Annotated in this window: 381 protein-coding genes, 4 tRNA genes, 1 other RNA gene, 68 pseudogenes and 1 other annotated feature (2 of these 455 running past the window's edge); of the genes and pseudogenes, 201 read left to right on the top strand and 253 right to left on the bottom strand. The window is 56.7% G+C overall.

Annotation, left to right across the window (positions count from 1 at the left end; translation table 11 throughout):
- The 5 genes and pseudogenes from dmsD to osmV form a co-directional block, all read left to right on the top strand.
- On the top strand, window positions 1-366 hold the 3' portion of the coding sequence (dmsD, locus tag WLO32_RS09515) for a Tat proofreading chaperone DmsD (protein WP_435948083.1). The gene continues 264 nt to the left of window position 1, outside the view; only the last 366 of its 630 coding nucleotides appear in the window; the start codon falls outside the window, past its left edge; it ends in the stop codon at window positions 364-366.
- Between the two features lie 317 nt (window positions 367-683).
- Entirely contained in the window at window positions 684-1,400 is a 717-nt protein-coding gene (gene osmY, locus WLO32_RS09510) for an osmoprotectant ABC transporter permease OsmY (RefSeq protein WP_435948082.1), read from the top strand.
- A 19-nt stretch (window positions 1,401-1,419) separates the two neighbouring features.
- Window positions 1,420-2,325 carry an osmoprotectant ABC transporter substrate-binding protein OsmX gene (gene osmX / locus WLO32_RS09505; protein ID WP_435948081.1) on the top strand — a complete coding sequence of 302 codons (906 nt, stop codon included), beginning with the start codon at window positions 1,420-1,422 and terminating at the stop codon, window positions 2,323-2,325.
- A gap of 9 nt (window positions 2,326-2,334) precedes the next feature.
- Window positions 2,335-2,983 (top strand): annotated as a pseudogene (gene osmW, locus WLO32_RS09500) (osmoprotectant ABC transporter permease OsmW).
- On the top strand, window positions 2,983-4,128 hold the full coding sequence (gene osmV, locus WLO32_RS09495) for an osmoprotectant ABC transporter ATP-binding protein OsmV (RefSeq protein ID WP_435948080.1): 1,146 nt from the start codon (window positions 2,983-2,985) through the stop codon (window positions 4,126-4,128). Before osmW ends, osmV begins: the two are co-directional and overlap by 1 nt.
- Before the next feature lie 40 nt (window positions 4,129-4,168).
- Here the strand turns inward: osmV and hisD are convergent, their stop codons facing one another.
- The 5 genes from hisD to WLO32_RS09470 all read right to left on the bottom strand — a co-directional run bounded on the left by hisD (window position 4,169) and on the right by WLO32_RS09470 (window position 8,843).
- The gene (gene hisD / locus WLO32_RS09490) at window positions 4,169-5,476 is read right to left on the bottom strand and encodes a histidinol dehydrogenase (RefSeq protein WP_435948079.1); all 1,308 of its coding nucleotides are present in this window, start codon (window positions 5,474-5,476) and stop codon (window positions 4,169-4,171) included.
- A 3-nt stretch (window positions 5,477-5,479) separates the two neighbouring features.
- Window positions 5,480-6,619: an ester cyclase gene (locus tag WLO32_RS09485; protein WP_435948078.1), complete on the bottom strand. Its 1,140-nt coding sequence runs from the start codon at window positions 6,617-6,619 to the stop codon at window positions 5,480-5,482.
- A gap of 184 nt (window positions 6,620-6,803) precedes the next feature.
- Window positions 6,804-7,775 carry a nuclear transport factor 2 family protein gene (locus WLO32_RS09480; protein WP_435948077.1) on the bottom strand — a complete coding sequence of 324 codons (972 nt, stop codon included), beginning with the start codon at window positions 7,773-7,775 and terminating at the stop codon, window positions 6,804-6,806.
- The gene (locus tag WLO32_RS09475; RefSeq protein ID WP_435948076.1) at window positions 7,772-8,284 is read right to left on the bottom strand and encodes a substrate-binding domain-containing protein; all 513 of its coding nucleotides are present in this window, start codon (window positions 8,282-8,284) and stop codon (window positions 7,772-7,774) included. The genes WLO32_RS09480 and WLO32_RS09475 overlap by 4 nt, the downstream gene beginning before the upstream one ends.
- Window positions 8,253-8,843, bottom strand: coding sequence for a LacI family DNA-binding transcriptional regulator (locus tag WLO32_RS09470; RefSeq protein WP_435948075.1), 591 nt, complete (start codon window positions 8,841-8,843; stop codon window positions 8,253-8,255). The genes WLO32_RS09475 and WLO32_RS09470 overlap by 32 nt, the downstream gene beginning before the upstream one ends.
- Window positions 8,844-9,213: 370 nt before the next feature.
- Here WLO32_RS09470 and WLO32_RS09465 point away from each other — a divergent pair, with 370 nt between their 5' ends.
- The 6 genes from WLO32_RS09465 to WLO32_RS09440 all read left to right on the top strand — a co-directional run bounded on the left by WLO32_RS09465 (window position 9,214) and on the right by WLO32_RS09440 (window position 14,159).
- On the top strand, window positions 9,214-10,464 hold the full coding sequence (locus tag WLO32_RS09465; protein WP_435948074.1) for an MFS transporter: 1,251 nt from the start codon (window positions 9,214-9,216) through the stop codon (window positions 10,462-10,464).
- 86 nt (window positions 10,465-10,550) lie between these two features.
- Window positions 10,551-10,685 (top strand): hypothetical protein, encoded by a 135-nt coding sequence (locus tag WLO32_RS09460; protein WP_435948073.1) that lies wholly within the window; start codon window positions 10,551-10,553, stop codon window positions 10,683-10,685.
- Complete coding sequence (locus tag WLO32_RS09455) at window positions 10,685-11,452, top strand: SDR family NAD(P)-dependent oxidoreductase (RefSeq protein WP_435948072.1); 768 nt, start codon at window positions 10,685-10,687, stop codon at window positions 11,450-11,452. The genes WLO32_RS09460 and WLO32_RS09455 overlap by 1 nt, the downstream gene beginning before the upstream one ends.
- Window positions 11,449-12,192 carry an alpha/beta fold hydrolase gene (locus WLO32_RS09450; RefSeq protein ID WP_435948071.1) on the top strand — a complete coding sequence of 248 codons (744 nt, stop codon included), beginning with the start codon at window positions 11,449-11,451 and terminating at the stop codon, window positions 12,190-12,192. The genes WLO32_RS09455 and WLO32_RS09450 overlap by 4 nt, the downstream gene beginning before the upstream one ends.
- Entirely contained in the window at window positions 12,189-12,980 is a 792-nt protein-coding gene (locus WLO32_RS09445; protein WP_435948070.1) for an HpcH/HpaI aldolase family protein, read from the top strand. The genes WLO32_RS09450 and WLO32_RS09445 overlap by 4 nt, the downstream gene beginning before the upstream one ends.
- Window positions 12,981-12,992: 12 nt before the next feature.
- A complete protein-coding gene (locus WLO32_RS09440) occupies window positions 12,993-14,159 on the top strand; it encodes a cupin (protein WP_435948069.1) in 1,167 nt (388 codons plus the stop codon).
- Window positions 14,160-14,246: 87 nt separating this feature from the next.
- Here the strand turns inward: WLO32_RS09440 and bioD are convergent, their stop codons facing one another.
- The 3 genes from bioD to WLO32_RS09425 form a co-directional block, all read right to left on the bottom strand.
- Window positions 14,247-14,927, bottom strand: a complete 681-nt coding sequence (gene bioD / locus WLO32_RS09435) for a dethiobiotin synthase (protein ID WP_435948068.1) — start codon at window positions 14,925-14,927, stop codon at window positions 14,247-14,249.
- Between the two features lie 125 nt (window positions 14,928-15,052).
- On the bottom strand, window positions 15,053-16,270 hold the full coding sequence (gene mlc, locus WLO32_RS09430; protein ID WP_435948067.1) for a sugar metabolism global transcriptional regulator Mlc: 1,218 nt from the start codon (window positions 16,268-16,270) through the stop codon (window positions 15,053-15,055).
- A 124-nt stretch (window positions 16,271-16,394) separates the two neighbouring features.
- Window positions 16,395-17,297, bottom strand: coding sequence for a LysR family transcriptional regulator (locus WLO32_RS09425; protein WP_435948066.1), 903 nt, complete (start codon window positions 17,295-17,297; stop codon window positions 16,395-16,397).
- 104 nt (window positions 17,298-17,401) lie between these two features.
- On the opposite strand from WLO32_RS09425, the gene WLO32_RS09420 reads away from it, so the two are divergent.
- From WLO32_RS09420 to WLO32_RS09405, 4 genes are all read left to right on the top strand, one after another.
- The gene (locus WLO32_RS09420) at window positions 17,402-18,658 is read left to right on the top strand and encodes an MFS transporter (RefSeq protein ID WP_435948065.1); all 1,257 of its coding nucleotides are present in this window, start codon (window positions 17,402-17,404) and stop codon (window positions 18,656-18,658) included.
- A gap of 71 nt (window positions 18,659-18,729) precedes the next feature.
- A complete protein-coding gene (locus WLO32_RS09415) occupies window positions 18,730-20,214 on the top strand; it encodes a carboxypeptidase M32 (protein ID WP_435948064.1) in 1,485 nt (494 codons plus the stop codon).
- A gap of 173 nt (window positions 20,215-20,387) precedes the next feature.
- Window positions 20,388-20,786, top strand: coding sequence for an acid resistance repetitive basic protein Asr (gene asr, locus WLO32_RS09410; RefSeq protein ID WP_435948063.1), 399 nt, complete (start codon window positions 20,388-20,390; stop codon window positions 20,784-20,786).
- A gap of 417 nt (window positions 20,787-21,203) precedes the next feature.
- Window positions 21,204-22,010: a trypsin-like serine peptidase gene (locus WLO32_RS09405; RefSeq protein WP_435948062.1), complete on the top strand. Its 807-nt coding sequence runs from the start codon at window positions 21,204-21,206 to the stop codon at window positions 22,008-22,010.
- 28 nt (window positions 22,011-22,038) lie between these two features.
- Here the strand turns inward: WLO32_RS09405 and mdtI are convergent, their stop codons facing one another.
- From mdtI to WLO32_RS09380, 5 genes are all read right to left on the bottom strand, one after another.
- The gene (gene mdtI / locus WLO32_RS09400; RefSeq protein WP_435948060.1) at window positions 22,039-22,368 is read right to left on the bottom strand and encodes a multidrug/spermidine efflux SMR transporter subunit MdtI; all 330 of its coding nucleotides are present in this window, start codon (window positions 22,366-22,368) and stop codon (window positions 22,039-22,041) included.
- Window positions 22,355-22,729, bottom strand: coding sequence for a multidrug/spermidine efflux SMR transporter subunit MdtJ (mdtJ, locus tag WLO32_RS09395; RefSeq protein WP_435948059.1), 375 nt, complete (start codon window positions 22,727-22,729; stop codon window positions 22,355-22,357). The genes mdtI and mdtJ overlap by 14 nt, the downstream gene beginning before the upstream one ends.
- 629 nt (window positions 22,730-23,358) lie before the next feature.
- A complete protein-coding gene (gene pptA, locus WLO32_RS09390; RefSeq protein ID WP_435948058.1) occupies window positions 23,359-23,589 on the bottom strand; it encodes a tautomerase PptA in 231 nt (76 codons plus the stop codon).
- A 32-nt stretch (window positions 23,590-23,621) separates the two neighbouring features.
- Complete coding sequence (locus tag WLO32_RS09385; RefSeq protein WP_435948057.1) at window positions 23,622-24,449, bottom strand: arylamine N-acetyltransferase family protein; 828 nt, start codon at window positions 24,447-24,449, stop codon at window positions 23,622-23,624.
- A 74-nt stretch (window positions 24,450-24,523) separates the two neighbouring features.
- Entirely contained in the window at window positions 24,524-25,141 is a 618-nt protein-coding gene (locus tag WLO32_RS09380; protein ID WP_435948056.1) for a glutathione S-transferase family protein, read from the bottom strand.
- A 70-nt stretch (window positions 25,142-25,211) separates the two neighbouring features.
- On the opposite strand from WLO32_RS09380, the gene WLO32_RS09375 reads away from it, so the two are divergent.
- Both WLO32_RS09375 and WLO32_RS09370 read left to right on the top strand, forming a co-directional pair.
- Entirely contained in the window at window positions 25,212-26,300 is a 1,089-nt protein-coding gene (locus tag WLO32_RS09375) for a LacI family DNA-binding transcriptional regulator (RefSeq protein ID WP_435948055.1), read from the top strand.
- Window positions 26,301-26,406: 106 nt separating this feature from the next.
- Window positions 26,407-29,496, top strand: a complete 3,090-nt coding sequence (locus WLO32_RS09370; RefSeq protein WP_435948054.1) for a beta-galactosidase — start codon at window positions 26,407-26,409, stop codon at window positions 29,494-29,496.
- Window positions 29,497-29,542: 46 nt separating this feature from the next.
- Here the strand turns inward: WLO32_RS09370 and WLO32_RS09365 are convergent, their stop codons facing one another.
- On the bottom strand, window positions 29,543-29,893 hold the full coding sequence (locus WLO32_RS09365; protein ID WP_435948053.1) for an MmcQ/YjbR family DNA-binding protein: 351 nt from the start codon (window positions 29,891-29,893) through the stop codon (window positions 29,543-29,545).
- Between the two features lie 239 nt (window positions 29,894-30,132).
- Between WLO32_RS09365 and ansP the strand changes: the two genes are divergently transcribed.
- The 3 genes from ansP to pqqU all read left to right on the top strand — a co-directional run bounded on the left by ansP (window position 30,133) and on the right by pqqU (window position 34,612).
- Window positions 30,133-31,623 carry an L-asparagine permease gene (gene ansP, locus WLO32_RS09360; protein WP_435948052.1) on the top strand — a complete coding sequence of 497 codons (1,491 nt, stop codon included), beginning with the start codon at window positions 30,133-30,135 and terminating at the stop codon, window positions 31,621-31,623.
- Between the two features lie 61 nt (window positions 31,624-31,684).
- A complete protein-coding gene (gene idi, locus WLO32_RS09355; protein ID WP_435948051.1) occupies window positions 31,685-32,236 on the top strand; it encodes an isopentenyl-diphosphate Delta-isomerase in 552 nt (183 codons plus the stop codon).
- A 237-nt stretch (window positions 32,237-32,473) separates the two neighbouring features.
- The gene (pqqU, locus tag WLO32_RS09350) at window positions 32,474-34,612 is read left to right on the top strand and encodes a TonB-dependent receptor PqqU (RefSeq protein ID WP_435948273.1); all 2,139 of its coding nucleotides are present in this window, start codon (window positions 32,474-32,476) and stop codon (window positions 34,610-34,612) included.
- Between the two features lie 70 nt (window positions 34,613-34,682).
- Here pqqU and WLO32_RS09345 read toward each other — a convergent pair whose 3' ends face one another.
- Window positions 34,683-35,048: a DUF4186 domain-containing protein gene (locus WLO32_RS09345; protein WP_435948050.1), complete on the bottom strand. Its 366-nt coding sequence runs from the start codon at window positions 35,046-35,048 to the stop codon at window positions 34,683-34,685.
- A 337-nt stretch (window positions 35,049-35,385) separates the two neighbouring features.
- Between WLO32_RS09345 and umuD the strand changes: the two genes are divergently transcribed.
- The 8 genes and pseudogenes from umuD (at window position 35,386) to yciZ (ending at window position 42,939) form a co-directional block, all read left to right on the top strand.
- Window positions 35,386-35,751 carry a translesion error-prone DNA polymerase V autoproteolytic subunit gene (gene umuD, locus WLO32_RS09340; protein ID WP_435948049.1) on the top strand — a complete coding sequence of 122 codons (366 nt, stop codon included), beginning with the start codon at window positions 35,386-35,388 and terminating at the stop codon, window positions 35,749-35,751.
- Window positions 35,751-37,019 (top strand): translesion error-prone DNA polymerase V subunit UmuC, encoded by a 1,269-nt coding sequence (gene umuC, locus WLO32_RS09335; RefSeq protein WP_435948047.1) that lies wholly within the window; start codon window positions 35,751-35,753, stop codon window positions 37,017-37,019. Before umuD ends, umuC begins: the two co-directional genes overlap by 1 nt.
- Window positions 37,020-37,256: 237 nt before the next feature.
- A complete protein-coding gene (gene paoA, locus WLO32_RS09330) occupies window positions 37,257-37,943 on the top strand; it encodes an aldehyde dehydrogenase iron-sulfur subunit PaoA (protein WP_435948272.1) in 687 nt (228 codons plus the stop codon).
- Window positions 37,940-38,890 carry an FAD binding domain-containing protein gene (locus WLO32_RS09325; RefSeq protein ID WP_435948046.1) on the top strand — a complete coding sequence of 317 codons (951 nt, stop codon included), beginning with the start codon at window positions 37,940-37,942 and terminating at the stop codon, window positions 38,888-38,890. Before paoA ends, WLO32_RS09325 begins: the two co-directional genes overlap by 4 nt.
- A 4-nt stretch (window positions 38,891-38,894) precedes the next feature.
- A pseudogene (gene paoC, locus WLO32_RS09320) lies at window positions 38,895-41,095 on the top strand (aldehyde oxidoreductase molybdenum-binding subunit PaoC).
- A gap of 37 nt (window positions 41,096-41,132) precedes the next feature.
- Entirely contained in the window at window positions 41,133-42,095 is a 963-nt protein-coding gene (locus WLO32_RS09315; protein ID WP_435948045.1) for an XdhC family protein, read from the top strand.
- On the top strand, window positions 42,095-42,661 hold the full coding sequence (locus WLO32_RS09310) for a nucleotidyltransferase family protein (protein ID WP_435948044.1): 567 nt from the start codon (window positions 42,095-42,097) through the stop codon (window positions 42,659-42,661). Before WLO32_RS09315 ends, WLO32_RS09310 begins: the two co-directional genes overlap by 1 nt.
- Before the next feature lie 95 nt (window positions 42,662-42,756).
- Window positions 42,757-42,939, top strand: a complete 183-nt coding sequence (gene yciZ / locus WLO32_RS09305; RefSeq protein WP_435948043.1) for a protein YciZ/DeoL — start codon at window positions 42,757-42,759, stop codon at window positions 42,937-42,939.
- Between the two features lie 52 nt (window positions 42,940-42,991).
- Here the strand turns inward: yciZ and fsa are convergent, their stop codons facing one another.
- Window positions 42,992-43,654 (bottom strand): fructose-6-phosphate aldolase, encoded by a 663-nt coding sequence (gene fsa / locus WLO32_RS09300; RefSeq protein WP_435948042.1) that lies wholly within the window; start codon window positions 43,652-43,654, stop codon window positions 42,992-42,994.
- A gap of 132 nt (window positions 43,655-43,786) precedes the next feature.
- Between fsa and WLO32_RS09295 the strand changes: the two genes are divergently transcribed.
- From WLO32_RS09295 to osmB, 4 genes and pseudogenes are all read left to right on the top strand, one after another.
- The gene (locus WLO32_RS09295) at window positions 43,787-44,686 is read left to right on the top strand and encodes a glycyl-radical enzyme activating protein (protein WP_435948041.1); all 900 of its coding nucleotides are present in this window, start codon (window positions 43,787-43,789) and stop codon (window positions 44,684-44,686) included.
- Window positions 44,687-44,691: 5 nt separating this feature from the next.
- A pseudogene (locus tag WLO32_RS09290) lies at window positions 44,692-47,125 on the top strand (formate C-acetyltransferase/glycerol dehydratase family glycyl radical enzyme).
- A 43-nt stretch (window positions 47,126-47,168) separates the two neighbouring features.
- The gene (gene yciT / locus WLO32_RS09285) at window positions 47,169-47,927 is read left to right on the top strand and encodes a DNA-binding transcriptional regulator YciT (protein WP_435948040.1); all 759 of its coding nucleotides are present in this window, start codon (window positions 47,169-47,171) and stop codon (window positions 47,925-47,927) included.
- Between the two features lie 260 nt (window positions 47,928-48,187).
- The gene (gene osmB, locus WLO32_RS09280; RefSeq protein WP_121268160.1) at window positions 48,188-48,406 is read left to right on the top strand and encodes an osmotically-inducible lipoprotein OsmB; all 219 of its coding nucleotides are present in this window, start codon (window positions 48,188-48,190) and stop codon (window positions 48,404-48,406) included.
- Window positions 48,407-48,534: 128 nt separating this feature from the next.
- On the opposite strand, the gene yciH is transcribed toward osmB, so the two are convergent.
- The 5 genes and pseudogenes from yciH to pgpB all read right to left on the bottom strand — a co-directional run bounded on the left by yciH (window position 48,535) and on the right by pgpB (window position 52,192).
- The gene (gene yciH, locus WLO32_RS09275; RefSeq protein WP_435948039.1) at window positions 48,535-48,861 is read right to left on the bottom strand and encodes a stress response translation initiation inhibitor YciH; all 327 of its coding nucleotides are present in this window, start codon (window positions 48,859-48,861) and stop codon (window positions 48,535-48,537) included.
- Window positions 48,862-48,864: 3 nt separating this feature from the next.
- Window positions 48,865-49,603: pseudogene (gene pyrF / locus WLO32_RS09270) on the bottom strand (orotidine-5'-phosphate decarboxylase).
- Between the two features lie 202 nt (window positions 49,604-49,805).
- Window positions 49,806-50,975, bottom strand: coding sequence for a lipopolysaccharide assembly protein LapB (gene lapB / locus WLO32_RS09265; RefSeq protein WP_435948038.1), 1,170 nt, complete (start codon window positions 50,973-50,975; stop codon window positions 49,806-49,808).
- Window positions 50,976-50,981: 6 nt separating this feature from the next.
- Window positions 50,982-51,290 (bottom strand): LapA family protein, encoded by a 309-nt coding sequence (locus WLO32_RS09260; protein WP_121268156.1) that lies wholly within the window; start codon window positions 51,288-51,290, stop codon window positions 50,982-50,984.
- A gap of 137 nt (window positions 51,291-51,427) precedes the next feature.
- Window positions 51,428-52,192 carry a phosphatidylglycerophosphatase B gene (gene pgpB / locus WLO32_RS09255; protein WP_435948037.1) on the bottom strand — a complete coding sequence of 255 codons (765 nt, stop codon included), beginning with the start codon at window positions 52,190-52,192 and terminating at the stop codon, window positions 51,428-51,430.
- Between the two features lie 212 nt (window positions 52,193-52,404).
- Between pgpB and ribA the strand changes: the two genes are divergently transcribed.
- The 5 genes and pseudogenes from ribA to WLO32_RS09230 all read left to right on the top strand — a co-directional run bounded on the left by ribA (window position 52,405) and on the right by WLO32_RS09230 (window position 57,612).
- Entirely contained in the window at window positions 52,405-52,995 is a 591-nt protein-coding gene (ribA, locus tag WLO32_RS09250; RefSeq protein WP_121268154.1) for a GTP cyclohydrolase II, read from the top strand.
- A 154-nt stretch (window positions 52,996-53,149) separates the two neighbouring features.
- Window positions 53,150-54,146 (top strand): annotated as a pseudogene (locus tag WLO32_RS09245) (alpha/beta fold hydrolase).
- 79 nt (window positions 54,147-54,225) lie between these two features.
- Window positions 54,226-54,965: pseudogene (locus tag WLO32_RS09240) on the top strand (response regulator).
- On the top strand, window positions 54,962-56,266 hold the full coding sequence (locus tag WLO32_RS09235; protein ID WP_435948036.1) for an ATP-binding protein: 1,305 nt from the start codon (window positions 54,962-54,964) through the stop codon (window positions 56,264-56,266). Before WLO32_RS09240 ends, WLO32_RS09235 begins: the two are co-directional and overlap by 4 nt.
- A gap of 155 nt (window positions 56,267-56,421) precedes the next feature.
- Window positions 56,422-57,612, top strand: coding sequence for a cytochrome c biogenesis protein/redoxin (locus tag WLO32_RS09230; protein ID WP_435948035.1), 1,191 nt, complete (start codon window positions 56,422-56,424; stop codon window positions 57,610-57,612).
- A gap of 117 nt (window positions 57,613-57,729) precedes the next feature.
- On the opposite strand, the pseudogene acnA reads toward WLO32_RS09230, so the two are convergent.
- From acnA to topA, 5 genes and pseudogenes are all read right to left on the bottom strand, one after another.
- Window positions 57,730-60,406: pseudogene (gene acnA / locus WLO32_RS09225) on the bottom strand (aconitate hydratase AcnA).
- Window positions 60,407-60,585: 179 nt separating this feature from the next.
- The gene (gene ymiC, locus WLO32_RS09220; protein WP_259461945.1) at window positions 60,586-60,684 is read right to left on the bottom strand and encodes a small membrane protein YmiC; all 99 of its coding nucleotides are present in this window, start codon (window positions 60,682-60,684) and stop codon (window positions 60,586-60,588) included.
- A gap of 332 nt (window positions 60,685-61,016) precedes the next feature.
- Window positions 61,017-61,157: a YmiA family putative membrane protein gene (locus WLO32_RS09215; RefSeq protein WP_435948034.1), complete on the bottom strand. Its 141-nt coding sequence runs from the start codon at window positions 61,155-61,157 to the stop codon at window positions 61,017-61,019.
- Between the two features lie 337 nt (window positions 61,158-61,494).
- Window positions 61,495-62,469: an HTH-type transcriptional regulator CysB gene (gene cysB, locus WLO32_RS09210; protein WP_167606265.1), complete on the bottom strand. Its 975-nt coding sequence runs from the start codon at window positions 62,467-62,469 to the stop codon at window positions 61,495-61,497.
- A gap of 200 nt (window positions 62,470-62,669) precedes the next feature.
- Window positions 62,670-65,268, bottom strand: a pseudogene (gene topA / locus WLO32_RS09205) (type I DNA topoisomerase).
- Between the two features lie 405 nt (window positions 65,269-65,673).
- Here topA and WLO32_RS09200 point away from each other — a divergent pair.
- Entirely contained in the window at window positions 65,674-65,925 is a 252-nt protein-coding gene (locus tag WLO32_RS09200) for a YciN family protein (RefSeq protein ID WP_435948033.1), read from the top strand.
- A 42-nt stretch (window positions 65,926-65,967) separates the two neighbouring features.
- Here the strand turns inward: WLO32_RS09200 and sohB are convergent, their stop codons facing one another.
- Window positions 65,968-67,017, bottom strand: a complete 1,050-nt coding sequence (gene sohB, locus WLO32_RS09195) for a protease SohB (protein WP_435948032.1) — start codon at window positions 67,015-67,017, stop codon at window positions 65,968-65,970.
- A gap of 264 nt (window positions 67,018-67,281) precedes the next feature.
- Here sohB and WLO32_RS09190 point away from each other — a divergent pair, with 264 nt between their 5' ends.
- Window positions 67,282-68,043, top strand: coding sequence for a YciK family oxidoreductase (locus WLO32_RS09190; protein WP_435948031.1), 762 nt, complete (start codon window positions 67,282-67,284; stop codon window positions 68,041-68,043).
- Window positions 68,040-68,630, top strand: a complete 591-nt coding sequence (gene cobO, locus WLO32_RS09185) for a cob(I)yrinic acid a,c-diamide adenosyltransferase (RefSeq protein WP_435948030.1) — start codon at window positions 68,040-68,042, stop codon at window positions 68,628-68,630. The genes WLO32_RS09190 and cobO overlap by 4 nt, the downstream gene beginning before the upstream one ends.
- Window positions 68,631-68,721: 91 nt before the next feature.
- On the opposite strand, the pseudogene WLO32_RS09180 reads toward cobO, so the two are convergent.
- The 3 genes and pseudogenes from WLO32_RS09180 to WLO32_RS09170 all read right to left on the bottom strand — a co-directional run bounded on the left by WLO32_RS09180 (window position 68,722) and on the right by WLO32_RS09170 (window position 74,886).
- Window positions 68,722-71,098, bottom strand: a pseudogene (locus WLO32_RS09180) (glycoside hydrolase family 3 N-terminal domain-containing protein).
- 3 nt (window positions 71,099-71,101) lie between these two features.
- Complete coding sequence (locus WLO32_RS09175; protein WP_435948029.1) at window positions 71,102-72,490, bottom strand: MFS transporter; 1,389 nt, start codon at window positions 72,488-72,490, stop codon at window positions 71,102-71,104.
- A gap of 233 nt (window positions 72,491-72,723) precedes the next feature.
- Window positions 72,724-74,886 carry a TonB-dependent siderophore receptor gene (locus tag WLO32_RS09170; protein WP_435948028.1) on the bottom strand — a complete coding sequence of 721 codons (2,163 nt, stop codon included), beginning with the start codon at window positions 74,884-74,886 and terminating at the stop codon, window positions 72,724-72,726.
- 160 nt (window positions 74,887-75,046) lie between these two features.
- Between WLO32_RS09170 and WLO32_RS09165 the strand changes: the two genes are divergently transcribed.
- Window positions 75,047-76,609 (top strand): alpha/beta hydrolase-fold protein, encoded by a 1,563-nt coding sequence (locus WLO32_RS09165; RefSeq protein ID WP_435948027.1) that lies wholly within the window; start codon window positions 75,047-75,049, stop codon window positions 76,607-76,609.
- A 36-nt stretch (window positions 76,610-76,645) separates the two neighbouring features.
- Here the strand turns inward: WLO32_RS09165 and ppsA are convergent.
- Window positions 76,646-79,025 (bottom strand): annotated as a pseudogene (gene ppsA, locus WLO32_RS09160) (phosphoenolpyruvate synthase).
- 333 nt (window positions 79,026-79,358) lie between these two features.
- On the opposite strand from ppsA, the pseudogene ppsR reads away from it, so the two are divergent.
- The 8 genes and pseudogenes from ppsR (at window position 79,359) to WLO32_RS09120 (ending at window position 87,413) form a co-directional block, all read left to right on the top strand.
- Window positions 79,359-80,193 (top strand): annotated as a pseudogene (gene ppsR, locus WLO32_RS09155) (posphoenolpyruvate synthetase regulatory kinase/phosphorylase PpsR).
- Between the two features lie 160 nt (window positions 80,194-80,353).
- Window positions 80,354-81,406: a 3-deoxy-7-phosphoheptulonate synthase gene (locus WLO32_RS09150; RefSeq protein WP_435948026.1), complete on the top strand. Its 1,053-nt coding sequence runs from the start codon at window positions 80,354-80,356 to the stop codon at window positions 81,404-81,406.
- A 161-nt stretch (window positions 81,407-81,567) separates the two neighbouring features.
- Window positions 81,568-81,732, top strand: a complete 165-nt coding sequence (gene hemP, locus WLO32_RS09145; RefSeq protein WP_435948025.1) for a hemin uptake protein HemP — start codon at window positions 81,568-81,570, stop codon at window positions 81,730-81,732.
- Window positions 81,733-81,812: 80 nt separating this feature from the next.
- Window positions 81,813-83,789, top strand: a complete 1,977-nt coding sequence (locus tag WLO32_RS09140) for a TonB-dependent hemoglobin/transferrin/lactoferrin family receptor (protein WP_435948024.1) — start codon at window positions 81,813-81,815, stop codon at window positions 83,787-83,789.
- Window positions 83,790-83,799: 10 nt separating this feature from the next.
- The gene (locus WLO32_RS09135; RefSeq protein ID WP_435948023.1) at window positions 83,800-84,831 is read left to right on the top strand and encodes a hemin-degrading factor; all 1,032 of its coding nucleotides are present in this window, start codon (window positions 83,800-83,802) and stop codon (window positions 84,829-84,831) included.
- On the top strand, window positions 84,828-85,643 hold the full coding sequence (locus WLO32_RS09130; protein ID WP_435948022.1) for a heme/hemin ABC transporter substrate-binding protein: 816 nt from the start codon (window positions 84,828-84,830) through the stop codon (window positions 85,641-85,643). The genes WLO32_RS09135 and WLO32_RS09130 overlap by 4 nt, the downstream gene beginning before the upstream one ends.
- The gene (locus WLO32_RS09125) at window positions 85,643-86,641 is read left to right on the top strand and encodes a FecCD family ABC transporter permease (protein ID WP_435948021.1); all 999 of its coding nucleotides are present in this window, start codon (window positions 85,643-85,645) and stop codon (window positions 86,639-86,641) included. Before WLO32_RS09130 ends, WLO32_RS09125 begins: the two co-directional genes overlap by 1 nt.
- Window positions 86,634-87,413 (top strand): heme ABC transporter ATP-binding protein, encoded by a 780-nt coding sequence (locus WLO32_RS09120; RefSeq protein WP_435948020.1) that lies wholly within the window; start codon window positions 86,634-86,636, stop codon window positions 87,411-87,413. The genes WLO32_RS09125 and WLO32_RS09120 overlap by 8 nt, the downstream gene beginning before the upstream one ends.
- On the opposite strand, the pseudogene selO reads toward WLO32_RS09120, so the two are convergent.
- From selO to WLO32_RS09090, 6 genes and pseudogenes are all read right to left on the bottom strand, one after another.
- A pseudogene (selO, locus tag WLO32_RS09115) lies at window positions 87,414-88,875 on the bottom strand (protein adenylyltransferase SelO). It lies immediately after the preceding gene.
- A 65-nt stretch (window positions 88,876-88,940) separates the two neighbouring features.
- On the bottom strand, window positions 88,941-89,447 hold the full coding sequence (locus WLO32_RS09110) for a hypothetical protein (protein ID WP_435948019.1): 507 nt from the start codon (window positions 89,445-89,447) through the stop codon (window positions 88,941-88,943).
- 394 nt (window positions 89,448-89,841) lie between these two features.
- Window positions 89,842-90,816, bottom strand: coding sequence for a LacI family DNA-binding transcriptional regulator (locus WLO32_RS09105; RefSeq protein WP_435948018.1), 975 nt, complete (start codon window positions 90,814-90,816; stop codon window positions 89,842-89,844).
- Between the two features lie 145 nt (window positions 90,817-90,961).
- The gene (locus WLO32_RS09100) at window positions 90,962-91,423 is read right to left on the bottom strand and encodes an NlpC/P60 family protein (RefSeq protein ID WP_435948017.1); all 462 of its coding nucleotides are present in this window, start codon (window positions 91,421-91,423) and stop codon (window positions 90,962-90,964) included.
- Window positions 91,424-91,493: 70 nt separating this feature from the next.
- The gene (btuD, locus tag WLO32_RS09095; RefSeq protein WP_435948016.1) at window positions 91,494-92,249 is read right to left on the bottom strand and encodes a vitamin B12 ABC transporter ATP-binding protein BtuD; all 756 of its coding nucleotides are present in this window, start codon (window positions 92,247-92,249) and stop codon (window positions 91,494-91,496) included.
- A gap of 3 nt (window positions 92,250-92,252) precedes the next feature.
- Window positions 92,253-92,801, bottom strand: a complete 549-nt coding sequence (locus tag WLO32_RS09090; RefSeq protein WP_435948015.1) for a glutathione peroxidase — start codon at window positions 92,799-92,801, stop codon at window positions 92,253-92,255.
- Between the two features lie 216 nt (window positions 92,802-93,017).
- Between WLO32_RS09090 and WLO32_RS09085 the strand changes: the two genes are divergently transcribed.
- From WLO32_RS09085 to WLO32_RS09070, 4 genes are all read left to right on the top strand, one after another.
- Window positions 93,018-93,440 carry a MarR family winged helix-turn-helix transcriptional regulator gene (locus tag WLO32_RS09085; protein ID WP_435948014.1) on the top strand — a complete coding sequence of 141 codons (423 nt, stop codon included), beginning with the start codon at window positions 93,018-93,020 and terminating at the stop codon, window positions 93,438-93,440.
- 65 nt (window positions 93,441-93,505) lie between these two features.
- Complete coding sequence (locus WLO32_RS09080) at window positions 93,506-93,952, top strand: DUF2798 domain-containing protein (protein WP_435948013.1); 447 nt, start codon at window positions 93,506-93,508, stop codon at window positions 93,950-93,952.
- Window positions 93,953-94,026: 74 nt separating this feature from the next.
- Window positions 94,027-94,569 (top strand): TetR/AcrR family transcriptional regulator, encoded by a 543-nt coding sequence (locus WLO32_RS09075; protein ID WP_435948012.1) that lies wholly within the window; start codon window positions 94,027-94,029, stop codon window positions 94,567-94,569.
- A 9-nt stretch (window positions 94,570-94,578) separates the two neighbouring features.
- Window positions 94,579-95,694: an MFS transporter gene (locus WLO32_RS09070; RefSeq protein ID WP_435948011.1), complete on the top strand. Its 1,116-nt coding sequence runs from the start codon at window positions 94,579-94,581 to the stop codon at window positions 95,692-95,694.
- A gap of 21 nt (window positions 95,695-95,715) precedes the next feature.
- On the opposite strand, the gene btuC is transcribed toward WLO32_RS09070, so the two are convergent.
- From btuC to thrS, 9 genes and pseudogenes are all read right to left on the bottom strand, one after another.
- A complete protein-coding gene (btuC, locus tag WLO32_RS09065) occupies window positions 95,716-96,696 on the bottom strand; it encodes a vitamin B12 ABC transporter permease BtuC (protein WP_435948010.1) in 981 nt (326 codons plus the stop codon).
- Between the two features lie 112 nt (window positions 96,697-96,808).
- Complete coding sequence (gene ihfA, locus WLO32_RS09060; protein WP_001229265.1) at window positions 96,809-97,108, bottom strand: integration host factor subunit alpha; 300 nt, start codon at window positions 97,106-97,108, stop codon at window positions 96,809-96,811.
- Window positions 97,109-97,112: 4 nt separating this feature from the next.
- A complete protein-coding gene (gene pheT, locus WLO32_RS09055; protein ID WP_435948009.1) occupies window positions 97,113-99,500 on the bottom strand; it encodes a phenylalanine--tRNA ligase subunit beta in 2,388 nt (795 codons plus the stop codon).
- A gap of 14 nt (window positions 99,501-99,514) precedes the next feature.
- Window positions 99,515-100,498 carry a phenylalanine--tRNA ligase subunit alpha gene (pheS, locus tag WLO32_RS09050; RefSeq protein ID WP_435948008.1) on the bottom strand — a complete coding sequence of 328 codons (984 nt, stop codon included), beginning with the start codon at window positions 100,496-100,498 and terminating at the stop codon, window positions 99,515-99,517.
- Between the two features lie 63 nt (window positions 100,499-100,561).
- Window positions 100,562-100,685: a sequence feature (Phe leader region), on the bottom strand.
- Window positions 100,636-100,680, bottom strand: a complete 45-nt coding sequence (gene pheM, locus WLO32_RS09045; RefSeq protein WP_106120997.1) for a pheST operon leader peptide PheM — start codon at window positions 100,678-100,680, stop codon at window positions 100,636-100,638. Its footprint overlaps the feature before it by 45 nt.
- A 118-nt stretch (window positions 100,686-100,803) precedes the next feature.
- Window positions 100,804-101,161 (bottom strand): annotated as a pseudogene (rplT, locus tag WLO32_RS09040) (50S ribosomal protein L20).
- Window positions 101,162-101,206: 45 nt separating this feature from the next.
- Window positions 101,207-101,404 carry a 50S ribosomal protein L35 gene (gene rpmI / locus WLO32_RS09035; RefSeq protein WP_004263702.1) on the bottom strand — a complete coding sequence of 66 codons (198 nt, stop codon included), beginning with the start codon at window positions 101,402-101,404 and terminating at the stop codon, window positions 101,207-101,209.
- A 96-nt stretch (window positions 101,405-101,500) separates the two neighbouring features.
- Window positions 101,501-102,043 (bottom strand): translation initiation factor IF-3, encoded by a 543-nt coding sequence (infC, locus tag WLO32_RS09030; protein WP_121268117.1) that lies wholly within the window; start codon window positions 102,041-102,043, stop codon window positions 101,501-101,503.
- 3 nt (window positions 102,044-102,046) lie between these two features.
- A pseudogene (gene thrS / locus WLO32_RS09025) lies at window positions 102,047-103,976 on the bottom strand (threonine--tRNA ligase).
- Window positions 103,977-104,286: 310 nt separating this feature from the next.
- Here thrS and WLO32_RS09020 point away from each other — a divergent pair.
- A complete protein-coding gene (locus WLO32_RS09020; protein WP_435948007.1) occupies window positions 104,287-104,442 on the top strand; it encodes a hypothetical protein in 156 nt (51 codons plus the stop codon).
- A gap of 134 nt (window positions 104,443-104,576) precedes the next feature.
- Here the strand turns inward: WLO32_RS09020 and WLO32_RS09015 are convergent, their stop codons facing one another.
- Complete coding sequence (locus WLO32_RS09015) at window positions 104,577-105,335, bottom strand: DUF481 domain-containing protein (RefSeq protein ID WP_435948006.1); 759 nt, start codon at window positions 105,333-105,335, stop codon at window positions 104,577-104,579.
- Window positions 105,336-105,622: 287 nt separating this feature from the next.
- Between WLO32_RS09015 and pfkB the strand changes: the two genes are divergently transcribed.
- From pfkB to WLO32_RS09000, 3 genes are all read left to right on the top strand, one after another.
- The gene (gene pfkB / locus WLO32_RS09010; RefSeq protein WP_435948005.1) at window positions 105,623-106,552 is read left to right on the top strand and encodes a 6-phosphofructokinase II; all 930 of its coding nucleotides are present in this window, start codon (window positions 105,623-105,625) and stop codon (window positions 106,550-106,552) included.
- A gap of 112 nt (window positions 106,553-106,664) precedes the next feature.
- Complete coding sequence (gene ghoS, locus WLO32_RS09005; protein ID WP_435948004.1) at window positions 106,665-106,955, top strand: type V toxin-antitoxin system endoribonuclease antitoxin GhoS; 291 nt, start codon at window positions 106,665-106,667, stop codon at window positions 106,953-106,955.
- A gap of 102 nt (window positions 106,956-107,057) precedes the next feature.
- Window positions 107,058-107,918, top strand: a complete 861-nt coding sequence (locus tag WLO32_RS09000) for a fructosamine kinase family protein (protein WP_435948003.1) — start codon at window positions 107,058-107,060, stop codon at window positions 107,916-107,918.
- Window positions 107,919-107,964: 46 nt separating this feature from the next.
- On the opposite strand, the gene WLO32_RS08995 is transcribed toward WLO32_RS09000, so the two are convergent.
- Window positions 107,965-108,501 (bottom strand): YniB family protein, encoded by a 537-nt coding sequence (locus tag WLO32_RS08995; RefSeq protein WP_121268111.1) that lies wholly within the window; start codon window positions 108,499-108,501, stop codon window positions 107,965-107,967.
- 166 nt (window positions 108,502-108,667) lie between these two features.
- Between WLO32_RS08995 and hxpB the strand changes: the two genes are divergently transcribed.
- The 4 genes from hxpB (at window position 108,668) to WLO32_RS08975 (ending at window position 112,475) form a co-directional block, all read left to right on the top strand.
- Window positions 108,668-109,336: a hexitol phosphatase HxpB gene (gene hxpB, locus WLO32_RS08990; RefSeq protein WP_435948002.1), complete on the top strand. Its 669-nt coding sequence runs from the start codon at window positions 108,668-108,670 to the stop codon at window positions 109,334-109,336.
- 147 nt (window positions 109,337-109,483) lie between these two features.
- Complete coding sequence (gene kduD, locus WLO32_RS08985; protein WP_435948001.1) at window positions 109,484-110,245, top strand: 2-dehydro-3-deoxy-D-gluconate 5-dehydrogenase KduD; 762 nt, start codon at window positions 109,484-109,486, stop codon at window positions 110,243-110,245.
- A 115-nt stretch (window positions 110,246-110,360) separates the two neighbouring features.
- Window positions 110,361-110,951 carry a metal-dependent hydrolase gene (locus WLO32_RS08980; protein ID WP_435948000.1) on the top strand — a complete coding sequence of 197 codons (591 nt, stop codon included), beginning with the start codon at window positions 110,361-110,363 and terminating at the stop codon, window positions 110,949-110,951.
- A gap of 132 nt (window positions 110,952-111,083) precedes the next feature.
- The gene (locus tag WLO32_RS08975) at window positions 111,084-112,475 is read left to right on the top strand and encodes an L-cystine transporter (protein ID WP_435947999.1); all 1,392 of its coding nucleotides are present in this window, start codon (window positions 111,084-111,086) and stop codon (window positions 112,473-112,475) included.
- Between the two features lie 43 nt (window positions 112,476-112,518).
- On the opposite strand, the gene cedA is transcribed toward WLO32_RS08975, so the two are convergent.
- Complete coding sequence (gene cedA, locus WLO32_RS08970; RefSeq protein ID WP_121268107.1) at window positions 112,519-112,755, bottom strand: cell division activator CedA; 237 nt, start codon at window positions 112,753-112,755, stop codon at window positions 112,519-112,521.
- Window positions 112,756-112,918: 163 nt separating this feature from the next.
- Here cedA and katE point away from each other — a divergent pair, with 163 nt between their 5' ends.
- A complete protein-coding gene (gene katE / locus WLO32_RS08965) occupies window positions 112,919-115,177 on the top strand; it encodes a catalase HPII (RefSeq protein WP_435947998.1) in 2,259 nt (752 codons plus the stop codon).
- A gap of 195 nt (window positions 115,178-115,372) precedes the next feature.
- Here the strand turns inward: katE and cspE are convergent.
- Window positions 115,373-115,586 (bottom strand): annotated as a pseudogene (gene cspE, locus WLO32_RS08960) (transcription antiterminator/RNA stability regulator CspE).
- Between the two features lie 323 nt (window positions 115,587-115,909).
- On the bottom strand, window positions 115,910-116,251 hold the full coding sequence (gene osmE, locus WLO32_RS08955) for an osmotically-inducible lipoprotein OsmE (protein ID WP_435947997.1): 342 nt from the start codon (window positions 116,249-116,251) through the stop codon (window positions 115,910-115,912).
- A gap of 270 nt (window positions 116,252-116,521) precedes the next feature.
- Between osmE and nadE the strand changes: the two are divergent.
- From nadE to cho, 3 genes and pseudogenes are all read left to right on the top strand, one after another.
- A pseudogene (gene nadE / locus WLO32_RS08950) lies at window positions 116,522-117,350 on the top strand (ammonia-dependent NAD(+) synthetase).
- A 54-nt stretch (window positions 117,351-117,404) separates the two neighbouring features.
- Window positions 117,405-118,296 (top strand): annotated as a pseudogene (gene yddG, locus WLO32_RS08945) (aromatic amino acid DMT transporter YddG).
- Between the two features lie 68 nt (window positions 118,297-118,364).
- Window positions 118,365-119,243: an excinuclease Cho gene (gene cho / locus WLO32_RS08940; RefSeq protein ID WP_435947996.1), complete on the top strand. Its 879-nt coding sequence runs from the start codon at window positions 118,365-118,367 to the stop codon at window positions 119,241-119,243.
- Between the two features lie 4 nt (window positions 119,244-119,247).
- Here the strand turns inward: cho and hutU are convergent, their stop codons facing one another.
- The gene (hutU, locus tag WLO32_RS08935) at window positions 119,248-120,933 is read right to left on the bottom strand and encodes a urocanate hydratase (RefSeq protein WP_435947995.1); all 1,686 of its coding nucleotides are present in this window, start codon (window positions 120,931-120,933) and stop codon (window positions 119,248-119,250) included.
- A 14-nt stretch (window positions 120,934-120,947) separates the two neighbouring features.
- Window positions 120,948-122,493: pseudogene (hutH, locus tag WLO32_RS08930) on the bottom strand (histidine ammonia-lyase).
- Window positions 122,494-122,646: 153 nt separating this feature from the next.
- On the opposite strand from hutH, the gene hutC reads away from it, so the two are divergent.
- Complete coding sequence (gene hutC / locus WLO32_RS08925; protein ID WP_121268098.1) at window positions 122,647-123,399, top strand: histidine utilization repressor; 753 nt, start codon at window positions 122,647-122,649, stop codon at window positions 123,397-123,399.
- On the opposite strand, the gene ves is transcribed toward hutC, so the two are convergent.
- Both ves and WLO32_RS08915 read right to left on the bottom strand, forming a co-directional pair.
- On the bottom strand, window positions 123,400-123,945 hold the full coding sequence (ves, locus tag WLO32_RS08920) for an environmental stress-induced protein Ves (RefSeq protein ID WP_121268097.1): 546 nt from the start codon (window positions 123,943-123,945) through the stop codon (window positions 123,400-123,402).
- Between the two features lie 2 nt (window positions 123,946-123,947).
- A complete protein-coding gene (locus tag WLO32_RS08915; RefSeq protein WP_435947994.1) occupies window positions 123,948-125,309 on the bottom strand; it encodes a formimidoylglutamate deiminase in 1,362 nt (453 codons plus the stop codon).
- A 219-nt stretch (window positions 125,310-125,528) separates the two neighbouring features.
- Here WLO32_RS08915 and hutI point away from each other — a divergent pair, with 219 nt between their 5' ends.
- Window positions 125,529-126,758, top strand: coding sequence for an imidazolonepropionase (gene hutI, locus WLO32_RS08910; protein ID WP_435947993.1), 1,230 nt, complete (start codon window positions 125,529-125,531; stop codon window positions 126,756-126,758).
- Window positions 126,742-127,539: an N-formylglutamate deformylase gene (hutG, locus tag WLO32_RS08905; RefSeq protein WP_435947992.1), complete on the top strand. Its 798-nt coding sequence runs from the start codon at window positions 126,742-126,744 to the stop codon at window positions 127,537-127,539. The genes hutI and hutG overlap by 17 nt, the downstream gene beginning before the upstream one ends.
- A gap of 75 nt (window positions 127,540-127,614) precedes the next feature.
- On the opposite strand, the gene spy is transcribed toward hutG, so the two are convergent.
- The 6 genes from spy to WLO32_RS08875 all read right to left on the bottom strand — a co-directional run bounded on the left by spy (window position 127,615) and on the right by WLO32_RS08875 (window position 134,450).
- Window positions 127,615-128,100 carry an ATP-independent periplasmic protein-refolding chaperone Spy gene (gene spy, locus WLO32_RS08900; protein WP_435947991.1) on the bottom strand — a complete coding sequence of 162 codons (486 nt, stop codon included), beginning with the start codon at window positions 128,098-128,100 and terminating at the stop codon, window positions 127,615-127,617.
- A 320-nt stretch (window positions 128,101-128,420) separates the two neighbouring features.
- The gene (astE, locus tag WLO32_RS08895) at window positions 128,421-129,386 is read right to left on the bottom strand and encodes a succinylglutamate desuccinylase (RefSeq protein ID WP_435947990.1); all 966 of its coding nucleotides are present in this window, start codon (window positions 129,384-129,386) and stop codon (window positions 128,421-128,423) included.
- A 12-nt stretch (window positions 129,387-129,398) separates the two neighbouring features.
- Window positions 129,399-130,727 carry an N-succinylarginine dihydrolase gene (gene astB, locus WLO32_RS08890; protein ID WP_435947989.1) on the bottom strand — a complete coding sequence of 443 codons (1,329 nt, stop codon included), beginning with the start codon at window positions 130,725-130,727 and terminating at the stop codon, window positions 129,399-129,401.
- Window positions 130,724-132,202 (bottom strand): succinylglutamate-semialdehyde dehydrogenase, encoded by a 1,479-nt coding sequence (gene astD, locus WLO32_RS08885; RefSeq protein WP_435947988.1) that lies wholly within the window; start codon window positions 132,200-132,202, stop codon window positions 130,724-130,726. Before astD ends, astB begins: the two co-directional genes overlap by 4 nt.
- Window positions 132,199-133,233 (bottom strand): arginine N-succinyltransferase, encoded by a 1,035-nt coding sequence (gene astA / locus WLO32_RS08880; protein ID WP_435947987.1) that lies wholly within the window; start codon window positions 133,231-133,233, stop codon window positions 132,199-132,201. The genes astD and astA overlap by 4 nt, the downstream gene beginning before the upstream one ends.
- Window positions 133,230-134,450: an aspartate aminotransferase family protein gene (locus WLO32_RS08875; protein ID WP_435947986.1), complete on the bottom strand. Its 1,221-nt coding sequence runs from the start codon at window positions 134,448-134,450 to the stop codon at window positions 133,230-133,232. Before WLO32_RS08875 ends, astA begins: the two co-directional genes overlap by 4 nt.
- Window positions 134,451-134,906: 456 nt before the next feature.
- On the opposite strand from WLO32_RS08875, the pseudogene xthA reads away from it, so the two are divergent.
- Both xthA and WLO32_RS08865 read left to right on the top strand, forming a co-directional pair.
- Window positions 134,907-135,714, top strand: a pseudogene (xthA, locus tag WLO32_RS08870) (exodeoxyribonuclease III).
- Between the two features lie 23 nt (window positions 135,715-135,737).
- Complete coding sequence (locus WLO32_RS08865) at window positions 135,738-136,148, top strand: pyrimidine (deoxy)nucleoside triphosphate diphosphatase (protein WP_435948271.1); 411 nt, start codon at window positions 135,738-135,740, stop codon at window positions 136,146-136,148.
- Here WLO32_RS08865 and WLO32_RS08860 read toward each other — a convergent pair.
- The 4 genes and pseudogenes from WLO32_RS08860 to WLO32_RS08845 form a co-directional block, all read right to left on the bottom strand.
- A complete protein-coding gene (locus WLO32_RS08860) occupies window positions 136,114-136,362 on the bottom strand; it encodes a DUF1496 domain-containing protein (protein WP_435948270.1) in 249 nt (82 codons plus the stop codon). The two genes, WLO32_RS08865 and WLO32_RS08860, sit on opposite strands and share 35 nt — an antisense overlap.
- Window positions 136,316-138,311, bottom strand: a pseudogene (locus WLO32_RS08855) (DNA topoisomerase III). Before WLO32_RS08855 ends, WLO32_RS08860 begins: the two are co-directional and overlap by 47 nt.
- Window positions 138,312-138,315: 4 nt before the next feature.
- Window positions 138,316-139,360, bottom strand: a pseudogene (selD, locus tag WLO32_RS08850) (selenide, water dikinase SelD).
- Between the two features lie 122 nt (window positions 139,361-139,482).
- Window positions 139,483-140,034: an NAD(P)H nitroreductase gene (locus tag WLO32_RS08845; RefSeq protein WP_435947985.1), complete on the bottom strand. Its 552-nt coding sequence runs from the start codon at window positions 140,032-140,034 to the stop codon at window positions 139,483-139,485.
- A gap of 171 nt (window positions 140,035-140,205) precedes the next feature.
- On the opposite strand from WLO32_RS08845, the gene sppA reads away from it, so the two are divergent.
- The 3 genes from sppA to pncA all read left to right on the top strand — a co-directional run bounded on the left by sppA (window position 140,206) and on the right by pncA (window position 143,809).
- Window positions 140,206-142,056: a signal peptide peptidase SppA gene (sppA, locus tag WLO32_RS08840; protein ID WP_435947984.1), complete on the top strand. Its 1,851-nt coding sequence runs from the start codon at window positions 140,206-140,208 to the stop codon at window positions 142,054-142,056.
- A gap of 91 nt (window positions 142,057-142,147) precedes the next feature.
- Window positions 142,148-143,164, top strand: a complete 1,017-nt coding sequence (gene ansA, locus WLO32_RS08835; RefSeq protein WP_435947983.1) for an asparaginase — start codon at window positions 142,148-142,150, stop codon at window positions 143,162-143,164.
- A 9-nt stretch (window positions 143,165-143,173) separates the two neighbouring features.
- Window positions 143,174-143,809 (top strand): bifunctional nicotinamidase/pyrazinamidase, encoded by a 636-nt coding sequence (gene pncA, locus WLO32_RS08830; RefSeq protein WP_435947982.1) that lies wholly within the window; start codon window positions 143,174-143,176, stop codon window positions 143,807-143,809.
- A 114-nt stretch (window positions 143,810-143,923) separates the two neighbouring features.
- Here the strand turns inward: pncA and WLO32_RS08825 are convergent, their stop codons facing one another.
- Both WLO32_RS08825 and msrB read right to left on the bottom strand, forming a co-directional pair.
- Window positions 143,924-144,202, bottom strand: coding sequence for a YeaC family protein (locus tag WLO32_RS08825; protein WP_435947981.1), 279 nt, complete (start codon window positions 144,200-144,202; stop codon window positions 143,924-143,926).
- 40 nt (window positions 144,203-144,242) lie between these two features.
- Window positions 144,243-144,657: pseudogene (gene msrB, locus WLO32_RS08820) on the bottom strand (peptide-methionine (R)-S-oxide reductase MsrB).
- Between the two features lie 345 nt (window positions 144,658-145,002).
- Between msrB and gapA the strand changes: the two are divergent.
- The gene (gene gapA, locus WLO32_RS08815) at window positions 145,003-145,998 is read left to right on the top strand and encodes a glyceraldehyde-3-phosphate dehydrogenase (protein WP_435947980.1); all 996 of its coding nucleotides are present in this window, start codon (window positions 145,003-145,005) and stop codon (window positions 145,996-145,998) included.
- A gap of 78 nt (window positions 145,999-146,076) precedes the next feature.
- Window positions 146,077-146,964 carry a D-hexose-6-phosphate mutarotase gene (locus WLO32_RS08810; protein ID WP_435947978.1) on the top strand — a complete coding sequence of 296 codons (888 nt, stop codon included), beginning with the start codon at window positions 146,077-146,079 and terminating at the stop codon, window positions 146,962-146,964.
- On the opposite strand, the pseudogene WLO32_RS08805 reads toward WLO32_RS08810, so the two are convergent.
- Together WLO32_RS08805 and WLO32_RS08800 are read right to left on the bottom strand one after the other, a co-directional pair.
- Window positions 146,961-147,813: pseudogene (locus tag WLO32_RS08805) on the bottom strand (aldo/keto reductase). The gene WLO32_RS08810 and the pseudogene WLO32_RS08805 overlap by 4 nt on opposite strands.
- A gap of 84 nt (window positions 147,814-147,897) precedes the next feature.
- A complete protein-coding gene (locus WLO32_RS08800; protein WP_435947977.1) occupies window positions 147,898-148,644 on the bottom strand; it encodes a MipA/OmpV family protein in 747 nt (248 codons plus the stop codon).
- Between the two features lie 427 nt (window positions 148,645-149,071).
- Here WLO32_RS08800 and yeaG point away from each other — a divergent pair, with 427 nt between their 5' ends.
- A complete protein-coding gene (gene yeaG / locus WLO32_RS08795) occupies window positions 149,072-151,006 on the top strand; it encodes a protein kinase YeaG (RefSeq protein WP_121267897.1) in 1,935 nt (644 codons plus the stop codon).
- A 70-nt stretch (window positions 151,007-151,076) separates the two neighbouring features.
- Window positions 151,077-152,357: a YeaH/YhbH family protein gene (locus WLO32_RS08790; protein WP_435947976.1), complete on the top strand. Its 1,281-nt coding sequence runs from the start codon at window positions 151,077-151,079 to the stop codon at window positions 152,355-152,357.
- Between the two features lie 91 nt (window positions 152,358-152,448).
- Here WLO32_RS08790 and WLO32_RS08785 read toward each other — a convergent pair whose 3' ends face one another.
- The 6 genes from WLO32_RS08785 to WLO32_RS08760 all read right to left on the bottom strand — a co-directional run bounded on the left by WLO32_RS08785 (window position 152,449) and on the right by WLO32_RS08760 (window position 156,589).
- On the bottom strand, window positions 152,449-152,634 hold the full coding sequence (locus WLO32_RS08785; protein WP_435947975.1) for a hypothetical protein: 186 nt from the start codon (window positions 152,632-152,634) through the stop codon (window positions 152,449-152,451).
- A gap of 310 nt (window positions 152,635-152,944) precedes the next feature.
- Entirely contained in the window at window positions 152,945-153,391 is a 447-nt protein-coding gene (gene lysM, locus WLO32_RS08780) for a peptidoglycan-binding protein LysM (RefSeq protein WP_435947974.1), read from the bottom strand.
- A 95-nt stretch (window positions 153,392-153,486) separates the two neighbouring features.
- A complete protein-coding gene (locus WLO32_RS08775; protein ID WP_435947973.1) occupies window positions 153,487-154,167 on the bottom strand; it encodes an amino acid ABC transporter permease in 681 nt (226 codons plus the stop codon).
- The gene (locus WLO32_RS08770; RefSeq protein WP_435947972.1) at window positions 154,157-154,936 is read right to left on the bottom strand and encodes an amino acid ABC transporter permease; all 780 of its coding nucleotides are present in this window, start codon (window positions 154,934-154,936) and stop codon (window positions 154,157-154,159) included. Before WLO32_RS08770 ends, WLO32_RS08775 begins: the two co-directional genes overlap by 11 nt.
- Entirely contained in the window at window positions 154,933-155,754 is an 822-nt protein-coding gene (locus WLO32_RS08765; protein ID WP_435947971.1) for an amino acid ABC transporter ATP-binding protein, read from the bottom strand. The genes WLO32_RS08770 and WLO32_RS08765 overlap by 4 nt, the downstream gene beginning before the upstream one ends.
- Window positions 155,755-155,758: 4 nt before the next feature.
- Window positions 155,759-156,589, bottom strand: coding sequence for an ABC transporter substrate-binding protein (locus tag WLO32_RS08760; RefSeq protein ID WP_435947970.1), 831 nt, complete (start codon window positions 156,587-156,589; stop codon window positions 155,759-155,761).
- Between the two features lie 294 nt (window positions 156,590-156,883).
- On the opposite strand from WLO32_RS08760, the gene WLO32_RS08755 reads away from it, so the two are divergent.
- Window positions 156,884-158,422, top strand: a complete 1,539-nt coding sequence (locus WLO32_RS08755) for a methyl-accepting chemotaxis protein (protein WP_435947969.1) — start codon at window positions 156,884-156,886, stop codon at window positions 158,420-158,422.
- Here the strand turns inward: WLO32_RS08755 and WLO32_RS08750 are convergent.
- Window positions 158,419-159,204 carry a helix-turn-helix domain-containing protein gene (locus WLO32_RS08750; protein ID WP_435947968.1) on the bottom strand — a complete coding sequence of 262 codons (786 nt, stop codon included), beginning with the start codon at window positions 159,202-159,204 and terminating at the stop codon, window positions 158,419-158,421. The two genes, WLO32_RS08755 and WLO32_RS08750, sit on opposite strands and share 4 nt — an antisense overlap.
- Window positions 159,205-159,302: 98 nt before the next feature.
- Here WLO32_RS08750 and WLO32_RS08745 point away from each other — a divergent pair, with 98 nt between their 5' ends.
- Together WLO32_RS08745 and WLO32_RS08740 are read left to right on the top strand one after the other, a co-directional pair.
- Window positions 159,303-160,505 (top strand): CynX/NimT family MFS transporter, encoded by a 1,203-nt coding sequence (locus WLO32_RS08745; RefSeq protein ID WP_435947967.1) that lies wholly within the window; start codon window positions 159,303-159,305, stop codon window positions 160,503-160,505.
- A 35-nt stretch (window positions 160,506-160,540) separates the two neighbouring features.
- Entirely contained in the window at window positions 160,541-161,290 is a 750-nt protein-coding gene (locus WLO32_RS08740) for a class I SAM-dependent methyltransferase (protein WP_435947966.1), read from the top strand.
- 37 nt (window positions 161,291-161,327) lie between these two features.
- Here the strand turns inward: WLO32_RS08740 and WLO32_RS08735 are convergent, their stop codons facing one another.
- Window positions 161,328-162,035, bottom strand: coding sequence for a CTP synthase C-terminal region-related (seleno)protein (locus WLO32_RS08735; RefSeq protein ID WP_435947965.1), 708 nt, complete (start codon window positions 162,033-162,035; stop codon window positions 161,328-161,330).
- A gap of 156 nt (window positions 162,036-162,191) precedes the next feature.
- Between WLO32_RS08735 and WLO32_RS08730 the strand changes: the two genes are divergently transcribed.
- Window positions 162,192-162,695 (top strand): DUF523 domain-containing protein, encoded by a 504-nt coding sequence (locus tag WLO32_RS08730; protein ID WP_435947964.1) that lies wholly within the window; start codon window positions 162,192-162,194, stop codon window positions 162,693-162,695.
- Window positions 162,692-163,043, top strand: a pseudogene (locus WLO32_RS08725) (DUF488 domain-containing protein). The gene WLO32_RS08730 and the pseudogene WLO32_RS08725 overlap by 4 nt, the downstream one beginning before the upstream one ends.
- Here WLO32_RS08725 and WLO32_RS08720 read toward each other — a convergent pair.
- Window positions 163,040-163,345: a hypothetical protein gene (locus WLO32_RS08720; protein WP_435947963.1), complete on the bottom strand. Its 306-nt coding sequence runs from the start codon at window positions 163,343-163,345 to the stop codon at window positions 163,040-163,042. The pseudogene WLO32_RS08725 and the gene WLO32_RS08720 overlap by 4 nt on opposite strands.
- 419 nt (window positions 163,346-163,764) lie before the next feature.
- On the opposite strand from WLO32_RS08720, the pseudogene WLO32_RS08715 reads away from it, so the two are divergent.
- Window positions 163,765-164,056: pseudogene (locus WLO32_RS08715) on the top strand (Bor family protein).
- Window positions 164,057-164,126: 70 nt separating this feature from the next.
- On the opposite strand, the gene WLO32_RS08710 reads toward WLO32_RS08715, so the two are convergent.
- The 3 genes from WLO32_RS08710 to WLO32_RS08700 form a co-directional block, all read right to left on the bottom strand.
- Window positions 164,127-164,285 (bottom strand): YqaE/Pmp3 family membrane protein, encoded by a 159-nt coding sequence (locus WLO32_RS08710; protein ID WP_435947962.1) that lies wholly within the window; start codon window positions 164,283-164,285, stop codon window positions 164,127-164,129.
- Window positions 164,286-164,463: 178 nt separating this feature from the next.
- On the bottom strand, window positions 164,464-164,676 hold the full coding sequence (gene cspG, locus WLO32_RS08705; protein ID WP_121267867.1) for a cold shock protein CspG: 213 nt from the start codon (window positions 164,674-164,676) through the stop codon (window positions 164,464-164,466).
- 218 nt (window positions 164,677-164,894) lie between these two features.
- On the bottom strand, window positions 164,895-165,857 hold the full coding sequence (locus tag WLO32_RS08700; RefSeq protein ID WP_435947961.1) for a LysR family transcriptional regulator: 963 nt from the start codon (window positions 165,855-165,857) through the stop codon (window positions 164,895-164,897).
- A 95-nt stretch (window positions 165,858-165,952) separates the two neighbouring features.
- Between WLO32_RS08700 and WLO32_RS08695 the strand changes: the two genes are divergently transcribed.
- Both WLO32_RS08695 and WLO32_RS08690 read left to right on the top strand, forming a co-directional pair.
- The gene (locus WLO32_RS08695; RefSeq protein ID WP_435947960.1) at window positions 165,953-167,164 is read left to right on the top strand and encodes an MFS transporter; all 1,212 of its coding nucleotides are present in this window, start codon (window positions 165,953-165,955) and stop codon (window positions 167,162-167,164) included.
- A 107-nt stretch (window positions 167,165-167,271) separates the two neighbouring features.
- Window positions 167,272-167,515, top strand: a pseudogene (locus tag WLO32_RS08690) (DinI family protein).
- Between the two features lie 95 nt (window positions 167,516-167,610).
- On the opposite strand, the gene WLO32_RS08685 reads toward WLO32_RS08690, so the two are convergent.
- The 4 genes from WLO32_RS08685 to icd all read right to left on the bottom strand — a co-directional run bounded on the left by WLO32_RS08685 (window position 167,611) and on the right by icd (window position 170,837).
- A tRNA-Thr gene (locus WLO32_RS08685) sits at window positions 167,611-167,686 on the bottom strand.
- A gap of 180 nt (window positions 167,687-167,866) precedes the next feature.
- Window positions 167,867-168,253 (bottom strand): DUF1090 domain-containing protein, encoded by a 387-nt coding sequence (locus WLO32_RS08680; RefSeq protein WP_435947959.1) that lies wholly within the window; start codon window positions 168,251-168,253, stop codon window positions 167,867-167,869.
- Between the two features lie 596 nt (window positions 168,254-168,849).
- The gene (locus WLO32_RS08675) at window positions 168,850-169,278 is read right to left on the bottom strand and encodes a hypothetical protein (protein WP_435947958.1); all 429 of its coding nucleotides are present in this window, start codon (window positions 169,276-169,278) and stop codon (window positions 168,850-168,852) included.
- 308 nt (window positions 169,279-169,586) lie between these two features.
- The gene (gene icd / locus WLO32_RS08670; protein ID WP_121267863.1) at window positions 169,587-170,837 is read right to left on the bottom strand and encodes an NADP-dependent isocitrate dehydrogenase; all 1,251 of its coding nucleotides are present in this window, start codon (window positions 170,835-170,837) and stop codon (window positions 169,587-169,589) included.
- A 103-nt stretch (window positions 170,838-170,940) separates the two neighbouring features.
- Here icd and rluE point away from each other — a divergent pair, with 103 nt between their 5' ends.
- The 11 genes and pseudogenes from rluE to WLO32_RS08615 all read left to right on the top strand — a co-directional run bounded on the left by rluE (window position 170,941) and on the right by WLO32_RS08615 (window position 181,501).
- Entirely contained in the window at window positions 170,941-171,606 is a 666-nt protein-coding gene (gene rluE, locus WLO32_RS08665) for a 23S rRNA pseudouridine(2457) synthase RluE (protein ID WP_435947957.1), read from the top strand.
- Entirely contained in the window at window positions 171,603-171,932 is a 330-nt protein-coding gene (locus WLO32_RS08660) for a lysozyme inhibitor LprI family protein (protein ID WP_435947956.1), read from the top strand. The genes rluE and WLO32_RS08660 overlap by 4 nt, the downstream gene beginning before the upstream one ends.
- Window positions 171,933-171,941: 9 nt before the next feature.
- On the top strand, window positions 171,942-172,391 hold the full coding sequence (locus tag WLO32_RS08655) for an NUDIX hydrolase (RefSeq protein ID WP_435947955.1): 450 nt from the start codon (window positions 171,942-171,944) through the stop codon (window positions 172,389-172,391).
- A 65-nt stretch (window positions 172,392-172,456) separates the two neighbouring features.
- Entirely contained in the window at window positions 172,457-173,566 is a 1,110-nt protein-coding gene (gene mnmA / locus WLO32_RS08650) for a tRNA 2-thiouridine(34) synthase MnmA (protein WP_435947954.1), read from the top strand.
- A 23-nt stretch (window positions 173,567-173,589) separates the two neighbouring features.
- Entirely contained in the window at window positions 173,590-174,219 is a 630-nt protein-coding gene (hflD, locus tag WLO32_RS08645; RefSeq protein WP_435947953.1) for a high frequency lysogenization protein HflD, read from the top strand.
- 21 nt (window positions 174,220-174,240) lie between these two features.
- Window positions 174,241-175,612, top strand: a pseudogene (gene purB, locus WLO32_RS08640) (adenylosuccinate lyase).
- Between the two features lie 117 nt (window positions 175,613-175,729).
- A complete protein-coding gene (locus WLO32_RS08635) occupies window positions 175,730-176,653 on the top strand; it encodes a DUF7916 family protein (RefSeq protein ID WP_435947952.1) in 924 nt (307 codons plus the stop codon).
- Between the two features lie 92 nt (window positions 176,654-176,745).
- Window positions 176,746-177,417, top strand: a complete 672-nt coding sequence (gene phoP / locus WLO32_RS08630; RefSeq protein WP_121267855.1) for a two-component system response regulator PhoP — start codon at window positions 176,746-176,748, stop codon at window positions 177,415-177,417.
- Window positions 177,417-178,881, top strand: a pseudogene (gene phoQ / locus WLO32_RS08625) (two-component system sensor histidine kinase PhoQ). The gene phoP and the pseudogene phoQ overlap by 1 nt, the downstream one beginning before the upstream one ends.
- A gap of 71 nt (window positions 178,882-178,952) precedes the next feature.
- Window positions 178,953-180,074 carry a JmjC domain-containing protein gene (locus tag WLO32_RS08620; RefSeq protein WP_435947951.1) on the top strand — a complete coding sequence of 374 codons (1,122 nt, stop codon included), beginning with the start codon at window positions 178,953-178,955 and terminating at the stop codon, window positions 180,072-180,074.
- Between the two features lie 563 nt (window positions 180,075-180,637).
- Window positions 180,638-181,501 (top strand): alpha/beta hydrolase, encoded by an 864-nt coding sequence (locus WLO32_RS08615; RefSeq protein ID WP_435947950.1) that lies wholly within the window; start codon window positions 180,638-180,640, stop codon window positions 181,499-181,501.
- 69 nt (window positions 181,502-181,570) lie between these two features.
- Here the strand turns inward: WLO32_RS08615 and fos are convergent, their stop codons facing one another.
- A complete protein-coding gene (fos, locus tag WLO32_RS08610; protein WP_435947949.1) occupies window positions 181,571-181,969 on the bottom strand; it encodes a fosfomycin resistance glutathione transferase in 399 nt (132 codons plus the stop codon).
- Between the two features lie 54 nt (window positions 181,970-182,023).
- The gene (locus WLO32_RS08605; protein WP_435947948.1) at window positions 182,024-182,986 is read right to left on the bottom strand and encodes an NAD-dependent epimerase/dehydratase family protein; all 963 of its coding nucleotides are present in this window, start codon (window positions 182,984-182,986) and stop codon (window positions 182,024-182,026) included.
- Between the two features lie 122 nt (window positions 182,987-183,108).
- Here WLO32_RS08605 and WLO32_RS08600 point away from each other — a divergent pair, with 122 nt between their 5' ends.
- A complete protein-coding gene (locus tag WLO32_RS08600; RefSeq protein ID WP_435947947.1) occupies window positions 183,109-183,528 on the top strand; it encodes a MerR family transcriptional regulator in 420 nt (139 codons plus the stop codon).
- Window positions 183,529-183,550: 22 nt separating this feature from the next.
- On the opposite strand, the gene gstA is transcribed toward WLO32_RS08600, so the two are convergent.
- The gene (gstA, locus tag WLO32_RS08595) at window positions 183,551-184,156 is read right to left on the bottom strand and encodes a glutathione transferase GstA (RefSeq protein WP_435947946.1); all 606 of its coding nucleotides are present in this window, start codon (window positions 184,154-184,156) and stop codon (window positions 183,551-183,553) included.
- 130 nt (window positions 184,157-184,286) lie between these two features.
- Between gstA and WLO32_RS08590 the strand changes: the two genes are divergently transcribed.
- Window positions 184,287-185,177: a LysR family transcriptional regulator gene (locus WLO32_RS08590; RefSeq protein ID WP_435947945.1), complete on the top strand. Its 891-nt coding sequence runs from the start codon at window positions 184,287-184,289 to the stop codon at window positions 185,175-185,177.
- Window positions 185,178-185,291: 114 nt separating this feature from the next.
- Here the strand turns inward: WLO32_RS08590 and WLO32_RS08585 are convergent, their stop codons facing one another.
- The gene (locus WLO32_RS08585) at window positions 185,292-186,239 is read right to left on the bottom strand and encodes an alpha/beta fold hydrolase (protein WP_435947944.1); all 948 of its coding nucleotides are present in this window, start codon (window positions 186,237-186,239) and stop codon (window positions 185,292-185,294) included.
- Window positions 186,240-186,331: 92 nt separating this feature from the next.
- Between WLO32_RS08585 and WLO32_RS08580 the strand changes: the two are divergent.
- From WLO32_RS08580 to WLO32_RS08570, 3 genes and pseudogenes are all read left to right on the top strand, one after another.
- Window positions 186,332-186,917 (top strand): annotated as a pseudogene (locus WLO32_RS08580) (CGNR zinc finger domain-containing protein).
- Between the two features lie 503 nt (window positions 186,918-187,420).
- Complete coding sequence (locus tag WLO32_RS08575) at window positions 187,421-187,894, top strand: hypothetical protein (RefSeq protein WP_435947943.1); 474 nt, start codon at window positions 187,421-187,423, stop codon at window positions 187,892-187,894.
- Window positions 187,895-188,205: 311 nt separating this feature from the next.
- The gene (locus tag WLO32_RS08570) at window positions 188,206-188,787 is read left to right on the top strand and encodes a dihydrofolate reductase family protein (RefSeq protein WP_435947942.1); all 582 of its coding nucleotides are present in this window, start codon (window positions 188,206-188,208) and stop codon (window positions 188,785-188,787) included.
- Between the two features lie 245 nt (window positions 188,788-189,032).
- Here the strand turns inward: WLO32_RS08570 and WLO32_RS08565 are convergent.
- A pseudogene (locus WLO32_RS08565) lies at window positions 189,033-189,418 on the bottom strand (VOC family protein).
- Window positions 189,419-189,488: 70 nt separating this feature from the next.
- Between WLO32_RS08565 and WLO32_RS08560 the strand changes: the two are divergent.
- Window positions 189,489-189,833, top strand: coding sequence for a cupin domain-containing protein (locus tag WLO32_RS08560; protein WP_435947941.1), 345 nt, complete (start codon window positions 189,489-189,491; stop codon window positions 189,831-189,833).
- Between the two features lie 309 nt (window positions 189,834-190,142).
- Here the strand turns inward: WLO32_RS08560 and WLO32_RS08555 are convergent, their stop codons facing one another.
- The 5 genes from WLO32_RS08555 to WLO32_RS08535 form a co-directional block, all read right to left on the bottom strand.
- On the bottom strand, window positions 190,143-190,853 hold the full coding sequence (locus WLO32_RS08555; RefSeq protein WP_435947940.1) for an ArsR/SmtB family transcription factor: 711 nt from the start codon (window positions 190,851-190,853) through the stop codon (window positions 190,143-190,145).
- Window positions 190,850-191,242, bottom strand: coding sequence for an amino acid-binding protein (locus WLO32_RS08550; RefSeq protein ID WP_435947939.1), 393 nt, complete (start codon window positions 191,240-191,242; stop codon window positions 190,850-190,852). Before WLO32_RS08550 ends, WLO32_RS08555 begins: the two co-directional genes overlap by 4 nt.
- Window positions 191,235-191,558: an antibiotic biosynthesis monooxygenase family protein gene (locus tag WLO32_RS08545; RefSeq protein ID WP_435947938.1), complete on the bottom strand. Its 324-nt coding sequence runs from the start codon at window positions 191,556-191,558 to the stop codon at window positions 191,235-191,237. Before WLO32_RS08545 ends, WLO32_RS08550 begins: the two co-directional genes overlap by 8 nt.
- Window positions 191,559-191,759: 201 nt before the next feature.
- Complete coding sequence (locus WLO32_RS08540; RefSeq protein ID WP_435947937.1) at window positions 191,760-192,074, bottom strand: putative quinol monooxygenase; 315 nt, start codon at window positions 192,072-192,074, stop codon at window positions 191,760-191,762.
- Between the two features lie 95 nt (window positions 192,075-192,169).
- Window positions 192,170-193,069: a LysR substrate-binding domain-containing protein gene (locus tag WLO32_RS08535; RefSeq protein ID WP_435947936.1), complete on the bottom strand. Its 900-nt coding sequence runs from the start codon at window positions 193,067-193,069 to the stop codon at window positions 192,170-192,172.
- 98 nt (window positions 193,070-193,167) lie between these two features.
- Between WLO32_RS08535 and WLO32_RS08530 the strand changes: the two genes are divergently transcribed.
- The gene (locus tag WLO32_RS08530) at window positions 193,168-193,899 is read left to right on the top strand and encodes a sulfite exporter TauE/SafE family protein (RefSeq protein ID WP_435947935.1); all 732 of its coding nucleotides are present in this window, start codon (window positions 193,168-193,170) and stop codon (window positions 193,897-193,899) included.
- Window positions 193,900-194,014: 115 nt separating this feature from the next.
- On the opposite strand, the gene yiaK is transcribed toward WLO32_RS08530, so the two are convergent.
- Entirely contained in the window at window positions 194,015-195,031 is a 1,017-nt protein-coding gene (gene yiaK, locus WLO32_RS08525; RefSeq protein WP_435947934.1) for a 3-dehydro-L-gulonate 2-dehydrogenase, read from the bottom strand.
- Between the two features lie 419 nt (window positions 195,032-195,450).
- Here yiaK and WLO32_RS08520 point away from each other — a divergent pair, with 419 nt between their 5' ends.
- Window positions 195,451-196,215, top strand: coding sequence for a class I SAM-dependent methyltransferase (locus WLO32_RS08520; RefSeq protein ID WP_435947933.1), 765 nt, complete (start codon window positions 195,451-195,453; stop codon window positions 196,213-196,215).
- Between the two features lie 163 nt (window positions 196,216-196,378).
- Here WLO32_RS08520 and pepT read toward each other — a convergent pair whose 3' ends face one another.
- Window positions 196,379-197,605 (bottom strand): peptidase T, encoded by a 1,227-nt coding sequence (gene pepT, locus WLO32_RS08515; protein ID WP_435947932.1) that lies wholly within the window; start codon window positions 197,603-197,605, stop codon window positions 196,379-196,381.
- Between the two features lie 265 nt (window positions 197,606-197,870).
- Here pepT and potA point away from each other — a divergent pair, with 265 nt between their 5' ends.
- From potA to potD, 4 genes and pseudogenes are all read left to right on the top strand, one after another.
- The gene (potA, locus tag WLO32_RS08510; protein ID WP_435947931.1) at window positions 197,871-199,007 is read left to right on the top strand and encodes a spermidine/putrescine ABC transporter ATP-binding protein PotA; all 1,137 of its coding nucleotides are present in this window, start codon (window positions 197,871-197,873) and stop codon (window positions 199,005-199,007) included.
- A complete protein-coding gene (gene potB / locus WLO32_RS08505) occupies window positions 198,991-199,848 on the top strand; it encodes a spermidine/putrescine ABC transporter permease PotB (RefSeq protein WP_435947930.1) in 858 nt (285 codons plus the stop codon). Before potA ends, potB begins: the two co-directional genes overlap by 17 nt.
- A pseudogene (gene potC, locus WLO32_RS08500) lies at window positions 199,845-200,637 on the top strand (spermidine/putrescine ABC transporter permease PotC). Before potB ends, potC begins: the two are co-directional and overlap by 4 nt.
- Window positions 200,634-201,680, top strand: coding sequence for a spermidine/putrescine ABC transporter substrate-binding protein PotD (gene potD / locus WLO32_RS08495; RefSeq protein ID WP_435947929.1), 1,047 nt, complete (start codon window positions 200,634-200,636; stop codon window positions 201,678-201,680). The pseudogene potC and the gene potD overlap by 4 nt, the downstream one beginning before the upstream one ends.
- 101 nt (window positions 201,681-201,781) lie before the next feature.
- Here the strand turns inward: potD and cobB are convergent.
- From cobB to lolC, 5 genes and pseudogenes are all read right to left on the bottom strand, one after another.
- A pseudogene (gene cobB, locus WLO32_RS08490) lies at window positions 201,782-202,610 on the bottom strand (Sir2 family NAD+-dependent deacetylase).
- 3 nt (window positions 202,611-202,613) lie between these two features.
- Entirely contained in the window at window positions 202,614-203,525 is a 912-nt protein-coding gene (gene nagK / locus WLO32_RS08485) for an N-acetylglucosamine kinase (protein WP_435947928.1), read from the bottom strand.
- A gap of 29 nt (window positions 203,526-203,554) precedes the next feature.
- Window positions 203,555-204,800, bottom strand: a pseudogene (gene lolE, locus WLO32_RS08480) (lipoprotein-releasing ABC transporter permease subunit LolE).
- Entirely contained in the window at window positions 204,800-205,504 is a 705-nt protein-coding gene (lolD, locus tag WLO32_RS08475; protein ID WP_435947927.1) for a lipoprotein-releasing ABC transporter ATP-binding protein LolD, read from the bottom strand. Before lolD ends, lolE begins: the two are co-directional and overlap by 1 nt.
- A complete protein-coding gene (gene lolC / locus WLO32_RS08470; RefSeq protein ID WP_435947926.1) occupies window positions 205,497-206,696 on the bottom strand; it encodes a lipoprotein-releasing ABC transporter permease subunit LolC in 1,200 nt (399 codons plus the stop codon). The genes lolD and lolC overlap by 8 nt, the downstream gene beginning before the upstream one ends.
- 207 nt (window positions 206,697-206,903) lie before the next feature.
- Here lolC and WLO32_RS08465 point away from each other — a divergent pair, with 207 nt between their 5' ends.
- From WLO32_RS08465 to ldtC, 3 genes and pseudogenes are all read left to right on the top strand, one after another.
- Complete coding sequence (locus WLO32_RS08465) at window positions 206,904-207,977, top strand: acyltransferase family protein (RefSeq protein ID WP_435947925.1); 1,074 nt, start codon at window positions 206,904-206,906, stop codon at window positions 207,975-207,977.
- Window positions 207,978-208,144: 167 nt separating this feature from the next.
- Window positions 208,145-211,592 (top strand): annotated as a pseudogene (gene mfd, locus WLO32_RS08460) (transcription-repair coupling factor).
- Window positions 211,593-211,753: 161 nt separating this feature from the next.
- Window positions 211,754-212,725 (top strand): L,D-transpeptidase LdtC, encoded by a 972-nt coding sequence (gene ldtC, locus WLO32_RS08455; protein ID WP_435947924.1) that lies wholly within the window; start codon window positions 211,754-211,756, stop codon window positions 212,723-212,725.
- A gap of 50 nt (window positions 212,726-212,775) precedes the next feature.
- On the opposite strand, the gene WLO32_RS08450 is transcribed toward ldtC, so the two are convergent.
- Window positions 212,776-213,726 (bottom strand): LysR family transcriptional regulator, encoded by a 951-nt coding sequence (locus WLO32_RS08450; protein ID WP_435947923.1) that lies wholly within the window; start codon window positions 213,724-213,726, stop codon window positions 212,776-212,778.
- Window positions 213,727-213,884: 158 nt separating this feature from the next.
- On the opposite strand from WLO32_RS08450, the pseudogene WLO32_RS08445 reads away from it, so the two are divergent.
- Window positions 213,885-215,328 (top strand): annotated as a pseudogene (locus WLO32_RS08445) (MFS transporter).
- A 137-nt stretch (window positions 215,329-215,465) separates the two neighbouring features.
- Here the strand turns inward: WLO32_RS08445 and bhsA are convergent.
- On the bottom strand, window positions 215,466-215,723 hold the full coding sequence (gene bhsA / locus WLO32_RS08440; RefSeq protein WP_121267826.1) for a multiple stress resistance protein BhsA: 258 nt from the start codon (window positions 215,721-215,723) through the stop codon (window positions 215,466-215,468).
- Window positions 215,724-215,968: 245 nt separating this feature from the next.
- Here bhsA and WLO32_RS08435 point away from each other — a divergent pair, with 245 nt between their 5' ends.
- Entirely contained in the window at window positions 215,969-216,601 is a 633-nt protein-coding gene (locus WLO32_RS08435; protein ID WP_435947922.1) for a TetR/AcrR family transcriptional regulator, read from the top strand.
- Between the two features lie 50 nt (window positions 216,602-216,651).
- Here the strand turns inward: WLO32_RS08435 and WLO32_RS08430 are convergent, their stop codons facing one another.
- Entirely contained in the window at window positions 216,652-217,545 is an 894-nt protein-coding gene (locus WLO32_RS08430) for a siderophore-interacting protein (protein ID WP_435947921.1), read from the bottom strand.
- A 9-nt stretch (window positions 217,546-217,554) separates the two neighbouring features.
- Window positions 217,555-218,724, bottom strand: coding sequence for an MFS transporter (locus tag WLO32_RS08425; RefSeq protein WP_435948269.1), 1,170 nt, complete (start codon window positions 218,722-218,724; stop codon window positions 217,555-217,557).
- 168 nt (window positions 218,725-218,892) lie between these two features.
- On the opposite strand from WLO32_RS08425, the gene iucA reads away from it, so the two are divergent.
- The 6 genes from iucA to WLO32_RS08395 all read left to right on the top strand — a co-directional run bounded on the left by iucA (window position 218,893) and on the right by WLO32_RS08395 (window position 228,016).
- Entirely contained in the window at window positions 218,893-220,617 is a 1,725-nt protein-coding gene (iucA, locus tag WLO32_RS08420) for an aerobactin synthase IucA (protein WP_435948268.1), read from the top strand.
- Window positions 220,618-221,565 carry a GNAT family N-acetyltransferase gene (locus tag WLO32_RS08415; protein WP_435947920.1) on the top strand — a complete coding sequence of 316 codons (948 nt, stop codon included), beginning with the start codon at window positions 220,618-220,620 and terminating at the stop codon, window positions 221,563-221,565.
- On the top strand, window positions 221,565-223,304 hold the full coding sequence (iucC, locus tag WLO32_RS08410; protein ID WP_435947919.1) for an aerobactin synthase IucC: 1,740 nt from the start codon (window positions 221,565-221,567) through the stop codon (window positions 223,302-223,304). The genes WLO32_RS08415 and iucC overlap by 1 nt, the downstream gene beginning before the upstream one ends.
- On the top strand, window positions 223,301-224,611 hold the full coding sequence (iucD, locus tag WLO32_RS08405; protein WP_435947918.1) for an NADPH-dependent L-lysine N(6)-monooxygenase: 1,311 nt from the start codon (window positions 223,301-223,303) through the stop codon (window positions 224,609-224,611). The genes iucC and iucD overlap by 4 nt, the downstream gene beginning before the upstream one ends.
- 49 nt (window positions 224,612-224,660) lie before the next feature.
- Complete coding sequence (gene iutA / locus WLO32_RS08400) at window positions 224,661-226,856, top strand: ferric aerobactin receptor IutA (RefSeq protein ID WP_435947917.1); 2,196 nt, start codon at window positions 224,661-224,663, stop codon at window positions 226,854-226,856.
- Between the two features lie 131 nt (window positions 226,857-226,987).
- Entirely contained in the window at window positions 226,988-228,016 is a 1,029-nt protein-coding gene (locus tag WLO32_RS08395; RefSeq protein WP_435947916.1) for a Gfo/Idh/MocA family protein, read from the top strand.
- Between the two features lie 39 nt (window positions 228,017-228,055).
- On the opposite strand, the pseudogene WLO32_RS08390 reads toward WLO32_RS08395, so the two are convergent.
- A pseudogene (locus WLO32_RS08390) lies at window positions 228,056-228,593 on the bottom strand (glycine zipper 2TM domain-containing protein).
- Window positions 228,594-229,418: 825 nt separating this feature from the next.
- Between WLO32_RS08390 and WLO32_RS08385 the strand changes: the two are divergent.
- A pseudogene (locus WLO32_RS08385) lies at window positions 229,419-231,204 on the top strand (methyl-accepting chemotaxis protein).
- A 54-nt stretch (window positions 231,205-231,258) separates the two neighbouring features.
- On the opposite strand, the gene WLO32_RS08380 reads toward WLO32_RS08385, so the two are convergent.
- The 7 genes and pseudogenes from WLO32_RS08380 to hinT all read right to left on the bottom strand — a co-directional run bounded on the left by WLO32_RS08380 (window position 231,259) and on the right by hinT (window position 236,607).
- Complete coding sequence (locus tag WLO32_RS08380; RefSeq protein ID WP_435947915.1) at window positions 231,259-232,563, bottom strand: NAD(P)/FAD-dependent oxidoreductase; 1,305 nt, start codon at window positions 232,561-232,563, stop codon at window positions 231,259-231,261.
- Between the two features lie 224 nt (window positions 232,564-232,787).
- Window positions 232,788-233,330, bottom strand: coding sequence for an alpha/beta hydrolase YcfP (gene ycfP / locus WLO32_RS08375; RefSeq protein WP_435947914.1), 543 nt, complete (start codon window positions 233,328-233,330; stop codon window positions 232,788-232,790).
- A 39-nt stretch (window positions 233,331-233,369) separates the two neighbouring features.
- Window positions 233,370-234,395: a beta-N-acetylhexosaminidase gene (gene nagZ / locus WLO32_RS08370; RefSeq protein ID WP_435947913.1), complete on the bottom strand. Its 1,026-nt coding sequence runs from the start codon at window positions 234,393-234,395 to the stop codon at window positions 233,370-233,372.
- Between the two features lie 12 nt (window positions 234,396-234,407).
- Window positions 234,408-235,241 carry a thiamine kinase gene (thiK, locus tag WLO32_RS08365; protein ID WP_435947912.1) on the bottom strand — a complete coding sequence of 278 codons (834 nt, stop codon included), beginning with the start codon at window positions 235,239-235,241 and terminating at the stop codon, window positions 234,408-234,410.
- Window positions 235,219-235,818, bottom strand: coding sequence for a penicillin-binding protein activator LpoB (lpoB, locus tag WLO32_RS08360; protein ID WP_409049271.1), 600 nt, complete (start codon window positions 235,816-235,818; stop codon window positions 235,219-235,221). Before lpoB ends, thiK begins: the two co-directional genes overlap by 23 nt.
- Window positions 235,819-235,873: 55 nt before the next feature.
- Window positions 235,874-236,246: pseudogene (locus tag WLO32_RS08355) on the bottom strand (YcfL family protein).
- Window positions 236,247-236,250: 4 nt separating this feature from the next.
- Window positions 236,251-236,607 carry a purine nucleoside phosphoramidase gene (gene hinT, locus WLO32_RS08350; RefSeq protein ID WP_435947911.1) on the bottom strand — a complete coding sequence of 119 codons (357 nt, stop codon included), beginning with the start codon at window positions 236,605-236,607 and terminating at the stop codon, window positions 236,251-236,253.
- Between the two features lie 378 nt (window positions 236,608-236,985).
- Between hinT and fhuE the strand changes: the two genes are divergently transcribed.
- A complete protein-coding gene (gene fhuE / locus WLO32_RS08345; protein ID WP_435947910.1) occupies window positions 236,986-239,184 on the top strand; it encodes a ferric-rhodotorulic acid/ferric-coprogen receptor FhuE in 2,199 nt (732 codons plus the stop codon).
- Between the two features lie 115 nt (window positions 239,185-239,299).
- Here fhuE and ptsG read toward each other — a convergent pair.
- From ptsG to yceD, 14 genes and pseudogenes are all read right to left on the bottom strand, one after another.
- Window positions 239,300-240,734: pseudogene (gene ptsG / locus WLO32_RS08340) on the bottom strand (PTS glucose transporter subunit IIBC).
- Window positions 240,735-241,034: 300 nt separating this feature from the next.
- Window positions 241,035-241,830, bottom strand: a pseudogene (locus WLO32_RS08335) (metal-dependent hydrolase).
- A gap of 10 nt (window positions 241,831-241,840) precedes the next feature.
- Window positions 241,841-242,848, bottom strand: a complete 1,008-nt coding sequence (gene holB, locus WLO32_RS08330) for a DNA polymerase III subunit delta' (protein WP_435947909.1) — start codon at window positions 242,846-242,848, stop codon at window positions 241,841-241,843.
- A complete protein-coding gene (tmk, locus tag WLO32_RS08325) occupies window positions 242,848-243,486 on the bottom strand; it encodes a dTMP kinase (protein ID WP_435947908.1) in 639 nt (212 codons plus the stop codon). Before tmk ends, holB begins: the two co-directional genes overlap by 1 nt.
- Window positions 243,476-244,498 carry a cell division protein YceG gene (yceG, locus tag WLO32_RS08320; RefSeq protein WP_435947907.1) on the bottom strand — a complete coding sequence of 341 codons (1,023 nt, stop codon included), beginning with the start codon at window positions 244,496-244,498 and terminating at the stop codon, window positions 243,476-243,478. Before yceG ends, tmk begins: the two co-directional genes overlap by 11 nt.
- 10 nt (window positions 244,499-244,508) lie before the next feature.
- Window positions 244,509-245,310, bottom strand: a pseudogene (pabC, locus tag WLO32_RS08315) (aminodeoxychorismate lyase).
- 125 nt (window positions 245,311-245,435) lie between these two features.
- On the bottom strand, window positions 245,436-246,677 hold the full coding sequence (gene fabF / locus WLO32_RS08310) for a beta-ketoacyl-ACP synthase II (RefSeq protein WP_435947906.1): 1,242 nt from the start codon (window positions 246,675-246,677) through the stop codon (window positions 245,436-245,438).
- Between the two features lie 87 nt (window positions 246,678-246,764).
- A complete protein-coding gene (gene acpP, locus WLO32_RS08305; RefSeq protein WP_121267807.1) occupies window positions 246,765-247,001 on the bottom strand; it encodes an acyl carrier protein in 237 nt (78 codons plus the stop codon).
- 154 nt (window positions 247,002-247,155) lie between these two features.
- Window positions 247,156-247,891 (bottom strand): annotated as a pseudogene (gene fabG / locus WLO32_RS08300) (3-oxoacyl-ACP reductase FabG).
- Between the two features lie 13 nt (window positions 247,892-247,904).
- Window positions 247,905-248,834, bottom strand: a complete 930-nt coding sequence (gene fabD / locus WLO32_RS08295; RefSeq protein WP_435947905.1) for an ACP S-malonyltransferase — start codon at window positions 248,832-248,834, stop codon at window positions 247,905-247,907.
- A gap of 16 nt (window positions 248,835-248,850) precedes the next feature.
- Window positions 248,851-249,804: a beta-ketoacyl-ACP synthase III gene (locus WLO32_RS08290; protein WP_435947904.1), complete on the bottom strand. Its 954-nt coding sequence runs from the start codon at window positions 249,802-249,804 to the stop codon at window positions 248,851-248,853.
- A 6-nt stretch (window positions 249,805-249,810) separates the two neighbouring features.
- Complete coding sequence (gene plsX, locus WLO32_RS08285) at window positions 249,811-250,845, bottom strand: phosphate acyltransferase PlsX (RefSeq protein WP_435947903.1); 1,035 nt, start codon at window positions 250,843-250,845, stop codon at window positions 249,811-249,813.
- Window positions 250,846-250,857: 12 nt separating this feature from the next.
- Window positions 250,858-251,029 (bottom strand): annotated as a pseudogene (gene rpmF / locus WLO32_RS08280) (50S ribosomal protein L32).
- A gap of 16 nt (window positions 251,030-251,045) precedes the next feature.
- Complete coding sequence (gene yceD, locus WLO32_RS08275; protein WP_121267802.1) at window positions 251,046-251,567, bottom strand: 23S rRNA accumulation protein YceD; 522 nt, start codon at window positions 251,565-251,567, stop codon at window positions 251,046-251,048.
- 142 nt (window positions 251,568-251,709) lie between these two features.
- Here yceD and WLO32_RS08270 point away from each other — a divergent pair, with 142 nt between their 5' ends.
- On the top strand, window positions 251,710-252,294 hold the full coding sequence (locus tag WLO32_RS08270; protein ID WP_435947902.1) for a Maf family protein: 585 nt from the start codon (window positions 251,710-251,712) through the stop codon (window positions 252,292-252,294).
- A 30-nt stretch (window positions 252,295-252,324) separates the two neighbouring features.
- On the opposite strand, the gene rluC is transcribed toward WLO32_RS08270, so the two are convergent.
- Window positions 252,325-253,278 carry a 23S rRNA pseudouridine(955/2504/2580) synthase RluC gene (gene rluC / locus WLO32_RS08265; protein WP_435948267.1) on the bottom strand — a complete coding sequence of 318 codons (954 nt, stop codon included), beginning with the start codon at window positions 253,276-253,278 and terminating at the stop codon, window positions 252,325-252,327.
- Between the two features lie 572 nt (window positions 253,279-253,850).
- On the opposite strand from rluC, the pseudogene rne reads away from it, so the two are divergent.
- Window positions 253,851-257,121: pseudogene (gene rne, locus WLO32_RS08260) on the top strand (ribonuclease E).
- 155 nt (window positions 257,122-257,276) lie between these two features.
- On the opposite strand, the gene flgL reads toward rne, so the two are convergent.
- The 11 genes and pseudogenes from flgL to flgB all read right to left on the bottom strand — a co-directional run bounded on the left by flgL (window position 257,277) and on the right by flgB (window position 267,147).
- Window positions 257,277-258,239 (bottom strand): flagellar hook-associated protein FlgL, encoded by a 963-nt coding sequence (gene flgL / locus WLO32_RS08255; RefSeq protein ID WP_435947901.1) that lies wholly within the window; start codon window positions 258,237-258,239, stop codon window positions 257,277-257,279.
- A 17-nt stretch (window positions 258,240-258,256) separates the two neighbouring features.
- Window positions 258,257-259,918: a flagellar hook-associated protein FlgK gene (gene flgK / locus WLO32_RS08250; RefSeq protein ID WP_435947900.1), complete on the bottom strand. Its 1,662-nt coding sequence runs from the start codon at window positions 259,916-259,918 to the stop codon at window positions 258,257-258,259.
- An 85-nt stretch (window positions 259,919-260,003) separates the two neighbouring features.
- Window positions 260,004-260,946: pseudogene (gene flgJ, locus WLO32_RS08245) on the bottom strand (flagellar assembly peptidoglycan hydrolase FlgJ).
- Complete coding sequence (locus WLO32_RS08240; RefSeq protein WP_435947899.1) at window positions 260,946-262,040, bottom strand: flagellar basal body P-ring protein FlgI; 1,095 nt, start codon at window positions 262,038-262,040, stop codon at window positions 260,946-260,948. The pseudogene flgJ and the gene WLO32_RS08240 overlap by 1 nt, the downstream one beginning before the upstream one ends.
- Before the next feature lie 12 nt (window positions 262,041-262,052).
- Complete coding sequence (locus tag WLO32_RS08235; protein ID WP_435947898.1) at window positions 262,053-262,757, bottom strand: flagellar basal body L-ring protein FlgH; 705 nt, start codon at window positions 262,755-262,757, stop codon at window positions 262,053-262,055.
- Window positions 262,758-262,803: 46 nt separating this feature from the next.
- Entirely contained in the window at window positions 262,804-263,586 is a 783-nt protein-coding gene (gene flgG, locus WLO32_RS08230; RefSeq protein ID WP_435947897.1) for a flagellar basal-body rod protein FlgG, read from the bottom strand.
- Window positions 263,587-263,617: 31 nt separating this feature from the next.
- Window positions 263,618-264,373 (bottom strand): flagellar basal body rod protein FlgF, encoded by a 756-nt coding sequence (locus WLO32_RS08225; protein ID WP_435947896.1) that lies wholly within the window; start codon window positions 264,371-264,373, stop codon window positions 263,618-263,620.
- Window positions 264,374-264,393: 20 nt separating this feature from the next.
- Window positions 264,394-265,605, bottom strand: a complete 1,212-nt coding sequence (gene flgE / locus WLO32_RS08220; protein ID WP_435947895.1) for a flagellar hook protein FlgE — start codon at window positions 265,603-265,605, stop codon at window positions 264,394-264,396.
- A 26-nt stretch (window positions 265,606-265,631) separates the two neighbouring features.
- Window positions 265,632-266,312: a flagellar hook assembly protein FlgD gene (gene flgD / locus WLO32_RS08215; protein ID WP_435947894.1), complete on the bottom strand. Its 681-nt coding sequence runs from the start codon at window positions 266,310-266,312 to the stop codon at window positions 265,632-265,634.
- An 11-nt stretch (window positions 266,313-266,323) separates the two neighbouring features.
- A complete protein-coding gene (gene flgC / locus WLO32_RS08210) occupies window positions 266,324-266,728 on the bottom strand; it encodes a flagellar basal body rod protein FlgC (protein ID WP_435947893.1) in 405 nt (134 codons plus the stop codon).
- 2 nt (window positions 266,729-266,730) lie between these two features.
- The gene (flgB, locus tag WLO32_RS08205) at window positions 266,731-267,147 is read right to left on the bottom strand and encodes a flagellar basal body rod protein FlgB (protein WP_121267791.1); all 417 of its coding nucleotides are present in this window, start codon (window positions 267,145-267,147) and stop codon (window positions 266,731-266,733) included.
- Window positions 267,148-267,299: 152 nt separating this feature from the next.
- On the opposite strand from flgB, the gene flgA reads away from it, so the two are divergent.
- From flgA to flgN, 3 genes are all read left to right on the top strand, one after another.
- A complete protein-coding gene (flgA, locus tag WLO32_RS08200) occupies window positions 267,300-267,959 on the top strand; it encodes a flagellar basal body P-ring formation chaperone FlgA (protein WP_435947892.1) in 660 nt (219 codons plus the stop codon).
- 93 nt (window positions 267,960-268,052) lie between these two features.
- Window positions 268,053-268,346 carry a flagellar biosynthesis anti-sigma factor FlgM gene (flgM, locus tag WLO32_RS08195; RefSeq protein ID WP_435947891.1) on the top strand — a complete coding sequence of 98 codons (294 nt, stop codon included), beginning with the start codon at window positions 268,053-268,055 and terminating at the stop codon, window positions 268,344-268,346.
- A 4-nt stretch (window positions 268,347-268,350) separates the two neighbouring features.
- Window positions 268,351-268,776, top strand: coding sequence for a flagella biosynthesis chaperone FlgN (gene flgN, locus WLO32_RS08190; RefSeq protein WP_121267788.1), 426 nt, complete (start codon window positions 268,351-268,353; stop codon window positions 268,774-268,776).
- A gap of 59 nt (window positions 268,777-268,835) precedes the next feature.
- Here flgN and WLO32_RS08185 read toward each other — a convergent pair whose 3' ends face one another.
- The 5 genes and pseudogenes from WLO32_RS08185 to rimJ form a co-directional block, all read right to left on the bottom strand.
- Window positions 268,836-269,321: a cold-shock protein gene (locus WLO32_RS08185; protein WP_435947890.1), complete on the bottom strand. Its 486-nt coding sequence runs from the start codon at window positions 269,319-269,321 to the stop codon at window positions 268,836-268,838.
- 128 nt (window positions 269,322-269,449) lie between these two features.
- Window positions 269,450-270,985, bottom strand: a complete 1,536-nt coding sequence (gene murJ, locus WLO32_RS08180; protein WP_435947889.1) for a murein biosynthesis integral membrane protein MurJ — start codon at window positions 270,983-270,985, stop codon at window positions 269,450-269,452.
- A 118-nt stretch (window positions 270,986-271,103) separates the two neighbouring features.
- Window positions 271,104-272,028, bottom strand: a pseudogene (locus WLO32_RS08175) (Gfo/Idh/MocA family protein).
- Between the two features lie 3 nt (window positions 272,029-272,031).
- Window positions 272,032-272,679 (bottom strand): YceH family protein, encoded by a 648-nt coding sequence (locus tag WLO32_RS08170; RefSeq protein ID WP_435947888.1) that lies wholly within the window; start codon window positions 272,677-272,679, stop codon window positions 272,032-272,034.
- 9 nt (window positions 272,680-272,688) lie between these two features.
- Window positions 272,689-273,273 carry a ribosomal protein S5-alanine N-acetyltransferase gene (gene rimJ, locus WLO32_RS08165; protein ID WP_121267784.1) on the bottom strand — a complete coding sequence of 195 codons (585 nt, stop codon included), beginning with the start codon at window positions 273,271-273,273 and terminating at the stop codon, window positions 272,689-272,691.
- Window positions 273,274-273,514: 241 nt separating this feature from the next.
- On the opposite strand from rimJ, the gene mdtH reads away from it, so the two are divergent.
- Complete coding sequence (mdtH, locus tag WLO32_RS08160) at window positions 273,515-274,723, top strand: multidrug efflux MFS transporter MdtH (RefSeq protein ID WP_435947887.1); 1,209 nt, start codon at window positions 273,515-273,517, stop codon at window positions 274,721-274,723.
- 75 nt (window positions 274,724-274,798) lie between these two features.
- Complete coding sequence (gene grxB / locus WLO32_RS08155) at window positions 274,799-275,446, top strand: glutaredoxin 2 (protein ID WP_435947886.1); 648 nt, start codon at window positions 274,799-274,801, stop codon at window positions 275,444-275,446.
- Between the two features lie 68 nt (window positions 275,447-275,514).
- Here grxB and gap read toward each other — a convergent pair whose 3' ends face one another.
- Both gap and WLO32_RS08145 read right to left on the bottom strand, forming a co-directional pair.
- Window positions 275,515-276,525 (bottom strand): type I glyceraldehyde-3-phosphate dehydrogenase, encoded by a 1,011-nt coding sequence (gap, locus tag WLO32_RS08150; protein ID WP_435947885.1) that lies wholly within the window; start codon window positions 276,523-276,525, stop codon window positions 275,515-275,517.
- 77 nt (window positions 276,526-276,602) lie between these two features.
- Window positions 276,603-277,583: a GlxA family transcriptional regulator gene (locus WLO32_RS08145; protein WP_435947884.1), complete on the bottom strand. Its 981-nt coding sequence runs from the start codon at window positions 277,581-277,583 to the stop codon at window positions 276,603-276,605.
- A 151-nt stretch (window positions 277,584-277,734) separates the two neighbouring features.
- Here WLO32_RS08145 and WLO32_RS08140 point away from each other — a divergent pair, with 151 nt between their 5' ends.
- The 8 genes and pseudogenes from WLO32_RS08140 to WLO32_RS08105 all read left to right on the top strand — a co-directional run bounded on the left by WLO32_RS08140 (window position 277,735) and on the right by WLO32_RS08105 (window position 283,238).
- A complete protein-coding gene (locus WLO32_RS08140; protein ID WP_435947883.1) occupies window positions 277,735-278,295 on the top strand; it encodes a lipoprotein in 561 nt (186 codons plus the stop codon).
- Between the two features lie 159 nt (window positions 278,296-278,454).
- Window positions 278,455-279,501, top strand: coding sequence for a dihydroorotase (pyrC, locus tag WLO32_RS08135; protein ID WP_435947882.1), 1,047 nt, complete (start codon window positions 278,455-278,457; stop codon window positions 279,499-279,501).
- 74 nt (window positions 279,502-279,575) lie between these two features.
- Window positions 279,576-279,822 (top strand): annotated as a pseudogene (gene dinI / locus WLO32_RS08130) (DNA damage-inducible protein I).
- Between the two features lie 303 nt (window positions 279,823-280,125).
- Complete coding sequence (bssS, locus tag WLO32_RS08125; RefSeq protein WP_121267777.1) at window positions 280,126-280,380, top strand: biofilm formation regulator BssS; 255 nt, start codon at window positions 280,126-280,128, stop codon at window positions 280,378-280,380.
- Between the two features lie 132 nt (window positions 280,381-280,512).
- On the top strand, window positions 280,513-281,628 hold the full coding sequence (solA, locus tag WLO32_RS08120) for an N-methyl-L-tryptophan oxidase (protein WP_435947881.1): 1,116 nt from the start codon (window positions 280,513-280,515) through the stop codon (window positions 281,626-281,628).
- A 54-nt stretch (window positions 281,629-281,682) separates the two neighbouring features.
- Entirely contained in the window at window positions 281,683-281,796 is a 114-nt protein-coding gene (locus WLO32_RS08115) for a DUF2770 family protein (RefSeq protein ID WP_435947880.1), read from the top strand.
- Window positions 281,797-282,093: 297 nt separating this feature from the next.
- Window positions 282,094-282,648, top strand: a complete 555-nt coding sequence (locus WLO32_RS08110; protein WP_435947879.1) for a cytochrome b — start codon at window positions 282,094-282,096, stop codon at window positions 282,646-282,648.
- A gap of 17 nt (window positions 282,649-282,665) precedes the next feature.
- Window positions 282,666-283,238 carry a YceI family protein gene (locus WLO32_RS08105; RefSeq protein ID WP_435948266.1) on the top strand — a complete coding sequence of 191 codons (573 nt, stop codon included), beginning with the start codon at window positions 282,666-282,668 and terminating at the stop codon, window positions 283,236-283,238.
- Between the two features lie 38 nt (window positions 283,239-283,276).
- Here the strand turns inward: WLO32_RS08105 and trhO are convergent, their stop codons facing one another.
- Complete coding sequence (gene trhO / locus WLO32_RS08100; RefSeq protein WP_435947878.1) at window positions 283,277-284,326, bottom strand: oxygen-dependent tRNA uridine(34) hydroxylase TrhO; 1,050 nt, start codon at window positions 284,324-284,326, stop codon at window positions 283,277-283,279.
- Between the two features lie 227 nt (window positions 284,327-284,553).
- On the opposite strand from trhO, the gene WLO32_RS08095 reads away from it, so the two are divergent.
- The 3 genes and pseudogenes from WLO32_RS08095 (at window position 284,554) to WLO32_RS08085 (ending at window position 287,360) form a co-directional block, all read left to right on the top strand.
- Window positions 284,554-285,477, top strand: a complete 924-nt coding sequence (locus WLO32_RS08095) for a Kdo(2)-lipid IV(A) acyltransferase (RefSeq protein WP_435947877.1) — start codon at window positions 284,554-284,556, stop codon at window positions 285,475-285,477.
- 162 nt (window positions 285,478-285,639) lie between these two features.
- The gene (mdtG, locus tag WLO32_RS08090) at window positions 285,640-286,869 is read left to right on the top strand and encodes a multidrug efflux MFS transporter MdtG (RefSeq protein ID WP_435947876.1); all 1,230 of its coding nucleotides are present in this window, start codon (window positions 285,640-285,642) and stop codon (window positions 286,867-286,869) included.
- Between the two features lie 115 nt (window positions 286,870-286,984).
- Window positions 286,985-287,360, top strand: a pseudogene (locus tag WLO32_RS08085) (MysB family protein).
- A gap of 3 nt (window positions 287,361-287,363) precedes the next feature.
- Here WLO32_RS08085 and WLO32_RS08080 read toward each other — a convergent pair.
- From WLO32_RS08080 to mdoG, 3 genes are all read right to left on the bottom strand, one after another.
- Entirely contained in the window at window positions 287,364-287,570 is a 207-nt protein-coding gene (locus WLO32_RS08080) for a YceK/YidQ family lipoprotein (protein ID WP_435948265.1), read from the bottom strand.
- A 153-nt stretch (window positions 287,571-287,723) separates the two neighbouring features.
- Complete coding sequence (gene mdoH, locus WLO32_RS08075; RefSeq protein WP_435947875.1) at window positions 287,724-290,264, bottom strand: glucans biosynthesis glucosyltransferase MdoH; 2,541 nt, start codon at window positions 290,262-290,264, stop codon at window positions 287,724-287,726.
- A complete protein-coding gene (gene mdoG, locus WLO32_RS08070; RefSeq protein ID WP_435948264.1) occupies window positions 290,257-291,792 on the bottom strand; it encodes a glucans biosynthesis protein MdoG in 1,536 nt (511 codons plus the stop codon). The genes mdoH and mdoG overlap by 8 nt, the downstream gene beginning before the upstream one ends.
- 294 nt (window positions 291,793-292,086) lie before the next feature.
- Here mdoG and mdoC point away from each other — a divergent pair, with 294 nt between their 5' ends.
- Entirely contained in the window at window positions 292,087-293,244 is a 1,158-nt protein-coding gene (gene mdoC / locus WLO32_RS08065) for a glucans biosynthesis protein MdoC (RefSeq protein WP_435947874.1), read from the top strand.
- 53 nt (window positions 293,245-293,297) lie between these two features.
- Here mdoC and WLO32_RS08060 read toward each other — a convergent pair whose 3' ends face one another.
- Both WLO32_RS08060 and ymdB read right to left on the bottom strand, forming a co-directional pair.
- Window positions 293,298-294,785 carry a phospholipase D family protein gene (locus WLO32_RS08060; RefSeq protein WP_435947873.1) on the bottom strand — a complete coding sequence of 496 codons (1,488 nt, stop codon included), beginning with the start codon at window positions 294,783-294,785 and terminating at the stop codon, window positions 293,298-293,300.
- Window positions 294,736-295,260: an O-acetyl-ADP-ribose deacetylase gene (ymdB, locus tag WLO32_RS08055; protein WP_435947872.1), complete on the bottom strand. Its 525-nt coding sequence runs from the start codon at window positions 295,258-295,260 to the stop codon at window positions 294,736-294,738. Before ymdB ends, WLO32_RS08060 begins: the two co-directional genes overlap by 50 nt.
- A 251-nt stretch (window positions 295,261-295,511) precedes the next feature.
- Here ymdB and adiC point away from each other — a divergent pair, with 251 nt between their 5' ends.
- Complete coding sequence (gene adiC / locus WLO32_RS08050; protein ID WP_435947870.1) at window positions 295,512-296,843, top strand: arginine/agmatine antiporter; 1,332 nt, start codon at window positions 295,512-295,514, stop codon at window positions 296,841-296,843.
- Between the two features lie 12 nt (window positions 296,844-296,855).
- On the top strand, window positions 296,856-299,159 hold the full coding sequence (locus WLO32_RS08045) for an Orn/Lys/Arg decarboxylase N-terminal domain-containing protein (RefSeq protein ID WP_435947869.1): 2,304 nt from the start codon (window positions 296,856-296,858) through the stop codon (window positions 299,157-299,159).
- A 75-nt stretch (window positions 299,160-299,234) separates the two neighbouring features.
- Here WLO32_RS08045 and WLO32_RS08040 read toward each other — a convergent pair whose 3' ends face one another.
- The 22 genes and pseudogenes from WLO32_RS08040 to csgB form a co-directional block, all read right to left on the bottom strand.
- Entirely contained in the window at window positions 299,235-301,430 is a 2,196-nt protein-coding gene (locus tag WLO32_RS08040) for a TonB-dependent receptor (RefSeq protein ID WP_435947868.1), read from the bottom strand.
- Window positions 301,431-301,532: 102 nt separating this feature from the next.
- Window positions 301,533-302,138, bottom strand: a complete 606-nt coding sequence (locus tag WLO32_RS08035; protein ID WP_435947867.1) for a 4'-phosphopantetheinyl transferase superfamily protein — start codon at window positions 302,136-302,138, stop codon at window positions 301,533-301,535.
- Window positions 302,138-303,367, bottom strand: a complete 1,230-nt coding sequence (locus WLO32_RS08030; protein WP_435947866.1) for a beta-ketoacyl-ACP synthase — start codon at window positions 303,365-303,367, stop codon at window positions 302,138-302,140. The genes WLO32_RS08035 and WLO32_RS08030 overlap by 1 nt, the downstream gene beginning before the upstream one ends.
- Window positions 303,364-304,096, bottom strand: a pseudogene (locus tag WLO32_RS08025) (3-ketoacyl-ACP reductase FabG2). Before WLO32_RS08025 ends, WLO32_RS08030 begins: the two are co-directional and overlap by 4 nt.
- Before the next feature lie 13 nt (window positions 304,097-304,109).
- Window positions 304,110-304,568: an ApeP family dehydratase gene (locus tag WLO32_RS08020; RefSeq protein ID WP_435947865.1), complete on the bottom strand. Its 459-nt coding sequence runs from the start codon at window positions 304,566-304,568 to the stop codon at window positions 304,110-304,112.
- Window positions 304,561-305,718, bottom strand: coding sequence for a beta-ketoacyl-[acyl-carrier-protein] synthase family protein (locus tag WLO32_RS08015; protein WP_435947864.1), 1,158 nt, complete (start codon window positions 305,716-305,718; stop codon window positions 304,561-304,563). The genes WLO32_RS08020 and WLO32_RS08015 overlap by 8 nt, the downstream gene beginning before the upstream one ends.
- The gene (locus WLO32_RS08010; RefSeq protein WP_435947863.1) at window positions 305,715-306,296 is read right to left on the bottom strand and encodes a DUF3261 domain-containing protein; all 582 of its coding nucleotides are present in this window, start codon (window positions 306,294-306,296) and stop codon (window positions 305,715-305,717) included. Before WLO32_RS08010 ends, WLO32_RS08015 begins: the two co-directional genes overlap by 4 nt.
- On the bottom strand, window positions 306,293-308,614 hold the full coding sequence (locus WLO32_RS08005) for an MMPL family transporter (protein WP_435947862.1): 2,322 nt from the start codon (window positions 308,612-308,614) through the stop codon (window positions 306,293-306,295). The genes WLO32_RS08010 and WLO32_RS08005 overlap by 4 nt, the downstream gene beginning before the upstream one ends.
- Window positions 308,586-309,191 carry an outer membrane lipoprotein carrier protein LolA gene (locus WLO32_RS08000; RefSeq protein ID WP_435947861.1) on the bottom strand — a complete coding sequence of 202 codons (606 nt, stop codon included), beginning with the start codon at window positions 309,189-309,191 and terminating at the stop codon, window positions 308,586-308,588. The genes WLO32_RS08005 and WLO32_RS08000 overlap by 29 nt, the downstream gene beginning before the upstream one ends.
- Window positions 309,188-309,610 (bottom strand): acyl-CoA thioesterase, encoded by a 423-nt coding sequence (locus WLO32_RS07995; RefSeq protein ID WP_435947860.1) that lies wholly within the window; start codon window positions 309,608-309,610, stop codon window positions 309,188-309,190. The genes WLO32_RS08000 and WLO32_RS07995 overlap by 4 nt, the downstream gene beginning before the upstream one ends.
- Window positions 309,604-311,328: a glycosyltransferase family 2 protein gene (locus WLO32_RS07990; RefSeq protein WP_435947859.1), complete on the bottom strand. Its 1,725-nt coding sequence runs from the start codon at window positions 311,326-311,328 to the stop codon at window positions 309,604-309,606. Before WLO32_RS07990 ends, WLO32_RS07995 begins: the two co-directional genes overlap by 7 nt.
- Entirely contained in the window at window positions 311,319-311,669 is a 351-nt protein-coding gene (locus WLO32_RS07985; RefSeq protein ID WP_435947858.1) for an ApeI family dehydratase, read from the bottom strand. The genes WLO32_RS07990 and WLO32_RS07985 overlap by 10 nt, the downstream gene beginning before the upstream one ends.
- Window positions 311,656-312,984, bottom strand: coding sequence for an AMP-binding protein (locus WLO32_RS07980; protein ID WP_435947857.1), 1,329 nt, complete (start codon window positions 312,982-312,984; stop codon window positions 311,656-311,658). Before WLO32_RS07980 ends, WLO32_RS07985 begins: the two co-directional genes overlap by 14 nt.
- Window positions 312,977-313,555, bottom strand: coding sequence for a hypothetical protein (locus WLO32_RS07975; RefSeq protein WP_435948263.1), 579 nt, complete (start codon window positions 313,553-313,555; stop codon window positions 312,977-312,979). Before WLO32_RS07975 ends, WLO32_RS07980 begins: the two co-directional genes overlap by 8 nt.
- Window positions 313,552-313,800: an acyl carrier protein gene (locus WLO32_RS07970; RefSeq protein ID WP_435947856.1), complete on the bottom strand. Its 249-nt coding sequence runs from the start codon at window positions 313,798-313,800 to the stop codon at window positions 313,552-313,554. The genes WLO32_RS07975 and WLO32_RS07970 overlap by 4 nt, the downstream gene beginning before the upstream one ends.
- Before the next feature lie 22 nt (window positions 313,801-313,822).
- Window positions 313,823-314,095 carry a phosphopantetheine-binding protein gene (locus WLO32_RS07965; RefSeq protein WP_435947855.1) on the bottom strand — a complete coding sequence of 91 codons (273 nt, stop codon included), beginning with the start codon at window positions 314,093-314,095 and terminating at the stop codon, window positions 313,823-313,825.
- The gene (locus WLO32_RS07960; protein WP_435947854.1) at window positions 314,040-314,894 is read right to left on the bottom strand and encodes a lysophospholipid acyltransferase family protein; all 855 of its coding nucleotides are present in this window, start codon (window positions 314,892-314,894) and stop codon (window positions 314,040-314,042) included. The genes WLO32_RS07965 and WLO32_RS07960 overlap by 56 nt, the downstream gene beginning before the upstream one ends.
- Window positions 314,894-315,616, bottom strand: a complete 723-nt coding sequence (locus WLO32_RS07955) for a beta-ketoacyl synthase chain length factor (protein ID WP_435947853.1) — start codon at window positions 315,614-315,616, stop codon at window positions 314,894-314,896. The genes WLO32_RS07960 and WLO32_RS07955 overlap by 1 nt, the downstream gene beginning before the upstream one ends.
- A gap of 216 nt (window positions 315,617-315,832) precedes the next feature.
- The gene (locus tag WLO32_RS07950) at window positions 315,833-316,144 is read right to left on the bottom strand and encodes a hypothetical protein (RefSeq protein ID WP_435947852.1); all 312 of its coding nucleotides are present in this window, start codon (window positions 316,142-316,144) and stop codon (window positions 315,833-315,835) included.
- A 132-nt stretch (window positions 316,145-316,276) separates the two neighbouring features.
- Complete coding sequence (gene csgC, locus WLO32_RS07945; protein ID WP_435947851.1) at window positions 316,277-316,606, bottom strand: curli assembly chaperone CsgC; 330 nt, start codon at window positions 316,604-316,606, stop codon at window positions 316,277-316,279.
- Between the two features lie 59 nt (window positions 316,607-316,665).
- Window positions 316,666-317,022: a curli major subunit CsgA gene (locus WLO32_RS07940; RefSeq protein ID WP_435947850.1), complete on the bottom strand. Its 357-nt coding sequence runs from the start codon at window positions 317,020-317,022 to the stop codon at window positions 316,666-316,668.
- A gap of 48 nt (window positions 317,023-317,070) precedes the next feature.
- Window positions 317,071-317,526 carry a curli minor subunit CsgB gene (gene csgB, locus WLO32_RS07935; protein ID WP_435947849.1) on the bottom strand — a complete coding sequence of 152 codons (456 nt, stop codon included), beginning with the start codon at window positions 317,524-317,526 and terminating at the stop codon, window positions 317,071-317,073.
- 774 nt (window positions 317,527-318,300) lie between these two features.
- On the opposite strand from csgB, the pseudogene csgD reads away from it, so the two are divergent.
- The 4 genes and pseudogenes from csgD to csgG all read left to right on the top strand — a co-directional run bounded on the left by csgD (window position 318,301) and on the right by csgG (window position 320,644).
- Window positions 318,301-318,952: pseudogene (gene csgD, locus WLO32_RS07930) on the top strand (biofilm master transcriptional regulator CsgD).
- Window positions 318,953-318,955: 3 nt separating this feature from the next.
- Entirely contained in the window at window positions 318,956-319,345 is a 390-nt protein-coding gene (csgE, locus tag WLO32_RS07925; protein ID WP_435947848.1) for a curli production assembly/transport protein CsgE, read from the top strand.
- A gap of 9 nt (window positions 319,346-319,354) precedes the next feature.
- Window positions 319,355-319,771 carry a curli production assembly/transport protein CsgF gene (gene csgF / locus WLO32_RS07920; RefSeq protein WP_121267997.1) on the top strand — a complete coding sequence of 139 codons (417 nt, stop codon included), beginning with the start codon at window positions 319,355-319,357 and terminating at the stop codon, window positions 319,769-319,771.
- Between the two features lie 39 nt (window positions 319,772-319,810).
- Entirely contained in the window at window positions 319,811-320,644 is an 834-nt protein-coding gene (gene csgG, locus WLO32_RS07915; RefSeq protein WP_435947847.1) for a curli production assembly/transport protein CsgG, read from the top strand.
- Window positions 320,645-320,686: 42 nt separating this feature from the next.
- Here csgG and WLO32_RS07910 read toward each other — a convergent pair whose 3' ends face one another.
- The 4 genes and pseudogenes from WLO32_RS07910 to ghrA form a co-directional block, all read right to left on the bottom strand.
- Complete coding sequence (locus tag WLO32_RS07910; RefSeq protein ID WP_435947846.1) at window positions 320,687-321,163, bottom strand: DUF1097 domain-containing protein; 477 nt, start codon at window positions 321,161-321,163, stop codon at window positions 320,687-320,689.
- A gap of 104 nt (window positions 321,164-321,267) precedes the next feature.
- Complete coding sequence (locus WLO32_RS07905; RefSeq protein ID WP_435947845.1) at window positions 321,268-321,822, bottom strand: TorD/DmsD family molecular chaperone; 555 nt, start codon at window positions 321,820-321,822, stop codon at window positions 321,268-321,270.
- A 26-nt stretch (window positions 321,823-321,848) separates the two neighbouring features.
- Window positions 321,849-322,587 (bottom strand): annotated as a pseudogene (locus tag WLO32_RS07900) (phosphatase).
- A gap of 81 nt (window positions 322,588-322,668) precedes the next feature.
- On the bottom strand, window positions 322,669-323,610 hold the full coding sequence (gene ghrA, locus WLO32_RS07895; RefSeq protein WP_435947844.1) for a glyoxylate/hydroxypyruvate reductase GhrA: 942 nt from the start codon (window positions 323,608-323,610) through the stop codon (window positions 322,669-322,671).
- 205 nt (window positions 323,611-323,815) lie between these two features.
- Between ghrA and WLO32_RS07890 the strand changes: the two genes are divergently transcribed.
- The 3 genes from WLO32_RS07890 to WLO32_RS07880 all read left to right on the top strand — a co-directional run bounded on the left by WLO32_RS07890 (window position 323,816) and on the right by WLO32_RS07880 (window position 324,705).
- Window positions 323,816-323,903, top strand: a tRNA-Ser gene (locus WLO32_RS07890).
- Between the two features lie 533 nt (window positions 323,904-324,436).
- A tRNA-Ser gene (locus WLO32_RS07885) sits at window positions 324,437-324,524 on the top strand.
- 44 nt (window positions 324,525-324,568) lie between these two features.
- Window positions 324,569-324,705: non-coding RNA, RtT sRNA (locus WLO32_RS07880), on the top strand.
- Window positions 324,706-325,070: 365 nt separating this feature from the next.
- On the opposite strand, the gene WLO32_RS07875 is transcribed toward WLO32_RS07880, so the two are convergent.
- The 12 genes and pseudogenes from WLO32_RS07875 to putP all read right to left on the bottom strand — a co-directional run bounded on the left by WLO32_RS07875 (window position 325,071) and on the right by putP (window position 337,532).
- Window positions 325,071-325,415: a nitrous oxide-stimulated promoter family protein gene (locus tag WLO32_RS07875; RefSeq protein WP_435947843.1), complete on the bottom strand. Its 345-nt coding sequence runs from the start codon at window positions 325,413-325,415 to the stop codon at window positions 325,071-325,073.
- Window positions 325,416-325,581: 166 nt separating this feature from the next.
- Entirely contained in the window at window positions 325,582-326,343 is a 762-nt protein-coding gene (chbG, locus tag WLO32_RS07870) for a chitin disaccharide deacetylase (protein WP_435947842.1), read from the bottom strand.
- Window positions 326,344-326,394: 51 nt separating this feature from the next.
- Window positions 326,395-327,738, bottom strand: coding sequence for a 6-phospho-beta-glucosidase (locus WLO32_RS07865; RefSeq protein ID WP_435947841.1), 1,344 nt, complete (start codon window positions 327,736-327,738; stop codon window positions 326,395-326,397).
- Between the two features lie 101 nt (window positions 327,739-327,839).
- Window positions 327,840-328,676 (bottom strand): transcriptional regulator ChbR, encoded by an 837-nt coding sequence (chbR, locus tag WLO32_RS07860; RefSeq protein ID WP_435947840.1) that lies wholly within the window; start codon window positions 328,674-328,676, stop codon window positions 327,840-327,842.
- A 14-nt stretch (window positions 328,677-328,690) separates the two neighbouring features.
- Window positions 328,691-329,036, bottom strand: a pseudogene (gene chbA, locus WLO32_RS07855) (PTS N,N'-diacetylchitobiose transporter subunit IIA).
- 63 nt (window positions 329,037-329,099) lie between these two features.
- Window positions 329,100-330,458, bottom strand: coding sequence for a PTS N,N'-diacetylchitobiose transporter subunit IIC (chbC, locus tag WLO32_RS07850; protein ID WP_435947839.1), 1,359 nt, complete (start codon window positions 330,456-330,458; stop codon window positions 329,100-329,102).
- Window positions 330,459-330,540: 82 nt separating this feature from the next.
- Entirely contained in the window at window positions 330,541-330,861 is a 321-nt protein-coding gene (locus WLO32_RS07845) for a PTS sugar transporter subunit IIB (protein ID WP_435947838.1), read from the bottom strand.
- A 276-nt stretch (window positions 330,862-331,137) separates the two neighbouring features.
- Window positions 331,138-331,926 (bottom strand): phosphate starvation-inducible protein PhoH, encoded by a 789-nt coding sequence (phoH, locus tag WLO32_RS07840; RefSeq protein ID WP_435947837.1) that lies wholly within the window; start codon window positions 331,924-331,926, stop codon window positions 331,138-331,140.
- Window positions 331,927-332,555: 629 nt separating this feature from the next.
- Complete coding sequence (efeB, locus tag WLO32_RS07835) at window positions 332,556-333,839, bottom strand: iron uptake transporter deferrochelatase/peroxidase subunit (protein WP_435947836.1); 1,284 nt, start codon at window positions 333,837-333,839, stop codon at window positions 332,556-332,558.
- Between the two features lie 4 nt (window positions 333,840-333,843).
- Window positions 333,844-334,968 (bottom strand): iron uptake system protein EfeO, encoded by a 1,125-nt coding sequence (gene efeO, locus WLO32_RS07830; protein WP_435947835.1) that lies wholly within the window; start codon window positions 334,966-334,968, stop codon window positions 333,844-333,846.
- A gap of 62 nt (window positions 334,969-335,030) precedes the next feature.
- Window positions 335,031-335,864 (bottom strand): iron uptake transporter permease EfeU, encoded by an 834-nt coding sequence (gene efeU / locus WLO32_RS07825; protein WP_435947834.1) that lies wholly within the window; start codon window positions 335,862-335,864, stop codon window positions 335,031-335,033.
- A gap of 159 nt (window positions 335,865-336,023) precedes the next feature.
- Window positions 336,024-337,532: a sodium/proline symporter PutP gene (gene putP / locus WLO32_RS07820; RefSeq protein WP_435947833.1), complete on the bottom strand. Its 1,509-nt coding sequence runs from the start codon at window positions 337,530-337,532 to the stop codon at window positions 336,024-336,026.
- A 436-nt stretch (window positions 337,533-337,968) separates the two neighbouring features.
- Here putP and putA point away from each other — a divergent pair.
- Both putA and WLO32_RS07810 read left to right on the top strand, forming a co-directional pair.
- Window positions 337,969-341,932: pseudogene (gene putA / locus WLO32_RS07815) on the top strand (trifunctional transcriptional regulator/proline dehydrogenase/L-glutamate gamma-semialdehyde dehydrogenase).
- Between the two features lie 56 nt (window positions 341,933-341,988).
- Window positions 341,989-342,387, top strand: a complete 399-nt coding sequence (locus tag WLO32_RS07810) for a lysozyme inhibitor LprI family protein (protein ID WP_435947832.1) — start codon at window positions 341,989-341,991, stop codon at window positions 342,385-342,387.
- Here the strand turns inward: WLO32_RS07810 and rutR are convergent.
- Window positions 342,384-343,028, bottom strand: coding sequence for an HTH-type transcriptional regulator RutR (gene rutR, locus WLO32_RS07805; RefSeq protein WP_435947831.1), 645 nt, complete (start codon window positions 343,026-343,028; stop codon window positions 342,384-342,386). The genes WLO32_RS07810 and rutR overlap by 4 nt on opposite strands.
- 245 nt (window positions 343,029-343,273) lie before the next feature.
- Here rutR and rutA point away from each other — a divergent pair, with 245 nt between their 5' ends.
- The 7 genes from rutA to rutG are packed head-to-tail and all read left to right on the top strand — an operon-like array spanning window position 343,274 to window position 348,717.
- The gene (gene rutA / locus WLO32_RS07800) at window positions 343,274-344,365 is read left to right on the top strand and encodes a pyrimidine utilization protein A (protein ID WP_435947830.1); all 1,092 of its coding nucleotides are present in this window, start codon (window positions 343,274-343,276) and stop codon (window positions 344,363-344,365) included.
- Window positions 344,365-345,063, top strand: coding sequence for a pyrimidine utilization protein B (rutB, locus tag WLO32_RS07795; RefSeq protein WP_435947829.1), 699 nt, complete (start codon window positions 344,365-344,367; stop codon window positions 345,061-345,063). Before rutA ends, rutB begins: the two co-directional genes overlap by 1 nt.
- A 14-nt stretch (window positions 345,064-345,077) precedes the next feature.
- Window positions 345,078-345,464, top strand: a complete 387-nt coding sequence (gene rutC / locus WLO32_RS07790; RefSeq protein ID WP_435947828.1) for a pyrimidine utilization protein C — start codon at window positions 345,078-345,080, stop codon at window positions 345,462-345,464.
- Between the two features lie 4 nt (window positions 345,465-345,468).
- Window positions 345,469-346,278, top strand: a complete 810-nt coding sequence (rutD, locus tag WLO32_RS07785; protein ID WP_435947827.1) for a pyrimidine utilization protein D — start codon at window positions 345,469-345,471, stop codon at window positions 346,276-346,278.
- Window positions 346,275-346,865 carry a malonic semialdehyde reductase gene (locus WLO32_RS07780; protein ID WP_435947826.1) on the top strand — a complete coding sequence of 197 codons (591 nt, stop codon included), beginning with the start codon at window positions 346,275-346,277 and terminating at the stop codon, window positions 346,863-346,865. The genes rutD and WLO32_RS07780 overlap by 4 nt, the downstream gene beginning before the upstream one ends.
- Window positions 346,866-346,874: 9 nt before the next feature.
- Window positions 346,875-347,363: an NADH-dependent FMN reductase RutF gene (gene rutF, locus WLO32_RS07775; protein WP_435947825.1), complete on the top strand. Its 489-nt coding sequence runs from the start codon at window positions 346,875-346,877 to the stop codon at window positions 347,361-347,363.
- 25 nt (window positions 347,364-347,388) lie between these two features.
- Window positions 347,389-348,717, top strand: a complete 1,329-nt coding sequence (rutG, locus tag WLO32_RS07770) for a pyrimidine utilization transport protein G (RefSeq protein ID WP_435947824.1) — start codon at window positions 347,389-347,391, stop codon at window positions 348,715-348,717.
- On the opposite strand, the gene WLO32_RS07765 is transcribed toward rutG, so the two are convergent.
- Window positions 348,705-349,637, bottom strand: coding sequence for a DMT family transporter (locus WLO32_RS07765; protein WP_435947823.1), 933 nt, complete (start codon window positions 349,635-349,637; stop codon window positions 348,705-348,707). The two genes, rutG and WLO32_RS07765, sit on opposite strands and share 13 nt — an antisense overlap.
- Before the next feature lie 174 nt (window positions 349,638-349,811).
- A complete protein-coding gene (locus tag WLO32_RS07760; RefSeq protein WP_121267345.1) occupies window positions 349,812-349,994 on the bottom strand; it encodes a general stress protein in 183 nt (60 codons plus the stop codon).
- Window positions 349,995-350,387: 393 nt separating this feature from the next.
- On the opposite strand from WLO32_RS07760, the gene wrbA reads away from it, so the two are divergent.
- Together wrbA and WLO32_RS07750 are read left to right on the top strand one after the other, a co-directional pair.
- Complete coding sequence (wrbA, locus tag WLO32_RS07755) at window positions 350,388-350,984, top strand: NAD(P)H:quinone oxidoreductase (protein ID WP_435947822.1); 597 nt, start codon at window positions 350,388-350,390, stop codon at window positions 350,982-350,984.
- Between the two features lie 17 nt (window positions 350,985-351,001).
- A complete protein-coding gene (locus WLO32_RS07750) occupies window positions 351,002-351,229 on the top strand; it encodes a YccJ family protein (protein WP_121267343.1) in 228 nt (75 codons plus the stop codon).
- Between the two features lie 41 nt (window positions 351,230-351,270).
- Here the strand turns inward: WLO32_RS07750 and agp are convergent.
- A pseudogene (agp, locus tag WLO32_RS07745) lies at window positions 351,271-352,519 on the bottom strand (bifunctional glucose-1-phosphatase/inositol phosphatase).
- Between the two features lie 430 nt (window positions 352,520-352,949).
- On the opposite strand from agp, the gene WLO32_RS07740 reads away from it, so the two are divergent.
- From WLO32_RS07740 to WLO32_RS07705, 8 genes are all read left to right on the top strand, one after another.
- Window positions 352,950-353,732 carry an SDR family oxidoreductase gene (locus WLO32_RS07740; protein ID WP_435947821.1) on the top strand — a complete coding sequence of 261 codons (783 nt, stop codon included), beginning with the start codon at window positions 352,950-352,952 and terminating at the stop codon, window positions 353,730-353,732.
- A gap of 66 nt (window positions 353,733-353,798) precedes the next feature.
- Window positions 353,799-354,149: a nuclear transport factor 2 family protein gene (locus WLO32_RS07735; protein ID WP_435947820.1), complete on the top strand. Its 351-nt coding sequence runs from the start codon at window positions 353,799-353,801 to the stop codon at window positions 354,147-354,149.
- A gap of 29 nt (window positions 354,150-354,178) precedes the next feature.
- Window positions 354,179-355,060, top strand: coding sequence for a fumarylacetoacetate hydrolase family protein (locus tag WLO32_RS07730; RefSeq protein WP_435947819.1), 882 nt, complete (start codon window positions 354,179-354,181; stop codon window positions 355,058-355,060).
- A 9-nt stretch (window positions 355,061-355,069) separates the two neighbouring features.
- Window positions 355,070-356,296 carry a DUF3500 domain-containing protein gene (locus WLO32_RS07725; protein WP_435947818.1) on the top strand — a complete coding sequence of 409 codons (1,227 nt, stop codon included), beginning with the start codon at window positions 355,070-355,072 and terminating at the stop codon, window positions 356,294-356,296.
- A gap of 357 nt (window positions 356,297-356,653) precedes the next feature.
- On the top strand, window positions 356,654-357,004 hold the full coding sequence (locus tag WLO32_RS07720; RefSeq protein ID WP_435947817.1) for a hypothetical protein: 351 nt from the start codon (window positions 356,654-356,656) through the stop codon (window positions 357,002-357,004).
- Window positions 356,970-357,833, top strand: coding sequence for a hypothetical protein (locus WLO32_RS07715; RefSeq protein ID WP_435947816.1), 864 nt, complete (start codon window positions 356,970-356,972; stop codon window positions 357,831-357,833). The genes WLO32_RS07720 and WLO32_RS07715 overlap by 35 nt, the downstream gene beginning before the upstream one ends.
- A gap of 59 nt (window positions 357,834-357,892) precedes the next feature.
- Entirely contained in the window at window positions 357,893-358,279 is a 387-nt protein-coding gene (locus WLO32_RS07710; protein ID WP_435947815.1) for a RidA family protein, read from the top strand.
- A 159-nt stretch (window positions 358,280-358,438) separates the two neighbouring features.
- Window positions 358,439-359,290 (top strand): DUF2218 domain-containing protein, encoded by an 852-nt coding sequence (locus WLO32_RS07705; protein WP_435947814.1) that lies wholly within the window; start codon window positions 358,439-358,441, stop codon window positions 359,288-359,290.
- 57 nt (window positions 359,291-359,347) lie between these two features.
- On the opposite strand, the gene hpaI is transcribed toward WLO32_RS07705, so the two are convergent.
- The 7 genes from hpaI to hpaD form a co-directional block, all read right to left on the bottom strand.
- Entirely contained in the window at window positions 359,348-360,127 is a 780-nt protein-coding gene (gene hpaI / locus WLO32_RS07700; protein ID WP_435947813.1) for a 4-hydroxy-2-oxoheptanedioate aldolase, read from the bottom strand.
- Between the two features lie 9 nt (window positions 360,128-360,136).
- Window positions 360,137-360,940 (bottom strand): 2-oxo-hept-4-ene-1,7-dioate hydratase, encoded by an 804-nt coding sequence (gene hpaH / locus WLO32_RS07695; protein ID WP_435947812.1) that lies wholly within the window; start codon window positions 360,938-360,940, stop codon window positions 360,137-360,139.
- Window positions 360,934-361,818, bottom strand: a complete 885-nt coding sequence (locus WLO32_RS07690; RefSeq protein ID WP_435947811.1) for a fumarylacetoacetate hydrolase family protein — start codon at window positions 361,816-361,818, stop codon at window positions 360,934-360,936. Before WLO32_RS07690 ends, hpaH begins: the two co-directional genes overlap by 7 nt.
- A gap of 129 nt (window positions 361,819-361,947) precedes the next feature.
- On the bottom strand, window positions 361,948-362,994 hold the full coding sequence (locus WLO32_RS07685) for an amidohydrolase family protein (RefSeq protein WP_435947810.1): 1,047 nt from the start codon (window positions 362,992-362,994) through the stop codon (window positions 361,948-361,950).
- A 48-nt stretch (window positions 362,995-363,042) separates the two neighbouring features.
- Window positions 363,043-364,332 (bottom strand): FAD-dependent monooxygenase, encoded by a 1,290-nt coding sequence (locus tag WLO32_RS07680; RefSeq protein ID WP_435947809.1) that lies wholly within the window; start codon window positions 364,330-364,332, stop codon window positions 363,043-363,045.
- 86 nt (window positions 364,333-364,418) lie between these two features.
- The gene (locus WLO32_RS07675; RefSeq protein ID WP_435947808.1) at window positions 364,419-365,672 is read right to left on the bottom strand and encodes an MFS transporter; all 1,254 of its coding nucleotides are present in this window, start codon (window positions 365,670-365,672) and stop codon (window positions 364,419-364,421) included.
- Window positions 365,673-365,830: 158 nt separating this feature from the next.
- On the bottom strand, window positions 365,831-366,784 hold the full coding sequence (hpaD, locus tag WLO32_RS07670) for a 3,4-dihydroxyphenylacetate 2,3-dioxygenase (protein ID WP_435947807.1): 954 nt from the start codon (window positions 366,782-366,784) through the stop codon (window positions 365,831-365,833).
- Between the two features lie 527 nt (window positions 366,785-367,311).
- On the opposite strand from hpaD, the pseudogene WLO32_RS07665 reads away from it, so the two are divergent.
- From WLO32_RS07665 to WLO32_RS07645, 5 genes and pseudogenes are all read left to right on the top strand, one after another.
- Window positions 367,312-368,962, top strand: a pseudogene (locus tag WLO32_RS07665) (ATP-binding protein).
- Window positions 368,955-369,653: a response regulator gene (locus WLO32_RS07660; RefSeq protein WP_435947806.1), complete on the top strand. Its 699-nt coding sequence runs from the start codon at window positions 368,955-368,957 to the stop codon at window positions 369,651-369,653. Before WLO32_RS07665 ends, WLO32_RS07660 begins: the two are co-directional and overlap by 8 nt.
- A 195-nt stretch (window positions 369,654-369,848) precedes the next feature.
- A pseudogene (locus WLO32_RS07655) lies at window positions 369,849-370,938 on the top strand (ABC transporter substrate-binding protein).
- Between the two features lie 78 nt (window positions 370,939-371,016).
- Window positions 371,017-372,787: pseudogene (locus tag WLO32_RS07650) on the top strand (ABC transporter permease).
- Window positions 372,780-373,856: an ABC transporter ATP-binding protein gene (locus WLO32_RS07645; RefSeq protein ID WP_435947805.1), complete on the top strand. Its 1,077-nt coding sequence runs from the start codon at window positions 372,780-372,782 to the stop codon at window positions 373,854-373,856. Before WLO32_RS07650 ends, WLO32_RS07645 begins: the two are co-directional and overlap by 8 nt.
- A gap of 53 nt (window positions 373,857-373,909) precedes the next feature.
- On the opposite strand, the gene WLO32_RS07640 is transcribed toward WLO32_RS07645, so the two are convergent.
- The gene (locus tag WLO32_RS07640) at window positions 373,910-374,533 is read right to left on the bottom strand and encodes a LysE family translocator (RefSeq protein ID WP_435948262.1); all 624 of its coding nucleotides are present in this window, start codon (window positions 374,531-374,533) and stop codon (window positions 373,910-373,912) included.
- A 166-nt stretch (window positions 374,534-374,699) separates the two neighbouring features.
- On the opposite strand from WLO32_RS07640, the gene WLO32_RS07635 reads away from it, so the two are divergent.
- On the top strand, window positions 374,700-375,605 hold the full coding sequence (locus WLO32_RS07635) for a LysR substrate-binding domain-containing protein (RefSeq protein ID WP_435947804.1): 906 nt from the start codon (window positions 374,700-374,702) through the stop codon (window positions 375,603-375,605).
- Window positions 375,606-375,969: 364 nt separating this feature from the next.
- Here the strand turns inward: WLO32_RS07635 and WLO32_RS07630 are convergent, their stop codons facing one another.
- The 15 genes and pseudogenes from WLO32_RS07630 to WLO32_RS07560 form a co-directional block, all read right to left on the bottom strand.
- The gene (locus WLO32_RS07630) at window positions 375,970-376,356 is read right to left on the bottom strand and encodes a zinc-binding dehydrogenase (RefSeq protein ID WP_435947803.1); all 387 of its coding nucleotides are present in this window, start codon (window positions 376,354-376,356) and stop codon (window positions 375,970-375,972) included.
- 40 nt (window positions 376,357-376,396) lie between these two features.
- Window positions 376,397-377,020, bottom strand: a complete 624-nt coding sequence (locus WLO32_RS07625) for an alcohol dehydrogenase catalytic domain-containing protein (RefSeq protein ID WP_435947802.1) — start codon at window positions 377,018-377,020, stop codon at window positions 376,397-376,399.
- Between the two features lie 98 nt (window positions 377,021-377,118).
- Window positions 377,119-377,337, bottom strand: coding sequence for a hypothetical protein (locus WLO32_RS07620; RefSeq protein WP_435948359.1), 219 nt, complete (start codon window positions 377,335-377,337; stop codon window positions 377,119-377,121).
- A gap of 42 nt (window positions 377,338-377,379) precedes the next feature.
- Window positions 377,380-377,475, bottom strand: a pseudogene (locus WLO32_RS07615) (hypothetical protein); the annotation flags it as partial.
- The gene (surE, locus tag WLO32_RS07610) at window positions 377,441-377,902 is read right to left on the bottom strand and encodes a 5'/3'-nucleotidase SurE (protein WP_435947801.1); all 462 of its coding nucleotides are present in this window, start codon (window positions 377,900-377,902) and stop codon (window positions 377,441-377,443) included. The pseudogene WLO32_RS07615 and the gene surE, both read right to left, overlap by 35 nt.
- A gap of 70 nt (window positions 377,903-377,972) precedes the next feature.
- Window positions 377,973-378,245: an HPr family phosphocarrier protein gene (locus WLO32_RS07605; protein ID WP_435947800.1), complete on the bottom strand. Its 273-nt coding sequence runs from the start codon at window positions 378,243-378,245 to the stop codon at window positions 377,973-377,975.
- Window positions 378,246-378,289: 44 nt separating this feature from the next.
- Window positions 378,290-379,129 carry a class II aldolase gene (locus tag WLO32_RS07600; RefSeq protein ID WP_435947799.1) on the bottom strand — a complete coding sequence of 280 codons (840 nt, stop codon included), beginning with the start codon at window positions 379,127-379,129 and terminating at the stop codon, window positions 378,290-378,292.
- A 5-nt stretch (window positions 379,130-379,134) separates the two neighbouring features.
- A complete protein-coding gene (locus tag WLO32_RS07595) occupies window positions 379,135-379,878 on the bottom strand; it encodes a GntR family transcriptional regulator (protein ID WP_435947798.1) in 744 nt (247 codons plus the stop codon).
- A 183-nt stretch (window positions 379,879-380,061) separates the two neighbouring features.
- Complete coding sequence (locus WLO32_RS07590; protein ID WP_435947797.1) at window positions 380,062-381,096, bottom strand: zinc-dependent dehydrogenase; 1,035 nt, start codon at window positions 381,094-381,096, stop codon at window positions 380,062-380,064.
- Window positions 381,093-382,607: an FGGY-family carbohydrate kinase gene (locus WLO32_RS07585; protein ID WP_435947796.1), complete on the bottom strand. Its 1,515-nt coding sequence runs from the start codon at window positions 382,605-382,607 to the stop codon at window positions 381,093-381,095. The genes WLO32_RS07590 and WLO32_RS07585 overlap by 4 nt, the downstream gene beginning before the upstream one ends.
- Window positions 382,608-382,688: 81 nt before the next feature.
- Entirely contained in the window at window positions 382,689-384,086 is a 1,398-nt protein-coding gene (locus tag WLO32_RS07580; protein ID WP_435947795.1) for a PTS galactitol transporter subunit IIC, read from the bottom strand.
- Window positions 384,087-384,094: 8 nt separating this feature from the next.
- On the bottom strand, window positions 384,095-384,376 hold the full coding sequence (locus WLO32_RS07575) for a PTS sugar transporter subunit IIB (RefSeq protein ID WP_104466585.1): 282 nt from the start codon (window positions 384,374-384,376) through the stop codon (window positions 384,095-384,097).
- Window positions 384,377-384,436: 60 nt separating this feature from the next.
- Window positions 384,437-384,979, bottom strand: coding sequence for a PTS sugar transporter subunit IIA (locus tag WLO32_RS07570; protein ID WP_435947794.1), 543 nt, complete (start codon window positions 384,977-384,979; stop codon window positions 384,437-384,439).
- Between the two features lie 410 nt (window positions 384,980-385,389).
- A tRNA-Ser gene (locus WLO32_RS07565) sits at window positions 385,390-385,477 on the bottom strand.
- 149 nt (window positions 385,478-385,626) lie between these two features.
- Window positions 385,627-387,255 (bottom strand): ABC transporter substrate-binding protein, encoded by a 1,629-nt coding sequence (locus WLO32_RS07560; protein WP_435947793.1) that lies wholly within the window; start codon window positions 387,253-387,255, stop codon window positions 385,627-385,629.
- 226 nt (window positions 387,256-387,481) lie between these two features.
- Here WLO32_RS07560 and yccA point away from each other — a divergent pair, with 226 nt between their 5' ends.
- The gene (yccA, locus tag WLO32_RS07555; protein ID WP_121267333.1) at window positions 387,482-388,141 is read left to right on the top strand and encodes an FtsH protease modulator YccA; all 660 of its coding nucleotides are present in this window, start codon (window positions 387,482-387,484) and stop codon (window positions 388,139-388,141) included.
- Between the two features lie 109 nt (window positions 388,142-388,250).
- Entirely contained in the window at window positions 388,251-388,580 is a 330-nt protein-coding gene (gene tusE, locus WLO32_RS07550; protein WP_435947792.1) for a sulfurtransferase TusE, read from the top strand.
- Here tusE and yccX read toward each other — a convergent pair.
- Window positions 388,577-388,858, bottom strand: coding sequence for an acylphosphatase (gene yccX / locus WLO32_RS07545; protein ID WP_435947791.1), 282 nt, complete (start codon window positions 388,856-388,858; stop codon window positions 388,577-388,579). The two genes, tusE and yccX, sit on opposite strands and share 4 nt — an antisense overlap.
- Before the next feature lie 90 nt (window positions 388,859-388,948).
- Here yccX and rlmI point away from each other — a divergent pair, with 90 nt between their 5' ends.
- Window positions 388,949-390,139 carry a 23S rRNA (cytosine(1962)-C(5))-methyltransferase RlmI gene (gene rlmI, locus WLO32_RS07540; RefSeq protein ID WP_435947790.1) on the top strand — a complete coding sequence of 397 codons (1,191 nt, stop codon included), beginning with the start codon at window positions 388,949-388,951 and terminating at the stop codon, window positions 390,137-390,139.
- A gap of 62 nt (window positions 390,140-390,201) precedes the next feature.
- Window positions 390,202-390,519, top strand: a complete 318-nt coding sequence (gene hspQ / locus WLO32_RS07535; protein WP_121267329.1) for a heat shock protein HspQ — start codon at window positions 390,202-390,204, stop codon at window positions 390,517-390,519.
- A gap of 26 nt (window positions 390,520-390,545) precedes the next feature.
- Here hspQ and WLO32_RS07530 read toward each other — a convergent pair whose 3' ends face one another.
- Complete coding sequence (locus tag WLO32_RS07530; RefSeq protein ID WP_435947789.1) at window positions 390,546-390,959, bottom strand: CoA-binding protein; 414 nt, start codon at window positions 390,957-390,959, stop codon at window positions 390,546-390,548.
- Between the two features lie 187 nt (window positions 390,960-391,146).
- On the opposite strand from WLO32_RS07530, the gene csgI reads away from it, so the two are divergent.
- Window positions 391,147-391,812 (top strand): curli synthesis inhibitor, encoded by a 666-nt coding sequence (csgI, locus tag WLO32_RS07525; RefSeq protein ID WP_435947788.1) that lies wholly within the window; start codon window positions 391,147-391,149, stop codon window positions 391,810-391,812.
- A gap of 96 nt (window positions 391,813-391,908) precedes the next feature.
- Complete coding sequence (mgsA, locus tag WLO32_RS07520) at window positions 391,909-392,367, top strand: methylglyoxal synthase (RefSeq protein WP_435947787.1); 459 nt, start codon at window positions 391,909-391,911, stop codon at window positions 392,365-392,367.
- Here mgsA and helD read toward each other — a convergent pair whose 3' ends face one another.
- The gene (helD, locus tag WLO32_RS07515; RefSeq protein ID WP_435947786.1) at window positions 392,368-394,422 is read right to left on the bottom strand and encodes a DNA helicase IV; all 2,055 of its coding nucleotides are present in this window, start codon (window positions 394,420-394,422) and stop codon (window positions 392,368-392,370) included.
- A gap of 130 nt (window positions 394,423-394,552) precedes the next feature.
- On the opposite strand from helD, the gene WLO32_RS07510 reads away from it, so the two are divergent.
- Together WLO32_RS07510 and yccS are read left to right on the top strand one after the other, a co-directional pair.
- Window positions 394,553-394,999 (top strand): YccF domain-containing protein, encoded by a 447-nt coding sequence (locus WLO32_RS07510; RefSeq protein ID WP_435947785.1) that lies wholly within the window; start codon window positions 394,553-394,555, stop codon window positions 394,997-394,999.
- A 21-nt stretch (window positions 395,000-395,020) separates the two neighbouring features.
- The gene (gene yccS, locus WLO32_RS07505) at window positions 395,021-397,156 is read left to right on the top strand and encodes a YccS family putative transporter (RefSeq protein ID WP_435947784.1); all 2,136 of its coding nucleotides are present in this window, start codon (window positions 395,021-395,023) and stop codon (window positions 397,154-397,156) included.
- Here the strand turns inward: yccS and WLO32_RS07500 are convergent.
- On the bottom strand, window positions 397,153-397,767 hold the full coding sequence (locus WLO32_RS07500; protein ID WP_435947783.1) for a TfoX/Sxy family DNA transformation protein: 615 nt from the start codon (window positions 397,765-397,767) through the stop codon (window positions 397,153-397,155). The genes yccS and WLO32_RS07500 overlap by 4 nt on opposite strands.
- Window positions 397,768-397,986: 219 nt before the next feature.
- Between WLO32_RS07500 and sulA the strand changes: the two genes are divergently transcribed.
- Both sulA and ompA read left to right on the top strand, forming a co-directional pair.
- On the top strand, window positions 397,987-398,496 hold the full coding sequence (gene sulA / locus WLO32_RS07495) for an SOS-induced cell division inhibitor SulA (RefSeq protein ID WP_435947782.1): 510 nt from the start codon (window positions 397,987-397,989) through the stop codon (window positions 398,494-398,496).
- Between the two features lie 358 nt (window positions 398,497-398,854).
- Entirely contained in the window at window positions 398,855-399,937 is a 1,083-nt protein-coding gene (ompA, locus tag WLO32_RS07490; protein ID WP_435947781.1) for a porin OmpA, read from the top strand.
- An 84-nt stretch (window positions 399,938-400,021) separates the two neighbouring features.
- Here ompA and matP read toward each other — a convergent pair whose 3' ends face one another.
- The gene (gene matP / locus WLO32_RS07485) at window positions 400,022-400,474 is read right to left on the bottom strand and encodes a macrodomain Ter protein MatP (RefSeq protein ID WP_435947780.1); all 453 of its coding nucleotides are present in this window, start codon (window positions 400,472-400,474) and stop codon (window positions 400,022-400,024) included.
- A 175-nt stretch (window positions 400,475-400,649) separates the two neighbouring features.
- Between matP and WLO32_RS07480 the strand changes: the two genes are divergently transcribed.
- Together WLO32_RS07480 and fabA are read left to right on the top strand one after the other, a co-directional pair.
- The gene (locus WLO32_RS07480) at window positions 400,650-402,404 is read left to right on the top strand and encodes an AAA family ATPase (RefSeq protein WP_435947779.1); all 1,755 of its coding nucleotides are present in this window, start codon (window positions 400,650-400,652) and stop codon (window positions 402,402-402,404) included.
- Window positions 402,405-402,472: 68 nt separating this feature from the next.
- On the top strand, window positions 402,473-402,991 hold the full coding sequence (gene fabA / locus WLO32_RS07475; RefSeq protein ID WP_435947778.1) for a bifunctional 3-hydroxydecanoyl-ACP dehydratase/trans-2-decenoyl-ACP isomerase: 519 nt from the start codon (window positions 402,473-402,475) through the stop codon (window positions 402,989-402,991).
- A 60-nt stretch (window positions 402,992-403,051) separates the two neighbouring features.
- Here the strand turns inward: fabA and rmf are convergent, their stop codons facing one another.
- The 6 genes and pseudogenes from rmf to rlmKL form a co-directional block, all read right to left on the bottom strand.
- Window positions 403,052-403,219, bottom strand: a complete 168-nt coding sequence (gene rmf, locus WLO32_RS07470; protein WP_121267317.1) for a ribosome modulation factor — start codon at window positions 403,217-403,219, stop codon at window positions 403,052-403,054.
- 269 nt (window positions 403,220-403,488) lie between these two features.
- A complete protein-coding gene (pqiC, locus tag WLO32_RS07465) occupies window positions 403,489-404,055 on the bottom strand; it encodes a membrane integrity-associated transporter subunit PqiC (RefSeq protein WP_435947777.1) in 567 nt (188 codons plus the stop codon).
- Window positions 404,052-405,692, bottom strand: a complete 1,641-nt coding sequence (gene pqiB, locus WLO32_RS07460; protein ID WP_435947776.1) for an intermembrane transport protein PqiB — start codon at window positions 405,690-405,692, stop codon at window positions 404,052-404,054. The genes pqiC and pqiB overlap by 4 nt, the downstream gene beginning before the upstream one ends.
- Complete coding sequence (pqiA, locus tag WLO32_RS07455) at window positions 405,682-406,950, bottom strand: membrane integrity-associated transporter subunit PqiA (protein ID WP_435947775.1); 1,269 nt, start codon at window positions 406,948-406,950, stop codon at window positions 405,682-405,684. Before pqiA ends, pqiB begins: the two co-directional genes overlap by 11 nt.
- 16 nt (window positions 406,951-406,966) lie before the next feature.
- Window positions 406,967-408,876 (bottom strand): annotated as a pseudogene (locus WLO32_RS07450) (ABC transporter ATP-binding protein).
- A gap of 5 nt (window positions 408,877-408,881) precedes the next feature.
- Window positions 408,882-410,999 (bottom strand): bifunctional 23S rRNA (guanine(2069)-N(7))-methyltransferase RlmK/23S rRNA (guanine(2445)-N(2))-methyltransferase RlmL, encoded by a 2,118-nt coding sequence (gene rlmKL / locus WLO32_RS07445; RefSeq protein ID WP_435947774.1) that lies wholly within the window; start codon window positions 410,997-410,999, stop codon window positions 408,882-408,884.
- A 107-nt stretch (window positions 411,000-411,106) separates the two neighbouring features.
- Between rlmKL and WLO32_RS07440 the strand changes: the two are divergent.
- Window positions 411,107-412,221 (top strand): annotated as a pseudogene (locus WLO32_RS07440) (YcbX family protein).
- Here the strand turns inward: WLO32_RS07440 and WLO32_RS07435 are convergent.
- Window positions 412,218-412,755 (bottom strand): annotated as a pseudogene (locus WLO32_RS07435) (cell division protein ZapC). The pseudogenes WLO32_RS07440 and WLO32_RS07435 overlap by 4 nt on opposite strands.
- Before the next feature lie 162 nt (window positions 412,756-412,917).
- Entirely contained in the window at window positions 412,918-413,928 is a 1,011-nt protein-coding gene (pyrD, locus tag WLO32_RS07430) for a quinone-dependent dihydroorotate dehydrogenase (RefSeq protein WP_435947773.1), read from the bottom strand.
- 248 nt (window positions 413,929-414,176) lie between these two features.
- Here pyrD and ssuE point away from each other — a divergent pair, with 248 nt between their 5' ends.
- From ssuE to ssuB, 5 genes are read left to right on the top strand one after another with little or no spacing between them, the layout of a single operon-like run.
- A complete protein-coding gene (gene ssuE, locus WLO32_RS07425; protein WP_435947772.1) occupies window positions 414,177-414,752 on the top strand; it encodes an NADPH-dependent FMN reductase in 576 nt (191 codons plus the stop codon).
- Window positions 414,745-415,722, top strand: a complete 978-nt coding sequence (locus WLO32_RS07420) for a sulfonate ABC transporter substrate-binding protein (RefSeq protein ID WP_435947771.1) — start codon at window positions 414,745-414,747, stop codon at window positions 415,720-415,722. Before ssuE ends, WLO32_RS07420 begins: the two co-directional genes overlap by 8 nt.
- A complete protein-coding gene (gene ssuD, locus WLO32_RS07415) occupies window positions 415,719-416,864 on the top strand; it encodes an FMNH2-dependent alkanesulfonate monooxygenase (protein WP_435947770.1) in 1,146 nt (381 codons plus the stop codon). The genes WLO32_RS07420 and ssuD overlap by 4 nt, the downstream gene beginning before the upstream one ends.
- Before the next feature lie 10 nt (window positions 416,865-416,874).
- Window positions 416,875-417,666 carry an aliphatic sulfonate ABC transporter permease SsuC gene (gene ssuC / locus WLO32_RS07410; protein WP_435947769.1) on the top strand — a complete coding sequence of 264 codons (792 nt, stop codon included), beginning with the start codon at window positions 416,875-416,877 and terminating at the stop codon, window positions 417,664-417,666.
- Complete coding sequence (gene ssuB / locus WLO32_RS07405) at window positions 417,663-418,433, top strand: aliphatic sulfonates ABC transporter ATP-binding protein (protein WP_435947768.1); 771 nt, start codon at window positions 417,663-417,665, stop codon at window positions 418,431-418,433. Before ssuC ends, ssuB begins: the two co-directional genes overlap by 4 nt.
- A gap of 90 nt (window positions 418,434-418,523) precedes the next feature.
- On the opposite strand, the pseudogene pepN reads toward ssuB, so the two are convergent.
- Window positions 418,524-421,137, bottom strand: a pseudogene (pepN, locus tag WLO32_RS07400) (aminopeptidase N).
- Window positions 421,138-421,406: 269 nt separating this feature from the next.
- Here pepN and pncB point away from each other — a divergent pair.
- From pncB to WLO32_RS07380, 4 genes are all read left to right on the top strand, one after another.
- The gene (gene pncB, locus WLO32_RS07395) at window positions 421,407-422,609 is read left to right on the top strand and encodes a nicotinate phosphoribosyltransferase (protein ID WP_435947767.1); all 1,203 of its coding nucleotides are present in this window, start codon (window positions 421,407-421,409) and stop codon (window positions 422,607-422,609) included.
- 171 nt (window positions 422,610-422,780) lie between these two features.
- Window positions 422,781-424,181: an asparagine--tRNA ligase gene (gene asnS / locus WLO32_RS07390; protein ID WP_435947766.1), complete on the top strand. Its 1,401-nt coding sequence runs from the start codon at window positions 422,781-422,783 to the stop codon at window positions 424,179-424,181.
- A gap of 595 nt (window positions 424,182-424,776) precedes the next feature.
- Window positions 424,777-425,841: a porin OmpF gene (gene ompF / locus WLO32_RS07385; RefSeq protein WP_435947765.1), complete on the top strand. Its 1,065-nt coding sequence runs from the start codon at window positions 424,777-424,779 to the stop codon at window positions 425,839-425,841.
- Between the two features lie 188 nt (window positions 425,842-426,029).
- Window positions 426,030-427,220 (top strand): amino acid aminotransferase, encoded by a 1,191-nt coding sequence (locus WLO32_RS07380; RefSeq protein WP_435947764.1) that lies wholly within the window; start codon window positions 426,030-426,032, stop codon window positions 427,218-427,220.
- Window positions 427,221-427,260: 40 nt separating this feature from the next.
- Here WLO32_RS07380 and WLO32_RS07375 read toward each other — a convergent pair whose 3' ends face one another.
- From WLO32_RS07375 to cmoM, 7 genes and pseudogenes are all read right to left on the bottom strand, one after another.
- A complete protein-coding gene (locus WLO32_RS07375) occupies window positions 427,261-427,908 on the bottom strand; it encodes an MBL fold metallo-hydrolase (protein WP_435947763.1) in 648 nt (215 codons plus the stop codon).
- Between the two features lie 40 nt (window positions 427,909-427,948).
- Complete coding sequence (locus WLO32_RS07370; protein WP_435947762.1) at window positions 427,949-428,497, bottom strand: DUF882 domain-containing protein; 549 nt, start codon at window positions 428,495-428,497, stop codon at window positions 427,949-427,951.
- A gap of 182 nt (window positions 428,498-428,679) precedes the next feature.
- On the bottom strand, window positions 428,680-430,569 hold the full coding sequence (ldtD, locus tag WLO32_RS07365; RefSeq protein ID WP_435947761.1) for a L,D-transpeptidase: 1,890 nt from the start codon (window positions 430,567-430,569) through the stop codon (window positions 428,680-428,682).
- 177 nt (window positions 430,570-430,746) lie between these two features.
- A pseudogene (gene mukB / locus WLO32_RS07360) lies at window positions 430,747-435,197 on the bottom strand (chromosome partition protein MukB).
- The gene (gene mukE, locus WLO32_RS07355) at window positions 435,194-435,910 is read right to left on the bottom strand and encodes a chromosome partition protein MukE (RefSeq protein ID WP_435947760.1); all 717 of its coding nucleotides are present in this window, start codon (window positions 435,908-435,910) and stop codon (window positions 435,194-435,196) included. The pseudogene mukB and the gene mukE overlap by 4 nt, the downstream one beginning before the upstream one ends.
- A pseudogene (gene mukF, locus WLO32_RS07350) lies at window positions 435,891-437,214 on the bottom strand (chromosome partition protein MukF). The gene mukE and the pseudogene mukF overlap by 20 nt, the downstream one beginning before the upstream one ends.
- On the bottom strand, window positions 437,207-437,995 hold the full coding sequence (gene cmoM, locus WLO32_RS07345; RefSeq protein WP_435947759.1) for a tRNA uridine 5-oxyacetic acid(34) methyltransferase CmoM: 789 nt from the start codon (window positions 437,993-437,995) through the stop codon (window positions 437,207-437,209). The pseudogene mukF and the gene cmoM overlap by 8 nt, the downstream one beginning before the upstream one ends.
- 135 nt (window positions 437,996-438,130) lie before the next feature.
- Here cmoM and elyC point away from each other — a divergent pair, with 135 nt between their 5' ends.
- Window positions 438,131-438,907 carry an envelope biogenesis factor ElyC gene (gene elyC, locus WLO32_RS07340; protein WP_435947758.1) on the top strand — a complete coding sequence of 259 codons (777 nt, stop codon included), beginning with the start codon at window positions 438,131-438,133 and terminating at the stop codon, window positions 438,905-438,907.
- Here the strand turns inward: elyC and WLO32_RS07335 are convergent.
- From WLO32_RS07335 to WLO32_RS07275, 13 genes and pseudogenes are all read right to left on the bottom strand, one after another.
- Window positions 438,887-439,780: a YcbJ family phosphotransferase gene (locus WLO32_RS07335; RefSeq protein ID WP_435947757.1), complete on the bottom strand. Its 894-nt coding sequence runs from the start codon at window positions 439,778-439,780 to the stop codon at window positions 438,887-438,889. The two genes, elyC and WLO32_RS07335, sit on opposite strands and share 21 nt — an antisense overlap.
- A gap of 132 nt (window positions 439,781-439,912) precedes the next feature.
- On the bottom strand, window positions 439,913-440,659 hold the full coding sequence (kdsB, locus tag WLO32_RS07330; RefSeq protein WP_435947756.1) for a 3-deoxy-manno-octulosonate cytidylyltransferase: 747 nt from the start codon (window positions 440,657-440,659) through the stop codon (window positions 439,913-439,915).
- Window positions 440,656-440,838, bottom strand: coding sequence for a Trm112 family protein (locus WLO32_RS07325; protein WP_435947755.1), 183 nt, complete (start codon window positions 440,836-440,838; stop codon window positions 440,656-440,658). Before WLO32_RS07325 ends, kdsB begins: the two co-directional genes overlap by 4 nt.
- Window positions 440,839-440,887: 49 nt before the next feature.
- Window positions 440,888-442,121: pseudogene (locus tag WLO32_RS07320) on the bottom strand (winged helix-turn-helix domain-containing protein).
- 47 nt (window positions 442,122-442,168) lie between these two features.
- Window positions 442,169-443,152 (bottom strand): tetraacyldisaccharide 4'-kinase, encoded by a 984-nt coding sequence (lpxK, locus tag WLO32_RS07315; RefSeq protein ID WP_435947754.1) that lies wholly within the window; start codon window positions 443,150-443,152, stop codon window positions 442,169-442,171.
- A pseudogene (gene msbA, locus WLO32_RS07310) lies at window positions 443,149-444,898 on the bottom strand (lipid A ABC transporter ATP-binding protein/permease MsbA). Before msbA ends, lpxK begins: the two are co-directional and overlap by 4 nt.
- A 36-nt stretch (window positions 444,899-444,934) precedes the next feature.
- The gene (locus WLO32_RS07305) at window positions 444,935-447,211 is read right to left on the bottom strand and encodes a ComEC family protein (RefSeq protein ID WP_435947753.1); all 2,277 of its coding nucleotides are present in this window, start codon (window positions 447,209-447,211) and stop codon (window positions 444,935-444,937) included.
- Between the two features lie 205 nt (window positions 447,212-447,416).
- Window positions 447,417-447,704 (bottom strand): integration host factor subunit beta, encoded by a 288-nt coding sequence (gene ihfB, locus WLO32_RS07300; RefSeq protein WP_121267284.1) that lies wholly within the window; start codon window positions 447,702-447,704, stop codon window positions 447,417-447,419.
- Between the two features lie 90 nt (window positions 447,705-447,794).
- A pseudogene (gene rpsA / locus WLO32_RS07295) lies at window positions 447,795-449,469 on the bottom strand (30S ribosomal protein S1).
- 191 nt (window positions 449,470-449,660) lie between these two features.
- Complete coding sequence (gene cmk / locus WLO32_RS07290; RefSeq protein ID WP_435947752.1) at window positions 449,661-450,341, bottom strand: (d)CMP kinase; 681 nt, start codon at window positions 450,339-450,341, stop codon at window positions 449,661-449,663.
- A 192-nt stretch (window positions 450,342-450,533) separates the two neighbouring features.
- The gene (aroA, locus tag WLO32_RS07285) at window positions 450,534-451,817 is read right to left on the bottom strand and encodes a 3-phosphoshikimate 1-carboxyvinyltransferase (RefSeq protein ID WP_435948261.1); all 1,284 of its coding nucleotides are present in this window, start codon (window positions 451,815-451,817) and stop codon (window positions 450,534-450,536) included.
- Window positions 451,818-451,896: 79 nt separating this feature from the next.
- A complete protein-coding gene (gene serC / locus WLO32_RS07280) occupies window positions 451,897-452,982 on the bottom strand; it encodes a 3-phosphoserine/phosphohydroxythreonine transaminase (RefSeq protein ID WP_435947751.1) in 1,086 nt (361 codons plus the stop codon).
- A gap of 160 nt (window positions 452,983-453,142) precedes the next feature.
- Window positions 453,143-453,835 (bottom strand): DUF421 domain-containing protein, encoded by a 693-nt coding sequence (locus WLO32_RS07275; protein ID WP_435947750.1) that lies wholly within the window; start codon window positions 453,833-453,835, stop codon window positions 453,143-453,145.
- Between the two features lie 137 nt (window positions 453,836-453,972).
- Here WLO32_RS07275 and ycaO point away from each other — a divergent pair, with 137 nt between their 5' ends.
- The 4 genes and pseudogenes from ycaO to pflA all read left to right on the top strand — a co-directional run bounded on the left by ycaO (window position 453,973) and on the right by pflA (window position 460,285).
- A complete protein-coding gene (ycaO, locus tag WLO32_RS07270; RefSeq protein WP_435947749.1) occupies window positions 453,973-455,736 on the top strand; it encodes a 30S ribosomal protein S12 methylthiotransferase accessory factor YcaO in 1,764 nt (587 codons plus the stop codon).
- A 399-nt stretch (window positions 455,737-456,135) separates the two neighbouring features.
- Window positions 456,136-456,994 (top strand): annotated as a pseudogene (focA, locus tag WLO32_RS07265) (formate transporter FocA).
- Between the two features lie 53 nt (window positions 456,995-457,047).
- A complete protein-coding gene (pflB, locus tag WLO32_RS07260) occupies window positions 457,048-459,330 on the top strand; it encodes a formate C-acetyltransferase (protein ID WP_435947748.1) in 2,283 nt (760 codons plus the stop codon).
- 214 nt (window positions 459,331-459,544) lie between these two features.
- A complete protein-coding gene (gene pflA / locus WLO32_RS07255; RefSeq protein WP_121267277.1) occupies window positions 459,545-460,285 on the top strand; it encodes a pyruvate formate lyase 1-activating protein in 741 nt (246 codons plus the stop codon).
- Window positions 460,286-460,320: 35 nt separating this feature from the next.
- On the opposite strand, the gene WLO32_RS07250 is transcribed toward pflA, so the two are convergent.
- A protein-coding gene (locus tag WLO32_RS07250; protein WP_435947747.1) for an MFS transporter crosses the window boundary here: on the bottom strand, window positions 460,321-461,373 show its 3' portion. The gene runs 96 nt beyond the window's last position; the window shows 1,053 of its 1,149 coding nt (coding positions 97-1,149); the start codon falls outside the window, past its right edge; the stop codon is at window positions 460,321-460,323.

Here is a 461,373-nt window from a genome sequence, read left to right as displayed (position 1 = left end):
GCTGCGCCCTGGGGCTCGGTCTATCTTGATAAAGAAAACGTGCTGTTTGGCGACTCCATGCTTGAGCTGCGCCGGTGGATGCGCGAGAACGGCATAGCCCACCAGCCGGAGCAAAACGAGCCGGACGATCATATAGGCATATTATTGATGCTGGCGGCATGGCTTGCGGAACAAGGGCAGCGGCAGCGCCTCGACGAACTGCTCGCCTGGCATCTTTTGCCGTGGGCCGGCCGCTTTCTTGAGCTGTTTACGCAAAACGCCGGCCACCCTTTCTACCAGGGCCTGGGCGAGCTGACTCGCCTGACGCTTGCCGACTGGCGCGAAGGCATGCTGATACCGGTTGCCGGGAAAGAAATTTATTACTGAAAACGGGTGGATAACGCTTTCGCTTATCCACCGGCCTGCTTGCCGTGCGCTTTTCTCCGCTCATATTTCCTGACGATAAGTTACACCGTCACCTGAGAAAAATATTTTTAAGACAATTCTTTACGATACGCGGTCAGCCGAGACGGCATAAGGGCCGTCAATAATTCATTCCATGAATCATTAGGCAATGAATGATTGCCCCGACTGGCATCCTCCCCGGCGCGTTGCTATAGCTTTCAACACCCTGCCGACACAAGGCATAACAACAGAGCGACCCTTTGGTGGCTATAACACGTGCAACAGGGAGACACACCGCAATGCAAAACGCACCCTTCATAAAACGTACCCTTTTGGGTGCTCTGGCGCTGATACTGGCGCTCGGGCTGCTGGTCTGGGGTATTGGACCGGAAACCATCCGGGCGCGTCAGGTCGATTTGGTTTATCTCGGGCAACAGCATCTGATTCTGGTATTCAGCTCGATGGCGCTGGCGCTGCTGGTCGGCATTCCGAGCGGCATTCTGCTAAGCCGCCCCGCGGCGCGCCGCTGGGCTGAATACGTGATGCAGATCTTTAACGTCGGCAATACGCTGCCGCCGCTGGCGGTACTGGCGCTGGCGATGGTGATTATCGGCATCGGCGACAAGCCGGCGATCGTCGCCCTCTTCCTCGCCTCCTTACTGCCGATTGTGCGTAACACCTACGCCGGGCTGTGCGGCGTTCCCGCCTCGTTGATTGAAGCGGCGAACGGCATCGGCATGACCAAATGGCAGCGTCTGCGCCAGGTGGAATTCCCGAACGCCTGGCCGGTTATCCTGTCCGGGATCCGCATCGCTACGGCTATCAACGTCGGCACCGCGCCGCTTGCCTTCCTGATTGGGGCGAGCAGCTACGGCGAGCTTATTTTCCCGGGCATCTATTTGAATGACTTCCCGACGCTGATTCTCGGCGCGGCGGCGACCGCCATATTTGCTCTGATTCTCGATATCGCGTTAGCCGGGCTGGGCCGGTTTTTAAGCCCGCACACCGCGAAATAACAATAATAAGGAGCGTTGAATGAAACCATTTATACGTCTGCTGACCGCCCTCGCGGCCGCCACGACGCTGCTGGCAGGCGCCGCCCGGGCGGAACCTATCGTGCTGGCCACCAAAGGCTTTACCGAGCAGCATATTCTCTCGGCCATGACCACGCAGTACCTGCGTAAAAAAGGCTTTCAGGTCACGCCTAAGACCAATATCGCCGCGGTGATTTCCCGCAATGCGATGGTCAATAAACAGATCGATATGTCCTGGGAATACACCGGCACCTCGCTGATTATTTTTAACCATATCAACAAGCGCATGACGCCTCAGGAGTCCTACGAAACGGTTAAGAAGCTGGATGCGAAACTGGGTCTGGTCTGGCTTAACCCTGCGGATATGAACAACACCTACGCCTTCGCCATGCAGCGTAAGCGCGCCGAAGAGGAAAACATCAACACCATGTCGGACCTGGTAGCGAAAATCGAGCATATCCGGCAGACCGAGCCGAAAAAGAACTGGATGCTGGGCCTGGACCTGGAATTTTCCGGGCGCAGCGACGGCATGAAGCCCCTGCAGGAGGCCTACAATATGCCGCTGGATCGGCCGCAGATTCGCCAGATGGACCCCGGCCTTGTGTATAACGCGGTGCGCGACGGCTTTGTCGATGCGGGCTTGGTTTATACCACCGACGGGCGGGTTAAGGGCTTTGATTTGAAAGTTCTTGAAGACGACAAGGGCTTCTTCCCAAGCTATGCGGTAACCCCCGTAGTGCGCAAAGAAACCCTCGCCGCCAACCCGGGCCTTGCAGAGGCCATGAACACCCTCTCCGGCCTGCTGAACAACGACGTGATATCCACCCTGAACGCCAGGGTCGATATCGACCATGAATCCCCGCAGCAGGTAGCCCGCGAATTCCTGCAGCAAAAAGGCTTGCTCTAAGGAGGCATCATGGACACGTTGCACTACATGATTGATAACGCTGGTTATCTCGGCAGCCTGACGCTTCAGCACCTGTGGCTGGTGCTGCTGGCGGTAGGCCTGGCGATTGTTATCGGCGTCCCGCTTGGGATTTTAATCGTCCGCCATAAATGGCTGGCAACGCCGGTGCTGGGCATCGCCACCGTTGTGCTGACCATTCCGTCCATCGCGCTGTTCGGGCTGATGATTCCCCTCTTCTCGCTGATTGGGCAGGGAATCGGCGTGCTGCCGGCTATCACCGCCGTCTTTCTTTATTCGCTGCTGCCGATCGTGCGCAACACGCACACCGCGCTGGACAGCATTCCGCCGGGCCTGCGTGAAGCGGGACGCGGCATCGGCATGACTTTCTGGCAGCGTCTGCGCTGGGTTGAAATTCCGATGGCCCTGCCGGTGATTTTCGGCGGCATCCGCACGGCGGTGGTGATGAATATCGGCGTTATGGCTATCGCCGCCGTTATCGGCGCGGGCGGCCTGGGGCCTGCTGTTACTTAACGGCATCGGCGGCAGCGATATTCGCATGCTGATTGCCGGCGCCGTCATGATTTGTGTTTTAGCGATCGTACTGGACTGGCTGCTTCATCGCCTGCAGCTGGTACTGACACCGAAGGGGATTCGATAATGATAAAACTGGAAAACCTCACCAAACAGTTCGTTCAGAAGAACGGGCAGACTTTTAACGCGGTTGATAACGTGAGCCTCAACGTGCCCGAAGGCGAAATGTGCGTGCTGCTCGGCCCTTCCGGCTGCGGTAAAACCACCACGCTTAAAATGATCAACCGCCTGATAGCGCCAAGCGGCGGCAATATTCTGATTAACGGCAAGAACACCAGCGAGCTTGATACCGTCACGCTGCGCCGCAACATCGGCTACGTTATCCAGCAAATCGGCCTGTTCCCGAACATGACCATTGAAGAGAATATTACGGTCGTGCCGCGCATGCTGGGTTGGGAAAAGGCCCGCTGTAAGGAGCGCGCCGCCGAGCTGATGAGCATGGTCGCGCTGGATCCGACTAAGTATATGAATCGCTACCCGCGCGAGCTGTCCGGCGGGCAGCAGCAGCGTATCGGCGTGATTCGCGCGCTGGCCGCGGATCCTCCGGTTCTGCTGATGGATGAGCCTTTTGGCGCCGTCGACCCGATCAACCGCGAGGTTATCCAGAACGAGTTTCTGGAAATGCAGCGCCAGCTGAAGAAAACCGTGATGCTGGTCAGCCACGATATCGACGAGGCGCTGAAGCTGGGCGACCGTATCGCCGTTTTCCGCCAGGGTAAAATCATCCAGTGCGCAAGCCCGGACGAGCTGCTGGCGAAACCGGCCAATGAATTTGTCGGCTCTTTTGTCGGCCAGGACCGCACGCTCAAGCGCCTGCTGCTGGTGCAGGCCGGCGACGTGACGGATCAGCAGCCGACCATTACGGCGCGAGAGTCCACCCCGCTGCCGGAGGCTTTCGCCACCATGGACGACAACGACATGCGCTCGATTACGGTCGTAGACGGCGCGGGCAAGCCGCTGGGCTTTGTGAAACGCCGGGAGGCGCGCGGCGCGACGGGAGTTTGTGCCGACATGCTGCATCCGTTCCGCGTAACCGGGCGCGCGGAGGAAAACCTGCGCATCGTGCTGTCAAAACTCTACGAGCACAACATGGTGTGGATGCCGATTACCGACGAGGAAGGACGCTACAGCGGGGAGATTTCGCAGGACTATATCGCCGACTACCTCAGCTCGGGCAAAACGCGCCGCGTGCTGAATATTCATCAGCCGTAAAAAAACAACCCATACTCGCCGCGAGTATGGGTTTTCTTTGTTAATCCCTCGCACCGCTCGTAATCGCCGCTATATCCTGCGGACGTAAACGGATTTCCGCCGCGCGACGATGCGCCTGCATCCCTTCCGTACGGCTCTGGCGAACGGCAGGCTCGGCAACGGCCGCGATGCCGCGATCGTCAATCCACTGATGGGTGCAAATCTTCACGTAGGCGCCGACCCACAGGCCCCCGGTGTAACGCGCTGCGGCCATGGTCGGCAGCGTATGGTTGGTGCCGCAGCATTTATCGGAGAACACCACGCTTGCGTTCTGGCCGATAAACAACGAGCCGTAGTTGCGAATCCTGCCGGCGGTGGCGTGCGGATCCCGGGTATGCACCTGCAAATGCTCCGTCGCCATATGATCGGCCCAGGCGACGAGCTGCGCCTCATCGCGGCATACCACGATTTCCCCCTGCCGGCGCCAGGCCTCCCCGGCCGTTGCCGCCGTAGGAAGATTTTCCAGCTGCCGTTCAATTTCGGCCAGCGTTTCCTGCGCGATGCGCGGGCTGGTGGTCGCCATGCCGACGCGGGTGTGTATGTCATGCTCCGCCTGCGCCAGCAGGTCGGCGGCCAGAATTTGCGGATTCGCGCTGTCGTCGGCAACCACGTAGATCTCGCTTGGCCCGGCGAGAGCGTCAATGCCGACCTTGCCAAACACCTGCCGCTTGGCTTCGTTAACAAAGGCGTTCCCCGGCCCGACAATTTTATCCACCGCCGGCACCGTTTCCGTTCCCCAGGCCATGGCGGCGATAGCCTGCGCGCCGCCGACTTTGAAGATGCGATGGGCGCCGGCGAGATGGCAGATAGCGATCATCGCCGGGTGCGCGCCCGGCGGCAGGCAGGCGATGATTTCATCGCATCCCGCCACCACCGCCGGCACGATGGACATCACCGGCGCGGACAAAATGGGATAACGCCCGCCCGGCACATAGCAGCCAACCTTTTGGATCGGAATAATACGGTGCCCCAGATGCACTCCGGGCAGGGTCTCCACTTCCAGCGGCTTCATGGTCGCCAGCTGCGCCTCGGCAAATCGCTTCACCTGGGCGATGGCAAATTCGCTGTCCTTACGCGTTTGCGGATCAAGGTCCGCCAGCGCGCCGTCGATTTCGCTTTGGGAAACCTCAAAGTTCTCCGGCACCGTGTTGTCGAACCTTGCGCAGAAGTCGCGCAGCGCGGCGTCGCCCTGCGCCTTCACCTGGTCAATAATAGCGCTGACCTTGTCCGTCAGCGCCAGGTCCGCCTGCGTATCCTGCCCCTGCGGGCGTTTGATAAACTGCACGTCGCCTTCGTTAATCGCGGCCATTCTTTACTCCTCCATTTGACCCAGTTTAATTTGCGCCAGCAGCGCCAGATGATCGTAAACCACCCATTCGTCGACGATTTTGCCGTTCACGATGTGGTAGTGAGACATGCCCATCACGAACAGACGCTCGCCGGTCGGTTTGCCCAGCTCGCCGTAGCCCAGATGATGGCCTTCCATAATCCAGCGCACCGCAACCTTGGTTCCGCCTTCCTCGCAGGGGTTAGAGCAGATATGCTGCGGCATCCACGCCCCGTCCGGGATCATGCCGATCAGCGCCAGCGTCTGGTGAATCACCGCCGCCTGGCCGTACAGCTCTTTCATTAACGGGCCGTGCCACTGCACGTTCGTGGCGTACACGTCTTTAATTTTGCCCAGCATGCGGCGGTTGTAGATTTCGTGCAGCCAGCGCAAACACTGCTCTTCGATATCGGTGTGGGCGATGGAGACGTCGCACGCCATTTCCGGCGGATACTGCCCCACCATGCGGCGGTTTTCCCCGATATCCGTCACGCGGAAGCCCTTATCGAACTGCTCCTTCGCCATGCCCCAGGCCACCGCGTCGGTATCAAGGCCGAGCTGGCGCATCATGGACATATTGTCGCTGACCACCCACTCGCGGTAGATCTTGTTTTCGTGGATCATGCAGTCCGCCACGGTACGGGTAACGAAGGTGCGGTTGGTGGGTTTGCCGAGGTGGCTGTACTGCGTATGGCGGCCGCTGCCCGTCACCAGGTGCGAGGTATAAAAGCCATCCACGTCATTGCCGTTCCAGATAACCTGGGTCGCCATGCCGCGGCGTTCAGGAAAAGCGATCAGGCGCTGCAAAGTATCCTGCACCACCTGCTCGCGGTTATACATGGTGCCCAGCGCGTTATATAAAACGCAGTTATGCGTGTAGTGGGTATAAATTAACCCTACGTCGCGTTCATCCCATATTTTATGCGTACAGCGCACGATATAATCGACAATATCGGTATAGCAATCATCAAACCCGCGTAATGACTGCACGCGCGGCCGTTTTTCAGGCACAAGGTCGATAAAATCGCGGCGCTCCACCTGTAATACAGGATCGTCACGGGTGGATTTGGCATTGGTTTTTTCAGAAACTACCGGCGTTTTATTTGTCGTTTCAGTTGAAGACATATAACCTCCTGCGTTCTATGGATGCGCTGAGAATTACCCGGCACACGCTATTTAGGATGTAATTACCCCTCGCCCGGAACGGGCGATAATGCTTTTCTTTTATGCGGACAGCACGATCCCCTGATAAATTAATTACCCTTATCAGATGATTTATTTTTCAGAGGGGAAGATCTCCCCCCTGATATTAATTAAAAATCTGTGACCAGATGGCTAATTCGTCAATGCCGAGATATTCGCGAATAATTAAGCCGTCGCGTAATTCAAGCTGGCTGATGCCGGTAATGGAAATGGGGCGGCGTGTCGGCGCGCCGAATTTGCCGTAGCCGTCATGCCAGGTTAACAGCGACCAGCGTAACGAAAGCCGGACGGGCTCGTTGGCGTCACGACGGACAATCAGGTGGTGCAGCTGGGTTTCGCAGTCGGCGAACGAGGCCCGGTAGCCTGACAAAAACGCCCCGATATCCTGCTCGCCGGTACGCAGCACGTGCGCCGGCCCGTGCAGGGTCGCCGCGGGATGATAAAGCCCGGGCACCACGCCGCTGTTACCGCCCGCCCACATGGAGAGGTAGCGCTCCACCAGTCCCGCCAGCGGCCCGTCGACGTCGTCGCCTTCCGGCCCTCCCGCCCAGCGCGCGTCAAGCTCTTCCGCGGGCGTATTTTGCAGGCCGATCTCCCGGCGGGCGTTCGCCAGCTGCTGCGCAAAATTACGCACGTCGAGCCCGATTTGCGTCGCTATTGCGGCGCGATCCTGTAAAAGCCACTCCTGGCGCACCGCGCCGTCGGCGCAGATCCGATCCGCCCAGGTGCGAACCCACACTGATTTACCGCTCGGCTTGCCGAAAAAACCTTCCCCCTGGTGCTGAATACAGGCCAGCGTGCGCTGCGCGGCGTAGTACTCAAACCCCGGCGTATGGCTGCACAAAATATCTTCGGTCAGCACGGTGCGCTGGGGGAAGCTGTGCATGGCCTCAAGCGTAAGCCGCATAAACTGAGAAAGGTCGTTAAGCTGCTTTTCAGGGGTGTGGAAAACCACCGGCGTGGCGTAAAAGTCCGCCAGCTGGCCTATGTCTTTTTGCTCCCACACCACGTGGGTCAGGGTCAGAATAAACTGCTGTATTGAATCAAACTGGGGGCTAAAGCCCGGCAACCTGGTCATTCAACCTCCTGCGGCTGGAACACGGACAGTCCGTCTTTTTCGACCACGCCAAAATGCGGACGCCGGGCCGAATGGCGTACTACCAGAGCGCCGGGCACTACAACCTGCTCCGGCTTAATGCTTTCGCTTTCAATCTGTTTCATCAGCAGCGCGATAGTCGCGCTCACCATCTCATCCACCGGCTGCGAAGCGGAGGTCAGAGCGTAAGAGGGCCAGCCGGACGGGCCGGTGTCGTCATAGCCGATGACCGATACGTCTTGCGGAATGCGCAGGCCAAACTCGTAGCGGGCAACGTCCATCACGGTAAGCGCCATATGGTCATTGGCGGCAAAAATAGCGTCCGGCGGCTGCGGCGCGGAAAAGAGCTGGCGGGCCGCGCGCGCGGTTTTTTGCGCATCGTAATCTCCCTGCACCACCCGTATATCCTCAATGCCTTTTCCCCGCAGAAGGTTCACAAAGCCGTTCTGCCGCGCCAGGTTAACCGACGAGTCCGCGAGGGCCGGCGACATAGGCAAAGCGCTTATGCTCGCCGGCGAGTAAAAATTCGGCTATCTGGCGGGCGGCGGCTTCGTTATCGGTATTCACGCTTGAGGCCACGCCGTTTTCTTCGCTGCGGTTAAACAGCACCACCGGAATGCCCGCGGCCAGACACTCCTCGGAAAGCTCAATGGACAGCGACACCGAGGCCAGCACGATGCCGTCGACCCTGTACTGCATGATCTGGTCAAAAATCCTGTCCACGTTGCCGTCGCGATCGCCGACGAACAGCAGCAGGTGATAGTTAAGCTCGTCCAGCTTCTGCGCCAGCGCTTCCAATACCTGCGGATAAAACTGGTTGTCGAAATAGGACATCACCACGCCGACGATGCGCGAACGTGCGGTGTTCAGCGAGCGGGCGATAGCGTTGGGCCGATAGCCAAGCTCGCGAGCGGCCTTCAGTACTTTTTCACGCGTGGCGGGCGAAATGCTCGCCCCCGGCGTGAAGGTGCGCGATACCGCAGATTGTGACACCCCGGCGATTTGCGCCACCTGCTGTGAGGTCACGGGCCCAAAAGTCTTACGTTTCATTGTCGCTGTTCCTTATCAACATTCCCGTCATGACACATCTGAAATAAAAACAGGGGCTTGCATCAGTGTAACGGACCGCGGGGGGAATACCAGTGCGGCCATTTTCACCCCCCGCCGGAATGTCTGTTTTTTATACTTACACCATCTTTGCATGCGTATGCAACAGCCAAAATTATTTTTTTCACATTTACAAACTCTACCTTTACAAAACTGAAACCTTTTCGTAACTTCAACGATTGAATACGTATGCATAGAAAACAAAATACACCGTCAGTTTTACCGGCGACAGCGGGTTCAGACCTAAAAACACAGCCGGTTAATGCCGTACTTGATTGGTAATAACCCATTAATATTTAAGAGGTTCACCACCATGTTTCGTGCCCTTTTTCGTCGATCCGAAGTCAGACTCTTTTTTACCATCAGCGTGCTGTTTTACATCTGTATCCACAGCATTGACGCCTTCCTCGCCCCGATGCTGATTAGCGAAGGGATGCAGCCGGAGGTGGTGGGAATGATCATGGGCGCCAGCGGGCTTGCCACCCTGTTCGTGCGCTTTCCGATTGGCATTCTTTCGGATGTGGTAAAGAGCCGGAAGATATTTATCCAGTTCAGCCTGCTGCTGCCGCTGGTCACCTGGCCCATCGCCTATCTGCACCCGAACGCCACCACGCTCTACCTCGCCAAAGCCGCGGATGGCTTCACCGCCGCCACTTGGGTGCTGTACAACATCCTGTTTATTCGCTATTTCGACAGGAAAGACGCGCCCGCCGCCGTCGCCCTGCTCGCGCTGGCCGGGCCGCTGGGCGTCTTCCTCGGCAACTGTATTGGCGGCGCGCTGATCCACTTTTTCGACAAAAACATTGGCTACTTCGTCTCCAGCGTTTCCGCGCTGCTGGCCCTGATTCTCACCACCCGCATTAAAGAAATTCACGATGCCGCCCGCGCGCCCACCCTTAAAGCCTGTATTGCCGGCGCAAAGCGCCAGCTGGGCGACGGCTCCGTCTGGCTTATTGGCCTGCTGGCCACGGTGGTTATTCTGGTGCCTTTCGCCACTCGCGACACCTTAACGCCAATCTATGCGCAGCAGCTCGGCGCCAAAGCGGGCATTCTTACCCTGCTCAGCAACCTGCATCTGATCTTCTACGCGCTGGCTATCGCCCTGTGCAGCTCGGTGTTCTATAAGCGGCTGGGGCTGGTGAATACGGCAGTGCTCGGCATTTTCCTACAGCTGGTATCCACCGTCGGCGTACCCTTTACCAGCAATATGTACCTTATTTATCTGCTGCAATCCGTCGGCGGTTTTTCGTTCGGCATGGCCTTCGCGGTATTTATGTCGCTAAGCGTGGTGAATACCGTCGAAGACGAGCAGTCCACGCGCATGGGGCTGTTTCAGACAATTTATTCCTGCGGCATGTTTGTCGGGCCGGTATTAATGGGCCTGATGCTCCAGCATATTAATTTATCCTCGGGCTATTTATTAATTGGCGTGCTGACATTTATTGCGATGCTGTTAACTCCGCTGGCGGCTCGCAGCGTAAACCAACGGCAAAATAAAATGGCCGCCTGCCCCACGGCGACGGGGAAAATAGCCGCGGCGCAGAATTACGGCAATAAAGCCTAAGCAATCCGACCTTATTTAATTTAACAGCGTCGCCTCCCGTTTATTCGGGCGGGCAAGGCGCGCGTATACCAGTAACGGAGAACATCATGGCGCAGTATTTAAAAAGTCATAAATATTTATCTGCACGTCAGCGGGGCGATATTTTCGCGCGCCGCTGCGAAAAACGCAAAATGCCCCGCGAATTCTCGATCTTCGCCATCGACGTAAAAGAGGCCGGCTGATGCTTACCCTTCCCTCTTCGCCTGATTTCCGTCTGGATGACCAGCGGGCGCTGGTGACCGGCGGTTCCAGAGGCATAGGTTTTGCCGCAGCTGTGGCCCTTGCGCGCGCCGGAGCGCAGGTATGGATAGCCGCCAGGAACGCCGGGCAGCTTAGCGAAGCCGCCGGGCTTGCAGCACGGGACGGCCTGCGGCTCCAAACCCTGGAGCTGGATATTACCGACACCGCGCAGGTCAGGCAGAAGCTGGGCACGCTGCCGGATTTCAACATTCTGGTAAACAGCGCCGGGCTGGCGCGCCATCAGCCTTTTTTGGACGTCAGCGAGGAAAATTACGACGCGGTGATGGCGCTCAACCTGCGGGCGACCTTCTTTCTGAGCCAGCAGGTTGCCCGCCGGATGAAGGCAGGCGGTATCGCGGGCTCCATCATTCATATCTCTTCGCAGATGGGGCACGTCGGCGGCCCCGAGCGCAGCGTTTACTGCGCGTCGAAATTTGCCCTCGAAGGGCTGACCAAAACCATGGCGCTGGAGCTGGGAGAGGCGGGCATCCGGGTCAATACCCTGTGTCCGACTTTTATCGCCACCGAGCTTTCGCGCGCCAGCCTGTCCGACCCGGCGTTCAGCCGCTACGTGCTGGACAATATCAAGCTCAGGCGCCTTGGAACGCTCGAGGACGTGATGGGACCCGTCGTGTTTCTCGCCTCCCCGGCGGCGGCGTTAATCACCGGCGCCGCGCTGCTGGTTGACGGCGGATGGACGGCAACATGAGCGAATCCACCTGTGCTTTTCCGCTACTGGATAACCAACGCGCTCCGCTGATTTTACTGGGCGGCACCCTGTGTAACCACCGCCTTTGGCAGCCGGTTATTAACGCGCTGAACGTCAGCAGCGTCAGCAGCCTGACCCTCAGCGGCGCCGCTTCCGCCCCCGCGCAGGCCCGGCAGCTGCTCAGCGCCCTGCCGCCGCGTTTTTGCCTGGCGGGCTTTTCCCTCGGCGCCATCGTCGCATTGCAGATGCTGGCGGACGCGCCCCAGCGTCTTGCCGGGCTGGCGCTGATTTCGGTTAACCCCTTTAGCGATGCGCCTGATAACGCCGCCGGCCGCCGGGCCGCGGTGCAGGATGCCGCCCGTCAGGGAACGGGCAACTGGCTGAGCGCGACGATGTGGCCGCGCTATGTCGCCCCGGCGCGTCTTGATGACCGGGCGTTGCATGCCACCCTTACCCGGATGGCCGACGAGTGCGGGAGCGAAACTTTTGCCCGGCAAACGGAAATCGCCATCACCCGCGCCGATAACCGCGCCGCGCTGGCGCAATACGGCGCGCCGACGCTAATCCTCAACGGCGGCTGCGACGGTATCTGCACCCCGCAACATCATCTTGCCGCGGCGGAAGCTGCGCCGCACGCACGCTGGATAACCTTGCCGGACAGCGGCCATTTTCTGCCCCTGGAAGCGCCGCTTACGGTGGCCGATGCCCTGCGTAACTGGATAAAGGAGACACTCTTGTGAGAAGCAACACCTTAAAAGCGGCCTTTCGCCGCCGGCAGCCGATTATTAACGGCTGGCTCGCCATCCCTTCCGGCTATAGCGCCGAGATTGCCGGGCACCAGGGCTATGATTCGGTCACCGTCGATATGCAGCACGGCATGATTGACTTCGCCAGCGCGCTGGCGATGCTGCAGGCCCTCTCCGCTACGCCGGCCCTGCCGCTTGCGCGGGTTAACAGCAACGATCCCGCGCAGATTATGCGCCTGCTGGATGCCGGCGCTTGGGGGATCATCTGCCCGATGGTTTCCACCGCGGAACAGGCGCGGCAATTCGTCGCCGCCTGCCGCTATCCGCCGCTGGGCAACCGCTCCTTTGGCCCGGCGAGGGCGCTGCTCTACGGCGGCAAAGATTATCCTCAACACGCCAACGACGAGATCCTGACGCTGGCGATGATTGAAACCCGCGAAGGGCTGGAAAACCTGGACGCGATTCTGGCAACCGACGGGCTGGACGGCGTGTTTATTGGCCCAAACGATCTCTCGCTAACCCTGACGGGCAGCGCCAGCGCCGAGTCCCAGCATCCGGAGATGCTTGCCGCCGTGGAGCTCGTGCTGGCCCGCAGCCGGGAGCATAACAAGCTCGCCGGGATCTTCTGCACCTCCGGCCAGGCCGCGGCGGACCGCCTGGCGCAGGGCTTCAGTTTTGTCACCCCCGCCAATGACGTTATGCAGCTTGGCCGCGCCGCCCGCGAAGCTATCGCGCTGGCGCGCGGTGAAACACCGTCCGCCAGCGGCACATCTGGCTATTAAAGGAGGATCAATATGCAATACGTAACCCTGACCCAGGAAGAAGCGCGCCGCCGTCTGGTGCTGCCGGAAGACCGGGTTTCCTGCAGCGTGGCTTTTATTGACTGTAAGCTGCCGGGCTCGCACCTCAAGCAGAACTACTCTTTTATCGGCCCCGGCGTCACCCAGTCCGCGTCGCAGGTGGTGAATATTCCCGAGGCGCACGGCTTTAATATTGGCGCCGCCGCCATGCCTAAGGGCGTGACGAATAACCTGCATCTGCACTTTACCGCCGAGGTGTTCCTGATTCATGAGGGAAGCTGGCGCTTTCGCTGGGGGGCCAACGGCGAGCATGAAGCAGAGCTCAGCGCCCCGGCCATTTTGTCGATTCCAACGTGGATTTTCCGCGGCTTTACCAACGTCAGCCCGCAGGAAACCAACGGCATGGTGTTCACCGTGCTGGGCGGAGACAACACCGGCGGCATTATCTGGCACCCGTCAATTCTTGACGCCGCCCGCGAATACGGCCTGTACCTGAGCCGTGACAATATGCTTATCGACGTGGAGGCCGGCGATGCCCGGCCCGCCGAAAGCGAGCTGCTGCAGCCGCTGGCTGCTGAACAGATCGCCGCTTTGCGCGATTACTCCGTTGACGAAATGAAGCGGCGAGCGGTGAGCGGCGAGCAGCGGCAGTGGTCAAGCCAGGCGCTGCTGGACGCTATCCTGCCCGGCCACGGCGCGGAGCTGGCGCCGGTTATCGGCTTTGGCATTTCGCAGGATCGCAACAGCGCGCCGCCAATTGTTAACCCCCACGGGTTTTCCGTAGAGTGGCTGCGTATTCAGGATGATCATCGCGTCGGCCTGCACTGCTGTGCGGATGTTCAGGTGCTGATGTTGTTTAAAGGCACGCTGGAGGTGACCTATAACCGGCAGGAAGAGGAAGTGACGATTATCGCCGTGGAAGGCTCCGTTGTATCGGTGCCGGGCGGCTGCTGGCGGCGCTACCGGGCCGTTGATGGTGAGATGGAGGCTACCCTGACCACCCGCGGCGACAGGCGTAAACCGCTTTACTGGGATCGCGACATTATCGAGCAGGCGCAGGCGCATGACCGCTGTATCGATCCGGATGGCTACGTGGCGATCGCCAGTATTTTACCTGCCACGGCGCGGCGGGCCGGCGAAAAAATCGCCCGGCCAGATTAAAGGCGTCTGATTAGCGGTGAGGATCCTGCCATACGCAGGATCCTCCTTTCGCTTTGCGGCCGTTCGCTTCCCGCCGCTCACGAAATCCTAAGCCGTGACGCCTATCTGGAGCCGGGATAAATCGATGTACTGCGCAAGCTCGCGCTGTTCGGCGCGCGGCAGGTACGGCAGTTCGCCCACCAGCGGGCCAGGCAGTTTTTTGCGCAGCACGTCGATAATTTCGGCGTAGTGGGCAAGGCCCGGATTGATGCGGTTCGCCACCCAGCCCACCAGCGGCAGGCCGTCGTTGGCAATGGCCTGCGCGGTCAGCAGCGCATGGTTGATACAGCCTTCCTGAATGCCCACCACCATCAGCACGGGCAGCTGTTCCTGCACCACCCATTCCGACAGCGGCCGCAGGTCGTTCATCAGGCTGCGCCAGCCGCCGGTGCCTTCGACCACGACGTGATCGGCCTGGCCCGACAGGCGCGACAGGCCGTCGGACAGCAGCGTGTAGTTGATGGGGCAGCTGTGGTTTACGCTGCTTTCCTCTTCGCTCAGGGCGATGGGGTTAATGGCGGCGTAAGGCAGGGCCAGCGACGAAACGCTTTGCAGAACCAGCGCGTCTTTATTACGCAATCCTTCTGGCGTTTCTTTGCTTCCTTTGGCTACCGGCTTATAGCCGACAACGCATTTGCCGCTGGCGGCCAGCGCCTGCAGCAGGGCGCGAGACACCACCGTCTTGCCGACCGCGGTATCGGTGCCTGTAATAAAGAAACGCTTAAGCATGGTAACTCCCGGGGTAGTACACAAAAACTAGTTAGAAATTTGAATAATTCAGTTCCGGAAGTCTAAAAGAAGAGTGGATTGACCAGATTGAGATAGCGCAATTTTTAGTGGATCAATGAAAATGATTATCCTTGCAGCAGGCGAATCAGTAACGAACCGTTATACATTGCGTCTTTTACCAGCGCCGCGCCCGCCATTGTGCCGCGGTGGTTGTACTGGGTGCTTTCGACAATCATATGCTGGGCGTAGGCCGGTAAAGCCTGCTGGCGAATGCAGCTTGCAATGGCCGGATGGAGAATATCCGCCGCGCGGTTAAGGGGCGAACCTATCAGAATCTTTTGAGGGTTAAACAGGTTCACCATAATGGCGAGAATACGCCCTACGTTTACGCCGACGCCCAGAATAATATCTTTGGCAAGAAGATCGCCCTGCAGGGCCGCATCGCAAAGGGACTCCACCGTCAGGGGCTGCTCGTGCAGCATTGAGCCCATCGACTGGTTCATGCGCAGCTGGGCCAGCTCCAGCACGCTTTCGACGCTGGCGATGGTTTCCAGACAGCCGTGGTTGCCGCAGTAGCAGCGCTTGCCGTAGGGATCGACCTGCGTATGGCCAATCTCTACCAGGCTGCTGCTGCCAGCGTGCAGCAGGCGGCCATCGGTGATCACTCCTGCGCCCACGTTATGATCGATAACCACCTGAATAACGTCGCGCGCGCCGCGGGATGCGCCAAACAGCCCTTCGGCCATCGTCCAGGCGCTGATGTCGTGTTGAATAAAGACCGGCACGCCGGTATGGTTTTCCAGCACTTCCCCCAGCGGCATATCGCAGACGTCATAAAACGGCATCCGGTGCACGATACCGCGCACCGTATCGATAATACCCGGCAGGGTAATAGCGATGGCGGTCAGGCGTTCGAGCTTGTCCTGATGGCGGATAAAAAAATGGTCCACCTGGCTGATAACACGCTCCAGCAGCGGGCTCGGGTCTTCGGTCGGCAGGGATAGGGTGTCTTCGACGATCAGCTGGCTGCTGAGATCGTGCAGGCCAAGCGAAATTTCGCCGCGGTTAATGCGTACCGAAAGATAATGCCAGGCCTCCGTTTCCAGCATCAACCCCACCGCCGGACGGCCGCGGCTGCCGGGATCCTGGATTTCCGTCTCCTGCACCAAATGCGCTTCGAGCATTTCGCGCACGATTTTAGTAATGCTGGCCGGAGCAAGCTGCGCCAGACGAGAAAGATCGATACGCGATACCGGGCCATGGCTGTCAATGAGGCGGTAAACCACGCCCGCATTCGTTTGTTTAATCTGATCGATATGGCCCGGTTGGCTGTCAGCAACCACGTGGTACTCCCTTTATTTTCGCGCTTCGAAATAAACTTTCGGCTATGGTGAAACACTTCAAGCGGGGTAGTCAAATATTTACGTAGGGTTGTGATTTACCGCACATAATAGACTGGTTTTACGCTTATTTTAGCCCACAAGTCGCCTCGGTTAACAGCTCGCTGATACGAAGCGCGGCGTTTGAGAGCTCACGATGTTTAGGCCACACCAGCCACATCTCCGAGCGCGCCTCCTGCTCCTGCAAAGGCAGCCACACGACGTCGCTGACCCGCACGCGCTTAAAGGAGGCGGGCAAAATCGAGACCCCAAGCCCTGCGGATACCAGGCCGATAATCGTCATCGCCTCCCCCACTTCCTGGGTGATATAGGGTGAAATACCGCAGCGGTGCAGCAGGCCGAGAATATCGTCATACAGGCCGGTGCCGACGTGGGGATCAAAGAACACGAAAGGCTCGGGCGCCAGATCCTGAAGGGAGATAGCTTTACGCCCGGCCAGCGGGTGATCGCGGTGCACCATCGCCAGCAGCGGCTCGCGCAGCACCAGCTTCCACGCCAGCGTATCCGGCAGGCGCGTATTGCGCATTAGCCCCAGATCCAGCTCGCCGTCGTTGAGCGGTGCGATTTGCTGGCGGGTATTGATTTCACGCATCTGAATATGCACGTCCGGATAGCGTTTTCTGAACGTTGACAGGCTGTCCGAAACGCCTTTCATAAAGGGCGCGGAAGAGGTAAACCCGATGCGTAGCTCCCCCGTTTCCCCCTGATGCAACCGCCCGGCTCGCGCCGCCGCCGCTTCAACCTGCCCGAGAATCTGGCGCGCATCGGTCAAAAACTGCTGCCCCGCCGCCGTAAGGTTCACGCTGCGGTTGGTGCGCGCCAGCAGCCGGGCGCCGATTTGCTGCTCGAGGATCTGAATTTGCTGGCTTAACGGAGGCTGAGAGATACGCAAACGCGCGGCGGCGCGCCCGAAATGCAGCTCTTCCGCCACCGCGACGAAATAGCGCAGATGCCGTAGTTCGATATTCATATTTTAAACATATCAATTGAGATTATTAATATATTAGACAGAACATTCGCCGTTTTCTACTCTGGGGGAACGCAGGCAACAACACATCGTTTTAAGGATTGATTTTGAGCCGTACATCCTCCGTCAGCTCCGCTCCGGCACCGGACGTTGACGACAGTATTTCCGTCAGGCCGGCAGCGGCCGCCTATATTAAACGCGGTTCGCCCCAGTTTATGCGCGTCACCCTGGCGCTTTTCTCCGCCGGACTTGCCACCTTCGCTCTGCTTTACTGCGTGCAGCCCATTTTGCCGGTGCTCTCCCATGAATTCGGCGTCTCGCCCGCCAGCAGCAGTATTTCCCTGTCGATATCCACCGCCATGCTCGCCACGGGGTTACTGTTCACCGGGCCGCTTTCCGACGCCGTCGGCCGCAAGCCGGTCATGGTGACGGCCTTGCTGCTCGCCTCCTGCTGCACGCTGCTTTCCACGATGATGACCAGCTGGCACGGCATCCTGCTGATGCGCGCGCTGATCGGCCTTTCCCTGAGCGGCGTGGCCGCCGTGGGCATGACCTACCTTAGCGAAGAGATCCACCCGAGCGTCGTGGCCTTCTCTATGGGGCTGTACATCAGCGGGAATTCGATTGGCGGCATGAGCGGGCGCCTGTTAAGCGGCGTACTCACGGACTTCTTTAGCTGGCGCGTTGCGGTGGCGGCGATTGGCTGTTTTGCCCTCGCCTCCGCCCTGATGTTCTGGAAAATTCTGCCGGAGTCGCGCCACTTCCGCCCTTCTTCGCTGCGCCCTAAGACGCTGTTTATTAATTTCCGGCTGCACTGGCGCGACGAGGGGTTGCCGCTGCTGTTTGCCGAAGGTTTTTTACTGATGGGGGCGTTCGTCACGCTGTTTAACTACATCGGCTATCGCCTGATGGAAGCGCCGTGGTTCTTAAGCCAGGCGGTGGTGGGCCTGCTTTCCGTCGCCTACCTGACCGGCACCTGGAGTTCGCCAAAAGCCGGGGCGATGACGGCGAAATTTGGCCGCGGCCCGGTGATGATCTTCTCAACCGGCGTGATGCTGCTGGGCCTGGTGCTCACCGTATTCTCGCCGCTGGCGGTGATTTTCGCCGGCATGCTGCTGTTTTCCGCCGGCTTCTTTGCGGCGCACTCCGTCGCCAGCAGCTGGATCGGGCCGCGCGCGAAACGCGCCAGAGGCCAGGCCTCTTCGCTTTATCTGTTCAGCTATTACCTCGGCTCAAGCCTTGCGGGCACGCTGGGAGGCCTGTTCTGGCACCGGTTCGCCTGGTACGGCGTCGCCGGCTTTATCGGCTCGCTGCTGGTCGTTGCTTTACTGGTCGGAAGCCGCCTGCACCATCGCGTACGTTAACCGCCGTCGGGCCTCGTTTTTATTAACGCTTTTTGCTATTTTCGCTGCGTTAACGACACTCACGAGGCCCTATGGAAAAGCAAAACTATAACCATCTCACCCGCACCTTCCAGCGCCTGTCCCGCTTCGGACACCTCTCGGCGATCGCCGGATGGGACATGTTTACCTGCATGCCGCCGAACGGCAGCGCAGCACGCGGTGAAGCGCTCGCCGAGCTGAGCGTGCTGCAGCATCAAATTCTGACCGATAAAAAAATCGCTACGCTGCTGCAGGCCGCCGCGCAGGAAGAGCTCAACGACGTCGAGCGCGCCAACCTTCGTGAAATGACCCGCCAGTATCAGGAGGCCGTGCTGCTGCCCGAATCGCTGGTCGAAGAAAAGTCGCTGGTGGGCACCCGCTGCGAACACGGCTGGCGCACGCAGCGTCCGGCCAACGACTGGCAGGGCTTCGCGGCCAACCTGAAAGAGGTCGTGCGCGTTAGCCGCGAAGAAGCCAGGCTGCGCGCTGAAGCGAAAGGCATTTCACGCTACGACGCGCTGCTCGATCTTTACGAGCCCGGCATGACGAGCGCCAAACTCGACGTGCTGTTCGGCGACCTGCGCGGCTGGCTGCCGGACCTGCTGCAAAAGGTCGTGGAAAAACAGGCTAAGCAGCCGGCCATCGTGCCGACCGGCCCCTTTGCTACCGCCACTCAGCGCGAGCTCGGCCTGGAGGTGATGCAGCTTCTCGGGTTCGATTTTAACGGCGGTCGTCTGGACGTGAGCGCGCATCCCTTCTGCGGCGGCGTGCCCGAGGACGTTCGCATCACCACGCGCTACGATGAAAACGATCTGATCTCCTCGCTGTTCGGCGTGATTCATGAAACCGGGCACGCCCGCTACGAACAGAATCTTCCGCGCGAATGGCTGGGCCAGCCGGTTTCCCACGCCCGCTCCACGGCGATTCATGAATCGCAAAGCCTGTTCTTTGAGATGCAGCTTGGCCGCAGTAAAGAGTTCCTCAGCCTGCTGCTGCCAAAAATCATTGCCCGCTTCGGCGCGCAGCCCGCTTTCGAAATGCAGAACTTCGTCGCCGTGAATCAGCGCGTTGAACGCGGTTATATCCGCGTGGATGCCGATGAGGTGAGCTACCCGGCGCACGTGGTGCTGCGCTATGAGATCGAACGGGCGCTTATTGAAGGAGAGATTGAGGTGGAAGACATTCCCGCGCTGTGGGATGAGAAAATGCAGCGCTGGCTGGGGCTGTCCACCAAAGATAACTACCGTAACGGCTGCATGCAGGATATCCACTGGACGGACGGCGCGTTCGGCTACTTCCCGTCGTACACGCTGGGCGCGATGTACGCAGCGCAGCTGTTCAACGCCGCGAAACTTGCGCTACCGCAGCTTGAAAGCGACATCGCCGCAGGAAACTTCGCCGCCCTGTTCGACTGGCTAAGCCAGAATATCTGGCAGCACGGCAGCCGCTTTAGCACCTCGCAGCTGATCGTCAATGCCACGGGCGAAGACCTTAACCCGCTGTATTTCCGCAAACATTTAGAAGCACGTTATCTGTAATGCATGGCGCCGGGGATAGCGATTCCCGGCGCTTTCATGCTTCCCGCGCCCTTTGTACATTCCGTTACACGCCGATACCAATCACTCACTGAAGGCGGCGAGCGACAAGCCTATAGTTCATCTCAACGGCCCCGCAGTGGGGTTCACACACAAACAAATTCGAGGATGTCGAGATGAATAAAGTATTAGCTCTGGTTGTTGCAGCGCTCGTGGGTCTGTCTTCCGCTGCTTTCGCCGCTGACACTACCGCGACGCCAGCGCCTGCTGCTACCGCTGCCGCTCCGGCTAAAGCGCCAGCTAAAACCACCCATCACAAAAAACACAAAAAAGCCGCTACCGAGCAGAAAGCTCAGGCTGCTAAAAAGCACCATAAAAAAGCGGTAAAAGCTGAAGCGGCAAAACCTGCTCAGACCGAGCAGAAAGCCCAGGCGGCTAAAAAGCACCACAAGAAAGCGGTAAAAGCTGAAGCGGCAAAACCTGCTCAGACCGAACAGAAAGCGCAGGCTGCTAAAAAGCACCACAAAAAAGCGACCCACGCTGCGACCAAACCAGCTGCACAGCCGGCAGCATAAGGCGACCGGGGGCCGCCCCGGCATTAAAGTCTTAATAAAAACACCCGGTTCGCCGGGTGTTTAGTTTGATGACAGTCGCCCAAAAGCGTGTTTTTTTGGCGTCTGGGGCAGACCAGAAGACGGCATCCATTGTTGATACAGGTTGCTATTTCGCAACCCGGGGTGCAACGATCATTGTCAGTCATCCCGCGCCCGACTCGCCGGGCGTTTACTTCTGGAGTCCGGGTGATGTTGCGACGCTACGGTTTTGAAATCATCCTTTCGCTGCTGATTATTTGCGGCATTATTACCTTCAGCTTCTGGATTTAAAGGCGTAGTACGCTGTTTTTACTCCCACTTTCGGCGCGACCCGTCTATAGTTACCCCATTCATCGGGTTTATACAAAAATCATAATTAATCGCCCCACAGAGAGTGATATGCGCAAAAAAGTTGTATTGCTGTTAGGAGCTTTGTGTCTGTTACCGGCACTGACCCACGCGGATGACGACAGCGCCGCGGAAGTGAAAACGTTGTTTTTTGGCAACGACGACCGCACCCACGTAAAGGATCCCGCTCATTCTCCCTGGGACGCCATCGGCCAGCTGGAAACCGCCAGCGGCAATTTATGCACAGCCACCTTAATTTCACCTCATCTGGCCCTAACCGCCGGACATTGTCTGCTGCAGCCTCCACGGGGCAAACCCGACAAAGCCGTCGCGCTACGCTTTATCTCCTCGAAGGGAAAATGGCGTTACGAAATTCATGATATCGAAGGCCGGGTGGAAAGCACCCTTGGACGACGTTTAAAAGCCGACGGGGATGGCTGGATTGTGCCGCCCGGCGCGGCGCCGCACGATTTCGGCCTGGTGATTTTGCATAACCCGCCTTCGGGCATTACGCCGCTTCCCTTATTTGAAGGCGATCGCGAGGCGCTGACCGATGCGCTAAAAGCGCAAAACCGCAAGGTGACGCAGTCCGGCTATCCTGAGGATCATCTGGACGATCTCTATACGCATACCGACTGCGTGATAACCGGCTGGGCGCAAAAAACCGTTTTGTCGCACCAGTGCGACACGCTGCCGGGCGACAGCGGTTCGCCGTTGATGCTAAAAACCGCAGACGGCTGGCAGCTGATTGCCGTACAAAGCTCGGCGCCGGCGGCGAAAGACCGCTACCGCGCCGATAACCGCGCCATTGCAGTAACCGGTTTTCGCGATCGCTTAGAAGCGCTGGCTAGCCAGTAGCCCGGCGCAGGCCGGGCTATCCTGAGCCTCAGGCAATTTTAATGATAATCATGCCCGCCAGCAGAAAGACCAGCCCCAGCCAGCCTTTGCGATTGAGGCGCTGGCCAAACAGTACCCAGCCCGCGGCGACCGTCGCGGCAATCCCAAACCCGCCCCAGAGCGCATAAGCCAACGAAAGCTCGATGCCTTTAACCGCCTGCGCCAGCGCGCTGAAGGCCGCAAGCACCGCCAGCAGAGAAAGCGCGCCGTACAGCGGACGGCGGAAACCGTCGGAATGCTTAAGTAAAATGTTCGCCGTAATTTCCAGCACGATGGCGGCCAGTAGCCAGGCGGCGTGGATCCATTCAAACGACGGCATGATCACCTCCCCGGCCCGGCTGCGCCCTACGCGTTTTCTTTGCGCCGGTGCCTGATTTAATCAGCGCAATGCCGATCACCAGCGTGGTTAAGCCGATAATTTTCAGCGTTGAGATCGGCTCGTCAAACAGCAGAACGCTAAACAGCGTAATAAATAAAATACCTATGCCTTCCCACATGGCATAGGCCACGCCAAGGGCAATGCGTTTAATGGAGAACGAAAGTAAAATATAGGACAGGGAAATCATCGCCAGCATGAAAATATAACCCAGGTTATTATCACTCATGCTTGACCATTTCATCGACAAGGTGCCGATAATTTCTGCGGCAATAGCCAGAGCTAATAAAATCCAGTAAATCATGGTTTCTCTCCTGACAGAGAAAATAACGGTACGGCGGCTTGTCTTATGCGTTAAAGAATAAGAAAACCGAAAAAAAAGCCGGATAGCCTTGCAGCGCAAGGGATGCGCGCGACGGCGAGATCAGGAGAGCGGAACTATAGCGCGTTGCGCCAGTGTTGTTCACCGGACAGGGAGAAAGCGGAAGGAAAAATAACCGGATGGTTTGTTAATAACGTTTTGAACAGCTTGTTCGCAAACATAATGTCCATAATATTCACAACGTATCCGCGGTATTGCTTCTCATCGGTTGCGGATAGTAAATTGTCCTCAGTAGTCAAACACGGCAAATTTGTACCATATTTTACCTGCCTTCCGCCGGCCCTTTTCATTTCTTTACGTTGCCGTTTAAAAAGCCATTCCTCTATTTCCCAGAGGATAAAAATTAATTAACCGATTAATTGCAGACAGAGAACTGGCGATAAAAACGTCACGCCCTGCCGGGGGCATAAGGAAAGCATAAAAGGTGTGAGCACGGTCAAAGATTCGGCTTCTCACAGGGATCTACATAGAATCCCACAGAGTTATCCACCGATTTTGTGGATAACTTTCGCCACGCCCATGCGCGGCTGACGCATGGGCGAAGGCCAGTGCTACATGCTGTAGCCCGGCTTTTTGGCCAGCGAATCAAAGGCGGGTTTAATCTCTTTGTCGTAGACGTCCTCTTTCCAGCGATCCTGTTCAACCGGCACTAACGCCACCGAAAGCGAAGCGTCCTTCGAGCCGAAATGCTTTTTAACAACGTCGCTCAGCTCTTCCGCCAGAGCCTGTTTTTGCTCGTCCGTCAGCTCGCGCGGGAAATGTTTAACGGTGATATGCGGCACGGTGTTCTCCTTGGTAAGAATAAAAATCGTCATTAACGGGGAAGGTACTGCTCGGGCAATAAGTTAAAGGCAGCCGCAAAGGTTTCAAAGTCGATACCGTGCTTCGCCGAGTCCAGGCGCAAACCGAAACGGGAGCGCAACGCCTGATAAACCGCGGCCGCGTCGGCAAGCTCCTGCTTTTCGCCGCCGGCCGTCAGACGGCGGTTATTCAGCGTGACAGATCTTCCGTCGCTCACGTGCAGGCAGAGCATCAGATGATGGCGGAAATGCGATGCCGGCCAGGTGGCAACGTAATGGTTCGCGACTTCGTAATCCGCGAAATACTGCGGCTGCAGATCGAACCGGTAAAGCGGCAACCACTCGCCGTCTTCGCGCAGGCTAAGCAGATAATCGTCCTCAACGCGCGTCAGGCGATAGACGCCGTGTGGGGTCGTTTGTTCGCCGTCAGCTTCAAAAAGCAGCGGGGCGGTTAGCGTCTTGCCGCCGAACCCCACGTCCGCCAGCCAGCGCTGCTGCCCGAGCGTGACCAGCAGCAGGCGATGCGTGCGGGCAGGCATCTGTTGCGGGCGCATCATCACTACCCGCGCCGCTAAATCTTCCACCTGAAAGCCGATCTCCAGCAGCGCCCGGCGCAGCAGCGCGTTTTGCTCGTAGCAATAGCCGCCCCGCCCCGCGGTCACCAGCTTGCCGAACACGCTGTCATCGTCGAGCAGGATTTTGCGCTCTAACAGCACATCCAGGTTTTCGAAAGGAATGGCGCAGGTATGCAGCAAATGCAGCTGCCGCAGCGTATGCAGGTCCGGCGCGTAGCCGCCCGTAAAACGAATGCGCGCGAAGTAGGCGTTCAGGTCAAAGGCCACAGGATGAAGTCCGTTGCGATGAAAGTCATATCACTATAATGGATTGCCCCAGCGCCATATGATCGATGGTGCGATCACAGCATTTCATTGCGGCGCAGCACTTCCTGTAGATCTTCACGCCGGCGCACCCTCTGCGCGACGGCAAACAGCTTCGGCGTGTGCTTTTCAAACCACGCCTGCCGCGGCCGCCAGCTAATCATCGCCGCGGGATAGGCATCCAGCAGGGTGATCTTTTCTCCGAATATGTAAGGGCCACTTCCGACCTGGTTTTCCATCCATACATAGAGCTGTTCGCGGTAATGATTCGTGCTGGCGAGAAGCTCATCGGCGCCGTTTTGCGTCCAGCGCGCCGGATTATCGCCGTAGGTAAAAGTGGGATAGACGTTGGCGACAAACCAGACCAGCAGCCGGTAAAAACGCTGGCGTTCCGGCGTGTCCGCGGGAGGCGCCAGCTCGGGATGCCTGTCCAGCAGCATCAGGGCGATAGCCGCGCTTTCGGTCATCACCGAGCCGTCTTCAAGCCTGAGCGTCGGCACCTGGCCGAGGGGATTGAGCGTTAACAGCGCATCGCGTTGCGGGCCCGGATCTTCGAATCCCTCGACGTTTTTCCACTGATACGCTTCACCTGTCAAAACAAACATGATTTCAACAATCGCCGAGCCGCAGCCCGGCGCACCGTAGAGTTTGTACATGATGTTCTCCGGTCTAAAGTGATTAAGTGTAGAATACTCCCGGACTTTAAGAGCGATAAGGAAACCCGGCATGAAACCCAAATCAGTGACGCTTTACGATGTGGCGGAGTATGCCGACGTTTCCTATCAGACGGTGTCCCGGGTGATTAACCAGGCAAACCACGTTGCCGAAAAAACTCGGCTGAAGGTCGAGGCGGCGATGGCCGCGCTCAACTACGTTCCCAACCGCGTGGCGCAGCAGCTGGCCGGCAAACCCAGCCAGACCATCGGCCTTGCCACCACCAACCTGTCGCTGCACGCCCCTTCGCAAATTGCCGCCGCCATCAAAACCCAGGCCGGGGGCATGAATTTCAACGTGATGATCTCCATGGTTGAGCAGCCGGGGCTTGCGGCCTGTAAAGCGGCGGTGAACAGCCTGCTGTCACAGCGCGTGGACGGGCTGATTATCAATATTCCTCTCGAAAACGAAGAAGCGCAGGCGGTACAAAACGCCTGCGGCAGCGTGCCGACGCTGTTTCTGGACGTCTGCGCGGAGCTGGAGGCCAATAGCATTATTTTCGACCCCGGCGCAGGAGCGCGCCTGGGCGTGGAACACCTGATCAACCTTGGCCATCGCAGCATCGCCCTGCTCTGCGGGCCGCGGTCCTCCATTTCGGCGCGCCTGCGTTTTGAAGGCTGGCAGCAAACGCTGGCCGCAAACGGACTGACGGCGGCGGCGGTAATGGAAGGCGACTGGAGTTCGCTTTCAGGCTATGAGCAGCTTTCCCGGCTGCTGCGCGAGGGGAAAACGCCCGGCGCGATCGTCGTCGCCAACGATCAGATGGCGCTTGGCGCGCTGCGCGCCCTTGCGGAAGAAGGTTTAGCGGTGCCGGCGGACGTCTCCGTTGTGGGCTATGACGATACCGAAGACAGCGCCTGTTTTATCCCGCCGCTTACCACCATCAAGCAGGATTTCCGCACGCTCGGCAAAGCGAGCGTCAATCGCCTGGTGGAGATGATTCATCACCCCGACGGCCAGCCGCAGCCGCAGGTGCTGCCCGTCGCCCTGGTTGAACGTAAAACCACGGCGGCCCCCGGCGGGAGTTCCCCTTCTGCTAAGGCGCTTGGCGATGCGCTGGCCGTGCTCGCGCGCCAGGTAGCAAGACTGCGCCAGGTTTGAGAGCCGCGTCACCTAATCCCGTCCTGCTGCTTTACAGCCCGTGCTGAAAAAATCATATTACCCTCATATTGTGAGCGCATCGCAAAACAAGCAAGGAATCTGAGATATGATCAAAGCAGGCACCCAGGCTTCCACTCTTGCCTCCGTACTGGCCCGGCGCGACTGGGAAAACCCCGCCGTAACCCAGCTGAACCAGCTCGCCGCCCATCCGCCTTTTGCCAGCTGGCGCTCCCCCGAACGGGCGCGTGAAGACGAGCAGTCGCCGAGCGTGCGCAGCCTGAACGGCGTCTGGAAATTCAGCTACTTTAACCGCCCGGAAGCCGTTCCTGAAAGCTGGGTTGCGCAGGATCTCAACGGCGCGGACGACGTGCCGGTTCCCTCTAACTGGCAGATGCTGGGTTACGATGCGCCGATTTATACCAACGTCACCTACCCGATTCCGGTGAATCCCCCTTTTGTGCCTGCAGATAACCCCACAGGATGTTATTCGCTCACATTCAAAGTTGACGCGCAGTGGCTCGCTGCCGGGCAAAGCCGCATTATCTTCGACGGCGTCAATTCCGCCTTTCACCTGTGGTGCAACGGCAGCTGGATCGGCTACGCGCAGGACAGCCGCCTGCCGTCGGAATTTGACCTCAGCCAGGCGCTGCGCCCCGGTGAAAACCGCCTGGCGGTGATGGTGCTGCGCTGGAGCGACGGTTCCTACCTGGAAGACCAGGACATGTGGCGCATGAGCGGCATTTTCCGCGACGTTACGCTGCTGCATAAGCCGCAAACCCACCTCAGCGATATGCGCGTGGTCACCCGTCTCAATGAGGATTTTACCCACGCCTGGCTGGAAACGCTGGCGGTGGTTCAGGGCGATGAGCAGGACGTGCAGATAGGCGTCCAGCTCTGGCAGGGCGATCGGTTAAAAGGTGAAAAACAGCAGCCCATCGGCGGCGATATCATCGACGAACGCGGCGCCTACAACGATCGCACGACGGTCCGCATTGCCATAGAACGCCCGCTGTTATGGAGCGCCGAAACGCCGAACCTGTATCGCGTGGTGGTGGTGTTAAAAGACAAGCATGGCGCGGTGATTGAAGCCGAGGCCTGCGATCTGGGTTTCCGTAAGGTAGAGATTTCGCACGGCCTGCTGCAGCTTAACGGCAAGCCGCTGCTGATTCGCGGCGTCAACCGCCACGAGCATCATCCCGAACATGGCCAGGTGATGGACATCGACACCATGCGCCGGGACATTATGCTGATGAAGCAGCATAACTTTAACGCCGTGCGCTGCTCCCACTACCCTAACCACCCGCTGTGGTATCGCCTGTGCGACCGCTACGGCCTGTACGTGGTTGACGAAGCGAATATAGAAACCCACGGCATGGTGCCGATGAACCGTCTGAGCGACGATCCCGTCTGGCTGCCGGCAATGACCGAGCGCGTCACGCGGATGGTGCAGCGCGACCGCAACCACCCGTCGATAATCATCTGGTCCCTCGGCAATGAATCCGGCCACGGCAGCAACCACGATGCGCTGTACCGCTGGATAAAAGCCAACGATCCCACGCGTCCGGTGCAGTATGAAGGCGGCGGCGCCAACAGCGCGGCGACGGATATTATTTGCCCGATGTATGCCCGCGTCGACCAGGATCAGCCTTTCCCACAGGTGCCGAAGTGGTCAATCAAAAAATGGATCGGCATGCCGGATGAAAGCCGTCCGTTAATTCTGTGCGAGTACGCGCACGCCATGGGCAACAGCTTTGGCGGCTTTCATAAATACTGGGCGGCCTTCCGCCAGCATCCAAAGCTGCAGGGCGGTTTTGTCTGGGACTGGGTGGATCAGTCGCTTATCAAACGCGACGGCAACGGCCAGCCGTTCAGCGCCTACGGCGGCGATTTTGGCGATAAGCCTAACGATCGCCAGTTCTGCATGAACGGCCTGGTGTCTGCCGACCGCACGCCGCACCCGGCGCTGTATGAGGCGCAGCAGGCGCAGCAGTTCTTCCGGTTCTCTTTGCTGCGCGAATCGCCGCTGAAAGTCGAGGTCACCAGCGAATACCTGTTCCGCGCAAGCGATAACGAGCGCCTGATCTGGACGCTGAAACAGGAAGGCAACCGGCTGGCGCGCGGCGAAGCGCTGCTGGATATCTCCCCGCAGGGCAAACAGCTCATCATCCTTGATGAGCTGCCGGAAATCACGCGCGGCGGCGACGTATGGCTGACGGTGCAGGTGCAGCAAATCGAAGCGACCGCCTGGTCCGAGGCAGGCCACATCTGCGCATGGGAGCAGTGGCAGCTGCCGGGCGTGCTGGCCGTGGCGGAGCAAAACGCCGACGGCGAAGCGCCGCGGCTGGAGGCCGCCGCCGACAGCTTCACGATCCGCCAGCGAAATCACCGCTGGGTTTTCAGCCGTGAAACGGGCCTGCTGACGCAGTGGTGGAAAGACGATCGCGCCGCCCTGCTTTCGCCCCTGCAGGACCAGTTCACGCGCGCGCCGCTGGATAACGATATCGGCGTCAGCGAGGCCACGCGTATCGACCCGAACGCCTGGGTTGAGCGCTGGAAAGCGGCCGGCATGTATGAGCTGGAAGCGGAGCTGCACGGCTGCGAGGCGCAGGCGCTGGCGAATGAGGTGCTGCTGCGCACGGTTCACCGCTGGACGCATCAGCGCAAAACGCTGTTCGTCAGCCGCAAAACGTACCACATCGATGACCAGGGAGAGCTGCATATCGACGTTGACGTGGAGATTGCATACGGCACGCCGCCTCCCGGGCGCATCGGGCTGACCTGCCAGCTGGCAGAGATTCACCCGACCGTGGGCTGGCTTGGCGCCGGACCGCACGAAAACTATCCGGACCGCAAACAATCCGCGCTGTTCGATAAGTGGGAGCGGCCGCTTGAGGAGATGTACACGCCCTATGTTTTCCCGACGGAAAACGGGCTGCGCTGCGACACGCAAAGGCTGGAGTATGGCGAAAACCTGTGGCGCGGAAGATTCCACTTCAACCTCAGCCGCTACGGCCAGCGGCAGCTGCGTGAAACCTCGCACCGTCATCTGCTGTGCGCCGAGCCGGGCAGCTGGCTGAATATCGACGGCTTCCATATGGGGGTAGGCGGAGACGACTCCTGGAGCCCCAGCGTTTCGCCGGAATACCTGCTTGCAGGACAACATTATCACTATGCGGTGAGCTGGACGCGTCGTTAAGTCCTGCCGGGCAGGCCTGGCCTGGCCTGCCCGCTTTCCGCTGCCGCTAGCGGGTAAGCCGGAAGCTTTCGTCAATCAAATCGAGCGCGTCGCCCTCCGGCACCTTATCCAGCAGCACCGTCACCCAGTGCTCTTTATTCATATGGTAGGCGGGCAGAATACCCGGCTGCATTCTTAGCGAGCCCAGCAGTTCCGGCTGAACTTTGACGTTCATTACCTCAAGCAGCGCGTCGCCTTCAAGCCCCAGCTTTTGCGCGCTGATACGATAAACGAGCGCAAACCATTTCTTTTTGAATTTATGCCTTAACACCGCGTAGTCGCTGTTTTTCCGCCACGGGTAGTCAGGCTCGACCTGATATTTTTCAAGCACGGCCGTAAAAAGCGCTTCGCGTTTCATCGGTCATTTCTCCTCCTCGCTCTTTTCCAAAGGGCAAAGTTAGCACAACCCCTGCGGCGATTTCGCTTAACGGATGATTTCAGCGCCGTCACGGAACGCACGGCAGGCTTTGCGTTGATCTTCATTTCCTGCCAGGATTCATCGCCGAAATTTGCCATGTCCGCGATTTAACAAACTACAGGACAGGCGATTTCAGCGAGCAAACATTTAAGGCAAGCAGAAACAACACGGGAATATCAATGAAAACAACGCACAAAACCGAGGCTGAGCGCCGCGCCGCCAAAAGGCGCTGGCTCAACTCTCATGATTCCGGCTACCACAAGGCGATGGGCAATCGTCAGGTACAGATGATCGCCATCGGCGGCGCTATCGGCACGGGGCTGTTCCTCGGCGCGGGCGCCCGCCTGCAGATGGCCGGCCCGGCGCTGGCGCTGGTCTACCTGGTCTGCGGCATCTTCTCTTTCTTTATCCTGCGCGCGCTGGGTGAGCTGGTTTTACATCGCCCTTCAAGCGGCAGCTTTGTCTCCTACGCCAGGGAGTTTCTTGGCGAAAAAGCCTCCTACGTCGCAGGCTGGATGTACTTCGTTAACTGGGCGATGACCGGCATCGTTGATATCACGGCCGTCGCGCTTTATATGCACTACTGGGGCGCGTTCGGCGATGTGCCGCAGTGGGTGTTCGCCCTCGGCGCGCTGGCGATTGTCGGCACCATGAACATGATTGGCGTGAAGTGGTTTGCCGAAATGGAGTTCTGGTTTGCGCTGATTAAGGTGCTGGCCATCGTGGCCTTCCTGGTGGTGGGGACGGTGTTTCTCGGCAGCGGCAAAATGCTCGACGGAAATACCACCGGCTTCCACCTGATAACCGATAACGGCGGCTTCTTCCCGCACGGCCTGCTGCCCGCGCTGGTGCTGGTGCAGGGCGTGGTGTTCGCCTTCGCCTCCATTGAGCTGGTGGGCACGGCGGCGGGCGAATGCAAAGATCCGCAAAACATGGTGCCGAAGGCCATTAACAGCGTTATCTGGCGTATCGGCCTGTTCTACGTCGGCTCCGTGGTGCTGCTGGTGCTGCTGCTGCCGTGGAACGCTTACCAGCCCGGGCAAAGCCCGTTCGTCACCTTCTTCTCAAAGCTGGGCGTGCCTTATATCGGCGATATTATGAATATGGTGGTGCTGAGCGCCGCGCTTTCAAGCCTGAACTCCGGCCTCTATTCCACCGGGCGGATCCTGCGCTCCATGTCGATGGGCGGTTCCGCGCCGAAGTTTATGTCGAAAATGAGCAGGCAGCAGGTGCCCTACGCCGGGATCCTGGTCACCCTGGGTATTTACGTTATCGGCGTGGTGCTGAACTACTATGTGCCTTCGCAGGTGTTCGAGATCGTGTTGAACGTCGCGTCGCTGGGGATTATCGCTTCCTGGGCCTTTATCGTGGTCTGCCAGATGAAGCTGCGCCAGGCCATCAGGCAGGGCAAAGCGGACGACGTCAGCTTTAAGCTGCCGGGCGCCCCCTTTACCTCATGGCTCACGCTGCTGTTCCTGTTAAGCGTGCTGGTGCTGATGGCCTTCGACTACCCGAACGGCACCTGGACCATCGCCTCGATTCCTTTCATCGCCTTGCTGCTGGTGCTGGGATGGTTCGGGGCGCGTAAACGCGTGCATGAAATCGCCGGCGAGGTGCACGAACACCACGAAGAGGCACATCCTGCCAACGTGGAGATTCGTAATAGTTAATATGCTACAGGGCGGTTAATCTCAGGGTTATCCGCCCCTTTTTCTTTACCGGACAATTGTTATGACGGCTGTACAAGAATACGTCCTGCTGCTGGATGAGCACCTGAACATTTCAGGCACCATGGAAAAGTCGCTTGTTCACACCAAAGCAACCCCTCTCCATCTGGCCTTCTCCTGCTACATTTTTAATGCCCGCAATGAGCTGCTGCTGACGCGCCGCGCCATTGGCAAAGTCGCCTGGCCGGGCGTCTGGACCAACTCGGCCTGCGGCCACCCGCTGCCGGACGAAGCCCTGCCCGACGCCGTAATACGCCGTTGCTATTACGAGCTGGGAATGAACATCGAAACGCCGACGCTGGTTGACGAGTCGTTTCGTTACTGCGCTACGGACGCCAGCGGCATTGTGGAAAATGAATACTGTCCGGTCTTTTTCGCCCGCGCCGCCTCCGGGCCGCTGCCGAATAAAACCGAGGTCATGGACTTCAGCTGGCTGCCCGTTGAGCAGGTGTTAGCCGGCGTTAACGCAATTCCCGCGGCCTATAGCCCGTGGATGGTCGCCCAGCTGCAACGGCCGCTGATTAAAGCGGCGCTGATAAAGCAAACGGCCCCGTAAAATTTCTCCGCTGCGAAACGGCCTGAATCTCCAGCCAATTCCTCCGGCGGCAGGTCGCAGCAAGCTAACTCCCGCTCCCGCTTCCTTGCGCTTAGTTGTTCTTTCACCAACACTTATCATTAACGTAAAGTGCCTTTACGGTTTTCAAACTTTACACATAAGTATTAACATATAGCGCAAATGTTCCAGATGGTTCGTCTGGACGCTCGCCCTTCTCACCTGATGAAAATTGCCCTGATGAAAATGACGCAACACGGAAAGTCCACGCTCCCCCTTTTACTGATCCCTGCCCTGACGCCATGGGCCGCGCCCGTTTTCGCCGCGGACACGCCAAAATCTGATGAACAGACGATGGTGGTCACGGCCACGCCCGGCGGCCTATCAGAGCTGGATACCCCGGCCGCCGTCAGCACGATCGACGGTGAGGATATGCGCCAGGCCGCGCCGCGCGTGAACCTTTCCGAGAGTCTCAACAGCGTGCCGGGGCTGCAGGTGCAAAACCGCCAGAACTATGCGCAGGATTTACAGCTGTCGGTGCGTGGGTTCGGCTCGCGCTCCACCTACGGCGTGCGCGGCGTGCGGATGTACGTGGACGGCATTCCCGCCACCATGCCGGACGGACAGGGGCAAACGTCCAATATTGATATCAACAGCGTCGAAAGCATCGAAGTGCTGCGCGGTCCGTTTTCGGCCTTATACGGCAACTCCTCCGGCGGCGTGGTAAACGTCAACACCACGACCGGCACTCAGCCGCCGACCCTTGAGGCAAGCACCTGGTACGGCAGCTTCGGCAGCTGGCGCAACAGCGTCAAAGCCACGGGCGCTACGGGCGACGGCACGCATGCCGGGGACGTGGATTATGCCGTTTCCGCCTCGCGCTTTACCACGCACGGCTATCGCGACCACAGCAGCGCCCAGAAAAACCTCGGCAACGCCAAACTCGGCGTGCGCCTCGACGACGCCAGCAAGCTGACCTTCCTGTTTAACAGCGTGGATATCGATGCCAACGATCCCGGCGGATTAACCGCAGATGAATGGCGCGACAACCCCACCCAGTCGCCGCGGGCGAACCAGTACGACACGCGTAAAACCACGAAGCAAACCCAGGCGGGCCTGCATTATGAACGCCAGCTTACGGCCAGCGACGACCTGAGCCTGATGGTTTACGCCGGCGAGCGCGAAACCACGCAGTACCAGTCGATCCCCGTCGGGCCACAGCTTAGCCCGACCCATCCGGGCGGCGTGATCCAGCTTTCACGCCACTACCAGGGCATCGACTCCCGCTGGACGCACCGCGGCAATCTGCTCTCCGTGCCGGTCAGCTTCACGACGGGTCTTGACTACGAAACCATGTCCGAAAAACGCAAAGGCTATGAGAACTTTGTGGTGGAAAACGGCGCCACCGTGCTGGGCGAAAAAGGCGACATTCGCCGCAACGAACGCAACCTAATGTGGAACGTCGATCCCTATCTGCAAACCGCGTGGCAGTTTACCGACAAACTTAGCCTGGACGCGGGCGTGCGCTTTAGCTCGGTTTACTTCGACTCCAACGACTACTACATTGCCGGCACGAACGGCGATGACAGCGGCGAAGCAAGCTATCACAAGTGGCTGCCGGCCGCCTCGCTGAAGTATGCGGTAACCGACGCGTGGAACCTTTACGCCTCGGCGGGACGCGGCTTTGAAACGCCGACCATCAACGAGCTTTCCTATCGCGACAACGGCCAGTCCGGGCTGAACTTCGGCCTGAAGCCTTCCACCAGCGACACGGTGGAAGTGGGCAGTAAAACCCGCATCGGCAACGGCCTGTTCACCGCCGCGGTATTCCAGACCGATACCGACGACGAGATCGTCACCGACCAGAGCAGCGGCGGACGCACGACCTATAAAAACGCCGGCGAAACCCGTCGTCGCGGCGTTGAGCTTTCCCTCGACCAGCAGTTCGCCTGGGACTGGCGCGTGAAAATGGCGTGGACCTATCTGGATGCGACCTACCGCACCAACGCCTGCGGCGAAGAGAGCTGCAAAGGCAACCGCATGCCGGGCATCGCCCGCAATATGGGCTACGCCGCGCTGGAATACGCGCCGGAGGAAGGTTTCTATGCCGGAGCCGACGTGCGCTACATGAGCGATATTCAGGCCGATGACGCGAACGACGCAACCGCGCCGACCTATACCGTCGCCTCGCTGAACAGCGGCTATAAATTGCGCATTCAGCAAAGCTGGCTGCTGGACGTCTGGGGACGCGTGGATAACCTGTTCGACCGCAGCTATGTCGGTTCGGTCATCGTCAACGAAGGCAACGGCCGCTTCTTCGAGCCGGCTCCGGGCCGCAATTACGGCGTGGGCGTGAATTTGAGCTATACGTTCCAGTAGTCGTAGCCGTTGTGGCGGTGGATAAGCGCGCATACGCTTATCCACCCTGCAGCGCCTGGATGCGATAAGCCTATCCCGCAGCGCCCGTCATCTGCACGCTTAGCCACCGATAAATCACCGCCACCACATAGTGCTGCTGTTCGGCGCCAAGAGCCGTTCCCGCCGGGATATTGTGCCACTTAGCAAGGCAGCCGCGACAGCAGGTGGCGGTGGCGTGCTGGGCGATAAACACCGGATGGCCGCGCATCGGCGTTTGTTTCCCGTCGTTTTTGGGCTCGGCGGGGGCAAGCCTTTTTGCGATAAAATCTTCCGCATGGCGGGTAATAATTTCCGGGCCTTTATCGATGCAATACTGCCGCTCCTTCGGGCCAAGGCGGAAACGCATACGAAACGAGGAGCGCGCCAGGCGCTGGAAAACAGGATCAAGATTGGTCACAGGACACTTCTGGCTGGTTTTAGACGAAAACATATTCTCCCCCCTTTTGCGCACATAGCAAGCAGAGCGCCTAAAAGTGACATTGTCACCAATATGCGATTTGCCCTTTTCTTCCCGTATCCGCAGACCCCTGATAAAACGTTACTGCTGCACTGCAGATATATTTTCATTCTTTTCAACTAATTGTAAGAATTTTCCCGCAAGCGGCTTGATCGCCTCCTGGGTTCAACGATACTGTATATAAACACAGTAAATTGTGAGAATCCATGCTTAACCCAACTCTCGCGCAGAAGTTGAAAGCCCTGCGATTCTCCCGCGGTTCAGTGAAGGATGACAAATGGCCAGCATGGGTTCATATGGTAATACCGCGCAGGATTACATTGAGAAAGGCATCGATCTCAACGAGCTTTGCATCGCTCATCCTGCCGCAACCTATTTTGTCATGGCGACGGGCATGTCCATGGTTGACGCCGGTATTTACGAAGGCTCGCTGCTGGTGGTGGACCGAAGCCTGCAAGCGCAACACGGCGATATCGTCATCGTGTCCCTTGCCGGCGAGTACAAGGTGAAACGGCTGTGCACCCGCCCCTTCGTTCAGCTGCTTGCGCTTAATCCGGCGTTTCCCGCCGTCGTGCTGCGCGAAGGCGGCGACGAGCTGGAGATTTTTGGCGTGGTGACCTTCAGCATTAATGGCCTGCGGTAATGTTTGCCCTGGTCGATGTGAACTCGTTCTACGCAAGCGTCGAGACGGTATTCCGTCCTGATTTAAAAGGACGCCCAATTGTCGTGCTGAGCAACAACGACGGCTGCGTGATCGCCAGAAACAGCGAGGCAAAAGCGCTCAACATCCCCATGGGCGTTCCGTATTTCAAAATGCGCGCCCTGTTTGAACAAAATAACGTGGTTATCTTCAGCAGCAATTACGCCCTGTATGCGGATATGTCCCAGCGGGTGATGACGATTCTGGAAGCCATGGCGCCGTCCGTTGAGGTCTATTCCATCGACGAAGCCTTCATTAACCTTCAGGGTCTTAACCGCGGCCGGGATCTGGAAGCCTTCGGGCGCGAGGTAAGAGCAAGGGTTCTTCAGTGGACGGGCCTCACGGTCGGCGTCGGTATCGGGCCGACAAAAACCCTGGCCAAGCTTGCAAATTATGCGGCAAAAAAATGGACGCAAACCGGCGGCGTGGTCGATCTGTCGCTCGTCGCACGGCAACGCAGGCTGATGAACCTGGTAGACGTCGGTAACGTATGGGGAATCGGGCGGAAGCTTTCGCAAAGGCTAAAAGGGATGGGCATTGAGACGGCCCTGCAGCTTGCCGATGCCCCGACCGCGTTAATCAGAAAGCACTTCAGCGTGGTGCTGGAACGCACCGTGCGGGAGCTGCGCGGGGAATCCTGCTTCGGGTCAGACGAGCCCGCGTCTGCGAAACAGCAGATCGTCTGTTCGCGCTCCTTTGCCGACAAAGTGAGCGAATACGATCCGATACGGGAAGCCATTTGCAACCATGCCGCACGCGCCGCAGAGAAACTGCGCGGGGAGAATCAGTACTGCCGCCACGTTTGCGCATTCGTTAAAACCAGCCCCTATAGCCACGGCGCAAGCTACTACGGCCAAACGGCGGGCATTCATATCCCCATTCCAACCCAGGACAGTCGCGATATTGTAGCCGCCGCAACCCGCTGTCTGGATGTGATATGGAAAGAGGGCTACAGGTTTCAAAAATGCGGCGTGATGCTCGGCGATTTTTACAGCGAGGGGATCGCGCAGCCTGACTTCTTTGACGACTACCAGCCGCGCGCCAACAGCAGCCAGCTGATGGCGGTGATGGATTACATCAACCAGAGCGGAAAAGGCCGGATCTGGCTTGGCGGCCAGGTCGTGCAAAAAAGCTGGCAAATGAAACGCCAGATGCTTTCTCCCGCCTACACCACCCGCTTTAGCGATCTGTTACGCGTTAAGATTCAATAACTAACAGCCGGTTAGCGGTTCAGAACGGATCCCGCGACCTCCCGTAAGTGAACGCCTTTCATCTCAGGATTCGGACGACAGGAATAACCCCAGCGCCAGCGCCGTCTATTATTAAATGTTCGTTATAAAAATTTGCGCGGTGCGCAGCGGAAAGCGTCCGCATTTTGACTGGTTTAACTTTCAGAATACTGGAGGCCTGGTATGAGCAACCTGGGCAACAAAGCGAATAAAAGCCGCCTGCAAGAGACGGGCGGCAGCACGAACGGTAATAACAACGCGCAGGATGCTGAACAGCATCCCCTTAGCCTGACGAGGCGGGAGCTGGTGAAAGCCGGTGCGGCAACGGCGGCCGTGGCGGCTATGCCTCACGCCCCCGCTTTCGCCGGCGAGACGCCCGTTACGCCGCCTGAAATGGTCCGCCTGACGCTGAAAGTAAACGGCGAGGAGAGGCAGCTGGAAGTCGATACGCGCACCACGCTGCTGGATGCGCTACGCGAGAATCTGCATCTTACCGGGACCAAAAAAGGGTGCGACCACGGCCAGTGCGGCGCCTGTACCGTTATCCTGGACGGCCGCCGCATCAACTCATGCCTGACGCTTGCGGTAATGCATCAGGATGCCGACATCACCACTATCGAAGGCCTTGGTACGCCGGACAGGCTGCACCCCATGCAGGCCGCGTTTGTAAAACATGACGGCTACCAGTGCGGCTACTGCACGCCGGGGCAAATCTGCTCCTCCGTAGCCGTGCTTGAAGAAATTGAAGCGGGCATTCCAAGCTATGTCACCCTCGATCTGGTGTCGCCCCCGCAGGCCACGGCGGATGAAATACGTGAGCGCATGAGCGGCAATATCTGCCGCTGCGGAGCCTACTCCAACATTCTTGCCGCCATTGAAGACGCAGCCGGGGAGCAGAAATCATGAAAGCCTTTACCTACGAACGCGTGAAAAAGCCTGCCGAGGCGGCGGCAAGCGCCCGACGTACACCCGGCGCGAAATTTATCGCGGGCGGCACCAATCTTCTCGATCTGATGAAGCTTGAGATAGAAGCCCCCGCCCATCTGATCGACGTTAACGGCCTGGCGCTGGATAAAATTGAGCCGGCCGACGACGGAGGGCTGCGGATCGGCGCGCTGGTGCGTAACACCGATCTGGCCGCCGACCCGCGGATACGCCGCGACTACGCCGTGCTTTCGCGGGCGCTGCTTGCCGGCGCTTCGGGCCAGCTGCGTAATAAGGCGACCACCGCCGGCAACCTGCTCCAGCGCACGCGCTGTCCCTACTTTTACGATACTAATCAGCCCTGCAACAAGCGTCTTCCCGGCAGCGGCTGCGCGGCGCTGGAGGGGTTCAGCCGGCAGCATGCGGTGGTAGGCGCAAGCAAAGCCTGTATCGCCACCCATCCCAGCGATATGGCTGTCGCCATGCGCCTGCTCGACGCCGTTGTGGAGACGGTTAATCCGGACGGGAAAGCGCGCGCAATTCCTGTCGCCGATTTCTACCTCGCGCCGGGCAACACGCCCCATCTCGAAACCGCTCTGTCGCCGGGCGAACTGATTACCGCCGTCACCCTGCCTCCTCCTTCAGGCGGCACGCATATTTATCGCAAAGTACGCGATCGCGCCTCTTACGCCTTCGCCCTGGTTTCCGTCGCCGCCATCGTGCAGCCAGACGGGAGCGGCCGCGTGGCGCTGGGCGGCGTGGCGCACAAGCCGTGGCGGCTTAACGAGGCCGATGCGCAACTGACCCAAGGCGCCCAGGCGGTTTATGAGCGGCTGTTCGCAGATGCTCATCCAACCCGGGAAAACGAATACAAGCTGCTGCTGGCGAAGCGTACGCTCGCCTCTGTGCTGACCGAAGCGAGGGCCTAAGGCGATGAAATTTGATAATCCCGCAAAAGACAATCCAATCGACAGGCTCAGGGTCGTCGGCCATCCTCACGATCGTATTGACGGGCCGCTAAAGACCACGGGAACCGCCCACTATGCCTATGAATGGCATGACGAGGCGCCCGACGCGGCCTATGGCTACATACTCGGTTCGGCCATCGCTAAGGGCCGCATCAGCTCCATTGACCTGCAGGCCGCCCGCAAGGCGCCCGGCGTGCTTGCCATCGTCACCGCCGATAACGCCGGTCCGCTCGGCAAAGGGGAAAAGAACACCGCGATCCTTTTGGGCGGCCCGGAAATTGAACACTACCATCAGGCTATCGCCGTGGTCGTCGCGGAAACTTTCGAACAGGGCCCTGCGCGGCGGCGGCGCTGATTCAGGTCGATTATCACCGTGAACACGGCTCATACGATCTTGCCCGGGAAAAACCCAGCGTCACCACGCCGCCTGAAAGCACCCCGGACAAATCGACGGGCGATTTCGCCAGCGCCTTCCGGGCGTCTGCGGTGCGGCTTGATGCCGTCTACACCACGCCCGACCAGAGCCACATGGCCATGGAGCCCCATGCCTCAATGGCCGTCTGGGAAGGAGATAAGCTGACCGTCTGGACCTCGAATCAGATGATTGACTGGTGCCGCAAAGATCTGGCGGCAACGCTGAAGCTGCCCGTGGAGAAGGTGCGCGTGATTTCGCCTTATATCGGCGGCGGCTTCGGCGGCAAGCTGTTCCTGCGCAGCGACGCTCTTCTGGCGGCGCTGGGCGCCCGCGCGGTGAAAAGGCCGGTGAAAGTTGCCCTGCAAAGGCCGTTTATTCCGAACAATACCACGCACCGCCCGGCGACCATCCAGCACATCCGCATAGGGACGGACGAATCCGGGCGGATCACCGCCATCTCCCATGAAAGCTGGTCGGGCAACCTTGCCGGCGGCGAGCCGGAAACCGCGGTTCAGCAGTCCGAGCTTCTTTACGCCGGCGCTAACCGCCATACCGGGCTGCGGCTGGCGCAGCTCGACCTGCCGGAAGGCAACGCCATGCGCGCCCCCGGAGAAACGCCGGGCCTGATGGCGCTGGAAATCGCCATCGACGAGATGGCCGAGAAGGCCAGAATCGACCCAGTCGAGTTCCGAATTCTTAACGATACCCAGGTCGATCCCGCCCATCCGGAGCGCTTTTTTTCACGGCGCCAGCTGATCCAATGCCTGCGCACGGGAGCGGAGCGATTTGGCTGGAGCAGCCGCAGCGCCAGGCCTGCGCAGGTGCGGGACGGCCGCTGGCTGATCGGCACAGGCGTTGCCGCCGGCTTTCGCAACAACCTGGTGATGAAATCCGGCGCGCGCGTTCATCTTGACGCCCGGGGCACGGTGACGGTTGAAACCGACATGACGGATATCGGCACGGGCAGCTACACCATCATTGCCCAGACCGCGGCCGAAATGATGGGCGTGCCGCTGGAAAAAGTGGTGGTGCGCCTGGGAGATTCCGACTTCCCGGTTTCTGCCGGTTCGGGCGGGCAATGGGGAGCCAACACCTCAACGGCGGGGGTGTATGCGGCCTGCGTCGGGCTGCGCGAAGCGGCGGCGAAAAAGCTCGGCTTCGACCCGAACGAGGCGGTTTTCGCCGATGAGCAGATTCGCTCCGGGGAGCGCAGCGCTCCGCTGATGCAGGCTGCCGCCGACGGCACGCTTACCGTTGAGGACAGCATCGAATTCGGCGGACTCGATAAGGAGTACCAGCAGTCCACCTTCGCCGCGCATTTCATTGAGGTCGGGGTGGACGTGGCGACCGGTGAAATCCGCGTTCGCCGCATGCTGGCCGTGTGCGCCGCGGGCCGCATCCTTAATCCTAAAACGGCGCGCAGCCAGGTTATCGGCGCCATGACCATGGGCGTAGGCGCGGCGCTGATGGAGGAGCTGTCTGTCGATACGCGGCTGGGGTATTTCGTCAACCACGATCTGGCCGGCTACGAGGTACCGGTTCATGCCGATATCCCAGACCAGGAGGTCATTTTCCTTGACGATACCGATCCCGTTTCGTCGCCGATGAAGGCCAAAGGCGTGGGCGAGCTGGGCTTGTGCGGGGTAAGCGCGGCTATCGCCAATGCCGTTTATAACGCCACCGGCGTGCGGGTCCGGGACTATCCCATCACGCTCGATAAGCTGCTGAAGGGTTTGCCGACCGAAATTTGACGGAGCAAACCAAAGTTCACCGGAGGACAGATAAGCTATGGCGCAACAATCTTCCCTGATCAAACAGGCAGATGACGATTTGCTCACGCCCAGGCAGGCGTTTTTAACCGACAACAGCGTTGAGGTGCTGCGCTTCGCGGCCAAAGCCGCCGCCGCAGGCGTCGCCGTCGCCCTGGTGACGCTGGTTGATATCCGCGGCGGCGGCGCGCGCGCGCTGGGGGCGCAGATGGCCGTAAGAGAAGACGGCTTATACTGCGGCTTTGTCTCCGGCGGCTGCGTCGAGGCCGCCGTCGCCTACGAGGCGATGGCGGTTATCAGCACCGGAAAAGACCGCATGGTGGTTTACGGCAAGGGATCGCCCTGGTTTGACATCGTCCTGCCCTGCGGAGGCAGCATTACCCTGAGCATTCACAAACTACGCAGCCCCCGGCCGCTGCTGGCCGTACTGGATGCTCTGGAAAGGCGCAGCTCAGCGGGCCTGCGCTATCACCGCAGTTTACAAACCCTGCAGTGCGTTACGCCCGCTGCGCAAACGGGCTGGAACGACGCGTTTTTTGAAATCGGCTATCAGCCCTGCGCCCGCGTCATCGTTTATGGCCGTTCTATCGAAGCAGAGGTCACCGCCGGGCTGGCGAGGGCCGCGGGCTATGAGGTGTACGCCAGCGACGGCACCATGCTGCAAGCCTCGTCCCCGGATATCGATTCAGATACGGCGGTCATCCTGCTCTATCACGATCTTAACCGGGAGCTGCCTGTCCTGCAGGCCGCGCTGGCCGCAAGGCCGTTTTACATCGGCGCGCTGGGCAGCAGACGAACCCACCGCGATCGCGTGCAGAAGCTATCTGCGCTTGGCTGGTCTGAACAGGACATCGACCGAATCAGGGCGCCGATAGGGATTTTCCCCAAAGCGCGCGATGCGCACTCGCTGGCCCTTTCTGTTCTGGCCGAGGTGGCAGCGACGCGCCTCGGCGGTACGAGCGACAAAGAGAAAACGAGCTGATGGATTCCCCGGCGGTCATTATCCTCGCGGCGGGGAAAGGAGAAAGGTTTCTCGCCTCCGGGGCGACGACGCACAAGCTGGACGCGCTTCTCAGCGGCCAGCCCGTGCTGTGGCACGTGCTGCAGGCGGTAAAATCATCCGGCCTGGCATGGCATCTTGTGAAGCCCGAGGGCGGCACCCGCGGCATGGGAGACTCTATCGCGATGGGCGTTCAGGCGACCGCAAACGCATCGGGCTGGCTTATTCTGCCCGCCGATCTGCCGCTAATCCGCCCTGCTTCACTGCGGCGCGTCGCCGAGGCGCTGAGTAAAAAACCCGTCGTTGTGCCGCATTACCGCCAGCGCCAGGGCCACCCGGTTGGGTTCCGGCGTGAATATATTGCTTCGCTTACCGCCCTGCGCGGCGACGCGGGCGCCCGCGAAATCGTGCGGGATTCACGGCTGCGCGGGAAGGTGCTGGATCTTTCGCTCTCCGATGCCGGCGTGGTGCGCGATATCGACGCGCTGACTGATTTACGCCTCGCCCAAAGGCTGCTTAACGCGCGGGCAAGGCGCAGGTCCGGTTGATGAATATTTATAAGTTGTTCGATAATCTACTGAGGAAATGCGTAAAATTTGCATTATTCTTTCGTCGTTCGTTTTTGACTCTAACAGGATGCATTATGGCTACAGTGGACCCCCGGCAGCTCGCTAAGCGTATTGATACGGTACTGGATATTCTGGTCGGCGGCGATCAGGCCTCGGCGATGAATAACCTGGAAATTTTGAAAGCGGAGTTATTGAGCATCGCCAATGGCGAAGAGACGGCCGACGGCGAGTTGAAAAAATCGCCGTGGGAAATTTAAGCGCTTCGTTGAAACAAGGGTGGATGGCGCCTATCCACCCTGCGAAAGCGGGCTACAGCGTCAGGGAGCCAAACGCGCCCTGCCAGTCTTTTTCAAAGGTGGCGATGGCCGCGTTAACGGCGGGCGTGGTTAACATCTGATCGGCCACGTCTACCGGCAGCGTCACGGCCTCGCAGCCGGCCAGCAGGCACGACATCGCCTGGTGCGGCGTGCGGAAGCTTGCGGCCAGCACTTTCGCATGCGGCGCGTGCAGCGTCAGCAGCTGCTGTAAATCCTGCACCATCTGGATGCCGTCGCCGCCCTGGGCGTCCAGGCGGTTTACATACGGCGCGACATATTCCGCGCCGGCCAGCGCGGCCAGCAGCCCCTGGGCCGCGCCGTACACCGCCGTGCCCAGCGTAGGGATCCCCTGCGCTTTTAACTGTTTCATCGCCGCCAGGCCTTCCACCGTGGTTGGCACTTTCACCACCAGGCCCGGCACGCGGCTGGTCAGCAGCTGCGCTTCGCGCACCATTTCGTCGGCGCCTGCGGCAATAACCTGCGCAAATAACCTGCCCTCACCGCCCAGCGCATCCCGCAGCGCCGGCAGCACTTCCCAAAGAGATTTTCCCTCTTTAGCGATGATCGAAGGATTGGTCGTCACTCCCTGCAGCGGCAGTACCCGGGCTAAGCGCTTAACGGCAGCTACGTCGGCCGTGTCTAAATACAGTTCCATAAACTCTCCAGATTCGTGTCAGATCTCATTGTCGCCATCATAGCTTCGCCTTCCGATCTTTAGCTGATCGATATCAATAAAACTTTCATTCGAAAGTAATTTAATTTACGAAAGAAAGATGAGGGCGTGACTATGCTTTTTAACATCCAGCGTTACTCCACGCATGACGGTCCGGGCATCCGTACCGTGGTGTTCCTTAAAGGCTGCTCGCTCGGCTGCCGCTGGTGTCAGAATCCGGAGAGCCGCTCGCGCACGCAGGATATTTTATTCGACGAACGGCTTTGCCTCACGGGCTGCGATCTGTGCCAGCAAGCGGCCCCACAGATGATTTCTCGTCTCGATGAAAAGCTGATTATCGCCCGCGAAAAGCTTACCCCGGCCCACGCGGGTGCCCTCGTCGACTGCTGCCCCACCCAGGCGCTGGCCGTTTGTGGCGAAACGCAAAGCGCCGACGCCATCATGGAAAAGGTGCTGCGGGATAAACCTTTTTACGATCGCAGCGGCGGCGGCATTACGCTTTCCGGCGGCGAACCTTTTATGCAGCCCGACATGGCGCGGACTTTACTGCAGCGCAGCAAGGAGGCCGGAATTCATACCGCCGTCGAATCCTGCCTGCACGTGCCCTGGAAGTATATCGAACCTTCTTTGCCCTATCTGGATCTGCTGCTTGCGGACTTAAAGCATGTGGATAAGCAGCGCTTTCAGCAATGGACCGACGGCCACGCGGAACGGGTGCTGGATAACTTCCGCAAGCTGGCCGCACGCGGCGTGGAAATGACCGTTCGCGTCCCGCTGATCCCCGATTTTAATGCGGATGAACAGTCTATTCGCGCCATCAGCGATTTTGCCGCCGACGAAATCGGCGCTAAAGCGATCCATTTTTTGCCCTATCACACCTTAGGTATCAACAAATACAAACTCCTGAACGTTCCCTATCTGGCGGCGCATCAGCCTCTTGACGCGCCCGGGCTGCTGCAATTTGCCGGGCAATACGCCAGCCAGAAAGGAATGACCGCCTGGATTCGAGGATAACCATCATGACCGAACTGAACCTGAATTTTCTCAGCCCGCGCATTCAAGCCCATAAGGAAGCGCTGATCCACATCGTTAAGCCGCCGGTTTGCACCGAACGCGCGCAGCACTACACCGCCGTTTATCAGCAGCATCAGGATAAGCCGCTGCCGGTTCGTCGCGCGCTGGCGCTGGCCCATCACCTGGCCGAGCGCACTATCTGGATCAAACACGACGAGCTGATTATCGGCAACCAGGCAAGCCACGTGCGCGGCGCGCCCTTCTTCCCGGAATATACCGTGGGATGGATTGAAACCGAGATCGACGAGCTTGGCGATCGTCCGGGCGCGGGCTTTACCATTACCGCTGAAGATAAAGCCGTGATGCATGAGATCTGCCCGTGGTGGCGCGGCCAGACGGTGCAGGATCGCTGCTACGGCATGTTTACCGACGAGCAAAAAGCGCTGCTGGCAACCGGCATCATTAAAGCCGAAGGCAATATGACGTCGGGCGACGCGCATCTCGCGGTGAACTTCCCGCAGCTGCTGGAGCTGGGGCTTGACGGCCTGCGCGAAAAAGTGGCCGATCGCCGCGAGCGTCTGCACCTCACCGACTGGGACGATCTGCACAAAGAGCAGTTCCTGAAAGCCATCGCTATCACTTTCGCAGCGTTAAGCGACCATATCCTGCGTTACGCGGCGCTGGCGAAAGAAATGGCGGGCAAAGAGACAAGAGCGGCTCGTCGCGATGAGCTGCTGGCGATGGCGGAAAACTGCGAGCACATTGCGCATCAGCCACCAAAATCTTTCTGGCAGGCCCTGCAGCTGAGTTACTTCGTGCAGCTGGTGCTGCAGATTGAATCCAACGGCCACTCCGTTTCGTTCGGCCGCCTGGATCAGTATCTCTATCCGTGGTATCGCCGCGACGTTGAGCTTGAGCAGACGCTTGGCCGCGACCAGGCGATTGAACTGCTGCAAAGCTGCTGGTTGAAGCTGCTGGAGGTGAACAAGATCCGCTCTGGTTCGCACTCCAGGGCGTCCGCCGGCAGCCCGCTTTACCAGAACGTGACCATCGGCGGCCAAAGGCTGCTTAACGGCGAGGCGACTGACGCGGTGAACCCGCTTTCTTATGCGGTGCTGGAATCCTGCGGCCAGCTGCGATCCACCCAGCCCAACCTCAGCGTGCGTTACCACGCCGGGATGAGCAATGACTTCCTCGACGCCTGCGTACAGGTGATTCGCTGCGGTTTTGGCATGCCGGCCTTCAATAACGATGAGATTGTTATCGACGAATTCATCCGCCTGGGCGTAAGCCGCGAGGATGCCTATGACTATGCGGCGATTGGCTGCATCGAAACCGCCGTCGGCGGCAAATGGGGCTATCGCTGTACCGGTATGAGCTTTATCAACTTTGCCCGCGTGATGCTGGCAACCCTTGAGCACGGCCGCGACGCCACCAGCGGCAAGGTTTTCCTGCCGCAGGAAAAGGCGCTTTCACAAGGTAATTTCAACGGCTTCGATGAAGTGATGGCCGCGTGGGATGAGCAAATCCGTTACTACACGCAAAAATCCATCGAAATCGAGTGCGTGGTGGATACGGTTCTGGAAGAGAACGCCCACGATATCCTCTGCTCCGCTCTGGTGGACGACTGCATTGAACGCGGTAAAAGCATTAAGCAAGGCGGCGCGAAATATGACTGGGTTTCCGGCCTGCAGGTGGGCATCGCTAACCTCGGCAACGGCCTTGCTGCGGTGCGTAAACTGGTCTTCGAGCAAGGCGCTATTGGTCAACAGCAGCTGGCTGAGGCGCTGGCGAATGATTTTGCAGGCCTTAGCGGCGAGCAGTTACGCCAGCGTCTGATTAACGGCGCGCCTAAGTACGGCAACGACGAAGATGAGGTGGATCTGCTGCTGGCCCCGCGCCTACCAGACCTATATCGACGAGCTTAAGCAGTATCACAATACCCGCTTTGGCCGCGGGCCGATTGGCGGCACCTATTACGCGGGCACGTCATCAATTTCCGCTAACGTTCCCTTCGGCGCGGCGACCATGGCGACGCCTGACGGACGCAAAGCAACGACCCCGCTGGCGGAAGGCGCGAGCCCGGCCTCCGGCACCGACAGGCTGGGACCGACGGCGGTAATCAGCTCCGTTAGCAAGCTGCCAACCAGCAAGATTCTGGGCGGCGTGCTGCTCAACCAGAAGCTGAATCCTTCCACGCTTGATAACCCGCGCGACAGGGAAAAACTGATGTTTATGCTGCGCACCTTCTTCGAGGCGCACAAAGGCTGGCATGTGCAATACAACATAGTCTCAAGGGAAACGCTGTTAGATGCGAAACAACATCCTGATAAGTATCGCGATTTAGTGGTACGCGTAGCAGGTTACTCGGCATTCTTTACGGCCTTATCTCCGGACGCGCAGGATGATATTATAGCCCGAACAGAACACACACTTTGACGACTCTGGCGGTGGCTAAGGCCGCCGCCGATAATTGGCTGACATGAATTCCAGACAACAAATCATATTACAGATGGTGATCGATCAGGGGCGCATAAGCGTGACCGATCTCGCCAAAACCACCGGCGTTTCCGAAGTGACTATTCGTCAGGATCTCAACCTGCTGGAAAAGCGTAACTATTTGCGCCGCGCCCACGGCTACGCCGTTGTGCTGGAAAGCGACGACGTCGAAACCCGCATGATGAATAACTACACCCTGAAACGTACGCTCGCGGAGTTTGCGGCAACGCTTGTCAACGACGGTGAAACGGTATTTATCGAAAACGGCAGCAGCAACGCCCTCCTCGCCCGCACGCTGGCGGAAAATAAGCGCATTACGCTGATTACCGTAAGCAGCTACATCGCCCATCTGCTAAAGGACACGGACTGCGAGGTGATTTTACTGGGCGGCATCTACCAGAAAAAAAGCGAAAGCATGGTCGGCCCGCTAACCCGACAATTTATTCAGCAGGTGCATTTCAATAAGGCCTTTATCGGCATCGATGGTTTTCTGCCGGAAACGGGTTTTACCGGTCGCGATATGATGCGCGCGGACGTGGTGAATGCGGTGCTGGAAAAAGGCAGCGAAGCTATCATCCTGACCGACAGCAGCAAATTCGGCGCCACCCATCCCTATACGCTTGGGCCCATCGCGCGCTTTAGCCGGATAATAACCGATGACGGACTAAGCGAAACCGCGCACCAGCAGCTGCGCGACAGCGGCCTGCTGGTCGATATCGTCGAGCAGTTCCCTTTGAGCTAACCTCTTTATTTTCAGGGCCGTCTGCCAACGACGCAGACGGTTCTGCTATCAGATTTATCCTGCGCGGTAATTAAGACTTTTTACCTGTCTTAATCGCCGACAAAAATTAGAATATTTATTAGCGATATAACAGGAAGTGATAATCACCCGCGTTATCTTTTAGGTCTGTATCGCCACTAAGTTTCACGGCAACTCCGCTTAAGCCACTATACTTACAGGGAGACTTGTATCCGTGAATCAATTATTCAGGAGAAAGTAATATGACCTTAAATAACAAAAAAATTGCCGCTGTTATGCTGGCGCTTACCGTTGCTATGTCCCTGAGCGCATGCTCTAACTGGTCCAAACGCGATCGTAACACCGCGATTGGCGCCGGGGCCGGCGCCGTAGGTGGTGCAGTATTGTCTGATGGTAGCGCGCTGGGTACGCTGGGCGGCGCCGCTGTCGGGGGTATTATCGGGCACCAGGTCAGCAAATAAGGCAGGACGCCTGCAAAAGCTTTCTGCGACCTGATAAATTAAAAACGTTTCGACTTTTAGTTCTGGCAGCAGCTATAAAAAAGGCCACGGTGAATACCGTGGCCTGATTATTTGCGCCGCCGGCAGATTTAGCCGCCCGCCAGTTTTACCTTCATGCCTTTGGCTTCCAGCAGCGATTTAATCAAATCGCGCTTGTCGCCCTGAATTTCTATCACGCCATCCTTCAGCGCCCCGCCGCAGCCGCATTTCTTTTTCAGCTCGGCCGCTATGGCGGCAAGCCCGGCGTCATCGGCGTCAATGCCGCTGATCAGGCAAACGCCCTTGCCTTTGCGTCCGCTGGTTTGCCGCTGGATGCGCACGATGCCGTCGCCCTTAGGGCGTGCGGCCGCGGTTTTCGGTTCGTCGATACGCCCCGTTTCCGTGGAGTAAACCAGGCGGCTGTTATCATCTTTCATTATTTATGCATCCTGTTTTAGCGAGGCGCGAATATCGCGCAGCGTTTGCGCCGGATCCGCCGATTGGGTGATCGGACGCCCGATAACCATGTAGTCAACGCCCGCCGCCTGCGCCTGCTCCGGCGTCATAATGCGGCGCTGATCGCCCGCATCGCTGCCCGCCGGACGAATGCCCGGCGTGACGAGTTTAAACGCCTGGCCCAGCTCATTTTTGAAACGTACGGCCTCATGGGCCCGAGCAGACGACGCCGTCCAGACCGCAATTCTGCGTCAGACGCGCCAGGCGTTCTGCGTAATCCGCAGGACTTAAGTCGATGCCAAGATCGGCTAAATCGCCGGCTTCCATGCTGGTAAGCACGGTAACGGCAATCAGCAAAGGCGCATCCTTCCCAAACGGGCTTAAAGCCTCGCGGGCGGCGGTCATCATGCGCGCTCCGCCGCTGGCATGAACGTTGACCATCCATACGCCCAGCTCGGCCGCTGCGGCTATCGCGCGGGCGGTAGTATTTGGAATGTCATGGAATTTCAGGTCGAGAAAAACATCGAAACCACGCTGCTGGAGGTCGTTAACAAACCCCGGGCCAAACAGCGTGAACATCTCTTTTCCCACCTTCAGGCGGCAGTCCTGCGGATCAATACGGTCGACAAACGCCAGCGCGCTGTCGCGCTTGTCGTAATCAAGGGCGACGACGATGGGTGAATCGGTGGCAACACGGGAGGAGGAAGATGCGCTTGAATTCATGACTAAACCTTCTGACTGTTGGGCACCAGCGCGGCGCGAAGATAAACGGCAGCATTCTACCCGCCGGCCCGATAAATTTACAGTTGCTATTGCGCCCTGCCAGGCGATTAGCGCTCGATGCCTGACCGGAGGAAGAAATAAAAGCTATAAGTATGTTGTAACTAAAGTGCGGGCTTTTTAAAAAGCAGCGCCGGCGCGCTGCTTACTGACCGTCCAGGCCGCGAATGGGTTTAACCGTCGACCACGCCCGGCAGGACGGGCAGTGCCAGTACATGGTAAAAGCGGTAAAGCCGCACTTCTGGCAGCGATAGCGCGGCTTGGTGCGCACCTGCTCGCCGACCATGTCGCGCAGCACAATCAGGCTCTCTTTCGCACGCCCTTCTTCCGCTTCCTGCAGATGATAATCAATCAGGCGATGGAACACGCGCATCGTCGGATGGCGCTGCAGCTGGCGGTTGATATAAACCTGCGCAATGTCCGCGCCTTCTTTTTGCTCGAGAATGCCGGCCAGCATCAGCTCCGCCACGGCGCCGGTGTTCTCTTCCACGCAGCGCTTAAGGAAGGCTTCCCACTCTTCGGGCTTATTGAGCTGCTGGAAGCAAACCTGCAGCATCTCCAGCGTTTCGCTGACCAGCTCGCTGTCCTGGTCAATAACGCGCTGCAGGGTTTCCACGGCTTTGGCGTATTCGCCTTTCGCCATGAAGATGCGCCCCATCATGATGGAGACGCGCGCGCAGTTTTTATCCGCCGCCGCCCCTTTCTTCAACAGCGACATCGCGCGGTCGAGATCGTCACTGCTCATCAGCTGCAGGGCGAGCTCGCAGTAAAAATGGGCGATTTCGGTGCGCTGTTTGTCTTTGCCAAGCTTGACCAGGCGTTCGGCGACGTCGATGGCTTTCTGCCAGTCGCTGGTCGCCTGATGAATTAACAGCAGCTGCTGCAAGGCGCCAATGCGGAAATCTGTTTCGTCCACCAGCTGGGCGAACATATCTTCCGCCCTGTCGTACAGCCCGGCGGCCATATAGTCGCGGCCCAGCTGCTGTACGGCCAGCAGGCGCTGATCGTAGGTCAGCGAGGCGCTTTCCATTAAGGACTGGTGGATGCGAATGGCGCGGTCGACCTCCCCACGCGAGCGGAAAAGATTGCCCAGGGTGAGGTGCGCCTCAACGGTGCTGGTATCTTCTTTGAGCATATCAAGGAAGAGATCCACCGCTTTATCCTGCTGGTTAGACAGCAGGAAGTTTACCCCGGCGACATAGTCCCGCGACAGGCGATTCGCTTCCTGCTGTTTATTTTGATACGCACTTCTGCGGCCCATGTACCAGCCGTAAGCGGCGGCCACGGGCAACAACAGAAACAGCAGTTCCAGCATATCCGGTTATTCCTTCACGGCCGGAACGGTGGTGGTAGCCGGCACGACGGGATCCGTTGCAATCTGTTGCTCAAGGCGCTTAATTTTACGCTCCGCGCGCGCAAGGGAGAGACGCACGCGCAGCCAGAACAGGCTGCAGATGAGCCAGCCGATGATAAAACCTGCAGCAAACAGCGTCGCCAGCAGCGTGGAGACCCGATATTCGCCCTGAGCGAGCAGGTAATTGAAGTTCACTACCTGATCGTTTTGCGCACCTAAAGTGACGGATACCACAAAGATCGCTAGTACCAGTAAGAAAATGAATAAATATTTCACATTACTTCCCGTTATGTGGTCGTACGCGACGGTTATGCCCTAATGCTGTTCAACGGTATAAATTACCATTTCCGGGGAGTCCGGGGAATCCATTAGCGACGTCCAATTCATAAGAAATGGGGCTTAAATCAATAATCTCAAGGCTCGTCGTCTCTTTCGGCTATTTCTTCAGCTTCCCGAAGCGGTACAGAAAGCGGGCCGCAGAATTTTTGCGCCAGCCAGCTGGCAAGCGTCACCAGCAGCCAGGACAGAAGCGTGGCGACAATTAAATCGCGCGGCCAGTGCATGCCCAGTAAGAGCCTGCTCGCCATTACGCCGGTGGCCCACACCAGCAGCAAAACTATGGTAAACATGCGTCGACGCGGCCATAGCAGCCCAACGCCCAATAATGCCCAGCTGGCGGCAAACATCGTATGCCCGGAAGGAAAGGCAAAGCCGGTCTCTTTTTGCCAGTGCTTACGCAGCCAGACCGGCACCTCACGACTTTCGGCCAGCTGGCTTTTGACTAATTCGCCGCGCTGCTTGCGCTTTAAATTGTAGAACTCATCGGTGGGAACATGTTGCGTTTTTTCAAGCCACACCACGAAAGGACGAGGTTCCTGTACCCGATCCTTGATAAGCGATTTCGCGGTTTGCCCGATAAGAATCGCCGCGCCGAGGATGACAAACAGCATCACGGCGGCTTTAAGACGAAAGCGCAGACACCACAAAAACCAGCCGCACAGCGCAACGTGGGTGAGGATTCCCCAGGGCTGCGTAACGGTTTCGGTTATCCAGTACATCGCTTTTAACCAGGCGCCGTGGCCGCCCGGCGTCCACTGCCAGCCCGAAAGCCAAACGGTTAACGGCATGATTAACAGCAGCCCTGCACCTGCCGCGGTTCGTTTTGCTATAGCGCGCATCGCACCTCCTTAAAAGACGAAATCGCTCAAGGATAACTTAAAAAAGTGCACGGGAGGATAAACGGGTGCATCAGCAAAGAGTAAAAATAGCTTTCCGCCCAGCCAATTAGGTGAAGCGTTCTGCGTTGTGGCAAAATAGCCAATAATAATTGCACAGGCCAGAAAGCTGGCAGGCGCCCGCGGGCGTCAAAAATAAGTACGTGGAGAATCACATGCAGCTTAAACGTGTGGCAGAAGCCAAACTGCCAACCCCATGGGGCGATTTCCTGATGGTGGGTTTTGAAGAACTGGCAACCGGACAGGATCATGTCGCCCTGGTGTTTGGCGATATTAGCGGAGATGAATCCGTTCTGGCCCGCGTCCACTCCGAATGTCTGACGGGCGACGCCTTGTTCAGCCTGCGCTGCGACTGTGGTTTCCAGCTGGAGGCCGCGCTGTCGCATATCGCCGAAGAAGGCCGCGGCGTGCTGCTTTATCACCGTCAGGAAGGACGCAATATCGGCCTGCTCAATAAGATCCGCGCCTACGCCCTGCAGGATAAAGGCTACGATACCGTGGAAGCCAACCATCAGCTGGGTTTCGCCGCGGACGAGCGTGATTTCACCCTGTGCGCGGATATGTTCAAACTGCTGGGCGTGGATGCGGTTCGTCTGCTGACGAACAACCCCAAGAAAGTAGAAATCCTCAGCGAGGCCGGGATTAATATCGTCGAACGCGTGCCGCTAATCGTGGGCCGCAATCCGAAGAACGCCCACTATCTGGATACCAAAGCGGCCAAAATGGGCCACCTGCTTTCAGAGTAATCACCGCCCTTCCCGCAGACGCTTTTTGTATCGCACTGTATCCGGCGACGGGTTTCATACAAGGCCTTGCAAAAAGCGTCCTTCTGCACATATTCCCCCTACATTGCGATGTTGAGATGTCCCGGTCATTTCATCACCTTTCGGAGACATCGCAATGTTTACCAGACTCGCTTCCTCAGCCCTGGCTTTAACCCTCTCTTTAACCACCGTTTTCGCCTGCCAGGCGCAGGCGGCTGGCAACGACTACTCCGCCGCCTTTCTTCATCCCCGGCACGTTAACGCCGGCGTGCTGAACGTCGGCTATGTGGATATCGGCCCGAAAGACGGGCAGCCGGTGATCCTGCTGCACGGCTGGCCCTACGATCTGCACAGCTACGCGGACGTTGCGCCGGCGCTGGCGAAAAAAGGCTATCGCGTTATCGTGCCGGAAAACCGCGGCTTCGGATCCACGCGCTTTATCTCCGCCTCCACGCCGCGCAACGGCCAGCCCTCGGCGATGGCGAAAGATGTGGTGGATCTGATGGACGCCCTGAATATCAGGCAGGCGGTGTTTGCCGGCTACGACTGGGGCGCGCGCACCGCGGATATCGTGGCGGCGCTGTGGCCGCAACGGGTTAAAGCGCTGGTTTCGGTCAGCGGCTACCTTATCAGCAGCCAGCAAATCGGTGAAAAACCGCTGCCGCCACAGGCGGAGCTGCAGTGGTGGTATCAGTTTTACTTCGCCACGCCGCGCGGCGCGGCCGGCTATGCGCAGAACACCCACGACTTCGCCCGGCTGATATGGAACCAGGCCTCGCCCGGCTGGAAATTCAGCGACGCCACTTTCAACCTCAGCGCAAGATCGCTCGATAATCCGGACCATGTCGCTATCACGCTAAGCAACTATCGCTGGCGCCTCGGGCTGGAAAAAGGGGAAGCCAGATACGCTAGCTATGAGCAAAAGCTGGCGACGCTGCCGAAAATCAGCGTTCCCACCATCACCATCGAAGGCGAGGAAAACGGCGCGCCGCATCCGCAGCCGCAGGCCCTACGCCGGGCAGTTTACGGGAAAATATGAGCAACGCACCTTCAGCGGCCGCGTGGGGCACAACCCGCCGCAGGAGGCGCCGCAGGGCTTCGTGAAGGCGGTGGTGGATGCCGACCACCTTTAGATAAAAAGAAGCGCGGCTGTTCAGGGTCGAACGGCTATGCTTTTTCAGTACCTTTTCCCATTACGCTCAGGAGTTGCCGGTGGAGCACATTGATCTCATTCTGGTCGTCGACGATGACCGGGACATTCGCGAACTGATCGTCGACTATCTGATCAAGTCGGGCTATCGCGCGGTCGGCGCCGCTAACGGTAAGGAGATGCGGGCCGTGCTGGAAAAGCAGCCCGTCGATTTAGTGGTGCTGGACGTTATGATGCCCGGCGAAGACGGCCTGACGCTGTGCCGCCAGCTACGCAGCGACCGGCATAAGGACCTGCCCATCCTGATGCTGACGGCGCGCAATGAGGATACCGATCGCATCCTGGGGCTGGAAATGGGTGCCGACGACTATGTCGTTAAGCCCTTCGTCGCGCGTGAACTGCTGGCGCGGATAAAAGCGATTCTGCGCCGTTTCCGCACCCTTCCCCCCAACCTGCAGATAACCGAAGCCGGGCGCATTATCGCTTTTGGCGACTGGCGGCTGGATACTTCCGCCCGTCATTTGATTGATGACCGCGGCGTGATTGTCGCCTTAAGCGGCGCGGAGTATCGCCTGCTGCGCGTATTTCTCGACACCCGCAGCGCGTGCTGACCCGCGATCAGCTCCTGAACCTCACCCAGGGACGTGACGCCGAGCTGTTTGAACGTTCAATAGATCTGCTGGTCAGCCGCGTGCGCCAGCGCCTTAACGAAGACGCCCGCACGCCTGCGTATATCAAAACCGTGCGCAGCGAAGGCTACGTCTTTTCCATGCCGGTCGTCATCAAAGAGGCCAGGGAGTGACGCTGTGGCCGCGCTCGCTGTTAGCCCGCCTGACCGTCATCGTGCTGGCGGGCCTGCTGCTGGCTAACGCCTTAAGCCTGTCGCTGGTGATGTTTGAGAGAATGCGCAGCGCCCGCAGCGTGATGCTGGGCAACCTGGAGTACGACGTGGCGACGAGCGTGGCGATCCTCGACAGGCTGCCCGCCGCAGAGCGCCCGGCCTGGCTGCCGAAGCTTGCCCGGGGAAATTATCACTATATTCTTGGGCCGGGCGCTGCCGGCAGCGCGCCGCTGGACAAACGTTCCCGGGACGCCATCCGCTCCCTTACCGCCACCCTTGGCGGTCAATACCAGCTCAGGTTCAGCAGCGTAGCGGGCCCCGTCTCGCACATTCAGGCTCATATGGTGCTGGGCGACGGCTCGCCGCTGACGCTCGATTTAATTCCCCATATGCCGCCCGTTGCGCGCTGGCTGCCGGTGGTCTTTACTATCCAGCTTATTCTGGTGGTGCTTTGCGCGTGGCTTGCCGTGCGCCAGGTCGTCCGGCCGCTGATGCGTTTTACGCGCGCGGTAGAATCGCTGGAGCCTGCGGCCGGCAATCCCTCTGCCATGGCGGAGCAAGGGCCGCTGGAGGTGCAGCAGGCCGCGCGGGCGTTTAACGCCATGCAGACGCGCATTCAGGGCTATATCAGGCAGCGCTCGCAGATCCTCGCCGCCATCTCGCACGATTTACAAACGCCGATCACCCGCATGAAGCTGCGCATCGAGATGGCCGAAGAGCCCGCGCTGCGCGACAAGCTGATGCAGGATCTGGACAATATGACCCAGCTGGTGCGCGAAGGCATCGCCTGGGCGCGCTCGTCAGAAAGCCTCGAAGAGCCGCTTGTGCCCATCGAACTGCATGCTTTTATCGACAGCATTGCCTGCGACTACCGGGACGTGGGGAAAAATGTGCGCTTTGCGCAGCCGGCGTGCGCCTTCTCGCTGGCTGCGCGTCCGCAGGCGCTGCGCAGGGTGATGACCAACCTGCTGGATAACGCGCTGAAGTTCGGCGGCCGCGCTGAAATTACGCTTATCCATCCGGACAGCCGGTCGGTGACCATTAGCGTGGCGGATGACGGGCCCGGCATTCCGCAAGATGAGCTGGAGGCGGTGCTGCAGCCGTTCTACCGCATAGAAAGCTCGCGCAACAGGAGCACCGGCGGCACCGGGCTGGGGCTGGCGATTGCTGCGCAGCTGGTCGGCCAGTCGGGCGGTAAGCTGACGTTAAGCAACCGCGAAGGCGGCGGGCTGCAGGTCAACGTCACCTTGCCGGCCGCATAATTGTATCGCCGTGTATCCTGCCGCCCTGCGGATAAACGCGCTGACAAACCGGCGGCTTCACAAAACATCCCGAACACAACCGGCGGTTGTAATGACAGCGCTGCCCCATAGCGCAGTAAACGTCATTCACCCATTCCGCGTTCGTGAGGTTTCCTATGTTTCTTCTGATTGCCTTTCTCGGCGGCGGCATCAGCCTGCTGAGCCCCTGCACCTTACCCGTCATTCCCCTGCTGTTTGCCGGTTTCGCCGGGCGAAAAGGCCACCTTGCCGCCCTGCTGCTGGGTATGGTGGCGATGTTCAGCGCCGTCGCCATGCTGATTACCGTAGCCGGCGACTGGGTTATCCGGACCACGCTTGTCGGACGCTGGCTGGCGCTGGCCTTGCTGGCCGTCGCCGCCCTGGCGCTTATCTTCCCGGGCCTCGCCGCACGGCTGCTGCACCCGGCGGTGCGGCTGGGCAACGCCATCAATGAGCGGAGCTATCGTGCGCAGGGCGCCCTTTCCGCTTTCCTGGCGGGACTGGCCGTGGGCCTGCTGTGGTCGCCCTGCGCCGGGCCGATTCTGGGAGCGATACTCGCCCCGGCGCTTGCGGGCAACGCGTCGGCCAGCACCGGGCTGCTGCTGGCCGCGTACGGCAGCGGCTGCGTCGTGATGCTGGCGCTGCTGTGGCTGTGCGGCAAGCGGATCCTGACGCGCCTGCGGGCGAAAAGCGCGTTTATGGCGCGGCTGCGCCAGCTCGCCGGAGCGGTGATGCTGGCCTGCGTTGCCTTCAACGCCGCCGGCATGAACGGTCTTTTTCAGGGGGCAAACGGCCTTGCGGACAGGCTTGAAGAGAGGCTGCTGACTCTCGCTCCCGCCGCGGATCCCGAGGCTAAGCTGCAGCCCGTCGCGCAGCCCGCGCCTGCCGCCGCCATCCCTTCGCTGGCGGGAGGAACCACCTGGCTCAACGGGACGCCGGCCACGCCCGAGTCGCTGCAGGGAAAAGTGGTGCTGGTTGATTTCTGGACCTTCGACTGCATTAACTGCCAGCACGCGCTGCCGCACGTGCGCGACTGGGCGAACAAATACAAAGATCGCGGGCTGGTGGTGATTGGCGTGCATACGCCGGAATATCCCTGGGAAAAAAATCCGCGGGCCGTGCAAAATGCTGTCGATAAATGGCAGCTGCCGTATGCGGTGGTAACCGATAACCATTACCAAATCTGGAACGCCTTCGGCAACCGCTACTGGCCCGCCCACTATTACTTCGATGTGCAGGGCAAGCTGCGCTACGCCGCTTTCGGCGAGGGAGATTATGCCAGGCAGGAGCAGGTTATTCAGACCTTGCTAAAAGAGGTGCGAACCTGAAGCGGCTCTCCACAGCAACGCTTCACTATTCTGTTTAACGGGCTAAACGAGCTTAAAAAAATAAAGGCAGATTGCTCTGCCTTTATCGTTGCCGAATGCCGTTGCCGGTCGCTGTTCCTACTTCAGCATATTACGGATGACGTAATGCAAAATGCCGTCGTTGTGGAAATAGGTTAATTCGTTGCCGGTATCGATACGGCAGCGGCACTCGATCACCTCCTGCCGGCCGTCGCTATGTGACAACGTCACCGGCACGGTAGCGCCCGGGCTGAGGGAGTTGAGCCCGGTGATATCAATGGTTTCTTCCCCGGTCAGCCCCAGGGTTTTACGCGTTACGCCCTGCGGGAATTCAAGGGGCAGGATACCCATCCCGATAAGGTTTGAACGGTGAATACGCTCAAAGGATTCGGAGATAACCACCCGCACGCCCAGCAGGCGCGGCCCTTTTGCCGCCCAGTCGCGGCTTGAGCCTGACCCGTATTCTTTACCCGCAATCACCGCCAGCGGAATACCCTTCGCCTGGTAACGCATCGCCGCATCGTAAATCGACATCACCTCGTCCCCCGGCAGCAGGCGCGTCATGCCGCCTTCCAAGCCGGGCACCATCTCGTTACGAATACGGATGTTGGCGAAGGTGCCGCGCATCATTACCTCATGGTTGCCGCGGCGCGAACCGTAGGAGTTGAAGTCTCTGCGCTCAACGCCGTGGTTTAGCAGATAGCGTCCCGCCGGGCTGTCGGGCTTGATGCTGCCCGCAGGCGAGATGTGGTCGGTGGTGACCGAATCGCCCAGCATCGCCAGCACGCGTGCGCCATGAATATCCTGCAGCGGCTTCGGCTCCGCTTCCATATCGTCAAAGAACGGCGACAGGCGAATATAGGTGGAGTCGCTCTGCCAGCCGTAGGTATCCGAGCGGTCGACCGCGATATTTTGCCACTCCGGCGTGCCTTCGAAGACCTCGGCGTACTCTTTGTTGAACATTTCAGTAGAAACTTTGGCTACCGCGCGGGCGATCTCCTGGCTGCTCGGCCAGATGTCCTTCAGGTAAACCGGATCGCCCTTGCGATCGTGCCCCAGCGGATCGGTTGTCAGGTTGACGTTCATATTCCCCGCCAGCGCATAGGCGACCACCAGCGGCGGCGAGGCCAGCCAGTTGGTTTTCACCAGCGGGTGAATACGGCCTTCGAAGTTGCGGTTGCCGGAAAGCACCGCGCCCACGGTCAAATCGCCTTTTTTAATCGCCAGCTCGATAGGATCCGGCAGCGGCCCGGAGTTGCCGATACAGGTGGTACAGCCGTAGCCGACCAGGTTAAAGCCCAGTCCGTCGAGATAAGGCGTCAGCCTGGCTTTGGCGAGATAATCCGAAACCACTTTCGACCCCGGCGCCAGCGAGGCCTTGACCCACGGCTGACGCTTCAGGCCAAGCGTGAGCGCTTTTTTCGCCAGCAGCCCCGCGGCCATCAGCACGCTCGGGTTAGAGGTGTTGGTGCAGGACGTAATGGCGGCAATCACCACCGCGCCGTCCGGAAGCTGGTATTCACGCCCGCCCAGGGTGTAATCCACCGGCGCGCGATCTTTCTGCGTGGCGTTGATTTCCAGCTCGTTGCTGGCGTGAAAGGCCTTCGGAACCTCGCCTAAGGGGACGCGGTCCTGCGGCCGTTTCGGCCCGGCGACGCTCGCCTCCACCTCATTCATATTCAAAGCGAGGGTGCTGGTAAAGATCGGCTCATCGCCGGTATTGCGCCACATGCCCTGCGCTTTGGCATACGCCTCGACCAGCGCAATCTGGTCTTCGGTACGCCCGCTCAGGCGCATGTAGTCAAGCGTAACGGCATCGATAGGGAAGAAGCCGCACGTCGCGCCGTATTCCGGCGCCATGTTGGCGATAGTGGCGCGGTCCGCCAGCGGCAGCGAATCCAGCCCGTCGCCGTAGAATTCGACAAACTTGCCGACGACGCCGTGCCTGCGCAGCATCTGGGTAACGGTCAGAACAAGGTCGGTTGCGGTAATCCCCTCGCCGAGCCTGCCGTCGAGCTTAAAGCCGACCACGTCAGGAATAAGCATGGATACCGGCTGGCCGAGCATCGCGGCCTCCGCTTCGATACCGCCCACGCCCCATCCCAGCACGCCCAGGCCGTTGATCATCGTGGTGTGGGAATCGGTGCCCACCAGCGTGTCCGGATAAGCGACCAGCTCGTCGCCCTGCATTTCGCTCCACACGGCTTTGCCAAGGTATTCCAGGTTGACCTGGTGGCAGATACCGGTGCCCGGCGGCACTACGCTAAAGCGGCTGAACGCCTGCTGGCCCCAGCGCAGGAAGACGTAGCGTTCGTGGTTGCGCTCCATTTCCAGGCGCACGTTTTCTTCAAAGGCGTCGTCGTCGCCGAAATGGTCGACGGTAACAGAGTGGTCGATGACCAGGTCAACGGAAGACAGCGGGTTGACTTTGGCGACGTCGCCGCCGAGGCGCTTGACGGCTTCGCGCATGGCGGCTAAATCCACCACGGGCCGGCACGCCGGTAAAATCCTGCATTAACACGCGCGCCGGGCGGTAGGCGATTTCACGATCCGCATGGGCGTTTTTCAGCCAGCCGGCCAGAGCGTGGATATCCTCTTTGGTAACGGAATCTTCATCCTGCCAGCGCAGCATGTTTTCGAGTAAGACTTTTAGCGACTTGGGTAAGCGCGTGATATCCCCAAGTTCCTTCGATGCCAGCGGCAGGCTGTAGTAATGATAGGTTTTATCCAGCGCCTGAAGCGTGTCCTTACTGGCCTCTCGTAGGGTAAACGACATAGCTCCTCCTTAATTCCAGGGATAGCGATGCCCTGATTGAATTCAGGGTCACTGTTAAAGATAACACAAACATGTCGTAACGTTTTGATAACAACCCGAATTGATAAATGGCGCTAAAGGAGGGTATGCACGCAGGGAAATGAAAAACGCCCCGGCATCAGGCACGGGGCGTTTTGAGATTAATTTACGAGGGTGGCGATCAGCTGCGCCCAGAACACTACCGAAACGGTAAAAGCGCCGAGCCATGACCAGTATTTAATACTGCAGTGATTTATCATAAGCATTACTCTTTATTTACGATATGCAATCTGGCTGACTAAATAATCAGTCCCGAAGGGTATTGCTGTGCGTAGTTATTAAGTAGTACGTTGTTAACCGCGGTTAATAAAAAAGTGTGATGCGCCGCAAGTTAATTAAACGTAAATAAAATGAGTAATTATTGTTTTTTGTGATCGTCGACGGTCATCAAATCGATAAAATCCTGCTGCTGCTGAGTCAGCTGCCAGGAGGGCCGGCGGCTGGGTTTTAACCCTTTGCAGCTTCTGAACCGGCTTGTCATCCTGGTGAAACATTTTTTTTGACTGCACGACCTGCCCGGGCGTTGCCATTTTTAGCTCCAATAGCGCCAGGCCACTAGCGCAACGACCAGCCAGAACAGGCCTGAGACCAGAAATACCGCCAGCCAGGCTTTGCGTTTAAGCTCCGGATCCCTTTGCGGTTGTTCACTTCCTGAAGGCATTGCTAACCTCATACAATCGACACCACTTATCATAAACTTGTTAACAATCGTTATAAGCAATCGTCCGTTGGGATTAATCCTAAAGAAACTCTAGCGCAAAAGCCAGCAAATTTGCTCACTGTTTACAAGAAAAGATTTAATCTTTTGACATGAAATAAATTATTGAAGTGTCACATTTGCGCTGCGGTTAATTATTATCTACGCCTGTCTCATAATAGAGACAGATTAACCATCGTGATAATAAGGATAAGCCGGGGCGGCGGATATAAAACGCGATGAGAGTCATTCTTATTTATTCGCGGGGATTAAAAACGGTATCTTCTCCGGGCGGAGAAGATACCAGATGGAATTATTTGGCGGGTAATTTAATATCTTTAAACATCGCTTCGATATCCTCATTGGACCTTAAGGCCACGGCGGTATCGACCACGTCACGCGTCAGGTGCGGGGCGAAGCGTTGAATAAAATCATACATATAGCTGCGCAGGAAGGTGCTGCGGCGAAAACCGATTTTGGTGGTGCTGTGGCTGAACACCCCCTGCGCCTCGATACGTACCAAATCAGGGTCGGAGACGGGATCGACGGCCATGCTGGCGATTACCCCTACGCCTAAACCAAGGCGCACGTAGGTTTTAATGACGTCCGCATCGGTTGCGGTAAAGACGATACGCGGGGTTAAACCGGCGCGGTTGAACGCGGTATCCAGCTCAGAACGGCCGGTAAAGCCGAAGGTATAGGTAACCAGCGGATACTGAGCCAGCTCCTCGATGGTGACGGATTCCTTCGACGCCAGCGGGTGCTCCGGGGTGACGACGATCGAGCGGTTCCAGTGGTAGCACGGCAGCATCACCAGATCGTCGTACAGATGCAGCGCTTCGGTGGCGATGGCGAAATCCGCATTACCCTTAGAGACGGCCTCCGCGATCTGCGTCGGCGACCCCTGATGCATATGCAGCGAAACGCGAGGGTAGCGTTCTATAAAGCCTTTGATGACGCCCGGCAGCGCGTAGCGAGCCTGGGTATGCGTCGTGGCGACGTATAAAGAGCCTTTGTCCGGCCAGGTATGTTCGCCGGCAACGGATTTAATGGCGTCGACTTTTGAGAGCACTTCACGGGCGATACGGATAATCTCCTGCCCGGCAGGCGTGACCTGGGTAAGATGTTTGCCGCTGCGGGCAAAAATCTGAATACCCAGCTCATCTTCCAGCATCCGCACTTGTTTACTGATGCCCGGCTGAGAAGTGTAGAGCCCTTCCGCCGTCGACGAGACGTTAAGATTGTGGTTGACCACCTCAACGATATAACGAAGCTGCTGTAGTTTCATGACTTACCATCCAGGTCAAAACGCCCCCAACGCAGGCGGTACGGGGAGTAAGACGCTATGAGATTAAAAAGGATATGCGCTAAAGCCACTATATCAGTTATATCTTCTCTGTATAGATGGGAAGAAAAAATAATAAAGAGGTTATATAAGAAGAGAGAAAAAACCGGAGCGCGGGCCCCGGTTTCAGTGGTTAAGGAAGGTTATTTCTTCCCTTCAACCCATTTGCCGTCGATAAAGAAGGCGGACCAGCCGGTCGCTTTGCCCTCTTTTTCTGAGGAAACGTACTGCTGCTTAGTCTTGCGGCTAAAGCGGACGACGGATTTATTGCCTTCCGCATCCTGCTGCGGCGCGTCGGCCAGATAGCGCAGCTTTTCCGGCAGGCGGTCACGGAAGCGGTACAGCTCTTCGACTAACGGCGCGCGGGTTTCACGCGATTTAGGGAAGGTGTTAGCTGCCAGGAAGACGCCCGCCGCGCCGTCGCGCAGAACAAAGTAGGCGTCCGATTTTTCACAAGGCAGTTCCGGCAACGGAACCGGATCTTCTTTCGGCGGAGCCACTTCGCCGTTACGCAGGATCTTACGCGTGTTCTTGCAGTCATCGTTGGTGCAGGCCATGTACTTACCGAAACGCCCCATTTTCAGATGCATTTCAGAACCACATTTTTCGCATTCGACGATCGGGCCGTCATAGCCCTTGATGCGGAACTCGCCCTCTTCGATTTCGTAGCCGTCGCAGGTCGGGTTGTTACCGCACACGTGCAGCTTGCGTTTAGGATCGATAAGGTAGCTGTCCATCGCCGTGCCGCATTTGGCGCAACGACGTTTCGCACGCAGCGCGTTGGTTTCCGCGTCATCGCCCTCAAGGACGTTAAGCACTTCGTTTTCCGGCACCAGGTTAATGGTGGTTTTGCAGCGCTCTTTCGGCGGCAGCGCATAGCCGGAGCAGCCAAGGAACACCCCGGTGCTTGCGGTACGGATACCCATCTTGCGCCCGCAGGTCGGACAGTCGATGCTGGTGAGCACCATCTGGTTCGGGCGCATGCCGCCCTCTTCCGGATCCTGCTCGGCTTTCTCAAGCTGGCCGCTGAAGTCGCTGAAGAATTCGTCCAGCACGCCTTTCCACTCGGCCTGGTTGTTAGCCACCTGGTCGAGGTTGTTTTCCATCTGCGCGGTAAAGTCGTAGTTCATCAGCTCGCGGAAGTTTTCTTCCAGACGATCGGTGACGATCTCGCCCATTTTCTCGGCGTAAAAACGACGGTTCTCCACGCGCACATAGCCACGATCCTGGATTGTGGAGATAATGGACGCATAGGTAGAAGGACGGCCGATGCCGCGCTTTTCAAGCTCTTTGACCAACGACGCTTCGCTAAAGCGAGCCGGCGGCTTGGTAAAGTGCTGGCCCGGGGTCAGTTCAATCAGCGACATCACGTCGCCTTTATTGACCGCCGGCAGCGTGCGATCCTCATCGCCTTTACGCAGCGCAGGCATGACCTTCGTCCAGCCGTCAAAGCGCAGGATACGACCACGGGCTTTCAGGCGGTAGTCGCCCGCTTCCACGGTTAAGGTCGTGGAGTCATACTGCGCAGGCGTCATCTGGCAGGCCACGAACTGGCGCCAGATAAGCTGATAGAGTTTCTGCGCGTCAACTTCCATATCCTTTAAGGATTCGGCGACCACGCCCACGTCGGATGGACGAATCGCTTCGTGCGCTTCCTGTGAGTTTTCCTTGCTTGCATACTGGTTAGCATCGGCCGGCAGATACTTTTTACCGAAGTTCTCGCCGATATAACCACGCACCATGCTCACCGCGTCCTGGCTGAGGTTGGTGGAGTCGGTACGCATGTAGGTGATGTGGCCCGCTTCGTACAGGCGCTGCGCCATCATCATGGTTTTTTTCACGCCAAAACCAAGACGGGTGCTGGCAGCCTGCTGCAGCGTGGAGGTAATAAACGGCGCGCCGGGCTTGCTGCTGGTCGGTTTATCCTCGCGCTCAAGAACGGTATAACGGGCTTTTTCAAGCTCGCTGACCGCCGCCATGGTCTGCTCGCGGTTGACCGGACGGAACGGCTTATCTTTGTGGTGGCTAACCTGAACCGGAAGGCTGTCGCCCGCCGGGGTGGCCAGGCTGGCGTCGATTTCCCAGAACTCTTCGGGAACAAACGCTTTGATCTCACGTTCACGCTCGACGACCAGACGCACGGCAACGGATTGCACGCGGCCGGCGGAAAGCCCGCGGGCGATTTTTTTCCACAGCAGCGGAGAGACCATATAACCCACCACGCGGTCCATAAAGCGACGCGCCTGCTGGGCGTTGACCCGGTCAATATTCAGTTCGCCCGGCTTTTCAAAAGCCTGCTGGATAGCGTTTTTGGTGATTTCGTTAAACACCACGCGGCTGTAGCGCGAATCATCGCCGCCGATCACTTCCCGCAGGTGCCAGGCGATGGGCCTCCCCTTCGCGGTCAAGGTCGGTTGCGAGATAGATATGGTCGGCTTTTTCAGCAAGGGATTTCAGTTCTGAAACCACCTTTTCTTTGCCCGGCAGCACTTCATACTGGGCTTCCCAGCCGTGCCAGGGATCGACTCCCATACGATTTACGAGCGCGCCGCGTTCATCCTTTTTGACCTTTTTGGTCGTTTTGGCGGAGGCAGAGTCAGCGCTCTTCTTGGTGGTTGATCCACTGGTCGGCAAATCGCGGATATGACCCACGCTGGACTTAACCACGTAGTCGTTTCCGAGATATTTGTTGATCGTTTTGGCTTTTGCCGGGGACTCAACGATGACGAGAGCTTTACCCATATTCACCTTTACCTAATTTAATTCATCCAGAATACGTCGCACGCAGTCTCATTCTCCCGCTTGCGGTGCGCCTTTTTTTATATTGCGACAGCATCAAAGGAGATCAACTCTTTTTTCAAAACACCGGGCTGAAAGCCGCGCCAACGCAGGTGATTGAGTTACCGAGTTTTTCGTGCAGGTGACATAGCACGACGGAAGTTTGGTTGAATGTCAAGCAATTCCGTTGCCAGATTTGCGAAAGCGTCACACTCTACCTGATAAAATCCGATACGCAACTTTATTAGCATGCAATACGCATTCCCGCCAGCACGGTTAACTTTTTTGTGGGCCTGCGGTTTACAAGGAGATATTGCCCCTGAGGCTCTTGTGGACGTACACTAGCGCCAGTTTTTTGGAGGAGACAACATGCAAACTACAACTCAGCCTGTCGACCGCGAAACGCTGCTGGCCGAGGCCAATAAAATCATTCGCGAACATGAAGATTTTATCCAGGGTATGGAAGCCACGGGCGTTGAGCAAAAGAGTGGCGTGCTGGTCTTTCGCGGCGAGTATTTCCTTGATGAACAAGGTCTGCCCACCCCGAAAAGCACGGCGGTATTTAATATGTTCAAGCACCTCGCCCACGTGATGTCCGAGAAATACCATCTGCAGGACTAAAACAAAAAGCGAGGCCGCAGGCCCCGCTTTTTAAACCTCTATTTACCATAGCGGTTTTTCGCCGCGCTGCCACCAGCGGAGCAACAGGCGATCGAGACTGTTTGCCGCGCTGCCGGTAAACCTTTCCATCATTTTTTTACGACGGGTAAAGCGCACGCCGATGACCTCATGGTTTTTCATCAGGCCAATCAGCAGATCGTCGCTGGTGCTGACCTCATCCACCAGCCCTTTTTCTTTTGCCTGCAGGCCGTACCAGTGTTCGCCGGTGGCCACGGCGTCAATATCCAGCGCCGGGCGCATTTCATGCACGAAATGCTTAAAGAGGAGATGGGTTTCGTTCAGGTCTTCGCGGAACTTCTCGCGGCCCTGCTCGGTGTTCTCGCCAAACAGCGTCAGGGTGCGCTTGTATTGCCCCGCGGTGTGCAATTCCACGTCGATATCATTACGCTTTAACAGGCGATGGAAGTTCGGCACCTGCGCCACCACGCCGATGGAGCCAATAATAGAAAACGGCGCGGCAACGATGCGGTCCGCCACGCAGGCCATCATATAGCCTCCGCTGGCTGCGACCTTGTCAACGGCCACGGTCAGACGCACTTTATGCTCGCGCAGGCGCTGTAGCTGCGAGGCCGCAAGACCATAGCCGTGCACCACCCCGCCCGGGCTTTCCAGGCGCAGCAGGACCTCGTCTTCAGGCTTAACCACCGCCAGCACCGCGGTTATCTCTTCGCGCAAAGACGTCACCTCGTGAGCGTCCATACTGCCTTTAAAATCCAGCACGTAGAGGGTCGGCTTGTCAGAGCTGCTGGTTTCGCCGCGCTTAGCGCGCGCCTTAGCCTGTTTTGCCTCGAGCCTGTGCTTTTTCTTCTGGCCTTTATGCCAGAGCTTTTGCTGATGATGGTCAAGACGCGCGACCTGCATCTCTTCGCGCATCTCCTGATACTGTTCGCTTAAGTTGCTCAGACGCAGCTCGCCGTGATGATGCTTTTTACGCTGGGCAACGTTGACCACAATAGTAGCTATGGCCGCGATCGCCACGACAACGGTGACGATTTTGGCCAGAAACAATCCATAGTTCGCAATAAAATCCACGTATTCCGCCTTAATTTCAGAGCATTAATCATAAGGTGCAGTGTACCCGAGCGGGCGCTTCGCGTCTGCATGCAACTCTAAATGCTGCGCGGCGGCCTGCGGTACGAATGTAAACCGGCGAAACCTTTGCAAAATGTTAACCAGCGGGAATGTCTCCCGGCGGCCGATTGAAATGCCCCTGCCTTTCAGGCATAAAGCCCTGTGTACCAAAAACCACGAGAAATAAGACGCGAGCCGCCGCCTGCATCGCGCGAGGAGTGAATTTTGCATTACCAACCGAAAACCGATTTACTGCGCAACCGCATTATCCTGGTCACCGGCGCCAGCGACGGCATCGGCCGCGAAGCGGCGCTGACTTATGCGCGCTACGGCGCGAGCGTTATCCTGCTCGGACGCAACGAAGATAAGCTGCGCGCCGTGGCGCAAGAGTTACAACATCAGTCCGGCGGCACGCCGCACTGGTTTACCCTGGATCTGCTGACCGCCACCCCGCAGGATTGTGAGCGGCTGGCGCAGAGGGTCGCCGGCCTGGCGCCTCGTCTGGACGGCGTGCTGCATAACGCGGGCATCCTCGGCGATGTGGTGCCGATGAGCCAGCAAGATCCGCAAACCTGGCAGAACGTGATGCAGGTAAACGTCAACGCCACCTTCTTCCTTACCCAGGCCCTGCTGCCGCTGTTGCTGAAATCCGACGCGGGCTCGCTGGTGTTCACCACCTCGAGCGTTGGCCGCCAGGGCCGCGCCGGCTGGGGCGCCTACGCCGCATCAAAATTTGCCACCGAAGGCATGATGCAGGTGCTGGCAGAAGAGTATAAGCAGCAAAACCTGCGCGTGAACTGCATCAATCCGGGCGGTACGCGCACCGCAATGCGGGCCAGCGCCTTTCCAACCGAAGATCCCGCAAAGCTTAAAACGCCGCGTGATTTAATGCCGCTCTATCTGTGGCTGATGGGCGACGACAGCCGTCGCAAAACCGGCATGAGCTTTGACGCCCAGCCTAACCGTAAACCAGGAATTTCCGAATGAGCGACGATCGTTACCAGCAGCGGGCCCAGCGCCAGAAAGAAAAAGTTGACGCCCGCATTGAAGCGGCCCAGCAGGAGCGTGGCATTTTAATTGTGTTTACCGGCAACGGGAAAGGCAAAACCACAGCGGCGTTTGGCACCGCCGCCCGCGCCGTCGGCCACGGTAAAAAAGTCGGCGTCATCCAGTTTATTAAGGGCCAGTGGCCGAACGGCGAGCGGAATTTACTTGAGCCGCACGGCGTGGAGTTTCAGGTAATGGCGACGGGCTTTACCTGGGAGACGCAGAACCGCGAAACGGATAGCGAAGCGTGCCTTGCCGTCTGGCAACACGCCAGACGCATGCTGGCGGACGGCTCGCTGGATATGGTGATCCTCGATGAAATCACCTATATGGTCGCCTATGATTATCTGCCGCTGCAGGAGGTGCTGGATGCGCTCCGGCAGCGCCCTGCGCAGCAGACGGTGATTATCACCGGCCGCGGCTGCCACCGGGATATTCTCGAGCTGGCCGATACGGTCAGCGAACTGCGTCCGGTGAAGCATGCTTTTGACGCGGGCGTGAAGGCGCAAGCCGGGATTGACTACTAAAGCCTGCAGCGCCCGTTATCATCGGGTGGACGGCGCTAAGCGCTGCCACAAACGGCAGGTCGGGCGGCGCTTAGCGCTTGCCCGACTTACATCACAGCCTTACTTCACAGTGGCTTAACATGCGCCATTTACCCTCGATAAGCTGCGTCTCACCGCTCAGGGTTACCATGCCGCGGCTGCGTATGTCCCCGCTTGATGCCCCGATTTGTATCTCAAACTCGCCAGGCTCCACTACGCGCTGCCCGTCGCGGCGGGTGAAGCTGAGCATATCGGTGGGCACGATAAACGTCAGCCTGGCGCTTTCTCCCGGTTCAAGACAGACACGCTGGAAGGCTTTTAGCTCCTGAACCGGGCGCACCATGGAGGCCACTTTGTCATGGACATAAAGCTGCACCACCTCGCTGCCCGCGACGGCTCCGCTGTTGGTTACGGTAATGGTCGCGCAGACATCCCCGCCCTGACAGGCAACCGTGGCGTCCTTCAGCTTTAAGTCGCCGTAGTCGAACGTCGTCCATGTTTTGCCATAGCCAAACGGGTAGCGTGAGCCGAAGTGGAAGGCGAACGGCGTGCCGCCGCTTTTTAGTTTGTGGTTGTAGTAATAAGGCATGGCGCCCGCGCTTTTCGGCACCGACACCACCAGACGTCCTTCGGGCTCCGCCTGCCCCATCAGCACATCCGCAACGGCGTGTCCGCCCTCCTGGCCGGGCGCCCAGGCCAGCAGCAGCGCGGCGACCTTATCTTCCTGCCCGCCGAGGTTATAAGGACGGCCGCCGGTCACCACCACCACCACCGGCTTGCCCGTCGCCAGCAGTTCGTCAAGCAGCTGCTGCTGCACGCCCGGCAGCGCCAGGCTATCCGTATCCGAACCCTCGCCAACCGTACCGCTCTGGAACAGGCCTGCCAGATCGCCCACGCACAGCACCACCACATCACTTTGCTGCGCCGTTTTTACCGCCTCCGGGATCAGGCTCGTATCGAGCGAAACCGGCGACTCCTGCATAGGTTTTCCGCCGCTGTCGCCGGGGAAGACCGGTGCGCCGGCCATGCGCTTTTCAATAATATGGCAGCCTTTGGCGTAAAGAACGCTGTCGCGGCCAAGGCGTTCGCGCAGGGCCGCAAGCGGCGTGACCACCTGCGAGGTTTGCTCCAGCATATCGCTGATGATCAGATGCACCGGGAAGCTGTAGCCGCTTAGCAGCGCCAGAGGATCGTCCGCGGTCGGCCCTATGACCGCCACGCGCGGCTTGCCTTTCAGCGGCAGAGTGCCGTCGTTCTCCAGAAGCGTAATAGAACGGGTCGCCACTTCGCGCGCAATCTGCAGCGTGGGCTCGCTTTGCAGCTCGACCTGATTTTCATCCGTATAAGGCCGTTCAAACAGGCCCAGCCGGAATTTCTCTTTCAGCACGCGGGCGACGATTTCATCCACCTTTTCCATGGTGATTAATCCGCGCCCGACGGCCTGCGCCAGGTGGCGGGCGCAGTCATCCTTCGGCAGTTCGACGTCCAGACCCGCGTTAAACGCCAGCGCCGCCGACCCGGCCGCATCATGCGAAACGCCGTGATGCTGATGAAGCAGGCTGACGCCGCCGTAGTCCGCCACAACCAGCCCGTCGAACCCCCACCTTTCGCGCAGGACGGTGGTGAGCAGGAAGTCGTCGGAGTGTCCCGGCTGGTTATCGATATCGTGATAGGCAGGCATAACGGAACCGGCGTTGGCGAGCTTCACCGCCATTTCAAACGGCAGCAGAAAAGTGTCATTCAGCTCGCAGAAGCCGAGATGCACGGGCGCATGGTTGCGCGCGCCTTCGCTGAACGAATGGCCGACATAATGCTTAAGCGTCGCCAGCAGATCGCGATTCTTGCCCTGCAGGCCCTTTTACATAGCGCGTCGCCATTACGCCCACGAGCCACGGATCCTCGCCGAAGGTCTCTTCCGTACGCCCCCAGCGCACGTCGCGCGAAACGTCCAGCACCGGCGCAAGCCCCTGATGGCAGCCGGCAGAGCGCGCTTCCCTGCCAATCGCGGCGGCGGCGCGTTCGATCAAATCCGGATCCCAGGTCGAGCCGTAATTAAGGGATGAAGGAAAAAGCGTGGCGTCTTTGCACAGCAAACCCACCAGGCACTCTTCATGAAAAAGCGCGGGAATGCCAAGGCGGGTCTCTTCAACCAGGGTTTTCTGCAGGCGATTGGCCGCCCGCACGCCCTCTTTCGCCGCAACGATGTGCGTGCCCAGCGGACGGGTAATTTGCCCGACGCCCAGCTGTAAACGCTCGGCCAGCCCCGCCCGTTCCGTTACGCCCGCAAACTCATCGCTCAGGTCGGTTCGCTCACGGTGATTGCCGTCGCTCGATAAAATCAGCCAGTACGCGTGCATCTGCGCGAACTTTTCTTCCGGCGTCATGCGTGAGAGGAGATCGGCTACGCGTTCGTTAACCGGGCGGTGGGGATCCTTATAAATAACAGACATACATTACTCCTGTGTAACGGGGGCCAGTGACGGTTCGTCATTGCGAAGCTGGCGCTTAGCGGCAAGCTCGCGGGCGATGCTGTAGACCTTGCGGCTGTTGAGCTTGTAGATAAGCAGCAGCAAAGCCATGGCGATAAACAGCACCGCAGGAATGAGGGTGAACAGCGCGTTGATGGTGCTCAGCACCGAAGCCGACTGGGTCGCCTGGTTGGGCAGATAATCGACCATCCCGAGGATCCATCCCACTACCGCGCCGCCGAGAGCCAGACCGAATTTAATGGCAAACAGCGCGGTGGAAAACACCAGCCCGTCAAGACGGCGGCCCGTGCGGTGCTCTTCATAGTCCACCACGTCGGAAAACATCGTCCATTGCAACGGCGTGGTGAGGTTCTGGATAAAGCTGAACACCAGGTTCAGGGCAAAAATAAGCCAGATGGCCGTCGGGGGAATAAAGAAAATCGCCGTGCCGAAAATAACAAAAGTAACGATAGTCCACTGGTACGCCCGCACGCGATCGAACCTGCCAAGCAAACGTTCTGAAAGCAAAGCGCCCAGCAAAGAGGCAATCATGCCCGAAACGATAAAAGCAAAGACCAGATCCGGGCGTAATAAAACATACTTCACGTAATACATGGTGGCGGAGCCACGGGTTACCACCGCGGTTAAAAGTAAAATATTGAACACGAATACAATTCGCCACTGGCTATTTTTCGCCAGCAATTTTAAATCGCCGACCATTGAGCCCGAGGTGTCATTACGCGGAGAATAACGTTCTTTGGTCATGGCAAAGCAGCAATAAAATAACCCTACGCCGAGCAGTCCCATTAAACTCATGGCGTAGAAATACCCTTTTTGCAGGTTGCCGCCGCCCAGCCAGTCTACCAGCGGCAGCGCAATAACCGTGACGATCAGCCCGCCAATAAACGACAGGGCAAAGCGCCAGGACTGAATGGAATGCCGCTCGCGTGGGTCAAGGGTCAGCGCGCCCGGCATTGCGCAATAGGGCACGTTTATCGCCGAATAGACCACGCTAAGAATGCTGTAAGTGGCACAGGCATAAATAATTTTTGCCGTCGGGCCGACGTCCGGCACGTAAAAGGTCACCAGGCAGCTTACGCCAAAAGGAATAGCAAACCACAACAGCCAGGGACGGAAACGGCCGTGTCTGGTCTGCGTGCGGTCGACCATGGCGCCGATACAGGGATCGATAAACGCATCCACCACGCGCACCACTAAAAACATGGTGCCCATGATAGCCGCCGGCAGGCCAAACACGTCGGTATAAAAATAAGCAAGGAATAACGTCGCGGTTTGCCAGACTAATGCGCTGGCCATATCGCCGAGGCCATAGCCAATTTTATCTTTGGTACTGAGAACAGAAGTGGCGTTCATTATTATTGACCTTATTTGTAGGGCACAAAATAGTTCAACTTTCCGCATCAATCTCGCGGCATTTATTTTCCGCACTCAGTATTGGTTAACTCACGCAAAGACAACAATTGTCGAATTGCCCAGACAAATTATGATTTTTTGCTTTTTCTGATAAATGTGACGAGGTGCAAATCCACGGGCGATAAAAATGTAAGTAGCCCGCAAGATTGGCGGGCTGAATAATTAAGGGGATATTACCAGCTATAGCTGACCGTGGCGGTCATGGTGCGGCCAATACCGTAGAAACAGGCGGAGTCGGAAGCGCAGGAAGCGACGTATTTCGTATCCGCCAGGTTGTTCACGTTAAGCTGCACGGCGGCTCCTTGCAGGCTGCCGTTCATCTCGCCCAGCTCGTAACGCAGCATCGCGTCATACAGGTCAACCGACGCCACCTTAAAGGTGTTTTGCGCATCGCCATAGCTGGTGCCGATATAGCGCATCCCAACGCCCGCGGTCAGGTTTTTCAGCGCGCCGCCCTGGAAGGTGTAGCTGCCCCAGGCGGAGGCCATATGCGTCGGGATGCGGGCCGGGGTTTTCCCTTCGGTTCCCGCCACCGTGGTGCTGACGTTTTCCGCATCGGTGTAGGTGTATGAGCCAATCAGGTTAACGCTGTCAAACAGCGCGGCGTGGATTTCCGTCTCCACGCCTTTCGAGCGCACTTCACCTGCGTTTTCAAACCAGCCCAGGCTACTGTTGTAGGTTGACACGTTGCTCTGGCGCAGATCGTAGAGCGCAAGCGTCATAAAGATGTTTTCAACAGGCTGGTACTTAAGCCCCGCTTCGGTTTGCTTCCCGGTTGTCGGCGCAAAAGGCGCGGTGTCCGGGGCGCGGTTGGTTTGCAGATTCGGTTCGAATGAGGTGCTGTAGCTGACATACGGCGAAAGGCCGGAATCAAAGGCGTAGAGCAAACCGGTGCGCCAGGTGAATTTGCTGTCGTTCTGCTGCACCGTGGCGCCGTTCTGATTGTCCTTAGTACGCACTTCCGCCCAGTCATAGCGCCCGGAAAGCAGCAGCTGCCAGCTATTCCAGCTCATCTGGTCCTGCAGGTAAACGCCCGTCTGGTCGAGGTTCTGCTGCTCGTCCGTCACCAGGCTAAAGGTGCTTTCATCTACGTCGATGCCATAGGCCGGGTTCGGCCAGTAGATATCGTACTGAGAACCCATACCGCGCCAGAACCGCTGGCTGTCGTTGCTTAATTTATAATCCAGGCCGCCGAGCACCGTATGCCCGATTTCGCCGCTATCAAACTGGGCCTCAAGCTGGTTATCGATCCCAAACTCGTCCGTGTCGCGAACCTCATGCTGCGCGCGGCGCGCAAGCGTCAGGTCGTTAACAGATGTGGCGTAGACGAGGTAGCGGTACTTTTGTTTGATTTTTGCGTAGCGGGCGTTCTGACGGAAGGTGAGGACATCATTAAAGCCGTGCTCAAACTCATAGCCCACCATCGTCTGCTCCCGCCATGACTGGTCGTAGTTCGGGTCGCTGACGTTGAAATCAAGAGGAATGTAGCCTGCGGAGGTTTCGGTGACGAGGCCCGCTTTCGGCAGGAAGTTACGGTAGCCCGCATCGGGATCTTTCTGGTAGCTGGTCAACAGCGTAAAACGCGTCTGGTCATGCGGATACCAGGTTAACGCCGGGGCGATGGCCATGCGCGTTTCTTTATAATCAGAAACCTGGTTGTCCTGGGTGCGGGCGATGCCATTTAAACGATAAAGCACGCGGCCGTCGTCGCTTAACGGGCCGCCGAAATCGAACGCGCCCTCGGCCAGATGATTATTGCCGGTTCGCAGTTCAACCTTGTGAACGGCTTCGCTCGTCGGGCGCTTGCTGGTCATACCGATCAGCCCGCCCGGGTTCACCTGGCCAAAGAGCACCGAGGCAGGCCCGCGCACCAGCTCCACCCTTTCAAGCAGCCAGGGATCGACGGTGCCCGTTTGCGAAGACGCCGTGGCACCGAAGCTCAGGCCGTCGAGATATTTCGGCACGTAGCTGAAACCGCGGACGAATACCTCGTCGTTACGGTTGGAGCTGCCGCGATATTCGGTGAAAACGCCCGCGGAATAACGCAGGGCCTGTGCAACGGACGTAACGTCCTGCGCATCCATCTGATCGCGGGTGACCACCGAAACGGACTGCGGTGTTTTCACCAGCTCCGCCGCCGTTTTGGTGGCGGAGAGCGTTTTGGTCGCCACCATGCCGCTAAACGGCGCGGTCGGCTCTTCCGAAACCTTTCCGCTTACCACCATCGTCTCTTCGGCCGGGCGCGCCGTTTCAGCCCATGCCCCGCCGCTCATGCCCAGCGCGGTGAGATTCATCAGCCACAGACCCTGCGTTATCTTATTATTTTTGAAATACATTTCTTACCGTCCCCCTTGGGTCGAAAGCCCGTTCGATGAATCGTTTTGAGATTAACTGTTACGTTTTGTCATAATTGTGATGGGTCTGGATGTTATTGCAAATCATTACCATTTGCATTAGCGTTTCTAAACTTTTTTTAACACTTGCTGATGGAAGCTGATGAATCGAGCCTGGGTAGGATTAACGTTGGGATTATGTTCGGCCTGCGCGACGGCCGCGGAGTGTACGCCGCGCGCTTTGCAAGGAGAGCTGGAGGGGAAGTTTGATGCCAGCGGGGAGATCTGCTTTTCCCTGCCCTCGCTGGGTGAAAACTATGCGCACGCAACCCTCGTCGGGGCGCGCGATGCAAAGCTGCTGGATACGAAGGGCTATCCGTGGCGTGTGCTGGTAGAAGACGGCCCGGCGGACGGCCGGCACGATCTGCTTTTTGCCCTGCCGTTCAAGCGTGAATCGACCCTGCTGCTGCGCGGCGAGCCCGGCGCCCGCTGGCAGTTCAACTGGCAGATTCGTGAAACCCGTCCCCTGCCCAAAGAACAGGTGCTTGAGCCGGTAAGCCCCATCTTACAGGAGCTGCAGGAAACGCTGCGCAACGGCGGCACCACCGACGAATTCTGGCAGCAGAGGCAGGAGGAAGGCACTCCGCTGGTAGAGAACCTGGATGCCGCCCACCGGCGCGTAACCTTCCTGTGGCGCGGCGCGCGCGGCAACGCTTTTATTCTGGGCTCGCCCGCGGGCGATCACGATCCCCTGTTCCGCCTCGGCCAGTCCGACGTCTGGTTCCGCAGCTATGTGGTGCCGGCGGATACGCTGATGCAGTACAAGCTGGCGCCTGACGTGCCCGTAATCGCCGGTTCTGCCCGTGACCAGCGCCGGGCGATCCTGGTAACGGCGCAGGCCGATCCTCTTAATCCTTTAGCCAGCCCGGCGTTAAAGGCGGACCGCTGGAATCGCTTTTCCCTGCTGAATCTCGCCGCCAGCCGTTACTGCACGCCGCAGGCAGCCGGCCAGCCGCTACGCAACGGCTCTTTGATTCGCTACCGGGTGGACAGCAAAAAGCTCGGCAACAGCCGGGAGGTGGTGGTCTATCGTCCGCGCACCGGCCAGCCGGTACGCTGGTCGCTGCTGGTGTTTGACGGCAAGACCTATCAGGATCGCTACAGGCTTGCCAACGTAATAGACGGGCTGATTGCGCGCCACTCGCTGCCGGCCGTGAACCTGGTATTTATCGACAGCCTTGATAACGAACGTCGCCAGAAAGAGCTGCCGCCGAACCTCGCCTTTGCCGATTTTATGGCGCTCGAACTGGTACCCTGGCTTAAAACTCAGGGCATTTCTACCCCCGCGCAGAAAACCATCGTTGCGGGCTCCAGCTACGGCGGCATCGCCTCATCCTGGGTCGCGCTGCGCTATCCGCACGTTTTTGGCAACGTGCTGAGCCTCTCCGGCTCTTACTGGTGGGCGCCAAAAGGCGAAGAGGCAAGCTGGCTGACCCGCGAGTATCAACGCTCCCCCAGGCTGCCCGTTCGTTTCTGGCTGCAGGCCGGCCGTTTTGAAACGCAGGGACCGGACGGGGGCATTTATCTCAACACGCTGGAGTTTGAAAAAGCGCTGCGCGGCAAAGGCTATGAGGTTAGCTTCCACCCGTGGTCAAGCGGACATGATTATGCGGCATGGTGCGAGGCGATGGTGGCGGGCGTGAAGGATTTGGCGGGACGGCGATAAATAAACTCCCTCGCCTCCAGGGGCGAGGGAGAAAGCTTACTTTTTAATTTCGGCCAGGCTCAGCCAGGTTTGCACCACGGTGTCCGGGTTCAGGGACAGGCTGTCGATCCCCTCTTCCATCAGCCAGGCGGCAAAGTCTTCGTGATCCGACGGGCCCTGTCCGCAGATGCCGACGTATTTACCCTGTTTCTTCGCCGCTTTGATAGCCATCGACAGCAGCGCTTTCACCGCGTCGTTACGCTCGTCAAAGAGTTCGGAAACCACGCCGGAGTCGCGGTCCAGGCCCAGCGCCAGCTGCGTCATATCGTTGGAGCCGATAGAGAAGCCGTCGAAGTACTGCAGGAACTCATCCGCCAGCAGGGCGTTGGACGGGATCTCGCACATCATAATGATTTTCAGGCCGTTTTCGCCACGTTTCAGCCCCTGACGCTCCAGCTCTTCCACCACCGCTTTCGCCTGTGCGACGGTACGCACAAAGGGCACCATTACTTCGACGTTGGTGAGGCCCATTTCGTTGCGCACGCGCTTCATCGCGGCGCATTCCAGCGCGAAGCAGTCGCGGAAGCTGTCCGCCACATAGCGGCCGGCGCCGCGGAAGCCCAGCATCGGGTTCTCTTCTTCCGGCTCGTAACGCTCGCCGCCCACCAGGTTGGCGTATTCGTTAGATTTAAAGTCGGACAGGCGCACGATCACGCGCTTCGGCCAGAAGGCCGCGCCCAGCGTCGCGATCCCCTCCGTCAGGCGGCCCACGTAGAACTCGACCGGATCGTCATAGCCTTTCATCATTTCACGGATTTCGTTTTGCAGCTTCGGCTCCTGCTGGTCAAACTCCAGCAGCGCGCGCGGGTGCACGCCGATCATACGGTTGATGATGAACTCCAGGCGCGCCAGGCCTACGCCTTCGTTCGGCAGGCAGGCGAAGTCGAAAGCACGATCCGGGTTGCCGACGTTCATCATAATTTTCAGCGGCAGATCCGGCATGGTATCGACCGTAGAGCTTTTCACGCTGAAATCCAGCAGATCCTGATAAACATAGCCGGTATCCCCTTCCGCGCAGGACACCGTCACGTTCTGGTCGTCCTGCATGCGTTCGGTGGCGTCACCGCAGCCTACCACCGCCGGGATCCCCAGCTCGCGGGCGATAATCGCCGCGTGGCAGGTGCGTCCGCCGCGGTTGGTGACGATGGCGGCCGCCTTTTTCATGATCGGTTCCCAGTCCGGGTCGGTCATGTCGGTTACCAGCACGTCGCCCGGCTGGATGCGGTTCATTTCGCTGATGTCGTGAATCACTTTCACCGGGGCCTGCGCCGATGCGATGGCCGATAGCGCGGCCTTCCGCAACGATTTTACCCTGCGAATGCAGGTGATAACGCTCCATCACCTGGCCCTGAGAACGCACGGTTTCCGGGCGCGCCTGGACGATAAACAGCTTGCCGGTATGGCCGTCTTTGGCCCATTCGATGTCCATCGGGCGGCCGTAGTGTTTTTCGATCTGCACCGCCTGCTTCGCCAGCTCCTGCACTTCTTCAGGCGTAATGGAGAAGCGGTCGCGGTCGGCCTCGGGCACGTCTTCGATGCGCACCTGCTTGCCGTGCTCCTGGCTTGGGGCATAAACCATGCGGATTTTTTTCGAGCCCATGTTACGGCGCACGATGGCGGGCTTACCGGCCGCAAGCGTCGGCTTATGGACGTAGAATTCATCCGGGTTAACCGCGCCCTGCACCACCATTTCGCCGAGGCCGAAGGCCGAGGTGATAAACACCACCTGGTCGAAGCCGGATTCGGTATCGATGGAGAACATGACGCCGGACGACGCGAGGTCGGAGCGCACCATACGCTGTACGCCGGCGGAGAGCGCCACGCCGCGATGGTCGTAGCCCTGGTGCACGCGATAGGAGATGGCGCGGTCGTTAAACAGCGACGCAAAGACGTGCTTCACCGCCACCAGTACCGCATCGTAGCCCTGAACGTTAAGGAAGGTTTCTTGTTGCCCGGCAAAGGAGGCGTCCGGCATATCTTCCGCGGTCGCCGAGGAGCGCACGGCAAAAGAGGCTTCCGCGTCGTCTGCGGAAAGCTGTTCGTAGGCATCGTGAATCGCTTTTTCCAGCTCCGGCTGGAAAGGCGTGTCGATAATCCACTGGCGGATTTGCGCGCCGGCTTTGGCGAGTTCCGACACGTCGTCAATGTCCGTTTGATCGAGCAGTTCATAAATACGCTGGTTTACGCCGCTCTGGTCGAGAAACAGATTAAACGCCTCGGCGGTGGTGGCGAAACCGTTCGGCACGCTGACGCCCATGCCGGAAAGGTTGGTAATCATTTCACCCAGGGAGGCGTTTTTCCCCCCGACCCTGTCTACATCATTCATGCCGAGTTGGTTATACCAAAGCACCAGCGGTGACGAGCCATTATTGGACATCGAAACAATCCTTTTATGAAATATGAGTGGGCACAAGAATTTCCTGACTTCTTATTTAGCCTGGCATATTTGGCTGGCTGAGTGAAACGGTTGAATCGTTCAAGCAAAATAAAAATATAATTTTTTCGGATAGTTTCCCGAAAAACCTAAACCATTGATTATCCATTTAATCCTTAACATCGTGAGGGATACTGCCGCGCGGATATTTTTGAACCACCCGGTTCATTAAAAATAAAAACGTCATTTCATTTTGAAATTGCGACAATGACTATCACGGAATGCGTTGTTTTAATTTATGCTTTATAAAATTAACCTGAACCGCAGGAAACCAGAATGGATAACGCCGTAGACAGACAGGTATTTTATATTTCCGACGGTACCGCAATTACCGCTGAAGTGCTCGGCCACGCGGTGATGTCACAATTCCCGGTGTCAATCAACAGCATCACGCTGCCGTTTGTGGAAAACGAAAGCCGCGCCAAAGCGGTAAAAGAGCAGATCGACGCCATTTTTCAGCAGTCCGGCGTCAGGCCGCTGGTTTTCTACTCCATCGTGCTGCCCGAGGTTCGCGACATCATTTTGCAAAGCGAGGGATTTTGCCAGGATATCGTGCAGGCGCTGGTGGCCCCCCTTACAGCAGGAATTACGGCTGGATCCCACGCCCGTCGCCCACCGCACCCACGGCCTTAATCCGGGCAACTTAATTAAATACGACGCCAGGATCGCCGCAATTGATTACACGCTTGCGCACGATGACGGCATTTCCATGCGCAATCTCGATCAGGCGCAGGTGATCCTGCTGGGGGTTTCCCGCTGCGGTAAAACGCCCACCAGCCTGTACCTGGCGATGCAGTTTGGCATCCGCGCCGCCAACTACCCTTTTATCGCCGACGACATGGACAACATTCAGCTGCCGGCGGTGCTGAAACCGCTTCAGCATAAGCTGTTCGGCCTGACGATTAACCCGGAGCGCCTCGCCGCCATTCGCGAAGAGCGTCGGGAAAACAGCCGCTATGCCTCAATGCGCCAGTGCCGTCTTGAGGTCGCCGAAGTCGAAGCGCTGTTCCGTAAAAATCAGATTCGTTACCTCAACAGCACCAATTATTCCGTTGAAGAGATGGCCACAAAAATCCTTGATATCATGGGCCTGAATCGCCGCATGTACTAAGAAACTAGTACACAAGGCGGATATTATCTGTCAGGATAGGCGCATTGCGGTGCCGTTATACCCTTTGTGTGGTTGAAATCGACATAAATTGGTTTATCGTGATCGCCATCACTTCCCGGCACTTTCGCCGTGCAGAAGACAAAAATTTCTGAGACATACCATGAACAAAACAGATGAACTGCGAACAGCGCGCATCGACAGCCTTGTTACACCTGCTGAACTGGCCGCGCGTTTGCCGGTGTCGCCGGAGGTCGCGCAAAATGTTATCGCCTCCCGCCGCCGCATTGAAAAAATCCTCAACGGTGAAGATAACCGCCTGCTGGCAATCGTTGGCCCGTGCTCCATCCACGACCTCGATGCGGCGATGGACTATGCCCGCCGCCTTGAAACGATGCGCCAGAAACACGGCGATCGTCTCGAAATCGTGATGCGCACCTATTTTGAAAAACCACGCACCGTGGTCGGCTGGAAGGGAATGATTTCCGATCCGGACCTGAACGGCAGCTACCGCGTCAACCACGGCATTGAACAAGCCCGCCGCCTGCTGCTGCAGGTTAACGAGCTGGGCGTGCCGACCGCCACGGAATTCCTCGATATGGTGGTCGGCCAGTTTATCGCCGATTTAATCAGCTGGGGCGCCATCGGCGCGCGCACCACCGAAAGCCAAATCCACCGCGAAATGGCCTCGGCCCTTTCCTGCCCGGTTGGCTTTAAAAACGGCACCGATGGCAATACCCGCATCGCCATCGACGCTATTCGCGCCGCGCGCGCCAGCCACATGTTCCTCTCGCCGGATAAAAACGGTCAGATGACGATTTACCAGACCAGCGGTAATCCGTTCGGCCATATCATCATGCGCGGCGGAAAGCAGCCGAACTACCACGCGACGGATATCGCCGCGGCCTGCGATAACCTGCAGGAATTTGATTTGCCGGAGCAGCTGGTTATCGACTTCAGCCACGGCAACTGCCAGAAGCAGCATCGCCGCCAGCTGGAAGTTTGTGAAGACGTGTGTAACCAGATCCGCAACGGCTCGCGCGCCATCGCCGGCGTGATGGCGGAAAGCTTTATCCGCGAAGGCACGCAGAAAATCGTGGCCGGGCAGCCGCTGGTATATGGCCAGTCGATTACCGATCCTTGCCTGAGCTGGGAAGATACCGAAGCCCTGCTTGAGATGCTGGCCGACGCCGCGGGCAGCCGTTTCGCAAATTAAAAATCCGCTCCTTCTCCGGCCGGAGGAGGAGCGAACTCCCCATAGTGCAAAATCGCTCCATTCACAAATTTCTCACAAATAACGCTTGCCGCTGAAACACAGTTTATTGATAATGATTATCATTGTTACCTTAATTATTATTTGTACACAGAGTGGAGCGTATGGATAAACCGTTCACCCCTGCAGCCCTTCAGCCCAAGGCTGAAATCCGCCAGATCGACAGTAAGGCATTACTGGGCTCTGACGGCCGCGTTGTGATTGTTCACGAAGGCCAGCAGTATCTGTTACGCCAGACCCAGGCCGGGAAGCTTATCCTGACCAAATAAACCAAAAATGCTTTCGCAAGCCACCCAGGTTATCCCCAGGCAGCCAGCGCTTTTCGTTTTTTCTTATGGAGAGTTGCGCTATGCCATTTTTACACACGGCCGGATTCCGCCTGTCGATTCTGACTATCGCGGTGTTCACCGCCCTGCCCGCCTGCGCCAAAGAAGACCAGGTTACCGTGGTCGCCACCGGCAACGTTCGCAGTACCTTCGAAGCGCCGATGATGGTCAGCGTTGTCGACGCCGATACGCCGGAAGGGCAAACCTCTTCTTCCGCAGCGGACATGCTGCGCAAGGTGCCGGGCATCACGCTTTCAGGCACCGGTCGCACTAACGGCCAGGACATATCCATGCGCGGCTATGACCGCCGCGGCGTGCTGATGCTGGTTGACGGCGTACGCCAGGGTACGGATACCGGGCATCTGAACAGCACCTTCCTCGATCCGGCTTTGGTAAAGCGCATTGAGGTCGTGCGCGGCCCCGCGGCCCTGCTTTACGGCAGCGGCGCGCTGGGGGGCGTTATCTCTTATGAAACCGCCGACGCCAGCGATCTGCTTTTTGAAGGCCAGAACAGCGGCTATCGCGTATTCGGCACCGGCGCAACCGGCGACCACAGCATCGGTATGGGCGCCAGCGCCTTTGGCCGCACGGACGATCTCGACGGCGTGGTTTCCTGGTCAAGCCGCGACCGCGGGGATATTCGCCAGAGCGACGGCGAAACCGCGCCCAATGATGAAAATATCAGCAATTTCCTGACCAAAGGCACCTGGCGCATCGACCCGGCCCAGTCCCTTTCAGGCTCCCTGCGCTATTACAACAACGACGCGCAGGAGCCGAAAAACCCGCAGACTACGGACGCGAACGATTCAAATCCAATGACCAATCGCTCGACCATTCAACGCGATGCCCAGCTGAAATACCATCTTGGCCCGCAGGATAACGACCTGCTCAACGCCGACGCCACCGCCTACTGGTCAGAAGCGCGCATCAACGCCCAGACGCAGGTCGACGGCGGCGAATTCCGTAAGCAGACCACCAAAGGCGGCAAGCTGGAAAACCGCAGCCGCCTGTTTAACGACAGCTTTGCTTCTCACCTGCTGACCTACGGCGGGGAGTACTATCGCCAGGAGCAGCATCCCGGCGGCAACACCACCGGCTTCCCGCAGGCGAAAATCGATTTCAGCTCCGGCTGGCTGCAGGATGAAATCACCCTGCGCGATATTCCGGTTTCCCTGCTCGCCGGCACGCGCTATGACAACTACAGCGGCAGCAGCGACGGCTACGACGACGTTGATGCCGACAGGTGGTCATCCCGCGGCGCGATTTCCGTCACGCCGGCCGACTGGCTGATGCTGTTTGGCTCCTACGCGCAGGCCTTCCGCGCGCCGACCATGGGCGAAATGTATAACGACGCCAAACATTTCTCTATCGGCAGCTTCTATACCAACTACTGGGTGCCGAACCCGAACCTGCGTCCTGAAACCAACGAAACGCAGGAGTACGGCTTCGGGCTGCGCTTTGACGACCTGATGCTGGCGAACGACGGCGTTGAGTTTAAGGCCAGCTACTTTGATACCAACGCGAAAGACTACATTTCCACCACCGTGGACTTCGCCAAAGCCACGACCATGTCCTATAACGTGCCGAACGCCAAAATCTGGGGCTGGGACATGACGGCTAAATACACCAGCGATCTGTTCAGCCTTGACGTGGCCTATAACCGTACCCGTGGTAAAGACCAGGATACCGGCGAGTGGATCTCAAGCCTGAACCCCGACACCGTCACCAGCGTGCTGGATATCCCGGTCGCGCAAAGCGGCTTCTCCGTCGGCTGGGTGGGAACCTTCGCAGAACGCTCAACGCATATCAGCAGCAGCTACAGCGCGCAGCCCGGCTACGGCGTGAACGATTTCTACGTCAGCTATCGCGGCCAGCAGCAGCTGCGCGGCCTGACCACCTCGCTGGTGTTCGGCAACGCCTTCGATAAAGAATACTGGTCGCCTCAGGGCCTTCCACAGGATGGCCGTAACGGCAAAATATTCGTCAGCTATCAATGGTAAGGAGCATCCCATGACGCAAATTTATGACGACTGGCTGCGGCTCAGGCAGCAGCACCCTAAAAAATACGCCCGCGACATCGCAAGGCTGATGAATATCAGCGAGGCCGGGCTGACCCACGCCCGCGTCGGGCACGACGCCTGGCGTTTAAAAGGTGAAATCCGCGACGTTCTGGCGTCGCTTGAAAGCGTGGGCGAAACCAAATCCATCTGCCGTAACGAATATGCGGTGCATGAACAGGTCGGCCGCTATGAGAACCAGCACCTTGAGGGGCACGCAGGCCTGGTGCTGAACCCGCGCGCGCTGGATTTACGCCTGTTTTTGCACCAGTGGGCAAGCGCCTTCCACGTTCGCGAAGCCAACACGCGCGGCGAGCGCCAGAGCATTCAGTTCTTTGACCATCAGGGCGATGCGCTGCTGAAGGTTTACGCCACGGACAACACCGATTTCGGCGCATGGGGACAAATGCTGGCGAAGTTTATTTATGCGGACAATCCGCCCCTGCGGCTGAAGCCGGCGGAGGAAGTCGTGATGACGCCGGCGCCGGACGCCCGCGAGGTAGAAGCTGAATGGCGCGCCATGCGCGATGTTCACCAGTTCTTCGGCCTGCTTAAACGCCATCAGCTTACCCGCCAGCAGGCGTTTCGGCTGGTCGCGGACGATCTGGCCCGGCAGGTGGATAACTCCGCTCTGGAACAGCTGCTGCAGCAGGCTTTGCAGGACAAAAACGAGATCATGATTTTTGTCGGCAACCGCGGCTGCGTGCAGATCTTCACCGGCGTGGTGGAAAAAGTTGTGCCGATGGATAACTGGATCAATATCTTCAACCCGGCGTTCACCCTGCACCTGATGGCCGATACCATCGCCGAAAGCTGGGTGACCCGTAAGCCCAGCGGCGACGGGTTTGTCACAAGCCTCGAGCTGTTCGCCGCCGACGGAACGCAAATCGCCCAGCTTTACGGCCAGCGCACCGAAGGCCAGCCGGAGCAGCAGCAGTGGCGCACCCAGCTTGAGAAGCTGACCGGCAAAGGGCTGGCGGCATGAAAGCCTGGCTGCCCCTGCTGTTTGCGCTGCCTTTATTCGCCAACGCGGCCGAACGCGTGGTGGCTATCGGCGGCGACGTCACGGAAATTGTTTTTGCTCTGGGGGCGGGTGAACGGCTGGTCGCCCGCGACAGCACCAGCCTGCATCCGGCGGCGGCGACGCAGATTCCGGATATAGGCTATATGCGCCAGCTTAATGCGGAGGGCATTCTGGCCATGCACCCGGACCTGGTGCTGGCGAGCGCGCAGGCGAAACCTTCGCTGGCGCTGGAGCAGGTTGCCGCAAGCAGGGTTGAGGTGGTGACGATTCCGGCGGAAAACTCGCTCAGCGGCATTGAAAGCAAAATCGCGGCGGTGGCGAAAGCCGTGGGTAAAACCGCTCAGGGCGAAGCGTTGCGTAAAGAAATCGGCGATAAGCTGGCCTCGGTTCCAACGCGGCAGCTGCCGGTAAAAGTGCTGTTTATCATGAGCCACGGCGGCATGTCGGCGATGGCCGCCGGGCAGCAAACGGCCGCCGATGCCGCGATTCGCGCCGCCGGTTTGCAAAACGCCATGCGGGGGTTTAACCGCTATCAGCCGCTTTCCCAGGAAGGAGTTATCGCCAGCCAGCCGGATCTGGTGCTGGTGACGGAAGACGGCGTAAAAACGCTGGGCGGAGAGAACAACGTCTGGGCGCTGCCGGGCCTTGCGCAAACGCCTGCGGGTAAAAACCATCAGCTGCTGGTGGTGGACGACATGGCGCTGCTGGGCTTTGGCCTGCAAACGCCGGATGCCGTTCTTACGCTGCGTAAAAAAGCGGAGCGGCTTCCGTGATGCGACGTCCTCTGCCTCGTCAGACCCTGTGGCTGCTTGGGCTTGCGCTGCTGGCGCTGGCGCTGGTTGCCACCAACCTTGGCGCGATGCGGCTTTCCATCGCCGTACTGTGGCAGGCGCACGATGAGGCGCTGCGTCATATCTGGCTTAACATTCGCCTGCCGCGGGTGCTGCTGGCGGCGCTGGTAGGGGGCGCTCTTGCCCTGTCGGGCTGTGTGATGCAGGGGCTGTTTCGCAACCCGCTTGCCGATCCGGGTTTGCTCGGCATCAGCAGCGGCGCGGCGCTTGCGGTGGGCCTGTCCGTCGTGCTGCCGCTCGCCCTGCCCGCCGTGCTGGCGCTGTATGCGCCCATGCTGGCGGCCTTTCTCGGCAGCCTTACGGTGACGCTGGCGATCTTTTTCCTCAGCCGCCAGGGCAGCCCGGGTCTTTCACGGCTGCTGTTAGTGGGGATCGCTATTAACGCCCTGTGCGGCGCGGCGGTGGGCGTACTTTCCTGGATTAGCAACGACGCCCAGCTGCGGCAGCTTTCCTTATGGGGCATGGGCAGCCTCGGCCAGGCCCAGTGGTCGACGCTGCTTGCCACCGCGTCATTTGTTCTTCCCGCCTCGCTCGGCATTGCGTTTCTTGCCTCGCGCCTCAACCTGCTGCAGCTCGGCGACGAAGAGGCGCATTATCTGGGCGTGGACGTGAAGCGTACCCAGCAGCGGCTGCTGATCCTCAGCGCCCTGCTCGTCGCGGCGGCGGTGGCGGTAAGCGGCGTCATCGGCTTTGTCGGGCTGGTTATCCCGCATCTGGTCAGGATGTGGCTGGGGGCCGATCACCGCTGGCTGATCCCAGGCTCGGCGCTGGCGGGCGCCATGCTGCTGCTGATTGCCGACACCCTCGCCCGCACGCTGGTCGCCCCGGCCGAAATGCCGGTGGGCCTGCTGACCAGCCTGCTCGGCGGCCCGTGGTTTTTAGCGCTGATTTTCCGTCAACGGAGGGAAACCGATGGCTGATGTTTTACAGGCCCGGCGCGTCTCGCTGCGGGCGGGAGAGCGTGTGCTGCTCAACGACGTTAGCCTTTCGCTCAGCCCAGGAGAGGTGGTGGCGCTGATCGGCCCCAACGGTGCGGGTAAATCAACCCTGCTGCGGGTGCTGACGGGTTATCAGCTGCCGGACGGCGGCGGCGTAAGCCTTGCGGAACGCCCGCTTGATGAATGGACGAACGAAGCGCTTTCGCGCCAGCGCGCGGTTATGCGCCAGCGCAGCGGCATGGCGTTTAGCTGGGCGGTTGAAGACGTTATCGCGATGGGACGCGCGCCGTGGCCGGCGAATGATACCCGCCGCGTCGTCAGCGAAGTGATGGCGCTAACCGGCAGCGATTCGCTTGCCGGACGCGATTTTTGCCAGCTTTCAGGCGGCGAGCAGCAAAGGGTACAGCTGGCGCGCGCGCTGGCGCAGCTCTGGCAGCGCGGCCAGCCGCACGGCTGGCTGTTTCTCGATGAGCCGACCTCCGCGCTGGATCTTTACCACCAGCAGCATATTTTGCGTTTGCTGCGCAGGCTGGCGCTGATGGGCACGCTCTCGGTTTGCGTCGTGGTGCACGATCTGAACCTGGCGGCGCTGTGGGCCGACCGCATCATCCTGCTGCACGAAGGCAAGGTGGTGGCGCAGGGTTCGCCGCAGGAGGTGCTCAGCGAAAAGACGCTGACGCGCTGGTATCAGGCGGAGTTAAAGGTGTTCAGCCATCCCGAACACCCGACGCCGCAAATCTGGCTGCAGCGGTAATCAGCTTGAACAGCTTACTTCAAGGCGCTTGCCCCAGTCCGGCGGACGCTGGGTTAACTCCCCTTCCATTTCCGCAAATGGCTGGCTCAGCGCCGCGTGCAGGCGCGCCAGCTCGCTTATGTCGCCCTGCTCGGCCCCGCTAATCGCACGCTGCGCCAGCCAGTTGCGCAGCACCAGCGAAGGATTGACCGCCTTCATGGCTTTTTGCCGTTCGGCGTCATCGACCTGTTCGGTCTGCAGCCGCTCGCGATAGCCTTTAAACCAGCTGTCGAAGCCGGCGCGATCGATAAATTCATCGCGCAGCGGCGAGTTCGCGTCATGCTGTTCCGTCTGGCTGAGCATGCGGAATGTACGGGTGTAATCGCTGCGTTCTTTCGCCATCAGGGCGAACAGTCCGGTCAGGATTTCGTTATCCGCTTTTTGTTCGGTACTCAGCCCCAGCTTAGCGCGCATCTGCATGCCGAAAGCGCGCATCAGGGCGAACTGATAATGATCGAGCGCCTCGTTGAGCTTCTCCACGGCAATAAACGGCGACAGCGACTGCGCCAGACGCTGCAGGTTCCACAGGCCTACGGCGGGCTGGTTATCAAAGGCGTAGCGCCCCTGATGATCGGAGTGGTTGCAGATATAGTCCGGCTGGTAGTCGTCCAGAAAACCGTACGGACCGTAATCCATCGTCAGGCCGAGAATCGACATATTGTCCGTATTCATAACGCCGTGCGCGAAACCGACGGTCTGCCAGAGGGCAATCAGCCTCGCCGTGCGTTCGACGACATCCCGGAACCAGAGTTCGTAGCGTTCCTTCTCCCCCACCAGTTCGGGCCAGTGATGTTCGATAACGTAATCCGCCAGCTGCTGCACTTTCTCCGGCTGGCGGCGGTAATAGAAGTGCTCGAAATGGCCGAAGCGAACGTGGCTTTGCGCCACGCGCAGCAGCATTGCGCCTTGTTCAGTGGTTTCACGCTGTACCGGCGTGTCGCTGGTTACGATGGTAAGCGCGCGGGTGGTCGGAATGCCTAACGCATGCATCGCTTCGCTGGCAAGAAACTCGCGGATGGTGGAGCGCAGCACGGCTCGCCCGTCGCCCATGCGTGAATAGGGCGTAAGGCCCGCGCCTTTCAGGTGCCAGTCGAATTTGCGGCCGTCTTTAAGCTGCTGTTCGCCCAGCAGGATACCGCGCCCGTCGCCAAGCTGGCCCGGCCCAGACGCCAAACTGATGCCCGCTGTACACCTGGGCCAGGGGCTGCATGCCGGGAAGCAGCGTTTCACCGCTCCAGATGCCGGCGTGCGCGGCATCGAACAGCGAGGCCTGCAGGCCGAGGTCGTCGGCAAGCTGGCGGCTGTGATACAGCAAACGCGCATTGTGCAGCGGCGTGGGCTTAAGCTCGGTATAAAAACCGGGCAGTTCATTTCGCCAGCTGTTGTTGAACACAACGGAGTTGAATACGGAATTATCAGTCATGGATCCCCCTGACTGATAGTGTAGTGGCTTCACGGCTATTTAAATACGGTGCGGTTGCAGGGTCTTTAGGGCGACAGCCCTGCATCAGGCAGCAGGAGATCCGTTAACGACTCGGCGGGCACCGCCGGCCAGAGGTTGCCCTGCATGGCTGTGAATCTCAGCACGCGGGCCTTTGCCCGCGCCTCCTCATCATCAATACCCGCGATTAGCAGGGCGCGGCAGAACGGTGAAATCTGATCCGTAATGGCCTGCATAAAAGGAATAAACGAGCTTTCGTGGATTTGCTTATGGATAAAACCTTTATCGAGCATGACCGAGGCAAACAAGCCGTCGAAAATTGACCTGGTGGTTGCGATGCCGGCGCCGAAGTTGCCCAGCGCCAGCGGGAAAAGCTTGCCTAATTCCCGCAGGCGCGGATTGTCGCCGCCAAGATTTAAATCGGCAAAACTCTCGTTAACCATTAGCTCAATGAAGGGCAACCGGCCGATGCGCGTAATTAAGTCCGGCTGCGAAAGAATAGCATCGGCGATATGTTCGTTTATATTTATCCACGCCAGGATTTGCTGCGCCATAAAGAAATGCTGGCAGCTTTCAAGTAATGATAACTTTTCGCAGAACAATGTTAATTCCTGTTCCGCGGATATATGAGGAAGCACCAGCTCCGTCGGAATACGCACCGGGGCATCGGCACCGACAAAATTTGTGATTATTTCGACGCCAAAAAGATCGCCTTGCGGCAAACGCACGGGCAGAAAGCAAAAATGCGCGCGATAAACAATATCCAGTGAGACGATCATATTGCCAGCCGTGATTCTACAAGGGGGAACGGCATCGTCACGCGATGAACGCCCAGCGTTAGCCGGATTGATTTTACTCTCATTAATGTCACCTTCATCCCTGAAGCTTTGTGAAATTTACCTTAAGGTATTTATTCAGCTTATCCTGGAAGCCTCTTTATGGCTAGTTTTACTGAACGCCGCGCACCGAGTCGCGGTGGATTATCAAAGGGGTGAAAGTTTCCACCTCGCAATTTTCATCCAGTAATTTGCGGGTGGCGAATCTGGCCATTTCACTAATCGGGAAATGTACGCTGGTTAATGCCGGGCGCACAAAGGCCGCGCGTTCGCCACTGTCATAACATATAAGGGATATATCCTGCGGAATGCGCAGGCCGCATTCGTTAATAGCCAGCATTGCGCCGATCGCCATTTCTTCATTACAGCAGTAAATAGCCGTGGGCCGCGATTTTTTAAGCAGGCCGGAGATCTGCAGATGGCCGCTTGGCATATCATATTCGCCCTCCAGCACCGCGACGGGCGCAAGGCCCGCCTGCGCCATAGCTTCTAAAAATCCCTGCCTGCGCAATAAGCTGGAAGCGCGGTTAGCTGGCCCGTGCAGACAGGCGATTGCCGTATGTCCGCCGTCGATAAAAACCTGAGTCGCAAGCCGGCTGGCGGCGCGGTGATCGAAAACCACGCAGCGATGTTCAAGCCCCGGAATTTCACGATCGAGCACGATAAATTTATGCTCCTGCCCGGCAAGCTGCAGCAGCTTTTCGTCCTCCAGCGCGCGCACATGCAAAACCAGCCCGTCACAGCGCAAATTATACAGCCGCTGCATGGCGTTCAGCTCTTTATCCGCAAAGCTGCGCCCCTGGGTGACCAGCAGCTGCTTGCCGTGCAGCTCCGTTTCGCTCTGCACGGTATCCATCAGCGCGCCGAAAAACCCGCCGCGGTAGGAAGTGGTGACCAGGCCGATAGTGTTGCTTTGACTTGAGGCCAGAGCGCGGGCGGCCGGATTGGGTGAATAGCCCAGCGCGGCGATAGCCGCTTCCACCTTGCTGCGCGTCTGGGCCTTAACGTTGGCGTCGCCGTTGACCACTCGTGATACGGTGGCGCGGGATACGCCTGCGCTTGCGGCAACGTCTTCCAGAGTAACCATGGAAATCCTTAACGGAAAGTCGGGTAACAACTTTTTGATCTTACCTGATATACGGCACGGCGCCTGGGTTAACCCCGGAATTGCGGAAGGGAGTCACGCTTTAGAAAAAAAGAGAGCGGCTGGCCCGTATGGGCCAGCGTGAAGGCTAGATGCGGCGCGCCTGCCAGAATTTTTTGCGCCAGTAGACGTTATCAAGGGAAGAACGCATGACTCCCCTGCTGGTGGAGGCGTGAATAAACTGATTGTCGGTATCGTAAATGCCGACGTGCAGACCGTTTTCCCCGTAGCCCGTTTTAAAGAATACCAGGTCGCCGGGGAGCAGATCGTCCTTATCGATTTCGGTGCCGATTTTGGCCTGCTGGCGCGTCTCCCGCGGGAGCTGTAAATCAAACTGATCGCGGAAGGTGGTGAGCACGAACCCGGAGCAGTCAACGCCGCGTCGGCTCATGCCGCCGTAGCTGTACGGCGTGCCGCGCCAGCCGCTGAGCTGGTCATTGAGTTTTGCTATCACCGTGATGGAGTCAGAAAGCCGGGGATTGGGCGGCGGCGCATGGTGGCTACACCCTGCGAGTATCAGACATGCCACTACAATAAACCATACGCGCATTTTCAGGCGGATCCTCACCCGTTTTATTATTGGCAGTAATTTAGCGCTTACCCCTAATTTGATGCAAGTTTTACCCTCCGGAGAGTGGGGTAATCAGCATGCTGTGCCCTTCAATCTGCAGGCGACGGAAATGCATATTGTAGGCGGCGGCCAAATGCTGCGGTAAAAGCACCTCGTCGCGGCTGCCCTGGGCAATCATCTTTCCCGCGCGCAGCAGCCAGACCTTATGGGCATGGCGTAACGAGTGGTTCAAATCATGGCTGCTCATGACCACCGCGACGCCTGCTTCGCAAAGCCTGATTAACTGCCCGTCGAGCGCCGCCTGCTGCGCCACGTCAAGGCTGTTCATCGGCTCATCAAGCAGCAGCAGTCGCCCTTGCGGATTAACCTCCGGATCTATCTGCAGGATGACCGCAGCCAGCCGGACCCGCTGCCACTCGCCGCCCGAGAGCTGGTTCACCGGGCGGCTGAGCTTATCCGTCAGCCAGAACGCCTGCGCGATCCGCATCATTACCGCTTCGGCCTCAGGCGCAGCCTGGTGCAGCTGCAGATAATGCCACACCGGCATGGCAAAAGGAGGCAGCTGCTGCTGGGCGAGGCAGGCACGGGTTTGCGCCAGCGCGGAGGGCGGCCACGCATCCAGCGCAAGCTCGTTTAGCCTAAGCTGCCCTTCTCCGGCAGACAAACCCGCCATCCGCATAATGAGCGTGCTTTTCCCGGCGCCGTTAGGCCCGACAAGATGAATCAGCTCGCCGGGCTTAACCGTGGCGGTAATGGGCCCCAGCCTTTCCGCAACGCAAACATCCTTTAGCTGCAAAAGCGACATGGCTTATTTCGCCAGCGCCACTTTGATGGCTTCCATTACGATCGGATCTTCCGGCGTCATATCCGGCGAGAAGCGCTGGATAACGTGGCCGTCGCGCCCGACGAGGAATTTCTCAAAGTTCCATAAAATATCGTCCGGATATAAAGGCGCGCGCCCTTTGCTGCTCAGGCGTTCGTAGAAACCGCTGCTTTCCGGCGCAACCGCGGTCGGCGCCGCGGCCACCAGCTTCTGGTACAGCGGATGACGGTTTTCACCGTTCACATCCAGTTTGCTGAACATTGGGAAGGTGACGCCATAGGTGGTGCTGCAGAAGGTTTTAATTTCTTCTTCGCTGCCCGGCTCCTGGCCCAGGAACTGGTTGCAGGGGAAAGCCAGCACGCAGAAGCCTTTAGGCTCCCAGGCCTTGTGGATATTCTCCAGCTGCTCATACTGCGCGGTCAGGCCGCACTTCGACGCCACGTTCACCAGCAGCAGCACCTTTCCTTTCCAGCGCTCAAGCGTGGTGGTCTCACCGTCGATGGTTTTGATTTCAGTATTCAGAATGTCTTGCATAGCGTCCCCTTAAGGAAAAGTACGGCGTTGTCTTGCGCAAAAATAAGCATAGCCTGCTAAGGCTGACGCCCGGCCTTTAATAATAGCCAGATAAAGAAACAAAATGCTAAATCTTTTGGCTGACAACCAGTTACCGAAAATGCCAGGCATTAGCTAAGCCGTCAGGCGATGAGTTGACATTGTCAACTCACCTCGCCTTATGCTATCGTGACCGGCATGAATAATGAGTTGATCGATTTACTGCGTACGGTTTCCGGCGCTTTTCAAAAGCGCATGCAGGAGCAAATCGCCGGCAATGATTTTGGTTTAACGGTTTTCCAGGCTCGCCTGATTAATATCATCGGACGAAATCACGGCATCTCGCAGCTTAATCTGGGGCTGGCCACCGACCGGGATAAGGCGCAGATAGCTCGCGCCGTTAAGGAACTCGAAACCCTTGGCTTCGTTGCGCGCAGCACGCGCGCTCCGGACTGGCGCACCAAATGCCTGACGCTAACCCCGGAAGGCAGGCGGATACATGCCCACCTGAAAGATATCCGCAGCCGGCTCGCGGCCGACATGCTGCGCGGCTTGTCCGACGAGGAGAAACATACTTTACAACTGAGCCTGGAAAAAATGGTCGCTGCGTTTCAAAACTAGCGGCCGACCAACCCGCAATTTACGACTCTCCCCCGCCAACAAACCCTATGGAACAAAGCATATTTATGAAAAATAAAACCCGGCAGACGTTGATGCTGCTCAGGTTGAGCATTCAGTTCGCTATTGCGCTGCTGCTCAGTTTAGTGATTACCCTTATCAACTACGGCTATTCGGCAGGATTTATCCTGAACTGGACGAAAGGATTTTTCGTCGCCTTCATTATTATCCCGCTGGCCTTGCGGCTTATCCCCCTGGTTGCGAAGTGCCTGCGCACCGTCCTTACAGGCCGCTCTGTTTTTGTCATTCGCTGTGCGGTTGCGGTTTGCGTCGCCTGTATGATGGAAGGAATTATTTCGTTTGCGATTACCGTCGCCCAGCGGGGGTTTGAACCAGGCTGGCCGCTGGTCTGGGGCACCGCGTTCCTGAAGGCGCTACCGGTTGGGCTGCTCATAGGCTTCACCATGACCTTTATCGTTCAGCCCCGCCTGCAGAAGCTGGCCGTTTCCGCCTAAACGTTTTTTCCTGCCTGCAGGCCGTGGCGACTGAATATTTGCAAAGGTAAAACGATCGGTTTACCCTGGTAAAGATGAAGAAACGACAAGACATCCTGCAGGCCGCCGAAAGACTTTTTTATCGCAACGGCTTTCACGCCACCAGCACCGACCAGATATGCAGCGAGGCGGGCGTATCAACGCGCACTTTTTATCGCTATTTCCCCTCCCGGGAAACGCTAACCTTGCGCGTTATGGAAGCGCGCAAGGAACGTTTTTTCGCGCAGCTTCTGCCCGCCGGGCATCCGCAAGCGGTGAGCAGCCTTTTTAAAGTGCTTGAGCAATGGACACGGGAACAGGGCGCGCTGGGATGCTTCTTTGCCAAAGCCTGGGGTGAGTATGCGCAGCAGGATATGATGCTGGCTGCTCAGGCTCTGGATTACCGCTATGCGCTTCGCGAATACGTTGCGGCCTGCGTAAGCCATTCCCATAGCCCTTTCGATGAAGGGCTGGTTAACGCTATCTGGATGCTGTTCGAAGGTGCCGTCACCTCCGCCCTGATTATGGGGCCCGATGCCGCCGTCCAGGCTGAACATGCAGCGGCCGCGTTAATGGGCGCCGGTGAGAGCAAGCCGTGAAAGCTTCCTTTGCGCTCGGCCCTCGCCGGTTTCTCGCTGATTGCCGTAACCTACGGCATGGCGAGATTCTCCTGGGGGCTGATGATGCCGGCCATCGTAAAGGACGTCCCCTTTTCTCCCTATGTTGCAGGGTTTATTGCCGCCTGCAGTTATGCGGCCTACTGCCTGTCAACGGCAGGCGCATCGTTTTGCGTGATAAGGTTTGGCCCGCGATGGCCTGCCGTCATTTCCACCCTGTGCGCGGCGGCCGGCCTGTTTCTGCTCGCCTGTTCTTTTTCTCCCCTGATGCTTGCCGGCGGGCTTTTTATTGCCGGACTGAGCTCCGGGCTGGCCTCGCCTTCGCTGGCAGGCGCTGTCGCCCGCGCTATTCCTGAAAAGCAGCAAACGCTGGCGAACACCGTTATCAATGCCGGAACCAGCGCAGGCATCATACTGTCGGTGCTTGTCCTGCTTATTGTCCCCGGCGGATGGCGTATCGCCTGCGTGATTTTTGGCGTTATGGCGCTCCTGTGCCTGGCGCCGGTTATTCGTTACCTGCCCGGCCGCGGCCTTGCTGACGGCGGGAAGAAAAACAGCTGGCGTGAAATCTTTTTGAGCAGGCCGATGCGGCGTCTTGCCATTATTTCATTCGTCAGCGGAACGGCCAGCGCCGCATGGTGGAGCTTCGGGCCAGAAATACTGCATCATCATTCTGGCGTGGACAGCTCAACTACCGGCGTGCTGTGGATGATAAGCGGAGGAGCGGGAATTCTTGCCGTGCTGACAGGCCCCGTGACGGCCGTCATCGGCATGCGGCAGCTCTACCGCCTGTCACAATTCTTTATGGCGGCGCCGCTTGTTCTGTTCGCCTTCAGCCAGGGGTTCTCATGGTGGTTATTTCCGGCGGTAGCGCTCTGCGGAGCGGGCTACGTCGTACTGTCCGGCGTGCTGCTGGTCTGCGCGACCTCATCTGCGAAAAAATCGCCGGCCTCCGGGGTGACGGTTGCTTTCTTTATGCTGGCCGCAGGACAGATAGCAGGGTCGATAGCCTTTGGCCAGCTGTATGCCGCGGCCGGGGCGACCATCGCGCTGACGAGCTTTGCCACGCTTTCCATAACGATGATGTTTCTGGCGCCGGCAGAGTAGTTTTCAGCTATTACAGCGGCTTTAACGGCTGGCCTTCAACAATAGCCAGATAAATACCGGCGCGCCTAACGTCGCCGTGACAACGCCTATCGGCAGCTCGGCGGAAGCGAGCGCCAGGCGAGCGATAATATCCGCCCCCAGCAACGTGCCGGCTCCGGCAAGCGCGCTGGCGGGCAATAAAATTCGGTGATCGGTCAGCCCTTTCAGGCGCAGCATATGCGGAATAACCAGCCCGATAAACCCGATTGCCCCGGCAAGGGCAACGCTTACCCCTACCAGCCAGCCGGTGGCGATAACCAGAATATTGCGCCATAGCCAAACCGACAGCCCCAGCTGACGCGCGGATATTTCCCCCAGCGCCATCAGGTTCAGGGGCGCATAGCTGCGGCACAGCCAGAGCATCACCGGCAGCAGCGACACCATCAGCCACCACTGCCGCCAGTCCACTCCGCCAAAGCCGCCCATCATCCAGTACATAAGCTGGCGTAAATCGAGGCTGGTGCTGAAATAGACCGCCCAGGTCATCAGCGCGCTACAGATAATCCCCAGCGCCACGCCCGCCAGCAGCAGACGGCTGGTGGAAAGATGACGACGGGAAAAACGTAGCAGAATAAGGGTAATAAGCAGCGCCCCGACGATGGCGCACACGCCCAAAGCCCAGTCGGGAAGCATGCCCTGCCCAAGCACCACGCCCGCGATAAGCGCAACGCCGGCGCCATTAGAAACGCCCAGTAAGCCGGGTTCCGCAAGCGGGTTTTCAAACAGCGCCTGCATGATGGTGCCGGAAACAGCCAAAGCGGCCCCGACTAACAAAACAGCAAGCGTGCGCGGCAGACGTATCTGCCAGATAAAAAGCCGCGCCTCGTCGCTCAGCCACTGCTGCGGCGCAAACCAGCGATCGCCCGCGCACAGGCTCAGCACGCTCATGGCGATCGTCGTCACCAGCAGGATGATGAGCCATAAGCGTTCAACGCGGCGTTGTCGGGAGACGAAAGTGAGCATTCGGAAGACGGGTCCATAGAGTCGCAGCCAGGCGACTGATTTTACGGGGAGTTTGTCCGCAAGGACAAGCAAAGAAAAAGGCCGCGGATGCGGCCTTTTTGGTTAACTCAGGTTACTCGTCTTTTGGCGACGCGTTTTCAACCCGACTTTTTAACTTCTGACCTGGTCGGAAAGTCACCACACGACGAGCCGTGATGGGAATATCTTCACCGGTCTTCGGGTTACGCCCGGGACGTTGGTTTTTATCGCGTAAGTCAAAATTACCAAAACCTGATAGTTTAACCTGCTCGCCGTTTTCCAGAGCGCGACGGATCTCTTCGAAAAACAGCTCTACCAGCTCTTTAGCGTCTCGTTTGCTAAGCCCAAGCTTATCAAACAGATATTCTGACATTTCAGCTTTTGTAAGCGCCATACGTTCAATCCCTCAATGATGCCTGGAATCGCTCTTTTAATGCCTCTACGCATTTTGCAACGGTAGCGGCAATCTCCTCTTCTTCGAGTGTACGGCCGGTATCCTGAAGGATAAGGCTGATGGCCAGGCTCTTATAACCTTCGGCTACGCCCTTGCCACGGTACACATCAAACAAGTTTACGCCAACTACCTGATTTGCGCCAACTTTCTTACATTCGCCCAAAATATCTGCTGCGGGAACGTTTTCAGCAACCACCACGGCGATGTCGCGACGGTTGGCCGGGAAGCGCGAAATCTCCTGCGCCTCAGGCACCGCGCGGTCTGCGACCTTGTTCCACAGCACTTCAAATACCAGCGTACGGCCATTGAGAGAAAGCTTACGCTCAAGCTCCGGATGCACAACACCAATGAAACCAATGCATTCGCCATATAAATAAATGGCAGCACTTTGGCCAGGATGCAAGGCCGGGTTGCTCGCCGCGCGGAATTCGATGTCGGAAAGCTTACCCGTCAGATCGAGAACGGATTCCAGATCGCCCTTCAAATCATAGAAGTCGACGGTATTGCGCGCCAGATCCCAGTGTTCTTCGTAACGGTTGCCGCAGATGGCGCCAGCCAGCATAAGATCCTGACGGATGCCGAGGTCTGCCTGAGTATCAGGCACAAAGCGCAGGCCCGTTTCGAAGATACGCACGCGGCTTTGCTGGCGGTTCTGGTTATAAACCACCGTCCCCAGCAGGCCGGTCAGCAGCGACAGACGCATCGCGGACATATCGCTGGAAATCGGATTAGGCAGAATCAGATTTTCTTCGCCCGGGTGCAGCAGCTGCTGGATCTTAGGATCCACAAAGCTGTAGGTGATCACTTCCTGGTAGCCTTTATCCACCAGCATGGTTTTCACGCGCTTAAGGGACAGGTCCGCTTCGCGATGGGTGCCCATCACCAGGCCTGCCTGCACCGGCTCATCGGGGATGCTGTTATAACCGTAGACGCGCGCAACTTCTTCGACCAGATCTTCTTCAATCTGCATGTCGAAGCGCCAGCTCGGCGCAACGGCCGTCCACCGATCCTGACCGTCGGTCACCTCACAGCCCAGGCGGCGCAGGATATCGCCAACCTGCGCATCGTCAATATGATGGCCAATCAGGCGATCCAGCTTGCTGCGACGCAGGGTAATGGTGGCGGGTTGCGGCAGATGCGCATCGTTTGTCACATCGATAACCGGCCCGGCTTCGCCGCCGCACAGGTCGATAAGCAGGCGGGTCGCACGTTCCATCGCTTTATACTGCAGGGCCGGATCCACGCCGCGCTCATAGCGATGGGAGGCGTCGGTATGCAGGCCATGGCGACGAGCGCGGCCGGTGATGGACAGCGGGCTGAAGAAGGCGCATTCCAGCAGGACATTCCTGGTTTCATCGTTCACACCGGAATGTTCACCGCCAAAGATACCGCCCATGGCCAGCGCTTTAGCATGATCGGCAATCACTAACGTATCGGCGTTTAACTTCGCTTCGTTGCCGTCCAGCAGGGTCAGCGTTTCATTCTCTTGCGCCATACGCACAACGATGCCGCCGTCGATACGGTCCAGATCGAAGGCGTGCATCGGCTGGCCGAGTTCCAGCAGCACATAGTTAGTGACGTCAACAACGGCGTCAATGGAGCGAATGCCGCAGCGGCGCAGCTTCTCTTTCATCCACAGCGGGGTTGGCGCCTTAACGTTAATGCCTTTAACGACGCGGCCCAGATAACGCGGGCAGGCTTCGGCGGCGTCGACGCGAATGGAGACGGTATCTGTAATAGTCGCCGCCACCGGCGCCATGTCCGGCTCGTTTAACGGCAGCTTGTTCAGCACGGCAACGTCACGTGCCACGCCGATAATGCCCAGGCAGTCGGCGCGGTTTGGCGTCACGCTGATTTCGATGGTGTTATCGTCAAGCTGCAGGTATTCACGAATATCCGTACCGATCGGCGCATCCGCAGGCAGTTCGATAATGCCGTTATGGTCGTCGGAAATACCCAGCTCGGAGAATGAGCACAGCATGCCTTCAGACGGCTCGCCGCGCAGCTTAGCCGCTTTGATTTTAAAATCGCCGGGCAGGACCGCCCCGACGGTCGCCACCGCTACCTTCAGGCCCTGACGGCAGTTTGGCGCGCCGCAGACGATATCAAGCAGGCGATCGCCGCCCACGTTAACTTTTGTCACGCGCAGTTTGTCCGCGTTCGGGTGCTGGGCGCACTCAACGACTTCCCCGACCACTACGCCGTTAAAGCTGCCCGCGACCGCGTCTACGCCGTCAACTTCAAGACCGGCCATGGTGATTTGATCGCAAAGCGCTTCGCTGCCGTTGGCTGGATTTACCCATTCGCGTAACCAGAGTTCACTGAATTTCATTGGCTATCCCGCCCTTATTTAAACTGTTTGAGGAAACGTAAATCATTTTCGAAGAATGCGCGCAAATCGGTTACGCCGTAGCGCAGCATGGTCAGGCGCTCCATGCCCATGCCGAAGGCGAAGCCGGAATAGACTTCCGGATCGATACCGACGTTACGCAGCACGTTCGGATGCACCATGCCGCAGCCCAGCACTTCAAGCCACTTGCCGTTTTTACCCATCACATCCACTTCCGCGGACGGTTCGGTAAACGGGAAGTAGGACGGACGGAAACGGATCTGCAGATTTTCTTCAAAGAAGTTATTCAGGAAGTCGTGCAGCGTGCCTTTCAGGTTGGTGAAGCTGATGTTTTTATCGACGATCAGACCTTCCATCTGATGGAACATTGGGGTGTGGGTCTGATCGTAATCGTTACGGTATACGCGGCCCGGGGCGATGATGCGAATCGGCGGCTGCTTGTCTTTCATGGTGCGGATTTGTACGCCGGAGGTTTGCGTACGCAGCAGGCGGGTGGCGTCGAACCAGAAGGTATCGTGATCCGCGCGCGCCGGGTGGTGGCCTGGAATATTCAGCGCGTCGAAGTTATGGTAGTCATCTTCGATTTCCGGGCCGGTTGCCACGGTGAAGCCAAGCTCGCCGAAGAAGTGCTCAATACGGTCGATAGTACGGGTAACCGGATGCAGCCCGCCGTTTTCGATGCGGCGGCCAGGCAGAGAAACGTCGATGGTCTCCTGCGCCAGGCGAGCGTTCAGCGCGGCGCTTTCCAAAAAGGCTTTGCGCGCGTTCAGCGCTTCCTGCACCTGCTCTTTAGCTTCGTTGATTACCGCGCCTGCCGCCGGACGCTCTTCCGCCGGCAGTTCACGCAGGGTGGTCATCTGGAGGGTCAGGTGCCCTTTCTTCCCTAAATACTCGACGCGTACGCTATCTAACGCGGCAACATCCTGGGCCTCGTTTATGGCGGCCGTGGCAACGGCAACCAGCTCTGCGAGATGTGGCATGGTATTCCTCTTATGCCGGCATAATTACCGGGGTAGTTTGTCTGTATTCACAATACGATATGCAAAAAAAAAGCCTCCACAAAGGAGGCTTTCGGCGCTGTTTTTCGTTTCTTTTCTTACGCGCAAAGCCCCCGGTTTCAGGCGCTAAAGTAAAAAAAGAAACGGAAAATAGCAGCATTCATGCTTGCAGTTACCTTAATTGACGATATTCGTTGTGCGTATTCAAAAGGCTCAGGCGCGAAATGTCAATAATTTGATTGAGTTAGAAATTAAAAGAGGGAGACAAGCTCCCTCTGATAACCGGCTTACGCCAGAGCTGCTTTCGCTTTTTCAACCAGGGCAGAGAATGCCACTTTGTCGAAAACTGCGATGTCAGCCAGGATCTTACGGTCAATTTCAACAGAGGCTTTTTTCAGGGCCGTTGATGAATTTGCTGTAAGAGATACCGTTCTGACGAGCTGCAGCGTTGATACGTGCAATCCACAGCTGGCGGAACTGACGCTTACGTTGACGACGGTCACGGTAAGCATACTGACCAGCTTTGATAACAGCCTGGAAGGCAACGCGGTATACGCGAGAACGCGCACCATAGTAGCCTTTAGCTTGTTTGAGGATTTTTTTGTGACGAGCACGTGCGATTACACCACGTTTTACGCGAGCCATTTAGCTCTCCTGTTTCTGTATTCTGAAATTTATTAAAAAGTTAACTTATGCGTACGGCAGGCACGCGACGACCAGGCCCAGATCCCCTTTGGAGACCATACCTTTCGGACGCAGATGACGTTTACGCTTGGTAGACTTTTTAGTCAGAATGTGACGCAGGTTAGCGTGCTTGCGCTTAAAACCACCGCCGGCGGTTTTTTTGAAGCGCTTAGCGGCGCCGCGTACTGTTTTAATCTTTGGCATTTAATTACTTTCCACTTCGCATTGTTAATTAAACGAACCAGAAGGCGAACAAAACCAGCGAAGCGTAAGCCCCGCCGGTATCGTTACTTGAGTGCCTTACTGTTTCTTCTTAGGAGCGAGCACCATGATCATCTGGCGGCCTTCGATCTTCGATGGGAAGGATTCGACCACTGCCAGTTCACTCAGATCGTCACGGACGCGGTTAAGCACTTCCATACCGATCTGCTGGTGAGCCATCTCACGACCGCGGAAACGCAGCGTGATCTTAGCTTTATCACCCTCTTCCAGAAAGCGAACCAGGCTGCGGAGTTTTACCTGGTAGTCGCCATCGTCAGTGCCAGGTCGGAATTTGATTTCCTTAACCTGAATAACTTTTTGCTTTTTCTTCTGTTCCTTAGAAGATTTGCTTTTTTCGTAGAGGAACTTGCCGTAATCCATAATGCGGCAAACAGGCGGTTCGGCATTAGGACTGATTTCAACTAAATCAACCCCAGCCTCTTCGGCTTTTTCTAAAGCTTCATTCAGACTGACAATACCTAGCTGCTCGCCGTCTAGACCTGTTAGACGAACCTCAGTGGCACGAATTTCTCTGTTAATGCGATTAGGACGCGCCGGTTGAACTCTTTTTCCGCCTTTAATACTTTATTCCTCCAGTTGATTTAGATTGCGGCTGCGGATCTCTTGCTGCAGCTTTTCAATCAATTCGTTTACGTCCATGCTTCCCAGGTCTTTGCCACGACGGGTACGAACGGCTACTTTGCCTGCTTCGACCTCTTTGTCGCCACATACCAACATATAAGGGACACGACGCAACGTGTGTTCACGGATTTTAAAGCCTATCTTCTCATTTCTCAAGTCTGCTTTTACGCGAATGCCTGCATTTTGTAGTTTACGGGTCAATTCGTTAACGTAATCAGACTGTCCGTCGGTGATATTCATGACCACCGCCTGGACCGGAGCAAGCCAGGTCGGGAAGAACCCTGCGAACTCTTCGGTAAGAATACCGATAAACCTTTCCATGGAGCCTAAGATGGCGCGGTGAATCATTACCGGCACCAGACGCTCGTTGTTTTCGCCGATGTACGACGCATTTAGACGCGCAGGCAGGGAGAAGTCGAGCTGTACCGTACCGCACTGCCATGCGCGATCCAGGCAGTCATACAGCGTAAATTCGATCTTCGGACCGTAGAACGCGCCTTCGCCCGGTTGATAATCAAACGGGATTTCGTTTTCCTGCAAAGCGACCGCAAGGTCGGCTTCCGCACGATCCCACATTTCGTCGGTACCGATACGTTTTTCCGGACGGGTAGACAGTTTTACGACGATTTTTTCGAAACCGAAGGTGCTGTACATGTCATAAACCATGCGAATACAGCTGTTCACCTCGTCGCGCACCTGGTCTTCAGTACAGAAGACGTGGGCGTCGTCCTGGGTGAAACCACGCACGCGCATCAGGCCGTGCAGCGCGCCTGATGGCTCATTACGGTGGCAGCTACCGAATTCGGCCATACGCAATGGCAGGTCGCGGTAAGATTTTAGACCCTGATTGAAAATTTGCACGTGGGCCCGGGCAGTTCATTGGCTTAATGCAGTACTCACGGTTCTCCGAAGAGGTGGTGAACATCGCATCTTTATAGTTGTCCCAGTGGCCGGTTTTTTCCCACAGCACGCGGTCCATCATGAACGGGCCCTTCACTTCCTGGTACTGATATTCTTTCAGCTTGGAGCGCACGAAGACTTCCAGCTCGCGGAAAATCGTCCAGCCGTCGTTGTGCCAGAACACCATACCCGGCGCCTCTTCCTGCATATGGTACAGGTCGAGCTGTTTGCCGATTTTGCGGTGGTCGCGCTTGGACGCTTCTTCCAGACGCTGCAGGTAAGCATTAAGCTGTTTTTTATCCGCCCATGCGGTGCCGTAGATGCGTTGCAGCATTTTGTTGTTGCTGTCGCCGCGCCAGTAGGCGCCGGAGGTTTTCTGCAGTTTAAAATGGTGGCAGAAACGCATGTTCGGCACGTGCGGGCCGCGGCACATATCAACGTATTCTTCATGATGATACAAACCAGGCTGGTCATCATGGCTGATGTTTTCATCAAGGATGGCAACCTTGTAGCTTTCGCCGCGGTTGACGAAAGTTTCGCGCGCTTCGTGCCAGCTCACTTTTTTCTTGATGACATCGTAATCTTTTTCAGCCAGCTCGTGCATACGCTTTTCGAGCAGCTCAAGATCTTCCTGGGTCAGGGTATGGTCAAGGTCGACGTCGTAGTAGAAGCCGTTGTCGATAACCGGGCCAATCGCCATTTTAGTATGCGGCCACAGCTGCTTGATAGCATGCCCCAGCAGGTGCGCGCAGGAGTGACGGAGAATTTCCAGGCCGGCTTCATCTTTAACGGTGATGATGGCAAGTCTGGCGTCGCGATCGATAAGATCGGAGGCATCAACCAGCTCACCGTCTACGCGGCCTGCGATGCAGGCTTTTGCCAGACCCGGGCCGATATCAAGTGCCACATCCAGCGGGCTGACAGCATGGTCGTAATGGCGTTGGCTGCCATCAGGAAGAGTAATAACAGGCATTATAAGTCCTTATTTGCAGTGGTGACCCACACGTAAGATCACATGCAATTTTATAGAGGTTAAATAAACCAGCCGGTTGGGATGGGTTGAATGCTTCACTCTGCAAACTGTGTACTTAATACTCGCCGTACCCGCATCCGCCTGCTGATTACACCCGGCAATAGTACACGTCATTGATGGAGGGATAAAGGAGACAAACGTTTCTTTCAGGCCTGCAGGCCAATAAACAGTCTTATGTGACAGAGGGGCATAACGGTGATATTTTCGCTTGCCTTACCCGTTTTATGTTTACCACCAGCAGGGAAATTTAATGGATCTTTTTGATGAGTCTTATGAACGCCATAAGCAGGCTGTCGGCGGTCAGGAAGCGCGCTGGAATGCCTGGCTGAGCAAGCACCCGTTGGTGCTGGTCGCCGTTGCCGCGGTGACTATTTTGATTATTTTACTTGCCATGCATTTCTCATAACGGCATACAAAGCGGCTTTTACCGCAGCCATTATAAAAGAGGGTTAATCTTATTTTAAATAAGATGAAAGAGCCGATAAAAATAACCGCTGTTGCCGCATTAAAATTAAGCCGGGACCAGGCCCGGCTCGAAAATTACATTTTATAACCGAGGGTAATCGCGGTTTTTCTGTCAGTATGCTCAGGAGCGGAATCCGGTGGGTTGGAGTTCCAGGTCACGTTATAAGCCACCTTCAGCCCGAAGTGCGCGTTGATGGCGACTTCAAGACCGGTTTCCGAGTTCACCGTTGTATCTTCGCTACCCAGCACGGAAACGCCCTGGATAAACTTCGCGTTATCCGTCAGCTGCCAGTTATAGATGCCGGAGGCATAGCCCAGAGCCTGGGTTTCATGACCGCCATCGGTATACTCGTCGTAACGAACGCCCGGACCGAATTCAAGACGGAAGCTGTGCACCGGGCCGCTTAAGAACTGACGACCGTAACCTGCGGTCAGTATGTCGCGCGCCTGATAACCGTTAAAGCGGTCGGTTAACCAGCTTGCCTGCCCAAACAGGTAGTCGCTGTCCGTCATGTTATAACGACTACGGCCGCCGGCAGAGTAAGTCTCTGAAGAGCGCTCGTCGTTAGAAGAGGTATTGTTGGCGTTACCCCAAATGGACCACGCGGTGGAGGTGCTATACCAGGTCATATTGGTATTAGCGGTCAGCGTAGAACTTTTGGTATTGCCGGACTGGGCGAGATAGCCCGCGTTGAGATTGCCTTCAAAAGGTTTTTTCGCGGTGCTTGGGTCATCCATGACAGTGAAAACCGTAGTATCTGCAACTGCAAAGTGACTCAATAGCGCACTTCCGGTCAGCAAAATTGCAGCCGGTACTGTCTTAACAAGCTTCATTTATTAATCCGTACGACAAAAAAAGAAACCACCAAGGTTCCGGAATCTTCCCTGAGGATCAAATCTTTATCTCCCAGGAAAGGTTACAAATTATAAAAAAGCCAGAATAACATAGCAATGGATTCTTATTTCATTTTTTGAATAAGAAGCCTCTCAAAACATCTTTATTTTCATATATATAGCCAGCGCTTGCTTTTTAGCAATCAATTGAAAAATCATGGGGTTATTAAAAAATCCTTCTGTCTGAATGGTGCTAAGCTCTAACTATTCATTAAAAAGGAGGATTCATGGCCAGTATCTATACGCTCACGCTCGCTCCCTCTCTCGACAGCGCCACCCTGACGCCACAGATTTATCCGGAAGGTAAATTACGCTGCACGGCGCCGGTATTCGAACCCGGCGGCGGCGGCATTAACGTCGCACGCGCTATTTCGCACCTTGGCGGAAAGGCTATCGCTATTTTTCCCGCGGGCGGCGCCACGGGCGAACATCTCTGCGCCCTGCTGCTTGATGAAAAAGTTGCGATAGATACCGTTGAAACCCATGACTGGACGCGTCAAAACCTGCATGTACATACCGAATCTACCGGCGAGCAGTACCGCTTTGTGATGCCTGGCGCCACGCTCAGCGATGATGAATTCCGCCGCCTTGAAGAAAAAGTGCTGGCCATCGAGCCGGGCTCTATTTTGGTTATCAGCGGCAGCCTGCCGCCGGGCATTGACGTCTCAAAGCTTTGTTCGCTGGTAAAAGCGGCGCAAAAGGCCGGCATCCGCTGCATTATTGACACCTCCGGCGAGGCGTTAAAAGCCACCCTTAATATCGGCAATATCGAGCTCATCAAACCTAACCAGAAAGAGCTCAGCGCGCTGGTTAATCGCGATCTCACCCAGCCTGACGACGTGCGTCAGGCCGCACAGGAGATAGTAGAGAGCGGAAAAGCGCGCCGCGTCGTCGTCTCTCTCGGCCCGCAGGGCGCTTTGGGCGTGGATGCCAGCGGTTGCGTGCAGGTGGTCCCTCCGCCGGTAAAAAGCCAGAGCACCGTAGGCGCCGGCGACAGCATGGTCGGGGCGATGACCTTAAAACTCGCCGAAGATGCGCCTTTATTGGATATGGTGCGATTTGGCGTTGCCGCCGGCAGCGCCGCGACGCTGAATCAGGGCACCCGCCTGTGCTCGCGGGAGAATACGCATAAAATTTACGATTACCTGCGCAGCTAAACTCCGCCCTCCTCGCGAGGGCCCTTTCGCTTTCTTATCCCGCCGGGCTAAAAGTCGCCATTTCAGGCAGATGAACTATGCTAAAACCTTTGGGATAACAATGAGGTGAACCATGAGTAACGGAGACATTGTGCGCTATGTCATCACCGTTAAATATAAAGAGGCGGGCCTGACCGATATCAATGAACTTAATAACTCCCTGACTCGCGGCGGTTTTTTGCTCACGATGAGCGATGACGAAGGGAAAGTTCACGAGCTGGGCACCAATACTTTTGGCCTGATAAGCGCGCTGGACGAACAGGAAGTGGCCGAGCTGGCAAAAGGGCTTGGGCAGGTTGCCCTTGGCGCCGAGCCGGAAGTCGCCGTCACGACCTGGGAGCAGTGGGAAAAGTCACCGCGGTGACAAATCATTTCAATTCCTGGCCGGGATGTGCGTTGGTTCCTGTTTTTTACCCGGTTATAAGTGCAAGCTAATGATCTACCAGAGCAACTGGGGGGAAATATCATGTGGCAAGCCATCAGTCGTCTGTTAAGTGAGCAGCTGGGAGAGGCTGAAATTGAACAACGCACCGAGCTTCCCGGCGGGGAGATCCACGCGGCGTGGCGGCTGCGTTATGCAGGTCACGAGATTTTCGTCAAAAGCGACAGTCGGGAGATGCTGCCCATCTTTACCGCCGAGGCCGACCAGCTTGAGCTGCTTTCCCGCAGCAAAACCGTACGGGTCCCCCAAGTCTGGGCGGTAGGCAGCGATCGGGATTACAGCTTCCTGCTGCTTGAGTTTCTGCCGGCTAAACCGCTTGATGCGCACAACGCTTTCCTGCTGGGCCAGCAGCTGGCGCGTTTGCACCAGTGGAGCGATCAGCCCCAGTTCGGGCTCGATTTCGACAACGACCTTTCCACCACCCCTCAGCCAAACGCCTGGCAGCGCCGCTGGTCGACGTTCTTTGCCGAACAGCGTATCGGCTGGCAGCTGGAAATGGCGGCGGAGAAAGGGATTCAGCTGGGCGATATAGACATGATTGTCGATTTTGTTCATCAATCCCTTGCCTCGCACCAGCCGCAGGCGTCGTTGCTGCACGGCGATTTATGGTCGGGTAACTGCGCGCTGGGGCCTGACGGACCCTTTATTTACGATCCCGCCTGCTACTGGGGCGACAGAGAATGCGATCTGGCAATGCTGCCTCTGCACAGCGACCAGCCTCCGCAAATTTACGATGGCTACCAGTCTGTTTCCCCTCTTCCCGCCGGTTTTCTGCAGCGCCAGCCAATCTATCAGCTCTATACGCTGTTAAACCGCGCCATTTTGTTCGGCGGACAGCATCTGGTCAACGCGCAAAAAGCGCTGGAGCGCGTGCTGGCCGCCTGAGTTCGCGGTTTAAATTGAGCCACTCCTGAACAGGAGTGGCTTTCTGTTAAATAAAGCCGAGCAGCGAGAAAAAGAAGTAGCCCGCAATAATCACAATCACCGGCAGAACGTACAAAGGGAATATCTGCAGCAAAATAGTATGGCGAGGCACCACGATTCTGGCATCAAGCTGCGCTCGGGTGAGCCCTTCCGCCCCTTTCGCCTGCTCCAGAATCAGCTGATCCTCCACCCCTTCGCGCAGGAATTTCGCCTGGCGGCTCATGCGCGCGCCCGAAGCCTGCAGCGCAAGCGCGACGAAAATCAGCGCGTAGATAATCCAGAACAGCACGTTCGGCTGCTGGTGAAAGTCCGGCTGCGGCGAGTTGTACCAGAAGAAATTAAGGAATGGCGTATTAAAACGCATCATCTCAATCATCACATGTGAGAAATCCAGCATGACGGCATTGATGCCCGGCTGTTTTTCACTGTGTTCATACATGAATTTCAGCAGTGAAATTAACGTTGAAATCACGGCCGGGATGAAAATCACCCAACCGGCCACGCGTTTTAGTACAGCAATGCGTCCAGCTTGTTGATACGTCATTCTTTCCCCTTGGTTTAGACGTAATTTACCTGCACAAAGTCTACCTTGTCTCACGCCATTTCGCCTGAGCTTTGCGGGCGAAATTCATAAAGCGGTGGCAACCGGCGGCTTTTCCCGCTATTGATAAGAGCGACTTTTTAAAATAAACGCTGACAGGAGTCCGGATATGGCCGACACGCGCCAGGTTTTAGCTGCGATTTTTGATATGGATGGCTTACTGATTGATTCCGAGCCGTTGTGGGACGAGGCGGAGCTGGAGGTGATGGCCGGCATCGGCGTTGATATCACGCGCCGCAACGAGCTGCCCGATACGCTCGGGCTGCGCATCGATCTGGTCGTCGATCTGTGGTTTGCCCAGCAGCCATGGAACGGCCCGACCGTTGCGGAAGTGACCCAACGCATTATTACGCGCGCCATCAGCCTTGTGGAAGAACGCCGCCCGCTATTGCCGGGCGTGCGTGAAGCTATTGCGCTGTGTAAAGCTCAGGGGCTTAAAGTTGGCCTGGCATCCGCCTCGCCTTTACCCATGCTTGAACGCGTGCTGGAAATGTTTGATTTGCGCGAGCACTTTGACGCCCTCGCCTCGGCGGAACATCTGCCCTACAGCAAGCCTCACCCGCAGGTTTACCTTGATGCCGCCGCGAAGCTCGGCGTCGATCCTTTGACGTGCGTAACGCTTGAAGATTCGGTCAACGGGATGATCGCCACCAGGGCCGCTCGCATGCGCTCCATCGTGGTGCCGGCGGAAGAAAACCGTGGCGATCCGCGCTGGTGCCTGGCCAATGTGCAGCTTGAATCGCTGCTTGCCCTTACGGCAAGCGATCTGCTTGGCTGATCCGACGGGCGGAGCGTTCCGCCCGTGCCAAAACCTCCGCCTCGTCCAAATATTGAAACGCCATTTCAGAAATATTTGTAATTCTGCTTAGGGCTACCTATCTTAAAGGAACACGCGCCGCGCGCGCTTAACGTCCACGGGGTAGCTATGATTCTCAACGCTTTTAATTTGCAGGGCAAAGTTGCCCTGGTCACCGGATGCGACACCGGGCTTGGCCAGGGAATGACCCTCGGCCTTGCCGAAGCCGGGTGCGACATTATCGGCGTGAATCGCAAAATTCCGCACGACACCGCGGAAAAGGTCCTGACGCTCGGGCGCCGTTTCACCGCCATTCAGGCGGACCTGAGCCAGGCGGATATTATTCCCGGCCTCGTCGCAGAAGCCGTGGCGCGCATGGGGAAAATCGACATCCTGGTGAATAACGCCGGGACGATTCGCCGTGAAGACGCCCTGCAGTTCAGCGAAAAGGACTGGGACGACGTCATGAACCTGAATATCAAATCCCTGTTCTTCCTGTCGCAGGCCGTGGCAAAGCAGTTCATAAAACAAGGCGGCGGCGGCAAGATTATTAACATTGCCTCGATGCTTTCGTTCCAGGGGGGTATCCGCGTCCCGTCCTATACCGCATCGAAAAGCGCGGTGCTGGGCGTAACGCGGCTGCTTGCTAACGAATGGGCGCAGTACAACATTAACGTTAACGCTATCGCCCCCGGATATATGGTGACCAATAACACCCGGGAGCTGCGTGACGACGAAGCGCGCAGCAAGGAAATTCTCGACCGCATTCCCGCGGGCCGCTGGGGAAAACCTGAGGATCTGCAGGGGGCGGCGGTGTTCCTTGCTTCAGGCGCAGCCGATTATATTAACGGCCACACGATTGCCGTTGACGGCGGGTGGCTTGCGCGCTAAAAGCACTGCCACCGGTTTTTTCCGGCGGTGATAAAATGTTACAGCGTCACCTCTTCCGTCTACTGTACAAAAACCCTATACTGGATGAATCGACAGTTCTCATCCAGGTAGTATCATGACGGCGGAAGGTCATCTGCTTTTTTCTGTAGCCTGCGCGGTATTCGCTAAAAACGCCGACCTCACGCCCGTGCTGGCGCAGGGCGACTGGTGGCACATCGTGCCGTCTGCTATTTTGACCTGCCTGCTGCCGGACATCGACCATCCCAAATCCTTTCTCGGCCAGCGCCTGCCCTGGATATCCAAACCCATCGCCCGCGCCTGCGGCCACCGCGGCTTTACCCATAGCCTGTTCGCCGTGTTTGCCGGCCTCGCCCTTTTCTATCTGAAGGTGCCGGAAAGCTGGGTCATTCCCGCGGATGCATTGCAGGGCATGGTGCTCGGCTACCTGAGCCATATTCTTGCCGATATGCTAACGCCCGCGGGCGTGCCGCTGCTGTGGCCCTGCCGCTGGCGCTTCCGCTTCCCCATCGTCAGGCCGCAAAAAGGTAACCAGCTGGAAAGGTTCCTGTGCATGGCGCTGTTCGGTTTAGCGGTGTGGATGCCGCAGGGCCTGCCCGAAAACGGTGCGGTTCGCTGGTCGTCGCAGATGATAAATTCTCTGCAAACCACCTTTAACGGATTATTAAATCACCATCTGGAACAATAAATAGACGAAATAGTGCATTTCGTAATAATCAATTCCGTTTGAATATAAGTGATCGTCGTCTCATCTGATACGCTTTGCGGCATAAAGGTGGGCGTAAGCCCATCCGCTTACAAAAAATCAGGAGATACGGGGATGAATTTTCCACTTATAGCGAACGTTATCGTGTTCGTTGTTCTGCTGCTGTTGCTGGCGCAAACCCGCCATAAACAGTGGAGTCTGGCGAAGAAAGTACTGCTCGGCCTGGTGGTCGGCGTGGTGTTCGGCGTCGCCCTGCACGCCGTCTACGGCGCCGAAAGCCAGGTGCTTAAAGATTCGATCCAGTGGTTTAACGTCGTCGGTAACGGCTACGTACAGCTGCTGCAGATGATCGTTATGCCGCTGGTGTTCGTGTCTATCCTTAGCGCCGTGGCGAAACTGCACAACGCCTCTTCGCTGGGCAAAATCAGTTTCCTGACCATCGGCACCCTGCTGTTCACCACGCTGATTGCGGCGCTGGTCGGCGTGCTGGTCACCAACCTGTTCGGCTTAACCGCTGAAGGCCTGGTGCAGGGTACCGCGGAAACCGCGCGCCTGAGCGCCATCGAAACCAACTACGCAGGCAAAGTGGCGGATCTGTCCGTGCCGCAGCTTATCCTGTCCTTCGTGCCGAAAAACCCGTTTGCCGACCTGACCGGCGCGAACCCAACTTCAATTATCAGCGTGGTTATCTTCGCAGCCTTCCTGGGCGTCGCCGCGCTGAAGCTGCTTAAGGACGATGCGCCGAAAGGCGAGCGCGTGCTGGTGGCTATCGATACCCTGCAAAGCTGGGTGATGAAGCTGGTCCGTCTGGTTATGCAGCTGACGCCTTACGGCGTGCTGGCGCTGATGACCAAAGTGGTGGCGAGTTCCAACCTGCAGGACATCATCAAGCTTGGCAGCTTCGTGGTAGCCTCCTACCTGGGGCTGGCGATTATGTTCGGCGTTCACGCGCTGTTGCTTGCCGTTAACGGCGTAAGCCCGCAGAAATACTTCCGCAAGGTATGGCCGGTGCTGACCTTCGCGTTCACCAGTCGTTCCAGCGCGGCAAGCATCCCGCTGAACGTGGAGGCGCAAACCCGCCGTCTTGGCGTACCGGAATCTATCGCAAGCTTCTCCGCCTCTTTCGGCGCCACCATTGGCCAGAACGGCTGCGCGGGTCTTTACCCGGCCATGCTGGCGGTGATGGTTGCGCCGACGGTCGGCATTAACCCGCTTGACCCGCTGTGGATTGCAACGCTCGTAGGCATCGTGACGGTCAGTTCCGCAGGCGTTGCCGGCGTGGGCGGCGGCGCGACCTTTGCCGCGCTGATTGTGCTGCCGGCGATGGGCCTGCCGGTTACCCTGGTGGCGCTGCTGATTTCCGTCGAGCCGTTAATTGATATGGGCCGTACCGCGCTGAACGTCAGCGGCTCCATGACCGCCGGTACCATCACCAGCCAGTTAATGAAGCAGACCGATAAAGAGATGCTGAACAGCGAAGAAGAGATTGAGCTCGCCCATCGCTAAAGATGACTAAAAAGAGAAAGGCCGCAGATTCTGCGGCCTTTTTTTATATTTCGTTTTCCTGGCGAACCTGCGTCGCCCACCGCTGAGCGGCCTCCGGCAGCGTAAAAGCCGGCGACTGACGGAACGCATCTCCTACCAGCACAAAAGCCACATACTTATTCTTCAGCAGCCATACGTCCTTGAATCCTTCCACCCGCCAGGCGTGCGACGGCGGCGCAGGTTCAACGCGGGGTTGATAGGTTATGACGGGGCGTGTATTGGGTTGGCGCAGTGGTTTCATAGGCAAGACGTTCGAAGCAAGTTAGTGAATAACATCACTATGATAACGGATCGTCCGCCGCTCGTCGCCTCCGCAGGCAGAGTTAACACGTTGTTCTATAGTTAGAGGGGTTTACTCTAATTACAACCTGGTAAAACAGCTGCCAGAAAAGGAGACGAGTTCAATGTCGAAGCAAGATAAAAAACCGCTTAGTCACAGCGCACCTGTTCATGACGCCAGTGAATCCAAACCGGGCATGGATTCGCTTGCGCCGGAAGATGGCTCTCACCGCCCCTCTCAGGAGCGCACGGCGCCGGGCGCGCAGCCTACAGCCGCGGGCAGTTTCAAAAGCCCGGATACCTCGAACGAAAAGCTAAAAACTCTCGATAAGCACCGTAAAGACGGCGAAAACTTCCCGCTGACCACCAATCAGGGCGTGCGCATCGCCGACGATCAAAACTCCCTGCGCGCCGGTACGCGTGGGCCTACGCTTCTGGAAGATTTTATCCTGCGGGAGAAAATCACCCACTTCGACCATGAGCGTATCCCCGAGCGTATTGTTCATGCCCGCGGCTCCGCGGCCCACGGCTTCTTCCAGCCCTATAAGAACCTGTCCGATATCACCAAAGCGGATTTCCTCTCCGACCCGGATAAAATCACGCCTGTGTTTGTGCGTTTCTCAACGGTTCAGGGCGGCGCAGGCTCCGCTGATACGGTGCGCGATATCCGTGGATTCGCCACCAAGTTTTACACCGAAGAAGGTATTTTCGATTTAGTCGGCAACAATACGCCGATCTTCTTCATTCAGGACGCGCATAAATTTCCGGACTTCGTGCACGCCGTTAAGCCTGAGCCACACTGGGCTATCCCGCAGGGCGGCAGCGCGCACGACACCTTCTGGGACTATGTCTCGCTCCAGCCGGAAACCCTGCATAACGTGATGTGGGCGATGTCTGACCGCGGGCTGCCGCGCAGCTACCGCACCATGGAAGGCTTTGGCATCCACACCTTCCGCTTGATCAACGCCGAAGGCAAAGCCACCTTTGTACGCTTCCACTGGAAGCCGGTCGCGGGCAAAGCGTCACTGTTGTGGGATGAGTCGCAAAAGCTGACGGGCCGTGACCCGGACTTCCACCGCCGCGACCTGTGGGAATCCATCGAAGCCGGCGACTTCCCGGAATATGAGCTGGGCCTGCAGCTTATTCCTGAGGAAGACGAGTTCAAATACGATTTCGACCTGCTCGACCCGACGAAACTGATCCCTGAAGAGCTGGTTCCGGTGCAGCTGGTGGGCAAAATGACCCTTAACCGTAACCCGGATAACTTCTTCGCCGAGAACGAGCAGGCAGCGTTCCACCCGGGGCATATCGTTCCGGGGCTGGATTTCAGTAACGATCCGCTGCTGCAGGGTCGCCTGTTCTCCTATACCGATACGCAGATCAGCCGTCTGGGCGGGCCGAACTTCCACGAAATCCCGATTAACCGTCCGGTTTGCCCTTACCATAACTTCCAGCGCGACGGCATGCATCGCATGGATATCGACAGCAACCCGGCTAACTATGAGCCGAACTCGATCAACGACAACTGGCCGCGCGAAACGCCTCCGGGTCCGAAACGGGGCGGCTTCGAAAGCTATCAGGGACGTGTTGAAGGGCATAAAATACGCGAACGCAGCCCGTCGTTCGGCGAATATTATTCCCATCCACGGCTGTTCTGGCAGAGCCAGACGCCGGTGGAGCAGCAGCATATCGTCGGCGCCTTCAGCTTTGAGCTTTCCAAAGTGGCGCGCCCTTACATCCGTGAACGCGTGGTGGACCATCTCACCCATATAGATATTTCGCTGGCCCAGCAGGTTGCGGAAAATCTTGGCATCGAGCTTTCCGATGAACAAATGCATGTCGCCCCGCCAAAAGACGTTAACGGGCTGAAAAAAGATGCCAGCCTGAGCCTGTATGCCGTGCCGACCGGCACCGTTAAAGGGCGAGTCGTGGCCGTTCTGTTAAGTGAAAACAGCAAAGCGGCGGACGTGCTGGACATTGTGAAGGGGTTAAAAGCGCAGGGCGTGCACGCCAAGCTGCTGTTCTCAAGAATGGGCCAGATCACCGCGGACGACGGCTCGGTCGTGCCAATCTCAGCCACGTTTGAAGGTTCTCCTTCCGTAACCGTGGATGCGGTAATAGTCCCCGGCGGCGACTTAAGTTCAATTCTGGATAGCGGCGACGCGGCTTATTATCTGCTGGAAGCCTACAAGCATCTTAAGGTTATCGGCCTTGTCGGCGACGCCCGTAAGTTTAAGGCGAAATTAGGCATTGACGATCAGGGTGAAGAAGGCGTGGTGGAAGCCGATGACGCATCCGGTAATTTTATGGGCGAATTCCTGAAATTACTTGCTGCGCACCGGATCTGGAACCGCAGTAATAAAGTTGCCCATATTCCGGCCTAAAAAAACGGGCCATAGCCTGTGCGGTTATGGCCTTTTTTCTCTACTTTAATTTTTTATTTTTTTAATGCCGAAATAAAAAAAGCCCGAGTACGAAATAATCGTATTCAGGCTTTTCTTTTTGTGTACGTTAACTGCTCCGGGCTAACCCATCTTCGCTATCGTAACGCAACACAGCAACGCATTATTTAGCGGTTATTACAGCGCAACCACGTTTGCAGCAGCAGGGGCCTTTCGCGCCGTTTTCAACGGTGAACTTCACCTTCTGGCCTTCTTCGAGGGTTTTGAAGCTGTCGCTCTGGATAGCGGAGAAGTGTACGAACACGTCTTTGCTGCCGTCATCAGGCGTGATAAAGCCGAAGCCTTTATCAGCGTTAAACCATTTTACTAAACCAGTCAGTTGGGTAGACATAGATACTTCCTCAAGAAAATTTTATCGCTACGTTGTAGCACCATGGTCTGAGTTTCAGAATAACTTATGGGCTTTAGGAGAAGACTCACGGAGAAGAGGTATCTGAGGATAGCGCTTGAACTGAGAACTGCTTTACTAAAATGCTTTACATAAGGTCTGATGGACAAACCGAGAACGCTATTAACGCACGATGCTATTTTTTAAGCAAGCCTGATTTAGCGTTATGCGCAATAAAGACATTTCTTTACTTTCGCAGCCTTAATAGCGAAGCGTAAACGGGCATAAAAAAACCGCCTGCGGACAGGCGGTTTTTTAAAATTAAATTATTTATTAGCGGCCTGCGGATCGGTATCGTATTCCGCACAGCTCTGATAGCCGGAATTCATTACGTGACCGGTATCATCAAGCGCGACGAAATAGGTTTCGGTTTTGCCGTCACGCTGGCCCAGGATGTAGGTCTGACAGGTACCACGAGCGTGGATCATCGTCACTTCCGACGAAGGTTTGCCCGCTACCTGACGCACCTGCTCACGGCTCATGCCTTTCTTCACGTCTTTGACAACCGGCGTGGCCACCTGATCTTTAGTACGATCGTAAGCGGTACAACCTGCCAGCATAGTCATTACGGCCGCTGCACTTAAAATTCCTGCGAATGTCTTGTTCATATTATATCCTCGTTTTATCGCTTATTGCTTGCGCGTGTAAGATAAGCCTGGAATATAAAAGAACATTTTTCAACTTGTTAGCGGAAATGAATGGAAATTAGGACAATTGGCTATAGTAGCCCCGCCCTCCGTTAATTGTGCTAAATCCCAGCGGTCAGCAGCCGTACAGGGGCGATGAGCCTTGTCGTTTTAGCCGCAAAGGGTTAGTTTTAACCTGTCTGTTTTTTTGCTGCCTGCGCGTTGCAGGTATACCGTAACCGGAGGGGTTAAATGGCTCTGCAACAAGAGATTATTCAGGCGTTAGGCGTAAAACCACAGGTAGATCCGCAGCAGGAAATCCGCGTCAGCGTCGACTTCCTGAAGGCGTATCTGAAAACCTATCCGTTCATTAAAACGCTGGTGCTCGGCATCAGCGGCGGCCAGGATTCCACGCTCGCAGGCAAGCTCAGCCAGATGGGCCATCAGCGAACTGCGCGCGGAAAGCGGCGACGAGAGCTATCAGTTTATCGCCGTACGCCTGCCGTTCGGCGTGCAGTTCGACGAACAGGATTGCCAGGACGCCATCGCTTTTATTCAGCCCGATCGGGTATTAACGGTGAATATCAAAGCCGCCGTGCTGGCCAGCGAAGAAGCGCTGCGCGATGCAGGTATTGAGCTAAGCGATTTCGTCCGCGGCAACGAAAAAGCCCGCGAACGCATGAAGGCCCAGTACAGCATCGCCGGCATGACCAAAGGCGTGGTGGTTGGCACCGACCATGCGGCAGAAGCCGTAACGGGCTTCTTCACCAAATATGGCGACGGCGGCACCGACATCAATCCTCTTTTCCGCCTCAACAAGCGCCAGGGCAAGCAACTGCTGAAAACCCTGGGCTGCCCGGAACACCTCTACCAGAAGGCGCCGACGGCGGATTTAGAAGACGACCGCCCTTCCCTGCCGGATGAAGCGGCACTTGGCGTCACCTACGAAAACATCGACGATTACCTGGAAGGCAAGCAGCTTGACGGCGCCATCAGCGCCATCATCGAAGGCTGGTACACCAAAACGGAACACAAGCGTCGTCCGCCGATTACCGTGTTTGACGATTTCTGGAAAAAGTAGGCGTTCTTTTTGGGCGGATAGCGCAGGCTTATCCGCCCCGCTTTTGAGAGACACATGGACAGTTCTGCCCAACGCGCGACCCTTTTCGGCCTGCTGGCTATCCTTCTGTGGAGCACCTCCGTCGGCCTGCTGCGCAGCATCAGCGAACACTTCGGTCCCGTTGGCGGGGCGGCTCTTATTTATACCCTTAGCGCGCTGTGCCTGTGCCTGGTACGCGGCCTTCCCAGAATTCGCGAAATGCCGCCCTGTTATCTGTGGACGGGCGGCGCGCTGTTTGTCACCTACGAAATCTTCCTCGCCTTAGCTATCGGGCTGGCGCACGGCCGCAGCCAGTCTCTGGAGCTGGGGATGATTAACTATCTTTGGCCCAGCCTGACTATCGTTCTGGCTTTGTTTATCAACCGGCAGCGCGCGAGCCTCTGGCTGTGGCCTGGGCTTGCGCTTTCTCTGGCCGGCATTATTCAGGTGATGAAGGGGGACGGCGACTGGTCGCCCGCGCAGATGTGGCACAACGTTCTCGATAACCCTCCGGCCTACGGCCTGGCGTTTGCCGCCGCCTTAATCTGGGCGCTCTACTGCAACCTTACCCGCCGCTGGAGCCAGGGGAAAAACGGCGTCTCGCTGTTCTTTTGCGCCACCGCGCTGGTGCTGTGGGGGAAATATGCTTTCGTCAGCGAGGCGCCGTTGCACTTTACCCTCTCCGCCTCGCTGCAGCTGCTGTTTATGGGCGTGTCTACGGCCATTGCTTATTCGGCATGGAACCTTGGCATCCAGCGCGGAAACATGACGCTGTTAGCCACCGCCTCCTACTTTACGCCGGTGCTTTCCGCCTTTATCGCCAGCCTCTGGCTGGGGCCTGCGCCCCGGCTGGTCCTTCTGGCTGGGCGTGGCGATGGTGGTGGCCGGCTCGCTGATCTGCTGGCTCGCCACCCGCCGCCACGGATAAATTGCGGCTTTTTTGCGCATCGCTTCCCTGATAGACTGTACAGGCAACCAGTACTCAGGAGCTAAGAAGTGGTAAGGCGTGTCAGCGCACCGCGCATGCAGTTTGAAGCAGCAGCAGTTTACGAATATCCCGAACATCTCCGCCCCTGGCTTGAGGATCTCCCCAAAGCGTCAGGGGTGTATGTTTTTCATGGCGAAAGCGACGTTATGCCGCTTTATATCGGCAAGAGCGTCAATATCCGCAGCCGCGTAATGTCCCATTTCCGCACGCCAGACGAAGCGGCCCTATTGCGCCAGTCCCGCCGCATCACCTTTATCCGCACGGCGGGCGAGCTGGGCGCGCTTCTGCTGGAAGCGCAGATGATCAAAGAGCAGCAGCCGCTGTTTAACAAGCGCCTGCGCCGCAACCGCCAGCTTTGCTCGCTGCAGTTCGAGGGAGGCAAACCCCAGGTGGTGTACGCCCGCGACGTCGATTTTTCAAAGCAAACGGGGTTATACGGCCTGTATGCGAACCGCCGCGCCGCGCTGCAAACGCTGCAAACCCTGGCGGATGAGCACCGGCTTTGCTATGGCCTGCTGGGGCTGGAAACGCTGAGCGCCGGCCGGGCCTGTTTCCGCGCCGGGCTAAAACGCTGCGCGGGAGCCTGCTGCGGCAGAGAAACCGTCGAGGCGCATCACGAGCGTTTTCTGGCGGCGATGGAACGCATCCGGGTGATGTGCTGGCCGTGGCGGGGGCCGGTCGGGCTAAAAGAGGCCGGCCCTGACATTACGCAGTATCACATCATCGACAGCTGGTTTTATCTGGGGTCGGTAGAGAGTTTAGCGCAGGCGAACACGCTTGGCGCGCCGCCAAAAGGCTTCGACAACGACGGCTATAAGATTTTGTGCAAGCTGGTAATAAGCGGAGATTACGAAGTGGTGGAGCTTTCCCGCCCCACCGCTTCATAGCAGCTTACTTCACCATCGGCAGCCGTAGCTGATGCTCACGGGCGCAGGCAGTCGCGCTTTCATAGCCTGCGTCCGCATGGCGCATTACCCCGGTTGCCGGATCGTTCCACAGCACGCGTGCCAGGCGTACGTCGGCCTCCGGCGTGCCGTCGGCGACGATCACGACTCCCGCATGCTGTGAAAAGCCCATCCCCACGCCGCCGCCGTGGTGCAGGCTTACCCAGGTCGCACCGCCCGCGGTGTTCAACAAGGCGTTGAGCAACGGCCAGTCGGAAACCGCGTCTGAGCCATCCTGCATCGCCTCCGTTTCGCGGTTTGGCGAAGCGACGGAGCCGCAGTCCAGATGATCGCGCCCAATGACCACCGGCGCTTTCAGCTCGCCGTTACGCACCATTTCGTTGAAGGCCAGCCCGGCCTTGTGACGCTCGCCAAGCCCCAGCCAGCAGATGCGCGCGGGCAGTCCCTGGAAGGCGATGCGTTCCTGCGCCATATCCAGCCAGCGATGCAGGTTGTGATTGTCCGGGAAGAGCTCTTTTAGTTTCGCGTCGGTTCTGGCGATGTCCTGCGGATCGCCGGAAAGCGCCACCCAGCGGAACGGCCCCTTGCCTTCACAAAACAGCGGGCGGATATAAGCCGGAACAAAGCCCGGAAAATCGAACGCGTTTTCCACGCCCTCGTCAAACGCGACCTGCCGGATATTGTTGCCGTAGTCTACCGTCGGCACGCCCATCTGCCAGAAATCCAGCATCGCCCGAACGTGCGTCGCCATGGAAGCGCGGGCCGCCTTCTCAACCGCTTTCGGCTGCGCGGCGCGCTCCTGCTGCCAGCGCTCCACCGTCCAGCCGGCCGGCAGATAGCCATTCAGCGGATCGTGCGCGGAGGTCTGATCCGTAACGATATCAGGCCGGATGCCGCCCGCTTTCGCCCGCTTCACCAGCTCCGGTAAAATCTCCGCGGCGTTCCCCAGCAGCCCTACGGAGATGGCCTTTTTCTGCGCGTTGGCCTCCGCAATCATGGCCAGCGCCTCGTCGAGCGTGGCGGCCTTGTAGTCCAGATAACGGGTGCGCAGACGGAAATCAATGCGCGACTCCTGACACTCGATCGCCAGCACCGACGCCCCGGCCAGCACGCCGGCCAGCGGCTGCGCGCCGCCCATGCCGCCCAGCCCGGCGGTCAGTATCCATTTGCCTTTCAGATCGCCGTTGTAATGCTGGCGCCCCGCTTCCGCAAAGGTTTCAAAGGTGCCCTGCACGATGCCCTGGGCGCCGATATAAATCCACGAGCCGGCCGTCATCTGGCCGTACATCATCAGCCCGGCCCGATCGAGCTTGTGGAAGTGATCCCAGTTCGCCCAGTGCGGCACCAGGTTTGAGTTAGCGATTAACACCCGCGGAGCATCCGCGTGCGTGCGGAAAATCCCCACCGGTTTGCCGGACTGCACCAGCAGCGTTTCATCAGCTTTAAGCGAACGTAGCGAGGCAAGGATTTGCTCGAAGCACTCCCAGTTACGGGCGGCTTTGCCTATGCCGCCGTAAACCACCAGATCCTGCGGCCGCTCGGCGACGTCCGGATCGAGGTTGTTCTGGATCATGCGATACGCCGCTTCGATCAGCCAGTTTTCACAATGCAATTCCGCGCCGTGCGGGGCGCGTACCGTGCGGGCTACCGCCTGTTTTACAGATTCAGTCATTATGGCTCCCGGTCTCAGGCCGAAGTAGAAGGAAGAAGATCAACGATGGCCGCAGGCCAGACGTCGCCTGCGCCCCACTGGCGCATCCGTTCGATATCCGGCGCCAGCAGACGGTCTTTTTCCAGGAAGGCCACGCGCTGACGAATGCCGCTGAAAATTTCTTCCACCAGCGGGGAGCTGCGCAGCGGACGCGCAAACTCCATGCCCTGCGCCGCCGCCATGGCCTCAATGCCCACCACCGCGGCGGTGTTGAAGCACATGGCGCCAAGACGGCGCGCAGCATAGGTGGCCATCGAAACGTGATCTTCCTGGTTGGCGGAGGTTGGCAGGCTGTCGACGCTGCCCGGATGGGCGAGGGATTTATTCTCTGAGGCGAGAGCCGCGGCCGTCACCTGGGCGATCATAAATCCCGAGTTGATTCCGCCCTCTTTTACGAGGAAAGGCGGCAGGCCGGACAGGCCCGTATCCAGCAGCAAAGCAAGGCGGCGCTCTGAAATCGCCCCGATTTCGGCGATAGCCAGCGCGAGAATATCCGCCGCAAAGGCCACCGGTTCGGCATGGAAGTTGCCGCCGGAAATCACCTCGCCCGTGTCGCTGAACACCAGGGGATTATCGGATGCGGCGTTGGCTTCAATCTGCAGTACGCGCGCCGCGTGGCGCAGGTTATCGAGGCAGGCGCCCATCACCTGCGGAACGCAGCGGATGGAGTAAGGATCCTGCACCCGTCCGCAGTGCTGATGCGAATCGACGATCTCGCTTCCTTCAAGCAAAGCGCGCAACGCGGCGGCCACGTCGATTTGCCCTTTCTGCCCGCGGGCCTCGTGAATGCGGGCGTCGAACGGCTTAACCGAGCCTTTGATGGCCTCCAGCGACAGCGCGCCGGCCACCAGCCCCGCGGCAAAAACTTTTTCGCCTTCGAACAATCCGCGCAGCGCCAGCGCCGTCGAAACCTGGGTGCCGTTGAGCAGCGCCAGGCCCTCTTTCGGCCCGAGCACCAGCGGCTCGACGCCCGCCTGCTGCAGCCCCTGAGGCGCAGGCATTTCTTTACCGTTCACGCGCACGCGGGCCTTCGCCAAGCAGCATCAGCGAAAGATGCGCCAGCGGCGCGAGATCGCCTGAGGCGCCCACGGAGCCTTTTTCCGGGATAACCGGCATCACGCCCGCGTTAAACAAGCGCAGCAGATTGTCGATAACCTGCGGCCGCACGCCGGAATGGCCGCGGGCGAGGCTGATAACCTTGCTTGCCATCACCAGACGCACCACGTCATCGGGCAGCGGTTCCCCCAGCCCCACGCTGTGCGACAGCACCAGGTTTCTTTGCAGCTCGGCAAGACGATCGCGCGCGATGGTGGTTTGCGCCAGTTTGCCAAAACCGGTATTAATGCCGTAAACCACATCCCCATGGTTAACGATGGCTTCTACCGTTTGCTGAGCGCGCTCAACGGCTTCAGCAGCCTGCGAGTCAAGCTCCAGCGTGACGTTGCCATGATAAATATCGCGCAGCGTGGCAAGCGAGACGTGGCCGGGCTTAAGGGTACAGCGCTTTTTTTGCATCGACATGTTTATATCCTGATGGCAGCAATTCATAGGAACATATAGAGTTGTATAGACAACTTAACTAATAAACCAAAACGTCCGCCAGTCGGTCATAGGTAATTTTTATCGAACAGTGAGCGGGATCGCGCTTACCACGCAAATGATTAAGGACAAAACATGTCTGCATTAGAGCCTCTGGAACAGTTGCGTTCCGCCATCAGCGATCTCCCCGCGCCTATTTATCAGCGGGTGAAACAGGCAATCATCGGCCAGATCCGCGGCGGGGCCTGGCTGCCGCATCAGCGCGTGCCGTCGGAAACTGAACTGGTGAGCGCCCTTAACGTCAGCCGCATGACGATCAACCGCGCGCTACGCGAACTGACCAGCGAAGGCTGGCTGGTGCGGATGCAGGGCGTGGGGACTTTCGTCGCCGAGCTGAAGGGCCATACGGCGATGCTTGAGGTGCGCAGCATCGCCGAGGAGATCGCCGCGCGCGGCCACCACTACCGCAATTACGTGGTGGCTTTAGAACAGGTTGCGGCCAGCGCAGAGCTCGCCCATGCGTTTTCCGTGCAGCCCGGCGAGCCGCTGTTTTACTCACAGATGGTGCATTACGATAACGACGAGGCCGTGCAGCTTGAGACGCGCTACGTCAATCCGGCGCTTGCGGCAGACTACCTGCGCCAGGATTTTCGCCTGTTCACGCCGCACCACTACCTAAGCCAGGTGGCGCCGCTGACGGCCGGGGAGCATATTGTCGAAGCCGTGCTGGCCGATGAGACGCAGCAGGCGCTGCTGGAGGTCACGGCCCGGCAGCCGTGTTTGTTGGTTAAGCGGCGCACCTGGCACCATGCGCAGGTGGTAACCGTGGCCCGGCTGCTGTATCCGGGCTCGCGTTATCAGCTGGTGGGCAGCTTTACCGGGCAGTGATTACAGATAGGTTATCTCGCTAAACAGCAGCTGCCCTTCGGATTTCAGCAGGCGCAGCGTGTGGCGCCCGTTTTGCCACCATGCGCCCTGATCCGGCGACAGCAGCTTATCTTCCAGCTGCCATTCGCCGTTCAGCACATAAACGATGCCGCCGCGCGGCGCTAGCGTGGTAAAGGTGCGGTCGGCAACGCGTACTTTCGCCTGGCAGCGGTCGCGGCGCGTCATCACGTTGAAGTCCATCGACATCCCGTGCGTCAGCTCGGCCTTCACCACCTGCTCGCCCGCAAATGAAAACGGCTGATAGCGCCTGAGCGTATGACGAAACGCTGTCCCGGCATCAAGAATCACGTCGCCGCCCTCAAGCAGCGTAATCACCCTGTCGATCTGCGGGAAGGCGGAAAACTCGCCGCTGCTGGCGATCGAAGCGATACTTGCGCGCCAGTTAAAATCACGGGTTGCAGGCGGAAAGCAGCAAATCTCGCGGGTTTCCCCGGCGCCGTTGCGCCACAAGCTGACCGGCACTTTCCGTATATCGAAGAATTCCATCACTACTCCTGAAGGCTGCGCATCACCTGCGCAAAGTGTGTAAAGCTCTGCTCATCGAGCGGGTGCTGCCTGTCAGTTATCACCTGCCTTCCAGCGACCCACACGTCTCTTATCTGTTCCTGCTGCCCGCCAAACAGCCAGCGGTTTATCAGCGCGTAATCTGCGATATTCGCCAGCCAGGAGTCCCGCTCCAGCACCAGCCAGTCGGCCCGGAAGCCCGGCGCGATGACGCCCATCTGCACGCCGCAGGCCTGCGCGCCGCCGACCGCCGCCTGCCGCCAGAGCACTTCTCCCACCTGCGGCAGCTCGGGCAAAACGATTCTGTTGCGGCGGCGGTCTCTGAGGCGTTGGCTGTACTCAAGCCAGCGCAGCTCTTCTAACGCATTGACCGAAACGTGGCTGTCCGAGCCAATGCCCCAGCGCCCGCCCTGGGCGATAAAATCTGCGGCCGGGAAAATGCCGTCGCCAAGGTTTGCCTCGGTGGTCGGACACAGGCCCGCCACCGCACGGCTTTCAACAATCTGCGTCACCTCATCGGCTGCCAGATGCGTTGCGTGGATCAGGCACCAGCGCTCATCCACCGCAAATCTGTTATACAGCCAGTTGACGGGCCTCTGGCCGCTCCATGCCAGGCAGTCATCAACCTCTTTTTCCTGCTCGGCGATGTGAATATGCACCGGCAGGCGATAGTCGCAGGCCTCAAGCACGTCTTCCATTTGCTCCTGGGTGACCGCGCGCAGGGAGTGAAAGCACAGCCCCTGGTTAATGCGCGGATAGTGGCGCAGCGCCTTCTCCAGCGCCTGCTGCTGGCGCAGATAGCGGTCGACATCCTGAATGAAACGTTTCTGCCCGGCCTGCGACGGCCGGGCGCCGAACCCGGCGTAGCTGTAGAGAACCGGCAGCAGCGTCTGCCCGATGCCACTGTTATCGGCAGCAACGACGAGTTGCTGTAGCATCATATCGCCGGCGGCATAGGGTTTGCCGTTAACGTCATGATGTAAATAGTGAAATTCTGCGACCTGGGTATAGCCGCCCTTGAGCATATCGATATACAGACGCGTGGCGATGGCGCCAACCTGCTCCGGCGTAAGCTTCTGCACCATGCTGTACATCAGATCGCGCCACGTCCAGAAGCTGTCCTGCGGGTTGCCCGCCACCTCGGTCAGGCCCGCCATCGCACGCTGGAAAGCATGCGAATGTAAATTTGCCATCGAAGGAATCACCACGCCCGGCAGCAGCGTCGCCCCTTCCGCGCTTGCCCCGACATCGATACGCGAGATGGTGCCCTGCTCGCTGACGGTAATACGCACATTGTGCCCCCAGCCCTGCGGGAGCATCACGCTCGGTGCAAAAAATGCCGGCATAGTTTCGGTTCCTTCTTTTAACGGTGACAATGATTTAGCGACAAATCCGCGCCGACGCAAAAGAAATTTATCCCCACGGGCTTTGAGGACGAAAATTTTGTGTGGCGGGCGACAAATTAGTGCAACAAAGCTGCCTGTATAAGAAACGGCTGTTGATGAATTTAGCATGCTGTGCCAGGTTGATTGTCATTGTCTATACAACCCGATGCGGAGAACCTCATGTCCTCTCCTGTTTCCTGCGACAGCCTCTGGAGCGGCGCCACTTTTGTCACCATGCGAGAGGGGCAATACCACGCCGTTGAAAACGGCGCGCTCGCCGTGCAGCAAGGGAAAATAATCTGGCTGGGGCCCAAAGACGCCATGCCGGACATTATCGCCGCCGAACACCACCATTTTGACGGCGGCATCGTAATGCCCGGCTTTATCGACTGCCATACTCACCTGGTGTTCGGCGGCGACCGCAGCGCCGAGTTTGAAAAACGCCTCAACGGCATCAGCTACGCGCAAATAGCCGCCCAGGGCGGCGGGATAATCTCAACCGTGCGCGCGACAAGAGAAGCAGGCGAGGATGAACTGCTTGCCGGCGCAAGCGCGCGCCTTAAGCATCTGCTGGCTGAAGGCGTGACGACGGTCGAAATAAAATCCGGCTACGGGCTGGATATCGACAACGAAATCAAGATGCTGCGGGTTATCCGCAGGCTCGGCGAGCGCGAGCCGGTGGAGGTTTATGCCACCTGCCTTGCGGCACACGCCATCCCGCCCGAATTTAACGGCGACGGCGATGCGTGGATTGACGTGGTCTGCGAACAGCTGCTGCCGCGCGTCGCGCAGGAGCAGCTCGCCGATGCCGTAGATGCTTTTTGCGAACATCTGGCCTTCAGCCCCCGGCAAATCGACAAAGTCTTTACCGCTGCGCGCGATCTCGGGCTGCCGGTCAAACTTCACGCCGAACAGCTTTCCGCGCTTGCAGGCAGCAGCCTTGCGGCGGGCTTCAACGCCCTTTCCGCCGATCATCTCGAATACGCAACGGACGAAGACGCCAGAGCGATGGCCGCCGGCAACACTGCGGCGGTGCTGCTGCCGGGCGCCTTCTATCTGCTGCGGGAAACGCAGCGTCCGCCGGTGGCGGCGTTTCGCCGGTACGGCGTGCCGATGGCGGTCGCAAGCGACGCCAACCCCGGCACCTCGCCTGCTTTATCGCTGCGTCTGATGCTGAACATGGCCTGCACGCTTTTCGGCCTTACGCCGGAAGAAGCGCTGGCCGGGGCGACTATCCACGCCGCGCGGGCGCTTGGCATCCAGGCCAGCCACGGCAGCCTTGAGCCAGGCAAAATCGCCAACTTCGTGCACTGGCCCGTGGCGCGTCCCGCGGAGCTTGTCTACTGGTTAGGAGGACAATTGCCTTGCACCGTTATCTATCAGGGGGTCAAACGTGAAAGCAGCTTATGAATTTTATGCCGGGAAACTGCCGCTGCTGGTCAGCATCCCCCACGCCGGTACGGAACTGACGCCCGAGGTCGAGGCCGGGCTGAGCGACAGCGCGCGCCCTCTTCCGGATACGGACTGGCATATCCCAAAACTGTATGACTTTGTCCATACCCTTGGCGCCAGCGTAGTGGTGGGCAACTATTCCCGCATGGTTATCGACCTTAACCGCCCTGCGGACGACAAGCCGCTCTACGCGACGGCCACCACGGGTCTCTATCCGGATACGCTTTTTGACGGCGCCCCCGCCTTTCAGGCCGGGAAAACGCCTTCCGTGCAGCAGCGTCAATGGGCGCTGGAGAACGTCTGGCAGCCGTATCACCAGCGGTTACAAACGGAACTGGAGCGCCTGAAAGCCGAGCACGGCTACGCGCTGCTGTTTGACGCCCACTCCATCGCCAGCCGCATTCCGCGTCTGTTTAGCGGGAAACTGCCTGATTTAAATCTGGGGACCAACGGCGGGCAAAGCTGCGATGAGCTGATTGAAGAGCATCTGGTGGCGTGCATGGCCAGCCAGAAGGCGTTTAGCTGGGTCGCCAACGGACGCTTTAAAGGCGGCCACATTACCCGGGCCTACGGCAACCCGGCTCAGGGCGTTCACGCCGTGCAGCTGGAGCTGGCCCAGTGTAACTATATGGATGAAGAAGCGCCGTTCGGCTGGCGCGAAGAGCGGGCCGGGCGGCTGCAGCCGCTGCTTGAACAGCTTATTCGCGCCATGCTGGCAAGCGCGCGGCAGATTGCATAAAAGAAAACCGCCGGTCCTGCCCACGGCGATTACGCTATTGTGGACAGGAGCGGCGGTCTTAAGTCGGTTGACCAGTTATTCCTGATCTACGGGCATTTTACCTTCATGCGCCGGACGTTCTGTCAGACGCTTCTCAAAATTAGCATTGAACTGCTTTTTCTGTTCCGGAGTCAGGATGTTGTAGATCTTGTTCTGGGTTTCCATATGCGCCAGCATGCGCGCTTTATTCTGCTCGGCCATTTTATCTACCTGCGCCTGGGCCTTAGCTTTGTCGAAGCTGTCGCTGGCAATAATGCTGTGCGCTGCGCGACGTTCTTCCAGCGACGGACGTTCCATTTTGCCGCGCTGCTCTTTCATGATCTCGCGCACCTGCTGCTTCTGGGCGTCGGTCAGGTTAAGGTTTTTAAACATCATGTCGTGATGACCGCCGCGTGGGCCCTTGTGATGCATCGTTGAGGCATCGGTTTTGGCCGCGGTGGTGGTCGTATCTGCCGCGTGTGCCAGGTTCGCCGCGCCCAGAGCCAGAGTTGAAGCAACAAAGAGAGCTGTTAATTTACGCATATTGTTTTTCCTTTCTTGATTTCTGTTACGACAGGGTCTGTCGCGTTGACGAGATTGAGTTTACGGGGACTATCGTCAAGGAGTCGGTCGTATTGGTAAAGCATTGAAAGTGTAAAAAACATTATTGCGGCAATTATGAAGAAAATAAGGATTAAGGCGGAGTTAATTGCAACAGAATATATCAACAGACTGATTTGGAAGACATTATGGAGAGAGTGTATAGTAATTTAGCCGCATGATAAAGCAGCAACTTCAGATTATTCTGGAGAAATATAAAAACGAAAAAAATTTATTAGCTCCCGTACGGAAGCTAACGGTAATTATATTTCGCGCAGCATTAATCCGGCCCGCAGCCCGGGCGCCACGTGGGGATTGGGGAATAAAACAAACTCTTTATTCTCTTTAACGACGTAGCGCGTGTCGCCATCTTCCGCAAGCAGGGTGTCTTTCGGAAACGCGGTGAAGTTCTGCGTTTGCGCGCTCATGTGCAGCACGAAGGATTCGGACAGGCGGGTAATCTGCTGCGCCACCTCATAACGTAGCGGTTCGCTTTCGGCGACGGGCACTTCCCCACCGATCAGCAGCGCGAGCAGCGCCTGTTTCGTCACCTCAAACTGGCTGAGATCGTTCTCACCGAACGGCTGCGCTTTGCCCAGCTCCAGCGTGCAGCTTAGCGCCGTGAAGTGCTCGCTGCTGAAATGGCTGAAGGTGCCCCCGGGCTCTTTGTGAAACACCAGCGCCTGCAGGCCCGCGCAGCCAAGCCAGGCAAGAAACGCCTCGTCATAGGGCAAAGGACGCGCGGGCAGCACGCCAAAGCGCGGATGATACGAGCTGCGGATAGCGGTATGCAGATCCAGATGCCAGAGAATATGTTCATCCCCCTGCGACCAGAACAGCTCCAGCGCGTGCTCAAGACGGCAGGCGCGCTGGGTTTCGATACTTTCCGGGAACTGCTGCCAGCGGCCGCCGAACATGCGATTCATATCGCTGTGCATAAAGCGTTTATTGCTGCGCAGGGCGGCGGGATTACCGAGGATAACCAGCAGGCGCCACTGTAACGCCAGTTTGCCCGCGATCAGATCGTCAATAAGCTGCGCGAGGATTTCTACCGGCGCGGTTTCATTGCCGTGGATCCCCGCCGACAGCACCAGCGCCTTATCTACCGGCTGGTGCGGCGTAAGCGTTAAGATGCCTTCATCGCACAGATGCCAGCGCAGATGGTCGTTTTTTCCTTCGGTTTGCCTTGGCGTTTTCCCCAGCAGGGTCTGCGCCAGAAAATCAAACATTGTGCCTCCTTGTTAGCACTGGAACGGATAAACAGACCCTAAGTCTAGTATACGGGTCAGCTCATCGAGCGCTTCTCTTCCTTCGCGCAGCAATAATGGGTCGGCTAAATCAGCCTGCGTCAGGCGATCGCGATACCAGCGGTCCACCCAGCCGTTAAGCGTGGCGAACAGCGTATCATTCATCATCACCGCCGGATTAACCGCCTGCCGTTCCGCCTCGGTAAGCACCACGCGCAGGCGCAGGCAGGCCGGACCGCCGCCGTTGGCCATGCTTTCGCGCAGATCGAACACCTTCAGTTCGCTAATCGGGTTATCCGCTTCCAGCAGCTCGTTAAGATAGCGCCAGACGCCCGCGTGCTGACGCGCCTCCTCCGGCAGAACCAGCGTCATGCCGCCGTCGTCGCGGCTGAGCAGCTGGCTGTTGAACAGGTATGTCGCGACGGCGTCCGCCACCGTGACGCGCTCAGCCGGAACCTCCACCGCCATAAAGCCGGGTACTTTCTCACGCAGGGTTTTATAAAGCTCGTGTTGATGTAAAAAAGCCTGCTCGTGGCAGAACAGCACCTGGCGATTCGACACCGCAATCACATCGTTATGGAAAACGCCCTGGTCAATCACCGCCGGGTTCTGCTGCGCATAAACGACCAGCTCGGGATTAACCTGGTTTATCCGCGCCACGGCCTGGCTTGCCTCCAGCGTCTGCCGGGCCGGATAGCGCGCCGGAATCAATCCGGCCTTCGCCTCTTCGCGGCCATAAACGAAAAGCTGCACGGACGGGCTGCCATACGCGCCGCCGAGGCGGTTATGGTTTGCCGCCCCTTCGTCGCCAAACATCGCCACCTGCGGCAGCGCGCCATGAACGGAAAAGTATTCTTCGTTACGGAAAATGGCGTGCAGCAGGCTTTCCGTCGTCGGCGCCTCGCTTGCCCGGTGGAATTTGTTGTTCAGGTTTGCCACCGTCAGATGCACTTTGCCGTCAAGGCTGTCTGCCGAGGGCGAGACGGTGGCGGCATTCGCCACCCACATGGAAGAGGCTGAGCTGGCCGCAGAAAGCAGCTGCGGCGCCTGTTTCGCGACCCGTTCAACCACCTGCGCGTCGCTGCCGGTAAACCCAAGCTGGCGCAGCACAGGCACGTTCGGGCGCTCCTGCGGCGCAATCACGCCCTGCGGGAATCCCGCATCCGCCAGCGCCTTCATTTTCAGCAGCCCCTGCTTAGCGGCCAGCTTCGGGTTGGAAACGCGATACTGGTGCTTCGTAGAAGCTTCGTTGCCGAACGACAGCCCGGCGTAATGGTGGGTTAGCCCCACCAGGCCGTCAAAGTTGACCTCGCGGACTTTCATGGCTGTTCCTCGCGGCTGAAATCCAGGCCGGGGCTGAGGGTTTCCGGCAGCGCAAAGGCCGGGCTTTCCAGCGTCGCCATCGGCCAGGCGCAGTAGTCCGCCGCGTACCAGGCGCTGGCGCGGTGGTTGCCGGAGGCGCCCACGCCGCCGAAGGGCGCGGTGCTGGCCGCTCCCGTCAGGGGTTTGTTCCAGTTGACGATGCCCGCGCGCGCCTCCAGCAGCAGCTGGTCGAACTGCTCACGATCGGGGGAAATCAGGCCGCTCGCCAGCCCGAAGCGGGTGTTATTCGCCATGCGGATCGCATCGTCGAAGCTGTCATAGCGGTAAACGGCCAGCAGCGGGCCGAAGACCTCTTCGTCCGGCACGTCCGCCACGCCGGTCAGCTCGACGATGCCCGGCGTCAGCAGGGAGGTGCCGGCTTCCGTCAGCCCGGGCGTTAATAAAGCTTTGCCGCCGCGGGCCAGGTGTTCCTGCCAGGCGGCCAGCACGCGTTCTGCCGCCTGGGCGGAAATCAGGCCGCCGATAAATGGCTGCGGCTCGGCGTCCCAGCGGCCCGGCTTCAGGCGCGAGGCGACCTCCACCAGCCGCTTCAGGAACTCATCGCCCTGCCCGCCTTTCTTCACCAGCAGGCGGCGCGCGCAGGTGCAGCGCTGCCCGGCGGTGATAAACGCAGACTGGATGGCCAGATGCACCGCGCCGTCGATATCCTGCGGGTCTTCCACAATCAGCGGGTTGTTGCCGCCCATTTCCAGCGCGAGGATTTTCTCCGGCTGCCCGGCAAACTGGCGATGCAGCTGGTAGCCGGTGTTGGCGCTGCCGGTAAACAGCAGGCCGTCAAGATCGGTTTGCTGCGCCAGCGCCTGGCCGGTTTCTCGCCCGCCCTGCACCAGATTCAGCACGCCGCGCGGCACGCCCGCCTGCTCCCACAGCCGCATGACCTGCTCGCCGATGCGCGGCGTCAGCTCGCTGGGTTTAAAGATGATGGTATTGCCCGCCAGCAGGCCGGGAACGATATGGCCGTTTGGCAGATGCCCCGGCAGATTATAGGGTCCGAAGACCGCCAGCACGCCGTGCGGACGATGGCGCAGGGTCGCGGCGCCGTCCGGCATGGCGGTATGGGTTTCGCCGGTGCGGGTATGGTACGCCTTTATTGAAATGGCGATTTTGTTGATCATCGCCGTGGCTTCGGTGGCCGCCTCCCAGCGCGGCTTGCCGGTTTCCCGGGCGATGGTGCCGGTGAGTTCATCTTTGTTGGCCTCAAGCAGCCCGGCGAACCGTTCGACGATAGCCTGCCGCTCGGCAAAGGTTTTTTTAGCCCATGCCGGAAACGCCGCGCGCGCGGCGGCGCAGGCTTCAGCGACCTGTTCGCTGCTTGCCGTCACGCCTTCCCACAGCAGATCGCCGTTCACCGGATTGTGCTTTTGCATCGCTTCGCCGCGGCCGGCGGTCCATGTTCCGTTAATCCACTGGGTCATACTTTTTTCTCCTCGGGGCACAGGCGTACCAGCCGTACTTTGTCGCCCGCGCTGCATTTCAGGGTATCCGCCGTGGCAGCATCGATAACCAGGCGATCGCCTTTAGGATTGGCTTTAATCAGCGTCGCGCGGAAGGTGTTATATTTTTCGTTGGCCACCAGGCAAACCGGCAGTTCATCGGTGGCGGGCTGGCCGATAGCCACCTCCACCATGCGGCTTTTACGGATGGCGCGAACCCGGTCGATATCGCATTCAAGCGTCGGGCCGCCGTCGAAAATATCGACGTAGTTGCGATAGCGGAATCCTTCGGCCTCCAGCACCGCGCGGGCCGGCGCGGTTTGCGGATGCACCTGGCCGATGACGGCCTGCGCCTCCGGCGACAGGAAGTCGGTATAAATAGGATGCTTGGGCATCAGCTCGGCGATAAAGGCCTTCTGCCCGGTGCCGCACAGGTAGTCCGCGCGGCTGAATTCCATGGAAAAGAAGCGGTTGCCGAGGCTTTCCCAGAACGGCGAATGGCCATGTTCATCAATCACGCCGCGCATCTCCGCCACCACTTTTTCGTTGAAGCGTTCGCGGAAGGCCGCCATAAACAGGAAGCGCGATTTCGAGAGCAGATAGCCGTTGCCCTCTTTGCGCCAGTCGGCATCGAGGAACAGCGTGCAAAGCTCGCTGCTGCCGGTGTGATCGTTGCTGAGGAAAAGCGTCGGCAGGGCGTTGTAGATGTTCAGCTCTTTGGAGGCGTGAACCAGGGTGCCAAAGCGGTAGTTGTACCAGGGATCGTTGAGCCCGACGGCCACTTCGATGGCGCAGATGCCCACCACTTTGCCGCTGGCGGACTCTTCAAGAACAAAAACGTATCCCTGGTCGCCCTTCGGCAGGCCGCCTTGCCAGGTTTTTATCGAGCGATCGATGCGCTCCGCCAGCGTTTTTTCATCGGCGGGCAGCGAGGTCAGCCCGCCGCCTGTTTTCCCCGCAAGCTGGAGCAGGCCGGGCAAATCGCCGCGCTCAACCGGACGAATGACCATCATGATTTTTCTCCTGCAAGAAAGCGTTCGCAGGCGCGCTCAAAGCGATCCAGTCCTTTTTGCACCTCGGCCTCGCTGACGATAAGCGACGGCGCGAAGCGGACCACGTTGGCCCCGGCAATCAGGATCATTAACCCTTCCTGCGCGGCGGCCTGCAGAATAAGTTTAGCCTTGCCGGCGTACTCGGGCTGCAGCACGCAGCCAATTAACAGCCCCAGGCCGCGCACTTCGCCAAACAGCTGATGCTTCTGGTTGATTTTATTGAGGCGCTCGACAAACCATGCGTGGCGCTCTTTTACGCCGTTGAGCACTTCCGGAGTGTTAATCAGCTCCATTACGCGCCCGGCGACGGCGCCCGCCAGCGGGTTGCCGCCGTAGGTGGTGCCGTGCGTTCCCACCACCATCACCGAGGAGAACTTATCGGTGGTCAGCATGGCGCCAATCGGGAAGCCGCCGCCCAGCGCTTTCGCCGTGGAGAGCACGTCCGGCGTGATGCCGTAGTGCATATAGGCATACAGCGAGCCGGTGCGGCCAACGCCGGTCTGCACCTCATCAAAGATCAGCACCGCGTTGTGGCGGTCGCACAGCTCGCGCAGCCCCTGCAGGAAGGTGGGATCCGCAGGCACCACGCCGCCTTCGCCCTGCATCGGTTCGACGATTACCGCGCAGGTATTTTCGTTGATTAATTCGCTGGCGGACTGCAGGTCGTTATAAACCGCATGGCTGATTTGCGGCGGCAGCGGCGCAAAGTCCTGGGAGTAAGCGGGCTGCCCGCCTGCAGAGACGGTAAACAGCGTGCGGCCATGGAACGCGTTTTTAAAAGCGACGATACCGCTTTTGTGCGGGCCGAAGTTATCGTGCGCGTATTTTCGCGCCAGCTTCAGGGCCGCCTCGTTCGCTTCGGCGCCCGAGTTACAGAAGAAAACTTTATCGGCAAAGGTGGCGTCGATAAGCTGTTTTGCCAGCCGTAAAATCGGCTCGTTGGTGTAGCCGTTGCCGGTATGCCAGAACTTAGCCGCCTGGGTTTCCAGCGCATGGCGCAAATCCGGATTAGCGTGGCCCAGCGCGTTAACCGCAATCCCGCCCGCAAAATCGATGTAGTCCTTGCCCTGCTGATCCCACAGCGTGGAACCTTCGCCGCGTACCGGAACAAAAGCCGCAGGGGCATAAACGGGCATCATCCATTCGTCGAAGTTCTGGCGTGTTATTGACTGCTGCATAGCGACCTCTTCCGGTAAATAAAAAGTAATGTAATTGTTAAATAATTTAGTGTTTGCGCTGTAAATGTAGATTGCACGCTTCGTGCCAGCCAGAGGTAAAATTGCATAACGGAAGGGGTGAAACGTAAAATCAACAGGTTAGGCACCAGTGATATGCATTTAAAGTGAATAATAAGTGCATAGTTTTATCTGTCGGGCGGGTTTGCGGCACGAAAACAAGAAATATTATGCAAGCGTAAAATATAATGCTGGATTTGTGATCGCTACCGGGATTTGCCCGCCGATCGCGCCCCAAAACGGGGCGGCATGCGGCTTTTTGGTGCAGATATTGCTTATCAATCCGCAGCGCCCGCGCGCCGCGCGCGTCACAAAAGGCGGCGAAAAGCGGCCCACTGCATTTCGCGCGGTTTTCTGCTACCATCCTGCCACCTTGACTTGTCACCACGGCAGCGACTTATGAAATTTGTCTCTTTTAATATCAACGGCCTGCGCGCCCGTCCGCACCAGCTTGAAGCCATTATCGAACAGCATCAGCCGGACGTTATCGGCCTGCAGGAAACCAAAGTGCACGACGATATGTTCCCGCTTGAGGACGTGGCGAAGCTTGGCTACAACGTCTTCTATCACGGACAAAAAGGCCATTACGGCGTCGCGCTGCTGACCAAAGAGACGCCCGTTGCCGTACGCCGCGGCTTTCCCGGCGACGATGAAGAAGCCCAGCGTCGCCTCATCATGGCGGAAATCCCTTCTCCGTTGGGCGATCTGACGGTCATCAACGGCTACTTCCCGCAGGGCGAAAGCCGCGATCACCCGACCAAATTCCCGGCGAAGGCGAAGTTTTATCAGGATCTACAGGACTACCTGGAAAACGCGCTGCACAAAGACAAGCCGGTGCTGATTATGGGCGATGTGAATATCAGCCCAACGGATCTGGATATCGGCATCGGTGAAGACAGCCGCAGGCGCTGGCTGCGCACCGGCAAGTGCTCCTTCCTGCCGGAAGAGCGCGAATGGATGCAGCGCCTGATGAACTGGGGGCTGGTCGATACCTTCCGGCAGGCCCAACCCGCAGGCGCAGGATAAGTTCTCCTGGTTCGACTACCGTTCCAGAGGCTTTGACGATAACCGCGGCCTGCGTATCGATCTGGTGCTGGCAAGCAAACCGCTGGCGGAGCGCTGCGTCGCTACGGGCATCGATTACAACATTCGCAGCATGGAAAAGCCTTCCGACCACGCGCCGGTCTGGGCGCAGTTTAAACTTTAGCCCCGGCCCGCCGGCGGAACATGATGATCCAATCCATTGATGTCGTCGCGGCTATTATCGAGCGCGACGGAAAAATTTTACTCGCGCAAAGGCCGCAAGGCGGCGATCAGCCGGGGCTGTGGGAGTTTCCAGGCGGCAAGGTGGAGGCCGGGGAGTCGCAGCCGGCGGCGCTGGCACGCGAGCTGCGCGAAGAGTTGGGTATTGAAGCTGAGGTGGGCGGCTATGTCGCCAGCCACAAACGGGAGGTGTGCGGACGAACCATTCACCTGCATGCCTGGCGCGTGCCGGCTTTTCGCGGTGAGATGACGGCTTACTGCCACAGCGGGCTGGTATGGTGCTCTCCCGCCGAAGCGCTGGCGTATGCCCTCGCTCCGGCGGATATTCCCCTGCTTGAGGCGTTTAAGGCCTTACCCGGCGCCACACCAGCGGATTAGTGCCCAGCGTTTTTTCATCGCGCTGGCACTGTAACAGTATGCCGCCGTCCGCCTTCACCACCGCTCCTTCGGAATAGTTTTGATCCTGATAGACGCAGCACTGATTGCAGGGCGCGGCACGCGAGCCCTGGGTGCTGAACACCTCCGGCGGCACGGAAACGTCCACGTCAGGCTGGTGGCGCTGCGCCATTGTCGGCAGGCTCGTCGTCAGCATCACGGCGGCGGCGAGCAGGCTTTTTCTTAGCATCGGCATTTCCCTCTTTTTTTGCCCATTGTTTGCGGGACTTTTTATTGTCATCCGGCGCCTTAATTCCTTTAAAGGCGTGGCGAACCGGGGTGGTTCTCGCCTGGTGAATAAGCTCATAGAGGGTATTCACCAGCGGCTGCATAAAGTCCTGATAGCGGCACTGCTTTTCGCTGATTTGCGTAAGCGTGGATTCCCAGTGCGCCGTCATATCCGGCCGCGCGGCCAGCTCCGGCAGGGAGTGGATCAGCGCTCTTCCGGCATCCGTAGAAATAATATAGCGCCCTTTTTTCGTCAGGAAGCTGCGTTTGAACAGCAGCTCGATGATCCCCGCGCGCGTCGCTTCCGTGCCCAGGCCGTCCGTTGCGCGCAGGATCTTTTTCAAATCTTTATCCTGCACGAAACGGGCGATGCCGGTCATCGCGGAAAGCAGCGTCGCATCGGTAAAATGGCGCGGCGGCTGGGTTTGCCGCTCCACCACTTCGCCCTTCTCGCACAGTAGCTCATCGCCTTTCGCCACCACCGGCAGCGGCGTGCCGTCGTTTTCCTCATCGCGCTCCTTGCTGCCAAGCAGCGTGCGCCAGCCCGCCTCGGCCAGGAAACGCGCTTTGGCGTTAAATTTGCCGCCTGCGATATCCAGATCGATGGTGCATTTGCGGAACACCGCATCGGCGCAGAACTGCATTAAATACTGCCGGGCGATAAGGTTGTAGACCTTCGCTTCGTTTTCCGAAAGCGAGACGGATGCGCTGCGCGCCGTGGGGATAATCGCGTGGTGGGCGTCCACCTTTTTATCGTCCCAGCAGCGGTTACGTATATCGGTGTCCACCGCCGGCTGCGGCAGCAAATCCGGCTGGTGAACGCCGATAGCTTTCAGTACCGCATGGCGTCCGGCGTAGTGCTCTTCGGGCAAATAGCGGCAGTCGGAGCGCGGATAGGTAATCAGCTTATGGGTTTCATACAGCTTCTGGCAGATATCCAGCACGTTCTGGGCGCTGAGGCCCAAAGCGCTTCGCGGCTTCAATCTGCAGGCCGGAAAGCGAGAACGGCAGCGGCGCGACCTCCGTTTCCCGTTTGTCGTTATAGGCGGTGACGATGGCGGGCTGCCCGCCGATGCGCTTCACAACGTGCTCGGCAAGGGGACGATGCAGCAAACGCCCCTCTTCGTCCTGATACGGCTCGCAGGATTCGCTGGGTATCCAGGTGGCGACAAAGCGTTCATCCGCCGGCGTAACGATATGCGCCTTCACTTCAAAAAAGTCTTTCGGCACGAAGTTTTCGATTTCCTCGTCGCGACGCACCACCAGCCCCAATACCGGCGTCTGCACGCGACCCACGGACAGCACGCCCTGATAGCCCGCGTTGCGCCCAAGAATGGTGTAGGCGCGGGTCATGTTGATGCCGTACAGCCAGTCCGCGCGGGCGCGGGCCAGGGCTGAAACGCACAGAGGAATAAATTCGCTGTTGGCGCGCAGCCGAGAAATGGCCCGTTCAACGGCCTGCGGGTTGAGATCGTTAATCAGGCAGCGCTGCACCTGCTGGCGCTTTTCCGGCGCCAGCTGCAGATAGTCCAGCACTTCATCCACCAGCAGCTGCCCTTCGCGGTCCGGGTCGCCTGCGTGCACCACTTCGCTGGCCTGCGAGAGCAGCTTTTTGATGGCGTTAAGCTGTTTGGTGACGGAGGGACGCGGCTGCAGCCGCCACTTTTCCGGCACGATAGGCAAATCGGCAAGGTTCCAGCGCGCATAGCGGCCGTCATAGGCGTCCGGCTGCGCCTGCTCCAGCAGGTGGCCGATACACCAGGTCACCACCTGGCCGTTGCCGCATTCGATAAAGCCATCCCCTCTGCGGTGCGGCTTCGGCAGCACGTCGGCGATGGCGCGAGCGAGACTTGGTTTTTCCGCAATAAACAGCCGCATGAGCTCAGCTAATCTCAATCATCGGTCGGCCTGCGCGAGCGGTTTTCAGCTCGCCGATGGCGGTCAGCTTGATGCCGTTTTTTTCCGCTACGGCGGCAACTTCCTGCCCGGCGTCAGCGCGCACCGCCAGCAGAAGGCCGCCGGAGGTTTGCGGATCGCACAGCAGGTCACGGCGCGCATCGGACATTTCGCCCATCAGGTGGCCGTAGCTGGCGAAGTTGCGCCCCGTGCCGCCCGGCACGCAGCCTTTGGCAATGTACTCCTCCACGTCCGGCAGTTTCGGGACCTTATCGAACCACACTTCCGCCTGCACGCCCGCGCCCTGGCACATCTCGCTCAGGTGGCCCAGCAGGCCAAAACCGGTGACGTCGGTCATCGCGGTGACGCCTTCGATTTCAGCAAACTCCGCGCCGGGCTTGTTAAGCTGGCACATGACTTCCGCCGCAAGGCCGAGGTGCTCGGGTTTTAACAGGGATTTTTTCTCGGCGGTGGTCAGTACGCCGATGCCGAGCGGCTTGGTGAGATAAAGCTTGCAGCCGGGCCTGCGCCGAGCTGTTTTTCTTCACGCGCTCTGTCGGCACGATGCCGGTGACCGCAAGACCGAAGATCGGCTCCGGGGCGTCGATGGAGTGGCCGCCGGCGAGGGAAATCCCCGCCTGCTGGCAAACAAAGCGCCCGCCTTCAATCACCCTGCGGGCAATTTCCGGCGCCAGCGTGTTGATCGGCCAGCCAAGAATGGCGATCGCCATAATAGGTTTGCCGCCCATGGCGTAGATATCGCTGATGGCGTTGGTCGCCGCGATGCGTCCGAAATCGAACGGATCGTCAACGATGGGCATGAAAAAGTCGGTGGTGCTGACCACGCAGGTGCCGTTGCCCAGATCGTAAACCGCCGCGTCATCGCTGGTTTCGTTCCCCACCAGCAGGTTCGGGTCGACAAACTTCGCCTGCTCCGATTGCAGGATGGTTTGCAGAACTTTTGGGGAAATTTTACAGCCGCAGCCCGCGCCGTGGCTGTACTGGGTTAAACGAACGGTTTGCTCACTCATGGACAACTCCTGTCATTGGGCTTTCAGGGCTCTATGGTAGCGCTCAAATGGCAGGGTGATAAGTCCGCGTGTCTGAATTGCGCGGCTTTCGCTCACAATCCAGACAGCTTTGCGGGGTTTGTTCAGAAATGACGCACGAATGGCGTGGTATCAGGAACCGTGATGGTGGTGGAAGCCTTCAGCTGCGGCGTGCCCAGGTAGAGGAAGCCGACGACCTCATCCTGCTCGCGGCAGCCAAGCGCCTCGCGCACGGCTTCGCTTTCGGTCCAGATGCCGCTGCGCCAGATGCCGTTAAAGCCCTGGGCGACCGCCGCCATCTGCATCGCCATCACCGCGCAGCCCGCGGAAACCACCTGCTCCCAGACGGGAACTTTATGATTGTCATCGCAGTACGCCACCACGGCGATAATCATCGGCGCGCGAAACGGCGCGCTACGCGCTTTCTCAATGCCCTTTTCGTCCAGCTCTTCGGCAACGGCGGCTTTTTCCAGAACCTTGCTGAAGCGTTCGCGTCCTTCGCCTTCGATGACGATAAAGCGCCACGGCTGCAAAGAGCCGTGATCCGGCGCACGCATGCCGGCGCGAAAAATGTTTTCCAGCGCGTCGCCGGCCGGCGCAGGTTCGGCCAGGCGTGAAGCGCTGCGGCGGTTAACCAACAGGTCGAGTGCATCCATCTTATTAACTCCGGTAATGATTTTTATTCACGAAACTAACACAGCATAGGTTTTTGTTACAGCATAGGGCGGATTTCCTGCTGACTTTTAGCCTGGGGCTAATTAGGATAGCGTTCACTTTCGCTGTGGTTTCGTACGGCAGCTTGCGATTTTGACGGTTACGGAGAAGACATGCGTACCATTGGGCGATTTATTGCCGGTTTCTTTAAGTGGACCTGGCGTGGGCTTAATTTCATTCGGGAATTCATTCTCAACCTGTTCCTTATCCTGCTGATACTGGTGGGCGTGGGCATTTGGCTGCAGCTCAGCAGCAGCTCCTCTGAGCCGGCGCGCGGCGCGTTGCTGCTTGATATCACCGGCGTCGTCGTGGATAAGCCGTCGGTGAGCAATAAGCTCGGCGTTATCGGCCGCCAGCTTCTGGGCGCCAGCTCCGACCGCCTGCAGGAAAATTCCCTGTTTGATATCGTGGACGCGATTCGCCAGGCGAAGGACGACCGCAATATCACCGGCATCGTGCTGGATCTGAAAGAGTTCGCCGGGGCCGACCAGCCGTCGATGCAGTATATCGGCAAAGCGCTGCGCGAATTCCGCGACAGCGGCAAGCCGGTATATGCCACAGGCGATAGCTACAGCCAGGGGCAGTACTATCTCGCAAGCTTCGCCAATAAAATCTGGCTTTCTCCGCAGGGCACGGTGGATCTGCACGGTTTCGCCACCAACTCGCTCTACTACAAAACGCTGCTCGATAAGCTGAAGGTCTCCACGCACATTTTCCGCGTCGGCACCTATAAATCCGCCGTTGAGCCGTTTATCCGCGACGATATGTCGCCCGCCGCGCGTGAGGCGGACAGCCGCTGGATCGGCGAGCTGTGGCAGAACTATATCGACACCATTGCCGCGAACCGTCAAATCACCGCGCAGCAGGCGTTCCCCGGCGCGCAGGCGCTGCTTGATAACCTGCAAAAATTAGGCGGCGATACGGCGCAGTACGCGCTCGACAACAAGCTGGTCGACGAACTGGCCACCAGCGCCACGGTAGATAAAGCCCTCATCAAGCAGTTTGGCTGGAGCAAGGCGAATAAAGACTTCAGCTATACCAGCATGTACGACTATCAGGTGAAAAAACCGGCTGAACAAGGCGGCTCAATCGCGGTGATCTTCGCTAACGGCGCCATCATGGACGGCGAAGAAACGCCGGGCCAGGTGGGCGGCGATACTACCGCCATGCAAATCCGTGAAGCGCGTCTGGACCCGAAGGTGAAGGCCATCATCCTGCGCGTGAACAGCCCGGGCGGCAGCGTAACGGCTTCTGAAACCATCCGCGAGGAGCTGGCGGCGGCGAAAGCGGCGGGCAAACCGGTGGTGGTTTCAATGGGCGGCATGGCGGCATCCGGCGGCTACTGGATTTCCACGCCGGCCAACTACATCGTCGCCAACCCGAGCACGCTCACCGGCTCCATCGGCATCTTCGGCGTTATCAATACCGTTGAGAGCTCGCTGGATTACCTCGGCGTGCATACCGACGGCGTCTCTACCTCGCCTCTGGCGGACGTTGCGGTCACCAAATCTCTGCCGCCGGAAGTGCAGCAGATGATGCAGCTGACCATCGAGAACGGTTACAAGCGCTTTATCACCCTGGTTGCGCAATCCCGCAACAGGACGCCGGAGCAGATCGATCGGATCGCGCAGGGCCACGTCTGGACGGGCCAGGATGCGAAGGCCAACGGCCTGGTCGATAGCCTGGGCGATTTCGACGATGCGGTGGCGAAAGCGGCCGAGCTTGCGAAGCTTAAAAACTGGCATCTGCAGTTCTGGCAGGACGAGCCGGGCTTTATCGATATGGTGTTCAGCAGCATGAGCGGCTCGGTACGCGCCATGCTGCCGCAGGCGCTGCAGGCTTATCTGCCTGCGCCACTGGCTGACGCAGCGCTGGCGGTGAAGGCCCAGAACGATAAGTTCGGCGCCATGAACGATCCGCAAAACCGTTACGCCTTCTGCCTCACATGTGGCGATGTGCGATAATCACCTCTTCAGCCCGGCAGCCATCGGGCTGATTTTTTTGTTCCGCGCCACTATACTGCGCCCCATTACGTAACAAGCTCCGGGCCCACTCATGCAAAAAAAATCCATCTACGTTGCCTATACCGGCGGCACCATCGGTATGCAGCGTTCAGAACATGGCTATATCCCCGTTTCCGGCCACCTGCAGCGCCAGCTGGCGCTGATGCCCGAATTCCACCGCCAGGAGATGCCGGACTTTACTATTCACGAATATCAGCCGCTGATGGACTCCTCGGATATGACGCCGGAAGACTGGCAGCACATCGCCGACGACATCAAAGCGCACTACGATGAGTACGATGGCTTCGTCATTCTGCACGGCACGGATACCATGGCGTTCACCGCCTCGGCGCTGTCGTTTATGCTGGAAAACCTCAGCAAACCGGTGATTGTCACGGGCTCGCAAATTCCTCTTGCCGAACTGCGCTCTGACGGACAAATCAACCTGCTAAACTCGCTGTACGTGGCGGCAAACTTCCCGATCAACGAAGTCACCCTGTTCTTTAACAACCGCCTGTACCGCGGCAACCGCACCACCAAAGCCCATGCCGACGGTTTTGACGCTTTCGCCTCGCCTAACCTGCCGCAGCTGCTCGAAGCGGGCATTCATATTCGTCGCCTGAACACGCCAGCCGCGCCGCAGGGCGCAGGCGAACTGATCGTTCACCCAATTACCCCGCAGCCCATCGGCGTGGTAACAATTTATCCGGGCATTTCCGCGGACGTGGTCGGCAACTTCCTGCGCCAGCCGGTCAAGGCGCTGATCCTGCGCTCCTACGGCGTGGGCAACGCTCCCCAGCACGGCGCGTTCCTGCGGGAGCTGCAGGAAGCCACTTCGCGCGGCATTGTGGTGGTGAACCTCACCCAGTGTATGTCCGGCAAAGTGAATATGGGCGGCTATGCTACGGGAAACGCGCTGGCGCAGGCCGGCGTTATCAGCGGCTATGATATGACCGTTGAGGCGACGCTGACCAAGCTGCACTATCTGTTAAGCCAGGGGCTGGACGTGCAGGCCATCCGCGAAGCCATGTCGCGCAACCTGCGCGGTGAATTAACGCCTGATGAGTAAGGAGAGCCAATGAATAAGCGTGCACTGTTACTGGTCGATTTGCAGAACGATTTCTGCGCCGGCGGCGCGCTGGCCGTGCCGGAAGGCGACAGCACCGTCGATGTGGCCAATGAACTGATTAGCCGCAGTAAGGCGCGCGGCGAGGCGGTTGTCGCTTCGCAGGACTGGCACCCGGCTAACCACGGCAGCTTTGCCAGCGTGCAGGGCGCCGAACCCTATACACAGGGAACACTGGACGGCCTGCCGCAAACCTGGTGGCCTTCCCACTGCGTGCAGAATACCGAGGGCGCCGCCCTTCACCCGCTGCTCAATACGAAAGATATTGATGCCGTCTTTCCTAAAGGTGAAAACCCGGCTATCGACAGCTACAGCGCCTTTTTCGACAACGGGCACCGCCAGAAAACCGAGCTGGACGCCTGGCTGCGCGCACGCGGCGTAACCGAACTGATCGTGCTGGGCCTGGCGACCGATTACTGCGTGAAATTTACCGTGCTCGACGCGCTGGAGCTGGGCTACGGCGTTACGGTGATTACCGACGGCTGCCGCGGCGTTAATATCCATCCGCACGACAGCCTGCTGGCTTTCCAGGACATGTCGGTGGCGGGCGCGGAGCTGATGACGCTGGCTGATTTTTCCTGGCGCTAATTACCGGGCGCGGAAAATAAAAACCAGCTGGCGAAACAGCTGGCCGAAACGCACGGGATTAAAAACGGGGATTAACCAGCACGGCCTGTTCCCTCCGGCGCAGAGGGAACGCGGCTACAGCTTCACCGTCACGATCGGCGCGGGCTCAATGCCGAATTCGGCCTTCAGCTGCTGCTTGCTCTTCATCACGATGTTGCCGTCGGTGCCGATGGTCATATGCTGGGCGTCGACGTTATGGCGCGTTTGCCACATCATCACCAGCTGCAGGCTGTTTTCTTTCTGCTCCGGCGTCAGCGCCACGCCGTCCGGCCATTTTCCCAGCTCGACCGCGGTCATCAGACGCTGATAGATTTCCGGCGTCATAGCGGCCAACATTTCATCCAGATTGGTCATGCGGGTTGCTCCCTGTGGAATAATTTGCTGAATCGATTTTTCAACCTTCCGTCTGCTCGCCGTTTTTCTCATCAATAAAGCTTAACGACGCGGAATTGACGCAGTAGCGCTCGCCTGTCGGCTGCGGGCCCGTCCGGGAATACGTGGCCCAGATGCGCCTCGCAGTTGCCGCAGCGGATCTCCACCCGCTCCATGCCGTGTGAAAAATCTTTGATGTAGCGAATAGCTGTGTCGCTTACCGGCTCGTAGAAGCTCGGCCAGCCGCAGCCAGAGTCATATTTGGACCCGGACATAAACAGCGGCGCGTCGCACACCAGGCAGTGGTAAACGCCATCACGTTTGTTATGCAGCAGTCGCCCTGAAAACGGCGGTTCCGTGCCGTGTTGCTGGGTGACGTAAAACTGCATCTCATTAAGGTTTTTTTTCGCTGAATCAGGAGGTAAGTGGTTAGCCATATGCGTACGTCTCGGGCAATAGTTGCAGTGACTGATAACAGTATGATTCTAACAAAAAATTAACAACGCCGCGCGGATTTTTGTTCTAAACTTAGGCCTGAATTTCTGGCGCGGCATTAATTGTGACTGTTGTCACATTTTTGTTTAGTTTGCCCTTTAAAATTCCACAAACCGTCCCCATATGGCTTATGGCCAAAAGGGAAACGTGAAGCGGTTTTATCGTACGATTGCTGTCCACAGGATTGATTTGTCGCAATGATTGACACGATTCCGCTTGACGCTGCGTAAGGTTTTTGTAATTTTACAGCCAACCTTTTATTCACTAACAAATAGCTGGTGGAATATATGACTATCAAAGTAGGTATCAACGGTTTTGGCCGTATCGGTCGCATTGTTTTCCGTGCTGCTCAGGAACGTTCTGACATTGAAATCGTTGGTATCAACGATCTGTTAGACGCAGAATACATGGCATACATGCTGAAGTATGACTCCACTCACGGTCGTTTCAAGGGTACCGTTGAAGTGAAAGATGGCCACCTGGTTGTTAACGGCAAAACCATCCGTGTTACTGCTGAAAAAGATCCGGCTAACCTGAAATGGAACGAAATCGGCGTTGACGTTGTTGCTGAAGCTACCGGTATCTTCCTGACCGACGAAACCGCTCGTAAGCACATCACCGCCGGCGCGAAAAAAGTCGTTCTGACTGGTCCTTCCAAAGACAACACCCCAATGTTCGTTCGCGGTGCTAACTTTGAAAAATACGCAGGCCAGGACATCGTTTCCAACGCATCCTGCACCACTAACTGCCTGGCTCCGCTGGCTAAAGTTATCAACGACAACTTCGGTATCGTTGAAGGCCTGATGACCACCGTTCACGCAACTACCGCTACTCAGAAAACCGTTGATGGCCCGTCTCACAAAGACTGGCGCGGCGGCCGCGGCGCAGCTCAGAACATCATCCCTTCTTCTACCGGTGCTGCTAAAGCTGTAGGCGTTGTACTGCCAGAGCTGAACGGCAAACTGACCGGCATGGCGTTCCGCGTTCCAACGCCAAACGTGTCCGTTGTTGACCTGACCGTTCGTCTGGAAAAAGCAGCGTCTTACGAAGAAATCAAGAAAGCAATCAAAGCGGCTTCTGAAGGCGCAATGAAAGGCGTTCTGGGTTACACCGAAGACGACGTTGTCTCTACCGATTTCAACGGCGAAGTTTGCACTTCCGTGTTCGATGCTAAAGCTGGTATCGCACTGAACGACAACTTTGTGAAACTGGTTTCCTGGTATGACAACGAAACCGGCTACTCCAACAAAGTACTGGATCTGATTGCTCACATCTCCAAATAAGTCCGAGATGAGTCACTAATCCCAGGAGGGCGACGATGGTCGCCCTTTTTTTTCGCTTTCGATATATAGGTTGAGTCAATGATTACTAAAATTTTTGCCCTTCCGGTTATTGAACAGATCACCCCCGTCATCTCCCGTCGTCAGCTTGATGAGCTGGAAGTGATTGTTATCGATCATCCACAGGTACGCGCCTCCGTGGCTTTACAGGGGGCGCACCTGCTCTCGTGGAAACCCGCCGGTGAAGAAGAAGTTCTGTGGCTGAGCGACAACACGCCTTTTAAAATCGGTAAAGCGCTGCGCGGCGGCGTACCTGTCTGCTGGCCATGGTTCGGCCCGGCGGAAGACAAGGCGCTGCCCGCTCACGGCTTCGCCCGTAATTTGCCGTGGACGCTAAGCGCGCACAACGAAGACGCCAACGGCGTTGCGCTGACCTTCGAACTGCAAAGCAGCGAGGAAACCCGCAGCTACTGGCCGCACGATTTCACCCTGTATGCCCGTTACAAGCTGGGTAAAACCTGTGAGATGGAGCTGGAAGCGCACGGTGAGTTTGAAGTCACCAGCGCCCTGCACACCTACTTCAACGTGGGCGATATTGCCGACGTGAAAGTAAGCGGCCTGGGCAACGCCTATATTGATAAAGTGCTTAACGGCGAAAAAGGCGAGCTGAGCGATGGCGTGCAAACCTTCCCCGACCGCACCGACCGCGTTTACCTGGCGGCGCAGGAATGCAGCGTGATTCACGACGCAAGCCTGAAGCGCACCATCGACGTTGTGCACCACCACCACAGCAACGTCGTGGGCTGGAATCCGGGCCCGGCGCTGTCTGCCTCGATGGGCGACATGCCGGATGACGGCTACAAAACGTTCGTCTGCGTGGAAACCGCCTGCGTGACAACGTCACAAAAGGCCGGAGCCGACAAGCCGGCGCGTCTGGCGGCGACCCTGCGCGTGGCGAAGAAAAACTAAACCACGTCTAAAGGCGTTTTGCGGCCGGGTGCCGGAAACGCCTTTTCCATCTTCGCCCTGTCCTCTTCGTTCAGCACGATATCGAGCGCCGCGGCGTTCTCCTTCACATGCGACACGCTTGCGGCCTTGGGGATCGCCATCACGCCATTATGGCTGACCACCCACGCCAGCAGCAGCTGCGCGACGGTTACGCCTTTCTCTGCGGCCAGCTGGTTCAGCGCCGGATGCTGCATCAATCCCTCACGCAAACGCCCCGCCTGCGCCAACGGACAGTAGGGCCATGACGGGCATGCTCTGTTGCCGGCACCAGGGCAGCAGATCGTATTCGATGCCGCGGGAGGCCAGGTGATAAAGCACCTGATTAGCCGCGCATTCCTCGCCGCCTGCGATTGCGCTTAGTTCCTGCATATCGGCATAGTCGAGGTTTGATACGCCCCAGCGGCGGATCTTGCCCTGCTGCCTGAGAAGCTGCATGGCGCTGATGGTTTCTTCGAGCGGAATATCTCCGCGCCAGTGCAGCAGATAAAGATCGAGACAGTCCGTCTGCAAACGCTTAAGGCTTGCTTCACAGGCTGCTACAGCCCTCTGCCCGCCCGCGTTCCACGGATAAACTTTTGAAACGAGAAAAACCTCATCCCGCCGCCCGCTAATGGCCTCACCGACCACTTTTTCCGCGCCGCCCTCGGCATACATTTCAGCCGTGTCGATTAATTTCAGGCCCAGATCGATACCCGCCTGCAGGGCATGAACTTCGTCCCGCCGCTGCAGGGGCTTTTCGCCCATGTACCATGTGCCCTGCCCAATAGCCGGTAAACTTTGGCCTGCAGAAAAACGCATCTGACCGCTCATAAAGCCTCCTTATCAGGTCGCGCCGCCATAATGAAAACGGGGCGCAAGCGCCCCGTGGTGTAAAAGTGCCGGTGAAACTCGCTATCAGAAACTGTAGGTGATCCCCGCGGAAACGAGGCTCGTCCAGGATTTATCAACCATCGGGCTGTCTTTGATTTCATCGCTCAGACGGGTGTAGCGGCCCGTGCCGTACAGGCTCCAGTCGTCCGCGAACCTATAGCTTGCGGTCAGTTCCAGGTACGGGTTCCAGCCGTCGTCCGCGTCATAGCTGTTCAAACCGCTGCGTCTTGACTCGCTGCGGGAGACGCCATAATAGTAGTCGTTATAGTTTTCACTCTGCCACTCCACCCCGATACCCGGCGTCAGCGTTAAGCCGCCGTTGGTATAGCGGTAAAGCCAGGCCAGATCCCAGACAATGCCGTTGTTGTTATCCAGCGTATCGCCGGCAAGCTTCGTGCGCAGGAAGCCGTATTCGGTATTGTGGACATATGAGAGCCCGGCCATCATGGTGCTCTTGCGCTTGTTCAGGCGGCGCAGCTGGCTGTCGTCGCTGTCGCCCGGTTTAAAATAGGTCGGTGAGTAGTAGGCCGTGACTGACAGCTTGTCGGTCTGGTCGTTCCACAGATAATAGCCGCCGCCCAGCCCGCGGAACCAGAAATTATCTCCCTCATAGGTGATAACCGGTATCGGATAGATATCGCGGTCATACTGTTTATACGGGCGCTCCACTACGCCAACGCCGGCACCAACAGACCACTGATTTGCCGCGATTGCGGTGCTTACTGAAGAGGCGATAAGCACGCCCAGTGTCAGAATTTTGAATTTGGTCACAATCCGTTTAGTCCTTAAATCAAATAATCAGCGAGAGAAGTGTAACCGCCCTTGCTCTTCATCCCAAACTTTTTACCTGACCGCAATATTAACCCAACAAAACATCATTACGGCGACCTGTGACAACAGGCTTTCAGTTCTGTGACCATTGAATGACGCGGCGGATGTCTGCCGCAGGCGCCGGGAGATTTATTTGGATGAGTTATTGATATGTCATTGAAATTGGTTTGCGACCGTATGCAAGTTTTGCAAATGCCATCTACGCTTTATTTTAAGAAGGTGAATTACTCTGACGGCAGTACCGAAAGCACCACGACAGATAAGTTGGCATAAGGGTTGCTGTACTCAGAATACGTCTTCCGGGAGCCCCCATTACTATTACCTTCGGCTCTCTAACCTGTGCTAAAAAACGAAAGGACGGCATGCCATGAATATATTCGATCACTATCGCCAGCGCTATGAAGCTGCCAAGGACGAAGAGTTCACACTGCAGGAATTTCTTGCCATCTGTAAGCAGGATCGCAGTGCCTATGCCAACGCGGCAGAACGGCTATTGATGGCCATTGGTGAGCCAGTGATGGTGGATACTGCGACAGAACCACGGCTGTCCCGTCTCTTTTCGAACCGGGTGATTTCCCGCTACCCGGCCTTTGAAGAGTTCTATGGTATGGAAGAAGCCATCGAGCAAATTGTTTCCTACCTGAAACATGCGGCTCAGGGCCTTGAAGAGAAGAAGCAGATTCTGTATCTGCTGGGGCCGGTCGGCGGCGGTAAGTCCTCGCTGGCGGAACGCCTGAAGGCGCTGATGCAGCGCGTGCCTATTTATACCCTGAGCGCCAACGGCGAGCGCAGCCCGGTAAACGACCACCCGCTGTGCCTGTTCAATCCTCAGGAAGACGCTTCTATTCTTGAAAAAGAGTACGGCGTGCCTAACCGCTACCTCGGCACTATTATGTCGCCGTGGGCGGCAAAACGCCTGCAGGAGTTCGGCGGCGATATCACCAAATTCCGCGTGGTGAAAGTCTGGCCATCTATCCTTGCGCAGATCGCGATCGCTAAAACGGAGCCGGGGGATGAGAACAACCAGGATATCTCCGCGCTGGTCGGGAAGGTGGATATCCGCAAGCTGGAAAACCACGCGCAAAACGATCCTGACGCCTACGGCTATTCCGGCGCGCTGTGCCGCGCAAACCAGGGCATCATGGAATTCGTTGAGATGTTTAAAGCGCCTATTAAAGTCCTCCACCCGTTGCTGACCGCAACCCAGGAGGGGAACTATAACGGTACGGAAGGCATCTCCGCTCTGCCGTTTAACGGCATTATTCTGGCGCACTCCAACGAATCCGAGTGGGTGACCTTCCGTAATAACAAGAACAACGAGGCCTTCCTTGACCGCGTTTACATCGTCAAGGTGCCTTATTGCCTGCGGATTTCCGAAGAGATCAAAATCTACGAGAAACTGCTCAATCACAGCGAGCTGTCCCACGCGCCTTGCGCTCCGGGCACGCTTGAAACCCTGTCGCGCTTCTCGATTCTGTCGCGTCTGAAAGAGCCGGAAAACTCCAGCATCTATTCCAAAATGCGGGTATATGACGGCGAAAGCCTGAAGGATACCGATCCGAAAGCGAAATCCTACCAGGAGTACCGCGACTACGCCGGCGTGGATGAGGGCATGAACGGCCTGTCGACGCGTTTTGCCTTCAAAATCCTCTCGCGGGTGTTCAACTTCGACCATATCGAAGTGGCGGCAAACCCGGTGCACCTGTTCTACGTGCTGGAGCAGCAGATAGAGCGCGAGCAGTTCCCGCAGGATCAGGCGGAGAAATATCTTGAACACCTGAAGGGCTATCTGATCCCGAAATACGCCGAGTTTATCGGCAAAGAGATTCAGACGGCGTACCTTGAATCCTATTCAGAATACGGACAGAACATCTTCGATCGTTATGTCACCTATGCTGACTTCTGGATTCAGGATCAGGAGTACCGCGACCCGGATACCGGCCAGCTGTTTGACCGCGAATCCCTGAATGCGGAACTGGAAAAAATCGAAAAACCGGCGGGCATCAGCAACCCGAAAGATTTCCGTAACGAAATCGTTAACTTCGTGCTGCGCGCCCGCGCCAACAACAACGGACGTAATCCTAACTGGACCAGCTACGAGAAGCTGCGCACGGTTATCGAGAAGAAAATGTTCTCGAACACCGAAGAGCTGCTGCCCGTTATCTCGTTCAACGCCAAAACCTCGACCGACGAGCAGAAAAAACATGATGACTTTGTCGATCGTATGATGGAGAAAGGTTACACCCGCAAACAGGTTCGCCTGCTGTGCGAATGGTATCTGCGGGTACGTAAGTCTTCATAACGTCTAAGTCACAAATGGGTGCCACAGCCGTGGCACCCCTGCGCAGTTGGCAAAGAAGTTTGGGGGAACTATGGCCTATTTTATTGACAGGCGACTGAACGGCAAAAACAAGAGCGCGGTTAACCGCCAGCGCTTCCTGCGCCGTTATAAGGCGCAAATCAAACAGTCGATTTCCGAGGCCATCAACAAGCGTTCGGTAACCGACGTGGACAGCGGCGAGTCCGTTTCCATTCCAGGCGAAGATATCAACGAACCGATGTTCCATCAGGGACGCGGCGGCCTGCGCCATCGCGTGCATCCGGGGAACGACCATTTTGTGCAGAATGACCGCATCGAGCGGCCGCAGGGCGGCGGCGGTTCAGGCGGCGGCCAGGGCCAGGCCAGCCCGGACGGTGAAGGCCAGGATGAATTCGTCTTTCAGATCTCTAAAGATGAATATCTCGACCTGCTGTTTGAAGACCTTGCGCTGCCAAACCTGAAGAAAAACCAGCACCGGCAGCTCAACGAGTTTAAAACACACCGCGCGGGTTACACCTCTAACGGCGTGCCTGCGAATATATCCGTGGTGCGCTCGCTGCAGAACTCGCTGGCAAGACGTACGGCGATGACCGCCGGAAAACGCCGGCAGCTGCACGAGCTGGAAGACAGCCTTGAGATCGTCAGCAAAAGCGAGCCTGCGCAGCTGCTGGAAGAGGAACGCCTGCGCAAAGAGATAGCCGAGCTGCGCGAGAAAATCGCCCGCGTGCCTTTTATCGACACCTTCGATTTGCGCTACAAAAACTACGAAAAACGCGCCGAGCCTTCAAGCCAGGCCGTTATGTTCTGTCTGATGGACGTGTCCGGCTCTATGGACCAGACCACCAAAGACATGGCGAAGCGTTTTTATATCCTGCTCTATCTGTTCCTGAGCAGAACCTACAAAAATGTGGAGGTCGTTTATATCCGCCATCACACCCAGGCGAAAGAGGTGGATGAGCACGAATTCTTCTACTCGCAGGAAACCGGCGGCACCATAGTGTCGAGCGCGTTAAAGCTGATGGATGAGGTAGTGAAGGAAAGGTACGACCCGACGCAGTGGAATATCTACGCCGCGCAGGCCTCGGACGGCGACAACTGGGCGGACGACTCGCCGCTGTGTCACGAGCTGCTGGCGAAGAAGCTGCTGCCGGTGGTGCGTTATTACAGCTACATCGAAATCACCCGTCGCGCGCATCAGACGCTGTGGCGCGAATATGAAAACCTGCAGGCCACGTTTGATAACTTTGCCATGCAGCACATTCGCGATCAGGACGATATCTATCCTGTCTTCCGGGAGCTTTTCCATAAGCAGGCCAGCGAATCGCATAATTAAACTCGGTAAATCAGCCAGCCCAGGCTGGCTGATTTTATTTTGCTCACCGCGTTGAAAAATTTACTCGCACTGCTTGGCGTAAAGCTCTAAATCATGAATCAGGCTGCGGGGCCTTCTCCGGGGTTAAGGCGAAGAACTGCGAATCAAAGGTTGATGCTGTCGTGCCGTAGGGGGAAGTGCTGTAACCGAATTTGATAACCAGCGAGGATTTTTCCTCTGAAGAACCAATTTGCCAGTCGGTTACTGGGAAAGCAGGAAAGGCTGGATCACTGTTCATTTAATTTCCCTTACATTTGCGTATTTAAAAATGTTCGCACTTAAGCCCCTGTCAGGAAGGCGTGAGTGACTGGTTTAATTAAATGTAGGCGAAGAAATTTTAATTAAGATGCTATTAATTGCAAAAACATGGAAGTCAGACCAGTTTAAAGCTTTTACGGAGGCATTCAGGGATATGACCGAGTAGCGATAATTTGAACCTGCATAATTACATAATTTAATTACCCGATAAAACCCGCCTGTATGCTCATTATTTAACCAAACATATTCATCCTTAAATAAAAAACCCACCTTACGGTGGGTTAGTTTAGTTATTTAGGTACGCGCAGTACCTGTCCTGGATAAATTTTATCCGGGCTTTTAAGCATCGGCTTGTTGGCTTCGAAAATCTTGTTGTACTGGTTCGCGTCGCCGTAAACCTGTTTCGAGATAGCGCTGAGCGTATCGCCTGATTTCACGGTGTAATACTGGCTTTCTGCCGCCGCGTCCGTCACCGAAACTTTATCTTCCACCCCGGCAATACCTTCGACGTTGCCAATGGCAATCAGGATCTTCTCTTTCGCTTCCTGACTTAGCCCTTCCCCCGTCACCACGGCCTTGCCGTCTGCTACTTTTACATCAACTTTATCCGCATCCGGAATACCGGTTTTCTTCAGGTGCTCTTTAAGGAGCTCATTTTGATCGGCGGCGTGCGCTGTTCCGGTAACCGCATGCAGTATTTTCTCGCCTGCTTCTTTAACAAAACTGATTAAACCCATATGTCCTCCTGCTGATGATCGATCACAAAGTAATGCATCCTGACAACATCAGAGTTTAGCAGAGGAATTGGCTGCCGGTTTTACCCGGGCCTTTATTACCCGTGCGCCCGTCGACAGCGCGATATCAGCCATCCCATGCTGCTGCACAGCAGGTAATAAACCAGGCCGGTAAAAATAAAGATAGCCGCCGGATAAACCTGCACCCTGCTGTTCACCTGGCCTGCCACCGTGGTTAATTCCGGCACGTTGACGATAAACGCCAGCGAGGTGTCTTTCAGCAGGGCAATAAACAGCCCTGCGTAGGAAGGCAGCACGTTACGCATCGCCTGCGGCAGCAGCACCAGCCGCAGCATTTGCCATGAGCTGAGCCCGCCCGCCAGCGCGGCCTCCCGCTGTCCGCCTGGTAAAGCCTGCAGGCCTGCAAAGGTCGTGTGCATCACCGCCGCCGAGGTAAACCAGGCCAGCGCCAGCGTGACGGTCAGCGCGCCGGGCAAATCTTTGCCGGTAATAACGGGCAGCAAAAAGTAGAGCCAGAAGATGACAAAAATCAGCGGAATGCCGCGGATAAACTCGGCCCAGATAAACAGCAGCCGACGTACCGTGCCGCTGTACCGCCAGGCTAACGCCGCCAGCAGCACCCCGCCCGCCAGCGCCAGCACCGCCGCCCCGGCCGTCATTAAAAGCGTCAGCAGAACCCCGCCCGGCTCGCCCTGCGCCATGCGTCCCCACAGCAGGTAGTCGAGGTTATCGGCAATCACCGTAACGTTAGCTATCATGCCGCACCTCCGTCACTGAGGTTTTTACCGCCGCCCGCCTGCGCTTTGGCCCGCGCGGACCAAACCAGGTAAACAGCGCGCCCATCACCAGCCCCAGCAGCAGATAGAGCGCCGTTCCCACGGCAAAAGCCTCCAGCGCGTGCGCGTTGTAGCTTTCTATCTGCCGCACCTGGTAGGTAAGCTCCGCAAAGCCGATGCCGGTCGCAAGCGACGACAGCTTCATCAGGTTGAGATACTGCCCCACCACCGGCTGCCAGGCGTTTACCAGCCCCTGCGGCAGCATAATCCAGCGAAATATCGCCCATGCCGAAAACCCCTGCGCGAGGGCGGCCTCGACCTGGCCTTTGGGCACCGCCTGCAAGCCGCTGCGCAGCTCTTCGAGTAAAAACGCCGAGGTAAACAGCCCAAGTCCCCAGGCGGCGGATAAAAACTCCGGCGTGAGCCACCACACGTTGCCGGGTAAAATCGACCAGCCGTGCTCGTCGTTGATAAATCCGCGCAGCCCCTGCGGCAGAAAGTTCCAGGCGGCGAAGTACCAGAACAACAGCTGCACCAGCAGCGGCGTGTTGCGAAAAAGCGATACCCATGCGGCGACCAGGCCGCGCCCGATACGCCCGCCGGCCAGCCGGAAACCAAGCAGCAGAAGCGTTAACGCCGTTGCCAGCAGCATCCCGGCGACGGTCACCCAGACGGTGGTCAGGAAGCCGGAAATAATCCACTGCAGCGGCTGGCCGCTCAGCGCCCCGGCCCAGTCGATATGCCAGCTCATAGCTCTTCCTTAAGCCCGGCATGCAGCGGGTCGAGCACTTTTTGCAGAAAACGCCGCGCCCGCGGATGCTGCGGCGAACGAAAGAACTGCGCGGGCGCCGCCTGCTCCAGAATTTCGCCGCCGTCGATAAACACCACCCGATCGGCAATTTCTCGGGCGAACTGCATCTCATGCGTCACCACGACCATGGTAATGCCGCTGTGGGCCAGGGATTTCATCACCGCCAGCACCTCACCGATGGTTTCCGGATCGAGGGCCGAGGTAGGCTCGTCGAACAGGATTATCTGCGGCGACGAGGCCAGCGCCCTGGCGATAGCCACCCGCTGCTGCTGTCCGCCGGAGAGCTGCGCCGGAAAATGCTGCGCTTTTTCCGCCAGCCCGACGCGCTCCAGCAAAGCCGCCGCCTGCTTTTTAGCCTCGTCGGCCTTCCAGCCGTGAACGTGGGTCAGCGAAAGCGTGATGTTCTGCTCGGCGGTAAGATGGGCATACAGGTTGAACTGCTGGAACACGAAGCCGATGCGGCTGCGCAAGGCGCGCAGCGCTTTTCCCTGCAGATCCCGCGTAGGTTTGCCATCGATAAGAATGTCGCCCGCGCTTAAAGGTTCGAGCTGGTTAATCAGGCGGATTAAAGTTGATTTCCCGGAGCCGGACGGCCCACAGATCGCCACCACTTCTCCCGCGTTAATTTTCAGGTCGATGGATTTTAAAACCAGGGTGTCGCCGTAGCTTTTACCGGCCTTGCGAAACTCAACGCTGGCGTCGCGTAAATGTGCAAAATCCGCGGCCTGGGCCGCGGATCGTTTTAATAAGCCGCTCATCGTATTACTGAGCTTCTATTTTAAAACCGCGCGGCTGCGGCGTTTTGCTGTCCGGGCCAAACCAGCTGTCGTAAATTTTTGCCGCCTCGCCGCTTTGCTCAAGCTTCACCAGCTCGCCGTTCACCGCATTTAACAGCGACGCCTCCCCTTTCTTCACGCCGACGCCGATTTCTTCTTTGCTCAGCAGGTCCGGCAGGATTTTGAATTTCGCTTTGTCCGGCGCTTCGGCCAGCAGCCCGGCCAGAATGGTGCTGTCCTGGGTAATAGCCTGCACGTTGCCGTTACGCAGCGCGGTTAACGCCAGCGGAATATCGTCGTAGGAAAGTACGCGCGCGGACGGGAAGCGTTGATGCAGCGCCTGCTCACCGGTGGTGCCTTTTACCGCGCCAATGCGGGCGTGCCCGTAATCATCAAGCTTGTCCGGCGAAGCGGCGGGCACCAGGAACTGCTGACCGGTCACAAAATAGGGCGTGGAGAAATCCACCACCTGCGCGCGCTCCGGCGTGATGGTGATATCCGCCACAATCAAATCGACCTTGCCGGACTGCAAAAGAGGAATACGGTTGGCCGGATTGGTGGCGACCAGCTGCAGCTTAACGCCTAGGGAGTGGGCCAGCGCCTTTGCGAAATCAACGTCATAGCCGACGATATCGTGTGTTTTAGCGTCTATAGAGCCAAATGGCGGGTTAGCGTCGAAAGTTGCGACTCTTACCACGCCAGCCTTTTGAATATCAGCCAGCTGGTCGGCATGGGCCGCCGTTACGCCAGCGCCGGAAAGCGCCAGAAGGAGCAAGGCCGCGATCTTATTTTTATGGGATTTCATTGTCTGTGCCATAGATTTTCCTTGTTATCCCCGCCTGTTAGCGGGCTACGGCCTTACGCTCCCACAACGGCGCGTGCGCTGCCAATGCTAAAAAATCCTTTGCTTATGCACAAAACGTCTTAGTTAGCGTTCTGTTAAAAGTTTTGCTTATGGATTTTGAAATGGTTTCTCTAACAAACTGTTTTTAAAAATAAAAAACGAAGAATTATGGCAATAAAGTGTGATGACGCTTTCGTTTTTAACATCGCGGTAAAAAGTTTCTTTTCGCCGGGGCCGATAACCTTGCCAGTTAACAGGAGAATAAAAATGAAATCACTGACCCACAATTTATTGTTGTTGATCTGCTGCTCGGTCCTGATGTCAGCGCTGGTTACCGCGATTTCCATCTACGGCAGCCAGCAAAGCGCGCAAAAAACCGCAAACGGCATGCTGGCGAAGGATCTGGTGGCGGATATTCATCCCGCGCCGGTCTATCTTATCGAGATGCGGCTGGTGCTTTCCCGCGTGGTTGAAGGCACCCTCACCGTCGACCAGGCCGACGGCGAAATACAGCGCCTGAGCAAAAAATGGCACCAGAGAATTGATTACTGGAAAAGCGTTTTGCCTGCGCAGCTGCAGGAAAAGCTGCTCGGCGCGCAGTACGCCGCCGGACTGGAGATGATTAAAGACGCGAATGATTTAATCGAACTGATTCGCAGCGGCGCGCCGACGCCGCTCTTCGAGCAGCTCAAAGCGGCAGACAAGCATTTCTTCGCCCATGAGAAAGGCATTACCGCCTTTGTGCAGGACTCTTCGAATTATGCCAACAGCGCCGTGGACGACGCGCAGACCAGCGCCAGCAAGTCGGTAAAATGGCAGCTGATCGGCTCCGGCGCCGCGGTCTTACTGCTGCTGCTTATCGGCTACTGGGTGCACCGCAGTATTTTCCGTTCGCTGGGCGCCGAACCTGCGCAGGTGGCTGAGATCGCCAATGCCGTCGCCAACGGCGATCTGACCCGCCATGTGCCGGTGCGCGAAGGCGATACGCAAAGCGTGATGGCCGCCATGAAGACCATGTGCGAAGAATTAATGATGATCATTAATATCGTCCATGAGAGTAGCAACCATATCACCAACAGCTCCGGTGAAATTGCCAGCGGCAACCAGGATCTGGCCTCCCGCACCGAAGAGCAGGCAAGCGCGCTGGAGCAGACCGCCTCTTCAATGGAGCAGATGACGGCGACGGTGAAACAGAACGCCGAAAACGCGCAGACCGCCAGCCAGCTTGCGGCGACGGCGTCACGCAGCGCCGAACAGGGCGGCGCGGTCGTCGCCCGCGTGGTGCAGACCATGGACGATATCTCCGCCTCCGCCAGCAAAATCACCGACATCATCAGCGTCATTGACGGCATCGCCTTCCAGACCAATATCCTCGCGCTTAACGCCGCCGTGGAAGCCGCCCGCGCCGGAGATCAGGGACGTGGATTCGCGGTGGTTGCCGGAGAGGTTCGCAGCCTGGCAAGCCGCAGCGCGGGCGCGGCAAAAGAGATAAAAGTGCTGATTGAGAATTCCGTTTCGCAGGTCACGCACGGCAGCGAGCTGGTGAACGAAGCGGGCAAAACCATCAATACCGCAGTAACGGACGTCAAACGCGTGGCGGCGCTGATGGCGGAAATTACCCATGCCAGCAAAGAGCAAAGCAGCGGCATTGCGCAGGTGAGCACCGCCATCAGCCAGATGGACGTCACCACGCAGCAGAACGCGGCGATGGTAAACCAGGCCGCGGCGGCGGCGGAGTCGCTGCTTGACCAGACCCGCGGGCTGCGCGAGGTCGTCTCGCAGTTCCGGCTGAACAGCGCCGTCTAGGAGGTAAGCGACGCCAGGTAGCGCCCCGGCGTCGTTCCCAGTGCTTTTCTGAACATGGTGATAAACGCGTTGGTGGACTCATATCCCAGCGCGTCCGCCACCTTCTGCACCGCTTCGCCATCGATTAAAAGCTGCAGGGCCACAATCAGCTGCAGCTGCTGGCGCCAGCGGCGGAAGCTCAGCCCCGTCTCTTTGACCACCAGCCGCGCCAGGTTTCGCTCGCTCATGGCCAGCATTGACGCCCACTGGGCCAGCGTCCGCCGCTCCTGCGGGTTCTGCGCCAGCCTTTCGGCAATCTGACGGATTTTCGGATGCTGGGACATCGGCAAACGCAGCTGTTCAACCGGCTGGTGCGGCAGCTCGTCGAACAGAACCTGCACCAGCCGCTGCCGCGCCGGCGTCTCATCGGCGTCATGAGGATGCCGGGCTAAATGCAGAATCAGCTCGCGCACCAGCGGGGAAATTTTTAGCGTGCAGCACTGATCCGGCATCGTCACCGCGCCGGGTTCAATAAACAAAAAGCAGATGCGCGCGTTGGTCGTGGCGCGGTTGCTGTGCGGCATCGATCCGGGGATCCACACCGCGTACTGCGTCGGCACCATCCACATCGCCTGCTCCACCTCGCAGGTTATCCCGCCGTGCAGGGCAACGATCAGCTGGCCCTTGCGGTGCTGGTGAAAAGGGATCTCCTTGACGCTTTCCGCCACGCGTATGCGAAAAGCCTGCGCCGGCTGCGGGCTGCTGTCCGGGTCAAATCCTTCCAGGGCTAAACCACGCTCCATTATTCTGTCCGAATTTAGGGATAAACTGTCATTTTACGTTGATTTGCTCAAAGGCAGAAGCGTGTATCTTTAGGCCTCGATTTTAACGGATATGAAAAATGACCCCTTCCTCTTCAGCGAGCATAAAAAAGCACGGCCTGCTGCTGCTCGGCATTCTGACGATCGCCACCACGCTGCGCGTCACCTTTACCGGCGCGGCCCCGCTGCTGGATATGGTGCGCGCGACCTTCGGCTTAACCACGGCTCAGACCGGAGTATTGACGACGCTGCCCCTGCTGGCCTTCGCGGTTGTTTCGCCCCTGGCGGCAGGCATTGCCCGGCGCTTCGGCACCGAGCGCAGCCTGTTTGGCGCCCTGATCATCATCTGCGCGGGCATCGCGCTTCGCTCGGCGGGCAGCGCTGCGCTGCTGTATGTCGGCACCGCGATTATTGGCTGCGGTATTGCGATGGGCAACGTGCTGCTACCGGGCCTTATCAAGCGGGACTTCCCCGGCCAGGTGGCGCGGCTTACCGGCGCCTACTCGCTGACGATGGGCGTGGCGGCGGCTATCGGTTCCGTAATGGTGGTTCCCGTCGCGCTGCACGGCTACGGCTGGCAAGGAGCGCTAATGGCGCTGATGATCTTCCCTGTCGTCGCGCTGCTGCTGTGGCTGCCGCAGCTGGCGAACCACGCGCCCGCCAGCCTCAGCGCTAACGCCGCGCTGCACAGCCGCGGGATCTGGTCTTCGCCGCTCGCCTGGCAGGTGACGATGTATCTGGGTATTAACTCGCTGATTTACTACGTCATCATCGGCTGGCTGCCTTCGATCCTCATCAGCTATGGTTACAGCGAGGCGCAGGCGGGCTCCCTGCACGGCCTGCTGCAGCTGGCGACGGCGATCCCCGGCCTGGTTATCGGCCTGATGCTAAGCCGCCTGAAAGATCAGCGCGGGATTGCGGTATTGATGGCCATGCTGTGGTGTCTGAGCGCGGTCGGCCTGTGGCTGCTGCCCGGCCTCGCGGGCCTGTGGGTTTGTATCGGCGGCTTTGGCTCAGGCGCGGCGATGATTCTGGGGCTGTCGTTTATCGGCCTACGCACCTGTTCTGCGCATCAGGCGGCCGCGCTTTCGGGTATGGCGCAGTGCGTGGGCTATTTGCTGGCGGCCTTCGGCCCGCCGCTGATGGGCAAAATTCACGACGTTTCAGGCAGCTGGAGCTTGCCTCTGCTGGGATGCGCGTTACTCTCTATAGCCATGGCGGCATTCGGCGCCCGGGCCGGCCGCAACGCTGAAATCGGCTCCGCGGCTAACGCGAAGCGCTGATGCCCTGAGCGGCATCACCATAATGGAGAGCGACAATGCACAACGAAGCGAAACCATCAGCACCGCAGAATATTTTTGACGACCCGGTTTTTTTTGAAAATTACCGGCAGCTGCGTGAGAACGATTCCGGCCTGAATGGCTTACTGGAGCTGCCCGCGCTCTATTCTCTGCTGCCCGAGCTCAAGGGGTTAACGATCCTCGATCTCGGCTGCGGCTTCGGGGATTTCGCCCGCTACGCCCGCCGCCAGGGCGCGGCATATATTCATGGCGTGGATGTTTCGGAGAAAATGCTCGCTCAGGCCAGGGCCGGTACGAATGACGAAAACATTGTTTACCAGCATCTCGCCATTGAGGATTTTCAGGCTCAGGAGCAGCAGTTTGATCTGGCCGTCTCTTCGCTGGCGCTGCATTACATCAAAGATTTCAGCGCGCTGTGTAAAAAAGTTTTCGCCTCGTTAAAACCCGGCGGCCAGTTTATCTTTTCCGTCGAGCATCCAATGTGCACGGCTTTTCAGGTTGGCTGGGTGCCTTATGAAAAGGGCGACGTCTGGCCGGTGGACCACTACCAGCAACAAACGCTGCGGCACACCACCTGGTTTGTGGAGGACGTGCAGAAATACCATCGGACGGTGGAAACCTACGTCAATACGCTGCTGGATAGCGGGTTTGCGGTGACTCGCCTGCTTGAGCCAAAGCCGCGCGACGAGGCGGTTGCTTTGCGGCCGGACCTTGCGAATCAATGCCGCCGCCCGCCTTTCCTGCTGCTCAGGGCGGCCAGGGTTTGATTTACCGGCGGGTAACGTGTTTACCCGCCCCTTTATTCTAAAGCCTTGCTGCGCGAAGCAAGGCCTCAACCAGAGGCGCCGGCCGCTCTTTTAAGGCGTTGCGTTCATGCTGGAAGAGCGTGCCCACAAAGAACGGATGATCGGCCAGCTCCACCGCGCGGATCTCGCCCTGCTTATCCCACCCCGTCGCTTTTAGCGGCTGATGCTCAAGCGCTGCGGCAAACAGCCCGGCAATGCCGTAATTGCAATGGTAGCCCTCTTCGATTTTTGTCGTGCCGTAGGCGCGGGCAATTTTTGAATCTTCCGCAAGCTCAATAACGTCGGGTTTCTCCACCAGCGAGCAGGTTAATGGCGCAATAACCAGCCGCCCGTCGCTGTCCGTTTCCGCGTGCCCCGCGTCATCCCAGCCCATAACATGGCGGGCATACTCAACGATCGCATACTGAAATCCTCCGCAGGTGCCGAGGAACGGAATAGCGTTTTCGCGCGCATAGCGTATCGCCAGAAACGCGCCGTCGTCATTCTGGTAGGGGCTTGCGGGAACGCACCAGATGGCATCGTAACCGACCAAATCTTCCGGGCTGACGACTTCCGGCGTGGGCAGCCAGTCGTAGTCCGCGGTCACGCCGACGACGGCCGCCGCGTTATCTAAAGCCGGTGGAATAGCCTGGTGCGCAATAACCGCCGGGTTAAAATCCCCGACCAGGGCGATACGAAGAGTGGATTTCAGAACGGAGGCTGGCATTTGTTTGATTATCCTTATGTTTGCAAGCGAGGGACAACATAAGGAAGCATAGAATAGACGCTTAAGGTTTACCTGACAACGCCGAAAATTGGCAGGGTGGAAACCGACCGCCGCCCTGTAGTACCTTAGTCTCCCGTCCCGCAAAAAGCCTTAGCGATGAAAGCAAAAATTCTGGTCAGCGCCTGTTTGATGGGGTTTAAAGTACGCTATAACGGCCGCGATAAACCCTTGATGGCAGAAGCTTTAGAACGCTGGCGGCGACAGCAGCGCCTGGTCATTCACTGCCCCGAGCTTGCCGCCGGGCTGGTTACGCCGCGCCTGCCTGCGGAAATCGCCGGCGGTGACGGCGTTGACGCATTAACTGGCGCAGCGCGCATCCTGGAAAGCGACGGCCGCGATGTCACCCAGGCTTACCTGCTGGCCGCCTGGCTTGCGCTCAGAACCGCCCGGGAAAACGGCTGCCGGTTCGCCCTGCTCACCGACGGCAGCCCGACCTGCGGCAGCCAAAAGGTTTACGATGGACATTTCCGGGGCGCGACGTTGCCCGGCATGGGCGTGGCGGCGGCGCTGCTGCGTCAGCATGGCGTCGAGGTTTATGCCGAACACCAGCTTCCGGAGCTGATAAGCCGGCTAGAAGAGTTCGAAAAGGAGGCGTTATGATCCGCTGCAAACGCATTTACGATGAGGGCCGCCCAGGACGATGGCTATCGGGTGCTGGTGGACCGCCTGTGGCCGCGCGGCATAAAGAAAACGGAGCTGCGCTACGATGAGTGGGCCAAAACGCTTGCGCCCTCAGCGGAGCTGCGTAAGGCCTTTCACGGCGAAACCATCGATTTTAGCGAATTCAGCAAATGCTACCGGGAAGAGCTTAATAAGGCGGGTGACGCGGCGCAGGCGCTGGCAAAGCGCGCGCAGAAAGAAACGGTTACCCTGCTGTATGGCGCAAAAAATACCGCGCAGAACCACGCGCTGGTGCTGGCTGATTTTTTACGCCGGCTGAAAAGCTAAAGAACGGCCTGCTTTTCATTCACCTGCGAAACGGAAGGCTTGTCGAGCGGCATAAGGTGTTCGGCGCGAACGAAGGCATACCCTTCCCGCCCGTCAAACGCCACTACGTCGCCGGTGACTAACCACAGGGGATAATTCGCTGCCAGCGGCAGCTGGGTGATAACGCCCGTAACCGGATTAACAAAACGCTCGCCTGGCAGGCACAAACCAAACAGCTCGACGGCTTTACCAATATTGATCCGGCCTCTGGCGGTACGGGAGCCGATAATCATCGCCAGGGTGCCCGGCTTTAACTGAAACATATCACTTCTCTTGTTCTGGTCGCTTACGCGAAATATCAGAACATTCTTAGCTGTAAAAGTAAACAGTGCCAAAACTTATTGAGCGTTTTTTATACTGTCGAGCTTCTGCATTATGCACAGGCTTATCCCCTACGATACGCACGACGAAAAGTGGCCTCATCGCAATGCTGCTTATTTTCGCCGGCGCGGCTGGCAAATTCTTCGCTCTTATCTGTGTTGAAAACCCATAATCATAAAGGAGGACAATAAACTTAAAGCATAATATTTCATGGTTACCCGCCGCCCTGAATTCATACTCCAATATCGGTAGATGTTTATTTTCCTTGATATTTTTCTTTGCTTATATTAATTCCATGTTGGGCGAACAGGCTGTGCCGCAGATCGCTCAGAGAGCCAAATAATTAAATTTAAGGAAGATAATGAAAAAGTTAATGATTGCCGTAGCAACCACCATGATGCTGGCGGGCTGTGCTCAGCAAAGCTTCAAGGTTAAAAATGACATTGCCGAAACGCCAAAACAGGTCACGACCCATCACTTTTTCGTGTCAGGTATCGGCCAGAGCAAAACGATTGACGCGGCGGCCGTTTGCGGCGGGGCGGATAAAGTGGTGCGTACTGAAGTACAGCAAACCTTCGTTGACGGGCCTGCTGGGCGTGGTCACCTTTGGGATTTACACCCCGCGTGACGCCCGCGTTTATTGCTCCAACTAATCCCGTAGTTAAACAGGCTCAGATGAGCCTGTTTTTTTACACGCTTTTCGTGTAAAGCCGCAAATGTAAATCAGTCGCGGGTTTGTATCCAGAACGCGTGAATCAGGCCCGGAATGTAGCCCAGCAGCGTCAGGATGATATTCAGAATAAACGCCCAGCCAAACCCTTTGCCGATAAGTACGCCAAGGGGTGGGAGCAAAATAGTGATAACTACGCGCCAAAAGCCCATAAACTCTCCTGTTTAAAAAACATCCAACTGCTTGTAATGAAAATAAATATTCACTTCAAGCCTAGCCTTAAGATCGCGTTTTCGCAAAAAACCGCGCTGCTTTACCGCCATCCGAAAACGCAAAAACCCGCCATAAGCGGGTTTTTTAGTGCGCTGAAAACAGCGCGCGTCTTAAGACTTACAGAGCAACTACGTTTGCTGCCGCAGGGCCTTTAGCGCCGTTCTCGATAGAGAACTCAACTTTCTGACCTTCGTCCAGAGTTTTGAAATCGTTGCTCTGGATTGCAGAGAAGTGTACGAACACATCTTTGCTGCCGTTGTCAGGAGTGATGAAGCCGAAACCTTTTTCAGCGTTAAACCATTTTACTAAACCAGTCATTTTGTTAGACATAGATACTTCCTCAATTATTTGGCCACCTAACGTGGCGAACGTGGTCTGTATTGCAGATCGTTTCTTATTTAGGCGCTTAGGAGGAGACTCACGAAGAAGGGTATCTATGGTGAACTGCTTTACTAAAACTGCTTTCATAAGGTCTGTGTTCCAAACCGATGGCGCATTTACGCACGCCCGCCCCGCCTAAGCAAGACTTATTTTCATTATCAGGCTTTCTATGTCCTTGTCGCCGCTTCGTTTATCTGCCCCGGAGGCCTTGTCCCAGTAAGGCCGGGCATCACCTCTTTCATCAGCGCAATAAATTTCCGCAGGCGGGCCGGATAATAGCTGGCGTAAGGGTAAAGCAGATAAATCGGCAGCGGCGCGGCCTGCCAGGCCGGCAAAATATGCTGCAGGGCGCCCTCTTGCAAATCCTTTTTCACCACCCAGGATGAAACCATCGCCACCCCAAGCCCGTTCAACGCGGCTTTCCGTACCGCGTACAGGCTGTCGGTGCTAAGCCGTGGGGAAATATCAAAGCGGAAGGGTTCGCCGTGAACCCTATGACAGAGCGTCACCTCATTGCGATAAAAACTGTTCAGCGCGATCCACGGCAGATGCGCCAGCTCCTCCACCGCTTTCACCGGGCCGCTGTTTGCCAGCAGTGAAGGCGCGGCCACAACGATGCGCGGCACTTCTGCGAGCAGTACCGCGACGACCGCGGGATCGGTCACCGGCCCGACATGAATCGCGCAGTCGATGCCCTCAGGAATAAAATCAGGTGACCGATCGTTGAGGATCCACTCGATGCTTATCTGCGGATAGCGCTGAAGGTAATCGCCCAGCGGGCCGATAAGCTGATCCTGGCCAAAAGCGTGGGGGGCGCGAACGCGCAGTACGCCGACGGGCTCATCCCGTACTCCGCTTACCTCATCCTCCATGATTTGCCAGTTCTCAATCAGCCTGCGCGCATGCTGATAGCAGCGCTCGCCGTCGTCGGTCAGCTTCATGGTGTGCGTGGTGCGCTGAATTAACTTCACGCCCAGCATCTGCTCTAACATCTGCAGGCGGCGGCTGACGGTGGGCTGCGACGTGCCCAGCTGCGCGGCCGCGGCCGAAAGGCTGCCGCTTTGAGCAATGCGCACGAAGGTTTGCAGCACGGTTATACGATCGCCGGCGGGACTAAGGTTTTTCTTCATACGTAAAGTGTATAACAGTTTTACCTTTGCGGGGGCTACAGCTTCGCCGCAGAAACAACAAAAATGGCCGCACATTCACCCATTCGGAGCGAGCCATGAGCCAGCTTTCAGCATTCCAGAGTAAAACCCCGGCGGATAACGCGCTGTCGGGCAAAACTGTTTTTCTCCTCGCCGCAGGCGCCGGGCTTAGCGTCGCCTCTATTTACTACAGCCAGCCGATGCTGGGGATTATCGCCGCCGCTTTTAAAGCGGGCGTCAGCGATATCGGCCTCGTGCCGATGCTGACCCAAATCGGCTACGCGCTTGGTATTCTGTTACTCGCTCCGCTGGGCGACCGTTTCGATCGCCGCCGCATTATCCTGGTCAAAGGCACGCTGCTGTCATTGACCATGTTGCTGTGCGGATTCGCCCCATCCTGGCATCTGTTGCTGCTCAGCAGCCTGGCTATCGGGCTGGTCGCTACCGTAGCGCAGGATATTATCCCTGCCGCTGCGACGCTCGCCCCGGAGAGCAAACGTGGGAAAACGGTCGGCATGGTGATGACCGGCCTGCTGGCCGGCATCCTGTTATCACGGGTGTTCAGCGGCCTGGTGGCAGAGCTGTTCGGCTGGCGCAGCGTGTACGCCATCGCCGCTGCGGCCGTGCTGATGATAACGCTCACCCTCTGGCGCGTGCTGCCGCCCTTCAGGCCTGAAACGACGCTGCGTTACCCTGCCCTGCTGCTTTCTCTGGGCAAACTGTGGATGAGCTACTCCGCCCTGCGCCGTGCCGCGCTGGCGCAGGGTCTGCTGTCGGTGGCCTTCAGCGCCTTCTGGTCAACCCTTGCCATAGCGCTTGCCGAACGTTACCAGCTGGGAAGCGCGGTAGCCGGCTCTTTTGGCCTGGCGGGCGCCGCAGGGGCGCTTGCTGCTCCGCTGGCGGGCGCCCTTGCCGATCGTCGCGGCCCGAACTTCGTCACCCGGGTCGCCTCGGCTATCGTGGTCGTTTCTTTTGCGCTGATGTTTGTTCTGCCGCTGCTGCCGGTGCCCGCGCAGCTCGCGGTCATTGTATTAAGCGCGATAGGCTTTGACCTTGGCATTCAGGCGTCGCTGGTGGCGCACCAGACGATTATCTACGCCATAAACCCGCCGGCCCGTAGCCGTCTGAACGCGATTATGTTCACCCTGGTGTTCGTCGGGATGGCGGCGGGTGCCGAACTGGGCAGTAAAGCGCTGGAAAACTTTGGCTGGCCGGGCGTGGTCGCGCTGGCGACGCTTGCCGCAGCGGCTGGCCTGGCGATACGTTTACTGACGCCTTCAGGTAAATAATTCTGCCCGGCCGCGGCCGGCTCCCGTTTCCTGCCCAACGATAGTGCTTGCCCTTGCGCCCGGGATTCATTACTGTATATAAATACAGCTTTATGAAAGGTTTGAGAATGTACGTTGAACTGGTTTACGACAAACGAAACGTGGCGGGCCCTGCCGGGCGCGAACGAGAAAATCCTTGCTGAGCTCACCCGCCGGATGCAATCTCTTTTTCCCGAGGCCGAAGTCAGAGTGAAGCCAATGCAGGCCAACGCCGTTAACAGCGACTGCACCAAAAGCGAAAAGGAAAGGATCAACCGCCTGATTGAAGAGATGTTCGACGAAGCGGACTTCTGGCTGGTTACCGAGGAATAATAATGAGAAAAACAACGATAGTGCTGATTCTGGTGGCCATCGTGGTCTGGCTGGCAAGCCAGCAGGGCTGGATTTGAAGCGAAAAAGAGGGGAAATGGTGCCGACTACCGGAATCGAACTGGTGACCTACTGATTACAAGTCAGTTGCTCTACCTACTGAGCTAAGTCGGCACTGGCGCGCATATTACACATCCCCCTCAGGCGATGCAATTCCCCCTGCTACCGTTCGGTTAAAAATTCAACCGCCTGATATTCATCGGTTCTTTTTGAGCGCAGGGTGACCGTATTTTTGCGCCAGGCCGTGCGGCTATCCCTTCTTTATAAAGCCGCGCAGTTCAGAAAAGCGTCTGTTTATTGATTTAATTCTGCCTTTGCCGCAGACAGCTCATCCTTCGCCTCCTCCAGCTTATGCGCTTTTTTCTTGATTTTATCAGCACGCCCGGACGCCTGCGCCTCGGCCAGCTCCTGCTCGCGCTCGGCAACTTTTTGCTCTTTTTTGCGTATATCGGCCTCACGTTCCAGCCTTAAAGAGGCATCGGTACAGTTGGCTACCACTTCTGCATAGGCTTTCTCAAGCCCGGCAACGCGATGAGTATTGTCGTGAGTTTTTGCGTAAGCAATTTCCTGCTGGATATTGTACTTCTTTGCCTCGCATCCTTTCAGCTCTGCTTGCGCTAAGGCCGAAAACGCCGGGGCCGAAGACAGAAGGAATACGGCGATGATTTTTTTAGTAAACATAAAGCTCCCTGAATAAATAATGACGGCAGGCCGTCAGGTCCGGGTACAGCGTAACGCTGAGATCTTAATTTTTTCTTAATTCCGGAAAAAATAGCGGGTGGCGCAAGGCTTCATCAGACATCTCCATTAGCCTTCGGGCAGGGGCCTGCCGGGCTGGCCCTTTATTTTTATCAACCGCTCGCGGCCAGCTTTGCTGCAAATATCATGAAGACGCCGCCGGTCGCCATAATGAATATTCATGACCAAAGCGTGCCGATAAGGACATGAAGGAATTAAAAGAAGACAGTATGAAGCGCATAACATTAAAACGGGTAACCACTTCATTTTTTGGTTAAATACAATACAAAAATATGAGTGGAATCGCAGGTTAAGGTTTTGGCGTAGAGGATATCTTTCACGATCGGTTGCTTTTATGTTCTTTGCCAATACAAACTAATGCAGAATAATGCATCGCGATGCTGGTGAAGACGTTACTGAGTTCGTTGTGTGCCCCCCAGACTTCTCTGTACAGAAAATATATAGGGCTAATCTGCGGGCACCGGGCACTGCCTTACATCCTGATTTTATCCAGACGTTATACTGCTGCTAATTTCATTTTATTTGGCGTACCCCGCCAGGGCGCCATCTTTCATTACCGCAACCTTTCCTGACTTATTGTAAACAATAAAAGTATACAGACCCTGCGAATATGTTGTGGCTTCAGCTGTCGTTTCATCCTGAGCCGCCGGTTTACCATCGACGGTAACGATGCCGGATTTATCGCGTTTGATCGTCATACCATTATAATGCTTTGTAAAAGCCGTAACCTTTTTTGCGGACTGAGCATGTTGTGGATACTGAGCCCGGGCATTTTCCAGCGCCTGTTTTTCTGCGGCACTATTGATAGAAGCCGCTCTGTTTTGCTCTGAGAGGTAGCAGGTATCGCGGCTGATACCCTGCGCTTCACAGTCTGCCATTCTGGATGCCTGACTGGAACAGCCCGCCAGAGTAAATACCCCTAAAGCGGCAATTATCAATTTTTTCATATAAACCTCAGTGCTAAATTTATTTTTAAATAAATGGCCTGCTATTCAAAGCCGCTGGCAATATCCTCTATGAGGCTGAATGATAAATTGATTAATGTCAAAATAGCCCTGAAACAAATCCAGGAATGGTCTGTAATAACTATTTGAAAACCAAAGGCGATTTTTTTTTGCTCTGCCTGTATGAAAATATAGCTATCACAAGGGCTCGGCACAGAAAATTTTGGAGAGAGGCTTTGATAACCGCTCGAAAACGAATAATAAAAAACGGGAGCACATGGCTCCCGTTCTCACACAACCAGAAAGTCTGATTACATGTTTTCGATAATAGCGTCGCCAAACTCTGAGCATTTCAGCAGCTTAGCGCCGTCCATCAGGCGTTCGAAATCGTAGGTTACGGTTTTGGCGTTGATGGCGCCTTCCATACCTTTCACGATCAGGTCTGCCGCTTCGAACCATTCCATATGACGCAGCATCATTTCCGCGGACAGGATGATGGAACCCGGGTTCACTTTGTCCTGGCCTGCGTATTTTGGCGCGGTGCCGTGGGTGGCTTCGAACAGCGCGCATTCGTCGCCGATGTTCGCGCCCGGGGCGATACCGATACCGCCAACCTGGGCTGCCAGGGCGTCGGAGATGTAGTCGCCGTTCAGGTTCATACAGGCGATAACGTCGTATTCAGCCGGACGCAGCAGGATCTGCTGCAGGAACGCATCGGCGATCACGTCTTTAACAACGATTTCTTTGCCGGTATTCGGGTTTTTGATTTTCACCCATGGGCCGCCGTCGATTAGCTCGCCGCCAAACTCTTCACGCGCCAGCTGGTAACCCCAGTCTTTGAAAGCGCCTTCGGTGAATTTCATGATGTTGCCTTTGTGCACCAGGGTGACGGAATCACGGTCGTTGGTGATTGCGTATTCGATGGCCGCACGAACCAGGCGTTTGGTGCCTTCTTCGGAGCAAGGCTTGATGCCAATCCCGCAATGCTCAGGGAAACGAATTTTCGTCACCTTCATTTCATCGCGCAGGAATTTAATGACTTTTTCAGCTTCAGCGCTGTCTGCTTTCCACTCGATGCCCGCATAGATGTCTTCTGAGTTTTCACGGAAGATAACCATGTTGGTCAGCTCAGGGTGTTTTACCGGGCTTGGCGTGCCCGCGTAGTAACGTACCGGACGCAGGCAAACGTACAGGTCAAGCTGCTGGCGCAGCGCAACGTTCAAAGAACGAATACCGCCACCGACCGGGGTAGTCAGCGGGCCTTTGATGGCAACGCGGTAGTCACGAATCAGGTCCAGAGTTTCTTCTGGCAGCCAGACGTCCTGGCCGTACAGTTGGGTAGATTTTTCGCCGGTATAGATTTCCATCCAGGAAATTTTCCGCTCGCCGTTATAGGCTTTTTGCACGGCGGCATCCACCACTTTAATCATGGCAGGCGTCACATCCACACCGATACCATCACCTTCAATGAAAGGAATGATTGGGTTGTGAGGAACGTTCAGTTTGCCATCTTGCAGGGTGATCTTTTTACCTTCCGCCGGAACAACTACTTTGCTTTCCATTAACCTCTCCTTCGAGCGCTTCTGTTTGTTAATGATTTGTAATATGCGTGTCAATACTACTTGAATATCAGGCCCGCGCCAATCACTGGTGATTTCCGTTATAATGCGTGAATACCTGACGTCTGAAAACACTATGAATAAAACTTCTATTAGAAATCACTCAGTTAAACGATTCAGCACAAGGCAAGCGGCCAAAAAACCGCGCCCGCAGGGACCGAAGCGGCTGGTTATCTTCAATAAACCCTATGATGTGCTGCCGCAGTTCACGGATGAAGCGGGACGCAGCACGCTGAAAGATTACATCCCGTTACAAGGAATATATGCCGCCGGGCGTTTAGACCGGGACAGCGAAGGGCTACTGGTGCTCACCAACGACGGCGCGTTGCAGGCGCGGCTAACGCAGCCGGGCAAACGAACCGGCAAGATTTACTACGTGCAGGTAGAAGGCGCGCCGGCTGAAGAAGCCCTGGCTGCGCTGCGCTGCGGCGTGACGCTTAACGATGGCCCCACCCTGCCCGCAGGCGTTGAGCTTGTGCTGGAGCCGGAGTGGCTGTGGCCGCGCAATCCCCCCATTCGTGAACGCAAAGCGATTCCCACCAGCTGGCTTAAAATCACCTTATATGAAGGACGTAACCGCCAGGTCCGCCGCATGACGGCGCACGTGGGCCACCCTACGCTGCGTCTGATTCGCTATGCGATGGGGGACTTTACGCTGGACGGTCTCGATAACGGTCAATGGCGGGAGCTCCCGCAGGAGGAAAGCAAATGAAACGACTCCTTTTAACGCTCGCGTTACTGAGCCCGCTTGCCGCCGGCGCGGCAAGCTTTGACTGCCAGAAGGCCAGAGCGGCGGATGAAAAAGCCATCTGCGCCCATCTTTCCCTGAACGATAAAGATGTGGAAATGAGCACCAAATACCAGTTTCTGAAGGGGCTGCTGGCGATGGGAGGCCGCGGCGCCATTCAGGATGCCCAGCAAAGCTGGCTCAAAACACGCCGGCAGTGCGGCGGCAACGTGACCTGCCTGACAAAAGCCTACGATCGGCGCCTGCAACAGCTGGATGCGATGTATGACAACATTAACAAGCCGCTTTAAAGGATCCCCATGTTTAAACCGCACGTGACCGTCGCCTGCGTCGTGCAGGCGCAGGAGAAGTTTTTAATCGTTGAAGAGACCATTAACGGCAAAGCCCTGTGGAACCAGCCTGCCGGGCACCTTGAGGCTGATGAAACGCTGCTGCAGGCCGCCAGCCGCGAGCTGTACGAAGAGACCGGCATACGTGCCGTTCCGCAAACTTTTATCCGTATGCACCAGTGGATAGCCCCGGACAGCACGCCCTTCCTGCGCTTTCTGTTTGCCATCGATTTACCCGAACAGCTGCCGACGCAGCCCCACGACAGCGATATCGACCGCTGTTTATGGCTGGATGCGCAACAAATTGTTAACGCAGGGAATTTACGCTCGCCGCTGGTCGCCGAGAGCATCCGCTGCTACCAGCGAGCCGAACGTTATCCGCTCAGCGTGCTCGGCGCGTTTAACTGGCCCTTTACTTAAGGGTGCCAGGCCTGGGGATGCGTGATAGAATACGCCGCCTTTAAGTTCAATGTCGTGAGTACTCCATGTCTGATAACAGCCAGAAAAAAGTGATCGTCGGGATGTCCGGCGGTGTTGATTCCTCCGTTTCTGCTTACCTGCTGCAACAGCAGGGCTACAAGGTAGAAGGCCTGTTCATGAAGAACTGGGAAGAGGATGACGGCGAGGAGTACTGCACCGCGGCCGCCGATCTGGCGGATGCGCAGGCCGTCTGCGACAAGCTCGGCATTGAACTGCACACCGTTAACTTTGCCGCCGAGTACTGGGACAACGTCTTTGAACACTTCCTGGAAGAGTATAAAGCGGGCCGCACGCCAAACCCGGATATCCTGTGCAACAAAGAAATCAAATTTAAAGCCTTCCTCGAATTCGCCGCAGAAGATTTAGGCGCCGATTACATCGCCACCGGCCACTACGTCAGGCGCGCTGACGTGGACGGCAAAAGCCGGCTGCTGCGCGGGCTGGACGGCAATAAAGACCAGAGCTACTTCCTCTACACGCTCGGCCATGAGCAGATTGCCCAAAGCCTGTTCCCGGTCGGCGAATTAGAAAAACCAGAGGTGCGCCGCATCGCCGAAGAGCTGGATCTCATCACCGCGAAGAAAAAAGATTCCACCGGTATCTGTTTTATCGGCGAGCGCAAATTCCGCGAATTCCTGGGCCGTTACCTGCCCGCGCAGCCGGGCAAAATTGTGACCGTCGACGGCGAAGCCATTGGCGAGCACCAGGGCCTGATGTACCACACCCTTGGCCAGCGTAAGGGCCTTGGCATCGGCGGCACCAAAGAAGGCAGCGAAGATCCGTGGTACGTCGTGGATAAAGACGTTGAGAACAATATTCTGGTTGTAGCCCAGGGGCATGACCATCCGCGCCTGATGTCCGTCGGCCTGATTGCGCAGCAGCTGCACTGGGTCGATCGCGAAACGCTGAGCGCCCCGCTGCGCTGCACGGTAAAAACGCGCTACCGCCAGACGGATATTCCCTGCACCCTCACCCCGCTGGACGCCGACCGCATTGAAGTGCGCTTCGAAGAGCCGGTTGCGGCGGTCACGCCAGGCCAGTCCGCGGTCTTTTACAGCGGTGAAATATGCCTGGGCGGCGGTATTATCGAGCAGCGTTTGCCGCTCATCGACTAATTTGCGGACAAGGACGAAACACTGTGGCTAAGAATTACTTCGACATTACTCTCGCGCTGGCGGGCATCTGCCAGTCCGCCCGTCTGGTTCAGCAGCTTGCGCATCAGGGGCACTGCGATTCCGACGCGCTGCATGTCGCGCTCAATAGTGTTATCGATCTTAATCCCGGCTCCACCCTCGGCGTGTTCGGCGGCAGCGAAGCTAACCTGAAGCTGGGGCTGGAAACGCTGCTGGGCGTGCTCAACGCCAGCAACCGCCAGGGCCTGAACGCCGAGCTTACGCGCTATACCTTAAGCCTGATGGTGCTGGAGCGTAAGCTGCACGCAAGCTCTGGCGCCATGGACACGCTCGGCTCGCGTATCGCCGGCCTGCAGCGCCAGCTGGAACATTTCGATCTGGAATCCGATACCCTGCTCAGCGCGATGGCCGCTATTTATGTTGACGTGATAAGCCCGCTGGGGCCGCGTATTCAGGTCACGGGCTCCCCTGCTGTTTTACAAAGCCCGCAGGTGCAAAGCAAAGTTCGCGCCTCGCTGCTGGCCGGCATTCGTGCCGCCGTGCTGTGGCAGCAGGTCGGCGGTGGCCGCCTGCAGCTGATGTTTTCCCGTAATCGCCTGTGCACGCAGGCAAAACAAATTCTTGCTCATTGTTAACCTCTTTCGGAGTTGTCACTTATGGAATTATCCTCACTGACCGCCGTTTCCCCCGTAGATGGACGCTACGGCGATAAAGTCAGCGCTCTGCGCGCCATTTTCAGCGAGTTCGGTTTGCTGAAATTTCGCGTACAGGTAGAAGTACGCTGGCTGCAAAAACTAGCCGCGCACGCAGCGATCAGAGAAGTTCCTGCTTTTGACGCAGACGCAAACGGTTACCTTGATAAGATCGTCGCGCAGTTCAGTGAAGAAGACGCCGCGCGCATCAAGACCATTGAGCGCACCACCAACCACGACGTCAAAGCCGTTGAGTATTTCCTTAAGGAAAAGGTTGAATCCGTACCTGCGCTGCACGCGGTGTCTGAATTTATTCACTTCGCCTGCACCTCCGAAGACATCAACAACCTTTCCCACGCGCTGATGCTGGAAACGGCCCGCAAAGAGGTGGTGCTGCCGTACTGGCGCAAAATTATCGATGCGGTAAAAGACCTGTCGGTGCAGTATCGCGATATCCCGCTGCTTTCCCGTACCCACGGCCAGCCGGCCACGCCATCTACCATGGGTAAAGAGATGGCGAACGTGGCCCTACCGCATGGAGCGCCAGTTCCGCCAGCTGGAAAAGGTGGAAATCCTCGGCAAAATCAACGGCGCGGTCGGCAACTATAACGCCCACATCGCCGCCTACCCGGAAGTGGACTGGCACCAGTTCAGCGAGGAGTTCGTCACCTCCCTGGGCATCCAGTGGAACCCGTACACCACGCAGATTGAGCCGCACGACTATATCGCCGAGCTGTTTGACTGCGTGGCGCGCTTCAACACCATCCTGATCGACTTCGATCGCGACGTGTGGGGCTACATTGCGCTCAACCACTTCAAGCAGAAAACCATCGCGGGCGAAATCGGCTCTTCCACCATGCCGCACAAGGTTAACCCGATCGACTTCGAAAACTCCGAGGGCAACCTTGGCCTGTCCAACGCCATGCTGCAACACCTGGCGAGCAAGCTGCCGGTTTCCCGCTGGCAGCGCGACCTGACCGACTCCACCGTGCTGCGTAACCTCGGCGTGGGCATCGGCTACGCGCTGATTGCCTATCAGTCCACCCTGAAAGGCGTGAGCAAGCTGGAAGTGAACCGCGACCGCCTGCTGGACGAGCTGGATCACAACTGGGAAGTGCTGGCGGAGCCGATTCAGACCGTGATGCGCCGCTACGGCATCGAGAAGCCGTACGAGAAGCTCAAAGAGCTGACCCGCGGCAAGCGCGTGGATGCCGAAGGCATGAAGCAGTTTATCGACGGCCTGGAACTGCCGGAAGAAGAAAAAACCCGTCTGAAGGCGATGACGCCGGCTAACTATATCGGCCGCGCCATCACTATGGTTGACGAACTGAAGTAATAACATCGCCCTCTCCCGCTGCGGGAGGGGGCGTTGCTGTTTCCCGCCTGACTATGCCGCCCTTCGCAGGGATTTACTGGTATACAATTGATACAACGTCAATCAGGGGAAAGAACGATGAAACGCTATCTCGACTGCAGCGCCTCCGACCTTGCGAATATCACCAAAGCCGATTTGCTCCACTCGCTTCGCGCCAGCGAAGGCCGCGTGCTGGTCAGCGAAACCATCGCCATCACCCAGCCCTTGCTCAATAACATCACCAACGCCGAACTGGCTGCCAGCCAGGGCGCCGATATTCTTCTGCTGAACCTGTTTGATGCGGTGCAGCCCCGCGTTGAAGGACTTCCCGCCGGTATCGCGCCGGAAGAGACGCTACGGGAGCTGCAGCGCCTGACCGGGCGGGTCATCGGCGCGAACCTTGAAGCCGTCGATCCGGACTTTGCCTCCGATCATGATGAATTCTGGCAGATGACCGCCGGGCGAGCCGCCACGCCGGAAAACGCGCGCAGGCTCTACGATCTCGGCGCACGAATTGTCGTTCTGACCGGCAATCCCAATAACGGCATCAGCAACCAGGCCATCGCCCGTTCGCTTAAGCAAATCCATGATGAAGTCGGTGACAGGCTGGTACTGGTAGCCGGGAAAATGCACGGCGCGGGCATCGTGCGCGAAAGCGGCAGCCAGCTGATAAGCGAGGAGGACATCGCCCTCTTTGTTGCGAACGGAGCCGATATTGTTCTGCTTCCGGCACCGGGCACCATTCCGGGCATGACGCAGGAAAAGGTCGCCTCGTTGATTACCTTTACCCAACGGCAGGGCGCGCTGGCGATGACCGCCATCGGCACCTCGCAGGAGGGCGCCGATGTGCAGACCATCCGGCAAATCGCGCTGATGAGCAAAATGGCCGGCGCCGACCTTCACCATATCGGCGATACCGGTTTTACGGGCATCGCCCTGCCGGAGAATATTTTTGCCTACAGCGTGGCAATCCGCGGCGTACGCCACACCTATTCCCGCATCGCCCGTTCGGTTAACCGTTAACACTTACAGGCAGCTGTTTATTCGGGGTTTATCACCCGTCGCCGATAATTAGCGTTAAACTATCAGCGACTTTTTCAGATTGGGGAAATGCGATGCGCGTTCTGGTTGTGGAAGATAATGCCCTGTTACGTCACCACTTAACGGTGCAGCTGCGCGAAACCGGCCACCAGGTCGATGCCGCTGAGGACGCCAAAGAGGCCGATTACTTCTTAAATGAGCACACGCCGGATATTGCCATTGTCGATCTCGGCCTGCCCGATGAAGACGGCATGAGCCTGATCCGCCGCTGGCGCAGCCACGACGTCACCATTCCCGTGCTGGTCTTAACCGCCCGCGAGGGCTGGCAGGATAAAGTCGAGGTGCTTGGCGCCGGGGCCGATGACTACGTGACGAAACCCTTCCATCTCGAAGAGGTGATTGCGCGCATGCAGGCGCTGATGCGCCGCAACAGCGGGCTTGCCTCGCAGCTGATTTCCCTGCCGCCCTTCCAGGTGGACCTGTCCCGCCGGGAACTCTCCATTAACGACACGCTCATCAAGCTCACCGCTTTTGAATACACGATAATGGAAACCCTGATCCGCAACGCCGGCAAGGTGGTGAGCAAAGATTCGCTGATGCTGCAGCTCTACCCCGATGCGGAGCTGCGCGAAAGCCACACCATCGACGTGCTGATGGGCCGCCTGCGCAAGAAAATTCAGGCGCAGCATCCCCACGAAGTGATAACCACCGTCCGGGGCCAGGGTTACCGTTTCGACCTGCGCTGATGATGACATTCCTGCGCCGCTTCTTCCCGCTTTCGCTACGGGTACGCTTTTTACTCGCCACCGCCGCCGTGGTGATGGTGCTCTCCCTCGCCTACGGCCTGGTGGCGCTGGTGGGCTACAGCGTCAGCTTTGACAAAACCACCTTTCGCCTGCTGCGCGGGGAAAGCAACCTGTTCTACACCCTCGCCACCCGCGTCGACGGCAAAATCAGGGTCGAAATCCCGGAAAACTTAAACCTGCAAAGCCCGACGATGGCGCTGATTTACGACGAGCATGGCAACCTGCTGTGGACGCAGCGGGACGTGCCGCAAATCAGGCAGCAGATTAAAAAAGAGTGGCTTGGCGCAAACGGCTTTCATGAGCTGGAGGCGAACTTCGACACCAGCAGCGCCCTGCTGGGCAACGATCGCTCGTTGCAGGCGGAGCTGAAGGGCATTCACGAGGATGACGAAGAAAACGCGATGACGCACTCGGTGGCGGTGAATCAGTATCCGGCCACCGCCAGGATGCCGGCGCTGACCATCGTGGTGGTCGATACCATCCCCATCGAACTGAAACGTTCTTATATGGTGTGGAGCTGGTTTATCTACGTGCTGCTCGCCAACCTGCTGCTGGTCATCCCGCTGCTGTGGGTCGCCGCCTGGTGGAGCCTGCGCCCTATCGAGGCGCTGGCAAAAGAAGTGCGCGAGCTGGAAAAGCACGACCGCGACAGCCTTAACCCGGAAACCACCCGCGAGCTGAAAAGCCTGGTGCTTAACCTGAACCGCCTGCTGCGCACGGAGCGCGAGCGCTACGATAAGTACCGCACGACGCTGACCGACCTGACCCACAGCCTGAAAACGCCGCTGGCGGTGCTGCAAACCACCCTGCGCTCCCTGCGCACGCAAAAGCTGAACGTGGAGGAAGCCGAACCGGTGATGCTTGAGCAGATCAGCCGCATCTCGCAGCAGATCGGATACTACCTGCATCGCGCCAGCATGCGCGGAAACAGCGCCCTGCTAAGCCGCGAGCTGCATTCGGTCGCCCCTTTGCTGGACAACCTCTGTTCGGCGCTCAACAAGGTTTACCAGCGTAAGGGCGTCAATATCACCCTTGACGTCTCGCCGGAGATAACCTTTATCGGCGAGAAAAATGACTTTATGGAGGTGATGGGCAACGTGCTGGATAACGCCTGTAAATACTGTCTGGAGTTCGTGGAGATTTCCGCCTCCCAGCTCGACGACACCCTGCATCTGTACGTTGAGGACGACGGTCCGGGCATTCCCGAAAGCAAGCGGGCGATCGTTTTTGACCGCGGACAACGGGTCGATACCCTGCGGCCGGGCCAGGGCGTCGGCCCTCTCCGTGGCGCGGGAAATCGTCGGCCAGTACGACGGTGAGATCCTTCCGGGCGCCAGCGAACTGGGCGGCGTGCGCATGGAGGTGATTTTTGCGCGCCAGCGTCCGGACAGCGAAGAAGATTGAAAATACTCCCGTAAACGACCGCCCCATCCGTTATAATCCGGACAGGTTCCTCCACCTGCCGGATAACAAAAATGGAATATACCCTGGATTTAAACTGGCCCGATTTTATCGAACGCTACTGGCAAAAACGCCCGGTGGTGTTAAAACGCGGCTTTAAAAACTTTATCGACCCCATCTCCCCGGATGAACTGGCAGGCCTTGCCATGGAAAACGAGGTAGACAGCCGCCTGGTGAGCCACCAGGACGGCAAATGGCAAGTCAGCCACGGTCCATTCCAGAGCTACGATCATTTAAGCGAGAACAACTGGTCCCTGCTGGTGCAGGCGGTTAACCACTGGCACGAGCAGAGCGCCAGCCTGATGCGTCCGTTCCGCGCCCTGCCCGACTGGCGTACCGACGACCTGATGATCTCTTTCTCGGTGCCCGGCGGCGGCGTTGGCCCGCATCTGGATCAGTACGACGTGTTTATCATTCAGGGTATTGGTCGCCGTCGCTGGCGCGTGGGCGAAAAGTTGCCGATGAAGCAGCACTGCCCGCATCCAGATCTGCTGCAGGTCGAGCCGTTTGAAGGCATTATCGATGAAGAGCTGGAGCCGGGCGATATTCTCTATATTCCGCCGGGTTTCCCGCACGAAGGCTATTCGCTGGAAAACTCGATGAACTACTCCGTCGGGTTCCGTGCGCCAAGCGGCCGCGAGCTGATCAGCGGTTTCGCCGATTACGTGCTGCAGCGCGAGCTGGGCAGCCATCGCTATACCGATCCGGACGTGCCGTCCCGCCAGAACCCGGCGGATATCCTGCCGGAAGAGCTGGATAAGCTGCGCGGGATGATGCTGGAACTGGTTAATCAGCCCGAGCATTTCAAAGCCTGGTTTGGCGAATTTATTACCCAGTCGCGCCACGAGCTGGACGTGGCGCCGCCGGAGCCGCCTTATCAGCCGGATGAAATCTACGACGCCATCAAGCAGGGCGACTCGCTGACCCGCCTCGGCGGACTGCGCGTGCTGCGCATCGCCGATGAGGTGTATGTCAACGGTGAGAAGATCGACAGCCCGCACCGTCCGGCCGTTGAAGCGCTGGCAAGCCATCTGAAACTTGACGCGCAGACCTTTGGCGACGCCCTGGAAGACCCGTCCTTCCTGGCGATGCTCGCAGCGCTGGTAAACAGCGGCTACTGGTACTTCGAAGGTTAATGCCTCTCGCCCGCCTTCTCAGCAGAAGCTACCTGCTGGCTGAGAAGGCGGGGACCTCAGATGATTAATGGCTACCCGATACGGCTGCGCCATTTAATATCGCAAGCCCGGTCGGGGTGTGGATAAAGCGCGGCGCTTTTAAATCCTCATCCAGCATGGCCAGCATTTCACCCAGCAATAAGGGAACCTGCCTGAGCCTGGGCCTTTATTCAGCCGCAGCCTGGTCGTTGCCCCGCGGCTTATAAGGCTTTTTTGTGAGCGCTCGGCGCGCATCCCATCTGACGACGATACATGTCTGAAAAAGCTCCGGGGTTCGTCGGGTACATAAATTTGCCGGCGCTGGCTCTTCTTGTCGCCGGCTCATGCTCAGGGATCCGCTCAGGCGCCCCGCTGTTAAGCATTATTCCGGATGTTGTGCACGCGAGGGCATACATTACCTTGTTAATTATGATGTTTGTCATAATGTTAGCCGCGTAGAAGTAAAAGATGTCCGGCCCTTCGCAAAACGCCTCTGGCAAGGCTCGTCTATAATCAGTACTCCAGATCTGGCAGGAGAAGAGCCTATGTTTGAGGGATTTACGCACCAGGAAATCACGCTCTCTGAAGCAGTGCTTAACGTGCGTTATGGCGGTAACGGCCCGCCGGTTCTGCTGCTGCATGGCCATCCCCGTACTCATGCGACCTGGTCGAAGGTGGCTCCCGAGCTTGCTAAATCATTTACTGTCGTCTGCCCTGACTTACGTGGTTTTGGCCGCTCATCTAAACCTGCCGACTTGCCTGAGCACGCGGGCTCCTCTAAAAGGGCTAAGGCAAAAGATTGCATTGAGTTGATGAGTCAGCTTGGCTTTGACCGGTTTGCGCTTGTCGGACACGACAGAGGAAGCTACACGGCCTACAGGGCCGCCCTTGATTATCCGGATCGAATCACACGCCTTGCCGTACTGGATTCTGTTCCCATCCTTGAGGCGCTCAACCGCTGTAACGAAAAGTTTGCCCGACAGTGGTATCACTGGTTCTTCTTTGCCCAGCCGGAAAAGCCGGAGCGGGCCATTCTGGCTGACCCGGACAAATGGTATGGGGGCCAGCCGGACACCATGGGAGACGAGGAATACCAGGAGTTCAGGCGGGCCATACACGATCCGGCAACCGTACACGGAATGATTGAAGACTATCGCGCCGGGCTGGCTATAGATAAACAGCACGAGCTGCAGGACCGTCAGCTCGGGCGCGTAATCGCATGTCCGACGCTCTGCTTATGGTCAAAATATGACGATCTGGAAGAGATATACGGCGACATTCCTGGCATCTGGAAAAGCTGGGCGCCGGACGTTCGCGGCAAACCAATCCACAGCGGTCACCATATGGCTGAAGAGGCGCCAGAAGAACTTACGGCCGCACTGCGGCAATTTCTGTTACAGAGCAGTTAGCGACCGGATTAACCACTGGAATTCACGCGGATTTATCAAAGCATCATCGTTGCACTAAATTTTAAGCCACTAGAAAAACTCCATTTTTTCATAGGGATGCTTCATACAATCTCTAAGGCGGCTATCCAGATCGCCATCATGTATTTCCAGCTTGTGCCCATCGGGATCCAGGAAATAGATAGATTTTCCTTCACTCTTATTGGTTTTCCACTCGGTAACGCCCGATGATTTCAGATGAGTGGCAAACGCATCGAAGTCTTCGCTACGGATGCTGAATGCGTAGTGAGTGTAATCCTCATGAGAAGCAACAGCATCAGCGGAAAGACATAACCACAGGTTACCTGAAGAAAGATAAGCCCCGCTGGCCCATTTTGCCTTAGGTATAAAACCAAGTATGTTGACGTAAAAATTAAAGCTTTTTGAAATATCACTTACAGCGATTGTTATGTGATTCAGCCCGTTAAGCATGCAAAGCCCCTTCAACAGGACGCAGGTGATGACACGTTATCATAAGAGTACTTTTTAACGTGAGTCGGAGGCGTTCGCTTTCTTCTGCCTGCTGCTCCATTCCCGCCGGATGTCTTCCAGACCCTCACGGTAAGTCGTGACGGAGAAATCCGGGAAGCGATGCTTAAACTTTGCCGATTCGAACAGGTTGTCATGTTCATACCGCGGCAGCAGCTCACGCATCTCACGGGCTCCCTGCGAAAAAAGACCGGCGAAGGTCAACGCCAGCTTGCTGACGACGCTGTACTCCGCGTCTTTTCCGAAGACTTCACAGGCGAGAGAAACAAACTGCCTGTAGGTAAGGCGATCGTCACAGCAGGGCAGATGCCAGCTCTGCCCGCAGGCATCCGCAGTATTACCGAGCACAGCAAGGGCACGGCTGGCGTCAGGCGTCCAGATGAGCGTACGAAGTTTATCGTCACGCACCGGGACACGCGGCCGCTTGTCGGCCTTCAGTTTGTCGATGATAAACGCGTTGGTGAAACTCTGCGTCTTCCCCGGCCCATAGAACTCCGGCGCGCGGCCGATAATGACCGGAATGGCCTCCCGCCTCATCTCTTCAAGCACCATGTTGGTCATCAGTTCGCGTACTTTTCCTTTCCGCCCCCGGGGAGCGAAGCGCGTTTCTTCCGTTTGTGGATTGTCGTTCTGCGGATACATATAGGTATTGTCAAAATAGACAAAGCGGGCTTGCGCCGTGCGGGCTGCATCAAGCGCATTTTTCAGCATCGTCGGAAACTGTTGCTCCCACAGCGCCGAATCCGCGGGCAACCCCGCGGCAAAATAGACAATGCTGCTCCCTTTTACCGCATTCAGCGTTTGTTCCGCATCAAGCAGATTTGCCGCTACGGTAACATCGCTGTCGTTTACCTTTCGCGGGCTGCGGCTTACCAGTCTCAGGTCATCGGTGTAGGAGCGTTTCAGCTCTCGGGCAAGCTCTTGGGCAATCTGGCCGTTGGCCCCCAGAATCGTTTGCATTTCAGTTCCTCGCTTTTATTCGATAATGCAAGAGTTACGCTGCGGCGTGCGGCGCAGACAGCGGGCGTCTGAAAAGTATAAGATTAAAGTTAACTTTAAGGTCAAGAGAGCGGGTAAAGGCTATGAGAATTGGAGAGCTGGCAAAAGCCACGGGGATTACGCCCTCACGTATTCGCTTTTACGAAGCGCAGGGTCTGCTCGCCCCGGCCGCGCGTCAGACAAACGGTTACCGAAATTATTCTGCGGAAGCGGCAGGCCTGCTGAAAATTATCGCTAACGCGCAGCGGGCGGGCTTTTCACTTGAGCAAATTCGCCGCTTTCTGCCGCAGCGACAGAAAAAGTGGGATCACGAGGGGCTGATTGAGTCGCTGAAAACGCGCGTCTCGGAGATCGAACAGATGCAAAAACAGCTGGAGGAGAGCAAGACCGAGCTGCTGAATCTGATCGCCAGCATTGCAAACCGACCGGATGGGATTTCCTGCGAGGAAAACATACGGCGGCTGACAGAACAGCTGGCTGTACATAACCAGCCGTCAGAATGAACCGCAATGGCCGTTTCAGCTATTACCGAGTGGCTTCGGCATGCAAGGCGGCCTGCACGGCAGGTCGCGCGTTAATACGGGTCATATAGGCCGACAGCGCGGGCCAGCCATCAAGGTCAATGGAGAAAAATTTGCACCAGCCCAGCACGGTGAACAAGTAGGCGTCAGCAACGCTGAAAGAAGCGCCCGTCAGATACTCCCGTCCGGCGAGCGTATCCTGAAGAAGGTCGAACCGCCTGAACAGCTTCTCACGAAAAATCGCTTTGACCTCCTCGGGCAGCGCGGCGTTGAACAACGGCGCCGAGCCTGCGTGTATTTCGCTGGTGATAAAGTTCAGCCACTCCTGCAGACGCACCCGCGTCCAGCTGTCCGCCCGCGGCGCCAGCCCGCTTTCCGGTTTGAGATCGGCCAGATACTGCACGATGGCCGGTCCTTCGGTCAGGATTTGCCCGTCGTCCAGCTCCAGCGCAGCGACATAGCCCTTGGGGTTAATGGTGCGGAAGTCGTGTCCATCGGCGGTCAGCCGGGTCTTGTTGTCCACTTTGACCAGCTCAAACTTCAGGTCGAGTTCGCGCAGCACGATGTGTGGCGACAGCGAGCAGGTATGAGGGGCGTAATACAGCTTCATAAAGTCTCCGGAAAGTTGAAAGTCAGTTGGGCGGCAGCTTGTCGGGCGCCGTAATACACTGTGCTTACGGCGGCGTTATCTGTAAAATTAATGTTCTAAATAACAGGTATTAGCTGAGCTACTGATAATCATGATGAACCTTCTGCACTGGCGCCTGCTGGTAGCCGTAGCCGATGCCGGCAATATCTCGCGGGCCGCCGACGCCGTGGGCATTACTCAGTCTGGCGCGAGCCAGGCTATCGCCCAGCTGGAAGCCTCACTTGGGTTTCAGGTGTTCACCCGTGAGCGGCGGCTTATCAGCGTTACGGCCCTTGGCGAGCAGGCGATCGGCCATGCGCGGGCTATGCTGGCGCAGCTGGATGAGATCCGTCGTCTGGCCGACGACAGCAGCGGCCTGAGCGGCGGGCGCATCCGTCTGGCCAGCTTTCCCTCGGTGATTTCGACGTTGTTGCCCGGACTGCTGTGGGACTTTCGGCGCCTGCATCCGGGTATCGAGCTGGTGGCGCTGGAAGGTACGGACGAGGAAGTGGAGGAGTGGCTGGCCGCGGATACCGTCGAGCTGGGCGTGGTGCTGAATCCTGCACCCGGCCGCGCGGAAGTGATACTGGGGCGGGACGCATGGGTAGCGGTGCTGCCAGCCAATCACGAGTCCGGAAGAGGTACAAGGGCGCGCGGCATCACGCTTGAGGAACTGGCGGACCAACCTTTTATTCTCGCCACCGGCGGCTGCGCGGTGAACGGAAACAGCCTGATGGAACAAGCAGGCCTGCAGCTGTCGGACATACGGGTGACGGTACGCGACTGGATCAGCGCCTGCATGCTGGTGCGCGAAGGCATGGGGGTGGCGCTTGTCCCCGAATCAACGCTGCCCGAGGATCGGCGCGGCCTGCACGTGGCGCCACTGATACCGGCTATCCACCGCGAGTTTGGTCTGGTTTGTTCGCCGGCCGGAAAGTCTTCTCGGGCGGCTCAGGCACTGCTTGCGGTACTGCGCAAAGGTGGGCGAGGCGCTTCCCGTTGAGCGCCACCCTGCCCGTCCTGTGGAAGCGGAAGAAATAAGGCTGGTTATGCGCGAGCAGCGGGCACTCGGTTCCAACTTGCGGCCGAGCAGCCGTGCTGACAATCTTTTAACTCCTCAATGTTGCCCAATATTCTTGTCCAGAAACTTACGAATGACAGGAATGATTTCTTCACCGTGGGTTTCGAGCGCGAAGTGTCCGGTATCATAGAAGTGAATATTTGCTTCGGGCAGGTCGCGGCTCCAGGCCTCGGCACCCGCGGGAAGGAAAAACGGATCGTTTTTTCCCCACACGGCCAGCAGAGGTGGCTGATGCTCACGGAAATACCGCTGGAAAGTGGGATACATCGCCACGTTCGAAGCGTAATCCAGTAACAAATCAAGCTGAATATCAGCATTGCCCGGCCGCAATATCCGCAGCCCCTCCAGCGTATACCCATCCGGTGAAACCAGGCTCGGATCGGTAACCCCCTCAAGGTATTGCCACTTAATAGAAGCTGGTGTGGGAAAGTCGAGCAGGCCATCCCTGTTTTGCTGAGTAGGTTCACGCCAGTACTTCTGAACAGGAGTCCAGCCCTCTCCCAGCCCTTCTTCATAGGCGTTGCCGTTCTGAGAAATGATGGCGGTTACCCGCTGCGGATGGGCTGTCGCCAGACGCCAGCCTACCGGGGCGCCGTAATCGTGAACCATGAGCGCGTAGGTATGAAGGCCGAGCTGTTCGGTGAACTGGCCAATCGTCTCCGCTATCTGGCTGAAGGTGTAGACATAGTCACCCCTTGCCGGGGCTTCGGTAAAACCGAATGCTGGCAAATCCGGGGCGATCACGTGGTAACGCCCGGTAAGGTGCGGAATAAGGTCGCGGAACATAAACGACGATGCGGCGAAGCCGTGAAGCAGCAGTATTGTGGGAGCATCGGGTCTGCCTGCCTCACGGTAAAACACCTTCACGTTATCAACCTGCTCGTAGCGGTAATGAACCAAAAAAGCCGAATCGGCAGATTGCCCGGCAGCACCCGGTAAGCAGACCGTACTTTCTGAAGCTGAGCCTGGATGAGAAGAAGTCATGACGGCACCCCTGTAACCTGTAAATTTTGAATTTGAAGGTTACGAGGAATTTTGGTAACCTGTCAATATTATTTTATCGGTTACCAATAAATATGAACCCTAACAGTATTGCTTCTGAAGCTCCCTTCCTGGCTGACAACCTGGCGCTGGATTTCATCAACAGTGAATACCGGGCAGGTGAGGAACTGCATGACAGCCTGCACGACGATCGCAGCGTATTAAACTGGCTTACGCTGGCGGGTGTATTATCTGGCAGTACTGAAACGCCGCCCGGGCTGCTGGCAGAGGCCCCGTCAGCTTCGTGACGCCTCCAGGGCCGTGGTGAACGCCGCGCTGAACGGCAAGACAGCAGATCTTACGGTTGTCAATCAGGTACTTGAGACGGGCCGCCCTGTGAGGAAGCTGAGATGGGATAACGACGCTCAGCAATTTCGGGTCGACGTTCATCAAAGAGACGGCAGTCCGGCAAGCCTGCTGTGGCCGGTCGCCGATGCTCTGGTAAATCTCATCACCAGCGATAAATTCGAATTCGTCCGCCAGTGTGAGGCTCATGACTGTATTCTCCTCTTCCACGACCTGAGTAAATCGCATCGCCGCCGCTGGTGCAGTATGGCTACCTGCGGCAATCGTATGAAAGTGGCGGCGTTTCGCTCAAGGAAAAAACCTGAACAGAGCTGAACACCGTATTTACGAGCCACCTGAGCTGCGCCGTCACGCTCGCTTGCGGTTTTGGGTTCAGGTGCCCGAACCTGAGAAGCATCAAGCCAGAATGTATCAACGTAGCTATAAGGAAACGATAAGCAGCCGGACGTAGATGCACGATCTGCTATTGGCGAAGAGCGGACGTTCGGCATGAATTCTTCCTGGTGAACAGTATGCCAATTAATGGAGTAATCACGTAGCCGCTCGTCTTGACGGCTATACTCCCGGACGATTATCGCTGAGGTTTGGCCCGGCAATTAAGTGCGGTCCGCATTCTTCAACCTCCCGCTTCCGTCATTTCTGCTGTCTCAAGCCGTTCATCTATACTGACTATTGCAGCGATCATGCATCCCAGTGCTCAGATGAAAAGCGCTTAAATAACGTGACCGTGTAAATGCGTTAATTAAACAGAGTATTCCTGGCTTACCACCAATAAAGCTTAAAGCATAAAAAACTTTTATTTATTCCGGAGATAATTAATGAAAATAACTGAGTTTGTTTATTCCGCATTAATTGGCCTTGTCGCCAGCTGCCGTTCCATGACGCCGATGGCGGCCATCGCTGCAGCGCGCATTAGCGGGCGCGACACATCGGGCCGCCTTTTACTGCTGGACCATCCGCTATTCAAATTCGGCGCGTTAGCGATGGGTGTAGGTGAACTCTTTGGCGACAAGATGAAGTCAGCGCCAGACCGCACCGTGTTTTTGGGCCTGGCAGCACGCACGGCGAGTGCAGGGATTGCGGGTGCCGCGTTGGCTCCCGGCGGAAAAGAAAAAACCGGGGCAGCAATCGCTATCTCTGCCGCCGTGCCACTTGCCTATGTCACGCTTGCGGCACGCAAAAAGGCCATGGAAGAGATGGGGCAGACCAGAAGTGGCCTGATTGAAGATACGCTCATCGTTGCTATCGGAGCAGCAGTGGTCTTCTTCGCAACGCGCCCAAATCGTCTTTAAACGCACTCACTCCTCAAAGGATAGTCCCGGCAAGCCATCATGAAGGAGTCAGTGAATGCTTCTGGCACACAGCGGACAACCGGGAGGTCCGCTTTGTGCGAAGAGCAGAAGTTGGCGCTTATCACACAAATCAGGGTCGAGTATCCAACAGGCGCTGTTCCAGAACAGTATTGGTAACAGGATTTATACTTCATTCCTGATGCGGAAGCACGCAGGATGGCGTTGGATAAAATTGGTGCGATTGAAGGCGGGACCCGAACCCAGGCACACCTCGCAGGCTATGTAATCAAAACTTGATCAAAGAGAAAATCATGAGAAAAATAGTTTCATTTGTCCATGTGTCGCTGGATGGCTTTGTCGCTACTACCGCTGAGGGCCCGGCGGGTCTGGCCTGGATAAGCATAAGCCCCGACTTGTTTGAATACGTGGAGCAGCGGATTCAGCAGACCGATACCGCCTTATATGGGCGCACCACCTACCAGATGATGGAGTCGTACTGGCCAACTGCTGCCGATAAGCCTGACGCCAGTCCGCATGACCATGCGCATTCGCGTTGGTATAAATCTGCCCACAAAGTGGTGTTGTCGAAAACCCTGTTGGAAAAAAATCACCCTAATACGCAAATTATCAGCAGCAATTTAAGCGACGAAATCAACAAGCTCAGGCATAGCGCGGGCAGCGAAATCTTAATGTTTGGCAGTCCCTCAGCGACTCACGCGCTAATGGCGGAAAACCTTATCGATGAGTATTGGCTATTCGTCAATCCGATTCTGCTGGGGCAAGGCATTCCCTTGTTTAAAAACATAAAAGACAGAACCTCACTCAGGCTGGTGAATAGTAAAGTTTTCTCGTCGGGCGTAGTGTGCCTGCAATACGAGGTGAAACGAAATTAATAATGTAATGTTCTGATAGTTCTGCAAGAGGAAAAATAACTTCGAACGGCTGCATTTCTGCGAATGCGTAGCCAATCGATGTTTTACGGTATGTGTTCGACTCTGATTGACAATAGCACCTAAGGGTCAGCAACGTCCGCTTCTGGCACAGAGCGGATCTTTAGTTGCAAAAAACATCAAAAGTCACATGTACAAGGCACTGATACAGAGCAAAAATTTTTCTGGCTAATTGGAGCATCAGACCATTACCAGAACAGTACCATTCTTTCATAAGGATGTTTCATACAGGCACTGAGGCGGCTATCCAAATCGCCATCATGAATTTCCAGCTTATGCCTATCAGATCCAGGAAGGAGATAGATTTTTCTTCACTCTTATTTGTTTTCCACTCTGTCACGCCCGTTGATTTCAGGTGAGTAGCAAATGCATCAAAGTCTTCGCTACCGATGCTGAAGGCGTAGTGAGTGTAATTTTCATACGAAGCAATAACATCAGCAGAAAGACACAGCTAAAGGTAAGCCCCTGTAGCCCCTCTGGCCTTAAGCGTAAAGCCAGGCGTGTTGACGTAAAAATCAAAACTTCTTGAAATATCACTGACTGCAATGGTTATGTGATTCAATCCACTTAGCATGCGAAACCTCTTCTGCAGAATATGGGCAGCCATGAGCGAAAAGCATACACGTTTAAACAGGAGAAAGGCGATGATTTCAAAGGACAATGCAGAGCATTATGTCTGGGGTGATAATTGTGACGGTTGGTATCTGTTAAACCGCTCGGACATGTTAATTATTCACGAAAAAATGCCTTCCGGCACTCACGAAAAACGACACTTTCACTCCGTTTCCAGACAGTTCTTCTTTGTGCTTCAGGGTGTCCTGACGATGGAGCTTGATGGTAACAAACATGAAATCAGGGCCCACCAGGGATTAGAAATTCCGCCGGGGATAAAGCATCAAGCCAGAAATGACGGACAATCTTCCGTAGAATTTATTGTAATCTCTCACCCGACAACACGAGGCGATCGTTCAGATATTCTATCCTCATGACGACAGTTCCTTCTCTGGCGAAAAAGCTGCCTGCCCGTATGGCGGCTCAGCAATGCGCTACGCATTTGGTGGTTTTTAACTTCCGCTCCTGGCACCAAACCGACATGCCCAAAAGGCGTAAGGTCTGCCATATCGCATTGCCTTCAGTTATGCAGAGGCAGTCAGGCAACGATGTAAGCATGAATAAAATCAGCGTGGTTTAATTAACGGGAAACTGGTTATCTGGCGCAAAAGCTGGTCCCGGCCAATAAGCCTGTGCAACAAGGCAAACCAATCTCAGCGCTAAAACTGCGTTGAAAACATCCGTGGTCAGGTCAGATTCAAACCGAACTGGCGACACAGGGCAGCTTTGCCACTGTCGGTCACGGTCACTTCACGATATCCCTGCGTGCAGTTTATCCATCCTTTCTGCAGAAAAAGCGTCATCAGCGCCGAACCTGCATCTCCTCCAAGATGGAAGCGTCTTTCGCTCCAGTCGAGGCATGCACGGCAGGCCCTGCGGCGCGGACGTGGCGCAAGCACTGCGCCAAGGTTCTGAAAATGGGATTTTCCGGCCGCCGTCAGCGCAGCGCCGTCAGCCTCAAGCCATTTTTCCTGCAGCATAAACTCGTAAATATTTACAGCGAGTTCTCCTGCCAAATGGTCATAACAGGTACGTGCGTAACGCAGATATGTCGGCGTCCGGGGCGCAGGGGAAGTGAAGACATGCATGGAAACCCCCATCAGGTTTTCCAGCAGCCCGGCGATATGTTGTCCCGCAAGGCTGTAATAGCGGTGCCGCCCTTGCGTCAGGCAGATAACCAGCCCGTTGTTAAGAAGCCGGGTAAGATGTCCGCTGGTCGTGGATGCGGCAATGCCCGCTACCGCGCTGAGTTCGGTCGCTGTCCACGCGCGCCCATCCATCAGGGCGCACAGAATACTGACCCTTGACGGGTCAGATATGGCAGAAGCGACCAGCGACATATATTTTTCAAGAGAATCTTCCGGCTCACTGTCGCATTCGGTTTTTAGAAAGTTCATTCAGTGGCTATTGCCCATTTTCGTGTGGCTTCCGCGGCCCGGGTATCATCATCCGTAAGCAGAATAAGTCGGTTACTGTGATCGCTGTACTGTACCAGAATGTTAATACCATGCCGGGCGATTGTGTCAGCGATTTCCCCCAGCTCTCCCGGGCGTTCCTGAGACAGTTTTCTTATCAAAGGGCGGCACAGATTTCTGACGTCAAAGCCCGCAGCAGTCAGAACCTTACGGGCTTTCTCACCGTCTTCAACAAGAAAATGCGCGTGCCCGGCTTCCGGCGTTGAAAACACGCCTCCTCCTTCAAGGCCAATACCGCTGATGCCCAGCACATTGCCGAGCAGGGCGAGCGAACCCGGGGTGTTACTGAGGATTACGTGAATATCATACATGCGGATGCGCCTGCTTATCAGAAGAGTAATCACGAGATACGCTGGCAACGCGTATTCTGTAGAATGAAAAAATCGACCTTTTACCTTCTTTCTGCGCTGCCAGATGCATAACATTTTGCTTCCATCCAGCCACAGCGTTTTCATCTTCCCACCATGATAAAGAAAGGATTTTTCCCGATGTACTCAGGCTCTGGAAGCGCTCAATAGAAATAAATCCTGGCGTGTCCGACAACAGTGGCTTCAGCTCGGCCGCAAGCTGAAGATACCGTTCCTGTGCTTCTGGCAAGGCTTCCGCCTCAAAAATCACCGCAATCATTCGTCTGCCTCCTGGTTAATTTTCAGAAAGCTTATTACCGACGAAAGTACGATGCTTCGGTTAGCGCCGAAGTATGGCTGCGCCATGGAAGCCAGTTAGCAAACGCGGGAATCAATATTAACCCGCCAACTACACACGGCATGGCTTTCCGGATGCTGCGCAGGGAGACAGAGAATATTGTCGAAGCCCTGGATCCAGGGCTTAAGGCTTGTCGTGAGGAAGAGCAGAATAGGGGTGAACGGCAATACGCATTGGCGGCTCGGCCAGCAGACTGATTATCTCGTCGCGGAGTTCGTCGGCTAAGGAGCTGTTTTCGTAGCTGTCTTTCGCCGCAGCTGACTTAAACACCTCCATGTTCCAGAGGACATCCGGGTCTTCGTCTTCGCGGGCAAGGATGTAACGGTCGGAAGCCGCGGATTTTATCATGCCAGCCGTGGCCAGCTCGAACAGTTTGTCGCCCATGCCTGGTTTGGCTCGCATACGGATGATGTAGGCTGGTTGCTGCTGCAAAGACATAAATTATCCTGTCGTGTTGCGGTTTAGTTGGATAAACATATCGCTAATTACCCGCAAGAGCAAAAGCGGCGCCAAAGGCAAAGGTTTCGCGCCGTTTAACATATCGCAGATGCTTCCCGTTCAAGCCATTCCAGAAACAGATTGAATGCCGATGACTTATCAACGTCGGGCGCGATTAAAGCCACGTATTTGCTTCCTTTAACCTCGACCGGCAAGGGGGCGAGAAGCCTTTTCTCTTTTAAATCATGCGCAAGGGTTGGCAGCCCGCCCATACCTACTCCGACACCGTCAATGACCGCCTGAAGACTTATATAATTGTGTTCAAAGCGCTGAAAGCGCAGCGGCCGCAAAGCTTCGATGCCGGCTTTTTTCATCCATCTTTCCCACTCCCCCACCCGCGTATGCGACGCAATAACCACCTGTGAGGCGAGATCTTCAGGCTTATCTAAAACCTGCCTGGCTAAAAGTTTCGGGGCGGCAATCAGCGTGAGCCGTTCTTCGAACAACGGTCGTTTATCAAAATAACGCCATTCGGGCTTGTCCAACGGCTCTCTTCGAATCAAGACGTCAAAGCCTGACAGCCCTTTTACCTCCGAGCTGTTTGATGTGGACACCGAAACGTCAATGTCAGGATGCCGGGTATGGAATTCCGGCAGGCGAGGTATCAACCAGTGCATCGCGAAAGTGGTCTGGGCGTTTACTTTTATGACCCTGGTATTCGGTGTTTTTCCGAAGCGCATTGAGGCGTCGCTGATAATGTCGAAGGCGGCGCTGATTTCCGCGGCATACGCGCGGGCATGTTCGGCGGCAACGCTGCGTTGCCCCTGGCGCTCAAATAAAGGTTGCCCTAACCACTCTTCCAGCAGTTTGATCTGCCTGCTGACGGCGCCGTGGGTGATGCCTAACTCCTCGGCTGCGGCACTGAGGCTGCTTGCATGCGCCGCCGTCTCGAACAGCCTCAATGCATTTAACGGCGGCAGATTTCGTTTTTTCATCTGTGACTTTTTGTCTCATAACCGGTCATTATTAATCGATATTATGATCTAAACACACGCAATAAGATGAGGGCCCTGCAATAAAAAATCAGGTAGTCATGGAAATTTATATCTGTGTAACCGTCATTGCGATGTTTGCCGGAGCAGTGAGTGGGATAGTGGGCACAGGCTCTTCTTTGCTTTTGCTGCCCGCGATGGTCAGCAGTTTCGGGCCCAAAGCGGCCATACCGATAATGGCCGTAGCCGCTATTATTGGTAACCTCTCCCGCATAGCGGTCTGGTGGGGCGAGATCGACTGGCGCGCAACGCTTGCCTATATATTACCCGGCGTGCCGGCAGCTTCGTTGGGCGCTCATGTGCTGCTCGCTCTGCCCGCATGGACGATAGACTGCGCGTTAGGCATTTTCTTCTGGATGATGATCCCGGTCCGCCGGCGCCTGAAAAACAACCGATGGACGCTTTCGATAAAGCAGTTGGGGTTCTGTGGAGGATGCGTTGGTTTCCTGACCGGCCTGGTGCTGTCGACAGGCCCGGTGAGCGTGCCGATTTTTACGGCCTATGGGTTAAGCGGCGGAGCTTTTATTGGCACGGAAGCGGCGAGCGCCCTTCTTCTGTACGTGAGTAAAGCCGGTACATTTGCTCTTCAGGATGCGCTTTCGGTACGGGTCGCACTCACGGGAGTATTCGTCGGCGGCGGCATTTTGCTTGGCACCCTGAGCAGTAAGACTTTAGTAAGAAGATTATCCGCGACACATTTTTCAGCGCTGATTGACGTCATTCTGTTAATTTCCGGGGCAGGATTATTATATAGCGCCTGGGGTGAAAAATAATTCCGCCGCGGCCGGATAACGCTGCCCCTCTGCGGGGCAAGCCATATAAATAAAGCGTGAAGCAATCACCGGACGCGGAGTTACGCTGGGAAAGATTTTCCTGCAATTATAATTATTAGCGTTTCGCCAGTTTTTGTACTTCAGCCCAGACTCCGTCATCAGCCGGAATACCATTGGCGCTGAAATTAACGCGATTACGCAGCGCCATTTCGCCAGGATAAAATACGTCGCGCTGGCCTTCCGCTGGCATTGAGCCTTTAACATACTCCGCCACGCTTGCCGCCATCGCCTTGCTGAACTCTATTCCGCCAAAATGCTTCGGATCGAACACCATAAATACCTGGCTTGCGCCGGTACAGCTGCCCTGCTGGATTTTATCGATTTCATTGGTTGGAGAGCCTGCCGTCAGGAACGCGGCCATTACGTCAAGCAGGATAGCCATCCCGGAACCTTTCCAGTAACCGGTCGGCAGAATGCGCATGGATTCTTCAATCGGCCCCGGCTCGTCCGTCAGATTGCCATCCTTGTCAAACCCGCCGGGGAAAGGCAGTTTTTCGCCCTTCAGGCGTGTTACCTGAAGCTTGCCGTAGGCGTACTGGGACATAGCCATATCCAGCACCAGCGCCCCTTCTGTCATGGGTACCGCCATCACGTAAGGATTATTGCCCAGGCGAGGATTTTTGGCGCCCCATGCCGGCATGCAGGATTCGGTATTGGTCCAGCAGATAGCCGCGTAGCCTTTTTCAGCGGCTTTCCAGCCGTAAGTGCCGCCGCGCATCCAGTGGGTGGTATTACGCAGACCGACAATACCGACACCCTGTTCGCTTGCCAGCGTCATCGCCCTTTCAACAGCAAACAAAGCGTTAGTGATGCCAATACCGCGCTGGCCGTCGTAAATTTCGATGCTGCCGATAGATTTCACTTTTTCAGGTTCAGCGTGAATATCTACCCAGCCCTTTTTCACGTAATCAACAAAACGCGCCACGCGGTTAAGGCCATGCGAGAAAATACCGTCGCAGCTGGCTTCCGTGTGGATCTGAGCGCAAATATCAGCCTGTGATTCAGACAAGCCGGCGTTTAAAAATGCCTGCTTAACGGTTTGCTTCATTTCGTCAAATTTTACCACTGCCATCATATCTCCTTAATATTAACCAGTTAACTGTTTGATTTTCGGGAAAGGCGGCACGTTACCATTACTACATCCCTGGCGATTTTCACCCGTGTTCCTTTCAGTATGCTTTTTTGCTGGAAATCAAGTTATGCCCCGCACCATTACCATACAAGTATGCGCAACGTGAAACATGCCCGGCTTCACAAAAAAGACACTGGGGGCTGAAGTAAAAGAGAGAAGATAAGGACGGCAAAAAGAGCCAACTGCCTGCTATGCTTAGGGTTTTCCAAAGAGACATTAAGACGCGATATTGTTCAGCGAAAGTTATAAATCCTTGACCCGGCGTGACAAACTCCTTTTCGCCTGATGAAAATCATTCGCATTCGCCAGCCTTTATGATAAGTTGCATTAAAAATACAACTTATCATGGAGACGCAGACATGAGCGCAAGTGAGAAAGCCGGACACACCTTCTTAGCAAGCCTTGGGAAGACCCGTTTGCGGCCCGGCGGCGCTGAGGCGACCGAGTGGTTGTTCAACCAGTCAAACCTCACGCCGGAGAGCATAGTGCTGGAAGTCGCCTGCAATATGGGCACCACCTCCATCGAGCTGGCGCAGCGCTTTGGCTGCAGGATATACGCCGTCGATATGGATAAAAACGCGTTGATGAAGGCGCGGCAAAACGTCGCTGCCGCCGGTCTGCAGGATAAAATCCAGGTGCTGGAAGCCAACGCCACCAGGCTGCCCTTCGCCGACGATGCCTTCGACGTAGTGATTAACGAAGCGATGCTCACCATGTATGTGGACAAAGCCAAAACCCGGCTGATCGATGAGTACTATCGGGTGCTCAAACCCGGCGGTCGCCTGCTGACGCACGACATCATGTTTACCCGCGAACGCCTGGAGGCGGGCGGGCAGACGCAGCTGGAAGAGATTGTGAAATCCAACGTCAGCCCGATGACCCACGCTTCGTGGAAAGAGCTGTTTATCGCCAGCGGTTTCCGGTCGGTCAATACCCACCACGGCGCGATGTCCCTGATGTCACCAAGGGGGCTGATTCGCGACGAAGGCCTGGCGCGCACGGCGAAAATCCTGTTTAACGGCCTGCGCACCCGTGAGAACCGGACGCGCTTTTTGGGGATGTTCCGCTTCTTCCGCCGTAACCGCCATCAGCTGAACTATATCGCCTGCTGCTCGCGGAAATAAATCTCCCGCGCCGAGCTGTATCAGTGCTTACCGCGCCCACGCAAACCATGACGAAGATGCCCCGGCAAGCTGTACTCCCCTATAAACAAAAAGGGGCTTGCCGCCCCCTTTCTTTTAACCTGATAAATAAAGCGCCAGCCAAAGCCAGCACCCAATTCAACGGTTATCCCCGCTGCGCCGTCAGCTCGGCAATACGCACGATCACCGCCACCGCTTTTTCCATCCCTTCCAGCGTGACAAACTCGTGTTTGCCGTGGTAGTTGTAGCCGCCGGTGAACAGGTTCGGACACGGCAGGCCTTTAAAGGACAGCTGCGCGCCGTCGGTGCCGCCGCGGATGGGTTTCATGATCGGCTCGATGTCGCAGTCGAGCATGGCCTGGCGCGCCACATCCACAATGTACGGGTGCTCCGCCACTTTCTCGCGCATGTTGTAGTAGCTGTCTTCAATAACCAGCTCGATGTAGCAGTCCGGATGCAGGCCTTTGCCCACTTTCCTGGCGATATCCATCATTTTGCGTTTGCGCGCTTCAAACTGCTCGCGGTCAAAATCGCGAATGATGTAGTGCATCTCCGCTTTATCTACCGAACCTTTAATGCCGTGCAGATGATAAAACCCTTCGTAGCCTTCGGTGCACTCCGGGCTTTCGTTAGCCGGCACCTCCGCGTGAATGCGGGCGGCGAGCGAGAGCGCATTTACCATCACGCCTTTGGCCGTGCCCGGATGGACGTTGTTGCCGACGATTTTGATGGTTACCGACGCGGCGTTGAAGTTTTCGCATTCCAGCTCGCCCACGCCGCCGCCGTCTACGGTATAGGCCCAGCGGGCATCAAAGGCCTCCACGTCAAAGTATTTCGCGCCCTTGCCTACCTCTTCATCCGGCGTGAAGGCCACGCGAATATCGCCGTGCGGGATATTTTTTTCTTTCAGTACCGCCAGCGCCGTCATGATTTCCGCCACGCCCGCTTTATCGTCGGCGCCCAGCAGCGTTTTACCGTCGGTGGTGATAAGCGTCTGCCCCAGCAGCTGGTGCAAAACGGGGAACATCACCGGCGAGAGCACCTCGTCGCCGATGCCCAGCGCGATATCTCCGCCGCGATAATTCTCGACGATCTGCGGATTAACGTTTTTGCCGGTGAAATCCGGCGCGGTATCAACATGAGAGATAAAGCCAATGGCCGGAACCGTTTTTGCGATATTAGACGCAAGCGTGCCCATAACGGTACCGTGCTCGCCTAAGGTGACGTTTACCAGCCCCAGCTCTTCCATCTGCTCTTTTAGTAAACGCAACAGCTTCCACTGCCCTTCGGTGCTCGGCACCTGTTTAACGCCGGGCTTAGACTGAGTATCCAGTGAGACGTAATGCAAAAAACGCTCAAGTAATTTATCCATTTAGCCACCCTCATCTTTTGTGACGTTATTATCATTAAGGCGCTGACGTTAAATATTGCGTCAGGTCACTTTTAGCCCGGTACGCGCGAAAATAGTCATCTTCGCAGCCAATGCATTAAACGTAGTTGAAATACAGGCACATCGGGACATCAAGGATTGGCGATTTCAGGACTTTGCCGTAGAATGCCAGCCCTTATTGAATGTGCCAGACCTCAAGGTGGTTACTCACAAACCCCGCATCAATGGATCATCCGATGCGTTATTTATGGGACAGCGTAAAAAATTGAATACACAGCAACGTTTGCTCTCACCGCTGGTGCGCCTTGCGGGTGTCGGCAAGGGCTTTGATGGTAAAACCGTTATTTCGGACTTCTCGCTCACCATTAATCATGGTGAGTTCCTGACGCTGCTCGGCCCTTCCGGCTGCGGCAAAACCACCGTTCTGCGCCTGATTGCCGGGCTGGAAAACGTCGATACGGGCACCATTTCGCTCGAAGACCAGGACATCACAAACGTTGCGGCGGAGCATCGCCACGTCAACACCGTATTCCAGAGCTATGCCCTGTTTCCGCATATGACCGTGTTTGAGAACGTCGCCTTCGGCCTGAGGATGCAAAAAACCCCCGCCGCCGACATTACCCCGCGCGTGACGGAAGCCCTGAAGATGGTGCAGCTCGAATCCTTTGCGCAACGCCTGCCCCACCAGCTTTCCGGCGGCCAGCAGCAGCGCGTTGCCATCGCCCGCGCGGTGGTCAATAAACCCCGCCTGCTGCTGCTCGATGAATCCCTTTCCGCGCTGGACTACAAGCTGCGCAAGCAGATGCAGAACGAGCTGAAAGCGCTGCAGCGCAAGCTTGGCATCACCTTCGTATTCGTCACCCACGATCAGGAAGAGGCGCTGACGATGTCGGACCGTATCGTGGTGATGCGCGACGGCCGTATCGAGCAGGACGGCACGCCGCGTGAAATCTATGAAGAGCCGAAGAACCTGTTCGTGGCGAGCTTCATTGGCGAGATCAATATTTTCCACGCGACCGTTATCGAGCGCATCGACGAACAGCGCGTGCGGGCAAACGTAGAAGGCCGCGAATGCAATATTTTCGCCGGGCTGCCGGTGACGCCGGGGCAAAAGCTGAACGTCCTGCTGCGCCCGGAGGACCTGCGCGTTGAAGAGATCAACGACACAAGCGTGGCCGACGGCCTGATTGGCTACGTGCGCGAGCGCAACTATAAAGGGATGACGCTTGAGTCGAGCGTCGAGCTGGAAAACGGCAAGATGGTGATGGTGAGCGAGTTCTTTAACGAAGACGATCCGGACTTCGATCACTCCCTCGATCAGAAAATGGCCGTGACCTGGGTTGAAAGCTGGGAGGTTGTGCTGGCTGATGAAAAACTCGCGTAAGTTCCAGAACGGGGTGATCGCCACCGTTGTCGGCTGGCTGGTGCTGTTCGTTTTCCTGCCTAACCTGATGATTATCGGCACCAGTTTCCTGACCCGCGACGATGCGAATTTTGTCAGCATGGTTTTCACGCTGGATAACTACGCGCGTCTGGCCGATCCGCTCTACGCCCAGGTGCTGCTGCACTCGCTTAATATGGCGCTGATAGCAACGCTTGCCTGCCTGGCGCTGGGCTATCCCTTTGCCTGGTTTCTGGCCCGCCTGCCGGAACGCGTGCGTCCGCTGCTGCTGTTCCTGCTTATCGTGCCCTTCTGGACCAACTCGCTGATCCGCATCTACGGGCTGAAAATCTTTCTTAGCACCAAAGGCTACCTCAACGCCTTTCTGCTGTGGCTTGGGGTTATCGATACGCCCATTCGCATCATGTATACCGAAAGCGCGGTTATCCTCGGGCTAATCTATATCCTGCTGCCGTTTATGGTGATGCCGCTGTACTCCAGCATCGAGAAGCTCGACAAGCCGCTGCTGGAAGCGGCGCGCGACCTCGGCGCCGGCAAGCTGCAAACCTTTATACGCATCATTCTTCCGCTGACCATGCCGGGCATTATTGCCGGCTGTTTGCTGGTGATGCTGCCGGCGATGGGGCTGTTCTACGTTTCCGATCTAATGGGCGGGGCAAAAAACCTGCTGATCGGCAACGTGATTAAAATCCAGTTCCTGAACATTCGCGACTGGCCGTTTGGCGCGGCCACCAGCATCACGCTTACGCTGGTGATGGGCTTTATGCTGCTGATTTACTGGCGTGCGGCGCGCCTGCTTAACAAAAAGGTGGAATTAGAATGATCGGTCGCCTGTTTCGCTCTGTCTTTATGACCGCCGTCTATGCCTGGCTTTACATCCCGATAATCATTCTGATCGTCAACTCCTTCAACAGTTCGCGCTTCGGCATCAACTGGCAGGGGTTTACCACCGGCTGGTACAGCCTGCTGGTAAATAACGACAGCCTGCTGCAGGCCGCGCAGCACTCCCTGACGATGGCCGTGTTTTCCGCCACTTTCGCCACGCTGATTGGCTCGCTGACGGCGGTCGCGCTGTATCGCTATCGCTTTCGCGGCAAGCCTTTCGTTAGCGGCATGCTGTTTGTGGTGATGATGTCGCCGGATATCGTGATGGCGATTTCCCTGCTGGTGCTGTTTATGCTGCTGGGCATTTCGCTCGGCTTCTGGTCGCTGCTGTTCTCGCATATCACCTTCTGCCTGCCGTTTGTGGTGGTGACCGTCTATTCGCGCCTGAAAGGCTTTGATGTGCGGATGCTGGAAGCGGCGAAAGATCTGGGCGCCGGCGAGATAACCATTCTGCGCAAAATCATCATGCCGCTGGCGATGCCCGCCGTCGCCGCCGGCTGGCTGCTCAGCTTTACCCTGTCGATGGACGACGTGGTGGTCTCCTCGTTTGTTACCGGGCCGAGCTATGAAATCTTACCGTTGAAGATCTATTCGATGGTGAAGGTCGGCGTGTCGCCCGAGGTGAACGCGCTGGCAACCATTTTATTAGTACTGTCGCTGGTTCTGGTTCTGGCCCTCCCAGCTCATCCTTCGTGATAAAACTAAAATTCAGGGGACGTTTAAATGAAAAAATGGTCACGCCACCTGCTTGCTGCGGGCGCTCTGGCGCTTGGCGTCAGCGCCGCGCATGCCGACGACGGCAAGACGCTGTACTTCTACAACTGGACCGAGTACGTGCCGCCGGGCCTGCTTGAGCAGTTCACCAAAGAGACGGGCATTAAAGTTATCTATTCGACCTACGAGTCGAATGAAACCATGTACGCCAAGCTCAAAACCTACAAGGACGGCGCCTACGATTTGGTGGTGCCGTCCACCTACTTTGTGGCGAAGATGCGCAAAGAAGGGATGATCCAGAAGATCGACAAGAGCAGGCTGAGCAACTTTAAAAATCTCGACCCGGAGATGCTGAACAAGCCGTTCGATCCGAATAACGACTACTCCATTCCGTATATCTGGGGCGCTACCGCCATCGGCGTTAACAGCGAGGCTATCGATCCGAAGACGGTGACCAGCTGGGCGGACCTGTGGAAGCCGGAATACAAGCAGAGCCTGCTGCTGACCGACGATGCGCGCGAGGTCTTCCAGGTGGCGCTGCGCAAGCTGGGCTATTCCGGCAATACCACCGATCCGAAAGAGATCGAGGCGGCGTACCACGAGCTGCAAAAACTGATGCCGAACGTTGCGGCGTTCAACTCCGATAACCCGGCGAATCCGTACATGGAAGGCGAAGTGAACCTCGGCATGGTGTGGAACGGCTCCGCGTACGTCGCGCGCCAGTCCGGCACGCAGCTGGATATCGTCTGGCCGAAGGAAGGCGGCATTTTCTGGATGGATAACCTGTCCATTCCGGCAAATGCGAAAAACGTCGACGGCGCGCTGAAGCTGATTAACTTCCTGCTGCGCCCGGACGTGGCGAAACAGGTTGCCGAAACCATCGGCTACCCGACGCCAAACCTCGAAGCGCGCAAGCTGCTGCCAAAAGAAGTGGCGGAAGATAAAACGCTGTATCCGGACGAAGCGGTGCTGAAGAACGGGGAGTGGCAGAACGACGTGGGCGACGCCAGCGCGCTCTATGAGTCTTACTACCAGAAGCTGAAGGCGGGACGCTAACGCTAAAAGCGGTGGATGACGCTGCGTTTATCCGCCCTACGGAGATTTGTAGGGCGGATAATACAGTCTTCTGTAGGACGGATAAGCCTGCGCCATCCGCCTTATTTGCACAGCCCTTTCAGTAGCCTTTCCACATACTCCGGCACCACTTCGCTCGCCAGTCCGTAATGCTTCTCTTCGAACTCGCTGCCCACCTGGCTTGGCTCAAGGTTCAGCTCAACGGTATGCGCGCCCTGTAAACGCGCCTCGTGTACGAAACCTGCCGCCGGATAAACGTGGGCCCGAGGTGCCGATGGCGATGAAATAATCCGCCGTTGCCAGCGCCTGATAAATATCGTCCATGCCCAGCGGCATTTCACCAAACCACACCACGTGCGGGCGCAGCGGCGCAGAAAGCTGGCAGCAGTGGCAGCGGTCTTCCAGGGTCACGTCGCCCTTCCACTCTAGTATCTGGCCGCTTTGCGCGCAGCGCACTTTCAGCAGCTCGCCGTGCATATGGATGATGTTTTTGTTGCCCGCGCGTTCGTGCAGGTTGTCGATATTCTGCGTCACCAGCATGAAATGGTCGCCAAGCTCCTCTTCGAGCCTCGCCAGCGCCAGATGGGCGGCGTTGGGCTTGATTTCAGCCTGCTGGAGCTGCCGGCGGCGAGCGTTGTAAAACGCCTGCACCAGGGCGGGATCGCGGGCAAAGCCTTCCGGCGTGGCGACGTCCTCCACGCGGTGCTCTTCCCACAGGCCATCCGTTGCGCGAAAGGTCCGAATCCCCGACTCGGCGGAGATGCCCGCGCCGGTCAGTACCACTACTCTTGGTTTTTCCATCGCTTCAGGTCCAGGTATGTCTCTGAAAAAAGCACGCTGGCGCAAACGCTGGCGCAGCAGACGTTTATTTTTGCGAAACCGGCTCAGCCGGTGTTGTCGACGCGATAGCATATTTTACTCCGTGAGATGGAGGAATGCGGCGCCGCGCATGCCGCCGGCATCGCCATGACGCGCGGGCTCAATACGCGGCGCTTTGGCAACCGGCAATAAGTATTTTGGCAAACGCGATGGCAGCTGCTGATAAATCCCGGAAAAATTCGACAGTCCTCCGCCAATCACCACCAGATGCGCATCCACTGCGGTAAGCAGGCTGCCCAGGCAAACGGCCAGCAGTTCAAGGAAGCGGTCGACGTGCGCGGCCGCTTTTTCATCGCCTGCATAGTATCGGGTGACGATCTCCTTCGCTTCAAGTGGTTCAGAGTAGAAGTGTTGGTACAGCCATGCAAATCCGCGTCCGGAAAGATAGTTTTCGATGCAGCCGTGCTGGCCGCAGCCGCAGCGCGTCAAAGGGATATCGCGCCCCAGCACGTTAAGCGCGTCTACCGGCAGGCGGGTGTGGCCGAACTCGCCGGTAATGTAGTTGCGCCCGGTAACGGATTTGCCGTTGACAATGATACCGCCGCCCACGCCGGTGCCGAGGATGAGCCCCATCACCACCGGATAGCGGCGAAACTCGTCGTCCCAGGCCTCGGAGAGCGCAAAGCAGTTGGCGTCGTTATCCAGACGCACCTCGCGTTCCAGCAGCGCCGTGAGATCGGCTTTCAGCGGCCTGCCGTTCGCGGCGGGGACGTTTGCGGCATACAGCGTGCCGTCGTCCGTTACCGGCATGCCGGGAATGCCGATGCCCACCGATCCCCTGATGCCAAAACGGCTATCGGCCTCCTTCACCAGAGATCCGATAGCCGCTAAAAAGTTTTCGTAACCGTCGTGCGGGGTGGGAACGCGCTTTTCCCATTGCAGCCGACGTTCCCTGTCATAGACTCCAAGAGCCATTTTCGTGCCGCCAATGTCGAATCCGTAATACATCGCTGCTGCTCCCCTCGTTTTTTTAGATTTTATTGCCCACTCAGTACGCGCGCCGGATCGATATTGCTGGCGCGTCTAGCCGGATACCAGCTGGCAAGCAGGCTCAGCAGCAGCGCGGTGACCAGCACGTAGAAGACGTCCAGCCAGTGCAGTTCCGACGGCAGGAAATCGATAAAGTAAATATCGCCGGACAGGAAGCGATGGGCCGATAAGCTTTTCAACCACGTTGATAAGGTTGGTCAGCTGCCAGGAGGCCAGCACGCCGACGATAACCCCGCTCACGCTGCCAAAAAGGCCCGCCAGCAGGCCGTACCAGACGAAAATGGCGCGAATCAGCCCGTCTTTCGCCCCCAGCGTGCGCAGCACGGCGATGTCGCTGCTCTTGTCTTTTACCGCCATCACCAGCGTGGAAACGATGTTAAAGCAGGCGACGCCGATAACCAGCACCATCGCCAGATACATAATGGCGCGGATCATCTGGATGTCGCGGTACATATAGCCGTAGGTGCCAATCCAGCTCTTGATGTACACATAAGAGTTGGTGACCTCACCCGCGTCGCGCACCAGCTTATTGGCGGCAAACACGTCGTTCACCTTGATGGCGATACCCGTGACACTGTCACCCATATCCAGATAGCCCTGCGCATCGCTCATCGGCACCATCGCGAAGCTGTGATCGAGCTGTCCGCTCAGCGCTAAAATGCCGGTAACCTGCAGACGAACGCGCTTCGGCTGGGAAAGCTTCGTGCCGCCGTCGTTGTTCGGGATCATGATGGAAAGCCAGTCGCCCTGCTTAACCTTCAGGGCGTCCGCCACGCCTTTACCGATGATGATCTGCTGCTGGCCCGCTTTGAAATCCTGCCAGGCGTTGTTCTGCACGTACTGCGGCAGCGCGCTGAGCCGCGATTCCTGCGTTGGATCGACGCCCTTCACCTGTATAGCGCGCAGGTTCGCGCCGTTTTCCACCAGGCCCGTAAAGTTGATGTACGGCGCGGCGGCGGCGATCCCCTTCACCTTCTCAACGCGCTGCAGCACGCCGTTCCAGTCGTGGAAAGGCTGGTTAACCGGCTCGATCTCGCCGTGCGGCACAACCGCCAGAATACGGTTATTGAGCTCGCGCTCGAAGCCGTTCATGGCGCTCAGGCCGACGATCAATACCGCCACGCCCAGCGCGATGCCAATCGTTGAGATAACGGAAATCAGCGAAACCATGCCGCTGCGGCGGCGCCCGCGGCTAAAACGCAGGCCGATTAAGAGTGAGAGCGGCGAGGCCATCAATCAGCCCCCATCAGGGTTAATTCGTGGGTCAGGCGGCCATCGCGCATTTCAAGCTGGCGCGACATGCGCTTAGCCAGCTGCAGATCGTGCGTCACCACCAAAAACGCCGTGCCCTGGCGCACGTTCAGCTCGCCGAGCAGCTCGAAGATGCTGTCCGCGTTGCGGGCGTCGAGGTTGCCGGTTGGCTCGTCCGCCAGCACCAGACGCGGGTTGTTCACCAGCGCACGGGCAATGGCCACGCGCTGGCGCTCGCCGCCGGACAGCTCGGAAGGCCGGTGGCTGCTGCGGTGTGCCAGGCCTACGGCTTTAAGCATGTCCAGCGCGCGCTGTCTGGTTTCGTCGGTGTTCTTTTTGCCGATCAGCAGCGGCATGGCGACGTTTTCCATCGCCGTAAAGTCCGGCAGCAGATGGTGGAACTGGTAGATAAAGCCCAGCTCGCGGTTGCGCAGCTCCGCTTTTGCCGACGAAGAGAGCGAGCTCATCGCCTGGCCGTTAAAAATCACATCGCCGGAGGTTGGCGTATCCAGGCCGCCAAGCAGATGCAGCAGGGTGCTTTTGCCGGAGCCGGAGCTGCCGACAATCGCCATCAGCTCGCCCGCGTTGATGCTGAAGCTGACATCGTGCAGCACGTCCGTCTGCACCTTGCCTTCCTGGTAGCGTTTGCACAGCTTGTCACACTGCAACAGGACAGAATTACTCATAACGTAAAGCCTCGGCGGGAAGAGTCGCGGCAGCGCGCCACGAAGGATAAAGCGTGGATAACAGCGCAACGGCCATCGCGACGATGGCAATCACAATCACCTGTACGGGCTCGATGGCCACGGGCAGCGTGGCGCCATCAAGCAGAGCGCCGATAATCGGCATTAAATTATTAAGCTGGCTTGCGAGAAGCGCGCCGAGCAGCGCGCCGAGCAAGGCGCCTATCACCCCGGCGCTGGCGCCCTGCACCATAAACACCGCCATGATCTGACGGCGGGTCAGGCCCTGGGTCTGCAGAATGGCGACTTCGCCCTGCTTCTCCATCACCAGCAGGCCCAGCGAGGTAATAATGTTAAAGGCGGCGACGGCGACAATCAGGCTCAGCAGCAGGCCCATCATGTTCTTTTCCATGCGCACGGCCTGGAAAAGCTCGCCTTTACGCTCGCGCCAGTCTTTCCATTCGGTGCCCTGCGGCAGCTTCTGGCTGCTCAGCACGTCCACCTGCAGCGGCTCGGCGAGCCACAGCCGCCAGCCGGTGATATTGCCCAGCGGGTAGCGCATCAGGCGGGAAGCGTCCTGCTGGTTAACCAGCATCTGGTAGCCGTCCACCTCGCTGTTGGCGGCAAAGGTCCCGATAACGGTGAACAGGCGCTGGCTGGGCACGCGGCCCATCGGCGTAAACTGGCTGGCGGACGGCACCATAATGCGAATGCTGTCGCCGCGTTTGATGCCAAGCTGTCCGGCAAGCTGCTCGCCTAAAATGACGTTGTACTGCCCCGCCTGCAGATCGGTTTGCTTCACGTTCACCAGATAGGGCGACAGCGGATCTTTTTCCTCCGGCTGAATGCCGAGCATGACGCCCACGGCCACGCTGCGCGCGCTTTGCAGCACCACGTCGCCGGTGGTTATCGGCGCAATGCGCGTCACGCCCTGCAGCCTGAGCTGCGATGCGGGAAGTTTTTCAGGATTGATGGAGCCGCTGGTCGAGGTGACCATCGCCTGGGGCATTAGCCCGAGAATGTTGTTGGTGAGCTCGCGCTCAAAGCCATTCATTACCGAAAGCACTGTCACCAGGGCCATCACGCCAAGCGTAATGCCGATGGTGGACAGCCAGGAGACAAAGCGACCGAAGCGGTCCGATGCTCGCCCGCGCATGTAGCGCAGGCCTATAAATAACGCGACAGGTTGATACATGAAGTCCGTCTTGTTGCAGTTGGCTTAAGCGAAGTAGGCGAGAAGTATAAACGAAGCGTGTCTAACGAACATAACTAATTATAAACCTACGGAATATCCTAAAACACCCCGGCCGGCGGCAAAAACAGATTAATCGAGTTAAAAAGCGCCGGGTCTTCCCTCACCCTGCAGGCCACGGATTTATTAATACGAGGCTCTCTTTGCGGCATGAAAAACAAGCAACTGTGGATTAACCACATCAAAGGGCTGTGCATCTGCCTGGTGGTGATTTACCATTCGGTGATCACTTTTTATCCCCACCTGACGGCGCTGCCGGCCGGCCTGACGACCTACGTCGCCAAAAGCTGGATATATCTGAATTTATACCTGGCGCCGTTCCGCATGCCGGTCTTTTTCTTTATCTCCGGCTATCTGATTCACCGCTACATTGAGCAGGTGAAATGGCAGGCGTGCATTGATAAGCGCATCTGGAATATTTTTTACGTGCTGGTGCTGTGGGGCGTTCTGCAGTGGCTTGGGATCACGCTTATCAATCAATGGCTGGCCCCGGATCTGGTGCGCAACCCCGCCTCAAACGCGGCCTACTCCGAAACGCTGCTGCAGTTCGCGGTCAGCATGGCGAAAGCGAGCACCAGCCTGTGGTATCTGTACGCGCTGGTGGTCTATTTTATGGTGTTCAAGCTGCTGCGCGCCTTTAAAGTGCCGGTGCTTGTCGCCCTGCTTGCCATCAACGTAGTGATTAGCTTTATGCCGCTGCCCTGGTGGGGAATGAACAGCGTGGCGCGCAATATGTTCTACTACGGCCTGGGCGCCTGGTTCGGGCCGCAGCTGATGGCCTGGATGAAAGATTTCAGCCTCCGCCGGCATCCTTTGCCGTGCGCGCTGGCGGTTATCGGCTCGCTTGCGCTGTATCTGGTCAACGTGCCGGTGGCTATCTCCGTGGTATCGATTTTCGTCATTATGAAAATTTTCTATACGCTGGATAACTGGCGCGAAAGCCGTCCGGAAGCCTTTCTCAACGTCGTGGGCTCCAACACCATCGCGATTTACACCACGCACCGCATCGTTATCGAGGCGCTGAGCCTGTTTACCCTCGCGCAGATTAACCAGGCAGAGCTGTCCGGCCATCTGGTGCTGGCGATTTTGCTGGTTTACCCGTTCGTAAGCCTTGCCGTCTGCACGCTGACCGGCCTCGGCTTCAGAAAATTATCGGCCGCGTTGTTCGGCGATATGTTTTTCTCCCCACCCGCTAAACTGGTACCTGCTGCCTCAGCAAACTGATACCGGTACGAAAACGCTTCGCTTACTCGCCCGGCCCCTGCCCGGTGCGATTAAGCGAAGCTATTCGTCGATTGGGTTGCTTTGGCAAAGTGATCACGGATAATAATAACTATCTGAAGTTCATGGACCAATGCACAAGGTGCAACCTGAGAGATTCCGATTCCGCTATGCCTGAACATTACCGCTATTCCTTACCTGTTAAAGCCGGCGATCAACGCCATCTCGGTGAGCTCACCGGTTCCGCCTGCGCAACAGAGGTGGCCGAAATTGTTGAACGCCACGGCGGTCCGGTGGTGTTAGTCGCGCCCGATATGCAAAACGCCCTGCGCCTGCACGACGAGATAAGCCAGTTCACCGACAGCCTGGTGATGAATCTCGCCGACTGGGAAACGCTGCCGTATGACAGCTTCTCGCCGCACCAGGAAATTATCTCTTCGCGCCTGTCCACGCTTTATCAGCTGCCGACCATGCAGCGCGGCGTGCTGATCATGCCGGTAAACACCCTGATGCAGCGCGTTTGCCCGCACAGCTACCTGCACGGCCACGCGCTGGTGATGAAAAAAGGCCAGCGCCTTTCCCGGGACAATTTGCGCAGCCAGCTTGAGCAGGCCGGCTACCGCAGCGTGGATCAGGTGATGGAGCACGGCGAGTTTGCCACGCGCGGCGCGCTGCTGGATTTATACCCGATGGGCAGCAGCCAGCCGTACCGCATCGACTTTTTCGACGACGAAATCGACAGCCTGCGTATCTTTGACGTGGATACCCAGCGCACGCTTGAAGAAGTGGAAGCGATTAATTTACTGCCCGCGCACGAGTTTCCGACGGATAAAGCCGCCATCGAACTGTTCCGCAGCCAGTGGCGCGACAGGTTCGACGTGAAGCGTGAAGCGGAGCATATCTACCAGCAGGTCAGCAAAGGCACCCTGCCCGCCGGGATCGAGTACTGGCAGCCGCTGTTTTTCAGCGAGCCGCTGCCGCCGCTGTTCAGCTACTTCCCGAAAAACACCCTGGTGGTGAATACCGGCGACCTGGAAACCAGCGGCGAGCGTTTCTGGCTTGACGCCACCTCGCGCTTTGAGAACCGCGGCGTGGATCCGATGCGCCCGCTTCTGCCGCCGGAAAACCTGTGGCTGCGCGTGGATGAGCTGTTCAGCGAGCTGAAAACCTGGCCGCGCATCCAGCTGAAAACCGAAAAGCTGGCCGATAAAGCCGCAAACACCAACCTGGGCTACCACACGCTGCCCGATCTGGCGGTGCAGGCGCAAAACAAAGCCCCGCTCGATAACCTGCGTAAATTCCTCGAGTCTTTCGACGGCCCGGTGGTTTTCTCGGTGGAAAGCGAGGGCCGCCGCGAGGCGCTGGGCGAGTTACTTTCGCGTATTAAGGTCGCGCCGAAGCGTATTTATCGTCTGGATGACGCCGAAGATCGCGGCCGCTACCTTATGCTCGGCTCCAGCGAACATGGATTTATTGACACGCTGCGCAACCGCGCGCTGATTTGCGAAAGCGATCTGCTCGGGGAGCGCGTCAGCCGTCGCCGCCAGGACAAACGGCGCGCCATCAACCCGGACACGCTGATTCGCAACCTGGCCGAGCTGCGCACCGGACAGCCGGTTGTGCACCTTGAGCACGGCGTCGGCCGCTATGCCGGCCTGACCACGCTGGAAGCCGGCGGCATCACCGCTGAATACCTGATGCTGACCTACACGGGCGACGCGAAACTGTACGTGCCCGTTTCGTCGCTGCATCTGATCAGCCGCTATGCGGGCGGCGCGGAAGAAAGCGCGCCGCTGCACAAGCTCGGCAGCGACGCCTGGTCCCGCGCGCGGCAGAAAGCCGCGGAAAAAGTGCGCGACGTCGCGGCGGAGCTGCTGGATATCTACGCCCAGCGGGCGGCTAAAGAAGGCTTCGCATTTAAGTACAACCGCGAGCAATACCAGCTGTTCTGCGACAGCTTCCCGTTTGAAACCACGCCGGATCAGGCGCAGGCGATTAACGCCGTTATCAGCGATATGTGCCAGCCGCTGGCCATGGACCGGCTCGTTTGCGGCGACGTTGGCTTCGGGAAAACCGAGGTGGCGATGCGCGCCGCCTTCCTTGCCGTAGAAAATAACAAGCAGGTCGCCGTGCTGGTGCCCACCACCCTGCTGGCGCAGCAGCACCTGGATAACTTCCAGGACCGTTTCGCCAACTGGCCGGTGCGCGTGGAGATGCTGTCGCGTTTTCGCAGCGCCAAAGAGCAAACGCAGATCCTTGAAGACGCCCGGGAAGGCAAAGTCGATATTCTCATCGGCACGCACAAGCTGCTGCAAAACGACGTGAAGATGAAGGATCTTGGGCTGCTGATCGTTGATGAAGAGCACCGCTTCGGGGTGCGTCACAAAGAGCGGATCAAGGCGATGCGCGCCGACGTGGATATCCTGACGCTTACCGCAACGCCGATTCCACGCACGCTGAATATGGCGATGAGCGGCATGCGTGACCTGTCAATTATCGCCACGCCGCCGGCTCGCCGTCTGGCGGTAAAAACCTTCGTGCGCCAGTACGACGAGCTGGTGGTGCGCGAAGCGATCCTGCGTGAAGTGCTGCGCGGCGGACAGGTTTATTACCTCTACAACGACGTGGAGAATATTCAGAAAGCGGCGGAACGCCTGGCGGCTTTGGTGCCGGAAGCGCGCGTCGCCATCGGCCACGGCCAGATGCGCGAGCGCGAGCTGGAGCGGGTGATGAACGATTTCCACCACCAGCGTTTTAACGTGCTGGTGTGCACCACCATTATCGAAACCGGCATCGATATCCCGACGGCGAATACCATTATCATCGAGCGCGCCGACCACTTTGGCCTGGCGCAGCTGCACCAGCTGCGCGGGCCGCGTCGGGCGTTCGCACCATCAGGCCTACGCCTGGCTGCTGACGCCGCATCCGAAGGCGATGACCACGGACGCGCAGAAACGTCTGGAAGCCATCGCCTCGCTGGAAGATTTAGGCGCGGGCTTTGCGTTAGCCACCCACGATTTAGAGATTCGCGGCGCGGGCGAGCTGCTGGGCGAAGGCCAGAGCGGTTCGATGGAAACCATCGGCTTCTCGCTGTATATGGAGATGCTGGAAAACGCCGTCGACGCGCTCAAAGAGGGGCGCGAACCGTCGCTGGAGGATTTGACCAGCAGCCAGACGGAGGTGGAGCTGCGCATGCCGGCCCTGCTGCCGGAGGACTTTATTCCGGACGTCAACACGCGCCTGTCGTTCTACAAACGCATCGCCAGCGCGAAGAGCGGTCACGAGCTCGACGAGCTGAAGGTCGAGCTGATCGACCGCTTTGGCCTGCTGCCGGACGCCGCCCGTAACCTGCTGGATATCGCCGCGCTGCGCCAGCAGGCGCAGAAGCTCGGCGTGCGCAAAATTGAAGGCAATGAGAAAGGCGGGGTGATTGAGTTTGCCGAGAAAAACCATGTCGATCCGGTGTGGCTGATTGGCCTGCTGCAGAAACAGCCGCAGCACTATCGCCTCGACGGCCCGACGCGCCTCAAATTTATGCAGGATCTCGCCGACCGCAAGGCCAGGATGGAGTGGGTGCACAACTTTATGGGCCAGCTTGCGCAGAATACCGCGGCCTAGCCCGGCCTTTTAAGCGCCTTGCCTGCCGGTAAGGCGCTACATATCCTGAAACATTTACACATTCTTTTCAGTACGCCAGGGTTTCCCGACGCGGCCTTCGCGCATAATCCCCGATTAACTCTTTAATAACATTAACCTTAATAAAAAAGGGGCTTAGCGTTATGCGCTCTTTGCAACTCTTCTCCACGCCCGCGCGCTGGCTGATAGCGTTACTGTTCGCCGCGGCCGCGCTGGCTTCCCTTTCGGCCAGCGCGAACTCCTGGCCTTTACCTGCCGCGGGCAGCCGTCTTATCGGGCAAAACGTCTTCCATGTCGTTGCCGACGACGGGGGGTCGCTTGAGGCCATCGCTAAAAAATACAACGTCGGTTTTTTAGCGCTGCTGCAGGCGAACCCAGGGGTCGATCCTTACGTTCCTCGCGCCGGGAGCGTATTAACCATTCCGCGCCAGATGCTGCTGCCTGACGCCCCGCGCGAAGGCCTGGTCGTCAACCTTGCCGAACTGCGCGTCTACTACTATCCGGCGGGTAAAAACAGCGTAACGGTTTATCCTATCGGCATAGGCCAGCTGGGCGGCGATACCATGACGCCAACCATGCAGACCACCGTCTCCGACAAGCGGGCAAATCCCACCTGGACGCCTACCGCGAACATCCGGGCGCGCTATCTGGCTAACGGCATTAAATTGCCTGCCGTGGTGCCCGCGGGGCCGGATAACCCGATGGGGCATCACGCTATCCGGCTCGCGGCTTATGGCGGCGTGTATCTGCTGCACGGCACCAATGCGGATTTTGGCATAGGCATGCGCGTCAGCTCCGGCTGCATCCGCCTGCGCGATAACGACATCAAGGCTCTCTACAAGGAGCTGCCCGTAGGCACGCCGGTACGCATCATCAACGAGCCGATTAAAACCTCCGTTGAGCCGGACGGCCGACGCCTGGTTGAGGTGCACCAGCCGCTGTCGAAGTCGATTAACGACGATCCGAAAGTGCTGCCAATTGTGCTCAGCGAGCGGATGAAGCAGTTCCGGACCGCGCCGGAAACGGACGCGCAGGTTATGGAGCAGGCCATGCAGCATCGCTCCGGCATGCCCGTAGAGGTAAACGCTCACGCGCAGAACGCGGACACTATTTAAGGCTCTTCTCCAACCCATAAGCACCGTCGAGGCGATCGTACGGTGCTTTTTTATCGTCTTTTTTCTGCGTTGATCGCCGGCGTTTTTTCACGACAAACGCTAAGCACCAGCTGACGAAGCCAGCGGTGGGCGGGATCGACTTCCAATCGCGGGTGCCACATCTGCGAAACGGTGATTTCCTGCGTTTTTACCGGCAGCTCAAAAGGCCAGAGCGTTGCAGGCGCTCCGGTTTTGTCGTCGACGGGCGGGTTGATAAGAAAAGAGGCGGGCAGCAAAGCCACCAGATCCGAAGCCTGGGCCACGGCCAGCGCGGCGGGGAAACTCGGCACCCGGGCGGCGATATTGCGCCGCAGTCCAAGCCGGGCCAGCGCCTCGTCCACGGGGCCGATTTTATCTCCGCGGCGGGAAGCAACGACGTGTCCCTGGGCGGCGTAAAGCTCCGGGGTAATTTCAGGGGCCCGCTCAAGCGCATGTCCCTTTCTGACCACGCCAATAAACCTGTCCCTGAACAGCGCCTGCAGGCGGATTTCCGGCCCCATGTTTCCCGGCACGCCAATTTCAAGGTCAACCAGCCCTTCGCGCAAAGCGCCGGACGCCTTCTCAGGCTTTGGCACAAAACACAGGCGCACCAGCGGGGCTGCCTTAGCGGCCGCGGCGATCAGGGAGGCGCCGAGCGCCACGACAAAACCATCGTTGGCGCGCAGGGTAAAAGTGCGTTCAAGGGTGGATAAATTCAGTTCTGACGACGCAGGGCGCAGTACCGAACGCGCCTCAAACACGGTGTTTTGCGTGCGCTCGCGAATTTCTTCGGCGTAGGGCGTCAGCACCATATTCCTCCCGGCCCGCACCAGCAGAGGATCGCCCGTAACGGCGCGAAGCCTGCTCAGCGTTCTGCTCATGGCCGAGGCGCTGAGCCCCAGCCGGCGAGCGGCCGCGGCCACGCTTTGCTGCGCAAGCAGCGCGTTAAGCGCGATCAGCAAATTCAAATCGGGTTCTGTCATCGGCCTTCTCCCGTTATATATGGCGCCAGATGCACATTATAAGTGCAAACGCTGCGCCTTCCGCCTTATCTGTCGCATGAGTATATTCCCCGGACTGACTCTATTCACCCACTGCAGGCCATCTTCTCCCGCCGGAGCGATGGCTGAGGACATCCCTTATGGAACTTTTCTCCAGCAAACCTGGCGACGACGGGCTTCCCGGCCGTGAACGAGCCTTCGCTATGGCGGCCGTTATGACCGTCACCGCGATGGGCGTTTTCGACGGCTCCGTGGTCAATATCGCCCTGCCGCAGATCGCCCGTTCACTGAACGTGTCCCCGGCGGCGGCGGTCTGGGTCGCAAACGGCTATCTTTTATCCGCGGCGATGACGCTGGCGATCTTCGCCGCGCTCGCCGCCCGGCTGGGCTTTCGCACGCTTTTCGTCCTCGGGCTTGGCCTCTTTACGCTGTCTTCTCTTGGCTGCGCCCTGTCCTCTTCGCTTGCGGCCCTGACCGGCATGCGCCTGTTGCAGGGCGTTGGCGGAGCGGCAACCCTGAGCATCGCCCCGGCCATTCTGCGCACGGTTTTCCCCGGCCGTCTGCTGGGGCGCATTCTGGGCCTTAACGCCCTGCTGATTGCCGCCAGCACCGCCATAGCCCCCGTGCTGGGCGGCACTATGCTCTCCGCTTTAAGCTGGCAATGGCTCTTTGTCATCAACGTTCCGCTGGGCGCTATCGCTATGGCGCTCGCCCTGCGGGCCATTCCCGGCAGGTCCCAGGCGGCAAATAAACCTTTTGATTTCGCCGGGGCTATTTTATCGGCCGTTATGCTGGGCGGGCTGATCCTTGCCGCCAACGCGTTTTCTCAGGCGGGGAGCCGGGGAGCCGCTTCTTCAACGCTGACCGCGGCCGTGGCTTATGGGCTCGTCGCGCTTATCGCCGGCGGGATGTTTATCCGCTGCCAGCGCCGCGCCGCAAGCCCTCTTCTGCCGCTGGAAATATTCTGCTCTGCCCGGTTTTCACTGGCGGCGCTAACCTCGCTGGGCCTCCTTTGTCAGCCAGGGAATGACCTTCGTGGCGCTGCCCTTCCTGTTCCAGAGCGTTTACGGGTACAGCGCCTTCGCCTCAGCGCTGCTGTTTCTGCCCTGGCCGGCGGGAATAGCGCTCGTCGCGCCGCACGCGGGCCGGCTGGCCGATCGCTGTTCGCCGGCGGTCATCTCAACCGTCGGGCTGTGCCTGTTCGCCTGCGGGCTGGTTTTGCTGGCGCAGCTTCCTGAACACGCGCAGGCATGGGATGTCGGCGCGCGAAGCCTGCTGTGCGGCATTGGTTTCGGCTGCTTTCAAAGCCCGAACAATCGTGAAATGCTGTCAAACGTTGCCCATGAACACAGCGGGTATGCTTCAGGCGTGCTGGCGATAGTGCGAACCTTCGGCCAGTGCCTGGGCACGGCTTTCGTGGGGGTGATTTTATCGCTGGTGGCGCAGCCCGCGCTGAATAATGTCATTCAGCAGGATCTGGCGGTGCGCCTGAGCCTGTGGGTGGCCGCGGCCGCAACCCTTGTGGCTATAGCCTTCAGCATAAGCCGCCTGCGGCGTCTCTCTAAACAGCGTAAGCCTGTCTGATGAAGAGGCTATAAAAAGCAAAAGCACCGAACGAGGGTATCGTCGGTGCTTTTGCTTTTTTTAAGGCCCCGTCTTTCGACAAGGCCTTTTGTGGCGTGGCATATGAGGGAGGCGCGTTGAGGGTTACGCCCTTGCTGTTATTTATAGATAACAGCGGTGCCGTGCAGCGTGTTGGGACCGGTTACGGAAGTGATGCGGAACGATTTAGCGCCCATCTCATCCGCTTTAGCCGCCAGCTGGTCTTCCAGCGAGCCCAGGTTAGTCCCGGCGTTTGCACTGATAGTGCCGACTTTCTGTTGGTCAGCAGGGCTTGCCTGTACTTCTACAGCCGCAAGGCTTGCGAATGACACTGAACTAAGCAGAGCAGCAGCGATAAGGGTTTTTACGTTTTTCATGATAGATGCCTTCAGCAGGTGTTTAGATGCCGTTAACCTATTTAGTTAACGATCGATATATAAATCATAAACGTGATCTGCATCACGCGTCAACACCATTTTATAATGACTATTAACTAATTCATAAAAGCATTATTTTTCATCATCATATGAAAAATTTATTTTTAGACAGAAGCTGCTGGCTACCGGAGAAGATAGTTTTTATAATGATCGCTCACTAAACAGACAAAGGTTAAACGGCAAATATGTCTACTGACGCAAGCACGCTCAAAAAAAGCCGTGGCCGACCGAAGGTGTTCGACAGGGAAGCAGCACTCGACAAGGCCATGGCTTTGTTCTGGCAGCATGGCTATGAAGCGACCTCAATGGCGCATCTGGTGGAAGCAACCGGCGCGAAAGCGCCTACGCTCTATGCGGAATTCACCAATAAAGAGGGGCTGTTCCGGGCCGTGCTCGACCACTACATCGCCCGCTTTGCGCAAAAACACGAGGCATGTTTATTCTGCGAAGATCGCACGCTTGAAGAAGCGCTTGAGGATTATCTCTACACGGTGGCGAAACGCTTTACCGATAAAGACACCCCGTCGGGCTGCTTTATCATCTGCACCTCATCGGTGCTGGCCGCCTCTTCCGACGATATCGCAGCCACCATCAAGGCGCGCCACGCCATGCAGGAAGAGACGCTGGTGCGTTTCCTGAAGCAAAGACAGCAAAAGGGTGAAATCCCGGCGGATAGCGATGCGCGCGCGCTTGCAAAATATCTGTGCTGCATCATTCAGGGGATGTCGGTCAGCGCTCGTGAGAACGCAAGCTACGAGGATTTGCTGGGCGTGGTCAAAACCACGCTTCGCCTGTGGCCTGAGCTTAAGAAAAACTAACTGTGCCTCCAGGGCGGAGAGCGCGAGCTTATCCGCCTTTATTTTCCCGGCTATCTTGGGCGGCCTTTGCTCCAGTAGGCCATAAAGTTTATGGCGTCATGGCTCACTCCGCGCTCGCCCGTTAAATGGCGCCGCAGCATTTTCACCACCGATGATTCTGCCGCTACCCAGCCGTAAAACTCCCGGTCTTCGCTCGTCGCCTTATCCCACAGCAGCTCGCCTTCCGCTTCCTCCTGAATATCCTCCCGGCTTTCGCCTGCCCGCGGGAGGTGCGCCTGTTGCTGCACGGCAGGAAGCAGGCGTTCGCCGTGCGTCGCGTTGAGCGGTTTGCGCGGCAGCCAGATAACTTCGGCAAACGGGAAAGCGCCCAGATCGACACAGTCCCCGGCCTCCGGCACTTCGAAGAAGGCCTGCACCTGCGGTGGGTTTTGCTGGCCCGCAAGCCGCTCCAGAATGCCGCGCGCGGCGGGCAATGCGGTTTCATCGGCGATAATCAGCGCCTGCTTTAATCCCGCCGGCGGCGTCCATTCGTAGCCGCCGCTGTCCGCCGGATACCGCGCGTTGGGCGCAACAATCTGCAGAGCGTCCCCGGGGCGGGCGGCAATCGCCCATGCCGAGGCGGGTCCTTCGGTGCCATGGCTGACAAATTCAACCGTCACCTCTTTGCGCGCGCGATCGACGTGGCGCAGCGTATAGGTCCGCACGACAGGACGCTTTTGCTTCGGCATGTCCTGCACCAGCTGATACCACTGCCCTTCTGACGGCAAAGCCGGTGGCGTGCCGTCTTCGGAAGGAAAAAGTATTTTGATCCGCTGATCGGGGGAATCGCTTTTCATTTGCGCCACCTCGCTTCCCGTAAAGACCAGGCTCAGCAGCGAGGGTGAAACGGACGTTTTACGCGTAAGCGTAACGTTAAACAGGCGATAGCCCTCAACTCCAGCCATAGCGGTTCCTTACTGAAAATGTGAACGTGCGTGCCCGCGCCAGACGACGCCAGACGCCAGGGTAAACAAGACGGCGGCCAGAAGGGCCGTCGCAATCAAAGCCTGCGCGCTGTGCATGTGCGAAACCAGCGGCACCAGCAGCGCGCTCAGGCCATAGCCGAGCGTGTGGCCGGAGGCGATCCAGCCCGCTCCCGCGCCGTCCGTAAGCCGGCCATTGAGCAGAAGCTGGTAAGCGGGAGGCGCAAGCGCCGCGCCGAACGAAAGCACGGCGCAGCCTGCGTAAAACAGCACCAGCTGCGTGCTCAGCATCATCGCCAGCCCGGCCATCATCAGCACGCCGGCCAGCAGCAATAGCGGCAACGGAGCAAGCAGCTGCCTGCGCAGCACGCCAAACTGAGCGGCCAGCGAGGCCACGGCCGCAAGACTCAGCAGCCAGGCGACCTGGTGGCTGATGGCGCTGCTGTCGTCCATAAACTGGCGCGATAAAGCAGGCGAAAGGCCTAGCTGCATAAGGCTGACCGCTGCGGCAAGCAGAATGGCGCAGAGCATAAGCGGCAGGCAGTCAAGGCGCATACGCGCGCTTTTGCGCTCGCTAAAGGCCTGCGGTTCCGCGCCCGGCAGGCGAACCAACAGCCCCAGAGCGAGAAGCGGCGCCACCATCAGCAGCATCAGCGGCGCTACGGGGTGCAGCACCAGCATTCCAGCCGCGCACAGCGGGCCAAAGAGTCTGCCGCAGCTCAGGCCAGAACTTATCGCAGCCAGCGCCGCCATACGCTGCCCTTCCCCGGCGCGTTGCAGCGCCCAGGCCTGACAGGCGGGCACCATGGCAGAAACGGTTAATCCATAAATAACGCGGGCGAAGATAAGTATGCCCAGTCCGGTAAGGCTGCTCACCTTATCCGTCGCCAGGAGCACGCAGCCCAGGCCAAGCAGCATAAAGCTCACGCCGTAGCCGCCCAGCGACCAGAGCACCACCGGTTTGCTGCCCGTGCGCGCGATTTGTTTTCCCCACCAGGGCGATGAAGGCAAAAAAAGCAGCGAGCCAAGCGTGAGTAACGCCGCCCATACGGAAAGTGAAAGATGGGTTTCGCTGACCAGCACGGGCAGCACGACCAGCAGACCGTTCTGCCCGATGCCTAATAACCCCGCGCTTATCGCCAGCGGCCAGCAGGACCGCATTTTTTGCGGCTGGGCGCCCACGTCAACAGAAGTCACAATGTTAAATATCCGTAAATAATGTGATGTTAAATAAGAATAAATTTCGTATTATTGTAACAATTCATATTGATAATGAGAAACATTATCGGCAGAATTCGCATTATCATTTTATCTGGATGTGGTTTGATGATGTATCAAGAAAGCAAATTCCAGGCCCCGGACGTGGCCGCCCACTGTTTTCTCAACGCCCTGATTCGGGAAACCGATGACTGGCAGCTCAGCGCTGACGCTCCCCGGACGCTGATCGTTCCGTTAAATGCCGCCCAGGCCATCCACCTTAGGGTGCTCTTCTTTTCTCCTACTCAGCACCACCGCTTCGAGTTCCCCGCCATGCTGGTTGACGACGCGGGCGCCCGGGCGCTGGATTTCACCACGCTTGCGCAGCTGGTGGTGGATAAACTCCAGTCGGCCCGGCAGCTGTCCGCCGAAACCTGCGAGGCCTTTTACCAGCGGGTAATGGAAAGCCATGCGCACACGCATGAAGCCCTCGCCGCCCGCCACGACTGGCCGGCGCTGCGCGAACGTCCGTTAACCTTTGGCGAAGCGGAACAGGCGCTGCTGGTAGGCCATGCCTTTCACCCGGCGCCAAAATCCCACAAGCCGTTCAGTGCGCAGGAATCCCGCCGTTATCTGCCTGATTTTGCGCCGCATTTCCCGCTGCGCTGGTTTGCCGTCGAGCGCGAATATCTGGCTGGCGACAGCCTGACGCTGAACCTTCAGCAGCGTTTGCAGCGCTTCGCCGCTGAAAACGCCCCGCGGTTGCTGAACGAGCACACCGACAGCCGCTGGCTTTTCCCGCTGCACCCGTGGCAGGCGGATTATCTGCTTGCGCAGGACTGGTGCCGCGAGCTTGTCGAACGCGGCCTGATTAAAGATTCAGGCGAAGCGGGCCAGGCCTGGTCGCCCACCACGTCCAGCCGTTCGCTTTACTGCGCCCACAGCCGCGACATGATCAAATTCTCCCTGAGCGTGCGCCTGACCAACTCGGTGCGCACGCTGTCGGTTAAAGAGGTGAAACGCGGGATGCGCCTCGCTCGCCTGGCGAAAACCGAGCGCTGGCAGACGCTGCAGGCGCGCTTCCCGACCTTCCGCGTGATGCAGGAGGACGGCTGGGCAGCCCTGCGTGATTTGCAGGGCAACGTCATGGAAGAGAGCCTGTTCGCGCTGCGCGACAACCTCTTATACCGCCAGCCGGCCAGCCAGACCAACGTGCTGGTGTCGTTAACCCAGGCCGCGCCGGACGGCGGCGATTCGCTGCTTGCCGCCACGGTTAAACGCCTTGCCGCTCGCCTTGCCATCAGTGAAAAACAGGCGGCCCACGCCTGGGTGGACGCCTACTGCGAACAGGTCCTCAAGCCGCTGTTTGTCGCCGAAGCCGACTATGGTCTCGTCCTGCTTGCCCACCAGCAAAATATCCTGGTCGAGATGCAGCAGGATTTACCGGTGGGCCTGATTTACCGCGACTGCCAGGGCAGCGCGTTTATGCCGCACGCCCAGGGCTGGCTGGATCAGATCGGCGAAGCGCAGGCGGAAAACGTCTTCACGCGTGAACAGCTCCTGCGCTACTTCCCGTACTACCTGTTGGTGAATTCAACCTTTGCCGTCACCGCCGCGCTGGGCGTCGCCGGCATGGACAGCGAACAGAACCTGATGGCGAGAGTTCGCGCAGCGCTTGCGGCTCTGCGCCCGCAGGTGGAACACCCGACCTGCCTTGATTACGTGCTGGAAAGCGCAAGCTGGAACGTCAAAGGCAACTTCTTCTGCTATCTGCACGATCGCAATGAAAACACCATCGTCGATCCGTCAGTGATCTATTTCGACTTCGCCAACCCGCTGCTCGTTCAGGAGAGATAAATGACTCAGGCAACCATCGTTCACGGCGGCCACGGGCTGCGCTGCGAAAAGCTGGCTAAAACGCTGGCGCTGGGCTGGGGGCTGGACAACAGCGCGGTGCTGGGCTGGCCCGGCCCGCTTCCGGCAGGCTGGCTGCGCGACGCGCTGGATCAGATTTTTATCGCCGCACCCCAGCTTACTGCCATCGTGCTGCCGTTTGCCCAGTGGCGCGAAGAGCCGCAGGCGCAGGCGATCTTCAGCCAGATCCACGGCGATGTGCTTCATCGTGACGCGTTCTGGCAGCTGCCGCTGTGGCTAACGAAAGCGCGCCCCGCCGTCGCAGCTGACATGACGTTTGACGCCGAACGTGAAATTTATCATCCCCGGCGCCCCGCTCGTCCGGATGGCGAGGTTTATCGCCGCTACGATGCGCGCGTTCGCCGCACTTTAAGCTTCCGCGTGGCAAACCCGCAGCAGGACAGCGCCGTCTTTACGCGCTGGATGAATGACCCGCGCGTGGCGTATTTCTGGGAGCAAACCGGGCCTGAGAACGAGCAGAAAGCCTACCTGGAACGCCAGCTGGCCGGTAAACACGCTTACCCGCTGATCGGCTGTTTCGACGACCAGCCTTTCGGCTACTTTGAAATTTACTGGGCGCCGGAAGACCGTATCGGCCGCCACTACGCCTGGCAGCCGTTCGACCGCGGCCTGCATCTGCTGGTGGGTGAGGCGCAGTGGCGCGGCGCTCATTTCGTCCAGAGCTGGCTACGCGGCCTGAGCCACTTCCTGCTGCTGGACGAGCCGCGTACCCAGCGCCTGGTGCTGGAGCCGCGCGCGGATAACCAGCGCCTGTTCCGCCACCTGCCGCAGGCGGGCTACCAAACAATTAAAGAGTTCGACTTTCCGCACAAGCGATCTCGTCTGGTGATGACCACGCGCCACGCCTTCTTTAACGAGGTGGGCCTGTGATGGATTACAACGACTGGGAATGGGTGAACCGCCGGCTGGTAGCGAAAATGCTGGCGGAAATGGAGTACGAACAGGTGTTTAGCGCGCAGCCGCAGGGGGAAAATCGCTACTGCATCAGCCTGCCGGGCGCGGAGTGGCATTTTGCCGCCGAGCGCGGCATTTGGGGCTGGCTGTGGATCGACCCGCGCTCGCTGCGCTGCGCCGATCTGCCGGTTGAGGCGCAAACGCTGCTGCATCAGCTGCAGCCTGTGTTGTCGATGGACGATGCGACGGTTGCCGAACACATGCAGGATTTGTTCGCTACGCTGCGCGGCGATTTGCAGCTTCTCAACGCGCGCCGCGGCCTGAGCGCGGAGCAGCTTATCAGCCTGGATGCGGATAAATTGCAGTGCCTGCTGAGCGGCCACCCGAAGTTTGTCTTCAATAAAGGACGCCGCGGCTGGGGGCTGGAGGCCCTTGAGCGCTATGCGCCGGAATACGGCAACACCTTCCGCCTGCACTGGCTGGCGGTGAAGCGGGAGCGCATGGTGTGGCGCTGCGATGAGGAGCTGAACATTCAGCAGCTTCTTGCGGGCGCGATGGATGAGGCGGAGCTTGCGCGCTTGCGCCAGCGCTGGCAAACGCTCGGGCTGGATGAAAACTGGCTGCCTGTGCCCGTCCATCCCTGGCAGTGGCAGCAAAAAATTGCCCTCGAATTTGTGGCGGACCTGGCGCAGGGCGAGATGGTTTCCCTCGGGGAATTTGGCGACCGGTGGCTTGCCCAGCAGTCTTTGCGCACGCTCACCAACGCCAGCCGTAAAGGCGGCGTGGATATCAAGCTGCCGCTGACCATCTACAACACGTCATGCTACCGCGGCATTCCGGGCAAATACATTACCGCCGGGCCGCTCGCCTCGCGCTGGCTACAGCAGATATTTGCTACGGACGCCACGCTGCAAAAGTCCGGAGCCGTCATTCTGGGCGAGCCCGCGGCGGGTTATGTTTCCCACCACGGCTACGGCGCGCTTGCCGAAGCGCCGTATCGCTACCAGGAGATGCTCGGCGTTATCTGGCGTGAAAACCCTTCGCGCTGGTTAGAAGAAGGCGAGACGCCGGTGCTGATGGCCGCGCTGATGGAATGCGACGAGAACGAACGGCCGCTGATTAGCGCGTGGATTGCCCGCTCCGGCCTGAGCGCCGAAGCATGGTTGACCCAGCTTTTCCGCGCGGTGGTGGTGCCGCTTTATCACCTGCTGTGCCGCTATGGCGTGGCGCTGATTGCCCACGGGCAGAACATCACCATCGCCATGAAGGACAGCGTGCCGCAGCGCGTGCTGTTAAAAGATTTCCAGGGCGATATGCGCCTTGTTAAAGACGAATTCCCGGAGATGGAATCCCTGCCCCAGGAGGTGCGCGACGTTACCGCACGCCTGAGCGCCGACTACTTAATTCATGATTTGCAAACCGGTCATTTCGTGACCGTGCTGCGCTTCGTTTCCCCGTTGATGGCCCGTTCGGGCGTTAACGAGACGCGTTTTTACCAGCTTCTGGCCGCAGTGTTGAGTGACTACATGCAAGCCCATCCGCATATGGCGGCGCGCTTTGCACTTTTCGACTTGTTCAAGCCGCAGATTATCCGCGTTGTGCTTAATCCGGTAAAGCTGACCTGGCCCGATCGGGACGGCGGCAGCCGCATGCTGCCAAATTACCTTGAGGATCTGCAAAACCCGCTGTGGCTGGCTACGAAGGAATCATCATGACACCAACTTTAAATTTTATCGGCGTGGGCATCGGCCCTTTTAATCTCAGCATCGCGGCTTTGGCCCACGAGGCGCCTGAATTCAGCAGCCGCTTTTTTGACGGCCGTGCGCAGTTTGCCTGGCATCCCGGCATGCTGGTGCCGGACTGCCATATGCAGACGATGTTCCTCAAGGATCTGGTAAGCGCGGTCTCGCCGACCAGCCCGTTCAGCTTTGTGAACTATCTGGTGAAACGGAAGAAGTTCTACCGCTTTTTGACCACCGAACTGCGCACCGTTTCGCGGGATGAGTTTTCCGACTACCTGCGCTGGGCGGCCGAAGGTATGAATAATCTCCGCTTCGACAGCTGCGTTGAGCTTATCGACTTTGACGAGCAGCAAAAACGTTTTGTGGTGCAAACCGGCAGCGGCGTGAACTACGCCCGCAATATTTGCCTGGGCATCGGCAAGCAGCCATTCCTGCCGCCCTGCGTGAAAGAAAGCAACAGCCGCTGCTTCCACGCCAGCGAAATGAGCCTGCGTAAACCCGACCTGACCGGCAAACGCGTGGCGGTCGTGGGCGGCGGCCAGAGCGGCGCGGATCTGTTCCTTAACGCCTTCCGCGGCGAATGGGGCAACCCACAGCACGTCCACTGGGTTTCTCGGCGCAACAACTTTAACGCTCTCGATGAGGCGGCCTTCGCCAATGAGTACTTCACGCCGGAATACGTCGACAGCTTCGGAGATTTAGGTGAAAACGCCCGCCGGCAGATGCTTAGCGAGCAGAAGATGACCTCCGACGGAATAACCGCCGACTCCCTGCTAACCATCTATCGCGAGCTGTACCACCGCTTTGAAGTGCTGGGCCAGCCTCGTAACGCAAGCCTGCTGCCGAGCCGTACGGTCACCAAGCTGCAGGCTCGCGGCCAGAGCTGGGAACTGCATCTTGAGCACCGTCTTGACCAGGGCTTTGACGTCATCGACTGCGACGTGGTGATTTTCGCCACCGGTTATCGCGCCGGCCTGCCGCGCATGCTCACCCCGCTCTTACCGCGCCTCGCGCTGCGCGATGAGAACCAGTTCAGGGTGCGCGACGACTTCACCCTGGAGTGGAACGGCCCACGGGAAAATAACATTTTCGCGGTGAATGCCAGCATGCACACCCACGGCATCGCCGAGCCTCAGCTCAGCCTGATGGCGTGGCGTTCCGCCCGAATTCTCAACCGCGCCCTTGGCCGCGAGTTGTTCGATCTCAGCGCTCCGCCGTCTCTTATCCAGTGGCGCAGCAATAGCCGGGAAAAAGCGCAGCAAAATGCTGCAAGCTTCTGACAACACAGCAATTTTAGGGCGAAATTTCGCCCTCTTAAAAGGAAAGACAATGATACGCAAAATACCTGCGCGCTGGGCGCTCAATCCGCTGCTTCTCGCCATGATGGCGCCGGCCGTAGCGCAGCAAACCGGCGAAGAGAGCATGGTGGTCTCCGCCAACCGCACCCACCGCACCGTCGCCGAAATGGCGCAGACCACCTGGGTTATTGAAGGCAGCGAGCTGGAACAGCAGGTGCAGGGCGGCAAAGAGCTGAAGGATGCTTTAGCCCAGCTGATACCGGGCCTGGACGTCAGCAGCCAGAGCCGCACCAACTACGGCATGAATATGCGCGGCCGTTCAATTGTGGTGCTGGTCGACGGCGTACGCCTTAACTCTTCGCGTACCGACAGCCGCCAGCTGGATTCCATCGACCCGTTCAATATCGAACATATTGAAGTCATTTCCGGTTCAACCTCCCTGTACGGCGGCGGCAGCACCGGCGGCCTTATCAATATCGTCACCAAAAAAGGCCAGCCGGACACGCAGCTCGAATTTGAAACCGGCATGAAATCGGGCTTTAACAGCAGTAAAGATCACGATGAACGCGTCGCCGGCGCCATTTCTGGCGGCAACGATCGCGCCTCCGGCCGCCTGTCCGTGGCTTACCAGAAATTCGGCGGCTGGTTTGACGGCAACGGCGATCGGACGCTGCTGGATAATACGCAAACGGGCCTGCAGTATTCCGACCGTCTTGACGTGATGGGCACCGGCACCATCAATATCGATGATAACCAGCAGCTGCAGCTGGTGACGCAGCATTACAAAAGCCAGGGCGATGACGACTACGGCCTGAACCTCGGCGAGAATTTCTCCGCGGTAACCGGCAACGGCAACGCCTACGTCAGCAACAAATTAAACTCTGACCGCGTTCCCGGCACCGAGCGCAACCTTATCAGCCTGCAGTACTCCAACACTGATTTCCTGGGCCAGGAGCTGGTCGGCCAGGTTTATTATCGCGACGAATCCCTGACCTTCTATCCCTTCCCTACGCTTTCCGGAAACAGGGTTTCAAGCTTCTCTGCCTCAAAGCAGGATACCGATCAGTACGGCGCCAAGCTCACGCTTAACAGCGAGCCGCTTGACGGCCTGCAGCTGACTTACGGCGTGGACGCCGACCATGAACGCTTTACCTCGAACCAGATGTTCTTTGATTTGGCCAAAGCGAATGCCTCCGGCGGGCTCAATAACCAGCGTATCTACACCACCGGGCGTTATCCGGGCTACTCTATTAGCAATCTGGCGCCGTTCCTGCAGTCAAGCTATGACATTAACGACATCTTTACCCTAAGCGGCGGCGTGCGCTACCAGTGGACGGAAAACAAGGTCGATGATTTTGTCGGCTATAGCCAGCAGCAGGGCATCGCTAACGGACTGGCCAGTTCCGCCGACGCTATTCCCGGCGGCAGCACCGACTATGACAACGCGTTGTTCAACGCGGGCCTGCTGATGCATATCACCGAACGCCAGCAGGCGTGGTTCAACTTCTCGCAGGGGGTGGAGCTGCCGGATCCGGGCAAGTACTACGGCAACGGAACCTATCGTCTGGTGAACGGCCATTATCAGCTGGTTAACAGCGTAAACGTTGGCCAGTCGAAGCTGCAGGGTATTAAAGTCGACTCATATGAGCTTGGCTGGCGCTATACCGGCGATAATTTACGCAGCCAGATTGCGGCTTACTATTCGCTGTCGGATAAATCCATCGCCATTAACCGCGCCGATATGACGATCAACGTTCAGGATGATAAGCGTCGTATTTACGGCGTGGAAGGCGCGGTGGATTACTTTATCCCGGACACCGCCTGGAGTACGGGCGTGAACTTCAACGTGCTGAAATCCGAAACCAAAGTCGACGGCAAATGGCAGAAGTGGGATGTGATTTACGCAAGCCCGTCGAAGGCCACCGCCTATGTCGGCTGGGCGCCGGAGCCGTGGAGCCTGCGCGTTCAGACCAGCCAGTCGTTCGATCTTAGCGACGCGGGCGGCAATAAAATCGACGGCTACAACACCGTTGATTTCATCGGCAGCTATGCGTTGCCGGTCGGCAAGCTGAGCTTCAGCGTTGAGAACCTGCTGGATAAAGATTACACCACCGTCTGGGGCCAGCGCGCGCCGCTGCTCTATAGCCCAACCTACGGCAGCCCTTCTCTCTATGAGTACAAAGGCCGCGGCCGTACCTACGGCTTGAACTACTCGCTGCAGTTCTGATTTGTCGTGCGGGCAAGCTTTGACGGCCGGCCCGCACGTTTACCGCTGCATACACATTCACGCTCGACCCGATTGCGATACTGTTTTAAAAAGTAGGCCTGCTATTTACCTGTTTATCGCAAGGGAATCCTATGTTGGTTGGACTCATTGGTACAGGCGCGGTGGTGCAAACCGCTTATCTTCCGGCAATCTCACGCCTTTGCCTGCCTGAACTGCGCTGTTACGGCTTTGACCCGAATCCCGCACGCCGTGTGCAAGGCATTACGCCCTGCGACTCGCTTGCGCAGCTGCTGGCGCTCCCCCTGGATGTGGTGATGATAACCACCCCTTCCCTGCTCCATTTGCCGGTTCTGGAAAGGGTATTAAAGAGCCAGATCCCGCAAATTATCGTTGAGAAACCCGTCGCCGCGACGCTTGAGCAGCTAGCCGAACTTACAGCATGGCTGGAGGATCCTGAAACGGCCTCGCGGGTGCTGGCGCTCGATCACTGGATGGTTCGCACCGACGCCGCGCAGTTTATAAAAAGCATCGACGAGATCGAACGCATCGAAGGCTTTTTGCTGGAGCCAAGCGGGTTTAACGAGGCAGGCGAACCCGTGGCGCTGAATTTTGCCACCGGCGAAGCGGATACCCGACGGCTTCGCCATCCTGACGGCGTCATTGTCGATATAGGTACGCACGTGCTGGCGATGATGCGTGAAACCGTTCACCGTCTTGGCGGCAATGAAAAGCTCACCCTTGAGCTTGTGCATGCGCGCGATCGCCTGGGAAACAATATCCAGCCGGGAGATTTCACGACCGCGGAAGGCGACGCCGTGCTGCGTGGCACGATGAGCGATATTCCTTTCACCCTCGCTCTTAATAAATATGCCGGCCCCGCGGGCGGGCAAAAAGGCATGAAAATCTATCTGCAGGATGGCCGGATGGTGAACGTCGATCGCCGCGGCATTGATGAAGTGGTAGAGGTGCTTAACGATAACGACAGCCGCCCGCTGATCGTTTCCGGCCCGCTTTACGATCGCTGTTTAGGAGAGGTGGTTTTAGGCGCTGAGCGAATGTTAACGAGTAAACCAACGGCCGTTCCGGCGCTGGCTCGTCGTCGCATCGCAGAAGTCAGGGCGCTGCTGGAGATACAGCAGCAGCTGCGCGGCAAGCATTAATATTGCCGGCGGGCCGATAGCCCGCCGAATAGCGAATAATCAGATCTTGTTCAACACCAGCTGACCGTTGCCATCGAGCGGGATCTGCGTGCCGGGATCTTTATCCATACGGATTTTTCCCTGCTGATCGCCAATGCGGTAGGTTACGTCGTAGCCGAGCATTTTTTCTGATTTGTCGTAAACGGTTTTGCAGCGCTGCTGGGTCGTGGTGTAGGTATCGCGATCCTGCATGGCGCCCTGCACCTGATTGCCGGCATAGCCGCCGCCCAGCGCGCCCACGACGGTAGCCACGTCTTTACCGCGTCCACCGCCGAACTGATGGCCGATAACGCCGCCCGCAACCGCGCCCAGAGCTGAACCCACGATACGGTTTTCATCCTGTACCGGGGCACGGTGCGTGACGGCCCACGTTGCGGCACTCTTTACGCGGCGTTTTTATCGTCTCCTTGATCGGCGTCGCCGACACCACCTGTGCGTACTGTGGACCCCGGTCAAATACGTTCATACTTGCGACCGCGGCAACACCAAGTGCTGCGGCCACGCCAATACCTATACCCGCCAACATTGATTTATTCACAGGACATCCTCCTGACTGTGTAATTACCGATAATTTTGCAACTAATTACCTTCGGTAACACATCAGACAAAGGATTAAAAACGCGGCTTTATACTTTAAACCAACAGGATTAAGAAAACTCCTAAGCAACAATAATGGGTCGCCGGTTTACTTCAGCCTCCTGAATCAACGCCGGTTACTGAAAAGTTGTATGTATTTCTGGTTCCGGTTTTGGCTGAGCAGGCCCGGGAAATTATCCTTCTTTAAACCATTTATCACTAAAGCAATACTGCAATATTTAATGTCTGCGCCCCCCTCTTTCTTAGTGGAAAATAAATCAATGCCCTTGTTAACAAGCAGAAGAAACAGATCAAGCTGACCGAGGCAGAATATGAATGGTTAGGGCATTGCAGCGTATAACACTTTTCACCCTCTTAAAGTAAGAACTTCCCTCCGTTTGCTGCCTTAAGTGAAACGATAAATAAACAAAAACACAACAACCTCCTCATCAATAGAAGCCCGTTAAAAGAATTTTACCGCACCGTACCGCCTGAAATCCCCGGACTGCCGCCAGGGAAAATAGATTAATATATTCATACAGTTAAATCAACATAATGGAATTAATTATTCTCAACAGGCTAAAAATATTAATAACTTTTAAAAGTTAATTATTCTAAAAATGAAGAAAAGCTTAATATTTACACAATATCAGCCTGCCGATTGCAGCGTTAATAACACATTACATGATGCAGTAATTTCCGAAAAGCCGCCCTGCATTATTAAGTTATTTTTCAACTGTCCGATTATAACTATGACATACAAAATAAATTACAGGGACGACATCTTATGTTTAACTCTATTCGTACCAGACTTTTAGTTACTACCATGTTAATGGTGGGCGGCGCTTTATCCGTAAATACTTTTATTAATTATTCTATTAGTCGTTCGGCTAATACAGAATCGGTCAGCAGCACGCTCTTTTCACTGGCGACCAGCCATACCGCGGCGGTAAATCAGTGGATTACAACGAAAACCACGCAGATTAATGCGCTCACGCCGCACGTGACGGATGCCGATCCGACGCCGCTGTTATTGCAGACTGTCACCGCCGGCAACTTTTTAAACGCCTATATTAGCTATCCGGATAAAAGCACCATTGCTTCCGACCAGGCCAGCGTTCCGGCAGGATACGATCCCACTTCAAGTGCGTGGTATAAGCAGGCCGCGCAGGCCAAAAAACTCATTATCACCAATCCCTATATCGATGCGATTACCGATGAGCTGGTGGTCACCGTCGCGGCGCCGCGCTTTGATAACGGACACCTGGTGGGCATAGCGGCAGGCGATGTCAATATCATTGAGGTGATCGACAACGTACGCGCAATCCATCCCACGAAAGACAGTTTTGGCATGTTGATGGATGCGAATGGTACGATCATCGGCCATCCCGATGCAGCCCTGACGCTGAAATCAATTTCCACTATCGCGCCGCAGCTTGACCTGCCCAAACTACTGCATTCTGGCTCGCCGGTTCTGGTTGATATTTCAGGACGTCCGACGTTTATGATTGCCATGCCGGTGAAGAACACCTCGTGGTTTATCGTCGTCGCTATAGATAAGGCCGAGGGCCACGGCCAATATGCGATCGTTGCTGAACTCTTCGATCATCTCGCTGTTTTTACTGATGGCGCTTGCCGCCGCTATTGTTCTGGTGGTTACAAAGCGCAGCATCGGTCCGTTGATTCGCGTGCGTGAAGCCATGAAGGACGCTATCGCGCAAAAAGATCTGACCCATCGACTCAGGGCCGACGGTAAGGATGAGGTGGGGCAGATTGCCAACGAGTTTAATCAGTTTCTGGATAAGCTCGCAGTAGTGATGAAATCGATTCGCAGCAGCAGCGAATCGGTACACACGGGTGCGGAAGAGATTGCCGCCGGGAATCTCGAACTTTCCTCGCGTACGGAATCCGCCGCCGCAAGTCTGCAGCAGACCTCCGCGGCGCTTGAGCAAATTTCCTCGACCGTGGAGCTGTTCGCCAGCTCATCACGCGAAGCCAACTCCGCGGTTCTCTCAGCCGCTCAGGTTGCGCGACGCGGCGGAGAATCTATACAGGAGGTGATTCAGATTATGAACACCATCGAAGCTGCTTCTGAGAAAATCTCCAGTATTACCGGCGTGATCGACGGCATCGCATTTCAGACCAATATCCTGGCGCTCAACGCCTCGGTAGAAGCCGCACGAGCGGGCGAACAGGGGAGAGGTTTTGCCGTCGTCGCAAACGAGGTGCGTAGTCTGGCAGGCCGTAGCGCGCAGGCGGCCAGGGAGATCAGGCTGTTGATCGACACTACGGTATCCAGCGTCTCGTCGGGTGCAAAACAGGTGCACCACACCGGCGAAGCGATACAGGAAATCGTCAGCAGCGTCTCCTCGCTGACCTCCGTAATGGCGGAAATTAGCGAGGCGGCGGATGAACAAATGAAGGGCATTGCCGGCATAAACGTGGCGACGGTGCAGCTGGATACCATGGTGCAGCAAAACGCCGCGCTGGTAGAGGAATCAGCCGCCGCTTCAGAGGCCCTCAACAATCAGGCGAGTGAGCTTGCCGTTGCGGTCAACCAGTTCCGTCTTTAAGCGCAGGCATAAAAAAACCCGGCGCGGGGGCCGGGTTTCAGGAAAGAGATGAAATCAGTGCAGCTTCAGGCGCGGACGAATCACCCGGTTAATACTGCCCACCAGCATCATCAGGCCGGTTTTGAAATAGCCGTGCAGCGCCACCTGGTGCATGCGGTACAAAGAGATGTACACGAAGCGCGCCATACGCCCTTCCACCATCATTGAACCACGCATCAGGTTGCCCATCAGGCTGCCGACGGTGGAGAATTTAGACAGGGAAACCAGCGAGCCGTGATCTTTATAAACGTAAGCTTTCAGCGGCTGACCTTTGCTCTGCGCGATGATGTTCTTTAATACCAGCGAAGCCATCTGGTGCGCGGCCTGAGCGCGCGGAGGCACAAAACCGCCTTCCGGACGCGCGCAGGATGCGCAGTCGCCGATCGCATAAATATCAGGATCGCGGGTGGTTTGCAGCGTAGGCTCGGTCACCAGCTGATTGATACGGTTGGTTTCAAGCCCGCCGATATCTTTCATAAAGTCCGGCGCTTTAATACCCGCAGCCCAGACCATCAGGTCCGCCGCGATATACTCGCCGTCTTTGGTGTTCAGGCCGCCGGCATCGGCGGAGGTCACCATCGTCTGGGTTAATACGCGCACGCCAAGCTTGGTCAGCTCGCTGTGGGCCGCGGCGGAAATACGCGGCGGCAGCGCAGGCAGGATGCGTTCACCCGCTTCCACCAGCGTGACGTTCAGCGCTTCGTTGGTCAGCCCTTTGTAGCCGTAGCTGTGCAGCTGTTTCACCGCGTTGTGCAGCTCCGCAGAGAGCTCGACGCCCGTTGCGCCGCCGCCGACGATAGCGATATTGACCTTGCCGCTGGCGCCCAGGTTTGCGGAATACTTCAGGAACAGGTTCAGCATTTCCGAATGGAAACGACGCGCCTGGTGCGGGTTGTCGAGGAAGATGCAGTTGTCTTTTACGCCCGGCGTGTTGAAGTCGTTAGAGGTGCTGCCCAGCGCCATCACCAGAGTGTCGTACGGGATTTTACGTTCCGGCACCAGCAGCTCGCCTTTCTCATCGCGCAGCTCTGCAAGCGTGAGGGTCTTGCCTTCGCGGTTGATATCAACCACCGAACCCAGCTGGAACTGGAAATGGTGGTTGCGCGCGTGCGCCAGATAGCTCAGCGCGTCCACGCCCTCATCGAGGGAACCGGTTGCTACTTCATGCAGCAGAGGTTTCCACAGATGGCTATGGTTGCGGTCGACCAGGGTAATTTTCGCTTTTTTGCCACGGCCCAGTTTTTTCCCTAACTGCGTAGCCAGTTCAAGTCCGCCGGCACCACCACCTACAATGACAATCTTTCTTAATGGCGTAGTCAAAGTGACCCCCTTAAAATATTAACCAATTGTTAATTAAAAGTTATCTAAATAGCTTTTAATTAACAACAGGTTGCGTAAACCCTTTCACTAATGTGACCAAAGAATAACACGAAGGGTGCATTGGTCATACCAAAATTGATATGCATCAAATTTTATGCCGAAAAGATAAACAAAAGGGCCAGCGAACGCTGGCCCGGGGATTTTTTAAACGGCCTGCCGGGTGGTTAACCCAGCGTTTTGAAAGCCTTAATGCGTTGAAGATGCGGGGAAATATTTTTAAATTTGTGGGTCTGCTCGCTATCCCAGATGATCTCATAATAAGGGTGCAGCGTCTGCGCGGAGCGCTTGTTATCCAGCGCTTCGTCCTGGCGCGACAGGATGGCCAGGCAGCGGTCGCGATTTTTCTCACGAAAGTTCTGCACGCATTTGGTAGCGATGTCCGCGTACTCTTCCGGGCGGTCGATTTTCCCTTCCATGTTCTCCTGCGGGAACAGATTCGGGTTAAAGATCACCTGGCGGATATCGCACAGAAAGCCGATGCGTTCGGCCCAGTAGCCGCCCAGCCCCACGCCGCAAATCAGCGGGCGTTCGTCATCGCTAAGCTGCAGCATCTTGTCCACCTCTTTGAGCAGGTGCTGCATGTCATGCTTCGGGTGCCGCGTGCTGTAGCTGATAAGCCGCACGTCCGGGTCGATAAACTGAAGCTGCAGCACCTTTTCATGGTTACCGGGACTGTTAGAGTCAAAACCGTGTAGATAGATAATCATTGCATCCTCACCGCGAAAACAGGCCTTCCGGCCTGAGGGTTAAAGTCCCGCCTTGTGCGCCTGCCAGCGTTCATGCAGCGCCTCGAGCTGCCGGTTAGCCTGCTGCCAGCGCTCAGAAGCCATCAGCTCCTGACGGGTAAATGAACCTTTATGATACAAACCCGTAACACGGTCTGCTTTGACCGGAGACAGGTTATCCAGCACGCTCACGGCGCCCTTACGATTATTGCAGACAAGGATCATATCGCAACCTGCGTCCAGCGACGCCTGGCCGCGTTCGGCGTAGCTGCCCATAATCGCCGCGCCCTCCATCGACAGATCGTCCGAGAAAATCACCCCTGCAAATCCTAACTCGCCGCGCAGTACGGTTTTTAACCAGTGCGGCGAACCGCTTGCCGGGCGAGGATCGACATCGGTGTAAATCACGTGCGCCGGCATGATGGCGTCAAGTTTGTTAGCGGAGATCAGCGAGCGGAAAATTTGCATGTCGTGCTGGCGGATAACGGCCTCTTCGCGCTCGTCGCGCGGAGTTTCCTTGTGGGAATCAGCCGTGACCGTGCCGTGGCCCGGAAAATGCTTACCGGTGGTTTTCATGCCCGCCGCGTGCATGCCGTCGATAAAGCACGTCGCCAGCGCCAGCGCTTTGTCCGGATCTTCATGATAGGAGCGCTCGCCGATCGCCGCGCTGATATGGCCGATATCCAGCACCGGCGCAAAGCTGATGTCGATATCCATGGCGATCATTTCGCTTGCCATCAGCCAGCCTGCTTCGCGGGCCAGCTCGCCGCCTTTCTCAAGGCCATGCAGCGCCGCAAAAGACTGCGCCGCCGGCAGACGGGTGAAGCCTTCACGGAAACGCTGCACGCGCCCGCCTTCCTGATCGACGGCCACCACCAGCCGGTTGCGCGAGGCCGCGCGTATTTGCCGGACAAGCTCGCGCAGCTGCTCGGGATCGTGATAGTTGCGGGTGAAAAGTATCAGCCCGCCCACCAGCGGGTGCTGCAGAATCTCACGCTCTTCGGCATCCAGCTCAAAGCCTGCCACATCCAACATTACCGGGCCCACATCTACCTCTCTTTATTGGTTCGTCGCCCGCAGCAGGCTCCAGGCCTCGTCTGCCAGCGTTAAAAATGTTTTGTCCTGCGTTTGCCGCCAGCGGCATTCATACCACGACGCCATCAGCATCATAACCCATGGCCGCCAGCGGGCGACCTGACGCTGCAGCGTTGCGGGATCGATATTGCTGAAGCCTGCGTAGGCGCGCAGCAGCTCATCATCGTTAATATTATTTGCAGCGACCGCCGCCGCCAGCTCCAGCGCGATATCTCCGTCGCCCGCATATTCCCAGTCGATGAGTTTCATTTCATCGCGCTGGTAAACAAGGTTGCCGGCATGAACGTCCATATGCAAAGGCGCAAGCCGTAAAGGTTTTGGCTCGCCGCGGCGCTTCATGGTCTTTAAACGGCGCAGCCAGTCCAGGCTTCTGCGCGCCGGAGCGGCATGCTGCCAGTAAAACTCAAGCAGCGGTAACAGGCTGATTCGCCAGCCGAAGCGGCGCTGACGATGCAAACGATTTAGCAGGGAGCCGAGCGCGTAGCGGGGAGCAGGCTCAGGTTTGACCTCGCCGGCAAGCCACTGCACGATAAGCCAGCCATCAGCCAGACAAACCGGCGCCGGGCCAATTCCCGCAGGCAGGCGCTTTAGCGCCCGGTACTGCCGCCTTAACGAAACGCCAGGCATCGATGTCCGCAGCCGCTGGCGGGCGACATACTCCCGCTCGCCGACTTTGAAATGCAGGCCGCCGCCGCTCAGTCCTTCCAGCGCAGAAAAGCAACCGGCGGCCTGAGCCGCCGGAAGATAGTGCGCAATCACTTTGTGCAGCGAAGCGTTACTGGGTTTGCTGTACCGCACCGCTGCCCGACCAGATAATTTCGCCGGTTTGCACCAGCATCAGCTGCATTTTGACCGTTGGCGAACGTACGTTGCCGCTGGCGTTGCTGTACAGCACATACTGCGCGCCTACGTTACGCGCGATGCCGATAGCTTTGCTGCGCGAGCCCAGGCTGTCCTGCGGCGACAGGCCCAGCTGCTGTTTAGCGACCGACAGTTGCTGAGCGGAAACCAGCGTAAATTTGCTGTTGTTGGCAAGCGCGCCGCGCAGGGCTTCCGTTGCTTTGCTGGCATCCAGCGAGCCGTTGGTACGGTTATTCACGCTGTCCACCAGCAGCACGCCGCCCGGCGTGACGCCTTCGGCCTGCAGCATCTGGCCGACCAGAGGCTGCATCGCGCTGCCCCAGTCGTAGGTGCGTACTTTCGGCGTCGCAGGAATGGTTGGCTCCGGCTGGGTAATTGGGCCAGGCTGCGTCGGTACTGTCGGTACTGACGGAACCGTAGGCTCAGGCTGCGCGGGCTGAGTGGCGCCCGGCTTAACCTCTTCAACCGGCGCCGGCTGCTCGCCGCCACGGTTGATACAGCCGGACAAAATCATCGCCGCTACGGCGACCGCCAGATAACGATGGATTCCCCTAATCAAAATTCACCCCTTATAAAGAGAGATAAAGACGCACTTTACGCGCATCCGGATAACCGGGCCGTGGAAGATACCGTTAATAAAGATTTTGCCGGTATCGTGACTGAACGTGGTTTTTCGAGCGGATGAATCTCCAGCCCTTTTGCGTCGTACCAGTAGAAACGATAGTTAACCGTAACCGGAACGCTTCGCTCATTATATAGCTCAGATTGCGAGACGGTGGCGCCATCAATTAATGAAATATCTGGTTTTTCTGCGCTGATCCCGCCGGCCAGCACCGATGACTCCATCACCAGCGACTGCTGTTCGTTCACCGGGATCGCGGGACGGGAGCTGCAGCCCGCCAGCAGCGCGAGCGCCAACAGCAGTAAGCGAGGGCTTTTCATCGCCTTATCCCTTATGGGTCAGCATCGGCCCGAGCGCGCGTCCACCCAGCAGGTGCATATGGATATGATAAACTTCCTGCCCGCCGTGGCGGTTGCAGTTCATGATTAAACGATAGCCGTCTTCCGCGATGCCTTCCTGCTCGGCAATCTTCGCCGCCGCCGTAAGCATGCGTCCCAGCGCCTGCTCATGCTCGGCGGTGACGTGGTTTACCGTCGGGATCAGCACGTTGGGAACGATGAGGATATGGGTAGGCGCCTGGGGAGAGATATCGCGAAAGGCGGTGACCAGCTCGTCCTGATAAACGATATCGGCCGGGATTTCGCGGCGTATGATTTTACTGAAAATAGTTTCTTCGGCCATGACGTTTACCTTTTTTCATTAGTTAGTGGCGTAAGCTGCAGGCGTAGCGCAGGGCCCAACAATTTTGTCCCTGCGATATAGGCTAAGAGTATGAGCGACTTACTCCTGCTCTTTCAACCTTAACCCTTCATTTCTTTGCCTTAAGGCCCCCTGGCTGCTGCTCTACTAACCGTTCCCTCGCCTCTTCCCGGCGCGCGGCGGCCAAATTCATATTTCATTCATCGATGTAACATATATTTACAGCGCCAATCCTAATGCGTATATTTCTCATTTGCATTTTCATGCGCAATTTCCTCACAGAAAAAACAAAAACGCACCCGGCAGGCGGATATTTTTAGCCCCGGGGCTTAACTTCAAAATCTTGATTAAGGGTTCATGATGTCTTTATCCATTCATGCCAGGGATGCCCAGCGGTCGATCGTCGCCGCGCCTTCTTTGCTGGCTGTTTGTATCGCTTTTGCTCTGACACCAGCCGCAGGCTTTGCTGCAACAGCTAATACCGAAGATACGCTGATCGTTGAAGGAACCACGGCTGACGCGGGCGTAACCAACGACCAGGAGCAGGATTACAGCGTAAAGACCACCACCGCCGGCACCAAAATGAACATGACCCAGCGGGACATCCCGCAGTCTGTCACTATCGTTAGCCAGCAGCGCATGGAAGATCAGCAATTGCATACGCTGGGCGACGTCATGGATAACACGCTTGGGATTAGCAAAAGCAGCGCTGACTCCGATCGCAGCCTTTATTACTCACGTGGTTTTCAGATTGATAACTACATGGTCGACGGCATTCCAACCTACTTTGAGTCCCGCTGGAACCTCGGCGATGCCCTGTCTGATACGGCGCTTTTCGATCGCGTAGAAGTGGTCCGCGGCGCAAACGGCCTGATGACCGGCGCGGGCAATCCTTCAGCGGCTATCAATATGGTTCGCAAACATGCCACCAGCCGTGAGTTTAAGGGCGATCTCTCCGCGGAATACGGCAGCTGGAATAAAGAGCGCTACGTCGCTGATTTACAAAGCCCGCTGACCGAAGACGGCAAGGTACGCGCCCGAATCGTGGCGGGTTATCAGAATAACGACTCATGGCTTGACCGTTACAACAACGAAAAGACCTTCTTCTCCGGCATCCTTGATACCGATCTGGGGGACGCCACCAGCCTCTCGGCGGGCTATGAATATCAGCGTATCGACGTGAACAGCCCGACCTGGGGCGGCCTGCCGCGCTGGAATACCGACGGCAGCAAAAAACATTACGATCGCGCCCACAGTACGGCACCGGACTGGGCTTATAACGATAAAGAGTTCAATAAAGTCTTTATGACCCTCACCCAACGTTTTGCCGAAACCTGGCAGGCGACGCTGAACGCGACCCATACCGAAGCCAAATTCGACAGTAAAACCATGTATCTGGACGCGGTGGTGAATAAAGAGACGGGCATGCTGGTTGGCCCGTACGGCAGCTACGGTCCAGGTTTTGACTATGTCGGCGGCACGGGCTGGAATAGCGGCAAGCGTAAGGTGGACGCGTTAGATCTCTTCGCTGACGGCAGCTATGACCTTTTCGGCCGCCAGCATAACCTGATGGTCGGCACCAGCTACAGCAAGCAAACGAACCGTTATTTCAATACCTGGGCGAACGTCTTCCCGGACGAGCTGGGCAGCTTCTACGACTATGACGGCAATTTCCCGGAAACCAACTGGGGCGAGCAGACCATTGCTCAGGATGACAGAAAGCATATGAAGTCGCTGTATGCCGCGACCCGCGTCTCGCTGGCCGATCCTTTGCATCTGATCCTCGGCGCGCGCTATACCAACTGGCGTGTCGATACCCTGGCCTACAGCATGGAGAAAAACCACACTACGCCTTATGCGGGTCTGGTCTATGACATCGACGATAACTGGTCTGCCTACGCCAGCTATACCTCTATTTTCCAACCGCAGGAATACCGTGACAGCACGGGTAAATACCTCGCGCCGATTACCGGCAATAACTACGAGGTGGGGCTGAAATCTGACTGGATGAACAGCCGCCTGACTACCACGCTATCCGTGTTCCGCATCGAGCAGGACAACGTGGCCCAGAGCACCGGCCAAATTATTTCCGGCTCGACAGATACCGCCTATAAAGGCGTGGATGGCACGGTAAGCAAAGGCGTTGAGTTTGAAATCAACGGCGCGCTGACCGACAACTGGCAGATGACCTTCGGCGCCACGCGCTACGTTGCGGAAGACGACGCGGGCAATGCGGTTAACCCGAATCTGCCGCGCACCAGCGTGAAGCTGTTCACCAGCTATCGTCTGCCGGCCGTGCCCGAGCTGACCGTAGGCGGCGGCGTAAACTGGCAGAACCGCGTTTACAGCGATGTAAGTACGGCATACGGCGCATGGCGTTCAGAGCAAGGCAGCTACGCGCTGGTTGATCTGTTCACCCGCTATGAGGTCACGAAAAACTTCTCCTTGCAGGGTAATATTAATAACCTGCTCGACAAGACTTATGACACCAACGTTGAAGGTTCGATTGTTTACGGCGAGCCGCGCAACGTCAGCGTGACCGCCAGCTATCGTTTCTGATAGCCGATAGCAAACTCAGGGGAGCCGTCAGGCTCCCCTTTTTTATGGGTACCGGTCCGTTTCAGGCATTAAAAAAGGCAGCCGTTCGGCTGCCTTAGTCTCCCCAAATTACGGCTTAGCTGTTACGGATCCACTCATCCATTTCAGTTTTCAGGTTATCGGATTTAGTCCCGAAAATAGCCTGAACGCCGGAACCCGCTACCACAACGCCTGCCGCACCCAGTTTCTTCAGGCCGGCCTGGTCGACTTTAGAAACGTCGGCCACGCTAACACGCAGACGGGTAATACATGCGTCGAGGTTAGTGATATTTTCTTTACCGCCGAAGGCGTTAACCAGAGCCGGCGCCATTTCGCTGGTGGAAGTCGCGCTGGTTTCAGCGGTTGCGTCTTCACGACCCGGAGTTTTCAGGTCCAGCGCTTTAATCAGCACGCGGAACACGGTGTAGTAAACAGCCGCGTAGCACAGGCCAACGATTGGGAACAGCCACAGCTTGCTGCTGTTACCGCTCAGCACGATGAAGTCAATCAGACCGTGTGAGAAGGAGGTCCCGTCACGCATACCCAGCAGGATACAGATTGGGAACGCCAGGCCTGCCAGCACCGCGTGGATGACATACAGGATTGGAGCCACGAACATGAAGGAGAATTCGATTGGCTCGGTGATACCGGTCAGGAACGAAGTCAGCGCAGCGGAGATCATGATGCCGCCAACTTTCGCACGGTTCTCAGGTTTCGCCGAGTGCCAGATAGCGATAGCCGCAGCCGGCAGACCGTACATTTTGAACAGGAAGCCACCGGACAGTTTGCCCGCGGTTGGGTCGCCCGCCATGTAGCGAGGGATATCGCCGTGGAACACCTGACCTGCGGCGTTGGTGTATTCACCAATCTGCATCTGGAATGGAACGTTCCAGATGTGGTGCAGACCGAACGGCACCAGGCAGCGCTCTACGAAGCCGTAGATGCCAAAGGCGACAACCGGGTTCTGGTAAGCAGCCCACTGAGAGAAGGTCTGAATAGCCGTACCGATTGGCGGCCAGATGAAGGACAGCACAACGCCCATAAAGATCGCAGCCAGACCGGAGATGATCGGCACGAAACGCTTACCGGCGAAGAAGCCCAGATACTCAGGCAGCTTAATACGGTAGAAGCGGTTGAACATGTAGGCTGCAATAGCACCGGAGATGATACCGCCCAGCACACCCGTATCAGCAAGGTGTTTGGCCGCTATCTCTTCAGCAGGCAGATGCAGGACCAGCGGTGCAACCACAGCCATGGTTTTCACCATAATGCCGTAAGCAACCACGGAGGCCCAGCGCGGAAACGCCGTCGTTATTGGTGAAGCCCAGCGCGACACCGATGGCGAAGATCAGCGGCATGTTGGCGAAAACTGAACCGCCCGCTTCCGCCATAACGTGAGAAACCACTGCTGGCAGCCAGCTGAAGTTTGCAGAACCGACGCCCAGCAGGATACCTGCGATAGGCAGTACGGATACCGGCAACATCAGCGATTTACCCACCTTTTGCAGGTTAGCAAATGCATTCTTAAACATAATAGAGAGTGCTCCTGAGTATTTGTGTTTTTTTTACGCATTATGCGCATCGGACCGGGGGGAGAGCCGGTCCATAAACAGGACATCTAAGTGCCCTTTATTTATTACGCAGAGTAAAATAAATAGAGAAAACTTTGTTTGACGGCTATCACGTTTCCAGGAGAGCCCGGCCTAAAACTTTCATTAATTTACATAACTCATGTCTGATTGTTTCAGAAATGACGTGCTCCGCCCTTTTTATGGCGGAGCACTTTACTCGCTTCCATGATTAATTACGAGCTTTAAAATAAGTGAGAATAATCAGGCGCCCTGCAGGCGTGAAGGCGGGATGTGGAACAAATCAGCAAAGTTTTTCGTGGTCGCCACGGCCAGCTCTTCCACCGAAACACCCTTCAGTACCGCCATGTATTCTGCTACATCGCGCGTCATCGCCGGTTGATTCTCCTTGCCCCGATGCGGTACGGGCGCAAGGTACGGCGAATCGGTTTCCACCAGCATCCGGTCAAGCGGGACGTAGCGCGCCGCGTCACGCAGCTGCTCCGCATTGCGGAAGGTCAAAATGCCGGAAAAGGAGATGTAAAAACCCATATCCAGCAGCTTTCCCGCCGTTTCCCGATCTTCTGTAAAACAGTGTAGTACCCCGCCACATTCTGTCACTTTCTCATCGTGCAGAATCGCCAGGGTATCCGCGCGCGCATCGCGCGTATGCACGATCACCGGTTTGTTGAGTTCGCGGGCCGATGCGGATATGGTTGCGGAAGGATTCCTGCTGGCGCGGCTTGGTTTCAGGGGTATAGAAGTAATCCAGCCCCGTTTCGCCCATCGCCACAACGCCAGGCTCCGCCGCCAGGCGACGCAGCTCTTCAACGTCGTACTCTTCATCCTGGTTAAGCGGATGAACGCCGCAGGAAAAGGCGACGTTGTCGCGCTCGCCCACCAGCTCGCGCATCCCGCGGTAGCCGTTAAGGGTGGTGGCAACGGCGAGGCAGAACTTCACGTCTCTCGCCGCCGCTTTTTCCAGCACGTCATCGACGTTTTTATGCAGGGACTGATAATCCAGGCCATCAAGATGGCAGTGTGAGTCAACCAGAAACATACAGACACTCTTAAAGATGTGGAGAAGGAAGGATAGCACCCGGCTGCATGTAACGCTCCCAGGTCAGCAGTTGTTCAGTAATCAGCAGCTCGCGGTTCACGCCCACCACCGTCAGCAACGAGTCGCGGCAGGTGAACCAGCTTTGCAGCATCGCCTGCAGCACGGCAGGCGCAGCGCTGGCGGCGAGCGTTGCCACCAGCGGCTGCATATCATCATTCGCCAGCCACCGTCCCGCGCCCTGCTGCCATTTCAGCGCATCAAGCAGCAGTGAGCTAAGCCAGTGGATACGCCGGGCGGCCTCGTCATGATTCAGCGCCGGCAGCAGCGTCAGCATGTCGCGGGAAGCACAGGCCTGCGCGAGCTTTTCGCATAAAGCCTGACGGTGCTTCCAGTTGCCGGGCTGCAGAAGTTCAAGCGCGGCTGCCGGTGCGCCGGAACTCAGACGTAAAGCGGCGCGCAGCTGGGCTGCGTCAAAGGAGCTTTCCCGGGCAAGCCAGGCCAGAGCAAAGGTTTCATCCGGCGGCGATAAATACCAGTACAGGCAGCGGCTGCGCAGGGTAGCGGGCAAACGCGCGGGCTCACCGCAGCCAAGGAAGAACCAGGTATTCGCAGGCGGCTCTTCGAGCGTTTTAAGCAGCGCGTTGGCTGCCGCTTCCGTCAGCAGGCCCGCATCTTTCAGCCAGACAACCTTTGCCCCGCCCTGCTGGGCGTGCCCGTAAAGCTTTTCGGTAATTTCACGAATGCTGTCGATGCCGAGGCTGGCCTTGCCCTTTTCAGGCTCGATAACATAGCTGTCCGGGTGGTTCCCGGCCTGCATCAGCTGGCAGCTGCGGCACTGCCCGCAGCTTTTATTGCCCTGCGGGCGCTGACACATTATCCAGCGGCTGAGGGCGTAAATCAGCGCATCGTCGCCCATGCCGGGCAGCGCGTGAAGCAGTAACGCATGGTGCCCGCGGCCGGCCTGATGCTGGCTGAGGATTTGCTCAAACGGGCCGCGCAGCCACGGATACCATTTCATCAGTTAAGGCCCTTAAACCATTCAACGACGGCGCGACGCACCGCCGCGGAGACTTCCTCCAGCGACCGTGTGGCGTCAATGGTTTTGATACGGCTGTCCTCCGCCGCAAGCTGCAGGTAGCGGGCGCGGGTACGGTTAAAGAAATCGACAGACTCCTGCTCAATGCGGTCCAGCTCGCCGCGGGCGCGGGCGCGGGTCAGGCCCACCTCCGGCGTGACGTCCAGATAAAGCGTCAGGTCAGGATAGAAATCCCCCAGGACGGTGTTTCGCAGCGCCATCAGCAGCTCACGATCGATACGGCGGCCGCCGCCCTGATAGGCCTGGGTCGAAAGGTCATGGCGATCGCCTATCACCCAGCAGCCGCGTGCCAGAGCCGGTTTGATAACAGTTTCAACCAGCTGCACCCGCGCGGCGTAAAACATCAGCACTTCGGCTTTATCGGTGACCGCTTCGTCGCCAATGCCTTTGTTGTTCAGCGTAAGCTCGCGCAGCCTTTCCGCAAGCGGCGTGCCGCCCGGCTCGCGCGTGAAGACCAGATCGGTGACGCCCAGCTCCTGCAGGGTGGCGACCACGACGTTATGCGCGTTGGTTTTCCCTGCCCCTTCGAGCCCCTCGATGACGATAAATTTACTGTCCATGCTTGTCCTTCAGTGCTTTGATATACACCTGCACCGCCTGGTTGTGGCTGGCGAGGTTGGTATTAAAGGTGTGTCCGCCTTTACCGTCGGCAACAAAATAGAGATAGGGCGTTTTCGCCGGATGCGCCGCGGCCTGTAGCGAAGCCACGCTCGGAATGGCAATCGGGCCCGGCGGCATGCCGCTTATCACATAGGTGTTATAAGGCGTGGGCGTCTCAAGGTCTTTGCGCGACAGTTTACCATTATAGCTATCCCCCATGCCGTAAATCACCGTCGGATCCGTTTGTAAACGCATACCGATGCGCAGGCGATTGATAAATACCGAAGAGACGCGGTCGCGTTCACCGGCAACGGCGGTTTCCTTCTCAACGATGGAGGCCATGGTCACAAAGTCGTTTTGCGTTTTGTACGGCAGGCCGTCGATTTTCCCGTCCCAGGCTTCCTGCACCGCTTTCTTCATACGCTCATGGGCGCGCTTGAGCAGCGCCACATCCGTGGTATTGGCGGTATAAAGCCAGGTGTCCGGGTAGAACCAGCCTTCCGTCCAGTCCGGATGCTCAAGCTTGAGGGCCGCGGCCACCGTCGCGTAGCTGTCATCGGCCAGCGTGTGTTTAATGTACGGTGCTTCACGCAGCTGTTCTAACCAGTCGCTCAGGCGCATGCCTTCCACAAAACGGATGGGGAACTGCGCTTCTTTACCGCTGGCAAGCAGCCTGAGCATGTCGCGCACGGTCATCTGCGGAGTAAGGCGGTAGGTGCCCGCTTTAAATCTGGCAAGCTCGGGCTTTACCTTCAGCAGCCACTGGAACACGCGAGGCCGGTTAATCAGCTTCTCTTCATAAAGCTGCCGGCCCAGGGCAAGACGGCCGGTTCCGGCTTTCAGGGTGAAAATCGTTTCCTGCTTAATGGTCAGATGGCTGTTCGCCAGCTGGCGGACTTTCCACATGCCGACGCCCGCGGCGATCCCCAGAACCACCAGCAACAGCACAAAGAAACGTAACATTTTTTTCATCGGTAATCGTTTACTCACAAAGTGGCGCTAAAAAATGATAAAGCTCGCGCGAAGCGTAACGCCAGGACTCCGCCTGCTTAACCGGCACGACCGGCATCAGCGCGTTACAGATAATCAGCTCGTCGGCTGTGGCAAGCGTTTCAACCCTCTCGCGCACCTGCCTGACCTGCCGGCCTGCCTTGTTCAGGCTGGCGATAATGTGCTGACGCATCGTACCGTTGACGCCCGCCCGATCGACATAAGGGGTACAGACCTCATCTCCCTTACGCCAGAATAAATTAGCGGCACAGCATTCCGTAAGCCACCCGTCACTGTCAAGGACCAGGGGCCTCCTGAGCGGGAGTCTGTTCAAGATGCGTACGGATTAGCACCTGCTCGAGCCGGTTGAGATGCTTTATGCCGGCAAGGTGCGGATTCACGCCAAGGCAAACGGGGCTGAGCGCAAGGCTTATGCCCTCTTTTCGCCAGTCGTCATAAAATGCGGGAAAAGGAGAAACGCTGAGAATACGAACCGGCTGATTACAGTTCGCCGCGCTGTACCCTCGCCCGCCGGCGCCGCGGCTGATAATGACTTTAAGAACCGCCCGCTCTTCGTTCATCGCGAGCTGCTGCATTTCATCGGCAAGCTTTGTCCACTCGCTAAAGGGCAGCAGAAGCTTTTCGCAGGCAAGCCGTAAACGGCGAAGGTGCCGCTCGCTAAAATTTACCTTTCCCTTGCTGACAGCCGCCGTTGTAAAACAGCCGTCGCCGAACTGCACCGCCCGATCGTTTGCCGGGAGCGTCGTCTGCCACTGTCCATTGATTAAGTACATAGCGATTCCTCGGGGTTTGATGGCCACAGCGTGCCAGCGCGAAGAGAAAGCAGCAAGAGAGGAAATCTGAAGTGTGGGATGGAAAAACATAAAGGGCCCGCAGGCGAGCCCTTTATGCAAACGGTTTAGATCTTCTTAAAGATCAGAGAACCGTTGGTGCCACCAAAGCCGAAGGAGTTACACAGCGTGTACTCCAGCCCTGAAACCTGGCGCGCAACGTGCGGAACAAAGTCCAGATCGCAGCCTTCGTCAGGATTGTCGAGGTTGATGGTTGGCGGAACGGCCTGATCGCGCAGCGCCAGGATGGAGTAGATAGACTCTACCGCACCCGCAGCACCCAGCAGGTGACCGGTCATCGATTTAGTGGAGCTCACCAGAACCCGGCTTGCGTCTGCACCAAAGATAGATTTCACCGCCTGGGTTTCCGCTTTGTCACCGGCAGGCGTCGAGGTGCCGTGCGCGTTGACATAGCCGATCTGCCCCGGAGTGATGCCCGCATCGCGCAGCGCATTTTCCATCGCCAGAGCTGCCCCGGCGCCGGTATCCGGCGGGGAGGTCATATGGTAGGCATCGCTGCTCATACCAAAACCAACGATTTCCGCGTAGATCTTCGCGCCGCGTTTTTTCGCGTGTTCATACTCTTCGAGCATAATCACGCCGGCGCCGTCACCGAGCACAAAGCCGTCACGGTCTTTATCCCAAGGACGGCTTGCCGCCTGCGGGTTATCGTTGCGGGTGGAGAGCGCACGCGCCGCGCCAAAGCCACCGACGCCCAGCGGCGTACTGGCTTTTTCTGCGCCACCGGCCAGCATAGCGTCCGCATCGCCGTAAGCGATGATGCGCGCCGCATGGCCGATGTTATGCACGCCGGAAGTACAGGCCGTGGCAATGGAAATACTCGGGCCGCGCAGGCCGAACATAATGGTCAGGTGACCTGCCACCATATTCACAATCGTCGACGGTACGAAGAAGGGACTGATTTTACGCGGTCCACCGTTAACCAGCGAGGTGTGGTTCTCTTCGATAAGACCCAGCCCACCGATACCAGAACCGATAGCGGCGCCGATACGGGTTGCATTCTCTTCCGTTACTTCAAGCCCAGAATCCAGCATGGCTTGATGGCCAGCGACAATTCCATATTGAATGAAGGCATCCATCTTGCGCTGTTCTTTACGCGAGATGATGTCATCACAGTTAAAATCCTTTACTAAGCCAGCAAATTTCGTTGCATAGGCGGTAGTATCGAAATGGTCGATCAGGCTGATGCCACTCTGACCGGCAAGGAGAGCTTTCCAGGTAGACTCTACGGTATTGCCGACAGGAGACAACATGCCCAGTCCGGTCACAACTACACGACGCTTAGACACGTTTGTCCTCCAGGGAGGGAAAAAATAGGACTTGTGGGACAATTAGATAAAACTCAGGCGGTCGAGTGACCGCCTGGAGATGTTCACTTACGCCTGGTTACCGTTGATGTAATCAATGGCAGCCTGAACGGTGGTGATTTTCTCAGCTTCTTCGTCCGGAATCTCAGTATCAAACTCTTCTTCCAGAGCCATTACCAGCTCAACGGTGTCAAGAGAATCAGCGCCCAGGTCCTCAACGAAGGAAGCGGAGTTGATTACTTCTTCCTGCTTAACGCCCAGTTGTTCGCCAATGATTTTCTTAACGCGTTCTTCGATAGTGCTCATACTCTTAAATTTCCTATCAAAACTCGCTTTCGCGATGGTTTTCGTAGTGTATAAAATGTTGAAAAAGATGCAACTAAATCCCGGCAGGTCGTACCACGATTTTACGCTATTTTGCGGGCATTCGCCCAAATAACGCAAATAATTTTATTCGTGGTTAAACCATATACATTCCGCCGTTGACGTGCAGGGTCTCACCAGAGATGTACCCGGCCTCGTCAGAGGCTAAAAATGCTACTGCACTGGCGATTTCTTTTGCGTCACCTAAGCGACCCGCTGGAACCTGCGCCAATATACCCGCACGCTGATCGTCAGAGAGCGCACGCGTCATGTCCGTTTCAATAAAGCCCGGAGCAACAACGTTTACAGTAATACCGCGGGACGCGACTTCACGCGCCAGCGATTTACTGAAACCAATCAGGGCCTGCTTTCGCCGCAGCGTAGTTAGCCTGACCAGCATTTCCCATGGTACCAACCACAGAACCGATAGTGATAATACGACCGTGACGCTTTTTCATCATAGCGCGCATTACCGCTTTTGACAGACGGAATACCGATGACAGGTTGGTTTCGATGATATCGTTCCACTCGTCATCTTTCATGCGCATTAACAGGTTATCACGAGTGATACCGGCATTATTTACCAGAATATCCACTTCGCCAAATTCTGCGCGAATATTTCCTAATACCGACTCGATAGATGCCGGATCGGTCACATTCAGCATAAAACCTTTACCGTTAGCGCCTAAATAGTCGCTGATGGCCTGCGCGCCGCTTTCGCTGGTCGCAGTCCCGATAACTTTCGCACCGCGAGACACCAGGGTCTCTGCGATTGCACGGCCGATGCCGCGGCTTGCGCCGGTTACCAGCGCAACTTTTCCTTCAAAACTCATGGGCTTCCTCGTTTTATTGCTCAAGCGCCGCTGACAGAGAAGCAGGCTCATTGATGGCTGCTGCGTTCAGGGTGTCAACAATACGTTTCGTCAGGCCGGTCAGGACCTTGCCCGGACCGACTTCCAGCAACCGGGTCACGCCCTGTGCTGCAATAAATTCTACCGACTTCGTCCACTGCACCGGGCTGTAGAGCTGGCGTACCAGCGCGCTACGGATAGCCTCAGGGGAAGTTTCGCACTTCACATCAACGTTATTCACCACGGGTACGGCCGGCGCGTTAAAGGTGATGTTTTCCAGCGCCGCGGCTAATTTTTCCGCCGCAGGCTTCATCAGCGCGCAGTGGGACGGCACGCTCACCGGTAACGGCAGAGCACGTTTGGCGCCCGCTGCTTTACACGCCGCGCCTGCACGTTCTACCGCCTCTTTGTTACCGGCGATAACGACCTGGCCTGGCGAGTTGAAGTTTACCGGAGAGACAACCTGCCCCTGCGCCGCTTCTTCACAGGCCTTAGCGATAGAGGCGTCATCCAGACCGATGATAGCAGACATTGCGCCCGTGCCTTCCGGCACCGCTTCCTGCATCAGTTTGCCGCGCAGCTCGACCAGACGAACCGCATCGGCGAAGTTGATTACGCCTGCGCAAACCAGCGCGGAATACTCGCCCAGGCTGTGGCCGGCCATCAGCGCAGGCTTTTTGCCGCCCTGCTGTTCCCACACGCGGTAGATGGCCACCGAGGCGGCCAGCAGCGCAGGCTGGGTCTGCCAGGTTTTATTCAGTTCTTCGGCAGGCCCCTGTTGCGTCAGCGCCCAAAGATCGTAGCCCAGCGCGTCTGAAGCTTCACGGAAGGTTGCTTCGACAATCGGATATTTCGCCGCTAAATCAGCCAGCATGCCGACAGTCTGCGAGCCCTGCCCCGGGAAAACAAAAGCGAATTGAGTCATCTTCAAATCCCTATAATCAAAAACGAACCAGTGCTGAACCCCAGGTAAAGCCGCCGCCGAACGCTTCGAGCAGCACCAGCTGCCCGCGTTCAATGCGCCCGTCGCGAACCGCTTCGTCCAGCGCCGCAGGCACGGAGGCCGCGGAGGTGTTACCGTGGCGGTCTAACGTAACGACAACGTTGTCCATCGACATACCCAGCTTTTTCGCGGTCGCGCTGATAATGCGCAGATTTGCCTGATGCGGCACCAGCCAGTCGAGATCAGAACGGTCCAGATTATTTGCCGCCAGCGTTTCATCGACAATGTGCGCAAGCTCGGTGACCGCCACCTTGAAGACTTCGTTGCCGGCCATCGTCAGGTACGACGATTTTGCAGGATCGAGACGATCCTGGTTTGGCAGCGTCAGCAGTTCGCCGTAGCTGCCGTCAGCATGCAGATGCGTGGAAATAATGCCCGGCTCTTCGCTCTTGCCCAGAACGACTGCGCCCGCACCATCGCCAAACAGAATAATTGTCCCGCGATCTTCCGGATCGAGGGTTCGGGCCAGCACGTCCGAACCAATCACCAGCGCGTACTCTACCGCGCCGTTTTTCACGTATTGATCGGCGATGCTCAGCGCGTAGGTAAAGCCTGCGCAAGCGGCCGCGACGTCAAACGCCGGGCAACCTTTAATACCCAACATGCCCTGCACCTGGCAGGCTGCGCTTGGGAAAGCGTGAGTCGATGACGTGGTCGCAACAATGATTAAGCCAACCTGAGACTTATCAACGCCGGCCATTTCCAGGGCGCGCGTTGCCGCGGCGTAGCCCATGGTCGCCACGGTCTCTTCAGGCGCTGCGATGCGGCGTTCACGAATACCCGTACGGGTGACAATCCACTCGTCAGAAGTATCCACCATTTTTTCCAGGTCGGCGTTAGTCCGCACGTGTTCGGGCAGGAAGCTGCCCGTACCTATAATCTTCGTATACATGTACGCTCAGTCACTCTTGGGTAATACAGATTCCAGGCGGGCAGAAATCCGGGTGGGGACTTGCCGCGCCACCGCCTGCACTGCCTGTTCAATCGCGACGGCAAAGGCTCGCTGATTGGCCGCACCGTGGCTCTTAATCACGGTACCGCGCAATCCTAACAGACAGGCGCCATTATACTGGTCGGGGTTGAGGTGACTGAATCGCCTGGTCAGATGCTTTTGTAACCAACGCTTCAATAAAATCAGCCACCACGACCTTTTTTTCCCTTCGCCCTGTGATTTCAGCAGCGAAAGAAACATTCTCACCACCCCTTCCATCGTCTTGAGTGTGACGTTACCAACAAAGCCATCACACACCAGCACGTCCGTTTTACCGGTCAACAGTTCGTTGGCTTCAAGATAACCAATATAGTTGATAGAAGGCATTGTTTTTAATAAAGCAGAGGCATCGCGAATACTGTCGAGGCCTTTGGTCTCTTCTTCACCGATATTCAGCAGCGCCACGCGCGGGTTAACCAGGCCCAGCACTTCTTCAGCCATCACGGAGCCCATGATGGCGAACTGCACCAGCATATTGCTGTCGCAGTCTACATTGGCGCCGAGATCGAGCACTACGGTTTTACCTTTTTGCTGATGGGGTAGCACCGTCATCAGCGCCGGGCGTTCAATGCCTTCAATGGGCTTGAGCAATAATTTTGCCAGCCCCATTAACGCGCCGGTGTTGCCGGCGCTTACGCATGCTTCAGCCCGCCCTTCTTTAACCAACTCAAGCGCCAGACGCATTGATGAACCGCGGCTATTGCGGATCGCCTGTGCCGGTCTGGCATCACTGGCAATAACCGATTCCGCAGGAATTATCTGCAGACGCGAACGTTTTTCGAAATCAGCTTTGGCAAGTAATGGCGTGATGGCGTCGGGACAGCCGACTAAAAGAAGGTTTAACCGGGGATTAGAGTCCAGTGCCTGCAATGCTGCAGGCACTGTCACGGAAGGACCGAAGTCCCCACCCATGGCATCTAACGCAAGGGTTAGACGTCTCAAGGTATCGCCAGATTACTTAGCGATAACCTTGCGGCCCGCGGTAGTAACCGTCGGCGGTGATGTGGTGACGCAGATGAGTTTCGCCAGAAACTTTGTCCACGGACAGGGTGGTGGTGGTCAGCGCGTCATGGGAACGACGCATGCCACGTTTGGAACGGGTTGGTTTATTCTGTTGTACGGCCATGGACCTTACTCCTCAATTACTTACGCTTTAAACTGGCTAATACGGCAAATGGATTCGGTTTCTCCGCCTCTTCAGGCAGTTTGCCAAAGACCATGTCCGCCTCGGACACTTCACAGTGTTCAGAATCATGCACCGGAACCACTGGCAAGGAGAGGATGATTTCATCTTCAACCAGAGCCAGAAGATCGATTTCGCCAAATTCGTTAACCTGAACCGGCTCATACGCTTCCGGGAGTGCTTCAGCCTGCTCGTCTTTGACGATCGGACTAAAACAATACTGTGTGTAGACCTGATGAGCAAACGGCTTCCCGCAACGCTGACATGACAGAGTGACCGAAACCTTTGCATCGCCGGTTAAAACGGCAAGGCGCTGGTTGTCGATAGCAAACGTCATATCGCATTCTACATCACTGTCCACACTGACCACAGATTCGGCGACGCGCTCAACCTGTTCAGGAGTATAAACACCCTGGTAATCAAGGCGTTTTTGAGCCGTACGAACCGGATCGAGAGTCAGGGGTAATTTTACCTTTTGCATAGGGCGCGCATATTAACTTTGTAACGTCATAGAGTCAAAGAAAAAGGCCTCGAAACAGCGCCTTTCGCCATTTATTCGCACACATTGCGGTGGCACAGTTTAAAATGCCTTTATCCAATTCGCTATCTTTAATGAAAAAAATATGCAACCTCTCGTACTGGCTTCCACCTCTCCTTTCCGTCGCGCCCTGCTTGAAAAACTCGGCGTGCCCTTTATTACCGCCTCGCCTCTTACCGATGAAACGCCGAAACCCGGCGAGAGCGCTCGCGAGCTGGTGACCCGTCTTGCCCAGGCCAAAGCGCAGGCGTTAAAAAACGAATTTCCCTCGCACTTAATTATCGGCTCCGATCAGGTTTGCGTTTTAAATAATCAGATTGCCGGCAAACCGCACACTGAAGAAAATGCGGTACGGCAGCTGCTGCTCGCCCGCGGCGGCATCGTCACTTTTTACACCGGGCTTGCGCTTTATAATTCGCAAAGCGGGCATCTGCAGACCCTGTGCGAGCCTTTTGACGTCCATTTCCGCCACCTGAGCGAAGAGGAGATCCGCAGCTACGTCCGTAAAGAGCAGCCGCTGCAGTGCGCGGGCAGCTTTAAAAGCGAAGGGTTGGGCATCGGGCTATTTGAACGGCTGGAGGGACGCGATCCCAATACGTTAATCGGGCTGCCGCTAATGGGCTTGTGCGAGATGTTAATAAAAGAGGGGTGCAACCCGCTGCTTGCATAAAAAAACGCTCCCCGAAGGGAGCGCTTTTTATCAGGAAGCGTTACGCAATACGGTAAGGCAACGCTTGAGCTGCTCGTCTAGCGGCGCTTCGACGCGCATAATTTCACCCGTATTAGGGTGGGTGAAACGTAGCGCCGCGGCGTGCAGGAACAGGCGGTTTAGCCCGGTGCCCGCCAGCTGCTTATCAAACTCGCGATCGCCATAGCGATCGTCAAAGGCGATAGGATGCCCGGCGTGAAGCGTATGCACGCGAATCTGGTGCGTACGGCCGGTCACCGGACTGCAGCGCACCAGCGTGGCGAAAGCGTAGCGCTCTTCCACTTTAAAACGCGTTTCCGACGCCTTGCCTTCGCTGTTAACGCGCACAATGCGCTCGCCGCTTTGCAAAATATTCTTCAGCAGCGGAGCCTGCACCACCTTCATATGCGACTGCCACTGGCCGCGGACCAGCGCCAGATAATCTTTCTGCATGCCTTTATCACGCAGCTGCTCGTGCAGCGAGCGCAGCGCGGAACGTTTTTTCGCCACCAGCAGGATGCCCGATGTGTCGCGGTCCAGGCGGTGGACAAGCTCCAGGAAACGGGCTTCCGGGCGCAGCGCGCGCAGGCCTTCAATGACGCCAAAGCTCAGGCCGCTTCCGCCGTGAACCGCCGTGCCCGACGGCTTATTGAGCACCAGGATATGCTCGTCCTCATAGAGGATAGCGTCGGCCAGCGCCGCCACTTTCTGCAGATGCGGCGATACCGGCGCCTCTTCACGCTCGGCCACTCTGACGGGCGGAATTCTGACCTCATCGCCATCTTCGAGTTTGTACTCGGGCTTGACGCGTTTTTTATTCACGCGCACTTCGCCTTTGCGCAAAATGCGATAAATCATGCTTTTCGGCACGCCCTTTAAGCGGGCGAGCAAAAAGTTGTCGATACGCTGCCCGGCCTCATCGGCGGAAATAGCAACGATTTTTACGGAAGGTGTCTGGGTTTTCATGGTCGGCGATTCTAAATAGCGTACGCGCGTAGCGCCACTCATTTTTATGTGCTTAACTGACAATCTGTCTCATTCGAGCAGATATAACCTTTCTTTTTGCGTTTTGCGTTGCGGATGAAAAAAAGCGAGTTAAAAATCTGTAAGAAACGAGGCATCAAAGGCAAAAGTCAACTTGCTATAATAAGGTTAGCAATGGAATAATGTTGCGGTTTTCCGTGTTGATACTTGTTAGAGCAAGGAATTTTGCGGAATTACCATTTTTGTCTGAATGCACATCCACGCAGCAATGGCGTAAGACGTATTGTACTTTCAGGCATTTAGCGGGCTGCGGGTTGCAGCCTGGCCGGTAAAATGGAATCAACGCTTGTGAAACTATTTCCAGGACTTGTTCCCACGATAATTGCGCTGTATTTCCGTATGAAATACAGGCTACCGACACTTTGCGCCTCTCAGCAAGCGACAACCGTGAGGTTGGCGACTGTGCGTTTAGTCACGAGGCCATCGGTTCATTCCCGGTCAGCGTCACCATGCCCGTAGCTAATCACCTATGTAAGAATAATGAGTAAGTTACGATGAAAAGAATGCTAATAAACGCGACTCAGCAAGAAGAGTTGCGTGTCGCCCTTGTAGATGGGCAGCGCCTGTACGATCTGGATATCGAAAGCCCAGGACACGAACAGAAAAAAGCGAACATCTATAAAGGCAAAATCACCCGCATCGAACCAAGTCTGGAAGCGGCATTTGTAGATTACGGCGCCGAACGTCATGGTTTCCTCCCTCTCAAAGAAATCGCCCGCGAGTATTTCCCGTCTAATTATTCATCACATGGCCGTCCGAACATTAAAGACGTGCTGCGTGAAGGCCAGGAAGTGATTGTCCAGATTGATAAAGAAGAACGTGGTAATAAAGGCGCAGCCCTGACCACCTTTATCAGCCTGGCGGGCAGCTACCTGGTGCTGATGCCGAACAACCCGCGCGCCGGCGGCATTTCACGCCGCATCGAGGGCGACGACCGCACCGAGCTGAAAGAAGCCCTTTCTTCTCTGGAACTGCCGGACGGCATGGGCCTGATTGTACGCACCGCCGGCGTGGGTAAATCCGCTGAAGCGCTGCAATGGGACTTAAGCTTCCGCCTGAAGCACTGGGAAGCGATTCAAAAAGCCGCTGAGAGCCGTCCTGCTCCGTTCCTGATTCACCAGGAAAGTAACGTTATCGTGCGCGCTTTCCGCGACTACCTGCGTCAGGATATCGGTGAAATTCTTATCGATAACCCGAAAGTGCTTGAGCTTGCGCGCCAGCATATCGGCGCGCTGGGCCGCCCGGATTTCAGCAGCAAAATTAAGCTTTATACCGGCGAAATCCCGCTGTTTAGCCATTACCAGATTGAATCGCAGATCGAGTCCGCCTTCCAGCGCGAAGTTCGCCTGCCGTCCGGCGGTTCGATCGTTATCGATTCCACCGAGGCGCTGACCGCCATCGATATCAACTCCGCCCGCGCAACCCGCGGTGGCGATATCGAAGAGACGGCGTTTAACACCAACCTGGAAGCCGCCGATGAGATTGCCCGCCAGCTGCGTCTGCGCGACCTGGGCGGCCTGATCGTCATCGACTTTATCGATATGACCCCGGTTCGCCACCAGCGTGCGGTTGAAAACCGTCTGCGCGAAGCCGTGCGTCAGGATCGCGCCCGTATTCAGATAAGCCATATTTCTCGCTTCGGCCTGCTGGAAATGTCCCGCCAGCGCCTCTCCCCTTCCCTGGGCGAGTCAAGCCATCACGTCTGCCCGCGCTGTAGCGGCACCGGCACCATCCGCGATAACGAATCCCTGTCGCTGTCCATTCTGCGCCTGATTGAAGAAGAAGCGCTTAAAGAGAACACGCAGGAAGTACACGCCATCGTTCCCGTACCTATTGCGTCTTACCTGCTGAACGAAAAACGTGATGCCGTAAGCGCGATTGAAACCCGTCAGGGCGGCGTGAAAGCGATCATCGTGCCGAACGATCAGATGGAAACGCCGCACTACTCCGTGCTGCGCGTACGCAAAGGCGAAGAGACCAAAACCCTGAGCTACATGCTGCCTAAGCTGCATGAAGAAGAGATGGCGATGCCTTCTGATGAAGAGTACGCCGAGCGTAAACGTCCGGAACAGCCGGCGCTCGCCACCTTCGTGATGCCGGATGTGCCTGCCGCTCCGCAGGAAGTAACGCCTGCCGCAACGCCTGCCGCCGCCGTCAAAACCGCCGCGCCTGCACAGCCGAAAGCGCCTGCGCAGCCAGGCCTGGTCAGCCGCTTCATCAGCGCGCTGAAAAACCTGTTTGCCGGTGAAACCGCCGTTGAAAGCAAAGAAGTAAAAGAAGAGAAGCCAGCCGAGGCCGAAACTCAGCGCCAGAGCCCGGAGCGCCGTAACAACCGCCGCCAGAACAACCGTCGTGACCGTGGCGATCGTAACAACCGTAACGAAAACCGCGAAGGTCGTGAAACACGCGAGCCTCGTGAAAGCCGTGAACCTCGTGAACCTCGCGAACCACGCGAGAATCGCGACGAAAACCGTCGTAACCGTCGTCAGGGCCAGCAGCAAAACGCTGAAGTGCGTGAAACGCGTCAGAACGTGGCGGAAGAAGTTGAAAAACCGAAAGCCCGTGATGAGCAGCAGCCGCCGCGCCGCGATCGTAACCGTCGTCGTAGCGATGACAAGCGTCAGGCGCAGCAGGAAGTTAAGGCCCTGCAGCGTGACGAAGTCGTTGAGGTCGAAGCGGAACAGCAGGAAGAACGCGTCCAGGTTATGCCGCGCCGTAAACAGCGCCAGCTGAGCCAGAAAATTCGCTTCGAATCCGCTGAGGACATTGCTGCAGCTCAGGCTGCGGCCGCCGCGGCGCAGGAAGAGGCGCCGGCTCAGGCAGCGGATACCTCGCATACCGAACTGGCGACCATTCCGTTGCCGGCGGTGGTTGAGGCTCCGGCCAGCGAGCAGGACGACAACGGCGATTCACGTAATGATTCTAACGGTATGCCGCGCCGTTCGCGTCGCTCTCCGCGCCACCTGCGCGTGAGCGGGCCAGCGTCGTCGTCGCTATCGTGATGAGCGCTACCCTGCCCAGTCGCCAATGCCGTTAACCGTTGCCTGCGCCTCGCCGGAGCTGGCCTCCGGTAAAGCCTGGATCAGCTATCCAATCGCCCGTCAGGACGTTGCGGCGCCGGAAGAAGAAGTGCAAAACACAACCGTCGTTGATGAAGCACCAGCTACAGCCGCTGCCCAGCAGCCCGCGGAAGTTGTGGTTTCTGAGCCTGTGATTCAGGAAGCGCCAGTAGCTGAGCCGGTAATTGAAACCACCCATCCGGAAGCAATCGCAACGCCGGTTACCGAACAGCCGCATTTGATTGCCGGGCAGGACGAAGCCGTTGCTGAACAGGTAATTGAAGAGGCGAAGCCTGCTGTGGTTGAACCTTCTCCGCAAGCGGAGCAGGCCGCAGAAATCGTGGAGGTCGCTCCTGTTGTGGTGGAAGAAACCGCGCCGGAAGCGCCGGTTGCCACCGCGGAAGAGAGCGAGCCTGCGCAGACAACGCCTCCGGCGACGCCTGTCGTTGAAGATGAACCCGTCGCTGAAGCTGAGCCGGTGGCAGAAGAGCCGGCTGCGGTAGCGCCGCCGGTTATCGCGCACGCCGTTAAGCACGCGACTGCGCCGATGACTCGCGCTCCTGCGCCTGACTATACGCCTGAACCGGCGCGTCAAAGCAGCTGGGTGCGTCCGGAGTTTGAGTTTACCGGCCGCGGTTCAGCAGGCGGCCACAGCGCGACGCATCAGGCGACAGCGCCGGCGACTCGTCCGCAAAGCGCCGAGTAATATCAAGCGCTAATAAAAAGCCGGTCAGGTAGCTGACCGGCTTTTTTTATCTCCGTATGCAACCAAAAGTGGGATAAAAAAAAGCCCGCTCCGGGGTGCGGAAGCGGGCACATGATGCGCGTCCAGTTTCATGACGCGCCCAAAATCAAAAACTATTACTTGTTAAGCTGGAACAAGGACATGCCCTGCATATCGGTGAATGCTTTATAAGAAGCCTGTAGCGCCGCCTGCTGCATGGTGTAAGAAGAAATTGTTGCGTTCCAGTCAACGTCAACCAGGCTGCTCATCTGCGTCTTTTGATCCACCGCGCGATCGTCGCCTAATGAATCAAGCGCGCTTAACTCATTTAGCTGAGTACCCAGCTCAGAACGGACGGTCAACACGTTGTTGAGTGAGTTCTTAAGCCCGCGGTTAGTTTTATCAATGACCGCAGTTAAAGCGGCTTTCTGATCGTCATCAAGAGCTGCTGTCGGCGTCTTTAAGGCTGCAATAGCCGTATCAAGCATCTTGAACAGATCGGTTTCCGGGGCTGAGTTATCCGGTTCCGCTACCGCATTACTGGTGATGGTATTGAAAACCTGCGTCCCCGTGTGGCCGATGGTCATCGTGCGGGAGGCGTCCACTGATTGTGTGATAGCCGTTTGACCGCCTCCATAGCTAACCCCGTCGTCTCCGTCGGTAAAAGGAGCCGTTTCGGTTTTGTAACCGGCAAAAATATAACGGCCGTTGCCGTCAGTACTGTTTGCCAGATTCAAAAGCTGGTCACGAATCCCGCTAATTTCCGTTGCCAGAGAAGCGCGGTCATCATCGCTTAACGTTCCGTTGCCCGCATAAACAATTTTTTCCTGCGCGGTTTGAATCGCCGTCGTCACCTGGGACAACACGTTTTCTTCCAGCGAAACTTTTTGCGTGGCAAAGGTGCGCGCCAGCGCGTACTGGCTGGTTTGCGACTGTGCCTGAGACAAAACCACCGCCTGGGAAGCCGCAACCGGATCGTCAGAAGGCCTGTTGACCCGCAGGCCGGTCGACATCTGTTCACCGTAGCCCAGCCAGGCGCTCTGGGCGTTGGTCACGCCGCGCATCGACTGGTCGTACATCATCTGAGTACTAATACGCATTCGCTATGAATCCTCAGTTATCGAATTGATGAAAGCAGCGCATCAAATATGCTGGATGCGGTTTGTAAAACCTGAGCGTTAGCCAGGTAATACTGCTGATAACGTTGCAGATTGCCATACTCTTCATCCAGGTTAACCCCGGAGATGGACTGCTGCTGATTGCTAAGCTGGGTCACCACGTTGCTTTGCGTGGTGCTGGTCACTTTCAGACTGGCGGTTTTATTGCCGATATCGCTGATAAGGCCCGCATAGGCATCGTTAAACGATTTACTGCCACCGACCTGTTTAGCATTCTGCAGGTCGACTAAAGCCTGCGCGTTACGGTTATCGCTGTCGCCGGCCTCAGGGTCGGCGGCGAGCGCAAGCTTGCTTTCATCAGTAATCTTCACGCTCATGTTTACTATGGCGTTAGAGACCGGTTTCACGGTAAAGCTGTCGTTTGCTTTAGCCGCGCCACCGACGTCAATATTCAGGCCATCAAACTTCAGGCCGGTAACGTTGCCCGCACCGTCATCCGTAGTTTCAACAGCGATTTTTGCGTTATCGGACAGGCGAGTCACCTGCCAGCTCGTACCGTCATAAACAACTTTATAGTCGCTTGCCTGAACTTTTGAGCTATTTTCAACGCTCGCCGTCAGTTCACCGGTGCCTTGATTTTTTGCATTACTGAGCACTGACGGGCTACCAATAGCGAACAGATCTTCACCCGGCTCGCCATCGGCGTCATAACCCTGGGTATGTTGCTTATTAATAGAATCGGCAAATGACAAAGCTAATTGCCCAAGGCTATTACGCGCCTTGTCGAGATCCTGGCTACGGAAGGTTAACAACCCGCCCAGCGAACCGGTGGTTAGCTGGCTTTCAGGAATTTCAACCGTCCCTGCAACTTTATCTACATAGGCCACGGTTAGTCGTGAAGGATCAGCGCTGGACGGCACGGCAGCAAGCTGTTTCGCGCTGCTGCCCTGTACCAGAGAAATACCGTTCGCGATTGAGACGTTGTAACTGCCGCCATCCTGAACGCTGACCTCAACCCCAACAATCTGGTTTAGCTCGCTAACCAGCTGGTCGCGCTGATCGAGCAGATCGTTCGGCGCAGCTCCTCCGCTGATACCTTTCAGACGAGAAATCTGATCGTTCAGGTTCGCGATTTGTGTAGCGTAGTTATTAACCTGCGCCACGCTGTTCTGGATGGAGCCGTTAATCTGCTTATCCTGATCGCGCAGATACTGGTCCATCACTTTAAACTGGTTCACCAGCCCTTCAGACTGACCCAGCAGCGCCTGACGAGCCGCAGAGTCTTCGGCATTACTGGTCAGCGTTTGCAGGCCGGTAAAGAAACTTTGCATGGTCGTTGCCAGCGTATTCGTCGTGCCGGAGAACAGGTCGTCGATTTTCGACATTTCCTGATACTGCGTACTCAGGCCGCTGTTTTGGGTTTGTGCTGAACGAAGCTGGTTGGTAATAAACGCATCATATTCACGCTGCACGCCGCTTACGTACACGCCGTTTCCCGTATAGCCGCCAGCTCCCAGGGTGCTGTTGGTCTGTGACAGTATTGTCGTCTGGCGCGTGTAGCCCGCTACGTTATAGTTTGAAATGTTATTACTGACGGTGTTTAGCGCCGCCTGGGCAGCGCTCAGGCCACTCATGGCACTGTTAATCAGGCTACTGGACATGGAGGTTCCTTAAGCACGTATTGTCACGGGTCCTGTCGAGTAGTATCGGCAGGCAGGCGCCGGACTTGAGTTTTTTAGCGTAGATTCAGAACAAATTTGACAGATCGTTGCTATAGGCTTTAGAGACTTTGTCGCTCATGGCTTTAAGCTGCTGAATCATTCCCGTAAGCTTGCGCGCATAGTTCGGATCGGTGGCGTAACCGGCATTCTGCAACGCCTGGGCGCCCTGCTCCGGCGTGCTGGCGTTGGTGACCGCGGCGTAGCGCGGGTTGCGGGTCAGCATGCCTACATAATCGGAGAGCGCCTCAAGATACGAGCCGTAGACGCGGAATTTGGCTTTCACCTTCTTCGCCTCGCCGTTTTCGAACTCGGTGGTGGTTATCTCCGTCACCGGCCCTTTCCATCCGGAAGAGGCCTTCACGCCAAACAGGTTAAAGCTCGGCTCGCCGTTCGCGGTGAGAATCTGACGCTGTCCCCAGCCGGACTCAAGCGCGGGCCTGCGCCAGGATAAGGTGATGAGGAATACCGCTCTGCTCGCTTGCCAGGCGCGCCGGGAGGGAGAGCTGCGCGAGGAAGTCTTTGCTGTCGCCGCTAAGCGGAGCTTCATTAGAAGGCGCTTTCGGAATCGCCTGGCGCACCATTTGCGTCAGGGCCTGATTCTGATAGCTGGTTACCGTCTGCAAATCGAACTTCATCGGCACCTTGCCCGCCTCTTCCGACGGGTCGGCGTTCTCGCCCATCTGTTTGACCATCATATCCGCAAGGCCCAGCCCTTTGGCGCTAAGCTGCTGGGCTATCTGCTGGTCATACATGCTGGTATACATGCGCGACTGTTCGCTGCTGAAGATGCCGTCTTTCGGCAGCGCCTCGCGCATGCTTTTTAACATCATCTGCACGAACATCCCTTCCACCTGGCGGGCAACCGATTTCAGGTTGCCTTTCGGATCCTGTCCGGCCTTCGCTTTCAGCTCGTTAAGCGAGGTGGCGTCCCACGCGGCGTTTGCCAGTGACTGGGTATCGTTGAGCATCAGATGATTTCCACTTTCGCGCGCAGGCATCCCGCGCTTTGCATCGACTGCAGAATCGACATCAGCTCCATTGGCGTCGCGCCAAGGGTATTGAGCGCGCGCACCACGTTGTTGAGGTTGGCGCTGGAGTTTACGCGCTGTAATGCTCCGCCGCTCTGGCGTAAATCGATTTGCGTTTGCGGGGTGACCACGGTCTGTCCGCCGCCAAACGGCGTATCCGGCTGGCTAACCTGCGCCTGGCGGTTAACGGTGACGGAAAGATTCCCCTGGGCGATAGCACAGCTGTCCAGCGTCACCTCACGGTTCATCACCACCGACCCGGTACGGGAGTTGATGATGACTTTCGCATCCTGAACCGCCACGTTGACTTCAAGGTTCTGAATATCGGCCAGTAAACGCACCTGTGAACTGTTGCCGCCTGGCACACGGATCTGAACCGTCCGCGCGTCGAGCGCAGAAGCGCTGCCGTAGCCGCGAGAGCTGTTAATGGTGTCGGTAATCTGCTGGGCAAGGGTGAAGTCGTCGTCGTTTAGCTGCAGGTTAATAACGTTGCCCTGGCCGAAGGTGCCCGGCAGTTCACGCTCGATAACCGCGCCGTTGGTGATGCGTCCGCCGTTAAGCTGGTTGACCTGCACGCTGCTGCCGCCTGCGGCCGCGCCCGCGCCGCCGACCAGGATATTACCCTGCGCCAGCGCGTAAACCTGGTTATCCACCCCTTTCATCGGGGTCATCAGCAGCGTACCGCCGCGCAGGCTTTTGGCGTTACCCATAGAAGAAACGACAACGTCGATGTTCTGTCCGGAGCGCGCAAAGGCGGGATACTTCGCGGTTACCATTACTGCGGCTACGTTCTTAAGCTGCATGTTGGTGCCGGCAGGCACGGTGATGCCCATCTGCGAGAGCATGTTGTTCAGGCTTTGGGTGGTGAAAGGCGTTTGCGTTGTCTGGTCGCCGGTGCCGTCAAGGCCCACCACCAGACCATAGCCGATCAGGGAGTTTTCACGCACGCCCTGTACGCTTGTCAGGTCGCGAATACGCTCGGCCTGCGCGAGTGAAGACATCAGCATCAGCACTGCGAATAAATATTTGACCATGATAGCCCTCGCTTACATCGGCGATAAATTAAGGAAGAAGCGCTGCAGCCAGCCCATGTTCTGCGCCTCATTGATATAGCCGTTACCGACATATTCGATACGGGCATCGGCCACTTGGGTGGAGGCTACGGTATTGCTGCCGCTAATCGTGCGCGGGTTCACCACGCCTGAGAAGCGAATGAATTCGGTGCCCTGGTTGATGGCGATTTGTTTTTCGCCCACCACGTGCAGGTTGCCGTTGGCCAGCACCTGATCGACCGTGACGGTCAGGGTGCCGCTGAAGGTATTGCTGGCGTTCGCGCCGCCTTTACCGCTAAAGCTGTTGCCGCCTGATGCATCGATGGCCGCCCGATCGTTGCCGAACAGGCCTTCGAGGTAGCGCGGGGTGACGTCCAGGCCGAAATTCGTTTTGCCATCGCGGCTGGCATTCGCCGAAGAGCTCTTGCTGGCGCTGACGTTTTCCTGAAGCTGAATGGTCAAGGTATCGCCGACGTTACGCGGGCGACGGTCTTCAAACAGCGGTTGATAACCGTAGTTCACAGGCTGCGCGGTCTGGAAAATAGAGCCGTTAATCACCGGCGCCGGGCCGGGAACCGGCTGGGCCGTCGTTGCCCCTTCCACCAGAGGTTTCGAGGGGATCAGAGCGCAGCCGCTCGTGGCCAGCACCAGGCACATCACGACGGGACGAAGAACCATAGGTTTTTGCATTGCTTTCATCTTCAGGTCTCAACGGCCGGCGCGGGCAAACGCGCCGGCAAACATCTTACAGCTGCGTCAGTTTTTGCAGCATCTGGTCTGTGGTAGAGACCGCTTTACTGTTGATTTCATAAGCGCGCTGCACCTGGATCATGTTCACCAGCTCCTCAGCGACGTTTACGTTAGAGGTTTCGACATACCCCTGGTACAGCAGCCCTGCTCCGTTCATTCCCGGCGTACTTTCATTCGGCGTACCGGAAGACTGGGTTTCGGCGTACAGGTTTTCACCCAGGCTTTCCAGTCCGGTATCGTTCATAAAAGTGGTCAGGTTAAGCTGGCCTACCTGAACCGGCTGCGCCTGGCCCTGCTGGGTCACGCTCACCACGCCGTCGCGTCCGATGGTTATCGTCAGGGCGTTAGCTGGAATAGTAATCGCAGGCTGAACCTGGAAACCGCCGGAGGTCACCAGCTGGCCGTTCTGGTCAACCTGGAAAGAGCCGTCGCGCGTATACGCGCTTGAGCCGTCCGGCAGCTGGACCTGGAAGAAGCCCTGGCCTTTGATAGCCACATCTTTACTGTTGTTGGTTTCGGAAAGATTGCCCTGGCTGTGCAGGCGCTCCGTTGCCACCGGGCGAACGCCCGTACCAATCTGCAGACCGGACGGCAGCGTGGTTTGCTCAGAAGATTGAGCGCCCGGCTGACGGATGGTCTGATAAAGCAGATCTTCAAATACCGCGCGCTGACGCTTAAAACCGTTGGTGGAGACGTTTGCCAGGTTGTTGGCAATCACATCCATATTGGTTTGCTGAGCGTCAAGACCCGTTTTGGCGATCCATAATGAACTGATCATATTGCATTCCTGTTAGTTACGCGGCGAGCGCTTAGCTCATCGACAGCAGCTGGTTAGCACGCTGCTCGTTTTCATCGACGCTTGAGATCATCTTCATTTGCATCTCAAAGCGGCGGGCGTTGGCTATCATGTCCGCCATCGCCTCCACCGGCTTTACGTTGCTGCCTTCCAGCACGCCGGGCATAACCTTGATAGTCGGGTCGGCCTGCAAGGTCGCACCGCGTGCGGCCGTTGCCGTCGGGTTCAGGCGGAAGAAGCCGTCGTCGCCGCGCATCACTTCCTGGCCGGTCGCTTTGACTAGCTTCAGGCGGCCGATGGGCGCCACGGTATCAGGCGCATCGCCGGCGTTCAAAGCCGAGAGGGTCCCGTCCGCGGCAATGGTGATTTCGGCGCCTTCCGGGACCGCAATCGGCCCGCCGTCGCCCATCACCGGCTGTCCGTTAACGGTCAGCTGGCCGGCAGGGCTCACCTGCAGATTGCCGTTGCGGGTATAGGCCTCGGTGCCGTCCGCGCTTTGTACCGCCAGCCAGCCGTCCTGTTGCAGAGCGACGTCCAGTGGGCGCTGGGTGTAATCAAGCTGTCCCTGGCTCATATCCGCCCCGGGAGTCGAGGCGGCGACGAGCGTGCGGGTCGGCAACGACTGGCCTTCTACCGGCACCGCGCGCAGGGCGTTGAGCTGTGCGCGAAAGCCGGGAGTTGAGGCGTTTGCCAGGTTGCTGGCCGTCACCGCCTGTTGGTTCAGCGTCTGACTTGCCGCGCCCATGGCGGTATAAATTGCGTGATCCATTAAGCCATCCCGTCAGATGATTAGCGCAGGTTAACCAGGGTGTTGAGGATCTGATCCTGGGTTTTGATGGTCTGCGCGTTCGACTGATAGTTACGCTGCGCGACGATCATGTTCACCAGTTCTTTACTCAGATCGACATTTGAGGCCTCCAGCGCGCCGTTGGTCAGGGTGCCGAAGTTGCCGGTGCCCGCGGTACCCAGCAGCGCAACGCCGGAAGCGCTGGTCGCCGCCCAGACGTTATCGCCCTGCGAAGCGAGCCCTTCAGGGTTAGCAAAGTTCGACAGCACGATCTGGCCCAGCACCTGAGTCTGTTCGTTGGAGTAGTTGCCTACTACGGTGCCGTCGTCGTTAATCTGATAGCTCACCAGATCGCCCGGCTTGTAGCCGTTCTGGCTGGTGGCCACGATATTGTTCGAGCCGGTGTTCTGCTGCATGGAGTTCAGGAAGCTCAGGGTGAACGTGGCCGCCGTCGCGCCAGGCATGGTATCCGTGGCAAGGCCTTCAATTTCACCGCCGGATTTCAGGTTGCCGTTCTCATCAAAGACCATGGATGTCTGCTGCTTAGCAACGCTGCCCGCCACGCTGCTGTCCTGGGTGTAAACATCCCAGGTATTTGCGGTATCTGATTTAACAAAGAAGACGTTCATGTCATGGGCGTTGCCCTGGCTGTCATAAACGGTGACGGTGCCTTTTTTGTTGTAGGTGTCTGAATCCGTAGCGTCAAAAGGCGTCTTCGTCGGCACGGCATCCGTAGAGTTCAGGTTAATCTGAATGGCTGCGGAGGTGGTCGTTTTAGCGGCCATCAGCGTGTTCGGTACGGACAACCCCACCGGATTCGCGCCCTGCTGGATTGTCGGCGGGGTGCCGGTTGCCGGATAGCCGGTCAGCTGCATGCCCTGCATGTTTACCAGGTTGCGGTTTTCGTCCAGCTTGAACTGGCCGTTACGGCTGTAGTAAACGGAACCATTATCATCCACCAGACGGAAGAAACCGCTCTGGCTGATGGCAACGTCCAGGCCGCGCCCGGTGCTGGTGGTGGTGCCGTCGTTAAAGTCCTGGGTGATGCCCGCGACTTTTACGCCAAGGCCCACTTTAGAACCGGCGAACATATCCGCAAACGAGGCGGTACCGGCTTTAAAGCCGTAGGTGGCGGAGTTGGCAATGTTGTTGCCAATCACGTCCAGGTTAGTGGCCGCAGCATTCAGGCCGCTGACCGCTTGAGAAAAGGCCATGTCTTACTCCTGCAAAGGTTAAAGGCTTAAATAATCTGCCTGATTTCGTCGAGGGTGGTGGTCCCGTAGGTTCCGAGGTCCAGCAAGGTTGAACCATCGGTATTGTTGGTCACGCCGTTGACCAAGGCGAAGTTGAGCGGCTGCGCCACCAGTTGGGTGCTGCCGTTGCTGGCGGCAATTGATACGTTATAGGCGCCGTCCGGTGCGGTGGTGCCATCGGTCATGCTGCCATCCCAGGTGAAGGTATGAACGCCCGCGGACAAACCGCCGATATCAATGGTGCGCACCACCTTACCGCTGCTGTCCGTGATGGTGGCCGTCACCTTATCGGCGGCCTGTTGCAGCTCAACGCCAAACGGCGTGGTGGCATCACTGCCTGCCAGAATTTTGGTACCCGGGATCATAACGCCATGCCCAATCAGGGTGGTCGCCTGCACCTGCTGATTGCTGGTCAACTGGCCTGAGACCGAGCCCAGCGTGGTATTAAGCTTTTCGATGCCGCTAAGCGTGCTGATCTGCGCAAGCTGCGAAGTCAGCTCGTTGTTTTGCAGCGGGTTAGTCGGATCCTGATTTTTTAGCTGCGCAACCAGCAGCGTCAGAAAGCTGCTTTGCAGATCCGAAGAGCTGCTTGCCGAGCTGGTTGAGAGACTCGAGGTACTGCTGGCACCGCTAACGGTGGTGTCATTCACATTAACCGCGATAGACATACGTCACTCCTTTATTGACCGAGAGTCAGGGTTTTCAACATCATGCTTTTCACGGTGTTGAGCACTTCCACGTTCGCCTGGTAGCTGCGCGAGGCGGACATGCTGTTCACCATCTCGCCCACCACGTCCACGTTCGGCATCCGCACATAGCCCTTTGCGTCCGCCAGCGGGTTGCCCGGCTGATAAACCAGCTTGTCAGGATCCTGGCTTTCCACCACTTCGCTGACCTTCACACCGCCGGTCTGCGCGCCGGGCGCGGCGTCAACCTGGAAAACGACCTGCTTTGCGCGGTACGGCTGACCGTCTGGCCCGGTTGCGCTATCGGCGTTCGCCAGGTTGCTGGCCGCGACGTTCAAACGCTTGGACTGCGCGGTCATTGCCGAACCGGCGATATCAAAAATATTCAGTAACGCCATGATTAATTACCCTGTTGCAGCACGGACATCATGCCTTTGATTTGCCCGCCCAGAACCTGCAGGTCGGACTGATACTTCAGGCTGTTATCCGCAAATTGCGTACGCTCCCTGTCCATATCGACGGTGTTGCCATCCATCGACGGCTGGTCTGGAATGCGGTAGAGAAGGTCCATCTGCGGGACAGATTGGGTTTGTGCCGGAATGTGACGCGAAGAGGTCAACGCCAGCGACACGCCGCCGCCTTCCACGCGCCCGCGATCCATCACCTTTTTCATTTCGCTGGCGAAATCGATATCGCGCGCCTGAAAACCCGGCGTGTCCGCATTGGCGATATTTGCCGCCAGAATCTCCTGACGCTGGGCACGCAAATTAAGCGCTTCTTGCTGAAATCGCAGCGCGGCGTCCAGTTTGTCGAGCATGTTCTCTCCGCATAATTAGGATTTGTCCGACAGCTTACGGCCCCTTACGCGTGCGTTATCGACGGAATAAGCACAAAATGCATCGCTATTTGTCGCCTTGATCAATTCCGGCAGCGGTTAAAATCACTGCAACCTGAACAAGGAGAAGCGTCATGAAGAGTGTGAAAATCTGGGGCGGAATTGCGCTATTGCTGGCTTCCCAGCAGGCAGCCGCAGGCCTGCTTGATGCGCCGCTGACCCAGTTTTTCCAGCAGCGCCTGGCGGGCATAAGCGACGACGTCTCGGTGACGGTGAAAACCCCCGATGCGCAGCTGCCTTCCTGCCCGCAGCCGGACTTCGTGATGCCAAACAACGGCCGGATGTGGGGAAACGTTAGCGTGCAGGCGCGCTGCGGGAACGACAGGCGCTACATTCAGGTGGTGGTGGCCGCCAGCGGTAACTATGTTGTCGCCGCGCAGGCTTTAGCCCGCGGCACCGTGCTTAACGAAAGCAATGTGCAAATGAAGCGCGGTCGCCTGGACCAGTTGCCGCCGCGAGCCATGCTCGATCTCAACCAGGCCAATAACGCGGTAACCTTAAGAGACGTCGCGCCGGACCAGCCGATTATGCTATCGATGGTGCGGCAGTCCTGGCGAGTCAAAGCCGGGCAGCGCGTACAGGTGGTGGCGGCAGGCGAAGGTTTTAGCGTAAACAGCGAAGGCCAGGCATTAAACAACGCGGCCGTGGCGCAAAATGCCCGCGTGCGCATGGCCTCAGGCCAGATCGTAAGCGGTACGGTGGATGCTGATGGGAATATTCTGATTAACCTATAATCTTTTTAAAGATTCCGTGGCGGCTGCCGATAAATATTTAACAATGATTTTGGCAGGCTCCCCGCCGTGAGCCCCCTCGATGAGGATAAAACAATGAGCATTGATCGCACGTCGCCCTTAAAACCGGTAAGCACCGTTCAGCCGCGCGAAACTACCGATACCCAGACGCAAAAGAACCGTCTGGAAAAGAGCGCCACGGCCAAAAGCACCAGCGTCACGTTAAGCGATGCGCAGGCCAAGCTGATGCAACCGGGCACCAGCGACATCAATATGGATCGCGTGGAAGCGCTGAAAACAGCCATCCGTAACGGCGAGCTAAAAATGGATACCGGCAAAATCGCCGATGCGCTGATCCAGGAAGCGCAAAGCTATTTACAGAGTAAATAATTGCATGAGTCGTCTGTTAGAAGTGCTGGACCAAATGACCGCGGTGCTCAATTCACTCAAAGAGGTGATGGACGCCGAGCAGCAACAACTGTCTGCAGGCCACGTAAATGGCAGCGCATTACAACGCATTACCGAAGATAAAAGCTCGCTGCTTGCGACGCTCGATTATCTGGAGCAGCAGCGGCGCGAACTGCAAAATCAGCAGGCTGGCTCAAGCCATGATGTTAACCTTCGCTGGCAGACGATTACCGATAAAACGCAGCATCTGCGTGATATCAACCAACATAACGGCTGGCTGTTAGAAGATCAGCTGGCGCGTAACGAGCAGGCACTGGCCGTACTTAAGCCGCACCAGGAACCCAATCTTTATGGGGCCGATGGACAAGCCACGACGGTGAATCGTGGCAGTAATAAAAAAATAACTATCTAATAAAAAACCGGCTTATGGCCGGTTTTTTTTATGCTGCGTCGTTACGCTACAAACGCCTCTTATCGAGGCAGCGCCTTCAGAATCTTCATCGTCGCATCCACGTCGATTTCATCTTCTGAGAAAATGTGCGTGGTGCCCTGGAAGGTGGTGACCGCAAGCTTCTTAAGCTTGCGCATCTCATCGGCCTTCTTCTCCTGTTTCGGACGAATGCTGTTCATCAGCAGACCGACCGACAGCACCGCGTTCTCTTTATCAATCTTCGTATCCGCGGGCACCTCTTCGCTGTAGACCAGGAAAGATTTGATGGAGGTAATCTTAATGCGCTCGCCGGCGATAAAGATGTATTTGCTTTCCGGCTCCACTTTCACCGCGTAGGCCGACAGGCCTTTATTATTGGTGGTCGGCTCAAAGGTCACCGCGGCATCTTTTTTGATCAGCTCAGGATTGGCGACTTTAATCACGTGGAAATAACGGTTATCGCCGTTTTCATCTTTGATAAAACCAAAACCTTTTTCTTCAAACCAGGTTGTGATTGTCCCGTTCATCGCTTTACCGCCTAATTATTCGTTCAACATGTCAAATTTTGCAGCGCGCAGTGTAATGCAGAACCTCGGCCTTCTCTACAATATTAGTAGCGCGGATGCGCATAAGCCGCATCCGCCGCCTGAAAAACTCATACCGTGCGTCTGGCGAAGTCCTTCACCTTAAAGCCCAGCACCATCAGCGTTGCGAAATAGGCGAGTATCCCGGCCGCCACCACCGCCATCAGACGCAGCAGGCGATACGGCATATTGCCGATATCCCAGGCGGGCATGATATGCATCATGCCCAGCAGCACGGCGGACATCACGATCACCGCCGCGAACAGACGCCACAGAAACGCAGCCCAGCCCGGCTGAGGCTGGAAGATGTCCTGCTTGCGTAGCTGCCAGTACAGCAGGCTGGCGTTGAGGCAGGCGGCCAGGCCGATGGACAGCGACAGACCGGCATGTTTCAAGGGGCCGATAAACGCAAGGTTCATCACCTGGGTAAGGATTAAGGTGACAATCGCGATTTTGACCGGCGTCTTAATATCCTGGCGCGAGTAAAAACCCGGGGCTAATACCTTCACCACAATCAGCCCCATCAGCCCCACCGAGTAGGCCACCAGCGCGCGCTGGGTCATGGCCGCGTCAAAAGCGGTGAATTTGCCGTACTGAAACAGGGAAACGGTAAGGGGTTTTGCCAGAATGCCTAACGCCACCGCGCTCGGCAGCGCCAGCACGAAGCACAGGCGCAAGCCCCAGTCCATCAACCGCGAATATTCATCGTGATTGCCGCTGGCGAAACTTTTGGCAAGCGACGGCAGCAGGATGGTGCCCAGGGCCACGCCCAGCACGCCGGACGGAAACTCCATCAGACGGTCCGCGTAATACATCCAGGACACCGAGCCGGAAGCGAGGAACGAAGCGAAAATAGTGTTGATGATCAGTGAAATCTGGCTGACGGACACGCCCAGAATAGCCGGGCCCATCTGCCTGATGACGCGCATCGCGCCCGCGTCTTTCAGATTGATGCGCGGCAGCACCAGCATGCCGATTTTTTTCAGATGCGGAAGCTGATAGGCCAGCTGCAGCACGCCGCCCACGGTAACCGCCCAGGCGAGCGCAAGGATCGGCGGATGAAAGTGCGGCGCGGCGAAGAGCGCGAAGCCAATCATGCTGAGGTTAAGGAACGTAGGCGCAAACGCCGGAACGGAGAAACGGTTCCAGGTATTGAGTATCGCCCCGACCAAAGACGCAAGGGAGATCAGCAGGATATAGGGAAAGGTAATGCGTAAAAGGCTGGACGTCAGCGCAAATTTATCCGCCGTGTCGGCAAAGCCGGGAGCCGTGACCAGAATAACCCAGGGCGCGGCAATCATGCCGATTACCGTGACAACGGCCAGCGCCAGGGTAAGCAGTCCTGAAACATAAGAGACGAACACGCGGGTTGCGTCTTCGCCCTGCTTGCTTTTGTACTCTGCCAGAATCGGCACGAACGCCTGTGAAAACGCCCCTTCGGCAAAGATTCGACGCAGCAAATTCGGCAGTTTGAACGCCACAAAAAAGGCATCCGTCGCCATCCCTGCCCCAAAAACCCTTGCCACAATGGCGTCGCGTGCAAATCCGAGCACGCGTGAAAACATGGTCATCGAGCTGACGGCGGCCAGCGATTTTAAGAGATTCATTTATTATGTTGTTCCACAAACATCAACGCCTGCGGCGCAGGCGTTTTCAGGGGCATCAAGATTCTGCAGCGTAGTCTACCGATACGCCGCCGAATTACTACCCTCAGTTGTTACCGGTTTATTCGCTCATCGCCTCGCGCCAGAGCTTTTCCACCACTCTTTGCGCCAGCAGCGCCTGTTCGCCGGAAGTTTCAGGAACCGTCTGATTTGCCACGCTTTCAAGGAAGTGACGCGCGCAGCCAGCAAAACCACGCTGTTCAAGGGTGCTCTGCCAGCCGGCGACGGGACGAGTCACCACGCCCGCCCCGCACTCCTCACGCCATTCGCGCATGTCCGTTACGTCATACAGCCCGCCGTCGGTCACGGCCTGCACCCACTCGCGCTGGCTTCCGGCGCGACGATGCATGCTGGTGGTAATCTGCAGATGATCTTTGGCGAAATGGTGCTCGGCAAACAGCATTTCGCCTTGATCATTAGTCAGCAGCGCGCCGCTTTGCAGCTGCGCCTCGCCGCCCGCCAGCCACAGCGCGGTATCCACCACGTGCAGATAGTCATCAAGCAGGGTAAAACGCAGATCTTTTGGCCCGACGCTGTCGGTGCGGTGTTTATCCATGCGCAGGGAGGCGCCCGTCGCCAGCTTCGCTTTTAGCTCCTGATAGAGCGGTGAAAAGCGGCGGTTGAATCCCACCATCAGGGTGCGTTTTTTACCTGCGGCAAGCTCCACCAGCCTTTCGGCATCCGCCAGATTCTCCGCCAGCGGTTTATCCACGCAGACGTTGACGCCCGCCTGCAGCAGCTCGCTGACCACCGCAAAATGGGTGCTGGTGGCGCTGTGAACAAATACCGCGTCGCACTGGGCGGCAAGATCGGCAAGCGAAGAAACATAAGGAATACGGTACGTCTCGCAGATCTTCTGCGCTTTTTCTTTCGTTGGGGAGAATGCTCCCTGCAGCGTCCAGTCGCTGGCGGCGCTTAATACCGGCAGCCACGCTTTTTGCGCGATGCCGCCGAGGCCCGACTACGCCTACCCTAAGTTTGGTCATCTTTTATTCTCCCAGATGTGCGAGCAGTGAATCGAGGCGCTGTTTTAACTCCGCCACTTCGGTTTCAAGCCGTTCAACGCGCGCAGCCAGATCTTCGCCAGGTTCCGCCAGGGCGTCGGCGACGGCGGCCTGGGCCTCCACTTCACCGCTGAACAGATGCATATAGCGGCTTTCGCGTTTACCCGGCTCACGCGGCAGGCGCACCACAAAAGGACCATCATCACGACCGGCCAGCGTTTCGAGGGTCGCCTCAACCTGCGCCATATCGCTAAATTCATGCATTCTTGCGGCGCGGCTGCGCAGCTCGCCCGGCGTCTGGGCGCCGCGCAGCAGCAGCGTGGTCACCACGGCGACCTCCGCCGGCGTGAGTTTGAGGTCGCCAAACTCAGAGTTGCAGAAGCGCTGTTCGTATTTGGTTACGCGATTGCCAAAGCCGCTTACGGTGCGCAGAAAGTGGCGCCTGACCAGGTTATCCAGCGTGTCCTGCACCTCATGCTCTTTAAGATCCATGACCGGTTCGCGGTTGGTTTTCTGATTGCAGGCGGTCACCACGCCGTTAACGGACATGGGGTACTGTTCCGGCGTGGTGACCTGTTTTTCCATCAGGCTGCCCACCACGCGCGCTTCTACCGCGGTTAACTGATATTTCATTTCACTTCCTCAACGACCGGGGGTCCAGATTTTTGTCGTCAGCGCCGTCAGGACATGGTCCCGCCAGACGCCGTCAATCAGCAGATAGTCTTTGGCATAGCCTTCTTTTTCAAAGCCCAGGCGCGCGAGCAGGTCGCCGCTGCGCTGGTTATGCGGCATATAGTTCGCCATGATGCGGTGAATATGCTGGCTGCGCTGCATATAGCGAATCGCGGAGGTCAGGGCTTCAAACATCAGCCCCTGCCCCTGCCACTTTTCACCCAGCGAATAGCCGAGATAACAGGCGTGGAACGAGCCGCGCACGACGTTTGAGAAATTCGCCACGCCGCGAATCTCTTTTTCTTCTTCGTCGAGCAGGGCGAAATAATAGGCGCTGCCGGCTTTGTGCATTTCATTGATCATGCCAAGGCGGGCCTGCCAGCCCGAGGGGTAACAGTGGCTGTCATCGCGGACGGGTTCCCAGGGCTTTAAAAACAGACGGTTTTCAGAGTAATAATCGGCCAGGCGCCAGGCATCCCGGTCATAGACCAGACGCACCACCAGCCTGTCGGTTGTTAAACGCACTTTCGGCACGTTACTGCGGTAACCAAACATCTTCCCCTACTCCTCACATCCCACGATTTACCAGCCCATGTTAATTACTATACCTGCGCCGGCAGGAGGAAGGAAAACAACAGCATGCAGATTTTTCGCCGCGTCATAATTTTTTCGATGAAAGGGTTCAATCGAAGCTGCGGAACGATAAAAAAATATTGTCGCCCGCCACCGTGTCAAAAAATGTAAAGACAAGAGAGAATGGATTCCTGTCACATTTTCAGGATTCCCTGGAGGGGAGATGTCGCGGGTGGCGCAGGCAAGGAGCCTGGGTAAATATTTCCTGTTGCTCGATAACATGCTGGTGGTATTAGGCTTCTTCGTGGTGTTCCCTTTAATCTCTATTCGTTTCGTCGATCAGATGGGCTGGGCGGCGCTGATGGTGGGTATCGCCCTGGGCCTGCGGCAGCTTACCCAGCAAGGGCTGGGCATTTTCGGCGGCGCGATTGCCGACCGACTGGGCGCCAAACCGATGATCGTCACCGGCATGCTGCTGCGCGCGGCAGGTTTTGCGCTGATGGGGATCGCCCATGAACCCTGGGTGCTGTGGCTCTCCTGCTTTATCTCAGCCATCGGCGGCACGCTCTTTGACCCGCCCCGCGCGGCGTTAGTGGTGAAGCTTGTGCGCCCGCACCAGCGCGGACGCTTCTTCTCGCTGCTGATGATGCAGGACAGCGCGGGCGCGGTAATCGGCGCGCTGCTGGGCAGCTGGCTGTTGCAGTATGATTTTCGTCTCGTGTGCGCCGCAGGCGCGGTGATGTTCATTATCTGCGCGGCGGTTAACGCCTGGCTGCTGCCCGCCTATAAGCTTTCGACTATCCGCACGCCGATGCTTGAAGGCATGGGACGCGTGCTGCGCGACAAACGCTTTGTGACCTACGTGCTGACGCTCGCCGGCTATTACATGCTGGCCGTGCAGGTAATGCTGATGCTGCCCATTATGGTCAACGAAATTGCCGGCACGCCGTCGGCGGTAAAATGGATGTACGCCATTGAGGCTGCGCTTTCGTTAACTTTGCTCTACCCCATCGCCCGCTGGAGCGAAAAGCGCTTTCGCCTTGAGCAGCGCCTGATGGCCGGCCTGCTGCTGATGACGCTGGCGATGCTGCCCGTCGGCCTGACCAGCAATTTACAGCAGCTGTTTACCCTGATCTGCGTGTTCTATATCGGCTCGATCATTGCTGAGCCTGCCCGCGAAACGCTTGGCGCATCCCTCGCGGATTCCAGGGCGCGCGGAAGCTATATGGGATTCAGCCGGCTGGGGCTTGCCATCGGCGGCGCCTTTGGTTACGCGGGCGGCGGCTGGCTTTTTGACGCCGGCAAAAGCCTCAGCCGGCCCGAACTGCCGTGGGTGATGCTGGGGATCGTTGGCTTTATCACGCTGCTGGCTTTATGGTGGCAGTTCAGCCTGAAACCCGTCGCGCCCTCGATGCTGGAGCCCGGCGCTTAGTTTGCGGGCTCAGGCGTTCTCTTCCATACTGAATGGTTAACGGATTTAGTCCGCCACTGGTAAATGGAGGAGAACGTGAAATTATATATTTACGAGCACTGCCCGTTCTGCGTGAAGGCGCGCATGATTTTTGGGCTGAAGAATATCCCCGTTGAGCTTAACGTGCTGGCAAACGACGACGAAGCCACGCCGACGAAAATGGTCGGCAAGAAAGTGGCGCCGATTCTGCAAAAAGACGATAGCCGTTACCTGCCGGAAAGCATGGATATCGTGCACTATATCGACAAGCTTGATGGCAAACCGCTGCTGACCGGCCCAACCAACGCGGCCATCGGCGAATGGCTGCGTCAGGTAAACACCTACGTGCAGCACCTGCTGCTGCCGCGCATCGCAAAAGCGCCTTTCGATGAGTTTGAAACCCCCGAAGCGCGCGCCTATTTCACCAAAAAGAAAGAGGCGATGATCGGCTCGTTCGAGGAGCATCTTGCGCACTCGCCCGGACTTATTAAGAAAATAAGCGATGATTTACGCAAGCTCGATAAGCTCATCGTGCAGCCAAATGCCGTCAACGGCGAGCTGTCTGAAGACGATATTCAGCTGTTCCCGCTGCTGCGTAACCTGACGCTGGTGGCCGGCATTGAGTACCCAAGCAGGGTCAGGGACTATCGTGACAATATGGCGAAACAAACGCAGGTCAACCTGCTCTCCTCCATCGCCATTTAATTTATTGCGGTATTTATAAAACCAACGGTCAGCCCAAACAGGCTGACCGTTTTATGACTTACGGCTGGCTACAGGCCTTTCTGATCCATCAGAACCGCCAGGTCAACCAGACGGTTTGAGAAGGCCCATTCGTTGTCATACCAGGCGAGGATCTTCACCAGGTTGCCTCCGATGACCAGCGTGGAAAGCCCGTCGATAATAGATGAGCGCGCATCGCCCTGATAATCGCTCGACACCAGCGGCTCTTCGCTGTAGCCCAGAATGCCCTTCAGCGGGCCGGATTCCGACGCTTTACGGAAAGCGGCGTTCACCTCATCCGCCGTTACCTCGCGCTTTAAGGTGACGGTCAGATCGACTATCGACACCACCGGCACCGGGACGCGCAGGGAATAACCGGTCAGGCGCCCTTCCAGTTCGGGAATAACTTTCCCCAGCGCTTTAGCGGCGCCGCTGGAATAAGGCACGATAGAGAGCGCGGCTGCGCGTGCGCCGCGCAGATCTTTTTCCGGCTGGTCATGCAGCGCCTGGCTGTTGGTATAGGCGTGAGTGGTGTTCATCAGGCCGTGCTCGATGCCGAAACTCTGATGCAGCACCTGCGCCGCCGGCGCCAGGCCGTTGGTGGTGCAGCTGCCGTTGCTGACAACTTTATGTAAAGCCGGATCGTACTGCTCGTGATTGACGCCCATCACCACCGTGATGTCATCATTTTTACCGGGAGCCGAGAGAATCACGCGTTTCGCGCCGCCCTGGGTAATATGCGCTTGCGCTTTGGCTTTATCCGTGAAGAACCCGGTGGCCTCGATGACCAGCTCAACGCCGACGCTGCTCCAGGGAATCGCGCCCGGATCCCTTTCGCTGAAGACCCGAATGGCCTGGCCGTCAAGCAGCAGCTGGCCTTCGGACGCCTCAACGCTTGCGGCCAGCGTCCCCTGCAGGGAGTCGTATTTCAGCAGATGCGCGAGCGTTTTGCTGTCGGTGAGATCGTTGATAGCCACAACCTGGAAATCGTTACGGCCCAATGCGGCGCGCAGCACGTTTCTGCCGATTCTGCCAAACCCGTTAATGCCTACTTTGACCATGATTTACTCCTTGTTGAGTTGTCTGCAGTCAGAGTAAGGCGAAGGTTTGATGGCGTAAACGACGATAAAGGATCAATTTACGCCATATTGCGTGCAGCAAAACGTTCCCGGTAATCGGAGGGGGTGAGCTGGAGGTTGCGCTCAAAAACGCGACGCAGATTAAGGCCGTTGCCAAAGCCGGTAACCGCCGCGATATGCTCAAGCTTGTCGGAGCTTTGCTCAAGGTGCTGGCGGGCGGCGTTCAGGCGAACCTCTTCGACATATCTGGCCGGGCTGACGCCGGTTTCGCGAGTAAAAACTCGTGTGAAGTTACGCGGACTCATGGCCACGCGCCCGGCCAACGCCTCGACCGACAGATCGCCGGAGAGATTTTCAAGGATCCAGCATTGCAGATCGCGAATCGGTCCGGGAGTGCTGGCCTGGGTAAGCAGAAAACGGCTGAACTGCGACTGCCCGCCGGGCCTGCGCAGAAACATCACCAAATCCTGCGCCACCTCGCGGGCTACGGTAAAGCCGTGGTCGTCCTCAACCAGTGCCAGCGTGAGATCGAAACCCGAGCTGACGCCCGCCGAGGTCCAGATATGGCCATCCTGAATATAGATAGGCCCTTTCTCAACGCTGACCCGGGGAAACGCTTCCTGCAGCTCTTCAAGCAAACGCCAGTGGGTGGTGGCGCGGTGCCCGTCAAGCAGGCCCGCTGCGGCCAGCAGCAAAGCGCCGCCGCAGACGGAGACGATACGACGGATGTTTGGAGCCGCCCGGCGCATCCACTCCACCACCGCCTCCCTTTCTTCCACGTTGTTTCCCCTGCCGGTGATCATAACCGTATCGCGCGGCAGGCTGGGATCCAGCTCTGCCAGCCGATAGTCGGCCAGCAGGTTTAAACCCGACCCGCCGTGGACCACGCGGTGCCGCTGGGTAGTGGCGATCGTCACCTGATAGAGCGGCGTAAGGGAGTCCTTCTGCCGCAGACGATTTGCCTGCGTAAGAATATCGGCGATGCCCGTAGGCTCGAATAACATGCCCCCGTCGGGGACAATAATCAGAAAGGTATGCATGTCCTTAAAATACAAAAAAGGCAAAATAAGTCAAGAAGGACCGCCCGGAGAACGCCGCGGTTTCAGCCTTTTCCTGTAGCACGGCTTGCGCTGGTGCGTCATGCTGCTTTGTGTCACGATTTGACGCCAAAGCAGGATGTTGAGGAACTCCATGAAGAAAATTATTTTTGCGGCCGCGCTGGTACTGAGCGGATTAGTCGTCGGCTGCAATCAGCTTACCCAGTACACCGTCAGCGAACAGGAAATTAACCAGGCGCTGGCCAGGCATAATAACTTCTCTAAAAATATCGGCCTGCCGGGCGTTGCCGATGCGCATATCGTGCTGACCAATCTCAATTCGCAAATCGGCCGCGAAGAGGCGAACAAAGTGACGCTGACCGGCGATGCGAAGCTGGACATGACCTCCCTGTTCGGCAATCAGAAAGCGAACATCAAACTTAAGCTCAAAGCCCTGCCCGCCTTTAACAAAGAAAAAGGCGCCATCTATCTGCAGGAGATGGAGGTGGTCGATGCCACCGTCGAGCCGGAAAAAATGCAGACCCTTTTGCAGACCATCATTCCCTATCTGAACCAGTCGCTGCGCAGCTACTTCAACCAGCAGCCCGCTTATATCCTGAGCGAGGACAGAAATTCTGGCGAAGCGATGGCGAAGAAGTACGCGAAGGGTCTGGAAGTGAAGCCCGGCGAAATCGTTATTCCCTTTATCAACTAATTGACGCCGTTCAGGGCAAGGGCCTTCATGCCCTGAACGCTCTTCCTGGCAAAAGCCGCAACAAAGGCGTGCAAACGAAAACGATTACGCCTATCCTTAGTGCCCGGCATAAAACCAGCCCAAAGTTGACTGATTTTCCCTTCCAGCCGGAGCACTTTCATGACCCTATTACCTCAGGTATTAAAAATCCGCCGCCCAGACGACTGGCACGTTCATCTTCGTGATGGAGAGATGTTGAAAACCGTGGTGCCCGCGACCTCTGGAACCTATGGCCGCGCGATTGTGATGCCTAACCTGGTGCCGCCGATTACCACCGTGGAAGCCGCTATCGCGTATCGCCAGCGCATTCTGGACGCGGTGCCGCAGGGCCATAACTTCGACCCCCTGATGACCTGCTATCTGACGGATTCGCTGGACGCGAACGAAGTTGAGCGCGGCTTCAACGAAGGCGTGTTTACCGCCGCCAAGCTCTATCCGGCGAATGCCACCACCAACTCCAGCCACGGCGTGACCAGCACCGCGGCGATTATGCCTGTCCTTGAGCGGATGCAGAAAATTGGCATGCCGCTGCTGATCCACGGCGAGGTCACGCAGGCTGAAATCGATATTTTTGACCGTGAAGCGCGCTTTATTGAAACCGTCATGGAGCCGCTGCGCCGGCAGCTGCCGGGCCTGAAGGTGGTATTCGAACATATCACCACCAAAGACGCGGCGCAGTACGTGCAGGAAGGCAATGCTCTGCTGGGCGCGACCATTACCCCGCAGCATCTGATGTTCAACCGCAACCATATGCTGGTTGGCGGCGTGCGCCCGCACCTGTACTGCCTGCCGATCCTGAAACGCAGCGTTCACCAGCAAGCCTTACGCGCGCTGGTGGCGAGCGGCTGTGAGCGCGTCTTCCTGGGCACCGACTCCGCGCCTCACGCGCGCCATCGTAAAGAGGCGAGCTGCGGTTGCGCAGGCTGCTTCAATGCCCCTTCAGCCCTGGGCGCGTATGCGACCGTCTTTGAAGAGCTGAACGCGTTCGAGCATTTCGAAGCCTTCGCCTCCCTCAACGGCCCGCGTTTCTATGGTCTGCCGGTGAACGAGGAGACTATCGAACTGGTGCGCGAGCCGGTGCTGATCCCCGAAACCATCGCCACCAGCGACGACTGTATCGTGCCGTTCCTTGCCGGCGAACAGGTTGCCTGGTCGGTAAAAGCATAAATATTTCACGCCCCCTGTTGCAGGATGCACGTTAAGACTGTATAAATAAACAGTATATTGTACAGGGGGTTGTTATGCGTATTGAAGTGACCATTGCTAAAACCACGCAGTTACCGCCGGGCGCCGTTGACGCTCTGGCTCAGGAATTAACTCGCCGTATTACCCAGCATTTCCCGGAAACCAACAGCCATGTCCAGGTGCGCTATGCCGCGGGCAACAACCTTTCCGTTTTGGGCGGGGCCCAAAGAAGATAAAGACCGCATCAGCGAAATTCTCCAGGAAACCTGGGAGAGCGCCGATGACTGGTTTTCCGCAGATTAAATAAAAATTATCCCTCGTAGTTCTTTTTTGCCGGGTGTCGCCATCCGGTTTTTTTCATTTCTCCTGCCCCTGCGCGTTTATTTTTAAGGCACTATTCTGATTGCTATCGCGATTTGACGTAATTATTCGAATCAGCTGCCGTTTTATTGTTCAATTAAGCTCATGCAGATGAAAAAAGTGTTGCAGGGTATTTATTTCCTCCGCGAAATAGCTTAATCATTGATATACTTAACTGGCTTCACATTTAACAAGCATTGAACCTCGCCAGCCGTTGTCTTAAACACACGCACATAAGGGGTTATGATGGAAAAAAATAGTGATGTAATTCAGACCCATCCCCTTGTCGGATGGGACATCAGCACCGTAGACAGCTACGATGCGCTGATGCTGCGCCTGCACTACCTGACGTCAAATAAACAGAAGGTTGATGAAACAGAGATCGGTCAGACGTTATGGTTAACCACGGATGTTGCCCGGCAGTTTATTTCTATTTTAGAGGCCGGCATCGCAAAAATTGAATCCAGTGAATACCAGGTAAACGATCATCGTAAGCATTGATTGTCGATGCTACAGCTAAGAATCCAAGGCACCCTCGAGGTGCCTTTTTTATTTTTACGCCGCGTTTAATTGCCTGCTACTGGAGAATTAATTACTCTGCTAGTGATATTTCCAGGAGTTGAGAAAAGCGACATGCATTATGATCTTATCATCGTGGGCAGCGGTTCCGTCGGGGCTGCGGCCGGCTGCTATGCCACCCACTCCGGCCTGAAGGTTTTGATGATCGACAGCGCCCATCCGCCCCACCAGCAGGGCAGCCACCATGGCGACACCCGGCTGATGCGTCATGCCTATGGCGAAGGGGAAAAGTATGTGCCGCTGGTGCTGCGCGCCCAGAAGCTGTGGGATGCGCTGGAGCAGATCGGCGGCGAAAAACTCTTCCACCGCACCGGGGTTATCAACCTCGGTCCTGAGAATTCAGCGTTTATCTCTAATGTACAAAGCAGCGCGGAAAAATTCTCCTTGCCCCTTGCGAAGTTAGACGCCGCGGCCGTCATGGCGCGCTGGCCGAATATCAGCGTGCCCGAAGGCTACGTGGGCCTGTTTGAGCCGGACTCCGGCGTCCTGCGCAGCGAGCTCGCCGTCGCCACCTATATTCGCCTGGCAAAACAGGGCGGATGCGCCCAGCTGTTCAACTGCGCGGTAACGGCCATTCGCCATACGGATGACGGCGCGGTCGTTGAAACGGCCGAAGGTGAATTCACCGCCGACAAGCTTCTGGTAAGCGCGGGGACCTGGGTGACTAAACTGCTGCCGGAGTTGCCCGTCACGCCGGTACGCAAGATTTTCGCATGGCACCAGGCGGACGGCCGTTACAGCGAGGAGAACCGCTTCCCGGCTTTTACCGGCGAAATGCCGGACGGCAGCCAGTACTACGGTTTCCCGTCGCAGGACAACGAGCTGAAAATCGGCAGGCACGACGGCGGCCAGACGATTAGCGGGCCGGAACAGCGTAAACCCTTTGGTTCAGTAGCAAGCGACGGCAGCGAGGTCTTCGGCTTTTTGCGTAAGTTTCTGCCCGGCGTGGGCGTCTGCCTGCACGGCGCAGCCTGTACCTATGACAACTCCCCGGATGAGGATTTTATTATCGACACCCTGCCCGGCCACGACAATACGCTGGTTATCACCGGCCTTAGCGGACACGGCTTTAAATTTGCCTCCGTGCTGGGTGAAATTGCCTGCCGGTTTGCCCAGGGCAAAGCTGTAGATTTCGATCTTTCTCCCTTCTCCCTTTCCCGCTTTCGCTGATAAGTGAGCAGGGCTTGCCGGACGCGCGAAGCCCTGTTTTTTACTGGAGAGTTTATGAGCCGGCTTATTCATTTTCTCATCAATAACATTCGCGAGCATTTAATCCTGTACCTGTTTTTATGGACCCTGCTGGCCCTTCTTGACCTTGCTTATATATATTTCTATTGAGCTTATACGCAGCCTGCATATTGACATTAACTGACACTTCACTGAACTAAATATATATTTAGTGCAAATAATTAGATAGAGATGGATTAAATCACAGCCGTTAAAATCTCTTTCTTATTACGTACAAAAGCTAAAAACACCCCATTTCGTTCTTTTCCGATGAATATCATCCCGTTTTTTCAATCAATTTTTTCGATGATGATATTTATTCTCTTTTTCGATCCTGTTTTTGGTTGCAATAAAGTTAAGCGCCGGTTTATGTTCTGACTATTATTCCTTATCTTCAGGCGCATAATTATGCAATGGCGTAACTCACCCGAGCGTTACGGACACCTTTCGGTGCTTATTCACTGGCTGGTGGCGCTCACCGTTTACGGTATGTTCGGCCTCGGCCTGTGGATGGTGACCCTCGGCTATTACGACGGCTGGTACCACAAAGCTCCGGAGCTGCACAAAAGCATCGGCATGGTGCTCCTGCTGGTGATGGTTATCCGCGTGCTGTGGCGTTTTATCTCCCCGCCTCCTCCTTCGCTTGCGGGTTACACGCGCCTGACGCGTATCAGCGCGCTGGCCGCGCACCTGCTGCTTTATCTGCTGCTTTTCGCCATCTTGATCAGCGGTTATCTGATTTCCACGGCGGACGGCAAACCCATCAGCGTGTTTGGCCTGTTCGACGTGCCCGCAACGCTCAGCGATTTTGGCGCGCAGGCCGATCTTGCCGGAACGCTGCACCTTTGGCTGGCATGGGGGGTGGTTATCCTCTCGCTTCTTCATGGCCTTGCCGCGCTTAAACACCACTTTATTGATAAAGACGTCACCCTCATGCGGATGCTGGGGAAATCTTCTCGTTAACTATGGAGCGAATGATGATGAAAAAAAGCCTGCTGGGCATCGCCTTGGGCGCGCTGGTGTTTACCACCGGCTCTGCGGCTGCCGCCGACTACAAAATTGACAAGCAGGGCCAGCACGCCTTCGTCAATTTCCGTATCCAGCATCTGGGCTATAGCTGGCTGTACGGGACTTTCCGTGATTTCGACGGGACTTTTACCTTCGATGAGAAAAATCCTGCCGCCGATAAGGTCAACGTCACCATCAACACCACCAGCGTCGACACCAACCACGCCGAGCGGGATAAGCATTTACGCAGCGCTGAATTCCTCAACGTAACCAAATTCCCGCAGGCGACATTTGTCTCCACCGCGGTGAAAAAGGACGGCGACGAGCTCGATATCACCGGCAATTTGACGCTTAACGGCGTAACGAAGCCGGTCACGCTCGAAGCGAAGCTGATTGGCCAGGGGGACGATCCCTGGGGCGGCGTGCGCGCAGGTTTTGCAGCGGAAGGGAAAATTCGTCTGAAGGACTTTAATATCACCACCGATCTGGGACCTGCGTCTCAGGAAGTGGATCTGATTATTTCTGTCGAAGGCGTTCGTCAGTAGGCGAAATAAATGTCTCCCGCTAACGGGAGACATTGCTTTTATTCCGGGTCCGGGATCCCAAGCGTGGTGTTGAGCGCGCCACGAGACTTATTAAAGATTTTATTGCCGTTTTCACGCCCGGCGCGACGACGACGCTGCTCTTCCGGCGAAAGCGCAAGCTCCTCTTTGCACACTTCGCTGCAGCAGCCGTGGAATTTTTCGGCGCAGCCAGGACATTGAATAAACAGCAAATGGCAGCCGTCGTTTTTACAGTTGGTATGGCTGTCGCACGGGGCGCCGCACTGATGACAGTGCGCAATCACATCGTCCGAAATTCGCTCGCCCATTCGCTCGTCAAAGACGAAGTTTTTGCCGACGAAGCGTACCGGAATGCCCTGCTCGCGGGCGCGACGGGCATATTCAATAATCCCGCCTTCAATGTGATAGACGTTCCTGAAGCCGTTATGACGCATCCAGGCGCTGGCTTTTTCGCAGCGGATGCCGCCGGTACAGTACATGACGATTTTTTTGTCTTTATCGTCCTGCAGCATATCCACGGCTTTCGGAAGCTGCTCGCGGAAGGTGTCCGCCGGGATTTCCATGGCGTTCTGGAAATGGCCCACTTCGTACTCATAGTGGTTGCGCATATCGATAAACACCGCGTCAGGATCGTCCAGCATGCTGTTCACTTCGGCCGCCATGAGGTATTCACCCACGTCGCTGGCGTCGAAAGTCGGATCCTCGATGCCGTCCGCAACGATACGGTCGCGCACCTTCATCCGCAGCACCCAGAACGACTTACCGTCGTCGTCCAGCGCCACGTTCAGACGGAGGTTATCCAGCGCCGGATGGAAGGCATACAGCGTTTCGCGGAACGCCTGCACGCGGCTTTGCGGCACGCTGATTTGGGCATTGATCCCTTCGCGGGCCAGATAAACGCGGCCAAATACGTCCAGCGCGACAAAGGCCTTGTAGAGCGCATCGCGGGTGGTCTGCGGTTCATCAATAGTGAAATATTTATAGAATGAGATAGTGGTGCGCGGCTCGGTTTCGGCCAGCATGCGCTCACGCAGTTCCTCATTCGATATGCGGTTATGTAACACTGGCATGGTGTTCGCTCGGCAATCGTTGAAAGAAAAAGTGGCCCGCATCATAAAGCAATTAACGTTAATTTACATCCCTGGGTTTTGCGCTACATTTTCCTCAACCACTGGCATAAAGAACAACATTTGGTGAATTATCAGGCATTCTGCCGCCGTTAATTTTGGCTAAACATTAAAAAATGTCACAATAGCCCATCAAGAAGATCCGGCATTTGCCGTCACTAAGGTTTGACATGACGAACTTACCGCAATTCTCGCGCGCACTGCTTCATCCTCGCTATTGGGGAACCTGGTTTGGAATTGGCTTGCTCTATTTAATTACCCTGCTGCCCTACCCTGTTATTTATCGCCTCGGACGTGGGCTTGGACATTTAGCGCTGAGATTTATGAAACGCCGCGCCAGGATCACGCGCCGCAATCTCGAGCTGGCTTTTCCGCACAAAAGCCATGAAGAACGCGAAGCGATTCTGGTTAAAAACTTTGAGTCCGTGGGGCTGGGGCTGATGGAAACCGGCATCGCCTGGTTCTGGCCAACCTGGCGTATTCGCCGCTGGTGCGACGTCAGCGGCGTAGATCAGATCCACGCGGTGCAGGAGGCAAAGCGCGGCGTGCTGCTGATCGGCATCCATTTCCTGACCCTGGAGCTCGGCGCCCGCATGTTCGGCATGAACACGCCCGGCATCGGCGTCTATCGTCCCAATGACAACGCGCTGCTCGACTGGCTGCAAACCTGGGGCCGCATGCGTTCGAACAAGAGCATGATCGATCGTAAGGATCTGAAGGGGATGATCCGCGCCCTGAAGCAGGGGGAAATTATCTGGTACGCTCCCGACCATGACTATGGCCCGCGCGGGAGCGTTTTTGTTCCCTTCTTCGGCGTAGATGAAGCCGCCACCACTTCCGGGACCTATACGCTCGCGCGCATGTCCGGCGCGGCCATTGTACCTATGGTGCCGCGCAGAAAGCCCAACGGCCGGGGATACGAACTGATTATCCTGCCCGCCGAGTTTTCACCGCCTCTGGAAACGCCTGAGGGCACGGCTATATGGATGAATAAGATCATCGAAGAGTGCATCATGATGGCGCCGGAGCAGTACATGTGGCTCCATCGCCGTTTCAAAACGCGCCCTGAAGGGGTGCCTTCCCGTTACAAATAAGCTACTTATGTTTTCTCCTTCGCCAGGAGGAGGAAACCCTTTCCTTTAGCTAAAAAAGCTTTCCGGTTTGCCTCTTTCCGCGCATCAGGCGCATACTTAGCAGGGTAATATTTTCTCTTTCCAGCTTTTCCGCGCTGGTTTTTCCTGATTATCTGGAGCGTTATGACTCTCCCTGAGAGCAGCATTAACTGGAAGCGCAATCTCACCGTCGCCTGGCTGGGATGCTTTCTGACAGGCGCAGCCTTTAGTCTTGTGATGCCCTTCCTGCCCCTTTATGTCGAACTGCTCGGCGTGACCGGCCATAGCGCCCTGAATATGTGGTCGGGGCTGGTATTTAGCATCACCTTCCTGTTTTCCGCCATCGCCTCGCCTTTCTGGGGCGGCCTTGCCGATCGCAAAGGGCGCAAAATTATGCTGCTGCGCTCGGCGCTGGGGATGGCCATCGTGATGGTGCTGATGGGATTCGCGCAGACTATCTGGCAGTTTCTCGCCCTGCGGGCGCTGCTGGGTTTGTTAGGCGGCTTTGTGCCCAATGCTAACGCGCTGATCGCAACCCAGGTGCCGCGCAACAAAAGCGGATGGGCGCTGGGGACGCTCTCAACCGGCGGCGTAAGCGGCGCGTTGCTGGGGCCCTTAATCGGCGGCCTGCTGGCGGACAGCTACGGCCTGCGCCCGGTATTTTTCATTACCGCTGCGGTGCTGTTCACCTGCTTTATTCTGACCTTTTTCTGTATTCGTGAAGCCTTCACCCCGGTGCCTAAAAAAGACATGCTTCACGCCCGCCAGGTGCTTACCTCGCTAAAAAATCCTCGCCTGGTGCTGAGCCTGTTCGTCACGACGATGATTATCCAGGTGGCCACGGGCTCCATCGCGCCTATTCTTACCCTGTATGTGCGGGACCTTGCCGGCAGCGTCAGCAACCTTGCGTTTATCAGCGGGATGATTGCCTCGGTGCCGGGAGTGGCGGCCCTTATCAGCGCGCCGCGGCTGGGTAAACTTGGCGACCGCATCGGGCCGGAGAAAATTCTTATCTGCGCGCTGGCGATCTCCGTAGCGCTGCTGATCCCGATGTCTTTGGTGCAAAACCCGTGGCAGCTTGGCGTCCTGCGCTTTTTACTGGGCGCGGCGGACGGCGCGCTGCTGCCGGCGGTGCAGACGCTGCTGGTCTATAACGCCAGCAATCAGATTGCCGGCCGCATTTTTAGCTATAACCAGTCCTTCCGCGATATCGGCAACGTTACCGGTCCGTTAATCGGCGCCGCCGTTTCAGCCAACTACGGCTTCCGAACGGTCTTTATCGTTACGGCAAGCGTCGTTTTGTTCAACGCGTTTTATTCCTGGATTAGCCTGCGCAGCCGGCCGGAGAGGATCCGCATTCCCGGCGATTCCTAGCTTAATTTATCGTCAGTTAAATTCTCATACTTGCAACTTTGCGAACAACGGCAACAATTAACATGAAATCGCTACGGAGCGCCCGCTCCCTGACCTCTGCCATAAGGAGATTTTCATGAGCATGTACGCAACGCTGGAAGAAGCCATTGATGCCGCACGAGAATTATTCCTCGCCGACCACCCGGAGGTGGATGAAGAGACTGCCAACGTACAGCAGCTCAATATCCAGAAATATATCCTGCAGGATGGCGATATCATGTGGCAGGCGGAATTCTTTGCTGATGACAGCGAAACCGGTGAATGTTTACCAGTGCTGAGCGGAGAGGCCCGCACAAAGCGTCTTTGACGGTGAATATGAGGATATAGAGCTGCGTCAGGAATGGCTTGAGGAAAACACGCTGCACGAATGGGATGAAGGGGAGTTCCAGCTGGAGCCGCCTTTGGATACCGAAGAAGGCCGCGCCGCAGCCGATGAATGGGATGAACGGTAACGGTTACTCGTAAGGGCCGTGGCTGGCATCGATGGGCAGCAGCAGGGTGTCGAAGACCAGCGAGAACGGCAGGTCCAGCACCGTGATATAACGCCAGGCGCTATCACGCACGTCCCACTGCACGCCGGGGTAATACTGATTTCCATGCCCCTGTCCCGGCACCGCACGGCTGATAATGCTGCCGCAGCCGCTCAGCGCGCAGGCCACCATAATGACGACTATCGCTCTTAACAACGCATCTCTCCTGTTTTGTTCCGGCTGAGTATAACGATCTCCGGGATGAGCGCAAAAAAATGCCGACCTGAAGGTCGGCATTTCAGAGTTTGTCGGACGGCGCTATGCTTATCCAACCGGTTTTGTAGCTCAGCCAGCCTGCTTTACCGGCAAGGCGGCCGGGTTTAGCGTCAGCGTCTGGTAATTATCCACCCACGAAGAATAACGCTGCGGGTTGGACCAGACGCGGTAATGCAGGCGAGACATGGTCACCGGGTCGCTAAGCAGCACCAGGCGACGGTCGCGGTTAAGCTTATCCGGCGTTTCGTTTAGCGCCTGCTCAACGTGACGATCGCGGGCGATCTCAAGAACCTGGCTTGCACGGTGACGCGCCGTTGCCATTGCCGTTGCCAGAGCGTTAAACGACGGGTTAAACACCGCGTGCATAAAACCATCTTCCAGCGTCCGGCTGCGGTTGAGCTTCAGGTAGTTGTCGGTATCCACCAGCACCTGCGGAGGAGAATACTCTTCCGGGATCAGGAACAGCTTCCAGCGTTTGGTACGCAGGCCCACCGTGGCGCGGCTGGAAATCACCGAGACAAACGGCGAGAGGATCAGCGAGAACACGATTGGCGCAAGCCAGAACAGGAAACGCAGATCCAGCCACGCCATTCCCACCGCCCAGACCAGCCCCAGCAGCAGCTGAGAACCGTGACGCATAAAGGCTTCGCCCCACGGAGTGGAGTCGTCGTCGCGCTGCGGCGAGTTCCAGACCACTTCCCAACCGAGGAACGCGCTGACCACGAACACCGTGTGGAACAGCATACGCACCGGCGCCAGCAGCACTGAGAACAGCACTTCAAGCAGCAGGGAAAGCGTAACGCGCAGGAAGCCGCCGTACTCCTTCGAGCCCTTGCACCAGATAAGGATGATGCTCAGCAATTTAGGCAGGAACAAAAGCACCATGGTCGATGCGAACAGGGCGATCGCCAGCTCCGGACGCCACTGCGGCCAGACCGGGAACAGCTGGCGCGGCTGCAGGAAGTACTGCGGCTCGGTCAGGGCATGCACCACCTGCAGCGCGGTGGACAACGCCAGGAACATAAACCACAGCGGCGCGGACAGGTAAGACATGACGCCCGTCAGGAACACCGCACGGTGAACCGGGTGCATGCCTTTAACCAGGAACAGGCGGAAGTTCATCAGGTTGCCGTGGCACCAGCGGCGGTCGCGCTTCAGCTCGTCCAGCAGGTTCGGCGGCAGCTCTTCATAGGAGCCCGGCAGATCGTAGGCAATCCACACGCCCCAGCCCGCGCGACGCATCAGCGCCGCTTCCACGAAGTCATGGGACAGAATGGAACCTGCGAACGACCCTTCCCCCGGCAGCGGCGCCAGCGCGCAGTGCTCGATGAACGGCTTCACGCGGATAATGGCGTTATGGCCCCAGTAGTGGGACTCTCCCAGCTGCCAGAAGTGCAGCCCCGCCGTAAACAGCGGCCCGTAAACGCGCGTCGCAAACTGCTGGCAGCGCGCATACAGCGTGTCCATCCCGGACGCCTTCGGAGAAGACTGGATGATCCCGGCGTTCGGGTTCGCTTCCATCAGGCGCACCAGGTTGGTCAGGCAGTCGCCGCTCATCACCGAGTCCGCATCCAGCACCACCATATAGCTGTACTGGTTGCCCCAGCGACGGCAGAAATCATCGATGTTCCCGCTCTTGCGTTTTACGCGGCGGCGGCGGCGGCGATAGAAGATTTGCCCTTCGCCCTGCACTTCGCTAATCAGCTCCATCCACGCTTTTTGCTCGGCGACGCAGATATCCGGGTTGTAGCTGTCGCTGAGGATGTAAACGTCGAAATGCTGCTGCTGGCCGGTGGCTTTCACCGACTCCCAGGTCGCCCGCAGGCCGGCAAATACGCGATCCACGTCTTCGTTGCAGATAGGCATAATCAACGCCGTGCGGTGCGCCGGATTGATAGGCTCATCTCCAACCGTCGAGGCGGAAATACTGTATTTGTCTTTGCCCATCAGCAGCTGCAAAAAGCCCATCAGCGCGGTCCAGAAACCGGCGGAAACCCAGCAGAACAGCACGGCGAAGAGGATCAAAATGCCGCTTTGCAGCACGTAGGGCAGCAGCTGCATAAAGGAGACCCACAGATCCTGGCCTACCATATCGGCAGGATTGATCAGCGCCCAGCCCTGGTACGGCAAAATGGTTTTCATATACCAGGTGGCAACCACGGTCTGAGCAAGGGTGAGGATCAGCAAAATGTAGCGGCGGATGGTCCCGACGGTACGCCATTTCTGCTCGGCCTCGGCCTCTTCTTTTGACAGATAGCGAGGATTGACTTCGCGCCCACGCAGGCGGTCCCAGAAGCGCCCGATAGGGTTGGTGCGCCAGGGATCCGGGAACATGGAAGAGCGCGTCGCTTTCGGCATCGCCTGGAGCTGCGTACGGCCTTCTTCATCTTCGATCAGCTGAGCGCCGCCCAGCGAACCCGGCCAGCTCGCCTTAAGGCGAGCTTTTACGGACGCTAAAGGAGAGTCGTCGGCGCGATCGTAGTGGCGCACCGGCGTATCAAGCGCTTCGTGCACCGCTTGCAGATCGGTGTGCGGAAGAGCCGCCTTCTCGGCGGCCGTCAGGGGAAGTGCCTCAATGTAGTCAGGCGCGGTATCGGTAGACTTATTCATTAGCAGGTAACTGGTAGCTCCAGGTTTCACTCAGTGTCTGATCGCCATTGACCAGGGCCGCACGCATTTCCGTCGGCTTCTTGTCATCTTTGACTTTCACACGCATTGTCAAACGCCAGCCTTTGGTGATCGGGTTGTAACGCACTTCGCTATCAACGATTTCGCCGTTATCGCCAATGCTGGTCTGCGCGGTTACCGGGGTATCCTGCGGCAGTTTTTTCATCGCCGCGCCGGTGTAATCCAGCACAAACGCGGTGGTGCCATCCGGCTGACGAATAAGGTTAGACTGCTTCACGTCGCCCGTTGAACGGCGAGTCTGCGCAACGTACGCGTTATCCGGCGCGTGCATTTTCTCTTCATCGCGGCTAAAGGTGATGGTGTATTTAAAGTTCATCTCTTTGCCCGCCTCCGGAAGCTGATCCGGGGTCCAGTAGGCCACGATGTTGTCGTTAGTTTCGTCGTTGGTTGGGATTTCCACCAGCTCGATGCGACCTTTGCCCCAGTCGCCCTGCGGCGAAATCCACGCGCTTGGGCGCTGATCGTAACGATCGTCTAAATCCTCAAAGCTTGAGAACTGACGGCCGCGCTGCAGCAGGCCAAAGCCCAGCGGCTTTTCGGTAGCAAAAGAGCTTACCGCGAGGTGTTTCGGGTTATTCAGCGGACGCCAGATCCACTCGCCGTTGCCGGCATGGATAGACAGGCCGTTGGAGTCATGCAGCTCAGGACGGAAGTTGGTGGTCGGCGACGGCTGGTTCGGCCCGAAGAGGAACATGCTGGTCAGCGGAGCTACGCCCAGCTTGCCGACTTTATCGCGCAGGTAAACTTTCGACTGCACGTTGACGACGGTGTCACGACCCGGGGTTATCACAAAGCGATAGGCGCCCGTTGCACGAGGGGAGTCCAGCAAAGCGTACAGCGTCAGCGTTTTCTCGTTAGGTTTTGGTCGTTCAATCCAGTATTCGCGAAAACGCGGGAACTCTTCGCCGGAAGGCAAAGCGGTATCAATAGCAAGACCGCGCGCGGAAAGGCCATAAACCTGGCCGGCGCCAATCACACGGAAGTAGCTCGCTCCGAGCATGCTGACGATTTCGTCGTTTTTATCTTTGCTGTTGATCGGATAGAGCACTTTAAAGCCGGCAAAACCAAGGTCTTTTACGGTGTCTTTATCGTGTTTTACATCACCGAAATTAAAGTAGTCCGGGCTGTATTTGATCTTGTGAACGGCGGTTGGCGTCACTTCGTTAATGGCCACCGGCGTGTCGAAATACATCCCCTGATGGTAGAATTCGAGCTTAAACGGGGTTTTTAAATTGCTCCAGTAGGCTTTGTCGTGGTTGAACTGGATCTGCTGATAGTCCGCGTACTTCATGTCGCGAAATTGCGAAGGCAGATTGCTTTTCGGTGCTTCGTAGCTTTTGCCCGCTAATGTTTTCGCCTGTTTTGCGACATCATCGATAGTGAAGGCCCAAACCGTAGTGGTATAAAGGGACAACATCACTGCAACGCCCAGCCCACACATTTTCATCATTTTTGGTTTATGTTTCATATTAACCAGCACATCCCCCTTTGTGTGCTTAAATCAATCCAATCCATTTTAATGGAAACTTCTGCTTTCCGACAACCAAATACCCGCTTTGTTCAGCACGCCGGCTCAGGCTTTAAGCAAAAAAAGACAACTGCTTACGCTTTAAGACGCGGCCCGGAAGACAGAATGTCACGGTTAGTGTAGGGTTGCCACGGAAAGTCATCCAAATTAGCCGTAGAGCCTGCAGGATAGCTATCTTAAGGATAAGACGATTAGTCCGATAATGTCTGGAGTATTATGAGTAACGCACCTCAGCAACGCGAATTTTTCCTGGATTCCATCCGGGCCTGGTTAATGTTATTGGGCATCCCGTTCCATATCTCATTAATCTACTCAAGCCACAGCTGGCACGTGAACAGCGCCCTGCCCTCCTGGTGGCTCACCCTGTTTAACGACTTCATCCACGCCTTCCGGATGCAGGTATTCTTTGTTATTTCAGGCTACTTTTCCTACATGCTTTTTTTGCGCTACCCGCTTAAGCGCTGGTGGAAAGTGCGCGTTGAGCGCGTCGGCATTCCCATGCTTACGGCGATACCTTTGCTTACGCTGCCGCAGTTTTTGATGCTGCAGTACGTAAACGGTAAAGCGGCGAACTGGCATAGCCTGAGCGCCTATGAAAAATACAATACCCTGGTCTGGGAATTGATTTCTCATTTATGGTTTTTACTGGTCATGGTGGTATTAACGACAGTTTGTCTTTTTTTGTTTAAAAAGATGAACAGGTACGTTACGCGACATAAAGAAAATACCCACGCGGCGTTTTCGTTAGGAAGACTCTCAATTTTATTTCTCGCCTGCGGGATTTTATACGGGGCAATCCGCCGGACCATTTTTATTATTCACGCGCCGTTATTAAGCGACGGACTGTTTAATTTCGTGGTGATGCAAACGCTCTTTTACCTGCCGTTCTTCCTGCTCGGCGCGCTGGCCTTCACCCGCCCGAACCTGAAGGCGTTATTCACCACCCCTTCGCCAGCATGCGCCGCTGGCGCAGCGCTGGCCTTTGTCGCCTACCTGTTAAACCAGCGCTACGGCAGCGGCGATGCGTGGATGTATGAAACCGAAAGCGTAATAACCATGCTGATGGGGCTGTGGATGGTCAACGTGGTGTTTTCGCTGGGCCATAAATTGCTCAACTTCCACTCGCCGCGCGTGACCTATTTCGTAAACGCATCGCTGTTTATTTATCTGGTGCACCACCCGCTGGTGCTGTTCTTCGGCGCCTTTATCACCCCGCATATCGCCTCAAATGCGCTGGGGTTTATCGCGGGATTAATATTTGTCGTCGGCATCGCTATCGTGCTCTACGAGATTCATCTGCGCATTCCTTTATTGCGCTTCCTGTTCTCCGGCAAGCCGCAAAATAGCGCGCCGAAAGCCGCGAAACCCGTCTGATAATATCTCGTGCCTCCTGATGGCCGAACTTAAGCCATCAGGAGAGCGAAGCCTTATAAAAGCCACTCCACCGGCAGCCGGTATACCAGACGCACCAGCACGCGCTGCCAGAAGCGGGTGTGCGGTTCTTTTTTCCAGACGATTTCTTTGCCGTCGTTATTCTCCACCCAGTTCACCCTGCCCCAGCGGTCGAGGCGCAGCGTCCAGGCGGCGTCCCGCTGGCTTTGGCTAAAACGCTTATGGATATCTTCAGCAAGGGTGCTGCTTTCGATCACAAAGCCCATCTCGGTGTTGAGCATCGCGGAGCGCGGATCAAAATTAAAGGAGCCGATAAAGACCTGCTGCTTGTCGACGCTGAAGGTTTTTGCATGCAGGCTCGAGCCGGAATTACCGGTCAGCCCGCGGTCATGAGGAACGTTGCGCCCCTCATGCTGCGGCTTTAATTCAAAAAGCCTGACCCCGTGGCGCAACAGCTTCTTTCGCCAGCGCGCGTAGCCTGCATGTACCGGCGCCACGTCGTTGGCGGCAAGGGAGTTGGTCAGAATGGCGATTTTCACCCCTTTGCGAACCAGCCCCAGAATCTGCGCTATCCCCGCGCGGGTGGGCACAAAATAGGCGGAGATAATGTCTATCTCCCGCTGCGGCTCCCCTATCACCTTCAGCAAGCGTTGCGGCAGCATCGTATGGTTACGCGCGCGGCCCTGGCCCTTACGCGGATCGTCGCTTAGCAGCCTGGTTTTGGCCCAGTACATTTTAAGCGTGCGCGAAACCAGATGCGTGGCGAACTGGCTGGTGGTCAGCCGGTCGAGATAGCGGCGGGCGATGGGATCGTCCTTCCATTCCTCAGGCAGCCTTATGCGCTGCTGCAGCGTCTCTTCGTCCATGTCCAGAACCTTATCCAGCGTCGACACCGACTGGCAGTTCCAGTAGCGCTCAAAGTCCTGGCACACGTCGGCGACCACCGGCCCTACGGCCAGCACGTCGAGATCGGAAAACAGCGGCTGTTCGCCGGCGCCAAAATAGGCATCGCCCACGTTGCGCCCGCCGATAATCGTCGTCTCGCCGTCTACGGTGAAGCTTTTATTGTGCATCCGCCGGTTCAGGCGGGCGAAATCCGTCAGGTAGCCAATGGCGCGGAACAGGCGAAACGAGAAAGGATTAAACAGGCGGATTTCAATGTTCGGATGCGAATTCAGCAGGCGCAGCGTGTCATCAAGGCCGTTGGTGTTGTTATCATCCAGCAGCAGCCGCACGTGCACGCCGCGCTCGGCGGCGGTCAGCAGGGCGCTGAACAGCAGCCTGCCGGACATGTCGTCTTCCCAGATGTAATACTGCACATCCAGGGTTTTTTCCGCCATCCCGCACAGCATGTAGCGTGCGGCGAAAGCGTCCAGGCTGTCTGCCAGCGTGTGTATCCCGCTAAGGCCGGGGTGCTCGGCCGTCGTCGGGGTGATTGCCCTTCCCAGGCGGGTAGCGTGATCCTTTTGCATATTAAAGCTGGGCAAGATATTGCTGGTAGATACGGGCGTTTTCATCGTCAAAGCAAACGAAAACCACCTCTTCAGGTAACGGCCTGATGCCGATGTATTTATAAACCACGTCAACGGCAATGCGCGCGGCCTGCTCCTTAGGATAGCCGTACACGCCGGTGCTGATGGCCGGGAAAGCAATGGTGCGATAGCCGTTTGCCGCCGCCAAATCCAGGCTGTGGCGGTAGGCCTGCTCCAGCAATTCGGCTTCGTGATGCGCACCGCCGCGCCATACCGGCCCCACGGTATGAATCACCGCTTTTACCGGGATATTTCCGGCCTCGGTAATCACCGCGTGGCCGGTGGCGCATTCGCCCTGCTGCTGAACAATCATTTTACAGGCCGCCAGCAGCGCGGGTCCCGCCGCGCGATGAATGGCGCCGTCCACGCCGCCTCCGCCCATCAGAGATGAGTTGGCCGCGTTCACAATGACATCTACAGCGACTTTTGTGATATCGCCCTGAACTACCGACATTCGTTCACTCATTGGGAAACCTCCAGTTAGTCTTTGATAATAGTCTAAACTTACCTGGCAACCGTCGTATATCGCTTACTGTCCGTGTTTAACGCTGACGGTAGTCTAAAAAAGCCCCAACAGATCGATTCATCTTACCTTTACAGGCATCCCGCAGGGGATTTGACGCCTGGCTCCGACATGAAATTGACCGCATAACCAGCGATTAAGCCTGCTATGGGGGTTAATTTTCTAAAAATTCAGCTCACTGCAGGAGTAGGTTTATGGCTAGCGAAGCGCAGAAGGTCGGGCTGGTCCCGGTGATGTTAATGGTGGCGGGCAATATTATGGGTTCCGGCGTTTTTCTGCTGCCGGCAAGCCTTGCCGCAACGGGGGGAATCGCTATTTTTGGCTGGGCGGTGACCATTATCGGCGCCCTGTCGTTATCCATGGTGTACGCCAAAATGTCCTCCCTCGACGACAGCCCCGGCGGCTCTTACGCCTACGCCAGACGCGCGTTCGGCCCCTTCCTCGGCTATCAGACCAACGTGCTTTACTGGCTTGCCTGCTGGATAGGCAACGTGGCGATGGTGGTGATCGGCGTCGGTTATCTCAGCTACTTCTTCCCGGTGCTCAACCAGCCCTGGCCGTTAACCGTAACCTGTATCGCCATCCTGTGGCTGTTTGTCGGGCTGAACATCCTCGGGCCGAAAATGATCACCCGCGTGCAGGCGGTGGCGACGATTCTGGCGCTTATTCCGATTGTCGCCGTGGCGGTGCTCGGCTGGTTCTGGTTTAAAAGCGACACCTATATGGCCGCCTGGAACGTCAGCGGCAAAGGAACCTTCGGCGCGATACAGAGCACGCTGAGCGTCACGCTGTGGTCGTTTATCGGCGTGGAAAGCGCCTCGGTGGCCGCGGCGGTGGTTAAAAATCCCAGGCGTAACGTGCCCATCGCCACCATCGGCGGCGTGCTGATTGCGGCCGTGTGCTACGTTCTCTCAACGACCGCCATCATGGGCATGATCCCCAACGCCGACCTGAAGCTCTCAGCCTCGCCGTTTGGCGAGGCGGCGCGTATGGCGCTCGGGCCGACCGCCGGGGCGATTGTATCATTCTGCGCCGCGGTCGGCTGTCTGGGCAGCCTTGGGGGCTGGACGCTGCTCGCCGGACAAACGGCGAAAGCCGCGGCGGACGACGGCCTGTTCCCGCCGATATTCGCCAGGGTGAATAAAGACCAGACGCCGGTCGCCGGGCTTTTAATCGTCGGCGTCTTAATGACGCTCTTTCAGCTGGCGAGCATCTCCCCGGACGCCACCTCGCAGTTCGCCATCGTCTCTTCCGTATCCGTCATCTTCACCCTTGTGCCTTACATTTATACCTGCGCCGCGCTGATGCTGGTCGGCCAGGGGCATCTGGGCAACCAGCGCCTGCCGTTCCTGTTCCTGACGCTGCTCGCGTTTGTCTACTGCATCTGGGCGGTGGTTGGTTCAGGCGCGACGGAGGTGATGTGGTCGTTCGTCGCCATCATGTTTATTACCGCGATGTACACGGTGAACTACAACCGTCGCCACAAAAATCCCTACCCGCTGGATAAACCCGTGGTTAACGATTAACAGGAGCCCGACATGCTAGATTTAGGCACGCACCAAAAACGTAAAATACTGGTGGTCGACAGCAGCGTTCAGGACGTGAATACCGCGAACGGGCGGGCCATCGCCGAGCTGATTGAGGCGCTTGAGGAGAACAACTTCGCGGTGATCTCCGCCGTCACCTTTGAAGACGGCATCGCCACCGTCACCTCGGACGCCTCGCTGTGCTGCATCTTCGTCGACTGGACCTCCGGCGGCAACGACGACGCCTCCCACAGCCAGGCCTTCGCCCTGCTGCAAACCATTCGCCGGCGCAATAAAAACGTGCCGGTGCTGCTGATGGCGGAACACTCCTGCATCGACACCCTGACGCTGGACTCCATGCGGCTGGTAAATGAATTCGTCTGGATGCACGAAGATACCGCCGAATTTATCGCCGCCCGCGCCCGCTCGCTGATCCAGCGCTACTACGAACAACTGCTGCCGCCGTTTACCCGCGCGCTGTTCAACTACACCATGGAAAACCCCGAGTACTCCTGGGCGGCGCCGGGACACCAGGGCGGCGTGGCGTTCACCAAATCCGCGGTGGGGCGCGAATTTCTCGATTTCTTCGGCGAAAACCTGTTCCGCACCGATACGGGCATAGAGCGCGCGGCGATGGGCTCGCTGCTCGATCACAGCGGGCCGATCAAAGCCTCGGAAATCTACGCCGCCGAGGTGTTTGGCTCGCACCGCAGCTATTCGGTGCTCAACGGCACGTCGGGCTCCAACAGGGCGGTGATGCAGGCCGTGGTGGGGGAGCTGGAAGTGGCGCTGTGCGACCGCAACTGCCACAAATCCATCGAGCAAGGGCTGGTGATGACCGGCGCCCTGCCGGTCTATTTCATCCCCACCCGCAACCGTTTCGGCATTATCGGGCCGATCCCCAGGCGGCAGTTCGCGCCGGAAAGCATCCGCCAGGCGATAGCGGCTAACCCGTTAAAACACGAGGTGGTCAGCGATAAACCCGTTTATGCGGTGATTACCAACTGCACCTACGACGGCATGTGCTATCACGCGGAGGCCGCGCAGGATCTGCTGGCGCTCAGCGTCGATCAGATTCATTTCGACGAGGCCTGGTATGCCTATGCACGTTTCAATCCGATGTACAAAGGCCGCTTCGCCATGCGCGGCGACCCGAAGGATTTTGACAGCGGCGGCCCGACGGTTTTTGCCACGCATTCCACGCACAAGCTTCTCGCCTCGCTTTCCCAGGCTTCATACATTCATATCCGCAACGGGAAAAAGCCGGTGGAGCACTCGCGTTTTAACGAGTCGTATATGCTGCAGGCCACGACCTCCCCGCTGTATGCGATTATCGCCGCCAATGAAATAGGCGCGGCGATGATGGACGGCGGCCAGGGCGAAGCGCTCACCCAGGAGGTGATCAACGAGGCGGTGGACTTCCGCCTGGCGCTGGCGAAAGTTCACGCGGCGTTCGCCAAACAAGGGGAATGGTTCTTCTCGCCGTGGAACGCGCCGACCGTCACGGACAGCGAAGGCAACGAGGTTCCCTTTGCCAAAGCCTCCCGCGAGCAGCTCACCACCGACCCGACATGCTGGACGCTGAAGCCCGGCGACGCCTGGCACGGCTTCGAACAGCTTGAGGATGACTGGTGCCTGCTGGATCCGATTAAGGCCGGCATTCTGGCGCCGGGCATGGGCGACGACGGCAACCTGCTTGAAAGCGGCATTCCGGCGGCGATGGTTACCGCCTACCTGGGCGAACGCGGCATAGTGCCGTCCCGCACCACCGACTTTATGGTGCTGTGCCTGTTCTCCATCGGCGTGACAAAAGGGAAATGGGGCACGCTGATTAACGTCCTGCTGGAGTTTAAATCCGACTACGACAACAACACGCTGCTCAAGCGCTGCCTGCCGGACTTAATCAGCGCGGACGCCGCGCGCTATTCGGGCATGGGGCTTAAAGACCTCTGCGACGAGATGTTCAACTACATGAAGACCAGCCAGATGGACAAGCTGCAGGCCGCCGCCTTCGGCAATATTCCGGTGCCGTTCAAACGCCCGCGCATCGCCTTCCAGCAGCATATGGCCGGCATTGCGGACCACTTGCCGATAGACCAGCTTGCCCACCGCGTATCCGCCGTCGGGGTTATCCCTTATCCGCCGGGCATTCCGATAGTGATGCCCGGCGAGAGCTTCGGCGCTGCCGAAGAGCCCTGGCTGAAATACATCCGCAGCATTGCGGAATGGGGCGAGAAATTCCCAGGCTTTGAGAAAGAGCTGGAGGGCGCCGAGCTGATAGACGGGGTTTATCACATCTGGGCGCTGAAGGAGTAGCGCAGGGTTTCAACGGGAGATAAAAAGCGGGTGGCGCGCAGCCACCCGCCCTGCCTTGCCGGCAACAAAAATAAATCAGAAATCTACCGATACAGACAGCTTAAGCGTACGCGGATCGCCCTGCGTAATGTAGGTGCCGCTGTCGTCCACCGACGCCCAGTATTTCTCGTTGGTAACGTTTTCTACGTTGGCGCGCCAGGTCAGCGTCTGTTCGTTCACCTTAGCGCTGTAACGCACGCCGAGGTCAAGGCGGGTCCAGCCATCGAGCTTTATGGTATTCGTCGCGTTAGCGTACTGAGAGCCGGTGCGGGTGACGGTTCCGCTGGCGGTGAGGTTTTGTACCCAAGGCAGATCCCACTCGCCGCCCATCGTCACGGCATAGCACGGCACGCCGACGGCGTCGTGGCCATCGTTAGCTCCGCCCGCGGTTTTACTCAGTTCAGGGTTCATCCACAGCGCGCTGCCCAGCAGACGCACGCCGTAGACGGGCTCGCCGAATACGTTCAGCTCCATGCCGCGATTACGCTGTTCGCCGTACAGGCCGTAAACGTTGCTGTCGTCAACCATGCCGACAGGCTTTTTGATTTCAAACAGCGCAAGCGTGCCGCCCACGCGGCCGAAGTCCATTTTCATACCGACTTCGTTCTGTCTGGACTGCACAATGCCGACCACCTGCCCGGCGTTATTCGCTTTGCTGCTGGCCGTAGGCCCCGGCTGCAGGGCTTCAATATGGTTGGCGTAGAAGGAAATATACTGCCAGGGCTTTACCACCAGGCCGTAAACCGGCGTGATCTTGAAGGCGTCAAACCGCGTTTCGGGAGTCTCCAGGCCCTGGTAATCATAGTTACGCACCGTCACGTCCTGGCGGCGGGCGCCAAGGGTCAGCAGCACGCGTTCATCCAGCGCGGAAAGCGTATCGGAGACGGAAACGCCGGAGGTGCGCGTGCGGCTGCGATCGTGCGGATCGTCCATATTCCCGCCGCGATAGAGCGTTGCCGGATAATCAACCGGGGCAGGATCGTAGATATTGATGACGTTGGTTGAGCCGGACATGGTGTAGGCCGCACGGGTTTTTCGGTATACGCCTGAATAGCCGAGGTTAACGCTGTGGCCGATCGCGCCCGTGTCGAATTTGCCGCGGATGCCGGTCATGCCAGAGAAGCTGTCGGCAACGTAGCGGGTGCCGAGCCGCGTAATGCTGGCGTTGCCCTCGTCATCAAGCAGCTTCGGCAGGCTGTATTCGCCCCGCTCGTCGGTGTTATTGCCGCCGAGGCCGCCGTAGAAGGTCCAGTTATCCCACAGGTCGTATTCACCGCGCAGCGCGGCGAAACGCGTGGACATATCCGAATAGACCCATTTCTGGCTGTAGTTATCCGTGTTATCCGGGACCTCCGGCATTTCGGTAATGGCGCCGACCCCTAAACCAATGCGCCCGTTATGCACGGTCGATTTCTGCCAGCCGGCGTCCAGCGAGCCATGCAGCCGCTCGCCTTTATAATCCAGGCCCAGCGTGGCGAGGGTGGTGCGGGCTTTTTCTTTATCGATGGCGGTTTCGCCTTCGCGGTGCAGTACGTTTACGCGTGCGCCAAACTGCTCGCTATCGCCGAAGCGGCGGCCCGCATCAAGGGAAGTGCCGGTTTGCGAATCCGAGCCGTAATCCACGCTGACGCGAGTTAACGGCTCGCTATCCGCGCGCTTCGGCTCAACGTTAACGGACCCGCCCACGCCCGTACCGCCCGGCGGCACGCCGTTCAGGAAGGCATTCGATCCCTTGATGATTTCAACGCGCTCCGCAACGTTCGTCGCTACGATCTGCCGGGGTAAAACGCCGTACAGCCCGCCCCAGGACACGTCGTCGCCGTCAAGCTGGAAGCCGCGAATACGATAAGATTCGGCGAAGTTGCCGTAGCCGCGCACCGCCTGCACGGTGGCGTCGTTGCGGATAACGTCGCTCAGGGTTGTCGCCTGCTGGTCTTCAATCATCTTCGCGGTATAGCCGATGATATTAAACGGCACCTTGCCCGCTTCCTGCTCGCCAAGCAGCCCCAGCCGCGCGCCGTTGGCGACCGGTCCGTCAAGCCAGGCCGGAACAGGTTCGTCTCCGCCTGCGCGGAAAGTCTCTTCCGGCGTAGCGGTAACCGTAATGGTCTCTTCTTTGGCGGACCCGGCGGCATCGCCGCTGGCGGCGAACGTGGGAAACGCGGCCGCGCTAAGCAATACCGCAAGCAGACGCGGGCGCAGGCCCGGCCGGGAAGGAGCTGTTGATGGCATGAGTAATTCCCTGACAAAAGATAATAATGAGAACGCTTCTTATTTTGCGCATGATTATCGTTTGCCAGCTAAGATTTGCAAGGAGAATTGAAACGGCATTTCTCAGCGCAGGCTGAGCGCGGGGGAAAACTGCGCGGGAAAGGGCTTAGTCCCGCAGCAGGCGATAAGCGTGTTATCCAAGGTGAGATGAGTCAGGTAGCGGCCCGGCGGGCAAAGCGTTGCCAGCGGAAGGTCAAGGGAGGCGATTTGCCAGACCGTTCCGCCCTGCTGTTTCAGCACGGCTTCGTGGGCGGTCCAGAGTTTCCAGAATGCGGGAAGCTGCTCGTCAGGCGGCAGGGCGGTAAGCCATTCACAGAGCGCCGGGGCAAAGCTGTGCTGCGCCACCGCCAGAATTTTGGCTCTCGGGCGCAGCCATTCGATATCGCAGCCCACCGCGTCTTCCCCCGTCAGCACCGCCACCGCGCCTGCGCTATTGCTGATATTAAAAGGGGGCAGCTGCGGATGCCAGGGCTTGCCGTTCGGGCCCGTTTCAAGCTTCGGCAGCGCCTCGCGCTCTAAAAGCATCGCCAGCAGGATCCTTCCCGCAAGCCAGACGGGGCGACGTTTGCCGACCGGCGCCGCCGCCGCTAATTCCGGCGACAGCCAGCGTGCGATCTGCGTCTCTTCGCTCAGACGCGCGACGTCACCGTACGCCAGCCGGTATGCCATCACGGCCAGCGACGCAGAACGAGCGAGGTATTGATGCCGCCGAAAGCAAAATTATTGCTCTGCACAAACTCGGTCTCCAGGCGACGCGCGCTGCCCATAATGTAATCGAGCTCGCCGCAGGCCTCGTCGGGATGATGCAGGTTCAGCGTTTCGGCAAACCAGCCTTCGCGCATCATTTCGATGCTCATCCAGGCCTCCAGCGCGCCGCAGGCTCCCAGCGTATGGCCCAGATAGCTTTTCAGCGAAGAGATGGGCGTGCCCGCGCCGAACACGGCGGCGGTGGCCTGGGTTTCCGCGATATCGCCGCGATCCGTCGCCGTACCGTGCGCGCAGAGGTAGCCAATATCGCCTGCCGCAAGCCCGGCGGAACGCAGGCCGCGTTCGATGCAAATCTGCATCGTCTCCTTCTGCGGCTGCGTGATGTGCGCAGCGTCGCAGTTGGTGTGAAAACCGACGATCTCCGCATAGATCTTCGCCCCGCGCGCCTTAGCGTGTTCGAGATCTTCCAGAATCAGCGTCCCGGCGCCTTCGCCGATCACCAGCCCGTCGCGCTGCCTGTCGAACGGCGACGGCGTGGTATGGGGACGATCGTTGCGCTGGCTGGTGGCAAACAGCGTGTCGAACACCGCCGCTTCCGACGGGCAAAGCTCTTCGGCTCCCCCGGCGACCATCACGGTCTGGTAGCCGTGGCGGATGGCTTCCCAGGCGTAGCCTATCGCCTGGCTGCCGGAAGTACAGGCGCTGGAGGTCGGGATCACCCGTCCGCGCAGGCCGAAAAACAGCCCGGCGTTAACGGCGGTGGTGTGCGGCATCATCTGCACGTAGGTCGTGCCGGTGATATTACGGGTGTGCTTTTCGGTGAGCATGGTGGCGAATTCGCTAACCGGCCCGGTGCTGCCCGTTGAAGACCCGTAGGCGATGCCCGTATCGCCGCTGGTTAAAACCGCATCGTCCAGCAAACCGGCTTGGGCAAGCGCCAGCTCGGTCGCCCGCGTCGCCAGCAGGGAGACGCGCCCCATGGCGCGAATGCGTTTACGGGTATAGTTATCCGGCAGCGTAAAATTATCGGCCGGCGCGCCGAGCAGCGTATTGAGCCCGTCGTAAACCTGCCATTCCGGCATGGCGCGCACGGCGTTTTTGCCCGACCTTAAGCCGGTGGCAACCTCCTGCCAGCTTTCGCCGAAGGCGGTAACGCCGCCCATACCCGTCACGACCACGCGGTGAATCACAGCATACCTCCGTTGATAGAGATAACCTGGCGGGTTACGTAACCGGCGGCAGGAGACATCAGATAACGCGCAAGGCCGGCGACCTCTTCCGGCTGCCCCATGCGCTGCAGGGGTATGATACGCATCGCTTCTTTCAGCGCGGGCCTCTTCCATCTCAATCATGCCGGTATCGATAAGCCCCGGCGCAATGCAGTTGACGGTTATCCGGCGTTTTGCCAGCTCGACGGCAAGCGCTTTAGTCGCCCCAATAATGCCCGCTTTCGCCGCGCTGTAGTTGACCTGGCCGCGGTTGCCCAGCAGCCCGGAAACCGACGACAGCGTAATAATGCGCCCGCCGTCGCGCAGGCCGATCATCGGCATTACGCAGGGCTGGATAACGTTATAGAAGCTGTCGAGATTGGTGTGGATAACGCCGTCCCAGTCGTCTTCGCTGAGCGCCGGAAAGGCGCCGTCGCGCGCCACGCCCGCGTTATTAACCACTCCCCAGTACGCGCCGTGGGCCTCTATATCCGCCTCAAGCGCCGTGCGGCACCGCGCGCGATCGCCGCTGTCAAACTGCATCAGCCGGCCCGCGCCGCCCTGCTCTTCAATGCGAGTAAGCGTTTGCCGTGCGCCTTCTGCGTCACGGTGATAATGCACCACCACGCTAAAGCCGTCAGCCGCCAGCCCGCAGGCAATCGCTCGTCCGATGCCTTTGCTGGCACCGGTCACCAGTACCGTTCGTGTCATAGCTGCTATCCCATTAAAATAGTTGTTCTAGTTCGTTTTTATCTGGTTGATAGGTGTTCACCCGCCCGCTGGCCAGCACCCGGTTGTCCGCGAGGATCTCGCCTTCGAAACTGCCTATTTTCTCGTCACGCATTAACAGCGTAACCTGACAATCCAGCAGCGTATTGGCCGGGAATTTGCCTTCCGGGCAGCGCAGCCCGCGTCCGCCCAGCAGCATGCCAACCCCGACCGACTCCCCGCCCGCGTTCATCGTATGCCAGCCTGACCATACGCCTACCGTCTGCGCGATAATTTCAATGGCGAACCAGCCGGGCAGCGTGCCGTCCTCAGCCAGAAAAGGAGCCAGCACGCCGTCTGCGCTTACCTTAACCCGGCAGCGGGCCGTTTCCCGGGTGACAGCAATAACCTTCTCCAGCAGGCACATCGGCGCCTGATGGGGCAAATAGCACTGCGGGGCAAGATAGTCAGTCACGGGCGGCTCCAAAAATCAGGGCGGCGTTGTTGCCGCCAAAAGCAAAAGAATTAGACAGCATGACCGGCTGGTAATCAGCGCGCGGCGCGGTTAACAGACCGCAGGGCGCAAGGTCCGGATCCTGCGCTGATTCGGTAAAATTCTGCGCGGGCAGCGGCAGGCCGCGCGTCAGCATTAAATAGCAAAGCGCCGCTTCACAGGCGCCCGCCGCCCCAAGCGTGTGGCCGGTGAGATGCTTAGTGGAGCTGCAGGGCACGCTTTCGCCAAACAGCTGGCGGATGACTTTAGCCTCAATCTCATCATTTAAGCGCGTAGCGGTGCCATGCATATTGATATAACCGATATCCGCCGCGGTTAAACCCGCCTCATGCATAGCCATTTCAATGGCGCGAATGGCGCCCGCGCCTTCAGGATGCGGAGCCGACATATGCCAGGCGTCGGACGATTCCCCCACCCCAAGCAGCCGTACCGGCCCTTTGTCGCGGCTAAGCAGTATCAGCGCTGCCGCTTCGCCGATGGTGATGCCGTCACGCCCGGCGCTGAAAGGCTGGCAGCGGCGTTCGCTCAGGGACTCAAGGCTGTTAAAACCGTTGATCGGCATGCGGCTTAACGTGTCCGCGCCGCCGACGATCGCCGCATCCACCATGCCGGCCTCAATCAGCCGACGGCCGGTGATTATCGCCCGCGCGCTGGATGAGCAGGCGGTGGAGATCGTAAGCGCCGGGCCGAAAAGCCGCAGGTACTCGCTGACAAAACGCGAAGGATCGCCAAGCTCCTGCTGGCCGTAGTGATAAGTTTCGTGGCTCCCGCTCACCCGGCGGTCGGCTTCGTCCAGCCCCGAGGTGCTGGTCCCCATCACCACGGCTACGCGATCTGCTCCGTACCGGGCGATAGCCTCATCCACCTGCGGCTGAATTTGCGCAAGCGCCGCCAGCAGCAGCCGGTTGTTGCGGCTGTTATGCTGCGCAAGCGCCGGCGGGATAGCGGGTAAATCCCCCGTCACGCGCCCGACCCAGCACTCGCCCTGCTGCAGCCAGCTATCTTTATCCGGCGCCATGCCCGGCGCAAGCCCGGCCACGAGGTTGCCGGCAATTTCATCAGGCGTATTTCCCATCGCGTTGAGCATGCCGACGGCGGTTAGTGAAATCATGATGCGTTATCCAGATGTTGAATCGCTATCAGGTAGCCAAAGCGGTGATGCTGAATGCTGACCGGCTGGCGGCCGTCGTCACGGGTCAGATACTGAATCGTCTCGATAAGCTCGTTGTTCTCATCGCGCAGCTCACGACGCGAGTCGATATCCTGCAGCGTCCAGCCTTTTGGCAGCTGCGGCCGCCAGGCGGACAGCGGCCAGTAGCTGAGCATAATATCCGCAAGCACCTGGCCTGCCGGCGGCATCTCCGGCAGGGTGATGGACTGCTCGGTTTTCACACCGCTGCCGTCATAGGTAAGACGGAATAAGCGGATCCCCAGCGGCGACAGCCCGGCGAGCATGATTTTCCGACTGTCGGCGTTGAGCAACACCATCAGCGACTGCGTTTTGCCTTTCACCCGCGCGGTCAGCAGCTGCTGCTGGCTGATAGCGGGCGTTATGCCGGGCGCGGGAAGCGTTATCAGCGTGCCCGGTTTAAGCCAGGCCTGCGGACGGGTGGGATCCTGCTTCGGCGTGCCGCAGGCGCTCAGCAACAGGGCGCTTAACAGCAGCGTCGCGGCGCGTAATCTGGTCATGAATTTTCCTTTTCCCGGACCGGCAAAGCCAGGGGCGCGGTCAAAAACGCGCAGAAGATCCCGCAGCTCAGCACAATCCCAAAGCCTGAAATAGCCGGGGTTGCGCTCAGCACCAGCATCCCCAGCGTAAATAAAGTGGTCAGCAAGGCGACGCTCACCGCCAGCATCGACGTCAGCGGCGTGCCGCGCGGATTGCTGAAAAATATCGTGTAGTTAATACCGATGCCCAGCACCAGCACCAGCGCCAGCAGCGAGAACAGGTTCAGCTCGTGTCCGCTGAAGGCTAAGGCGGCAAGCCCGCCGCCAAGCGATAAAACCGAAGGCACGACGTTGATAAGCCCCCGCCGGACGCCCAGACGCAGCATGTAGGTTATGGCGATCGCAACGACGGCCGCGGCCAGCAGGCCCGCCAGCAACACGCGGTAGAAGCCGAAGAGCTCGTTGAAAGCGCTTTTGCGATCCACCCAGCTGACGCCGGGCATTTTCGCCGCAAGGGCGCTTAGCGCCGCGCCGTCATGCGCGCCGCTGACCGGCACCAGCGCGCCGCTTTGCCCACCGGCAAGCGACAGCCACAGCAAACGCCAGCCGCTGCTGATAACGCTTTGCTGCCAGACGTCCGGCGTGACCGGCATCTGCCCTAAATCCGGCGCGCCCAGAGTAAGGCCGGTTTCCGCCAGGCGCTTTTGCAGTGCCGGCGCCGCCTCACGCAGCAGGCGTAAATCCGCCTGCTGGCGCTCAAGAGAGGCAAGGGGCAGCAGACGATAGCCGTCGATAACCTTACGTTTGCGCAAGGCCGCAAGCTCCGGCGCCAGCTTTTCAAGGCGCGTGAGCGTCTGTTCCGCGCTGCTGCCGTACACCACGAACCATTTCTGATCCATCCCCTGCCCGGTCAGCGCGGTAATGCCCTGCTCTTCGCGCAGCAAATCCTGCGGCAGGGCCTGCAGGGTGGAGATATCGTCATTCACCCGCAGCATCGCCAGGCCCGCGACGCTGACAGCCAGCAGCGCCAGCGGAATACCCAGGCGCACGAACTTAGCGGTCTGCCAGGCCGCAAGCCAGGCGGAAAGGAGCCTCTTTCCCGGCGCGGGACGCACGGGCAGGCCGCGCACCGCGTAGGGATAGCAGCAGATCACCGTCAGGCAGGAGGCCGTCAGGCCGCTGGCGGCGAAGACCGCAAGCTGGCGAATGCCGGGGAACGGCGCCAGAAGCATGATTAAATAGGCCAGCACCGTGGTGCCCAGCGCCAGCAGCAGCGCGGGCAGAACCTTGCGCAGGCTGTCCTGAGCCGAGCTTTGCGCGCCGTGAACCATGCGTTCGGTGAGGTAATAAAGGGTGTAGTCCGCCGACACCCCGACAATGCCCAGGCTCATCACCAGCGTCATCAGGTGCAGCTCGCCAAAGCACAGCAGCGTTATGGTCGTGCCGGCAAGCGCGCCTGTGCCGACGGAGGTCACGCACAAAATAAGCGGACGCAGCGAGCGAAACACCAGCAGGATCAGCAGCAGCACGCCCACGATCGTTGCAAGCCCCAGCGTGGACACGTCGTGCTTTGCCTGCTGGCTGGCGTAATCGCTGTAAAACAGCGTGCCGCGCGACATCACTTTAGCCTGCGGGAAGCGCTGCTCAAGCTCATGCTCCAGCGCCCGCAGCCGGCTTACCGACTCGCGCCCGCGCTGCATGTCAAAGGATGAGCCTTTCAGTTCGCCGTGCAGCAGGTACCAGTAGCGCCCCTGCTGGTCTTTGGCCACCAGCCAGCCGTCGATCATGCGCAGCCGGCTTGCGCTTTGCTGCAGCGCCAGCTGGGAGCCGCGCACCAGCATCAGCGGATCCCGGGCCAGCTCCCTGCCGCTGACGCCGGAAAACGCCGAGTAAAGCTGGGACATCACCCACTGCGCCTGGGCTTCGCCGCCGTTTTGCAGGCGGGCGCGGGTTTGCTCATCCACCAGCCCGTTGCGGTGTTCGAAGTAAAACTTTCCCCACGCCTGCTGGCCGGCGGCGTCCATCGGCCCTTCAACCTTTGTTAAAAAAGGCTGCTGCCGTAGCTGCTCCTGCCACCACTGCGCCACACGCCGATCCGCGGAGGCGCCGGGGCTTACCAGCCAGAGCATTTGCCTGTCGAGCCGCTGCAAAAAACCCGCTTCTATCTCCGGCGGGATCTTTCCCAGGCTCTGGGCCGGCAAAAGCGACAGCACGCTGCTGTCGAGCCTGGACCCGGGCAATAGCGCGCACAGGATAATCGCCAGCAGCGCTACCGCGGCAAGCCAGCTCCAGCACAGGCGGCGATGCCACTTAGAAAACGAAACGCTGCTGCTCTTCATGGGTCAGTTTTCGCGGCTCCGGGCGGTGATTGCTGAAGGTAATTTCGGTGAAATCGCCCTGGGTATCGTTAAGCTCAATGCGGTTGAGGAACTTCTCGCCCTGCAGGGTGATGGTGCTAAACAGCTTGTCCAGCGGCGTGGTGGTCGGCGTTAAGACTAACTGCCACTGCCCTTTCCCCAGATCGGTAAACCGGCTGGTGAAGTTCTCGTCGAGCACCTTGCGGTCGGCCTGGAACAGCGCGCGCAACAGGTGGTTGAACTGGAACATCTGCGGGTTGCTGTCGGCGGTAATCACCTGCGGCGCCTGGCTGCCCATCACCTGCACCATATGGCTGTCATCAAGGATGAGGGTCATTGGAAAAGGATGCTGCTGCTGCCACCACAGGCCCTTGCTTTTGGCGATCAGCACTTCCCCGCTGGAGTGCAGCGGCTGGGTCATGCCGCTAATCTGCCGCTCCTGCTGGAAGGAGGCGCGAACGACCTGCTGTTCGGCAAAACGGTGCTGCACGTCGTCGAGCGTAATGGCGCTCGCGGCGCCGCTTACCAGCAGGGCCGCGGCCAGTAAAAGTTTTTTCATGGCTTAATCCCCATGCGTTCGAATAAGACGGCCGGGGAGACGTAGCACATCTCTCCCGTCGCGGCGTCAACCGCTACCTGAATGGTGTAGCCCGTGGTGGTGCGTTTCCCGCTGGCGGCATCGGTGATTTGATAGCCAATCTTTAAGCGGTTTTCGAATTCCACCACGCTTGCCCGCACCAGAATTTGCTGCTCAAAGGTCACCGCGTCGCGGTATTTCACCCGCGTATCCACCACCGGCCAGACATAGCCAGACGCTTTCATCGCGCGATAGCCGTAGTTAAACTGGTCAAGCAGCGCTTCGCGCGCCACTTCAAAATAGCGAAAGTAGTTGCCGTGCCAGACCACGTTCATCGCGTCGACGTCATGGAAAGGCACTTTAATACTTACTTCCGCGGTAAAGCGTGGGTCGCTTAACATCCTGACTCCAGGTCTTTCGGCAGCTGCCAGAAATCATAAAAATTAAACCAGTCGAGCGGCGAGCGGAAAGCGTAGGCCTCAAGCCGTTCGGCATAACGATCGACGGCCTGCTGCAAAGCCTGCTGGCGCGTCGCCCGCGGCAGTATCAGCGGGTCGGCAAAAGGCTCGGCGTGAATAAGCAGTTTGCCCTGCTCGCGCAGCACCATCATTAAAACGATCGGACAGCGCAACGCGGCGGCGAGAATAAAAGGCCCCTGCGGGAACGGCGCCGGCGCGCCCATAAACTGGCTCCAGCATACGCGCCGATCGCCTCCGCGCTGCGGGTTAACGGCGATTCTGTCGCCGACGATGGCCACCCATTCGCCCGCATCAAGCTTATCCTGCAGCAGCATGGCGGTTTCCGGGCCAATGTGCGTGACGGGCAGCAGATTCACCGCCGCCTGGGGGGCGATTTCCTCTAAAACCCTGCGGAACCGCTCGGCGTGATCGGTAAACACCAGGGCATTGATCGTCAGCCCCGCCTCCACCTGCGCCAGCGCCCGGCTGGCTTCGATATCGCCAAGGTGCGCGGCGAGGATAAGTTTCCCGCAGCCCGCCTGCGGTTGCAAAACTTCGCGGCTGCCGGGAGCGAAATTAATATCGCGCCCCCATTTGATATCCCCTCGCCAGGCGGCGATTTTGTTGAGCATCGCGTCGCCAAAGCGCAAAAAGTGCCGGTAGCTGTTCAGGCCTGCGGGCAGCGCGATTTGTTTAATTCGCGCCTGTTGCCGCACGCGCGCCAGCCACAGCCTGGAGGCCCGGCGCTGCGCTCCGCCGGTCAGCCACATCCAGGCCGCGACAGGATACAGCAGCAGCGTGAAGGCTCCGCGGCCCAAAACTCGATAGATGCCCAGCATCAGGCGCATCCCGGCCAGCCCTTTTCTCTCCGGCACCTTCGCCCAGTGCGCGGGCCTGCGGCGGCGTGAAAGAAGCTCAGGAATGCGCGGCAGCATGCCAAAAAACAGCCGCGTGTGCATCCAGGAGATGCGCAGATTGTCACGCAGGGCGTCAAAATGCGACAGGCCGTCCGGCGGATAGGTCACACGCGTGCGCAGAAAGCGGCTGTCCACGCCGGACCAGTACAGGCGCACCATGATTTCGGTGTCGAAATCCATCCGCTTGCCCGGCGGATGTCGCGCGATGAGGGCAAGAGATGAGGCCACGGGATAGACGCGGAACCCGCACATGCTGTCCTTAAGCGAGAAAGACAGCGTTTCAATCCACACCCAAAAATGGGTCAAGTAGCGCCCGTACAGGCGGGCTTTGGGCACCGAATCGTCATACTCCGGCTGGCCGGAGATCAGGCTTTCCGGGTAGCGCCGCGCTTCCTGCAGAAAACGGGGAATGTCTTCGATACGGTGCTGTCCGTCGGCATCCAGCTGCACGGCATGGCTGAAACCCGCCTGCCGGGCCGCCTGCAGGCCGGCAATGACGGCCTGGCCTTTGCCGCTGTTGGCCGCAAGGCGCACCAGCGTCACGCCGGCGTGGTTTGCCGCCAGAAGATCCAGCTGCTGCGCCGTCGCACGATCGCTGCCGTCGTCAACAATGATGCAAGGCAACGCAAACGGGGCCAGACGCGCGAGCACGCCGGGCATAGCCGCCCCGTGGTTGTAACAGGGGATCACCACGCAGGGGCGGAAGTCCTCCTCGGCCACGGCCAGCTTTGCCATCACCGACATAGCTTAATTTTTCCGCTGCTGACGGGCTGCCGCGCTTCGTCTTTAAGCTGGAGATACTCAAAGCTCAGCAGGCAGCGGGCGGCATCCCAGCGCAGGTTCAGCTCAAGCAGGCTTTCGGGCAGTACCGGGCGCTGGAACTTCACGCTGTCAATCGCGCAAAACCGCATACCGGGCGCAAGCTCTGCGCCATAGGCCATCACCCAGTCCACCTGCGCCACGCCGGGAAGCAGCGGCTGCGTCGGAAAGTGGCCGTCAAACCAGCTCAGACCAGCCGGAATACGCAGCCGCAGGCACAGCTGGTTTTCCCCCGGCCGCGTGCAGCGCTCTTTAATGGGTTTCATCAAATAATTCCTGTAGTTGCGCCCAGGCCCGCTTGCTCTGGCTGTTGAGCGGAATGCTGTCAACGAAACGCCAGTAACGCGGGACGGCCACCGGCTCAAGCCACTGGCGAAGCGTGTCTCGCCACCGTTTTTTATATTCGGCAGGCAGCACGGAGCCATCAAGCACCACAACGGCGCCGGGCGTGATGCGCCCTGCGCGTACAATCGGCACCACGGCCGCCTCTTTGATGCCCGGCAGCGCCGCCAGGCGACGTTCGATTTCGCTAAGGGAGACGCGTTTTTCTTCCATCTTCACGATTCGGTCACGGCGGCCTAAAAGCCGGAACTCCCCTTGCGAACTGAAGGCCAGATTATCATCGAGCGGGCACTCGCCGCCGTTAATTAAAGGGGAGCGTACGGACCATCCTTCTTCGCGGGCGATAAATTCCACCTCGGGAAAAGGCTGCCAGGGCGGCGCGACGTCATGATGCCGACGCCAGGCGAGCACGCCCGTTTCCGTGGTGCCGTAAATTTCGCACACCGCCTCGCCAAGCCACCGCCCGGCTCTTTGCGCCGTTTCGTCATCCAGCAGCCCTGCCGCCGAAACCGTTTTACGGCACGGCGGCGCCAGCAGGTTGAAATCAAGGCGCTTGAGAAAGGCCGGGCTGGTGATAAAAAGCAGCGGATGGGTAGCAAGCGCCGCCAGCTGCTCGGGGAAATGAATCATTGACGCGTCGCAGGCCAGGCCCAGCGTCATGGGCAGCATAATGCGAAACGTCAGGCCATACATATGCTGATGGCTGACCGACGCCGCGACGCGGCAGTTCTGTAGATCCCGGCCCCAAAGCGCCGCCAGCCAGGCGCTCTCTTTATCCAGAGCCTCGACCCTTTTAAAGATTTGCGCCGGCTCGCCGGTTGAGCCGGAGGTGAACAGAATCACTCCCGCGTCGCGGGCAACGGGCGGCAGCGTTTGCGGCGCCTCATGCGGCAGATCCTGCGGATTAATCACCGGGCAGTCGAGCTGCAGGGGCAAATCGGTCAACACTCCGCTAAACAGGGATTGCTGTTCGCGCAGCTGGGTTTCCCGGCAGTGGCCGGGCAGCACAGGAGTTTTCCCCGCGTGCAGAGCGGCGAGAAGCGCGACGATAAACCAGTAGCTGTTGTCAAAACACAGCGCCCACCGCTCGCCGGCAAGAACGCCCAGCCGGCTATAAAGCTGCTGCACATCGCGCTCAAGCATCGCCTGCGTCCAGTGCCTGTCTGCTGAAAACGCCACAATATGATCGGGATGGCGGGCCGCGCCAGCCCACTCGCCCAGCGGCAGAAAATTATTCATGATGTTGTTTTACGCGCTGGCGCACCAGCCATTCGCCGGCGAACAGCGCGCCCATCAGCAAATAGCTGAGCATGCCGTTCCACAGCGTCCAGAGATGAAGGCTGCCGTGCAGGCAGGTCCATAGCGAAACGCCGCCGTTAACGATAAAGAATCCGCACCACAGCCGGGTCACGCGGCGCGTGTAGCGTACCGCCGCGGCAGAAAGTTCCCCCTCGCGCCAGCGCGCCAGCCTTTCAACAAGCGGCATGCGGCTTAGCAACGAACCGCCAAACAGGGCGAGCATCATCATATTGACCGCCAGCGGATACCACAGCAGCAGCTGCGCCTCGCGCAGCAAAACGCTCGCCAGCGTCAGGGCGATGCCCGCTGCGGCCAGGCCTTGCGCCGCACGGCTCAGGGCCCCGGTTTTACCGCGAAGCGCCGCAAGACGCAGCACGAAACACAGCGCCAGCAGAGGCAGCAGAATATGTAAACGCGGGTAGCTCAGCGCCAGCCACACAGCAAAAGGCCAGCCAATAACGGCCAGCCCTCCTGCGATACTCAGCACGCTCTGCGCCCGCACGCGCATCAGGAACCCTGTTGCAGCCGCTCTACAGCCTCTACAACATCCTGTACGGTACGCACCGTTTTAAAATCTTCCGGTTTGATTTTTTTGCCGGTACGTTTTTGCAGGTGCACAACCATGTCCACGGCATCAATGCTGTCGAGATCTAAATCTTCGTAGAGGCGCGATTCAGGGGTGATAAGAGCGGCGTCCAGGTCGAACAGTTTAACCAGCAGCCCGGTCACTTCCTGATAAATATCTTCTTTATTCATAACTTGCTCGTTCTTCAATCATTCAGGCGTCGTGCGCCGGATTAAGGCTGACGATGAAAGCGGCCAGCGTGGCCACAGAGTAAAAATGCTGCCGCAGGGTTTCGTTTTCAGCGGATAACGTCACGCCATAACGTTTTTTTACGCTCAAACCCAGCTCAAGGGCGTCAATGGAGTCAAGCCCCAGGCCATCGTTGCCAAACAGGGGCGCCTCGCTGTCAATGTCGTCCACGCTTATCTCTTCAAGGTTCAGCGTGTCGATTATCAGTTGTTTTATATCGTTTTTTAAGGAGTCCATATTTGCTTTCCGGATCTTTGCGAGAATCAGGAACTAATTCCTGACGTAAATAATTGCTCAGGCGACGCGCCGCCAGCGCCGGGGCATCGTCGGGCGTCGTGACAAAATCCAGGCTCTCTATTCGCCGCTGCACCGAAACCTTAATCATCGGCTTACGCGCCGGAATTTGATACCAGCGGCTTTGCTTATCGAGATAGCGCTGGTCGCAATAAATGTGCACCAGGCGCAGGGGGCAGCCGCTGCGAACAGCAATCTGCGCCGCGCCGCGCTGGATCGCCAGCGGCTCGCCGGGGCGCGTCCGCGTGCCTTCGGGGAAAATAAGTATCGTTTCCCCCGCCGTCAGCCGCCGCTGGCTTTCCGGCAGCAACGTTTCGCCCTGGCTGTTAATTAAATAATCCGCCGCGCGAATAACGCCTCTGAAACAAGGATTATTGACCAGGCCGGCTTTGACCAGGCAGCCAATCTCGGGAGCCTGCGAAGCAATAAAAACATAATCCAGCAGCGTGGGATGATTCGCAACGATCAGACAGCCTTTATCGCCGCGCAGGTTTTCCACGCCGCTGAACTGATAGTCGAAAACGCCCAGAAAGCGCCCGATGCGCAAAAATAACCGAAAGCTGGCGGCAATGCTGCGGCGGGCGATATTACGCCGCCTGCGGCGACTCGGGACGAAAACCAGCAGCAAATTAAACCACAGCAGCGAGAGCGCAAGGCCGCCGCTGCCAAAAAGGATAAACAGCCAGCCGGTCATCACGACGCGCCAGCACCAGTTAAGACGCTGCAGGCATGTGCGCCGCATCAGCCGCGGCTCCACTGCCACAGAAGCCTTTCTCCGCGAAACGCGAAATTCGGTGCTTCGCCAAGCCAGGCATGCAGGAAACTGAGGCTTTGCGGCAGAGGGGCGACAGCAGGATGCGCGTCGGGAACGCTTTGCGCCCGCAGATGCGAACCAGCTTCCAGCACCAGCGCGACGGCGTACGGAAAAGTGGGCGGCTCGTGTGCCAGCAAAGGCTGATAAAAATCGGGGATGGCGCCGTCAAAATCCACCAGCAGCACGCGTTTATAGCCTGCGTGAAGAAAGGCAGCCGCTTCGACCAGCGCCTGGCCGAAGGTATCCCGGCCGGCGGATACAGAAGATGAAACTAAAGGCAGGCCGGCGGCGATAGTGGTATTGCCAACCGCCGAATTGTGGACCGACATGGCAAAATCCGTTGGCGAAACCGGCTGTTGCTCAGCCAGCGCGGTCAGGATCCTGAAGTTGCGTTCGAGCTCGCCGTGGCGGCTGGCGAAAACCAGAGCGTCAATCCGCTGGCGCGCCAGCACCGCCAGAGCGGCGTCTACCGCAAGGCGGCTGCCCGACGCCAGACGACGGGCGGTCATCATGGGTAAGTGTGTGCATCTGGCGATGGCGGCTGTCGCATCGATTACCGGGGACGCTTTGCCCCACGCCAGCCACTGCGCGGCATCAGATAAGCCCGGGGCGCAGGCCTGCCAGTCGACAAGGTTAAACGCTAACTTCATTTTCGCTACCATCATTCATCTGCTGCGGCCCGCAGGTATAATATTTTCTATTGTCGCGGGCTATGGAATAACTCTCAAACCGACGGGATATCTCCTGAAGAAGATTTTTTTCACCGCGGAAATTTGCAACGGCGCGGAATAGTAACAAAACCTGAGATGAAATAAATCAGTATGCGGAAAAACTCATCGCCCGACGTGCCCGCCGGGTTGCTGTATTTACTGGTAGGTGATATTCACCAGGGCCAGGCGGCGCTGGGAATCGAGGTACTGAATATCGGTATGTATCAGGCTGTCGCTACGTACAACACCCTCGGCTAACTCGCTCAGGGCCACGGTGAAAGTGGCTGGTTTGCCTTGTTTATAGCAGGAAAAAACCACCTGCTGGTCCTGCGGCGTAATACCGCATCCCCCTTCGACAATCGCACCCCGAAAATGAATTGTCCCGCCATCAGCGGCGGCCGGCGGCAGGGGCGAGAGCATCGCTAATACGGCAGCACAGAGAAACTTCTTAAAAGTAGCGTTTATCATAATCCGTACCCTCATACCTGTAGTCTTTAAATAAAGTTATCGGCAGATAACGAAATCACTACAGTTAAACATTGGTATACAGACGAAATAATCGCAACAATCTCATTACATAATTTAAACAAAATAGCAAAACTAGATCTTGCCCGGCGGCGTCCACTGCTGCTGCAGGTTAATGTCTTTGCCATCCGTCAGGGTTACGGTGAGGGTGACGCTGTCGCCGGGATCGATATTCAGGCTCAGCCTGGCGAGTTTTATCGGTTCATTGGCCTTGATCGCGACGGTGGAACTCTGGCTGCTGGTGCTTTGCCCGGCCTTGCCAGAACGCATGGCCGTAAGCTTCATGGCGCACCGGCAATCGGTCGTCAGCGTGGCGACGGGTTCGATGGTAAAAATATTTCCCAGCTGCCGGGTATCAAAAGTGAGCTGATTAGCCAGCGCGGCCAGCAAAATTAAGGTATGCATCTCTTCCTCCCAATAAAAAACAGGGCCGGGGCCCTGTTTTTTATAGCGCAGTCTGACTATTAATGCTGGTAAGCATTGGCGTAGTTACCCCAACCAACCTGGGTAACTGCAATAGTAGAGTTATCAGCAGTTTGGGTAGTGATCGCGGTGTTTTTACCACCCTGAGACTGCACAACAAAAGTATCTGAATCAGAAGCGCCAGACTGGTTTGCTTTCACATAGTTATTGTAGCCAAATGATTTAATATCAATTGAAGCATCTGGAGACGATCCCTGATCGGCAAGCGCAACGTTGTTTACACCTTCCTGATAAATACTCAGGCTTTCATGGCCCTGACTATTTTGTGGGTAATGACCGGCCATAGCGCTACCGGAAATAACTACCGCTGCTAATGCTGCCACTTTGAATAAATTCATGGTAAAACCCCCATCGGATTGAGAATGTAAGCCCAAATGGTTGGTGAATTATCGTTGGATAATACGAACCGCCATCTGTGACTGTTTCTGCACTACAACTGCTGTTTTTTGCGTACCAGTCTGGATAATGCTTGCTTTATTTCCAGAACCTTTCTGGACAATTAAAGCGGTATTACCAGAATCTGTCTGCTTAATATCCGCATCGTTGGCGCTGCCCGTCTGCGAAATATAAGCAAGGTTATAACTCCCTGATTGATCGACATTTGCGCGGTTATTGCCTCCGTACTGCGAGACTACCGCAAGTTGCCGGGTCCCTCTTTGGTCGACCGCGGAATTATTACTAACGCCGTGTTGACCAATAATGGCTGCCTGATTAAAAGATGCTTTGCTTAATTCATTGACCGCAAAGTTATACTCTGAAGCAGCAAGGTCAAACCCTGCCGCCGTTACATAACCAGGCGCACCCAGCAATGCTAACACCATAAATAACGATCTGTTTTTCATGTTGTCATCCTGGACCTGGATGCCGCCAGGTAAATATGCCAAAATTATTTCATTGTTAACGCAATCGATAAGAAGTTATGGCTGCGTTACGGAAATGAGTATGTCCTTCGAAACTTTTAAAATATCTCACCCGCACGTTGTATTTTCATATTTATGTTCATGCCAAAGCATGAGTTATTTAAAAACACCGCGGCCAACAAGTTGCTTCCCACACCAATTACCAGGGCCAATAAAACATGGGCGCGCCTGCTGCCTGCAGGCTCGAGTGCACCGTCTTGCCGGTGGTACCTGGGGGATCTTTAACGAATTAATGGACAGCCTTGTCACCACGGCATCTTTTTGTAAACGAAGCGGCAGGTTTCATTGCAAGCGCTGAGAATTACATATGTTAAAATTCGATAAACGTTAAGATTTCATTAAATAATCATTTAAAATCAATAATATATATTTAATTGTGTGATTTTTAAAACTATGCAAATTAATTAGGATGTACAACTTTATCATCAATTTTAAATAGCAGAAATTTCTATGTGAAACATTTTAATATCTTCAGTTACATTGTGTAACATCTTTAACACTTGCTTTAAGATTACTTCCCGCTAGATTGAATTCAGCAGTAACCATTTTATTTAACACAATGCCAGCCGTATCAAAGCGCGTGTCTGGCTGGTGTTTTATTTCACACACAGCAGTGCAGCACTTATCAGTACTTCTGGGGAATTAACTTTCTGTTAATTCAGCTGATAGTGCATAAAAATCAGGTGGAGTTTCATCATGTTTAATGAAGTCCATACTTTAAATAGTCATACCCTGTTGTTGATCACCAAACCTTCGCTGCAGGCTTCAGCTTTATTACAACACCTGAAGTCTTCTTTGGCTATAAACGGGAAACTGCATAACATTCAACGCTCTCTTGATGAGATTGCGGGAAATGTTCTGGTGTTATTCGATATGGTCGAGGCGGATAAGAAGCTTATTAACTACTGGCAGGATAACTTAAGCCGCAAACACAACAGCGTTAAATTATTACTCCTCAATACGCCTGAAGAGTATCAATTCCGCGATATAGAGAACTGGGCCGCATATCAGCGGCGTGTTTTATACCTCAGAAGAAGAGCCGCGGGTCATTGAAGGCATACGCGGCGTCATGGACGGCGAATGTTATTTCTCGCAAAAATTAGCCAGCTATTTGATTAATCACTCAGGCAACTACCGTTTCTACAGCGCAGAGTCTTCCCTCTTAACGCACCGTGAAAAGGAAATCCTTAATAAATTACGTATTGGCGCTTCCAATAATGAAATCGCCCAGTCGCTATTTATTAGTGAAAATACGGTAAAAACCCATCTTTACAATTTATTCAAGAAGATAGCCGTTAAAAACCGCACTCAGGCGGTTTCCTGGGCAAACGACAATCTCAGGCGATAGGCTATGAAAATACACTCTGCTTTACTGCTGGCGACGGTATTACTGTGCGCTTCCGGGGGCGTTCGCGCCGTTGAAGTGGAAATTCCCGGGCTGTTGACGGATCACACCGTTTCTTCCGTGGGTCACGACTTTTACCGCGCCTTTAGCGATAAGTGGGAAAGCAGCTTTACCGGAAACCTGACTATAAATGAGCGACCCAGTGCCCGTTGGGGAAGCTGGATAACCATTACTGTCGATCAGGATGTTATTTTTCAGGCTTTTTTATTCCCTACAAAACGCGACTTCGACCGCAACGTCGATATTGCACTGGCGCAAACCAATGAGGCAATTAAACGTCGGCAGGTAGACAAAGTATTGTTGAGCACCGGTGATTTAACCCACGATGAATTCTAGGAGGCTGTGATGCGTATAGCTTATGCAGTTGTTTCCCTGCTGGTTTTTACTCCGCTGGCATGGGGCGGAAATATGACGTTTCAGTTTACCAACCCGAATTTTGGCGGCAACCCAAATAACGGTCCGTTTTTACTTAACGAGGCTCAGGCCCAGAACTCTTATAAGGATCCCAGCTATAGCGACAACTTTGGTATAGAGACCCCCTCCGCTCTGGATAACTTTACACAAACGATTCAGTCACAGCTGCTGGGCGGCTTGCTTACCAACATTAACACCGGAAAACCGGGGCGTCTGGTAACCAATGACTTCATTGTGGATATCGCCAATGCTGACGGGCAGCTAACGATGAATATTACCGACAGAAAAACCGGCAAGACCTCAACGATTCAGGTCGCGGGCTTACAAAACAATTCTACTGATTTTTAGTGGATTTAAATAATCAAAAAGTATTTAAGGATAAACATCATGCAGCGCTTTTTTCTCATCGTAGCAGTGTGTTTATTAAGTGGTTGTTTAGCCGCGCCACCTAAAGAAGCTGCGAAGCCTACACTCATGCCTCGGGCCCAGAGCTACCGCGATTTAACGCATTTGCCGGAAGCTGCGGGAAAACTGTTTGTCTCGGTGTATAACATCCAGGATGAAACAGGTCAGTTTAAACCTTATCCGGCGAGTAACTTCTCCACCGCCGTACCGCAAAGCGCCACCGCGATGCTGGTTACCGCGTTAAAAGATTCACGCTGGTTTATACCGCTGGAGCGTCAGGGATTACAAAACCTGCTCAACGAGCGCAAAATTATCCGCGCGGCCCAGGAAAACGGCACCGTTGCGGCCAATAACCGTCAGGCTCTGAAATCGTTAGTGGCGGCAAACGTCATGATTGAAGGCTCCATCATTGGCTATGAAAGCAATGTGAAATCTGGCGGTATTGGGGCGCGTTACTTCGGTATCGGCGGCGAAACGCAATACCAGCTCGACCAGATTGCCGTCAACCTGCGCGTGGTTGACGTCAGCACCGGCGAGGTGATGTCTTCGGTTAATACCAGTAAAACAATTTTGTCTTATGAAGTGCAGGCCGGCGTATTCCGCTTTGTCGATTACCAGCGTCTGTTAGAAGGCGAAATTGGTTACACCACCAATGAGCCGGTAATGATGTGCCTGATGTCAGCTATCGAGACGGGCGTTATTTACCTGGTTAATGATGGTATCGATCGCGGGCTGTGGGATTTGAAAAATCCGGGCGATAAAAAGAACCCGATCCTGGTTAAATACAAAGAAATGTCGGTGCCTCCGGAAGCCTGATAGCCGCCGGGAAATAAAAAAACCAGCCTCGGCTGGTTTTTTTTATTCGGCAATAGCCGCAGCCCGTCTGGATTTTCGCGCCGCAAGCCACAGCCCGCTGCTCTTCATCGCATAGCCAAAGGCCAGGCCCAGCAATAAAGAAGGAAGGACAAGATGCCATTCACCCTGATTGGCAAAGGTGGCACAGGCGCCGATAAAGGTGCCGGGCACAAAAGACAGCAGCACATGACGAGCCTGAATGCACATCAGGAAAGCCACCACGCCCGTAACGACATAGCCAAGGATGTCCAGATGCGGGGCCAGCGCGCTGCCGTGAATAATCACCTGCGCCCAGAGCACCCCGCTGCATAAAGTGCAAAGCGAGATAAACAGCCCCTTAAGGCCGCCCTGCGGGCAGGCAAAATAAGCCGTGCAGCCAAGAAAGCCTGCCCAGCTGAGCAAGCCGAGACTTACCGCAACCCAGCCCCAAAGGCCTGAGAGGATACCGGTCGTCAATGCGAGAGAAATGAGTATGTTCATGGCGGCGTATCATAGCAGAGCCTTTCGGCTCAACCACGATCTGCCGCACACTTTATGAAAGAAACGATGACTTATTGCACAATAAATGTGATTCAAATCACTATTTATTCCTCTTCCGACTCCTGTAGCTCATCGCGCATCGCCTGGATAGCCTCCCGGCTGATTGCCGCAAGCGTGCGGTAGAAAGGAGTAGTCGCATGGGCCTCAACTTTGCCGAGGAAAGTTCCGCACCACGGCAGCAGATACTCATCGAACAAAGCTATCTGGGCTTCGTATTCATCTTCCTGCGACTGATCCTCCAGCCAGGAGGCAGCCAGCAGCAAAGTGCCAAAGTGGTCGGCCGGCGTTTCGCCAAGCGGCATGCCGCGCTCTTTCAGGAACTCGCGTACGTCCCCTTCATGGCTGCCCTCTTCCCACGCCGAGCGGTATGGCGGAACGCTGCACTCATCGCCGACGAAAAGCGCGTTGTAATCCGCGGCCAGCTGCTGCGGATCGCAGCTTTGCTGCAGCCGGGCCAGCAGTTCGTCCTGCTCCAGAGGCCAACTTGCCGCCAGCTTCCCTTCGCGGATCATCGTCAGCAGCGGCACCAGCAGCGGGTCCTGCGGCTGACGGTAAAACAGCGATCCTAAAATACGGCAAATAATTGAGAACTCATTCATGCTAACAATCCATTCAGGGGTAGAAATTAAAGCGCGGCAAATTCGGCAATGGGCGCCATGCCGCGGGATTCAAGGAAATCTAACAGGCGGCGCGGCGAGACGTTCAGAATGCGGTCTTCCGGGAACTCCACCTCCGCGAGAACCTTACGACATTCGTCAAAATCGCCCAGGCTAAACGCCGTGTGGGAATCAGAGCCCAGCGACAGCCAGCCGCCCGCATCACGCACCGCAGCAGCGATGGCGCGGCAGTTTGGTCCGCTGCCTTTGCGGGAGTGCGTAAAGGAAGAGTTGTTTAGCTCAAGGGCGACATTATATTTAGCGGCCGCCTCGGCGATGGCGGGAATATCCACCGGGAATTTAGGGTTGCCGGGATGGCTGATGATATGTACGTCGCCTGCGGGCCATGGTCGCAATCATCGCTTCGGTATGCGTAGCTTCATCCTGCGGCGGGAAAACGGGCTCGTGGAAACCGGCGATAATCAAATCGAGCGCGTCGAGCATCGGCCCCGTACAGTCGATCTCCCCGCCGGTATTTTTAATATTCGCTTCAATGCCGCGCAGAATGCCAACGCCATCGACCACACGCGGCCAGATGCGCATATTCACAAAGTGCCAGTAGTGCGGCGCATCGGCCATATCAGGACCGTGATCGGTAATGGCAAAAAGCCTGATGCCCTTGCTCTTTGCAATGGCGATGTAATCGTGAAGGGTGCTGTAGGCGTGGGTGCTGGCGACGGTGTGCATATGCAGGTCAACGGGGTACATGACTCTCTCCTTTTCTCTCTTTCCCGCAAGGATAGCAGTTATCGCCGTTGAATTTTAGCCCGGCGCCGGCCGGGCTCGGGTTTAATAACCGTGCTGCAGGGAAACTTCGCCCGCGGGCTTTTCACCTTTCTCAATCTGGCGAATCGTTCTGGCGATATAAGCCATTGCCTCATCCGGGCGCGTAACCGCCGCGATATGGGGCGTGATGGCCACGCGAGGATGCTTCCACAGCGGGTTATCAGCCGGCAGCGGCTCCTGAGAGAAAACGTCCAGCATCGCGCCTTTTAATTTGCCGCTATCCAGGGCGGCCAGCAGGTCGGCCTCCACCAGATGAACGCCGCGCGCCAGGTTAAGCACGTAAGCCTCGTCCGCCAGCTGCTCCAGCAGCGCAGCGTTAATAATGCCGACGGTTTGCGGCGTGTTCGGCAGCAGGTTGATAAGAACGCGGGTGCCGTTCAGGAAATCGCCGATCTGCTCCGTACCCGCGAAGCTTGTCACGCCGGGGTAATCTTTTTTGCTGCGGCTCCAACAGCGCACCGGGAATCCCCACGCAATCAGGCTTTCCGCAACCTTACCGCCAAGCACGCCCGCGCCGAGAAGGCCGATGGTAAAGTCTTCGCGTCGGTACTCATCAAGAGGCTGCCAGTTTGCCTGCTGTTTTTGCGCCTGATAGTCGTCAAAACGTCTGAACCAGTGCAGCACCTGGCTGACCGCATACTCCTGCATCTGCAGCCCCATGCCCGTATCCTCAAGGCGGAACAGCGGCACGCCGGCCGGGAGCATATCGGGATGCGTTTTTAATTTGCTGAGAATCGAATCCACGCCTGCGCCAAGCGCGAAAACGCCCTTGAGCTCTTTACGGCCCGCCAGCATTTCCACCGGGGGATGCCAGACCAAAGCGTAGTCAGCAGGTTGGTTATCGCCCTCCTGCCACTCACGCACGCGAGCCTCAGGGAGCTGCCGTTGCAAACCTGCCAGCCAGGATGGGGTATCAAATGTTGGGTGATAGAAAATAATATCCACGCTTCCTCCTTTTTTTCCAGGATTACGCGAAACGTGAATCATTTCAAGCGTTAAATGTAATAAAAAAACAGCGACGGCTGCTGTTTTAAAAAGCAAGTTGCTTGAAGTTTGTCTAAACGCGCTGAATTTAATGAAAAGTACATTGACGTGATTAACGCTTTTCCCTACATTAGCGCCCGTTCCAGCAGCGCTGGAGCAACAATATGGTGAGGTGTCCGAGTGGCTGAAGGAGCACGCCTGGAAAGTGTGTATACGGCAACGTATCGAGGGTTCGAATCCCTCCCTCACCGCCATATTTTATAAGAGAGCCTGAACTCACGTTCGGGCTTTTTTATTGCCCGTAATTGCCGGAGGGACGGATGAGAACCCTCGACCCGGGTTCGACAACAGGCTTCAGCCTGTTGGACAGCGGTGGCATTTATGTCAGCGCTGCCCGCAGGGTGAGCGCAGCGAATCAATCCCTCCCTCACCGCCATATTTTATAAGAGAGCCTGAACTCACGTTCGGGCTTTTTTATTGCCCGTAATTGCCGCAGGGACGGATGAGAACCCTCGACCGGGTTCGACAACAGGCTTCAGCCTGTTGGACGTCAGGGGCACCTGTGACCATGACGCCCGCAGGGTGAGCGCAGCGAATCAATCCCTCCCTCACCGCCATATTTAAAGAAGAGCCCGCATTTATATGCGGGCTTTTTTTCGCTTAAAATTCATCATCGCTCAAGGCTTAACCGAACGGGCCCGAATGTAAAAATTACGCTTGACCGAATGGAGCTGACTCCCTATAGTAGCGCCCCGTTGCCCCCGTAAGCGGGTGACAAAAACAATATGGTGAGGTGTCCGAGTGGCTGAAGGAGCACGCCTGGAAAGTGTGTATACGGCAACGTATCGAGGGTTCGAATCCCTCCCTCACCGCCATATTTAAAGAAGAGCCCGCATTTATATGCGGGCTTTTTTTTCGCATGTTGCACACGCAGGGACGGGTGAGAACCCTCGACCCGGGTTCGACAACAGGCTTCAGCCTGTTGGACAGCGGTGGCATTTATGTCAGCGCTGCCCGCAGGGTGAGCGCAGCGAATCAATCCCTCCCTCACCGCCATATTTTATAAGAGAGCCTGAACTCACGTTCGGGCTTTTTTATTGCCCGTAATTGCCGCAGGGACGGATGAGAACCCTCGACCGGGTTCGACAACAGGCTTCAGCCTGTTGGACAGCGGTGGCATTTATGTCAGCGCTGCCCGCAGGGTGAGCGCAGCGAATCAATCCCTCCCTCACCGCCATATTTTATAAGAGAGCCTGAACTCACGTTCAGGCTTTTTTATTGCCCGTAATTGCCGGAGGGACGGATGAGAACCCTCGACCGGGTTCGACAACAGGCTTCAGCCTGTTGGACGTCAGGGGCACCTGTGACCATGACGCCCGCAGGGTGAGCGCAGCGAATCAATCCCTCCCTCACCGCCAGCGCTATTTTTTGCGCTGATACTTTTCCGGCAGAGGCGGTACCGGCCGCCTGTCGTCAATTAAGTGCAGAATCGTAAGCAGCGGATGGCGAAACAGCATCCTGTGTCCTGCCCAGCGCATGATTTTTTTCATCTCTTCGCGCCGGGCGGGCTGATAGCAGTGCACGGGACAGTGTTTACAGGCGGGCTTTTCTTCGCCGAAAACACAGCGGTCGAGCCTTTTTGAGGCGTAGGCGAAGAGTTCCTGATAGTGCTGCGGATCTTTATCCGCCTGCGGATGACTTTGCTCATAGAGCCTGAGCATCTTCTGAATGGTTTTTTTCTCTCTCTGAATGCGTTTTTCTGACATAGCCGATACCTGAAATGGATGAACGTCCGGCGCGACGGGCGAAATTAAATTGTATCTATAATACATGTTATGGGACGCATTTGTACAAACAAGGCGGTGAACTACACAGAGAACGTGGGGACAAGAAGAAAGCCTGAATTTGCACCCAGGCCGTTATATGTTTTAGCTACAGGTCGCTGAAGGTTCCCAGCCGATACCCGCGTTCAGCAATCGCATATTTCAGCGATGCGCACGTCAGCACATCCAGTTCGCTCAGCCGTGGATAGCAGTACTTGCTTGCCAGAATGGTGTTATCAATAAAAGAGGGATGGCACATGACCTCAAGAGATTTTTCTTCGCGGGCCATAGCGCGATCCAGGGTGTCCAGAAACAGCTTTTGGGTAATGGCTTCGCCGTAGAAACCGCTGTCGAAGCCCTGAGTGCTTTTTGCCCCACGCAGCGCCAGCCCGCCCTTCCTTATTTCATCACGATCGATGCGCATGGCAACGCCTTTTTCCTGCGCAAAGGCTTCTACGAGAGGGAAAATCTGCGGGATCATATGCACATGGTGATGGCTGTCGAGATGGGTCGGCGGACGGCCGAAAAGCCTGATAAAGCACGCAAACTGGCCTTCCAGCTCCTGCCGGATTTCGGCAAGCGGCAGCGTGCCCGCCTCCGCCATCTCCCAAATCCATTTTCCCAGCTCGCCCTCGCCGCGCGTCAGGCCCGGCAGCGCGCTAAGCGGACGCCCAAGCGTCAGCACAAAGTGCATGCCTACGGCCAGCTTCGGGTGTGCCCGGCTCAAAGCCGCCGCGTGTTCGATACCCGCCGCGTTCATCATCGCCGTCGTCGAGGTGACGACGCCATTGCTGAAGGCTTCGATGATGCCGTAGTTCTGCGCCTTGCACAGCCCAAAATCATCCGCATTCACGATCAATAACTTGTCCATAAGCGCTTCCTTTAAAGCGCCTTCCCCCGCGGGGAAGGCTCGGGCCGTTGGTTATTTCAGCTCGGCAATGGTCTGCGCGAAGTTAGGCAGCAGCGCCTCGTGCGCGAAGAGCATATCGCGCGCAAGTTTTTCCGCATCCTTATCGGAGTGGATAAGCGGGCTCAGGTTAAGCGCCAGCAGCACGTCGTTGAGCTTACCGCTTAATGCGGCTTCGCTTGCGGCAATCTCAAAGCCTTTGATGGTGTAAATAAGCCCGAGGACTTTTTCGTCAAAGTGGGTGATACGCGGCGTTGGCGTCGCCCCGTCGCGCCCAATGGTGCAGGTCATTTCGATAGCCCAGTCGGCCGGGATATTATCGATATGGCCCTTATGCGGGAAGTTAACGTAATGCTCGGTCTGCTTGTCATTGTAGATAGCGCTGATGACCTCGCAGGCCGCGTCCGAATAATAGGCCCCGCCGCGCAGCTCAAGCTCTTTTGGCTTCACGTCCAGCTCAGGATTTTTGTACAGTTCGAAAAGCTGCTTCTCTACTTTCTGCACCACCGTCGCGCGCGCGCCGCCTTTGTAGAACTCGCCCATTTCAATGGCCAGCATCTCTTTGGGCTTAAAGTAGTAGAGCAGATAGGAACAAGGAATAAGGTTTAAAGAGCGCAGCAGCCCTTCGCTGAACGGCAGGTCAAAAATGTTCTTCACGCCGCTCGCCTTCAGCGTGCCGGAGGCGACGCCGTCGAGCAGTTCGGCAAAGCGGGATTCGCCGTTAACCAGCACGTCTTTGATAAACACCAAGTGGTTGAGCCCGAAAAGATCGATCGACAGATCGTCGTGCGGCAGCACCTTCAGCACGTCCTGGATAAACATCTTCATGCCAACCGGAATATTGCACACGCCGATAAACTTCTTAAAGTTTGTATGGCGGAAGACCGCTTCGGTCACCATGCCGGCCGGGTTGGTGAAGTTTATCACCCAGGCGTTCGGGCAAATCTCTTCCACGTCTTTGATGATGTCGAAAATCACCGGAATAGTGCGCAGCCCCTTAAACAGCCCGCCCGCGCCGTTGGTTTCCTGGCCCAGATAGCCGTGGCTCAGCGGGATGCGCTCGTCGAGCTCACGCGCTTTTAACTGCCCTACCCGCAGCTGGGTGGTGACAAAATCCGCGTCGGCCAGCGCCTCGCGGCGATCGAGCGTTTTGTAGAGCGCAATGGGCACGCCCGCGCGCTCCACCATGCGCAGGCAAAGATCGAAAATAATATCCTGCTTTTCCTTCCCGGCTTCGACATCCACCAGCCATAATTCGGTAATCGGCAGCTCGTCGTAACGCTTAATAAAGCCTTCAAGTAATTCCGGGGTATAGCTGCTGCCGCCGCCGATGGTGACGACCTTCAGTTTTTTGCTCATAGGAACTCCCGTACAATATTATTGCACTGCAAATTAAAGACTGCGATATAAGTGAATGAGTGAAGATTAATTAAACAAAACCACATTCATTCACATACAGGCTAATTGATGCTACACAACTGCTTGCGGTAATGCTTCGGCGTGAATGAGGTAATCTTTTTAAAATTTTTAATAAACATGCTCGGGCTGCTGTATCCTGATTCAAAAGCAATATCGGTGACCGAGTAGTTTGTTATCTCCAGCTGTTTCTTGGCAAAATCAACGCGTATTTCATTAATGATCTGCATCGGCGTTTTGCCATAATGGCGCTGGGTGGCGCGGGTTAAATACTCCTGCGACTTTCCGGAAAGCGCCACCATATTCGCCAGCGCCTTATCGCCAAACCGCGACTTGTCATGCATCTTTTCAACGGTAACCTTCAGCCAGACAGGAATATCCGTTATAACCTCTGACTCCCGATGATGGCGCAGCCGGTTGACGACATAAAAGGTCACCACTTCCAGAAACTCGTTAAACTCGCCGTTTCTGAAGTTCAGCGAAGCGATCGCTGATTCAATATAATTAAGAAACTCGCTCTTAATTTGATAAACCTGCGATGCCACAAACCTCGGCGGTAATAAAGGTAAATAGTGCTGTTCAAAAAAAGCCTTGCTGATGCCGACGTTTAATATTCTGGTGGCGCCAAACTCGTAAAAACTTTGATGATGCGAGCCCAGAGGGATAAATACAAAATCGCCTCGCTCCAGCAGCACTCTTTTGCCATTTATGTCCTGATAATATCGCCCGGTAAGAACGACGGTGAACTCGTAATAATCATGCTCATGCAGGCCGGAGACGCTTTCCACTTTGTTGTAGATAAAAACGTGGAAATTTTGACCGTCGAAGAGTTGATTTTCGCGTGCTGTCTTGATTTCCATGCTCAATACCGGTGGCTGCATTATGACTCCATACGTTATTTTATTTTTTCATGTAGCTCAATGAGTTCCGTCACGAGTTCGCGCGCAAGCATGGAGGTCATCAGATGGTCCTGGGCGTGCACCAGCACCAGGCTCACCTTGGTTTTGCCTTCGCCCTCATCGCCTTCAATCAGCCTGGTTTGCACCAGATGCGCTTCGTTTAGCGCAAGGCGCGATTTGGTCATCAGGTCGCGGGGCCTGTTCAAAATCGCCCTCTTTGGCCTTTTTCAGCGCCGCATAGGCCAGGCTGCGCGCCTGCCCTGAGTTGATGATCAGTCCCATCACCACTTCTTCGAGGTCCTGCACTGCTTCTGTTTCAACAGCGTTGTCTAAATCAAACATTTTTATCTCCTGCATGCGATCGGTTATTGCCGGGGAGGATGCGCTTCCCCGGCGGGGACCAGATTAGAATTTCAACGCGTTAGCGATGTCCTCTTCGCTTTCTTCTTCTTCAATTACCGCCTGCGCTTTGTTAGACAGGATGACAAAAGGTATATAAACCAGCGTCGCTATCCCGAGGTTGAACAAGGCGACCAGCAAGGCGGCAATGCTGCCGTTAGAGTTGAAGAACGCGCCAAGGCCGGTAGGCATGGTCCAGGGGGCAAGGTTAGTCACCGGTGGAATGATGCCCATGGCGTAGGCCGCGAGGGTAATGGCCGCCAGAATCGGCTGTACCAGCACGAACGGGATAAACATGACCGGGTTCATAATGATCGGCAGGCCGAACAGGATAGGCTCGTTAATCTGGAAGATGCCCGACGGCAGCGCAAGCTTCGCCACCTGGCGGTGATCGGCGCGGCGAGAGACGATAAAGATGGCGATGATAAGACCCAGCGTCGCCCCGGAGCCGCCCAGCAGGATGTAGGAGTCGAGCATCGGCTTGGCCCAGAAGTGGAAGGTTTTGCCCGCTTCGAGCGCCGCCTGTACGGAGCCGTACTGATTATAGATAGCGATGTTTTCCAGCGCCCACGGCGTCATGATGCCATTATCAAGCGCGGTCAGGGCCAGGGAGCCATGCACGCCGAAGAACCACAGCAGTGAGTTGAAAATCACGTAGGCCCAGCCGACAACCGCCCCCATCGACGCCAGCGGCGTGGCGATGGAATCCATGATTATCTGGTGGAAGTTGCTGCCATGATTGGCCAGCAGCCAGGAAATAATCCCGAAAATAGACAGGATAATAAAACCCGGAATAAGCGCGGAGAACGATCGGGAGACGGATGTCGGCACGCTATCCGGCAAGGTAATAATCCAGTTACGTCGAATAACGAAGGTGAATAATTCCGCGACAACCAGGCCAATAATAATGCCGGAAATAATATTCTGCCCGCCCAGCCAGTTAGCCCCGACGGCATAAGCTTCGCCGACGCTATAAGGCGTGACGGTCATAAAGGCGGCAACGGATAACAGGCCTGCGGCAAGCGAATCTACTTTACGCTCCTCCGCTAAGGCCATGCCGATAAAAAAGGGAGCCATCAAAGACATGATGCCCAACGTACCGTTGTACACATTGCCGCCGATGGCTTTTAACCCGTTCAGGGTTTCAATAGTCGCGGGGTCTAAGCGAATACCTAACGAATAAAAGAAAGATCCGGCGCCGAAGCTTAAAAATACGTTATTGATAAGAACAAACATTGCCCCCGTCAGGGTTAACGGCATGAGCCTGATAAACCCGTTTTTAATTGCGTTAACGTGGGGCTGCTTTCCTATTTTGACGGCAAAAGGAAGGAGTACCTTTTCAAGTGAATCAATGACTTTACTCATTTGCATTTTCCTTTAATGCCGCCAGCGGCGGCCAGGGTGTGTAAGGTCGTTCTTTGACGGAAAAATAAAACAAAAATTAAAATTAACGGTTTGCTGCTTTTTTGATCGAGGCGACCGCGGCTTTTAACACGCCCAGCCCATCAATTTTGCCGTACATCACTGAATCAATAACTTCGACCGGCTTGCCGGGTAATATTTTTTGAATTTCCGGCTGCATGTAGGCAATTTGCGGACCAAGCAAAATAAGATCCGCCACGCCGCCCTTTTCGCCCGCCAGGGTTTCAGGAAATGCTTCAATAAGCACCGGCACCTCGTATTTCTCGGCCTGGGCTTTCATTTTTGATACCAGCAGTGAAGTGGACATGCCGGCGGAACAAAACAGATAGATGACTTTCTTTTCCATGACGAAACCCTCGTATTCCAGATAGATTGCAGGTGAGACAAATATCCCTCTTTGTCTGACAGGTTGACGGGCCAATAGCCGAAAATATAAAATTACTGATTGTCTCTGCTTGCAAGGAGTATACGGCATGCGGTGAAACGGGGATAATTCTCAGCGGGTAAAAATTGTCTCTCCTTGACTATGCCTTATGACCCTCTTCACATTTCGGGCAAATAATTCGCGCAAAGAAAAAAGCCCAAACCAGGTTTGGGCTTTTCGAATCATTTATACCAGGAATCAGTCGTAGGCGTTTAACGTCCGCTGGCAAAGGGCCGAACGGACACAATCTTGTTTACCGAAACGTACTACGCCTACCATCTCGTCTTCTTCGAAACGCGCCAGCGCATCGCTTAATCCTGACTGTACGCCCGCAGGTAAATCACACTGCGTAATGTCGCCGTTTACGATGACCGTCACGTTTTCCCCAAGGCGCGTCAGGAACATTTTCATTTGCGCTGCGGTAACGTTCTGCGCCTCGTCAAGAATCACCACCGCATTTTCAAAAGTACGCCCGCGCATATAGGCGAACGGCGCAATCTCTACTTTGCCAATTTCGGGTCGCAGACAGTACTGCATGAAAGACGAACCCAGCCGACGCACCAGAATGTCATACACGGGGCGGAAATACGGTGCGAATTTTTCCGCGATATCGCCGGGCAAGAAGCCGAGATCTTCGTCAGCCTGCAGGACCGGACGCGTAACGATTATCCTGTCGATATCCTTATGAATCAGGGCCTCAGCGGCTTTCGCCGCGCTGATATAGGTTTTACCGCACCCCGCTTCCCCGGTGGCGAATATCAGCTGCTTTCTTTCGATGGCGTTAAGATAGTGCTCCTGAGCCTCGTTTCGCGCGGTTATCGGCGAGTTGTCGCGGCAATCCCTCGCCATACCAATAGATTCTACGCCGCTCATCTGCACAAGCGTGGTGACCGATTCCTCTTCACGTTGCCGGTGGCTACGTGAATCTCGTCTTAGCACTCGTTTTGCTTCACGACGAGCCTTGATCACTGCTTTCTGTCTTCCCATGGATGGCACCTTACAGTTGGTTTCACTTCCCGCGTCACGCTGCTGGACGCGATTATGCTGACTAACGGATGAGGTTTGGCTTCCTTGTAAGCCATGAACTGCCGGTTGAGATGATGCGCCAGTCAGGCGACAAGCGCCGCTTAGCGCAACCTTGACACGTTGAGGTGTTATGGAGTCGGGAAATTTAGCGGTGAAGATAGCGAAGCCGGAGGATAAGCCTCCGCGCTGGTTGGTGCGGGTAAGATGTTTTTTGAGCCGTCCAGTACAGGACCCTACCATTCGCGATCTCCAATGTGATTGAACTTCACAGCCGGGAACTACCGCTCATGCTTTAAGTACATCAAAAATTATCTAAAATGCAACATTGATTTTACTTTAAATCAACATAATCGTTCCGCTGCGGGCTGAAAACGTTATGTCACACCTATATTACAGTTTTATATCAACGGGATGCTCATAGCCAATACTGATGGATAATTTTATGCCGAATTGTTAGCAAATGAAAAATTAGCGGCGCAAGGATATCTGTAACGAATGGCGCAGCACCGTCCGGGCCGGGCAAGCGTCAGCGCCACCCGACGATGGCGGTGGATAGCGCCTTCGCCTGTCCACCCTGCAAAACACAACGATCAGGCCTCGATCAGCCCCTGCCCCAAATAATGCTGCTTATCCACCGCGCCCGGCAGAGCGAAGAAATAGCCGCCGCCGATGGGCTTCACATACTCTTCCAGCGCCTCGCCGTTTAGCCGTTTCTGCACGGCGAGAAAACCTTTTTCCAGATCGTGCTGATAGCAGATAAACAACAGCCCCATATCCAGCTGGCCGGATTTGGACACGCCGAGGGAGTAGCTGTAGCCACGGCGCATCATCAGGTTCGCCTGCGTTTCCTTCGTGCGCGGGTTCGCGAGGCGGATATGGGCGTCCAGGGCAATCACGTTGCCGTCCGGATCGCCGGCGTAATCAGGTTCATCGTGCTCGTTGTGCATACCCAGCGGCGCGCCGCTGTGTTTTTCCCGGCCAAAAATCGTCTGCTGCTCTTTAAGCGGCGTACGATCCCAGGACTCCACGTGGAACTGGATGAGACGAATGGCCTGATAGCTGCCGCCGCTGCACCAGGCGGGTTCGCCCTGCTCTTTTGTCACCCAGACGACGTCATCCATCAGCCCGGCGTTGCTGCTGTCCGGATTGGCGGTGCCGTCTTTAAAGCCTAACAGGTTGATCGGCGTTTCCTTGCCGCGGCTGCGCGCCGCGTGGTTGGAAATAAAACCCTCGCGCTTCCAGCGCACGCTTAACAGATCCGGGGTGTGCTTGATGATGTCGCGCAGCGCGTGAATAACCGTATCGGCGGTATTGGCGCAAATCTGCAGCAGCAGGTCGCCGTGGCACAGGCTGGCATCAAGGGAGTCGTTAGGAAAACGCTCCATCTTCTGCAGCTTTTTCGGCTGCTGCGCCCGCAGGCCAAAGCGCTCGTCGAACAGCGTGGCGCCCGCCGACAAAGTGATGGTCAGGTTATCCGGAAAAATCTCCGCGCCGAGGATGCCGGAATCCATCGGCGGCATACGCGGATTCGGCGTTTCCGGCGCCGCGCCGCCGGTAGTGAGGAAATCGAAGCGCGCAGTCAGCAGCCGAAACAGGCGTTCAAGGTCGGCTTTATCCGCCGCCAGTACGTCAAAGGCTACCAGCATCATGGACGCCTGCTGCGGCGTAAGAATGCCCGCCTGGTGCAGGCCGTAGAAGGGCTGCTTTTCCATTCGCGCATCGGGCGGCAGCGTGCCCGGAGACGTTTGCGTGTTTGCCGCATGCGCCACGGGGCAGCCGCCGGTAACGGCGAAGGCGCCCCCGAGGGCGCCCAGCTTTTTCAGTAACTGACGGCGCGCCGGTTGATGCGCGCCTTTGGTACTTTTATCTTGCATATACTTAGTCCAGGCCCAGCACGCCACGCAGCTGGGACAAATCTTCCGCCAGCGCCGTCACCGGCCCTTTTAACGCGTTGCGGTCGGCATCGGTCAGCTTGTCATAGGTTTCATAGCCGTCTTTGGTGCGGTATTTCGCAAGAATGGCGTCCACTTTTTTGAAGTTGGCGTCAACTTTCGCCAGCAGCGGCGCGTTCTCTTTGCTCAGTAAAGGCCGCAGCAGGTTGACGATTTTCTGCGCGCCGTCCACGTTCGCCTGGAAGTCCCACAGGTCGGTGTGGCTGTAGCGATCTTCTTCGCCGCTGATTTTGCTGGCCGCCACTTCTTCAATCAGCCCTGCCGCGCCGCCGACAACTTTGCTCGGCGGGAAGGCCAGCTCGGAGATGCGGGTTTGCAGATCCAGCACGTCGGCGTTTAGCTGCTCAGCGTATTTTTCCATGCCTTTTGTGGAGTTGTCGCCAAACAGCGCTTTCTCGAGGCGGTGGAAGCCGGTGAATTTCGGATCGTTTGCTTTTTGCTCATAATCGTCTTCGCGGGCGTCGATGCTGCCGTCCAGGTCCGAGAACAGCTCAGCAATAGGTTCGATGCGCTCGTAGTGCTGGCGCGTCGGCGCATACAGGGATTTTGCTTTTTCGATATCCCCGGCTTTGACCGTATCGGTAAAGGCTTTGGTGCCTTTTACCAGCTCGGCCACTTCCGCGGTCACGTACGCTTTGTATTCGGTAATCGGCCCGGCGAGCGCCAGCAGGTCGTTCTTCGGCGCCGCCTGCTCGCCGGAGGCTTTCACCACCAGCTTGCCTTTCGGATTGCTGAGCAGGCCGCAGGTCATGTCGTACTCGCCCGGCTGCAGGTTGGCCGTCATTTTTTGCGAGAAGCCCGGCGCGATATTTTCACGCTCTTCGACCACCATCACCCCTTTTAAGATCTCCCACTCCAGCGCTTTCTGGCTGTTGTTGAGAATAACGAACTGGGTCTTACCGGCGTTTACCGTGATGTTCATCGGCTCGCACTGCTTATCGGTAACGGTGACCTTCACCTGCGGAACCTCTGCCGCGTGAGCGGCAAAAGCGGAAGAGATAAGAGTAAACAGCGCAATATTCAGCGCCTTAAGACGAAACTGTGCGGTCATGGCCAATCCCTTTTAAATATAAGTATGTTGTAACTAAGTGACGGGTTCCCGCCACAAACGGGTTAACGAACGCTATTGGTCGCCTGGTTGTGCAGGCGCGGCGGCATGGCGAACAGCACCAGAGCCGGAATCAGGTAGATAAAGTACATCGCCACTTCGCTGACGGTTGGCGCTTCCTGATAGCCGAAGATCCCTTCCAGCAGCGTGCCGGTCAGCGAATGCGTGGAAAGCACGTCGCTGAGATCAAAGGCAATATTCTGGAAATGGTTCCACAGGCCCGCTTCGTGGAAGGCGCGAATCGCCCCCGCGGCCAGCCCCGCGGCCACCAGCAAAATAAACAGGCTCGTCCATTTAAAGAACGCGCCCAGGTTCAGGCGGATGCCGCCCCAGTAAATCAGGAAGCCAAGCACGATAGCCGTGGCCAGCCCAAGCATCGCGCCGAGCGGCGGCATCATGCCCACGTCCTGCTGGAAGGCCGCCAGCAGGAAGAACACCGACTCAAGACCTTCACGCGCCACCGCGAAAAAGACCATCAGGATCAGCGCCCAGCCGTGGCTGCCCGAGCCCTGCAGGGCGTTATCCACCGCCTGCTCGAGCTGGACCTTCACGTTGCGCGAGACTTTGCGCATCCAGAACACCATCCAGGTAAGGATCGTCACGGCGATAACCGCCACTATGCCTTCGAACAGCTCCTGCTCTTTTTGCGGGAACTCGCCGGTGGTTTCGTTGATGAAAATCCCCAGCGCCAGGCATAAAGCGGCGGCCGCCACTACGCCAATCCACATTACGCCAATCCATCGACCGCGTTGGGTGCGCTTTAAGTAGCTGGCGATCAGGCTGACGATCAGCGCCGCCTCCAGACCTTCGCGTAACATGATGAGAAACGGAACAAACATTCCTGACACCTCGATTGTGAAATCAGGTCAAATGACGTAAAGAAGAGTAAACCAGAACGATAGTGATTATCATTACCGTAAAAGGAAAAACAAGAGGATTGTGAAGTTAATTATCTCGGGATGTAAAAAAGGCCGGGAAGCCCGGCCCTGAAAGGCAATTTATTCTGCCTGCAGCCTTGTTGGCGGCGCGGAATGATAAACATCATCCGCCTCGGCAAAGCGTTTTTGCATGGTGGTGGAAGGCGCTTTACCCAACAGGCTCACCACTACGATGCCGATGCTGGCGAAGATGAATCCGGGGATGATTTCATACAGGCCCAGCCACGCGAACTGTTTCCAGACGATAACCGTCACCGCACCTGTAACCATACCGGCAAGCGCGCCGTTACGGGTCATGCGCGACCACATGACGGAGAACAGAACGACCGGGCCGAACGCCGCGCCGAAGCCCGCCCATGCGTAGCTCACCAGGCCCAGCACGCGGTTTTCCGGATTGGCCGCGAGGGCGATGGCGACCAGCGCCACCACCAGCACCATCGCGCGTCCTACCCATACCAGCTCTTTCTGACCCGCGCCTTTGCGGAAGAAGGCCTTGTACAAATCTTCGGTAATCGCGCTGGAGCAGACCAGCAGCTGGCAGCTCAGCGTTGACATTACCGCCGCCAGAATCGCCGAAAGCAGCACGCCGGCAATCCACGGGTTAAACAGCAGCTGCGCCAGTTCAATAAATACGCGTTCGCCGTTCTGGTTAACGGCGTCGGCCTGTGCGGGGTTGTTAGAGAAGTAAGCAATGCCGAAGAAGCCCACGGCGCACGCGCCTGCCAGGCAAAGGATCATCCACGTCATGCTGATGCGGCGGGCGTTTACGATGGTGTGGTGGGAATCCGCCGCCATAAAGCGCGCCAGAATATGCGGCTGGCCGAAATAGCCAAGGCCCCAGCCCATCAGCGAAATGATGGCGACAAAGTTAAGGCCCTTGAGCATATCGACGTTTTCGATGCTTTTCTGCTTGATGACCACAAGCGAGTCATCCAGACCGCCGACGGCCAGAATCACCATCACCGGGGTGAGGATCAGGGCGAAAATCATCAGGCTGGCCTGCACGGTATCGGTCCAGCTCACCGCAAGGAACCCGCCGACGAAGGTATAAATGATGGTAGCGGCGGCACCCGCCCACAGCGCGGTTTCATAGCTCATGCCGAAGGTGCTTTCAAACAGGCGCGCCCCCGCCACAATGCCGGATGCGCAATAAATCGTGAAGAACAGCAAAATAACGACCGCCGAGATAATACGCAGCAGGCGGCTTTTATCTTCAAAGCGGCCGGTGAAATAATCCGGCAGCGTCAACGCGTTATTGTTTACTTCGGTATGAACGCGCAAACGGCCCGCCACCAGCTTCCAGTTAATATAAGCGCCAACGGTTAAACCAATTGCGATCCAGCTTTCAGAAATACCGGAGAGAAATATCGCGCCGGGCAACCCCATTAATAACCAGCCGCTCATATCAGAAGCGCCGGCGGATAACGCGGTCACCAGGCTGCCCAGACTGCGGCCGCCGAGAATATAATCATCGAAGTTTTTGGTTGAGCGCCAGGCGATAAACCCTATCAATATCATGCCAAAGATATAAACAAGGAAAGTCACCAGCATTGGTGTACTCATGGTCATGCAAGTTCTCCAGATTTGTTTACCGGTTTTTTTTATAAGAAATAAACCGTTGTTGCCTCACCGGAACGAAGTGCGGCTTGTTGTCGTGTCAGTTCGCGACCGTATCCTGCAGGAAGCCGGTATTATTCACAAACGATTTAACACGGCATTCACAAGAAATTCACCCCACAAAAAATACCTTTTTCACGGAGGTTGCACTCGCTCACGCTTTTTGCGGTTGCACCTCATGAAAGTGTTAACTATGTCGGTAAATTCCCCTCGTCTGCAAATAATTAGCCAGATCGCTTTCTTATTTTAAATTTAACAATTTCACTCTTTTCCCGGCCTGTTATCTGGCTCACATTTAACAAGGTTGCACAAAGTTGCAACATGGTGGATATTGCCGGGTAACTTTTGCTGTCACCTCTTTTAAATCTTGCACAAGGGAGTCTTTGGCATGGGCACCACTACCATGGGCGTTAAGCTTGACGAAGCGACTCGCGAGCGTATTAAGCACGCCGCTTCACGTATTGACCGCACGCCACACTGGCTAATTAAGCAGGCGATTTTTAACTATCTTGAACGCCTGGAAAATAACGACGAACTGCCAGAACTGCCCGCTTTGCTCGCGGGCGCCGCCAATGAAAGCGAAGAGTCGCCGCCGGTCCCCGAAGAGACGCATCAGCCTTTCCTCGATTTCGCCGAACAAATCCTGCCGCAGTCCGTTAGCCGCGCCGCGATTACCGCTGCCTGGCGCCGTCCGGAAACCGACGCCGTGCCGATGATCCTTGAGCAGGCGCGTCTGCCGCAGCCGCTTGCCGAGCAGACGCACAAACTGGCCTACCGGCTGGCCGAAAAACTGCGCAATCAGAAGAGCGCTTCCGGCCGGGCGGGCATGGTACAAGGTTTGCTGCAGGAATTCTCGCTTTCCTCGCAGGAAGGCGTGGCGCTGATGTGCCTGGCGGAGGCCCCTGCTGCGTATTCCGGACAAAGCGACCCGCGATGCCCTAATCCGCGATAAAATCAGCAACGGCAACTGGCACTCCCACATCGGCCGCAGCCCGTCGCTGTTTGTCAACGCCGCCACCTGGGGTTTGCTGTTTACCGGGCGCCTGGTTTCCACGCACAACGAAACCAGCCTTTCCCACTCCCTGAACCGCATTATCAGCAAGAGCGGCGAGCCGCTGATCCGCAAAGGCGTGGATATGGCGATGCGCCTGATGGGCGAGCAGTTCGTTACCGGCGAAACCATCGCCGAAGCGCTGGCTAACGCGCGCAAGCTGGAAGAAAAAGGCTTCCGCTACTCCTACGACATGCTCGGTGAAGCCGCGCTCACCGCCGCCGATGCCCAGGCCTATATGGTTTCCTACCAGCAGGCCATTCACGCCATCGGCAAAGCCTCCAACGGGCGCGGCATTTACGAAGGTCCGGGCATCTCCATCAAGCTTTCCGCTTTGCACCCGCGCTACAGCCGCGCGCAGTACGACCGCGTTATGGAAGAGCTCTATCCACGCCTGAAATCCCTGACGCTGCTGGCTCGCCAGTACGACGTGGGGATCAACATCGACGCCGAAGAGGCCGATCGTCTTGAAATCTCCCTCGACCTGCTGGAGAAGCTTTGCTTCGAGCCGGAGCTGGCGGGCTGGAACGGCATCGGCTTCGTTATCCAGGCCTACCAGAAGCGCTGCCCGTTCGTTATCGATTATTTGATTGATCTCGCCACCCGCAGCCACCGCCGCCTGATGATCCGTCTGGTGAAGGGCGCCTACTGGGACAGCGAAATTAAACGCGCCCAGATGGAAGGCCTGGAGGGTTACCCGGTTTACACGCGCAAGGTTTACACCGATATCTCCTATCTGGCCTGCGCGAAAAAGCTGCTGACGGTGCCGAATCTGATTTATCCGCAGTTCGCGACGCACAACGCCCATACGCTGGCGGCAATTTATAACCTCGCCGGGCAAAACTACTATCCGGGCCAGTACGAATTTCAGTGCCTGCACGGCATGGGCGAGCCGCTCTACGATCAGGTGGTGGGTAAAATCGCCGACGGCAAGCTAAACCGCCCCTGCCGTATTTATGCGCCGGTGGGCACGCACGAAACGCTGCTGGCCTATCTGGTGCGCCGCCTGCTGGAAAACGGGGCGAACACCTCCTTTGTTAACCGCATCGCCGACAACACCCTGCCGCTGGACGAGCTGGTCGCCGATCCGGTGAGCGCGACGGAAAGCCTTGCGGGCAAAGAAGGCCGGCTTGGCCTGCCGCACCCAAAAATCGCGCTGCCGAAAGATCTGTACGGCGAAGGCCGCAGCAACTCCAGCGGGCTGGATCTGGCGAACGAACACCGTCTTGCCTCCCTTTCCTCCGCCCTGCTCAACAGCGCAGCGCAGAAATGGCAGGCGCTACCGATCCTTGAAGAAGCCGTTAGCCCGGGCGAGATGACGGAAGTCAGGAACCCGGCCGAGCCGGGCGACGTGGTAGGTTTCACGCGCGAGGCCACCAGCGATGAAGTCTCCCGCGCGCTGGAAAGCGCGGTAAATAACGCGCCGATCTGGTTTGCGACGCCGCCGCAGGAACGCGCCCTGATCCTGGAGCGCGCCGCGGTGATTATGGAAGGCCAGATGCAGCAGCTGATTGGCATTCTGGTTCGTGAAGCGGGTAAAACCTTCAGCAATGCCATCGCCGAAGTGCGCGAAGCCGTTGATTTCCTGCATTACTACGCAGGCCAGGTGCGGGACGATTTCGATAACGAAACGCACCGCCCCCTCGGCCCGGTCGTGTGCATCAGTCCGTGGAACTTCCCGCTGGCGATCTTCACCGGCCAGATTGCCGCGGCTCTCGCCGCCGGTAACAGCGTGCTGGCAAAACCGGCGGAGCAAACCCCGCTGATTGCCGCGCAGGGCATCGCCATTCTGCTTGAGGCGGGCGTGCCCGCGGGCGTGGTGCAGCTGCTGCCCGGCCGCGGTGAAACGGTGGGCGCCCAGCTGACCGGCGACGCCCGGGTGCGCGGCGTGATGTTTACGGGCTCGACGGACGTGGCCACATTATTGCAGCGCAACATAGCCGATCGTCTGGATCCGCAGGGCCGCCCTACGCCGCTGATTGCCGAAACTGGTGGTCTGAACGCGATGATTGTGGATTCTTCCGCCCTCACGGAGCAGGTGGTGGTCGACGTGGTTGCCTCCGCGTTCGACAGCGCAGGCCAGCGCTGCTCCGCCCTGCGCGTGCTGTGCGTGCAGGAAGAAGTGGCCGAGCACACGCTGCAGATGCTGCGCGGCGCGATGGCGGAATGCCGTATGGGCAATCCAGGCCGCCTGACGACGGATATCGGCCCGGTTATCGACGCCGAAGCGAAAGAGAGCATCGACAGGCATATCCAGGGGATGCGCGCCAAAGGCCGCAAAATCTTCCAGGCCGCGCGTGAAAACGCGCAGGATATGAAAGAGTGGCAAAGCGGCACCTTCGTTCCGCCAACGCTGATTGAGCTGGAAAGCTTCGACGAGATGCAAAAAGAGGTCTTCGGGCCGGTGCTGCACGTGGTGCGCTATAACCGTAACAATCTCGAAGCGCTGATCGAGCAAATTAACGCGGCGGGCTACGGCCTGACCCTCGGCGTGCACACCCGCATCGACGAAACCATCGCCCAGGTGACCGGTTCTGCCCACGTCGGCAATATGTACGTAAACCGCAACATGGTCGGCGCGGTCGTCGGCGTGCAGCCGTTCGGCGGCGAAGGCCTGTCCGGAACGGGGCCTAAGGCCGGCGGCCCGCTCTACCTCTACCGCCTGCTGGCTAACCGCCCGGAAGGCGCGCTGCAGAAAACCTTCACCCGTCAGGACGCGGAGCTGCCGGTCGATACCACGTTAAAAGCCAGGCTGCAGGAAGCGCATCAGGCGCTGACCGAGTGGGCAGCCGGACGTGGCGACCTTAAAGCCCTGTGCGAACGCTTTGCAGAACTGGCCCAGAGCGGCACGCTGCGCCAGCTGCCGGGCCCGACGGGCGAGCGCAACACCTACGCGCTGATGCCGCGCGAGCGCGTGCTTTGCCTTGCGGATAACGAGCAGGATGCGCTGGTGCAGCTGGCGGCGGCCACAAGCGTGGGCTGCCGCGTGCTGTGGGCTGATGACAAACTGCATCGCGACCTTGCGAAGCAGCTGCCCTCCCGGGTGCAGCAGCTGATTGATTTTGCGCAGCCGGAAGCGGCTATCGGCCAGCGGTTTGACGCGGTGATCTATCACGGCGATTCAGACCAGCTGCGGGAGCTGTGCGAAAAAGTCGCCGCACGCGACGGCGCCATCGTCTCGGTACAGGGCTTCGCGCGCGGGGAAAGCAATCTGCTGCTTGAGCGGCTGTACGTGGAGCGCTCGCTCAGCGTAAACACCGCGGCGGCCGGCGGCAACGCCAGCCTGATGACAATCGGCTAAGGCTTCGCTACTCTTGAAAGGCTCCTTCCGGAGCCTTTTTTCTTTGAGGGATAACGATGAAACGCGTGCTACTTCTTCTTTCCGGCCTGCTGTTAAGCGCCAGCGCGCTGGCGGATACCTGCGACACGGCCACGTCGCAGGCGGAGATAAATCAGTGCTACGGCGCCGAGTATAAAAAGCAGGATGATTTACTCAACCAGACCTATAAACAGGTGATGAAACGCGCCACCGATAAGCAGAAAATCCAGCTGAAAGCGGCGCAGAACGCGTGGATCGCCTTTCGCGACGCCGACTGCGAGCTGTTAAGTTCCGGCGCTGAAACCGGCTCCGTCTATCCGATGGTTCACGCCATTTGCATGGCGGACAAAACCCGCGAACGCACAGAGCTGCTGAAAAGCACCCTGCAGTGCGAGGAAGGCGACGTGAGCTGCGTGTTTCCTCCGCAGCCGGACTAACGCACCCGAATTCCTTCGATAATCATCCGCTGTACGTTTTCCACCGTGCGGCGGAAAAACTCTTCGTCGTTTAAGGTGCTGCCCGTCACCGCCTCGACCTGGCTTGCAAAGTCAGCGTAGTGCTGCGTGGTGGCCCACAGCATAAAGATCAGATGGTGCGGATCGACCGCCGCCAGCTTTCCGCCCGCCACCCAGCCGGCAATAATCGCCGATTTGTCATCCACGAGGGTTTTTAAATCCCCGGTAAGCTCGGCCTTTAACAGCGGCGCGCCCTGCAGCATCTCAAGGCAAAACAGCCTTGAGGCCTGCGGATAATCCCGCGATACCTCAAGCTTCAGGCGAATGTACTCGCTGATGGCCACCAGCGGCTCCAGGTCTTCGCGAAACGCGCGCAGCGGCGCCAGCCAGATATCGAGGATCTGCTTGAGCACGGCAATATACAGCGCTTCTTTGGAAGGATAGTAATAAAGCAGGTTGGTTTTGGACACCTCGGCGCGCTCCGCAACCTTATCAAGGCTGGTGCCGTGGATGCCGTACAGGGAGAAAAACTCCAGGCCTGCCGCCAGAATGGCCTGTTTCTTGGCTGCGACGGCAAGGGATCGCCGCCCGGTTTGTTTGGTATGTACTGCGCCTTCAGCCATGCGTTCTCTCCCTGGATTCGTGTGCCTCAAGCATAGCAAAGCCGCATCCGCCCCACGACTACTTTGCACCCTCAGCGCGCAGGGATGCTTAATTTTCGTGCACTCTTTTTGACCAAACAGTCCATGTTTTTATAAGCCTGGATGAAACAAACAATCAACATATTGATAACATTGTCTTTTATCACTCTGGCATCAGGCTTGCATTATCTCCGCTGAATACCTTCCCAACCAGTGAGAGGTCCGTGATGAAAATTGGTGTCTTCGTCCCTATCGGCAACAACGGCTGGCTAATCTCCACTAACGCGCCGCAGTACATGCCTACTTTTGAGCTGAACAAAGCCATCGTGCAAAAAGCGGAACGCTACGATTTCGATTTTGCGCTCTCGATGATCAAGTTACGCGGCTTCGGCGGCAAAACTGAATTCTGGGATCACAACCTGGAGTCCTTCTCGCTGATGGCCGGGCTGGCCGCGGTTACCTCCAGAATCCAGATCTACGCCACCGCCGCCACCCTTACCCTGCCCCCGGCAATTGTCGCGCGCATGGCCTCCACCATCGACTCCATCGCCCCCGGCAGATTCGGCGTGAATCTGGTGACCGGCTGGCAAAAACCCGAATACGAGCAGATGGGCATGTGGCCGGGAGATGACTATTTCGCCCGCCGTTATGACTACCTTGCCGAATACGCCACGGTGCTGCGGGAACTGTGGGGCACCGGACGCTGCGATCTGAAAGGAGAGTTTTTCACCATGAACGATTGCCGCCTCAGCCCGCGTCCGGCAAAACCGGTCAGGATGATCTGCGCGGGCCAAAGCGACGCCGGCATGGCCTTCTCCGCCGAATACGCCGATTACAACTTCTGCTTTGGCAAAGGGGTGAATACGCCGACGGCCTTTGCGCCAACCGCCGCGCGCATGAAGCTGGCGGCTGAAAAAACCGGGCGGGAAGTCGGCTCATACGTGCTGTTTATGATAATTGCCGATGAAACCGACGAGGCCGCCCGCGCGAAATGGGAGCACTACAAAGCGGGCGCGGACGAAGAGGCGCTTGCCTGGCTGACCGAGCAAAGCCAGAAAGATACCCGTTCCGGCACGGATACCAACGTGCGGCAAATGGCGGATCCGACCTCCGCGGTGAACATCAATATGGGCACGCTGGTAGGTTCATACGCCACCGTCGCGCGCCTGCTGGACGAGGTGGCGACCGTCCCCGGCGCCGAAGGGGTGCTGCTGACCTTTGACGATTTCCTTAGCGGTATTGAGGCGTTTGGCGAACGGATCCAGCCGCTGATGCAGTCGCGCCGTCATCTTTCCCCCACCGCTCGCGAGGTGGCGTAATGAAAAACATCACCCTTGACGCGCGTCCGGAATCCATAGCTTTTACCCCGGAACAGAGCGCGCTTATCGTTGTGGATATGCAAAACGCCTACGCCACCAAAGGCGGCTATCTCGACCTGGCCGGATTTGACGTTTCCGCCACCGCGCCGGTTATCGACAGTATAAAAACTGCCGTAGCGGCGGCGCGTGAAGCAGGCATGCTGATTATCTGGTTCCAGAACGGCTGGGACAGCGACTACGTGGAGGCGGGCGGGCCGGGTTCGCCCAACTGGCATAAATCCAACGCCCTGAAAACCATGCGCCAGCGTCCGGAATTACAGGGCACCCTGCTGGCGAAAGGCGGCTGGGATTATCAGCTGGTGGACGAGCTGGTGCCGCAGCCGGGGGATATCGTGCTGCCTAAACCACGCTACAGCGGCTTCTTTAATACGCCGCTGGACAGCATCCTGCGCTCGCGTGGGATCCGCCATCTGGTGTTTACCGGCATCGCCACCAACGTGTGCGTGGAATCCACTCTGCGCGACGGCTTTTTCCTGGAGTATTTCGGCGTGGTGCTCGCCGATGCCACCTACCAGGCCGGGCCCGCTTTCGCCCAGCAGGCCGCCTTATTCAATATCGAAACCTTCTTTGGCTGGGTCAGCGACGTCGGTTCGTTTTGCCGCGCGTTGTCCCCGCATGCGCTTGCCCGTATTGCCTGATAAGGAGCCTGCTGATGCCTAAATCCGTCATTATTCCGCCGGGAACCACGACGCCTATTGCGCCTTTCGTGCCGGGCACGCTGGCCGATGGCGTGGTGTATGTCTCAGGAACGCTTCCATTCGATAAGCAAAATAACGTGGTTCACCTCGGGGATGCCCGGGCGCAGACGCGTCACGTGCTGGAAACCATCAAAGCGGTTATTGAAACCGCGGGCGGCAGTATGGATGACGTGACCTTTAACGCCATCTTTATTACCGACTGGGCTAACTACGCGGCGGTCAATGAGGTTTACGCGGAGTTTTTCGCAGGCGACAAGCCGGCGCGTTTTTGCATCCAGTGCGGTCTGGTAAAGCCAGATGCGCTGGTAGAAATCGCCTCCGTGGCGCACATCGGGAAATAGCCCTATGCACATTGAGCTGACCTCTCCCCCTTTCCCTGACGCGCCGGTGCTGGCGCTGGCTGCCGGGCTTGGCGGCGCCGGAAGCTACTGGCAGGAGCAGCGGGCGGCCCTTGGCGCCCGCTATCAGCTGGTGGTGTACGACCAGCGCGGCACCGGAGTTAACCATGAACCCCTGCCGGAAGACTACAGCATGGCGGATATGGCGCGCGAGCTGCACGAAGCCCTGCAGGCGAAAGGCGTCACCGAGTTTAGCCTGCTGGGCCATGCGCTTGGCGGACTGCTCGGCATGCAGCTGGCGCTGGATTATCCCGAATCGGTAAAAGCGCTGATCGTGATTAACGGCTGGCTGCAGCTTAACGCCCACACGCGACGCTGCTTCGCGGTTCGGGAAACCCTGCTGCGCGACAGCGGCAGCGCGGCGTATTTACAGGCGCAGCCGCTTTTCCTTTATCCGGCCGACTGGATGGCGGCTAACCAGCCGCGCCTTGAGGCGGAGGAGGCCCTGCATAACGCCCACTTTCAGGGAGAAGAGAACCTTACGCGCCGCCTGAAGGCGCTGAAGGCGGCGGATTTTCGCGCTACCGCGCACCTTATCCGCCAGCCGGTGCTGCTGATTTGCGCCCGGGACGATCTTCTGGTGCCCTGGAACTGCTCCGCGGCGCTGCACGACGCCTTGCCCAACAGCCGGCTGCAGATCCTGCCCTGGGGCGGCCACGCCTGCAACGTCACCGCCGCTAGCGCCTTTAACGAACGGCTGCTGGACGAACTGGCCAGGCTATTACCCTTCCCCGAATACCATGAGGAAAACGTATGAGTTCTGCAGTTGATACCCCGGCGCTGGAGACGCTGTTTACCCATGCCCGCACCCACAGCGCCTGGCTGGATCGCGGCGTGAGCGATGCGCAGCTTGAAGAGATTTATAACCTGGTTTGCCTCGGCCCTACTTCGGCTAACTGTTCGCCGGCGCGCTTTCTTTTTGTGCGCAGCAGCGAGGGGAAAGCCCGTCTTAAACCCGCGCTCTCCAGCGGTAACGTCGATAAAACCATGAGCGCGCCGGTGACGGCCATCGTCGCCTGGGATCCGGCTTTCTATGAGCATCTGCCCGCGCTGTTTCCCTATGCGGACGCGCGCGCATGGTTTACCTCAAGCCCTGAACTGGCGCAGGAAACCGCCTTTCGCAACAGCTCGATGCAGGCGGCCTATCTGATTTCCGCCTGCCGGGCGCTGGGCCTCGACACCGGGCCGATGTCAGGTTTCGATCGACAGAAAGTGGATGCGGCGTTTTTCCAGGCCAGCGGCTGGAAAAGCAATTTGCTGATCAATATCGGCTATGGCGACGCCGCCAGAACGCATGCCCGCCTGCCGCGTCTGGCTTTTCAGGACGCCTGCGGGCTGGCTTAAGGAGCATTTATGGTTGAAAAACAAAGCTTCCGCGATGCGATGTCCCGACTCGGGGCGGCGGTCAATATTATCACCACCGACGGCCCTGCCGGACGGGCTGGTTTTACCGCCTCGGCGGTGTGTAGCGTCACCGATGACCCGCCGACTTTGCTGGTCTGCCTTAATCGCAGCGCGTCGGTATGGCCGGTTTTCAGTCAGAACATGGCGCTTTGCGTCAATACCCTGGCCGCCGGTCACGAATCGCTCTCCAACCTGTTTGGCGGCAAAACGCCCATGGCGGAGCGCTTTTCCGCAGCGCGCTGGCGACAGGGCGCGAGCGGCTGCCCGCAGCTTGAAGGCGCGGTGGCCTCCTTCGACTGCCGCATCAGCCAGGTGGTGAGCGTGGGAACGCACGACATCCTGTTTTGCGAGCTGGTGGCTTTAGAACGTAACGACGATACCCACGGCCTGGTGTGGTTTGACCGTGGCTATCACCAACTGATGCGGCCTGCCTGTTAGCCGAAATTCCTGCGTGGAGATGAAAATGGCGAATTCCTGGTTCCCTCAATGGCGTAAGAAATCTGCAGTAACGGAAAGCGGCGTCGTGGCGCCGGATGAAATGCTGCCGCTGGGGCAGACGCTGGTGATGGGCGTGCAGCACGCGGTGGCGATGTTCGGGGCGACGGTTTTAATGCCGCTGCTGATGGGTCTCGATCCGAATCTTTCTATCCTGATGTCGGGCGTCGGCACGCTGCTGTTTTTCCTGGTCACCGGCGGGCGCGTGCCGAGCTATCTCGGCTCCAGCGCGGCCTTTGTCGGCGTGGTGATAGCCGTCACGGGCTTTAACGGCCAGGGACTGAACCCTCATCTGAGCGTGGCGCTGGGCGGGATTATCGCCTGCGGCGCGGCGTATACCGCGATTGGGTTTATCGTTATGAAAGCGGGCACCCGCTGGATTGAGCGCCTGATGCCGCCGGTGGTCACCGGCGCGGTGGTGATGGCGATTGGGCTTAACCTTGCGCCGATAGCCGTGCGCGGCGTCTCGGCCAGCGGCTTTGACAGCTGGATGGCGGTGATGACGGTGCTGTGTATCGGCCTTGTGGCGGTGTTCACGCGCGGAATGATCCAACGCCTGCTGATCCTGTTAGGCCTGATCGTTGCCTGCGCGCTGTATGCGATCCTCGCAAACGGCCTGGGCTTCGGCAAACCGGTAGATTTTTCTCTTCTCCAGCAGGCCGCGTGGTTTGGCCTGCCACAGCTCACCTCGCCGACCTTTAACGGCCAGGCAATGATGTTAATCGCCCCGGTAGCCGTTATCCTGGTGGCGGAAAACCTCGGGCACCTGAAAGCCGTGGCGGGCATGACCGGCCAAAATATGGACCCTTATATCGGCCGCGCTTTCGTCGGCGACGGGCTGGCGACGATGCTTTCAGGTTCGGTAGGCGGCAGCGGCGTCACGACCTATGCGGAGAATATCGGCGTAATGGCCGTGACGAAAGTCTATTCCACGCTGGTGTTCGTGGCCGCCTCGGGCATCGCCATGCTGCTTGGCTTCTCACCGAAGTTCGGGGCGCTTATCCATACCATCCCGGCCCCGGTAATCGGCGGCGCCTCGATTGTGGTGTTCGGGCTGATTGCCGTGGCGGGGGCGCGCATCTGGATACAGCATCGCGTGGACCTGAGCCTGAACGGTAATTTGATTATGGTTGCGGTGACGCTGGTGCTGGGAGCGGGCGACTTCGCCCTGACGCTGGGCGGCTTTACGCTCGGCGGGATAGGCACCGCCACCTTTGGCGCCATTATTCTGAACGCCATTTTAAGCCGTCGCCCGGCCCCGGTGAGCGACGCCGAAATAGCCCATCAGGATCCCTGACGGCGCAGCTCTTCCTTCGGCACCGAAACCGGTGCCGCTTTCTTACGTTTGAGTTTTAATTCGCTGACCAGCACGCCAAGCACGATAAGCGCGCCGCCTGAAAGGGCCAGCATGGGCAAACGCTCCCCGGCGATGCGCCCGAAAATACCTGCCCAGACCGGCTCGCCGGTATATATAACCGTGGCGCGGGTCGGCGAAACGCTGCGCTGCGCCCAGTTCATCGTCACCTGGATAATGGCGCTGAAAATCCCTAAGCCCAGGGCTATTACCGCTAAGCCGCTGCTCAACGGCGGCACGCTCTCGCCTGCCGGAATCATGGTAGCGAAGGCTACAATTGACGCGGTGGCCAGTTGCACCACGGTCACGCGTTTAATATCCACCCTGCCGGCCCAGAGGCCGATCATGATTATCTCGGCGGCGATGGCAAGCGCGCTTATCAGCGTGATGATTTCGCCCGCGCCCAAAGTCAGCGTCGCGCCTTGCGGCCCGGCGAGGAAGATTAACCCCATAAAGGCCAGCGCCACGCCCGCCCAGGACATAACCCCCGGCATTTTCCCCAGGCAAACCCACTGCAGCAGCGGCACTAAAGGAACGTACATCGCGGTGATAAAGGCGGATTTACTGCTCGGAATGGTCTGTAATCCCCACGTCTGCATGCTGTAACCCATGGCGATGGAAATACCGATGGCAACGCCCGCCTTGACTTCCAGCCACGTCAGGCCGCGCAGGGATTTTAGCGACAGCAGCCCTACGGCAAGCGCCGCGGTGGCAAAACGCAGGCCGACAAAGAAAAACGGTCCGCTCATGGTCATCGCATACTGCACGGCAAGGAAGGTGCCGCCCCAGAACATGGTTATCAGAATCAGTATCGCTTCCTGAGGCTTTACGGAGAATTTGTAGCGGCTTAATAAGGCGGACATGGGGATACCAGCAAGCATTCAGAGGATAAATAACAGAGCTGACTATAGTGCGACGCGCCGGGAGGCGGCGCAATGGGCGGCGGAAAATAAAAAACCGCCGGTAAAAACCGGCGGCCGGGACTGGCTATTAGCTCTTAATCATCGGACAGGACAGCTAATCGCCCTTAGCTACGGCTATTTACTTTTGCTGCTACCGCTGCCGTGGCTATTTTTGCCCCCTTTCTGGCCTGCTTCTGATGCACGTTGTGGGTCATTTTTAAAATTCCCACCGCTATGTTGGCCACCTTTACGACCTGCTTCTGATGCTCTTTCACGGTCTTCAGCGAAATTACCTGAACCACCACGATGGTTTGCCATTTCTAACCTCCAGATTGGTGAAATCAATAAGTCATCATTCTGCATTCAGTAAAAGAGAAATTCTTTCACCGCGCGGCATTCGGCTTGCGCCCTTATCGCTGCCACGTGAAACTAAGCTTAGTGCAGCAAGCGTAATTGACCAGTTAACCGTAATATCTTGCAACATGTAATCGCCGGAAAGAATGATTTTTTCGCGCTGCGATTCATAAGATATTCTTATTTTTGACGAAATCTTCAGGGCATAAAAATGTGACGTAATGCTACATTTTTGCCCTTTTACCGCAGATTGTGATGCATCAAGGAAACGGCACTCCGGTTTGCACTCTCAGGCACAGGGCATATCTTTAAAGGAGGGCAGCAAAACGCTGCGGTTCAATCCAGGAGTAAAACAAGATGGCAAAAATACTGGTGCTCTATTATTCCATGTATGGACATATCGAAACGATGGCTCACGCCGTGGCGGAAGGCGCTCAGAAGGTCGATGGCGCCGAGGTGACGATAAAACGGGTACCGGAAACCATGCCGGCCGAAGCCTTCTTAAAAGCCGGCGGGAAAACGCAAAACGCCCCGCAGGCCACGCCGCAGGAGCTTGCGGAATACGACGCCATCATTTTTGGTACGCCAACCCGCTTTGGCAACATGTCCGGACAAATGCGCACCTTCCTTGACCAGACCGGCGGCCTGTGGGCATCCGGCGGCCTTTACGGCAAGCTTGCCAGCGTGTTCAGCTCAACCGGCACCGGCGGCGGCCAGGAGCACACTATTTCTTCGACATGGACTACGCTTGCACATCACGGGATGGTTATCGTCCCAATTGGCTATGCGGCGCAGGAGCTGTTTGATATTTCGCAGGTGCGCGGCGGCACACCTTACGGCGCCACGACTATCGCCGGCGGCGATGGCTCTCGTCAGCCAAGCGCGGAGGAGCTGTCCATCGCCCGCTATCAGGGTGAATACGTGGCCGGTCTGGCAGTTAAACTCAACGGTTAATTTTCAAAGGAGCACCTATGCCAACTCAAGAATCCAAAGCGCATCACGTCGGTGAATGGGCAAGTCTACGTAATACCTCTCCGGAGATAGCGGAAGCTATTTTTGAAGTGGCTAAATATGACGAAAAGCTCGCAGAGAAAATCTGGGAGGAAGGCAGCGACGAAGTGTTGCTCAAGGCGTTTGAGAAAACCGATAAGGACTCGCTGTTCTGGGGAGAGCAGACCATAGAGCGCAAAAACGTTTAGGTTGTTCGACCGGTCCCCCGCCGTTGCGGGGGACCGATGCTTTATTTGCCTGCCACCGTTTTATCTAACACTTCGGTAAATTTATCCCACGGACAAAAACCGTTGGCGTCAACCGGGCAGCCGTTAAGCTGCAGCGTTACGCGCTGCGGCGGCTGTTGCAGGCTCAGCACCTCGCCGTTGCGCAGCTGTTCGCTGCTCTGATAGACGTACTCGACCTTCATCAGCTCGCGATTGGCCTTGCTGTCATGCCAGCGCTGGAACATGATTTTGCCGCCGATCGGCGTACGCTCGTTCTGCTGCGGCAGCTGGTATTCCTTGAAATCCAGCGCGGTCAGCAGCGAGGCGATATTGGAATCATGCCCGACCAGCAGGGTGATTTTCGGCCCTTTCTCCTCGCTGCCCGTCAGCGCTTTCTGAATGTATTTCACCAGCGGCGCGGACACGTTGCGCGCCACCTCAGGCGAGGTAAACAGGGTGTCCTGATAGCTATTTTTCAGCTGCGACAGCACGCGCCACTGCTGCTCGGTTTTAATCTGCCCCCAGGCGACCTGATCGAGCGGGAAACCCTCGTAGTACTGCAAGGTAAAGGCGTCCACCAGCGAGTTGCCCACTTTTAGCGGCCCGTTTACGCCCGGCTCTTCGCTCGCGTTGGCGCTGAATTTATCCTTCCCGGCGGTTAAATCGCACTCCTGTTTTTCTTTGCAGGTCGGCGAGTCGCTAAACGCCGTTACCTGCTCAAGCAGCTTATAGCTGTCGTCGAGCTTATAGTGTTCGCGCTGGGGCCTCCATCGCTTTCACCGCCGCCTGCTGGAATTCCGGCGAGTCGTTGGTGATAACCGGGTTAAACGTCGGGTCCATGGTGCCCATTTTTTCCTGGTGATGAACAGGTACGTCGCAGCCGGGGAATGCGCCGGTTATGAAGAACTGCGCGGTCGCTACGGTGCGTTGCAGGCTGTTGGCGTAGGCATAAACGCTTTGCGGAGTCGGACACTCGCCGCTTTTTACCAGCCCCTGCTCCGCCAGCCATTCGCGCAGATAATGCCCCATATAAATTTCCAGCACGCCACCTTTGGTGGTCAGCTGCCCGCCGGGCACGTCCCATTCCGGCCAGGACTGCGCGGTGGACTGTTCGAGCACGCTGCCGTTGTTCGCCAGCGGCGCACGCAGGTTATGGCGGCTCATCAGCAGAACCTGCTGAAGCTGGTAGCCTTCCGGGGCGGCTTCGGCATTCGCCATTCCCGGAGCAAAACAGGCTACGGCCAGTAATGAGGCGACGATTTTTTTATTCATTCCTTATTCCTCAAGAGGTTATTGCAGCAAAAGTGCCGAAATAAAGTGTGGCAGAAATATGACAGCGCGCCCGGCCCGGGATCGCAAAACGGTAGATTGCTTAGTCCGGGCGTGGAAAAAATCCTACGCCCGGGAATAACGCCATAGCGAAAGGAAACGAAGCCGCTGCCGCAAAATCTTATCAATCCGAACCAAATTCATATTTAAAGCTTAAATTACAAAGAGATAAATTTTAGTCACCTTAGTTTCCCCCTAATTGTGTGAGCCACCTTTTACTTTTAAAAAACTCCCCTCCTCTCAAATAGACATATCTAATATCAAGATATATCTATTATAGGTATGACGCTTTCAACGCCGGGTCTGAACGCTGCATAAGCGGCGTAACGCAGACGCTGGCGAGCCGCATTCAATATTGAGATCGGAGTGACTTATGGATCTGGGTATCAGGGGAAGAGAGGCATTTATCTGCGGCTCCTCCCAGGGGCTTGGCCTGGCATGCGCCCGCGCGCTTGCCGCAGAAGGGGTAAATGTCACCCTTAATGGCCGCTACGTTGAAAAACTGTGCGATGTGGTTCAGACCTTACGCTATGATTTTCCTGACGTTCAGGTCGAGGCTATTGCCGCCGATCTCACCCAGCCAGAAGGGCGGGCCCGCATTCTCGGCGCGCTGCCGGAGGTGGATATTTTGGTTACCAATAACGCAGGCCCCGCTCCCGGCGCTCTGGATGAATGGGATGAAGCCGCCCTGCTGGCCGCGATGAACGCTAATTTTATCCCGGCCGTTCAGCTTATCCGCGCATGGTTGCCCGCCATGCAGGCACGCCGTTTTGGCAGAATCATCAATATCACCTCGGCAATGGTGAAATCGCCGCACTACATGATGGGGCTTTCCACCTCGGCGCGCACGGCGCTGACGGCGATGTGCAAAGCCATCAGCCGCGAGGTGGCGGCCAATAACGTCACCATCAATAACCTTCTTCCGGAACGAATTGATACGCCGCGGCAGGAATTTATGCTGCAACGGCTGATGGCGAAAGAAGGGATAGACCGGCAGACGGCGCGACGGAAAAACGCCATGAGCATTGCGGCGAAGCGCTACGGCCTGCCGGAGGAGTTCGGCGCAGCCTGCGCTTTCCTGGCCAGCCAGCAGGCCGCCTTTATTTCAGGCCAGAACCTGCAGCTGGACGGCGGCTCTTATGACGGCCTGCTGTAAATCTTCTGCGACGTGGGAAATAACGCTATGAGCGAGGCTTCGGGCACAACGAAACGGCAGTTGCTCATGTTTGAACAGCTGCGGCAAAGCTTGATGATTAACGCCGATATCAACGCGTTGGCACAGCTGCTTGACGAGGAGCTGGTGCACGTTCACAGCACGGGCATGGTCCATAACAAATCGCAATTACTGGAACACGTACAGCGGATGGGCGGGTTTATCGCCATCCAGCGCGAGGAGCCCGCGGTGCAGATAGTGGGGGATATCGCCATTCTCTCGGGCCTTACGCGAAACACGGTGCGTTCGCTGGAAAGCGGGCTGCCGATGGTGCGGGAAGGATTTTCCACGCTGGTGTTACGGCGTCATGCAGGACGGTGGCGCATCCTGCTATCGCAGCTTACGCCGCTTAGCCGCTGACCCTTGTCTCTTTTATTCAGGAAACCACTATGAAACTTGCCCGCTTTACTGAAAATGGCCGCACGCGAATTGGGAAAATAGAGAAGGACCAGATTATCGATCTCTGTAGCGTAACCGGAGACAGCTGTTCGATGCGCCGGCTTTTAACCAATCTTTCGTACTGGCGGCATGAACTGGAAACCATTACCCATCCAGCGTATGCATTATCAGCAGTCAGGCTGGAAGCGCCCGTTGCCGATCCGCAAAAGTTTCTCGGTATTGGGATGAATTATCGCCAGCATGCACAGGAGGCGCGGCTGGCGGGCATTCCCATTCCCGAAAGCCAGCTGTGGTTCAATAAACAGGTTTCCTGCATCACGGGCCCGTTTGATGAGGTGGTTAAACCGGCCGTCAGCAGCAAGATGGATTATGAAATTGAGCTGGGCGTGGTGATTGGCCAACGCTGCCGCCACGTTGAAGCCCGCGAGGCCGCTAAGGTTATCGCCGGTTATCTTATCGTTAATGATGTATCTGCCCGGGACTGGCTGCATAAATCCCCGACGTTTACGCTGGGCAAATCCTTTGATACGCATGGCCCCATCGGCCCCTGGTTAACCACCGCCGATGAGATTCACGATCCCTTAGATCTGCAAATGTCGCTTTTCATCAATGGCGAACGCCGCCAGCACTGCCGTACCAGCGATATGATTTACGATATTTATCAACAGATTGCCTATCTCTCTACGGTGATGACCCTTGAGCCCGGCGATATTCTCGCCACCGGCACGCCGTCCGGCATCGGCGCGCCTGCGGGGCGTTTCTTGCAAAACGGCGACGTCATGCGTCTTGAAATTACCGGGCTGGGCGCAATCGAAAATCGCGTTGTCGATGAAGAGCCGGCCACCGCCCCACTTCCCCCCGTAACAGAGTGAGAAAAGAGAATGAGCAGCCAGAATTTTCGCGACTACCTTTTACCCGGCGATTCGCCGCGTATTGCCGCCGCGCGAGGGGTAACACCCGCGGTCTATGCGCAACGCATGCTGGCGACCGAAAAAGCCCGGAATTTAAAAAAACAGTGGCAGGCGCTGCTGGATGAAGAGTTCCGGGGAATTACCGCCGCGGGAGAAATACAAACCGGCCTGTATGCTCTGCAGGACGAAGGTTTCGCGGTAAAACCCGCGGTGGAAGCGGCCAGAAACCTGCTGGCTACGCTGGATGAGAATCAGCAGCAGCGGGTATGCCAGCCCGTTGACGCCCAGCAGTGGCGCGCCTGGTATAACCCTGAAATCCCGTTTAACGATTTCGGCGTTCGCCTTGAAGATACGCCGTCCTCCACGCGGGAAGCGTTCTGGCAGCTTCTGCAAAGCTGCACCAGCCCGCAGGGCTATGAAAAAATTCGCCATCTGATGGACGCCAATCATTTTTTAGGCGAGCTCTACGATCTCAATAATATAATGAATCGCTGGAGCTTCCATTTTATGATTTTTGGCGAGCCATCAGAATCTGCCCCCTGGGGATGGAATATATATGGCCACCACGTGGCGTTTTGCTGCTTTATTATCGGTCGGCAGCTTGTCATCTCCCCTACGTTTATGGGAGTTGAGCCAAACGTTATTGCGCGCGGTGATGAAAACGACGCCACATTATTTATTGAAGAAGAAAACCTTGGCCTGCGGTTAATGCAGTCGTTAACTCTCAAGCAGCAAAAACGCGCGACGATTTATCAGCTCATGGAAGATCCGGCAATGCCGCCAGAACGTTTTAATTTTGCCGACCAACGGCATCTTGCCGGCGCATTTCAGGATAATCGCATTATTCCCTTAGAGGGTATTTGCGCGGCTGAATTTACCGCTGAGCAAAAAAAGGCGCTGCTCGCAACCGTTGAGGCATTTTTATCTGTTTTACCGGATGGCCCCCGGCAGGCGCGCATGACCCAGATAGCAAGCCATATGGACAACACATGGTGGTGCTGGATTGGCGGCTGCAAGGACGATGACGTTTATTATTATCGCATCCAGAGCCCGGTCATATTACTGGAATTCGATCACCACAGCGGGATGTGGTTAACCAATGAAGAACCAGCACGCTTTCATATTCACACTATTATCCGCACGCCGAATGGCAATGACTACGGCAGGAAATTACTTTCGGCTTTTAACGAGAAATAATTCAACGCTCGCATAACGCGCTTAATTTTATTTATTACCCATGTAGCATAATGGCGTAAACACCTCGCCATTATGGTCGTCACATATCCAGGCAGGAAAATACTTTGATAACAACTTAATTTTAATCCCTACTACCCTCAGCGAGGTTATCAGGCAATGGAAGTTAAAATAACATCCAGAATTTCATTTTGCAGCGTTTTTCCTCTGGCCCTGTTTTCCAGCTGCGTATTCTCCGCAGCGCCATCAGCAGATAACGCTGGCGTGCCGGAAAGTAAAAGCACGGCTGTTAATAATACGAACGTTAACTCATTCAGCGATTGGCTTTATCAGGGCGAGCTGTTTGGTGAATTAAAAAGCATGGTATTTTTTAAGGAATTTGCCGGCGTTGTGGAGAATAAAAATACTTTTTCTGCGGGTGGGGATCTACAGTATCGCAGCGCGGATTTTAACGGCTTCAGCTTTGGCCTCGGCGCCTACTCCGCCTTTGATTTGGGCATCAACTCGAACGACCCGGATAAAACCGAGCGCTATGTCCCGGCTGACAGCGTAAACGTGTTAGGAAAAGCCTATCTCCGTTACCACGATTACGGCTTTGATCTACGCGGTGGACGCATGGGGCTGGATACGCCTTTTGCCAACGAAGGCGTCGGGAGGACGATGGTTCCGGCGCTTTATGAAGGGGGCCGGCGGCAGCTACTCCCTGACTAATGACGAAAATTTAAAACTGCACGGCTACCGGATATTCCGTTATAAGCCCTACAGCTCAGATACCTTCGGCAAAGGAGATGCCGGCGCGCCTGAAGTGGATGAAACCAATATTCCCTCCACCGATACCGACGGATTTACCACCGTCGGTTTACGTTACGGTAAGCTCTATAGCGCAAGGGCGGAGGCATGGTATTACAACTTCGACAAACGCGTCCAGCTTGCCTACGGCGGTCTGGAATTGCCGGTAGAAGGCTTGCGTTTTAGCGGCTGGACGCCTTTCTGGGGCGTGCAGTATGCCCGTGAATGGGATGCGGACGATCAGGTCGCTCCTTATCATGACATCGACACCAACCTTTATTCGGCGAAAGTGGGAGTCCGCTCCCGTAACCATAGTTTTTATGTCGCAGGCACCCATATTCCTGAAAAGGACGGCGCTTTCCTGAACGGCGCTTTTTTTGCCCCGTATAGCTATGGTATTTACGACTCTTCGCCGTTGGATATTGGGCAGCCGCTGTCATCCATGATCACCGCGAACCAGCCCGGTAACGCCTATGTGGCCCGCTACAGCTACCACAATGATAAGTCGCTGGTGGTGCTTGGCTATACCCGCCTCGACCTCGATGATTCGCCGGGTATTTACTACCCGCTTCCCGCCAAAGACGTGAATGCAGGATTTATGATTCTGGGTTACAACCTCACCGACCGCCTGCATCTTGAGCTTGAGCTGGATTACGTTGATACCCCGACCAAAGCGACGGGAGACTATCATGCGGAACGTCTGCGCCTGGTCTATCACTTCGGCAAAATCATGCCCGAGTACGAATACTGATTTCTTTAACCCGGCCGCATAGCCATGCGGCTTATCAACATGTCACAAAGGTGAGCAGAATGGTAAGACGCGTAAGTATCTACAGCGACGATTTTCCCCATGCCAATCCGATTCCTGCCGCATGCCGGATCGATAATATGGTTTATTCCGCAGTGATTTACGGGCGCGATCCGCAAACGCAACGGGTACCCGAGGAGCTAGATCGGCAGTGTGCTCTGATGTTTGAACACGTCTGCAAAATTGTGCGGGCGGCAGGAGGCGCGCCGGAAGATATCATAAAAATGACGCTGTGGATGGAAGATAAATCCCATCGGGCGGTCGTTAACCCATACTGGGAAAGCGTGTTTCCCGACCCTGCCTCACGCCCTGCCCGCCATACTCTGGATGGCAAATTCGACGGCAATACCCTTATCCAGTGTGATTTTATCGCGGTCTTAAGCCGCTAACCTTTTTTAGCACGCCCGCCAATAGCGCATACAGGAGAAGCCGGAGATTAAGACGCTGTGAGACAGGAATAATATTCCGATATATTGTAATCTCAGATATAAGATGTCGTAAGCCGTGCATCTAAATGTATCGTGAGAGATAACATGGAGGATAAAAAATTGACCAATGATTCAACAGAATCCGTCTCAACCCGGGAGGCAGAGCGGGTCAATGATGCGGAAGCGTTAACCGGCAAGAAAACCGGGCGGCGCGGGCGCGTCTTCGATTATGGCGAGCTGCGGCTGCTGCTGCTGGCTATGATAGCCAGACAGTCCAGCCATGGATATGAACTGATTCATGAAATTAAAACGCATTTTGACGGGCTTTATAAACCCAGCCCCGGGGTTATTTATCCTGCGCTAACCTGGCTGTATGACCGCAGCTATACCCATATCGAGCTGGAAAAAGGCGGGCGCAAACGTTATTCGATCACTAAAGAAGGCGAAGCCTTTATTAAGGCCAACCAGGGCGTGATTGAAAAACTTATGGCCCGCAAGCCGCCGACAGGCAAAGGTAAATCGCCTGAGCCCCTGGTTAACGCTATGAACCACCTTAAAAATTCATTAAGCCTGCGGATAAAATGCGAACCCGTCAGCAGCGAAACCATCGAACAGATGGCGAAGATTATTCATACCGCAGCGGACCAGCTGGAATCATTATTACTGCAGCCCCCGCCTGCGGAAAACGCCTTAAAAAGCGAGGCCGTTCTTAATACGCCTAACGCCGCGCGTTTTTTGCGTCGCATGTGCAGCCATTTCCAGCATCGTACACCGGTCATCGCTGACGAAACCAGCGGGCAATTTCGCCTGAGCATCGGCGAAGTACGGATGCAGCTGGCGCAGGATGCGCTGGTGCTGACGGTTTTAGCCAGCCAGCCAGACAAGCTGGACGAACTGGAAGACATCATGATGCGCCATCTGCATGAGGCCGCCGTACGGGAATCGCTGAGTTTTGACTGGAAAAGGGAATGACGCGCCTGAAGTTTGTTATGAACGGGAGCCGCGGCTCCCGTTTTGGCTGTATAAAGGTTAACGGTTAACGCAATTTTTAAATTCGGCTGCAAGCGTATTCGTGGCGTTGACCAGAAGCCCAACGTCGCTGCCAACCGCGACAAAGGTTGCCCCGGCCTCAAGGTAATTTTTGCACAGCTGCGGCACCGCGCTTAAGATGCCCCCCGCTTTGCCGTGCGCCTGGATACGTGCCAGCGCGTCCATAATTACGCTTTGCACCTCCGGCGCGCCAGGGTTGCCGGGATAGCCCATATCCGCAGCCAAATCCGCAGGCCCGATAAAAATCCCGTCCACGCCGTCCAGTAACGTAATGGCGTCCAGCTGCTCAAGACCCGCCCGGCTCTCAATCTGCAGCAGCAGGCAAATCTGTTGATTCGCCGTTAGCAAATAATCCGCCGTACGATTGAATGCCGATGCACGCGCCAGCGCCGCGCCCACGCCGCGGATGCCCTCCGGCGGATAGCGAACCGCGCGAACCATCTCCCGGGCCTGCTCTACGGTTTCAATCATCGGCACCAGCAGCGTGGTCGCGCCAATATCAAGCAGTTGTTTAATCAACCACGGCGCATTCACCGGCGATCGCACCACCACCTGTGAACGACTCGCGCTGAGCGCCTGCAGTTGTTGCATCAGTAGCGGAACGTCGTTGGGCGCATGTTCGGCATCAAGCACCAGCCAGTCGAACCCGGCGCCGCCGCATATTTCAGCGCAATAGGGGTTGGCTAACGCCAGCCACAGGCCGATTTGCGGCCGGCGATTTTTCAAAGCGACTTTAAAAGTATTGATCGGCGCAGGCATAAAAACCTCCTATTCGAAATAGCAGCTGAGCGTGCCGTGAGGGCCAAAATCCGCGGTGATGGTATCGCCATGACGCGCCTCTACCGGGCGGATAAACGACCCCGCCAGCACCACCTGCCCGGCGGCAATACTGTCGCCATACTGTGCAAGCCGTTTGACCAGCCAGAGGATGCCCCGGGCGGGATGATTTAGCACGCCCGCTCCCAGCCCGGTTTCTTCCACCACGCCATTGCGCGAGACAATGGCACCCATCCAGCGCATATCTACCGCGTCTGGCCTGAACGCCTGGCCGCCGAGAACGATTCCGGCATTGGCGGCGTTATCGGCAACGGTATCGACAATGGTTCTGGCATGGCCGGTCGCCGGGTCTTTGCGGACAATGCGGGTATCAAGGATTTCAAGCGCGGGTACGATATAGTCCGTCGCGTTGAGCACGTCCGTTACGGTGATATCGGCTCCCTTAAGCGGTGTTTTCATCACGAAAGCCAGTTCGGCTTCAATGCGCGGCTGGATAAACCGCGCGGCGGGAATGGTTGCCCCCTCTTCAAAACGCATATTCTCAAATAAGACGCCGGAATCCGGCGTATTAATATTCAGCGCGTACTGCATCGCTTTAGAAGTGAGCCCAATTTTCCAGCCGATAACCCGCTGGCCTGCGGCAATTTTTTGTTTCACCCACGCGCTTTGAATAGCGTAGGCGTCGTCCAGCGTCATCCCAGGCCAGGCGCGGGAAAACAGCCCAATCTGCTGACGCGTTTCTTCGGCCAGCGCCAGGGATTCCACCGCGCTGAGGATTTGCGGCGCCGTTAACATGTCCCCTCCTCATCCTGCACGGTGTTGCGCAGCACCCCCAGCCCTTCAGCCTCCACCTCAACCACGTCCCCTGCTTTTAACCAGACGGGCGGCGTAAGCCTTGCGCCCGAGCCGGTTGGCGTACCGGTAATAATGATGTCGCCCGGCGAAAGCGTGGTAAAGGTCGAAAGATAGTGAATAATCCAGGCGAAGGAAAAGCTCATGCGGGACGTACGGTCGTCCTGGCGGATTTCGCCATTTACCCGCGTGGTCAGGCGAATATCTTCAAGCTGTTCCCGGCGCGACAGCGGCACCAGCCAGGGCCCCATCGAACCTGAACGCTCAAAATTTTTCCCCTGCGTCACATTAAATTTTGAATGGCGTACCCAGTCACGAACAGTACCTTCATTACACAACGTTATGGCCGCAATATGCGTCAGCGCCTGATCGTGCGCGATCCGACGGCCGCCTTTGCCGATGACTATCGCGATTTCGCCTTCGTAATCAAGCTGCTCGCTTTCCGGCGGACGTAAAAGCGGCTGCAGATGGCCGGTCAGAGAACCCGGCACCCGAATAAATAACGAGGGATACTGCGCCGCTGGCTGCCCGTCTTTATATTCAGCATTGCGGTCCGGGTAATTAACCCCGACGCAAATAATTTTCCCGGGATTTGGAACGGGTATTTGCCAGGTAATCTCATTCATATCGTGATCGACGGGCGCGTTGCGGTACTCCTGCGCCAGCTCATCAAGCGCCCCGGCGCTTATTACCGCCTTCAAATCCGGCCAGCGTTCGCCGACACGGCGGGCAAGATTAATTACGCCGTCATCGGCGACCAGTCCGTATTCTATGGTCGGGTCATTACCCACGCTGAAGGCGGCAAATCTGGACTCTTTCATCTTTATTCTCCACGGCCCGACGCGCTAAAAAACGCGGCGTTAGCTGGCGCCGCGTGCGACACAAGGGGCACAATAGGTCATGAGGGTAATAAGCCGCGTATTCATTACGCGGCAGAAAAAGGCCCTTCTTTATTCAATGCCGAACATACGCGCCGCGTTTCCCCCCAAAATATTGCTCTTATCTTCAGAAGAAATATCCAGGCTGTTAATCGTCTCGATGCCCTTAAAGAACCAGTCTTTACGGATTGGATATGAGCTGCCGTAGAGAATATTTTTCCCGCCAATAACCTTCACGGCGGCCTCAAGCTGTGCCTTGCCCCACTGAGGCGCGCCGGAAGTATCGAAGAAAATATTATTTGAAAGCTGGGCGCGTAAGTTGCCGGTTCCCGTCTGGAAACGATCGACCGCATCGTTGAACTGATGCTGCGGCGGCACCAGCATGTCGGCAAAAGCATAAAACGCCCCGCCGAGCATGGAGTGGATGAATTTCAGATTTGGCAATTCATCAAACATGCCGCTAAACAGCTCGCGGCCCACCGCCGTCGCCTGGTCGATGCAGCGGCCAAACTGGCGGCGCTGGTTGGTGTAAGGCAGCACTGAGTGGTAGTCCACCGGCAGAGGCGTATGGTGTACCACTACAGGAATATTCAGATTGTTCAGGTACTTCAGGTATGGGCGAAACGCCTCGTCGTCCAGATAGATCTGGCCATAGTGCGCCACAATTTGCGCGCCGCGGAAGCCGAGCTGATTCAGACAGCGGTCCACTTCACGCAGGCAGTCGTCCGTACCCCATGGCGGCACAACGGCCAGCGCGGACATTTTGCCGCCGCTGCGTTTAATGTATTCCGCCATGCGATCGTTAACTTTTTTGCACGTTTCCAGGTCCAGCCACTCCTGCCAGACCGGCAGGCGGAAAATGGCATGATCGACGCCGGCTTTTTCCATATCGGCCAGCTGGCTTTCCAGCGTGTACTGCCCTTCCGCATAGTTCAGATTCACATAGCCTTTTGGCTGCTCAATAATCAGCTGGCGCAAATCTTTGCCTTCAATTTGCTCAACCCGGGTATGAACACCGTACTGTTTCGGTACGCAGCTTAAAAATGAATTCAACAGCTTCTCATCCGAGAAAAGATCGCCTGGCAGCCAGTGCATATTGGAATCAATAATTTTCGTCATTTTGTCATCCTGTTAGTTTTAGCGTTGATAATATTTGCTGGGTTTAGGTTAATTATTGCTTGCTGAAAATACGGATTTATATTTTGCAGACGCGGCAGTTTCTTTTTCCGTCGGAATTTTCATTCCCGCCTTCGCGTGATATTCGCTGAAAATAGAAAGCGCCTCTTCGTACGGGAAAATATTTTCAATATCATCGAAAGGTTTCCCGCCGCTGCGTTCCTCAACGATACGGCGCACCACTTCCGGTCCTTCCCCGCGAGACGCCAGCACCAGCCAGTTAACCTTCTCGCGGCGTTCCAGCTCATAGGCTTTCAGCGCCTCAACGGGATCGTTGATGTCGGCAAGCTTTTCAGCGATCGCGCGCGCATCGACAAACGCCTGGCAGACGCTGTTGCCGCCGCGTGGATACATGGCATGCGCGGCATCGCCAAGCAGGGTGATGCGTCCAAACGACCATTGCGGCAGCGGATCGTGATCGATTAGCGGGAACAGATAGCACTCGCGAGCGCTGGCGATCATCTGGCTGATATCCAGGAAATCGAGCTGGCAGTCGTCAAAGACGTGTTCAATCTCTTTTACGCCGGTTTCCTGGTTCCAGTCCTCTTCGCTCTGCGGCTTTTCATCTTGTTCAATGACCCAGTTCACCAGCTGGTTGCCTTTACCGTCGACGTTGTCCTGAATCGGATAAACGATCAGCGTTCCCTGACGGGCCGGATCGCCGATGTGCAGAATGCTGCCGCCCGTTTTAAACGGCGGCATCACCGTGACGCCGCGATAAAGCGTCAGGCCGGAAAAATGGCTGCGCGCCGACTCAGGCAATAATTTTCCCCTGACAACAGAGCGAATGCCGTCCACGCCGATGACCACATCGGCCCGGATTTGCGCCGGTGCGTCAGGATTTGCGGCGTTATCGAAATAAACCGTCACGCCCTTTTCATCTTGTTCAAAGTGGCTACAGCGGCAGCCAAGGTTGATCGCATCCTGTCCGAGACGCTCCTGCACCGCTTTGTAGAGCATCATCTGCAGATGACCGCGGTGTACAAAGCGCTGATCGTGGTCATACCCCATATGGCGGCCGCAGTTTTCCGCGAAAATTTGCTGGCCGTAGCCGCTATAAAAAACGGACTCGCGCGCTTCCACTGATATTGCGCAAAACGCTTCGTAAAGACCCAGCTCAGTCAGCTCTTTCACGGCGTAAGGTTTGATATCCACGCCCACGCCCAGCGGCTTAATTTCTGAAACAGCTTCGTACAGACGCGGACGAAATCCTTTTTGCTGCAATCGCAGGGCCGTCGCCAGGCCGGCGGGACCGGCACCAATAATGGCAATATCCAACATGATGAATTACCTCTGATTTTTATTTAAAAGGCACACATGCCTGTTTGTTGCTAAGAGCCAGATACGCAGGCTCACCACTTTAGTCGTCATCGAACCACGCCAACCTTGCTGCTATCCTCCGTGCGGCTTTGCGCCGTATCGCCGATGTTTTGCTCACCGGGCCGGTGGGCCGGGCCACGCCGCCAGACAGGAATAGCGACCAGGCATACCGCCAGGCCGATGATGACCATCGCCGCCATTTTGTTGGCGTCGTCGTTATGAACCGCACCGATGAAAAGCGGCGGCCCGAGGAACACGCCCACCAGCGTGATCTGCGTGATAAGCCCGCTGGTCGCCCCCGTGCTTTCACGGGAAGGCGCGACGAACGGAGCCAGCGCCCACATGCCAACCAGCAGCCCGCTGCTGAACATGAATATCCAGGAGGCGATGATGGAAGGCATAAAGCCGATAGGCAGCAGGTAAATGCACAGCGCCGTTGCCGCGGCCATGACGATGCCCATTCCCGCCACCACCGTGGCTCTGATCCCGCGGTTTAGCAGGGCGCCTACCATCAGACAGCCCACGGCATTGGCCAGCATAGCCCCGACGTTCCAGTGCGCGACCTCAACGGCGGGCACGCCATAAGCTTTTGATAAAAATGGCGTTAGCGTAGAAATCATGCCGGTCTGAATAAACGCATCGGCACCGAAAGAAATGCCCAGCAGATAAGGAAGCGGGCTTTTTAGTACCGCGCTAAGCCCACGGGTGCGGGAAAACTGAATTTTTTCCTGAGCGGTACGCTGGGGAATGCTGAGCAGCGCCAGCACGGCCAGTATCAGCGTCAGCACAGAGTGGCCCAAAAATGCCGCGCGCCACGTGTGAAACTGCTCCGCAAGACCCGCGAAAATAAACGGCAACAGGAAGCTTGCCGGGACAAACGTCGACCATAAGGCCATGACCATAGTGCGTTGTTTGCCCGTCGTCATACGGATAAGCAACGTTACGGCGGCGACAGCGGCGAATACATAGCCAACCCCCGTCACCGCCCGGGCCGCCAGCAGTAATTCCCAGGAAGAAGCCAGGATAACGCCGATATCGCCCACGACGATAACGACCGCCCCCGTCAGCAAAACGATGCGGTCCCCCATTCGGTCAACGAGATAACCCGCCATCAACGCGCCTAAAGCCACCATCAGCGACGGTAAAGACATGACGATGCCCACCTGCGCCTGGTTTGTGAGACGGAACTCTCTGGCGATCGCACCCAGTTCCGTGACCGCTTCGCTGACCGTCATTGCGGCCATGACGCCAAGCGCGTAAATCACAAAAATTCGGATACCCGTGTTATTAATCACAGCCATAATCCTTATCTCCTGGTTGAGCTTACCCGGGCGCAGCTTCTTGCAAGAAGCCGCGCCTTTTTATCTTCAAAAGGTTGTGCAGCGGTTTAGCCGTTCAGCTGTCGTTAGCCATGGCGAGAAACCTTTCAAGCGTCGGCGGGTCAACCGAAATGGCTGGATTAAGCGGCGTGAGAGAGGCAAAGGGCGTCGCCTCGCGGAACCATCGATCGCGAGCGGGCAGGCCCCCACTGGTCGGCACGCTTAGGATCCGCAAGATCCCAGGCGATGGCGGGTTCGGGATCGATATGCTGGTAGTGGGTATTAAATAGCTCGATACGATGTCCGTCAGGGTCGCGGAAATAGACGAACAAAGCGCCGCTGATCCCGTGGCGTCCGGGCCCACGTTCAAGCCGGGGCGCATACCCCAGAGCGCCGGCGATATCACAGGCGCGGATCATGTCGTTGCTGTCGGGCAGCGTATAGGCGAAATGATGCAGCCGCGGGCCCGTGCCGCTGGTAAAGACGATGTCGTGTGGGTTGCCTTTACGCTGCAGCCAGACGCCCCACAGCTGCTCGCTGCCATCAGGAAGCATGGAATAGGTGTATTCGCTCACGCGAAATCCGAGCGGTTGATAGAACGCCCAGTTTTTACGCACATCGTTCGTCTGCAGCTGGTAGTGATCGAGCCGCTGAGCGCACGCGCCGCGATAACGATCGTAGGATTTAAACAACCTTTCGCACGGCTCCATGCTGGCGCACAGCTCAAGCGGAACGCCGTTAGTATCGTTCACGTGCAGCGTGGCGCCCTGAAATGGGATGTCGACACGCTGGCAATCAATGCCTTTGCCGGCGAAATAATCCTGCGCTTTAAGAATGTCCTCGTCCGTTTGTACCCGCATGCCAAGGCGGGTACATGACATCTCGGTGGATTTCCGTAATACCAGACTGTGGTGACCGCGTTCTTCAAGACCGCGCAGATAAACCACGCTATCGTCTTCATCGCTGACCACAAGGCCAATCAATTCTGTGTAGAAATGCTTGCTGGCTTCCAGGTCGCCGACGTTAAGCACCACGTGGCTGGCACGGGTGATATTGAAGGGCGGCTCCAGAACCATCGTATTGACAGGATGCATTGTCGTGTTCTCTCTTCATAGGGTTTCAGACCGTTTTACCAGGGCACTCTGACGGTGCCCTTCTTATTTTTACGGCGCTGCCACTACATTAAAGACAACGTCGGCCTCTAAAAGATATAACTTCAATGTAGATATATCTTATGGATAAACTGATAGTAGATGAGACTGATAAAAGAACAACCCAACCAGGGATCGAAAATTAAGGAACGTGATTTAGCGCGCAAATGCGAATCAATCGCGGCCGGGTAGGAGGAAGCCTCAGAGGTTTTTAAGACGCTTAGAAAAGAGGTGATTACGCAGACAGGCGCGGGCGTGCAGCAGAGGCCGGGGAGACATAGCGCTTTCGTCTATCGAATACAATGCCCGCTCTGTGCCTGAGCGCTCCCTTCTCCCGCCGCGCCAGATTGCACGTTAAAATCAGCCAGGCTCGCCAGTTCACAACTCTGCCATCGCCCGATTACGCCCCCGTTTTTGCCGTGATAGGCTGATTCGATGTGCCTCTTTCGTTTTATTCCGCAGCGGGTTATATGAAACGCAGATTACCTTTTCAGGTGAAACTCTTTTTATCTCTGGTGGGATTTTCCTGTCTGCTGTTAGCCCTGCTGGGCGCAATCTTATTCCATGTTATTGACCGTCAACTTCACCGCGACCTGGGGCTGCGCGCACGCGTTCAGGCCAGCCAGATTGCGTTGATGCCGGGGCTTGCTGACAAGGTCGCCGCGAGGGATGTCTCAGCGATTGCGCGTATGATTCAGCCGATACGCAAGCAAAGCGATGCCAGCTATATCGTGATTGGCGACGTGCGCGAGCGGCATCTGTACCATTCCGAATCGCCGGAACGCCTTCATCTGCCGATGATCGGCGGCGATAATGCAGAGGTGTTGCAGGGCAAAATCATTATTTCCATGCGTCAGGGAGGCATCGGCGTCTCTTTGCGCAGCAAAGCCCCGATCCTGGACGCCGATAATCGGGTAATCGGCATAGTCTCCGTCGGCTACCTCACCTCCTATATCGCCAATATCAATGCCCGTCTGCTCTGGCAGGCGGGTTTATACGGCCTGCTGCTACTGTTCCTGCTGTTTATTTTTTCATGGGTGTTTACCCGCAACGTGAAAAAGCAAATGTTCTGGCTTGAGCCAAAAGATATCGCGCTGCTGGTTCGCCAGCAGAAGGCCCTGCTGGAGGCCATGTATGAAGGCGTGTTTGCCATCAACGCCGAAAAGCAGCTGCTTTTGATTAACCGCGCCGCGCGGGAGATGCTCGATATCCGTCGCCCTGAAAACGACCTGCTCGGAAAACCGCTGGTGGAGGTCATGCACACCCCGCCGACCTTTTTTACCCACAGCGACGTCGCCGACGGCAGCAGCCATCACGATCGGATCATGGTGCTCAATCAGCGGCAGGTCATCGTCAACCGCGTGCCTATAGAGCTTGAGCCGGGTGCTGAAAGCGGCTGGGTCTTTAGCTTCCGCGATAAAAATGACATCAATACCCTGAGCAGCCAGCTAAGCCAGGTGAAGCGCTATGCGGATAACCTGCGCATCATGCGCCATGAGCAGCTGAACTGGACGGCGACGCTTGCGGGCTTGCTGCAAATGCAGCGTTACGACGACGCGATGCGCTATATCCAGGCGCAGTCCGAAGGCGCGCAGTCAGTGCTGGATTTTGTCTCCGCGCACGTCACCTCGCCTGCGCTTTGCGGCCTTCTGCTGGGGAAGTACGTCAGCGCGCGGGAAAAAGGCATCGAGCTGAAATTCGATCCCGCCTGCCAGCTGACGCGTATTCCGGCGGCTATCAGCGAAACGGCATTAATGTCAGTCACGGGAAATTTACTGGATAACGCCGTAGACGCCACCCTGAAAGCTCATGCCCCGGCGCCTGTAGAGCTGTATATCTCTGACAGAAACCAGGAGCTGCTGATTGAAGTGGCCCGACCGCGGCTGCGGCGTGGATGACGCCCTGAAACCCCATATCTTTGAGCAGGGCGTCACCACCAAGCCGTCGGGCAACCATGAAATGGCCGGCTCCGACCACGGCATCGGGCTTTATCTGGCGGCGGGTTACGTTCATCAGGCCGGAGGCAGTATCGAAATCTCCGACAATACGCCGCAAGGAACCATATTTTCCGTTTTCATTCCCTTTTCGTTAAGCGTTTCAGCAGGACAACACCATGAATAACAGCAATATTTTCGATGTCGTTATTGTGGAAGATGAGCCCTACCTCGCCGGCTTGCATCGTGATTTTATCGAGCAAAACTTTCAGCTACGCGTGGTGGGAATTGCCGCGACGCTTGCGCAGGCGCGCCAGCTGCTGGAACAGCATCAGCCGCAGCTGGTGCTGCTCGACAACTATTTGCCGGACGGCCAGGGCGTGGATCTGATCGACAGCCCCCTGCTGAAAAGCTTCGACTGCTCGGTGATTTTCATTACCGCTGCAAGCGACATGCAGACCTGCAGCCACGCCATGCGCAGCGGCGCTTTCGACTACATTATTAAACCGGTCTCCTTTCACCGCCTGCGAAGCTCGCTGGAACGCTTTATGCAGCTGATCAAAACCTTGCGTCACGTGAAGGTGGTGGATCAGAGCGCGCTGGACCGGCTGTATAATTTGCCCGCCATCAATACGCCTTCCGCCCCCTCCACAAAAGGGATTGAGCCCAATACGCTGGACAAGGTGCAGCGCATTTTTACAGCCAGCCCGGACGTCAGCTGGTCTGTGGAACAGGTAGTCGAAGAGGTGGGCATCAGCAAAACGACGGGCCGCCGTTATCTGGAATACTGCGTGGAAATGGGTTTTATCGGCGTCGAGATGCAGTACGGCAACATCGGCCATCCAAGACGGCTATATCGCAAAATATCCCATAAGTAGCGATCAAAATTACAGCCTGGACAGGCCGTTACGGCGGCCCGTTTTTATTTACCGCCGTGGTTTTAATGGTGTTAATTGCTTAAAAAAAGCGCCGAATCACAATTCGGGAAGATAAAAAAATCCCCCCGTTGCCTGCCAAACGCCATGCGCTATGTTGACTTTTAGTTACCCAAATGCAGCTAAAGGTTAATAATAATGTTAAATAAACACGCTCTCTCCCCGATCGTTACCGCTGTACTGCTCTCTTCCTCCGCCATGGCGGCTTTACCGCAGGGCTACCCGGCGGATTATCAAAAAGTCGTCGACGCCGCCACCAAAGAAGGCAAGGTGGTCATCTATTCAACTACCGACACCAAAGCCGCAGGCCCGCTCATTCAGGGGTTCGAGGCCGCTTACCCGGGCATTAAGGTTGAATATAACGATATGAACAGCACCGAGCTGTACAACCGTTATATCAGCGAACAGGCCGCGGGCGGCAGCAGCGGCGACGTGGTGTGGAGCTCTTCAATGGACACCGCCCTGAAGCTTGCGGTGGACTATGCCCGGGACTATAAATCCCCCGAACAGGGCCAGCTGCCGAAATGGGCGGTATGGAAAGACAAGGGCCTACGGCACAACCTACGAGCCGGTGGTGTTTATCTATAACAAACGCCAGATCCCGGCGGGCGAGGTTCCTGACTCCCATGCCGCGCTGGCGAAGCTTATCGCCAGCCAGAGCGAAAAATTCAGTAAAAAAGTCACCACCTACGATATCGAGAAATCAGGCCTCGGCTTTATGCTTTCCGTGCAGGATTCTAAAGCCGATGCGAACTACTTCAAAACGCTGGCTGACGTCGCCAAAGGCGGTTTAGCGGTGCAGTCCTCTACCGGCACCATGATGGAACGCGTGTCATCCGGCGAAAACCTGATTGGCTTTAACATCCTCGGCTCCTACGCCGAAGCGCGCGCTAAAAGCGATCCGTCGCTCGGCATCTCTTATCCAAAGGATTACACCCTGGTGCTGTCGCGCGTTTCTTTCATCAGCCAGCAGGCGCAAAACGGCAATGCCGCAAAATTATGGCTGGACTACGTGCTGTCTGAAAAAGGACAGAGCATTCTGGCAAACCAGGCGGACATCCCGTCCATCCGCAACGATATCGAAGGCAAAAACGACATCGACGGCATGACCAAAATGTTAGGCGACGCGCTCAAGCCGATCCCGGTTGACGAAAGCCTGCTTGAGTATCTGCAACCTAAAAAACGTCTGGACTACATCAAAGAGTGGCGCACCGCTGCCGCCAAATAAGGCTTATGGAGGCGCACGCCGCCTCCCTGTTCTCTTGCCTGATTGAGCTTTCAGGGTGAATAAACTAAGGGAAGTCGCATGAGTGCATTGCTCAGAAAATGGCAGAGCCTGCCGCGCGGCATTGTGGTGCTGATAACCACGCTGGTTATCTACGTTCCACTGTCGTTCATCGTGATACAAAGTTTTCTCTCCGCGCCGTTCTTTGCGCCGTCGAAAGAGTGGAGCCTTGAATCCTTTGCGTTCATTTTTACCGATCCGGATTTCTACAAGGCGCTTAAAAGCGGCTTTATTCTGGCATTCGGCCTGGTGGTTATCGCCATTCCGCTTGGCGGTATTCTGGCGTTCCTGATGGTACGCACCGATTTACCCGGCAGACGCCTGATTGAGCCGCTGATCCTGGTGCCCATTTTCGTCTCGCCGATGGTTCTGGGCTTTGGCTACGTCGTCGCCGCGGGCCCCGTGGGTTTCTTCTCGCTGTGGGCGCAGTCGATTCTCGGCTTCGTGCCGTGGAACATCTACGACATGTCGAGCATCGTCGTAATCGCCGGCCTGACACACGTTCCGCACGCCTATCTTTATATCTCCTCGGCGCTGCGCAGCGTGGGTTCGGACGTTGAAGAAGCCGCGCGTACCGCCGGCGCTTCGCCGCTGCAGGTGATGACGGCCGTCAGCCTGCCCATGGTGCGTCCTTCGATTCTGTATGCTTCGGTTTTGCTGTTCTTCCTCGGCCTTGAAGTGTTCGGCCTGATGCTGGTGCTGGGCGACCCGGAAGGCAACATGGTGCTGGCGACCTATCTTTATCAGCTGACCAACAAGCTTGGCACGCCGTCATATCATCTGATGGCGGCGGTTGCCGTGGTGCTGATTTGTATCACTATTCCGCTGGTGATGCTGCAACGCCGCCTGATGCGCACCGCCAACCGCTTCGTGACGGTTAAGGGCAAAGCGTCGCAGGCGCGCGCGTTGCCGCTGGGGAAATGGCGCTGGGTGGCGGGCGCGGTGGTGGCCTTCTGGCTGACGGTGACCATCGGCGTGCCGCTGATTGGCGTCGTGCTGCGCGCCTTTATCTCCAACTGGGGCGTCGGCGTTTCCCTCTGGGACGAGCTGTCGCTCAACACTTTCCGCAACATCTGGGAACAGCCGAATCTGCTGCGGGCCATCGTCAACTCAATGGCGATCGGCGTTATCGGCGGCGCGCTGGCGGTGGGCCTGCTACCTGTTTATCGGTATCGCCATGCACCGCAAGCCGGACGACGTGACGCGTTTTCTTGATTACAGCGTGCTGGTGCCGCGCGCGGTGCCGGGGCTGCTGGCCGGGCTGGCGTTTTTGTGGGTGTTTTTGTTCCTGCCGATGTGGCTCGACAACGCGCTTAAATCCGGCTGGCTTTCCGGCATGCCCTGGTCGCAATGGCTGCGGGATAACTTTATCGTCTGGCTACGTTCGTTGCGCAGCACCATCTTCAGCGTCTGGCTGGCCTATACCGTGGTGTGGATGGCGTACGGCTTAAGGCTCATCTCCTCGACGCTGTTACAGGTTGGACCGGAGCTGGAAGAAGCCGCGCGCAGCACCGGCGCGACCCGCGGGCAAATCACCCGCCACGTCACCATTCCCTTATCACGCTACGGCCTGATTGGCTCCTGGCTGCTGATGTTCCTGATTTTCGAGCGGGAATATTCAACCGGCGTGTACCTGCTTTCGCCGGGCACCGAAACCATAGGTTCGATGCTGGTTTCCCTGTGGGCCGCCGGCGCCATCGATATTGTCGCCGCGCTTTCGTTTATTAACATCCTGCTGGTGGTCGTAGGCCTGGGGATTGCCCTTCGCTTTGGAGTGAAATTACATGATTGAATTACTGGTCGAGAATCTGCACTTAACCTACGGCGACAACCCGGTGCTGAAGGGCGTTTCCATGGAGCTGAAACGTGGCGAAGTGGTGTCCTTACTCGGGCCTTCCGGCAGCGGCAAAACCACCCTGCTGCGCGCCGTCGCAGGCCTGGAAAAGCCCACGCAGGGCAGCATCGTTATCGGCAGGAACAAAGTGTATGACGGCACTCCGCGCAGTGAAATCCCGGCCGAAGAGCGCAACCTCGGGCTGGTGTTTCAGTCCTATGCGCTCTGGCCGCACAAAACGGTGTTTGAGAACGTCGCCTATCCGCTAAAACTGCGAAAAGTAGCGAGCGGGGAAATCGCGCAGCGGGTGCAGGCGGTGCTGGACCAGCTTGGCCTTGGGCATCTCGGTAAGCGCCATCCGTATCAGCTTTCAGGCGGCCAGCAGCAGCGCGTGGCGATTGGCCGTGCGCTGGTCTATAACCCGCCGGTGATCCTGCTTGATGAACCGCTGTCCAACCTTGATGCCAAGCTGCGGGAAGAGGCCCGCGTGTTCCTGCGCGAGCTGATTATCAAACTCGGCCTGTCGGCGCTGATGGTGACGCACGATCAGAATGAGGCGATGGCTATTTCCGACAGGATCCTGCTGCTTAACAACGGCAAAATCGAGCAGCAAGGCACGCCGCAGGAGATGTACGGCTCGCCAAAAACCCTGTTTACCGCGGAGTTCATGGGCAGCAATAACCGCCTGCATGGCGAAGTGACGGAAGCTGGCAACGGAAAAGCACGCATTGAAGGCAAAGGCTGGGCGCTGTGGGGCCAGGCCGGCGAAGGCGTGCAAAGCGGCCAGCAGGCCACGGCGGTTATCCGCGTAGAGCGAGTCGTGCTGGCAGACGGCCCGGGCGAGAGTGAAAACCAGCTTGCGCTGCCGCTGTTGACCAGCATGTATCTCGGCGACCGCTGGGAGTACCTGTTCCGTACCGCGGGCGATGATTTTGTTATCCGCGCCTACGGCACCGAGGTTCGTGACCCGCAGCATTGCCACCTGGCCCTGCCTGAGCAACATGTCTGGATTTTCCCTAAAGCCTGAATAACGCGGGCAACCGCCAGCAGAGGGGTTGCCCGCGCATCCGGGGATAATACTTACCGCAAGACAAGTTCACGGGCGTTATATATGACGCCAAAAAATGACACCGCGAGCAGAAAAAACGAGGAGCATATCTCGATGCGCCTGCCGTGGCGCTCCGGCACCCAGCTTTTCACCATAACGATGTAAAGCGACAGCACGGTAAAATCGAAAACAATCCAGACCAAAGAGAGCGTCATAATACTGGCCGTAAAATCTCCGGTCACCGCAATAAACTGAGGAAAAAAAGAGACGAAAAAAAGAATGTCTTTGGGATTAGCTATCCCCGTGACAAAACCCCGGACTATTCCCCCGCCTTCGCCGTTCACCGCTTTTTCTTTAATATCCTCCGTTTCGCTTCTTTTTCGCAGGCTGGCAACGGCTCCCCAGCCAATAAATAGCGAACCCGCTATGCCCAACAGAGACAGAAAAAGCGCAGAGAGGGAGACAATACCTGCCAGCATCAGCACGGCCAGCGCAATCAGCACCAGAGACGCGCCGTTCGTACCTATTAAGGTGGTAAAGGCCCTCCGGCCGCCATAGCGCGCCGCAGTGCCGGTGACCAGCGCCACAACCGGGCCGGGAGTGAGCAACAGCGTTAAGACCGCCAGCATGTAGGCTCCTAATAAAGATAAATTCACCATCTGCTTTTCTCCTGTAGGCGGCATTCGGGTAAATCCGCCGGGTATTTATCCATCTGATTTGTCAGACGCGGTTCTGGCGCTGGCTATTATTCAGGCCAAACAGGGCATTGAAAAACGCAAAAAACTGCGATTTACTGTGAGTAAAACTCAAAAAGGTTGTTATATGTCCCTGCCTCCGCTTTATGCCCTGCGCGCTTTTGAGGCCGCAGCCCGCCTCGGCTCTTTCAGTAAAGCCGCTTCGCTGTTAAACGTGACTCCCGGCGCCGTTAGCCGGCATATCCGTACCCTTGAGGCCTGGTTTGAGTGTGAGCTTTTCAGGCGCAACGGGCCTCGGGTCGAGGTGAACGAGGCCGGTCGCGCACTGGCAAGCCAGTTGACCGAAGGATTCCAGTCGCTGGAGCGCGCCTGTTACGCCTTTCGCAGCAGCAGTTGTGAACTGCGTTTAAAAGCTCCGACCACGCTGACCATGCGCTGGCTGCTGGATGTGCTAAAAGCCTTTCGTGAGAAAAACTCAACGCCTGTTATTGAGATTTCCAGCGTCTGGATGGATACCGATACGGTGGACTTCCTTCGGGAGCCTTACGACTGCGCGATCCTGCTGGGAAATGGCCGGTTCGGCCCGGGCACCGAAAGCAGGCCGTTATTTGATGAATGGCTTATTCCGCTATGCGCGCCGGTGCTTGTCGAACAGGCCCGCAGGGATATCTATAGCCGTGAGCTTATTCATCCTTCGTCCGATCGCCGTGACTGGCGAAGATGGCTGAAACGGACCGGCAAATTCGGCGACCTCAATATTGCCCGGGGAAAAGTTTTTGATACGCTTGAGCAAAGCAACCTGGCGGCGATAAGCGGCCACGGCATTGCGGTGGGAGATTTGCTGCTAAGCCTGGAAGCCATTAAAAGCGGCATGCTGGCTGTGCCGTTCAGTGAAGCCGTTGCTACAGGAGATGGCTACTGGTTTGTATGGCCTACGGGAAAGCCGTACAGCAAGAATATCGCGCTGCTTTATGAGTGGCTAAAAGACGCGGTACCGAGCCAGATACCGGAGGGGATCGGCTATCTGCGCTAATCGACGGCGGCAACGAAGGTGGTTAATCGCCGTCCCTCGCAGTGCCCTTGTGGCAAAAACTGACCTTAGATCCGTAAGCCGGCATAAAATGACGTTCTTTGCAGGCCGATGTTTTAAAAGCTGTCAAATTACAACATCAGGCTGCTTAATAGACTCAACAGATTGTCGTGCAGAACCTGACTCATAAAATAATCACTTTAAAAATGTGCAAAATATTCGTCGTGAAAATACGGAAGATCGCATTTCCTTATGTTGACCGCCATCAGAAAAAAGGAATAAAAATATTTAACGGTTTCATTTCTCTGACTGGATGACTGATACAGGTAATGACAGGAAAATATAATCTTCCGCAGAATAATCAGAATTATTCATCGACCTTGATAAGTACTTTTACAAAAAACTCTTCCCGGTTAAAAAGCGTGGGTAAAACAGAAGGCACATCTGCCAGCAGAACTTTTTTGGTGATTAACGGGGCCACGTCAATTTGCCCGGTGTTGAGATAATGTATGGACGTTTGCCACTCTTTGCCGGGAAAGGGAGCGGAGATGGAATTCCAGGAACCAATGACTTTTAATTCATTACGGACGATCTTTTCAAAATTCAATCTCGGCAGGGCCACATCGCCGTAGGGGATGCCCAGCAGTACAACAGAGCCGCCTTTCGCTGCCAGAAGCAAAGCTGAGGCTATCCCGGCGGCATTCCCGGAAGATTCAATAACAATGTCGGCCCCGGCGTTCCGGGTCTTTTGCATAAATCTGCCGGCATAGTCATTATCTTTGACGCAGAATGTGTCAACGGCCCCCGGTTTTCGCCGCGATAGCAAGCTTGCCTTCGTCGGTATCAAACGCAAAGACTTCGCCCGCCCCGCAGATTTTTGCCCACTGCACCGCGAGCAGACCGATAGTGCCACAGCCGACCACCGCCACACGACAGCCCGCTTTGATATCAACCTGCCGCATGCCATGAACCACTACGCTTGACGGTTCAATAAAGCTGGCTGTCGAGAAGTCCATCTTTTCAGGTAATTTAAGGACGTTCTCTTCGGGCATCAGAATATATTCTGCAAAGGCGCCGCTTTTGTGCCCGCCCAGCACCTTAAGGTCCGTACAACGGGCATAAGCGCCCTGTTTGCAGTAATCACAGTGAAAGCAGGGAAAGCAGTTACATGCCGTTACGCGATTGCCTTTGCGAACCGAAGTTACCCCGCTTCCTGTACTGACCACCGTTCCTGAAAATTCATGTCCCCAGGTCAGCCCGGGATTGTATGAGCCTATTTTGCCAAAACGTGAAATATCCGAGCCGCAAATCCCGGCGGTATGCACTTTGATAAGAACGTCATTTTCTTTTTCCACTTCTGGCGTGGCGATCTCTTCATAGCGGACATCCTGTATGCCATACAAATTTAGAGCCTTCATATTGACCTCACTTATCGGTTTTAGCTTACGCAGGAGGAAGTGACATAAAAAGCGTCGCCCCCTGGCAGGGCGACAAAATACACCTGTCATGATTGGTATCAGCGCGGCGAATCCAGGGCTTCTGAAATTCGATGCCAGCTTTCCATCGCCGTCCTTTCGAAAGTTAAAGGCGTGACGGAAATATAACCTTCAGATATCGCTCCGGCCTCACTGTGTTCAGGAAAGGCGGTAACGCCATGCTCCACCCGAATCCAGAAATAATCTTCGCCGTGGGGATCCGTAGTGGGCGATACCTGTAACCCCTTGACTTTACCCATTCCCTGACGCGTCGCCTTAATTCCTTTGATTTGCTCTGCGGGCAGGTCAGGGAAATTTATATTCAGACAACAGTCTGTCGTCAGCCCGAGGCTTAGTAACCTGTCAAGAACCGGCAGACAAAAGGGCCTCGGCGGCACGCCAGTTAACCCGATCCTCAGGGCGCCTGTCCTGACTCAACGCTATCGACGGCACGCCGAGCAGGACTCCCGTAATAGCGCCTCCTACGGTACCAGAGAGGACTGTCTCAAAGCCGATATTAGAACCGTTGTTAATGCCTGAAAGTAACAGCTGCGGAGGATGTTCTTTCATCAGTTGCCGGACAGCTACGACAACGCAATCGGCAGGCGTGCCCTGTACGGCAAACTTATGTTCCCCACGTTGCTCCACGCGAACAGGCTCTCGCAGGCTGACCGAGTTTGCCACACCGCTTCTGTCCGTTGCGGGTGCGACTATCCACACCTCTTCTGCCAGTCTTTTTGCGATATCTTCAAGCAAACTTATTCCCGGCGCGTCGATGCCGTCATCATTAACAAGCAAGATCCGTGGTAACCATTTTTGAGCCACAATATCGCCTTCCTGTTCAGAATTGATTTAAACCAGTCAAGGATAATTATTTCCTGCAAATAAAAAGACATTACTCTTCTTTTTCACCAAAACCGCTGGCAAACAGTCCTTTTATTTCATCCATCAACGCCTGTTCGTCAGGTCCTTCGCAAATTACTTCAATGCTGGATTTTCCTTTTACACCTGCACCTAAGACGCTCATCAGCCCTTTAACAGCGGTTTCTTTACCGTTATTCACCAGAATTACCGATGATTCGTATTTTTTCAATGTTTTGACAAAGGTGGCGGCCGGACGCGCGTGCAGGCCCGTGCTGTTAACAACACGAATATTTTCTCGAATCATATTTCACTTCCAATTCCAAACGCTGAATTTAAATAAAGGCGCTATCAGGCCAGGTGATTCATCATTAGAATTTTACTGTAGACGTCCGCTTCTACGGCCGCTTTGGCACCCGACATAACTTTTGCCAGATTCGCTTCGTTATTATTTTGCGTCCATGCCTGACCAACCGTAGTAATAAATGCTTTTCGCAGATCGCTGGCAATATTCAGCTTAACCACATTATATTTTACAAAACTACGGATGATATCTTCATCGATCCCGGAGCCACCATGGATGACCAGCGGACAGGGACAAACTTCGGCAATCTGTTTTAGTAAAGGGATATCGATCCGGGGGATATCTTCCAGTCCGTGAACGTTACCGACAGAGATGGCAAGCATGCTGCAGCCGGTTTCTTCCACGAAACGGACAACCTGATTGACGTCAGTTTTGCAGTCCGCTTCGCTGACATGATCGTCTTCTTTGCCCAGTATGGCGCCGAGCTCTGCCTCAACGGGTATCCCAAACGACTTACAGAAGTCCACGGCTTCTTTAGTAAACGCAATATTCTCTTCATACGGCAACTCCGCCCCGTCAATCATGACCGAAGTAAAGCCCGCACGAACAGCCTGCTTAACATCATTCAGTTCCTTACCATGATCCAAATGAAGACTGACCGGTACATCCATGGTTGCGGCACGTTTTCTTACGATTTCATAGATGTAGTCATAGCCCGAAAGTTTCGCATTCGTCGGCGCAATCTGAATGAAATTAGGCAGTCCTGAACGCTCTATTGCGTTCAGGATAGAAATAGTCGTTTCCAGATTCGTGGTATTAAACGCCCCGGCCAGCACACCTTTTTCACGAATGCGATCAAGCAGGATATTACCGTTTACTAATGGCATGATATTTACCTCTTTCTTCGTTGAAGTACAGTACCTAAATAATATTTATCAGATTTTAACCAGACATTCCCTAAATCAAAGGGCATGTTATTTTCAAGATAAACCAGCTGTTCCAGATGAAGTACCGGGGCATCTTCATTAACTTCAAGATAGTGGCTACGTTCACTGCCTACTATTTTCGCTGCGTAGCGGCTTTCTGAATACATGATTTTCTGCCCCGTCAGTGCTTCAACTGTCGGAAACAGGTTGTGCTTATTAAAATCAACATCGACAATTCCCGGACAGAGAGAAATATTGATTCTGTTTTCAATTAACATAACCCTTTCACCATCCACACTTCGCACACGTTTGAGATACAAAATGGGCGAGCCCGGCTTTATCTGCAGTTTTTCCGCAACGCTTTTCGAAGCGTTTTCCGTATACGAGGTAATAACCTCAGTGGTAAACGACAGATGCTGACTTTCCAGTGATTCAGCAAAAGACAATAAGCCTTCACCCAGGGCATAAGAGATATTCTCTTTTTTCACAAAGGTTCCTTTTCCCTGAACCTGAACCAGCAGCCCTTCATTCACCAGCATGGTGACGCCTTTCTTTACGGTTCCCCGGCTGACGTGCAGCAGATCCATGATCTGATTCTCAGAGGGAATACGGTCACCCTTGCCCAGTTCGCCTTTATAGATATTTTCGCGTATCCATTCGGAAACCTGCATATATAAGGGAACTTCTGAATCTTTCAGTACGGTGCTCATGGGTGCTTCTCCTGTGTAGATCATCTGTATACAAGTATGAACAAGTTACGATAATACAGAGTTTTTTGTTATTTAACTATATGATCAACTTCACAGTTTCAGCCCAATCCGCTGCTGTTCATCTTTCAAATCGTTTCGCCTTCTTCATCCCCCGCGCTCCCCCGGACAACGGTGCTTCTTTGATTATGCGTCAGCTTTAATAATGACTTTCAGCACATCATTTTCCGGGTTTGACGCAAACTCAATAGCTTCTCCAATGCGGGAGAGAGGCCAGGTATGGGTGATCATGTCCCGGGTGTTAATTTTGTCTTTTTCAACAATTTCAATCGCTTCTTTCATTTCGTATGGCGTGAGCGAATAGGTACCGACGATGGAGATTTCATCCCGGAACAGACGTCCGGCATCAATTTCCACCACCGGGTTTTTATCGAATGGCGAGAAAACAACAATCCGTCCGCCGCGGCGAACAACGTTGACCGCCTGTGAAACCAGTGCCGATACACCAGCCGCAATAATCACCACATCCGGCCCTTTACCCTGGGTGATTTCCGCCACACGCGTTTCAAGATCCTCACTTGCGGGGTCAATCGCATGGGTGACACCGACCTTTAATGCCAGTTCTCGTTTGAAACGAGAAAGATCGGAAACGATAACGGTTGAGGCCCCTTTCAACGCTGCCAGCTGGGCGCAGACCAGACCGATAGTGCCGGAGCCCAGCACCAGAACCGTATCTTTTGCATGGATATTGGCTGATTTCAGGCCGTGTAAACAGCAGGCAACAGGCTCAATCATGGCTGCGCGATCCCAGTCAAGATCGTCAATAATCCGGTGCGTCAGATGTTCAACGTGCAGGCGTGGAAGACGAATAAATTCACTGAATCCGCCGGGCTCCAGGTTGGTTTTTTTGAATTGATCGCACAGGGTAAAAAAGCCCCTGTCACAGTAGTGGCAGTTAAAGCAAGGAACATGTATTGCCGTCACCACGCGTTCACCGACCCGATAGCGGGTGACTTCTTTACCGGCTTTCACCACTTCTCCGGACACCTCATGACCAAGAATCACCGGGCCGGTGACAGTCTGATGCTGCGCCTTGTGAATGTCGGTTCCGCACAGGCCGCAAGCGTGCATTTTAATCAGCAGATCTCCATCACCGATTTCCGGCTCATCGATCTCTTCGTAGCGAATATCATTTTTACCGTAGTAAACGCTGGCTTTCATTGGTTAACTCCATAACAAAGACGCTCTGTATGCATCTTGGATTCATAAAGCGGCTTATACACTTGCGTGTAAATCTGCTGATAATGCGCTACCGCATTACTCTGCGGCAGGTAACGTTTGGTTTGTTCTTCGCTTGCGCCTGCAAGACACTCCACCTCTATGCCAACGGCTTTTGCCGCTAACATGGCAGCGCCTTTGCTCACCGCCTCATCCACATTGCAGGCCATAATTTCCCGATTCAGAATGTTGGCTTTAAGCTGAAGCCAGTAAGGGTTTTTACAGGCTGCGCCAATCACATTGACGATGGGATAATGCCGGCCGGTCAGCGATTCATAGAGATCCAGCAGGTTTCTGAGTTCAAAACACAGCCCCTGGAAAACGAAACGCAGCACATCCTCAGGCCGCGACTTGTCGTCCAGGCCATAAATCAGCGCCCGGGACCAGGTGTTTCTGTCCGGCGGCCCGCTCCCTCGCAGATGGGGAATAAAAATGCCGTCCATCGCACCGGCCAAGGCCAGATCCTGTTCGTGGCGAATGGTCTCTACCATTTTCAGGAAAGCAGGCATATCGAGCTTAAACAGATTGCGGAACCATTCGATGGCGTACCCGGCCGAGGGTAATGATGCGTACAGAGAGTGAAGGCCCGGCAGGACGTGCACACCGTTTGAAACCCGCGCCTGGAAAAATCTTCCGCTATTATTAACGGCCTCGGTCACCACCAGTAAACCTTCTGTGGTCCCTGTCGAGTTAAGGATCTGATCTTCGTGGTTTATTCCCACAGCTACGGACCCGCACATATGATCATGGCCGGCAATGGCAACCTGTGTGTCTGCCGGCAAGCCGGTCAGATCTGAAATTTCTGCGGTCACCTTTCCAATCGCTACCCCGGCCTGAACCAGAGGGCTGAATAAAGAAGGCGCCAGCTCAGCAGCATGTAAAACATTTTCATCCCAGCCCTGGCTGGTAATATTCAAGGCCATCGTCCGTGACGCAAGGGAATACTCGGAACGTTTTACCCCTGATAATTTAAAGGCGATATATTCGGCCAGGCATAACCATTTTTTTGCGTTGCCGGCTTCTTTAATATTGTCCTGAAGCCATTTAATTTTATTGATACTGTAATTTGAATGTGCCGGAATGCCGGTAATGTCATAGAGATGCTCAATGTCCATTGCTGTAAGGATATTTTCCAGCTGCTTTTTCGGCCGCGTGTCATACCAGGTTAATGAAGGGCCGACAATATTATCGTTTCCATCAAGCAGTACCCCCGCCTCCCCCACGCTGGCGACCGCAAGCGCACGGATTTTCATTCCATCATTCAGAGCATTGGTTATCGTTTTAAGCCCATGAACCACCCCATCCCAGATGAGTCGAACATCAAAGAACGTATTATCATCATCAACAGTTTTCGGCGTTCGGAAACTGTACTGATTAATTAATTCCAGTGAAGGGATGGTAAACAAACACACCTTACAATTTGTCGTGCCTACGTCGATTCCAATCGTATACATCACTCTCCCCTTTTTTTTGCAAGGGACAACATTTGTTTTTATATTCTGAAGCAGCTTCCTGCTGCTTCAGAATAAACAGTATTATTTTGTTACCGGGATATTACCTGTAGAGACTTCATTATTCTCTGCCGCCTCTTCTGCCTGCAGCTGTTTTTTAGTGACGCGATATAGCCACAGGCACAGCAGCAAAATGACAGGAATAAGGATCAGGGCAATACTGTTTCCTTCGAACACTTTCACGGCCCAGAAACGGTACGGGTTACCGCCATCAAGCAGGCTGGAGATCTCACCATCCGTTTTCAGCGGGAAATTCATATCACGGGCGATTTTGGTCAGGATCGGCGCGGCGGCGGATGCCACGTACAGATTTACCGCAAGGCAAGGAATGCCTATCAGGAATGCCCTGACAATGTTTCCGCGGCAGGCCAGCACGACCATTGAGATAGGTACCCAAATGTTCGCAAGGTCACCCAGCGGCAGCAGCCTGTTGCCCGGCAGGACGACCGCCAGCAGCACGCCAACCGGGATAAGCAGCAGCGCGGTCGACAGGACGGATGGATGGCCTACAGCCACTGCGATATCCAGACCGATGTATAAGTCATGGCGATCCGGATAGCGTTTCTTCAGGAAGCTGCGAACGGCGTCAGACAGCGGTAACAACCCCTCCATCAGCAGCTTAACCATACGAGGCATAATCAACATGACGGCACCGAGGCTCATCGCGAGATTCAGTACGCCTTTAAGATCGTATTCGGCCAGCAGGCCAATCCCGGCGCCTAAAATCACCCCTAACATCATCGGCTCGCCGAAGACACCAAAGCGCTTTTGGATCTGATCCGGGTCGGCATTTAGTTTGTTAATGCCGGGAATTTTATCAAGCACCATATTCCCCAGGACGCCAATCGGGAAGAAGATGACCGCAGATAACGTTGGCAGTGAAATACCCGGCAGGTTGAAATACTTCTGGATCATCGGGGCGCACCAGTCAGCCATCACAAAGGTGATAGCGGCCGTGACGCCGGCAATCAGCAGGCCGAAGAAAAAGTTTCCGGTTACGCCATAGACCATGGCGCCAACCATGGAAAAATGCCAGAAGTTCCAGACATCGATATCAACGGTTTTAGTCCAGTTCAGGGTGAGCATCAGCACGTTAATCCCGATGGTCATCGGGACCACGAAAGGCGCAACCTGTGAAGCCCAGGCGATCGCGGCCAGTGGCGTCCAGCCCAGATCGACCACCGGTAAATCAATGCCGGTATGGCTGACCATCTCTTTTGCTGCAGGTCCAAGAGTATCCACCAGCAGCCCAAAGACCAGAAAAATACCGATAAACCCCATGCCGATGGTCAAAGCCGAGCGCAGTGCCCGGCTAAAACCCGTCTGCAGACACATCGCCATAATAAAAATAATGATTGGCAACATGACCGTCGGCCCAAGTCCCAGAATATACTGGACGGCGGAAAATACTTTATCCATCATGCTCACCTTTATTGTTTAAGGATGGCTACGATTTTTTCCAGCAATTCTTCTTCACCAAAACCGGTCAGAAGAGGAAGGCCATTAAGCACGGGCGTCTTTAATTCAGTCTTAACGGCTGAAGTCACAATAATTAAGTCAGCCATACCGTCCTGTTTACCGATGGTGCCAATATTTGACTGCATCGGTTCAACATTAATCCCCTGGCTTTTGCAATACTGCACCACTTTTTCGGTGGCAACCGCAGAAGTAGCAATACCGCTGGTACAGGCGAAGATGATTTTCTTGTTCATTTCAGACTCCAATATAGTAATAAGAATAGCGAGGTAATAAGAACAGTTAGTTACGACCGGTTAATAAAGATTTTCTGCCAAAATATTGATGACTTCATCCCTGGTGCCCGCCCAAAGAATTTTGTCCATTTCATTGCTGCGTTGGAAAAGCGCGATAAGCTTCATCAGAAATTCGAGATGCGCATCTTTTTCTTTCAGCAGTAAAAAGAAAATGACGTTCACCTTCATGGTTGAGTCAGGATCTTCTGCCTGATTAAAAACAATCCCCTCAGGACAGGTCACCACGACGAGTTTTTCTTCCCGGACGTGCTCCACATCAACATGGGGAATGGCGACGCCCATTTTTTCCAGCTGCATGGCCGTCGGATGATTCTCTTCCCGGGTAATCAGCGCGTCAGGGTAGCTCGGTTCTACATAGTTTTTTGAGAGCAGTAATTTGCTGACCATGTTGAACAGCGTGTTTCTGTTTTGTGGAATTTCATTAATTAAAATGAGTTCAGATTCAAGTTTTGAGCTGCAAGACATAACTATTAGCCTCGTGACGTCTGGAAAGGTATCTGGTCGCAAAGACAGTGACAGGTATACTTGTCTATATACAACCATGTTCAACTTGTTTAAAAGTTACTCTCGGCAGCACACGCCGCGCAACCTGAGTCGTTAATATTTGTGTTTCAGTTCACAAAAAAGCTTCGTTTTTTAATAGCGCCTTTAGCGCTTTAGAAAATATATCTTTGATTTATTTGAATTAAATTGAAATAAAGCGGGACTGGAGTGACGGTAAGACAGCTCTTTAGTTTGCTGCTGAAGATTAGGGGGTAGAAAGCCGGCGTGGCACATTCTTATGCCAGTGCATTAACGGAGATCGAAATGACGCAGTCGCGGCCTGGGGGGAATTGGGAAGAGTTAACGAGCCTGATCGCCTGCACAACGAATAATCCATATTCATCCCGGCGCGGGAGCACAGCGACAAAAACGAAAAAGCCCGAGCTTGTAACAAGCTCGGGCTTAAATGTTGGCGGAAGCGCAGAGATTCGAACTCTGGAACCCTTTCGGGTCGCCGGTTTTCAAGACCGGTGCCTTCAACCGCTCGGCCACACTTCCAACGAGGCGAACTATAAACATACCCATACTTCATGTAAAGCAAGATTTTGTTCGTTCGCCTGAAAAATATCCAAAATCATGTTATTTGACTGAAACACCAACAATTTGATTAGTTTACCAACACTTTTAGCTGCCCTGCTCCGCCGGCGCTAGTGCTTTTTGATGTACAAATCTTTGGTGTAGTAGAAGCCAAGATTGCTCGGCGCGTATCCGCCCACGAAAGGTTTTACCAGCTGGGCGAGCACGTAGTGATAAACCGGAATGGCCGGAACATCTTCCGCAAGCTGATTTTCCGCCTGCTGATAAAATTTACCCCGCTCTTCAACGCTATCCGCTTTCGCAGCGTTCTTTAAGGCTTCATCAAATTTGGCGTTGGTATACTGGGAAGTGTTTTCACTATCGCCGGTACGGAAGTTATTCAGAAACGTCGAGGCGTCATCGTAATCCGCAATCCACGCATAGCGAACCGCGTCGAAATTGCCGCTGTGCATGGTATCAAGCATGGTTTTCCATTCCTGATTTTGCAGCTTCGCCTCTACGCCCAAATTCTTGCTCCACATTGAGCTGACGGCGATGGCGATGCGTTTATGATTTTCCGAGGTGTTGTACAGCAGGTTGAAGCTTAACGGATGCGAGGAGTTGTACCCCGCTTCCTGCAGAAGCTTTTTCGCCTCTGCGACCCGCTTGTCATGGCTCCAGCTTGCGTAGTCCGGCGATTTTAATTCCACTCCGCCAATCTTCTTCTGGCTAATTACCCAGGCGGGAATTTGTCCCTGCGCGAGAATTTTGTCCGCGATAACGTCTTTATCCAGCGCCATATTCAGCGCCCTGCGTACGCGCGCGTCGTTAAAAGGCGCTTTGGTGGTGTTAAACTCAAAGTAATAGGTCGCAAGTTTTGGCGTCACGTGAACCTGATCCGGCATGGATTTTTTCAGGGAAGCGAACAGCGTTTGCGGCAAAGAGTAAACAATATCGATTTCACCCGCTTTGTAGCGGTTGATATCTGCCGTTTCAGAGCTTATCGGCAGATACGTGACCTTATTAATGACGGTGTGCCCGTTGTCCCAGTATTGCGCGTTTCGCCCGGCAACGATTTTTTCATTCACCACCCACTCAGTGGGCGTATACGCGCCGCTGCCGACGAAGTTACCCGGCTGGGTCCATTTTTCGCCAAATTTTTCCACCAGCGCTTTATCAACCGGCACCAGCGATGGGTGCGCCAGCATGGCAAGAAAAGCCGCCGTCGGCTGAGTGAGCGTTATCTGCAGCGTGCTGTCGTCCAGCGCCTTAATGCCAAGCGTATCCGCCGTCTTTGTTCCCTGCGCGATATCTACCGCGTTTTCCAGATGCATATTGCCGAGGTAGCTTGCGTAAGGGGAAGCCGTTTTCGGGTCGACCAGCCGCCGCCAGCTCCAGACAACGTCTTCAGCCGTAATCGGCTGGCCGTTCGACCATTTGATGCCCGGACGCAGATGGAAGGTCCAGACGGTGCTGTCCTTCTCCTCCCATTTTTCCGCCAGCCGCGGCTCTATTGAGCCGTCGTTACGTACGGCCACCAGGCCGTCAAAAAAGTCGCTGATAAGATTAAATTCAACGTCGCTTTCGACTTTATGAGGATCGAGAGAAGCCGGCTCGCTGCCGTTATTGCGCACCAGCTCCTGCTTTGCGGCAAGTTCAGTCCCTTGCGGAACCCTGGCGGCCAGGGCTGCGGAGGCTGAACCAAGCAGGCTCAGGGCGATAAAAGATTTGATCAAGATGTTGTGGTTGTTTGCTTGCATTAAACGCGCCTTATTGGATTTATAAATGACGGTACGGCTAACACTCTTAGTCATCAACACGCGATAACGCAATATTTTTCAGCAACCTATAAGTGAGAAATATGGAACATTTTCTGCACGCATTTTTTTACGCCGGCAGGTAAAGATGGGTAAAAAAGCTTTCACGCAATAAAGGCGCCGCTTATTCTCCGTCACCATATACACCTGTAAAAGAGAGAGTTTCTGAATGGATCGCATAATTACCTCCTCGCGTGACCGTTCGTCACTGCTAAGCACTCATAAGGTGCTCCGTAATACCTATTTCCTGCTCAGCCTGACGCTGGCGTTTTCCGCGTTAGTCGCCACGGCAAGCACCGTGCTGATGCTGCCTTCGCCAGGGCTGATACTGACGCTGGTCGGCATGTATGGCCTGATGTTCCTGACCTATCGCCTGGCCAATAAGCCAACCGGGATTATTGCCGCCTTTGCCTTTACCGGCTTCCTTGGCTATATCCTCGGACCGATTCTTAACGCCTATCTTTCTGCCGGCATGGGCGATGTCATCGGCATGGCGCTGGGCGGCACCGCGCTGGTGTTCTTCTGCTGCTCCGCTTATGTGCTGACAACCCGTAAGGATATGTCTTTCCTGGGCGGGATGCTGATGGCCGGCGTGGTGGTGGTGCTGATTGGCATGGTGGCGAACATCTTCCTGCAGCTGCCTGCCCTGCATCTGGCTATCAGCGCGGTGTTTATTCTGATCTCCTCAGGCGCCATTTTGTTTGAGACCAGCAATATCATCCGCGGCGGTGAAACAAATTATATTCGCGCCACGGTGAGCCTGTACGTTTCCCTGTACAATATCTTCATCAGCCTGCTGAGCATCCTCGGCTTCGCCAGCCGCGATTAACGGCAGCCTTTTACGGTTACCTTCAAGCCCCGCTCGTGCGGGGCTTTGTTTTTTCTGGCGGGGCAAATTTGCTACACTGCGGCCAGTCTGAATAAGAGCCTGAGTGACTATGTTGACGTTCGAAGGAAAAGTTATTGAAACGGATACCGATGGGTATCTGAAAAACAGCGCCGAGTGGAGCGAACCGCTTGCCGTGGCTATCGCTGAAAAAGAGGGAATTACCCTTACCGACGAGCACTGGGAAGTGGTGCGTTTCGTGCGCGAGTTCTACCTGGAATTTAATACTTCCCCGGCGATTCGCATGCTGGTTAAGGCCATGGCTAACAAATTCGGCGAAGAAAAAGGTAACAGCCGCTACCTGTACCGCCTCTTCCCGAAAGGCCCGGCCAGGCAGGCCACCAAAATTGCCGGCCTGCCCAAACCGGTAAAATGCATTTAATAGCGGATGCCGAAGTTGGTCCATTCTCTGTCGGGTTGATGAGGCTCGGTAAGAACCTTATCAACCCGGGCGCTGCGCGGCCCTCCCGCCTTAAGCCAGTCCACAAGCTGCTCCACCCGCTGCGATTCGCCGCAGGCCAGCACTTCAACGCTGCCGTCATCCATATTGCGCACATAGCCCGTCAGGCCCAGCTTCTGCGCTTCGTGCTGCGTGCTGTAGCGAAATCCAACCCCCTGAACCATGCCGTGGACCCAGGCAAGCGTACATACTGATGCCATAACTTCCTCCGTTTAGGGTTCTTGCGTTGCATTTCCCTGAGGTAACCCGGAAAATGACGCCCAATTCTTAGCAAAACAGCATAACAAAATATGACCGTACGTTTAGTGTTAACCAAAGGGCGCGAAAAATCTTTATTGCGCCGTCATCCGTGGGTATTTTCCGGCGCGGTAGCTCGCCTGGAAGGTAAAGCCAGCTCAGGCGAAACCATTGATATCGTCGACAGCCAGGGCAAGTGGCTAGCCCGCGCCGCCTACTCTCCGTCTTCACAAATTCGCGCCCGCGTATGGACTTTTGATGCCGATGAAAGCGTGGATATCGCCTTTTTCACTCGCCGCCTGCAGCAGGCGCAGCAGTGGCGCGAATGGCTCGCTAAGCGTGACGGGCTCGACAGCTATCGTCTGATTGCCGGCGAGTCTGACGGACTGCCCGGCGTGACCATCGACCGCTTCGGCAATTTCCTCGTGCTTCAGCTGCTCTCGGCCGGCGCGGAATACCAGCGCCCGGCGCTGGTTGCGGCACTGCAAAATCTCTATCCGGAATGCGCCATCTATGACCGCTCGGACGTTGCGGTGCGCAAAAAAGAAGGCATGGAGCTAGCTCAGGGCCCGGTTAGCGGCGAACTGCCGCCGGACCTGCTGCCGATTGAAGAGCACGGCATGAAACTGCTGGTGGATATCAAAGGCGGACACAAGACGGGTTATTACCTCGATCAGCGCGACAGCCGCTTCGCCACCCGCCGGTATGTGCAAGATAAACGCGTGCTGAACTGCTTCTCCTACACCGGCGGTTTTGCGGTTTCCGCTTTGCTGGGCGGCTGCCGTCAGGTGGTAAGCGTTGATACCTCGCAGGACGCGCTGGATATCGCCAGGCAAAACGTCGAGCTGAATCAGCTTGATCTCAGCAAAGCTGAATTCCTGCGCGATGACGTTTTCAAACTGCTGCGTAAATATCGCGACGGCGGCGAGAAGTTCGACGTCATCGTCATGGATCCGCCGAAGTTCGTGGAAAACAAAAACCAGCTGATGGGCGCATGCCGCGGCTACAAGGATATCAACATGCTGGCCATCCAGCTGCTGAACCCGGGCGGCATCCTGATGACCTTCTCCTGTTCAGGCCTGATGACCACGGATTTATTCCAGAAAATCATTGCCGATGCCGCCGTAGATGCCGGACGTGATGTACAATTTATAGAGCAGTTCCGTCAGGCGGCCGATCACCCGGTGATCGCAACCTATCCGGAAGGTCTTTATCTGAAAGGGTTTGCCTGTCGCGTCATGTAGCTTGAAAAGCGGAAATTTACCCGCATATTAATATGCAAAGTAAAGTTTCCCGGGAGGTGACAATGATTGCCAGCAAATTCGGAATTGGTCAGCAGGTACGCCATTCGCTGTTGGGATATTTAGGCGTCGTGGTGGATATCGACCCTGAATATTCGCTTGATGAACCGGCGGAAGATGAACTGGCTGATAACGACGCTTTGCGTACCGCGCCCTGGTATCACGTGGTGATGGAAGACGATGATGGCCAGGCCGTGCATACCTATCTTGCCGAAGCCCAGCTGAGCGGAGAGTCGCAGGATGAACATCCTGAACAACCCTCAATGGACGAACTGGCGGCGTCAATACGGCAACAGCTTCAGGCACCTCGCCTGCGTAACTAAAAAACCCCGCGCCTGCGGGGTTTTTCTTATTTAGCTAAGCCAAGCCGCGGAATTTCAATCGCCGGACAGCGATCCATCACTACGTTCAGCCCCGCATCCTGGGCCAGCACGGCCGCCTGCTCATTGATGACCCCCAGCTGCAGCCAGAGCGTTTTCGCGCCGATGGCGATGGCCTCTTTGGCCACGTCCCACGCGGCTTCGGAATTGCGGAACACATCCACCATATCCACCTTTTTCGGGATATCCGCAAGGCTGCCGTAGCCCTGCTGGCCTAACAGCGTTTTGCCCGCCACTTTTGGGGAGACGGGGATAACCTCGTAGCCCTGATTTAACAGATACGCCATTACCCGGTAGCTCGGGCGGTCCGGCTTATCGCTGGCGCCGACCAGCGCGATGGTGCGGGTATTTTTTAAAATACTTTCAATATCCGTCTGTTTCATGACGCTCTCCGCCTTGATGAAGTAATCAAAAGTGTATGACAAACGCTACGGACTCACCATCTTTCCCATACGGATGTATGAGAGCAAATATTAAGAATATGTCTATATGTTAATGGACCGTTATTGTGAAAAATTTTGACACATTCTGGAACGGATGATTCAGGCCGCGCCGGCGCAGGAGAAATGAATGAAGATTGGGCCCTACGTAGTCCTTTGCTATACCCTACTCCTGCCTTTTTGCGCCCGGGCAACCACCTTACGGCTTTCCACGGATATCGATTTGCTGGTGCTTGACGGCAAGAAAGTTTCCAGCTCGCTGTTAAAAGGAGCGGACAGTATCGAACTGGATAACGGTGCGCACCAGATTGTATTTCGCGTTGAAAAAAACGTCCGCGCAAACGCGCGCGAACAAAGGCTTTATATATCGCAGCCCCTGGTGGTGAGCTTCGATACGAAAGAGATAAGCCAGGTGAACTTTAACCTTCCCCATATCGAGAATGAAAAAGAGAGCGAGGTTTTTGACGGCGCTCCGCACCTGCAGCTTCTCGACGGCAGCGCGGTGGTCATCCCGATAAAACTCGACGTGCTGGCCATTACGCCCGCGCCGCAGGGGATTGATTATGAAAACGATACGCAGCGCTATAACCAGGCGGGCAAAATCGCCTCAATGCCGCAGTTCGCGGTTATGATGGCCGATGACAGCGCCCTGCTTTCCCGCACCTCTGAACTCGATCCGCCGGTTCGCCCGTCCGAAACGCTGACGGAGCAGCGGCTGAAGTACTGGTTTGTACAGGCGGATAAAACGACGCGTGAACGTTTCTTACAGTGGGTAAAAGAGCATCCCGCCCCTTAATTACGCGGCTTTTTAAATACATTTTGACGTCCTTATCTTGCAGCATCAGTGACTTCCAGTAAGCTGTAGCCAATGCTAATCAATCAGGATTTCTCCATGGAATTAACTACCCGCACCCTCGCGGCCAAAAAGCACATTGCGCTGGTGGCGCACGATCACTGTAAAGAAGCGCTGCTGAAATGGGTTGAGCGCCATCGCGCGTCGCTGGCTACGCACGTTTTATACGCCACGGGCACCACCGGTAATTTGATTCAGCGGACCTGCGGGCTGGAGGTGAACGCCATGCTGAGCGGCCCGATGGGCGGCGACCAGCAGGTTGGCGCCTTGATTTCAGAAGGGAAAATCGACGTGCTGATCTTCTTCTGGGATCCGCTTAACGCGGTACCGCACGACCCGGACGTGAAGGCCCTGCTGCGTCTTGCTACCGTCTGGAATATCCCGGTGGCGACCAATCTCTCCACCGCGGATTTTATTATCCAGTCGCCGGGCTTTAATCAGGATGTGGATATCCTTATCCCGGATTATCAGCGTTACCTTGCCGAAAGGCTGAAATAATCAGGGCCGGCCGGCGGCCGGCACGCCGAGACGTTTCAGAATATCGACAAAATCAGAAGGCTCTTTTTTGTTAAAGAGCAGCCAAACGCGATGGCGCGCCCGCGTCATCGCGACATACAGCAGCCGCCGTTCCTCCGCATCCTGATACTCTTCCGGCTCCGGCAGCAGCGCCTGCTCCATCACCGATTCGCGGGCCTGTGCCGGAAAACCGTCTTTGCCCTGCTGCAATCCCAGAACGATAACGTAGTCCGCCTGCTGCCCTTTGCTGGCATGAATGGTCAGAAAATCAATATTCAGCTTCGGCCAGCGCGTCGCCGCTTTTTCAAGGCTCGCCGGACGCAGATGATGGTAGCGGGCAAGCACCAGGATGCGCTGTTCTGGTCTGGCGTAGCCGCTGAGCTTATCAAGGAGGTTGTCGAGCTGGTCGTCCGCCAGCAGCGTAACCGACTTTTTATCCCCTTTTGTCAGGCTGTTTAAAGGCTTGGCGAGCTGGTTCGGGTTCTGCTGAATGAATTTATTCGCCACTTCACCGATGCGATCGTTAAAGCGGTAGGTGGTATCTAACGCGCACTGGTCGCCTTCGCCGAAATGGTGCGCAAAGGCCGTAGTAAGCGCCATTTCCGCGCCGCTGAAACGGTAGATGGCCTGCCAGTCATCCCCCACCGCGTATAAAGATGTATGCGAGTTCTGCCGACGCAGCGCCGCCAGCAATGCCGCGCGCTGCGGGGAGATATCCTGGAACTCGTCTACCAGAATGTGCTTCCACGGGCTGATAAAACGCCCTTTTTCCAGCACGTTAACCGCCTGATGAATCAGGCCGGAGAAGTCTACCGCCTCTTCAGCTTTAAGCGCGCTTTTCCAGGCTTTCAATAAAGGCGCCATCAGCTTAACGCGCTTTGAAAACAGAGGACGTATTTCCTCCGCGCAGGCAGAGATCATGTCCGCCTGGGAGCCGCCGTGCATACGTATGAGTCCTAACCAGCGGTCAAGCCTGCCGGCGAGGCGTTTGCTCAGACGCTCATCGAGCCAGTATTCGCCTTCCGGCACCTCCCATTCCAGCTCATCCCTTAGCCATTCCCGCCACCCTTTCGCCTGGGCCTTTTTCTCGCGGCACTGCTGCCGCCAGCTTTCGATTAAAAGCTGATGCCTTGCGGCAGTATCTGACTCCAGCTCGCTGATGCGCGGCGCTTTGCGGCCGCCCTGCTGAATTATATGCAGCGCAAGCGCATGAAAAGTACGTGCGGTTATGGCATCCGTGTGCAGGCGTTCAGCAATTCGCCGATCCATTTCCTGCGCGGCCTGGCGCCCAAACGCCAGCAGCAGAATTTGGTCTTCCGTCGCCTCGCCCCGCTGTAGCAACCAGCCTGCGCGGGCCACCAGCACGGAGGTTTTGCCGCTCCCGGCGCCTGCCAGCACCAGTAATGAATCCTCGCCGTTTACCACGGCGCGCGCCTGGGAAGGGTTGAGAGGAGAGGTTTCTACCTGCTGGAAAAAATCGGCATACTTTTCCAGCATGCGCTCGGTATAGGCGGCGTTGCGTTCGTCGCGGCGGCTCTCGCCCTGCTCCAGCCACGCCTTGCAGTTAAGCCACGCCTCGCGGCAGTTATCAAACGCCTCAAGCCTTGCCTGGGGCACAGGCAGGGCCGCAAAAGCGGCTTTGACATTCTGCTGCAGAGCTTCCATATCGCTGCGCCTGAACCATTTTTCCTGCCGGGTGCGCCGGATGATTTCAGCATACTGCTCATCAAGCACCCGGGCGGCAACTTCGCTCATCTCGACGCTCCATGTGCGCCACAGCGTGTCCAGATGATGATAAAAGCGCTGGGTTTCCCCCCATTCCGTACCGTGCAGGCGCACAACCTTATCGTCTGGCAGGACAAATTCCAGCTCCCCCCAGACCAGCCCGCGCTTGATATTGATCGCGACCAGTTGATTAAATGGAATAAGGTATTCATGACGATCGCCCTTTACCTCCACGCCCGCGCTGAGTAATTTCACGCGGTTGTAAGGATGCTGTGCCAGATGTTTGCCAAGGGAGGTCGCTTTGAGTTCCATTACGCTTTGTCTGCTCAAGTAAAGAAGTTGCCGCTAAGTTTACCCGTCGAAGGAATGACGCTCCAGACTAAAAACGCGTTACAATTGCTGTGGTTATTTATTTCATGACTTTTACCAACGAAGAGTGCTTATGCGTACGGTCCTTAATGTGTTGAACTTTGTACTGGGTGGTTTCCTGACAACTCTGTCCTGGCTACTGGCTACTCTCGTCAGTATTATTTTTATTTTCACGCTCCCGCTGACTCGTTCCTGCTGGGAGATAACCCGGCTTTCCTTCGTGCCGTACGGCAACGAAGCTATTCATGTCGATGAGCTCAACCCGCAGGGTAAAAGCGCGATCATGAATACCGGCGGCACCCTGCTGAACATTTTCTGGCTGATTTTCTTCGGCTGGTGGCTTTGCGTGATGCACATTCTCACCGGTATCGCTCAGTGCATCACCCTCATCGGTATTCCGGTGGGCATTGCGAATTTTAAAATCGCCGCCATTGCCCTGTGGCCGGTTGGTCGCCGCGTCGTCTCGGTTGAAACGGCACGGGCGGCGCGTACCGCCAATGCGCAGCGCCGTTTTCAATAACGCACAGGAAATTGCGAGCTAATGCTTAGTCCCTTACTGCGCCGCTACACGTGGAACAGCGCCTGGCTTTACAACTTACGCATTTTTATCGCCCTGACCGGCACGGCCGCCCTGCCCTGGTGGCTCGGAGAGGTCAAACTGACTATTCCGTTGACGCTGGGGGTGGTTGCGGCGGCGCTGGCGGATTTGGACGATCGGCTGACCGGGCGTTTGCGAAACCTGCTGATTACGCTGGTCAGCTTTTTTATTGCTTCCGCCTCCGTCGAGCTGCTGTTCCCCTGGCCATGGCTGTTCACGCTGGGGCTGATGCTTTCTACCAGCGGTTTTATTCTGCTGGGCGGGCTGGGTCAGCGCTACGCAACCATAGCCTTCGGCGCGCTGCTGATCGCTATTTACACCATGCTCGGCATTTCTTTGTACGCACACTGGTATCAGCAGCCGCTGCTCCTGCTGGCGGGAGCGGTTTGGTACAACCTGCTCACGCTCGCCGGGCATCTTATCTTCCCGATCCGTCCCTTGCAGGACAATCTGGCCCGCTGCTATGAGCACCTGGCGCATTATCTGGAAATCAAAGCGACGCTGTTTGATCCGGATATCGAAGAGGAAAGCCAGGCGCCCATGCTGGAGCTGGCGATGTCTAACAGCCAGCTGGTGACTACGCTGAACCAGACGAAAGCGTCTTTGTTAACCCGCTTGCGCGGCGATCGCGGACAGCGCGGCACCCGGCGCACCCTGCACTACTACTTTGTCGCGCAGGATATCCACGAGCGGGCCAGCTCTTCCCATATTCAGTATCAGGCCCTGCGGGATAAATTCCGCTACAGCGACATTATGTTTCGCTTCCAGCGCCTGCTGACCCTGCAGTCGCAGGCATGCCAGCAGCTGTCACGTTCCGTGCTGCTGCGGGTGCCCTACCAGCACGATCCCAGATTTGAAAGGGCCTTTACCCATCTTGATGCGGCCATTGCGCGGGTCAATAAAACGGATCCTGCGGGCAGCGAAATGAAGGCGCTGGGCTATCTGATGAGTAACCTGCGCGCTATTGATGCGCAGCTTGCCACAATCGAATCCGAGCAGGCTCTGGCCGCCCCACACAACGATATCGAGAACCGTCTTGCCGACGATAAGCTTACGGGTTTCGGCGATATCTGGCTGCGCCTTACCCGCAACCTGACGCCTGAATCCGCGCTGTTCCGCCATGCCGTTCGCATGTCGCTGGTGCTTTGCGTGGGCTACGCTTTTATTCAGCTTACGGGACTGCAGCACGGCTACTGGATTTTGCTAACCAGCCTGTTTGTCTGCCAGCCCAACTACAATGCCACCCGCAGGCGGCTGGCTTTACGTATTGTCGGCACCCTTGTCGGCGTGGCGATAGGCCTGCCTATTTTGTGGTTTGTGCCTTCGCTGGAAGGGCAGCTGATTCTGATTGTGATTACCGGCGTTCTGTTCTTCGCCTTTCGTAACGTTCAGTACGCGCACGCCACCATGTTTATCACCCTGCTCGTGCTGCTGTGTTTCAATTTGCTCGGCGAAGGCTTTGAAGTCGCGTTTCCACGCGTCATAGATACGCTGCTAGGCTGCGCGATAGCATGGGCCGCGGTAAGCTTTATCTGGCCAGACTGGCGTTTTCGCCGCCTTTCTCTGGTCGTTGAGCGAGCCTTCAACGCCAACTGCCGTTATCTGGACGCTATCCTTGAGCAGTATCATCAGGGACGCGATAACCGCCTCGAATATCGTATTGCTCGCCGTGACGCCCACAATCGGGACGCCGAGCTGGCCTCGGTGGTTTCCAATATGTCTTCCGAGCCCCGCGTCTCGCCTGAAACCCGCGAGACGGCGTTTCGTTTGCTCTGCCTGAACCATACTTTTAACAGCTATGTGTCAGCGCTGGGCGCGCATCGTGAAAAGCTCGCTAATAACGAGATCCTGCTGCTGCTGGATGATGCTGTCTGTTACGTTGACGATGCGCTTCATCACCTGCCCGCCGATGAACAGCGGGTACAGCAGGCGCTTCAGGGGCTGTCGGAAAGGATTACTCAAATCGACCCTTGCCCTGACACTAAGGAACCGCTGGTGCTTCAGCAAATTGGGCTGCTGGTTTCCCTGCTGCCGGAAATATCGCGTCTACAGCAGCATATAGCCGCGCATAGCGATTAACGCCTGTGGCGCTGCTCATAGCGCTGATACCAGTCCAACAGCTCCTGGCGCGTCACCGCCGGGAGCGCTGCTTCATGAATGCCTGAGATAGCGCCGGCCAGGGCGAGGAGAATTTTCACGCCGACGAATTTTTTGACACCGCGCAGTTTTATCCATGAACGCCTGGCGCCGTAAGCCTGCAGGGTGCGTAAATCCGCAATGCCGGCCTCCCACAGCCATATCTCAAGATTGACCGAAAGATTGGGCAGATCCTTAAGCCGCCTTTGGGTTTTGCGGACGGATTTCTCACGGCGGGCATTCATAAGCGCGCAGGAGGAAAGCTGCAGCAGCTTGTCCCGATCCTGCCAGAGCTGTTCATCTACCTGATAGTAGTTAAGAACGATGGGTCTTCCGCGCTTGTTGAAAATAAGCGACGGAGCGGCTTTATTGACGAAATACGTTTCGCTTTCCTCGCAGGCACGCAGGTAGAGCTCTCCTTCCGCCACCATGGCGAAGACTATCTCGTCAATAGCCAGGCTATAGCCGCCGAACTGCGATCGATAGTGGATATCCCCCAGGGGAGCGAGGTATTCCTTAGATTGATAAATCCTGTTATATGATTTAAATTTCATGAACAAGTCCTTGATTATCATGAATTAAACACCGGCTTTATTATTTACCGGTTCCGGTAACAGAACAATAAGTAACCTGATTGCCGGCTGCAATCACAATTTAATAATTCCGCGAATTACGTGAAAAATTTGCGAGTTGCTTTCAGAAATTTAGATTGATCTTTGCTCGCACAGGCATTACTGTATAAACATACAGTAACCCATCAGGCGGGACTCGCTATGCACACACCGAACTATCGTACCCCTATTGCCAACCGTTCATCCGTTGCGCTTACTTCTGCGGAAACCTTTGCAGGAAACGATGTCACAGGCGTGATCAGTGAAGTGGTTTACAGCGAAGACCAGCCGTGGATGACGCAGCTAGTGCTGCTGCCTTTGCTGCAACAGCTTGGTCAGCAGTCTCGCTGGCAGCTATGGCTTACCCCGCAGCAGAAATTAAGCCGCCAGTGGGTGCAGGCATCAGGGTTGCCGCTCACTAAAGTGATGCAGGTGAGCCAGTTAGATCCACTTTTTACCGTTGATGCTATGGTAAAAGCATTGCAGACAGGAAATTACAGCGTTGTTATCGGTTGGTTATCTGAAGACATGACCGATGAGGAGTATTTTCGCCTGTCAAACGCAGCCGAAAAAGGCAACGCGATCGGGTTTATTATGCGTCCGGTCAGAGCGCCAGGATCCGGTTGCAGACCACGGACAGGGCTAAAAATTCATTCTAGTTTGTATCATTAAGTAAATTTAAGATAAATCCTGGCATTTTTTCTTCGAAATTTACAACGCCTTGTCATTTATCGCGAATCCCCCTCGCAAGCCGCTTCTGACGCCATTCTGAGCGAAACGGCGTGGTTGAAATACAGCCGAATCTGTTACTAAATATGTATGCAAGTCGTTTTTTTTCATATGCCTGACAGAGTTCACACTTGTAAGTTTTCAACTACGTTGTAGACTTTAGCTCGCCAGGGTTGCTCTTCATAACACCGACTGATCGGTAGAGTAACAATTGAGCGTTAACCCGGGCGAAGGATTTAACCCTGGGCTTTGACGATGTTTAAGGCTCATGGCCTATTTGGATGATAATGAGGCGCAAAAAATGAAAAAGACAGCTATCGCGATTGCAGTGGCACTGGCTGGCTTCGCTACCGTAGCGCAGGCCGCACCGAAAGATAATACCTGGTATGCCGGTGGTAAACTGGGCTGGTCTCAGTTCCATGATACTGGTTTCTACGGTAACGGTTACGACGGCGGTATCGGCAATGGCCCTACCCACGAAAGCCAGCTGGGCGCAGGTGCCTTCGGTGGTTATCAGGTTAACCCGTACGTTGGTTTTGAAATGGGTTACGACTGGTTAGGTCGTATGCCTTACAAAGGCGACACAAACAACGGCGCATTCAAAGCTCAAGGCGTTCAGCTGACCACCAAACTGAGCTACCCAGTAGCTGACGATCTGGACGTTTACACTCGTCTGGGTGGTATGGTTTGGCGTGCAGACTCCAAAGCAGCTTATGACAACGGTGCTGGCGGTCGTCTGAAAGACCACGACACTGGCGTTTCTCCAGTATTCGCAGGCGGCGTTGAGTGGGCAGTTACCCGCGACATCGCTACCCGTCTGGAATACCAGTGGGTTAACAACATCGGTGATGCTGAAACCGTTGGTACTCGTCCAGACAACGGCATGCTGAGCCTGGGTGTTTCTTACCGTTTCGGCCAGTCCGAAGCGCCAGCTCCAGTTGTAGCTCCGGCTCCGGCTCCAGCACCAGAAGTACAGACCAAGCACTTCACTCTGAAGTCTGACGTACTGTTCAACTTCAACAAATCTACTCTGAAACCGGAAGGTCAGCAGGCACTGGATCAGCTGTACACCCAGCTGAGCAACCTGGATCCGAAAGATGGTTCTGTTGTCGTTCTGGGCTTCACCGACCGTATCGGTTCCGACCAGTACAACCAGAAACTGTCTGAAAAACGCGCACAGTCTGTTGTTGATTACCTGGTTTCTAAAGGTATCCCGGCTAACAAGATCTCCCCACGCGGTATGGGCGAATCTAACCCGGTCACTGGCAACACCTGTGATAACGTAGCTCCTAAAGCTAAACTGATTGATTGCCTGGCTCCAGATCGTCGCGTAGAGATCGAAGTTAAAGGTATCAAAGACGTTGTAACTCAGCCTGCGGCATAAGTTACCGTTATAAAAAAACCCCGCTTCGGCGGGGTTTTTTATTGTCTAAAAAAAGCAAAAATCGTGACCGTCATGCAGGGACATTTACTCCTTGCCCAGCAAGGCCTGCAGATCCTGCTTAAGGTTCGACATCTGGCTGGCGTATTTTTCTTTACGCTCGGCATCTTCAATCAGCTGCACTATGGTTTCTGAAAGGGTACAGCCGCGACGCTGGGCAAGCCCCGCCAGCCTTTGCCAGACCAGGTATTCCAGATCGATTGATTTCTTGCGGGTATGCTGATGTTCCGCATTAAAATGGCGTTTACGGCGGGCACGTATAGTTTGCTTCATGCGATTATGAAGCACCGGGTTCATATGCTGCTCAATCCAGCCCGACACCTGTACAGGTTCGTTTTCCAGGCTCAGCAGCGCATCTACCGCCTCTTTCGCCGCGCTGGCTTCGATATATCTGGTAATCAGCTCGCCTTCACGGTGTTTTTTCACCAGATACTTCCACTTCCAGCCGCTCTCGAGATTTTCTAACTGTTGATATTTCATCGCGATCCCAGTGTGACCGTGTAACTTTGTTCAGGATAACAGTTTTTACCGCTTTCGCTCATCTGAAAAATTAAAGCTGTGAGCGGGATAAACTTGTTATCGAGCATTAACCGTGTGCTGCCCGGCCTATTCTTGTATAATCGCGCCTTTGACATCTGATTAATAAATAGCGACTTTGACGACTAATCGACTTGAATGGCGTGCCCTGGTTCCGGATACCGAGAGTTATCAGGAAATTTTTGCGCAGCCTTATGACACCGACTCTGCGCCCTTCTCTGCCGTCCAGTCACGCCTGTTCTACGGGCTGGAACAACTGAGCCAACCGGTAGCCTCGGCCGACCTGATGCTGGTAAAAGCCGCTGAAGAGACCGAATACCTTAATTTAATAGCCGCTGCCGCCGACGAAGTGTGGCAGCCAGCCGAAACGCTGGCCGGCGGGCATTACCTTATCGAAGGCAATCGGGTAACGCTGCGCCCTGCCGAAGAAAGCGATGGCTCTTTTACGGGCAAGGGTGAGGTCATCGTTGCTGACTGGGTCGAAACCGAACAGCTGTTTGGCTGTGTACGCCAGTTCGCAGGCGAAATCAGCCTGACGCCTGGTGCAATACACCGGGCAAACGGCGGCGTGCTGGTGCTCTCTTTGCGAAGCGTGCTGGCTCAGCCCCTGCTGTGGCTACGTCTGAAGCAGATGGTGACCCAGGGACGTTTTGACTGGATTTCACCTGATGAGTCTCGCCCGCTGCCGGTGAGCATTCCTTCCCTGCCGCTGAACGTAAAGCTGATTCTGGTTGGCGAGCGTGAGTCGCTGGCGGACTTCCAGGATATGGAGCCCGAGCTGGCCTCGCAGGCCATCTACAGCGAATTTGAAGAAAACGTTCAGATTGCCTCTGCTGATGACATGGCTCTGTGGTGCCAGTGGATTCATGCCGTGGCGAAAGCGAAGAATCTGCCTTCCCCGGCGCAGGATGCCTGGCCGGTTCTGATGCGGGAAGCCGTTCGCTACACGGGCGATCAGGAAACCCTGCCGCTGTGTCCGCTATGGTTAACCCGCCAGCTGCGTGAAGTCGCCGCCTTTACTGAGGAAGAGACCTTCAGCGGCGAGCAGCTTTCACAGATGCTGATACAGCGCGAGTGGCGCGAAGGCTTCCTTGCTGAACGCATGCAGGATGAAATCCTGCTTGAGCAGATCCTGATTGAAACCGAAGGCGAGATGGTCGGGCAAATCAACGCGCTGTCGGTTATTGAATTCCCCGGCCATCCGCGCGCCTTTGGTGAACCTTCGCGCATCAGCTGCGTGGTGCATGTCGGCGACGGCGAGTTTACCGACGTTGAGCGTAAAGCGGAGCTGGGCGGCAATATTCACGCCAAGGGCATGATGATTATGCAGGCGTTTTTGATGTCCGAGCTTCAGCTTGAACAGCAAATTCCTTTCTCAGCCTCGATAACCTTTGAACAATCGTACAGCGAAGTGGATGGCGACAGCGCCTCTATGGCCGAGCTGTGCGCATTGATAAGCGCCCTTGCAAACGTTCCTATTTACCAGCATATCGCGGTGACCGGCTCCGTCGACCAGTTTGGTCGGGTGCAGCCCGTGGGCGGGCTGAATGAGAAAATTGAAGGTTTCTTCAGGATTTGCCAGCAGCGCGAATTAACCGGCCAGCAGGGCGTCATCATTCCCGCTGCCAATATTCGTCACCTGTGTCTGCACCAGGACGTTTTAAACGCGGTTGAACAGGGTCAATTCTCCATCTGGGCCATTGACGAAGTGGCTGATGCGCTACCCTTATTAACAAACCTGCCATGGGATGGCGAAGGGCAAAATACCCTGATGCGCGTGGTGCAGGAGCGAATCGCTCAGGCCAGCGCACAGGACATTCGGCACCGCTATCCGTGGCCGCTGCGCTGGCTCAACTGGTTCAACCACAACTGATCGGACTTGTTGAGCGTACACGTGTTAGCTAACCTGCGTGCTTCATTATAAAAAGGCTTACTGTAGACATGGTAGATAAACGCGAATCCTATACAAAAGAAGATCTTCTTGCCTCTGGTCGTGGCGAACTGTTTGGCGCTGAAGGCCCGCAGTTACCCGCGCCTTCCATGCTGATGATGGACCGCGTGGTCAAAATGACCGAAGACGGCGGCAACTTCGATAAAGGTTACGTTGAAGCAGAATTAGATATCAATCCCGATCTGTGGTTCTTTGCTTGCCACTTCATCGGCGATCCTGTCATGCCCGGCTGTCTGGGCCTGGATGCGATGTGGCAACTGGTAGGCTTCTATCTCGGCTGGCTGGGCGGCGAAGGCAAAGGCCGCGCGCTCGGCGTGGGTGAGGTTAAATTCACCGGCCAGGTTCTGCCGTCCGCGAAAAAGGTCACCTACCGCATTCACTTCAAACGCATTGTGAACCGTCGCCTGATCATGGGCCTTGCCGATGGTGAAGTGCTGGTTGACGGCCGTTTGATTTACACCGCAACCGATCTGAAAGTAGGTTTGTTCAAAGACACTTCCGCTTTCTAATCCTCTGAAACGCGAAACCTCCGCGCGGCGGAGGTTTCTTTCAACTTAAAGAGACAGTGATTACGCGGTAACCGCCCTGTCTTCCATGGCTTCTCGCCAGCCTCCCATCCAGTACGACCTCTGATTCAGTGCCTGATAAGGACACATCTCTTTGGAGCGTCCGGTGATACCTGCTTGATAACCACGGTGATGAGCCCGTTCCAGGCGATCTCGTTTTTGTCTCTTCATGCCTCGTTTCCCTCATTTCTTGATCTAACAAATGGATCTGGTGGAAAGAAAACAGTGATTACAAAATGTGCAACCACATCTAACGAATACCCGGAAATGAGCGCCTCGTCAATGCGCAAAATTCACGCCAGTGTCATAAATGTGAGCTACACGGGATATCATTTGTACAAAAACTGTGATGTCGCACAAGTAATGAAGCCCTGAAAAAAGAAAAGCTGCGCTTCGCGGTTAAGACGAAGAACGCAGCTTTTTTGTACGCCAAAGCGAGGTTAATTCAGCCGGGTTAACTGGCCTGCAATGCTCTGTGCCTCCTGCTGCCAGGCCTGGGCCAGGGTTTTGACCATCGCGTCGTAACCATCGTCATTCTGCTTCAGCTCAAGATGGAACGGGCGCTTGATCAGCTGCCCCTGATGATTGAGCAGCCATTCGCCGCTGACAATCACTTTGCCGTCGTAGCGGCCGTGGAATCCCGTCACGTTCACATTCAGAATATCCTGATCGTTGCCCAGCGGCTGAGAGGCGACCACCCAGCCGGGCAGAGCGCTGCTGAGATTGCTTACCAGGGTATTACGCAGCTGCTGATCCAGCGGGCTCGCCCATAAATTGCTGGTTGCAATCACGAACTGCACGTCGCTGGTCTGATAAACCACGCCGTTGCCGGCGAGGTAGTCAGGCACCGCAACCTGCTCTACCCATAAAAGATGGGTGCCAGGCTGGCTCACGGCCTGCATGGCGGGCGCGGAGCCTTGAGGCAGCTGGTAATACGTTTTTCCATCGTCGCTGCTGCTACAGGCGCTCAGCGCCAGCATCGCGATAACCGTTAGCCACTTTTTCATTCTTTAGCCCTCTTCGGCTGGGGATCCTTTTTATCCTTCGCCTCAAAGATCAGCGAATTGCTCTTATCGTTCAGGGTACGCAACACCGGCTGAAGCTCGCGCAGAACCTGATCGAGGCGCTGCATATCCGCCACCATCTTGTTATAGGCCGCAGACCCCGGCTGGAAGCCCTGCATGCTGCGGTTCAGCTCGCGCAGCGTCGACTGCATGTTGGCCGGCAGCGACTGCGTGGACTCGTTGTTCATTAACTTGTTCAGGCTGTCAATCGTCTGCTGCAGGCGCTGCATGGTGCGCTGGCTTTCAGCAAGCGATTTGGTGGTCTGCTCAATCATCGGGTTAAGCGGCAGATTATTAATCTTATCGAGCGTGTCCAGCAGGCGCTGCTGGATTTGCGCAAGCCCGCCGCTCATCGCAGGAATGATTGGATAACCGCTAAAGCTCCTCATGCCCGTCATCGGTTCCGCCTTCGGATAGAAGTCGAGGTCGATATAGAGCGCCCCGGTCAGCAGGTTGCCGTTCTTCAGCGAAGCGCGCAGGCCGCGTTTAAGGAAGTCGGCGATGTTTGCCTTGATGTCGTTATCGCCGCCGATAACGTTCTTCAGGCGTTCAGGCTCGATGCGAATCAGAATCGGAATACGGAAATCATCGTTCAAAGCCTGCCGCATTCCCGGCGTAAAGAACGGAACCTGAGCGACCGTCCCCAGGCGGATACCGCGGAATTCTACAGGCGCGCCCGGCTGCAGGCCGCGGATGGAATCTTTGAAGAACACCAGATAATCGATGTGCTGGGTATACAGTGAATCCTGAATGCTTCGCTGATCGTCAAAGAGCTTATAATCCGCGCCCGGCTGCGCAGGCTCGCCCAGCTCCCATCCTTCGGGCACGTCAAAGCTAACGCCGCCGCTAAAGAGCGTCGCCAGCGAACCCATTTCGACACGCATGCCCTGCGAAGACATATCCACGGCGATGCCGCTGTCTTTCCAGAAGCGCACGTTGCTGGTCACCAGCCTGTCGTTAGGCGCGCTGATAAACAGCTGATAGCTGATGCTGCGCTTAGCAGCATCAAAAGTGCTGGTTTCCACCGACCCTACACGATAGCCGCGGAACAGGACCGGGTCGCCCGGGGTGAGCTGCCCTGCTTTATCGCTGTCGAGGGTAATCCGAATCCCCTTCGCATCCGGCGAGGCCAGAGGCGGAGAGTCGAGTAAATCATAGCGCTCGGGTTTTGGCCCTTTGGTTCCCGGCTGCAGCTCGATATAGGCGCCGGAAAGCAGCGTGCTCAGTCCGGAAACGCCGCCGCGGCCCACCTGCGGCTTAACAACCCAGAATACCGAATCTTTATGCAGCAGCTTTTCCATGCCCGCATTCAAACGAGCGGTGATTTCTACATGATGCAGATCGTCGGAAAGCACGGCGCTTTCCACCACGCCGACGTCAACGCTGCGGCTCTTGATGGTGGTTTTACCGCCTTCGATGCCCTCGGCATTGGTGGTGATCAGGGTCACTTCCGGCCCCTGATGGCTGTAATGATAAAACAGGATCCAGGCGCCAATCAGCGCGGTGACGATAGGGAAAATCCACACCGGGGACCAGTTTTTCACCTTCTGTACTTTTGCTTCCCCGCTTTTATTTTCCATCCTCAGACGACTCCTCATGAGTTGAATCTGGTGCGCGATCCCAGGACAAGCGAGGGTCAAAGGTCATCGCAGCAAACATTGTCAAAATTACCACTAAAGCGAACATCAATGCGCCAATCGCCGGATAGATGTTCATCAGCGCGCCCATTCTTACCAGCGCTGAAAGCACGGCAATAACAAAAACGTCAATCATCGACCAGCGGCCAACGAATTCCACCACTTCATAAATCAGGTGCATGCGCTCGCTGTCACGCCTGCCGTAGCCTTTGGCATCCCAGCACAGCCAGGCAATCGCCAGCATTTTTAGCGTCGGCACCATAATACTGGCGATAAATATCACCATCGCCACCGGGTAGGAGCCTTCGCTCCACAGCAGGATCACGCCGGCAAGGATAGTCGACGGCATTTTGCTGCCCAGCAGCTCGGTTATCATAATTGGCAGGATATTAGCCGGCAGGTACAGCATGATTGAGGTGATCAGAAGCGCAAGCGTCCACTGCAGGCTGTGCCTGCGGCGAATATGCCCTTTCGTTTCGCAGCGCGGGCAAACCAGCTGATGTTCGGGCACTATCGCCGTGCAGCAGGGACAGGAACGCAGCCCCTGATGAATACCGGCCACCCCGACTTTCAGCGGTTGCTCAACGGCAGGCATGGGCGCCATATCGTCCCACAGCCAGCGTCTGTCCACGCACTGAAAAGCCCGCAGCTGCAGCACGCAGAACAGGCACCAGGGCACAAAGCTGCTGCCCACGCCGATATCGCCGTAGGCCATCAGTTTGACGAAGCTCACCAGCACGCCGGCCAGGAAGATCTCTGCCATTCCCCAAGATTTAAGCTGGAACAGCGCGCGCGCCATCCGGCGTTGCAAAACCGCAGGCAGCGTAACCCGGTTAACCAACAGCAAAATGGTGATAAGACAGAACGTCGGCACCGCCTGAACGAACAGCATGAAGAACGTCCCGAGGCTTGCGTAATCCTCAGAGAACATCACGCCCGGGATCTCCAGAAGCGTAACCTCGCTGCTGACGCCTGCGACCTTCATGTTGATAAACGGGAAAAGGTTGGCCAGCAGCAGCATGAACAGCGCCGACAGCGCATAGGCCGTAGGCCGCTGCCGTGGGGAAGGCCATTGTGTGATAAGCGTTGTGCCACAGCGTGGGCAGGCGGCCTTATGGCCGTCCTGCAATTCTGGCAAAACCACCAGCAAATCACATTGTGGACACAATATGTGCGAACGAGTTTGATGCGTGGCACACATATCGGGTCTCCTTACATTACGCGCCGTTTTTCAGAGACTCGAGGTACTCCCAGCGTTCAAAAGCGTCTTCCAGTGCTTTCTCGGCAGTGGGCCAGCTCGCTCAATACTTTTTGCGTCGTGTCGTGAGGCTGGTTAAAGAATTCCGCGTCGCCCACTTTCGCCTGCAGCGCTTCCAGCTCGGCCTCAAGTTGTTCAAGACGAAGCGGCAGCTGTTCCAGCTCACGCTGCAGGTTATAGCTTAGTTTGCTATTACCGCGTTTTACAGCTTCGGTTTTCGCCGGCTCGCTCTTTTGCTGTTTGTCCTGGGCGGTTTCGCGCAGCGCGCGCGCTGAACCCTGCTGGCCTTTAGCGTCGTGATAGCCGCCAACGTAACGCCCGATTTTTCCTTCGCCTTCGAAGATCCAGCATTCGGTAACGGTGTTATCCACGAACTGACGATCGTGGCTGACCAGCATAACGGTGCCCTGGTAGCCGTCGATCAGCTCTTCAAGCAGTTCCAGCGTTTCGACATCCAGATCGTTTGTCGGTTCATCGAGAATCAATAAGTTGCTTGGCTTGAGGAACAGGCGCGCCAGCAGCAGGCGGTTACGCTCGCCGCCTGACAGCGCGCGCACCGGCGTCATGGCGCGTTTAGGATGGAACAGGAAGTCCTGCAGGTAGCCAAGCACGTGACGCGGCTTGCCGTTGACCATCACTTCCTGCTTGCCTTCCGCGAGGTTGTCCATCACGGTGCGATCGGGATCCAGCTCGGCGCGGTGCTGGTCGAAATAGGCCACTTCCAGCTTCGTACCGCAGTGCACGCGGCCGCTGTCCGCCTGCAGCTGGCCCAGCATCAGCTTCAGCAGCGTCGTCTTGCCGCAGCCGTTTGGCCCTACCAGCGCGATTTTGTCGCTGCGCTGAACCTGAGCGGAGAAATCTTTAACCAGCTGTTTGCCGGCCACCTGGTAGCAGACGTCTTCCATTTCGAAGACGATCTTGCCTGAACGTGCCGCCTCTTCGACCTGCATTTTGGCGCTGCCCATCACTTCACGGCGTTCGCCGCGTTCGCGTCGCATCGCTTTTAAGGCGCGCACGCGGCCTTCGTTACGCGTGCGGCGGGCTTTAATTCCCTGGCGGATCCACACTTCTTCCTGGGCAAGCTTGCGGTCGAACTCCGCATTCTGCAGCTCTTCCACGCGCAGCGCTTCTTCCTTCGCCAGCAGATACTGGTCGTAATCGCCCGGATAAGAAACCAGCTTGCCGCGATCTAAATCCACGATGCGGGTCGCCATATTGCGAATAAACGAACGGTCATGCGAAATGAAAATAATGCTGCCCTGGAACTCTTTCAGGAAGCCTTCCAGCCAGTCGATGGTTTCGATATCCAGGTGGTTCGTCGGTTCGTCCAGCAGCAGCACGCGCGGCGAGCTGACCAGCGCGCGACCTAACGCCGCCTTACGCAGCCAGCCGCCTGAAAGCGCGGACAGCTCGGTATCGGCATCCAGACCCAGCTGCTCAAGCACTTCATTAATACGGCTATCCAGCTGCCACAGGTTCTGGTGATCGAGGATCTCCTGGATGCGCGCCATTTCGTTGAGGTTCTTTTCGCTCGGATCGGACATCACCTTATGGGAGATATCGTGATAGGCCCTTCAGGTATTCAGCCTGCTCCTCTACTCCTTCGGCGACGAAGTCATAAACGGTGCCCGCTACGTTACGCGGCGGATCCTGCTGCAGACGAGCGACGATCAGATCCTGCTCGTAAACCATGCGGCCGTCGTCTAACGGCAGCTCGCGATTAAGGATTTTCATCAGCGTGGATTTACCCGCGCCGTTACGGCCGACCAGACAAACGCGTTCGTTTTCTTCGATATGAAGTTCGGTGTTATCTAACAGCGGCGCGTCGCTAAACGACAGCCAGGCGCCGTGCATACTAATTAATGACATGACAATTAATCCTTGGCTTTGTGTGTGACAAGCCAGCAGTTATGAATCTGGCGATTACGGGCAAAATCCGGCGACAGGGTTTTCTGGGTTATCTCTTGTGCTTTCAATCCCAGCGTTTCCAGCCCGTCAAAATCCATTTTAAAGCCGCGTTTATTATTGGAGAACATTATGGTGCCGCCGCGGCGCAGCAGGCGTTTGAGGTTTTTCATCAGCCCGATGTGATCGCGCTGCACGTCAAAAGACTCTTCCATGCGTTTTGAGTTAGAGAACGTCGGCGGATCGATAAAGATCAGGTCGAACTGTTCATCCGTTTCGCTCAGCCAGCCCAGGCAGTCCGCCTGGATCAGACGATGATCGCGACCGCTCAGGCCGTTAAGACGCAGGTTGCGCTCGGCCCATTCCAGATAGGTACGGGACATATCCACCGTGGTGGTGGTTTTGGCGCCGCCGAGGCCGGCATGCACCGTGGCGCTGCCGGTATAGGCGAACAGATTAAGGAAGTCTTTGCCCTGGCTCATTTTGCCGAGCATATGGCGGGCGATACGGTGGTCGAGGAACAGGCCGGTATCAAGGTAGTCCGTCAGGTTGACCCACAGGCGCGCGTTGTATTCGCTGACTTCCATAAAGTCGCCCTTCTCACCCAGCTTCTGGTACTGGCTTTTGCCTTTCTGACGCTCGCGCGTTTTCAGAATCAGGCGGTTAGACGGCAGTTCAAGCACTGAAAGCGTGGCGGCGATGACGTCAAACAGACGCTGACGCGCTTTGTTAGCGTCCACCGTTTTCGGCGGCGCGTATTCCTGCACCACCACCCAGTCGCCGTAGCGGTCCACGGCTACGTTGTAGTCCGGCAAATCAGCATCGTATACGCGGTAACATTCAAGGCCTTCCTGGCGCGCCCACTTATCCAGCTTCTTAATATTCTTACGCAGGCGGTTGGCATAGTCTTCGGCAAGCTGGCCACCGGCCGCGCCGGACGCATTTTCCGCCAGCTGATAGTTTTTCTGCACGCAGTCAAGCGGGCCGTTTTTCGCTTTAAACTGGCGGTCGGCACGCAGCTGCAGGCAGCTTAGCAGATCCGGAGAGGCGCTAAACAGCGACAAATTCCAGCCGCCAAACTGGGTTTTCATATTGCGGCCCAGCAGGCTGTGCAGGGCGATCAGCGCAGGCTCGCTGTCCAGACGTTCGCCGTATGGCGGGTTGCTGACAACGGTCCCCGTTGGCCCTTCCGGCAGAGGGTTAGTGAGCTTAGCGACATCCTTCACCTCATAGCTGATGAGGTCGGCAAGCCCGGCGCGACGGGTGTTGGCGCGCGCGCGTTCAATCACGCGGGAGTCGTTATCGGAACCAAAGAAACGCGAAGCGTAGTCAGCAAGCCCTTTGCGCGCGCGCACCTGTGCTTCGGTGCTGACCTCTTTCCACCGTTCGACATCGTGTTTCGCCCAGCCCAGGAAGCCCCAGTGTTTGCGATGTAAGCCCGGAGCGCGATCGGTTGCGATCATCGCGGCTTCGATCAGCAGCGTGCCGGAGCCGCACATGGGATCGAGAAGCGGGGTACCCGGCTGCCAGCCGGAGCGCATAACGATCGCCGCCGCCAGGGTTTCTTTAATCGGCGCCGCGCCGGTGCCGTCGCGATAGCCGCGCTGGTGCAGGCCTTCGCCGCTTAAGTCCAGCGCGATGCTGGCGGTATCTTTATTCAGCCAGACGTTGATACGTAAATCCGGCTGCTCGCGGTCGACGTTCGGGCGCGGCAGATTTTTACGGGTGAAGGAGTCAACGATGGCATCTTTTACCTTCAGCGCGCCGTACTGGCTGTTACGAATGACCTCGTTCAGGCCGCTAAAGTGCACGGCAAAAGTCGCGTCCGGGCCAAAGATAGACGGCCAGTCGATAACCTGCACGCCGAGGTATAAATCCAGATCGCTGTAAACCTTGCACTCGCTAAGCGGCAGCAGGATGCGGGACGCAAGGCGGCTCCACATCAGGCTTTGGTAGACCAGACGAGAATCCCCCTGGTAATGTACGCCGCCCTGAACCACCTGGCAGCCTTGCGCGCCGAGGCCTTCCAGTTCAGTTTTTAACAGCTCTTCGAGCCCACGCGTCGTACTGGCAAACAGAGAATTCATATCGTCACTTATTGGTCAGAAAAAGAAAATAGTGGCGCATTATAGCTAATCCGCCACGCATGTCATAAAGTTGCCCTCTTATTATTTTTACAGGCATGGAGGGCGCCATGATCGTTTTATCTCAACTCTATATTCATCCGGTTAAATCAATGCGTGGACTAGCCCTCTCGCATGCGCAGGTTGCCGCCAGCGGCCTGGCGTTCGATCGTATTTTTATGATCGCCGAGCCGGATGGCACCTTTATTACCGCGCGCCAGTATCCGCAAATGGTGCTTTTTACTCCCGCACTGCTCCATGATGGCCTGTATCTCAGCGCGCCGGACGGCACCTCAGCGCAGGTCCGCTTTGCCGATTTCCAGCCGACGCCCGCCGCGACCGAAGTATGGGGCAACCACTTCACCGCGCTGATCGCGCCTGATGAAATCAACAGCTGGCTAAGCGGTTTCTTTTCGCGCCCTGTACAGCTGCGTTGGGTAGGCGAAGAGTTAACCCGTCGCGTTAAGCGCTATGCAGAGGTTCCTTTATCATTCGCCGACGGCTTCCCTTTTCTGCTGGCTAACGAGGGCCCTCGCTGCGCGATTTGCAAAACCGCTGCCCGGCAAGCGTGAAAATGACGCAGTTCCGTCCCAACATGGTGGTGACGGGAGCCCAGGCCTGGGATGAAGATACCTGGCAGGTGGTGCGCATAGGCGGTGTGACCTTTGATGTCGCCAAACCCTGCAGCCGCTGCATTTTCACCACGGTCAGTCCTGAAAAAGGTCGCAAGCATCCCTCAGGCGAACCCCTGGCAACGCTGCAAAGCTTCCGCACCGCGCTGGACAATGGCGATGTCGATTTCGGCCAGAACCTGATTGCGCGCAACAGCGGGGTTATTCGCGTCGGAGATGAGCTGGAGGTTCTCGCCCGCAAGCCCGCAAGAATTTATGGCGCAGGGCTGGTGGCGGAAAGTATTCAGCCGCAGGCCCAGCCGGAAAGCGCGGTGGCCATTGACTGGCAGGGCCAGGCTTTCCGCGGTAATAACCAGCAAATTCTTCTGGAGCAGCTTGAACAGCAGGGCGTTCGCGTTCCCTACTCCTGTCGCGCCGGAATTTGCGGAAGCTGCCGAATTCGGTTACTGGACGGGGAAGTGAAGGCGCTCAAGAAAAGCGCCATAGGCGCTGACGGCACGATTTTGTGCTGCAGCTGCGTGCCTGCGGGAGATGTAAGGCTGGAAAATCTTTAAACCGCCTGGTCAAGGCTGAGGCATATCGACTGCGGTCTCAGCCTGTCGTTCATTACCTTAATCGCATCGCCTAGCTGCATGGTGCGGCCCGCAAGCTGCAGGCCCGGCTGCGCCAGCAGGCAAAGCGCCGCGTTATCGCCGGTTTCAACCACCAGCAGATTCACCTGCTGCATATCTTCGCTTAGCCATACGCAGGGCCGCATCGCCAGGCGCGGGCTGCCAGCAATCCCCGTGGGAGATAAAGTGCCAGCTTTTCGGCATCTGCGGCTTGAGATAGCGAATAGCCACCAGCGCATTAAGCACCAGCTCGGCGCGATGTTCTTTGCTCAGCGGCAGGTCGCGGCATTTCTCGTCAAAGGAGAAAAACAGCGCGGCGTCATCGACACAAAAGCCAGCGTTTTCAAAGGCGTCAGGCGTAAGCATTTTACGCGAGAAACGGGAGCGAAAAATCATTCCATTGGCTAAATCGAGCATCATACGATCGTGCTCTTCATCAAAATACCAACGCCAGCTATCGTCCGGTTTTATCCGCATAATGCCCTGCCCTTTTGTTTATTCCGCAAACTTAAAACATCCTTATCGCCGTTTCGCTTATAGCCGTATTAATAAAAGACCATGATGATTAATTTAGCAACAGCATTGGAATATAAAGCAACCAAGGCTGAAAATAAAGCCCCGGCGGCCTGAGATGCAGGATCAGAGATGCGTGACGATTTCTTTAATCAGCGGCGGGCCTTTAAATATGAAACCGGAATAAATTTGAATAAGCGTTGCGCCGGCCGCCATTTTTTCGCGTGCCGCGATCGCCGAATCAATACCTCCGACGCCAATAATCGGCAAGCGGCCATTTAATTCCTGCGACAGGCGGCGAATAATTTCCGTACTTTTCAACTGCACAGGACGGCCGCTTAGCCCGCCGGCCTCATCGCAGTGCTTCATGCCCTGAACGAGGCTACGATCCAGCGTGGTGTTGGTGGCAATGACCCCATCAATATTATGGCGAACCAAGCTGTCGGCGACCTGGATCAGTTCCTCTACAGAAAGATCCGGCGCAATTTTAACCGCGATCGGCACATATTTATGGTGCAATTCCTGCAGCGTCTGCTGCTTATTTTTTATCGCGCTTAAAAGATCGTCCAGCGCTTCGCCATATTGCAGCGAACGTAAACCCGGGGTGTTGGGAGAGGATATATTGATCGCGATATAGCCCGCGTATGGATAAATTTTATCCATACAGATCAAATAGTCGTCTTTACCCTGTTCGACCGGCGTGTCTTTATTTTTGCCAATATTGATGCCGAGCACGCCGTCAAAATGGGCCTTTTTGACGTTCTCAACGAGGTTATCCACGCCAAGATTATTAAAGCCCATGCGGTTAATTAGCCCTTCGGCCGCTTCCAGACGGAAGATGCGCGGCTTATCGTTTCCCGGCTGCGGCCGGGGCGTAACGGTGCCGATTTCGATGGAGCCGAACCCCATCGCGCCCAGCGCATCAATGCATTCACCGTTTTTATCCAGGCCTGCGGCCAGGCCAAGAGGATTTTTAAAATTTAACCCCATGCAGGAAACCGGCTTAGCGGGAACCTTTTGACGCACCAGCCATTCGAGCGGCGTGCCCGTTACGCGGCGTAATTGCTGAAAAGTGACTTCATGAGCGCGCTCGGCATCGAGCTGGAAAAGGGCTTTACGAACGAAGGGGTAGTACATGAACTCTCCTGGATTCCGGTGTGCAAACCGGGGCCGTATTATTATCGATTACGTCGCTGATTGGAATTGACCTGCAACAAAAAAGCCCGCATAGAGGCAATCGTTTACCCTGTTTTCCCCTTCTTATGCATTTTTTGGCATTTGTTTATTGGATAAATCATTTAGTGGAATAACGCCTCTCTGCCACTATCGAACTCAATTGTTATCAAAGTTAACAGCAAGCTAACATTTAGTTATAAGGAGCCGAGATGCGTGTGATCACCCTTGCCGGAAGCCCCCGCTTTCCATCCCGTTCCAGCGCCCTGCTGGAGTATTCACGTGAAAAACTCAACGCGCTGGATGTAGAGGTGTGTCACTGGCATCTGCAAAATTTCGCGCCTGAAGATCTGCTGTACGCGCGTTTTGAAAGCCCTGCCCTGAAGGCGCTTATTGAGCAGCTTGAGCATGCCGACGGTCTGATCATCGCCACGCCCGTCTATAAAGCCTCCTTTGCCGGCGCGCTGAAGACGCTGCTGGATCTGCTTCCGGAACGCGCGCTGGAAAAGAAAGTGGTGCTTCCTCTCGCCACCGGCGGCACGGTAGCCCACATGCTGGCGGTGGATTACGCCCTTAAGCCCGTCCTCAACGCCTTAAAAGCGCAAGAGATTCTTCACGGCGTTTTTGCCGACGACAGCCAGATTGCCGATTACCAGCATAAGCCGGTCTTTACCGCCAATTTGCAACAGCGTCTGGATACCGCGCTGGAAACGTTCTGGCAGGCCCTGCATCGCCGCGATTTCTCCGTCGCTTCTGCGTTTAGCCCGCAAGGAGTTGCTCATGTTTAATTTGTTAAAACGTACCGCGCCCTGGCTGGCCTTTGCCGGCATGCTGAGCCTGAGCGCGGCGGTAAATGCCGCGCAGCCGGCGCCGGATCATCTGCGCATCGGCTATCAAAAGGGTTCGGTGAGCATGGTGCTGGCGAAAAGCCATCAGTTTCTTGAGCAGCGCTACCCGCAAACAAAAATTTCCTGGATTGAGTTCCCCGCCGGTCCGCAAATGCTTGAGGCGCTGAATGTCGGCAGCATCGATCTGGGCAGCACCGGCGATATTCCGCCAATCTTCGCCCAGGCCGCCGGGGCGGATCTGGTTTATGTCGGTTCAGAGCCCGCCAAGCCAAAAGCCGAGGTCATTCTGGTGCCGGAAAACAGCCCGCTGAAAACCGTGGCCGATTTGAAGGGCCACAAGATCGCCTTCCAGAAAGGTTCCAGCTCGCACAACCTGGTGCTGCGCACCTTACAGAAAGCCGGGCTGAAATTTACCGATATCCAGCCTGCCTATTTGTCGCCGGCAGACGCGCGCGCCGCGTTTCAGCAGGGCAATGTCGACGCCTGGGCCATCTGGGACCCGTACTATTCCGCGGCCTTATTAAACGGCGGCGTGCGGGTGCTGTCTGACGGCAGCCAGATTAACCAGACGGGATCTTTCTATCTCGCCTCTCGCCCCTACGCCGAGAAGAACGGTGAATTCCTGCAGGGCGTGCTGAAAACATTCAGCGATGCCGACGCGCTGACGCGCACCCAGCGCCTGCAAAGCGTGACGCTGCTGGCGAAAACCATGGGCCTGCCGGAGCCGGTTATCGCCAGCTATTTCGATCACCGCCCGCCAAGCGAAATTACGCCGGTCAGCGCCGCAACCGCTGAAAAACAGCAGCAAACCGCCGACCTGTTTTATGACAACCGTTTAGTGCCGAAAAAAGTCGATATCCGCACCCGCATCTGGCAGCCCGCTGGCGCCGCAAAAGGAGATAAATCATGAGCCTCAATATGTTCTGGTTCTTACCAACCCACGGCGATGGCCATTACTTAGGCAGCAACGACGCCGCTCGCCCGGTCGATCACGGTTACCTGCAACAGATTGCTCAGGCTGCGGACAGGCTTGGTTTTACCGGCGTGCTTATTCCTACGGGGCGCTCATGCGAAGACGCCTGGCTGGTGGCCGCCTCGATGATTCCGGTCACCCAGCGGCTGAAATTCCTGGTCGCCCTGCGTCCGGGCGTCGTTTCGCCGACGGTGGCAGCGCGCCAGGCCGCAACGCTCGATCGTCTGTCAAACGGCCGCGCGCTGTTTAACCTGGTCACCGGCAGCGACCCTGAAGAGCTGGCCGGCGACGGCGTGTTCCTCAACCATACCGAACGTTACGAAGCCTCGGCTGAATTTACCCGTATCTGGCGCCGCGTGCTGGAAGGCGAAACGGTGGATTACGAAGGCAAGCATCTGCAGGTAAAAGGCGCCAGATTGCTCTTCCCGCCCGTACAGCAACCGCGTCCTCCGCTTTATTTTGGCGGTTCATCCGACGTGGCGCAGGAGCTGGCGGCAGAACAGGTGGATCTTTACCTGACGTGGGGCGAGCCGCCGCAGCTGGTGAAAGAGAAAATTGAGCAGGTTCGCGCCAGGGCCGCCGAACACGGGCGCACCGTAAGGTTCGGGATTCGCCTGCATGTGATCGTGCGTGAAACCAACGAAGAGGCCTGGCAGGCCGCAGATCGTCTGATTTCGCAGCTTGACGACGACACTATCGCCAAAGCGCAGGCCGCGTTTGCGCGCACCGATTCGGTTGGCCAGCACCGCATGGCGGCGCTGCACGGCGGCAGACGCGACAATCTGGAAATCAGCCCTAACCTGTGGGCCGGCGTAGGTCTGGTCCGCGGCGGTGCGGGAACGGCGCTGGTCGGCGACGGCCCGACGGTCGCCGCCCGCATTAATGAATACGCGGCACTGGGCATCGACAGCTTTATTTTCTCCGGCTATCCGCATCTGGAAGAGGCTTATCGCGTGGGCGAACTGCTGTTCCCTCATCTGGATATCGCCATTCCGGAAATTCCTCAGCCGCGTCAGCATTATGAGAAAGGTGAAGTGGTTGCTAACGACTTCATTCCTCGTAAAGTCGCGCAAAGCTAAGGGGAACAAAATGAGCAATAAGACACGTAAACTATTGTTCCGCCTTGCGCCCTGGGCGCTGCCGGTCGCCATTATCGTCTTCTGGCAGCTGGCCTCCTCGGTCGGCTGGCTTTCGACACGCATTCTGCCCTCACCGGAGGGCGTAGTGGTCACCTTCTGGAACCTCTCCGCCAGCGGCGAGCTATGGCAGCATCTGGCGATCAGCTCCTGGCGCGCGGCTATTGGTTTTAGCATCGGCGGATCGCTCGGTTTGATTCTCGGTTTAATCAGCGGGCTGTCGCGCTGGGGCGAACGCCTGCTGGATACCTCGATTCAGATGCTGCGCAACGTGCCGCACCTGGCGCTGATCCCGCTGGTTATCCTGTGGTTCGGCATCGATGAAACCGCCAAGATCTTCCTGGTGGCGCTCGGCACGCTTTTCCCGATTTACATTAATACCTGGCACGGCATTCGCAATATCGATCGCGGCCTGCTGGAAATGGCGCGCAGCTACGGCTTATCGGGCTTTAGCCTGTTTGCCCAGGTGATTCTGCCCGGCGCCCTGCCTTCTATCATGGTCGGCGTGCGTTTCGCCCTCGGCCTGATGTGGCTGACGCTTATCGTCGCCGAAACCATCTCCGCCAATTCCGGCATCGGCTACCTGGCGATGAACGCCCGCGAGTTTTTACAAACCGACGTCGTGGTCGTCGCCATTATTCTCTACGCCCTGCTCGGCAAGCTGGCCGATATCAGCGCACAGCTGCTGGAGCGCGTCTGGCTGCGCTGGCATCCGGCCTACCAGCTAAAAGAGGAAACCGTATGAATACCGCTCGTTTAAATCAGGGAACGCCGCTGCTGCTTGAAGGCGTAAGCAAAAGCTACGGCGATAAAACGATTCTCAATGAACTGGCGCTGCGCATTCCTGCCGGACAGTTCGTTGCCGTCGTCGGACGCAGCGGCGGCGGCAAAAGCACCCTGCTGCGCCTGCTTGCCGGGCTGGAAAACCCTAACGCCGGCTCGCTGCTGGCGGGCAACGCCCCGCTGCGCGAAAGCCAGGACGATACCAGATTAATGTTCCAGGACGCGCGTTTGCTGCCCTGGAAGTCCGTTATTGATAACGTTGGGCTGGGGCTGAAGGGCAACTGGCGCGACGCGGCCTGGCAGGCGCTGGAAGCCGTTGGCCTGGAAAGCCGCGCGAAAGAGTGGCCTGCGGCGCTTTCAGGGGGGCAGAAGCAGCGCGTGGCGCTGGCTCGCGCGCTGATACATCGTCCGGGCCTGCTGCTGCTGGATGAGCCGCTAGGCGCGCTTGACGCATTAACGCGTATCGAAATGCAGGAGCTGATCGTTTCTCTCTGGCAGGAACACGGTTTTACCGTCCTGCTGGTGACGCACGACGTCAGCGAAGCGGTGGCCATGGCCGATCGCGTGCTGCTGATTGAGGACGGGAAAATTGGCCTGGATTTAACGGTGGATTTACCTCGTCCGCGCCGCCTGGGCTCGGTAAGGCTGGCGGAGCTCGAATCGCAGGTGCTTGAACGGGTGATGACGCGCCAGGTTGAGGAACCGGCGCGCGTGGAACGCACCGGTTAAGACAGCGCCGGGTGGCGCGTGGCTACCCGGCCTGTTCCGGCAGATCCGCAGGGTGGATAAGCGGCAGCGCCATCCACCCTACAAAATCCTTTACGCTAGCGCCTTGCTGATTTTTTCGAACAGATCGCCGGAGAGATTTTCCAGCCCTTTTAGCTGCTCCAGCGCGGCGCGCATCATTTCCTGCCGCTTCTCGTCATAACGTTTCAGACGAATCAATGGCTCAATCAGGCGTGAAGCCACCTGCGGATTACGGCGGTTCAGCTCGCTTAGCATCTCCACCATAAACTGGTAGCCGCTGCCGTCCAGCGCGTGGAACGCCGCCGGGTTGCCTGCCGCGAAGGCGCCGATCAGCGAACGGATGCGGTTCGGGTTGCCGAGGCTGAACGAACGGTGGTTCAACAGCTCGCGCACCTTGCTCAGCGTATTGGCCGCCGGGCTGGTCGCCTGCAGAACAAACCATTTGTCCATCACCAGGCCGTCCTGATGCCACTGCTCGTCGTACTTCGCCAGCAGCGCTTCACGGCACGGCAGCTGCGCTGCAACGGCCGCTGACAGCGCGGCAATCGCATCGGTCATGTTGTCCGCCGCTTCATACTGAGCGCGCACCAGCTGTTCGGCCAGCTCCTGCTCACCAAACGCCAGATAACGCAGGCAGGTATTACGCAGCGCGCGTTTGCCGATGTCCGCATGCTCAACGCGATAGGCGTCAAGCTTGTGGGCATGGTAAATAGCGAGGAACTCGTCCGCTAGCTCCGTGGCCCAGCGTGCGGGTCAGCGCTTCGTGAACCTCAGAGATAGCGACTGGATCGATAATCTGGAACAGCTCGGCGATTTCGTTCTGCGAAGGCAGCGTGAGGATTTCAGCAGCCAGCGCCGGATCGATTTTCTCATCCAGCAACACGGCGCGGAAAGCGTCGGCCACATGCAGCGGCAGCGATAGCGGCTGCTTCTGCTGGCTGCGGTTCACGTTCAGCTTAATGTAGGTCGCCAGCAGGCTTTGCGCCGCGTCCCAGCGGGAGAAATCGTTGCGGGCGTGGCGCATCAGGAAGGTCAGCTGCTGATCGCTCCAGTTGTATTCCAGTTTTACCGGCGCGGAAAACTCGCGCAGCAGGGATGGAACGGGCTGGAAGTAGACGTTATCGAAGACAAACGTTTGTTCCGCCTGGGTCACATTCAGCACGTGATGAACCGGATGGCCGCCTTTTTGCAGCGGGATAACTTTGCCTTCGTTGTCATACAGTTCGATATCGAACGGGATATGCAACGGCTGTTTTTCCTGCTGTTCGGCGGTCGGCGGCGTCATCTGGCTGATGGTAAGCGTGTACTGCTCGGTTGACGGATTGTAGTCATCACGCACGCTGACGACCGGCGTACCGGCCTGGCTGTACCAGCGGCGGAAATGCGACAGATCCACGTTGGAGGCGTCTTCCATCGCCTGCACGAAATCGTCGCAGGTCGCGGCGCTGCCGTCATGACGCTCGAAGTAAAGCTGCATGCCTTTCTGGAAGTTCTCTTCGCCGAGCAGCGTGTGCAGCATGCGAATGACTTCTGACCCTTTCTCATACACCGTCAGGGTGTAGAAATTATTCATTTCAATGACTTTGTCCGGACGAATCGGGTGCGCCATCGGGCTTGCGTCTTCGGCAAACTGCATCGCGCGCATGGTGCGCACGTTCTGAATACGGTTAACGGCGCGCGACCCCAGGTCGGAGCTAAATTCCTGATCGCGGAAGACGGTCAGGCCTTCTTTGAGGCTCAGCTGGAACCAGTCGCGGCAGGTGACGCGGTTGCCGGTCCAGTTGTGGAAGTATTCATGGCCGATAACGCGTTCGATATCTAGGTAATCTTTATCGGTGGCGGTTTGCGCGCGCGCCAGCACGTATTTGGAGTTAAAGATGTTAAGGCCTTTGTTCTCCATCGCGCCCATGTTGAAGAAGTCCACGGCCACAATCATATAAATATCGAGATCGTACTCCAGGCCAAAGCGGGTTTCGTCCCACTTCATGGACGCCTTCAGCGAGGTCATCGCCCAGCCGGCGCGGTCCAGGTTGCCGCGGTCGACAAACAGCTCCAGCGCGACGTCGCGGCCGGAGCGGGTTTTAAAGCTGTCGCGCAGCACGTCGAAATCACCCGCCACCAGCGCAAACAGATAGCAGGGTTTCGGGAACGGATCCTGCCACTGCACCCAGTGACGGCCGTTTTCCAGCTCGCCTTCAGCAATGCGGTTACCGTTAGAGAGCAGATAAGGATATTTTGTTTTATCGGCGATGATTTTGGTGGTGAAGCGCGCAAGCACGTCCGGGCGGTCCAGATACCAGGTAATGTGGCGGAAGCCTTCGGCCTCGCACTGGGTGCAAAGCGCTTCGCCTGACTGATATAAGCCTTCAAGCGCGGTGTTCGCCGCCGGGCTGATTTCATTCACGATGCTCAGCAGGAAATGGTCCGGCAGCTGTTCAAGCACCAGCGCCCCCTCTTCCAGACGATAGTGTTCCCAGGCTTTGCCGTCCACGTGAATGCTGACCAGAGTAAGGTCGCCGCCGTCAAGGCGCAACGCGGCCCGGGCATTGCCCTGACGGCTTACTTTACTGATGGCGGTGACCAGGGTTTTTGTGGCATCCAGGTCAAAGGTCAAATCGATGTCGCTAATCGTGTAGTCCGGCGCACGGTAGTCGTGGCGGTATTTGGCTTGTGGCTGTTGTGTCATAAAAAACCTTATACATCGTCCGTAAGTTATCGCAGTTCAGTCTATTCCTGTTGCGTTAATGTTGCCACGCAGAATCATCATCTTTTGCGGGCTAATGGCTCTGTTTGCAACATTCCGCTAACCTGCGGCACAAAATGCCCTCGACCCGAAACCGGCCTTGTGTTGTGATCCGGCTTTAATAAACAGATAATCAGGGTATACTCCTGCGTCTTTATCTGCTTTTAGCCCCTGATGGAAACGCTCCTGTGAGAGGATGCTAGCTACGCGCCATGACACGATACGCTTCCCCGATTTTGCAAACGCTTCTGGATACTGACGCCTATAAGCTGCATATGCAGCAGGCGGTATTCCACCGTTATCACGACGTGAGCGTCGCGGCCGAGTTTCGCTGCCGCGGTGACGATCTGCTGGGTATTTATGCAGACGCAATCCGTCAACAGGTCGATAATATGCAGCGCCTCGCGCTCAGCGACGAGGAGTTCGCCTGGCTTGAGGGGCTTCCTTTCTTTGAGGCGGATTACCTCGCCTGGCTGCGCACTTTCCGCTACGACCCGGCCCAGGTTGAAATCACCAATAATAAAGGCCATCTGGACATTCGTCTGACCGGCCCATGGCGTGAAGTCATCATGTGGGAAGTGCCGCTGCTGGCCGTGATTAGCGAAGTGGTGCACCAGCATCGCTCTCCTGAGGTTACCCCGCACACGGCGCTGGAACATCTGGAAAGGAAGCTGCTGCAGTTTAAAGAGCTGACGGCGGACATCGATCTGTCGGCATTCCGCCTGATGGATTTCGGCACAAGGCGCCGCTTCTCCCGCGAAGTGCAGGAGGCCATCGTCGGCCGCCTGCGGCAGGAGCCCTGGTTTGTCGGCACCAGCAATTACGATTTGGCCCGCCGCCTGAACCTGACGCCGATGGGAACCCAGGCGCACGAATGGTTCCAGGCGCATCAGCAGATCAGTCCGGTGCTGGCCAACAGCCAGCGCGCGGCTCTGCAGGCCTGGCTGGATGAATACCCGAACCAGCTAGGCATCGCCCTTACCGACTGCATTACCATGGACGCCTTCCTGCGCGACTTTGGCCCGGCATTCGCTACAAGCTACCAGGGCTTACGCCACGACTCCGGAGATCCGGTTGAATGGGGTGAGAAAGCCATTGCGCACTATCAGCAGCTGGGTATCGATCCGCTCAGCAAAGTGCTGGTCTTTTCCGATAATCTGGATTTGCCAAAAGCCGTCGAGCTGTATAAGCACTTTGCCTCGCGCATCAATCTGAGCTTCGGTATCGGTACGCGGCTGACGTGTGATATTCCGCAGGTTAAGCCGCTGAATATCGTCATCAAGCTGGTGGAGTGCAACGGCAAACCGGTCGCCAAACTCTCCGACAGCCCGGGCAAAACTATTTGCCACGATAAAGCCTTCGTGCGCGCCCTGCGTAAAGCCTTCGATTTGCCGCTGGTTAAAAAAGCCAGCTGAATCAAACCGGGTCCATAAACTGTATTTGTCTGGTTTATGGACCTCTCTTCTTTATTTCTGCAAACGGATGCGATTTCTGCTTGTCTGATGGCGCGCGACAGGTAACATAGATATCCCCCAATTGTGGGTAACTATTTTTTTTGTCATTGACCATTTAATAGAGAGAAAACTATGAGCGTTGTGCCTGTAGCCGACGTACTCCAGGGCCGCGTTGCCGTTGACAGTGAAGTCACCGTGCGCGGGTGGGTGCGTACTCGAAGAGATTCAAAAGCTGGTATCTCCTTCCTTGCCGTCTATGACGGTTCCTGCTTCTCTCCTGTACAGGCCGTCATCAATAATACTCTGCCCAATTACAATGAGGACGTGCTGCGCCTGACTACCGGCTGCTCCGTTGTCGTTACCGGCAAAGTGGTGGAATCTCTCGGTCAGGGCCAGAGCTTTGAAATTCAGGCCACCAGCGTAGAAGTCAGCGGCTGGGTGGACGATCCGGATACCTATCCGATGGCGGCAAAACGCCACAGCATCGAATATCTGCGTGAAGTTGCGCACCTGCGTCCGCGCACCAACATGATCGGCGCGGTGGCGCGCGTTCGCCATACGCTGGCGCAGGCGCTGCATCGCTTCTTCCACGAGAACGGCTATTTCTGGGTTTCAACCCCGCTGATTACCGCTTCCGATACCGAAGGCGCCGGTGAAATGTTCCGCGTTTCAACCCTTGACCTCGAAAACCTGCCGCGTACCGAGGCGGGTAAAGTCGACTTCGACAAAGACTTCTTCGGCAAAGAAGCGTTCCTGACCGTATCCGGCCAGCTGAACGGCGAAACCTATGCCTGCGCGCTGTCTAAGGTGTATACCTTCGGCCCGACGTTCCGCGCGGAAAACTCCAACACCAGCCGCCACCTGGCGGAGTTCTGGATGCTGGAGCCAGAAGTTGCCTTTGCCAACCTGGACGACGTCGCGGGCCTGGCAGAAGCCATGCTGAAGTATGTCTTTAAGGCGGTGCTGGATGAGCGCATGGACGACATGCAGTTCTTCGCCGAACGCGTTGATAAAGATGCGGTTGAGCGTCTGCAGCGTTTCATCGAGGCTGACTTCGCCCAGGTCGATTACACCGATGCGGTCGCCATCCTTGAGAAATGCGGTCAGAAGTTCGAAAACCCGGTTTACTGGGGCGTCGATCTTTCTTCCGAGCATGAGCGTTACCTGGCTGAGCAGCACTTCAAGGCGCCGGTGGTGGTGAAAAACTATCCGAAAGACATTAAGGCCTTCTATATGCGCCTTAACGAAGACGGTAAAACCGTTGCCGCGATGGACGTGTTAGCCCCGGGCATCGGTGAAATTATCGGCGGCTCCCAGCGTGAAGAGCGTCTGGACGTGCTGGACGCGCGCATGGCTGAAATGGGTCTGAATAAAGAAGACTACTGGTGGTATCGCGATCTGCGTCGTTACGGCACCGTGCCGCACTCAGGTTTCGGTCTCGGCTTTGAGCGTCTGATTGCCTATGTTACCGGCGTTCAGAACGTGCGTGACGTGATTCCGTTCCCGCGTACTCCGCGCAACGCGAACTTCTAAAACCGCCGTTTTTATCCAGGGCCAGCGTCGCTGGCCTTTCTTTTGCGCAGCCGACAAAGCTTGTTTTACTTCAACGCAAGTTAAACAAACGTCAATTACAACCCCATTTCGCCGCTTCACCGTAACGAATTATGTCTGTGACATATTCCCTCACAAAATTACCCCTCTTTTTGCCACAGCCTCGTTAAATTAGCTTGCTTAGCATATTTGCGTAAATTTTGCACAGATGTCTGGACATCCAAAAACGCAACAAAAAATATGCAAATGTAAATGAAAGGTAGCGATATTTTTTCATTATGCGGATTAAACATAAGTAATTCATATATATAAGTTAGGGATCGCTAATTAATTGACCAAACCCGATCGAAATTTGAGTTGGTTCACAAAGTTCCCAAAAATACATATTTAGTTACACATATTTTCTTTTGGTTACTCAGTTTAGACATTTGTAGCACTTTCAGGCTAGCGAAACGGTTTCATGGATGGAAAGATGCCTGACAGATACAGAAAGACACCAAACTCTCAGCAATAGTTCCGTAAAGAATTATTGACGGCAGTGGCAGGTGTTCATAAAAACCAATGAGGGTAATAAATAATGATGAAGCGCAACATTCTGGCAGTGGTTATCCCTGCTCTGCTGGTAGCCGGTGCAGCTAACGCTGCAGAAATCTATAACAAAGACGGCAACAAAGTAGACCTGTACGGTAAAGCTGTAGGTCTGCATTATTTCTCTAAAGACAACGGCGACAACAGCTACGGCGGCAACGGCGACCAGACCTATGCGCGTCTGGGCTTCAAAGGCGAAACTCAAATTAATGACCAGCTGACCGGTTACGGCCAGTGGGAATACCAGTTCTCTGGTAACAGAGCTGAATCTGAAGGTACCGCAGGTAGCAAAACCCGTCTGGCCTTTGCCGGTCTGAAATTCGGCGATGCAGGTTCTTTCGACTACGGTCGTAACTACGGTCTGGTTTATGACGCAATCGGCGTTACCGATATGCTACCAGAATTCGGCGGTGACACAGCTCCAAGCGATAACTTCTTCGTTGGTCGTAGCGGTGGTCTTGCAACTTACCGTAACAGCGACTTCTTCGGTCTGGTTGACGGCCTGAACTTCGGCGTTCAGTACCTGGGCAAAAACGAACGTACCGACGTTGCTAAATCCAACGGCGACGGCTGGGCAACTTCTTTAAGCTATGACTTTGAAGGCTTCGGTATCGTAGGCGGTTACGGCGCAGCAGACCGTACCAACGCTCAAGAAGCTGACGGCAACGGTGAAAGAATTGAGCAGTGGGCAACCGGCCTGAAATACGATGCGAACAACATCTACCTGGCAGCTCTTTACGGCGAAACCCGTAACGCAACCTACATCAGCGACGTTGGCTTCGCTAACAAAACTCAGGACTTCTCTGTTGTAGCACAGTACCAGTTCGACTTCGGTCTGCGTCCGTCCATCGCTTACTACAAATCTAAAGCGAAAGACGTTGCTGGCGTTGGCAGCGCGGATTACATCAACTACATCGAAGTTGGCGCGACCTACTACTTCAACAAAAACATGTCCACCTACGTTGATTACATCATCAACCAGATCGACAGCGACAACGCCCTGGGCGTTGCTACCGATAACACCACTGCGGTGGGTATCGTTTACCAGTTCTAATTATTCGACAGCTTCGTTGTCTGAATATAAGAGAAACAGGGCTTCGGCCCTGTTTTTTTATGCCTGAAAAGCGAAAAAAACCGGCCCGCGCCGCCGGCTATTTCTTTTTGTCGCAAACGGTTGGCATTTGTGAAAACAGCGGTTAACCTGAGAGCGTTTCCCCCTCGATATCACAATGGAACCTTGTCATGTTTGAGAACATTACCGCTGCTCCTGCCGATCCCATTCTTGGTCTGGCAGACCTGTTTCGCGCCGACGACCGCCCAACCAAAATTAACCTCGGCATTGGGGTTTATAAGGATGAAACGGGTAAAACACCGGTTCTGACCAGCGTCAAAAAAGCCGAAGCTTATCTGCTGGAAAACGAAACTACCAAAAACTACCTGGGTATTGATGGTATTCCTGAGTTTGGTCGCTGCACCCAGGAACTGCTGTTTGGCAAAGGTAATGCAATTAGCGAAACCGGCCGTGCACGCACGGCGCAGACGCCAGGCGGCACCGGCGCGCTTCGCGTCGCGGCTGACTTCCTTGCGAAAAACACTTCCGCTAAGCGCGTATGGGTAAGCAATCCAAGCTGGCCAAACCACAAAGGCGTATTTAACTCCGCCGGCCTGGAAGTCTGCGAATATGCTTATTACGACGCTGAGAATCATGCTCTGGACTTCGACGGGCTGGTAAACAGCCTGCAGGCGGCGCAGGCGGGTGACGTTGTGCTGTTCCACGGCTGCTGCCATAACCCAACCGGTATCGATCCAACTTTAGAACAGTGGCAGGCGCTGGCGAAAATGTCGCAGGAAAAAGGCTGGCTGCCGCTGTTTGATTTCGCCTATCAGGGCTTTGCCCGCGGTCTGGAAGAAGACGCCGAAGGCCTGCGCGTCTTTGCCGCGGGTCACAAAGAGCTGATTGTTGCCAGCTCCTACTCTAAGAACTTCGGTCTGTACAACGAGCGCGTAGGGGCCTGTACGCTGGTGGCTTCCGATGCCGATACCGTTGACCGCGCGTTCAGCCAGATGAAATCCGTTATTCGAGCGAACTACTCTAACCCGCCGGCGCACGGCGCCTCCGTGGTGGCAACCATCCTGAGCAATGAAGCCCTGCGCACGCTGTGGGAACAGGAGCTGACCGATATGCGTCAGCGCATTCACCGCATGCGTCAGCTGTTCGTGAATACGCTGCAGGAAAAAGGCGCCAACCGTGACTTCAGCTTTATCATCAACCAGAACGGCATGTTCTCATTTAGCGGCCTGACGAAAGAACAGGTTCTGCGCCTGCGCGAAGAGTTTGGCGTCTACGCCGTGGCTTCCGGCCGCGTCAACGTTGCCGGCATGACGCCGGACAACATGGCGCCGCTGTGCGAAGCTATCGTTGCCGTTCTCTAGAGCCGAAATAGAAAAAGAGCCGCTTAAAGCGGCTCTTTTTTTACCAGACCGGGAGTTCATCCTGCAAGAAAGGATTGTGCAAACGTTCGTAGCCCAGCGTGGAAAGCGGGCCGTGGCCTGGAATAAAGGTGACGTCATCCCCAAGCGGTAATAGCTTACGCTTAATGGAGTCGATCAGCGCCGCATGATCTCCCTGCGGGAAGTCGCTGCGCCCTACTCCACCTTTAAATACCACATCGCCGGAAACCAGCAGTCTGGCTTTATCATCAAAGAAAACGATGTGCCCCGGCGTATGCCCCGGGCAATGCAGCACCTGCAGGGTGATGTTGCCGACGGAGACGGTTTCGCCTTCCTCAAGCCAGCGGTCCGGCGTCAGCGGCAAGCACTCATCCAGGCCAAACATCCGGCTTTGAGCGGGCAATCCCTGCAGCCAAAAATCATCCGCTTTTTGCGGTCCGACAATCGGCACCCCGTAATGTGCGGCCAGTTCTGCGGCTGCGCCTACGTGGTCAAGATGGCCGTGGGTTAGCAGGATCTGACCTACGGTCACGCCTTTAGCCGCCGCTTCCTTGATTATCTTCTGCGCTTCGCCGCCGGGATCCACTACGGCCGCCTGGCGGGTTTCTTCACACCAGATCAGAGAACAGTTCTGGGCAAAAGCAGTTACCGGGATGATGTGATAATTCATGCTGCTCCATTACCGGCAACGCACGCCGGATTTCGTTGTTTTACCAGTGCCGCAACGGCCCGGTATCAATATGCACAAAGTTGCTACGCGGGTAATATCCTACACCACCTGAGCGCAGAGATAATGCAGCTTTGCGAACATTGCTTAACGAAATCCCTTCAATATGGAAATCCATTGCCTGCCCTTTGGTGTGGTAGCTTTTTTTCGCCACGCCACTGCTATGAGCGCGCAATTCGTTATTGGTATCAAGCGAGCGGTAACCGGAGATCAGCTGCACGGGTTTGTTGGTGCCTAACAGCCCCTGCAAACGATAAAGCTGGTCGAACAAGTTGGGATCGATGGCCTTAACTTTGTTCGCGCGAAAGTCACGGAAGAAATGGTTAAGCCTGGCTAATTCATCCTGAATATAGCCTCTGCCATCGAAGAACTCGGCTTTTAACGTCTCACCGGTGTGGAGATTATTAAGAGTTAAAATGCGCGGGCGCGGAGTCGAGAGGGTTGCAAACGCCTGCGTAGGAAGCAGAGCGGCACCCAAAGCCACGCTGCCCAACGCCAGCAGCTTGCGGCGATTAGCGTCAAATTTATCCATGATGTCCAGGTCTACAGGTAAAAAGTGGTCGAATAATATGCACTTCTGGCGCACTGCCCGCACCTTAACTGGCAAACAACCCTGAGTCAAGGCGCCGCAAAACCCAGATAAACCGGGCCCTGCGAGGGACCCGGCTGGGTATTGCACCTAGTACGACCACTAATTCATTAGTATTACTGCATTTACCTGATTAATAGCCCAGCTTTTGTAAGGATTTGTGCGCCAGATCGCGCGGCGAGATCATAATTGTAAATATCTGTACGGAACTGGGTTCGTCCGTCTTCGCCGACAAAGGCGGTCAAATAGTAAAGGTTGACCGGAATAGTCTGGCGAATATTGACGTACTTCGTACTGCCCTCTTTGAGCTGGCTTGAAATACGCGTATCGTTCCAGCCCGCATCCTGCAGCAGCATATTTGCCAGTTCAGAGGCCTTGTTGACGCGAACGCAGCCGGAGCTTAGCGCTCGCGCGTCCTTCTGGAACAGGTTGTGGTTCGGCGTATCGTGCAGATAGATAGCGTCAGAGCTCGGCATATTGAATTTATAACGCCCTAACGAGTTCTGCGTGCCCGGTTTCTGCTGGAAACGGAAGGGTAAATTGCTGGCGGTAATGGTTTGCCAGTCCACATGATAAGGATCGATGGCTTCCGCATTATTGCTCCAGCCGCGCAGCACGCTGTAGCCATGGCGGTCCAGGTAGCCCGGATCCTGGCGAACTTTCGGCAGAATATCGTTACGCGCCAGCGTATTCGGCACGTTCCACGGCGGGTTAACCACCACGTTATTCAACGCGCTGCTCATCATCGGCGTTTTACGATCCGGACGCCCGACGATGACGCGGGACGCCAGCGCTTCGCTGCCGTTGAGGTAATACACCAGCGAGTAGTTGGGAATATTCACCATGATGCCGGTATCAAGCTTGTTTGGCAGCAGGCGCAAACGCTGAATGTTCAGCGCCACAAGCGAGGCGCGCTGCTGCGGCGTGACGTTCAGCCAGTCGCGGGTGAGCTGGCCGATTGAGCCGTCCGCCCCCAGGCCCTGCCATTTCTGGAAGCGCTTCACGCCTTCGACCAGTTCGCGGCTATAAGCGCTGCGTACCGCGGCGGAAGACTTTTTCTTCGATCCGGCGACAGCGGCCGGAGACCTCCGGCTTTGGCCTTCGTCTTCGACAGCAATCGCCGACGGGCTAACCGCGGCCGCGGTCTGCGTATTGGTGCTCTCGTCACCGGGGAGCGAAATTACCGGTTCGGCCTGCAGCATGCCGCTTCTGGCGAGGATTTCGCGCAGCGCGGGAATATCGTTACTCCATTGTCCCGGGCGCAGCGTCTCTTTACCGGTGAGCTGCGGCCACGGACGAGTGTCACCCAGCAGGTGCACCAGAGACTGATGCATGCGCGCATACTGCGGATGCTGGGGCGCGAGCGTGGCGATAAAGCTCACTAAGGTTCCTTGATCGACGGCCACCTGCCACTGGTTAATAACGGACAAAGGCGCGGTCTGCATTTTGTAAGGCCTGGTGCTGTACAACCAGCGGTTGCCTTCGGTTGGAATGCCGGAGACAAACTGCAGGTAGCCCATCATGGCGTCAGAAAGCACCACGTCGCGCGCCATGCCGGTCACCGAAGGATCGGTCAGCAGTTCCACCCAGGTGGTGAACTGAGGCTGAATACCGGCGATAGCCAGCTCGGCCAGCTGCTGCTGGAATGCCTGCACCGCATCGCGGTTATCCCACATCGGCTTCATATCCCGCGCGGCATAGAATGCGGAAAGCGCATTCAGGTAGACGGGCGCATATCCCGCAGGCAGTTCGGAAAGCAGCTGTGAACGGCTTTGCGCCACGGACATCGTGGCTGAATTAAGCGGCACGGTGCCCGCCATCGCCGCCGTAGCGGCAGACTGAGCTAACGGCTGCTCAAGCGCGGTAGGCTGCGGCGCCGTTACGGCAGAACTATCGGAAGGAACCACGGCAGGCTCTTGCTCTTGCGCCTGCGCCGTAAACAGTGGAGCCAGACCGAGCGCGAGGCAACAACCGATCGCCGACGCTCTAAAACCGTGCATTTTCATAAGCAACATCCTTTGCCCCCTGTTTAACTGTTTATCGTAACCGGCGTTTCGCCTGGTTGTTTTAACAGTATATAAACAGTAAAAACCAATTACCCGTATAAATGTAAAGAAAATTAAAGCTTAAGAAGATTCCCGATCAAAAAAGCGGGCTGTCGCCCGCTGTTAAACATAAGAAAAGATGCAGGATCAGGAGACGTCCGCCGTGCCCGGTAAAGCCTCCGTCAGCGGCGCGGCAAAGCCCCGCAGGCCGACAACATGAACGTGCTCATGGTTGTTAAAGACCTTACGAACCAGCTTATAGGTGGTTCCTTTTTCCGGACTGATGTTCTCCGGCGCCGCGATAATCAGCTGCATTTCCAGCCGTTCGCACAGCTCAAACAGCGTGGCGATGGACTTGGCGTCCAGACGGGCGGCTTCATCAAGGAACAGCAGGCGGCAAGGCGAGATGTCTTTGCCGCGCAGGCGTCGCGACTCCTCTTCCCAGCTCTGCACGACCATCACCAGAATCGACATCCCGGTACCGATAGCCTCGCCGGTAGAAAGCGCGCCGCTTTCCGCACGCAGCCAGCCGTCCGTACCGCGGTTAACCTCCACTTCCATCTCAAGATAGTTGCGGTAGTCCAGCAGCTCCTCGCCGATGGTTTGCGGCGTACGCTGGCCCATATCGATTTGCGGATTCAGGCGCTGGTAGAGCTTCGCCAGCGCTTCGGAGAAGCTCAGACGGTTGCTGTTAAACAGATCCTGATGCTGCTCATGCTGTTCGGAAAGCACGTTTAGCAAGGTAGCGTGCGTTTCACGAACGTTCACGTTCAGCCGTACGCTGTTAACCTGGCCGAAGGAGACGCTTTGCAGCCCCTGGTTCAGCATGCGGATGCGGTTCTGCTCGCGCTGAATGGTTTTACGAATGATATTCGCCACGCTGCGGGAGCTTATCGCCAGCTTCTGCTCGCGCGAGGTCAGCTCTTCGGTCAGACGGCCCAGCTCGATTTCCATCTGTTCGATGGCTTCGACCGGATCGTCGGTACGGATAATATCCTGACGGATACGCTCGCGCAGGTGCTGATAGACCGCCACGAAGAACTGAATTTTACGCTCCGGACGTTTTGGATCTTCCGACATACGCAGCACGTCGCGTAAATGCTCATTATCCGCCACGGCCAGGCGCAGCGCGCCAAGCGCCTTATCGGACATGGAACGCAGCTCGTCGCCGCTCTGGTAGGCCAGCTCGCGACGGTGCAGACGGCGCTCCACGCCGTTGTCTTTCACCATGCGCATCACCGCGCACCAGCCCGCTTTCGCCGTCACTACGTGTTCGCGCATTTCGAAATAGCCGCGCTCCAGCTGCTTGAGCTTGCGGGTCAGGTTGCTCATTTCCGCTTCGCAGTAGGTCAGCGCTTTTTCAAGCTGGTTACGACGGGAGCGGTTGTTGCTCAGCGCGGTATGCAGCTCATCGCGACGGATGCGGGCACGCTCTTCTGCGCCGCTGTCCGCGCGCACGCCGATGTCCTGCAGCTCTTTATGCAAATCGTTAAGCAGTTCTTTCTTGGTATCGAAAGAGCTTTTCAGCGAGGCCATCAGCTGGCTGAACTGGCTGAGCTGCTGCGCGTGGCTGCGCAGCAGCTCACGGCACCGCGTGCGTTCCGCTTCCGCCTGTTCCAGACGGCGGCGCAGTTTTTCATTCAGATCGCTATTGCCGTCCAGCATGGCTGCGGAATCGGAATAGCTAAAGTGCGCGCGGCGCTGCACCACTTCCGTTAACGCAAACGCCTGCTGACGCGCGTCGCGCTGGATTTGCCGGGCGTACTGGTAATCTTCTTTTAACTGCTCAAACTGTTCCGGATCGCTTTGCAGAACCGAGGCAACCGCTTCGAGTTTGGCCAGCTGGCTGCCGTGCTGATGGATAAAGCGCGCCGCTTCTTCGGCTTCCATCAGGCGCTCGCGAATTTCGTCGCAGCGGTCCGCCAGGGTGTCGTCGTTGAGCAGGCTGACGCGCGGCAGCAGGCGGTTTAGCTGCGCCACGCCCTCTTTTGCCAGATCGAACTGCTGGCGCTGCTGCTGGTTGTCGTTTTCATGGCTGCTGATGGCGCGCTCGATTTCACCGCGACGGGCGTTGAGCTGACGAATTTCCTCTTCAGGATCTTCGTCAAAGGCCCACGCCCAGATGCTGGCCGATAAAGCGGCTGAACGCCTGGTGCAGGCGCTGGGATTTCTGCACGTCGAACGACAGCGTGGCGAAGCGTTCCGCCAGCGTTTCGCGCTCTGCGTGCAGATTTTCGAGACGGTTTTCACGGGCCGCGCGGCCAAACAGCGGCAGCTCCGGCAGGCGGGAATAGCGCCACTGGCGCTCGGCGGTTTTCACCAGCACCGCGGCATTCATTTCTTCCACGGTGAACACGCTGTCATCGAAGGAGGACGGGTCCCCTTCAATCAGATACAGGTCTTCCGGACAGTCTTCCAGGTTTTCGAGCTGTTCGCGGACCAGGGATAAATCCGGCACCACGATGGCGTGTCGGGACGGGCCATACAGCGCCGAGAAGTAAGGGGCGTCATCAAGGCTGATGTCGTCGTAAATCTCTGAGAGCAGTACGCCGCCAAAGCGTTCTGCCAGAGCGTTCAGCCGCGGGTCTTCCGCGCCGCCCGGCTGGCTCAGGCGTTCGATTTCTTCGTCTACGGCGCTTTTACGCGCCCCGACCTCATCGCGCTCAACGGTGGTTTCACGCTCGCGCTCCAGCAGCTGCTGCATGTATTCAGTTACCTGCTGGCTGCTTTCGAACTCTTCGTTGCTTTGCTCGCACAGCTGGTTGAGGCTGGTTTGCGCGGCTAACCAAATCGGCGCGCGCAGGGTCAGGCGTTTCATGCGCGCCTGAATTTGTTCCTGTTCCTGACGCAGGGAAACGCGCTGCTCGCTCGCTTCGGATACGCCCTGCTGCAGCGTCGCGATACGTTCTTCCAGCTCTTCATGCAGCGCTTCCAGGTCTTCGGGATCGAAGCGTTTGCCCTGGCGTTTGCAGAACTCAGCCAGCAGGCGCTCGGCCTCCTGCTGCTCGCGCAGGCGCTGCTCAAGCTCGGTAAGACGCATGCGCAGCGGCTGAACCTGTTCGGTCAGATGACGCTGATTATTGCTGTCGCGCAGTAACTCGCGCGCGGCTTCCCAGGCCTCGCTGCGGCTTACCGGGCCGCTGATCGCAGCGACAAGCTGGTAAGCATGCTCAAACTGGCTGTGCGCCGTTTGCGCCACGCTCATTTTCTGCTCCAGCGTCAGCAGTTTTTCCGTCGCTTCCTGCTCTTTGGCCTGGAAGGTATCCAGCCATTCGTCCGCGCTGTCGGCGGTTAAATCCGGCAGGTGGCAAACCGCACGAGCGCGTTCTAACGCCTGTAGCGCCTGCTGATACTGGATCGCGCGGGTCTGCTGCACATCCAGCGCCTGCTGATAGTCGGCAAGCTGGCTTTTAAGCTCGTCCACCTCCAGCTCTGCGGCTTCCGCGCGCGCTTCGTTCTCTTCCTGCTGTTCGCTGGCTTCCGCTACGATTTCGTTTTGCTCTTCAAGACGCATTTGCAGCTCGTCGAGATCGGCCTCATAGCGCTCGATTTTTTCCTGCTGGCGGATGGCGGTTTGCACCAGGTTCAGGTGATCGCTGGCGGCCTGGTAATCCATTTCCAGATCGCCCTCCGCGCCGCTGTGCTCAGCAAGTTCGCGCGCCATATCCACATGCTTATACTGCTCGGCGGCCAGCTGTTTACGGCTGACGTGCAGTTCGCGGCGCAGTTCAAGCGCCTTGTCGAGATAGATACGGCGTTCGTTGGCGTGACGCATGTAGTCCGCCGCCACATAGTTAGTGGCTTCGGAAATCAGATGCTTGAACAGATCGCGATCGGACTGGGTCACGCGGATGGCTTCCAGCGTCATGCGGTTTTCACGCAGGGCCGCTTCCATATCCTGGAACGCTTTGCGCACGCCGCTGTTTTCCGGCAGCAGGTAGTCGCGCAAAGAGCGGGTGATGGCGCTGGAAATACCGCCGTAAAGCGAGGCTTCAATCAGGCGATAGTATTTGCTACGGTCCGAGGCGCTGCGCAGGCGTCGCGCCACGATGCCCAGATCGAACATCAGTGAGTGGTAATCGATGATGGAGTTGAACTGCTTGAACTGGACGCCTTCGATGGCCTCCACTTTGTCTTTTAACTCCTGCAGGCTCAGCACGCGCGCCTGACGCTCGTTGAGCGTTTCCGTCAGCAGCTGCGTGGGCTGGACAGACGCAGGCAGTCCCTGAATGGCAAAGGGTTTAATATCCACCTTGCGATCGCGGCCCGCAACCTGCTGCAGGCGCACGCCAACCACCACGCGCTGATGGCGGGAGTTGATTACGTCGAGCACTGAATAACAGACACCTGCTTTTAGCTTACCGTGCAGACCCTTGTCGCGCGAGCCGGACGTGGCCCCCGGCTTCGGTGGTGTTACGGAAGTGCAGCAGCGTCAAATCCGGAATCAGCGCCGTAACAAAGGCCGCCATGGTGGTCGATTTACCGGCGCCGTTACCGCCCGAAAGCGTGGTAACCAGCTCATCTAAATCAAAAGTACGCGCGAAGAAACCGTTCCAGTTAATCAGCGTTAGCGAGCGAAACTTTCCGCGTTCAATCATTCCTGTTCATCCTCCGCGTTATCCTGGGCGTGTTGTGACTCTTCGGTCTCGTCATTGAGCTGTAGGCGGGATTCAACAGGCATCGCCTCTCCGTCGCGAATCATGCGCAGCTGCGCCTCACGCGGGTCGTCGCCGGTACGCACGTCGGCGCCGAAGCGGAATACCGATTCGGTAATGCGGAACTTGCTGCTGTCGTGGCCCATAAACCAGATCATGCCAAGGCGGCGCAGGCGCGTCAGCGAGGAGCGAATTTTTTCCTGCAGTTTTTGCCTGTCGACATCCGAGCCGGTTGAGCGGTTGTTCACAAGCTTCAGCAGCTTGCTTTCGTCCGCAAGCGTCAGCAGTTCGTCGTAGAGCTCCTGCTGCGTGAAGATGCCTTCGTTCGCCAGGCGCTCCGGGCTGAGATAGAGATAGCAGAGGATTTTACCCACCATCATATCCAGCTCGGATAATACCGAACGCGGGATAAGCGTCGTGGAGCGCGGACGCAAATAGAAGAAGCCTTCCGGCGCGCGGATCAGCTCCACGTTGTAGCGGGTATAGAACTCTTCGAGCTCGTCCTGAAAATCCATTAAAAAGGCATGATTATCCAGCTCGTCGAGGCCGATGTGCCGACCGGCGCGCAGCTGGCTGTCGAGAGCGGGAAATAACGGATTGGCCAACGCCTGTGCCAGTTTAACCGGCATCACTTTTTCAATATTTGTTGATGACATGCGCCTGTACCTTGGCTCCGTAATCGTTAATTGCCTGCCACTGCGGCGGCAGGCCGGTAAAGTCTGCTTCAGCCACACCAAGACGTACCGCCTGGTCGACTACGATTCGTGCCACATCAAAATGGCGCGCGCGCGGATATTGGGTGAGATAGTCCCGCATCACCACGCCTAAATCCAGAGGGACCTGTCTGGTTTTGTAGCTCTGCAGCGCCGCTTCGATCAGCGCCGCCAGCTGTTCGCGGATTTCGTTAAACTCTTCGAATTCGAGATCCGTCGGCAGCTCACCGGTCACCTCTTCATCGCGAAGCGTCATCTCTTCATCGCGCATATCGAGCAAACGCTCGGCGCTGGCGCAGGTCAGCGCCCACGGAGAGTCGAAATAGTTTTGCACCGAGACGCGCAGGCGCTGGGCAAAGACGCGGTTCTTATCCATATCGATGGCGGTACGAATAAATTTATGCACGTGGCGGTCATAGCCGATCCACAGGTCGATGGGCCTGCTGCCCCCAGCTGATAATGCGGTCCAGCTTGCTTTGCAGATCGAAGACCAGGCGATCGACAAAATGCAGATCGTCGCGCCCCATTGTCGAGTCCTGGATGCGCAACAGGTTCGCCTGCAGCTTATCCCCGGCCGCTTCAAGGGTATCCTGCAGTTCGCGCAGGGTGCCGGAGGTTTCAGACAGCAGCAGTTCGCAGCTGGAGATAGCCGCGCGCCAGTCTTTGTTTAGCAGCTGCGCAATATCGTCTTTAACCTGCTGTTGCTGCTCATCCATGATGCGCTGGGTAAGATCGATGCTGTCGAATATCTCCGCTACGGAGTATTTAAGCGGCGCAAAGACGTTGCGATGCCAGTGGAACTCATCGCCGTTTTCGTCGGCGGCGTCCGCGGCGCGCTTAAGCTCGCCTGCCACGATGGAAAGCTGCATGGAAAGCCGCAGCGTTGAGAATTCACGCTGGCGAATATAGTAGTCGGTAATACCTATGCCCAGCGGCGTGAGGCGATAGATCGAATTCCCTTCGTGAATTTCGCTGGTAAAGCGGTTGAGCAGGCGCTGGCGCACCATATCGTTGATGGCATTGTTTGCGCGCACGTTGATGGTTTCGGTAGTCTGCTCGAAGCCGTCGCTCACGTGGCGGAAAGCATCCACCAGCTCCCCTTCGCTTAACTCTCCATCCAGCCTTTCGCCGTTTAAGGTGGCGATAGCCAACAGGAACGTCAGGCGCTCGGTCGGCAGGGAGATGGCGAAATCATTTTTCCTGGCCCAGGCAACCAGTTCAGGTACTGTCTGGGAAACATCACTCATAATTTATCCTTGGCTCAAGCGGCTTGATAGCTGTCACGTGGATATAGCGGCCGAGGCTAAGAAACGGCTCCTGCCGGCAATAACGCGTTTCAAGTTCAAGCAAATCGTCAAAACCATCGCGTTGTTTTTGCTTGTCGCGCAGGTAGTCGTGAAACACACGCACGCCGGTTTTCCCGGTAATCTGCCAGCCAATTTGCTCCAGCCAGTGATAAACCTGTTCTGGCAGCAAGGGATTGTCAGGCGAAAGCGTCTTCTTCTTGTTCTTTTTCATGCCCTGCAGGACATATTCAAAGTTACCCACAAACATGTTGCGCATCAACAGGCCGTTAGCATTGTAAAACATCAGCGACAATGCTCCGCCCGGCGCCAGGCAGTCCCACAAAGACCGCAGTACGGCCTGCGGATCGACGACCCACTCCAGCACCGCGTGAAACAATATCAGATTGGCCGGGCTTTCCAAATGTTGACCAATATCCTGGGCGGAGGAATGTACAAAATGCATGTTCTCGCTCACACCTTTTTCCACGGCCAACGCCCGGGCGCGGGAGATCATCTCAGCGGAAACGTCACAAAGTACGACATCATGGCCCAGCTCAGCCATGCGGCAGCCGGTTTGTCCTTCGCCGCCGCCCGCGTCCAGCACCCGCAGCTTCGGCGGCAGGACGGCCAGCAGCGCATCAAGATCCTGCCACACAATAGCCTGGCGAAGCAGGCCTTTGGTCGTACCATAGATGTTGCGTGAGAACTTCTCGGCAATGTCATCAAAATTGCGGTCACGCACGGGTACTACTCCACAGCCTTTAAGGGTCAGTCTTAGAAAACCGCTATTTTGGCACAGCTTGCAGGAGAATGAACCTGGCTGGTGTAATATCAGAAGCGTTTACCCGTTGGATGGTTAAAAAAGGACCCGGAATTCATGCTTTTTATCCTGAAAAAAATTATCGGGGGCCTGCTGCTGCCCCTGCCTTTTTTACTGCTGGTGATTGGCCTTGCGATTTTGTTGCTGTGGTTCTCCCGCTGGCAAAAAACGGCTAAAGCGCTGCTCACGGCCGGCTGGCTGGCTTTACTGTTAATGAGCATTCAGCCGGTAGCCGATAGCCTGCTTAAGCCGATTGAAGATACCTATCCAACGTGGCGCGGCGATCAACGGGTTAACTATATTGTGGTGCTGGGCGGCGGCTATACCTGGAACCCTGACTGGGCGCCGAGTTCAAACCTTATCAATAACAGCCTTCCGCGCCTTACCGAAGGGGTACGACTATGGCAGGCGAACCCCGGCGCAAAAATGATCTTTACCGGCGCGCGCGCGATGACGAATTCTGTAAGCACCGCAGAAGCCGGCGCGAGGGTTGCGGAAAGCCTGGGCGTGCCGCGCTCGGAAATCATCACGCTTGATAGCCCGAAAGACACGGAAGAAGAAGCGGCGGCGGTGGCAAAGGCTATCGGCAAGCAGCCCTTCCTGCTGGTGACTTCCGCCTCGCACTTGCCGCGCGCCGTCATCTTCTTTCGCAACGCGGGCTTAAATCCTCTTCCCGCGCCGGCTAATCAGATGGCCGTTGATTCACCGCTCAACCCCTGGGAGAGGATTATCCCCTCACCGCTTTGGCTGATGCACAGCGACCGGGTAGGTTACGAAACGCTGGGCCGCGTCTGGCAGTGGCTTAAAGGGTCTTCAGGAAAGCCAGGGGAGTAAACCTTTCGTCGCGGCGTCAAAGGCGGGTCGGTTTACGCGGCCCGTCTGCACCAGGCTGTCGACGGCATCCCACAAAACATAAAGCCAGCGCCGCCACAGGAAGGATTCCGCCACGGGCGCGCGCTGCAGGTAATGCCAGAACAGGCTTTCCGCCTGCCCTTCCTCATACAGACGAAAAATCTCATATTCACGCGGCGCCCACAGCACCACGCCCGGGTTTACCATTGCCAGAAGCTGGTCGCTTTTGCCGTCTTTGAGCATGCTGCGCAGGGTGAAATTGCCGTGCACCAGCACGCAGTTGTCGTTGAAACCGTCAAACATACGCGGCAGACACTCGCGCGAACGGAACAGGATGCGTCGATCCTGCATCGTAAGGCCGGTATTCTTAAACTGATTTAGCGTATTCCACAGTATTTCCACCCGCTGGCGGTACCAGGAGGGCCAGATGTTTTCCTGCGTACTGTCAACGCAGCCTACGCAGCCGGAACTGTCGACGCGATGCCAGGCCAGCAGCCCCTCGACAATCTGGTCTTTAAGCTGCTCCCAGCGCTCCGGCGTGCGGGCCGGCGCCTCAACCGAAACGCCGCGCAGGCGTTCCATTAGCAGTACGTCAGGGCCGGGGTGATCTTCATGGGTGACTATGCCGTACACCACCGGCAGACGAACGGTGCCCGAGCGCGCTAACATCGACATTTTCCAGGCCTGCTGCGCGGCAACGCCGGGGGAAGTAAAGCTTTTGGCCAGCAGCGGCATCGCATGGCCTTCGCTGTCGTACAGCGACCAGACCGCGGTGCTCGTTTGCTCGCTGATGCACTCGATGCGGCTTAACTTTTCACCCAGCAGATGGCTTAATTCCTTCCGCAGCAACTCCATAACGCGTTACCCCTATGAACCTTGTGCTTTTCATAATGAGCGCGCTTTTGCCAGAAGTCATCACCTCAGATCAATATGTCTTCAGATAATAAAAAACCGGCCCGAAGGCCGGCTTTTTAGCATAAGTCTGGCTTAGCGCATCGCTACGCGGACGCGTTCCAGGTCTTCCGGCGTATCCACGCCGATGCTGGGGATCTCTTTGGCTACGGCAACGTGAATTTTTTCGCCGTTCCACAAAACGCGCAGCTGCTCAAGCATTTCAATCTGCTCAAGCTGGCTTGGCTCCCAGCTGACATAGCGGCGGATAAAGCCCGCGCGATAACCGTAAATGCCGATGTGGCGCAGGAAGGTATCGCCGATCTTTTCACGCGAGCTGGCAAAACGATCGCGATCCCAGGGAATGGTGGCGCGCGAAAAGTACAGAGCGTAGCCCTGCGCATCCATCACCACTTTAACCGCGTTCGGATTAAAAGCTTCTTCAGCGGACTCGATCGGTACGGCGAGCGTCGCCATTCCCGCCCGGCAGTTAGCCAGATTTTCTGCGACCTGGCGAATGATGACCGGCGGAATCATTGGTTCATCGCCCTGCACGTTGACAATAATGGTGTCGTCGCTAAAGCCGCATTTTTCGATAACTTCGGCGAGGCGTTCGGTGCCGGACTGATGATCCGCGCGGGTCATGCACACTTCGCCACCGGCGGCTTCTACCGCGCAAGCTACCTCTTCGTGGTCGGTGGCGACGATAATGCGCTCCGCGCCGGACTCACGGGCGCGCTCCAGGACGTGTACCACCATAGGTTTACCGTTGATGTCCTTTAACGGCTTGCCCGGCAGGCGCGTGGACGAATAGCGAGCAGGAATAATAGCCACAAAACTCATGGATTCGTCTCGTCGAGGGTCAAAGTACGCGCTTGTGTTTCCAGCAACACCGGAATACCGTCACGTAGCGGGAAGGCCAGGCCATCAGGCTTGCAGATAAGCTCCTGCTTTTCCTGATTAAAATAGAGTTTGCCGTTGCACACCGGGCAGGCAATGATTTCAAGTAAACGACTTTCCATAGATACTCCAGAATGGGCGCCATCAAGGGCGTCAGGATAACATAACTGATTAGCTCCCCGGGCTAATTTCCCAGCCGCTTCCCCACGAGGAAGCCAGGGCGGCGGGAATAGTTCCCAGAACGATTCGTGAAGCGCCCTGCCATAGGGCAAACTCCGTTATTGCGCCGTGCAGCCCCTTCAACAATGAAGCGCCAGGCTTTATACCCTCTTCCAGATATAAACTAATAACCTCAAGCTCGCCCTGTTTACGATGCATTTTGGCGTCCATGCGCCCGACCAGTACCCCCTGATGCAGCAACGGCAAAACGAAATAACCGTATTTCCTTTTTTCCGCCGGGGTATAGCACTCCAGCCGGTAGGAGAAATCAAACAGCGCCTGCGCGCGCCTGCGATCCCAGACCACGGGATCAAAGGGAGACAATACGGCGCTATGGGTCGCTTTAAGCCTGTTTTGTTCCGCGCGCGCCAGCAAGGGTAATAATGAAGCATGCACCCACATCTCGCCCAGTTTCTCCGTCTGGACAGGAATAACCTTTTCCTGTTTTTCCCACTCGCTGATGACGGAGTTAACGGGAATGCGACGTAAGCGGTAGTAATCAGCCAGCCACTCGGGGCGGAAAATCCCCAGGCTGCGGGCGCTGTTTTCCAGCATTTTCAGCTCGGCGTCCTGCTGTTCAATAAGATGCAGTTCGTCGTCCCAGTCCGGCATTACGCGTGCGGTAAGGTCGTAAACGCGCTGAAAATTGCGCCGCTCAACGACCATCACCCGCCCGCAGGTAAACAGGCCCTCAAGATGTTTTTTATGCGGCTTCCACTCCCACCAGCCGCCAGCGCCTTTACGCGGATGCTCAAAATCCGCCGAGCGAACCGGGCCATTTTCCGCAATGTGGCCGAGTAAACGCTCGATTTCTTCCGCATGCTCCAGCATCCAGTCCGGCCGGTATTTCCAGCCCATATTTTCCGGCTGCAGCATTCGGTGGCGCACCAGGGCGAAATCTTCTTTCGGCAGAAAACAGGCCTCGTGCGCCCAGTATTCGATGAGCTCTCCGTCGGCTAACGCTTTATCGAGCCAGTCCGGCGAGTAGCGCCCAAGGCGGCTGAACAGCACCAGATAGGGGCTGCGGGCGACAATATTGATGGTATCGATTTGCAGGAGCGACATCTGCGAGATGGTGCTGCTGATGTCTGACGCGCGGGCGCGGCGGCGCGGCTTGTTCAGCAGGCCCCTGCGCGGCAAGGTGAAGGTTTCGCGCAGCTTGTAAGGTCAGGTAGGGTAAAGACATGATCTTTCCTGTCATCCAACAACCAGGGCGCGGACGCGCTGAACAGCTTACTTCACCAGCGCGACCAATGTTTGCAACAGCTGTTCTGCCTGCGGCTGGGCAAGATAAGCGTCGACCGGTAGATACCACCAGTTTTCATGGCTGGCGGCAAAGGCGCGACATTTAACCGCATCTTTTTCGGTCATTAATAGCGTCTGGTGTTTCTCCAGCAGCTTTACGACGTCCTCTTCCGCCAGCGCCGCATGATCGGCAAGGCCGACCGTGTTAACCGGCGTCACGCCGCACTGTCTTAGCGTAGCGAAAAAACGCGGCGGATGGCCGATGCCCGCCATCGCGACCACGTTGTGCAGCTCCTGCGCAGGACGACGTTCGCCGCTGAGAAGGTTGACGGCATCGCCCGGCTGCAGCCGCATGGCGATTTCTCCCGCCTGCGCTTCGCCGCCGTTGGTGATGACCGCATCCACGGATTTTAAACGCCCGCTGCGCTCGCGCATTGGCCCGGCGGGCAGCCACCAGCCGTTGCCAAACCGGCGCGCGCCGTCCACCACGACGATTTCTTTATCCCGCGCCAGCGCATAGTGCTGGAGGCCGTCATCGGTGATGATAAGCTGCGGTTGCGCATGCTCGATTAAAGCTTTTACCGCCGCGCTGCGCTCAGGCGCCACGGCCACGGGCGCTCCGGTACGTTGATAAATCAATACCGGCTCATCGCCCGCCTGCGCGGTATCGGTATCCACAGTAAGTATTAAAGGATAGCGCTCTGCTTTCCCACCGTAGCCGCGGGACACCACGCCCACGCGAATACCGCGCGACTGAAGCTGTTCGACAAGCCAGATAACAACCGGCGTTTTACCATTGCCGCCTGCGGTCAGATTACCCACCACCACGACGGGAACCGGCGCGCGCCAGGCTTTGCGCAGCCCGAGCTTCCAGCTAAGACGAATTACGCCGCTCACCAGGCCATACAGCCAGGAGAGCGGCAATAACAGCAGGTAGAGGGAAGATTTCCCCGACCAGATGCGTTCTATCATTCGCCGAACTGCATCTTATGCAGCTGAGCGTACACGCCGCGATGCGCGATCAGTTCAGCGTGAGGACCGCGTTCCACGATGCGGCCGTCTTCCACCACCACAATTTCGTCGGCCTGCTCAATCGTAGACAGACGGTGCGCGATAACCAGTGAGGTACGGTTTTTCTGCAGCTCGTCCAGCGCCGCCTGAATAGCCCGTTCAGATTCCGTATCCAGCGCGGAGGTGGGCCTCATCCAGAATCAAAATTGGGCTGTCGCGCAGCAGCGCGCGGGCAATGGCGATACGCTGACGCTGGCCGCCGGAAAGCAGTACGCCGTTCTCACCTATGACGGTATCCAGACCGTTATCCATCTTGTTAATGAAGTCCATCGCGTAAGCCATACGCGCCGCCTTTTCAATATCTTCGCGGCTGTACTTTTCAGTGCGGGCATAGGCAATGTTGTTGGCGATGGTGTCGTTAAACAGATGCACGTTCTGGGAAACCAGCGCAACCTGGTTACGCAAGGAAGATAGGGTGTATTCCCGAACGTCCACGCCGTCGATCAGAATATTGCCTTCCTGGATATCGTAGAAACGCGTAATCAGGCTGGCAATAGTGGACTTGCCTGAACCAGAACGCCCTACCAGCGCGACCATTTTACCCGCCGGAATATTCAGGCTTATGTTGCGCAGCGCAGGAATATCGCGGCCAGGGTAGGTGAAGGTCACATCCCTGAACTCAAGATCGCCTTTCGCACGCTCAATGGTGCGCTTGCCTTCATCTTTTTCCTGTTCGGAGTCGAGAATTGAGAACAGCGTCTGACAGGCCGCCATACCGCGCTGGAACTGCGCGTTAACGTTGGTCAGCGATTTCAGCGGACGCATCAGGGCAATCATCGAGGAGAAGACAACGGTGATGGTGCCGGCGGTGAGGGTTTCCATCACGCTCGGGAAGCTTGCCGCATACAGAACGAAGGCCAGCGCCAGGGAGGCGATAAGCTGAATGATAGGGTCCGAAATAGAAGAGGCGGATACCAGCTTCATGCCCTGATGACGCATGCGGTTACTGACTTTGTTAAAGCGTTCAGTCTCCACCTGCTGGCCGCCGAAAATCAGCACTTCTTTATGCCCTTTGAGCATTTGCTCCGCGCTGGTGGTCACCTGCCCCATGGTGTTCTGCATGTTCTTGCTGATATTACGGAAGCGTTTAGAAACCATGCGGATGGCAAAGGAGACGATCGGCGCCAGCACAATCAAAATCAGCGACAGCTGCCAGCTGTACCAGAACATCAGCACAAACAGGCCGATTATCGAAGCGCCCTCGCGCACGACCGTAATCAGCGCGCTGGAAGAAGAAGACGCAACCTGCTCAGAATCGTAGGTAATGCGCGAGAGCAGCGTCCCCGTCGATTGCTGATCGAAGAAGGCCACGGGCATCCCCATCATATGGCTGAACAGACGGCGACGCATGTTCATCACCACCTGCCCTGACACCCAGGAAATACAGTAGCTTGAAACGTAGCTTGTTATGCCGCGCATCACCATAAGCCCGATGACGACCAGCGGCATCCATAACAAAACGGACTTGTCCGTTTTACCAAAACCATCATCCAGTAACGGTTTGAGCAGCGATAGCATAAAGGTATCGCTGGCTGCGTTGAGAATTAACGCAACCCCAGCCACGATCAGACCCGCTTTGAAAGGAGCAATCATCGGCCATAGGCGACGGAAGGTCTGCATTGTGGAGAGATCTTTATCGTTATGCATTCAATAAACCAGCATGTGATGAAATAGCCGCATATTCTACCCATTATCCTTGGCTACGCCAAACCACTGATGGTACCAACGGGGCATTATTTGTTCTCTGAAGCCATTGATTTGCCATTTATCACTGTTTACGCGAATAGTAATTTGGCCGGAATGGGCGGTGTCATACCAGGCGTAGCCCTGTTTTTGGTAACGCTCAACGACCTTTGCAGAGGGCAGGCGCCAGGCGTTGTAACGGGAAACCGAAGCCAGCGCCGCCTTCCCTGAAACGGCCCGCAGGAGCGGCGCGCTGGATGAGGTGCGGCTGCCGTGGTGGGGCACCTGAACAATATCAGCCCGTAAAGCGCCCCACTGCCTCCTGAGCATAGACAGTTCTGCCGGTGCTTCCACATCACCGGTTAACAGTAGCCGGAAACGGCCATCGCTGACCATCACCACGCAGGAGCCGTTATTACCCTGCGATCGCCGCTCAGCGGGCGGCCAGTGGACGGTAAAATCCAGGCCCTGCCATTGCCACTTCTGCCCCTGAAAACAGGGAAGATGCTTTTCCCAGCGAAGCGGGCTGCGCACCGTCATTTGCGGCCAGGCCTGCTGCAGGCTGATAAGCCCGCCACGATGATCGAGATGTTCGTGGCTAATAATCGCGGCTTCGGGGGTGAGATTATGCCAGCGCAGCCAGGGGATGATGACCTGCAGCGCCGCGTCCCCGCCGGGCCAGGCATTTCCCGTGTCGTATAAAAGCGCTTTCCCATGGCGGACGATGGCCACCGCCAGCCCGTGTCCGGTATCCAGCATGGTAATCTCCCACGCCCGGCCGTCTTTTTTCTCAGGCAAACGGGAGCTAAAAGCTATCAGCACCGTCGCCAGCACGCCGGTTGCCGCCGGAAGGCTTCGCCACAAAGACAGGCGGTAAACGCCCACGACTGCCCAGCCGAGAAAACTGGCCGCCTGGAAACGTTCGTCCAGCTCCTGCCAGCCGCCGGGAAGATGCTTAAGGAAAATAAACAGCTGTTCAATCAGCAGGTCGACCAGCCGCCACAGGTTTACTCCCAGCCAGGGAACGCTCGTCACTATCAGGCCCAGCAGCAGCAGCGGCGTGATGACAAAGGAGACAAAGGGCACGGCTAACAGATTTGCCGGCAGGGCGTTTACGCTAAGCCCGTGGAATATAAAAACCTGCAGCGGCAGTAAAAGCAACGTGATGCCGGCCTGTAAATAGACCAGGCTCGCCAGATGGCGGTAAAACCATCGCCAGCGCGCGACCCGACGCGGCAGCGGCATCCACTGATACCAGAAAATGATTCCGGCCACGGCGAGTACGGAAAGCCAGAAGCTGTCGGACAATACCGTTAAGGGATCGTAAAGCAGGATCCCGGCCATACAGCAGATCCATACATCCCAGCCTGACCACTGTCGGCCGCTCAGGCGCAGCGACAGCCAGATAGTCAGCCCGATAAAAGTTCTTACCGCCGGTGGATTGCTGCCCGCAAGCCAGGTGCAAACCCCGGCGGTAAACAGGCTCGCGAGCAGCGGCATTCGAAAATGAATAAGGTGCGCGGGAAGAAAAAATTGCAGGGCTCGGGCAAACAGCCAGCCTACTCCCGCGGCCAGCGAAATGTGCAGCCCGGATATCGCCATCAGATGTGCGGTACCGGTATGGCGCAGAATATTTTTTACTTCTGCGCTCATTACCGTGCGCTCGCCAAATCCCAGGGCAAGAATGATCCCCTGCCAGGTTAATGATGAGGTTGCGTCACTGACCGCATTTATCCATCGGGCGCGCAGCGAGCATCCTTCACTCAGCCGCTGCGCTTTAACCAGCCGTCCGCGCAGCGGCAAATGCTGTGCCAGCGCGTAGCGCTGGCTATCAAATCCCCCCTCGTTTAGCTGCCCGTGGACCGGCCGCAAACGCAGCGTCATCAGCCATTTTTGGCCCGCGCAGGCGGGCTCGGGCAGATAAACGCCTCTGAGCACCACGCCCGGCGGCGGAAAGAGATAGTGTTTATCTTTCCGCACAAGCTGTAGCTCATGATTCTGCGCGCCGTCGGTACCGGTGATAACAACCCGGGCCGTGACTGGTTTTTGTATCCAGCGTTCAAAGGGCATCAGGCTTTCTTTGGCCGACAACAAACCCCAGCAGCAGCAGATTACAGCGATCGCCGGATAACGCAGCGCCCGCAATCTGAAAACCGCAAGGCATAGCGCAGCCGCCAGCAGTAATACAATGGTCGAGAGTTCGGGAATTTTTGCCAGCCATAGCAGCGGTAACATGCCGGCTACGGCGCTAAGGCACAACCCTGGTAGAGAAACCACAGCAGCCTCCTTGTTCGGGGCAGTGTGGGGCATCAGAGATTCAGCGTCAGCTGGCGTTAGATAAATCTGCGGGAGGGGTTCCGAAGCTTTTCAGGAAGGAAGTTAATTTTTCAGGATATATGCGAGCAAAGCCGAAACGCCTGGGCCGCAGGCATAAAAAAAACGGCACCCGCAGGTGCCGTTTTTAACGGTTAAATCCGAAGACTTAATTGCCGTAAATATTGGCGCGGTCACGTAGCTCTTTGCCCGGTTTAAAGTGCGGAACGTATTTACCTTCCAGATCCACTTTATCGCCGGTTTTAGGGTTACGTCCGGTGCGAGGAGCGCGATAGTGTAATGAGAAGCTGCCGAAACCCCGGATTTCAATGCGCTCGCCAAGGGCAAGCGTAGAGGCCATATGCTCCAGCATCTCTTTTACGGCGTCTTCCACAGCCTTAGCGGGAATATGAGATTGCTGGGTTGCAAGTCTTTCTATTAATTCTGACTTGGTCATGTTTCCTCCGGTTTCCTTTCAGGAAAATTAGCTTACAGCTATCAATCGAACAAGGGCGGCCGTAGCCGCCCTGATTTAGCGCTCGGACGATTACTCGCCTTTAGCTGCTTTGAATGCTTCAGCCATTGCGTTAGAGAAGTTGCCTTCTTCCTGTTTGTTGTTAACAGTCGCAATTGCATCTTTCTCGTCAGCTTCGTCTTTAGCACGAACAGACAGGCTTACAACACGGTTTTTACGATCGACGCCGGTGAATTTAGCTTCAACATCGTCGCCAACGTTCAGAACCAGAGTTGCATCTTCAACGCGGTCACGGGAAGCTTCAGAAGCACGCAGGTAGCCTTCTACGCCGTCTGCTAATTCAACTGTAGCACCTTTCGCGTCAACTGCCGTTACTTTACCAGTAACGATAGTACCTTTCTTGTTCAGCGCAACGTAGTTGTTGAACGGATCTTCTGCGAGTTGTTTAACACCCAGGGAGATACGCTCGCGCTCTGCGTCAACCTGCAGAACCACAGCTGCGATTTCGTCGCCTTTTTTGTATTCACGCACTGCTTCTTCGCCTGCAACGTTCCAGGAGATGTCAGACAGGTGAACCAGGCCGTCGATGCCGCCGTCCAGGCCGATGAAGATACCGAAGTCAGTGATAGACTTGATTTTACCTTCAACGCGGTCGCCTTTGTTGTGGGTCTCAGCGAACTGCTGCCATGGGTTGTTTTTGCACTGTTTCAGGCCCAGGGAGATACGACGACGTTCTTCGTCGATATCCAGAACCATCACTTCCACTACGTCACCAACGTTAACAACTTTGGATGGGTGGATGTTTTTGTTGGTCCAGTCCATTTCGGAAACGTGCACCAGGCCTTCAACGCCTTCTTCGATTTCAACGAAGCAGCCGTAGTCGGTCAGGTTGGTCACGCGGCCAGTCAGACGAGTCCCTTCCGGGTAACGCTTAGCGATAGCTACCCATGGATCTTCGCCCAGCTGTTTCAGGCCCAGGGAAACACGGGTACGCTCGCGGTCGAACTTCAGCACTTTAACAGTGATTTCGTCGCCAACGTTCACGATTTCGCTTGGATGCTTAACGCGTTTCCATGCCATGTCAGTGATGTGCAGCAGGCCCGTCAACGCCGCCCAGATCAACGAATGCACCGTAGTCAGTGAGGTTCTTAACGATACCTTTAACTTCCATGCCTTCCTGCAGGTTTTCCAGCAGCTGATCGCGTTCTGCGCTGTTTTCAGATTCGATAACAGCACGGCGTGAAACAACAACGTTGTTACGTTTCTGGTCAAGCTTGATTACTTTGAACTCAAGCTCTTTGCCTTCGAGGTGCAGAGTGTCGCGAACCGGACGAACGTCGACCAGGGAACCTGGCAGGAACGCGCGAATACCGTTCAGCTCAACAGTGAAGCCACCTTTAACTTTGCCGTTGATAACACCGACCACAGTCTCAGCTTCTTCGTAAGCTTTTTCCAGCGTGATCCAGGCTTCGTGACGCTTAGCTTTTTCACGGGACAGCAGGGTTTCGCCGAAGCCATCTTCAACTGCGTCCAGAGCAACGTCAACTTCGTCGCCAACCTGGATTTCCAGTTCGCCAGCAGCGTTTTTGAATTGCTCAGCCGGAATGGCAGACTCAGATTTCAGACCGGCGTCAACCAGTACTACGTCTTTGTCGATAGCAACAACAACGCCACGAACGATGGAACCCGGACGGGTTTCGATTGTTTTCAGGGATTCTTCAAAAAGTTGAGCGAAAGATTCAGTCATGTTGTTAATCTTCAAGGTTCTTTAGTTTAACGTCCATTTAGCGTCCCGCCGAATGGGGTTGTTTAACATACCCCGCCATTGGCTCCTTGCCGACAGGGTTAGATTACAGGGGGCAAATTTTACCCGATCTGTAGGGATATCGCCATGGCAATGTCATGACAATATTGACAAAATTCTTATCGCGGGGCGGCTTACGCTGCCAGCACTTCCCGCGCATAGGCCAGGGCGCGCTCGATGACTTCGTCTATAGACATGCTGGTTGAATCCAGCACCAAAGCATCTGCAGCGGGCACTAACGGCGCTACGGGCCGATTACGATCGCGATCGTCGCGCTCTTTTATTTCGGCCAAAAGGCGTTCAAAGTTAACACTAAAGCCCTTTTCCTGCAACTGTAGCATGCGCCTGTGCGCCCGCTCTTCAGATGAAGCATCGAGGAATATTTTTACCGGCGCGTCGGGGAAAACCACCGTGCCCATATCGCGGCCGTCGGCGATAAGGCCGGGCGCTTCACGGAACGCGCGCTGGCGGCGCAGCAAAGCTTCGCGCACGCGAGGAAACGCGGCTATCTGTGAGGCGGCATTAGCGACCTCCTGCGTACGAATTTCGCCGCTTACGTCCTCGCCTTCCAGAATGACTTCCAGGTCGCCGTTGGCGGCAACAAAGCGCACATCAAGGTGAGCCGCTAAAGGAACCAGCGCCTCCTCGGAGGCAACGTCTACCTGATGGTGCAAAGCGGCCAGAGCCAGCACGCGATAGATGGCGCCGGAGTCCAGCAGATGCCACCGCAAGGCTTCCGCCATCGCCTTACACAGCGTGCCTTTGCCTGCACCGCTTGGTCCATCAATTGTTATTACCGGGGCGGATGCCGTCATCTTTTTCTCCTTCTCGCGGGGTCGCGGGCCTGAATGAACGCCGCGTATTATACGCCCCAACCAGCCGGACCGTTATCTTTCCTGCTAAATATCATGGGGAATCACGCTGAGTGTAGAAGAATTGCGCAACTTCGCTGTAAGGAAACGTAGGCAGATAAGAAAACCGCATCAAATGATGCGGTTAGAGGAGAATTAAGCCAGCGTGCTGATGCGTGCAAGCCGGTCGAAATAGTCCGGGAAGGTTTTCGCCGTGCATTTAGGATCAAGAATGGTGACCGGCGTATCGGACAGCGCGACAAGAGAAAAACACATCGCCATGCGGTGATCGTTATAGGTACCGATTTCTGCAAGCTGCAGCTTCGCAGGCGGCGTGACGGTAATGTAATCCTCGCCCTCTTCCACTTCGGCGCCGACTTTACGTAACTCGGTGGCCATCGCTGACAGACGATCCGTCTCTTTTACCCGCCAGTTATAAATATTGCGCAGCGTGGTTGTGCCTTTGGCGAAAAGCGCGGCCGTGGCGATGGTCATCGCCGCATCGGGAATATGGTTCATATCCATATCGATAGCGTTAAGTTCGCCGCGCTCACAGGAGATGAAATCATCGCCCCAGGTGATTTTCGCGCCCATCTTTTCCAGCACGTCAGCAAAACGAATATCGCCCTGCACGCTGTTGCGCCCGATGCCGGTCACTTTTACCGTGCCGCCTTTAATGGCGCCCGCAGCAAGGAAGTAAGATGCGGAAGATGCGTCGCCTTCGACCAGATATGCGCCTGGGGACTGATACTGCTGGCCGCCGCGAATCACAAAGCTGCGGTAGCCGCGGTTTTCGACATCAACGCCGAAGGTTTTCATCAGATGCAGGGTGATGTCGATATAGGGCTTAGACACTAGTTCGCCTTTGATGGTGATTTCCGTGTCGTTCGCCGCCAGCGGCGCCGTCATCAGAAGCGCGGTCAGGAACTGGCTTGAAACGCTGCCGTCTACCGCCACCTTACCGCCGGTGAAACCGCCGCGTAAGCGCAGCGGCGGATAGTTTTCCTGCTCCAGATAATCAATTTGTGCGCCGCCCTGACGCAGGGCATCAACCAGATGGCCGATAGGACGCTCTTTCATGCGCGGTTCGCCCGTCAGGACGATATTGTTGCCGCCAAGGCACAGGGCCGCCGCCAGCGGACGCATTGCCGTGCCCGCATTACCGAGGAAAAGCTCCAGCTCGCCGTTTGCCGCAAGCGGGCCGCCCACGCCGGTCACTTCGCAACGAGTACGATCTTCTGAAAGCGTATAGCCGACGCCCAGAGCTTTCAGCGCCGTAAGCATGTGACGAACATCATCGCTATCGAGCAGGTTGGTCAGTTCGGTCTTGCCTTTTGCCAGCGCGGCAAGCAGCAGAGCGCGGTTAGAGACGCTTTTTGAACCGGGAAGATTAACGGTGCCGTCAACGAGCGCGATGGGTTGTAACGTCAGGGATTCCAGCATGGGGAGGTACTCTCAAATCTAACAGAAAAGAAACCCCGCGAGCCTGCCCGCGGGGAGAATGACAGCGCGCGACGGATTAACCGTGGCGGCGTTCGAAGCTAACCATAAAGTCGGTGAGCGCTTTAACGCCTTCGAGCGGCATGGCGTTATAAATAGATGCGCGCATTCCCCCCACCACACGGTGGCCTTTCAGGGCATGCAGACCGGCGGCGAAGGACTCTTCAAGGAAAAGCTTATCCAGGCTGCTGTCGGCCAGCTGGAACGGAATGTTCATGCGGGAGCGGTTAGCCGGGGCAACGTCGTTACGGTAGAAGTCGCTGTTATCAATCACGCCGTAGAGCAGTTGTGCCTTCACCTGGTTGATTTTGTCCATCGCGGCCACGCCGCCTTGCTCTTTCAGCCACTTAAACACCAGCCCGGAAAGATACCAGGCGAAGGTCGGCGGCGTGTTGAACATGGAATCGTTATCGTTAAGCACGGTGTAATCGATAATCGAAGGGCAGGATTTATGCGCTTTGCCAAGCAGGTCTTCACGCACGATAACCAGCGTCAGGCCCGCCGGGCCGATATTTTTCTGGGCGCCTGCGTAAATCACGCCGAAGCGGCTGACGTCCAGCGGCTGCGACAGAATAGTCGAAGAGAAATCGGCGGTGACGACCGTATCGCCGAAATCAGGCGTTTCATGGATAGCGATGCCGTCGATGGTTTCATTCGGGCAATAGTGCAGATAAGCGCTGTCATCGGAAACCTGCCACTCGCTCATCGGCTTAATGGCGCGCAGGCCGTCTACGGTTACTTTGGCGTCAAACACGTTTGGCGTAAGGTATTTCCAGGCTTCTTTTACCGCGCTGTTGGCCCAGTAGCCGCCGTCGACGTAATCCGCGGTTTTTTTATCGCCCAGCAGGTTTAAAGGGATACCGGCGAACTGGCCACGGCCGCCGCCATGGCAGAACAATACTTTGTAGTTCGAGGGGATTTGCAGCAGATCGCGAAAATCTTGTTCGGCCTCGACGGCCACCTGAATAAACTCTTTACTACGATGGCTTATCTCCATCACGGAGGTGCCTAGCCCGTTCCAGTTGCACAGTTCAAGCTGTGCGCGACGAAGCACGTCAGCCGGCAGCATCGCCGGGCCGGAACTAAAATTGTATACCTGAGTCATTTCCCCTCACCACGCTTAGAGCAATAAGTTTTATCACGTTATCGGTTTTATCATTCACTTGCGGGGGCTGCAATGGTTAATCCGGCATGGCGGAGGAATGTGCGCAAAATCACACAAAACAATCCACCAGCCGGCCTGTAAAACACCCTATTTATTTCCGTCACGTCACCCGCTTTGCGGTACAGGCTTTCACCCAGAAACGATTTTTGCAGCGCGGACAGGCCAATGCGTCGCCGGCGTTAAATTTCATCACCTCGCTGCAGCGAATGCAGGCGTAGTCGCCGTCCTCGGGCATTTTTATAAAGCGCTCATTACAGGGCTCAGGAAGAATAGATAACCCCGGCCTGACGAGATGATCGGGATAAAAATAGACGCTTATCTGGCCGTTGGTCTCCAGAATGGCCAGCCGCACCTGCCCGAGGTGCTCAACGCTGTGCAGCCGCAGCTCCATGAAAAACTCGAACTCGGTCATGTTCTGGGCCTGCATTTTCTCCCAGGCGAACTCTCCGTCTTCAATAATGACCTTGGCCTTGCCTTCAAACAGCCTTTCCAGCTTCTCGCTGTGGTTCATCAGCCACATCACCAGCCGATACAGGCATGCGAGGGTGATAAACACCACGAATACGGGCAGCATCGGCACGTCATGGTAAAAAGCCACGTCGCCCGCGGCCGAGCCTAAGGTCAAAATAATGAGCACTTCAAAAAGCGACATCTGGCGCACGCCGCGGCGCCCGGTAATTTTCAAAAACAGGAAAACCAGGATAAAGGTATAGAGGCTGCGAACGGCGACTTCTAATAAAAAGTCAGGGGGGACGTCGTTAAACGCCATACGTTGTAGATCAAAGGTCTTCATTTATCTCGCCATAACAGTTAGTTACTGGCTCTAATCATAGCCTGTTATGCTAGTTCCGCCTATCAGCGCTGGCGATAGCGTCAGCCTGCTAAAACCCGTATCATTGCGCGCTTTGCGTACTACTTAAGTGAACACTCATGACTCAAACCTTTATCCCCGGCAAAGACGCCGCCCTGGAAGATTCCATCGCCCGCTTCCAGCAGCAGCTCACCGACCTCGGCTTTAACATTGAAGAAGCTTCCTGGCTTAATCCGGTCCCTAACGTTTGGTCGGTCCACATTCGTGATAAAGACAGCGCGCTGTGCTTTACCAACGGCAAAGGCGCCACCAAAAAAGCCGCGCTGGCCTCGGCGCTTGGCGAATATTTTGAACGTCTGTCCACCAACTATTTCTTCGCGGATTTCTGGCTGGGTAAAACCATCGCTAACGGCCCGTTTGTGCATTACCCGAATGAGAAGTGGTTCCCGATCCCGGAAGATGAACAGCTGCCGGCGGGCATTCTCGACGATCGCCTGCGCGCCTTTTACGATCCGGAAAACGAGCTGACCGCCGGCATGCTGATCGACCTGCAGTCGGGCAACGAAGAGCGCGGCATCTGCGCCCTGCCGTTTACCCGTCAGTCCGATCTGCAAACCGTCTATATTCCGATGAACATTATCGGCAACCTGTATGTCTCCAACGGCATGTCGGCTGGTAACACCGCTAACGAAGCGCGCGTACAGGGCCTGTCTGAAGTTTTTGAGCGCCATATCAAAAACCGCATTATCGCCGAGTCCATCAGCCTGCCGGAGATCCCGCAGGAAGTGCTGGCGCGCTATCCTGGCGTGGTGGAGTCTATTAAGACTCTCGAAGCGGAAGGCTTCCCGATCTTTGCCTACGACGGCTCTTTGGGCGGCAAATACCCGGTTATCTGCGTTGTGCTGTTTAACCCGGCCAACGGCACCTGCTTTGCCTCCTTCGGCGCGCATCCTGACTTCGGCGTGGCGCTGGAACGTACGGTGACCGAGCTGCTGCAGGGCCGCGGTCTGAAAGATCTCGACGTCTTTACCCCGCCTACCTTTGATGATGAAGAAGTGGCGGAGCACGCCAACCTCGAAACCCACTTCATTGACTCAAGCGGCCTGATTTCCTGGGACATGTTCAAACAGGATGCGGACTATCCGTTCGTGGACTGGAGCTTCGCGGGCACCACGGAAGAAGAGTTCGCCACGCTGATGGCCATCTTCCATGCGGAAGACCAGGAGGTCTATATCGCGGACTACCAGCATCTGGACGTTTATGCCTGCCGCATTATCGTGCCGGGCATGTCCGATATTTATCCGGCGGAAGACCTGCTGTTGGCCAACAACAATATGGGCTATCACCTGCGCGAAACCATTCTTGCTCTGCCGGGCAGCGAGTGGGAAAAGCAGGATTACCTGGATCTGATTTCTCAGCTGGATGAAGAAGGCCACGATGATTTTACCCGCGTGCGCGAGCTGCTTGGCCTTGCGACCGGTAAAGACAACGGCTGGTATACGCTGCGCATCGGCGAGCTGAAAGCTATGCTGGCGCTGGCCGGCGGCGATACCGAGCAGGCGCTGATCTGGACAGAATGGACCATGGAGTTCAACGCCTCGATCTTCAGCCCTGAACGCGCCAACTACTACCGCTGCCTGCAAACCTTACTGCTGCTGGCGATGGAAGAAGAGCGCGAGCCGCTGCAGTATCTGAACGCCTTTGTCCGTATGTATGGCGCAGAAACCGTAGAGGCGGCAAGCGCCGCGCTCAGCGGCGAGGCAGCCTTCTATGGCCTGCAGGCCGTCGACGACGATCTTAAAGCTTTCCCGGCGCACCAGGCCTTGTTGCGCGCTTACGAAAAATTACAACGCGCGAAAGCCCGCTTCTGGGAAGTTAACTAACTGACATACTCTGGTAGATGCGCAAATAGCGCGGCTTGAGCTATATTAAGGGGCAATTTTATTGCCCCTTTTTTTTATTGTAATCAAATTAACTTGTTATGTAGCCAGTCGGTTAAATACGGGTGAAATATTTAAAGAGTAAAATGCAAATAATGTTGCCATTATTTTGAATTACTCCGTTTTAATTAACTTTGAAAAGGAGAGCGGCCAGCGAGATTCAAATTACTGTATAATATTTAAAATTTATTTTTATTGGGATAATCAATACGTTACGCTGAAAAAAAGGTGTTCACCTACTTTTTTCAGGTCTATAAGCTTGGCGAGATATGATCCACATCAATTTTTACTCTATAATGCTTTGTTAGTATCTCCTCGCCGAATAAATAAGAGAGAGTTAGTGTGAAAGCTGACAACCCTTTTGATCTATTACTTCCACAAGCTATGGCAAAAGTTGCCGAAGATGCTGGTGTCTATAAAGCAACGAAACATCCGCTAACGACGTTTTATTTAGCGATCACCGCGGGCATGTTTATCTCGATTGCCTTTGTCTTTTACATTACCGCCACGACCGGTACCGCCACCATTCCGTTTGGTATCGCGAAGCTGATTGGCGGAACCTGCTTCTCTTTAGGTTTGATACTTTGCGTAGTCTGCGGGGGCCGACCTGTTCACCTCTACGGTGCTGATTGTGGTCGCGAAAGCGAGCGGTCGCATCACCTGGGGACAGTTAGCGCGCAACTGGATTAACGTCTATGTTGGTAACCTGATCGGCGCGCTTCTCTTTGTGCTGCTGATTTGGCTCTCAGGCATGTATATGACGGCTAACGGCGCCTGGGGCCTGAACGTGCTGCAGACCGCTGACCACAAAATGCATCACACATTCATCGAAGCCGTGTGCCTCGGTATCCTGGCAAACCTAATGGTCTGTCTGGCCGTGTGGATGAGCTACTCCGGCCGCAGCCTGATGGACAAGATGTTTGCTATGATCCTCCCGGTCGCCATGTTTGTGGCCTGCGGCTTCGAGCACAGTATCGCGAACATGTTTATGATCCCTATGGGTATCGTGGTACGTCATTTCGCAACCCCGGAATTCTGGACCGCAGTTAGCTCCTCTCCGGATAGTTTCTCTCATCTGACCGTGCTGAACTTCATCACCGATAACCTTATCCCGGTAACCATCGGGAACATCATCGGCGGCGGTTTACTGGTCGGGTTGACATACTGGGTAATTTATCTGCGCGGTGGCGACAAGCACTAAGTGCTGTTCATCACGCAGGGAATAAGAAATCCACATTAGAAGGTAGGTGTTAAATGTCCGAGCTTAATGAAAAGTTAGCCACAGCCTGGGAAGGTTTTGCCAAAGGCGACTGGCAGAATGAAGTTAACGTACGTGACTTCATTCAGAAAAACTACACCCCTTACGAGGGCGACGAGTCCTTCCTGGCAGGTGCGACTGACGCAACTACCAAGCTGTGGGATACCGTTATGGAAGGTGTTAAACAGGAAAACCGCACCCACGCGCCTGTTGACTTCGATACCGACCTCGCTTCCACCATCACTTCCCATGATGCCGGGTACATCAACAAGTCCCTCGAAACCATCGTGGGCCTGCAGACCGATGCTCCTCTGAAACGTGCCATTATTCCGTTCGGCGGCATCAAAATGGTTGAAGGTTCCTGCAAAGTATACGGTCGTGAACTCGACCCGATGCTGAAGAAGATCTTCACCGAATACCGTAAGACCCACAACCAGGGCGTGTTTGACGTTTACACCAAAGACATCCTGAACTGCCGTAAATCTGGCGTTATCACCGGTCTGCCGGATGCCTATGGCCGCGGCCGTATCATCGGTGACTACCGTCGCGTTGCGCTGTACGGTATCGACTACCTGATGAAAGACAAGTTCGCACAGTTCAACTCCCTGCAGTCCAAGCTTGAAAACGGCGAAGATCTGGAAGCGACTATCCGTCTGCGCGAAGAGATCTCCGAACAGCACCGCGCGCTGGGTCAGATCAAAGAAATGGCGGCTAAATACGGCTGCGATATCTCAGGTCCTGCGACCAACGCTCAGGAAGCTATTCAGTGGACCTACTTCGGCTACCTGGCCGCGGTTAAATCCCAGAACGGCGCCGCCATGTCCTTCGGCCGCGTATCCACCTTCCTGGATGCCTACATCGAACGTGACCTGAAAGCCGGCAAAATCACCGAGCTTGACGCTCAGGAAATGATTGACCACCTGGTCATGAAACTGCGTATGGTCCGCTTCCTGCGTACCCCAGAATACGATGAGCTGTTCTCCGGCGACCCAATCTGGGCGACTGAATCCATCGGCGGTATGGGCGTTGACGGCCGTACCCTGGTGACCAAATCCAGCTTCCGCTTCCTGAACACCCTGTACACTATGGGGCCGTCTCCGGAGCCGAACATCACCATTCTGTGGTCTGAAAAACTGCCGCTGAACTTCAAAAAATACGCGGCTAAAGTCTCCATCGATACCTCTTCTCTGCAGTATGAGAATGACGATCTGATGCGTCCTGACTTTAACAACGATGACTACGCTATCGCCTGCTGCGTAAGCCCAATGGTCGTCGGTAAGCAAATGCAGTTCTTCGGCGCTCGCGCAAACCTCGCGAAAACCATGCTGTATGCCATCAACGGCGGCGTTGATGAAAAACTGAAAATGCAGGTTGGTCCTAAAGAAGCGCCAATCACCGCTGACGTTCTGGACTACGACAACGTACTGGATCGTCTGGACCACTTCATGGACTGGCTGGCGAAACAGTACGTCACCGCGCTGAACATCATTCACTACATGCATGATAAGTACAGCTACGAAGCGTCCCTGATGGCCCTGCACGACCGTGACGTTGTTCGCACCATGGCTTGTGGTATCGCAGGTCTGTCCGTTGCGGCCGACTCCCTGTCCGCAATCAAATACGCTAAGGTTAAACCTATTCGTGACGAAGACGGTCTGGCAACAGACTTCGAAATCGAAGGTGAATATCCACAGTTCGGTAACAACGATCCACGCGTAGATGACATCGCCGTTGACCTGGTAGAACGTTTCATGAAGAAAATTCAGAAACTGACCACCTACCGTGGCGCTATCGCGACCCAGTCCGTTCTGACCATCACCTCTAACGTGGTTTATGGTAAGAAAACCGGTAACACCCCGGACGGCCGTCGCGCGGGTACTCCGTTCGGCCCAGGCGCTAACCCAATGCACGGTCGTGACCAGAAAGGTGCGGTTGCCTCTCTGACCTCCGTGGCTAAACTGCCGTTTGCCTACGCGAAAGATGGTATCTCTTATACCTTCTCTATCGTGCCGAACGCGCTGGGTAAAGACGACGAAGTGCGTAAAACCAACCTCGCGGGCCTGATGGATGGCTACTTCCACCACGAAGCGTCCGTTGAAGGTGGTCAGCACCTGAACGTGAACGTGATGAACCGCGAAATGCTGCTGGATGCGATGGAACACCCTGAGAAATATCCTCAGTTGACCATCCGCGTATCCGGTTACGCCGTACGCTTTAACTCCCTGACTAAAGAACAGCAGCAGGACGTTATCACCCGTACCTTCACGCAAACCATGTAATACCGGGTTTGTCTGAAAAGGCGTAGAATAAAGGCTCCACTTTGGTGGGGCCTTTTCTTATCCTCCCACCGCCTGGCCTGAACCGGTTTTGCAAGATAACTGCTACGTTTAAGTTATCTCGCAAAATTGATTCGACGCGGCATGCAGCACACAGACCGCGCTCAACCTGACCCATGTTTTGTCGTCATGGGTCAATACTGGAGAAAACACCGCAATGTCAGTAATTGGCCGAATTCACTCCTTTGAATCCTGCGGTACCGTGGATGGCCCCGGTATTCGTTTTATCACCTTCTTCCAGGGCTGCCTGATGCGCTGCCTGTACTGCCACAATCGCGATACCTGGGATACCCACGGCGGCAAAGAGATAACCGTTGAAGAGCTGATGAAAGAAGTGGTGACCTACCGTCACTTTATGAACGCCTCCGGCGGCGGCGTAACCGCATCCGGCGGGGAAGCCATTCTGCAGGCTGAGTTTGTACGCGACTGGTTCCGCGCCTGCCACAAAGAAGGCATTCATACCTGCCTTGATACCAACGGTTTTGTTCGCCGTTACGATCCGGTAATCGATGAGCTGCTGGAAGTGACCGATCTGGTGATGCTCGATTTAAAACAGATGAACGATGAGATCCACCAGAATCTGGTGGGCGTGTCCAACCATCGTACGCTGGAGTTCGCCCGCTACCTGGCGGATAAAAATATTAAGGTCTGGATCCGCTACGTGGTGGTTCCGGGCTGGTCAGACGATGACGACTCCGCCCACCGCCTTGGCGAATTCACCCGCGATATGGGCAACGTCGAGAAAATCGAGCTGCTGCCCTACCACGAGCTGGGCAAACATAAGTGGGTCGCGATGGGCGAAGAGTACAAGCTCGACGGCGTGCACCCGCCGAAGAAGGAAACCATGGAGCGTGTGAAAGGCATTCTCGAACAGTACGGTCACAAGGTGATGTACTAAAAGCAAAAGGCCCTCCTGTCGAGGGCCTTTTTGTATCAGGCGTGCGCCACCGGCGTCGGATGATGTCCCGCTTTGCGCAGCAGCATCAGCAGATACACAAACGCCACGCCTGCAATCATCATAAATAAAAGGTTATCTGAATAGTTCTGCATCAGCATCGCCGTGAGCGTAGGGCCCAGCAGGCTGCCGACGGTGTAGCTGAGCAGCAAAGCCTGGTTCATCGCCACCAGCTGATGGTGCTCCACCTTTTCGCACGCCCAGGCCATAGCCACAGGATAGAGCGTAAAACCCGCGGCCCCCAGCACAAACAGGGCCGGCCCCATTGCCGCATTGCTTAACATCGCAAGGCAGCCCAGGATCACGACGAATACCTGAACGCGCAGCACCAGTAAACGGCCGAAGCGGTCCGCAAGGCGCCCTACCGGCCACTGCCCGACGATGCCTGCGCTCACCATTACCGCCATCCAGAAACCAATCCCGGCATCGCTCACGCCCTGGTGATTGAGATACAGCGGCATCAGGCCATACAGAGAGCCCAAAACGATGCCGGAGATAATGCAGCCGTTGACGCCAAGGCGCGCGTGACGCAGGCGCAGCATCGGCCACACCGGCGTCGCCTGCTGGCTTTCGCTGCGGTCATTTACGATGCGGGTGAACAGCAAGGGCAGAATGGCCGCCAGCACCATGGCGGTCACCCATGGCAGAACGCTGGCCAGATCCGTCGGCAATTTGCTGACCATCAGCTGGCCAAGCACGGTGCCGACGTAATAAACCATCATATAAGCCGCCAGCAGGCGTCCACGGTTGCGCGAAGTACCGCTGCACATCAGCGCGCTTTCAACCACCACCCAGATCATCGCGCAGCCGACGCCGGCGATAAAACGCCACATCATCCAGCTCCAGAACCCCACCATTAATCCCAGCCCCGCGCAGCCGGCGGCAAAAATCAGCGACGCCAGATAATAGCTGCGATTAAAGCCCTGACGCTTAATAAGCCAGCCCGTTACCATAGTGCCCAGCAGGTTGCCGGTAAAATAGGACGAACCCACCATCCCCACCTGCCAGGTCGGCAGATGTTCATGGGCCAG

This window comes from Dryocola mayonis (genome assembly GCF_051307045.1).
Taxonomy (GTDB): domain Bacteria; phylum Pseudomonadota; class Gammaproteobacteria; order Enterobacterales; family Enterobacteriaceae; genus Dryocola.
This window is presented reverse-complemented; position numbering and strand designations above follow the sequence as displayed.

Bases quoted from the DNA above. Each gene is read 5' to 3' on its own strand.
- osmY (WP_435948082.1), top strand. From the start codon at position 684: ATGCAAAACGCACCCTTCATAAAACGTACCCTTTTGGGTGCTCTGGCG.
- osmX (WP_435948081.1), top strand. From the start codon at position 1,420: ATGAAACCATTTATACGTCTGCTGACCGCCCTCGCGGCCGCCACGACG.
- osmV (WP_435948080.1), top strand. From the start codon at position 2,983: ATGATAAAACTGGAAAACCTCACCAAACAGTTCGTTCAGAAGAACGGG.
- hisD (WP_435948079.1), bottom strand. From the start codon at position 5,476: ATGGCCGCGATTAACGAAGGCGACGTGCAGTTTATCAAACGCCCGCAG.
- WLO32_RS09485 (WP_435948078.1), bottom strand. From the start codon at position 6,619: ATGTCTTCAACTGAAACGACAAATAAAACGCCGGTAGTTTCTGAAAAA.
- WLO32_RS09480 (WP_435948077.1), bottom strand. From the start codon at position 7,775: ATGACCAGGTTGCCGGGCTTTAGCCCCCAGTTTGATTCAATACAGCAG.
- WLO32_RS09475 (WP_435948076.1), bottom strand. From the start codon at position 8,284: ATGTCGCCGGCCCTCGCGGACTCGTCGGTTAACCTGGCGCGGCAGAAC.
- WLO32_RS09470 (WP_435948075.1), bottom strand. From the start codon at position 8,843: ATGAAACGTAAGACTTTTGGGCCCGTGACCTCACAGCAGGTGGCGCAA.
- WLO32_RS09465 (WP_435948074.1), top strand. From the start codon at position 9,214: ATGTTTCGTGCCCTTTTTCGTCGATCCGAAGTCAGACTCTTTTTTACC.
- WLO32_RS09460 (WP_435948073.1), top strand. From the start codon at position 10,551: ATGGCGCAGTATTTAAAAAGTCATAAATATTTATCTGCACGTCAGCGG.
- WLO32_RS09455 (WP_435948072.1), top strand. From the start codon at position 10,685: ATGCTTACCCTTCCCTCTTCGCCTGATTTCCGTCTGGATGACCAGCGG.
- WLO32_RS09450 (WP_435948071.1), top strand. From the start codon at position 11,449: ATGAGCGAATCCACCTGTGCTTTTCCGCTACTGGATAACCAACGCGCT.
- WLO32_RS09440 (WP_435948069.1), top strand. From the start codon at position 12,993: ATGCAATACGTAACCCTGACCCAGGAAGAAGCGCGCCGCCGTCTGGTG.
- bioD (WP_435948068.1), bottom strand. From the start codon at position 14,927: ATGCTTAAGCGTTTCTTTATTACAGGCACCGATACCGCGGTCGGCAAG.
- WLO32_RS09425 (WP_435948066.1), bottom strand. From the start codon at position 17,297: ATGAATATCGAACTACGGCATCTGCGCTATTTCGTCGCGGTGGCGGAA.
- WLO32_RS09415 (WP_435948064.1), top strand. From the start codon at position 18,730: ATGGAAAAGCAAAACTATAACCATCTCACCCGCACCTTCCAGCGCCTG.
- asr (WP_435948063.1), top strand. From the start codon at position 20,388: ATGAATAAAGTATTAGCTCTGGTTGTTGCAGCGCTCGTGGGTCTGTCT.
- WLO32_RS09405 (WP_435948062.1), top strand. From the start codon at position 21,204: ATGCGCAAAAAAGTTGTATTGCTGTTAGGAGCTTTGTGTCTGTTACCG.
- mdtI (WP_435948060.1), bottom strand. From the start codon at position 22,368: ATGCCGTCGTTTGAATGGATCCACGCCGCCTGGCTACTGGCCGCCATC.
- mdtJ (WP_435948059.1), bottom strand. From the start codon at position 22,729: ATGATTTACTGGATTTTATTAGCTCTGGCTATTGCCGCAGAAATTATC.
- WLO32_RS09380 (WP_435948056.1), bottom strand. From the start codon at position 25,141: ATGTACAAACTCTACGGTGCGCCGGGCTGCGGCTCGGCGATTGTTGAA.
- WLO32_RS09375 (WP_435948055.1), top strand. From the start codon at position 25,212: ATGAAACCCAAATCAGTGACGCTTTACGATGTGGCGGAGTATGCCGAC.
- WLO32_RS09370 (WP_435948054.1), top strand. From the start codon at position 26,407: ATGATCAAAGCAGGCACCCAGGCTTCCACTCTTGCCTCCGTACTGGCC.
- WLO32_RS09365 (WP_435948053.1), bottom strand. From the start codon at position 29,893: ATGAAACGCGAAGCGCTTTTTACGGCCGTGCTTGAAAAATATCAGGTC.
- ansP (WP_435948052.1), top strand. From the start codon at position 30,133: ATGAAAACAACGCACAAAACCGAGGCTGAGCGCCGCGCCGCCAAAAGG.
- idi (WP_435948051.1), top strand. From the start codon at position 31,685: ATGACGGCTGTACAAGAATACGTCCTGCTGCTGGATGAGCACCTGAAC.
- pqqU (WP_435948273.1), top strand. From the start codon at position 32,474: ATGAAAATGACGCAACACGGAAAGTCCACGCTCCCCCTTTTACTGATC.
- umuD (WP_435948049.1), top strand. From the start codon at position 35,386: ATGGCCAGCATGGGTTCATATGGTAATACCGCGCAGGATTACATTGAG.
- umuC (WP_435948047.1), top strand. From the start codon at position 35,751: ATGTTTGCCCTGGTCGATGTGAACTCGTTCTACGCAAGCGTCGAGACG.
- WLO32_RS09325 (WP_435948046.1), top strand. From the start codon at position 37,940: ATGAAAGCCTTTACCTACGAACGCGTGAAAAAGCCTGCCGAGGCGGCG.
- WLO32_RS09315 (WP_435948045.1), top strand. From the start codon at position 41,133: ATGGCGCAACAATCTTCCCTGATCAAACAGGCAGATGACGATTTGCTC.
- WLO32_RS09310 (WP_435948044.1), top strand. From the start codon at position 42,095: ATGGATTCCCCGGCGGTCATTATCCTCGCGGCGGGGAAAGGAGAAAGG.
- yciZ (WP_435948043.1), top strand. From the start codon at position 42,757: ATGGCTACAGTGGACCCCCGGCAGCTCGCTAAGCGTATTGATACGGTA.
- fsa (WP_435948042.1), bottom strand. From the start codon at position 43,654: ATGGAACTGTATTTAGACACGGCCGACGTAGCTGCCGTTAAGCGCTTA.
- WLO32_RS09295 (WP_435948041.1), top strand. From the start codon at position 43,787: ATGCTTTTTAACATCCAGCGTTACTCCACGCATGACGGTCCGGGCATC.
- yciT (WP_435948040.1), top strand. From the start codon at position 47,169: ATGAATTCCAGACAACAAATCATATTACAGATGGTGATCGATCAGGGG.
- osmB (WP_121268160.1), top strand. From the start codon at position 48,188: ATGACCTTAAATAACAAAAAAATTGCCGCTGTTATGCTGGCGCTTACC.
- yciH (WP_435948039.1), bottom strand. From the start codon at position 48,861: ATGAAAGATGATAACAGCCGCCTGGTTTACTCCACGGAAACGGGGCGT.
- lapB (WP_435948038.1), bottom strand. From the start codon at position 50,975: ATGCTGGAACTGCTGTTTCTGTTGTTGCCCGTGGCCGCCGCTTACGGC.
- pgpB (WP_435948037.1), bottom strand. From the start codon at position 52,192: ATGCGCGCTATAGCAAAACGAACCGCGGCAGGTGCAGGGCTGCTGTTA.
- ribA (WP_121268154.1), top strand. From the start codon at position 52,405: ATGCAGCTTAAACGTGTGGCAGAAGCCAAACTGCCAACCCCATGGGGC.
- WLO32_RS09230 (WP_435948035.1), top strand. From the start codon at position 56,422: ATGTTTCTTCTGATTGCCTTTCTCGGCGGCGGCATCAGCCTGCTGAGC.
- ymiC (WP_259461945.1), bottom strand. From the start codon at position 60,684: ATGATAAATCACTGCAGTATTAAATACTGGTCATGGCTCGGCGCTTTT.
- WLO32_RS09215 (WP_435948034.1), bottom strand. From the start codon at position 61,157: ATGAGGTTAGCAATGCCTTCAGGAAGTGAACAACCGCAAAGGGATCCG.
- cysB (WP_167606265.1), bottom strand. From the start codon at position 62,469: ATGAAACTACAGCAGCTTCGTTATATCGTTGAGGTGGTCAACCACAAT.
- WLO32_RS09200 (WP_435948033.1), top strand. From the start codon at position 65,674: ATGCAAACTACAACTCAGCCTGTCGACCGCGAAACGCTGCTGGCCGAG.
- cobO (WP_435948030.1), top strand. From the start codon at position 68,040: ATGAGCGACGATCGTTACCAGCAGCGGGCCCAGCGCCAGAAAGAAAAA.
- WLO32_RS09175 (WP_435948029.1), bottom strand. From the start codon at position 72,490: ATGAACGCCACTTCTGTTCTCAGTACCAAAGATAAAATTGGCTATGGC.
- WLO32_RS09170 (WP_435948028.1), bottom strand. From the start codon at position 74,886: ATGTATTTCAAAAATAATAAGATAACGCAGGGTCTGTGGCTGATGAAT.
- WLO32_RS09165 (WP_435948027.1), top strand. From the start codon at position 75,047: ATGAATCGAGCCTGGGTAGGATTAACGTTGGGATTATGTTCGGCCTGC.
- WLO32_RS09150 (WP_435948026.1), top strand. From the start codon at position 80,354: ATGAACAAAACAGATGAACTGCGAACAGCGCGCATCGACAGCCTTGTT.
- hemP (WP_435948025.1), top strand. From the start codon at position 81,568: ATGGATAAACCGTTCACCCCTGCAGCCCTTCAGCCCAAGGCTGAAATC.
- WLO32_RS09140 (WP_435948024.1), top strand. From the start codon at position 81,813: ATGCCATTTTTACACACGGCCGGATTCCGCCTGTCGATTCTGACTATC.
- WLO32_RS09135 (WP_435948023.1), top strand. From the start codon at position 83,800: ATGACGCAAATTTATGACGACTGGCTGCGGCTCAGGCAGCAGCACCCT.
- WLO32_RS09130 (WP_435948022.1), top strand. From the start codon at position 84,828: ATGAAAGCCTGGCTGCCCCTGCTGTTTGCGCTGCCTTTATTCGCCAAC.
- WLO32_RS09125 (WP_435948021.1), top strand. From the start codon at position 85,643: ATGCGACGTCCTCTGCCTCGTCAGACCCTGTGGCTGCTTGGGCTTGCG.
- WLO32_RS09120 (WP_435948020.1), top strand. From the start codon at position 86,634: ATGGCTGATGTTTTACAGGCCCGGCGCGTCTCGCTGCGGGCGGGAGAG.
- WLO32_RS09110 (WP_435948019.1), bottom strand. From the start codon at position 89,447: ATGGCGCAGCAAATCCTGGCGTGGATAAATATAAACGAACATATCGCC.
- WLO32_RS09105 (WP_435948018.1), bottom strand. From the start codon at position 90,816: ATGGTTACTCTGGAAGACGTTGCCGCAAGCGCAGGCGTATCCCGCGCC.
- WLO32_RS09100 (WP_435948017.1), bottom strand. From the start codon at position 91,423: ATGCGCGTATGGTTTATTGTAGTGGCATGTCTGATACTCGCAGGGTGT.
- btuD (WP_435948016.1), bottom strand. From the start codon at position 92,249: ATGTCGCTTTTGCAGCTAAAGGATGTTTGCGTTGCGGAAAGGCTGGGG.
- WLO32_RS09090 (WP_435948015.1), bottom strand. From the start codon at position 92,801: ATGCAAGACATTCTGAATACTGAAATCAAAACCATCGACGGTGAGACC.
- WLO32_RS09085 (WP_435948014.1), top strand. From the start codon at position 93,018: ATGAATAATGAGTTGATCGATTTACTGCGTACGGTTTCCGGCGCTTTT.
- WLO32_RS09080 (WP_435948013.1), top strand. From the start codon at position 93,506: ATGAAAAATAAAACCCGGCAGACGTTGATGCTGCTCAGGTTGAGCATT.
- WLO32_RS09075 (WP_435948012.1), top strand. From the start codon at position 94,027: ATGAAGAAACGACAAGACATCCTGCAGGCCGCCGAAAGACTTTTTTAT.
- btuC (WP_435948010.1), bottom strand. From the start codon at position 96,696: ATGCTCACTTTCGTCTCCCGACAACGCCGCGTTGAACGCTTATGGCTC.
- ihfA (WP_001229265.1), bottom strand. From the start codon at position 97,108: ATGGCGCTTACAAAAGCTGAAATGTCAGAATATCTGTTTGATAAGCTT.
- pheT (WP_435948009.1), bottom strand. From the start codon at position 99,500: ATGAAATTCAGTGAACTCTGGTTACGCGAATGGGTAAATCCAGCCAAC.
- pheS (WP_435948008.1), bottom strand. From the start codon at position 100,498: ATGCCACATCTCGCAGAGCTGGTTGCCGTTGCCACGGCCGCCATAAAC.
- rpmI (WP_004263702.1), bottom strand. From the start codon at position 101,404: ATGCCAAAGATTAAAACAGTACGCGGCGCCGCTAAGCGCTTCAAAAAA.
- WLO32_RS09020 (WP_435948007.1), top strand. From the start codon at position 104,287: ATGGATCTTTTTGATGAGTCTTATGAACGCCATAAGCAGGCTGTCGGC.
- WLO32_RS09015 (WP_435948006.1), bottom strand. From the start codon at position 105,335: ATGAAGCTTGTTAAGACAGTACCGGCTGCAATTTTGCTGACCGGAAGT.
- pfkB (WP_435948005.1), top strand. From the start codon at position 105,623: ATGGCCAGTATCTATACGCTCACGCTCGCTCCCTCTCTCGACAGCGCC.
- ghoS (WP_435948004.1), top strand. From the start codon at position 106,665: ATGAGTAACGGAGACATTGTGCGCTATGTCATCACCGTTAAATATAAA.
- WLO32_RS09000 (WP_435948003.1), top strand. From the start codon at position 107,058: ATGTGGCAAGCCATCAGTCGTCTGTTAAGTGAGCAGCTGGGAGAGGCT.
- WLO32_RS08995 (WP_121268111.1), bottom strand. From the start codon at position 108,501: ATGACGTATCAACAAGCTGGACGCATTGCTGTACTAAAACGCGTGGCC.
- hxpB (WP_435948002.1), top strand. From the start codon at position 108,668: ATGGCCGACACGCGCCAGGTTTTAGCTGCGATTTTTGATATGGATGGC.
- kduD (WP_435948001.1), top strand. From the start codon at position 109,484: ATGATTCTCAACGCTTTTAATTTGCAGGGCAAAGTTGCCCTGGTCACC.
- WLO32_RS08980 (WP_435948000.1), top strand. From the start codon at position 110,361: ATGACGGCGGAAGGTCATCTGCTTTTTTCTGTAGCCTGCGCGGTATTC.
- WLO32_RS08975 (WP_435947999.1), top strand. From the start codon at position 111,084: ATGAATTTTCCACTTATAGCGAACGTTATCGTGTTCGTTGTTCTGCTG.
- cedA (WP_121268107.1), bottom strand. From the start codon at position 112,755: ATGAAACCACTGCGCCAACCCAATACACGCCCCGTCATAACCTATCAA.
- katE (WP_435947998.1), top strand. From the start codon at position 112,919: ATGTCGAAGCAAGATAAAAAACCGCTTAGTCACAGCGCACCTGTTCAT.
- osmE (WP_435947997.1), bottom strand. From the start codon at position 116,251: ATGAACAAGACATTCGCAGGAATTTTAAGTGCAGCGGCCGTAATGACT.
- hutU (WP_435947995.1), bottom strand. From the start codon at position 120,933: ATGACTGAATCTGTAAAACAGGCGGTAGCCCGCACGGTACGCGCCCCG.
- hutC (WP_121268098.1), top strand. From the start codon at position 122,647: ATGTCTGCATTAGAGCCTCTGGAACAGTTGCGTTCCGCCATCAGCGAT.
- ves (WP_121268097.1), bottom strand. From the start codon at position 123,945: ATGGAATTCTTCGATATACGGAAAGTGCCGGTCAGCTTGTGGCGCAAC.
- WLO32_RS08915 (WP_435947994.1), bottom strand. From the start codon at position 125,309: ATGCCGGCATTTTTTGCACCGAGCGTGATGCTCCCGCAGGGCTGGGGG.
- hutI (WP_435947993.1), top strand. From the start codon at position 125,529: ATGTCCTCTCCTGTTTCCTGCGACAGCCTCTGGAGCGGCGCCACTTTT.
- spy (WP_435947991.1), bottom strand. From the start codon at position 128,100: ATGCGTAAATTAACAGCTCTCTTTGTTGCTTCAACTCTGGCTCTGGGC.
- astE (WP_435947990.1), bottom strand. From the start codon at position 129,386: ATGTTTGATTTTCTGGCGCAGACCCTGCTGGGGAAAACGCCAAGGCAA.
- astB (WP_435947989.1), bottom strand. From the start codon at position 130,727: ATGAAAGTCCGCGAGGTCAACTTTGACGGCCTGGTGGGGCTAACCCAC.
- astD (WP_435947988.1), bottom strand. From the start codon at position 132,202: ATGACCCAGTGGATTAACGGAACATGGACCGCCGGCCGCGGCGAAGCG.
- astA (WP_435947987.1), bottom strand. From the start codon at position 133,233: ATGATGGTCATTCGTCCGGTTGAGCGCGGCGATTTGCCCGGCCTGCTC.
- WLO32_RS08875 (WP_435947986.1), bottom strand. From the start codon at position 134,450: ATGCAGCAGTCAATAACACGCCAGAACTTCGACGAATGGATGATGCCC.
- WLO32_RS08865 (WP_435948271.1), top strand. From the start codon at position 135,738: ATGATCCAATCCATTGATGTCGTCGCGGCTATTATCGAGCGCGACGGA.
- WLO32_RS08860 (WP_435948270.1), bottom strand. From the start codon at position 136,362: ATGCTGACGACGAGCCTGCCGACAATGGCGCAGCGCCACCAGCCTGAC.
- WLO32_RS08845 (WP_435947985.1), bottom strand. From the start codon at position 140,034: ATGGATGCACTCGACCTGTTGGTTAACCGCCGCAGCGCTTCACGCCTG.
- sppA (WP_435947984.1), top strand. From the start codon at position 140,206: ATGCGTACCATTGGGCGATTTATTGCCGGTTTCTTTAAGTGGACCTGG.
- ansA (WP_435947983.1), top strand. From the start codon at position 142,148: ATGCAAAAAAAATCCATCTACGTTGCCTATACCGGCGGCACCATCGGT.
- pncA (WP_435947982.1), top strand. From the start codon at position 143,174: ATGAATAAGCGTGCACTGTTACTGGTCGATTTGCAGAACGATTTCTGC.
- WLO32_RS08825 (WP_435947981.1), bottom strand. From the start codon at position 144,202: ATGACCAATCTGGATGAAATGTTGGCCGCTATGACGCCGGAAATCTAT.
- gapA (WP_435947980.1), top strand. From the start codon at position 145,003: ATGACTATCAAAGTAGGTATCAACGGTTTTGGCCGTATCGGTCGCATT.
- WLO32_RS08810 (WP_435947978.1), top strand. From the start codon at position 146,077: ATGATTACTAAAATTTTTGCCCTTCCGGTTATTGAACAGATCACCCCC.
- yeaG (WP_121267897.1), top strand. From the start codon at position 149,072: ATGAATATATTCGATCACTATCGCCAGCGCTATGAAGCTGCCAAGGAC.
- WLO32_RS08790 (WP_435947976.1), top strand. From the start codon at position 151,077: ATGGCCTATTTTATTGACAGGCGACTGAACGGCAAAAACAAGAGCGCG.
- WLO32_RS08785 (WP_435947975.1), bottom strand. From the start codon at position 152,634: ATGAACAGTGATCCAGCCTTTCCTGCTTTCCCAGTAACCGACTGGCAA.
- lysM (WP_435947974.1), bottom strand. From the start codon at position 153,391: ATGGGTTTAATCAGTTTTGTTAAAGAAGCAGGCGAGAAAATACTGCAT.
- WLO32_RS08775 (WP_435947973.1), bottom strand. From the start codon at position 154,167: ATGATAGCTAACGTTACGGTGATTGCCGATAACCTCGACTACCTGCTG.
- WLO32_RS08770 (WP_435947972.1), bottom strand. From the start codon at position 154,936: ATGAGCTGGCATATCGACTGGGCCGGGGCGCTGAGCGGCCAGCCGCTG.
- WLO32_RS08765 (WP_435947971.1), bottom strand. From the start codon at position 155,754: ATGAGCGGCTTATTAAAACGATCCGCGGCCCAGGCCGCGGATTTTGCA.
- WLO32_RS08760 (WP_435947970.1), bottom strand. From the start codon at position 156,589: ATGGCACAGACAATGAAATCCCATAAAAATAAGATCGCGGCCTTGCTC.
- WLO32_RS08755 (WP_435947969.1), top strand. From the start codon at position 156,884: ATGAAATCACTGACCCACAATTTATTGTTGTTGATCTGCTGCTCGGTC.
- WLO32_RS08750 (WP_435947968.1), bottom strand. From the start codon at position 159,204: ATGGAGCGTGGTTTAGCCCTGGAAGGATTTGACCCGGACAGCAGCCCG.
- WLO32_RS08745 (WP_435947967.1), top strand. From the start codon at position 159,303: ATGACCCCTTCCTCTTCAGCGAGCATAAAAAAGCACGGCCTGCTGCTG.
- WLO32_RS08740 (WP_435947966.1), top strand. From the start codon at position 160,541: ATGCACAACGAAGCGAAACCATCAGCACCGCAGAATATTTTTGACGAC.
- WLO32_RS08735 (WP_435947965.1), bottom strand. From the start codon at position 162,035: ATGCCAGCCTCCGTTCTGAAATCCACTCTTCGTATCGCCCTGGTCGGG.
- WLO32_RS08730 (WP_435947964.1), top strand. From the start codon at position 162,192: ATGAAAGCAAAAATTCTGGTCAGCGCCTGTTTGATGGGGTTTAAAGTA.
- WLO32_RS08720 (WP_435947963.1), bottom strand. From the start codon at position 163,345: ATGTTTCAGTTAAAGCCGGGCACCCTGGCGATGATTATCGGCTCCCGT.
- WLO32_RS08710 (WP_435947962.1), bottom strand. From the start codon at position 164,285: ATGGGCTTTTGGCGCGTAGTTATCACTATTTTGCTCCCACCCCTTGGC.
- cspG (WP_121267867.1), bottom strand. From the start codon at position 164,676: ATGTCTAACAAAATGACTGGTTTAGTAAAATGGTTTAACGCTGAAAAA.
- WLO32_RS08700 (WP_435947961.1), bottom strand. From the start codon at position 165,857: ATGAAGAAAAACCTTAGTCCCGCCGGCGATCGTATAACCGTGCTGCAA.
- WLO32_RS08695 (WP_435947960.1), top strand. From the start codon at position 165,953: ATGAGCCAGCTTTCAGCATTCCAGAGTAAAACCCCGGCGGATAACGCG.
- WLO32_RS08680 (WP_435947959.1), bottom strand. From the start codon at position 168,253: ATGTTTACTAAAAAAATCATCGCCGTATTCCTTCTGTCTTCGGCCCCG.
- WLO32_RS08675 (WP_435947958.1), bottom strand. From the start codon at position 169,278: ATGAAAAAATTGATAATTGCCGCTTTAGGGGTATTTACTCTGGCGGGC.
- icd (WP_121267863.1), bottom strand. From the start codon at position 170,837: ATGGAAAGCAAAGTAGTTGTTCCGGCGGAAGGTAAAAAGATCACCCTG.
- rluE (WP_435947957.1), top strand. From the start codon at position 170,941: ATGCGTGAATACCTGACGTCTGAAAACACTATGAATAAAACTTCTATT.
- WLO32_RS08660 (WP_435947956.1), top strand. From the start codon at position 171,603: ATGAAACGACTCCTTTTAACGCTCGCGTTACTGAGCCCGCTTGCCGCC.
- WLO32_RS08655 (WP_435947955.1), top strand. From the start codon at position 171,942: ATGTTTAAACCGCACGTGACCGTCGCCTGCGTCGTGCAGGCGCAGGAG.
- mnmA (WP_435947954.1), top strand. From the start codon at position 172,457: ATGTCTGATAACAGCCAGAAAAAAGTGATCGTCGGGATGTCCGGCGGT.
- WLO32_RS08635 (WP_435947952.1), top strand. From the start codon at position 175,730: ATGAAACGCTATCTCGACTGCAGCGCCTCCGACCTTGCGAATATCACC.
- phoP (WP_121267855.1), top strand. From the start codon at position 176,746: ATGCGCGTTCTGGTTGTGGAAGATAATGCCCTGTTACGTCACCACTTA.
- WLO32_RS08620 (WP_435947951.1), top strand. From the start codon at position 178,953: ATGGAATATACCCTGGATTTAAACTGGCCCGATTTTATCGAACGCTAC.
- WLO32_RS08615 (WP_435947950.1), top strand. From the start codon at position 180,638: ATGTTTGAGGGATTTACGCACCAGGAAATCACGCTCTCTGAAGCAGTG.
- fos (WP_435947949.1), bottom strand. From the start codon at position 181,969: ATGCTTAACGGGCTGAATCACATAACAATCGCTGTAAGTGATATTTCA.
- WLO32_RS08605 (WP_435947948.1), bottom strand. From the start codon at position 182,986: ATGCAAACGATTCTGGGGGCCAACGGCCAGATTGCCCAAGAGCTTGCC.
- WLO32_RS08600 (WP_435947947.1), top strand. From the start codon at position 183,109: ATGAGAATTGGAGAGCTGGCAAAAGCCACGGGGATTACGCCCTCACGT.
- gstA (WP_435947946.1), bottom strand. From the start codon at position 184,156: ATGAAGCTGTATTACGCCCCTCATACCTGCTCGCTGTCGCCACACATC.
- WLO32_RS08590 (WP_435947945.1), top strand. From the start codon at position 184,287: ATGATGAACCTTCTGCACTGGCGCCTGCTGGTAGCCGTAGCCGATGCC.
- WLO32_RS08585 (WP_435947944.1), bottom strand. From the start codon at position 186,239: ATGACTTCTTCTCATCCAGGCTCAGCTTCAGAAAGTACGGTCTGCTTA.
- WLO32_RS08575 (WP_435947943.1), top strand. From the start codon at position 187,421: ATGAAAATAACTGAGTTTGTTTATTCCGCATTAATTGGCCTTGTCGCC.
- WLO32_RS08570 (WP_435947942.1), top strand. From the start codon at position 188,206: ATGAGAAAAATAGTTTCATTTGTCCATGTGTCGCTGGATGGCTTTGTC.
- WLO32_RS08560 (WP_435947941.1), top strand. From the start codon at position 189,489: ATGATTTCAAAGGACAATGCAGAGCATTATGTCTGGGGTGATAATTGT.
- WLO32_RS08555 (WP_435947940.1), bottom strand. From the start codon at position 190,853: ATGAACTTTCTAAAAACCGAATGCGACAGTGAGCCGGAAGATTCTCTT.
- WLO32_RS08550 (WP_435947939.1), bottom strand. From the start codon at position 191,242: ATGTATGATATTCACGTAATCCTCAGTAACACCCCGGGTTCGCTCGCC.
- WLO32_RS08545 (WP_435947938.1), bottom strand. From the start codon at position 191,558: ATGATTGCGGTGATTTTTGAGGCGGAAGCCTTGCCAGAAGCACAGGAA.
- WLO32_RS08540 (WP_435947937.1), bottom strand. From the start codon at position 192,074: ATGTCTTTGCAGCAGCAACCAGCCTACATCATCCGTATGCGAGCCAAA.
- WLO32_RS08535 (WP_435947936.1), bottom strand. From the start codon at position 193,069: ATGAAAAAACGAAATCTGCCGCCGTTAAATGCATTGAGGCTGTTCGAG.
- WLO32_RS08530 (WP_435947935.1), top strand. From the start codon at position 193,168: ATGGAAATTTATATCTGTGTAACCGTCATTGCGATGTTTGCCGGAGCA.
- yiaK (WP_435947934.1), bottom strand. From the start codon at position 195,031: ATGGCAGTGGTAAAATTTGACGAAATGAAGCAAACCGTTAAGCAGGCA.
- WLO32_RS08520 (WP_435947933.1), top strand. From the start codon at position 195,451: ATGAGCGCAAGTGAGAAAGCCGGACACACCTTCTTAGCAAGCCTTGGG.
- pepT (WP_435947932.1), bottom strand. From the start codon at position 197,605: ATGGATAAATTACTTGAGCGTTTTTTGCATTACGTCTCACTGGATACT.
- potA (WP_435947931.1), top strand. From the start codon at position 197,871: ATGGGACAGCGTAAAAAATTGAATACACAGCAACGTTTGCTCTCACCG.
- potB (WP_435947930.1), top strand. From the start codon at position 198,991: ATGAAAAACTCGCGTAAGTTCCAGAACGGGGTGATCGCCACCGTTGTC.
- potD (WP_435947929.1), top strand. From the start codon at position 200,634: ATGAAAAAATGGTCACGCCACCTGCTTGCTGCGGGCGCTCTGGCGCTT.
- nagK (WP_435947928.1), bottom strand. From the start codon at position 203,525: ATGTATTACGGATTCGACATTGGCGGCACGAAAATGGCTCTTGGAGTC.
- lolD (WP_435947927.1), bottom strand. From the start codon at position 205,504: ATGAGTAATTCTGTCCTGTTGCAGTGTGACAAGCTGTGCAAACGCTAC.
- lolC (WP_435947926.1), bottom strand. From the start codon at position 206,696: ATGTATCAACCTGTCGCGTTATTTATAGGCCTGCGCTACATGCGCGGG.
- WLO32_RS08465 (WP_435947925.1), top strand. From the start codon at position 206,904: ATGAAAAACAAGCAACTGTGGATTAACCACATCAAAGGGCTGTGCATC.
- ldtC (WP_435947924.1), top strand. From the start codon at position 211,754: ATGCGCTCTTTGCAACTCTTCTCCACGCCCGCGCGCTGGCTGATAGCG.
- WLO32_RS08450 (WP_435947923.1), bottom strand. From the start codon at position 213,726: ATGACAGAACCCGATTTGAATTTGCTGATCGCGCTTAACGCGCTGCTT.
- bhsA (WP_121267826.1), bottom strand. From the start codon at position 215,723: ATGAAAAACGTAAAAACCCTTATCGCTGCTGCTCTGCTTAGTTCAGTG.
- WLO32_RS08435 (WP_435947922.1), top strand. From the start codon at position 215,969: ATGTCTACTGACGCAAGCACGCTCAAAAAAAGCCGTGGCCGACCGAAG.
- WLO32_RS08430 (WP_435947921.1), bottom strand. From the start codon at position 217,545: ATGGCTGGAGTTGAGGGCTATCGCCTGTTTAACGTTACGCTTACGCGT.
- WLO32_RS08425 (WP_435948269.1), bottom strand. From the start codon at position 218,724: ATGCGGTCCTGCTGGCCGCTGGCGATAAGCGCGGGGTTATTAGGCATC.
- iucA (WP_435948268.1), top strand. From the start codon at position 218,893: ATGTATCAAGAAAGCAAATTCCAGGCCCCGGACGTGGCCGCCCACTGT.
- WLO32_RS08415 (WP_435947920.1), top strand. From the start codon at position 220,618: ATGACTCAGGCAACCATCGTTCACGGCGGCCACGGGCTGCGCTGCGAA.
- iucC (WP_435947919.1), top strand. From the start codon at position 221,565: ATGGATTACAACGACTGGGAATGGGTGAACCGCCGGCTGGTAGCGAAA.
- iucD (WP_435947918.1), top strand. From the start codon at position 223,301: ATGACACCAACTTTAAATTTTATCGGCGTGGGCATCGGCCCTTTTAAT.
- iutA (WP_435947917.1), top strand. From the start codon at position 224,661: ATGATACGCAAAATACCTGCGCGCTGGGCGCTCAATCCGCTGCTTCTC.
- WLO32_RS08395 (WP_435947916.1), top strand. From the start codon at position 226,988: ATGTTGGTTGGACTCATTGGTACAGGCGCGGTGGTGCAAACCGCTTAT.
- ycfP (WP_435947914.1), bottom strand. From the start codon at position 233,330: ATGATTATCTATCTACACGGTTTTGACTCTAACAGTCCCGGTAACCAT.
- lpoB (WP_409049271.1), bottom strand. From the start codon at position 235,818: ATGATTTTGTCCGGCTGTATCAACCGTGGCGGCGAGCAGCCGGCGCCG.
- hinT (WP_435947911.1), bottom strand. From the start codon at position 236,607: ATGGCCGAAGAAACTATTTTCAGTAAAATCATACGCCGCGAAATCCCG.
- fhuE (WP_435947910.1), top strand. From the start codon at position 236,986: ATGTCTTTATCCATTCATGCCAGGGATGCCCAGCGGTCGATCGTCGCC.
- holB (WP_435947909.1), bottom strand. From the start codon at position 242,848: ATGAAATGGTATCCGTGGCTGCGCGGCCCGTTTGAGCAAATCCTCAGC.
- tmk (WP_435947908.1), bottom strand. From the start codon at position 243,486: ATGGACAGTAAATTTATCGTCATCGAGGGGCTCGAAGGGGCAGGGAAA.
- yceG (WP_435947907.1), bottom strand. From the start codon at position 244,498: ATGAAAAAAATGTTACGTTTCTTTGTGCTGTTGCTGGTGGTTCTGGGG.
- acpP (WP_121267807.1), bottom strand. From the start codon at position 247,001: ATGAGCACTATCGAAGAACGCGTTAAGAAAATCATTGGCGAACAACTG.
- fabD (WP_435947905.1), bottom strand. From the start codon at position 248,834: ATGACTCAATTCGCTTTTGTTTTCCCGGGGCAGGGCTCGCAGACTGTC.
- WLO32_RS08290 (WP_435947904.1), bottom strand. From the start codon at position 249,804: ATGTATACGAAGATTATAGGTACGGGCAGCTTCCTGCCCGAACACGTG.
- yceD (WP_121267802.1), bottom strand. From the start codon at position 251,567: ATGCAAAAGGTAAAATTACCCCTGACTCTCGATCCGGTTCGTACGGCT.
- WLO32_RS08270 (WP_435947902.1), top strand. From the start codon at position 251,710: ATGCAACCTCTCGTACTGGCTTCCACCTCTCCTTTCCGTCGCGCCCTG.
- rluC (WP_435948267.1), bottom strand. From the start codon at position 253,278: ATGAAAACCCAGACACCTTCCGTAAAAATCGTTGCTATTTCCGCCGAT.
- flgL (WP_435947901.1), bottom strand. From the start codon at position 258,239: ATGCGTATTAGTACTCAGATGATGTACGACCAGTCGATGCGCGGCGTG.
- flgK (WP_435947900.1), bottom strand. From the start codon at position 259,918: ATGTCCAGTAGCCTGATTAACAGTGCCATGAGTGGCCTGAGCGCTGCC.
- WLO32_RS08240 (WP_435947899.1), bottom strand. From the start codon at position 262,040: ATGGTCAAATATTTATTCGCAGTGCTGATGCTGATGTCTTCACTCGCG.
- WLO32_RS08235 (WP_435947898.1), bottom strand. From the start codon at position 262,757: ATGAAAGCAATGCAAAAACCTATGGTTCTTCGTCCCGTCGTGATGTGC.
- flgG (WP_435947897.1), bottom strand. From the start codon at position 263,586: ATGATCAGTTCATTATGGATCGCCAAAACGGGTCTTGACGCTCAGCAA.
- WLO32_RS08225 (WP_435947896.1), bottom strand. From the start codon at position 264,373: ATGGATCACGCAATTTATACCGCCATGGGCGCGGCAAGTCAGACGCTG.
- flgE (WP_435947895.1), bottom strand. From the start codon at position 265,605: ATGGCCTTTTCTCAAGCGGTCAGCGGCCTGAATGCTGCGGCCACTAAC.
- flgD (WP_435947894.1), bottom strand. From the start codon at position 266,312: ATGTCTATCGCGGTTAATGTGAATGACACCACCGTTAGCGGTGCCAGC.
- flgC (WP_435947893.1), bottom strand. From the start codon at position 266,728: ATGGCGTTACTGAATATTTTTGATATCGCCGGTTCGGCAATGACCGCG.
- flgB (WP_121267791.1), bottom strand. From the start codon at position 267,147: ATGCTCGACAAACTGGACGCCGCGCTGCGATTTCAGCAAGAAGCGCTT.
- flgA (WP_435947892.1), top strand. From the start codon at position 267,300: ATGAAGAGTGTGAAAATCTGGGGCGGAATTGCGCTATTGCTGGCTTCC.
- flgM (WP_435947891.1), top strand. From the start codon at position 268,053: ATGAGCATTGATCGCACGTCGCCCTTAAAACCGGTAAGCACCGTTCAG.
- flgN (WP_121267788.1), top strand. From the start codon at position 268,351: ATGAGTCGTCTGTTAGAAGTGCTGGACCAAATGACCGCGGTGCTCAAT.
- WLO32_RS08185 (WP_435947890.1), bottom strand. From the start codon at position 269,321: ATGAACGGGACAATCACAACCTGGTTTGAAGAAAAAGGTTTTGGTTTT.
- murJ (WP_435947889.1), bottom strand. From the start codon at position 270,985: ATGAATCTCTTAAAATCGCTGGCCGCCGTCAGCTCGATGACCATGTTT.
- WLO32_RS08170 (WP_435947888.1), bottom strand. From the start codon at position 272,679: ATGAAATATCAGTTAACCGCGGTAGAAGCGCGCGTGGTGGGCAGCCTG.
- rimJ (WP_121267784.1), bottom strand. From the start codon at position 273,273: ATGTTTGGTTACCGCAGTAACGTGCCGAAAGTGCGTTTAACAACCGAC.
- mdtH (WP_435947887.1), top strand. From the start codon at position 273,515: ATGTCGCGGGTGGCGCAGGCAAGGAGCCTGGGTAAATATTTCCTGTTG.
- gap (WP_435947885.1), bottom strand. From the start codon at position 276,525: ATGGTCAAAGTAGGCATTAACGGGTTTGGCAGAATCGGCAGAAACGTG.
- WLO32_RS08145 (WP_435947884.1), bottom strand. From the start codon at position 277,583: ATGCATACCTTTCTGATTATTGTCCCCGACGGGGGCATGTTATTCGAG.
- WLO32_RS08140 (WP_435947883.1), top strand. From the start codon at position 277,735: ATGAAGAAAATTATTTTTGCGGCCGCGCTGGTACTGAGCGGATTAGTC.
- pyrC (WP_435947882.1), top strand. From the start codon at position 278,455: ATGACCCTATTACCTCAGGTATTAAAAATCCGCCGCCCAGACGACTGG.
- bssS (WP_121267777.1), top strand. From the start codon at position 280,126: ATGGAAAAAAATAGTGATGTAATTCAGACCCATCCCCTTGTCGGATGG.
- solA (WP_435947881.1), top strand. From the start codon at position 280,513: ATGCATTATGATCTTATCATCGTGGGCAGCGGTTCCGTCGGGGCTGCG.
- WLO32_RS08115 (WP_435947880.1), top strand. From the start codon at position 281,683: ATGAGCCGGCTTATTCATTTTCTCATCAATAACATTCGCGAGCATTTA.
- WLO32_RS08110 (WP_435947879.1), top strand. From the start codon at position 282,094: ATGCAATGGCGTAACTCACCCGAGCGTTACGGACACCTTTCGGTGCTT.
- WLO32_RS08105 (WP_435948266.1), top strand. From the start codon at position 282,666: ATGAAAAAAAGCCTGCTGGGCATCGCCTTGGGCGCGCTGGTGTTTACC.
- trhO (WP_435947878.1), bottom strand. From the start codon at position 284,326: ATGCCAGTGTTACATAACCGCATATCGAATGAGGAACTGCGTGAGCGC.
- WLO32_RS08095 (WP_435947877.1), top strand. From the start codon at position 284,554: ATGACGAACTTACCGCAATTCTCGCGCGCACTGCTTCATCCTCGCTAT.
- mdtG (WP_435947876.1), top strand. From the start codon at position 285,640: ATGACTCTCCCTGAGAGCAGCATTAACTGGAAGCGCAATCTCACCGTC.
- WLO32_RS08080 (WP_435948265.1), bottom strand. From the start codon at position 287,570: ATGGTGGCCTGCGCGCTGAGCGGCTGCGGCAGCATTATCAGCCGTGCG.
- mdoH (WP_435947875.1), bottom strand. From the start codon at position 290,264: ATGAATAAGTCTACCGATACCGCGCCTGACTACATTGAGGCACTTCCC.
- mdoG (WP_435948264.1), bottom strand. From the start codon at position 291,792: ATGATGAAAATGTGTGGGCTGGGCGTTGCAGTGATGTTGTCCCTTTAT.
- mdoC (WP_435947874.1), top strand. From the start codon at position 292,087: ATGAGTAACGCACCTCAGCAACGCGAATTTTTCCTGGATTCCATCCGG.
- ymdB (WP_435947872.1), bottom strand. From the start codon at position 295,260: ATGAGTGAACGAATGTCGGTAGTTCAGGGCGATATCACAAAAGTCGCT.
- adiC (WP_435947870.1), top strand. From the start codon at position 295,512: ATGGCTAGCGAAGCGCAGAAGGTCGGGCTGGTCCCGGTGATGTTAATG.
- WLO32_RS08045 (WP_435947869.1), top strand. From the start codon at position 296,856: ATGCTAGATTTAGGCACGCACCAAAAACGTAAAATACTGGTGGTCGAC.
- WLO32_RS08040 (WP_435947868.1), bottom strand. From the start codon at position 301,430: ATGCCATCAACAGCTCCTTCCCGGCCGGGCCTGCGCCCGCGTCTGCTT.
- WLO32_RS08035 (WP_435947867.1), bottom strand. From the start codon at position 302,138: ATGGCATACCGGCTGGCGTACGGTGACGTCGCGCGTCTGAGCGAAGAG.
- WLO32_RS08015 (WP_435947864.1), bottom strand. From the start codon at position 305,718: ATGATTTCACTAACCGCCGTCGGCATGCTCAACGCGATGGGAAATACG.
- WLO32_RS08010 (WP_435947863.1), bottom strand. From the start codon at position 306,296: ATGACCAGATTACGCGCCGCGACGCTGCTGTTAAGCGCCCTGTTGCTG.
- WLO32_RS08005 (WP_435947862.1), bottom strand. From the start codon at position 308,614: ATGAAGAGCAGCAGCGTTTCGTTTTCTAAGTGGCATCGCCGCCTGTGC.
- WLO32_RS08000 (WP_435947861.1), bottom strand. From the start codon at position 309,191: ATGAAAAAACTTTTACTGGCCGCGGCCCTGCTGGTAAGCGGCGCCGCG.
- WLO32_RS07995 (WP_435947860.1), bottom strand. From the start codon at position 309,610: ATGTTAAGCGACCCACGCTTTACCGCGGAAGTAAGTATTAAAGTGCCT.
- WLO32_RS07990 (WP_435947859.1), bottom strand. From the start codon at position 311,328: ATGTCGGTGATGGCAAAGCTGGCCGTGGCCGAGGAGGACTTCCGCCCC.
- WLO32_RS07985 (WP_435947858.1), bottom strand. From the start codon at position 311,669: ATGAAACCCATTAAAGAGCGCTGCACGCGGCCGGGGGAAAACCAGCTG.
- WLO32_RS07980 (WP_435947857.1), bottom strand. From the start codon at position 312,984: ATGAATAATTTTCTGCCGCTGGGCGAGTGGGCTGGCGCGGCCCGCCAT.
- WLO32_RS07970 (WP_435947856.1), bottom strand. From the start codon at position 313,800: ATGAATAAAGAAGATATTTATCAGGAAGTGACCGGGCTGCTGGTTAAA.
- WLO32_RS07965 (WP_435947855.1), bottom strand. From the start codon at position 314,095: ATGGACTCCTTAAAAAACGATATAAAACAACTGATAATCGACACGCTG.
- WLO32_RS07960 (WP_435947854.1), bottom strand. From the start codon at position 314,894: ATGCGGCGCACATGCCTGCAGCGTCTTAACTGGTGCTGGCGCGTCGTG.
- WLO32_RS07955 (WP_435947853.1), bottom strand. From the start codon at position 315,616: ATGAAGTTAGCGTTTAACCTTGTCGACTGGCAGGCCTGCGCCCCGGGC.
- WLO32_RS07950 (WP_435947852.1), bottom strand. From the start codon at position 316,144: ATGATAAACGCTACTTTTAAGAAGTTTCTCTGTGCTGCCGTATTAGCG.
- csgC (WP_435947851.1), bottom strand. From the start codon at position 316,606: ATGCATACCTTAATTTTGCTGGCCGCGCTGGCTAATCAGCTCACTTTT.
- WLO32_RS07940 (WP_435947850.1), bottom strand. From the start codon at position 317,022: ATGAATTTATTCAAAGTGGCAGCATTAGCAGCGGTAGTTATTTCCGGT.
- csgB (WP_435947849.1), bottom strand. From the start codon at position 317,526: ATGAAAAACAGATCGTTATTTATGGTGTTAGCATTGCTGGGTGCGCCT.
- csgE (WP_435947848.1), top strand. From the start codon at position 318,956: ATGAAAATACACTCTGCTTTACTGCTGGCGACGGTATTACTGTGCGCT.
- csgF (WP_121267997.1), top strand. From the start codon at position 319,355: ATGCGTATAGCTTATGCAGTTGTTTCCCTGCTGGTTTTTACTCCGCTG.
- csgG (WP_435947847.1), top strand. From the start codon at position 319,811: ATGCAGCGCTTTTTTCTCATCGTAGCAGTGTGTTTATTAAGTGGTTGT.
- WLO32_RS07910 (WP_435947846.1), bottom strand. From the start codon at position 321,163: ATGAACATACTCATTTCTCTCGCATTGACGACCGGTATCCTCTCAGGC.
- WLO32_RS07905 (WP_435947845.1), bottom strand. From the start codon at position 321,822: ATGAATGAGTTCTCAATTATTTGCCGTATTTTAGGATCGCTGTTTTAC.
- WLO32_RS07875 (WP_435947843.1), bottom strand. From the start codon at position 325,415: ATGTCAGAAAAACGCATTCAGAGAGAGAAAAAAACCATTCAGAAGATG.
- chbG (WP_435947842.1), bottom strand. From the start codon at position 326,343: ATGGACAAGTTATTGATCGTGAATGCGGATGATTTTGGGCTGTGCAAG.
- WLO32_RS07865 (WP_435947841.1), bottom strand. From the start codon at position 327,738: ATGAGCAAAAAACTGAAGGTCGTCACCATCGGCGGCGGCAGCAGCTAT.
- chbR (WP_435947840.1), bottom strand. From the start codon at position 328,676: ATGCAGCCACCGGTATTGAGCATGGAAATCAAGACAGCACGCGAAAAT.
- chbC (WP_435947839.1), bottom strand. From the start codon at position 330,458: ATGAGTAAAGTCATTGATTCACTTGAAAAGGTACTCCTTCCTTTTGCC.
- WLO32_RS07845 (WP_435947838.1), bottom strand. From the start codon at position 330,861: ATGGAAAAGAAAGTCATCTATCTGTTTTGTTCCGCCGGCATGTCCACT.
- phoH (WP_435947837.1), bottom strand. From the start codon at position 331,926: ATGGGAAGACAGAAAGCAGTGATCAAGGCTCGTCGTGAAGCAAAACGA.
- efeB (WP_435947836.1), bottom strand. From the start codon at position 333,839: ATGCAAGATAAAAGTACCAAAGGCGCGCATCAACCGGCGCGCCGTCAG.
- efeO (WP_435947835.1), bottom strand. From the start codon at position 334,968: ATGACCGCACAGTTTCGTCTTAAGGCGCTGAATATTGCGCTGTTTACT.
- efeU (WP_435947834.1), bottom strand. From the start codon at position 335,864: ATGTTTGTTCCGTTTCTCATCATGTTACGCGAAGGTCTGGAGGCGGCG.
- putP (WP_435947833.1), bottom strand. From the start codon at position 337,532: ATGACCATGAGTACACCAATGCTGGTGACTTTCCTTGTTTATATCTTT.
- WLO32_RS07810 (WP_435947832.1), top strand. From the start codon at position 341,989: ATGAAACGCGTGCTACTTCTTCTTTCCGGCCTGCTGTTAAGCGCCAGC.
- rutR (WP_435947831.1), bottom strand. From the start codon at position 343,028: ATGGCTGAAGGCGCAGTACATACCAAACAAACCGGGCGGCGATCCCTT.
- rutA (WP_435947830.1), top strand. From the start codon at position 343,274: ATGAAAATTGGTGTCTTCGTCCCTATCGGCAACAACGGCTGGCTAATC.
- rutB (WP_435947829.1), top strand. From the start codon at position 344,365: ATGAAAAACATCACCCTTGACGCGCGTCCGGAATCCATAGCTTTTACC.
- rutC (WP_435947828.1), top strand. From the start codon at position 345,078: ATGCCTAAATCCGTCATTATTCCGCCGGGAACCACGACGCCTATTGCG.
- rutD (WP_435947827.1), top strand. From the start codon at position 345,469: ATGCACATTGAGCTGACCTCTCCCCCTTTCCCTGACGCGCCGGTGCTG.
- WLO32_RS07780 (WP_435947826.1), top strand. From the start codon at position 346,275: ATGAGTTCTGCAGTTGATACCCCGGCGCTGGAGACGCTGTTTACCCAT.
- rutF (WP_435947825.1), top strand. From the start codon at position 346,875: ATGGTTGAAAAACAAAGCTTCCGCGATGCGATGTCCCGACTCGGGGCG.
- rutG (WP_435947824.1), top strand. From the start codon at position 347,389: ATGGCGAATTCCTGGTTCCCTCAATGGCGTAAGAAATCTGCAGTAACG.
- WLO32_RS07765 (WP_435947823.1), bottom strand. From the start codon at position 349,637: ATGTCCGCCTTATTAAGCCGCTACAAATTCTCCGTAAAGCCTCAGGAA.
- WLO32_RS07760 (WP_121267345.1), bottom strand. From the start codon at position 349,994: ATGGCAAACCATCGTGGTGGTTCAGGTAATTTCGCTGAAGACCGTGAA.
- wrbA (WP_435947822.1), top strand. From the start codon at position 350,388: ATGGCAAAAATACTGGTGCTCTATTATTCCATGTATGGACATATCGAA.
- WLO32_RS07750 (WP_121267343.1), top strand. From the start codon at position 351,002: ATGCCAACTCAAGAATCCAAAGCGCATCACGTCGGTGAATGGGCAAGT.
- WLO32_RS07740 (WP_435947821.1), top strand. From the start codon at position 352,950: ATGGATCTGGGTATCAGGGGAAGAGAGGCATTTATCTGCGGCTCCTCC.
- WLO32_RS07735 (WP_435947820.1), top strand. From the start codon at position 353,799: ATGTTTGAACAGCTGCGGCAAAGCTTGATGATTAACGCCGATATCAAC.
- WLO32_RS07730 (WP_435947819.1), top strand. From the start codon at position 354,179: ATGAAACTTGCCCGCTTTACTGAAAATGGCCGCACGCGAATTGGGAAA.
- WLO32_RS07725 (WP_435947818.1), top strand. From the start codon at position 355,070: ATGAGCAGCCAGAATTTTCGCGACTACCTTTTACCCGGCGATTCGCCG.
- WLO32_RS07720 (WP_435947817.1), top strand. From the start codon at position 356,654: ATGGTATTTTTTAAGGAATTTGCCGGCGTTGTGGAGAATAAAAATACT.
- WLO32_RS07715 (WP_435947816.1), top strand. From the start codon at position 356,970: ATGAAGGGGGCCGGCGGCAGCTACTCCCTGACTAATGACGAAAATTTA.
- WLO32_RS07710 (WP_435947815.1), top strand. From the start codon at position 357,893: ATGGTAAGACGCGTAAGTATCTACAGCGACGATTTTCCCCATGCCAAT.
- hpaI (WP_435947813.1), bottom strand. From the start codon at position 360,127: ATGCCTGCGCCGATCAATACTTTTAAAGTCGCTTTGAAAAATCGCCGG.
- hpaH (WP_435947812.1), bottom strand. From the start codon at position 360,940: ATGTTAACGGCGCCGCAAATCCTCAGCGCGGTGGAATCCCTGGCGCTG.
- WLO32_RS07690 (WP_435947811.1), bottom strand. From the start codon at position 361,818: ATGAAAGAGTCCAGATTTGCCGCCTTCAGCGTGGGTAATGACCCGACC.
- WLO32_RS07685 (WP_435947810.1), bottom strand. From the start codon at position 362,994: ATGACGAAAATTATTGATTCCAATATGCACTGGCTGCCAGGCGATCTT.
- WLO32_RS07680 (WP_435947809.1), bottom strand. From the start codon at position 364,332: ATGTTGGATATTGCCATTATTGGTGCCGGTCCCGCCGGCCTGGCGACG.
- WLO32_RS07675 (WP_435947808.1), bottom strand. From the start codon at position 365,672: ATGGCTGTGATTAATAACACGGGTATCCGAATTTTTGTGATTTACGCG.
- hpaD (WP_435947807.1), bottom strand. From the start codon at position 366,784: ATGCATCCTGTCAATACGATGGTTCTGGAGCCGCCCTTCAATATCACC.
- WLO32_RS07660 (WP_435947806.1), top strand. From the start codon at position 368,955: ATGAATAACAGCAATATTTTCGATGTCGTTATTGTGGAAGATGAGCCC.
- WLO32_RS07645 (WP_435947805.1), top strand. From the start codon at position 372,780: ATGATTGAATTACTGGTCGAGAATCTGCACTTAACCTACGGCGACAAC.
- WLO32_RS07635 (WP_435947804.1), top strand. From the start codon at position 374,700: ATGTCCCTGCCTCCGCTTTATGCCCTGCGCGCTTTTGAGGCCGCAGCC.
- WLO32_RS07630 (WP_435947803.1), bottom strand. From the start codon at position 376,356: ATGCAAAAGACCCGGAACGCCGGGGCCGACATTGTTATTGAATCTTCC.
- WLO32_RS07625 (WP_435947802.1), bottom strand. From the start codon at position 377,020: ATGAAGGCTCTAAATTTGTATGGCATACAGGATGTCCGCTATGAAGAG.
- WLO32_RS07620 (WP_435948359.1), bottom strand. From the start codon at position 377,337: ATGGGTAAAGTCAAGGGGTTACAGGTATCGCCCACTACGGATCCCCAC.
- WLO32_RS07605 (WP_435947800.1), bottom strand. From the start codon at position 378,245: ATGATTCGAGAAAATATTCGTGTTGTTAACAGCACGGGCCTGCACGCG.
- WLO32_RS07600 (WP_435947799.1), bottom strand. From the start codon at position 379,129: ATGCCATTAGTAAACGGTAATATCCTGCTTGATCGCATTCGTGAAAAA.
- WLO32_RS07595 (WP_435947798.1), bottom strand. From the start codon at position 379,878: ATGAGCACCGTACTGAAAGATTCAGAAGTTCCCTTATATATGCAGGTT.
- WLO32_RS07590 (WP_435947797.1), bottom strand. From the start codon at position 381,096: ATGAAAGCCAGCGTTTACTACGGTAAAAATGATATTCGCTACGAAGAG.
- WLO32_RS07585 (WP_435947796.1), bottom strand. From the start codon at position 382,607: ATGTATACGATTGGAATCGACGTAGGCACGACAAATTGTAAGGTGTGT.
- WLO32_RS07580 (WP_435947795.1), bottom strand. From the start codon at position 384,086: ATGATGGATAAAGTATTTTCCGCCGTCCAGTATATTCTGGGACTTGGG.
- WLO32_RS07575 (WP_104466585.1), bottom strand. From the start codon at position 384,376: ATGAACAAGAAAATCATCTTCGCCTGTACCAGCGGTATTGCTACTTCT.
- WLO32_RS07570 (WP_435947794.1), bottom strand. From the start codon at position 384,979: ATGGTTGTATATAGACAAGTATACCTGTCACTGTCTTTGCGACCAGAT.
- WLO32_RS07560 (WP_435947793.1), bottom strand. From the start codon at position 387,255: ATGCAAGCAAACAACCACAACATCTTGATCAAATCTTTTATCGCCCTG.
- yccA (WP_121267333.1), top strand. From the start codon at position 387,482: ATGGATCGCATAATTACCTCCTCGCGTGACCGTTCGTCACTGCTAAGC.
- tusE (WP_435947792.1), top strand. From the start codon at position 388,251: ATGTTGACGTTCGAAGGAAAAGTTATTGAAACGGATACCGATGGGTAT.
- yccX (WP_435947791.1), bottom strand. From the start codon at position 388,858: ATGGCATCAGTATGTACGCTTGCCTGGGTCCACGGCATGGTTCAGGGG.
- rlmI (WP_435947790.1), top strand. From the start codon at position 388,949: ATGACCGTACGTTTAGTGTTAACCAAAGGGCGCGAAAAATCTTTATTG.
- hspQ (WP_121267329.1), top strand. From the start codon at position 390,202: ATGATTGCCAGCAAATTCGGAATTGGTCAGCAGGTACGCCATTCGCTG.
- WLO32_RS07530 (WP_435947789.1), bottom strand. From the start codon at position 390,959: ATGAAACAGACGGATATTGAAAGTATTTTAAAAAATACCCGCACCATC.
- csgI (WP_435947788.1), top strand. From the start codon at position 391,147: ATGAAGATTGGGCCCTACGTAGTCCTTTGCTATACCCTACTCCTGCCT.
- mgsA (WP_435947787.1), top strand. From the start codon at position 391,909: ATGGAATTAACTACCCGCACCCTCGCGGCCAAAAAGCACATTGCGCTG.
- helD (WP_435947786.1), bottom strand. From the start codon at position 394,422: ATGGAACTCAAAGCGACCTCCCTTGGCAAACATCTGGCACAGCATCCT.
- WLO32_RS07510 (WP_435947785.1), top strand. From the start codon at position 394,553: ATGCGTACGGTCCTTAATGTGTTGAACTTTGTACTGGGTGGTTTCCTG.
- yccS (WP_435947784.1), top strand. From the start codon at position 395,021: ATGCTTAGTCCCTTACTGCGCCGCTACACGTGGAACAGCGCCTGGCTT.
- WLO32_RS07500 (WP_435947783.1), bottom strand. From the start codon at position 397,767: ATGAAATTTAAATCATATAACAGGATTTATCAATCTAAGGAATACCTC.
- sulA (WP_435947782.1), top strand. From the start codon at position 397,987: ATGCACACACCGAACTATCGTACCCCTATTGCCAACCGTTCATCCGTT.
- ompA (WP_435947781.1), top strand. From the start codon at position 398,855: ATGAAAAAGACAGCTATCGCGATTGCAGTGGCACTGGCTGGCTTCGCT.
- matP (WP_435947780.1), bottom strand. From the start codon at position 400,474: ATGAAATATCAACAGTTAGAAAATCTCGAGAGCGGCTGGAAGTGGAAG.
- fabA (WP_435947778.1), top strand. From the start codon at position 402,473: ATGGTAGATAAACGCGAATCCTATACAAAAGAAGATCTTCTTGCCTCT.
- rmf (WP_121267317.1), bottom strand. From the start codon at position 403,219: ATGAAGAGACAAAAACGAGATCGCCTGGAACGGGCTCATCACCGTGGT.
- pqiC (WP_435947777.1), bottom strand. From the start codon at position 404,055: ATGAAAAAGTGGCTAACGGTTATCGCGATGCTGGCGCTGAGCGCCTGT.
- pqiB (WP_435947776.1), bottom strand. From the start codon at position 405,692: ATGGAAAATAAAAGCGGGGAAGCAAAAGTACAGAAGGTGAAAAACTGG.
- pqiA (WP_435947775.1), bottom strand. From the start codon at position 406,950: ATGTGTGCCACGCATCAAACTCGTTCGCACATATTGTGTCCACAATGT.
- rlmKL (WP_435947774.1), bottom strand. From the start codon at position 410,999: ATGAATTCTCTGTTTGCCAGTACGACGCGTGGGCTCGAAGAGCTGTTA.
- pyrD (WP_435947773.1), bottom strand. From the start codon at position 413,928: ATGTACTACCCCTTCGTTCGTAAAGCCCTTTTCCAGCTCGATGCCGAG.
- ssuE (WP_435947772.1), top strand. From the start codon at position 414,177: ATGCGTGTGATCACCCTTGCCGGAAGCCCCCGCTTTCCATCCCGTTCC.
- WLO32_RS07420 (WP_435947771.1), top strand. From the start codon at position 414,745: ATGTTTAATTTGTTAAAACGTACCGCGCCCTGGCTGGCCTTTGCCGGC.
- ssuD (WP_435947770.1), top strand. From the start codon at position 415,719: ATGAGCCTCAATATGTTCTGGTTCTTACCAACCCACGGCGATGGCCAT.
- ssuC (WP_435947769.1), top strand. From the start codon at position 416,875: ATGAGCAATAAGACACGTAAACTATTGTTCCGCCTTGCGCCCTGGGCG.
- ssuB (WP_435947768.1), top strand. From the start codon at position 417,663: ATGAATACCGCTCGTTTAAATCAGGGAACGCCGCTGCTGCTTGAAGGC.
- pncB (WP_435947767.1), top strand. From the start codon at position 421,407: ATGACACGATACGCTTCCCCGATTTTGCAAACGCTTCTGGATACTGAC.
- asnS (WP_435947766.1), top strand. From the start codon at position 422,781: ATGAGCGTTGTGCCTGTAGCCGACGTACTCCAGGGCCGCGTTGCCGTT.
- ompF (WP_435947765.1), top strand. From the start codon at position 424,777: ATGATGAAGCGCAACATTCTGGCAGTGGTTATCCCTGCTCTGCTGGTA.
- WLO32_RS07380 (WP_435947764.1), top strand. From the start codon at position 426,030: ATGTTTGAGAACATTACCGCTGCTCCTGCCGATCCCATTCTTGGTCTG.
- WLO32_RS07375 (WP_435947763.1), bottom strand. From the start codon at position 427,908: ATGAATTATCACATCATCCCGGTAACTGCTTTTGCCCAGAACTGTTCT.
- WLO32_RS07370 (WP_435947762.1), bottom strand. From the start codon at position 428,497: ATGGATAAATTTGACGCTAATCGCCGCAAGCTGCTGGCGTTGGGCAGC.
- ldtD (WP_435947761.1), bottom strand. From the start codon at position 430,569: ATGTTGCTTATGAAAATGCACGGTTTTAGAGCGTCGGCGATCGGTTGT.
- mukE (WP_435947760.1), bottom strand. From the start codon at position 435,910: ATGTCATCAACAAATATTGAAAAAGTGATGCCGGTTAAACTGGCACAG.
- elyC (WP_435947758.1), top strand. From the start codon at position 438,131: ATGCTTTTTATCCTGAAAAAAATTATCGGGGGCCTGCTGCTGCCCCTG.
- WLO32_RS07335 (WP_435947757.1), bottom strand. From the start codon at position 439,780: ATGGAGTTGCTGCGGAAGGAATTAAGCCATCTGCTGGGTGAAAAGTTA.
- kdsB (WP_435947756.1), bottom strand. From the start codon at position 440,659: ATGAGTTTTGTGGCTATTATTCCTGCTCGCTATTCGTCCACGCGCCTG.
- WLO32_RS07325 (WP_435947755.1), bottom strand. From the start codon at position 440,838: ATGGAAAGTCGTTTACTTGAAATCATTGCCTGCCCGGTGTGCAACGGC.
- lpxK (WP_435947754.1), bottom strand. From the start codon at position 443,152: ATGATAGAACGCATCTGGTCGGGGAAATCTTCCCTCTACCTGCTGTTA.
- ihfB (WP_121267284.1), bottom strand. From the start codon at position 447,704: ATGACCAAGTCAGAATTAATAGAAAGACTTGCAACCCAGCAATCTCAT.
- cmk (WP_435947752.1), bottom strand. From the start codon at position 450,341: ATGACGGCATCCGCCCCGGTAATAACAATTGATGGACCAAGCGGTGCA.
- serC (WP_435947751.1), bottom strand. From the start codon at position 452,982: ATGACTCAGGTATACAATTTTAGTTCCGGCCCGGCGATGCTGCCGGCT.
- WLO32_RS07275 (WP_435947750.1), bottom strand. From the start codon at position 453,835: ATGAAGACCTTTGATCTACAACGTATGGCGTTTAACGACGTCCCCCCT.
- ycaO (WP_435947749.1), top strand. From the start codon at position 453,973: ATGACTCAAACCTTTATCCCCGGCAAAGACGCCGCCCTGGAAGATTCC.
- pflB (WP_435947748.1), top strand. From the start codon at position 457,048: ATGTCCGAGCTTAATGAAAAGTTAGCCACAGCCTGGGAAGGTTTTGCC.
- pflA (WP_121267277.1), top strand. From the start codon at position 459,545: ATGTCAGTAATTGGCCGAATTCACTCCTTTGAATCCTGCGGTACCGTG.